372 protein-coding genes, 8 pseudogenes, 5 riboswitches and 2 other annotated features (1 of these 387 only partly in view) are annotated in these 461373 nt (G+C 45.7%); of the genes and pseudogenes, 84 read left to right on the top strand and 296 right to left on the bottom strand.

Features of this window, described 5'->3' with window-relative positions; translation table 11 throughout:
* The 7 genes from AC58UU_RS11075 to AC58UU_RS11045 form a co-directional block, all read right to left on the bottom strand.
* Nucleotides 1–191, bottom strand: the start of a protein-coding gene (locus AC58UU_RS11075; protein WP_497315513.1) for an NUDIX domain-containing protein. 583 nt of this gene lie to the left of the window's left edge; the window shows 191 of its 774 coding nt (coding positions 1–191); the start codon lies at nucleotides 189–191; its stop codon lies off the left edge, out of view.
* Between the two features lie 107 nt (nucleotides 192–298).
* Entirely contained in the window at nucleotides 299–2395 is a 2097-nt protein-coding gene (locus tag AC58UU_RS11070; RefSeq protein ID WP_497315511.1) for a class I SAM-dependent methyltransferase, read from the bottom strand.
* A 90-nt stretch (nucleotides 2396–2485) separates the two neighbouring features.
* Nucleotides 2486–2806 (bottom strand): SPW repeat domain-containing protein, encoded by a 321-nt coding sequence (locus AC58UU_RS11065; RefSeq protein ID WP_497315509.1) that lies wholly within the window; start codon nucleotides 2804–2806, stop codon nucleotides 2486–2488.
* 127 nt (nucleotides 2807–2933) lie between these two features.
* Nucleotides 2934–4067: a stalk domain-containing protein gene (locus AC58UU_RS11060; protein ID WP_497315507.1), complete on the bottom strand. Its 1134-nt coding sequence runs from the start codon at nucleotides 4065–4067 to the stop codon at nucleotides 2934–2936.
* Nucleotides 4068–4172: 105 nt separating this feature from the next.
* The gene (locus AC58UU_RS11055) at nucleotides 4173–4817 is read right to left on the bottom strand and encodes a methyl-accepting chemotaxis protein (protein WP_497315505.1); all 645 of its coding nucleotides are present in this window, start codon (nucleotides 4815–4817) and stop codon (nucleotides 4173–4175) included.
* Nucleotides 4792–4947, bottom strand: a complete 156-nt coding sequence (locus AC58UU_RS11050; RefSeq protein WP_497315504.1) for a hypothetical protein — start codon at nucleotides 4945–4947, stop codon at nucleotides 4792–4794. The genes AC58UU_RS11055 and AC58UU_RS11050 overlap by 26 nt, the downstream gene beginning before the upstream one ends.
* Before the next feature lie 16 nt (nucleotides 4948–4963).
* Nucleotides 4964–5341, bottom strand: coding sequence for a HAMP domain-containing protein (locus AC58UU_RS11045; protein ID WP_497315502.1), 378 nt, complete (start codon nucleotides 5339–5341; stop codon nucleotides 4964–4966).
* 124 nt (nucleotides 5342–5465) lie between these two features.
* Here AC58UU_RS11045 and AC58UU_RS11040 point away from each other — a divergent pair, with 124 nt between their 5' ends.
* Both AC58UU_RS11040 and trhO read left to right on the top strand, forming a co-directional pair.
* Nucleotides 5466–9221, top strand: coding sequence for a response regulator (locus AC58UU_RS11040; RefSeq protein ID WP_497315500.1), 3756 nt, complete (start codon nucleotides 5466–5468; stop codon nucleotides 9219–9221).
* A gap of 86 nt (nucleotides 9222–9307) precedes the next feature.
* Nucleotides 9308–10213, top strand: coding sequence for an oxygen-dependent tRNA uridine(34) hydroxylase TrhO (trhO, locus tag AC58UU_RS11035; RefSeq protein WP_497315498.1), 906 nt, complete (start codon nucleotides 9308–9310; stop codon nucleotides 10211–10213).
* 164 nt (nucleotides 10214–10377) lie between these two features.
* Here trhO and AC58UU_RS11030 read toward each other — a convergent pair.
* The 12 genes and pseudogenes from AC58UU_RS11030 to AC58UU_RS10975 all read right to left on the bottom strand — a co-directional run.
* Nucleotides 10378–11784 (bottom strand): annotated as a pseudogene (locus AC58UU_RS11030) (OmpL47-type beta-barrel domain-containing protein); the annotation flags it as partial.
* A 21-nt stretch (nucleotides 11785–11805) separates the two neighbouring features.
* Nucleotides 11806–14328: pseudogene (locus AC58UU_RS11025) on the bottom strand (discoidin domain-containing protein); the annotation flags it as partial.
* A 1853-nt stretch (nucleotides 14329–16181) separates the two neighbouring features.
* A complete protein-coding gene (locus tag AC58UU_RS11020; RefSeq protein ID WP_497315496.1) occupies nucleotides 16182–21056 on the bottom strand; it encodes an Ig-like domain-containing protein in 4875 nt (1624 codons plus the stop codon).
* Between the two features lie 141 nt (nucleotides 21057–21197).
* A complete protein-coding gene (locus tag AC58UU_RS11015; RefSeq protein WP_497315494.1) occupies nucleotides 21198–23159 on the bottom strand; it encodes a DUF6259 domain-containing protein in 1962 nt (653 codons plus the stop codon).
* A gap of 20 nt (nucleotides 23160–23179) precedes the next feature.
* Nucleotides 23180–23932 (bottom strand): SDR family NAD(P)-dependent oxidoreductase, encoded by a 753-nt coding sequence (locus AC58UU_RS11010; protein ID WP_497315492.1) that lies wholly within the window; start codon nucleotides 23930–23932, stop codon nucleotides 23180–23182.
* 31 nt (nucleotides 23933–23963) lie between these two features.
* Nucleotides 23964–25124, bottom strand: a complete 1161-nt coding sequence (dgoD, locus tag AC58UU_RS11005) for a galactonate dehydratase (RefSeq protein ID WP_497315490.1) — start codon at nucleotides 25122–25124, stop codon at nucleotides 23964–23966.
* 37 nt (nucleotides 25125–25161) lie between these two features.
* Nucleotides 25162–26688 carry an extracellular solute-binding protein gene (locus tag AC58UU_RS11000; protein WP_497315488.1) on the bottom strand — a complete coding sequence of 509 codons (1527 nt, stop codon included), beginning with the start codon at nucleotides 26686–26688 and terminating at the stop codon, nucleotides 25162–25164.
* Nucleotides 26689–26746: 58 nt separating this feature from the next.
* A complete protein-coding gene (locus tag AC58UU_RS10995; RefSeq protein WP_497315486.1) occupies nucleotides 26747–27625 on the bottom strand; it encodes a carbohydrate ABC transporter permease in 879 nt (292 codons plus the stop codon).
* 28 nt (nucleotides 27626–27653) lie between these two features.
* Nucleotides 27654–28622, bottom strand: a complete 969-nt coding sequence (locus tag AC58UU_RS10990) for an ABC transporter permease (protein WP_497315484.1) — start codon at nucleotides 28620–28622, stop codon at nucleotides 27654–27656.
* A 51-nt stretch (nucleotides 28623–28673) separates the two neighbouring features.
* Nucleotides 28674–29351, bottom strand: coding sequence for a GntR family transcriptional regulator (locus AC58UU_RS10985; protein ID WP_497315482.1), 678 nt, complete (start codon nucleotides 29349–29351; stop codon nucleotides 28674–28676).
* A 456-nt stretch (nucleotides 29352–29807) separates the two neighbouring features.
* Nucleotides 29808–30338, bottom strand: a complete 531-nt coding sequence (locus AC58UU_RS10980) for a hemerythrin domain-containing protein (protein WP_171645974.1) — start codon at nucleotides 30336–30338, stop codon at nucleotides 29808–29810.
* Nucleotides 30339–30469: 131 nt separating this feature from the next.
* The gene (locus tag AC58UU_RS10975; RefSeq protein WP_497315480.1) at nucleotides 30470–32677 is read right to left on the bottom strand and encodes a methyl-accepting chemotaxis protein; all 2208 of its coding nucleotides are present in this window, start codon (nucleotides 32675–32677) and stop codon (nucleotides 30470–30472) included.
* A gap of 352 nt (nucleotides 32678–33029) precedes the next feature.
* Here AC58UU_RS10975 and AC58UU_RS10970 point away from each other — a divergent pair, with 352 nt between their 5' ends.
* The 5 genes from AC58UU_RS10970 to AC58UU_RS10950 all read left to right on the top strand — a co-directional run bounded on the left by AC58UU_RS10970 (nucleotide 33030) and on the right by AC58UU_RS10950 (nucleotide 37214).
* The gene (locus AC58UU_RS10970) at nucleotides 33030–34487 is read left to right on the top strand and encodes a circularly permuted type 2 ATP-grasp protein (RefSeq protein ID WP_497315478.1); all 1458 of its coding nucleotides are present in this window, start codon (nucleotides 33030–33032) and stop codon (nucleotides 34485–34487) included.
* A gap of 31 nt (nucleotides 34488–34518) precedes the next feature.
* Nucleotides 34519–35478: an alpha-E domain-containing protein gene (locus AC58UU_RS10965; protein ID WP_497315476.1), complete on the top strand. Its 960-nt coding sequence runs from the start codon at nucleotides 34519–34521 to the stop codon at nucleotides 35476–35478.
* Nucleotides 35475–36338, top strand: a complete 864-nt coding sequence (locus tag AC58UU_RS10960; RefSeq protein WP_497315474.1) for a transglutaminase family protein — start codon at nucleotides 35475–35477, stop codon at nucleotides 36336–36338. The genes AC58UU_RS10965 and AC58UU_RS10960 overlap by 4 nt, the downstream gene beginning before the upstream one ends.
* 130 nt (nucleotides 36339–36468) lie before the next feature.
* A complete protein-coding gene (locus AC58UU_RS10955) occupies nucleotides 36469–36780 on the top strand; it encodes a hypothetical protein (protein ID WP_497315472.1) in 312 nt (103 codons plus the stop codon).
* A 197-nt stretch (nucleotides 36781–36977) separates the two neighbouring features.
* Nucleotides 36978–37214: an AbrB/MazE/SpoVT family DNA-binding domain-containing protein gene (locus AC58UU_RS10950; protein WP_047677188.1), complete on the top strand. Its 237-nt coding sequence runs from the start codon at nucleotides 36978–36980 to the stop codon at nucleotides 37212–37214.
* A gap of 74 nt (nucleotides 37215–37288) precedes the next feature.
* On the opposite strand, the gene AC58UU_RS10945 is transcribed toward AC58UU_RS10950, so the two are convergent.
* From AC58UU_RS10945 to AC58UU_RS10815, 27 genes are all read right to left on the bottom strand, one after another.
* Nucleotides 37289–37564 (bottom strand): hypothetical protein, encoded by a 276-nt coding sequence (locus AC58UU_RS10945; RefSeq protein ID WP_497315470.1) that lies wholly within the window; start codon nucleotides 37562–37564, stop codon nucleotides 37289–37291.
* A 120-nt stretch (nucleotides 37565–37684) separates the two neighbouring features.
* Nucleotides 37685–38251 (bottom strand): peroxiredoxin, encoded by a 567-nt coding sequence (locus tag AC58UU_RS10940; RefSeq protein ID WP_497315468.1) that lies wholly within the window; start codon nucleotides 38249–38251, stop codon nucleotides 37685–37687.
* Between the two features lie 36 nt (nucleotides 38252–38287).
* Entirely contained in the window at nucleotides 38288–38527 is a 240-nt protein-coding gene (locus AC58UU_RS10935) for a glutaredoxin family protein (RefSeq protein ID WP_029196850.1), read from the bottom strand.
* Between the two features lie 29 nt (nucleotides 38528–38556).
* Nucleotides 38557–39480, bottom strand: a complete 924-nt coding sequence (locus tag AC58UU_RS10930) for an NAD(P)/FAD-dependent oxidoreductase (protein WP_497315465.1) — start codon at nucleotides 39478–39480, stop codon at nucleotides 38557–38559.
* A gap of 650 nt (nucleotides 39481–40130) precedes the next feature.
* Nucleotides 40131–42401, bottom strand: a complete 2271-nt coding sequence (locus AC58UU_RS10925; protein WP_497315463.1) for a beta-glucosidase — start codon at nucleotides 42399–42401, stop codon at nucleotides 40131–40133.
* A gap of 24 nt (nucleotides 42402–42425) precedes the next feature.
* On the bottom strand, nucleotides 42426–43316 hold the full coding sequence (locus AC58UU_RS10920) for a carbohydrate ABC transporter permease (protein WP_497315461.1): 891 nt from the start codon (nucleotides 43314–43316) through the stop codon (nucleotides 42426–42428).
* Between the two features lie 11 nt (nucleotides 43317–43327).
* On the bottom strand, nucleotides 43328–44260 hold the full coding sequence (locus tag AC58UU_RS10915; protein WP_497315459.1) for an ABC transporter permease: 933 nt from the start codon (nucleotides 44258–44260) through the stop codon (nucleotides 43328–43330).
* A 189-nt stretch (nucleotides 44261–44449) separates the two neighbouring features.
* Complete coding sequence (locus AC58UU_RS10910) at nucleotides 44450–46738, bottom strand: glycoside hydrolase family 2 protein (protein WP_497315458.1); 2289 nt, start codon at nucleotides 46736–46738, stop codon at nucleotides 44450–44452.
* Nucleotides 46739–46844: 106 nt separating this feature from the next.
* Nucleotides 46845–48350: an ABC transporter substrate-binding protein gene (locus tag AC58UU_RS10905; protein WP_497315456.1), complete on the bottom strand. Its 1506-nt coding sequence runs from the start codon at nucleotides 48348–48350 to the stop codon at nucleotides 46845–46847.
* Between the two features lie 142 nt (nucleotides 48351–48492).
* Nucleotides 48493–50100, bottom strand: a complete 1608-nt coding sequence (locus AC58UU_RS10900; RefSeq protein WP_497315454.1) for a response regulator — start codon at nucleotides 50098–50100, stop codon at nucleotides 48493–48495.
* A gap of 18 nt (nucleotides 50101–50118) precedes the next feature.
* Nucleotides 50119–51858, bottom strand: coding sequence for a sensor histidine kinase (locus tag AC58UU_RS10895; RefSeq protein WP_497315452.1), 1740 nt, complete (start codon nucleotides 51856–51858; stop codon nucleotides 50119–50121).
* A gap of 182 nt (nucleotides 51859–52040) precedes the next feature.
* On the bottom strand, nucleotides 52041–54686 hold the full coding sequence (locus AC58UU_RS10890) for a glycosylhydrolase-like jelly roll fold domain-containing protein (protein WP_497315450.1): 2646 nt from the start codon (nucleotides 54684–54686) through the stop codon (nucleotides 52041–52043).
* A 106-nt stretch (nucleotides 54687–54792) separates the two neighbouring features.
* Nucleotides 54793–56385 carry a type 2 periplasmic-binding domain-containing protein gene (locus AC58UU_RS10885; protein ID WP_497315448.1) on the bottom strand — a complete coding sequence of 531 codons (1593 nt, stop codon included), beginning with the start codon at nucleotides 56383–56385 and terminating at the stop codon, nucleotides 54793–54795.
* 69 nt (nucleotides 56386–56454) lie between these two features.
* Nucleotides 56455–57324, bottom strand: a complete 870-nt coding sequence (locus tag AC58UU_RS10880; protein ID WP_497315446.1) for a carbohydrate ABC transporter permease — start codon at nucleotides 57322–57324, stop codon at nucleotides 56455–56457.
* Between the two features lie 2 nt (nucleotides 57325–57326).
* The gene (locus AC58UU_RS10875) at nucleotides 57327–58232 is read right to left on the bottom strand and encodes an ABC transporter permease (protein WP_497315444.1); all 906 of its coding nucleotides are present in this window, start codon (nucleotides 58230–58232) and stop codon (nucleotides 57327–57329) included.
* A 243-nt stretch (nucleotides 58233–58475) separates the two neighbouring features.
* A complete protein-coding gene (locus AC58UU_RS10870; protein ID WP_497315442.1) occupies nucleotides 58476–60455 on the bottom strand; it encodes a helix-turn-helix transcriptional regulator in 1980 nt (659 codons plus the stop codon).
* A 240-nt stretch (nucleotides 60456–60695) separates the two neighbouring features.
* On the bottom strand, nucleotides 60696–62252 hold the full coding sequence (locus tag AC58UU_RS10865) for an extracellular solute-binding protein (RefSeq protein ID WP_497315440.1): 1557 nt from the start codon (nucleotides 62250–62252) through the stop codon (nucleotides 60696–60698).
* A 139-nt stretch (nucleotides 62253–62391) separates the two neighbouring features.
* Nucleotides 62392–64698, bottom strand: a complete 2307-nt coding sequence (locus tag AC58UU_RS10860; RefSeq protein WP_497315438.1) for a glycoside hydrolase family 2 protein — start codon at nucleotides 64696–64698, stop codon at nucleotides 62392–62394.
* The gene (locus AC58UU_RS10855) at nucleotides 64695–67508 is read right to left on the bottom strand and encodes a family 78 glycoside hydrolase catalytic domain (protein WP_497315436.1); all 2814 of its coding nucleotides are present in this window, start codon (nucleotides 67506–67508) and stop codon (nucleotides 64695–64697) included. Before AC58UU_RS10855 ends, AC58UU_RS10860 begins: the two co-directional genes overlap by 4 nt.
* A gap of 76 nt (nucleotides 67509–67584) precedes the next feature.
* A complete protein-coding gene (locus AC58UU_RS10850; RefSeq protein ID WP_497315434.1) occupies nucleotides 67585–69138 on the bottom strand; it encodes a glycoside hydrolase family 43 protein in 1554 nt (517 codons plus the stop codon).
* A gap of 212 nt (nucleotides 69139–69350) precedes the next feature.
* Entirely contained in the window at nucleotides 69351–70883 is a 1533-nt protein-coding gene (locus tag AC58UU_RS10845) for an ABC transporter substrate-binding protein (protein ID WP_497315432.1), read from the bottom strand.
* A gap of 100 nt (nucleotides 70884–70983) precedes the next feature.
* Nucleotides 70984–72588, bottom strand: a complete 1605-nt coding sequence (locus tag AC58UU_RS10840) for a response regulator transcription factor (RefSeq protein WP_497315430.1) — start codon at nucleotides 72586–72588, stop codon at nucleotides 70984–70986.
* On the bottom strand, nucleotides 72585–74342 hold the full coding sequence (locus tag AC58UU_RS10835) for a sensor histidine kinase (protein ID WP_497315429.1): 1758 nt from the start codon (nucleotides 74340–74342) through the stop codon (nucleotides 72585–72587). The genes AC58UU_RS10840 and AC58UU_RS10835 overlap by 4 nt, the downstream gene beginning before the upstream one ends.
* Before the next feature lie 129 nt (nucleotides 74343–74471).
* Nucleotides 74472–75356 (bottom strand): carbohydrate ABC transporter permease, encoded by an 885-nt coding sequence (locus tag AC58UU_RS10830; RefSeq protein WP_497315427.1) that lies wholly within the window; start codon nucleotides 75354–75356, stop codon nucleotides 74472–74474.
* 14 nt (nucleotides 75357–75370) lie between these two features.
* Nucleotides 75371–76333: an ABC transporter permease gene (locus tag AC58UU_RS10825; protein ID WP_497315425.1), complete on the bottom strand. Its 963-nt coding sequence runs from the start codon at nucleotides 76331–76333 to the stop codon at nucleotides 75371–75373.
* Nucleotides 76334–76505: 172 nt separating this feature from the next.
* Complete coding sequence (locus AC58UU_RS10820) at nucleotides 76506–77267, bottom strand: SDR family oxidoreductase (RefSeq protein ID WP_497315582.1); 762 nt, start codon at nucleotides 77265–77267, stop codon at nucleotides 76506–76508.
* Between the two features lie 24 nt (nucleotides 77268–77291).
* Entirely contained in the window at nucleotides 77292–78569 is a 1278-nt protein-coding gene (locus AC58UU_RS10815) for a glycoside hydrolase family 1 protein (RefSeq protein WP_497315423.1), read from the bottom strand.
* A 304-nt stretch (nucleotides 78570–78873) separates the two neighbouring features.
* Between AC58UU_RS10815 and AC58UU_RS10810 the strand changes: the two genes are divergently transcribed.
* The 3 genes from AC58UU_RS10810 (at nucleotide 78874) to AC58UU_RS10800 (ending at nucleotide 80326) form a co-directional block, all read left to right on the top strand.
* Nucleotides 78874–79683, top strand: coding sequence for an SDR family NAD(P)-dependent oxidoreductase (locus tag AC58UU_RS10810; protein WP_497315421.1), 810 nt, complete (start codon nucleotides 78874–78876; stop codon nucleotides 79681–79683).
* Nucleotides 79684–79739: 56 nt separating this feature from the next.
* Nucleotides 79740–79919 carry a hypothetical protein gene (locus AC58UU_RS10805; RefSeq protein WP_497315419.1) on the top strand — a complete coding sequence of 60 codons (180 nt, stop codon included), beginning with the start codon at nucleotides 79740–79742 and terminating at the stop codon, nucleotides 79917–79919.
* Nucleotides 79920–80035: 116 nt separating this feature from the next.
* The gene (locus AC58UU_RS10800) at nucleotides 80036–80326 is read left to right on the top strand and encodes a TetR-like C-terminal domain-containing protein (protein ID WP_497315417.1); all 291 of its coding nucleotides are present in this window, start codon (nucleotides 80036–80038) and stop codon (nucleotides 80324–80326) included.
* A 423-nt stretch (nucleotides 80327–80749) separates the two neighbouring features.
* On the opposite strand, the gene AC58UU_RS10795 is transcribed toward AC58UU_RS10800, so the two are convergent.
* From AC58UU_RS10795 to AC58UU_RS10675, 25 genes are all read right to left on the bottom strand, one after another.
* Nucleotides 80750–81880, bottom strand: a complete 1131-nt coding sequence (locus tag AC58UU_RS10795) for a glycosyltransferase (RefSeq protein ID WP_497315416.1) — start codon at nucleotides 81878–81880, stop codon at nucleotides 80750–80752.
* Nucleotides 81881–82232: 352 nt separating this feature from the next.
* A complete protein-coding gene (locus tag AC58UU_RS10790; RefSeq protein WP_497315414.1) occupies nucleotides 82233–82586 on the bottom strand; it encodes a hypothetical protein in 354 nt (117 codons plus the stop codon).
* Nucleotides 82587–82711: 125 nt separating this feature from the next.
* On the bottom strand, nucleotides 82712–83029 hold the full coding sequence (locus AC58UU_RS10785) for a hypothetical protein (protein WP_497315412.1): 318 nt from the start codon (nucleotides 83027–83029) through the stop codon (nucleotides 82712–82714).
* Nucleotides 83001–83222, bottom strand: a complete 222-nt coding sequence (locus AC58UU_RS10780) for a hypothetical protein (RefSeq protein ID WP_497315410.1) — start codon at nucleotides 83220–83222, stop codon at nucleotides 83001–83003. Before AC58UU_RS10780 ends, AC58UU_RS10785 begins: the two co-directional genes overlap by 29 nt.
* 151 nt (nucleotides 83223–83373) lie before the next feature.
* Nucleotides 83374–85269 carry a PrkA family serine protein kinase gene (locus tag AC58UU_RS10775; RefSeq protein WP_171646337.1) on the bottom strand — a complete coding sequence of 632 codons (1896 nt, stop codon included), beginning with the start codon at nucleotides 85267–85269 and terminating at the stop codon, nucleotides 83374–83376.
* A gap of 105 nt (nucleotides 85270–85374) precedes the next feature.
* Nucleotides 85375–87681 (bottom strand): glycoside hydrolase family 95 protein, encoded by a 2307-nt coding sequence (locus tag AC58UU_RS10770; protein WP_497315408.1) that lies wholly within the window; start codon nucleotides 87679–87681, stop codon nucleotides 85375–85377.
* Between the two features lie 11 nt (nucleotides 87682–87692).
* Entirely contained in the window at nucleotides 87693–89528 is a 1836-nt protein-coding gene (locus tag AC58UU_RS10765) for a cache domain-containing sensor histidine kinase (protein ID WP_497315406.1), read from the bottom strand.
* Nucleotides 89525–90544 carry a response regulator transcription factor gene (locus tag AC58UU_RS10760; RefSeq protein WP_497315404.1) on the bottom strand — a complete coding sequence of 340 codons (1020 nt, stop codon included), beginning with the start codon at nucleotides 90542–90544 and terminating at the stop codon, nucleotides 89525–89527. The genes AC58UU_RS10765 and AC58UU_RS10760 overlap by 4 nt, the downstream gene beginning before the upstream one ends.
* 79 nt (nucleotides 90545–90623) lie before the next feature.
* On the bottom strand, nucleotides 90624–92744 hold the full coding sequence (locus tag AC58UU_RS10755; protein ID WP_497315402.1) for a TIM-barrel domain-containing protein: 2121 nt from the start codon (nucleotides 92742–92744) through the stop codon (nucleotides 90624–90626).
* An 18-nt stretch (nucleotides 92745–92762) separates the two neighbouring features.
* Nucleotides 92763–93725 carry a Gfo/Idh/MocA family protein gene (locus AC58UU_RS10750; RefSeq protein ID WP_497315400.1) on the bottom strand — a complete coding sequence of 321 codons (963 nt, stop codon included), beginning with the start codon at nucleotides 93723–93725 and terminating at the stop codon, nucleotides 92763–92765.
* Between the two features lie 15 nt (nucleotides 93726–93740).
* Nucleotides 93741–94763 (bottom strand): glycoside hydrolase family protein, encoded by a 1023-nt coding sequence (locus AC58UU_RS10745; RefSeq protein ID WP_497315398.1) that lies wholly within the window; start codon nucleotides 94761–94763, stop codon nucleotides 93741–93743.
* Between the two features lie 166 nt (nucleotides 94764–94929).
* Nucleotides 94930–96504 (bottom strand): extracellular solute-binding protein, encoded by a 1575-nt coding sequence (locus tag AC58UU_RS10740; protein ID WP_497315396.1) that lies wholly within the window; start codon nucleotides 96502–96504, stop codon nucleotides 94930–94932.
* 1274 nt (nucleotides 96505–97778) lie between these two features.
* Nucleotides 97779–99350, bottom strand: coding sequence for an extracellular solute-binding protein (locus AC58UU_RS10735; RefSeq protein ID WP_497315394.1), 1572 nt, complete (start codon nucleotides 99348–99350; stop codon nucleotides 97779–97781).
* A 28-nt stretch (nucleotides 99351–99378) separates the two neighbouring features.
* Entirely contained in the window at nucleotides 99379–100248 is an 870-nt protein-coding gene (locus AC58UU_RS10730) for a carbohydrate ABC transporter permease (RefSeq protein ID WP_171691946.1), read from the bottom strand.
* 28 nt (nucleotides 100249–100276) lie between these two features.
* Nucleotides 100277–101233 carry an ABC transporter permease gene (locus AC58UU_RS10725; protein WP_497315392.1) on the bottom strand — a complete coding sequence of 319 codons (957 nt, stop codon included), beginning with the start codon at nucleotides 101231–101233 and terminating at the stop codon, nucleotides 100277–100279.
* Between the two features lie 121 nt (nucleotides 101234–101354).
* Nucleotides 101355–102554 (bottom strand): glucuronate isomerase, encoded by a 1200-nt coding sequence (locus AC58UU_RS10720; RefSeq protein WP_497315390.1) that lies wholly within the window; start codon nucleotides 102552–102554, stop codon nucleotides 101355–101357.
* Between the two features lie 91 nt (nucleotides 102555–102645).
* On the bottom strand, nucleotides 102646–102816 hold the full coding sequence (locus AC58UU_RS10715; protein WP_497315389.1) for a hypothetical protein: 171 nt from the start codon (nucleotides 102814–102816) through the stop codon (nucleotides 102646–102648).
* A 168-nt stretch (nucleotides 102817–102984) separates the two neighbouring features.
* Nucleotides 102985–104004 carry a zinc-dependent alcohol dehydrogenase gene (locus AC58UU_RS10710; RefSeq protein ID WP_497315387.1) on the bottom strand — a complete coding sequence of 340 codons (1020 nt, stop codon included), beginning with the start codon at nucleotides 104002–104004 and terminating at the stop codon, nucleotides 102985–102987.
* Between the two features lie 54 nt (nucleotides 104005–104058).
* Nucleotides 104059–105051 (bottom strand): hydroxyacid dehydrogenase, encoded by a 993-nt coding sequence (locus AC58UU_RS10705; protein ID WP_497315385.1) that lies wholly within the window; start codon nucleotides 105049–105051, stop codon nucleotides 104059–104061.
* Nucleotides 105052–105083: 32 nt separating this feature from the next.
* On the bottom strand, nucleotides 105084–106112 hold the full coding sequence (locus tag AC58UU_RS10700) for a Gfo/Idh/MocA family protein (RefSeq protein WP_497315383.1): 1029 nt from the start codon (nucleotides 106110–106112) through the stop codon (nucleotides 105084–105086).
* A gap of 23 nt (nucleotides 106113–106135) precedes the next feature.
* Nucleotides 106136–107680 (bottom strand): type 2 periplasmic-binding domain-containing protein, encoded by a 1545-nt coding sequence (locus tag AC58UU_RS10695; protein WP_497315381.1) that lies wholly within the window; start codon nucleotides 107678–107680, stop codon nucleotides 106136–106138.
* A gap of 29 nt (nucleotides 107681–107709) precedes the next feature.
* Nucleotides 107710–108591 (bottom strand): carbohydrate ABC transporter permease, encoded by an 882-nt coding sequence (locus tag AC58UU_RS10690; RefSeq protein ID WP_497315380.1) that lies wholly within the window; start codon nucleotides 108589–108591, stop codon nucleotides 107710–107712.
* A 33-nt stretch (nucleotides 108592–108624) separates the two neighbouring features.
* Nucleotides 108625–109590, bottom strand: a complete 966-nt coding sequence (locus AC58UU_RS10685; protein WP_497315378.1) for an ABC transporter permease — start codon at nucleotides 109588–109590, stop codon at nucleotides 108625–108627.
* 16 nt (nucleotides 109591–109606) lie between these two features.
* Nucleotides 109607–110404, bottom strand: coding sequence for a sugar phosphate isomerase/epimerase family protein (locus AC58UU_RS10680; RefSeq protein WP_497315376.1), 798 nt, complete (start codon nucleotides 110402–110404; stop codon nucleotides 109607–109609).
* A 30-nt stretch (nucleotides 110405–110434) separates the two neighbouring features.
* A complete protein-coding gene (locus tag AC58UU_RS10675; RefSeq protein ID WP_497315580.1) occupies nucleotides 110435–111364 on the bottom strand; it encodes a sugar phosphate isomerase/epimerase family protein in 930 nt (309 codons plus the stop codon).
* Between the two features lie 252 nt (nucleotides 111365–111616).
* On the opposite strand from AC58UU_RS10675, the gene AC58UU_RS10670 reads away from it, so the two are divergent.
* Nucleotides 111617–112822, top strand: coding sequence for an ROK family protein (locus AC58UU_RS10670; RefSeq protein ID WP_497315578.1), 1206 nt, complete (start codon nucleotides 111617–111619; stop codon nucleotides 112820–112822).
* A 131-nt stretch (nucleotides 112823–112953) separates the two neighbouring features.
* Here AC58UU_RS10670 and AC58UU_RS10665 read toward each other — a convergent pair whose 3' ends face one another.
* The 12 genes from AC58UU_RS10665 to AC58UU_RS10610 form a co-directional block, all read right to left on the bottom strand.
* On the bottom strand, nucleotides 112954–114534 hold the full coding sequence (locus tag AC58UU_RS10665; protein ID WP_497315374.1) for a SagB family peptide dehydrogenase: 1581 nt from the start codon (nucleotides 114532–114534) through the stop codon (nucleotides 112954–112956).
* A gap of 132 nt (nucleotides 114535–114666) precedes the next feature.
* Nucleotides 114667–116595, bottom strand: coding sequence for a TOMM precursor leader peptide-binding protein (locus AC58UU_RS10660; RefSeq protein ID WP_497315576.1), 1929 nt, complete (start codon nucleotides 116593–116595; stop codon nucleotides 114667–114669).
* An 11-nt stretch (nucleotides 116596–116606) separates the two neighbouring features.
* Nucleotides 116607–118568 carry a putative thiazole-containing bacteriocin maturation protein gene (locus AC58UU_RS10655; RefSeq protein ID WP_497315372.1) on the bottom strand — a complete coding sequence of 654 codons (1962 nt, stop codon included), beginning with the start codon at nucleotides 118566–118568 and terminating at the stop codon, nucleotides 116607–116609.
* A gap of 253 nt (nucleotides 118569–118821) precedes the next feature.
* Entirely contained in the window at nucleotides 118822–119079 is a 258-nt protein-coding gene (locus AC58UU_RS10650) for a heterocycloanthracin/sonorensin family bacteriocin (RefSeq protein ID WP_082562306.1), read from the bottom strand.
* A 325-nt stretch (nucleotides 119080–119404) separates the two neighbouring features.
* A complete protein-coding gene (locus AC58UU_RS10645) occupies nucleotides 119405–120367 on the bottom strand; it encodes a bile acid:sodium symporter family protein (protein ID WP_497315370.1) in 963 nt (320 codons plus the stop codon).
* A 99-nt stretch (nucleotides 120368–120466) separates the two neighbouring features.
* Complete coding sequence (locus tag AC58UU_RS10640; RefSeq protein ID WP_497315368.1) at nucleotides 120467–121459, bottom strand: aldo/keto reductase; 993 nt, start codon at nucleotides 121457–121459, stop codon at nucleotides 120467–120469.
* A 38-nt stretch (nucleotides 121460–121497) separates the two neighbouring features.
* Nucleotides 121498–123276, bottom strand: a complete 1779-nt coding sequence (locus tag AC58UU_RS10635; protein WP_497315366.1) for a glycoside hydrolase family 36 protein — start codon at nucleotides 123274–123276, stop codon at nucleotides 121498–121500.
* Entirely contained in the window at nucleotides 123273–123644 is a 372-nt protein-coding gene (locus tag AC58UU_RS10630; protein ID WP_497315365.1) for a cupin domain-containing protein, read from the bottom strand. Before AC58UU_RS10630 ends, AC58UU_RS10635 begins: the two co-directional genes overlap by 4 nt.
* Nucleotides 123645–123648: 4 nt before the next feature.
* Nucleotides 123649–125859, bottom strand: coding sequence for an alpha-galactosidase (locus tag AC58UU_RS10625; protein ID WP_497315363.1), 2211 nt, complete (start codon nucleotides 125857–125859; stop codon nucleotides 123649–123651).
* A 24-nt stretch (nucleotides 125860–125883) separates the two neighbouring features.
* Nucleotides 125884–127266, bottom strand: coding sequence for an MATE family efflux transporter (locus tag AC58UU_RS10620; protein WP_497315361.1), 1383 nt, complete (start codon nucleotides 127264–127266; stop codon nucleotides 125884–125886).
* Nucleotides 127267–127279: 13 nt separating this feature from the next.
* The gene (locus AC58UU_RS10615; protein ID WP_497315359.1) at nucleotides 127280–128665 is read right to left on the bottom strand and encodes a family 4 glycosyl hydrolase; all 1386 of its coding nucleotides are present in this window, start codon (nucleotides 128663–128665) and stop codon (nucleotides 127280–127282) included.
* A 332-nt stretch (nucleotides 128666–128997) separates the two neighbouring features.
* Complete coding sequence (locus tag AC58UU_RS10610) at nucleotides 128998–130302, bottom strand: sn-glycerol-1-phosphate dehydrogenase (RefSeq protein ID WP_497315357.1); 1305 nt, start codon at nucleotides 130300–130302, stop codon at nucleotides 128998–129000.
* A gap of 144 nt (nucleotides 130303–130446) precedes the next feature.
* Between AC58UU_RS10610 and AC58UU_RS10605 the strand changes: the two genes are divergently transcribed.
* Nucleotides 130447–131193 (top strand): DUF2161 domain-containing phosphodiesterase, encoded by a 747-nt coding sequence (locus tag AC58UU_RS10605; protein ID WP_497315355.1) that lies wholly within the window; start codon nucleotides 130447–130449, stop codon nucleotides 131191–131193.
* Here AC58UU_RS10605 and AC58UU_RS10600 read toward each other — a convergent pair.
* The 5 genes from AC58UU_RS10600 to AC58UU_RS10580 all read right to left on the bottom strand — a co-directional run bounded on the left by AC58UU_RS10600 (nucleotide 131190) and on the right by AC58UU_RS10580 (nucleotide 136745).
* The gene (locus AC58UU_RS10600; protein ID WP_497315353.1) at nucleotides 131190–132140 is read right to left on the bottom strand and encodes an NAD(P)/FAD-dependent oxidoreductase; all 951 of its coding nucleotides are present in this window, start codon (nucleotides 132138–132140) and stop codon (nucleotides 131190–131192) included. The genes AC58UU_RS10605 and AC58UU_RS10600 overlap by 4 nt on opposite strands.
* A gap of 69 nt (nucleotides 132141–132209) precedes the next feature.
* Nucleotides 132210–133442: an MFS transporter gene (locus AC58UU_RS10595; protein ID WP_497315351.1), complete on the bottom strand. Its 1233-nt coding sequence runs from the start codon at nucleotides 133440–133442 to the stop codon at nucleotides 132210–132212.
* Between the two features lie 101 nt (nucleotides 133443–133543).
* A complete protein-coding gene (locus AC58UU_RS10590) occupies nucleotides 133544–134863 on the bottom strand; it encodes an ABC transporter substrate-binding protein (protein WP_497315349.1) in 1320 nt (439 codons plus the stop codon).
* Between the two features lie 161 nt (nucleotides 134864–135024).
* Complete coding sequence (locus AC58UU_RS10585) at nucleotides 135025–135861, bottom strand: carbohydrate ABC transporter permease (protein WP_497315347.1); 837 nt, start codon at nucleotides 135859–135861, stop codon at nucleotides 135025–135027.
* On the bottom strand, nucleotides 135861–136745 hold the full coding sequence (locus AC58UU_RS10580; RefSeq protein ID WP_497315345.1) for a carbohydrate ABC transporter permease: 885 nt from the start codon (nucleotides 136743–136745) through the stop codon (nucleotides 135861–135863). The genes AC58UU_RS10585 and AC58UU_RS10580 overlap by 1 nt, the downstream gene beginning before the upstream one ends.
* A 157-nt stretch (nucleotides 136746–136902) precedes the next feature.
* On the opposite strand from AC58UU_RS10580, the gene AC58UU_RS10575 reads away from it, so the two are divergent.
* Genes AC58UU_RS10575 through AC58UU_RS10560 form a run of 4 tightly spaced genes read left to right on the top strand, consistent with a single transcriptional unit; the run spans nucleotide 136903 to nucleotide 141908 of the window.
* The gene (locus AC58UU_RS10575) at nucleotides 136903–138723 is read left to right on the top strand and encodes a sensor histidine kinase (protein ID WP_497315343.1); all 1821 of its coding nucleotides are present in this window, start codon (nucleotides 136903–136905) and stop codon (nucleotides 138721–138723) included.
* Nucleotides 138720–140348, top strand: a complete 1629-nt coding sequence (locus tag AC58UU_RS10570; protein ID WP_497315341.1) for a response regulator — start codon at nucleotides 138720–138722, stop codon at nucleotides 140346–140348. Before AC58UU_RS10575 ends, AC58UU_RS10570 begins: the two co-directional genes overlap by 4 nt.
* A gap of 52 nt (nucleotides 140349–140400) precedes the next feature.
* Nucleotides 140401–140835: a hypothetical protein gene (locus AC58UU_RS10565; protein ID WP_047677233.1), complete on the top strand. Its 435-nt coding sequence runs from the start codon at nucleotides 140401–140403 to the stop codon at nucleotides 140833–140835.
* A complete protein-coding gene (locus AC58UU_RS10560) occupies nucleotides 140835–141908 on the top strand; it encodes a phosphodiester glycosidase family protein (protein WP_497315339.1) in 1074 nt (357 codons plus the stop codon). The genes AC58UU_RS10565 and AC58UU_RS10560 overlap by 1 nt, the downstream gene beginning before the upstream one ends.
* 295 nt (nucleotides 141909–142203) lie before the next feature.
* On the opposite strand, the gene AC58UU_RS10555 is transcribed toward AC58UU_RS10560, so the two are convergent.
* Together AC58UU_RS10555 and trmL are read right to left on the bottom strand one after the other, a co-directional pair.
* The gene (locus tag AC58UU_RS10555) at nucleotides 142204–142458 is read right to left on the bottom strand and encodes an AbrB/MazE/SpoVT family DNA-binding domain-containing protein (protein WP_047677456.1); all 255 of its coding nucleotides are present in this window, start codon (nucleotides 142456–142458) and stop codon (nucleotides 142204–142206) included.
* A gap of 182 nt (nucleotides 142459–142640) precedes the next feature.
* Nucleotides 142641–143105 carry a tRNA (uridine(34)/cytosine(34)/5-carboxymethylaminomethyluridine(34)-2'-O)-methyltransferase TrmL gene (trmL, locus tag AC58UU_RS10550; RefSeq protein WP_497315337.1) on the bottom strand — a complete coding sequence of 155 codons (465 nt, stop codon included), beginning with the start codon at nucleotides 143103–143105 and terminating at the stop codon, nucleotides 142641–142643.
* Nucleotides 143106–143248: 143 nt separating this feature from the next.
* Here trmL and AC58UU_RS10545 point away from each other — a divergent pair, with 143 nt between their 5' ends.
* Nucleotides 143249–143962, top strand: coding sequence for a response regulator transcription factor (locus AC58UU_RS10545; RefSeq protein ID WP_047677301.1), 714 nt, complete (start codon nucleotides 143249–143251; stop codon nucleotides 143960–143962).
* Between the two features lie 107 nt (nucleotides 143963–144069).
* Here AC58UU_RS10545 and AC58UU_RS10540 read toward each other — a convergent pair whose 3' ends face one another.
* From AC58UU_RS10540 to AC58UU_RS10515, 6 genes are all read right to left on the bottom strand, one after another.
* Nucleotides 144070–144705: an SGNH/GDSL hydrolase family protein gene (locus tag AC58UU_RS10540; RefSeq protein WP_497315335.1), complete on the bottom strand. Its 636-nt coding sequence runs from the start codon at nucleotides 144703–144705 to the stop codon at nucleotides 144070–144072.
* A 32-nt stretch (nucleotides 144706–144737) separates the two neighbouring features.
* Nucleotides 144738–146936: a glycosyl hydrolase family 95 catalytic domain-containing protein gene (locus AC58UU_RS10535; RefSeq protein WP_497315333.1), complete on the bottom strand. Its 2199-nt coding sequence runs from the start codon at nucleotides 146934–146936 to the stop codon at nucleotides 144738–144740.
* A gap of 14 nt (nucleotides 146937–146950) precedes the next feature.
* A complete protein-coding gene (locus AC58UU_RS10530; RefSeq protein ID WP_497315331.1) occupies nucleotides 146951–147829 on the bottom strand; it encodes a carbohydrate ABC transporter permease in 879 nt (292 codons plus the stop codon).
* Nucleotides 147830–147844: 15 nt separating this feature from the next.
* Nucleotides 147845–148801, bottom strand: coding sequence for an ABC transporter permease (locus AC58UU_RS10525; RefSeq protein ID WP_497315329.1), 957 nt, complete (start codon nucleotides 148799–148801; stop codon nucleotides 147845–147847).
* Between the two features lie 108 nt (nucleotides 148802–148909).
* Nucleotides 148910–150544: an extracellular solute-binding protein gene (locus tag AC58UU_RS10520; RefSeq protein WP_497315327.1), complete on the bottom strand. Its 1635-nt coding sequence runs from the start codon at nucleotides 150542–150544 to the stop codon at nucleotides 148910–148912.
* Between the two features lie 196 nt (nucleotides 150545–150740).
* The gene (locus AC58UU_RS10515) at nucleotides 150741–153059 is read right to left on the bottom strand and encodes a helix-turn-helix domain-containing protein (protein ID WP_497315325.1); all 2319 of its coding nucleotides are present in this window, start codon (nucleotides 153057–153059) and stop codon (nucleotides 150741–150743) included.
* A 142-nt stretch (nucleotides 153060–153201) separates the two neighbouring features.
* Between AC58UU_RS10515 and AC58UU_RS10510 the strand changes: the two genes are divergently transcribed.
* The 5 genes from AC58UU_RS10510 (at nucleotide 153202) to AC58UU_RS10490 (ending at nucleotide 158511) form a co-directional block, all read left to right on the top strand.
* Complete coding sequence (locus tag AC58UU_RS10510; RefSeq protein ID WP_497315323.1) at nucleotides 153202–154803, top strand: spore germination protein; 1602 nt, start codon at nucleotides 153202–153204, stop codon at nucleotides 154801–154803.
* 19 nt (nucleotides 154804–154822) lie between these two features.
* Nucleotides 154823–155935 (top strand): GerAB/ArcD/ProY family transporter, encoded by a 1113-nt coding sequence (locus AC58UU_RS10505; RefSeq protein ID WP_497315321.1) that lies wholly within the window; start codon nucleotides 154823–154825, stop codon nucleotides 155933–155935.
* Nucleotides 155936–155996: 61 nt separating this feature from the next.
* Nucleotides 155997–157106 (top strand): GerAB/ArcD/ProY family transporter, encoded by a 1110-nt coding sequence (locus tag AC58UU_RS10500; RefSeq protein WP_497315319.1) that lies wholly within the window; start codon nucleotides 155997–155999, stop codon nucleotides 157104–157106.
* Nucleotides 157103–158293 (top strand): Ger(x)C family spore germination protein, encoded by a 1191-nt coding sequence (locus AC58UU_RS10495; RefSeq protein WP_497315317.1) that lies wholly within the window; start codon nucleotides 157103–157105, stop codon nucleotides 158291–158293. Before AC58UU_RS10500 ends, AC58UU_RS10495 begins: the two co-directional genes overlap by 4 nt.
* A complete protein-coding gene (locus tag AC58UU_RS10490; protein ID WP_497315315.1) occupies nucleotides 158290–158511 on the top strand; it encodes a hypothetical protein in 222 nt (73 codons plus the stop codon). The genes AC58UU_RS10495 and AC58UU_RS10490 overlap by 4 nt, the downstream gene beginning before the upstream one ends.
* Nucleotides 158512–158552: 41 nt before the next feature.
* Here the strand turns inward: AC58UU_RS10490 and nrdF are convergent, their stop codons facing one another.
* The 4 genes from nrdF to serC form a co-directional block, all read right to left on the bottom strand.
* Complete coding sequence (nrdF, locus tag AC58UU_RS10485) at nucleotides 158553–159539, bottom strand: class 1b ribonucleoside-diphosphate reductase subunit beta (RefSeq protein WP_497315313.1); 987 nt, start codon at nucleotides 159537–159539, stop codon at nucleotides 158553–158555.
* 22 nt (nucleotides 159540–159561) lie between these two features.
* Nucleotides 159562–161646 carry a class 1b ribonucleoside-diphosphate reductase subunit alpha gene (gene nrdE / locus AC58UU_RS10480; protein ID WP_497315311.1) on the bottom strand — a complete coding sequence of 695 codons (2085 nt, stop codon included), beginning with the start codon at nucleotides 161644–161646 and terminating at the stop codon, nucleotides 159562–159564.
* Nucleotides 161633–161992, bottom strand: coding sequence for a class Ib ribonucleoside-diphosphate reductase assembly flavoprotein NrdI (gene nrdI, locus AC58UU_RS10475; RefSeq protein ID WP_047677314.1), 360 nt, complete (start codon nucleotides 161990–161992; stop codon nucleotides 161633–161635). The genes nrdE and nrdI overlap by 14 nt, the downstream gene beginning before the upstream one ends.
* Nucleotides 161993–162581: 589 nt before the next feature.
* Entirely contained in the window at nucleotides 162582–163670 is a 1089-nt protein-coding gene (gene serC / locus AC58UU_RS10470; protein ID WP_497315309.1) for a 3-phosphoserine/phosphohydroxythreonine transaminase, read from the bottom strand.
* Between serC and thpR the strand changes: the two genes are divergently transcribed.
* Both thpR and AC58UU_RS10460 read left to right on the top strand, forming a co-directional pair.
* The gene (thpR, locus tag AC58UU_RS10465; RefSeq protein WP_497315307.1) at nucleotides 163669–164571 is read left to right on the top strand and encodes an RNA 2',3'-cyclic phosphodiesterase; all 903 of its coding nucleotides are present in this window, start codon (nucleotides 163669–163671) and stop codon (nucleotides 164569–164571) included. The genes serC and thpR overlap by 2 nt on opposite strands.
* A 97-nt stretch (nucleotides 164572–164668) precedes the next feature.
* Nucleotides 164669–165529, top strand: coding sequence for a DUF421 domain-containing protein (locus AC58UU_RS10460; protein ID WP_497315305.1), 861 nt, complete (start codon nucleotides 164669–164671; stop codon nucleotides 165527–165529).
* 17 nt (nucleotides 165530–165546) lie between these two features.
* Here AC58UU_RS10460 and AC58UU_RS10455 read toward each other — a convergent pair whose 3' ends face one another.
* From AC58UU_RS10455 to liaF, 22 genes are all read right to left on the bottom strand, one after another.
* Nucleotides 165547–166167 carry an NUDIX hydrolase gene (locus AC58UU_RS10455; protein WP_497315303.1) on the bottom strand — a complete coding sequence of 207 codons (621 nt, stop codon included), beginning with the start codon at nucleotides 166165–166167 and terminating at the stop codon, nucleotides 165547–165549.
* Nucleotides 166167–166685, bottom strand: coding sequence for a mismatch-specific DNA-glycosylase (locus tag AC58UU_RS10450; protein ID WP_497315574.1), 519 nt, complete (start codon nucleotides 166683–166685; stop codon nucleotides 166167–166169). Before AC58UU_RS10450 ends, AC58UU_RS10455 begins: the two co-directional genes overlap by 1 nt.
* A 109-nt stretch (nucleotides 166686–166794) precedes the next feature.
* Nucleotides 166795–168024 carry a DUF1501 domain-containing protein gene (locus AC58UU_RS10445; protein WP_497315301.1) on the bottom strand — a complete coding sequence of 410 codons (1230 nt, stop codon included), beginning with the start codon at nucleotides 168022–168024 and terminating at the stop codon, nucleotides 166795–166797.
* Between the two features lie 15 nt (nucleotides 168025–168039).
* Nucleotides 168040–169359: a DUF1800 domain-containing protein gene (locus AC58UU_RS10440; protein ID WP_497315300.1), complete on the bottom strand. Its 1320-nt coding sequence runs from the start codon at nucleotides 169357–169359 to the stop codon at nucleotides 168040–168042.
* A gap of 110 nt (nucleotides 169360–169469) precedes the next feature.
* Nucleotides 169470–170339, bottom strand: a complete 870-nt coding sequence (bioC, locus tag AC58UU_RS10435; protein ID WP_497315298.1) for a malonyl-ACP O-methyltransferase BioC — start codon at nucleotides 170337–170339, stop codon at nucleotides 169470–169472.
* Nucleotides 170329–171075: an alpha/beta hydrolase gene (locus AC58UU_RS10430; protein ID WP_497315296.1), complete on the bottom strand. Its 747-nt coding sequence runs from the start codon at nucleotides 171073–171075 to the stop codon at nucleotides 170329–170331. The genes bioC and AC58UU_RS10430 overlap by 11 nt, the downstream gene beginning before the upstream one ends.
* Complete coding sequence (gene bioF / locus AC58UU_RS10425) at nucleotides 171072–172250, bottom strand: 8-amino-7-oxononanoate synthase (protein WP_497315294.1); 1179 nt, start codon at nucleotides 172248–172250, stop codon at nucleotides 171072–171074. The genes AC58UU_RS10430 and bioF overlap by 4 nt, the downstream gene beginning before the upstream one ends.
* 12 nt (nucleotides 172251–172262) lie before the next feature.
* Nucleotides 172263–173240 carry a biotin synthase BioB gene (gene bioB, locus AC58UU_RS10420; protein ID WP_497315572.1) on the bottom strand — a complete coding sequence of 326 codons (978 nt, stop codon included), beginning with the start codon at nucleotides 173238–173240 and terminating at the stop codon, nucleotides 172263–172265.
* Nucleotides 173241–173313: 73 nt separating this feature from the next.
* Nucleotides 173314–174051: a dethiobiotin synthase gene (gene bioD, locus AC58UU_RS10415; protein ID WP_497315292.1), complete on the bottom strand. Its 738-nt coding sequence runs from the start codon at nucleotides 174049–174051 to the stop codon at nucleotides 173314–173316.
* Nucleotides 174048–175379 carry an adenosylmethionine--8-amino-7-oxononanoate transaminase gene (gene bioA / locus AC58UU_RS10410; protein WP_497315570.1) on the bottom strand — a complete coding sequence of 444 codons (1332 nt, stop codon included), beginning with the start codon at nucleotides 175377–175379 and terminating at the stop codon, nucleotides 174048–174050. Before bioA ends, bioD begins: the two co-directional genes overlap by 4 nt.
* Before the next feature lie 246 nt (nucleotides 175380–175625).
* Complete coding sequence (locus AC58UU_RS10405; protein WP_497315290.1) at nucleotides 175626–176180, bottom strand: NADPH-dependent FMN reductase; 555 nt, start codon at nucleotides 176178–176180, stop codon at nucleotides 175626–175628.
* 181 nt (nucleotides 176181–176361) lie between these two features.
* Nucleotides 176362–177786, bottom strand: coding sequence for a type I glutamate--ammonia ligase (gene glnA, locus AC58UU_RS10400; protein WP_497315289.1), 1425 nt, complete (start codon nucleotides 177784–177786; stop codon nucleotides 176362–176364).
* Between the two features lie 239 nt (nucleotides 177787–178025).
* Nucleotides 178026–179069, bottom strand: coding sequence for a 3-deoxy-7-phosphoheptulonate synthase (gene aroF / locus AC58UU_RS10395; RefSeq protein WP_497315287.1), 1044 nt, complete (start codon nucleotides 179067–179069; stop codon nucleotides 178026–178028).
* A 129-nt stretch (nucleotides 179070–179198) separates the two neighbouring features.
* The gene (locus AC58UU_RS10390) at nucleotides 179199–179720 is read right to left on the bottom strand and encodes a DUF2062 domain-containing protein (protein ID WP_497315285.1); all 522 of its coding nucleotides are present in this window, start codon (nucleotides 179718–179720) and stop codon (nucleotides 179199–179201) included.
* A 60-nt stretch (nucleotides 179721–179780) separates the two neighbouring features.
* Complete coding sequence (locus tag AC58UU_RS10385) at nucleotides 179781–180737, bottom strand: 4-hydroxy-3-methylbut-2-enyl diphosphate reductase (protein ID WP_497315283.1); 957 nt, start codon at nucleotides 180735–180737, stop codon at nucleotides 179781–179783.
* A 46-nt stretch (nucleotides 180738–180783) separates the two neighbouring features.
* A complete protein-coding gene (locus AC58UU_RS10380) occupies nucleotides 180784–182256 on the bottom strand; it encodes a sensor histidine kinase (RefSeq protein WP_497315281.1) in 1473 nt (490 codons plus the stop codon).
* A 1-nt stretch (nucleotide 182257) separates the two neighbouring features.
* Nucleotides 182258–182947, bottom strand: coding sequence for a response regulator transcription factor (locus tag AC58UU_RS10375; RefSeq protein ID WP_171691889.1), 690 nt, complete (start codon nucleotides 182945–182947; stop codon nucleotides 182258–182260).
* Nucleotides 182948–183089: 142 nt separating this feature from the next.
* Nucleotides 183090–184703: a S1C family serine protease gene (locus AC58UU_RS10370; RefSeq protein ID WP_497315279.1), complete on the bottom strand. Its 1614-nt coding sequence runs from the start codon at nucleotides 184701–184703 to the stop codon at nucleotides 183090–183092.
* A gap of 143 nt (nucleotides 184704–184846) precedes the next feature.
* Nucleotides 184847–185260 carry a YugN family protein gene (locus AC58UU_RS10365; protein ID WP_497315278.1) on the bottom strand — a complete coding sequence of 138 codons (414 nt, stop codon included), beginning with the start codon at nucleotides 185258–185260 and terminating at the stop codon, nucleotides 184847–184849.
* Nucleotides 185261–185347: 87 nt separating this feature from the next.
* Entirely contained in the window at nucleotides 185348–185998 is a 651-nt protein-coding gene (locus AC58UU_RS10360; protein WP_497315276.1) for a response regulator transcription factor, read from the bottom strand.
* The gene (locus AC58UU_RS10355) at nucleotides 185988–187055 is read right to left on the bottom strand and encodes a HAMP domain-containing sensor histidine kinase (RefSeq protein WP_497315275.1); all 1068 of its coding nucleotides are present in this window, start codon (nucleotides 187053–187055) and stop codon (nucleotides 185988–185990) included. Before AC58UU_RS10355 ends, AC58UU_RS10360 begins: the two co-directional genes overlap by 11 nt.
* Nucleotides 187056–187064: 9 nt before the next feature.
* Nucleotides 187065–188165 (bottom strand): cell wall-active antibiotics response protein LiaF, encoded by a 1101-nt coding sequence (gene liaF, locus AC58UU_RS10350; protein ID WP_497315273.1) that lies wholly within the window; start codon nucleotides 188163–188165, stop codon nucleotides 187065–187067.
* A gap of 280 nt (nucleotides 188166–188445) precedes the next feature.
* Here liaF and AC58UU_RS10345 point away from each other — a divergent pair, with 280 nt between their 5' ends.
* Nucleotides 188446–189735: an ammonium transporter gene (locus AC58UU_RS10345; RefSeq protein ID WP_497315271.1), complete on the top strand. Its 1290-nt coding sequence runs from the start codon at nucleotides 188446–188448 to the stop codon at nucleotides 189733–189735.
* Nucleotides 189736–189776: 41 nt separating this feature from the next.
* On the opposite strand, the gene AC58UU_RS10340 is transcribed toward AC58UU_RS10345, so the two are convergent.
* From AC58UU_RS10340 to metA, 10 genes are all read right to left on the bottom strand, one after another.
* Nucleotides 189777–190154 (bottom strand): hypothetical protein, encoded by a 378-nt coding sequence (locus AC58UU_RS10340; RefSeq protein ID WP_497315568.1) that lies wholly within the window; start codon nucleotides 190152–190154, stop codon nucleotides 189777–189779.
* 78 nt (nucleotides 190155–190232) lie between these two features.
* Nucleotides 190233–191756 (bottom strand): methyl-accepting chemotaxis protein, encoded by a 1524-nt coding sequence (locus AC58UU_RS10335; protein WP_497315566.1) that lies wholly within the window; start codon nucleotides 191754–191756, stop codon nucleotides 190233–190235.
* 146 nt (nucleotides 191757–191902) lie between these two features.
* Nucleotides 191903–192031: a hypothetical protein gene (locus AC58UU_RS10330; protein ID WP_261302307.1), complete on the bottom strand. Its 129-nt coding sequence runs from the start codon at nucleotides 192029–192031 to the stop codon at nucleotides 191903–191905.
* An 85-nt stretch (nucleotides 192032–192116) separates the two neighbouring features.
* Nucleotides 192117–192770, bottom strand: coding sequence for a 3D domain-containing protein (locus AC58UU_RS10325; RefSeq protein WP_497315269.1), 654 nt, complete (start codon nucleotides 192768–192770; stop codon nucleotides 192117–192119).
* Between the two features lie 186 nt (nucleotides 192771–192956).
* On the bottom strand, nucleotides 192957–194891 hold the full coding sequence (gene thrS, locus AC58UU_RS10320) for a threonine--tRNA ligase (RefSeq protein WP_497315267.1): 1935 nt from the start codon (nucleotides 194889–194891) through the stop codon (nucleotides 192957–192959).
* Between the two features lie 347 nt (nucleotides 194892–195238).
* Entirely contained in the window at nucleotides 195239–196180 is a 942-nt protein-coding gene (gene ytxC, locus AC58UU_RS10315; protein WP_497315265.1) for a sporulation protein YtxC, read from the bottom strand.
* Nucleotides 196181–196710: 530 nt separating this feature from the next.
* A complete protein-coding gene (gene mqnC, locus AC58UU_RS10310; RefSeq protein WP_047677361.1) occupies nucleotides 196711–197847 on the bottom strand; it encodes a cyclic dehypoxanthinyl futalosine synthase in 1137 nt (378 codons plus the stop codon).
* A 136-nt stretch (nucleotides 197848–197983) separates the two neighbouring features.
* A complete protein-coding gene (locus tag AC58UU_RS10305; protein WP_497315263.1) occupies nucleotides 197984–199156 on the bottom strand; it encodes a trans-sulfuration enzyme family protein in 1173 nt (390 codons plus the stop codon).
* Nucleotides 199156–200322 carry an aminotransferase class I/II-fold pyridoxal phosphate-dependent enzyme gene (locus AC58UU_RS10300; protein WP_497315565.1) on the bottom strand — a complete coding sequence of 389 codons (1167 nt, stop codon included), beginning with the start codon at nucleotides 200320–200322 and terminating at the stop codon, nucleotides 199156–199158. The genes AC58UU_RS10305 and AC58UU_RS10300 overlap by 1 nt, the downstream gene beginning before the upstream one ends.
* A 35-nt stretch (nucleotides 200323–200357) precedes the next feature.
* The gene (gene metA / locus AC58UU_RS10295) at nucleotides 200358–201302 is read right to left on the bottom strand and encodes a homoserine O-acetyltransferase MetA (protein ID WP_497315261.1); all 945 of its coding nucleotides are present in this window, start codon (nucleotides 201300–201302) and stop codon (nucleotides 200358–200360) included.
* A gap of 101 nt (nucleotides 201303–201403) precedes the next feature.
* A riboswitch (SAM riboswitch) is annotated at nucleotides 201404–201532 on the bottom strand.
* Nucleotides 201533–201780: 248 nt separating this feature from the next.
* Between metA and AC58UU_RS10290 the strand changes: the two genes are divergently transcribed.
* Together AC58UU_RS10290 and corA are read left to right on the top strand one after the other, a co-directional pair.
* Nucleotides 201781–202008, top strand: a complete 228-nt coding sequence (locus AC58UU_RS10290; RefSeq protein WP_261302314.1) for a hypothetical protein — start codon at nucleotides 201781–201783, stop codon at nucleotides 202006–202008.
* Between the two features lie 304 nt (nucleotides 202009–202312).
* On the top strand, nucleotides 202313–203248 hold the full coding sequence (corA, locus tag AC58UU_RS10285) for a magnesium/cobalt transporter CorA (protein ID WP_497315259.1): 936 nt from the start codon (nucleotides 202313–202315) through the stop codon (nucleotides 203246–203248).
* A 75-nt stretch (nucleotides 203249–203323) separates the two neighbouring features.
* On the opposite strand, the gene tyrS is transcribed toward corA, so the two are convergent.
* Both tyrS and AC58UU_RS10275 read right to left on the bottom strand, forming a co-directional pair.
* Nucleotides 203324–204583, bottom strand: coding sequence for a tyrosine--tRNA ligase (gene tyrS / locus AC58UU_RS10280; protein WP_497315258.1), 1260 nt, complete (start codon nucleotides 204581–204583; stop codon nucleotides 203324–203326).
* 53 nt (nucleotides 204584–204636) lie between these two features.
* Nucleotides 204637–204905, bottom strand: a binding site (T-box leader).
* Between the two features lie 56 nt (nucleotides 204906–204961).
* On the bottom strand, nucleotides 204962–205975 hold the full coding sequence (locus AC58UU_RS10275) for an HRDC domain-containing protein (RefSeq protein WP_497315256.1): 1014 nt from the start codon (nucleotides 205973–205975) through the stop codon (nucleotides 204962–204964).
* Between the two features lie 200 nt (nucleotides 205976–206175).
* On the opposite strand from AC58UU_RS10275, the gene AC58UU_RS10270 reads away from it, so the two are divergent.
* Together AC58UU_RS10270 and AC58UU_RS10265 are read left to right on the top strand one after the other, a co-directional pair.
* Nucleotides 206176–206469, top strand: coding sequence for a DUF3055 domain-containing protein (locus AC58UU_RS10270; RefSeq protein WP_171646239.1), 294 nt, complete (start codon nucleotides 206176–206178; stop codon nucleotides 206467–206469).
* A 56-nt stretch (nucleotides 206470–206525) separates the two neighbouring features.
* Nucleotides 206526–206834 (top strand): hypothetical protein, encoded by a 309-nt coding sequence (locus AC58UU_RS10265; protein ID WP_497315254.1) that lies wholly within the window; start codon nucleotides 206526–206528, stop codon nucleotides 206832–206834.
* A 335-nt stretch (nucleotides 206835–207169) separates the two neighbouring features.
* Here the strand turns inward: AC58UU_RS10265 and AC58UU_RS10260 are convergent, their stop codons facing one another.
* The 5 genes from AC58UU_RS10260 to AC58UU_RS10240 all read right to left on the bottom strand — a co-directional run bounded on the left by AC58UU_RS10260 (nucleotide 207170) and on the right by AC58UU_RS10240 (nucleotide 215176).
* Complete coding sequence (locus tag AC58UU_RS10260; protein ID WP_497315252.1) at nucleotides 207170–209272, bottom strand: alpha/beta hydrolase fold domain-containing protein; 2103 nt, start codon at nucleotides 209270–209272, stop codon at nucleotides 207170–207172.
* A gap of 24 nt (nucleotides 209273–209296) precedes the next feature.
* Nucleotides 209297–210859: an extracellular solute-binding protein gene (locus tag AC58UU_RS10255; protein WP_497315251.1), complete on the bottom strand. Its 1563-nt coding sequence runs from the start codon at nucleotides 210857–210859 to the stop codon at nucleotides 209297–209299.
* A 12-nt stretch (nucleotides 210860–210871) separates the two neighbouring features.
* Nucleotides 210872–211933: an SGNH/GDSL hydrolase family protein gene (locus tag AC58UU_RS10250; protein WP_497315249.1), complete on the bottom strand. Its 1062-nt coding sequence runs from the start codon at nucleotides 211931–211933 to the stop codon at nucleotides 210872–210874.
* A 189-nt stretch (nucleotides 211934–212122) separates the two neighbouring features.
* Nucleotides 212123–213523, bottom strand: coding sequence for an ABC transporter substrate-binding protein (locus AC58UU_RS10245; protein WP_497315247.1), 1401 nt, complete (start codon nucleotides 213521–213523; stop codon nucleotides 212123–212125).
* Between the two features lie 168 nt (nucleotides 213524–213691).
* Complete coding sequence (locus tag AC58UU_RS10240) at nucleotides 213692–215176, bottom strand: tagaturonate epimerase family protein (RefSeq protein ID WP_497315245.1); 1485 nt, start codon at nucleotides 215174–215176, stop codon at nucleotides 213692–213694.
* A 176-nt stretch (nucleotides 215177–215352) separates the two neighbouring features.
* Between AC58UU_RS10240 and AC58UU_RS10235 the strand changes: the two genes are divergently transcribed.
* Complete coding sequence (locus AC58UU_RS10235; RefSeq protein WP_497315243.1) at nucleotides 215353–216216, top strand: helix-turn-helix domain-containing protein; 864 nt, start codon at nucleotides 215353–215355, stop codon at nucleotides 216214–216216.
* A 163-nt stretch (nucleotides 216217–216379) separates the two neighbouring features.
* Here AC58UU_RS10235 and AC58UU_RS10230 read toward each other — a convergent pair whose 3' ends face one another.
* From AC58UU_RS10230 to AC58UU_RS10220, 3 genes and pseudogenes are all read right to left on the bottom strand, one after another.
* Complete coding sequence (locus AC58UU_RS10230) at nucleotides 216380–221368, bottom strand: S-layer homology domain-containing protein (protein ID WP_497315241.1); 4989 nt, start codon at nucleotides 221366–221368, stop codon at nucleotides 216380–216382.
* A 268-nt stretch (nucleotides 221369–221636) separates the two neighbouring features.
* A pseudogene (locus AC58UU_RS10225) lies at nucleotides 221637–222098 on the bottom strand (5'-3' exonuclease); the annotation flags it as partial.
* A 159-nt stretch (nucleotides 222099–222257) separates the two neighbouring features.
* Entirely contained in the window at nucleotides 222258–222422 is a 165-nt protein-coding gene (locus AC58UU_RS10220; protein ID WP_497315239.1) for a hypothetical protein, read from the bottom strand.
* Nucleotides 222423–222529: 107 nt separating this feature from the next.
* Here AC58UU_RS10220 and AC58UU_RS10215 point away from each other — a divergent pair, with 107 nt between their 5' ends.
* Nucleotides 222530–222784: a hypothetical protein gene (locus AC58UU_RS10215; RefSeq protein ID WP_497315237.1), complete on the top strand. Its 255-nt coding sequence runs from the start codon at nucleotides 222530–222532 to the stop codon at nucleotides 222782–222784.
* 201 nt (nucleotides 222785–222985) lie between these two features.
* Here AC58UU_RS10215 and AC58UU_RS10210 read toward each other — a convergent pair whose 3' ends face one another.
* Nucleotides 222986–223174 (bottom strand): hypothetical protein, encoded by a 189-nt coding sequence (locus AC58UU_RS10210; RefSeq protein ID WP_497315235.1) that lies wholly within the window; start codon nucleotides 223172–223174, stop codon nucleotides 222986–222988.
* A gap of 36 nt (nucleotides 223175–223210) precedes the next feature.
* Nucleotides 223211–223471 carry a hypothetical protein gene (locus AC58UU_RS10205; protein ID WP_497315233.1) on the bottom strand — a complete coding sequence of 87 codons (261 nt, stop codon included), beginning with the start codon at nucleotides 223469–223471 and terminating at the stop codon, nucleotides 223211–223213.
* A 149-nt stretch (nucleotides 223472–223620) separates the two neighbouring features.
* On the opposite strand from AC58UU_RS10205, the gene AC58UU_RS10200 reads away from it, so the two are divergent.
* From AC58UU_RS10200 to AC58UU_RS10190, 3 genes are all read left to right on the top strand, one after another.
* The gene (locus AC58UU_RS10200; RefSeq protein ID WP_497315231.1) at nucleotides 223621–224454 is read left to right on the top strand and encodes an AraC family transcriptional regulator; all 834 of its coding nucleotides are present in this window, start codon (nucleotides 223621–223623) and stop codon (nucleotides 224452–224454) included.
* 176 nt (nucleotides 224455–224630) lie between these two features.
* A complete protein-coding gene (locus tag AC58UU_RS10195; protein WP_497315230.1) occupies nucleotides 224631–226853 on the top strand; it encodes a DUF6259 domain-containing protein in 2223 nt (740 codons plus the stop codon).
* An 18-nt stretch (nucleotides 226854–226871) separates the two neighbouring features.
* A complete protein-coding gene (locus tag AC58UU_RS10190) occupies nucleotides 226872–227819 on the top strand; it encodes a hypothetical protein (protein ID WP_497315228.1) in 948 nt (315 codons plus the stop codon).
* Between the two features lie 15 nt (nucleotides 227820–227834).
* On the opposite strand, the gene AC58UU_RS10185 is transcribed toward AC58UU_RS10190, so the two are convergent.
* Entirely contained in the window at nucleotides 227835–227996 is a 162-nt protein-coding gene (locus tag AC58UU_RS10185) for a hypothetical protein (protein WP_497315226.1), read from the bottom strand.
* 26 nt (nucleotides 227997–228022) lie between these two features.
* Between AC58UU_RS10185 and AC58UU_RS10180 the strand changes: the two genes are divergently transcribed.
* Both AC58UU_RS10180 and AC58UU_RS10175 read left to right on the top strand, forming a co-directional pair.
* Nucleotides 228023–228817, top strand: coding sequence for a sugar phosphate isomerase/epimerase family protein (locus AC58UU_RS10180; RefSeq protein ID WP_497315564.1), 795 nt, complete (start codon nucleotides 228023–228025; stop codon nucleotides 228815–228817).
* A 2-nt stretch (nucleotides 228818–228819) separates the two neighbouring features.
* Nucleotides 228820–229841, top strand: a pseudogene (locus AC58UU_RS10175) (Gfo/Idh/MocA family protein).
* Between the two features lie 216 nt (nucleotides 229842–230057).
* Here the strand turns inward: AC58UU_RS10175 and AC58UU_RS10170 are convergent.
* From AC58UU_RS10170 to AC58UU_RS10120, 11 genes are all read right to left on the bottom strand, one after another.
* On the bottom strand, nucleotides 230058–230225 hold the full coding sequence (locus AC58UU_RS10170; protein ID WP_497315224.1) for a hypothetical protein: 168 nt from the start codon (nucleotides 230223–230225) through the stop codon (nucleotides 230058–230060).
* Between the two features lie 444 nt (nucleotides 230226–230669).
* Nucleotides 230670–232973 carry a right-handed parallel beta-helix repeat-containing protein gene (locus AC58UU_RS10165; RefSeq protein WP_497315222.1) on the bottom strand — a complete coding sequence of 768 codons (2304 nt, stop codon included), beginning with the start codon at nucleotides 232971–232973 and terminating at the stop codon, nucleotides 230670–230672.
* A gap of 183 nt (nucleotides 232974–233156) precedes the next feature.
* Nucleotides 233157–233318: a Rieske (2Fe-2S) protein gene (locus AC58UU_RS10160; RefSeq protein ID WP_497315221.1), complete on the bottom strand. Its 162-nt coding sequence runs from the start codon at nucleotides 233316–233318 to the stop codon at nucleotides 233157–233159.
* A gap of 3 nt (nucleotides 233319–233321) precedes the next feature.
* The gene (locus AC58UU_RS10155; protein ID WP_497315219.1) at nucleotides 233322–234101 is read right to left on the bottom strand and encodes an amidohydrolase family protein; all 780 of its coding nucleotides are present in this window, start codon (nucleotides 234099–234101) and stop codon (nucleotides 233322–233324) included.
* 33 nt (nucleotides 234102–234134) lie between these two features.
* On the bottom strand, nucleotides 234135–234326 hold the full coding sequence (locus AC58UU_RS10150; RefSeq protein ID WP_497315217.1) for a hypothetical protein: 192 nt from the start codon (nucleotides 234324–234326) through the stop codon (nucleotides 234135–234137).
* Between the two features lie 368 nt (nucleotides 234327–234694).
* The gene (locus tag AC58UU_RS10145; RefSeq protein WP_497315216.1) at nucleotides 234695–234844 is read right to left on the bottom strand and encodes a hypothetical protein; all 150 of its coding nucleotides are present in this window, start codon (nucleotides 234842–234844) and stop codon (nucleotides 234695–234697) included.
* A gap of 46 nt (nucleotides 234845–234890) precedes the next feature.
* On the bottom strand, nucleotides 234891–237890 hold the full coding sequence (locus AC58UU_RS10140) for an Ig-like domain-containing protein (protein ID WP_497315215.1): 3000 nt from the start codon (nucleotides 237888–237890) through the stop codon (nucleotides 234891–234893).
* 120 nt (nucleotides 237891–238010) lie between these two features.
* Nucleotides 238011–239549, bottom strand: a complete 1539-nt coding sequence (locus AC58UU_RS10135) for a type 2 periplasmic-binding domain-containing protein (protein ID WP_497315214.1) — start codon at nucleotides 239547–239549, stop codon at nucleotides 238011–238013.
* 62 nt (nucleotides 239550–239611) lie between these two features.
* Nucleotides 239612–240496 (bottom strand): carbohydrate ABC transporter permease, encoded by an 885-nt coding sequence (locus tag AC58UU_RS10130; RefSeq protein WP_497315213.1) that lies wholly within the window; start codon nucleotides 240494–240496, stop codon nucleotides 239612–239614.
* Between the two features lie 18 nt (nucleotides 240497–240514).
* The gene (locus AC58UU_RS10125) at nucleotides 240515–241399 is read right to left on the bottom strand and encodes an ABC transporter permease (protein WP_409345952.1); all 885 of its coding nucleotides are present in this window, start codon (nucleotides 241397–241399) and stop codon (nucleotides 240515–240517) included.
* A 311-nt stretch (nucleotides 241400–241710) separates the two neighbouring features.
* Nucleotides 241711–244008: a helix-turn-helix domain-containing protein gene (locus AC58UU_RS10120; RefSeq protein WP_497315212.1), complete on the bottom strand. Its 2298-nt coding sequence runs from the start codon at nucleotides 244006–244008 to the stop codon at nucleotides 241711–241713.
* Nucleotides 244009–244215: 207 nt separating this feature from the next.
* Here AC58UU_RS10120 and AC58UU_RS10115 point away from each other — a divergent pair.
* Nucleotides 244216–244330, top strand: a pseudogene (locus AC58UU_RS10115) (transposase); the annotation flags it as partial.
* Here the strand turns inward: AC58UU_RS10115 and AC58UU_RS10110 are convergent.
* From AC58UU_RS10110 to AC58UU_RS10095, 4 genes and pseudogenes are all read right to left on the bottom strand, one after another.
* A complete protein-coding gene (locus tag AC58UU_RS10110; protein ID WP_497315211.1) occupies nucleotides 244317–244499 on the bottom strand; it encodes a group II intron maturase-specific domain-containing protein in 183 nt (60 codons plus the stop codon). The pseudogene AC58UU_RS10115 and the gene AC58UU_RS10110 overlap by 14 nt on opposite strands.
* A gap of 403 nt (nucleotides 244500–244902) precedes the next feature.
* Nucleotides 244903–250500 (bottom strand): polysaccharide lyase family 8 super-sandwich domain-containing protein, encoded by a 5598-nt coding sequence (locus AC58UU_RS10105; protein ID WP_497315210.1) that lies wholly within the window; start codon nucleotides 250498–250500, stop codon nucleotides 244903–244905.
* Nucleotides 250501–250551: 51 nt separating this feature from the next.
* Nucleotides 250552–250662: pseudogene (locus tag AC58UU_RS10100) on the bottom strand (FAD-dependent oxidoreductase); the annotation flags it as partial.
* Nucleotides 250663–250965: 303 nt separating this feature from the next.
* The gene (locus AC58UU_RS10095) at nucleotides 250966–252345 is read right to left on the bottom strand and encodes an ABC transporter substrate-binding protein (RefSeq protein ID WP_497315209.1); all 1380 of its coding nucleotides are present in this window, start codon (nucleotides 252343–252345) and stop codon (nucleotides 250966–250968) included.
* 43 nt (nucleotides 252346–252388) lie between these two features.
* Between AC58UU_RS10095 and AC58UU_RS10090 the strand changes: the two are divergent.
* Nucleotides 252389–252586 (top strand): annotated as a pseudogene (locus AC58UU_RS10090) (S-layer homology domain-containing protein); the annotation flags it as partial.
* 15 nt (nucleotides 252587–252601) lie between these two features.
* Nucleotides 252602–252808, top strand: a complete 207-nt coding sequence (locus AC58UU_RS10085) for an S-layer homology domain-containing protein (RefSeq protein WP_497315208.1) — start codon at nucleotides 252602–252604, stop codon at nucleotides 252806–252808.
* 251 nt (nucleotides 252809–253059) lie between these two features.
* Here the strand turns inward: AC58UU_RS10085 and AC58UU_RS10080 are convergent, their stop codons facing one another.
* The 42 genes from AC58UU_RS10080 to AC58UU_RS09875 all read right to left on the bottom strand — a co-directional run bounded on the left by AC58UU_RS10080 (nucleotide 253060) and on the right by AC58UU_RS09875 (nucleotide 299050).
* Nucleotides 253060–253980, bottom strand: coding sequence for an ROK family protein (locus tag AC58UU_RS10080; protein ID WP_497315207.1), 921 nt, complete (start codon nucleotides 253978–253980; stop codon nucleotides 253060–253062).
* A 2-nt stretch (nucleotides 253981–253982) separates the two neighbouring features.
* A complete protein-coding gene (locus AC58UU_RS10075) occupies nucleotides 253983–254663 on the bottom strand; it encodes an N-acetylmannosamine-6-phosphate 2-epimerase (RefSeq protein ID WP_497315206.1) in 681 nt (226 codons plus the stop codon).
* A 33-nt stretch (nucleotides 254664–254696) separates the two neighbouring features.
* Nucleotides 254697–256271 (bottom strand): FAD-dependent oxidoreductase, encoded by a 1575-nt coding sequence (locus AC58UU_RS10070; protein WP_497315205.1) that lies wholly within the window; start codon nucleotides 256269–256271, stop codon nucleotides 254697–254699.
* 468 nt (nucleotides 256272–256739) lie between these two features.
* The gene (locus AC58UU_RS10065) at nucleotides 256740–258041 is read right to left on the bottom strand and encodes an AGE family epimerase/isomerase (RefSeq protein WP_497315204.1); all 1302 of its coding nucleotides are present in this window, start codon (nucleotides 258039–258041) and stop codon (nucleotides 256740–256742) included.
* Between the two features lie 178 nt (nucleotides 258042–258219).
* Nucleotides 258220–259227: a zinc-dependent alcohol dehydrogenase gene (locus tag AC58UU_RS10060; RefSeq protein ID WP_497315202.1), complete on the bottom strand. Its 1008-nt coding sequence runs from the start codon at nucleotides 259225–259227 to the stop codon at nucleotides 258220–258222.
* Between the two features lie 28 nt (nucleotides 259228–259255).
* Entirely contained in the window at nucleotides 259256–261505 is a 2250-nt protein-coding gene (locus AC58UU_RS10055) for a helix-turn-helix transcriptional regulator (RefSeq protein WP_497315200.1), read from the bottom strand.
* 73 nt (nucleotides 261506–261578) lie between these two features.
* Nucleotides 261579–262454, bottom strand: coding sequence for a carbohydrate ABC transporter permease (locus tag AC58UU_RS10050; RefSeq protein WP_497315198.1), 876 nt, complete (start codon nucleotides 262452–262454; stop codon nucleotides 261579–261581).
* Complete coding sequence (locus AC58UU_RS10045) at nucleotides 262448–263413, bottom strand: ABC transporter permease (protein ID WP_497315196.1); 966 nt, start codon at nucleotides 263411–263413, stop codon at nucleotides 262448–262450. The genes AC58UU_RS10050 and AC58UU_RS10045 overlap by 7 nt, the downstream gene beginning before the upstream one ends.
* A 91-nt stretch (nucleotides 263414–263504) precedes the next feature.
* Entirely contained in the window at nucleotides 263505–265127 is a 1623-nt protein-coding gene (locus AC58UU_RS10040) for an extracellular solute-binding protein (protein WP_497315194.1), read from the bottom strand.
* A gap of 679 nt (nucleotides 265128–265806) precedes the next feature.
* Nucleotides 265807–266751, bottom strand: coding sequence for a 5'-3' exonuclease (locus tag AC58UU_RS10035; RefSeq protein ID WP_497315192.1), 945 nt, complete (start codon nucleotides 266749–266751; stop codon nucleotides 265807–265809).
* Nucleotides 266752–267050: 299 nt separating this feature from the next.
* Nucleotides 267051–267593: an NADPH-dependent FMN reductase gene (gene ssuE, locus AC58UU_RS10030; protein WP_171690768.1), complete on the bottom strand. Its 543-nt coding sequence runs from the start codon at nucleotides 267591–267593 to the stop codon at nucleotides 267051–267053.
* Between the two features lie 162 nt (nucleotides 267594–267755).
* On the bottom strand, nucleotides 267756–270920 hold the full coding sequence (locus AC58UU_RS10025) for a glycosyltransferase family 39 protein (RefSeq protein ID WP_497315189.1): 3165 nt from the start codon (nucleotides 270918–270920) through the stop codon (nucleotides 267756–267758).
* 83 nt (nucleotides 270921–271003) lie between these two features.
* Nucleotides 271004–271231, bottom strand: coding sequence for a DUF7667 family protein (locus AC58UU_RS10020; RefSeq protein WP_029194101.1), 228 nt, complete (start codon nucleotides 271229–271231; stop codon nucleotides 271004–271006).
* 78 nt (nucleotides 271232–271309) lie between these two features.
* Complete coding sequence (locus tag AC58UU_RS10015; RefSeq protein ID WP_497315187.1) at nucleotides 271310–271660, bottom strand: spore coat protein; 351 nt, start codon at nucleotides 271658–271660, stop codon at nucleotides 271310–271312.
* Nucleotides 271661–271673: 13 nt separating this feature from the next.
* Nucleotides 271674–271952: a hypothetical protein gene (locus tag AC58UU_RS10010; RefSeq protein WP_497315186.1), complete on the bottom strand. Its 279-nt coding sequence runs from the start codon at nucleotides 271950–271952 to the stop codon at nucleotides 271674–271676.
* Nucleotides 271953–272238: 286 nt separating this feature from the next.
* Nucleotides 272239–273423 carry a DNA sulfur modification protein DndB gene (locus tag AC58UU_RS10005; RefSeq protein WP_497315184.1) on the bottom strand — a complete coding sequence of 395 codons (1185 nt, stop codon included), beginning with the start codon at nucleotides 273421–273423 and terminating at the stop codon, nucleotides 272239–272241.
* The gene (locus tag AC58UU_RS10000) at nucleotides 273423–274577 is read right to left on the bottom strand and encodes a DNA sulfur modification protein DndB (RefSeq protein ID WP_497315182.1); all 1155 of its coding nucleotides are present in this window, start codon (nucleotides 274575–274577) and stop codon (nucleotides 273423–273425) included. The genes AC58UU_RS10005 and AC58UU_RS10000 overlap by 1 nt, the downstream gene beginning before the upstream one ends.
* Nucleotides 274578–274668: 91 nt before the next feature.
* Entirely contained in the window at nucleotides 274669–275844 is a 1176-nt protein-coding gene (locus tag AC58UU_RS09995) for an aminotransferase class I/II-fold pyridoxal phosphate-dependent enzyme (protein WP_497315180.1), read from the bottom strand.
* Between the two features lie 67 nt (nucleotides 275845–275911).
* A complete protein-coding gene (locus tag AC58UU_RS09990; protein WP_497315179.1) occupies nucleotides 275912–277009 on the bottom strand; it encodes a site-2 protease family protein in 1098 nt (365 codons plus the stop codon).
* Nucleotides 277010–277016: 7 nt separating this feature from the next.
* On the bottom strand, nucleotides 277017–277382 hold the full coding sequence (locus tag AC58UU_RS09985; RefSeq protein ID WP_497315177.1) for an arsenate reductase family protein: 366 nt from the start codon (nucleotides 277380–277382) through the stop codon (nucleotides 277017–277019).
* A 128-nt stretch (nucleotides 277383–277510) separates the two neighbouring features.
* Nucleotides 277511–278452, bottom strand: coding sequence for an RluA family pseudouridine synthase (locus tag AC58UU_RS09980; RefSeq protein ID WP_497315175.1), 942 nt, complete (start codon nucleotides 278450–278452; stop codon nucleotides 277511–277513).
* On the bottom strand, nucleotides 278449–279018 hold the full coding sequence (locus tag AC58UU_RS09975) for a cob(I)yrinic acid a,c-diamide adenosyltransferase (RefSeq protein WP_497315173.1): 570 nt from the start codon (nucleotides 279016–279018) through the stop codon (nucleotides 278449–278451). The genes AC58UU_RS09980 and AC58UU_RS09975 overlap by 4 nt, the downstream gene beginning before the upstream one ends.
* Nucleotides 279019–279020: 2 nt before the next feature.
* The gene (locus AC58UU_RS09970; protein ID WP_497315171.1) at nucleotides 279021–280625 is read right to left on the bottom strand and encodes a cobyric acid synthase; all 1605 of its coding nucleotides are present in this window, start codon (nucleotides 280623–280625) and stop codon (nucleotides 279021–279023) included.
* A complete protein-coding gene (gene cobD / locus AC58UU_RS09965) occupies nucleotides 280615–281724 on the bottom strand; it encodes a threonine-phosphate decarboxylase CobD (protein ID WP_497315169.1) in 1110 nt (369 codons plus the stop codon). The genes AC58UU_RS09970 and cobD overlap by 11 nt, the downstream gene beginning before the upstream one ends.
* A gap of 549 nt (nucleotides 281725–282273) precedes the next feature.
* On the bottom strand, nucleotides 282274–283125 hold the full coding sequence (gene cobS / locus AC58UU_RS09960; protein WP_497315167.1) for an adenosylcobinamide-GDP ribazoletransferase: 852 nt from the start codon (nucleotides 283123–283125) through the stop codon (nucleotides 282274–282276).
* A complete protein-coding gene (gene cbiB / locus AC58UU_RS09955) occupies nucleotides 283098–284087 on the bottom strand; it encodes an adenosylcobinamide-phosphate synthase CbiB (protein ID WP_497315165.1) in 990 nt (329 codons plus the stop codon). The genes cobS and cbiB overlap by 28 nt, the downstream gene beginning before the upstream one ends.
* A gap of 31 nt (nucleotides 284088–284118) precedes the next feature.
* Nucleotides 284119–284679, bottom strand: a complete 561-nt coding sequence (gene cobU / locus AC58UU_RS09950; RefSeq protein WP_497315163.1) for a bifunctional adenosylcobinamide kinase/adenosylcobinamide-phosphate guanylyltransferase — start codon at nucleotides 284677–284679, stop codon at nucleotides 284119–284121.
* A 67-nt stretch (nucleotides 284680–284746) separates the two neighbouring features.
* Nucleotides 284747–285820: a nicotinate-nucleotide--dimethylbenzimidazole phosphoribosyltransferase gene (cobT, locus tag AC58UU_RS09945; RefSeq protein ID WP_497315161.1), complete on the bottom strand. Its 1074-nt coding sequence runs from the start codon at nucleotides 285818–285820 to the stop codon at nucleotides 284747–284749.
* Between the two features lie 23 nt (nucleotides 285821–285843).
* On the bottom strand, nucleotides 285844–286620 hold the full coding sequence (locus AC58UU_RS09940; protein ID WP_497315159.1) for an ABC transporter ATP-binding protein: 777 nt from the start codon (nucleotides 286618–286620) through the stop codon (nucleotides 285844–285846).
* A gap of 5 nt (nucleotides 286621–286625) precedes the next feature.
* Nucleotides 286626–287663, bottom strand: a complete 1038-nt coding sequence (locus tag AC58UU_RS09935; protein ID WP_497315157.1) for a FecCD family ABC transporter permease — start codon at nucleotides 287661–287663, stop codon at nucleotides 286626–286628.
* A 1-nt stretch (nucleotide 287664) separates the two neighbouring features.
* Complete coding sequence (locus AC58UU_RS09930; RefSeq protein WP_497315155.1) at nucleotides 287665–288678, bottom strand: ABC transporter substrate-binding protein; 1014 nt, start codon at nucleotides 288676–288678, stop codon at nucleotides 287665–287667.
* 152 nt (nucleotides 288679–288830) lie between these two features.
* Nucleotides 288831–288983: riboswitch (cobalamin riboswitch) on the bottom strand.
* A gap of 32 nt (nucleotides 288984–289015) precedes the next feature.
* The gene (locus AC58UU_RS09925) at nucleotides 289016–289543 is read right to left on the bottom strand and encodes a hypothetical protein (protein ID WP_497315153.1); all 528 of its coding nucleotides are present in this window, start codon (nucleotides 289541–289543) and stop codon (nucleotides 289016–289018) included.
* 61 nt (nucleotides 289544–289604) lie between these two features.
* Nucleotides 289605–289871 (bottom strand): aspartyl-phosphate phosphatase Spo0E family protein, encoded by a 267-nt coding sequence (locus AC58UU_RS09920; RefSeq protein WP_497315151.1) that lies wholly within the window; start codon nucleotides 289869–289871, stop codon nucleotides 289605–289607.
* A gap of 68 nt (nucleotides 289872–289939) precedes the next feature.
* On the bottom strand, nucleotides 289940–291145 hold the full coding sequence (locus tag AC58UU_RS09915) for an aminotransferase class I/II-fold pyridoxal phosphate-dependent enzyme (protein ID WP_497315149.1): 1206 nt from the start codon (nucleotides 291143–291145) through the stop codon (nucleotides 289940–289942).
* A gap of 15 nt (nucleotides 291146–291160) precedes the next feature.
* Complete coding sequence (locus AC58UU_RS09910) at nucleotides 291161–291652, bottom strand: Lrp/AsnC family transcriptional regulator (protein WP_171690787.1); 492 nt, start codon at nucleotides 291650–291652, stop codon at nucleotides 291161–291163.
* Between the two features lie 182 nt (nucleotides 291653–291834).
* The gene (locus AC58UU_RS09905; RefSeq protein ID WP_497315148.1) at nucleotides 291835–292131 is read right to left on the bottom strand and encodes a hypothetical protein; all 297 of its coding nucleotides are present in this window, start codon (nucleotides 292129–292131) and stop codon (nucleotides 291835–291837) included.
* Nucleotides 292132–292301: 170 nt separating this feature from the next.
* Nucleotides 292302–293213, bottom strand: a complete 912-nt coding sequence (gene cysK / locus AC58UU_RS09900) for a cysteine synthase A (protein WP_497315561.1) — start codon at nucleotides 293211–293213, stop codon at nucleotides 292302–292304.
* 83 nt (nucleotides 293214–293296) lie between these two features.
* Nucleotides 293297–294610, bottom strand: coding sequence for an MFS transporter (locus AC58UU_RS09895; RefSeq protein WP_497315146.1), 1314 nt, complete (start codon nucleotides 294608–294610; stop codon nucleotides 293297–293299).
* Between the two features lie 117 nt (nucleotides 294611–294727).
* Nucleotides 294728–295228 carry a hypothetical protein gene (locus tag AC58UU_RS09890; protein WP_497315144.1) on the bottom strand — a complete coding sequence of 167 codons (501 nt, stop codon included), beginning with the start codon at nucleotides 295226–295228 and terminating at the stop codon, nucleotides 294728–294730.
* Between the two features lie 137 nt (nucleotides 295229–295365).
* Nucleotides 295366–295785 (bottom strand): DUF350 domain-containing protein, encoded by a 420-nt coding sequence (locus AC58UU_RS09885; RefSeq protein WP_057304794.1) that lies wholly within the window; start codon nucleotides 295783–295785, stop codon nucleotides 295366–295368.
* Nucleotides 295786–295864: 79 nt separating this feature from the next.
* Nucleotides 295865–296545 (bottom strand): PspA/IM30 family protein, encoded by a 681-nt coding sequence (locus AC58UU_RS09880; protein WP_497315142.1) that lies wholly within the window; start codon nucleotides 296543–296545, stop codon nucleotides 295865–295867.
* Nucleotides 296546–296689: 144 nt separating this feature from the next.
* The gene (locus AC58UU_RS09875; RefSeq protein ID WP_497315140.1) at nucleotides 296690–299050 is read right to left on the bottom strand and encodes an endonuclease MutS2; all 2361 of its coding nucleotides are present in this window, start codon (nucleotides 299048–299050) and stop codon (nucleotides 296690–296692) included.
* Nucleotides 299051–299296: 246 nt separating this feature from the next.
* Between AC58UU_RS09875 and AC58UU_RS09870 the strand changes: the two genes are divergently transcribed.
* The gene (locus AC58UU_RS09870; RefSeq protein WP_171646508.1) at nucleotides 299297–299665 is read left to right on the top strand and encodes a phage holin family protein; all 369 of its coding nucleotides are present in this window, start codon (nucleotides 299297–299299) and stop codon (nucleotides 299663–299665) included.
* A gap of 182 nt (nucleotides 299666–299847) precedes the next feature.
* Nucleotides 299848–300234: a cupredoxin domain-containing protein gene (locus AC58UU_RS09865; RefSeq protein WP_171690791.1), complete on the top strand. Its 387-nt coding sequence runs from the start codon at nucleotides 299848–299850 to the stop codon at nucleotides 300232–300234.
* A 146-nt stretch (nucleotides 300235–300380) separates the two neighbouring features.
* On the opposite strand, the gene AC58UU_RS09860 is transcribed toward AC58UU_RS09865, so the two are convergent.
* From AC58UU_RS09860 to pheS, 5 genes are all read right to left on the bottom strand, one after another.
* The gene (locus AC58UU_RS09860; RefSeq protein WP_497315138.1) at nucleotides 300381–300986 is read right to left on the bottom strand and encodes a transposase; all 606 of its coding nucleotides are present in this window, start codon (nucleotides 300984–300986) and stop codon (nucleotides 300381–300383) included.
* A 569-nt stretch (nucleotides 300987–301555) separates the two neighbouring features.
* On the bottom strand, nucleotides 301556–302110 hold the full coding sequence (locus AC58UU_RS09855; protein WP_497315136.1) for a CvpA family protein: 555 nt from the start codon (nucleotides 302108–302110) through the stop codon (nucleotides 301556–301558).
* Between the two features lie 6 nt (nucleotides 302111–302116).
* On the bottom strand, nucleotides 302117–303718 hold the full coding sequence (locus tag AC58UU_RS09850; RefSeq protein WP_497315134.1) for a cell division protein ZapA: 1602 nt from the start codon (nucleotides 303716–303718) through the stop codon (nucleotides 302117–302119).
* Nucleotides 303719–303812: 94 nt separating this feature from the next.
* Nucleotides 303813–306266 (bottom strand): phenylalanine--tRNA ligase subunit beta, encoded by a 2454-nt coding sequence (pheT, locus tag AC58UU_RS09845; RefSeq protein WP_497315132.1) that lies wholly within the window; start codon nucleotides 306264–306266, stop codon nucleotides 303813–303815.
* A gap of 25 nt (nucleotides 306267–306291) precedes the next feature.
* Nucleotides 306292–307326, bottom strand: a complete 1035-nt coding sequence (gene pheS / locus AC58UU_RS09840; protein ID WP_029194068.1) for a phenylalanine--tRNA ligase subunit alpha — start codon at nucleotides 307324–307326, stop codon at nucleotides 306292–306294.
* Between the two features lie 70 nt (nucleotides 307327–307396).
* Nucleotides 307397–307655: a binding site (T-box leader), on the bottom strand.
* Nucleotides 307656–307849: 194 nt separating this feature from the next.
* Here pheS and AC58UU_RS09835 point away from each other — a divergent pair.
* The 4 genes from AC58UU_RS09835 to glsA all read left to right on the top strand — a co-directional run bounded on the left by AC58UU_RS09835 (nucleotide 307850) and on the right by glsA (nucleotide 311977).
* Nucleotides 307850–308278 (top strand): MarR family winged helix-turn-helix transcriptional regulator, encoded by a 429-nt coding sequence (locus AC58UU_RS09835; protein WP_497315130.1) that lies wholly within the window; start codon nucleotides 307850–307852, stop codon nucleotides 308276–308278.
* A 63-nt stretch (nucleotides 308279–308341) separates the two neighbouring features.
* Nucleotides 308342–309964: an MDR family MFS transporter gene (locus tag AC58UU_RS09830; RefSeq protein ID WP_497315559.1), complete on the top strand. Its 1623-nt coding sequence runs from the start codon at nucleotides 308342–308344 to the stop codon at nucleotides 309962–309964.
* A 112-nt stretch (nucleotides 309965–310076) separates the two neighbouring features.
* A complete protein-coding gene (locus AC58UU_RS09825) occupies nucleotides 310077–310997 on the top strand; it encodes an aldo/keto reductase (protein ID WP_497315128.1) in 921 nt (306 codons plus the stop codon).
* Nucleotides 310998–311023: 26 nt separating this feature from the next.
* Nucleotides 311024–311977 carry a glutaminase A gene (gene glsA, locus AC58UU_RS09820; RefSeq protein WP_497315126.1) on the top strand — a complete coding sequence of 318 codons (954 nt, stop codon included), beginning with the start codon at nucleotides 311024–311026 and terminating at the stop codon, nucleotides 311975–311977.
* 102 nt (nucleotides 311978–312079) lie between these two features.
* Here the strand turns inward: glsA and AC58UU_RS09815 are convergent, their stop codons facing one another.
* The 7 genes from AC58UU_RS09815 to AC58UU_RS09785 all read right to left on the bottom strand — a co-directional run bounded on the left by AC58UU_RS09815 (nucleotide 312080) and on the right by AC58UU_RS09785 (nucleotide 320266).
* The gene (locus AC58UU_RS09815; RefSeq protein ID WP_497315124.1) at nucleotides 312080–313111 is read right to left on the bottom strand and encodes a glycoside hydrolase family 76 protein; all 1032 of its coding nucleotides are present in this window, start codon (nucleotides 313109–313111) and stop codon (nucleotides 312080–312082) included.
* Between the two features lie 67 nt (nucleotides 313112–313178).
* Nucleotides 313179–314357, bottom strand: coding sequence for a glycoside hydrolase family 76 protein (locus tag AC58UU_RS09810; RefSeq protein ID WP_497315122.1), 1179 nt, complete (start codon nucleotides 314355–314357; stop codon nucleotides 313179–313181).
* A 30-nt stretch (nucleotides 314358–314387) separates the two neighbouring features.
* On the bottom strand, nucleotides 314388–315224 hold the full coding sequence (locus AC58UU_RS09805) for a carbohydrate ABC transporter permease (protein WP_497315557.1): 837 nt from the start codon (nucleotides 315222–315224) through the stop codon (nucleotides 314388–314390).
* 45 nt (nucleotides 315225–315269) lie between these two features.
* Nucleotides 315270–316115, bottom strand: a complete 846-nt coding sequence (locus AC58UU_RS09800) for a carbohydrate ABC transporter permease (protein ID WP_497315555.1) — start codon at nucleotides 316113–316115, stop codon at nucleotides 315270–315272.
* A gap of 92 nt (nucleotides 316116–316207) precedes the next feature.
* Nucleotides 316208–317533, bottom strand: coding sequence for an ABC transporter substrate-binding protein (locus AC58UU_RS09795; protein ID WP_497315120.1), 1326 nt, complete (start codon nucleotides 317531–317533; stop codon nucleotides 316208–316210).
* 75 nt (nucleotides 317534–317608) lie between these two features.
* Complete coding sequence (locus tag AC58UU_RS09790) at nucleotides 317609–318913, bottom strand: glycoside hydrolase family 125 protein (RefSeq protein WP_497315118.1); 1305 nt, start codon at nucleotides 318911–318913, stop codon at nucleotides 317609–317611.
* Nucleotides 318914–319135: 222 nt separating this feature from the next.
* Entirely contained in the window at nucleotides 319136–320266 is a 1131-nt protein-coding gene (locus AC58UU_RS09785; RefSeq protein WP_497315116.1) for a GntR family transcriptional regulator, read from the bottom strand.
* Nucleotides 320267–320553: 287 nt separating this feature from the next.
* Here AC58UU_RS09785 and AC58UU_RS09780 point away from each other — a divergent pair, with 287 nt between their 5' ends.
* On the top strand, nucleotides 320554–321297 hold the full coding sequence (locus AC58UU_RS09780) for an SDR family oxidoreductase (protein ID WP_497315114.1): 744 nt from the start codon (nucleotides 320554–320556) through the stop codon (nucleotides 321295–321297).
* A gap of 57 nt (nucleotides 321298–321354) precedes the next feature.
* Here AC58UU_RS09780 and AC58UU_RS09775 read toward each other — a convergent pair whose 3' ends face one another.
* Genes AC58UU_RS09775 through nikR form a run of 4 tightly spaced genes read right to left on the bottom strand, consistent with a single transcriptional unit; the run spans nucleotide 321355 to nucleotide 324157 of the window.
* Nucleotides 321355–321540 (bottom strand): hypothetical protein, encoded by a 186-nt coding sequence (locus AC58UU_RS09775; protein ID WP_497315112.1) that lies wholly within the window; start codon nucleotides 321538–321540, stop codon nucleotides 321355–321357.
* A gap of 40 nt (nucleotides 321541–321580) precedes the next feature.
* Nucleotides 321581–323233 carry a copper resistance CopC/CopD family protein gene (locus AC58UU_RS09770; protein WP_497315110.1) on the bottom strand — a complete coding sequence of 551 codons (1653 nt, stop codon included), beginning with the start codon at nucleotides 323231–323233 and terminating at the stop codon, nucleotides 321581–321583.
* Between the two features lie 12 nt (nucleotides 323234–323245).
* Nucleotides 323246–323650, bottom strand: a complete 405-nt coding sequence (locus tag AC58UU_RS09765; protein WP_497315109.1) for a DUF2203 domain-containing protein — start codon at nucleotides 323648–323650, stop codon at nucleotides 323246–323248.
* Nucleotides 323651–323701: 51 nt separating this feature from the next.
* A complete protein-coding gene (gene nikR / locus AC58UU_RS09760; protein ID WP_497315107.1) occupies nucleotides 323702–324157 on the bottom strand; it encodes a nickel-responsive transcriptional regulator NikR in 456 nt (151 codons plus the stop codon).
* Nucleotides 324158–324307: 150 nt separating this feature from the next.
* On the opposite strand from nikR, the gene AC58UU_RS09755 reads away from it, so the two are divergent.
* A complete protein-coding gene (locus tag AC58UU_RS09755) occupies nucleotides 324308–325195 on the top strand; it encodes a PhzF family phenazine biosynthesis protein (RefSeq protein ID WP_497315105.1) in 888 nt (295 codons plus the stop codon).
* A 74-nt stretch (nucleotides 325196–325269) separates the two neighbouring features.
* On the opposite strand, the gene AC58UU_RS09750 is transcribed toward AC58UU_RS09755, so the two are convergent.
* From AC58UU_RS09750 to AC58UU_RS09675, 16 genes are all read right to left on the bottom strand, one after another.
* Nucleotides 325270–325608, bottom strand: a complete 339-nt coding sequence (locus AC58UU_RS09750) for a DoxX family protein (RefSeq protein ID WP_497315103.1) — start codon at nucleotides 325606–325608, stop codon at nucleotides 325270–325272.
* Between the two features lie 693 nt (nucleotides 325609–326301).
* Nucleotides 326302–326760, bottom strand: coding sequence for a MarR family winged helix-turn-helix transcriptional regulator (locus AC58UU_RS09745; protein WP_497315101.1), 459 nt, complete (start codon nucleotides 326758–326760; stop codon nucleotides 326302–326304).
* Between the two features lie 147 nt (nucleotides 326761–326907).
* Entirely contained in the window at nucleotides 326908–328536 is a 1629-nt protein-coding gene (locus tag AC58UU_RS09740) for a PAS domain-containing sensor histidine kinase (protein WP_497315099.1), read from the bottom strand.
* 254 nt (nucleotides 328537–328790) lie between these two features.
* Nucleotides 328791–330194, bottom strand: a complete 1404-nt coding sequence (locus tag AC58UU_RS09735) for a M56 family metallopeptidase (protein ID WP_497315097.1) — start codon at nucleotides 330192–330194, stop codon at nucleotides 328791–328793.
* A 63-nt stretch (nucleotides 330195–330257) separates the two neighbouring features.
* Nucleotides 330258–330632 carry a penicillinase repressor BlaI gene (blaI, locus tag AC58UU_RS09730; RefSeq protein ID WP_029194050.1) on the bottom strand — a complete coding sequence of 125 codons (375 nt, stop codon included), beginning with the start codon at nucleotides 330630–330632 and terminating at the stop codon, nucleotides 330258–330260.
* 151 nt (nucleotides 330633–330783) lie between these two features.
* The gene (locus AC58UU_RS09725; protein WP_497315095.1) at nucleotides 330784–332541 is read right to left on the bottom strand and encodes a diguanylate cyclase; all 1758 of its coding nucleotides are present in this window, start codon (nucleotides 332539–332541) and stop codon (nucleotides 330784–330786) included.
* 51 nt (nucleotides 332542–332592) lie between these two features.
* A complete protein-coding gene (locus AC58UU_RS09720) occupies nucleotides 332593–332967 on the bottom strand; it encodes a response regulator (protein WP_307549298.1) in 375 nt (124 codons plus the stop codon).
* 223 nt (nucleotides 332968–333190) lie between these two features.
* Entirely contained in the window at nucleotides 333191–333571 is a 381-nt protein-coding gene (locus AC58UU_RS09715) for a gamma-glutamylcyclotransferase family protein (protein WP_497315093.1), read from the bottom strand.
* 16 nt (nucleotides 333572–333587) lie between these two features.
* On the bottom strand, nucleotides 333588–334418 hold the full coding sequence (locus AC58UU_RS09710) for a sugar phosphate isomerase/epimerase family protein (protein WP_497315091.1): 831 nt from the start codon (nucleotides 334416–334418) through the stop codon (nucleotides 333588–333590).
* 45 nt (nucleotides 334419–334463) lie between these two features.
* Nucleotides 334464–335441: a Gfo/Idh/MocA family protein gene (locus tag AC58UU_RS09705; RefSeq protein WP_497315089.1), complete on the bottom strand. Its 978-nt coding sequence runs from the start codon at nucleotides 335439–335441 to the stop codon at nucleotides 334464–334466.
* Between the two features lie 102 nt (nucleotides 335442–335543).
* Nucleotides 335544–336374, bottom strand: a complete 831-nt coding sequence (locus tag AC58UU_RS09700) for a helix-turn-helix domain-containing protein (RefSeq protein ID WP_497315087.1) — start codon at nucleotides 336372–336374, stop codon at nucleotides 335544–335546.
* A 153-nt stretch (nucleotides 336375–336527) separates the two neighbouring features.
* A complete protein-coding gene (locus tag AC58UU_RS09695; RefSeq protein WP_314798159.1) occupies nucleotides 336528–336815 on the bottom strand; it encodes a CD3324 family protein in 288 nt (95 codons plus the stop codon).
* 912 nt (nucleotides 336816–337727) lie between these two features.
* Nucleotides 337728–338489, bottom strand: a complete 762-nt coding sequence (locus AC58UU_RS09690; RefSeq protein ID WP_497315553.1) for a LamB/YcsF family protein — start codon at nucleotides 338487–338489, stop codon at nucleotides 337728–337730.
* A gap of 256 nt (nucleotides 338490–338745) precedes the next feature.
* Nucleotides 338746–339744: a 5-oxoprolinase subunit C family protein gene (locus AC58UU_RS09685; protein ID WP_497315085.1), complete on the bottom strand. Its 999-nt coding sequence runs from the start codon at nucleotides 339742–339744 to the stop codon at nucleotides 338746–338748.
* A complete protein-coding gene (gene pxpB / locus AC58UU_RS09680) occupies nucleotides 339710–340498 on the bottom strand; it encodes a 5-oxoprolinase subunit PxpB (RefSeq protein WP_497315083.1) in 789 nt (262 codons plus the stop codon). Before pxpB ends, AC58UU_RS09685 begins: the two co-directional genes overlap by 35 nt.
* Nucleotides 340495–341295, bottom strand: a complete 801-nt coding sequence (locus AC58UU_RS09675) for an alpha/beta hydrolase (RefSeq protein WP_497315551.1) — start codon at nucleotides 341293–341295, stop codon at nucleotides 340495–340497. Before AC58UU_RS09675 ends, pxpB begins: the two co-directional genes overlap by 4 nt.
* Nucleotides 341296–341398: 103 nt before the next feature.
* Here AC58UU_RS09675 and AC58UU_RS09670 point away from each other — a divergent pair, with 103 nt between their 5' ends.
* The gene (locus AC58UU_RS09670) at nucleotides 341399–341719 is read left to right on the top strand and encodes a heavy metal-binding domain-containing protein (RefSeq protein WP_029194039.1); all 321 of its coding nucleotides are present in this window, start codon (nucleotides 341399–341401) and stop codon (nucleotides 341717–341719) included.
* The gene (locus AC58UU_RS09665; protein ID WP_051253192.1) at nucleotides 341716–341961 is read left to right on the top strand and encodes a hypothetical protein; all 246 of its coding nucleotides are present in this window, start codon (nucleotides 341716–341718) and stop codon (nucleotides 341959–341961) included. Before AC58UU_RS09670 ends, AC58UU_RS09665 begins: the two co-directional genes overlap by 4 nt.
* 78 nt (nucleotides 341962–342039) lie before the next feature.
* Here AC58UU_RS09665 and AC58UU_RS09660 read toward each other — a convergent pair whose 3' ends face one another.
* Nucleotides 342040–343617: a bifunctional metallophosphatase/5'-nucleotidase gene (locus AC58UU_RS09660; protein ID WP_497315549.1), complete on the bottom strand. Its 1578-nt coding sequence runs from the start codon at nucleotides 343615–343617 to the stop codon at nucleotides 342040–342042.
* A 166-nt stretch (nucleotides 343618–343783) separates the two neighbouring features.
* On the opposite strand from AC58UU_RS09660, the gene AC58UU_RS09655 reads away from it, so the two are divergent.
* Nucleotides 343784–344752, top strand: coding sequence for a phosphate/phosphite/phosphonate ABC transporter substrate-binding protein (locus AC58UU_RS09655; protein ID WP_497315080.1), 969 nt, complete (start codon nucleotides 343784–343786; stop codon nucleotides 344750–344752).
* Nucleotides 344753–344877: 125 nt separating this feature from the next.
* Here the strand turns inward: AC58UU_RS09655 and AC58UU_RS09650 are convergent.
* Nucleotides 344878–345129, bottom strand: a pseudogene (locus AC58UU_RS09650) (transposase); the annotation flags it as partial.
* Between the two features lie 635 nt (nucleotides 345130–345764).
* On the opposite strand from AC58UU_RS09650, the gene AC58UU_RS09645 reads away from it, so the two are divergent.
* Nucleotides 345765–346013 (top strand): hypothetical protein, encoded by a 249-nt coding sequence (locus tag AC58UU_RS09645; RefSeq protein WP_497315078.1) that lies wholly within the window; start codon nucleotides 345765–345767, stop codon nucleotides 346011–346013.
* Nucleotides 346014–346439: 426 nt separating this feature from the next.
* Here the strand turns inward: AC58UU_RS09645 and phnE are convergent, their stop codons facing one another.
* The 3 genes from phnE to AC58UU_RS09630 all read right to left on the bottom strand — a co-directional run bounded on the left by phnE (nucleotide 346440) and on the right by AC58UU_RS09630 (nucleotide 349985).
* Nucleotides 346440–348014: a phosphonate ABC transporter, permease protein PhnE gene (gene phnE, locus AC58UU_RS09640; protein WP_497315076.1), complete on the bottom strand. Its 1575-nt coding sequence runs from the start codon at nucleotides 348012–348014 to the stop codon at nucleotides 346440–346442.
* On the bottom strand, nucleotides 348011–348784 hold the full coding sequence (gene phnC, locus AC58UU_RS09635) for a phosphonate ABC transporter ATP-binding protein (RefSeq protein ID WP_057304748.1): 774 nt from the start codon (nucleotides 348782–348784) through the stop codon (nucleotides 348011–348013). The genes phnE and phnC overlap by 4 nt, the downstream gene beginning before the upstream one ends.
* A 172-nt stretch (nucleotides 348785–348956) precedes the next feature.
* Nucleotides 348957–349985: a HoxN/HupN/NixA family nickel/cobalt transporter gene (locus AC58UU_RS09630; RefSeq protein ID WP_497315074.1), complete on the bottom strand. Its 1029-nt coding sequence runs from the start codon at nucleotides 349983–349985 to the stop codon at nucleotides 348957–348959.
* 165 nt (nucleotides 349986–350150) lie between these two features.
* On the opposite strand from AC58UU_RS09630, the gene AC58UU_RS09625 reads away from it, so the two are divergent.
* From AC58UU_RS09625 to AC58UU_RS09615, 3 genes are all read left to right on the top strand, one after another.
* Nucleotides 350151–350963, top strand: coding sequence for a sensor histidine kinase (locus AC58UU_RS09625; protein WP_497315072.1), 813 nt, complete (start codon nucleotides 350151–350153; stop codon nucleotides 350961–350963).
* On the top strand, nucleotides 350963–351634 hold the full coding sequence (locus AC58UU_RS09620; RefSeq protein WP_497315070.1) for a response regulator: 672 nt from the start codon (nucleotides 350963–350965) through the stop codon (nucleotides 351632–351634). Before AC58UU_RS09625 ends, AC58UU_RS09620 begins: the two co-directional genes overlap by 1 nt.
* Before the next feature lie 96 nt (nucleotides 351635–351730).
* Nucleotides 351731–352357 carry a YcnI family copper-binding membrane protein gene (locus AC58UU_RS09615; RefSeq protein WP_497315068.1) on the top strand — a complete coding sequence of 209 codons (627 nt, stop codon included), beginning with the start codon at nucleotides 351731–351733 and terminating at the stop codon, nucleotides 352355–352357.
* A 60-nt stretch (nucleotides 352358–352417) separates the two neighbouring features.
* On the opposite strand, the gene AC58UU_RS09610 is transcribed toward AC58UU_RS09615, so the two are convergent.
* Both AC58UU_RS09610 and AC58UU_RS09605 read right to left on the bottom strand, forming a co-directional pair.
* Nucleotides 352418–352906, bottom strand: coding sequence for a dihydrofolate reductase (locus AC58UU_RS09610; RefSeq protein ID WP_497315066.1), 489 nt, complete (start codon nucleotides 352904–352906; stop codon nucleotides 352418–352420).
* A gap of 29 nt (nucleotides 352907–352935) precedes the next feature.
* Nucleotides 352936–353880, bottom strand: a complete 945-nt coding sequence (locus tag AC58UU_RS09605; RefSeq protein WP_497315064.1) for a thymidylate synthase — start codon at nucleotides 353878–353880, stop codon at nucleotides 352936–352938.
* 121 nt (nucleotides 353881–354001) lie between these two features.
* Nucleotides 354002–354045: riboswitch (PreQ1 riboswitch) on the top strand.
* 11 nt (nucleotides 354046–354056) lie between these two features.
* On the opposite strand from AC58UU_RS09605, the gene queF reads away from it, so the two are divergent.
* Nucleotides 354057–354557, top strand: coding sequence for a preQ(1) synthase (gene queF / locus AC58UU_RS09600; protein ID WP_029198588.1), 501 nt, complete (start codon nucleotides 354057–354059; stop codon nucleotides 354555–354557).
* Nucleotides 354558–354621: 64 nt separating this feature from the next.
* Here the strand turns inward: queF and AC58UU_RS09595 are convergent, their stop codons facing one another.
* The 8 genes from AC58UU_RS09595 to AC58UU_RS09560 form a co-directional block, all read right to left on the bottom strand.
* Nucleotides 354622–355305 (bottom strand): DUF421 domain-containing protein, encoded by a 684-nt coding sequence (locus AC58UU_RS09595; RefSeq protein WP_497315062.1) that lies wholly within the window; start codon nucleotides 355303–355305, stop codon nucleotides 354622–354624.
* Nucleotides 355306–355360: 55 nt separating this feature from the next.
* Nucleotides 355361–356605: an ATP-binding protein gene (locus AC58UU_RS09590; protein ID WP_497315060.1), complete on the bottom strand. Its 1245-nt coding sequence runs from the start codon at nucleotides 356603–356605 to the stop codon at nucleotides 355361–355363.
* A 152-nt stretch (nucleotides 356606–356757) separates the two neighbouring features.
* The gene (locus tag AC58UU_RS09585; protein ID WP_497315059.1) at nucleotides 356758–357465 is read right to left on the bottom strand and encodes a DNA alkylation repair protein; all 708 of its coding nucleotides are present in this window, start codon (nucleotides 357463–357465) and stop codon (nucleotides 356758–356760) included.
* A 137-nt stretch (nucleotides 357466–357602) separates the two neighbouring features.
* Nucleotides 357603–361007: a cadherin-like beta sandwich domain-containing protein gene (locus AC58UU_RS09580; RefSeq protein WP_497315058.1), complete on the bottom strand. Its 3405-nt coding sequence runs from the start codon at nucleotides 361005–361007 to the stop codon at nucleotides 357603–357605.
* A gap of 331 nt (nucleotides 361008–361338) precedes the next feature.
* Nucleotides 361339–361578 (bottom strand): hypothetical protein, encoded by a 240-nt coding sequence (locus AC58UU_RS09575; protein WP_497315056.1) that lies wholly within the window; start codon nucleotides 361576–361578, stop codon nucleotides 361339–361341.
* 47 nt (nucleotides 361579–361625) lie between these two features.
* Nucleotides 361626–363677 carry a molybdopterin oxidoreductase family protein gene (locus tag AC58UU_RS09570; protein WP_497315054.1) on the bottom strand — a complete coding sequence of 684 codons (2052 nt, stop codon included), beginning with the start codon at nucleotides 363675–363677 and terminating at the stop codon, nucleotides 361626–361628.
* A 74-nt stretch (nucleotides 363678–363751) separates the two neighbouring features.
* Nucleotides 363752–364507 carry a type 2 periplasmic-binding domain-containing protein gene (locus AC58UU_RS09565; RefSeq protein WP_497315052.1) on the bottom strand — a complete coding sequence of 252 codons (756 nt, stop codon included), beginning with the start codon at nucleotides 364505–364507 and terminating at the stop codon, nucleotides 363752–363754.
* The gene (locus AC58UU_RS09560) at nucleotides 364471–364938 is read right to left on the bottom strand and encodes a helix-turn-helix transcriptional regulator (RefSeq protein ID WP_497315050.1); all 468 of its coding nucleotides are present in this window, start codon (nucleotides 364936–364938) and stop codon (nucleotides 364471–364473) included. Before AC58UU_RS09560 ends, AC58UU_RS09565 begins: the two co-directional genes overlap by 37 nt.
* A 217-nt stretch (nucleotides 364939–365155) precedes the next feature.
* Between AC58UU_RS09560 and AC58UU_RS09555 the strand changes: the two genes are divergently transcribed.
* The 5 genes from AC58UU_RS09555 to AC58UU_RS09535 are packed head-to-tail and all read left to right on the top strand — an operon-like array spanning nucleotide 365156 to nucleotide 370285.
* On the top strand, nucleotides 365156–366196 hold the full coding sequence (locus AC58UU_RS09555) for an ABC transporter substrate-binding protein (protein ID WP_497315048.1): 1041 nt from the start codon (nucleotides 365156–365158) through the stop codon (nucleotides 366194–366196).
* Between the two features lie 53 nt (nucleotides 366197–366249).
* Nucleotides 366250–367128 (top strand): ABC transporter ATP-binding protein, encoded by an 879-nt coding sequence (locus AC58UU_RS09550; RefSeq protein WP_497315046.1) that lies wholly within the window; start codon nucleotides 366250–366252, stop codon nucleotides 367126–367128.
* Complete coding sequence (locus tag AC58UU_RS09545; RefSeq protein WP_497315045.1) at nucleotides 367121–367957, top strand: ABC transporter permease; 837 nt, start codon at nucleotides 367121–367123, stop codon at nucleotides 367955–367957. Before AC58UU_RS09550 ends, AC58UU_RS09545 begins: the two co-directional genes overlap by 8 nt.
* Before the next feature lie 26 nt (nucleotides 367958–367983).
* Nucleotides 367984–369327 (top strand): LLM class flavin-dependent oxidoreductase, encoded by a 1344-nt coding sequence (locus tag AC58UU_RS09540; RefSeq protein WP_497315043.1) that lies wholly within the window; start codon nucleotides 367984–367986, stop codon nucleotides 369325–369327.
* A gap of 25 nt (nucleotides 369328–369352) precedes the next feature.
* Nucleotides 369353–370285, top strand: a complete 933-nt coding sequence (locus AC58UU_RS09535; protein WP_497315041.1) for a TauD/TfdA dioxygenase family protein — start codon at nucleotides 369353–369355, stop codon at nucleotides 370283–370285.
* Between the two features lie 51 nt (nucleotides 370286–370336).
* On the opposite strand, the gene AC58UU_RS09530 is transcribed toward AC58UU_RS09535, so the two are convergent.
* The 21 genes from AC58UU_RS09530 to AC58UU_RS09430 all read right to left on the bottom strand — a co-directional run bounded on the left by AC58UU_RS09530 (nucleotide 370337) and on the right by AC58UU_RS09430 (nucleotide 395450).
* Nucleotides 370337–371134, bottom strand: a complete 798-nt coding sequence (locus AC58UU_RS09530; RefSeq protein WP_497315039.1) for a C40 family peptidase — start codon at nucleotides 371132–371134, stop codon at nucleotides 370337–370339.
* A gap of 451 nt (nucleotides 371135–371585) precedes the next feature.
* The gene (locus AC58UU_RS09525; protein ID WP_497315037.1) at nucleotides 371586–371726 is read right to left on the bottom strand and encodes a hypothetical protein; all 141 of its coding nucleotides are present in this window, start codon (nucleotides 371724–371726) and stop codon (nucleotides 371586–371588) included.
* Between the two features lie 420 nt (nucleotides 371727–372146).
* The gene (gene sdaAA / locus AC58UU_RS09520; RefSeq protein ID WP_047681686.1) at nucleotides 372147–373034 is read right to left on the bottom strand and encodes an L-serine ammonia-lyase, iron-sulfur-dependent, subunit alpha; all 888 of its coding nucleotides are present in this window, start codon (nucleotides 373032–373034) and stop codon (nucleotides 372147–372149) included.
* The gene (sdaAB, locus tag AC58UU_RS09515) at nucleotides 373035–373712 is read right to left on the bottom strand and encodes an L-serine ammonia-lyase, iron-sulfur-dependent subunit beta (RefSeq protein ID WP_497315547.1); all 678 of its coding nucleotides are present in this window, start codon (nucleotides 373710–373712) and stop codon (nucleotides 373035–373037) included.
* Between the two features lie 207 nt (nucleotides 373713–373919).
* Nucleotides 373920–374795 carry an SMP-30/gluconolactonase/LRE family protein gene (locus AC58UU_RS09510; RefSeq protein ID WP_497315034.1) on the bottom strand — a complete coding sequence of 292 codons (876 nt, stop codon included), beginning with the start codon at nucleotides 374793–374795 and terminating at the stop codon, nucleotides 373920–373922.
* 7 nt (nucleotides 374796–374802) lie between these two features.
* Nucleotides 374803–375705: a fumarylacetoacetate hydrolase family protein gene (locus AC58UU_RS09505; protein WP_497315032.1), complete on the bottom strand. Its 903-nt coding sequence runs from the start codon at nucleotides 375703–375705 to the stop codon at nucleotides 374803–374805.
* A gap of 20 nt (nucleotides 375706–375725) precedes the next feature.
* Entirely contained in the window at nucleotides 375726–377015 is a 1290-nt protein-coding gene (locus AC58UU_RS09500; protein ID WP_497315031.1) for an aspartate aminotransferase family protein, read from the bottom strand.
* 34 nt (nucleotides 377016–377049) lie between these two features.
* Complete coding sequence (locus AC58UU_RS09495; RefSeq protein WP_497315029.1) at nucleotides 377050–377901, bottom strand: amidohydrolase family protein; 852 nt, start codon at nucleotides 377899–377901, stop codon at nucleotides 377050–377052.
* Between the two features lie 20 nt (nucleotides 377902–377921).
* A complete protein-coding gene (locus AC58UU_RS09490; RefSeq protein ID WP_497315027.1) occupies nucleotides 377922–378695 on the bottom strand; it encodes an IclR family transcriptional regulator in 774 nt (257 codons plus the stop codon).
* Between the two features lie 363 nt (nucleotides 378696–379058).
* On the bottom strand, nucleotides 379059–379271 hold the full coding sequence (locus tag AC58UU_RS09485; protein WP_497315025.1) for a twin-arginine translocase TatA/TatE family subunit: 213 nt from the start codon (nucleotides 379269–379271) through the stop codon (nucleotides 379059–379061).
* A 33-nt stretch (nucleotides 379272–379304) separates the two neighbouring features.
* The gene (locus AC58UU_RS09480; protein ID WP_497315023.1) at nucleotides 379305–380684 is read right to left on the bottom strand and encodes an extracellular solute-binding protein; all 1380 of its coding nucleotides are present in this window, start codon (nucleotides 380682–380684) and stop codon (nucleotides 379305–379307) included.
* Nucleotides 380685–380849: 165 nt separating this feature from the next.
* Complete coding sequence (locus AC58UU_RS09475; RefSeq protein WP_497315021.1) at nucleotides 380850–383264, bottom strand: putative phage tail protein; 2415 nt, start codon at nucleotides 383262–383264, stop codon at nucleotides 380850–380852.
* A 52-nt stretch (nucleotides 383265–383316) separates the two neighbouring features.
* Nucleotides 383317–385044 (bottom strand): IlvD/Edd family dehydratase, encoded by a 1728-nt coding sequence (locus tag AC58UU_RS09470; protein WP_497315019.1) that lies wholly within the window; start codon nucleotides 385042–385044, stop codon nucleotides 383317–383319.
* A 36-nt stretch (nucleotides 385045–385080) separates the two neighbouring features.
* A complete protein-coding gene (locus AC58UU_RS09465) occupies nucleotides 385081–385863 on the bottom strand; it encodes an SDR family NAD(P)-dependent oxidoreductase (RefSeq protein ID WP_497315017.1) in 783 nt (260 codons plus the stop codon).
* Nucleotides 385864–386126: 263 nt separating this feature from the next.
* Nucleotides 386127–387728 (bottom strand): type 2 periplasmic-binding domain-containing protein, encoded by a 1602-nt coding sequence (locus tag AC58UU_RS09460; protein WP_497315015.1) that lies wholly within the window; start codon nucleotides 387726–387728, stop codon nucleotides 386127–386129.
* A 188-nt stretch (nucleotides 387729–387916) separates the two neighbouring features.
* Entirely contained in the window at nucleotides 387917–388804 is an 888-nt protein-coding gene (locus tag AC58UU_RS09455) for a carbohydrate ABC transporter permease (protein WP_171690854.1), read from the bottom strand.
* Nucleotides 388805–388817: 13 nt separating this feature from the next.
* A complete protein-coding gene (locus AC58UU_RS09450; protein ID WP_497315013.1) occupies nucleotides 388818–389777 on the bottom strand; it encodes an ABC transporter permease in 960 nt (319 codons plus the stop codon).
* Between the two features lie 15 nt (nucleotides 389778–389792).
* Nucleotides 389793–390821, bottom strand: coding sequence for a zinc-dependent alcohol dehydrogenase (locus AC58UU_RS09445; protein WP_497315011.1), 1029 nt, complete (start codon nucleotides 390819–390821; stop codon nucleotides 389793–389795).
* 270 nt (nucleotides 390822–391091) lie between these two features.
* Nucleotides 391092–393206 (bottom strand): putative phage tail protein, encoded by a 2115-nt coding sequence (locus AC58UU_RS09440; RefSeq protein WP_497315009.1) that lies wholly within the window; start codon nucleotides 393204–393206, stop codon nucleotides 391092–391094.
* 45 nt (nucleotides 393207–393251) lie between these two features.
* Nucleotides 393252–394397, bottom strand: a complete 1146-nt coding sequence (locus AC58UU_RS09435; RefSeq protein WP_497315007.1) for a GNAT family N-acetyltransferase — start codon at nucleotides 394395–394397, stop codon at nucleotides 393252–393254.
* 165 nt (nucleotides 394398–394562) lie between these two features.
* Nucleotides 394563–395450: a helix-turn-helix domain-containing protein gene (locus AC58UU_RS09430; RefSeq protein WP_497315005.1), complete on the bottom strand. Its 888-nt coding sequence runs from the start codon at nucleotides 395448–395450 to the stop codon at nucleotides 394563–394565.
* A gap of 140 nt (nucleotides 395451–395590) precedes the next feature.
* Here AC58UU_RS09430 and AC58UU_RS09425 point away from each other — a divergent pair, with 140 nt between their 5' ends.
* Both AC58UU_RS09425 and AC58UU_RS09420 read left to right on the top strand, forming a co-directional pair.
* Nucleotides 395591–396601: a Gfo/Idh/MocA family protein gene (locus tag AC58UU_RS09425; RefSeq protein ID WP_497315004.1), complete on the top strand. Its 1011-nt coding sequence runs from the start codon at nucleotides 395591–395593 to the stop codon at nucleotides 396599–396601.
* Nucleotides 396598–397584, top strand: coding sequence for a Gfo/Idh/MocA family protein (locus AC58UU_RS09420; protein WP_497315002.1), 987 nt, complete (start codon nucleotides 396598–396600; stop codon nucleotides 397582–397584). The genes AC58UU_RS09425 and AC58UU_RS09420 overlap by 4 nt, the downstream gene beginning before the upstream one ends.
* A 103-nt stretch (nucleotides 397585–397687) precedes the next feature.
* Here AC58UU_RS09420 and AC58UU_RS09415 read toward each other — a convergent pair whose 3' ends face one another.
* The 8 genes from AC58UU_RS09415 to AC58UU_RS09380 form a co-directional block, all read right to left on the bottom strand.
* The gene (locus AC58UU_RS09415; protein WP_497315000.1) at nucleotides 397688–399022 is read right to left on the bottom strand and encodes a redoxin domain-containing protein; all 1335 of its coding nucleotides are present in this window, start codon (nucleotides 399020–399022) and stop codon (nucleotides 397688–397690) included.
* A gap of 294 nt (nucleotides 399023–399316) precedes the next feature.
* Nucleotides 399317–402373 carry a glycosyl hydrolase gene (locus tag AC58UU_RS09410; RefSeq protein ID WP_497314998.1) on the bottom strand — a complete coding sequence of 1019 codons (3057 nt, stop codon included), beginning with the start codon at nucleotides 402371–402373 and terminating at the stop codon, nucleotides 399317–399319.
* Nucleotides 402374–402385: 12 nt separating this feature from the next.
* Complete coding sequence (locus AC58UU_RS09405) at nucleotides 402386–403387, bottom strand: glycoside hydrolase family 130 protein (protein ID WP_497314996.1); 1002 nt, start codon at nucleotides 403385–403387, stop codon at nucleotides 402386–402388.
* Nucleotides 403388–403417: 30 nt separating this feature from the next.
* The gene (locus AC58UU_RS09400) at nucleotides 403418–404308 is read right to left on the bottom strand and encodes a carbohydrate ABC transporter permease (protein WP_497314994.1); all 891 of its coding nucleotides are present in this window, start codon (nucleotides 404306–404308) and stop codon (nucleotides 403418–403420) included.
* Nucleotides 404309–404325: 17 nt separating this feature from the next.
* Complete coding sequence (locus AC58UU_RS09395; protein ID WP_464647453.1) at nucleotides 404326–405222, bottom strand: carbohydrate ABC transporter permease; 897 nt, start codon at nucleotides 405220–405222, stop codon at nucleotides 404326–404328.
* Between the two features lie 79 nt (nucleotides 405223–405301).
* The gene (locus AC58UU_RS09390; protein WP_497314991.1) at nucleotides 405302–406693 is read right to left on the bottom strand and encodes an ABC transporter substrate-binding protein; all 1392 of its coding nucleotides are present in this window, start codon (nucleotides 406691–406693) and stop codon (nucleotides 405302–405304) included.
* A gap of 166 nt (nucleotides 406694–406859) precedes the next feature.
* Nucleotides 406860–408491 carry a response regulator gene (locus AC58UU_RS09385; protein WP_497314989.1) on the bottom strand — a complete coding sequence of 544 codons (1632 nt, stop codon included), beginning with the start codon at nucleotides 408489–408491 and terminating at the stop codon, nucleotides 406860–406862.
* The gene (locus AC58UU_RS09380; protein ID WP_497314987.1) at nucleotides 408469–410376 is read right to left on the bottom strand and encodes a sensor histidine kinase; all 1908 of its coding nucleotides are present in this window, start codon (nucleotides 410374–410376) and stop codon (nucleotides 408469–408471) included. Before AC58UU_RS09380 ends, AC58UU_RS09385 begins: the two co-directional genes overlap by 23 nt.
* Before the next feature lie 153 nt (nucleotides 410377–410529).
* On the opposite strand from AC58UU_RS09380, the gene AC58UU_RS09375 reads away from it, so the two are divergent.
* A complete protein-coding gene (locus AC58UU_RS09375; protein ID WP_497314985.1) occupies nucleotides 410530–410961 on the top strand; it encodes a VOC family protein in 432 nt (143 codons plus the stop codon).
* A 56-nt stretch (nucleotides 410962–411017) separates the two neighbouring features.
* Here the strand turns inward: AC58UU_RS09375 and AC58UU_RS09370 are convergent, their stop codons facing one another.
* The 9 genes from AC58UU_RS09370 to gcvH all read right to left on the bottom strand — a co-directional run bounded on the left by AC58UU_RS09370 (nucleotide 411018) and on the right by gcvH (nucleotide 416851).
* Nucleotides 411018–411518 (bottom strand): DinB family protein, encoded by a 501-nt coding sequence (locus AC58UU_RS09370; protein WP_497314984.1) that lies wholly within the window; start codon nucleotides 411516–411518, stop codon nucleotides 411018–411020.
* A gap of 151 nt (nucleotides 411519–411669) precedes the next feature.
* Entirely contained in the window at nucleotides 411670–411891 is a 222-nt protein-coding gene (locus tag AC58UU_RS09365; RefSeq protein WP_497314982.1) for a hypothetical protein, read from the bottom strand.
* A gap of 134 nt (nucleotides 411892–412025) precedes the next feature.
* A complete protein-coding gene (locus AC58UU_RS09360) occupies nucleotides 412026–412898 on the bottom strand; it encodes a proline iminopeptidase-family hydrolase (RefSeq protein WP_497314980.1) in 873 nt (290 codons plus the stop codon).
* A 59-nt stretch (nucleotides 412899–412957) separates the two neighbouring features.
* Nucleotides 412958–413485, bottom strand: coding sequence for a TetR/AcrR family transcriptional regulator (locus AC58UU_RS09355; RefSeq protein ID WP_497315545.1), 528 nt, complete (start codon nucleotides 413483–413485; stop codon nucleotides 412958–412960).
* Nucleotides 413486–413602: 117 nt separating this feature from the next.
* Entirely contained in the window at nucleotides 413603–414151 is a 549-nt protein-coding gene (locus AC58UU_RS09350; protein ID WP_497314978.1) for a CBO0543 family protein, read from the bottom strand.
* A 134-nt stretch (nucleotides 414152–414285) separates the two neighbouring features.
* Nucleotides 414286–414693, bottom strand: coding sequence for a DUF6855 family protein (locus AC58UU_RS09345; protein ID WP_497314976.1), 408 nt, complete (start codon nucleotides 414691–414693; stop codon nucleotides 414286–414288).
* Between the two features lie 143 nt (nucleotides 414694–414836).
* On the bottom strand, nucleotides 414837–415193 hold the full coding sequence (locus tag AC58UU_RS09340) for a YmaF family protein (protein ID WP_497314974.1): 357 nt from the start codon (nucleotides 415191–415193) through the stop codon (nucleotides 414837–414839).
* A gap of 649 nt (nucleotides 415194–415842) precedes the next feature.
* Nucleotides 415843–416436 carry a sulfite oxidase-like oxidoreductase gene (locus tag AC58UU_RS09335; protein ID WP_497314972.1) on the bottom strand — a complete coding sequence of 198 codons (594 nt, stop codon included), beginning with the start codon at nucleotides 416434–416436 and terminating at the stop codon, nucleotides 415843–415845.
* 25 nt (nucleotides 416437–416461) lie between these two features.
* Nucleotides 416462–416851, bottom strand: coding sequence for a glycine cleavage system protein GcvH (gene gcvH, locus AC58UU_RS09330; RefSeq protein ID WP_029199263.1), 390 nt, complete (start codon nucleotides 416849–416851; stop codon nucleotides 416462–416464).
* Nucleotides 416852–417047: 196 nt separating this feature from the next.
* Nucleotides 417048–417144, top strand: a riboswitch (glycine riboswitch).
* A 3-nt stretch (nucleotides 417145–417147) separates the two neighbouring features.
* Nucleotides 417148–417255: riboswitch (glycine riboswitch) on the top strand.
* 104 nt (nucleotides 417256–417359) lie between these two features.
* Here gcvH and gcvT point away from each other — a divergent pair.
* From gcvT to AC58UU_RS09290, 8 genes are all read left to right on the top strand, one after another.
* Entirely contained in the window at nucleotides 417360–418454 is a 1095-nt protein-coding gene (gene gcvT, locus AC58UU_RS09325) for a glycine cleavage system aminomethyltransferase GcvT (protein WP_497314970.1), read from the top strand.
* 34 nt (nucleotides 418455–418488) lie between these two features.
* Complete coding sequence (gcvPA, locus tag AC58UU_RS09320) at nucleotides 418489–419844, top strand: aminomethyl-transferring glycine dehydrogenase subunit GcvPA (protein WP_497314968.1); 1356 nt, start codon at nucleotides 418489–418491, stop codon at nucleotides 419842–419844.
* Complete coding sequence (gene gcvPB / locus AC58UU_RS09315; protein ID WP_497314966.1) at nucleotides 419841–421322, top strand: aminomethyl-transferring glycine dehydrogenase subunit GcvPB; 1482 nt, start codon at nucleotides 419841–419843, stop codon at nucleotides 421320–421322. The genes gcvPA and gcvPB overlap by 4 nt, the downstream gene beginning before the upstream one ends.
* Nucleotides 421323–422073: 751 nt before the next feature.
* Nucleotides 422074–424311 (top strand): helix-turn-helix domain-containing protein, encoded by a 2238-nt coding sequence (locus AC58UU_RS09310; RefSeq protein WP_497314964.1) that lies wholly within the window; start codon nucleotides 422074–422076, stop codon nucleotides 424309–424311.
* A gap of 253 nt (nucleotides 424312–424564) precedes the next feature.
* Entirely contained in the window at nucleotides 424565–425506 is a 942-nt protein-coding gene (locus AC58UU_RS09305; protein ID WP_497315543.1) for an ABC transporter permease, read from the top strand.
* 18 nt (nucleotides 425507–425524) lie between these two features.
* Nucleotides 425525–426400, top strand: a complete 876-nt coding sequence (locus AC58UU_RS09300; protein WP_497314962.1) for a carbohydrate ABC transporter permease — start codon at nucleotides 425525–425527, stop codon at nucleotides 426398–426400.
* Between the two features lie 66 nt (nucleotides 426401–426466).
* On the top strand, nucleotides 426467–428140 hold the full coding sequence (locus AC58UU_RS09295) for an extracellular solute-binding protein (protein ID WP_497314960.1): 1674 nt from the start codon (nucleotides 426467–426469) through the stop codon (nucleotides 428138–428140).
* Nucleotides 428141–428257: 117 nt separating this feature from the next.
* A complete protein-coding gene (locus AC58UU_RS09290; RefSeq protein WP_497314958.1) occupies nucleotides 428258–433309 on the top strand; it encodes an OmpL47-type beta-barrel domain-containing protein in 5052 nt (1683 codons plus the stop codon).
* A gap of 72 nt (nucleotides 433310–433381) precedes the next feature.
* Here AC58UU_RS09290 and AC58UU_RS09285 read toward each other — a convergent pair whose 3' ends face one another.
* Both AC58UU_RS09285 and AC58UU_RS09280 read right to left on the bottom strand, forming a co-directional pair.
* Nucleotides 433382–434305, bottom strand: a complete 924-nt coding sequence (locus tag AC58UU_RS09285; protein ID WP_497314956.1) for a Gfo/Idh/MocA family protein — start codon at nucleotides 434303–434305, stop codon at nucleotides 433382–433384.
* Nucleotides 434305–435585, bottom strand: coding sequence for an MFS transporter (locus tag AC58UU_RS09280; RefSeq protein ID WP_497314954.1), 1281 nt, complete (start codon nucleotides 435583–435585; stop codon nucleotides 434305–434307). Before AC58UU_RS09280 ends, AC58UU_RS09285 begins: the two co-directional genes overlap by 1 nt.
* Nucleotides 435586–435710: 125 nt before the next feature.
* Here AC58UU_RS09280 and AC58UU_RS09275 point away from each other — a divergent pair, with 125 nt between their 5' ends.
* Nucleotides 435711–436268, top strand: a complete 558-nt coding sequence (locus AC58UU_RS09275) for a hypothetical protein (protein ID WP_497314952.1) — start codon at nucleotides 435711–435713, stop codon at nucleotides 436266–436268.
* 201 nt (nucleotides 436269–436469) lie between these two features.
* Here AC58UU_RS09275 and AC58UU_RS09270 read toward each other — a convergent pair whose 3' ends face one another.
* On the bottom strand, nucleotides 436470–437978 hold the full coding sequence (locus tag AC58UU_RS09270; protein ID WP_497314950.1) for a leucyl aminopeptidase: 1509 nt from the start codon (nucleotides 437976–437978) through the stop codon (nucleotides 436470–436472).
* Between the two features lie 169 nt (nucleotides 437979–438147).
* Nucleotides 438148–439161 carry an aldo/keto reductase gene (locus AC58UU_RS09265; protein WP_497314948.1) on the bottom strand — a complete coding sequence of 338 codons (1014 nt, stop codon included), beginning with the start codon at nucleotides 439159–439161 and terminating at the stop codon, nucleotides 438148–438150.
* Between the two features lie 233 nt (nucleotides 439162–439394).
* On the opposite strand from AC58UU_RS09265, the gene AC58UU_RS09260 reads away from it, so the two are divergent.
* Nucleotides 439395–440558, top strand: coding sequence for a PepSY-associated TM helix domain-containing protein (locus AC58UU_RS09260; RefSeq protein WP_497314946.1), 1164 nt, complete (start codon nucleotides 439395–439397; stop codon nucleotides 440556–440558).
* A 111-nt stretch (nucleotides 440559–440669) separates the two neighbouring features.
* Here AC58UU_RS09260 and AC58UU_RS09255 read toward each other — a convergent pair whose 3' ends face one another.
* Both AC58UU_RS09255 and sigI read right to left on the bottom strand, forming a co-directional pair.
* The gene (locus AC58UU_RS09255) at nucleotides 440670–442028 is read right to left on the bottom strand and encodes an anti-sigma factor domain-containing protein (protein ID WP_497314944.1); all 1359 of its coding nucleotides are present in this window, start codon (nucleotides 442026–442028) and stop codon (nucleotides 440670–440672) included.
* Nucleotides 442029–442057: 29 nt separating this feature from the next.
* Complete coding sequence (gene sigI / locus AC58UU_RS09250; protein ID WP_497314942.1) at nucleotides 442058–442837, bottom strand: RNA polymerase sigma factor SigI; 780 nt, start codon at nucleotides 442835–442837, stop codon at nucleotides 442058–442060.
* 197 nt (nucleotides 442838–443034) lie between these two features.
* Between sigI and AC58UU_RS09245 the strand changes: the two genes are divergently transcribed.
* Nucleotides 443035–443676 carry a helix-turn-helix domain-containing protein gene (locus AC58UU_RS09245; RefSeq protein ID WP_497314940.1) on the top strand — a complete coding sequence of 214 codons (642 nt, stop codon included), beginning with the start codon at nucleotides 443035–443037 and terminating at the stop codon, nucleotides 443674–443676.
* On the opposite strand, the gene AC58UU_RS09240 is transcribed toward AC58UU_RS09245, so the two are convergent.
* Nucleotides 443647–444282 (bottom strand): hypothetical protein, encoded by a 636-nt coding sequence (locus tag AC58UU_RS09240; RefSeq protein WP_497314938.1) that lies wholly within the window; start codon nucleotides 444280–444282, stop codon nucleotides 443647–443649. The two genes, AC58UU_RS09245 and AC58UU_RS09240, sit on opposite strands and share 30 nt — an antisense overlap.
* 146 nt (nucleotides 444283–444428) lie before the next feature.
* On the opposite strand from AC58UU_RS09240, the gene AC58UU_RS09235 reads away from it, so the two are divergent.
* Nucleotides 444429–445229, top strand: a complete 801-nt coding sequence (locus AC58UU_RS09235) for a LytR/AlgR family response regulator transcription factor (protein WP_497314936.1) — start codon at nucleotides 444429–444431, stop codon at nucleotides 445227–445229.
* A gap of 380 nt (nucleotides 445230–445609) precedes the next feature.
* Here the strand turns inward: AC58UU_RS09235 and AC58UU_RS09230 are convergent, their stop codons facing one another.
* A complete protein-coding gene (locus AC58UU_RS09230) occupies nucleotides 445610–446032 on the bottom strand; it encodes a hypothetical protein (RefSeq protein ID WP_047680975.1) in 423 nt (140 codons plus the stop codon).
* Nucleotides 446033–446247: 215 nt separating this feature from the next.
* Between AC58UU_RS09230 and AC58UU_RS09225 the strand changes: the two genes are divergently transcribed.
* The 9 genes from AC58UU_RS09225 to AC58UU_RS09185 all read left to right on the top strand — a co-directional run bounded on the left by AC58UU_RS09225 (nucleotide 446248) and on the right by AC58UU_RS09185 (nucleotide 460260).
* The gene (locus AC58UU_RS09225; protein ID WP_497314934.1) at nucleotides 446248–446754 is read left to right on the top strand and encodes a DUF4912 domain-containing protein; all 507 of its coding nucleotides are present in this window, start codon (nucleotides 446248–446250) and stop codon (nucleotides 446752–446754) included.
* A gap of 9 nt (nucleotides 446755–446763) precedes the next feature.
* Nucleotides 446764–449598, top strand: coding sequence for a 1,4-alpha-glucan branching protein domain-containing protein (locus AC58UU_RS09220; RefSeq protein WP_497314932.1), 2835 nt, complete (start codon nucleotides 446764–446766; stop codon nucleotides 449596–449598).
* 91 nt (nucleotides 449599–449689) lie between these two features.
* Nucleotides 449690–452104, top strand: a complete 2415-nt coding sequence (locus tag AC58UU_RS09215) for a sugar phosphate nucleotidyltransferase (protein WP_497314930.1) — start codon at nucleotides 449690–449692, stop codon at nucleotides 452102–452104.
* 60 nt (nucleotides 452105–452164) lie between these two features.
* The gene (locus AC58UU_RS09210; RefSeq protein WP_497314928.1) at nucleotides 452165–452407 is read left to right on the top strand and encodes a KTSC domain-containing protein; all 243 of its coding nucleotides are present in this window, start codon (nucleotides 452165–452167) and stop codon (nucleotides 452405–452407) included.
* 92 nt (nucleotides 452408–452499) lie between these two features.
* The gene (locus AC58UU_RS09205) at nucleotides 452500–453057 is read left to right on the top strand and encodes a DUF4912 domain-containing protein (protein ID WP_497314926.1); all 558 of its coding nucleotides are present in this window, start codon (nucleotides 452500–452502) and stop codon (nucleotides 453055–453057) included.
* Nucleotides 453054–456110, top strand: a complete 3057-nt coding sequence (locus AC58UU_RS09200) for a 1,4-alpha-glucan branching protein domain-containing protein (protein ID WP_497314925.1) — start codon at nucleotides 453054–453056, stop codon at nucleotides 456108–456110. Before AC58UU_RS09205 ends, AC58UU_RS09200 begins: the two co-directional genes overlap by 4 nt.
* A gap of 222 nt (nucleotides 456111–456332) precedes the next feature.
* Nucleotides 456333–458294 (top strand): glycoside hydrolase family 15 protein, encoded by a 1962-nt coding sequence (locus AC58UU_RS09195; protein ID WP_497314923.1) that lies wholly within the window; start codon nucleotides 456333–456335, stop codon nucleotides 458292–458294.
* Between the two features lie 195 nt (nucleotides 458295–458489).
* Entirely contained in the window at nucleotides 458490–459059 is a 570-nt protein-coding gene (locus AC58UU_RS09190) for a TetR/AcrR family transcriptional regulator (RefSeq protein ID WP_497315541.1), read from the top strand.
* Between the two features lie 73 nt (nucleotides 459060–459132).
* Nucleotides 459133–460260 carry a cytochrome P450 gene (locus AC58UU_RS09185; RefSeq protein ID WP_497314921.1) on the top strand — a complete coding sequence of 376 codons (1128 nt, stop codon included), beginning with the start codon at nucleotides 459133–459135 and terminating at the stop codon, nucleotides 460258–460260.
* A gap of 560 nt (nucleotides 460261–460820) precedes the next feature.
* On the opposite strand, the gene AC58UU_RS09180 is transcribed toward AC58UU_RS09185, so the two are convergent.
* Nucleotides 460821–461373, bottom strand: a 553-nt coding sequence (locus AC58UU_RS09180; protein ID WP_497314920.1) for a HupE/UreJ family protein, incomplete at its 5' end; no start/stop codon positions are given.

Genomic DNA, 461373 nt, shown 5'->3' with positions numbered 1-461373 from the left:
CACTGGCCTTCGAACGGCCATTGCTTTCTTTGAATCAATAAAACTTGCAGCTCCCGAGTAGGAAGCGACTTCTTCACTGAGCCTTTTCCTTCTGAGGTTATCGTAAAGATGACGATATCCGTAGGCGCGCCGTCAGGTGTACGGTATTTACTCGCTCGATAGTTGCTTTCATTCTCTATTGGTACATTCATTAGGTCACCTGCTTAATTACAATTCTCACGATATTGTCTATTTGATAATTTCATTATGACATAATTAAAATTCTTTTACAATAGGATTTTGGCAATTAGTCTTGTGCCTACTTCTCTATCACAATCAAACACGTGCTATCCGGCAGCGGAACCACGTTTCCATCTTGATCCATGATCCTTACTTTATCCGCCAACGCGTCCGTATACCCTTCCTGGAGGAAGTGCTTGCTCTCCACAATTTTGGCCTCATTACCTAATGTATCCAGAATAAACGCAGTAAACTCGCTTGGGGTAAAGTATCCGAATTGCTCCTGTACTTCATGCACATAAGCTTCTTCACCCCATGTATATGTATAAAGGAATTCCATCGCATCATTCACGGGCATGATGACCTCATCCTTAGCTACGACCTCATACTGAATCAATCGCCCAGCGAAATCCTTCGCATACCGCTGCAGCCAAGCCATCGCCCCTTCTTGCAGAAAGCGGATGGTCCGCTTCTGCTCGGCAGGTTCGGTCATAATACCGTCGCGAATAACGATTCGACCTCCGGGTGCGAGAACATCGAAAGCGCTTCGCAGCGCTGCAGCAACCGTAGCATGGTTGAATTTCTTCCCGCCAAAAGGGATGTAGGAATATAATTCGTGCAGGATCGATGAGAAAATAACAGTGTCGATTGTGCCCGGCTCTACATACTCTTTGAGATCAAGTGCATCCCCCTTCATAACGTCCCACCGATGCCCCTCCAGCTGTTTCTTGCGTTCCAAAGCTTCAATCACATTCGACGAAATGTCGATCCCAATCGGATGCTTGTCCGGCAAATACTGCTCAATGAGATCCAGCATAACCCCGCCGCCAGGTCCTATATCAACAACCCGCTTCCCAACAACGTAATCCAGCATCATCTTCTTATAATCAGCCGTTTGGTTCATCGTGGCTAAGTATTCTTCCTCGTTATGAAAACGGTCATAGGCATCTCTGCGCAATTCGAACAGATCGAACAATAACAGTACCGCCTTTTCATATAGAGGAGATTTCTCTGCTTCCACACAAAACTCAATCAGCTTCTCTGCAGCAGGAGAAAATTGGAAGGTAAAAAATATCGTGTCCGGGAGTTGGGGCTTTCGATCAATGAGGTGCTTCAGATGGGCATTGCCCCACTTACCATCGGGTTTGAACTCTTGAGATAATTCCAACGGATCCTTCATCAAATCATTCCAAGCAAGCTCACCCAAATATTTCTCAATCATCCTCTTCTTATAAACGTTTACCTTTTTGCTGCCCTTGTAATCGTAATACATCGTATTCATCAAAGGTTCGAAGCTAATGTGTTGAATAGAATCCGCTTGACCACTTGAAAACTGGATAATCAGGAATACTTTCACCAACTGCTCCAAAGAAAATTCTTGCAGGGCCGCTTCTACGAACCACAGAGTTCTACCATCCAAAAATGCCTTCAACGCATCTAATGGAACTTCGTCCAGCAGCTTCCCATATTCGGCATCGAAATTTTCTCCCTTTTGAATCGTGTTTCCCCGTAGTCTGGCAAGGCGATCCTTTATGGCAGGCTCTTTTTTCAAAGAATCGGATACGATCTGCTCAATCATTGACTCAACTTCATTACGAACCGAATGCCAGAGCTCTTCTGACACACCTGCGATAATGCATTGATTCAGCGGCAAGAGCAAGCCTCTTAATTCATCAGCTGAAAGCAAGTTATCCTTCATCAAACGAATTAACGGTGCATGTTCTTTAAGCGGAACTTCCCCACGGATCGTTTGGCCAATTAGCCCATGAGTGTAGATTAACGTATGTATGACAGTTGACTTATCGCTTGGATCTCCTTTATCTAGCTTATACAGCTGCGCCGAACCAAGGTTATGGACGTAAAGATGGATACCTGCTTCTTGCCACATGAAACGGTCTCTTGAAGTCCCGCCCTTCGCGACTTCTGACCAGATCAACACCTCTTCTAGTAAATCTTTCTTCCAAAAGGACAACGCTAGCCCGTCCAAAATATGTAATGTCCGCTCAACATAATCAAGCACAGGGTTCGCCTGTGCCAGCTCCTGGATCGACTGAATCCGCTCGAAGTTAACGATGCGCTCCTCCGCCGAAACGATATAGGTTAACCATTTAGGTTGGTCTGCGGCATTTGTGTCCCCTGCCCGATACCTTTTTATTAATTCTAATGAACTTAACATGCCGGTATATGATCCTCCCATCCTACCTATCACTATATGACTAGTATAAACCAACCTCATGGCAATCTCACGTTTCTGCATTCGACTACTTCATTGATGATCGGCATATAGATTGGCGTAATTGACAAGTATGGTCAAAAAGCCAAACACGACAAATGAAAAAAAGGCCATTAAATCCAAATGATACACGTTGGGAACGACAATGAAAACAGCACCAATAATAAAACAAAGCCAATTTTGCCAAACTTTTTTGCCGGTTTTCCCTAAGGCCATCAGAGATGCTACGAACTGCAAGCTGCCTAGCAGCGCGCAGGTGTAAAGTGCATTCGTATGAGCTTCAAAGCCGAACACCCAAGGACTCACCAGAAACCAAAGGCCCATACAAGCGGACAATAAGTTTTTCAAATACATCGTCTGCTGCCACCTCCTACTTTACGAGATGCAATAGTATACGCAAACGCTTTCAAAATGGTGAAATGGAAAAGCCTCCAGCTCACCCAAATAAATAGGCAGCAAGAGGCTAATTCTTCTAAATTTCTTATTGTTCTATATGAAAGGAGCCTGCATCGCTCGTTTTCACATCTGCATGTAGGATGTCAGATACGAATTTCAAAGGAACATACAGCGTATCGTTAAGAATAACTGGAGCTGTCCCTAGCGTAACCGGAGCCATTTTCGCAAAGAAATAGCTGTCTTGACCCACGGAAACACTCGTCCACCCAGCACCCTTTTTCAATTCAGCAGCGTATGTCTCTTGATTCCATTTCACTTCGTAGCCAAGTCCTTCTGCTACTTTGCGTAAAGGCACTAGACTCACGCCTTCGGCATTTGTTAGGCTATCGCTTGCCACTAAATCCAGCTTCATTTTCTCAACAGGTATGGGGGCAACTGGTTTAGGTGTCATATTCCATTTCTCAGGCAAATTAAAACGGAATTCCGGAGTGCCTGTGGAGCCTGGCGCAATCGAATATTTCGGGAACACAATAACCGCTTCGCCTTTTTCCACATAAAAGCTTTGCTCTTCGCTGATGCCTTTAAATTCATCTTTGAAATAATTCTCCGGTTTTTCATTGATTTTGGCCTGAATTCCGGCATTGACAATTTCCTTGAAGTTATCTCCAAGCAGATCTTGCAAAGTAACACGCTGCCCTTGTTCACGATTTAGCACATTGTACGTATCAACGCGCGGCATACCTGTACCACCTGTTGCTGCATACGTCGTAACTTCAAGTGAGACAACACCTGCCGGGTTGTTCGAACCATCCGATTTCAACACATAATTAATCGTCAGCTCGTAGGGCCGATAAGTGAAACCATTCGTTTTTGCATCAGCAGCGGCTTGAGCAGCCTCTTTCTCCCAATTCGCCAAATCTTTGTTCGCGTGAGATAAAATGATGTCATTTGTTTGCTCTTGATACTTCGTATCCAACATGCCTGAAAGCTGCGGCACTTTGATATTGGTTTTTAGATCCTGCGTTTTAGAGGTAAGCTCAACTTCTTTCATTTGAACTGGAGAAGTTGATTCAGATGCAACTGGTGAAAGAATTGGGACTACGGTGACTGTTTCCGCTGATGCCATACCTGTTAATGGTAATACGGCACCACTAACACCCATTAGCATTGCACATCCAACTACACCAAGTTTCAACATGTTAAAAGGATTCTTTTTCATTTCATGTTCACTCCTCATTCGTTATCGTGATAATCTTCGGTTGAATTAACCTTCACGATAACTAGACGTGCCAGCGTTCAAGAAAGTCTGAACGTCAACATTCTTTTATGAAATTCGGAATGAACTCACAACTTGATGCAAATCTTGAGCAATACCAGCAAGGCTTTCAGCAGAAGCTGTAATCTCTTCTGTGGACGCGAGCTGTTCTTCCGTTGCAGCCGCTACAGACTGAGCAGTCCCCGAAGTTTGCTGCGCAACAGAGCCTACACTTGCTACGGTTGCCGAAACTTCTTCCGAACTTGCAGCCATTTGCTGAGCCGCCGCAGCCGTTTCCTTAATCTTGCTGGCAACTTCTTGCGACGCGTTGACGATCTGACCGAATGCTAGCTCCGCAATCCCTACCTCTTTAAGACCTTCCTGTACTTCTGACAGCCCCGTATTCATAACTTGACCGGCACGTGCAGAATCTCTTTGAATGTTCGAAATGAGTTCGGAAATATCACGTACAGAATCATCCGTCTGCGACGCTAACTTACGAACTTCACCAGCAACAACTGCAAAACCTTTTCCGCTCTCTCCGGCACGTGCAGCCTCAATCGCTGCGTTCAAGGCAAGAAGATTGGTTTGCGAGTCAATATTTCCAATTAACGTTGAGATTCGACCGATGCTCTGTGAATGCTTTTCCAATTCTTTTATGACTTTGTTTGCAGCATCCACAGAATGACTAACGGCCTGCATCTTGTTCACCACACGACATCGAATGGGTCCCTTGCTCAGCAAGCTGCGTTGCAGAAATCGATAATTCAGATACATCCGATGTTGTTTCTGCAATCCGTTGAATTCCTACAGTCATTTCTTCCATCGCTCTGCCGCATTCCATCGAGCTTTGGGCTTGTTTATCGGATCCAGTTGGGTTCGACGGTAAGATCCCCATTCGCTATCCGATTTAAGGCTTGTGAAGCTTTACGAACGGGTGAGGAAATGTTTCTAACAAGTATGTAGCAAGCGGTTAGGATGAATGCAATGATGACACTAAGAACGATAAGAGATGTGTTCACACTTGTTTTGTATACATTCAAGCTTTCCAGCTCCGCTTTTCTTCCTCCCTCTTGATTAAACACAACCAAATCCGCCATCGTTTTTTGCGCTTTACCAAAAGCGGCTGCCATCACCTGAAGGCTTTCTGCTGCTTCCTTTACTTTACTGTAATCATTTTTGTTCGCACTGTAAGTCGCATGTGCCAATTCCCCCCAAATAATGAATGAATGATCCAACTATGATGTATACTCATTTCATCTGCTGCAATCATCATAATCGTTATTCATTAATTTTCTTACCTTACATTCATTGTGAAACTGTTAGATTTGCTAACAGTTAGAAATTTCACGGAGGTTACTCATGTCATCATCTTTACGCTTCAAACTTGTCTCATTGCTTGTTCTTATCACTTGTATTTCCCTAACTGTTGTCGGGATTACAAATTATCGACTTTCGAGAGATAAACTGATTCATCAAATGAAAGAGCAATCGATAACTTCCGTTTCCAATTCCGCACAAAATTTATACGATTTCTTATCCATTCGTTTAGCAGAAGTGGAGCTAATAAGTCGTGTAGACGTTATGAAGCATGGGACACTTGAGGAGCGGCTCCAATTTTTGACCAATGAATTAAAAACAGGCGCTAATCGCTATCATTCCATGGGAATTATAGATCTCAATGGCTATATGACTCTCACTACTGGACAAACACTTTATGCAACAGGAGAACGAAGATTCCAAGAGGCTCTAAAAGGGAAAACTTTCATCTCTGATCCTGAAATCGGTCAAATAACCGGTACATACATCATTTCCATAACCGCACCTGTCTTCAATGAAAAAAACGAAGTGACCAGTATCGTAAATATCTCTCTTGATGCGGAACAAACCTTTTTCGAGCATCTTCATACCCCTTTGGAGAAAGGCGAAATACTTATCGTGAACCAAGAAGGACTCATTCTGCATCATACCGATACACCTCAAATTTTGAACCTTAATATTTTCACCGAATACCCTTCACTTGGACCAGCTTTTCAAAAAGCGTTGCAGACGAACGAAGGATTTCTGGATGAATCTTATTACGGCGGTCAAAAAGCTCGGTGGTTTTATTCGCGTGTACCTCAATTAGACTGGTACCTTGCTTATTCCATGCCCCTTTCAGCTTTCGAAGCTCCTACGAGCCCCTTGCTTTGGTCGACTATCGGATTAATTATGATGACGGCTGTGATCATTTTTTTCCTCATTTACTTGACTGCTAATACACTGATTATTAAACGCATTAAGCAAATTCTCCATGTCACAGAATCAGTCGCTGCGGGTAATTTCTACATAAAACCGCTTATTTTCAAAAGCAAGGATGAGCTGGGTGCTCTTGCCCATTCTGTGAATGGAATGATAGAAAACTTACGTGAGCTATTCGAACCGTTCGAAGCCTTTATTCATCACAATCAATATGCCATGATCGTGACAGACCCTTCTTTTACTATTAATCATATCAACAGTAGAGCTGTACAGCTTCTTGGCTATTCTTTAGCAGAAGTTCACAAGAAAGCAACGCCCCTCCTGTGGTTGGATCAAGAACAACTGATAGAAAGAGCCGCGCAATACTCTTCAGAGCTTGGGGAATATGTTCCGGCTGATTGTACAGCCCTCGTGATCCGAACATTACGTCACCTAAAAGAGGATTCTGAATGGACTTGGCATCACAAAGATGGCACTCGTTTCTTCGTTCAGGTTAGTGTCAGCAGCATTACAAATCCGAATGGCGAGCTGAAAGGGTTCGTATTCATCGCTCGAGACATTAGTGATATTAAGGAGAGCAATGAGTCTAGGGAGAGGTTGTTAACAATTGTCGAAAGCGCACGTGATTCCATCCTCTCATTTGATGAGAATGGCTATATTTTTTATATGAATCAAGCTTGCAAGAGCATAATTGGATTAGATAAACGGCAAACCATCGGCAAACATTTCAGTGAGTACGTAGATATCCAGAATGACATCAATTTTGAAGAGGGTCTGAACACGGCTATTCGGGAAGGATTCTGGGAATTTGAAGCAGAGGTCCTAACGAAGGAACAACGGCAAATATTCATTTCCGTTATCATCGTACCCCATTGCCCCGCAGACAAGGGAGAGCGATATTTCTCAGCCATTACGCGAGATATTACGGACCAAGTACATTCCAAAGAGGAGCTCATTCGAGCGAAGCAAGAAGCAGATGAAGCTAATCTGGCTAAAGGGATTTTCCTGGCTCGTATGAGTCATGAAATTCGGACACCTCTCAATGGTATCGTCGGACTCTCCTACTTGATGGAGCGAACAATCATGTCACCGCTTCAGAGGGATTATATAAGTAAAATAGTGAGATCCTCGGTGTCCCTATCCAATATTATTAATGACATTCTGGACTTCTCGAAGCTCGAGGTGGACAAGCTAGCCATTGAACATCATGCGTTCCAACTGGATGAGACCATAGACCGTGTTTGTGAAACCCTTAGCGTGCTGCTTGGCCACAAGCCGGTTGATTTTATTTGTGATATCCATGACAATGTGCCGCTTGGACTCATTGGGGATTCCCTGCGCATGTATCAAGTTTTACTGAATCTAACTAGTAATGCGATAAAATTTACCGAGCAAGGAACAGTCACACTGCGTGTTCATGTGGAGCAGCTCCGAGAGGAAGAAGTCAGAATTGTCTTTACTGTCAGCGATACAGGCATTGGGATGGATGAAGAGCAATTATCCAAGCTGTTCCAGCCATTTGTTCAGGCCGATGAAGTAACGAGTCGGAAATTCGGGGGAACGGGACTTGGTCTTGTTATCTCCAAGAACATCATTGAGAATATGGGCGGTACCATCGAAGTGTCAAGCCAACCAGAGCTCGGCAGTGAATTCCGGATTAGCTTGCCTTTCTCGTTGTCCTTGCAGCCTATAAAGACTCAGGCAATCCTCCCACTGCGCGCATTAATTGTGGAAGATCACCCTGGTCTGAACCAAGTGCTTGTTCATATCCTTCAATCCATGTGTACAGAAGCAGCCGGTGTTTATTCTTGGAAAGAAGCAAGGAGTGCCATTGATGTTATTCCCGTAGATGTGATCCTGCTTGATATGGAAGCTGTTGATATGTACGGAGAGGAAGTATGGCTGGGCATGCTTGAAGCCTGCAATCGAATGAACATTTTAACGATTATTTACACTACTTTATCGGGCAGGGATGCCTTGGAGCAGCTGCCTGCACCGTCGGCTCCGCATGCCATTCTGGTCAAACCTATCTCGCGATTCGTACTATACCAGACACTGCAAACACTAACAGGCACACAGGCCGATAAGGAAATCATCTCTACGACAGACTTCCTGCATACAGTAGAAACAATGACATCCTTTCATCGCATTCTGCTGGTCGAGGATAATGAAATTAATCAGACTGTCGCTCGTTCACTGCTGGAAAGTAGTATGAATTGTGACGTTCAATTGGCTTCCAATGGCTTCGAAGCATTAAATGACTTAGAGAATAATGATTATGACTTGATCTTAATGGATATCCATATGCCCATTCTAGACGGCATTGAGACTACCAAACGAATTCGTCTTGAGCCTAGATGGATAAACATTCCTATTATTGCTTTAACCGCGGACTCTACTATGGAGAAGCGTTTAGATTGTATTCGGGCTGGTATGAACGAAGTGATCTCCAAGCCCATCATTCCTAGCCGATTGTTTGCAGCCGTCGATGCTGTTCTTAGTGAGAAGAATAGGATGGCCGTTCCAGGGCTTGATATGGAAGAAGCACTCGGACGGCTTGGCGGAAAAACCGAAATCTATCGCGAAATGCTTCGGAAATTTCAAAGTCAATCCGCTCCTATTATTCCGCAATTAACCCTTGCGATTCAGAAAGGGGACTATGCCGAAGCCATAAGTCAGCTGCATGCGCTGCGCGGCTCTTCTAGCAACTTGTCAGCTAATCGGGTATTCGCCGCGGCAACTGCCCTAGAAGAAATGTTAGAAATAAACGCTCAACCTGATGAAACAAATACCAGTATGATCCAGAACCAACTTCAATCGGTTGCCATTGCTCTGGAGGAAGTTTTTCATTCCATCCAAAAATTGCTGTTAGATTGAAAAATACTCTGATTTATGTCACTATATGCTTATGCTTTTTTTCTGTTTAAGCATGCAATTTATATGTATAGGTGGTTAAGTTAATCATGACAGTAGAAGGCGCTCCATATCGCATTTTGTTGTATTATAAATTCGTTACCGTCATAGATCATGAAGCTTTGGCTCAGGAACATTTGGCTTATTGCAAAAAACTCGGGATTAAAGGCCGCATTCTTATTGCTCCCGAAGGCATTAACGGAACGCTTTCAGGAACGGTCGAGCAAACCGAAGCTTACATGGCGATGATGCGTCAAATGCCACTGTTCAAAGACATGATCTACAAGATAGATGAAAGTGAACAGCATGCTTTCAAAAAGTTATTTGTTCGTCCTAAAAAGGAACTCGTCACTTTCCGACTTGAAGAAGACGTGAATCCGAACGAACTAACCGGCACACATCTGAAGCCAAAGGAATTCTACGAGAAGCTCCAGCATGAAGATGTCATCGTCCTTGATGGACGCAACCATTACGAGTACGATATCGGACATTTCCGCGGCGCCATTCGTCCAGAGGTTGAGACTACGAAGGAATTCCCGGAATGGATTCGCAATAATCTCCAGGAATTTAAGGACAAACCCATTCTAACGTATTGTACCGGCGGTATCCGTTGTGAAAAGCTATCAGGTTTCCTTTTACAGGAAGGCTTCAAAGAGGTTTATCAGCTGGATGGCGGTATTGTGAGCTACGGGAAAGATGAAGATGTTCAAGGTCGCTTATTCGATGGCAAATGCTACGTCTTCGACGAGCGGATTTCAGTCCCAATCAACCGTACAGACGAAGATATCGTCGTAGGCAAGTGCTACCACTGCGGAACAGCAGAAGATCGCTACATCAACTGCGCGAACGATGCTTGCCACTTGAAGCATATCTGCTGTGAAGCCTGTGAAGAAAAGCATAATAGCTTCTGCTCGAAGGAATGCGAAGAGAAAACGATGAGTACGCTTGAAGCATAATTTTAGTACCGAAAGAGCCCCCAACCTACAGGTCGGGGGCTCTCTTGCGGTACTAACTTACGCTATTTAGCTAAAAACGCTTGAATTCGCAAGGAAATGGAGCCGTTCAACGACGATAGCGACCTCTGAACAGGTAATGCCATTAATAGGAGTAAGGTTGCCTCTTATTTCGTTACATTTACTGTAATCTTGTCACTCGAGGTAATGCCACCCGCATTGACCAATTCACTGCGGTACTCATACACGCCAATGGCTCTGCCGGCAATCGTCGACACAGCGCTTTGAGCACTTGGAGAAGCTGCATTCAAGCTCTTCGTTTCGATCAATATGCCATTTTCGTATAGGCGATACTCGGTAGCGTTGGTGCCCCACCACATGTTCATCGTTACCTTGTAGTTGCCATCTCCATCCCAATTATCTTGAGATAATACCGGTTTACCTGGCGATGCGTCTGTAATTTTGATCACAAGTGGATTGCTGGCTGTTGTTCCGAAGGAATTAATAAGTTCACTCGTATAGGTATAAGTGCCGTTCGCTTTACCTTTCACATCTACTTTAGCCACTTGCGCTGCTGGAGACGCGTCTGCCAATGTTTGTGTATTAATGAGTACGCCATTTTCGTACAGCTTGAACACGGAGCCGTTATTCCCCCACCACATGTTCATTGTGACGGTATAGTTACCATCCTTTAATCCAGTTGCCTGACCGCTATTATCTGACAAAACTGGTTTACCAGGTGCCCCAACCGATAACGGCTTCACAACCGTAATAGTCACAGCATTGGTTTGTACTGTTTTTCCATCTAGGGTAACGGTAGCTGTAATTTGCGCAGTACCTTCTGCCAAAGCGCTAACTTTGCCTTGTGCATCTACAGTAATTACCGCGCCATTACTTGTGTTATAGGCAACTACTGCACCGCCGAGATCAGCAGACGTTCCGTTGCTTAATGTCACCGTTAGGTGTGTAGCTGTCGTTTCACCCGGCTTCAGCGATACCACGTCAGCAGCAAGGGTAGCTTGACTGAACGTAACGCTCGCACTCACGTTGAATGTTTGTGTCGATTGCACCAAATTGCCCGCTGCATCCATAACACTGTATTGCACCGTATGTGCACCTAGTGCTAGACTACCTGCAGCAATGGTTTGACCGCTGTTAATCACAGCGCCATCCAAAGTCAACGTCTGCGTAGCCACACCGGAGTGTGCATCTGTACTGTTCAAATCGAATCTAAGCGTATCTGCATATGTTACATTTGCCACTGTGTGACCGGACTCCGTCAAAACAGCAACGGGTGCTGTTTTATCTAATTTCACCTGCAAAGATTTCGCAGCCTCCACATTACCAGCAGCATCTGTAGAGAAATATCCGATCGTACTCATTCCTTCGTTTCGAATGACAATGGGTGCAGCGTAAGCAGTTGCTGTCCCACCATTGATACTGTATTCGGTCCCCACCGCACCCGCTGATTCATCCACAGCCGTCAAGGTAACCGTCACATCTTCTTTAAACCAGCCCTCGCCATTTGGAGCACCAGACAATGCCGCGGTCGTCACAGGTGCCACCGTGTTAGCATTCCTTTCGATGATGAATGAAACCGTCTGAATGCTTCCTGAATTGCCTTCCTGATCTACCGATCTGTAGCTCATATTGGTTGAACCATCCTGCTCAAATGTGATCGGCCCTGCGTATGCCAGCCACGTATTCCCACTATCCAGACTATATACGGACTGTGTAACCCCCCATAATGTTTGCGGAGCAGACAATGTAACCGTGACCGGATTCATGTATCGCCCATTTGGTCCATCCGGCTGTGAAGGTGATACATTCGCTATCGTAGTAGGTAAATCTGCGCCAATCACTTCAATTTCCAACAATCTGGCGTCGGTATAACCCGCTGCGCCAGAGGCTTTCGTTATGTTCATTTTTATTTTTTTGGTGGAAATGGGCGTACTCCACTTCAGAGAATTGTACAAACCAGCGTTGGCATCATAGGTGTTATTGGTTACAGTCGCTGCGGTTGTCCAATTGGCCCCATCCCAATACTCCATCGTATAGTCTTTGATTTGAAATCCGTTACCACCGATCAGCCCGCTCCAAACGTTGATGCCCTTAATTAACTTATCCTCAGGCCAATCCATCTGAAAGTAATGCGGTTCGCCGCTTAAAGAAAGCCATCTGCTGCTGTTGTCATTTTTAATTCCATCTACTGCCTTATTTGCACTGTATAAGCCGTTCGTCGAATCAACAGCTAATACAGCGCTTGGCGCAATATTTTTATATCGATCTGTACCGAATACTTCGATTTCTAATAATCTGGCGTCCGTATAACCGGCTGCGCTAGAGGCTTTCGTTATGTTCATTCTTAATTTTTTGGTAATAATCGGATGTTCCAATTCCAATATGTTGTAGGAACGAACATTGGCGTCATTTTTATTATCGGTAACGGCTGCCGCCGTCTTCCACTTTTCTCCGTCCCAGTACTGAATCGTATAATCTTTGATTTGGAATCCGTATCCTCCGATTAGCCCGCTCCAAACTTGAATACTACTGATCAATTTGTCCGCCTGCCATTCCATCTGAAAATAATGCGGCTCTCCGCTTAAAGAAAGCCATCTGCTGGCGTTGTCATTTTTAATGCCATCTACCGCCTTATTCGCACTGAACGAACCATTGGTGGAATCAACTGATAATATAGCGCTTGGCGCGATATTGATTAACGGTTCTATTGGATACGCAATCGATAGCGGAGAAGTATAGGTGCTCTCTCCACTTTCATTTAACGCTGAAATCACATAATAATTATGGAGTGCCGGATTTGCGCTGGTGTCTTTGTAGGTACTTCCTGTAACTCCTGTCGCTACTGTCGTATAAACGCCTTTTAGACTCGTACTTCTTTTGATAGCATAACCGGTCGCATTATCCAATCTCACGGACACACGGTCGAAATCAGCTTGCTGGTTGTTCGTGTAAAGACCTATTTTTCCCGAAAGAATCGGATGACTTCCATCCGTCACTGAAGCTATTACATTTGCGTCCCTATATAGGGTCAACCTATCGCCCGATACCTCAAGCCTAAATTTATTACTCGTATTTGCTCCAAGAATAAAATAAGGGTCCGCTATTGGTTCAGATGAAGCCAAAACCGCCTCTGCCCCTTGAAAGCGCTTTACAATTTTATACTTTTTCTCTTGAGAATCGTAATAAGCATAATAGTAATTATTGTTATCCACATATCTTGCGGCAACGCCATAGTTACCCGTAACGGAACCAGGCGCTACGATTCCAACTTCAACAACATAGTCTTTCCATGTGCTGTCTCCAGCAACGCTCATTCCATAACCGGAAGAATTACTGCTTCGGTACACGTTGGTACTGCCAAGACCGCCTTCCGTACTATGAACAATCCCCCATTCACCGTTTAATACAGTCCATAAACCGTCTCCAAGTTCAAAGTTCTCATAAAATCGCTCTGAATACGAGGGGCTCCAGCTTAAATCGACTCCAGTTCCGGTTGCGGAGGCTTTTACAGTGTGAGGAGAATAGGGCATATTCCCCCTCGGAACCGCGCTGTATTCGCTGGAGTTTAAGCCTTCTCCCATACCGTTATACGCGGATACCGTAAAATAATAGGCCGTGTCATTGGTTAATCCGGTCACTTCGTAGCCTATGGAATTACCAACGTCTTTAACCGTTGTATAGTTGCCGGATCCTGTTCTAACCTTCACATAATATCCGGAAGCGTTGATTGAACTATTCCAATGAAGTACGACGGAACCTTCCTTTACTTTCGGGCTTTCCAGCAATGGTGCGCTTGGCTTTGCAAGCTTGGCAGCTACTTCATTCGAATTCATGCTTGAACCTGAACTATTCTTAGCGCTTACCGCAAAATAATAGGATGTCCCGTTGGATAAGCCCGTCACCGTAAAGTTCTTTGATTGGCCTGCGTCTATCGTATTTGTATAAACGCCAGGTGTCGTCCCATACTTCACGACATATCCTGTTGCAAGTTGCGAATCAAGCCAAGTTAGCTCAACCTGACTATTACCAACAATAGATTGAACAATACGAGTAGGCTGCGGCAGTTGTCCTCCGGAAGCATCCCATTCTACTCTCATCACGCTGTACGGAGGAATCGTTACCGGATTGAATGTGCCTTCCGTTTGAATAGCAATAGCATTAGGATTTGCCAGTGTATTTTTTAATTCTGGGTCTGTAGATGAAATATACGTTTTCGTCATATTGGATGCTACCGGTACTCCATTCATGTTGATTGTTGCGGTGTGAGTACTGTCCGATTTGTTTGTGATCACGACATAATTTTTATTGTTTTCCCCCTTATATGCCTGCGAATATAAAGCAGGTATGTTACTTCCCGAATACTTGTTAACCTCTGCCCCTCCCGAAGTCGTTGTTTTCCATAAGTGGGAACTGTTATTGATGGCTTCATAGGCGATTTGCAAACCTAAAGCGGCACCGCTTTTATAAATGCCGAAATCGTAACCCGTTGTATCTAATGTCGTCTTTTTTTCATAAGCATCTCGCATTGCGACAGCATAGTTATTGGTGGGTTGGGTGCCAAACTGCATCATCGCATGAAGAAGTACACGTTTCACATTGGGATGGCTCGACAATCTGGTCGTATATTCAGCAGCGAATATGCCATTATACAGCGTTTTTATCATCCCCGATGTGGACAAACTCGTCATCGTTGAAGGGGTTGTATTAAACTCGCTTATCGTTACCGGCATATCAGGTCTTCCTTTGGCAAGGTAATAGGAATCGATATACGAATTGGTACGCTCTGCCAAGGCGGAATTCAAGTCTTTGCGCGCTTGATCGAACGTTGAATACCGATCGCCGCCCCGATAAAAATGGTAGGATACGCCGTCCCAATACTTGTTCGGATAAGCAGCCAGTTCTTTATCCCACTCGGCTTTTTCGCCTTGAGAAAACATGACGTTAATCTGTGCTTTCGGATCCACCGATTTGATTGCATCATAATACGGTTTCATTTTATCCGCATAATCCGTTGCAGTCGGAAAAAATTTACTGAATAAAAAAGCTTCGTTGCTCAGCTCGTAGGCGCTAACCTTAATATGATTATCCTTGCAATATTTCGCAATCGCCATTGCTGTTTCTGGCGTATCGGTGAATCCATTGATAATAATCATGGTTTCTCCTTGCACTTGATCCAGAAAATATTTCCAATCCTGAAGTTCTTGTTTGTCAGGCTTGGCTCTCAAGATCTGCCCGTCGTTAACGGCAGCATGGAATGTAGGCATTTTTCCGAAAAATTGCGATACCCATTCGTCATCGTCATCCCCTCTCCTAATGTCGAAATAGTCACTATCCGTCCCGGAGGGAAATCGAAACACACGGCTATTCAATCCTTTTGCCAAATCGATGGCCGTTTGATCGGTGTATAGGATGCCATAAGTTTGAAAATCCCCATTATATCCCCCGAAGTTTTCACTTAAGCTCGATTCAACATTCGTATCTATATTTATGGTGGCCGTATAATCCGCGGCATGAACGAGATTTCGTTGATCTATAAATATTCCCAAAAGTAGAGCGAGTAAAATGAATACGCTTACAATTTGCCTACTAAATTTTTTACGTTTCATATTATATTCCCCTTTCAATTTACGTATAAGTGCCCAGCTTTTAACAGACCAAAACAGATCACCTTTGCTCTCACGCCCACTGCGACCACAACCGGTATATAGGAAACAGGAGGCTTGGCTGAAACTTCAACACTCGCTTGCACATGGTTAACCATGATTAAATCTACATCCTCTGAGTTAATCTCATTATAATCCGTTGAAACAGAGGAACTAGTTTAACTTTAGTTTCATCCAAAACTCAAAAAATAAGCCGGATCACATTCACTCTGTTCGAGCAAATAGATCCGGCTTATAGCCATGTATGGATTGGAAGTAACTTCCTATGTCACAATTTGTTACGGAAATTACCTCTGAAATACAATCGTCGCAATCGAACCCGTGTTCTGTACTTTCTCCTGATAGGTGCCCAAGTAAGACATGCCGAAGGTATAGTTGCCAGGCAATAATTCCTTGCTTGCCGTTCCGCCATCCGTAGTCCCCAGGTCCTTCCATCCTCCGGCGTAATATTTCACCGTTCCTCCGTCGAGTGAGTTCCCCGAACTGTCCTTCAGCTGTACCGTCGTGTTCACCGTCTGGAATACAACGATCTCAGGCAAACCCGTGTTCTGTGTTTTCTCCTGATAGGTGCCCAAGTAAGACATGCTGAAGGTATAGTTTCCAGGCAACAATTCCTTGCTTGCCGTTCCGCCAACCGTAGTCCCCAGCTCCTTCCACCCTCCGGCGTAATATTTCACCGTTCCTCCGTCGAGTGGGCTCCCCGAACTGTCCTTCAGCTGTACCGTCGTGTTCACCGTTTGGAATACAACGATGGGGCTAGCGCCTGTATTCTGTACCTTTTCCATGTATGTACCTTCGTATGTCATGCTAAAGGTGTATGCTTTATCAGGCAAGTCCTTACTAATCAATCCAAAAGCGTCGGTTACCCCAAAATCCTTCCATCCGCCATCGTAGTATGTGACGATTCCACCGCTTATCGGATTCCCGCTGCTGTCTTGCAACTTAACGACTGCAGCAGTCAAAGGTGCAGCAACATTATTGGTAATGTCCACAATCGTCATGGAGTAAGGGTTCAATTGAATCTCTCCGGCGAAATTGGAAGATGGCGTCTCCGGTAATGGATTAACCTGTGGCGCGTCCAACCAACTCGCATTCGGGTTCGTCAGAAACGATGGCAAAGGATTAGAGCCCCCATACACCCAATTCGTCTTGAGATCCCAGCCTGGTAGGGAAACATTGACAGGGTTCATGGTCCGATTGGCGAAAACGACCTTCTTAATGCCATTAGTGTCACCGAAACCCCATGCGCCAACATCCGCGACGTTATAATAGACATCCGTTGCGATGAACCGCAGCTTTTCATTTTGAACATTGCCTTGTGCAAGATTGAGCTTGTAATAGCTGCTATTGGAGTCAAGCAGACCTCCCAAAGCTTTAAATACATAATAATTCGGTAATTCAGTGAGATCTCCACCGGCGGTTTGCTGCACGATGCCAAACCCTTGGGGATCTACCATCGCATGTACGTCGGAAATCGTCACTGCACCCGACTCGATCATTTGCAGCACCCGTTCCATATTGTGCATCGCAAATCCCGGGGTTTTCATAAATTGTTTGCGTGCCTTCTCGTTAGGGTCTTTCTCACCAAATAGGACGGTTGGAAGAGAAGACCATTCCGTAACCCATATTTCCTTGCCTGGGAATTGGTTTTTCTGAATAGACAGACCTTCCAATGCACTTTGATTATACGTATATAAGTATCTCATCATTTTGCTGTTCGTTAGATCAAATAGATTTGGAATAGGTGAATACGCATGGACGATGATGGCGTCGTAGAAACTGCTGTCCGCCATTAGTGTTGGATTCCATAGGGCAACGCGCCCCCCTTGTGTAGCTGCCCAATCCACATCAGGGTCTGGCAGATTATTAGGGTCAGCAGCTATTCGGTCTTCCAAATCTTTGGCGACAGCCACAATCCCGATTTTAATAGTCGGATCTATGCCTTTGATTCCCTGATAGATCAATTTGCATTTGGCCATATATTCAGATACTGACGGGAAGCTTGCATCAAACAAGATGGAATAAAGCTCGTTCCCCAATTCCACATAGATCGGTTGTGTGGTTTGCTGTTTCATCTGTTGGACTTGTGCCAGGATTTCACTCACTGACTGAGAGATTACATTTATGACAAATACGTAGGGAACCTCTATCGTATTGGCGAGATGGTAGGAATCCGCCAGATATAACCCTGGGTACCCAGGCTGCAGATTCACATTCTCTACCGCCCCAACGGTTCGATTCCCATAGAATTGCTGATAACGTGGATCTTTGGAATTCATAACCGTGCCCCCATTGTACAAGTAGTAATTTGCACCCGTACCATCGGGTCCACGAACATTTTGAAGCTTGAGGTCGATGCCCAGATTATCGAAGCTTTCCAGTTGAAAGTCAGTCACCCTTCCAACCTTAACCAGTTGTTCGTTATGTGCTCCTAGGAAATGGGATGGCAAGGCATTCGGAGTCGGAACAATCGCGAATTCGGCCATCGATACGGTTAGTTCCGGCACAGGATTCACAACAACTTGAGTCGAAGCCGAGAATCCGCCGTCTACGGTAGTAACGGTGATTATCGCTGTCCCTGCAGACAAGGCTTTAATGGCTCTGGAAGTACTCGAGCCTCCTACCAAACTTACCACGGAAGGATTACTGGAAGTCCATATGGTCAACGGATTATCTACATCCGCCGGACTAACCGTAGCTGTAAGCTCCTCCGCTTCCCCCATGTACAGGGAAGTACTAGGTTTGTTAAGGCTAACACCTATAGGCCGGACATAGACAACGATATCACTCTTTTCCTGAAAAGAACCGTCATACGTAGCAGCAGTAACGACTGTCTGACCCTTCGCTATAGCTGTAACCACTCCCGTCTGGTCTACTGTCGCTACCAGCGTATTGCTTGAAGTCCACACCACACTTTTTCCCGTTGTATTGGTCAGCTGCAGCTGTTCGCTATTTCCACTTGCGATCCCAGTAAGTTTGGCACTCAGAATAAAGGGCGAGCTTTCATGGTTCCATATTTGTATGTTATCTAGAGTAGCCTTTATATTATACGTGGTCAGCTGCACCTTACCGAATACATAGGAAACATTGGAAATGGCTCCCGCATACATATAGTCAGGGTCGGTTGCGCTTTTCACATAAACCTGAACCCAATTATCCAAGGCGACCAATTTAATATCGTAATCCGTTTCCGTGTTAAAAGTCATGGCATACATCGACTGCTCCGTGCCGCCCGCTTTGACGTAACTTAATCCGGTGCTTCTGATCAGTAAACGTGTATAATCCGCTTCGCTGACATACCTGAACTTCACAGAAATAAAGTTGCCTGCCAGGTTTTCACCCCGATTAAACCTCATAGCAATCGTTTGGTTCCTCCACGTTGTTTCTGCCCCTTTCATTTCGATCAATGAGGAGGCCGTTGAGGTGGAAGACAGCCGAGAATTATCAACCGTCCAAGTCCCATACACCGCTTTCCAAACGCTCATGCCCTCGCTGAAATCGTCCTCGAACTGCAAGATACCGGTAGGATTAATCGGATCCTTGACCTCGATTTCAGCTTTATCCCGATAGGTGTTATCATATGTTGCTGCGGTAACGACCGCCTGTCCCCGTGCGAGTGGGGTAACAGCTCCAGTCTGATCTACAGTCGCTACCTGGTTATCGCTTGAACTCCAGATCACACTTTTCCCAGTCGTATTCGTCAACTGCAGCGTTTGGCTATCCCCCTTGTTGAAAACGCTTAACTTTTTACCTAGCATAAACGGCAAGCTTTCATGGTTCCATATTTGAATGTTATCTAAAGCTGCCTTTACATTGAACGTTGTCAGTTGTACCTTGCCGAAATTGTAGGACGCATTGGAAATCGCACCCGCAACGATGTAATCAGGATCGGCAGCGCTTTTTACATATACTTGCACCAAATCGTCCAGGGCTACCAGCTTGATATCATAATCCGTTCCTGTGTTGAATGTCGTTGCATAAAAAGACTGCTCCGCTCCACCTGCTTGGATATAACTTAATCCCGTGCTTCTGATCAGTAAACGTGTATAATCCGCTTCGCTGACATACCTTAACTTGATCGAAATGAAGTTGTCGTTTGAGCTTGTGGCGAGTCTGTTAAACCTCATGGATACCGACATGTTCCGCCATTTGGTTAGTGTCCCTTTCGGCTCAAGCAGTGAGGACGAAGCGGCCGGAGAAATAAGCTGCGAATGGTCGATTCCCCATGCTCCAGATACAGCATTCCACAAACTCATGCCGTTGCTGAAATCGTCTTGGAACTGCAATGCCCCTGGCGAAACAACGGGATCCTTCACATAGATATCAAATCTGACTTGTTCCAGATTATCAGCAGTGGAAGCCGTAATCGTCACCAGGCCCCTGCCTGCAGCAGTGACCACACCATTGCCATCTACGGTTGCCCTTGTCGTGTCACTAGAAGTCCAGACAACGGTTTTCCCGGTTGTATTGATTAGCGACAAAGCAGATTGACTTCCCAAATTCAAAGATGACAACACGCTTCCATTCGCCATAAATGTGTAAGATTGCGTATTCGATACCTTAACATTATCCAACAGCACCTTATCATTGGAAGTTTGGAATCTCAGCTTTCCGCTTTGTACGGGTAAGCCTGCAATCGTCCCTGCGCTCGTATAAGTGGATTCCCCATCCTTTTTGGCGTATATAGCTGCCGTACTTCCTGATAGCATCATCTTTACATCATAGTTAGTACCCACATTAAATGTATAACTGGAAAGGTACGACTCCGCAGCTCCATTTAATGAATAACTTAACCCCGTAGGTCTGATTAACAATCCCAAATTGCTCAAGCCACTCACATACCTTGTAAAGACTCTTGTAAAACCGCCTCCTGGCGCTCCCACGATTTGGATTCGAAACTCGACAATTTGATCCTGCCAAACGGAATTCGATCCCTTCGGCTCTATTTCGTTAGTGCTGCCCGAGGTCACGCGAAGCGCGCCGTTGTCAACCACCCATGATCCTTTTACCCCCTTCCATAACGACATGCCCTCACTAAAATCATCTTGAAATTGCAGTACGCCAGTATCTCCAGCACCAACAGCCAGGCTTACTGGTCCTCGAAATAACAATGCAGCCAAACATATACTAAAAATCACACCCCAGATAATCTTTTTATGCATATTGTAAACAGCCTCCTCTATGAATATGAATAATTAACATAAAATGTAAGCGCTTTATTTTTATCGTGAAGCGAAAACAACAAGGTTGTTCCGTGCCGACTTGAACACAAAGCATCCTTGCTGTTCCCTCTTAGCAGTTACCTATTCCACAATTTCACAAACAACTTCATTGGCTCCCAAACGAATTACTCGATTTTGGAAAGAGATCATCTTCTCCTCCTTGGAATCATTCCAGAAAACGAAGAGTCTTCTCGCATTATGAACGTATTCCGTTTTGATGATTCCCTCAGGCAGCTCCATGTTGGTATCCAGTGAGAAGGTGCCGTGATAGAAAAATTCGGAGTAGCGTTCGCGTAAGGCGATCAGTTCCTTGACGTGGCTCGCATAGGCCGGAGCCGCAGTCACTGTCGCCCGAGAGCGGTAAATGGCAATGTCAAAGCGGTATCCATACACAAAAGCGAAGTGAAGCTGCTGCTTAAAATCGCTTCTCTCATCGTGCATGTAGCGATTGGACATAATCGTCTCGGGGAACGTTTGCCGATAAAGCTCAGGGAACGACTCCTCATCTTTAAAACTCGCGTATTGGCAGCTATGATGGAAATCCAGAAGAGGTGCATAGCAATCGACAACGAATTCAGAGCCGAAAGCTTTATCCCCTGTGCATAATTCACGCATTTGCTGCAAATTGCGCCGCCGATAAACCGTCTCGTTATCCCCCCGGTTTCCATGATCATGCGAAGCATCGAAACAGAGATGTGGAAAATGTCCAGCGATCTGATCATAGAAAATGGAGTCCGGATTGTAGCTTAGTTTTTGTTGACCGATCTCAATAAGATGCTTATTCCATTCATCGGTCGCCTGACAGGCAGACACAAAGCTTTTATAGCCAAAATTGCGCAGCAGCATGCCGTCATTGTTGAATTTGTAATGCTCCCTGTACTCCATGCCATCAATATTTTTACGGCAAATCCGATGCCCAGTTTCCTTGTAATAGTCTGATTTTACATCGATCAGCACACCATTTGTGTAAAGCGCAACACGTCCCCCCCGACGCTGCACTTCCGCAATCGCTGCTTTAAACCCTTCTTCTCCGCCAAGGGCAGGATCCGGCTCATAGACGGGATAACCATTATCGAAGCCGCCTTTCCACCAACCGAAGAGCAGAATCATTTCCACTCCGACAGCCTTGCCTTCCTCGTAGACGCGCGGTAAATCTTTATAACGGTAGTAAATTTTGCCGAATTGATGCTTCATGATGATTCGCTGCCAACCTGGAAGTTCTTGTACCCACTCGGGTTTCTGCGGTTCACTAAACCAACCGTTCGCCCATTGCCGATAAATGGCCGAGCCTTGCCGCCAATCCCCGGGAACGAACGCGACTACCGAGGTCGGGGAGGAAACTTCTTCTTCTCCTTGCACCAATGGGAACTGAGAAACGGCGAGAACGAGACGCGGATCGCTGTTGCGCGGGCCTATTCCTGCGGCCAACACACAAGTAGTGAAGTTATCATCATGCCGACCTACATAAAGGAAATGCGAGCCACTTTGTACGCCAAACCAAGCCATGCTGCCGAAACTCGGATAGGTCATGTCGAGCCAGATCTCATGGTCATCACTGGACATGTATTCCGTGTGAGCCTTGTCAATTGCCTTCCAAGGATCTGCAAGTCGGTGTCCATGCCCCTGACTACGGTACAGGACATCGCGATTACGCTGTTCATCTGCAACGACGGATACATCTACGAACGGAAGTTTGACCTCATTAACCCGTACTTCGCTTTGATTGGTTACCTTGTATGAGAAGTGCAATTGTTCTCCTACTACTAAGACCTGCACCCGAAACAATACTGGATAGGTATTGCCGTCCTCTGCTTCGAGCTGATTGTATTGGATAACCAATCCACCCTCAATTTCAGTTACGGTCCCGCTCTGAAGACTTGAACGAACGGACATATCGCGAAACTCGCCGTCGTCGAGTTGAATTCTCCAGAAATCCGCTCCTGCGCTCTCTTGTAATAGTAGTCCCTCCGCCGACCAACGTACGAACCGCCCCTGCGGATCTACGGCGAACTGTAATTGTCCTGCCCTAATTGAATGAGTCATTTGTCCAATCTGTCCTTTCCTTATCTTAAATATAGACCGCCGTTCACATCCAAAATAACTCCGGTAATGTACCTAGCTTCGTCGCTTGCCAGGAATACCGCCGCTGCCGAAACGTCTTCAAGCTTCCCTAAACCTAGGGGGACTGATTCCGTTAAATTCTTTACCTTCTCATCCCCGTGGGTTTGAAGCAATAATTCGGTTTCGATGATGCCCGGAGCGATTGCGTTAACGGTAATGCCATAAGGAGCAGCCGTACGAGCGAGCGTTTTCGTGAAGCCGATCTGTCCGCTTTTACTAGCAGCGTAGTGAACATGGCCATACAAGGCACCCTGATGTCCAACAACCGAACTGATGGAAATAATCCTTCCGCTTTTTTGCGGCATCATGATGTCCATGGCATACTTGGAGCATAGGAAGGTGCTCGTCAAGTTGTTGTTGATGATTTCATTCCAGCTTTGCAGCGACGTTTCGCCTATCGTTTCCGCCCTAGAAGTTCCGGCATTGTTAACCAGTACATCTAGGCGTCCATACTTCTCTAGCGCCAAATGAAACAATCTCTGGACATCCTCTTCTTGGCTGACATCCGCTTGGATCACAATGGCATCCCGCCCTAACGCCTTGACTAGCTCAACAAGTTGAAGTGCACTTTCCGTGATCTCCAGCGCGTTAATAATCACATTAGCTCCCGCTTGAGCCATACCTAAGATCATCCCGCGTCCGAGACCTTGCGATGACCCCGTTACCATAACCACTTTGCCAGATAAATCAAACATAACGATTCTTCACCTCGGTTTCTAAAATGACTTAAAAGTAGTTTTCGGCAGCCGGTGGTCGAATTTGAATAAGTTGCCCGTTATAATGCCTTAAATCGTGCGGGACATAAGGATGCTTAACGGCTGAGTCTTCATACAGTTCAATGCCTAAACCCGGTTTATCAGGGATTGTCATATAGCCATCCTCGAAATGCAGCTGTTCATCCGTGATCTCTTTACGCCAAGGCACATCACTTGCCATAATTTCCAAATAGAAAAAGTTAGGCGTGCAGGCGGCCAATTGCAGTGTAGCTGCATTAGCCACAGGGCCGCTTGGATTATGCGGGGCGAATGGAATATAGTTCGTCTCCGCCATTGCAGCAATTTTGCGACATTCCATAATGCCGCCGGCATGGCTGATATCCGGCTGCACATAGTCAAGCGCTCTTCGCTTGAACACTTCGCTGAATCCTTGTCGCGTAAACAATCTTTCCCCGCCTGCGATGGCCACCGGAGATTTCCGCCTTACGTCTACCATGGCATCCAAGTTATCTGGTGGAACCGGTTCTTCAAACCACACTGGCTTGAAAGCTTCGATCTCCTTTGCGATCTTGATCGCTGTAGGTACGTTAAAACGGCCATGCCCTTCAATGAACAGATCCATATCATAACCGACGGCATCTCTCACAACGCCAATGCATTCAAGAGCTTTATCCAGTTCCTCATTCGAGAGGGTCATGTACGCTTTGCCGAACGGATCCCACTTGAGCCCCTTGAATCCTCGCTCCATCGCTTCCTTGGCTTTTACACCAAAATCCTCTACGCAAGTGGCGCCGGCAAACCACCCATTGGCATACACCTTCACCTTATCGTGAACCTTGCCACCAAGCAGCCTGTGAACCGGAACGCCCAGTGATTTACCGTTAATGTCCCACAATGCCATTTCCACTGCACTGAGAGCAGACATCAGAACGGCTCCGCCCCGCCAATAGGCATCGCGATATATATTGTGATAATGCGCTTCGATATCAAGCGGGCTTTTACCAATTAGGTACCGTTTTATATCTTCAATTGCCCCAACTACAGCATTCTCTTTATACTCCAGCGTTGCTTCGCCAACCCCTGAAATACCTTCATCTGTGTAAATTTTGACGAATACGAAGTTCGTACGGTAACAATCGACGACAAACGTATTCACGCCAGTAATTTTCATCTACGCACCCCTATGAACCTTGTTTTATTTAATCACTCTATTTCTTCTCTGGATGTTCCTTTTTATAAATTTCCGTAGCTTGCTCAATCCACTTCTGACCGCCCGCATCCAAATATTTTTTCTTGAGCGTCTCGTATTCTTTGTCAAGATCGCCTTTGGATACGATTAAGGAAATGAAGATTTCATTCATGATGTCTTCTAATATTTTCTTTTTCTCCAATTCAACGGCAGGAATATCGTAAAGATAAGCGTCTTCGATCACATTGTCAGCAGCAAGCTTCAATCCGGCTTTCGTTTTATCGTTCAACAATTGAACTGAAAAACCATTAATTCGATTCATGACTCCGTTGTAAGCGAATCCTCCCTCATTACGCAAGCTAGTTGCATCATCATAAGGTTTAATCCACGAGAACTTGCCGTTCTCCATCGAGTAATGCTTGCCCTCAATACCTGCCCACGTCAATTTGTCGCCTTCATTACTAATCAAGAAATCCAATACTTTCATTACCTCAACAGGATGTTTGGATGATTTGCTGATGTGCATCCACGGGCCTGAGTCCTCAAGGTATAAATTAAGTGTGCCTCCTTGATTGTTTGGTCCCTTAATAACGGTATACTCAAATTCCGGCTTTGGATTTTCAACATACCGAGTCAACCAGTTCTGCGTAGTCCCGTTCGGGGTGAAATCGAAAGCCCCCATCTTGCCGTTCCATAGCTTCTCAAATTCTTTCAGATTGGAAATCGTAGCAAACTCGGGGTCCATCAAGCCTTCTTTATTCAATTTGTTCAGGAACTTGATGGCATCCATAAATCCGGGCTGCAATACCCATGGAAGCACTTTCCCATCCACCATTTTACCTCTTCCGATCGGAACGCCGTAGGCCGCAAAGAAGTGTATAAACGTTTGGTAGCCGCTTCCTCCTCCGAAGTAAGCCCCCACACCAAGCGTATCCTTTTGACCATTACCGTCAGGGTCCTGATTAGCGAATGCTTTCAAGACTGTATAGTATTCATCAATCGTCTTCGGAACGGGCAGCTTCAATTTATCCAGCCAGTCTTTGCGAATAGCCAGTGCACTACCGAATCCCCAACCACGCGGGATGGCGTACACTTTGCCATCAACTTGCGTAGCACCTTTTAATATGGAGCCTTTGTTGTCCAAAATATTTTTCCCGTTGCTTTTCAATAAATCATCCATTGGAATAATGGCCTGATTACGAACTAAATCCTTAATTTTCGCTTTATTAGGGTTTAGGAAAGCATCGGGCATATCACTTGATGCAATCATTGTATTTAATTTCGTTTCTAGGTCTGCCGTGTCTACAGTCAAGAACTGGACATTAACACCCGTTTTTTTGCGAATTTCCTGGACTACCGCGTTATCCTCAGGAAAATTAGTCGTCTTGTCGATCAAAATTCGTACCGTTACCGGTGCTGCGGGTTTGCTGCTTTCACCTGTTTTATTGCCTTCTTTGCCTGTGTTCCCTGGAGCAGAGCAAGCGACTGCACTCAGCATCATAACGCTGACCAAACCTAACGTAACTGACTTCTTCAACTTCACCATTCACATACGCCCCCTAGGCATGTATTTATTTTGTGAGCTTACAATCGCTCTTCAAAATCTAACCCTTGATGGATCCTACCATTACGCCTTTTACGTAATATTTTTGCAAGAACGGATACACGAGCAGCATCGGGATCACGGAAACAACAACCGTAGCCATTTTGACAGATTCTTCGGTGACCATCCCGATGGAGGAAGCTAAGCTCTCCGTACCTTGAACCTGCTGTAACGAACTGCTCTGCAGCATCGTTCGCAGAAACACCTGGAGTACTTGTTTCACATCAGAGTTGATGTAGAGAATAGCATCAAAATACGAGTTCCAATGGGCTACTCCGTAAAACAAAGCAATTGCGGCGATAACAGGGCCCGACACGGGCAGGATTACCGAAAATAATATGCGAATCGGAGCAGCTCCATCGATGTTTGCCGATTCCTCGAGCTCGGCGGGCAAGCTCTGAAAGTAATTTTTCAAAATAATTAGGTTCCATGCACTGAGAGCGGTTGGAATAATGAGCGACCAAATCGAATCGATCAAACCGAGCTCTTTGACAATTAAGTAAGTCGGGATCATTCCCCCGCTGAACAGCATGGTGAAAAAAATCATCAGCGTAATGAAGTTTCTGCCCACAAATCTTCGAATGGAAAGGGGATAGGCCAACATGGCGGTCAACACAATATTGATCGCGGTTCCTATAACTAAGCGGAAAATGGAGTTTCCATAAGCATAATAAATCCCTTTGCTCTGAAGCAGCAGTTCATATGAAGTAAGAGAGAACCCTTTCATCCATAAAAAAAGCCCTCCACCCATAGCTAGCTTTGGATCACTTAACGAATACATCAGCACATGCCAAAATGGATACAAGGTAAAGATAGATACCAGCAGCATGCCTATGTTCAAAATGAAATACCATAAACGTTCCCCAAATGACTCTCTCACCAGGTGAACCTCCTTCGTACAAAATCGGTTACATCAAACCACTATCTGAATCAATTTTTTTGGCAATAAAATTTGTAAATAAAACTAGGACTAGACTAATCAACGATTTGAACAAACCTGATGCGGTAGCCAAATCATATTTCGCTTCTTGGAAAGCCAGTTTATAAATATACGTGTCTAAAATTTCACTAACCTCGTAGACCTGAGGGTTATAGAGTGCAAACACTTGATCCAGACCCGTGTTGAGCATGCTGCCCACGCGGAAAATAAGTAAAATAACAATCGTCGTCCGTAAACCTGGCAGCGTAATATGCCAAATTTGCTGCCATTTCTTCGCGCCATCCACTTTTGCCGCCTCGTACAACTGTTGATCAATCGTTGCAATGGTAGCGAGATATAGCACCGTACCAAAGCCCGCTTCCTTCCAGATATTCGATATGACAAGCAAGCTCCGGAAATATTCCTTACTGCTCAACAAGTTGAAGGTGAAATTCTCATACCCGAAAAACCCAGCTATTTCTTTGATTACACCAGTAGAAGGAGATAAGATGGCAAACAAAATACCCGAGATAATAATCCATGACACAAAATGAGGCAGGTAAATCGACGTTTGAACGAATTTCTTATACAATTGATGCCGGATTTCATTCAGTAGAATAGATAAAATAATCGGAAACGGAAAAGCAAATACCAGTTGGTAGATCGAAATGATAATGGTATTCTTGAAAGCTCTGTCGAATCCATACATGGTGAACAACGTTTTGAAATTATCCAACCCAATCCATTCGCTGGCGAAAAATCCTTGATAGATATTGTACTTTTTGAATGCGAGCAAAATGCCGTACATCGGTATGTAATGGAACACGATAAAGAACAAAATCCCTGGAATAGCCATGAGGTATAATAGTTTATCTTTCCGAATATGGGACCATTTCCGCTTCCGCTCTAGTGACTTTGAAGACCCATTAAGTTTCGTCACCGTTTGATCATACAACACGCTCAACCCCCTTCTCTTGTAAGCGTTTTAATTTGTGAACGAAAACGACATCTAGGTTTTAGATGGTTTTCCCGTTGCTTTCATTCTTGCAATCAAATCCTGTTTGGCCTTAATGACGTGATCTCTGGCAATATTTGCGGCAGCTTCTGCATCTCGATTTTTCAAAGCCTCCAGCAGCTTCCGATGATCGTTACTAATATCGGCCCCCCGGTTCGAACCAAAGATTTGGCGCATGCTGTCAATCAGTCCCCAATGTCGGTCAATAATGCGAATCGCTTCGGGATTTTGCGCCAGATTATTGATGATTTTGTGAAAGCTCTCATTCAGTTTCAGGCATAATCCCAAGTCACCTTCTTCAGATGCCTTCTCGTATTTCTCTTGAATGGCAACAAGTCTGTTGTAATCGCTATCCGTCATGTAAGGTACTCCATTATGAACCAACATCGTTTCAATCGCCATTCGAATATCGTACATATCAGATACGAACTTCTCATTTACCTCCCGTACGCTTGCTCCTTTATGAGGCAGTAAACTAACGAGTCCTTCCCCCTGGAGCTGTTGGAGAGCCTCCCTAATCGGCATCTGACTAACGCCGTAACGATTGGATAAATCAACGATCCGCAAACGTACACCAGGTTTAAATTCACCGGATAAAATATCTTCACGTAATTTATCGCGAACCCGTGTGTAAGTCGTTTCATTTAATGCTGATTCCTGAGTTACATCCATAGTTTTTTCTCCTCTAAATTTATCTTATTTGATATTTGATATAATATCACATCTGAATTGACTATGTAAACGTAAATTTGATATTTGATCAAATATCAAATATTATTGCATAGGTTCGATTCCTGATAGTTAATCTTGCACGACAAGAATAACCTAGCCGATGGCCAGGTCCTTGTCTAAAACCATACATTTTGTGCTGCCTTCTACTTTTTCTACCTTGCTGCGGTGGAGCGAACTTCTCTTTGCTACCACTCGCTCGGATTGATACCAATTCGTCATCTTCCTCGTATGTAAAGATGAAATATATCGTTACAGACACGATTCCACTTCCCCTCGCAACTGTAACGATGAAAAATATCGTTACAGCCTCGCTCAGCGCGCAAAAACTGCTTTCTTTTCGCACAAAAAAGGGTCCTCTACAAGTCAAATGACTTGAGAAGACCCTTTTTTATGTACTTAGGCTAATTGTTCCACGATACGATCGGTGAGCGGATACACAAGCTCCTCTTCTAAGGTGAAATGTTTGAGCAGTATTAAGCAAGCTGTCATTAATTCCGATGCCATCAAATGTAAAAACTCCTCATCTATCGGCACTTTCATCGCATTCACACCATCTACGAAAGCCTGCACGACTCTTTTCGCCAAGTCATGATCCTGCTCTAAAACAGTCATGGAACGAGAGACAGACAGCGCTGTTGTTGGTTGTAAATAAGATTGCAGAAGAGGAAATAGTTCTTTTTCTTCCCATTCCGAATGCTGTTCCAGCTCTTCAATAAGGGAAAGAATTAGATCTTGGAGTTCAATCAGCTTACACATTCCTATTGAGCAATCCTCGAGGGAGTACAAAGAAGCAGCCATCGTTCGGATCTCGGAGAGCTGCTCGCGCATCTGCACATGCTCCTCCTTCAGACGCTCTACGAGCATTGGAAAATAGCCGGGATCCATCATGTACTCCCTATTCGTTCGAATGCTCAAACGGTCATTCATTAGACATCCTCCTTCGAGTTTTCGTTAGAAAACTTACTTCATAAGCATAAAAAAGCTAACCCATTCCGCATTATCATTGTATGCAGGATGGGTTAGCTAACATGCGCAGGAATTGTCTTAGAAACAAACCGTTATCGAATGCGGCTCTCCGTTAAATGAAACTGATTTACAAGCAAGAGCAGCGACTCCGTAATCGCGCCAACATCCCCCGTCGTTTGGCGCACGTGAAGCATATCCTGCAGAAGCTCTTGCACGGTGCGCTCAACCTCCGCCGAGATTTGGCGATTCTCCATGCTTACCGCCGCTACCTTCTCCATCAACGCAACCACTTCATCCACCACCTGTGTCTTCATGGTATCGTTCGCGTTCGCGCTACTGAGAATTTCAGACGCCGCCGCCACAATTTGCGTCCCCTCCAGAACTACCTTGGTGCCTTCTTCCATCGAGATGAAGGCTTCATTCGCATGATGTTCAATATGCTCAATGGTGTCATTGATTTCCATTGTCGACTTCTTGGTCAACTCAGCCAGCTTGCGAATCTCTCCGGCCACGACAGCGAAGCCCTTCCCGTGCTCACCTACCCTCGCGGCTTCAATAGAAGCATTCAGAGAGAGCAGATTCGTCTGAGCGGAAATCTCTTCAATGACCTTAAGCAGCTTGGGAATTTCTTGGGTCGTTTGCAAAAAAGTTTGAATGGTACGATTCGTTTCAGCTACTTTCGCCGAAATATGATTCATCTTTTCGCCAATACGGTCCACTTCATCCTGCGCTACAGCAATTTGACCCGAAGCCTTCTCTTCCAATTCGCGCAGTGTCCCACTCATATTCTGCGTTACAACCTTCGCAACATCGATGTCCTTGAGCTGACCACGCAGTGAACGAATCATATCATGAATCTTGGTGCTCATTCGACCTGTCGATTGTTCCGTTGAACCCGTCGAATCATTCATACGTTCCTGGCTCAGCTGAACTTCAGCCGCAGCTTGTTTCACCTGCAGCATAATACCCTCAAGAGAATCGATCATATTATTAATCCATTTCGCCAATTCCCGCGTCTCATCACCAGCGAACTCCTGCACTTGCAGGCGCTGTGTCAAATCTCCGCTTCCCTCTGCGTTAATACGGATGAACTTATTCATTTGCGCGAGCTGCCTTACGATCGGCTTGCTGCCTTTTTGCCTTATAATGCTTGCGCCTGTTCCTCCATACACAAGACTTACAGCAGCCATAATTACTGATCCCCATGCACTGGAAACTTGTCCATTCAGCAGCCAAAAGCCCCCTGCTGATAGTAATATATAACCTACAATGAAGCGCAGCTGCAGCTTAAGCAATTTCCAGTCGATACTGCGAATCCGGTACACTTCCTCTAGATCGCCTTCACACATCATCCCCCAAACATCAGGGCAGTGCGGAAGCTGGAAGGTAACACCTTTGCCAATAACTGAAATATGCCGATAATCGGAATAACCCGGAAACTCAACGAATAGGTTATGTCCCTTTGCAATCGTTCCCGCAACCCCTGGATGAAGCTGTCCCGTTGCCGGATCCGTAAAAATGAGCTCAAGCTCCGTATGCTCCTTAACACCAACAATGCCGTAATCTGTGCGCACGCCATCTTTTAAATTGTCACCATGGGTAAAGGTAAGATCCTCAAAACGGCTGCGAGATAACGCTGTGCCTGGGGCAATCTGTTTATTTAACACAGGCTTCGCCATAAATAAATAATTATCTCCAGAGTCCGGATACACATGTCCTGATTCACGCTGGATCAAATCGCCGAGCACATCGTTCGGGACACGTCCGCAAATGGCCCCTTTCCATACTCCGTTAACCATTATAGGTGTAATAAATGCAAGCGTCATAGCATCGTGAAACGGCGAAGTGCTTGGACCTAGCTTTAAAGTAAGAGGATCGGAATAAGGTCCGAATAAGCATTTCTTGCCTTTACGTGCTTCCTCTAGCCCTTTTGTAAGATCACTTCCTGAATCATAAGATTTCCCAACATGAGTGGGGGACGTGGAGTATATCACTTCTGCTTTTTCATTTACTATGAAGATCTCCGAGAAATCGGCCCCGCTCTTTGACGCAGCTGCCAGCAGCCGTTGAACCATCGAACCATCCTGTGTCAAGCCTGTAGATCCAGGCTCAGAATCAAAGAGTTGCTCGAATAGTCGATCCAAATTGGACCAATATGCCTCTACCCAGCTTCGTAAAATTTCAATTCGCGTATGCGCAATCCCTTCGAAGATATGTTCCACATCTTCCTTGAGATAACGATTCAGACGATACGACCACCACAAAGGCAGACCTTTTCGAAATCCAAGCCAATCAAACATACCCCAACCCCCTATATTCACAATTAATATGTGACTTTATATAACATGTACTTATTCGACATTCTATAGCTGATTCCGACGTAAATCAAGATAAAAACAGAAAATTCTTGAAACATTCAAACATTTGATCTATTTGCGCATTTCTTGTCAGTTAATTTATACGTCATATACATTGACATAATTTTCTGATAAATTTACAATATAATAAAAAATCATTATTTTTCATTAGTTTGCGTCATGTTTTCTAACACAAAACAAGAACTTAGATCAGAAAGGAGGCCTGGTTTCTGCTTCGGGCCCATATCCTAACGTAGCTTCCACTCGAAGTATAGCTAAGAAACCAGGAGCTGCGATGTCCAAACCTGAGAATCTGGTCACCACCCCCTATGATCCCCGTCCTTTTTTTGATGAGATGTTTGTCAACTCGTACTCGGTAAGATCACATTATCAACATATTTTCCTTCAGTTCATGTCCATGAAGGCGGGAAATTTGAGCATGCGCCAAACGGCTACCATGAAACGCATGATGGAAGAAGGAATTACGTTTACACTCTACAGCCCTGATCAAGCAGAAGCATTGGAAAGAACCATCCCTTTCGATCCGATCCCACGAATCATACCACGGGATGAATGGCTCAAGCTTGAACAAGGACTTCAGCAGCGCGTTAAGGCGCTTAATATGTTTCTCAAGGATATTTATCATGACCAATGCATCTTAAAGGAGGGTATTATCCCAAGGAAAATGGTTCTTTCCAACTGCTATTTCCGACCTGAAATGATGCGTCTATCCATCCCGAATGATGTGTACGTAACCGTATCAGGTATCGATTTAATTCGTGATGAGCATGGCGAATATTTCGTTTTGGAGGATAATCTGCGATCACCATCAGGCTTCTCCTATTTGTACAAAAGCCGTTCCATCATGACGCACTTATTCCCTGAGCTCGTTTTTAGCCATTCGATCCAAGATATTGAGATTAGCTTAAATGTGTTTCTATCCGCATTGCGCCGGCTAAGCCCTTCGGGCAAATCCGATCCTGTCATTGGCTTACTGACCCCAGGTTGTTACAATTCGGCCTACTTCGAACATACGTTCCTTGCGCAGCAAATGGGCATACAGCTTGTAGAAGGACACGATCTCGTCGTCATTGATCATAAGGTATATATTCGCGGGATCAAGGGACTCCGCCAAATCGATGTCTTATATCGAAGAATCGACGACGATTTCTTGGATCCGCTCGCTTTTGATCCGAACTCGATGCTAGGTGTCGCGGGGATCATGAATGCCTATCGTTCGGGTAATATTAACATCGTTAATGCCCCTGGAACAGGCGTGGCCGACGACAAAGCCATTTATGCCTATGTTCCAGACATGATTCGTTACTATTTGAACGAAGAACCTATCCTGAATAATGTGCCTACTTATATCCTTTCTAGACCGGAAGAACGTGATCACGTACTGCAGCATCTAGATAAAATGGTCGTCAAAGAGACATCTCTCTCCGGTGGCTACGGTATGCTCATTGGCCCTTCGGCTTCTGAGAGTGAGTTGGCTGATTTTCGGCTAAGAATTATAGCGAATCCCGATCGTTATATCGCTCAACCAACGATTCAGCTCTCCAGAGCTCCTGTCATGATGGACGGTCAAATGGCTGCGCGGCATATCGATCTTCGGGCCTTCGTCATCGCTGGGGAGAGCATTCAGGTTATACCTGGCGGACTCACTCGGGTAGCGCTTAAAGAAGGTTCTCTCGTCGTGAACTCCTCGCAAGGCGGGGGATGTAAGGACACTTGGGTCACTAATTCATAGAGAAACAAATATTGATTGGAGGCAGGCGTTCATGGTGATGATGGGACGTACAGCGGAAGCTTTATTCTGGATCGGCAGGTATACGGAAAGAACGGAGAATCACGCAAGACTAATCGACGTGTATTATCATATTCGCGAGGAGAAGGAGTCTAGCAGCGATCAATCGTGGAGCCGATTAATTGATACGATTGGCGATCGTGCCGCATTTACTGAGCAGTATGGAAGCTTCACCGAGCAGCATGTCCTCCAATATATTACACTCGATAAAAATAATTCGAATTCTTTGCTCGCTTGCACCAACCATGCTCGCTCCAACCTTCGTAATATTCGTGAGAAAATGCCCGCAGAGCTGTGGGATATTATGAATGGCTTGTACCTGTGGCTAAAAGAAAAAGAAGTACGAGATATCACAAACGATTCGCCTCATTTGTTCTATCGTTTCATTCGTGACACCTTGTCTATGTTTCAAGGGGCGGCCACATCCGTCATGCCGCGTCAAAATGAATGGCACTTCGTGGAAGCCGGAAGATATTTGGAGCGTGCTGAGAACTTACTGCGCTTACTACAATCGTTATGTCATGACTACGCTAGGGAAGAGCTTTCTTCTTACCCGCTTATGCTGTCCGTATTGAAGTCGGTTAGCGGTTATGAGTCATATCGTAGGGAACATGCAGACACCGTTAATCTAAGCAGCATTATTAAATTTCTGATGTTTCATGAAACATTTCCACGCTCGGTTAGCTTCTCTTTCCAATCCTTGGAGCGTTCCTTACAGGGCATTCAAATGGAGGACCCCGATTTAAACCTTGCTGTACACAGGCTCGCTAAGCTAGCGGGAAAAGTAAAGGCTAACCTTGCTTGCATGGACGAAGATGATATTTTATCCGGCAAATTAGAAATGACTTTAAGTGCGCTTCGGGAATCCTGTAACGTGATGGGTTTAAGGATGTCAAAAGTCTTTTTTCCCTCCCGGGAAGAGGTCATCGCATGAAAAAGCTGGAGATTACGCATATCACTCGCTATTCCTACACCGATACAGCGCAGGACAGTGTCAATGAAGTTCGTTTAACACCACTCACTGACAATCGTCAAGCCTGTTATCACCACGCCATCACCACGGAACCTGCTTCAGCTTTCTTTACGTACTCGGATTTTTTTCATAATCGCGTACATGCTTTTACAGTCAATAAACTTCATCGCGAGCTAACTATTAAAATGGTGTCGACTGTCGTCACGCACGATAACGATAACATCCCATCAGGCGTCGCTTCTCCCTTAGAGGAGAAAGCGATGAGACTTAGCGATGACTTCCAGAATCAGCATGCGGAGTACTTGCTGCCTACCAGTTATACGGGTTTGACCCCTGAACTCAAGGCTTACTCAGATGCCATTTCCGATCAAAATATAAGTTTATACGAGTTACTGCACACAATCTACACAACGATTCATCGCGACTTCACCTATGATCCTTCCGCCACTTCCGTACAGACCACTGTCGGAGAAATGCTTCAATTTAAGCGTGGTGTTTGCCAGGACTACTCTCATTTTATGATTGCCATTTGTCGAGATAAAGGGATTCCCGCCAGGTACGTTAGCGGCTATCACTTTGTTGGCGATCTACAAGGAGGCAGCACGGAATTCACCCAAGCCTCCCACGCGTGGGTTGAGTGCCTGATCCCGGGAACTGGTTGGTTCGGTTACGACCCTACGAACAACTGTGAGGTCAATTGGCGTTATATTAAGCTCGGACACGGCCGCGACTACAATGATATCGTTCCCGTCAAAGGCGTCTATCGCGGTGCCGGTCAGCAAGATCTGGAAGTCATCGTTGATGTAAAGCTGATTGAGTAGTTCCTTCCACATGTGATTCAGAGTTTCTGACCCGCTTCACTCCCCCTCTTTTTTATCCCCTTTTGGCACGGACCATGTATTTAGTGTAGAATGGTGTCGAAGCTACACTAAACTGCTAAGAGGTGTTTGAATGGCTATAAGTTTCACTTTATCTATCATAAATCGATTAAAAAAAGAAATTTCTGAAACTCAACAAAGAAGTATCGACGAACAGAAAAAAAAGGAAAAAGCACTTTCAAAAATAAATCAATTACAAAGGGATATAAAAATAAGTACTTCACCCAGTGATTTAAGCAGCAAGATGTCTCGACTTAGTAAATTAAAGGATGAGATTAATAAAATCAACCTTTTACAAGTTGAATTATCCAAACAGTTGGTTCTTAAAAATGCAGCGCTAAAAGAGCAAATCTCCAAAGATCAACAACAGGAGAACAAAAACTAGATCCTTATAAGTATAGAGGGCTTGTACGTGTTTCAATGAAACACGTGTAAGCCCTTTTTTTGCCGTCCACTTTCATGCATTTATCAGAAAGTTGCCTAAAATGTTTGAAGTAAATAAAAGGAATTCAAGTTTATATGTGGAATTGTTTATACAACATACATGATCGAAGTCTAATGAATTAAATAGGAGGCTTACAGATGAAATCGACGGGAATAGTGAGAAAAGTAGACGAGTTAGGCCGGATTGTTTTACCGATTGAGCTGCGACGAACACTTCATATCGATATCGGTGACGCGATCGAGGTTTATGTCGATCCGGAGCGCATTACACTCAAGAAGTATATGCCAGCCTGTGTATTCTGCGGTAATTTCGAGAATATGACCTATTTCAAAGGCAAGCTGGTCTGCAGCTCCTGCGTAGAAGAAATTGTTTAAATCATGATTCCGGTTAAAATAGGATACAAAAAAGGCGTACAACTCTCATCCCGAGGGCTATACGCCTTATATTTTTATTTAGAGCTAAACCAAGAAAGTCCAATGGATATTAGAATGCCTGCTATCGCGATCCAAAATAAGTAGGAACGAAGCACACGTCCTAAGCTCTTATCTTGCCGATCCATAACGGCTTTCTTGCGAGAGCCGCTTTCTTGCGTCTCCCCATCTAACTCATCTGTCACTTGTGTGCGCCAATTTACGAATTGAAATCCAATTCCGCTAACCACAATGGAAATCATGAGTAAAATCAAAGAACCCATAAACAGTTTGTCCGATATGGACTGCATCATGCATCTAACCTCTCTGTCTTCACCTATATAGTTCTTCTATTATACTTCAAAACAGACTTTGAATACACACAAAAGCCCCAATCGAGTGAGAGTCGATTGGGGCTTGTTTACTTTTGCTGCTTATAGAGTTTTATCGCCTGGTTTCCAGTTCGCTGGACAAAGTCCACCAGCCTGAAGCGCTTGAAGCACACGCAGCGTCTCATCTACAGAGCGCCCAACATTCATATCTGTGACTACTTGGTAGCGCAGCACGCCTTCTGGATCGATGATGAACAATCCGCGATGCGCAGCGCCGCTTTCATCGTCTAACACGCCATATGCGCGTGCCGTTTCTTTAGAGAAGTCACTGACCAACGGGAACTTCACAGGACCTATGCCGCTTTGGTCGCGCGGCGTTTGAGTCCAAGCTCTGTGTGTATACACACTGTCGACAGAAGCTCCAACGATTTCACAATCCAGTTCAAGGAACTGCTCGTAATTGTCACTGAAAGCTGTGATTTCGGTAGGACAAACGAACGTAAAATCGAATGGCCAGAAGAAGAAAACAAGCCATTTTCCTCTATAATCTTCAAGCGATATTTTCTCTTCTAAGGTTTCCATATTCTTCGTCGATAGCAATGAGAATGAAGGCGCAGGAAGCCCTATTTTAGCAAAAGAATGTGAGGGTTGTACGGTTAATTGTGTCATGGTTATCTCTCCTCTATCTATTTAATTTGTATGATATTAGCTTGCGATTTCGGCCAAAGCTTTTTTGAGTTTGGTAACGTTGAGACCCAAAATTTTGTGTTCGCCAATGACCGTCACAGGCAAAGACATCAAGCCTAAATCGTGAAGCTCTTGTCCAAATTGATCATTCAGATCAATGTTTCTTTCTTCGTAGGAGACATTTTGTTCCGTTAAATACTTTTTCAACTGTTGGCAATAAGGGCAATTTGTACTTGAATAAACAATGACATTAGACATCAGAATTCATCTCCTTGTGGGGTATAAGATTATTTGTATTGCGGGATCAGCTGAGCCCGTTTATTAATAAATTTATCGACCGCCATGGCTGCGATGGCTCCATCAGCAGCTGCGACAACCGCTTGCTTCACCGGTGTGCGTCTAACTTCTCCAGCCCCGAATACACCTGCAATAGGTGATTGCATCGAGCTATCCAGAATCATAAAACCGTCCGCGTCCAGCGGAACCTGACCCTGTAGGAAATCTGTTCCAGGCTTACTGCCGGATAGGAAGACAAACACACCATCCACATGGAGTACTTCCTCTGAACCAGAACTCGTACGTATTCTAAGTCCCTCTACGTGCTTGTCTCCAAGAACTTCAAGCGGTTTGGCTTTGTAGAGAAAGTCAGTGCCAGGCAATTCTGGAACGTGATGAACGCCCTGCAGTTCAGGCCGTGGAACAATGAAGTATATTTTATCCGTAAATTTGCTTAACGCTTGTGCTTCTTCCAAGGCTTCCTCTGAATCACCAATGACAGCGACCGTTTTGCCATCGAAAAAGGCTCCATCACAAGTTGCACATGTACTAACGCCACGCCCTAACAAGCTTTCTTCCCCAGGTAGCATACGGTTGCGTCCTTTGGAACCCGTCGCGATAACGATCGACTTACCTTCATAGATACCGTCAGCCGTAAATACATACTTCGTATCGCCTTCCACATCTACAGCAGTAATCGTTGTTTGGATGAACTCCGCCCCAAAACCTTTGGCTTGCTCCCGCATCGTATCAAGCAAATCCTTACCTGATAGCTCCCCAATAACACCCGGGTAATTCGCAATTTTGTGAGTAATGGCCAAAGCTCCTGTATTCGGTGCCTTGTCAATAACGAGTGTCTTCAGATTTCCTCTTGCTGTATAGATAGCAGCTGAGGCTCCCGCCGGTCCAGCTCCAATAATAATGACATCATACATCGCTGTGCACTCCTTTCAACCCATATTGACTGCTTGTCCAATGAGAATCCATATCAGATAATAATTATTATAAATAAATAATATCAAAAGTCAATCCTTTTTAATAATTATTATAAATAAGAAGAAAGAACCCTCTCATAGTCTAACGACAAGAAAATACCCTCATTAGCGACAAGAAAGTCCCTACAATCATCGAAATCGAAAATTTTCACGACAAGAAGATACCTCAAATGCGTGCGGTTACCAAAATCGCGACAAGAAAATACCTATAATAAGTGCTGACATTAATAAGAAAAAAGCCATGGCTGCTAGCTGCGCCTTAGCAAATTCTTAATAAAGTCGGTATTCGATTGAGTACATATTGCGGCTTGAAGCATATCTTTCCCACAGCTGCAAGGAAATGCTTCAAGTACCCGCGGCAAAGTAATACTTCCAGAATCTCAATTAAAACGGGATCCGCAGCTGCAGATCCCGTTTTAATTCATCTAACCCATTCCTAGCAGCTTCTTGAGAAGCATGACTTAGCCACTAAACAACTGCAGAGGATCGAAAAAGAAGCCAAGGACGTTGTTGAATGTTTATCTATTCAGGTAAGATCCTAGCTATTACAGGGATAAGTTCAATTGTTCTAGCTGGTGTTTTAAGAGAGTCTAGTTTGCCTGATTCAGCCGCTCGAGCAATGGATCAAGAGACTCATCCGTAAGCCCGCCTCCGCTAAATGCAACTAAACCGCGAATAGGCAAATACTTCAGGAATGCTGCCATCAATCCTGACATTCCTTCCCCTTCATGGTTGGAAGAGCCGAACGGCGAATGCTTCAGCAAATCCCCTATGATAGAAGCGGCTTGAGGATTCCCCATCAGATCGCCAACTGTTGAATTTCGGGTATACGTCTTCGCTATCGTTATCGTCGAATTCACTTGCATGGTCTTCTTAAGTACGATATCCGCTGAAGATTTCCCGACCAGAATCTCGAACTCGCCTGTCTCAACATGCCAATTATTCATTTCGACGTTGAAATAAGCAAATGATCTCTTGTCAAGCCTAAAGGTGACGGTTTTCTCTTCTCCAGGCTTAAGCGATACTTTGACGAATCCTTTCAGTTCCTTCTCCGGGCGGGACACGCTGGTATGCACATCACGCACATAAAGCTGCACTGTCTCTTTACCAACTCTACTGCCGGTATTTTTTATATTAACCGAAACGTTGACCGAATCGGTGTCGTCCATCTCATCTTTGTCCAGCACTAATCCGCTGTATTCAAAAGTTGTATAGCTTAGCCCGTGACCAAATGGGAACAGTGGTCGAAGCTTCTTCTTGTCATAATAGCGGTAACCTACGTAGATCCCTTCCTTATATTCCACAAGGTCTCCATCACCCGGGAAATTCAAATAAGACGAATTATCACTCAACTGAACAGGGAACGTCTCTGCCAGCTTACCGCAAGGATTGGCATCGCCGAAAAGTAGATCGGCAATAGCTCCGCCCAGCGCTTGGCCGCCTAAGTAAGCCTCGAGCACAGCCTTTACACTCCCGATCCAAGGCATTTCAACCGGGGCCCCATTGCTAAGCACGATTACTGTCTGTTTTTGTACCGCGGTCACCGTTTCAATCAACTCCGTTTGATTGAACGGGAGGTTCAAATGCTCGCGATCAAATCCTTCCGATTCATATCTTTCAGGCAGACCGACGAAGAGAATAACTACCGATGCATCTACTGCAAGCTTGATCGCTTCCTCCAAAAGCTGTGGATTCGTTTGGTCTCCGTTCAACTCATAGCCCTGGGCAAACTCAATCTCCGCACCGCTTCCCGCCGATTTGGCAAGCTCCTCGCTGATATCTTCGAGCTTGGTTGGCTTAATATGCGAGCTACCTCCGCCTTGATATCTCGGCTGCTTGGCAAGTTGCCCGATGACAGCGATTTTGCCGGACTTCGGCATTGGCAAGATGCCGTCCTCGTTTTTAAGTAGCACCATACTTTCACGCGCGACTTCCCGTGCCAATAGATGATGAGCCTCCTGATCGAAGAAAGCCTCCGGCTTCTTGCTGTCGACCGCCTTGAAGACAATGCTCAATATCCGCTCAATAGCCGCGTCGAGCTTTTTCTCTGACAGCCTGCCGCTTTTCACCGCTTCGACGATTTTACGGTCACCGGCGCCGCTACTTGTCGGCATCTCCAGTTCAAGCCCTGCCGACAAACCGTCTGCACGCTCGTTCACTGCGCCCCAGTCAGAAACGACAAAACCCTCATATCCCCACTCGTCCTTCAAGATGTCCGTAAGCAGACGCTCATTTTCAGCGCAGTACTCTCCGTTAAGCTTGTTATATGCGCACATGACCGTCCACGGCTGACCTTTCTTAACTGCTCCTTCGAAGCTGGCCAAATAAATTTCCCGCAGCGTTCGCTCGTCGACGACCGCATCGGTCGTCATTCGGCGGTGCTCCTGATTGTTCGCCGCGAAATGCTTCAACGACGTCCCGACACCCTGGCTCTGCACACCTTGGATTTGTGCGGCTGCCATCTCAGAAGACAAGTAGGGATCTTCCGAGAAGTATTCGAAATTGCGCCCGCAGAGCGGCGATCTCTTGATATTGGCGCCGGGGCCAAGCAAAATGGCGACGTCTTCAGCCTGACACTCTTCCCCTAGCGCCACACCGACCTTGCTGATCAGCTCACGATCCCACGAAGAAGCAAGCCCCGCTGCAGATGGATAGCACGTAGCAGGAACGCTATCGAAAAATCCCAAATTATCTGCCGACGTACGCTGCTTACGAAGTCCATGAGGCCCATCAGTCATCATGACGGACGGAATGCCGAGCCGCTCGATCCCTTTCGTATGCCAAAAGTCAAGTCCCGAGCAGAGAGATGCTTTCTCTTCCAAAGTCATTTGTGAAATCAATTCTTGAATATTTCTTTTCATGGTTACCCTCCTAATGTAATGAAATCAACCTTTAACAGCACCAATGGTCATGCCTTTGACGAAGTATTTCTGGAAGAACGGATATGCGATCAGAACCGGGATAACGGCAATCACCGCAATCGCCATGCGGAATGTTTCGCTCGGCAGCTGCGCAATGCTCTCCCCAGCTTGCGAGCCGATCTCGCTGTTACTAGCCAAGAACTGGATGTCGCTAATAATCCGGTTGAGTACGTTCTGTAGACTGAACAATTTGGGGTTGGTTACATAAATTAATCCGTTATTCCAGTCGTTCCAGTAAGCCAATCCTTGAAACAAGCCTACGGTGGCCAGAATCGGTAGCGAGAGTGGCAGTACAATTTTGTAATACATTTTAAATTCGCTTGCACCGTCTATGCTGGCCGATTCCAATACCGGAACCGGAATTGTCGTCATAAAGAACGTTCGCATGAGAAGCACGTTAAAGCCATTCATTAAAAGTCCCGGAACGATCAACGCCCACAGCGTATTCTTGATATCGAATAGTTGTGTATAAATCAAGTACGTTGGAACAAGGCCGCCATTGAACAACAAAGTGAAAAACAGCAGAAAGGCGAAGAATGTTCCGCCCGGCAAATCGCGACGCGATAAAGGATAAGCGAGCAATGATGTGATTAATAGACTTACCGTTGACCCTATTATGGTTATGAGAATTGTAATCCCGTAAGCATTAAAAACGAGCGACGATTGCTGCCACAAATATTCGTATGCGCTTAAACTGAACTGTTTTGGAAATAAAGAATACCCATTCTGCAGGATTGTCTTTTCGTCCGTTATTGACGACATTGTCAAAAGAACAAACGGAAGCAGGCAACTGAGTGAAAACAAGATCATCACAAGATGTGCGGCCCACTGCCAAACACGATTTTCATTATTCATGTATATCCCCCTTAGAACAGCGCGTTTTCTTTGTTCACTTTTCGAACAACATAGTTGGAAACAATAACGAGCACGAATCCGACTACCGATTGATAGAAGCCAGCGGCAGATGACATGCCGATGTTACCAAGCTGCAAAAGACCGCGGAAAACATAAGTATCGATGACGTTCGTAGTATTGAAGAGGGCTCCTGCATTCATCGGGACTTGATAGAACAGGCCGAAGTCTGAGTAGAAAATGCGCCCGATTGCCAGTAGCGTCAGCATGATGATGACGGGAGTGATAAGCGGTATTGTAATCGTACGAATTTGCTGCCACTTGGATGCCCCATCCAGCTTCGCCGCTTCGTAATATTCCGGATCAATGCCGATAATTGCAGCCAGGTAAATGATACATGCGTACCCTGCGCCCTTCCAGGTATGGACCAAGGTCAGAATGACCGGCCAGTATTTCGGCTCGTTGTACCAAGAAATCGGCTCGATGCCCAGCGCCGGCAGGATCGTCTTATTCATGAATCCGCTCTCGATGCTCAGCATCGAAAATACGAGATAACTGACCAATACCATCGAAATCAGAAATGGTAGAATGATAATGCTTTGATACAGACGGGACGCAAACTTGCTCTTGATTTCGTTCAGCAGAATGGCGAAGCCAACCGCAACGACGAGGCCGATCACAATGAAAGCTGCGTTATAAAGAATCGTATTGCGGGTAATCACATAAGCGTCAGATGTTTGGAACAGAAACTTGAAATTCTGAAAACCAACCCAATCGGACCTCCATATTCCTTTAGCGAAATTGATGTCCTTGAAAGCAATCGTGAGACCGAACATTGGTAAATAATTATTGATGACCAAATATACAATTCCTGGAAGCATCATTAGATAGAGCGGGCTGTATTTCCAAATTCTCTTCCTGGCATTGCTATGCGTACGTTTTGTCATTCCGAAAGTTCCCCTTTCCATTTCTATCGCCTTGTATGGTATCTTGCTGTACTCTCATAGTAATGAAATCCGGTTCGTCCCACTACCGTTTCTACGACTTTTGGTTTGCACTTTGCCGACTAGCCTTTCACACTTGATTCAATAAATTGTCCCTGTCAACAGGCAAAGTTGACAGGGACAATACAGTAATCATTTTTCTATCGCATTCAGTTCTTTGTTGATAACTGCCAACAATTCCGGGACAATATTTAATTGCACCAGTTGGGACATTTTCTGAATGGACATAACCCCTCTCATCACCTCAAAGAACGGATTATTGGCCATATGTTCAAAGTATTTAAGATATACTGTTTTCGCCTCTTCATTGCTATAGAGGTCTTCAATCGTGTCAAATGTAGAATAGTATCCGTCTTTCAATTCGATAGGCTCAGCATTGGATAGATCAAATTTTTCGAACCAGTTGACTACATTTTTTGCTGTTTCCGGTTTAACATGGATATAACTTTGGTCTATTTCCGCTGCATGATGAAGCACAATCTCATCCGTATGGATGACGCCAAATTCATCCGTAGCTTCGACTTTTACATAATTATCCCCTGCTATCAATGGTACATCCTTTATGATTTTCATCGGTGCGCCGCTCTTGATTTCGGTAAACAGAGTCTGATTTAGATAAACTTTGACATGATCCAAATTGGAAAGGATCACAATATCATTGAGCTCTTGGTGTCTATTCACAAATCGGCGGCCGGCTAGATGAACGAAGGGAACCTTAGACCAATAAGCTTTATAAAGATAAAAGGCGTCCTTTTTGATTTTCCGGTCAATGGTAACAAGTCCCTTCAAGTTTTTTCCGGTTTCGCCGCCTTCATTTCTATTGGCGCTGCCAAAATCAAACATGTTCCATACATAACCACCTAATACAAACGCTCGCTTATCGAAAGTTTCCAGAGCATTTTGATGGAATAACAGCTGGTATTCCTCCGTATAATCTTGGACCTGAGGCGTATAAGAATGGTACTTAGGATTCGTATCCACCCCGTATTCGGATACGAATACAGGAATTTTAGGTTGAGCTTGATGGAACTCATCAAGGCGATCTTGCAAGTCTTTGATTTCACCATAATACCAGCCGTAGTATAAATTGTATCCGATCAGGTCAGTAAAGCTATTTATAATACTTTCATTTTCGACACCGTTAATATTAGCTTGAACTGTTAAGCGACTAGGGTCAAACTGTTTGGCCAGAGCCTCCAGTTTTCTGATAGTCTTATAGGTTTGCTCCGTCTCGACACCAATTGTAATCTCATTTTGGATACCCCAACAATAGATAGAACAATGATTATAGGCCTGCTTAATAAGCTTTTCCAGCTGTTCTTCCGCATTATGATTTTCCGGGTCCTTGGTGGAAGGAACGCTGATAAATGGAATTTCTGCCCATACCAACAGTCCGTAACGGTCGCATAAGCTGTAAAAATAGTCATCATGCTGGTAATGGGCAAGACGAAGGCTGTTCGCTCCGATTTCCCGGATCAAGGCCATATCTTCATCCATATGCGTTTTCGTAATAGCATTGCCTACACCGACGAAGTCCTGATGACGGCATACGCCGTTTATCTTGACTGGTTTGCCATTCAAGAGCAAGCCTTGTTCCGTCGTTGCTTCAACCGTCCTAAATCCTATCGCGACATGCCGAGAATCGCAGACTTGTCCCTCGATGACGACGGATACCTCTACCGTATAAAGATAGGGTTGATCTACGCCGTCCCAAAGAATCGGATTTGCAATTTCGCTTCTTATGCTGAATTTTGCTTCATTTTCAAGAACAAGTTCTGAGTTTGCCTCCATGACTGTTCTTCCTTCTTCATCCTTGAGTAGTATCTTAAGTACTCCCTCTTTGGAGACGGAGGATTCATTCACGATTTGACCATGAACGGCCAATTCAAATGTTTCTGGGGCAATTTTCTGTTGTGTCAAATACACTCCATCCCGTCCGTTGTCCATAACGTCAAAGTGGATAACGTCCATGACAAGAAGCTTCACTTCTCTGTACAAACCGCCATAGAAGGTGAAGTCAGCCATTAGAGGAAACACCGTATTGTCGTAGCTATTATCAACCATAATGGTGATAAGATTTTCCCCTTCCTTCAAGTAGGGGGTTAAAGGGACCCTAAACATGGCATATCCGCACCGACTGTCTCCGGCCAAGCTGCCATTGACATAAACATGACCCATATTCCCGGCGGCGCCGATTTCCAGGTAGATGCGTTTTGTCAAATCCTCATGGGAAATGTCCAAAATCCGCTGATACCAGCATTGCCCTCGATAGTACTGTTCGCTGCCGCCTTGACCGTCTGTATCGTTCCAAGAATGAGGCAGTGTGACAGACTGACCGTCTTGTATGGACTCGAGTACGTAGGTGGGATTATTAGTTTTTATGAATATCCATTGATCGTTTAATGGCATGACTTGTACCATAATAATTTCCCCTTTTGGTGTTTATTTCTGAGACTTTGATTCCTGTCAAAAAATTCCCCGACCAACAAGGATGTTGACCGGGGCAAATGAATAAGTGCCGAAATGATTATTTTCTGCTTTTCGCCCACTCGTCGAGCTGCTTTTGCTTCTCTGCGATTATTTTGTCAATTCCGGCGGATTTCAGCTTGGAGATAAACTCTGGCAAGATTTTCTCCGGATCGACACTCCCAGTCTCAAGCGGAAGCTTGTACTGCGTAACCACGTTGGTTACCGCGGCATATTCAGCCTTGACCGGATTTGCGTCGAACGTAAAGCCCAGCGCCTTCGACTTTAATGCCGATTTGTTGAATTGATCCATCTTTTCCCAAATTTTTGGATCCTCACCCTTAAATACATAGGATAGGAATTGATTACCGAACATATATCCCATATTCGGGTTGTAGCCCGAGGTTTTGGCGTCAACGCCTTGAGGGAAGTCGATGACGTTATCCGATTTGACATAATGTTTCCCTTCCACACCCCAATCGAACAGGTTGACGATATCTTTGTCTGCATACATAAGGTTCAGGAAATCCATCGCTTTTTCCGGTGTTTTGGAGTTAATTGGTATCCCCCACATGACACCTGTGACGTTCGTAGTTGTAGAAACAGGCTGAAGCAAGCTTGCCGTGACCATAGGCACACCGCTGCTCTTCGTTTCTTGCTGTTCAAACCCTGGCTTCATATTGGAGAAATAGGCAAATCCGCGGTTCGACTTGATCAAATCAAACTGAGAAGTTTTATTCGTTGAGGCATCTTTCAGAATCAAGCCAGATGTATACCATTTTCTCATCTTTTTAATAAACTGAGCATATTCATCCGTTTCGTACAAATTGACTACTTTGAGATTATTGTCAAAATTCGGAAGAACACCAAGTGAATCCCCAAGCATATCAAACGTACGGTACGAATCGAGCATCGTTCTGCCGATACTGCCTGGAATCAGCGGCGTCACATTTGGCTCTTTCTCCTTGATCGTTTTTAATGTTGCCTCCACATCGTCCAAAGTACGTATTTTACTGACATCGATTTGATACTTGTCGACTAAATCCTTCCGCATTGTCAGACCATTATACGCGGCAAAGTCGCGGATGGTAGGAATAGCATAGATTGATCCAGCAATTTTGGCTGCCTTGAGATAGTCCGATTCCATCGCTTTTGCAATCCCTTGGCCATGCTGTTCGAGCAGTTTATCAAGCGCAACAATTTGACCTTTTGAAACATAGCTGCTGTAGCCGGTGCCTGATACAAACATTAAATCCAGCTTTTCGCTGCTGCTCAGCATCAGGTTAACTTGCTGCTCCCAGTTCCCAATGCTGATCGGCGTCAACTTCACAGTTGCATTGATTTTTTTCTGTGCGATTTGATTAATGGAATCCTGCACCAAGGACATCTCCTTAGGCACTGCACCGAAAATCGGGAAAGCAACAGTCAGTTCCGTCGGTTTTTCCTCCGGCTTTGCCGTTTTATCCCCGGCTACCGGCGCCGTATCTCCGCTATTGCTGCTGCAAGCGGATAGAACAAGCATAGATCCTATAATGAGTGCGCTTACCGACATGAATCTCTTCTTCATAGTACTCCCCCATTTACTATTTGGCGTTTGCCTACTGAAACTGTTTGCGATACTCGGAATCTTCAGCAAGCATATCTTTATTTTACTTTTGCTGCAGATTCGTTTCTGCTCCGCTTACGACTTTTCACTGTGCATTTGCCGACTACCTTTCACTCTGAGCTGTTTGGTGCATCTGACGATATTCAATCGGATTCAGGTCGGTATGCTTCTTGAACATCCGGGAGAAATGGGAGAAATTCGCATACCCGATATGCGATGCCACGGCGCTGATCGGCATATCCGTTTTCTCGAGAAGTTCCTGGGCAAGCTTGAGCCGTTCGTGAAACAGATAATCCGATACGGCCATGCCGGTTTCCTTTTTAAAGATCCGGGTCAAATAGTCCGGATTCAAAAACACGTGATTCGCAATCTCTTCCCTCGACAAGTCTTCTGCAATATGCTGCTTAATGTAACTAATAACTCTTTGGACAACACTGAAGGATTGTTCAACTGTGTTCACATACTCCATCGCTTTGCTTACAACGTGGTTCATCCATGCGATCAGATCGGTAACTGAGCGGGTCGCGTTTGCGGAAAACTCCAGCGAGATGGTATCGCTAAACAATTGATGAGCTTGAATTCCTTTCGTCTGGAGCATATAATACATCATTTGTTGGAAATTCTGGTAAAATTGGTGAAGTAGTTTCGCATCCAAACCATCCTGTCGCAACAGAAGGTCCAAAAAAGAGGTTGCTTCCTCCAATACTTTAGCGAACTCCCCCTCCTTCAGCATAATGGACCACGTGCTCATGTCGGGGAGCTGTTTAATATTAGGTTGTATTTGAAACCCGGAAAGCAGGAAAACCTTATTGTTATATGCCACGTTGCTTTTCTCATAGTCACCAAGCCGTTTCACCATCTCAAACATTTCGTGACTACGTACTTTCTCACCAATATAACAGGAAAGATCGCAATAAAAATACTGCCCGCAGGCGTCAATATAACGTTTGCAAGATTGCTTCAGCAACAGTTCGATGTCGGAATAACCTTCTGCAGATAAGATAGCAAGCAATCTTCCGCTATCTAATGTGATAATCTGTCCGTTCTGTTTGTTCCCAAGTATGATTTCTTCAGCGGTATTTTTCAGAGCATACTCCAATATCTTTTCTTCGCGCATTGTCACTTGCTTGTGCCATCTCTGCACACTAATTAGCACCGGGGCAAATGTCATTTTTTCGGCATAAGGAATGTTGCGATCCGCCGCGGCACGACTTACCGACTCCGCTCTGGGCGGTATCGTCTGGTTGATGATATCCAGCCAGAACCGCTCAATCAGCATTGGTTGATGTTGGAACCAGAATTGGCCGTATTGGCTGAATTCAATTAATTCCGAATCTTTATTGATTTTCTCAACCGCTTTGAGGATCGTTTTTTCCAACTCATCGAACGGAATCGGCTTGAGAATGTAGTCCAGACTCCCTAACTGGAGAGCTTGTTGGGCATATTTGAAATCAGCATGACAGGTCAAGAAAATCAGCGCCGTGCTCGGATATCGTTCCATAACCCATTCCGCCAGCTCCAGTCCCGTAACTTGCGGCATCTCGATATCGCAGAGCATAATATCGATTCGCTCATTTTCGAACAGCTCTTTCGCTTGTTTTACGGTAAAAGCCGAGAATACTGCGGTTATACCAAGCTTCTGCCACTCGACTCCCGACCGGACTCCTTCAACAGCATGTATTTCATCGTCTACAATCAATAATTGAAGCATACTAGGGGAGCCCCTTTCCTATCTTTCCGATTGATATGGAAGCTTGATTTCTATAACAGCGCCGCTAGGGAAACCATTGTAACAGGATATGGCAGCATGCTCTCCATATAACAGTTGCAATCGCTTACGAACGTTCCAAATACCAATATGCTCGCCTTGTTCGTCGACCACGCGGTTTCCAGAACGAATCTCGGCTAATACTTCCTCCGAAAATCCTTTGCCAGTATCTCGAATGATGATTTCGATATTGGGCTCCAGTCCGGTTTCCATCAAGTCGATGGCAACGGAAATATGCACGGGTTCGTCCAGCGTGACACTGTGCTTGATGGAATTTTCCAAAAAGGTTTGAATCACCAAGGGGGGGATCGGAATATTTTCCAGGAAATCGGGTGAATCGATCGTACAAGTTAAGCTGTTTGGAAACCGGAGCTCCTGAATCCGAATATAGTTTCGGACATGCTGCAATTCTTCCCGCAACGTAACGAACGTCAAATTACTTCGAAACATGAATCTGAAATACTGGACAAGACATAACGTCATTTCCTGAATCAATTCGTAGTTTTTCACTTGTGCCAGATTAAACAGGATGTTCAAAGAATTCATGAAAAAATGCGGGTTAATCTGCAGCTGCAAGTGTTGAAGCTCCGCTTTGTGCTTGCTAAGCTGTTCTTCGTACACATTGATTTTCAACTCTTCGATTTGCGACATCATGCGGTTAAAGGTTTGGTTGACCAATAGAAATTCATCAGAAGCCGGATAAGACTCGATTCGAACGTTCACGTTTCCATCATTGATCCTTCTCATAACTGCAATCATCCGTTTAAGCGGAACGAGCAGAATGTGTCGGAGAAAAAAAAGACTTATCGGTATAAGCACAATGGTGGCAAGTGAAATCACCTCTATGACACGCGTCAAACTAGGCAAATTTTGTAAAATTTGTTTGTCCGGAATAACCGCTACCAGGTTAAAGTCGCCTTTTTGCGAGGGCTCCCCGACAATTAGCATGTTATTCTTGCTTCCAGACATATAAAACTGCTGAAAGCTTTTCGAGAAATCAATGTTTTCATCAGGCAATGGATTGGTGCTGACCATCAACTCCCCTTGATTTGTTACAAAAAGAGCGCTCCCTTCGCTGCCCAAATTAATTAGATTCAACGGGATGAGCAGAGTCTTAGCGTTGACCCATGCCCCGATATACAGATCACCCGATTGAATCACGCGCAGCATGTAATAGTCTTGTCCGATTTTCTGAACGAACCAGCCACTGCCACGAATCTCCGCAAGGTTAGGATGTTCGCTCAGCAAACGTTGTAAATATTGCTCAACCTGATCCCTCTCCGGAAATGTAACCGATGCTTTGAAAACGTCCAACAAATCCTGTCTTGACCGTGAATACACATAAAAAGCATCGACCGATTTATAAAGAACTATATCGCTTGATAGTTTATCTGAAACGCTATGCTTGGCCAGCTGATATTCGTCCTCTGAATTAGGAGTATTCATGGATCGGATATCATTATCCGAAGTTACTAAGCTGATCAAATTTCGATCCGCATCTTGCAGTTGGGTATCGATTTGCCCCTCATACAAAGAGATTAAATTTTTAATTGACGACGCCACCTGATTGTGTACGACATGAATGCTGTAGAAATTATTGTAGATCAGCAGCGTGATGAGAGGAACTGTCACAAAGAGCAGCCCGGCTACCAGCTTGAACCGAATGGAATTCCATGATATATGCGGAAGCCGCAGTCCCATCCAATGTCTCTCCCTTCTGGAAATCTAAAAGGACCGCCGAGAATCCTCTCAGCAGTCCATCCTTATTCATTAGTATGCCAACGTAAATCATATAGGATTCCAACCATCTTCGCTACCGTTTTGACGACATATCACTATACATATAACGACTTTAGCCGTCTTTCGCTAGACTGAGGAGGATTTCATAATCGGATCACTCGTACGGGTCCAAGGAGTCCGCTCGGTTCTTGCTGCGCAAATGCCGATAAGAAATCGGGTTGTTCCTTCACCAAAGTATTCGTAACTTCAATAACTAGCTTGTTTTTCCCTTTTTTTATTAATCCATTGATCTCAACGCGGTAAGGCGGACAAATGCGAACTCCTGCTTCCTCACCGTTTATCCATACTTGTGCCGTCTCATAGACCTCGCCCAAATCTAGAAGAGCTTTTTCAGTAGACTCATTCCATTCAAACTCCATCTCATAACGGAATGTACCTGTAAATCGAGGTAAATAATCAGGCCTACTCATATTCGTTGAAGCTCCCAGTTTTCCCCATTCCTTAAAATGCGGATAATGTTCAGCCTCAGAAGTGGAAATGATCCATTCGCCTTTTAGTTCATGTTCCGTTCCAGCAATATACAACGGTAACGCATCAAAACCTTCAAGGGCAGTACCATGAAGCAGTACGATGGACTCATATGGATGAAGAACAACCTCCACCGCATTGACATCATTCTCTCGAATTACATGTAATCTAGTTAACTGATTCAAGAATGCATCATAGGCGAATACATCACCTTGGACAGGCAAAACAATTTTCGTACGAATGGTTCGATGTGGATGTTCGTTAAAAAACATAAATACATCTAAACCGTCATGAAGATAGTGGTAGTTACGAAGATACGGCTCGTGTGAGTCAATGCTTACCTCATAATGTCCGTCTGCAATCAGTTCTTGCGCCAGATCATCTAAAGCAACAACCTTTACATTCAAATGATTTGCAAGCCAAGTTAATTCAGCTGAAACCTCGATACCCTCGCTCGATCGTGCTGGCAGCCCATCGACAAAGCGAACAGCTAGTCCTTGTTCGGAAAACTCCACCAAACGACGAATCATTGCTGCCGGAATCGCCTCTGCATAGGGTACTATAAGGCACTGGAAATCCTCATTATTGACATGCAGCTTGTTGTTTATCACTTTTGCTGCATCCAGAAGAATATCGATTGGAAGAACATCGCAGTCGATCTGATGCTGCATCAATTGCTTCACGGGTTTTTGAAAATACATCGCTTCCCCAGACCATTCAGCTTCAGCATGATACACGACACCCGCAGACGCCACGTGCCTTCCGCCTGAAATCAGATGACTAATCCGATTCATGTATTGATTTAAATGCTTGTAATAACGGTACTGCGGATTTTTCCCGCCTGCATACATATGCGGCGGACAATCCGGATCAGGCGCTTTCTGTGTAAAGGCATGCGGGACAAAATAATTGACGCCGCGGACTAACATATGATCTGTAAGCCATTTCATTAACTTCAAACCTTCCGTCCAGCCGTACGCCCCATACACTTCGCACATTGTTCTACCTTGTTTTTTCGGATCGACATGTGAAAGCGATACACCAAGCTTAGCGAGGCCATAGTGAAAAAATTCGCTATCCGTCTCCCCCGCCGGCCAGCGGAAAGGCAATTCATCGAAGCCGGGGACGATCTGCCACATCACCACATCAAGCCCAGACATATCTTGTCCCCCTAGTGAGCGGAAAAAATGTCCGGCGCCAGAGCCAAGTCTTGCATGCACATTGTTGTCTTCAAGGACATGTCCGATGTATTCGACCCCACGAGCTCTGCACCACTCTCCGATTTGGCTGCAAAAGTTGTCCGCGTAGAGCTTACTGACAATATTCATATAGGTGTACCGTATGATATTGGACTGTTCTCCCGCATCCTGCCAGAGAAGATAGAGGAATTTACGGTATTCCTCACCTAGAGCCTGCTCAAGCAAAACCGACATTTCACTGCTCCAAGGAAGCGGCACTCCTTGTTTTCCAGGTTTTGAATTGAAGTCAAAGGTAGTCTTATCATTGTAAAATCCAGGTTCGTCCGAGAAGAATCCAGCAAATGTCTTTCCGAAATCTTCCTTGTATCGTTCATACACAGCCTCGTACACCGTATCGAGCAGAATACGGACGGAATCTCGATCTATCGGGTTCAGATAATCTTCCTGCTGCTGGCTGCCGCCATCTTTATTTTCTGAAATGATAAATACTCGCCAATACCCAACAGGGATATTCCAATACAGGATACCGTCTTGCACAAGATCTGTGATGTCAATACAATCATCGAGTAATTCTCCATTAGAAGGATGCCGGCGTACTGCGACAACGGAGATTAATTTATTCTTTCCACTCGCTTTTTCGGGCTGTGAGATGGTTGGTCTAAGCCCACGCAGTAACAAAGTATCCACCAGCAGAGAGGTGCCTTCTGCAGGACCGATAGTGTCGATATAACGTTCACCCAAAAACTTGCGATGAAGCTCCTCTGGAGCCTCCTTCACTTTCCCCGCCGCATGTCCAGTTGGAAAATGATCGTCATCAAGCAGCCATACCTTCATTCCACGATCCCGAGCTTCATCCATAATAATGTCCATATCCGTCCACCATTTCGGTCCTAGGAAATCAGGATGGGGACGAGCTTCAATACAAACGGCTCCGATTCCAGATTCATGAACACGGGCAATTTCTTCACGTATGACCTGTTCTTCCTCACCATGCTGCCAAAGAAAAGGTAGGATATAATTATGTTCTTGCCCCTCAAGCACTTCCTTAATACGATTACTCATTATAGTGTAGCCCCCTATTTAGGTTCGGTTCATTCGATTCCCGAGATTAGATTGAAATATCCGCTCGACTTCGATGGGAAGCCGAGCGGATATTAGCGTTAACCATTTATTTTTTCACTTTTGTATACCATTCTCTTGCGCGCTTCGTAACCTCTTCGCCGCCAGATTTGTTCCATTTTTCTACAAACTCATCGAATTTGCTGATCGGGTACTGCCCTGTAATGATCTTGCTAGCGTATTCGATATAGAGTGTGCGATTATTGATATCCGGGAAACCCTCATATACACTCGCCGGCATTCCGTCTCCAGCAATGACTTTCGCATACTTCTGGGCATCCTGCATGATTTGAACGGTTTGATCAATTTCCCACATTCTATCTTCCGATGACGTACTTTTCAGGAGATTACTTGTAAAATCAAGGGTCGAGATTTTGGCATAAGGATCTAGGATAAGGTTCTCTTGGGTACTTTTATCATCCGGAAGTTTAACGGCTTTGCCATCCTTCATTGTATAGTGCATGCCTTCAACACCCAGGTACAAAGCATTCCAATTCTTCTTGTCATACATGTTGTTCAGTAACTTTAAAGTAGCCATTAACTTCTTTTGATCCTTTTCATTCTTCACAACCCAGGCCGGAGGTGTAAATCGCTTCCAAGTATAGAAACCCTTATATCCTTGAACCTCTGGTATTGGAAGAGAAGCAAATGTACCTTTCACACCACTGTTCTTTTGCAAATTATCCAAATAAAGATTGGTTTGTTCTGCCCAATGGAAGTAGTTGCCTGCCTTATTAGCTGCAACCTTGCCGTCCCACTTCGCTTTATCATTCAGTAGGGATTCTTTATCGATTAATCCGTCCTTGTACATCTTGGAGATAAACTCTAAGGCAGACTTCATATTCGGTGATACTGCGGAATAAGTCAGCTTGCCGTCATATAAATCCCAATCCGGATAGCCTTCAAACATAGCTACTCCGTACATCGCAAACAGTTGATCCATCCAGCGTGCTTCCTGACGACCACCAGTCGGAAGCTCATCCTTCTGCCCGTTGCCATTAGGGTCCTTGTCCCGGAATGCTTCCAAAACTTTGACGTATTCGTCTTGCGTCTTCGGCATCTGTAAGCCCAGCTTGTCTAGCCAATCTTTGCGGATCATGCCAGAATATCTTCCGTAATCTACCATACCAGGGATATAATAAATTTTGCCCTGACCAGTAGGATCATTCGCTTTCACAATATCCCACATATCCTTAGGAATGGCTTCCCATAAATTCGGGGCATATTTCGGTAGTAAATCGGTTAGATCGGCGATAGCTCCATTTTTGGCTAAGGTATTTTCGATTCCCTGTTGCGGCAAAAACAAATCGGGTAATTCACCAGATGCGATCTTTAGATTTAATGTATTTAAATAGGCCGTCCCTCCATTCCATTCCACATATGGACTGATAACACCTACGCCTAATTTTTCTTTATAGAATTCATACAATTTGCTGCCTTTGGTGGTTGGTTTATACCCGATGTTAGTTCCCCAGACTTCAATATCAACAATGTCTTCCGCCTTTGGAGATACCCCTTGGTTCGGCGCTGCCGATGAAGAACTTGCACTTTCGGAAGAATTCGTTTTGTCGCTACAGCCTGTTACTACTGTAAAAGCAAGGGCGCTGACTGCTGCAAGTACCCCAATCTTTTTGATGACCATTCCATGTTCCCCCTAATTTTAAAAATAGTTTATGTTTAAGACTCAATGAGCCTACAAACCGATGTGAGATTATCCTTTTACAGAGCCAAGCATAGCCCCTTTAACGAAGTATTTTTGCAAGAAAGGATATACAGCCACAACAGGGATCATAGCAAAAATAACGGTTGTCGCCCGAAGTGTACGCTCATTGTACGCTAAACCAGCTGTAGAGACGGCTCCTGTAACCAAAATGTTGTCGTCGGTGATGAATTGCCGAATCTTAATTTGCAGTGGGAATAGATTCGTGTCTTGCAAGAACATCAACGGATGCTGGAACTGGTTCCATAACACAACACCGTAGAATAAAGCCAAAGTAGCTAACACAGCCTTGGAAAGCGGAAGTACGAATTGGAACAGCATTCGGAAATATCCGCAGCCCTCTATAAAGGCGGCTTCTTCCAACTCTTTGGAAAACTGCTTGAAAAATGTACGCATAATGATCAAATTAAATGGATTTAAGATATGAGGTATGATTAACACCAATGGGTTATTGTAAAGCCCGATACCTTTTACTGTCAGAAAATAAGGAACAAGGGGCGCCTTGAAGATCATCGCAATCACGACACCGATCATAATGACAGTGCCCCAACGAAATTCCGATTTAGACAACGGATATGCAAGAAGGGCCGTGACGAGCAGCGCCAAAATCGTTCCAATCACCGTTGTACCCAGTGTTAAGAAGAACGACTTCCATAGATCGGGACGATACATCATAAAATCCCATGAGGCTAATGTAAATTCCTTTGGCCAAATTGTGACCAGATTCATATCCACCATCCGTTTAGAACTGAATGAGGTCGAGAGTACGGATAGTAGCGGAATAATTGCGATGAAAGATACAAGTAGGAGGATGATAGTAACGACTGAACCGAATAATTTTTCCCCTCTGGATTCAAGCATACTTACCATAACCCCCCGTCTGAAACTTTTTTCGACAACTTATTGAAAGTAAATACTAGAATAAATCCAATTAACGATTGAAATAATCCGACGGCTGTCGCAAAGCTATACTGCCCTTGTTGAATGCCTGTTCGGAACACGTAAGTATCTAAGATATCCGAAACACTATAAGTCATTGGCGTCTGTAGATTAAATACTTGATCAAAGCCCAAATCCAAGAAATTACCGATTTCTAGTAATAGTAAGACTAATACAGTAGGTAGCAGCAGTGGAAATGTTATATGCCGGATTTGCTTGAACCTTGATGCTCCGTCGATCATCGATGATTCGTACAACTGTGGGTCTATCGAACTGATTGCTGCCATATAAACAACAGTTCCCCATCCCGCATCTTTCCAGATGGCAGAAAGCACATAAACAATACGGAAATAGGAACTTTCCTGCATAACCAAGGCAGGATCATGGTGAAACCACCCGATCACGATGTTAAACAGTCCGCTTAGTGAAAACATATCAAACATAATGCCTGATACGATGACCCATGAAAGGAAATGCGGCACATACAGAGCCGTTTGAATCCCTTTCTTCAGGGCCGATTTCCGGATTTCATTGATCATGAGCGCCAACAGGACAGGAATTGGGAACACGATTACAATGCGCAGAAATCCAAGCACTAGTGTATTGCTGAACACCCTTATAAAGTCCGGATACTGGAACAAGGTTTCAAAGTTTTTGAATCCAACCCATGGGCTATCCAAGAATCCTTTGAATACAGAATAGTTTTGAAATGCGATTACGGAGCCCGCAAGCGGAATGTACTTAAATATGATGAGAAAAACTATACCTGGTATGGCCATGACATATAGTGGCCAAAACACCTTCATTCGATGAGATGCAACTACTTTCAACTTATTTCCCCCCTGATGTTAGAAATGTGATTGGCTTCAGCTCCACCTGACTCCTCCACTTCTATTTGATCCAACAATACGGCCATCTGTATCTGGACTCAACATCGAAGTTCTTCAATCCATCACTGAATCCAGCAAATTACCGTATAAATGGTGGATATAGATATGATTTGTTGAATATGATGGTGAAAAAAATAGAAGCGGAGAGCTTTTTCAGCTTCTCCGCTTCATATATAAGTCTTTTTATTCTTTAAACTTACCAGGGGTAATCCCTTTAATTTTTTTAAAGTTACGAATAAAACTATTTTCGCTAGCGTATCCAACTTTCTCAGAAATCTCAATTACCTTCAAGTTCGTATTCTTAAGTAATTCTTCCGCTTTCTCAATTCGCACTTGTGTAATATAATCGTAAATCGAAGTTCCAGTTTCTTGTTTAAAGAGGACATTTGCCTGAGACTGACTAATGCTTCCTGCCTCCGCTACGTGCGACACACCAATATTTTCTGGATAATGCTCTTGGATGTAATTGACCATTTTCCTAAAATAATTATCATGTTTTGTTGGTTTTCTTTTCTTCACTTCTTCTGCTAGGTAGGTAGCTTCATCCAATGTCATTTGATGCAAATCTGAAAACGTCAACGTTTGAAGGGAATCCAACGAATCCATGATTTCCTGGAATTGTTCATCTTCTGGGTCTCTGAATTTCGTTATCATTTCCTTAATTACATTGGAATACCAGCGGTATACGTGCAGAGGTTTTGAATTTGACGTTTCCCACTCCATCCGTATTTTCTCTAAAATGCTGTTTGTATATTCCGTCTTTCCTTCTTTAATCCCTTGAGCAATGTCATGAATAGTTTCATTTTTAGAGCCAGGGCCTTGCGCTTCTGAATAGGGTAATGCTTGCTCCGGCACATGAAGTTTTTTATACCCCATATACAAGCGATCCAGCAGCAACACTTCAGCTTGCTTGTAGCGACTGCTGAGATCACCGCTAATCGGATATAGCGATTCGGCAACACCTACTGATAATGAAATTTTCAACAGTTTATCAGTGACTTCAATCCCATTTAAAAGTTTATCATAGAGCATTTGCAGATCCATTTCGGAAGACAAGGGTTGTACAATGAGGGCACTGCGATCCTGGGTTAAATCTTCAAACTGCACCCTAAAACTCTCTCCCAGAATTTCCTCGAAAATATTACCTACTGCAAACTTAAGTAATAACTGATCATCTTGCTTGTACCCATTCAACCAATTGTAATAGGCATCCACCGAAACAATAACCGCATAAACAGGTAAGTCAGAACGCCATTCTGAGTAAAGCAACCGCCATTTCCGATCAAATTCCTTACGGCGCAGTCTTCCGTAAACCATATCTTGAATAAATTTGGCTTTTAATTCTTTGTTGCTACCATGCAAGAAAGTTAGTTGCGTGAGTAGTCTTCCGACGTAGGATTCCAACTGAGTGAAATCAACCTCTAATGCCTCATTCCGATGGCTGCGAACCGTTTTAATCAATCGTTCAATAGGTCTAAACGTAATGCGGTTAACTTGGAAGATAATCAGCATTCCGATCAACATGGTAACCGCGGACACTACGAAAGTCATGGTCCGAATCCAATACAATTTGCCGAAAATTTGTTTTTGAGGAACCGCATAAACGTAATTCCATTGCGTTGAAGTTGAAGTCAGTTGAGTAATAAAATATTTGTTGGGGTTCACCTGCTCTTTATTATTTTCACCAATTGAGAATAAAGTTTCTCCTTTTGAGTCTTGAATGATTCGAACTGCCTCATTGTTAGTAGAACCTTCAGGAATGATCTGGGAAAATAGTTTTGAGGATTTCAAGTTTATGATAAGGTATCCGGATATTTTGTTATCTTCGTATATTCGTTTAATGAAACTTATCATTTCGCCTTGGTCTTTCATCCTTTTAGCAAAAGTCAAATTGTTTGCGTCCTGTTCAGCTAAAGACAATTGAGATACCCAGCCCTTGTCACCAAAGGTCTCAATACTGGAATTAAAACCGAAAGGAGAACTGCCAACAACATGGCGATTTTTTTCATCATATATATAGATACTGTCAATAATCGAACTATTTTGAGTTAAAGTATCCAACATTGACACAACCCCAAGTATGGTATCCATACTTTTATGATTGTCATAACGCAAGAAATCGATCGTCAGCGGGTCGAGAACTGCATAAATAGACGTTGTCATAATATCGTTCATTTTCCTGTCAACATCGTCCCTGACGAAGGTCAACATCTGCTGGTGCGGAACTTTAATCTCCTCTAATAGTGAATGTCTGGCGAGACTGTACATGACAGTGCCAACCAAAGCAATTGCGAGGCAAATGACCAGTGTAAGTATGAGAATTAATCTTGTTTTGATATTCGAGAAAATCAGTTTCGCTTTGTACTTGTATACATTCATGCTTTCCCCTGCCGTTTTCCCTAATTATTTCTTCTTTGCATACCACTCGCGCGCCCGTTTCGTGACTTCGTCTCCCCCACTGCTTTTCCATCTTTGAACGAATTCATCAAATTTATCAATCGGCCAATCACCGACAATAATTTTGGACATGTATTCTTGATAGAGCTTGTTGGATTTAATGTCCGGGAAGCCATCATAAATCGATACAGGAATTCCATCGCCGGCAATCCGTTTACCGTCTCTTCCACCTACCATCATCGCATCTATCATCATCTGGGCAACCTTCGGTTCATATTGATCCTGAAGCGTCATTGCCATCTGCTCCGTTGTTATAACTGGAAATAAGTCGATCAGATAAGTTTGATCTGAACTGATAGGCAACCTCTTCTTTTTGCCATCCTTCATTTCATAATGTTCGCCTTCGATTCCAAAAGACGCAAAATTACGATTCTCGGGCTTCGCATAAAATTCAAGAAGCTTCATAGCTTCCATTGCGTTTTTGGATGATTTGGGAATGGCCCACTCCATATTATTGATAAGTGGTCTCGGAGTAAAACTGTCAAACCCTTCAACCTTGGGGACCAGCATTCCGACAATATAGGCATTCGGATTTATTTTAGGCAAATTCTCGAAGAAGTTTTGCTTGATTCCATACGGAACATGATACCAGACGCCAACTTTATCCTGCTGAATCTTAGCTTTCCATGTCAATTCTTTATTCAAAAATGTTTCATTATCCAGCAATTTGTCTTTGTAAAGTTCTCTTACAAATGTAAGGGCTGCTTTCATATTGGGAGTGACAGCTGAGTACGTAAGTTCATTGTTATACAAATCCCAAACCGGGTAACCTTCTACCATAGCAACTCCGTACATCAAGAATATGTCATCCATCCATCGCCCCGCTTCTCGTCCGCTGGTAGGAATCTCGTCCTTTATACCGTTGCCGTTAGGATCTTGATCGCGAAATGCCTGAAGGACAGCAACATATTCATCCTTTGTTGTCGGTATCTTCATGTTTACCTTGTCTAACCAATCTTTGCGGATCAATGAACTATATCTTGGATACAAATTAACTCTCGGGATAAAATAAATTTTTCCATCTGGAGAGTTGGCTCGCACACTTTCCCACACATCTTGAGGAATTGCCTTCCATAAGGTAGGCGCATACTGTGGCAGCAAATCATCCAAGGCAAGTAAAGCACCTTGCTTAAGTAGCGTATCTTCAACCCCGTGAGGTAAGAACAGATCCGGTAGCTCGTTAGCAGCAATCTTAACATTTAAACCTTTTGTAAAGTCAGTGCCACCATTCCAAGGGAGCGTTGATGTGTTAACTGCAATACCTGTTTTCTCAGTAACATATTTCATCTGCTTATCTTCTGGCCCAGGCATTCTCCCATAATCGCTGAACATGAGAATATTAACTGTCTTACCTTCCTTTTTCTGTTCACTCTCAGAAGTTTTTCCAGCTGCAGTATCCTTATTACCTGAACTCGCACTTGTACATCCTGCCGCTATTAGGGCAAGCAATGCGCTTGCGGCTAACAATGCAATCATCCGCATCATTCTTGATTGTACTGCCATCTTTCTTGCCCCTTTCAATTTGCAACTAATTAAATATTATATCATTGCGAGGACACAAGCCCAACATTATACTTGCTTTTGGAGAAAATGCGAAAAAAAGCCGGAATCGCCGGCTTTTTTCGTTACTCTTTAATGGATATTACTTGTTCTTGTTAATTTTAGTAAGCTCTCTATTGAGTGCATATAATAGCTTTTCAGTGAAGTGTTCGGGGGCCATTTCAGCCAAGGTATCAATCTTAAATCCTTGCGTCATACTATAAGTTGGTCTCTCCCTAAAACTTTCCCCTAAATATTTATGTAAGACCAATTCCGCATCTTTATTCTCAAAAAGCTCTTTAAACGTGCAACGCGTCGAGTAAACATCGTTCGTGAACTGTAATTCCTCGATCTCTCCATCCAAATCAGGCATTTGGAACCAGTTCGAAACTTCGCCGCCTTTTTCCTCTACGGGAGCTTCATAACTTGGATTCGGTTCTTCCACCTTATTAAATTTGGCAATATCTACGTATTGAGCATTATTTCCGGTGGCTACCGCACGTATTTCATTCATGCCTTCAATCAGGGATACATTCTCAAAAATGAAAACCTTATCCGCACTGGTTTTATGTTGAAATTCACTTCCATTTACGTATAGCATTACTTCATTGCAGTTTGAATACACCTTAACATGAATGCTTCCCTCTGCTCTATCAACATGGCGCTTACTGGTGATATGAACAAATTTTTCCTCAGACCAATGCGATTTATACATATAAAAGGCATCCTTCTTGATCTTTCTGTCATAGGAGACAAGACCCTTGTTGTTTCTTCCCTGGACTCCACCTTCATCTCTGATATTCGCTCCGAAATCAAACATGTTCCATACATACGTTGCCCAAAGAAAAGGTCTCTTCTCGAAAGTCTTCCAAACCGTTTCATGGAACAGAGCATGATATTCTTCCGTGTAGTCTTTTACCTTGGGATCAGCACTATGGTATTGGACAATACCTTCTGCCCCGTATTCAGATATACAAAGCGGCACATCGGGGTTAATGCGGTGAAACTTATCAAGCCAAGGTGCAAAATCTTCCGCGTTACCGTGATACCAACCATAATATTTATTGTATCCGATCACATCCGTCATACGATTATAATCATCTTCCTCACTGACAAATAAAACATTAGCCATTGTCGTAAGGCGAGTGGAGTCTTCTTTTTTCGTTAAGTCATGTAACTCTTTAACAAGTCTTCTGACTTCTGGTCGTTCACCGCCGATTTGAATTTCGTTCTGTATCCCCCAGAATACGATGGAAGGATGATTATAGTTCTGCCTAATCAATTCGACCATCTGCTGCTTGGCATTCATTCCTTCCAATTCGTTCTGCGACATAACTGAAATGAATGGAATCTCAGCCCATACCACCATACCTGCTTTGTCGCATAAATCATAAAAATATTGGCTGTGCTGGTAATGGGCTAATCGAATGGAAGATGCTCCAATTTCCTGAATGTAGGCCATATCTTCGACTTGTTCTTGTTCCGTAATAGCCCAACCCATATCCTTCCTGTCTTGGTGTCTAGATACACCATGCAAAGGCATATGCTCACCGTTTAAGAAGAAGCCCTTTTCAGGATCAACATGAAAGTATCTTACGCCAAAGGGAATCGATACTTCATCTATCGTGTCATTAAAGCTAGTCATCGATAGATTAGCACTGTACATATAGGGATTTTGTCTACCGTGCCATAGTGTTGGATGGTCAATGATACAAGGCATCTCTTCTGTTCTGGTTTCTCCTGCAGCTAATATAACTTCCTTAGAGGCATAGGTTACACTATGATGATCAGCATCGAAAATATCTGCCCACACTCTAACTTTTTTCTCTTCATTACTGTCATTTACAAGATTTGCTCTAATGCTTAGCTGGGCTCTTTCCTTTGATACCTCTTCCTGAACAATATAAACACCCTGTGAACCATGGTCCATCAAATCGAAATGAACAGGATTCGTAACCACCACTTTCACATTGCGATAAATCCCCCCGTAGAAGGTAAAGTCTGCTTTCTGAGGATAAACGTCATCCACAACTCTATTGTCCACTTTTACGGCAATTAAATTTGAAGCTCCATGTATAACGACGTCTGTCATATCAAACCTGAACGTAGAGTACCCTCCTTTGTGCTGCCCCAAATGCTGACCATTTACATAGACATCCGTAATACTGTTAGAACCATTGAATTCAATAAACAACTGACTTCCCTCGTAAGACGGCTCAACCACAAAAGCCTTTCTGTACCAACAAGCGCCTTGATAATATTCGTAGCCATTTGCTCCATCGATCGCATTCCATGTATGGGGAAGATTCACAGTATTCCAATGATCATCCTTGTACAATTCGCTTGCAGCTTGTTCTTCGTCCTGACGAATAAATCTCCAAGTCTCGTTGATCTCTATACTTCTTCTCATTGTGCAGCCACTCTCCCTACCAAAATTGTAAACTGATATTCGCCGCTTCCTGCCGTACATACAATTCGGCCATCTTCATATCGGGCATCTGGGAATTCGATGGATACTTGCTTAAGATCGTCTTGATTGGCTGGAAGCATGATCGTCGCCGTCGTATTCGCCGGTACCTCAAAACGATAGTTTACAGCCTGATTCGTTTTTTCCCAGCTAGATGCAATGGTTCCATAGAGGGACTCATACGTAGCGGATGCTTGCGTCAGCGTTCCTCCAACCATTGGTTTCAATATGAAATGCTTGTAGCCTGGTTTCTCCCAAACAGGACGTATTCCGGCTATGCCCGCAAAGAGAAAATCACATACGGCCCCATACGAATAATGATTCAATGATCCTGATAGTTCTCCGTCCGGCTTAATACCTTTCCAACTCTCCCAAATGGTCGTCGCACCATTGCTGACGGCGTACAGCCACGAAGGACAAGTATCCTGCTCCAACAACCGGAAAGCGATATCAGCATGTCCGTAATCCGCCAACACTTGTAGTAAGAAAGGTGTCGAAAGGAAGCCAGTGTTCAAGTGATAATCCTGTTCAACAACCAACTGCGCCAGTCTGTCGGCAACGGCTTGTTTTTTATCTTCATACGCCAAGTCAAATGCTAGCGTACGAACATTAGGTGCCTGCCTGCCTTCCAATATAGAGCCGTCATCTTTAATAAAGTACTGATTATATACGCGTTTAATTTTCTCATAAAGTGCTTGGTATTTGGCTTCTTCCTCCGTCTTGCCTAGCACAGTCGCCATTTCAACCAACAATCGGGTGGAATAGGCATAGTAGGCGGTTGATACATCCGGATGGTTTCCTTTGGTTTTGCTCAAAACGGCCATGAGATCACTGAACTCCGTATCCGTTTCAAGCCACTCTCCCCAATGGAACCTTGTATCCCAGATGTAATCAGCATCACGTTCTCCATCTGTATAATTTTGATAAGCAGGCGTATTTTGGTATAGCTCATTCGCATTCTTCGCGCCAGTAGCCATGTAATCGACCCATGCCTTCGCTGAATCAAACTGCCTCTCTAAGATAGCCTTGTCTCCATAACAAAGATACATCGTCCATGGAATGATAACAGCCGCATCGCCCCAGCCTGCAGAACCGTCAAGAATACTGGCTGTACCGGGTTTGGGCCTGCGCATGGCCACCATCGGGTTGTTATTTTGCTCCATGAATCTTTGCCATTCCTCCACGCTGTGATGCCCAATAACGGTTGGCACTGTGCTGCCGACCGAACCGTCAGCAAATTGTTCCGCTGCAACGTCGGCCATCCACTTTTCAAAGAATGGGTACACGTTCATGAAAACAGAAGCCGTTCTACAGAATACTTGGGCATCCCCTGTCCATCCCGCTCTTTCCCGGGTCGGGCAATCGGTAGGCACCTCCATAAAGTTCCCCTTCTGGCTCCATTTAGAATTAGATACCAACTTCGTGATTAGCGGATTCGAGCAGGCGAAATCTCCCGTTTCGTCTAAGTCGGAATACACTGCCACTGCTGTAAAATTCTCAGGTGTTATTTCTCCCGGATAATTCTTCACGAGAACATAACGGAAACCAAAGATCGAAAAACGTGGACGATAGGTCTCTACACCATGTCCAGACGTAATGTAACGAACCTCTTGGAAATCCTCCAATGTTCCATGATCTGAGAGATTTTGCAAGGTAAAATTTCCATGCTTATCTAAAGCTTCCCCATGGACTAGAACAATCTCAGTTCCTGCATCGCCTTGCGCCTTCATTTCTACCCAACCTGCGATATTTTGACCAAAATCGATAATCATCTCTCCATTCGGTGTCCGCGTTACTTTCGGCGTAAATCTTTCTTTCTGTTTTACCGGTACGCTTCGGGAACCGATCAAGTTGTCGTAACCTTCCTCCACGACCGCCACTTCTTCCCAAGAAGAATCGTCATATGAAGGTTGATTCCAACCCTCAAGGTTGATTCTAGCGTCATAAAGATCTCCCGCCTTCATATCCGATTTCAACAAAGGCCCCTGGGAAGTCTTAAAAGAGGCATCACTGCCGATGATTTCGCGGCTTCCATCTTCGTAATCCAACATCAGTTGTCCCAACAGGGCAACTTTATACCCAAAATTGCTCTTTAGACTTGCGCCGCCGGTAGTCCCTCTCCACCAGCCATCCCCGAGAATAACGCCAAGTGCATTGGAGCCATCGTGCAGAAGATGCGTCACATCGTATACTTGAACCTGCAGGCGTTTGTAGTACGAGGTGAACCCTGGCGTAAAAAGGTGGTCTGTACCCTCAACACCGTTCAAATAAAAGCTGTACAAGCCCTTCGATGTAAGGCAAACTCTGGCCGAGACGAGCCCCTTCTTTACGGTAAACTCCTTCCGGATATACGAAGCCGGTTTATAGGCGTCAATATCTACTTCCTTCTCAGGTTCAATCCAGTACGCCTTCCAGTCCGAAGTGTGCAATAGCCCGGTCTCGAAAAACGCCGTCTCGCTGAACGGCGACTCCTCTGCATGATTACTCCAAACTTTGACTCGCCAATAGATACGTTCAATCGACTTTAATTCCGAACCCTCATACAAAACAGCCTGTGACTGTCCGGTTTCAACCTTGCCGCTGTCCCAAATCATGCTAGTAAAGCTCTCGGTCGCCGAAGCTTGAACTTGATAAGCTGTTTGTATGATGTTCCGGCCGTCACAATGGAGCTTCCAGCTCAGACGCGGCTTTTTTGTATCCAATCCCAAGGGATTTTCCAAATACTCCGTTCGCAAAGATACTGCTTTCAACATTTCGGTAACCTCCCAAATCACGATTTATTATTTATAAAAGTCTGGAATGAATCTTTTACGTAATTCATGGGCTACGTCACATACTAGGCGTATATTGAAACCAATCGAACGAGGCAGAAGCTTTGCATGGTTTGCCGTTACCCGTCGCATACAATCCGAAAAACACACCTGTAAAGCCGCCAGCTACCTCGGTGGAGACAAGCGAGCACTCCCCCGAACCGAAAGCCTTACGTTCTCCATTCGGTAATGAGTAGAAAAAAGAGTACTGGAAAGGTTCTGCATCCAAACCGAGGATGATGTCTGAGCCTTCAAACTCTTCTTCCAGCTCCACTTTCCATAGTGACCCGATTCGCCTGCGAAAGATTACTTGGCGACGTCCTTCAACTCCACAGGTAAGTGCTATTTCATAATGGAATCGCTCATTCATATAAACCGTAAGCCCAGCTTCTTCGCCTTCATGTACGGGTTCAAATGACATTCGTGTAGAAACACTGCATCGAAAATGCTGCTGTCTCCGTCCGACAAATGCCGGAGAACCGATATCATTTAAGGTCAATGCTGAGCCGTGTAGTGTCAAACAACCCGGTCTTTCTTCCAGAGACCAGTCCTCGTCCTTCGGATTTCTTAAGAAGTTCCACTCTAGCTGCAGCCGGTTGGAATTAAAATCATCAATGTCAGTCGTTGGCGTCTCATCGACTACAAGTGGAAGCGTTCCGGCATCGATTTTCTCTGCAATCCTGCCGCCTTCCCCGATCACCGGCCATCCGTCCTCGGACCAGGTAACTGGAGCTAGGAAGGTCTCACGTCCCAAATGATGGTGCCTCCCGCTAAAAGGAACGGATACGGGACGAATCCCTAGGAAAACGGCCCACCAGTTTCCATCTTCCAGTTGGACTAAGTCCGCATGTCCCGTCGCCTGGATGGGACTACTTGAACTTCGGTGCGTCAGAATTGGATTGTTAGGATTGCTCTCAAATGGCCCATACGGCGAATCGCTCCTTGCGATCGTAGCCATATGACCATACTCAGTTCCTCCCTCTGCAATCATCAAGAAATACTTCCCGTTTATTCGATACAGGTGCGGGCCTTCCGCCGATTTACCGCCTGTTCCTTGCCAGATGAGACGTCGTTCAGATAACAGCTCTCCGGACTCCATGTCGATTTCCGCTTGATAAATCCCCTTTGGCTCGTCCCCGAAAAAACCGCCGGTTCCTGTAATGTAAACGCGCTCATCTTCATCAAAAAATAGGGACGGATCCACGCTCGGCCACTCTAGCCATATCGGTTCAGACCATGGCCCCTCAGGACTTTCAGCCCATACGTAGAAATTGCGAAACATTTTAACATTCGTTGTAATCATATAGAAACGACCGTTACGAAAGCGAATAGTTGGCGCATAGATGCCCATTGAGCTTCTGCAGCCTTCCAGATCCAACTGGCTTTGACGGGTAAGGCAGTGTCCGATTTGCATCCAATGAACGAGATCGCGGCTATGGAAGATCGGGACGCCAGGAAAGTATTCAAAAGAACTTGTAACCAGATAAAAATCTGCACCTACCCGACAAACACTTGGGTCAGGATGAAAGCCGGGGATTACCGGGTTTGAATATTGAATCGTTGACTCCGCCATTTTGATCGCCCTTTCTTTGTTTACCCAATTGAAAAATCAACCTCACCTGCAACCTACAAAAAAACAAAAAGCTATACTAACATCTTAATGTCAATCGAAATAACTCACTAACACTCTCACGACACATCCATAACGTTTTACCGACTTCCTTTTAAGTAGTAAAGGCAAATAAAAACCAGGTCCATTAAAATGGAAACCTGGTTTTAACGTTCTTATTTTTTGTTTGCAACCGCCCAAGCATCAAGCTGCTTTTGCTTCTCCGTAATAACTTTATCGATACCCGCAGCTTTCAGTTTAGCTCTGAAGTCAGGCAATTTATCGGCCGGGTCGAGTGTTCCTGACTCTAAACCTTTTGCATACTGATCTGTTACATTTTTAAGAGCAATAATTTCATTTTTGACAGGCTCCGAATTGAATGTAAATCCAAGTGCTTTTGATTTGATAGCTTTTTGATTAGCTTCTGCAGTCAATTTCCACATGTCCTGTAAGTCTGACTTCATTAGATAGGCGATGGATGGATTAGCATAAATCCAACTTTGAATCGAATATCCAACTGTCTTGGAATCAATACCTGCAGGGTAATCGATCGAATTCTCCGACGCCTTCACATAGTGTTTCCCTTCAATACCATAGATAAATAAATTAGCAAGATCCTTATCCGTGTACATCAGATTCATAAGCATCATGACGCGTTCAGGATTAGTAGAATTTACAGATATCGTCCACAAACCACCTTGCGTATTAGACGTAGTCGAATAAATATTAGACATCAAGGGCGCATACACAAGCTCTTTGCCATTCGCTCGGATTTCCGATTCCAAGTTGCCCGGTCTAAGGCCGATGAAATAAGAAAATGCCTTGTCAGCCTTCAACAAATCAGAGGCGTTAGCTTGCGTTGTAGCAGCATCCTTGTTGATATATCCGGCCTTAGCCCAACTATGAACCTTATTCAAATAGTTTTCATACTCTTTGGTCTCGAACAAATTCACGACTTTCAAACCATTGTCATACTCAGGCAACACACCTAAGCGATCCCCCAGCTTATCATACCAGACATAAACATCTGACGGCATCGATAATCCTGCTCCGAGTGGAGCGATAGTTGGCTCATTTTCCTTAATCGTCTTATACACTTGATCCAGGTCATCAATCGTCTTGATGGATGCTGCATTAATTTTGTACTTATCCACTAAATCTTTCCGCATAAGTACCCCGGGAACTCCTGTCGTGTAATCCTTATAGACAGGCACGCCATAGGTCTTCCCATCAATTTTAACACTAGACAGAAAGGCAGGATCGATCTGTTTTTTTATTCCGTCACCATACTTATCCAACAGATTGTCGATCGCGACAAAATTTCCAGTTGCCACGCTCGAGCTGTACCCTGCACCAAATTCAAAGGACAAATCCAGTTTCTCACGGCCAGAAGTCATTAAATTCTTTTGTTGAGCCCAGGCCCCGATACTAATAGGTATGATTTTAACTGTCGCGTTGATTTTGGCCTTTGTGATTTTGCTTATTTCATCTTGCACGGCTTGCGTATCCTTCGGAACTGCTCCGAATGCCGGCATGGCAATTGCGATCTCATAAGGATCTTTCGTCGCACTGCTCGGAGTTGTGCTAGAAGCTGAAGTTGCAGTTGCACCACTATTTCCATCCGTTTTCGAAGATGAACACCCAGCAATTACTCCCGTTAACATAACTGTGACAAGCGACAATGTCGCCAACTTCAATTTCCTTTTCATCGTATCCCCCCAAAAGTATCAGTCATTTACACCTTCATCATATCCTTCAATGAAGTGGGCGACTAACACTCAAACGACATCATAATAGCGTTTTCACGACTTATTGATCTTTGTTATTTTGACTTCGATATTCCATCGGCCCTAACCCAACGTGTTTTTTAAATAGTTTTGTGAAATAGGAGAAATTCGTGTACCCCAGAGTCGATGCAATTGAGCTTACAGGGCGCTCTGTATGTGACAATAACTCTTTGGCCACTTTGACTTTTTCAATTACAATATAATCCGATAAAACGTAACCCGTCTCTTTTTTAAAAATTCTCGTTAAATAATCTGGATGTAAAAAGACTTGGTCTGCGATCATTTCACGTGTCATATCTTGATCCAGGTTATGTGAGATAAATGTTTTAACGATCTGGACTATTTTCTCTGTCTCTTTGATCGCTTCTGCATGGATCATCGCTTTGTTAACAGCATGACGAGCCCAGATGAGCATATCCATGATGGACCGCCCCGCCGATTCCGAGATATGTCTTGATTCTTCATCACCAAATAATTGATTGGCTTCAATGCCCTTCAAGTTCAGAAAGGAGTATACGACTTGCGTGAAATTTTGATTGAATTGCTGCAAGATATCAGCATTAATTCCCTGGTTGTTGACGAGACTGTCCAAAATCGTTTCCACTTCATGAACGACTGCATCCTTCGTCGCCGTTTTCATAAGTGAGGCGACTATGCTGAGTGCTGGCAGCTTTGCATGAGGCTTAGAGGTGTCGTTATCATGCTGAAGATAGACTTGGTTCACGAAGGCAACATTATTCCGATCTTGTCTCCTTAATTCTGAAACCATTTCGGCCATTTCATAAGATTCTACGGCGTGTCCAAAATAACAAGAGAGATCACAGTAAAAATAATCGTTACACGAATCGATATATTGTTCACAAGCTCGGAATAGCTGTTCGTATTCCCAATTCGTCCCCCTATTTGCGACCATAATCAACAAGAGCATTCCCCGATCCAAGTGAAAACATATACCATTTGAACCGTCACCAATTATCATTTCTTCGGCTGAATTTTTAAGGGCATACGCTATAATCTTCTCGTCTCTTCGATTTAACTCTTTTTTCCACTTTTGGACAGAAATGAGAATGGGAAGAAAGACCGATTCTTCCGTTATAGGAATGTGATGCAATTCCACTTGATCTCGTATCGCGGTGGGTTGGCTGGGTATTGAATGGTTGATTAAGTCCACCCAAAACCTTTCAATAATAAAGGAATGGTGCTTGAGCCATAGTTGATGGGATTGACTGTTTCTGTTGAACTCACTGTTTCTATTTATGATGTCCTGCGCCTTTCGAATGGCATTTTCCAAGTCAGCAGAACGAACAGGCTTTAGTAAATAATCAACACTACCAAGCTGAAGCGCTTCTTTCGCGTATTTAAAATCAGCATGACTTGTGAAGAAAATCGTCACTGTATTCGGATGATGCTCTCTCACCCAAGTCAGCAAATCAAAACCGCTTCCTTGGGGCATTTCGATATCACACAACAAAATATCGATTCTTTCCCTTACGAATAATTCTTTGGCTTGTCTGAGATTAAGAGCTGTGTGCAGTCTGCTAATGCCTAATTTATTTAGATCAAGGTCAGATTTCACCCCTTCAATGGCCAGAACTTCGTCGTCTACAATGAGCAGGTGATAATTCATCTGGTTTCCTCCAATCCTGGGTTTGTAGGCATAATAATTTCTATTTTAGCTCCAAAGGTATCTTTATCGTTATCATATACGATGGATGCGACTTCACCGTACAAGAGTCGTAATCGCCGTTCCACATTCCAAATCCCAGTTTGCTCACCACGTTCATTTTCCACACTTCTGCCTGCCTGCAGTTTTTCAAGTATGTCTTTCTTAAATCCTGGTCCTGTATCTCTTATGCTTATTTTCATTCTGGAGCCGTGCTCTTCAATCAGAAATTCAATCTGAACCTCAATAATGAGCGGTTCATCCAACGTAACGGCATGCTTAATTGAATTCTCGACAAAGGATTGAATGACGAGTGGAGGGATAGGGACATCTAATAAGTAATCCGGTGAGTGGATCGTCCATTTCAATTTTTCAGGAAAACGCAAGTTCTGGATCTTTAAATAATTACGAGTATGTTCAAGCTCGTCTTTAAGCGGTACGAAAGACGTATTGCTCCGGAACATAAATCGGAAATATTCGATTAAAGACATGGTCATATCCAAGATCAAATCATAATTCTTAATCTTAGCCAGATTATAAATAATATTGAGTGTATTCAAGAAGAAATGAGGATTGACTTGCAGCTGCAGACGCTGTAATTCCTCCTTTTGCTTATTCAACTGCTCCTCATAGACGTTAATTCGGAGCCGTTCAACCTCGGACATCATGGCATTAAACGCCCCACCCATCAGTTGAAATTCTCCCGAAGTATTGCTAAGCTCTACCCTGCTGCTCCAATCTCCTTCTCGAACTTTCTTCATTGTGCGTAGTAATCGATAAAGTGGCACCAAAACAGATTGCCTCATGGCATACAGACCTATAGGGATAAAGAGAAATGCAGCGATCGTGATAAACCAAACAATGGACTGCAGATAGGGAAGCTTAGCTAATATATAATGATCGGGTATCAATACATTTAAACTGAAATCTCCTCGATTAGACTGAGCACCAACTACAAGAAATTTCTTTTTAGTGCCTGAAATATAATATTCGTTTACTTTCTGTTGAAGTTCAATCCTATATTCACTTACTAGTTTTGAATTGGAAATAGGTTCTCCTTGTGTATTGGCTAATAAAACCTCTCCCTCTTCACCAATTTGAAGAGAACGAAGGGGGTTTACCAATTCCTCCGTATTAATCAAAGCGCCAAGGTAGGTGTCCCCAGCACGCACAATATCAACAAGGTAATTAACTCGGTTAATTTGCACATATTTCCAAACCTTAGAGGAACCCCCCTTTGAAAATAACTCAGAATGAATATATTCAATCAAATATTTTTCAATAATGTCATTTTCCTTTATGGCTGAAGCATTCTTCTTAGAAACATTTAAGAAATCTTGCCGATGTTCCGTATATGCAAAAAATGAACTAATCGGATCGTATAAGTTAATATCCTTACTTAACTTGTTAAACAAATATATTTTAGCACTGTAATACTCTCCATCAGCTGCCTCCTGGCTAAGCGATAACAAATCATATCCTGTACCGGCAACTGTACGCATATACGAATCGATGTCGTCTAATTGAGAATCACTCTGGTCCGTATACAGGTTCAACGTATTCTTATAAGAATCCGCAACCTGACCCCTAACGACATGAATAGCATAGTAGTTGTTGTATAAGAGCATCCCCACCAGCGGCATCGTCATTATGAACACGCTGACGATTAACTTAACTCTCAATGAGGCTCGTCTCCAGTACCATGCGGGTGTATTCATGTCGTTTCGGCTCCTTTTGTTACTCAAATTTAAATTTCAGATCTATCATACTCTTATAAGAACTGGCAACGCCACAACCATAATAAGTCAGTTGTGGCGTTGAGCATATAGGAAAATCCAACAGGCACTTTATCCTTTTACAGCACCAATCATAATTCCTTTGATAAAATATTTTTGGAAGAATGGGTACGCCACCAAGATCGGGAGGACCCCAATGACTGCAATAGCCATTTTTACAGCATCTGTAGGCATTTGTTGCATAGCATCACTTGCATTATTCGTCATATTCGTGCTTATGAATTGAATATCCTGCATGATTCGATTAAGCAGATTTTGTACACTGTAAAGTTTAGGATCGGTAATGTAGATCATACCTAGCTGCCAATCATTCCAATACATGATACATTCGAAGAGTCCGATCGTTGCCAATATAGGGCCCGAGAGCGGAAGCACGATGGACCATAAGGTCCTATATTCCCCGGCTCCGTCTATTTGTGCGGATTCAATCAAAGCACTAGGAATCGTCGTCTGGAAGAAAGTTCTCATCAACATCACGTAAAATCCGTTCATAAGGAGCCCCGGTACAATCAGTGCCCAGATCGTATTTTTAATATGGAAGATCTGTGTATAAACCAAGTAGGAGGGAACCAGTCCTCCATGAAACAACATGGTAAAGAAGACGATAAACATAATCAAATTGCGATATGGCGTAACACTTCTGGATAAAGGATAAGCCAAAAGAGCCGTCATGGATACCCCTAAAACAGTTCCGACTACCGTAACGAAGACTGTCACTCCGTAAGCCCGGGCGATCTCTCCCCCTCGTTCGTATAAATACTCATACGCAGCCGTACTAAACGTATGAGGTATGAACGAATAGCCGTACGCTATAATATCATTTTGATCCGTTAACGAAGCGGAAATTAGCAGTATGAACGGGAGAATACAAATGACTGTGAACAAAAACATCGTGATATAGCTGAACCATGTCAAGCCTCTGCTCTCTTTTTTCATGGGTGTCTACCTCCTTAGAACAATGCGCTATCTTTGCTGTATAGTCGCACCATATAGTTTGCAAGCATAACAAGTAAAAATCCAACGAGAGATTGATACACTCCTGCTGCTGTGGACAAGCCAATATCCCCATTGCCCGTTAATCCTTTAAATACATACGTATCGATGGTGGCTGTTGTATTAAATAATGCACCTGAATTCATAGGTACCTGATAAAATAAACCGAAATCAGAGTAGAAAATTCTTCCAATACTGAGCAGCGTCAACATGATAATAACTGGTGTTAGAATCGGCAAGGTAATATGTCGGATCTGCTGCAATCGGCTTGCACCATCGAGTCTAGCAGCTTCATAATACTCTTCGTCAATCCCCAGCAATGCCGCAAAGAAAACAATGCTGGAATAGCCAACACTTTTCCAGAAGTGAACTAGCGTTAAAATCCAAGGCCAATACTTTTCCTCGGTGTACCAAGAAATACCATCCTTTATTCCGAACCATGGAAGAACTGTGTGATTCATGAATCCCGTATCTGCACTTAAGAGGGCATATACCAAATAGCTGACGATGACCATGGAAATCAGATGCGGCAGAGTGATCACACTTTGATAAAACTTAAGCAATACTTTGTTTTTGATCTCGTTCAACAAGATTGCACAGGCTAAAGACAAAAAGGTTCCAACAACAATAAACAATAGATTGTAAAGAATGGTATTTCGGGTAATGATAAATGCGTCCGATGTCTTAAAGAGATACTCAAAGTTTTTTAATCCAATCCAGTCACTCTCAAGAATGCCTTTAGCAAAATTTATTTTTTTGAAGGCAATGACGATCCCGAGCATCGGGATATAATTATTGAACAACAGGTACAAAAGTCCAGGGGCCATCATAATCAGAAGTGGCAGGTATTTACGGAAACGATTTTCCTTTTTCTTGTACGGGATACCCGCCCGCGGTACAGTTGCTGATGCTTTTTCCATCTTAGAAACCCTTCCTTTCCGTTTATTATTTCTATAATGTCTTACCTTGATTTTAAGTGATGTGATTCCGTCTATCTAACAATCTAACGACCACATAGTAACGTTTTAACGACTTTCGCTTCTTCGAAAAAAAAGACTGATCGGGAAAATCCCGTTCAGCCATTCATTTGCTTTAATACGACGTCCAACCACCGTCAGCCGTGATTACTGTCCCATTCACAAACTTTGAATCCTCAGATGCAAGGAAAAGAGCAACGGAAGCAATTTCACTTGGATCTACAGGTTCGCGCCGTTGAGTACCCGCTCCATTTTGGAACTCTTGTAAAGCTGCCATGTCCATATTGCCCATCGAATTCATGATATTGGTTAGAACACCGCCTGGTGCAATAGCGTTACAGCGAATGCCGGATTTCGCGTACATATAACCAACATTTTTGGTAAGCCCCACTAGACCATGCTTGGAAGAAGTATAGGCAACTCCACCTTTGCCCCCAGTTATTCCAGCGGCGGACGCAATGTTTACAATTACGCCCTCTCCTTGTTGCAACATGAACGGAAGTGCTTTGCGGATGGCACGCATTGGACCTGTCAAATTAATGCCTATTACCCGGTCCCACAAATCGTCTTCGATCGTTTCTATTAATCTGAAGCCATCCATGATTCCTGCGTTGTTCACGAGAATGTCTACTCTTCCGAATGCTTCGGCAGCCCTATCCACCATCGCCTGAATGTCTTCTTCCTTCATGACGTTAGCAACAACGCCTGTAGCTATACCACCATTTTGATTAATCTCGTCCACAACGGTTAAAATGGCTTCTTCATTCAGGTCAGCTACCACTACCTTGGCACCTTCCTTCGCATACAGCTCTGCAATCGCTTTGCCAACACCTGAAGCTGCTCCTGTTACTATCGCTACTTTATTTTGCAGTTTCATACCCATTTCCCCTTCCTCCTCTTTTTAGATCGCGTTTTCTTTAGCAATTTTCCCAAGATGGATACCACTAGGCTTAGTGGTACGCTCCTGCGTGGTACGGTCCACTTCAATTAATCCAAAAGTCTTGGAGAACCCAAGCTGCCACTCAAAATTATCCATCAAGGACCAATGCATATAGCCCAAAACCTGCAATCCTTCCGCAATACAATCTTGGACACCTTTCAGGGCTTGATCGATGAAAGCAACACGTCGTGTATCATCATCCGTTGCTATGCCATTTTCAGTAATCATAATCGGCATTTTCAGATGCGTGCTAACATATCGGACAACTGCCCCAAGTGCCTCCGGATAAAATTCGTTCCCCATTTGTGTCGTCTCTGCATCTTCAGGTATGGGGAGAAGGCCATCTGGTCCATATACAGCACGCGTATAGTTTTGTAACCCGAAAAAGTCATCATCATGCAAGTAGGGAACAAATTGAACAAACTCCTCTTGCCATGCATGTCTTGCGTTTTCTTCACCGCCAGGAACACTTTGGATATCGTAGAGTGACAAGGTAACTCCTACTTTGGTTTGCGGACTAATCTGCCGAATGGCTGCTCGCGCTTCCACATGCGCTTGAAAGATAACTGCCAAGCCTTCCTCCGAACGTGGAGCTAAAAACGAGTGAACTTCAGTAGGAGGCACTCCAAACGCTTTACTTAGCCCCATGAAGTATTTTTGCATCTGCGCCGCCATGTTCTCCATATTCATGCCGACTTGTGCACCAGGAGAACCAGATTTGAGTGCGTATCGCTTCATAATCTTCTTAATCCCGATGGAAATATTTGCCTCATTAATTGTACATACATATGGGATCAACTCGCCTAATTCACGCATGACATGTGTACAATATCGTGCAAAACGGGCAGGCGTATCCGCCGACTCCCAACCCCCTAGCCGAATGAGCCATTGTGGTGAGCTGAAATGGTGGAGAGTCACAATCGGAGTTATCTTATTTTCTTTACACTCAAGTAGAACTTCCCGATAATGTTCAATTTCTGACGCTGCGAATCTCCCTTCCTCTGGCTCGATTCGAGCCCATTCAATGGAGAATCTATAGGAATTTAACCCCAATCTAGCCATCTCAGCAATATCACTTTTAAAACGATTATAGTGGTCTACTGCGCTACCTGACGGTTCCTTGAACACCGAGCCCTCCAAGTTTTCCATCAGCCAAAAATCAGAATTCGTATTATTGCCTTCCACCTGATGTGCTGCAGTGGATGCCCCCCATAAAAAACCTTCTGGAAAATGTGCCATGCCTACTCCTCCTTAACTTCGGTTAATTGCTGCAACCTCATTTTATAAGGATTTAATTGCCGCAACTAACAATCTAACGACTCATCCCTAACGTTTTGACGACTTTCTAAAACGAAAAAGAGACCTGCTTGCTCGGCCTCTACAAAGAAAAAGAACTTTTTTAAAATTGTCGTTGCAGTACCATAATGTAGTCGTCAAAACGTTAGTGAAAAAACATGCATTGACTTAAGGTTAATAGTAACTACAAGTCATACTGTCAAAACTGAATTACTATATCTACTTGAATCCTAGGAGGATCTTATTCATGACAGACTTTACTAGTGTAAAAAACAAAGTTGCAATTGTTACTGGCGCTTCAGATGGCCTTGGTAAGGCAATTGCAATGTGCTATGCAGAAAATGGGATGAAGGTCGTTGTATCTGATATTAACGCCGAAAAGGGTACTCGTGTAGTAGAAGAAATTAAATCATTGGGTGGAGAGACATCTTTCTTTAAATCAGATGTTAGCCAAGAAGAAGATGTAAAAGGAATGGTCGACTTTGCTATAGAAACATATGGCCGTTTAGATGGCATTGTAAATAATGCCGGTATTAGCGCCGAGAGTAGGCCGACTCATGAATATTCACTATCTGAATTTGATAAGTTAACGTCTATTGACCTAAAGGGTGTTTTTTTGGGTATGAAGTTTGGAATCGAAGCGATTCTTAAGTCTAAAGCGTCAGCAGGATTCGTAATCAATGTTGCATCTTTAGCTGGTTTGTTAGGCAATAGTTCCATGGCTATTTATACTTCGGCCAAGCATGGCGTTGTAGGTCTAACAAAGAGTGCTGCACTCGATTATGCACCTTTCAACATTACAGTTAATGCAATTTGCCCTGGGACCATCAAGACTTCCATTTGGGGGAATGCACCTAAAGAAGTTATTCAACAATATGCAAAGTTGCTATCGCCGAATGGAAGGCTTGGCGATCCAAAGGAAGTCGCACATTTAGCATTATTTTTAGCCTCAGATTTAGCTCGTTACATTAGTGGTTCAGCAATCACAGTCGATGCTGGCTCAAGCGCTGGTAAGCTTACTCCTACTCAATGGTCTCATCCAGAAATATTGGAATAAATGTACTCTTTACAATAATTAACGATTAGCTCAGTATTTTAAAGGATGGGATAGAAATGGATAATGAAGCGACTCGAGTAGATCCCCGCAAACTCCGTACGCGTCAATTGCTTAGGGATGCCTATGTTGACTTGCTTCAAGAAATGGATCCTGAGAAAATAACCGTAAAATCGCCTTGCAGAGCGCGCCAGGATCAACCGCGTTACCTTTTACCTGCACTATTTGGATATTTCTGATATGGTGGACAAGATCTCGGAAGAAATGATCGAAGACATTTACGAGATTCTTCGTGACAAGACATCAACAAGTCCGACTCCGATAGAAGACAGAGATTTACTTTTAGTGGAGCTTCTTGAGCATATTGCTGAAAAACGCGATATTTTACAAAGCCACTCTCGCTACTAACCGTATTCCGATTTTTACAGAACGGCTGTTGGAGTTGCTGTCAGAATTGATTATTGAAAGGCCGGAAAATACGCAGTGTCATCCCTGTTCTTCAACGGCAAATATTCAAAAGGACATCGCCATATGGTATGGTTTTTCAGCCTTAATTGGTGTAATCGTTGCTTGGCTTCGAAATGATATGCCGTATATGCCGAGTTTTCTTGCTAAACAATTTTCTTTACTGACATTATCACGATAAAAAACCACCTTGTTGCAAACGCAAGTACTGCCAGTTGATGTATTTTCGGAAACAATGATCTAATGAAGTCGGGCCGAAGGTAGTCATATATTAACGACTTTATATTAGATTAAATAACATTTTTAGAGAAAATAGCCTGGTCCTGGTGTCTCACTTTGCACCCGAAAATATATGAATGTTTTTTTGCAGTTTCTCTTTGAGTTTTTTAACTACAATAGGCGATAGCCTCATTTCAAACCCTAACTGTTCACATTCAGGGGACTTTCTTGTCGCTCGTATGTTATTGAGGGATATTCTTGTCGTAAAAAAAACGACAAGAATATCCCTCAAACAGAAAAAAACCTTGATTTACCAAGGTTCTTAATAGGTATTTTCATGTCGTTAGACTTCATATGTCATCAACATAAGGGCTTTCACTATTTCCTATTGGGTAGCGTAGACGTGTTCTAATTCTAGAGCTACCTCTTTAATATCATAGCCGGCTAGCCTAATCGCTCGGATTCGCTCTTCAACCGGGACAGGATCGCTGCGCATTGCTTTCATTAACCATTGCACCCATACGGCAATGTCTTGCTTCAAACACACGAATGCGAAAAAACCTGCTCTCAGATTCGCTTCTTCCGGTAAAACATCGGATACCACACAGGGAACTCCTGCCGCTTGCGCTTCAATCAAAACCATGGGTAAACCATCTTTGAATGAAGGAAGGACCATAACATCAAATTCCTGAAGGAGCTCAGAAATATCGTCTCGCCATCCTAATAGATGTACGCGGTTTTGGATCCCTTTTTGCTCGATCAGTGCTAGAATCTGAGGCCGCAATGCGCCATCCCCCACCAAAATAAGTCTCGCATTCGGCACACGGTACAGCAGCTCTTCAAAAATCTCAATTAGGAATGTATGATTCTTAGCTGAGCTAAACCGTCCAATATGACCAATAATTGGCTCCTCCAATGAAATATGCAATTGCTCGCGGAGCGTCTTGGGTTTCTGTAATCTACTTGTAAATCGACCGACATCTATCCCATTACGCACCATTCTGCCGCGTTTATCTTTAGACCATTGATACCCGAAAAGCGCCTGACTTGCCGTGATCGAGCTGCTTACCCAATTGGTGGCAAATCGCCGTATCATTTTTCTCTTCAACCATCGAGATACCTTAGTAGTTGAGGAAGAATATGTATAATCACTTATGCTGTGACAATGCACAATACGAATATCAATGCCAAACAGTCTTGATGTTAATAAAGTTAAGACACTAGCCTCATAGGTATGACTATGTAAAGCATGGAAGGGACCGTGATGTTGAATCGTCGACTTTAACTCATATATGTAACTCATCCAGCCCGCTCTAGGCTTCTGCAGGATGAATATCCTCCCACCGAATGCTCGTATTTCTTCATCATAATCTGAAGGATTATGTGTGTGGACAACGAAATCGAATTGAATCTTCGATCGATCCATGTGCCGATATACATTCATAATAAAGCTTTGCGCTTCTCCACGATTCATATCACTAATATGATGTAATATCCGAACGGGTTGATTGCTCAACACACTTTCCCCCTTAGATTTGCATAAGTGAAGTCCTCATAAGCAAAAGCCAAGATGGTTTTTCCATCGTATCGATGAATACAATGACTTGGAATATAAAATGATTGTGAAAGGGGAGCGAGAGGATTATTAAACAAGATGGCAACAAATGTAAACGCTGTATAAATAGAATTGTAGCATGAAAATTACACAATGCCTATAGGATTATAAAGATTTGATAAAGATCTATAGTGCTATACACCCATTTTTAGTAGAAATTAGCAAAATACAGAGAAACTCGCTGGACAAGAGGGTTTCTCTGCTTTGTTTAAGTGCAAGCAAATTATTTCGATTAAATCCCTAGAAAGCCGGATTAATAAGTCTGGTATGGGTATGGATATGGATATGGACATTGACATAGATAATCCTGGTATGGATATGGGCATGGACATGTTGGATATGGATATGGATATGGATAGTAAGGCTGTGTCGCATTCAATAAATAAGGGGCTACTACCAAAGGCAGGAGATTGTTCACTCCACCATGTCCAAAGTGCTGAAACCCTCCATGCCCCGGGAAGCCATGATGACCAGGACCACCGAATCCTGGCCCACCATGTCCAGGACCGCCATGTCCAGGGCCACCATGGCCTGGACCACCATGACCTGGACCGCCTCCGTGCCCACCTTGTGGTGGCCGTAATTCTTGCTCTTCTGGTTTCGTCATTTTCTGGATCACTCACATTCTCGTATAGTTAACTGCCTACAATACTGTATGTGTGCGATTGCCTAGTTGGTGACCACTTCTCCAAAAATTGGGCGGTTACTATCTTGTGCTTTGTAACAATCTTATTACTTCTGGTCTTTCCAGATATCGCAGAGTCCGACGAAAAAAACAACAATTGTCGTGATCACAATAAACCGAATATCCCATGCGTTCGGAAAATCATTCACCTTAGTACCCGAAGCACGGAGAACAAGAACAAATGAGAGCAGGACTAAATCAAAAAACATACAGTAGGCCATGCGAGCCGAAAGCTTATGAAGTGGTAATTTGTCCAACATTTTGCCGAATCCAAAGACGTCTGACCATCTTCCGGGCTCGTTGGATTTTTTCTGGGGGGAATTGTCTTGTTGGCGATCAGAGGTCGGCTTTTGCTCGTTTTGCATCTTTCTTGCCAGCACCTTGCCTCGACTCATCGACGTCCAGCCACATCAGAATGGCTCCGCCGAAGCTAAATCCCGCTATACATATTCCCCCCAAAGGAGATAATAACCCCACCTCCCAAGTCATCACAAAAGCTAGAAAGCTCACTACTAGTAAAAGAAGTGCACCTGTCTTTTTCATTGAATTGCCTATCATAATCTCTTGCACCTCCCTTATCGTAAGATCTTATAGTATATGAGAGATTACTAGATTCGGTGATAGACAGTAGACGGTGCCCTTTACAAATGAAAAAAGGACCTGAGGGATCGTCATCGCCTCAAGTCCGGTTTACTTCCACTTTGAAGTTTTATCTGTTCAGCAAACTCCCTACATAACGCAGCAGCTCATTGGCACATACTGGGCAATATCCGTGCTCATCAATCAATTGTTTTGTCACATCATTAATTTTCTTCAACTGCTTCTCATCCGGTGTCTTCGTGGAAGTCGTTATTTTCACGATATCTTTCAAATCAGCGAAGAGCTTCTTCTCAATCGCTTCACGCAGCCGCTCGTGGCTGCTGTAATCGAATTTCCGACCTTTACGGGAATAGGAGGAAATGCGGATCAGTATTTCTTCTCGGAATGCTTTCTTGGCATTTTCAGAAATGCCGATTTGCTCTTCAATGGAGCGCATCAGGCGCTCATCCGGATCCATTTCCTCACCGGTAAGTGGATCCTTGATTTTCCCCCAATTACAATAAGCCTCAATATTATCGAGATAGTTATCGAAAATGGTTCTGGCTGATTCTTCGAAGGAGTAAACGAACGCTTTCTGCACTTCTTTCTTGGCAATATCGTCGTATTCCTTGCGCGCCACGGAAATGAAATTGAGGAACCGCTCACGCTCATCCTTTGTAATCGACGGATGCTGATCCAAACCATCTTTTAGGGCACGCAGGACATCTAGTGCGTTAATGCACTGAAGATCTTGGCGAATCAATGCACTTGAAATTCGGTTAATGACATAACGCGGATCGATGCCGCTCATACCTTCTTCTTGGTATTCATTTTGCATTTCTTTGAGGTCCGCTTCTTTGTAACCTTCCACAACTTCACCATCATACATACGCATTTTCTTGACTAAATCCATCCCTTGCTTCTTAGTTTCCTTCAAGCGGGTAAGAATGGAGAAAATCGCAGCAACCCTGAGCGCGTGCGGAGCAATATGAATGTGAGACATATCACTCTGTCCGATGAGCTTGTAGTAAATTTTTTCTTCATCCGATACCCGAAGGTTATACGGAATTGGCATAACAATCATCCGCGATTGCAAAGCCTCATTTTTCTTGTTCGCAATAAAAGATTTATACTCGGTTTCATTCGTATGCGCAATGATCAGCTCATCGGCGCTAATGAGGGCGAACCGTCCTGCCTTAAAGTTACCCTCTTGTGTGAGAGATAGTAAGTTCCAGAGGAATTTCTCGTCGCATTTCAGCATTTCCTGAAACTCCATAATACCCCGATTTGCCTTATTCAGCTCCCCGTCGAACCGGTATGCACGCGGATCGGATTCGGAACCAAACTCCGTGATGGTAGAGAAGTCTATACTTCCCGTCAAATCGGCAATATCCTGTGATTTCGGATCGGATGGACTGAACGTACCGATACCTACACGCGCTTCTTCTGAAACGAACACACGCTCAACATGAACATCTTCAATGCAGCCATTGTACTCAGTCTTTAATCGCATTTGGCAGGAAGGACACAAACTGCCTTCAATCTTTACACCCAGCTCTCGTTCGATCTCGGGACGCAGTTCCATAGGGATCAAATGAAGTGGCTCCTCGTGCATCGGACAACCTTTAATCGCATAGACAGCCCCTAAGTCAGTTCTAGCAAATTGCTCCAGCCCTCTTTTAAGCATAGTCACAATGGTTGATTTACCACCGCTTACAGGACCCATCAGCAGTAATATCCGCTTACGAACATCCAATCGACGGGCAGCGGAATGGAAATATTCTTCCACCAGCTTCTCAACGGCTCGATCCAGGCCGAAAATCTCTTTGTTAAAGAATTTGTAGGATTTGTGCCCGACTTGGTCATTGATTCCTTGCGAAGCAATCATATCATAGACCCTTGAATGCGCTGTTCTCGCGAGTCCAGGATTTTTGCGAAGCAATTCTATGTACTCCGCGAACGTACCGGTCCAGCTCAATGAATCCTTCTCCGTACGATGCTCCGAAATTCTTTTGAATATGTCCATGGGTACCTCCTTTCACTGCTGCCTTTCTTATCTAGGTCAGCTCGTGATGGTGAATTGTGTACTACAATCCTATGCACTCATGGAGGATAACTTGCCCGAAATTTTTTAACTGTAATGGATTTCTCGCTTTCTAAAAAGTTCATACGTTCTGCCAGCTTCAACACGAAACTCTACAACTGACTGATTCCCGCCCAAGGCGATATCTTCTTCCCCGCAGCGGACCAGAACTGCTTGACGTGTACGGACTCTACATAAACCAGCCTTCGCTGCGCTAATGATCGCTTCCGATAGTTTTCCACCCGACCATTTGAGGTTAACAACATATCCGCCGCGCCCCCTAAGTCCTCTCACTTCTCCCTCAGACCACGCCGAAGGCAGCGCAGGAAGTAAGCTCAGCTCATCAGCATGGGATTGCAACAGCATCTCAACAATGCCAGCCGTGGCACCGAAATTCCCGTCAATTTGAAATGGAGGATGCGCATCAAAAAGATTGGGATACGTTGACTTCCGCAGCATGTGGCTCAAATGCGCATACGATTGTTCGCCATCTTCCAGTCTTGCATACATATTGACGATCCACGCACTGCTCCAACCCGTATGACCTCCTCCGTTTTCCAATCTGCGCTGCAGTGTGGCTGCAGCTGCTTTGGCTAATTCCGGTGTGCGGTGCGGATTGATTTGGGTTCCCGGATGCAGCGCAAACAACTGTGAAATATGCCGATGACCTGGATCATCTTCCTCATAGTCCTTCAACCACTCCATGATCTGTCCGTGTTTGCCAATCTGCGGCTTAGGCAGCCGCTCCAGCAGCGTTGAGAGCCGCTCATGAAGCTCACTATCGACCTGCAGCAGGAGGCTGCTCCGTTTGCATGCCTCGAACAACTCACGGATGATCTGCGTATCCATAGAAGGTCCCATGGTCAGTGCACCTCTGGTTCCATCCGCCAATACATACACGTTTTCTGGAGACACAGAGGGCCCCGTCACAAGCTGTCCATCCGGCGATTCCACCAAATAATCAACGAAAAAAGCCGCGGCATCCTTCAAGATCGGGTACGCTCTATACCGCAAAAATTCCATATCCTCGGTAAAAACAAAATGTTCCCATACGTGCAGGCTTAGCCATGCAGCTCCCATCGGCCATATCACACATGTCGGAAACAACCCTTCTGGCCGTGTCTCTCCCCATAAGTTCGTATTGTGATGAGCGACAAAGCCCGAGCAGCCATACAGCTCCCGCGCTGTTTGCCGGCCGCTGACCTGCATTCTTTCGATATGGTCGAACAGCGGTTCATGGCATTCCGATAATCCGCAAACCTCTGCCGGCCAATAATTCATTTGTGTATTGATATTAATCGTATATTTGGACTCCCATGGAGGCGTAAAGCTGTCATTCCAAATGCCTTGAAGATTCGCGGGCAGACATCCTGGGCGGGAGCTGGCGATCAATAAATAACGGCCGTAATGAAAGTAAAGCTCCGTCAAACCGCTATCCACACTCGATTGATCCCCTTGTAGGAGCTTCAATCGCTCATCCGTTGGCAAATCATCAAAAGGATCGTTTTCCGTCAAAGACAGACTCACCCGATTGTACAATTCCTGATAATCTTGAATGTGCCGGCGTTCTATTTCGTCAGCGTTGAACCGATCGGCGCCCTCAATTTGAAGCTTGCATGCTGCTAATGGATCAGGCTCTCGAAATGTGCTGGCTGCGGCAAGTACTAAAGTCACAGAAGTAGCCCCCTCCACAGAGAGGAAGTCGCCAATTATGGACACATGACCATCCTGGGATTTGGCTTTCAACACACAAGCATATTCAACACCATGCTTCCCACATTCTCCGCCCATCCAAATACTATCTGCCGACAATGCGCCGGTTCCCCCCTCAAAGGGTCTGCGGTTCAGATTTGCAGAGAAATTAAGCTTGCCTGGCTGATCACACTCCAATCGAATCATCATCACTTGATCAGGGCAGCTGGCAAATATCGTACGACGATAAGTGACTCCGTTAATCCTATAGGTTGTACGAGCCGTGGCTTGCTTCAAATCCAATTCTCGCCGATAATCTTCAACTTCGCCTTTCTGATCATGAAAATAAAGCCTTAGGTCTCCCAAAGGCTGATAAGGGTTGTAATACTTAGGTGTGGAAAAGAGCGCCATTCGTGTTAATCGCGTAGCCTCCACGACGTTTCCGGCAAAAAGCAGCTCTCGGATTTCTTCTAAATAGCGAGAACCATCGGGGTTGAGTCCATCTTTAGGACCTCCGTACCAGATGGAATCTTCATTTAACTGAATTCTTTCCTCTTGCACATGACCGAAAATCATCCCGCCTAATCGACCGTTACCGATCGGAAGCGCTTCTACCCACATCTTAGCAGGCTGAAGGTACCACAATTTCTCGCGATTGTTCAAGTTTATGCCCCCTATACAAGATTTGGTTTATCATAATGTTTAGGCGATGCAGGCATCACCATGATCATTTTAGTTCCCTGCTCAGCCGTACTTTCAATCCTCAGTCCATAATTCTCCCCATAGACCATTTGAATTCGGCGATGAACGTTCAGCACACCAATACCGCCTTTTTTACCCGCTTCATCTATTTCAGCATCTGCCAGTCTGTTTGTGCTCAACTTCTCTTGGAGCTGCGTAAGTTTTGTCTCCGATATCCCTGAACCATTATCCTCTACACTGATCCAGAAGATTCCGTCCTCTACCCCTCCGTCGATTCGGATGAAATGATAATCTTCCAATCCTTCCGGGAAGGCATGCTGGAATACATTTTCGACCAGCGGCTGAAGAGTCAGCCGAACCATGACATGAAGCAAATATTCGGGCTTAATCGCAACATCAATCTCGAACTCCCGGCCAATTCTATGCCTCAGTACGACCAGATAATACAGAACGTGCTTCAACTCGTTCGCAACCGTTATTTCTTCCAAATTGGTTTGGACCGAGTATCGCAGCATATAAGCCAGTGCCTTAACGATTTCGGATATCTCTTCTGAATCCTGAATCGTGGCATAGCAGATAATCGTCTCCAGTGTGTTGTACATAAAATGAGGATTGATTTGCAGCTGAAGAGATTGAAACTCTGCCTTCTGCCGTTCCATCCGAATTTCTGAATTGCTTAATTCAACCTGAACCACACGATCAACCGCTTCAGATAGCCGATTGACCATCACGTTATAGCGTACCATGAGTTCGACAATTTCGTCCCTGTGAGAGGGGAGTGGAATGGTGGCCCAATTTCCTTTTTCCGTCTCTCGCATCCCGGATTTAAGTACTTGAATGGGCTTCGTAATCGACTTACCGAATCTGTAGGCAAGTAAGATCGCTAATACCAGTGTAAATAATCCGACTACAAGCGTTGTCGAACGGATGTTAGCCACCGGTTTACGCAGTTCATGAAGAGGCATGGAGACAACAAGCTGCCAACCCGAATAATCGGATTTGCGGCTTAGATACATGCGCTGATCCCCCTCACTGCTGTCGACAAAGGAAGAAGCCCCAGCCTCTTGTAGCTTCTCCACAAACTCTTTCGGAACATCTGATCCAACTTTAACTCCTTCGGGGTGATACACATAGCGACCCTTATCATCAATGATAAACAGGTACCCGTATTTCCCTAAATCAATCCCTTTCCATAAAGCAGATAAATCAGCGGATCTCATCTCAATGGCGAGCAAGCCACTCAATTCAGGCGAGGTGAAGCCTCGAATACGACGGACTAGCGTAAGCATTTGATTCTCTTGACCTTCAATAATGGTGTGGTTCAAAATACTTAATTTTCCGTCTGCCGCTGTATTGGCGAGAAAATATTCTCGCTGTTTCCGTTTATCTTCCGCATTGAATGACTGCTCGTTCACACCATTATAGTAATAGACCGCATTCAGCTTATCGCTGAGCAAATACACAGAAGCTAATTTAGGATTGCGAATAAATAGCGGATCGACACTCGTTTCGAGAATCATTTTCCGATAGGTAAAAAAGTCATATTCCTCCCGATTGGCCTTCAGATCAATAAACTCCATAACCTGTCTGTTCGTCAAAATAGACACAATGGAGCGCTCATAGTCTTTCAAATACAGATCCGTATGATGAACCGCGTTTCCGACGATTTGATTCATTTGGTTCTCAACCATTTCCGCTAACTCATCGGAAGAAGTCATATAGGAGAAAATACCTACACTGCTAAGAGAAAGAATAATGACAATTAGAAAATAGACGAATAGTTTTTTCGTTAAACCTCTAATTTTCATTTGATACCAAGCCCTGCGCGATATTCAGAAGGCGAAACGCCAACAATTTTTTTGAAGGTTTTCGTAAAATGGGGGTAATCATCGTACCCGACATCGGAGGCTACATCCACAATTCGGACATAAGGAATAGCCAGCATTTCCTTCGCCTTCGTCATCCTTTTTTTGATCCGATACTGAACAAAGGTCTCATGCGTTACTTTTTTAAAAAGCGAACTGAAATAGGTAGGTGTCAATCCGACCATCGCAGCAACTTGATCCAGCGAAATATCTTCTGACAACCTGCTGTCGATAAAGCCTTTGGCCTCTTCCATTGGATCTTTGAAGCTGCCGCTTCGAACGTCTTGAAGTCCTTTTGCCATTTGAAACAAACCCTTCTCAAACGCTTCGAGGGCTTCCTTCACACTATCCGCCTGCAAGTGAGCTTGCACGGAGGAAGGTGAGTAATTACGACCTTGAAAGCGTTTGACAAGTAGCGCATTACAATCATCCAATAGCTCCTTAAGCTGTGCCAACGATAAATTGGCAGATAGGCAGTATTCACGCCAGCGGCTGATTAAGCTGTTTAGTTCCTCCATTTGTAAGGCCCATATTTGTTGTTCCATTTGATCGATCCACTCGATATAACGGGAAGGCGGCATATAGCTGCGTGATGGCTTTTTGATCAATTGATCCAGCATGTCATGCACATCCGATTTGGTAACCGGTTTCAGCATATAGTGCCGAACACCATAATTCACGCTTTTTTGGGCGTATTCAAAGTCACTATAACCGGATATCACAACGGTCTTTATTTGAGGAAATTCCTCATGAATGATTCTGCAGAGCTCCAATCCGTCCATTTTGGGCATGCGAACATCCGTCAACACAAGATCAGGTTCGCAGGCGCGAATCCGCTCTAAAGCAGCCACGCCGTTCTCAGCCGTCTGTATTTTCGAGAAAGTGGGTGCGTACATTTCCGCCATCTTTACCATTCCTCTGCGAATGACAGGTTCATCGTCTACAATCAGTACATGCATGTCCAGACCTCCCCTATGTTTCTCAGAATCGCTATCCAATTATGATAACTCACGGAAATTGGTTCTACAACGGAAGGAATCACAAACGAGTTTGTGCGAAACGCCACGTGACAGAACTGTAGGATGTCGGTTCCCCGTCAGTCCCTATGAGTTCCCCGGAGTAGACGCCAGCTGCATTTTGCGTGACTGCCGCTTTCCACCAACCGAACTTACCTTGTTCATAATCGAATGATTCCCCGTCATCATCGTACAGATTTCCTTCACCCATTCCATCACCGAAATGAACCAGTTCAAGCGGAACACGCGTGCCTAGGGGTGGGACATGCGATAGCGCAGGCATCATCGGAATGACAGACCCGCTTCTAACAAATACCGGAATTCGCTCCAAGCCTGCTTGAACGCTAATGATACATCCACCGGTATACCGTTCCCCTGTCTCTAATCCATACCAGATTCCGGATGGTAGTAGGACCTCCCGCTCTGACTCTCCTTCAACTAGTGGAGCTACTAACAATGCATCGCCAAACATGTATTGGTCATCCCATTCTTTTACTTTTTTCTTGCCGTAAGCAGCATCTGTCGTATTCAAGGTTTGCTCAGCTGCTTCGGCATGCAGCGCCTCGGCTTCCGCGATTTCAGACGCGGACATAACGAAAGGCATTGCGCGGAAAGGAGGAATACCATACTCTCGGTAGGTTGCAAAAGCTGTATACAAATATGGCAGCAATCTCATCCGCAGCTTGATATAATGGCGGACAGTTCCTTCCACTTCCGGGAAAGACCAAGGCTTCGTTCCATCTCCCCATGCATTCAACATCGCGAGTGGTGAGAAACAAACCGTTTGCATCCGCCGTACCCAATCTTCGGCATTTCGTGCTCTGCGAACCTCTGGTGTCCACAACAGCCCGCTGAAGGAGGAATTGCATAGACCGCGAATAAACTGTTTGTGATCATAGAGATCCGAATAGAGGACATAAGGCATCGTTGAGGCTGCGGCATTCGAAGCCCTCACAAGTCCGTACGTTCTCCGATTTTTACTGCGGAACAGTTCAGCCGTCATTTTTTGGAACATCAACCCGTACATTTGTCTCATCTGCTCGCCATCCAGACCGGATGGAAACTGAGCATGTCCCGGAAACATCCAGGAATTGTTGGTCAAGTCACTGCCGTCACATTCATCCAGCTTGTAACCGGATACTCCGATATTGACATGCTGCTCTTCATGCTGCTTCTTATAAAGCTCCACAGCTGCTGGCAGTGAATAATCCGGCGCAAGCCCGCCCCATACCGAATGACTCCCCGAAAGGGGCTTCAGTTCCTCGTACAGCTCACTCTTTGGCGATACGAAGGGATGCTCCCACAGGTTCACCCGAAAACCGCTTTGGTCCAACGCTTTCACGAATTTTTCGGGCTCAGGGAATCGGCTTTTCTCCCATTCGTAACTGACTGGGTAGCTTTGGCTGTGCCAGCCGGGTTCGAGCCCGATCACATCACAGGGAATATCGTGCTGACGGAACTGCTCCGCTTCTTCAAGCACTTGCTGATCCGTATACAGCGTCGGAACACGGTGCCAGAAGCCAAGTCCCCACTTCGGAGGCAGTGTGCCGCCACCACAAAATAAATTATATCTAGCCACCACATCCGAAAGGGATGGGCCGCCAAACAAATACACGTCCGCACCTTCGACAGGAATCCGGATCTCCACCCGCGATGCGACTAGTGTTGCCTTCCATCCCTTATCGGTGTTGCGATCACGAATATCCTCACTTTGCGTTTCCTCCTGCCTCATGGTTGACCCGCAATACAGAGTAACGATCCGTGAAGTATCCACCAAAACGCCATACCCGAGATCGCTTACGTAAAAAGGCACAGGAGCATGCGTCTCACCCGTATCCTGCTTGGGATCGCTGTTCACACGTAAATATCGGTTTCTTCCCCGTTGATTCATTCTTAATAACTGAAGGCCTGTCCCGTATAGCTTTTCAGTACGATCAAGCGGAATAGACAGAATGAGACAGTCATTTGCTTCCTCAAGCTGAATACTTTCCCAGGCAAAAGGCGGCTGTACCTGCGGCATTTGCTGCAGGGCCTCGGCTTTCGGCGGAACGCCCATCAATGAGAGCGGTGTAATTCCTTGCGGTTCTCCGATCGTAAGGCGCCATACGCCTGGCGCCGATTGTTGCCAATTCGTTATTTGCATGCTAGATTCCCCATTCATCTATAGAGTTGGAACCTCAATGGCCTTCGTTTGACCGGATTCACTTGCCAGCTTCGTGTAATGAACAAGTGCTTGGGTTTTCAAATAGTCCCTGCCGCTTGTCTCCGCTTCGCGACCCTCCTGAAGCGATGCCAAAAATTCAGCCAGTGTATCCGTTTCATCTACACCACTTATATCATCGACGAGCAAGACCTCTCCGTCCCGAATTAGGCGGATTTCCTTATCAACTACTTCCATAGCCCCTTTGGTTCCTTCAATTCTCCAATTGCCGCTCCAAGGTGTTTCTGTCCCTCTTGCAGCGATGGAGGCATTGTAGGCAGCTGTGATTCCATTATCCATTTCAAGGAAGGCATAAGCATTGATAATAGCCCCTTCCTCTTCCCAGGCGCCAATTGGATTGTACAGCTTGGCCTGCACCGATTTTCCCTCTCTTCCGGTTAAATAACGGAGCATATCCAAATGATGTACACCAATGTCATCCAGGATACTAACGGTATATCTCCGCTGCACATGGTGGTACCTGTAGAACTGTATATCCAGCGAGGAAAGAGTGCCGATAGCACCCTCGTCTATTAGCTGTTTCATTTTACGAATATAAGGCATCCTACGGTAATTTTCTGCGATCATAAAAGGGATGTGTTCCCGAGCAGCTCGAGCCACGACCTCAATGGATTCCTCATAATCAAAGGAAATCGGTTTTTCACATAAAACTGCCAGCTTACGGTCAAACGCTGCATGGTTCACAGTAGTGTGCATCATCGGCGATGTCACATTGACAAGAAAATCCGCCTGTTCGTTTTGCAAAGCTTCTTCTAGTGACGTGTAGAAAGGGAACGGGTCATCCTTCATCTTCTCTTTCATGGCTATATCAACCTCAACAACGGCTGCTAATAATCCTTGATCTCTTAGACGTTTATACCAACTGAACCCAGCAGATCCCAAACCAACCAGTATAGCTTTCATATGTAAACTCCCTCCCTAAGGCTTCAAAGGAATAACCATATTCCAAGTATTCTCTGCGTTACGAAATCCCCCGGATCCGTCGGCAACTGCAGCGAACAGATGCGTCGGTTTCCCATCATGAAATAACAGAAAAGGCCGTTCAAGATTGCCCATCGTCTGCTCCGTTCCATCGTCCCATAGAACCGTACGTGAATAAGCCTTTGGCGTCTCAGATAATTGCCATTTCAGCCCATCCGGAGAAATAGCATGAATGCCTCCATGCCTTTCCCCGCAAAGCGTCCCCTCCATATCCTTGGCTAACAGCTCATACCCTTTCGCCGTCTTCCAGATGAAAGGATCCTCGATATGAAATTGATCCGGCGGAAAAATGGGCTCCTCTGTTAATACACGATAAGGTCCTTGATAGCTATCTGCTGCTGCGGCCCCAATCGTCATCTTCCCATGAAGATTACCTTCATATTGACGGGCTTTGTAGACAAGCAGCACGGAACCGTCTTCCTGTAAGCAAGGTGCCGGATTGGAGGTCAAGTAGCTATCGAACCGGTTTGGTCGCACGGGAAGTATCGGGCTCTCGCTTCTTTCCCAAGGCCCAAAAACACTGTTCGCCATAGCGAGACCCACTCGTTTATTAGAACGTGCTACGATGCATCGCGGATCTTCCAACCCGAATCCATCACCTGCGACCACATCAGGCAGCGGGTGCGTAGAACCCATATAGTAGAGAAGATACTTATCTCCGAATTTGGTGATATGTGGATTATGCGTGCTGCGTCCGTCCCAATACTGGGCTCCTCTGGCAGGCAGAACAACCTCTTGAAAGGTATACGGCCCCTCCGGGGTATCCGAAACCGCTCGCACTATTTCTGAAGCAACAAGCCAACCAGGATGCATAGGCAGCGATTTGGGCCAACGAGAAGCAAACATATGATAGCGTTCATCCTCTCCCCGAATAACCGAACCGCACCATACCCAATAACCTTCCATTCGAAATCCGCCTTCGCGAGGCGCGGGCAGCATACGTTCTGCGATACTTTCCATTCAGACACTCACCTCTCCATCGATTTGTTGCCTTCATTATAAGAATTAATTCGATCTAGCAATAAGGATAAAATTAAGATAAGTATGTATTTTTTTACGATTTTCATAGGGAAAGACATCCCACCGCAGAATACTCTGCTGAAGGATGCCCCTTTCAAATTGCAGCTTATTTAATATCTAGCTTAATCGCGCCTTGCTTCTTGTTCCAGCGCTCAGTCGCTTCTTTAATAATTTCATTGCCGCCTTTGGCTTTATACTCTTCGATCACCTTCGGCCAATCGGTGATTGGTTCTTTGCCGTAAATCATTTTGATCATGTGATCGATAATGATTTTTGGACCTACATCAGGCTGAGGTGCTGCAAGATCCGGAAACTTAGCGAAGCTGCTCAAATCAGGATAAAATCCGATACCAGACAGACCTTCCTTCGTCAGAACTTCATCGAAAGCTTTCAATGTCGCTTTTCCATCATCATTCAGCAGCAATCTTGGTTTATTGTAGGTGGAGTCATGCACCGCCCACATCGTTCCACTGCGGAATCCTTCTTCATCTGTTTCTTCCTTCGTCGTCGGGAATTTATAAGTAATTTTGCCGCTGCTGTCCTTGGTATAGGTATCGCCTTCAATTCCGAAGGTAAAGAACGTTTCAGCTTCTTGAGAAACCATCCAATCAAACATTTTTATAATTCCAGCAGCCGTATCTGGTTTCACATTTTTATTAACAAAGAAGGAACGAATGACAGGTGCATAATAGAAATATCCGCCTTTTCCCTCTGGTCCTTTAGGTGAAGGAATAATATCAATTTTTGCTCCTGGAACAGCTTGTTGAGCCTTCGTACGGTAACCTGGTAATCCAGAAGCATTTTGCGACCAGATTCCCGCTTTACCCGACTCAATGCTTTTCGTAAAATCGGTAGAAGTGATGGTTGCGAATTCCTTTGGAATCAAACCTTCGTCATACATTGTTTTGTACGTGGTGAGTGCCTTCTGAACATTTTCTACATCGAAAAATTTCGGGATTACTTGATCATTTACCAGCTCAAATTGATCCTTATAAGGCAAAACATCGAAAGCTCCTAGGATAACGTCCGCATACTTGAAGTTTTCCCTCATTTGATATGGATTCTCTACACCCATCTTCTTAAATGCCCGCAGCACATTCAGAAATTCATCTACGGTTTTAGGAGCTTGAAGCCCGGCCTTCTCCAGCAAATCCGTACGAATGTACGTGGAACGACGGGATGGATTGCTCAAAAATTCTGGAACACCATAAATCTTCCCTTCATACGAAACACTATCCCAAGCTGCTTTGGGTACCACTTTTAACAAATTCGGCCCATTCTGCTTCAAAAGCTCGTCCAGCGGCATGAAAACACCGTTCTCTACAGAACCGGACATCGACTTACTCCCAGGACCACCGATACTGCCAACAACGTCGGGAATATCGTTACTCGCGAACATAACGCCGAATTTGGCATCCTCTACGACCTTAACGTCCAAATCCGTATTCGTTAACTCCTCGAGCTTCAATATCCATTTATCCTTGTTCAAATCAGGTACTCGGGTATGGTATCCCGTACTGACTGTCGTTGGATAAAGCATTGAGAACTTAACTGGGGCTTTCTTCACGTTACCCGATGGCTGTGGTGAAGCATTTCCCGCTACCTTTCCATCCGAAGAACATGCGGTTAAAGATGAAGCTGTCATCATGACAGCCAATGTAAAACTGATAGTTTTTTTCATATAAACACCCCTTCTTTTCATTTCAAAGTGCAAGCGGTTTCACAACTCTGTATGTATCATAACGAAAAGTTGTCGTTTCCTGTATGTATAAATTTAAGACGCCATGTCATTTTATACGATTAAAGACAGCCGTTTCTGAACACCAAATACAGATAAACTGCTGGTCAAATCCATAGTGGAGTGATTTCGGACATATAAGCTGCCAATCTGAGGATCGAGGGGAACGAGGAGCCGCTATTTCGGTGATTATGCCTTATGCAGGGCGGGTACGCGGAACGTGGGGGCGCTATTTTGGCGTTTTACCGGTTTTTACACCTCGAAAGCAGGAAATAGAGGCTCCTCGTTCCGCGAAAACGTAAAATACGTCGTTTTGAGTAAAATAAGGCATCTACGTTCCGCTTTAATTATTTGACTTGTGGTAAACCATGTGACGTGCTCTGGTATTGAAGGGTATAGTGAATAGTTTGGTGCGAGGGCAGGTAGATAGAAATTTGTTCAAGTACAGAAGAACAGTTGGGTAAATCCATAAAAACAAAACTCTGTGAGAGAGTCGGACATATAGGCTGCTAGTCTGAGGATCAGGGGAACGAGGAGCCGCTATTTCGGTGGTTATGCCGATACGGGGCATGTACGCGGAACGTGGGAGCGCTATTTTGCCATTTTACCGGTTTTTACACCTCGAAAGCGGGAAATAGAGGCTCCTCGTTCCGCGAAAACGTAAAATACGTCGTTTTGAGCAAAATAAAGCTTCTACGTTCCGCTAAACTGGTGACGCCAGGTACGGGTTGAGTTTAGATGCAGATACGAGGAACGAGGAGCCGCTATTTCGGTGGTTATGCCGATACGGGGCATGTACGCGGAACGTGGGGGCGCTATTTTGGCGTTTTACCGGTTTTTACACCTCGAAAGCGGGAAATAGAGGCTCCTCGTTCCGCGAAAACGTAAAATACGTCGTTTCGAGTAAAATAAAGCTTCTACGTTCCGCTAAACTGGTGACGCCAGGGTTGAGTTTGGGATGCAGATAGAAGACTATTGATGCGGCTTATCGGTGATAGGATTTGAGTTGTGCTCCATTATCGGAGCGAATAGTATACAGCTGAATGCGAGGGAAGGTAGATAGTCAAAAATATGTTCATTGTGGGTGAACACTTATTGTTTGGCTACTTGGCGAAGGAGCGGCTATGGTGGAGAAGCGACACGAAATAGACGGTTGAGTGCTCCAAAAAAAACAAAAAACTGCCCCAATCACAGGGCAGTTTCATATCGACTTGCTATTACTGTTTCTTACCAAGAAAAAGCACGCCTTTTTTATTGTTGTAACGGTCCGTCGCTTCTTTAATGATCTCGTTACCGCCTTTGGTTTTATACTCTTCAATGACCTTTGGCCAGTCGGAAATCGGTTCCTTGCCGTAAATCATTTTAATCATATGATCCATAATAATCTTCGGCGCAGCATCTGAACCTGGTGAAGCGGCATCCGGGTACTTGGCATCAGCCTCCAGATTAGGAGAAAAGCCTATACCCGATAAACCTTCTTTCGCTAGGATATTATCAAATGCATTCAGAATGTAAGGTCCATTAGGATCCGTCTGCATTTTCAGACGGTTAACGGTACTTTCATGGGAGGAATGCAGCGTACCACGGTGATCCTGCTCCTCTTGTTCTTCTTTGTTGGTCGGTTCCTTATACTTCACTTTACCGTCAACGACCGTATACGTATCGCCTTCGATTCCGAAAGTAAAGAACTTGAATGCTTCCTCTGACGTCATCCAGTCGAAATATTTAACGATTTCTGCGGCCGTTTCAGGCTTCACGTTCTTGTTGATGTAATGAGCGCCAATCACGGGCTGGTACATCAGATAACCGCCTTTGCCATCCGGTCCCTTCGGCGAAGTGATAATATCAATCTTGGCATCTTTCACTGCATTCGGAATGTTCGTCCGGAAATCATTCAAGCTGACTAAGTTGGAGGACCAGATACCAACATCGCCGGAGCGGATATTTTTCAACCAATCGGTGGAAGTTGTCGTCGCGAACTCTTTGGCCATCAAACCTTCATCAAACATGGTCTTGATCACGTTAAGCGCTTTTGTCATATTTTCCACATCAAAAAACTTCGGAACAACTTGACCATTTACAACCTCAAATTGTTCTTTATAAGGCAGCACATCAAATGCACCCAGAACAGTGTCGGCATATTTCAAGTTCTCACGAGCCCCATATGGATATTTAACGCCCATTGCCTTAAACTTTCGGAGTACATTCAGGAATTCATCGATTGTTTTAGGTGGCTGTAAACCTGCCTTTTCAAGTAGATCGGTACGTATATACGTAGCACGTCTGGAAGGATTCTCTAACCAATTGGGAATACCATAAATCTCCCCATTATAGGATACGGCGTCCCACGCTTCCTTTGGTACTGTTTTCATTAAATTAGGGGCATTCTGTTTCAGCAAGTCATCCAGTGGCAAGAACATCCCAGCTTCTACGGAACCTGACATCGCTTTATCTGTTGCTGTGCCCAAGCTGCCTACCACATCTGGAATGTCATTGCTCGCGAACAAAACACCCATCTTGCTTACTTCCGTTACTCTAAGCGTAAGATCGGTATTCGTCAGCTCTTCCAATTTCTTTACCCATTTGTCATTGTTAATGTCAACACGTGTGTGGTATCCAGTGTTCGTCGTTGTCGGATATGAAATAGAAAACTTGGTCGGTGCCTTTTTTGCCGCTGTTGTGACTGATGACGGTGTTGCTTGTTCCTGATCGGTTTTTCCCGTTGAACAGCCTGCTAAAGTACCGACTGACAATACAGCGACGAGCGCGACACTTGTAACTTTTTTCAAAAGAACCCCTTCTTTCCAAATGAAAATATCAGGATTTCACTGAACCTACCATCATCCCTTGGATAAAGTGCTTTTGCAGGAACGGATATACACAAAGAATGGGGATCGTAGCCACGACAATGACCGCCATCTTAATCCCTTCCGGTGATAATAATAGCATTAATTCCGAAGAAACGTCCGATTGCCCCATTTGATCTGTAAATACAATTTCTCTTAGCCGCACTTGCAGCGGAATCCAATTGCGATGATCGATATAAAACACAGCCTCGGCATAACGGTTCCAATGACCCACCGCATACATGATGCCCATCGTAGCCATTGCAGGTTTAGATAGAGGCAGTACAATATTCCACAATATCCGAAACTCGCCGCACCCGTCAATTCTTGCCGAATCCAGCAGCTCCGTAGGTAAGTTTAGGAAGAACGAGCGCATAACGAATAAATTAAATGCGCTAATCGCCATTGGAAGCATTAAAGCCCAAAGCGTATTAAGAAGCCCTAACTGTTTCACCAACAAATAGTTCGGAATTAACGGTGCGCTGAAAATAAGGGTAAACAGCACCATCACCAGAATGGATTTACGGAACAAATATTCAGGTCTAGATAAAGGATAAGCTAGCGTGGTAGTCATAAATAGGTTGATCAAGGTTCCAAAAACCGTAATAATGACACTATTTCGAAACCCAAGCCATATCGTCGGGTCCTGTAAAATAAGTTTATAGCTTCCCAATGTGAAGCCAACTGGCCACAACGATACTTTCCCCGCATTAATGGCAGCGTTATTACTTAATGACTGTGCAATAATGTGAATAAGGGGAAGCACCATGCTCAATCCGAGGATACCTAACAAAATGATATTGAATAAATTAAAAATTTTATGGCCTCTTGTCATAATCATAGCGATTCACCTCCGGTCTCCTTCCATATCAGTACAAACCTTCCCCAGTCATCTTTTTACTAAACGTATTACTGATCATGATCAACATAAGACCCACAACCGACTTGAACAACCCGATGGCGGTTGTGTAGCTATATTGCCGATCAACAAGCCCTGCCCGGTACACAAACGTATCGATAATCTCCCCATTCTCGTTGTTAAGCGGGTTAAGAAATACAAAGACGCGTTCGAAACCGAAATCGAGAAAATTACCAATTTGCAGCAGGAATAGAATAACAATCGTTGGTAAAATACTCGGAATCGTGATGGAAAACACTTGACGAATTCGACTGGCTCCATCAATTTGTGCAGCTTCATACAGATCGGGATTGATGCCAGCAATCGCGGCCAAATAGATGATGGTGCCCCAACCGCTATCCTTCCACACCCCAGAACTGATTAGAATAGTCCGAATATACGTATTTTCCCCTAAGAAATATATAGGCTCGACACCAAATAAGGACAGCAAATGATTGACGATTCCCGTGGATGGCGATAATACCCCTACAACAACTCCGCCTACGATAACCCATGACAGGAAATGCGGCATATAGACCACGGTTTGAACAATCCGCTTATACATCATCACTCGCACTTCATTGATGAGAAGAGCCAGAATGATCGGAACCGGGAAAGCGAAGCACATATCGTAAATACCGATTAATATCGTATTTTTGAGAATCTGAAGGAAATCTGTATACTCAAACATTCGTTGAAAATTTTCTAAACCTACCCATTTACTTCCTTTAATTCCTTTGAAAATGTTGTAGTTTTGAAACGCGATAACGGAACCGAACAACGGGATATATTTAAAAAGTAAGAAATAAATAATTCCCGGTAATGAGATCACATAGATCGGCCAATGTTTTCGTATAAAAGCCCATTTCTGACTCTGCGATGTGAAATCGTAAACTATTCGATCGGATGGCTGAATTTTACTGGCCATGTTGTCCTCCCCTTCTTGCATGCTGCATCAATTTGTCTTCTTCATCTTACTAGGGTTGTCCGGAGGTAGCGATGGTGAAACTTATAGAGCTTTGTGTTTTTTTACGATTGGTAAAACAGAATCAACGAGCGACTCCATAGCGCTTTGCTGCACTTCCGTACAGCCAATTCTCCGCTACAAACAAGGCCGTGTCATGATCAATCCAGCCTGCCTCGATTTGACCCCACAGGAAATCGCTCACAATCCGTTTGACGAGCAAAATCTTGCCGTAGCTCCACTCCATACAGCGGGCATCGGATACAATGAGCGAGCTTTTGATCGCCGGAAGCGCTTCTAACCGGTACTGCATACTATCTCGGTATGTACTTGCACGAAAGTTAAACCACCAATGTCCACCCACATGAACATTCGGAAAATTCCATGCCGCTTGCACAATATCCAGATTGTTAAGTTCCGAGGCCACCACAAGCTCGAAGGTACAGGCATAAGCTTCAAACAAAGCAGATAGCTTCAAGATACGGGCCGGGTCATTGACCGGGGTGGCTGTTCCACACCAGGAACGTTCCACGCCGAGAAACAACTGAATGAGAAGTCCCCTTTGCTCAGCAGCGGCACCTAATTCGTGCAGAAGCATCATTAATATCTCATCCTTCGTGCTGCCTTGTCCGATCACAACCTTACGATTCGCTCTGGCTTCATAGCTTGGCAAAGTCGTCATGATGCCCACGTAACCGGCTTCCTTGTATGTGTCCAATAGCTGAGTCAGCTTCTCGCGCACTTGAGCGAATGCTGCAGCCGGGTCATGCGACAGCTCAACTTCTTTGACCCACCCGCCTAATTTCCCGTCGATTCGCGGGATCAGTATGGCGTTCTCTCGCATGCCTTGGAACTCCGCATGCTCGGGCATATTCACGACGAATCTGCTAACGTTCATACGATCCGCTACTTCTTGCGCCCATGTGACGCTTTGCGCAGTCTGTTTGACAGCAGCGTCAGCTTCCAATACTGAGGCAGCGTCGCTGATAACAATGCCATATAGATTTTTGATTATTTGCGTCAACACCACATTCATCATCGTGTTTCTTGATCCATGGTAAGCTTCCAAGAAGGCAGCGATTCGTATATCCTCCGGAAGCTCCATAGCATTCGCTGGATAGCCCGCAGCCTGCAGCTCACGAAACAACCAGAAATAATGCGCAATCTCCCAGAAGTCGCTGGCACAAAGACGATCCCCCACAAGGTGGGTGTGAGTATCCAAAACAGGCAGCTGCATGATACGTTCCTCAAACGTTTCCTTACCGTGGTTCATCTCCATATTCATTCCTTTTCCTCCTCCTATAACAACTATGTCCTGATGGTACAATGGTTGGTCTATCTGTTCCATGGGATAACTTCCGCTGGGTTGTGATTTTTTATGATGGCTTCCGGTCAAAGGATAAAAAAACCTGGCCGATGACCAGGTTTTTGTCTAAAGCCTTACGCTTGAGCATGGGGAACGTTCTTCTCTTTGCTATCACTCGCTCGGATAGATACCAATCCGCCATCTTCTCATCTGTAAAGATGAAATTTATCGTTAGAGACACGATTTCACTTCCCCTCGCGACTGTAACGATGAAAAATATCTTTACAACTTTGTGTACTGGCTGTATGTTGTTGCACGCTTTGCAACAATATGAATATGAATTGGCTACATCCATTTCAAAAAAATAAACCGCCCTAAGGAGGTTTCCTTTAGGCGGTTTGTCTTGAGGCTATTTGACTTCGCAGTCAATCATGACGTGAATGGTATCTCCTTTATGTTCATTCCTCAATTGGAATGCCCGGGCGACTTCCGCGAGTGGAACGACGTGAGTAATCATTTCCTCGGTGTTAACTAAGCCGTCAAGGACCAGCCGCAGCCCTTCATCGAAGTAACGTCGGTTGTCGATGTCCCGCTTAGGTTCCGTAGAAAGGATATCCAACCGTTTTTTATGAACCTTGAAGAAATCAACCGGCTTGTGACAGGTACCGATGCAGCCATACATTACAATACGTCCGTTCTGCGCTGCTGCGTTAATAGCGTCTACCATCCCCGCTCCTTCCAAAAGACAAGGAATGACCACGTCAAAGCCATCCGGGAAGTCTGCTCCCACGATATCCATAGTATCCGCATGTTCATGAGGGATTTTATAAGTATGCGTGGCGCCATATTTGCGTGCTAGCGCCAGTTTCTCGTCAAACAAATCCGTTACGACCAAATTTCTCGGGCTAAACATATTTATAACTTGGGTCATCACTAAACCGCTGACGCCTTGCCCAGTGATCAGCACGTTCTTATTAGGGGAAATATCCCCGAGTTCTGCCGCATGGATGATGCCCGGAAGCACTTCAATCAGCGAACCCTCGATTAAAGGCAGGTCTTTGGGCAAAACCTTGAGGGAAAAAGGGGTGCAGCATACATATTCGGCAAACGCGCCCCAAACATACCGCAAAGCTACATGATCGCCTTCCTTGACGCCAATTACATTAGGGCCGACCTTATCAATAACCCCTGCAACTTCATGTCCCAGCCTGGTAGGGTACGAAATAAATTCAGGCTCGCGCGCACCACGGAACACCTCAACGTCACTTCCACAAATACCTACCCACTTGACCTTGACGCGTACTTCGCCTTCCTTGGGTTCCGGAATCAAAGCTCGTCTGACGCTAATCTCTCCGATGGCGTCCATAACCGCACACATCTGCGTACCGGGACCATCATATTCTACCAATTCCATAGGAGGAACGGACATTTTTCTAACCATCTGCGTATTTCTCCTTCCGATATAAAAGGACTCTGCGACCTGTTAGGCCATAACTTCCCACATTTTCTCGTTTACTTCATACGTCGTCTTCTCTTCCCGCAGGCTTCTGATGATGTCTTCGACCACTTCCTCCATCAACGCAAGGTGGCCTTGTACGGAGGCTCCGGCAATATGAGGAGAAAGAAGTACATTCGGCAGAGACCGAATAGGATGATCCGCAGCAAGAGGCTCCTTCTCAAACACATCAAGTGCGGCAAAGAATCGTCCGCTTTGAAGCCCTTCCATAAAGGCCTGCTCATCCACCACAGGGCCTCTGGAAGAGTTAATGAAGACCGCACCATCCGGAATAAGTGCCAACAATTCACGGGTTAGCATTCTTTCCGTAGTGGGAAGCTTTGGAGCGTGCACCGAAATGATGGGGCAGCCCATTACTTCCTCTAGTGTAGCCCTCCTAGCATTCAACCGGGCTGCCGCTTCTTCCGTCAAATAGGGATCATAAATGAGAACATTGACTTGAAACGGCACAAGCAGCTTGATAAAAGCGCGAGCCGTAGAACTAGCTGAAATGATGCCGATCGTGCTGCCAGTAAGTTCCCTTCCCTTCAAACCAGCAATCTTCCATTTCCCTTCCCGCATCGTGGAATCGAAAGCAGGCAAATACCGTAGAGATGCAAGCAGTGCTGCCAAGCAATATTCCCCTACACTTTGCGCGATCCTTGGAGCTGCAGAGAATACTTTAACTCCTCGAGAGAAAATCTGCTTCGGAACAAGGTTCTTCACAGTTCCGGCCGCATGGCCAATGGCTCTAAGCTTGACGGCCTTCTCTAGCATTTCGTCTGTCAGGCTGGGGGATCCCCAACTGGAAATAATCACTTCCGCATCCGCAACCAGCGCTGAAAGCTCATCCTGTGTATAGTCGCGTCCTGTCTCATTCCACACCGGCTCGAAATGTTCATTTATTCTCACACGGCACGCCTCCGAACATACTTCGTCCAAACGAGATTGCGGTGAAAGCACCAAGGTTTTTAACTTCATTGTAAAAGTCCTCCTTCGTTTTCCCTCAAGGATTAGAGCTGCACAACCTGACCAGTCCGCATCGATTCAAAGCAACCGTCGATGACCTTCATCACCTGGATGATTTCCCGGCCTGAAGCCAGAGGTTGACGCCCCTCTCGTATGGCGTCGGTAAATTCCTCAAGCTGCCATGTGAAATTAGAGAAAGTGGCTTCACAGGTTTCCAGCTTCTCTCCATTCAAACTAAGCTCATATTCATCTTTCAGATGCAGCAAACCGTTCGATCCGATTAAATATCGATCGTAAATACTGTTCTGCGTAGACCATATACGCTTTCCTGTAAGACCAACTTCATCCGTCGGGCGGCAGCCTGCATTGAACGACATCCACACATTCGCCATCCGGCCTTCGCCAAAATTCATGGAAATGGCGACTTCATCCTCCCCGGTCCAATTCGGGTTGTTGGAATGTCCCTGAGCATAGACCGACAGAGGGGCTCTACCGTAAGCCCATAGCATATAGTCAAGAATGTGGCTTCCCCAAAGTGGAATAATAAATCCGCCGATTTTCGATTCGTCCTTCCACCAATCTGCTGCCGGCTTATCCATATGCGCCAGAAGCATTGCGTTGATATTAATTAAATCGCCGATAGCTTTCTCTCTCACCTGACGGATCGATTCCATCACTGGTTTATAAAAACGGCGGCTTTGCCCGATCATTAAGGTAACGTTATTTGCTTCCGCAGCCTCTGCCATCTCCTCTGCTTCCTGCACATTCATCGCCATTGGCTTTTCAACCAGCACATGCTTGCCGGCACGAAGCGCCTTAATCGAATATTCCGCGTGAATATCATGCGGCAGAAGCAGCAGGAAAGCGTCGATATCCGGATCATTGACCGCGTCATCATAGGCAGTATAGGTTTTGACGCCTTCCCACTTTTCAGCTTCCTGCCGCAGTTTACCTTCATCGCGAGATATAAGGGCAACCAATTCAATTTGTTCAGCCAGCTCCCGTACTGCCGGAAGATGAGACTTCGATACGCGTCCCAATCCGACAACAGCCAATCGCAATTTTTGCAGCATGGACTCTCGCTCCTTTTCTCTACTTATTTACCGTTTTTTCTGTCTTGAAATGCCTGGTTGAACTCGTCGATCATCTTCATGTAATTGGCGTCCGCTTTGAACGACTTAACCATAGCATCCCATGATTCGATCGGTTCTTTACCCATGATCACTTTAACTTTCATATCGTCCATCTTCTTCTTATAATCCGGCCCCATTTTCAGATCGACGTCAGACAACAGACCGATCGATACATCGGATACGCCGTAATTTGAACGATCGTCAACGATTTTCTTGTTACGCTCGAAGGTTGCTTTCGGCATACCTACGCGGTAAGCCCACAGGTACGGATCAAATCTTTCGAAGATTTTACCGAATGAGCTTTGCGATACACTGTCTTTGACTGCTTGCTCTGTAGCCGTTTTGAAGCCGTCTACCACCTTGAAGTGGATATCCTTAAGGCCGTAGCAGGCCAATTCAAAGCCTTCCTCGGACGCGCCGTAATCCATCAAAGCCAGGATTTTCTTCATTTTGGCTTCAGGGACTTTTTTCGGGATCACGTATAGCCCGGCAAATCCGGAGCCCGTATGAACCATTTTACCAGTTGGGCTTTCAAGATAAGTCATAGCAACAAAATCGGCTTTCGGATCAAGCTTTTGTGCACCTTCCGTAGAACGGAAAACACCTTCTGTGGTATCCATTTGGACACCAACTTTGCCCGCTTTCGCCATGTTTTCAAAATCGGTGGTTTTCATAGCAATGAAGTCTTCAGGCAATATTTTATCCTTGTACATTTTGTTTAGATAAATAAGTCCGTCTTTTGTTCCCTGTTCCAGATCGGTGTCAACCAGCTTGCCGCCTGCTTCTTTCCATTTACCGTTACTTTTGTTGAAAATATCGATAACTTTTTCCCAGTTCTTACCGTTATAACCATATGTGTCAGCTTTGCCGTTCTTGTCGGGGTCTTTATCAACGAATGCTTTTAATGCTGTATAGAACTCATCCATTGTATGCGGCATCTTCAGCCCTACGTTATCCAGCCAATCTTGGCGGATATTAAAGAAACTGCTTCCATGAAGCGGACGTACCGACGGCAGAATATATTGTTTGCCATTCACTTTGACACTGTCCATAATTTCTTTCGGATAAGCCGACAAGTTTTTATAATCCTTCAAATAAGGCGTCAAATCCCAAAAAGCACCTTGTTTAATCATGTTGATCGCCTGCGTTTGTTTCATATCCTTGATCTTCATCAGATCAGGAAGTTCACCCGAAGCCAGCATAACATTCTGCTTTTCTTCCCATGCGTTTGGAGATGCCCAGGTGATATTCAGCTTGGTATTCGTGCGCCTCTCGAATTCCTTCGTAACCGGGTTATCAGCTGCCGGTGGCTCCGGTGTGCTAAACTCCGTGAAAATGCTGATTTCCGTTGGTTTACCGCCGTCAGCAGCACCAGCAGTACCAGCTGTTCCTGTTGTTGAAACTGGGGCTGCGCCGCCGGAACAAGCCGACAAGACCGATGCTACCATCATGAATGCTAGAGATACAGGCACCGCTTTACATGTAATGACCCTTCCTTTTTCTTTCATATTAACCCTCCTCATTCATTTTAAAAAGATTATCCTTTCACCGAACCCAGCATGACACCTTTGGCAAAATGCTTTTGCAGGAACGGATAAATACACAGGATTGGAAGCGTCGCAATGACGACTGCAGCCATTTTTAAAGTTTCGGTAGGGATATTTTGTTCTGCCATCATCTCCGCTGCAGCTGATCCCCCCGCTTGAGTTGATGAGTCGATCAACATATTGCGCAGTACAAGCTGAAGCGGCCACTTGGCGTGATCATTGATGTATAACACGGCACTAAAGAATGTGTTCCAGTAAGCCACTGCGTAAAATAATCCGAATGCGGCAAGTGCGGGAAGCGAAAGTGGAAGGACGATCCGGAAGAAAACGCCGATATCGGTTGATCCGTCGATGATAGCGGATTCCTCCAACTCAACCGGAATGCTGTCGAAGAAGCTTTTCATCAGGATGACGTACCATCCGCTGGTCAGCACCGGTAAAATCAATGACCAGATGCTGTTAATCAATCCCAAATCGCGAACCAACAAGTAAGGCGGGATCAATCCCGGACTGAACAAAAGTGTGATAAGAATCAATAGCATAATTAGTCTTCTACCCTGCAACCGCTTACGGGATAAACCATATGCGAGAGCAGCTGTTATCACCAGGCTGAGTGCGGTTCCGACAGTAGCTAGAAAACCACTGATCATCGTTGCGCTTTGAAAAGCCGACGTAGACAACAAATATTTGTAAGAATCCAATGTCCATTTTTCTGGAAATAAGATATATCCTTGCTTCTGGATGTACTCCGCCGGATCCGTAAAAGAAACGACAAACACATAATAAAGCGGGAAAAGCGTAATGATCGCTATAATGCCAAGCACAATGATATTCACAGTATCAAAAATGCGGTCGCCTATGCTTCGTTTCATTATTCTCACCCCGTTTCCGATATTTAGCGGTGATTAATACACGCCTTCTTCGCCAAATCGTTTAGCTAGCTTATTGGCTGCAATAACCAGAATGAATCCGACCACAGATTTGAACAAACCGACGGCGGTACTGAAACTGAATTGTCCCTGCTGAATACCCAGACGATAAACGTAGGTCTCAAATACATCCGCGACATTGGACACCGCACCGTTCATCATCAAAAATACTTGTTCAAATCCAACGTCCATAATGTGGCCGAGCCTCAATATGAACAAAACAACAATGACACTACGGATCGCGGGCAGCGTTACGTGCCAAGCTTGCCGAATACGGTTGGCTCCATCCATTTTAGCCGCTTCATACTGCTGAGGATCCACGCCGGCAATAGCGGCAAGGAAGATGATCGTTCCCCATCCGGCTTCTTTCCAGACGTTCTGTACGGTAAGCATTATCCAGAAATTGTTTTCGTTTGTTAAAAAGTCATATTTGGCAGCCCCTAAGCTGACTAGCATCTTATTGACAATCCCCGACGACTGCGACAACAACAAGAATGTAATCCCTGCGATGATAACCCACGAAAGAAAGTGCGGCATATACACGATCGATTGGATCCACTTTTTGTAGATGGCATTGCGCAGTTCGTTCAATAAAAGTGAAAGTAAGATCGGCAGTGGGAAAAAGAACACCAGGCTCAGCAAGCTGATAGCCATCGTATTTCGAAACAGAAGGTAGAAGTCTTGGTTTGAAAAAAAGCGGATAAAATGGTCAAATCCAACCCACTGACTTCCAGTTACACCCAGGTATGGCGAGTAATCTTGGAAAGCGATGACGACTCCCCACATAGGAACATATTTGAATATCAGAAAAAACAACACGCCAGGAGCAATCAACAAATAAAGAAATTTGTCTCGTCTAAGTCCGTGCATCACATGCTTCCATCTACTTTGCGGTGCGGTTTTTGCGAGACTGCCCACATACAATTCACTCTGAGCTGCCATGGTACTACGCCTCCTTTTACTTAAAAAGCGACTTCGCGTAAGCAAGATCTTCGGCGATGTAGCGGTCTTTATTTTCCAGATCCGTGTACTCCGCAGTCAAACATACAACACCGGCATAGTTTCGTTCTTTTACATAGTCAGCAATCCGTGGCCAGTGGGCCATACCGTGCCGTCCGGTCGTAAAATGACGCTTCCACTCGGCTGTTTCGGCTTCGGGTCCGTTGCTTCGAATAAAAAAACCGTTTTTCAAGTTCACCATAGCAAGGTGAGACCAAACGATGTCCAGTCCATATTCGGGCTGCTGTCCCGCGAATGCGTCGTGCGCCGCATCCCAGACTACGCCGACATGGCCCGGGCTGAGGTTATCCATCAACTGCATAATGCCATTGGAATCGATGATAAATTTTCCGTAATGCTGCTGGACGCCAACCTTCACGCCGTACTTCTCGCAAAGCGGAACAAGCTCTTCCAACTTCCGCTTGGTCCGTTCTTCCGTCGCCTTATAGCCGTCCTGATCTATGTTGACCATAATCCGGATAAGCGGTACTCCAGCCTCCGCACATGCGGCGAAAACCGATTCATCGGGTGAAGCGGCAACGCTGTATATGTTGACCCCTTGTTCACCGAGCTGCTTAGCGAATTCCGGCAGCGTTTTCCCGACGGTTTCAGGCTCAACCTGAAACCCTGCGCGCACGGGAAGCTCGATGCCGTCGAAGCCGATATCGCTTACAAAACGAGCCAGCTCGGGAGCCGGTTTATCTTTCCAATGCTTGACAAAGAGTGAAAAAGAAAATGGCTTTTCTGAATTTTCCACAGCAGCGCTACACTCCCTCAGTCGAACTTTTTATACGTTGACATTAGATTTTGTGATACTTAGCAGTTGCTGCACATCCTTGTAACATTGCTGCGCCAACATGGCATGTACGGGAAGATCAGAGCCAGGCTTGCTAACACTTTCAACGGTGAGGTAGCCGTTGTACACGATTTGCTCCAGCCCTCGGAACACTTCGTACCAATCGATGCCGCCCTGATTAATAAGCCGGTGACAAAAATATTGTTCTTCCTGTTTGCCCTGTTTAGGTATGACCCGGTGGTATCGGCCGATATGAGGCACATAATCACTATATTCGAAGGCCCAGGGATACTGGTTTCCTTTCAATTCCACGATATCTTTGATATGAACATTGAAGAGGTATGGCTTTAAGCGTTTAATGGTTTCTATACCATAGTCGGTCGGTACCTGATACAAGTTGACAGGATCCATGATCAGCCCTACATTACTGCGACCTACCGCTTCAACAAAGGCGATTGACGAATCCGCATGATCACATAGTGTTCCATGGTGCATTTCAATAACCGCCCGGATATTGCGTTCGCTTGCGGCATCGGCGCATAGTTGAAACCACTTCACAGCTTTCGCAAAATCATCCTTGGAAACTTCATCGGAATGCTGAAATCCTGGATTCAATCTCATCATGCCGCATCCGATTGTTGATGCAAAATTGAGATAACGCCCCCATTTCAGAAACTCGGCATTATTTTCCTCCTCTGTATTGCAGGCGAAATTCCCTACAAACAGAGACAGATTGATAGGCGTTAGACGATAGCCTTCAAGCAAATCTTTAATTTGCTCGGCCCGTTCTTGCGAGATATGACCGTCTTTCAACTCACCAACACCACGAATCTCGACACCCTCATAACCAATCGCAGCAGCATCTTTCAAAAAATGCTCGATTGTAGAATCATCATACATATTACCGCCTAAGACGATCATCGCTTTCACCCTATCCCCTCCGTAATAGCGCTTTCATCAATATGAGGATATCATAATTCAAATGCCATACTTACGTCAATATTTAAATTAAGTATTGATTTTAAAAGAAATTAATAGTGAAATATGTATCTATTAAGTAAAAATATATTGAACTTTGTTCTGTTTTTTATTAAAGTGAGTACACTACCATTATAACTTTAGGTTCAGGTATAATCGATTTAATGACATAATGATATAGCGACGGTGAAGTTCATGATAATTCCTAACAAAAGTGATCAAAAGGGCAGCAAAACCAGTATCATTCAAGCCTTGCGCATGCACGGATCCATGCCTCGAATTAAATTGACCAAAGTTACGGAACTGAGCAGGGCTACCATCTCTTCAACAATTTCCGAGCTAATGGATTGGAATCTTGTAAAAGAAACGGAAAAAGCCCCATCCACAGGTGGGCGTCCAGCTATTTCTCTAGAGCTTGTGCCAGGATCCCATGGCATTATGGGTGCCGATTTAGACAATCAAGTATGGACGCTAGGCGTGTTTGACTTACTTGGCAATGTCCTGCATATGACGAAAATACCCGTCAGCTCGTCCCAACCCGAGACAGCGATTCAGGAGTTGACTGATCAAACCTCAAAGTTTGTTAAGGAATTGGACATAGAGGTCATCAAATTGTTCGGTCTGGGTGTGCCGGGTCTTGTCGATACGAGACGAGGTATTATTAGGAGCGCATCAGATTTGGGCTGGTCTAACGTGGACATCGAGGAAATGGTAAGCAAAAAACTTGGATGGCCCACCGTGGCCATAAACAGGCACCGCGCCCGTGGGCTTGCCGAATGCCGATTCGGTTCAGGAAGCGGCTACAAGCATATGATTTATGTCGGGGTCGGCTCCGGCATAGCTGCCGGAATCTTTAATGATCGGCAGTTGGTGTCCGGTTCGTTCGGCGGGGCTGGTGAGCTCGGGCATATTACGGTTGAACCTGACGGACCCGTATGTCCTTGTGGGAATAACGGTTGTTTGCACCTCTATTCTACGGCTTCAGCAATCGAACAGGAAGCCCGCAGACAGCTTCGCTCCGGACAAGAGGAAAGTTTGCTTAACGGTGTAGTACAAGGAAACGACCTCCAACTTCTCCAGGCAAGGGACGTTTGCTTGGCCGCAGATCAGGGTGATGAATTGGCGATACGTGTTGTTAATCATGCCGCCACTTATCTCGGCATTGCTCTGGCTAATCTGGTCAATTTACTGAATCCCGAGGCTATCATTCTTGGAGGATCCATCCCCAGTATGTGCAGCACCTATGTACAAACCGCCACCAAAGTTATGAAGCAGCGGTCCATGATGGCTCTATCTGCCGGAATAGCGGTAGATACCGCCGTATTGCCAGAAATCGGCGGAGCACTCGGTGCAATCAATTTTGCGCTTGATCAACATTTTTCTTTTACAATGATTCAGTAAAAACAAATCTCCACATTAGATTGCATAGTCCGTTTTTCTCCATAAATATGAAAGAGCACCGACGTATTTGTCAGTGCTCTTTCATATTTATACCCCCCTACTATTCACAAGAGCTTTCACTTACGCCTCTTCTAGCTATGCAAACCTCCTACCAATCGTGGGCAATGACGATATGGCCCAACCGGGATTTGGATCAGGCTGGTTATTCCTCGCGAAGCCATTTTGTAGATCTCATCGCACAATCTGGCATCAAATCCTAGAAGCGGATGTCCCCCTATCCCGATAGCGGATGCTGCCAACAGTAAACGCTGAACGAGCATCCCCGCTTCCATCTGTTGGATGCGGTACCCCCTATACCCCAGAGCATTTAAGAGATGCTCCTTGTCCCCTGCCACATGAAAGCATAACGGAACTTGAAACAAGTTCACGTTGTCGGAAGGCATTCCCTGCTGCAGCCTGAGCCGATGATCTCCATGACGTACCCGGCATAACGTATGAGCAGCGCTGTCATAATAGTAAGCACCATTCGGAATGCCCTCAATGTTATACAAACAGACGTATATTGAGACGCGTGAAACGGGGTTCTCATGTGCTCCATCCAAATCATTCCGATACCTGAAGGAAGATGTTGCCTCCTGCAGCAGCAAGGCCAACTGTTCTTGGCTTAGCTTGCCCATTACAAAATCACCGTCCGGTGAAAACCGCTGACGACTTACTGACGCCAGATCATACAAGAGCCGCTTCACACGGGGCAGTGCAACCGCTTGATCCTCGCAGTGAACGATCTTACCTTCCCCAATTCGCCCTAACGACCTAAGCGATTCCAATCGGGATGCTTCGTTCATCTTGATAAGCATCGGAAACTCCTTGACCCTCCGGGACCGGACGTAGTGATGATGCTCAACCGACCTCAACTCCCGGCACAATTCGGTGGCGGAGACCCCCTCCTCTCCCTCATCCTTATTGGCAAACCATGGAATCGCAGGCTCCACCGACAGTGGAATCACCGCATACACGCTTTCCTCTTGTTCGGACACTCCGAGAAGATCATTCACGGCCCGATCAAGAAACTGGAAATACACCCCTGACGCAAAGCCAAACCGTTTTGCCACTTCCAAGAGCTGCCCGATCAGCGCACCTGCATCCAGTCCTTGCAGGCGGTAGGAAAAGTTATTGTATTTAAAGAAGTTTTTCCAAAACAGGGTCGACACAAAAACAGCACCAAAGCAAGTTGATACGTCACAGCGATTGCCAAGAGCCCGGGCTAAATATGAATCGAAGTCACCTTCGCGCAGCAACACCAAACGATGGTGCGCCACATCATAATGATAGACCCCTGCCCGCAAATCCTCTAGCTTCAGATACACGTATAATTCATTCGGATATAAGGCTCCCCCTGAGGGAGCAAACCGCCGGTACAACTGCAGCAAACCCATGTTTTGTACCATGGAATTCGAGGCAGGGACTGACTGGGACAATTGAGTGAGCCCGAATATATACCAGAGAAAATGGCCCATTCGACGGAGGTCGGGTTTCACTGGCGCTTCACCGCCTTCAAGCGTCAGCGGTACTTCCGGAGATAACGGAACCACAGGCAAACCGCGGTAGAGCTTATACGCAAGCGGTCGATCCTCCCAATCCACTACCAAGTCCGGCGGTTTGGTCTTGTCAATGTCATAATGCAGATTGTGCAGAAAAGCCTTCAGACTCATCCTTCTCCCTCCTGATATGAACAAGGTTGTCAACCACGCCACGTTTCTATATTTGATACCACAGCTTAAAATAGTTGGTACGAAGGCATCATTCGTCGACGGTTGGCGGTCTGATATGCGTGGCTTAACACCCTATGGAAACGGATGCGGATACGGATTGAGATGTTCTAGCCTCAGCGGCTGCTTCGCATATCCAAGTTCCATCGGTACCCTCAAAACACGCTCTAACCCTACCACGCGGGTAAATTGATGACCGAATGTCATCGGCAGCATCCCTGGGATCAGCACTTTCACGCAATGAAGTCCATTTCGATTGATTTCCGGCGCTGTCAGATTCACCACGATCACATCGAGACTCAATCGGCGGAATGCCTGAAGAATGTCCTTCAGATCGTCCGTTAAATCAGCATGCCTTACTTTCCGCTTGAATTCCTCCTCAAACTTTCGCATAGGACGATTCTCATCCAGCAGAAATTGCAGGCGCTCCTGCGCTTTCGGCAAACCGTACAGAAGTGAATGATCCTCCATCTGCTGCACGAGGGAGGAATCGTGAAACATCCGAACATACTCCTCCCGGTTCGCCTCAAATTTCTTATCCAGATTCAGTACCATGCTGGCCAACTCGTGAACCGCGCCTTTCACCGCCCGTACAGGATCTGGATGAGCTCCGGCCGCACAGATGAGATTCACTCCTGTTTGTTTCCTGTTTTTCGCTACCCCCCAAACGCTTGGAATCCCGTGCTCCATCGTAGAGTTAAAGAAATACACATCAAACCCCGCCACGGCTCGTAAACGATCGATCATCAACCGCAATTCTTGGTCGTTTGCCGAATAAGGGTCAAGGCGCGGGAGAGACAGCTGCGCATACCAAGTCATCAGAAAAGAATCTCGCTCCACCACTTCTAATATGCCGTAAAAAATCGCTTCCTCCAAACTTCCTCCTAACGCGCAGCCGTTGGAAGACTCGGACACGAAACCATGCCTGCAGCCCATGCTGTAATAAGAGAGCTGCTCTGGAACCAGAATCGGTCGCTCTTGCAAAAACGAATAGCCCCATACCCAATGGATTGGCTGGTTAGGATCGAACGTTGTGAACGGAAACCCCGGCTGAGCATACTGTTCCTTCGTGTGCATCCCTACCTTGACGGGGTCGAGCGCTTGATCTTCCAACTGGCGGAAGCTGCCGTAGACTACCGTCCGTTTACCTCGTGGTGCCAGACCGCAGTACCGTTCTAACCCCTCCAAAATAGCGGTGGGCTCGCTCACTGCATAGGAATGAGTCCTCCCTGCCGTCCCCACGTCCTCTGTGAACAACGGCAGATTCACACTCACATCGGCAAATGGCGACGCAAGGTCCATCATTTTCCCATTCAAAAAGCCAGTCCGGTAATCCAGATAGTCTTTGGTTAGAACTTTATTCAGATCATCCATCGAGCGGGAGCGGTAACTTTCTGAGCTAATCTTCGGACTTGGTTGCAACGAAATTTGGGCTGCTGTTGATGAGTCATCAGGCAAACGACTACAAACAGGACACAGCGGGTCTGGGAGAAAGAAGTGAAGGGTGCTCTCCAGCGTTTTTAGGTTGATCAAAAACACCTTCCCTGCCGTGTAAACCGGATTGCCTTGTAACATCCTCCGTGCCTCCACCACCAGCAGGTGAGCCATCTGCAAAAGTCCTGTACGCGACGCCCATGCGTCACTCGATATGCCCTCGTGCGCTACCAGCCTCATCTGTAGATCCCGCATCTCCCTTCGCTCGCGTCCCGCCATGAGACGCCGCGTGTCTGCACACTGGGAACACCCGCTTGTACCCGGACTTACCAGAGGCCCGATCACGCCCTCGCCAAATGAAACGAAGCCGCGCAACCAAGGGATGCCGGCTGGCTGCAGCAGCTCTTCCGCCTTTTGATGAACATGAGGATGCCAAGCATCGTGCAGTACCAGAGCCAAATTTACCGCTTCCGGTACGCCTGCCTCGAAATCGATTTGACGTACGACCTCGAAATGGGCTGACAGTTCTTCGTACACGCAGTCTGCCAACACCCCATTTCCAACAATCATAACGATATCGCTCACCGGGAACCCTCCTCTCGCAGCAACACGCCTAACACTCCAGCCATTTCCTCTTTCATAAACGATTCTGCTGCCAGATCGATGACCAAGATCCGCTTACGGTTCCGTTCCAAGACCTGCAAGGCAGACTGAAGAACCTCCGATTTTGCATTCGCTCCACATGAGGAGATCACAAGGCTTAGTGGCAACTGTTCTGCCAGACGCACGGACGAAACCTCCAATACTTGCGATGTGAGGCGAGCCGGTTGGTTTTGTGCCTCCAACAGAGCCTGTTGCAAAGCATCCCGCAACGCCAGGGTTACATTCAAGCCTACACCGCCATACCAGCGATCACTCGTACCGACCCACACCACAGGGAATCCGGACACTTCCTTCCCCAAGCCAATTATCGGTACTCCCTTCATCGTGGTCAAAGCTTGCAAATAAAACTGGCAGTGCTTATCTTCTATATCAGACAACTTTACTCGAAAGACAGAAGGCAACTGACACGACAATTGCTTGCTCAGTATCTCGGCCAAACACCTTTGCAACCCTCGGCCAATGCCTTCCGCAACCGTTTCTCCCGCTCCAACGCCGATAAATTCCTGCGGTTCAATCCTGCTGCCTTCTGATTCCTGTTGGGATGGAAGTGTAGAAACGAGCAGGCCGACCATTCGCGATACATACGCTTCAATCCCGGCTAGCCCCGCTTCCCGCCTAGCTCCTTCATGCGTCAGATCGGCACAAACAATGTCGGGCAGTAGCCCAGCCGCCCCTTCCGACAGCGGATCGACTGCCTGTACGCGACACTGAGAGAGCGGCAGCTGCTTTAAATCCCCCTCCTCCCAAATATGGAATATCCCTGACTCCGCCGATGTCAACCTGCTGAAGTAAGGAAGCAATCCATTTTCACTTTTGCTTGATCTCCGTTCGAGCTGCAGTTCGAAATCGTGAATCCATTCAGCTGCAATGCGTCCGGTCACAAGCGGATGGGGCATGAACGAATGCCATCTTCCTTCCAAAGTCTCCAGATTAAGCAGGAAGAACTGATTACTAAGCTCCAAATCGTTCGCTCCCGTAATCTTTTTTAACAATTCAAACACGATCACATTCGCTAACATCGCTCCCGCTGTGGAAGAAAAGGTATGCAGCTGAGGGTCTTTACGAATCGCGGATTCGTGTATTCTGCGACACGCTGACTCCCAGCATCCCTCAAAGTCCGGATGCACTAGCGGACCCGCCAGTCCCACCTGCTGTAGACACACTGCGGGAAGAAACGTCTTCTTCTCCTCTCTGCAAACCGTATGAAGAACCCGCAGTTCCTCGATACCACCTTCCTGTGACACAAACAAAATCGAATCAAACGACCTCACAGCCTCCCGCCAACTACTAACCCCTTCCTTCTGCAGGGTAACCTCCTCTATTGCCACTTCCGGGTCCGTTTTACGGGCATGTGCCACCAGTTCTAGCAACCGCTCCCGATCAGTCGGCTCTGAGCCCGAAATTAGTACGTGAAACTTGGGCAATCCGGATGCAAGCAGCGCAGAAATGACTGAGAGCAAAAATGGGCCAGAGCCCACCGTCAAAACTTTGGACTGACGATAGGACTGAAACCGGTACGCACCCGAATTACCGAAATTGTCCAAAAATTCAATTTGAGAAGCATACTTTTTGAGAACCTCTTCCGGCAATTGATGTGGAGCGTCTTGGCTCACATCCCGAACAAAGCCATTACGATACAACATTTCTGCAATTCTATAAACCTGATTCCGGTGTTGGTCCGGCAATCCGTCTGTCAAATCCTCCAACCTATGTTCTCCGTTGAATATCGGTAGCAGTTTTTCAATCCACTGATCGATTAATTCTCCTTCCATACGGAACGAACTTACATTGTTTCGAAAATACACACTACCACTTGGATTAGGGAGAAAAAACGTATCCCTTTTCACCTTCAGTCGCATCGAAGGGTTCAAATTTATCATTCTATTCCTCCTCCGTAAGCTGTTCCCGATATGCCTCAACTCTTCACAAATAATCTTATGTACAGCTATTTGTCCCTCATGTCTTATTCTTTCAAGAAAGCCCATGCAGCCAATGTAGTGAAGCGTTCCTTTAAGTAGACATGGAAAAAAACCCCTGGGTTGCCGCTGGCCGCAGGGGCTTAACTCTACTCATTAGGTATCCACTGTTTCCGTCTGGAGGCTAGAAACAACGGGCAAAACCGCCTCAATGTCCTCAACGATGACAGTTATGACAGTTGTGGCAATTATGGCAGTTATGACAGTTATGACAGTTATGACAGTTGTGGCATTGATGACAATTGAAACAGTTGAAGCAATTGAAACAATTGGTGCAAGTGGCGCAATTGGTGCAAACGAAACAAACGAAGCATAATCGAGCATCTTGCTGGTTTTGAGCGTTCCAAGCTGTCGCCTCACTCGCCTTGAACTCGGAAACATTCAAATTCTTTAAATCATTTTGAAAATCATTCATTTTTCCAACCTCCGTTTAATAGATAGTTGTGCCGGCAGCGGATAATCAGAAAACAACTTCCCTGTGAGATCCGCCAATTTATTCGAGTACTCCCATGACAACATATGAACTTAGTTCCGCTCTTGTTCCTGATCTAAATGCCTATATTTTAATGCACTTCCTAAAACCATTCATCATATGATACGCATTTTCAGGCAACCTCCATGGTTGTCTGATATGCAAAAAGAAGCTTAGCCAAGTTCAACTGGCTGAGCTCCTTTTGCTTTTCGTTTTTGCCGATTTTTCCAATTCAACCTCATTCTTTCCAAGTGAAGCCTCGTTTTCTTTAGGCTGCCTTGGCTGTATGACCGTTCAAGCCATACCTCTTAGCCAGACGCTGCCCATATAAAGCCGCCAGGATTTGTTGAAACAGCATACCTGCGACAACCGGAAGCGCAACAGGCGGCGGAAAAAAGCTGATAGCGAGTACTGCACCCGCACTCAGGTTTCGCATCCCCGAATTGAAGGTGAGGGCAATTGTGACTTCGCGGTCCCACCTCATCAACCTAGACACAAGCCATCCTGCTAAATAACCGATGGTTGCACATGCGAAAGCAAGAACAATGACTTTTACCAACTGACCATTCATGTCTTTCAGATAGGGAGCTATGACTGAAGAATTAATCGCGACAACTACAAAAAGTCCTATTTTTGAAAATGGCGCCAACCTCGGCCCCCAGGTTGTTTTAATTCTGCCTTTTGTCCATTGATTAAGCAGCATGCCAATTAATGAAGGGATCACAACCATTAAGAATAGCCCACTCATAATATCCCATGGGTCCATATGCACCTTAGCCCCAACGATAAGAGAGAGACTAAGCGGCACAATCAATGGAGATAGAAGCGTGTCCAGCAAGATGAGCGCCAAAGTGAGCGCTATATTACCCCCGTATATAGTAACCCACACCAAGCTGACAACTCCGGTAGGAATAACGAACAGAAGCACAAATCCAGTCTGTGTCAAATCATCACCCGGGAAAAATATCGAACCGGCCGCCCATCCCAGTATCGGCATCGCAAGATGCAAAATGATAAAGTTGGCTATAATCGGCAGCGGGTGCATCATCACCTTAAGTAAATCCTTAAAATTAGATCCAATGCTCCCAGCAAACGTCATTGTAGCAAATATCCACGGTACTAGAAAGCTAAGATGATGCAGCCAAGCTGAGCAAATTAACCCAACAATAACAGCAGATGGCGTTACAAAAGGCATCGCTTTTTCGAGTACTTTATTCAAACGGATTAGCATAAACAACCCTCTTCTGTCTTTGATAATGAGGCTTTTCCATACTCCGTATACTTCGGTTCCCACTAGAGCAATCCCTGCAAAGACTGCTTAATCGAAACTTCAACCCCCAAGAATTTGATCGATAAGATCCAATTCATCCTGAGTGAAAGTAGGCTGCTTCAAAGCTGCTACATTATCGTCAAGTTGACTCACTTTACTTGCGCCAATTAATGCGGAGGTAACACATCCCTTGCGAAGAACCCAAACTAAAGCCATCTGGGCAAGGCTCTGCCCACGCTCATTAGCAAGTTTATTCAGAAGTCGCGACTTTGCGATCTTTTCCTCAGTAATATCCTCAGGCCTTAGGAACACACTGCCACCTGCCGCACGGGAATCCGCCGGAATGTTTTCCAAATAACGATCCGTCAGCAGTCCCCTGGCTAGAGGGCTATAAGCGATAGACCCCACGCCTTCTCTTGCCAATATGTCTTGCAGGCCCTGCTCCAACCGTCTTTCGAACATCGAATAGTGTACTTGATGAATGATGAACGGAGTGCCGAGACCTTTCAATATAGCTGCTGCTTGTTCCGTTTGCTCTGCATTATAGTTGGACACACCCACATATAGCGCTTTTCCTTGCCGTACAGCCTGATCCAAGGCGCTCATTGTTTCTTCCAGAGGCGTTTCAGCGTCAAAACGGTGTGAATAATAAATATCGACATAGTCCATGCCAAGTCGTTTTAAGCTCTGGTCGAGGCTGGCGAGCATGCTTTTACGGGAGCCCCGCTCCCCATAAGGACCGTCCCACATGCGATAGCCCGCCTTGGTTGCAATGATCAGCTCATCACGGTATGGGTGAAGATCCTTCTTCAGAATTTGTCCAAACGTTTCCTCAGCCGAGCCTGCCGATGGACCATAGTTATTCGCAAGATCGAAGTGGGTAATCCCCAAATCAAACGCATGACGCGCCAGAGCCCTGCTGTTTTCGAATAGATCGACGCTTCCAAAATTGTGCCATAATCCAAAAGAGATCGGAGGCAGCTTAAGGCCACTCTTTCCGCTTCGATTGTACGGCATTTCTGCATATCTTCCTTCATTAGCCAAATAGTTCATCGATGATCCTCCTAGTGTAAGTGCCTTGATTTGTGGTTCTATAAAATAGAGATGGTCGCGAGACCCGAGGCGGGGATCGCAAGCTTATGAATGCCTGACGTTAACTCAACAGACAGCTCCTCCACAATGTCTCCGCAGCAATTTTTAATAATTACTTTCGCTCCTTCAACTTCACCAGTAACCTCTAGATAGAGTCCGTCCTGTCTTCTGCCGTTCACAACGATCCACTGGGACACTGGCGCCCCTGCATCTATTGGCACAATTCGCTCATGATAAGCAACAATAATACCTCTATCCTCTTTAAAAGCACGAACTAGTGGATACAACAGCTCCGGATTCATAGGCTCAATCGGGCCGTCTAACAGCAGATCACGGTTCTCCTTCCAGAAGGAAAGCCAGTATTCGAGCATCCTCAAATGATTTGAAGGCAGCTTATCCAAGAGGACCGATACTTGAGGCACCGAAAATAGACAATTAATTAACTGTAAGGCGGCGCTTTCCACGGGTTCCTCCGGATGCCACATGATCATATCCGCATGAGCTGCCGTATCTCCGCAAATCAGCCTGATGTCCAACGTACGCACTCGGTTCTGGATGCTGTCGTTCGGACAATCGGCTGCACGGAACATATTGCCGTATTTGCGCATCGCAGGACCGATATACATCTGGCGGAATTCGATCATGATATCAGGATTCAATTCTCTCAATCTGCCGATAGAGTCTGTCAATAGACGGTCAACGGCTTCAGGTATGGACTCAAAATCCTTGCCGGGGACTGTTGAGGGAAGCTGAAGCTCAGGCGAATAGAACGTATCAATGAAATCAAGCTTGAATCCGTCCAAGCCCCATTCTTTCACCGCTTCTTCATATTTATTTATGATATACTCTCGGACATCAGGGTATCTCGGATCGAGCACAGCCGCCCCATGATTTTCATTAAATCGCAGAATCTTATCTTTGAATCGATCCCACACCTTACTGTATTTACCGATAAAAGGTACCGAGTACCAGAGGATAAATTTCATGCCTAACTCATGAACCGCATCAACATGCCGCTTCATATCGGGGAATTTGCCCTCATAAGTCTCCCAATCTCCGCAGTAAGCATACCCCCTGCGGTTATCTTCCGTCTGCCAGCCATCGTCCACAATGACGGCTTCCATCCCCAACTTCTTGGCCAAACGGCACTGCTCTTCGATATGTGTGTCTGTTACATTCTGATGCATACTGTACCAGGTCGAATACATCGGTTCCTTGGCAGCCGCAGGAACGAACGCCGGGCGATATTCCGACATGGCGCTCCACCACTCTTGAACGCCCTGAAGGCTTTCATAATAAGGAATGTCTCTCGTATCTACGAGTAGCTTTGCCTCATAAGATGTGAAAGGCGCCGTCGTTTCTGTAAACAATTGAACACGGCAATGGAAATCAGCCGTTTCCTCGCTGATACCTCCCGAATAGTGCACCGTGTTAAGTGCATCCGAATAAGCAAATGTCAGCCTATTGCGACCCACGCTATTAAACAAGGCGTAAACCGGAGCCGACGCAGCCGCGTTGGAACGTAACGTGCGCATCCAGTCGGCCTTAAAGCTCTTATTTCGGTCCTGGGCAGGATGCCAGCTGCCTTGTATATCACAGGCAGGATGCGACCAACCAATCGTAAAAACGGGAGGCGTCAGCGCCTCCTCCGCTTCCAATTGCAGCGTGATGAGATCGATTCCCTCTTGCAGCTTTTTCGTAAACAGCGTGACGGTAAACCCATGATCCTCACCCGATAAAGTAAAGGTATGAGTATCCGTGTTTATGATTTTGTTCATACTGCGTCCTCCTGCTGATTCTTATGACGATTCGGGCCTGCATGACACCATACGGTGACAATCGGGTCGTCCTCACTCGAATTGAGGTGATGATCCTCACCTGGTTCAACAATCACGATATCCCCGGTTGTCACCGGAATATGCTCCCCGTTAATTTCCATCGTTCCAGTTCCCTGCAAAATAATGAACGCTTCACAATCTCCGTGGACATGATAGTCCCTTCCACCCGGTCCGTCATTTGTATGACTGCGCTCTCGCCGTTTCGCGAAAGAAAGACCGCCTGTAGATAAATAAGCACCTGGTAATACATCCTGCAAAATGTGGCCGTTCCTCTTATCCTGCAAATCGCTCAAACGCAGCTTTTTCATCTTATTATTCCTCCATTTTCAAGCGGTAAAGGCGGCTTCGGAAATCGCCTTTCCAGATCGGCAAATCTAGGCCCACATGCATGAGCTCATCCCCGCCAAAGATTTCCATACCATCACCTTGGTCTTCCGCATCGTACAGGAAGTAATTGCTCTCTGCCGCTAACCCCTTTAATCGCAGCTTCCTTAGCGGTGCGTTCGGCTCTGACAGCACTTGAAAAAAAGCAACCAACGCTTCCTTCTTATCCTCGGAAACAAACATCCAAGCTGCGCTAACGTGTTCAAAAGGGCTGATCAAACGGTAAAATTCGCCGAATTGGATCAGTGGCCGCAATTGGTTATAAAGCGCAACTTGCTTCTTCACGGCTTCCTTTTCCGCTTCCGTAAATGCAGTCAAATCCAGCTCATAGCCGAAATTACCCGACATTGCTACATTTCCCCGCATATCGAGCGGCGTCGTACGGTGCACCTGATGGTTAGGGACTGCGGAAACATGAGCGCCCATCGTACTGATTGGGTACACGATACTTGTTCCATATTGAATTTTTAGCCGTTCAACCGCATCCGTATTATCGCTCGTCCACGTTTGCGGCATATAGTAGAGCATTCCAGGATCGAACCGTCCGCCACCACCGGAACAGCTTTCGAATAATACACTCGGAAATGCGGAAGTTATCCGCTCCAACACGTCATACAGCCCCAACATATAACGATGAGCCGTTTCACGCTGTCGCTCTGGCGGGAGCTGGGCGGAGCCGATTTCTGTCATATTGCGGTTCATATCCCATTTGACATAGGTGATTGGGCTGCTCGCAAGAATATCGGTGATGACCGTTACGATGTAGTCTCTTACATCCTGACGCGAATAATCGAGAATTAACTGCTGCCTTGCTTCAGTCCTCCGCCGGCCCGGCACGTGCAGACACCAGTCGGGATGAGCCCGATACAGGTCGCTGTCCGGGGATATCATTTCAGGCTCAAACCATAGACCGAACTCCAGCTCTTGCTGCTTCACTCGACTTACCAAATCCGGCATGCCTTGTGGGAGCTTGTTACGATCAACGAACCAATCTCCGAGCGAGCTTTTATCGTTGTCACGATTACCGAACCAACCGTCGTCCAACACTAAAAGCTCTAAACCGAGCTCCTTGCCAACTCGCGCAAGCTCTTCAATTTTATCCGCATTGAAATTAAAATAGGTGGCTTCCCAGTTGTTGATCAGAATCGGCCTGTGACGATCGCGGAATTGTCCACGGCATAACCGTGTGCGATACAGCTTGTGATACGTGCGCGACATCCCTCCGATTCCTTCTGCGGAATAGACGAGAACTGCCTCCGGCGTTTGGAAGGATTGCCCAGGCTCCAAGAGCCAAGAAAAATCAAACGAATTAATTCCCATCACTACGCGAGTCGTTCCGTAAGGATCAACTTCCGCTTGAGCAACGAAGCTGCCGCTGTAGACAAGACTGAATCCATAGACTTCTCCTTGGTCCTCATCCGTTTGCTTGGAAAGCAGGGCCATAAATGGGTTGAGCGAATGGCTGCTAGACCCCCGGCGGCTCTCAATGACAGACCCGCCTGTTAGAATGGAGCGTCTTTCGATATGTCGCTCACGCGCCCATGTGCCTGATAAATGAAGCATATCGAAATCGCTGTGGGATATATCGATACCAAAGCTTAATGCTCGAAGCAGCTTGATCGATCGATTACTCACATTTACGAATCGCACAGACCGGGTTATCGCATCCAAATCACGAAATACGGTATACGTGAGTATGGCCTTCAATCCGATCGTAGGATCGGCCAACACGATATCGATACTCTCAGCTTCACTGTCATCCTCCGTATAGGTGGAAGGCAATCCCTCTAACGGTGCTTTTCCCGCGTAAATTCGGTGGGACTCATAGACGAGTTCGCTGACTGTCGTTCCGTTTTCCAACTGAACTTGATAGGCCGGAACACGAAAATCACTACTTCCATACGCCGGAAATTCCTGTGGCAATGTGTCCAAAGACAGCGTTAGATCATTCGGGTCCGTGGACGGCGAGAAAGAGCAGCGACGTCTTATAGCGAGCAAATTTCCCGGATTGGTTCCCCGTATTTGGCGTCCCCAATGAACGTGAGCCAAATATTTGGATTTGATCAGCTGCATGATATAGCTCGATGACTTCCCTTGAAGATGGAAAGTTTGCGAATTCGAATCGTACACAATCCCCATTATTCCGCGTCTCCTTTTTGCGTATTAAACCTTTAGATGCTTCCATGCCCCGTGTTTGAACCTAAAATAAATCAAATTAGATCTGAGAAATTGATCACAAGCAACGGCACTCCATAATCCGACCATGCCCCAATGAAAGACGTAAACAAATAAATAACTAAGCACAACCCTTATTCCCCACACGCCAGTTAATGTGGAATATAAGGGGTACCGGGTATCTCCTGCTCCTCTTAACGCTCCTCCAAGAACAAATTGCGAAATTTGAGAAACCTGGATAAAACCTACGATCCGAAGGGCCCATGCCCCTTCGCGAATGATCGTCTCGTCATTCGTATATAGCATGAGGATATGGGGAGCAAGCAAGATGAAAAGCGCCCCCATAAACCCGGCCACGAACATGCCGTACTTTCTGACTTGCCACACATAACGTTCGGCTAGATCAGGTTTGCTAACGCCTAGGGTTTGCCCAACTAGCGTAGAGGCTGCGATGGCAAAAGCAGCCCCCGGCATAAACGATATCCCGATTATGCTCGTTACAATTTGTGATGCCGCGACGGCAACCGTCCCGAGTCCAGCACAGATTTTCACAAACGTCATAATCCCTAATCGCATAATAAGCTGCTCAAGACTGCTCGGTATCCCTATCTTCAACATGCGGCTGATCATAGCCTTATCCAATCGGCTTATATCCGACCAGCCAATACGGACTGCAAATCTTCCGCTGAACATAACGACTATAAAGCAAATCATAGCCCCGGTCTGGACCACTAAGGTAGCGATTGCCGCCCCCGTAATGCCCATTTGCGGTAAATCGAGGTGACCGTAAATCAACACGAACCCGAGGATAACATTGACGCATCCTGACAGCACGTTGATTTTCATCGGAGTCCGTGTGTCTCCCGCTCCTCGCAGGATTGCGGATAAAGCTGACGAGATAGAGGAGAAGCCAATGGAGAAAAACATTAATTTCGCATATTGCAATCCATATTGAACCACTTCAGCGCTGGCTCCCATCAAATGGAGCATGCTCTCCGCAAAGGTGACTCCAAGCGCTACAATAAGAACAGACAGGACTGTACCGAGTAGAAGCGATTGCCCTGCGGCCAGATTCGCATCCCCCATCTTCCCCGCTCCCGTGGAACGGGCGACGATAACCGTTGTACCCGTATTGAGCGCTGCAAAAAGGACGGTCAGTAATAAATAAGGTTGGCTTGTTAAGCCCACAGCCGCCACGGCAATGGCCCCAAGGTGTCCAACCAGGATCATCATCACCATTTGGGTCATATTCATGAGCAGCATTTCCGTCAAAGATGGACCTGCCAGTTTGAAAATCATCCGGCGAACGGCCTTATTATCCTGCGGATCAATGGAGGCGGATTCACTGAATAACTCTAATCCTGCACTCATGGCCGGCCCGCCATCAGATGTTCCATCCTGGCAAATAAGCTTTCGTATTTTGCAGCATTTGATCGAACAATACTTCGGCATCGCGGATATCGATATTCACAAGCGGATCGTTGATAAACGCCTTGAATGCTAAGTCTTTGTCCTTTTGAAGAGCAGCCTTCAAAATAAGCTCCTGATTCATCGTATGTTGCAAGACCAGATTATTAACTTCCATCGGAAGCTCGCCCGCGTAGACCGGACGCAAACTGTTCGCTGAGAACACAGCATTCGTTTCCACTACTGCTCCCAGAGGTATTCCCTTCATTTGTCCAACGTTTGGAACGTTAATATTGGTTACAAATTGTTCAAGCCCGATTAGACCTTTTAACTGTCTGACCTCTTCTTCTCCTGATGCCTTGAGCGACAGTTTCTCCTCGGAACGTAGCAGCTTACCGTAAAAAAGCTCCGTTGCTGCATGCTTTTCGACTCGGCTTTGTACCGTCGTTAAGCCGAACTTCCATGAACGAACCGTCTCCGGATCTTTCAAATACCAAGGAAGCATAAATTCCGCCAAGTGGCGATCACCTGCCGCTGCAATAACGCCATAGCGCCGAAACAAATCAAACTTCACGCGGTTGGCGGCCGTATAGGTGTTCGTGACCCAGGCATCTTTGTTGTGCTCAAATCCGGATTCAAAATATTTATCAACAAACTTTCGATACATCGGAAGTAAATCCATATTTTGATACGTCGCTTGATCGATCCAAGTAAAATGATTAATGCCCAGCACATTCACTTTGACTTGATCACGATGTACACCTTCAATTCCTTCCATATCGCGCAGCATACGAATCAAAAGACCTTGCACACCGAAAATCTCATGGCAGCAGCCTAGTGCTTTAATTTTTGGAAACACTTCAAAAAGCGTCCGCGTACAGAGCGTCATTGGATTCGTGTAATTGAACACCCAGGCATCCGGTGAAAAGCGCTCAATGGCTTGTGCTATTTCCACATACATGGGAATGGTGCGCAGAGCTCTGACAAGGCCCCCTGGTCCAGTCGTATCGCCAACAGCCTGATAAATGCCGTATTTTTCCGGTTCATGTACATCAGATTCCATTTCCCGGAATGTTCCGGGAAGGATCGAGATAAATACAAAATCGCATCCGCTAAGCGCCTCTTGGAGCGTCGGATACGCCTTGTAAGTCCATCTGGATTTCGTCTCTGCATAATCGGAAACCGAATTACCCAGCTTTTCATTATTTTTGGCCTTGCCGTAATCAAGATCGAACAAACGAATGGTGCCCGACAATTGACCATCAAGCGCCAGATCGGCAATCAGATTTTTTGCCCAATACATCGAGCCTCCACCAATATAAGCGATTTGGATATCGCTGACTTTCTCATTAGCAAATTTCATATTGCCCCTCCTTCTTGTCCTGGAACCGTCTTGCATACGCTACCAGTATAGTGAACAATTCCACATTGCGGGATGGCAAAAATCAAGTCAGGTTGTGATTTTTTACACTTTTAAGCGCGAAGGATGAACATATCCGCAAAGACTATAGTTCGCAAGGTAGTATCCAATATGCCATTTAAGCCCGAAAGTCCATTTCATTGGAGTAAATCCAATAGAAGTCCCGTCCTGAGACCCAATTCGGATTCTTACCAGAAGGATGATAAAAAAAGACTGCCCCTCAAGTAAGTAGATTTATCTACTTGAGGGGCAGTCCTTTAATAAAGATAAAGCGTCTATAATAGACGCTGTAAACGTAGGATCGTGAATCGGTTGCGCACGAAAAGCGCATCCTGCAGGGACGCCTCCACCAGCTCAGGCTCCACACCGAGCTGCTCCGGCGTCACCTTCCCCTGCACAGCCTCGAGCCATGCGATGAGCTGCGCAGGGGAAGGGACCGCTCGGGCGATGGCTTGCACATCGCCCCACTTCTCGGCGATGCGCGCCTTCAGCGCCTGCGCATCAACAGCCGTGCCATTCGCCGGAAAATTCTCGGCGATGACCATCTCGGCCATGTCCCCATAGACCTGCCGGATGCGCTCCGCATCCGTAAGCTCGCTGGGGACATGGCCATACGCTAGGCGCGCAGCGGCCGCGTCGGCCGTGATCCCCTGCAGCGCCTGATAGCGCTGCGCCATGAGCACGGTCGCGACGCCGACCTTCGCGCCGTGCAGCAGCGCCCGGCGGCGCTGCTGCAGTAGCACCATCTCCCAGTAGTGGGAGAGATGGTGCTCAGCCCCAGAGGCCGGCCGCGAGTGGCCGACCAAGAGCATGGAAAGGCCCGATAGGATCAGGCCTTCCATCAACCGGAGCAAGCCGAGATCGGTGCGCTGCGCGATCCCGTCCAAATGAGCCGTGCAGAGCTCCACGGCCTCCAGCGTCAACCGAGCGCTCAGCTCGCAGTAGTGCTCGTCGAGCAGCACACGGCCAAGCGACCAGTCGGCCAGCGACGTGTGCTTGCCGAGCATATCGCCGAGGCCGGCCGCGATCATCGCCTGCGGCGCTTTCGCCAGCACCTCGAGATCGGCGAAGATAGCCTCCGGCGCGCAGGCCGGGATCGTCTGCTTGAAGCCGCGGACGATGAGCGGCGCGCCCACTGACGCGAAGCCGTCCACCGACGGCGCCGTCGGCACAGACAAGAACGGCCGCTTCGTGCGATGCGCCACGAAGCGCACGATGTCGTGGACGGTGCCCGCGCCCACGGCCAGCAGAACCTCCGATGAAAGCGGCGTGTCCAGCATCACCTGGACAATCGCTTCTTCATCGGCCGCCACTTCCCCCATCGCGTTCTCACGAATCACGCTGATGCTCACCTTCACCTGCGCGGCTTCCAGCAGATCGCGCAGCTTCTCTCCAGCCGCTTGGTACGTCCTCCCGTCCGCGACAAGCGTCACTTCCCCATAGCCGGCTTCTTTCACATACCCGGCTACCTGCGCTAGCGCATCCCGTTCAATAACGATACGCCGAATCGGCACTTCGTGCCGCACACCGCAAGTGCAATCAATACTTTTTCCTAGCCAGGTATCCAATATCTCACTCATCCCACGCATCCTCCTCTGTCTCCTGGCTCTACCGTTCCAACATGTACGTACAAGTTATTCTTCCCCTATTCTAGCAAAAGCTATGCTATAATGGAACACATTCTGGCTGCAAATATTGTATCTAGAGAGGAGATCACTAACCTCATGCCTATACAAACAGAAACGGAGCTTTACGCTCCGATTAAGCACTATTTCGAGCAGCGAGGTTACACCGTTCGCGCAGAGATTAAGCATTGCGACTTAGTTGCCATTCGCGGTGATGAGCCGCCCATCATTGTCGAATTGAAAAAAAGCTTCAATATCCCGCTCCTCGTGCAAGGCATCGATCGTCTGCGGCTGACAGATCAGGTCTATGTCGCTTTCGAGCTTCCCAATAAAGGACGAGCTCCGCATCGACTGCAATGGGAAGAGATCCGACGTTTATGCCGCATGCTCGGCCTAGGTGTACTGACCGTTCAATTTTTCAAACGCAAACAGCCCGCAGTGGATCTCGTCTGCGAGCCTACTCCTTATCAATTACGCCCAAATAAGCGTGCTGCCTTGAAAGTTGTAAATGAATTTCATGAACGCAGTGGGGACTACAACGTCGGAGGCAGCTCAAAACAGAAGCTTATGACTGCCTACCGTGAAAAATCGCTGCATTGCGCCTACTTACTGCAACAACATGGACCACTTAGCCCGCGCCTTCTGCGTGACTTTACGAGCAATAAAGCCGTGAGCTCACTGCTTCAAAAAAACTACTACCGCTGGTTCGTACGCCAAAGCCGCGGCATTTATCATATCACCCCACTTGGGGTGCAAGCGTTAGCGGAGTATGCCCATGTTCTAGCTGCTTTTCCAGGGGCGGAGACGTCCGACTCATCTACTATCCTATCTTCTTTAAACCCTTAAGAGCGAACAACAACTCGATGTATGTTCGCTTCTTCCTTCAACATTAGCAGCGCTTTGTTCATCCAAATCGCCGCCTGCGCCCCTTCGCCCATGGCAATAGTCACTTGCTCCGCATGAACACCCACGTCCCCTGCTGCCCAGACGAACGGTACACTCGTCATTTTACTGCGGGGATCCGTTACAATGTGGCGATTCTCCATTCGCTCCGCGCCTAACTGCCGGGCCAAATCCGACTTCACTTCATTCCCGCCGAAGGCTATAAACCCGCGCTCCGCACCAATTCGTTCCCCATTTGCCAAAACAACACCGCGAAATAAGCCATTGGTTTCAGCCATCACCTCCCCAATATCTTCCGCGACATAGGTGATTCTCTTTTCCTTCAGCTTTGCTAATAGCTCACTCTTCACAGCTTTCTGCTCATGATTCACATAGGTCAGCTTGTCCGTACGCGTACTAAGCGTCAGGGCCATTCCCGCTCCAGAATCACCAGAACCCATCACAATGGTCTGTTTGTTTTTAATCTCATAGCCATCGCAATCTGGACAGACGTAAACAGTTAGCCCTAGACAGTTTTTCAGATTGGGCAGCTCGGGAATACGGTCCAGAAGTCCTGTAGCCAAGAGTAACGTTGGGGCTTCATATCCCTTCCCCGTCTTCCCCCATAACTCAAATCCATCCCCAGGTTTACCTTTGTTTACAGCTTGTACAACTTCATCTATAACGAAAGTAACACCAAGCTTTTCAGCTTGAAGCCTCCCTAATCGGCGAAGCTCTTCACCCGATACACCATCTGGCCACCCCAAAAGGTTATGATAGCTTTTACATAGTGTAGACCGGCCATAGCCGGCATCTATAACAAGCACACGATGCTCATATCTCCCTAATTGAATGGCCGCTTGAAGTCCAGCAATACCTCCGCCAACAATCATGCTGTCATATTGTTCCATAACCGCACGTCCTCTTCTCCTGTCATCTACTTCCTAGGATATCCGAGTTAACGCGCTTTCATGCTCATCTCATTGATTCTTAATCGACCAAACAAGGGCAATTTGTGACATAGCTGCAGTCATTAAAATCCATGGAATCCAGCCCCCATCCAAATCACTGCCAAATGAGATTAAACAGGTAATTGAAATCACACGTCCAACATTCAAGAAAAATTCCCGAACAACCACACTTTCTACTTTCAATTGACCTTTAAGCGGCAGCTTCGCAATAAGGCCATAATAATAACCTGTCATTGTATTCCCTTGCAGCGGTGCGAAAATAGAATGCAAAATCATGAAACTTACAACGGTCCATACATTAACACTCCCTAATAAAAAAGATACACCAATAAGGTAACCGAGTGTTGATATGGCTAAATAAAGTCGAGCTTTACTAGCATTTGCGTATTTAGATATAAAAATGCCCATTACGATCGATAGACTTGAGTATAATACACCGAGGTAGCCCACAATATCTTCACGCGGCATCACTTTGAAAAGCAGAATATTCGGTAAGAAAAGCATTGTCCCTTGGAGCAAACCCATTCCCAAAAATCCAAACAGCGCTTTCAACCAGTCACGTTCTTTCTTCATAATAAGACCAGTTAGCTTCAAGTAATAGACTCGATGATGTCCACCTGAAGCTTTAATTTTCAATGAAATCAGCGCCGCTAGTAAGAACATACAGAATGCTATTGAGAAGACAATAGTGTAGCCGCTTAGTCCTTCTTTTAAACGGATAATGAATCCGGCAAGCGCCGGCCCCGCTAAAGTTGCTGCTGTGAAAAAAATCATATTGAATGCAAGATATCGAATCCGGTTCTGCTCGTTAGACACATCATACATCAGGGTTAAATAACCTACCCAGTAAAAAGCAGCTGCAAGTCCATTAAAAATGGCAAATAGTATATAATATTCGACCAGTGTCTCTTGGGCTAGAATGACGCTCAAATAAAAAAGACCTATGAGCATGATACCTAGACGATACGATACCATTCGGTCTTTCTTCTTAATCATGAGGCCGCCAAGTGCAAAGCCTATCGGCGTTAAAATGAAAACGATCATGCTGTATGTACCATTCACTACGACACTGTGCGTTAACCGCCATAAGTATAAGTTTAAGAACACGCCCGACATGGAAGCGCCAAATTGAAAAATAGAATGAATAATTAATGAAATTACGGCCTCACGAGACAATTGCTTCTCACGCGGAAGTGAATTTCCTCTGCTATGCAGCCAAGATCTGATTCTTAATATCATCATAGACCTCCAGTCTTCTTTATTGTAACAGCCTATTCCTTTTCTGTTAAACAGCAAAAAGCCTCAGCATTGGCGCTGAGGCTTTATTACCACCCATTATTGAGTTACTTCTTAAGGCTATCCCATGTTTTCTGGAATTCCTCAAGCATTTGATCCTTCGTGTACTTCTTCGCTACATAACCTTGCATAATATCGCCGAATTTTTTACTGGAAGCTTCGCCGCCTGGGAATTTGAACCAGTTCCAGCTAAGTGTTTTCCCAGCTTTACTGTAAGCAATAATGTCAGCTGCCAAAGGTCCTAGAACTTTCTCATCAGCAGGAATGGATTTGAATGCTGGAATGAATTTGAATTCTTCCGTAATGTATTTCTTACCTACATCAGAGCTTACCATCCAGTTCAAGAATTTCTTAGCTTCGTCTTTCACAGCAGAGTTTTTGTTGATAACCCAGTTGTTTGGTACACCAACGAACAATTTATCGTTCGCCGCAGCGTCATCGTTGATCGGCATTGGCAAGAAGCCAATTTTGATGTTAGGGTTTGTTTTTGTGATTTGAACTTGTGTCCAGTTACCTTGTTGGGTCATTGCTGCTTTACCAGTAGCAAAATCGGTTACTTGCGTATTGTAATCAGTTTGAAGCGGATTTTTGTTACCATATTTCAATTGTAGATCAAATAATTTCGACCATTGATTAAATACTTCGTTACCCGGAATTTTAGCAGTTCCTTTGTTCAAACCGTCGATGAAAGCATTTGGATCCTTCTGGTAAGCAAACGGAAGGTTTACGAAGTGGTTACCTAGTACCCACCACTCGCCATAGCCGGTTTCAAAAGGTGTAATTCCTTTTGCTTGAAGCTTTTTAGCTGCATCTTCCAATTGTGTGAGTGTTTTTGGCAATTCGGTAATGCCGGCTTGTGTAAACAAATCTTTATTGTATTGGAAACCATAACCTTCAAGGTTAAGCGGTTGTCCATATAGTTTACCGTTTTTCGTCATTGGCTCTTTAGCCACGTCTACAAGATCACTTACCCATGGTTGATCAGAAAGATCTTCCAGGTTTTCGATCCATTTATCGAGATCCGTGAAACCACCGTTGTTGAAAATATCCGGTTTGTCGCCGGAGTTAAACTTCGCAAGCAATGCAGCGCCGTAGTCAGCTCCGCCGCCAACAGTGTCCACTTGAATTTTAACGTTAGGATTTAGCTTTTGGTATTCTGCAATCATTTTTCCTAGTTGATCTGCAATTTCTACCTTGAATTGGAACATTTTAATCGTGACTTGTTTACCGCCTGCAGCAGGTGCTGGTGTTGCCGCTCCACCCGTTGTTGCTGATGGAGTTGGCGCTGTTTCTTTCTTCGCGCAGCCAACGGCAACTAAAGATAGTGAAAGTACAGCCGCCATACTGATCATTGTTAATTTTCTCATTTAGGTAAAGCCTCCCTTTTAAGTTTCAATCAGCTTACCCTGATAACGTTTCGTTTGCTCGTCATCAGCTTACATGGTTTATTGTAAACACTTACTTAAACCCTTAACACAGAGGATATTGAACATAAAGGTGGAAGATTTTGAACATATTTGCAAAACTGTTAACCTTTTACCGAACCTGCCGTAATACCTTCTACAATATGTCTCTGCATGGCCAAGAAGAAAATAACGATCGGCAAAACTCCAAGTGTTAGACCAGCCAAGGCCAAATCCCATTGCTTCGTATATTGACCAAAGAAAGAGAACGTTGCTAAAGGTATTGTTCTCAGATCTGGACTATTTAACACGAGCGAAGGAAGCAAATAATCATTCCATATCCATAAACTGTTTAAGATAATGACTGTCGTAGACATCGGTTTTAATAGCGGGAAAACAATTCGCCAAAATACCCCGTACGGCGAGCAGCCATCCACAGTGGCTGATTCTTCAATCTCCAGCGGAATGGATTTAATAAAACCATGAAACAAGAATACGTTTAGTGAAACACCGAATCCAAAGTAACAAATAATCAATCCGAATTTGCTATCCATAAGTCCAACTTGACTCGCGACACGCACTAGCGGAATCATGATGGATTGGAACGGAATAACCATAGCAGCAACGAAAGCAATAAATACAAGATTGTTGAATTTACTTGATTTGCGTACCATTCGATAAGCGGCCATGGAACTAATCAATACAAGCCCCACATTACTGAGCACTGTAATAATTAAAGAGTTCATAAACGCACTTGGGAACTTCATGATTGTCCATACCTTTGTATAGTTATCAAGATATAAGCTTGACGGAAGTTTCGCTGTGCTGCCAGCCAGCTCCGGAAATGTCTTAAGGGAGTTGACGATAACAAAGTAGAAAGGGACTAGAAATAAGAGTCCAATCAAGATGCCAAGCACCTCGAGTGTGAATAGTCGTCCAGAGTATTTTTTGACAGATTCCATTAAACTTCAACCTCCTTGCGTTTCGTATACATGACTTGGATGGTCGAAATAATGGCCACTACAACGAAGAATACTAACGCTTTTGCTGTACCTAAACCATAGTTGTTATTCCGGAACGCTTCCTGATAAATATTGATGGAAACTGATTCTGTTGAGTTGAACGGTCCACCTTTGGTCAAGGCAAAGTTCAGGTCAAACATCTTGAAGTTCCATGAAATTGTGAGGAACAAACATACGGTAACAGCCGGCATAATAAGTGGAATGATAATGTTCTTAAGCACTTGTAATCGTGTAGCACCATCGATATAAGCCGCTTCAACCATATCTTTGGGCACATTCGAAAGCGCCGCAATATAAATGATCATTAAGTAGCCGGAGCCTTGCCAAATACTAACGATGGCGATCGCCCAAAAAGCTGTTGGAGCATCACCTAACCAAGGTAATTGGAAAAAGCTTAGATTCGTTAGTTCGCCTAACGTCCCGAACCCTTTGACGAAAATAAACTGCCAAATGAAACCAAGCAGTAATCCCCCAATAACGTTCGGCATGAAGAAAATAGTACGCAGTACATTTCTAGTTTTCAGTGCCTGTGTAAGTAAGAGCGCCAAAAGAAACCCGACAAGATTCGTGAGAATGACATCCGTCACGGTTATTCTTGTTGTAAACCAGAATGCGTTGCGATAGTCCGTGTCATGAAAAAGAAGGTGTTTGAAATTGTCTAAACCGTTGAACTTCACGGTTGTTGTCACACCATTCCACTCGGTAAATGAATAATAAATACTCATGAGAAAAGGAGTAACAACAATGAGCGCGAAAAAGATCAACGCTGGTCCGATAAACACCCATTGTTGGATAAGTCCTGCTAACCCTTTGTTGGCCTTCATGGGAATTTCCCCCTTACGATTATGTAACTATACCCTAAGTATAAAGCCCTTGATCTTGGCAAAACACAGATTATCGTGATGCATTAGGTGGAATTTGTTGACCTCTCCTGCTACAATGTAGGGTGAAAAGTCTAAAAAGAAACCGAGTTGATGCACCTTGTTTCGTCATAGTATACGCAATAAATTAATCCTTTTTCTGCTCATTGCGACCTTAGTTCCATTCACTACATCCATTATTGTTTCTTATATATTCACCAAGGAGAAAGTCACAGAAGACACAATTACGAATAATTCGGCCCTGATATCTCAAGCAAAAATGAATTTGTTGAACTACTTAAATGGTGTTGTCCAAGCATCCACTACGATTTATACAGGTCAGTATTCATCTGTTGGTTATCTTTACGATATTCTGCAAACCGAGCGAGAAATCGACTACATGAGTGATAAGGTTATCAAAAGCGGACTGCAGGTCATGTCCCACTCGGTTAAAGAGATCAAACAAATTTATCTTTACGCCTCCGTTAGCGACCGTTCTTATTTAGCGAGCAGCGACATTCAAGGAAGCACGATCGGTAAATATGAATCTCTTCGGCAGTTCCCCGAGAACAAAACCGTTTATTTTGAAACCACTCATGAAAGCCATAATTACAATATTGCACTTAATGTGTATTCTGCTCCAACCCCTGTCCTATCTATGCATCGTAAAATTATGTACTCCCCAAGTAACATCTCGATTGGTGAGCTGATAATTGATCTTCAGCTGAATCTAGTCTCAGAAATATCTCAAAGCTTATTCACCCATGACCAAGAAGAACTGTATATCCTGGATGATAAGGGGTTCATCGTGTTCGGTCCTGATGTTTCTAAATGGGGACAACCTCTTGAAGCAAGCTGGGGGAATGAGGCGATTTATAGTGATCTCCAAAAAGGTTCCTATGAATGGAAAAACGGGGCTTATGCGGGGATAAATATTTATGAAAAAATGAAAACTGACTATGTTAACTGGACGATCGTGAAGCGGCTTCCCTATGAGCAATTAACGAAAAGTGCCAGACAGTTAACTTTAATTAATTCTTTGATCCTTACTCTGTTTATGTTGATTGTCATTGCCGGAACCATTTATATCAGCATTAAATTTACAGAGCCTATCAAACAATTAATTCGTTATATCACACGCATACAGGCGGGACAAGTTCAGTTAGGCCAATTGAATGCCGATATCGAGCTCACTCGAACGGATGAAATGGGCATTCTCGCCAATCGATTCCATGGCCTGATGCAAGATTTAAATCAAATGGTCATGCGCGAATACCGCTTAGAGCTTGCAAACAAATCGAATCAGCTCATGGCACTCCAAGCCCAGATCAATCCGCATTTTCTGAATAACGCACTGCAATCTATCGGTACATTAGCTTTACAGCACGAGGCTCCAAAGATTTACGCCTTAATTTCATATCTGGCTAAAATGATGCATTACAGTATGAATACCAACGAATCGGTTGTTCCTTTGCGTAAGGAAATTGAACATATTAAAGCTTATCTCGAGCTGCAAAAACAGCGATTCGAGCATCAATTTGAAATTATTTACGACATAGATGAAAGCACAAAAGCAATCTTTGTACCCAAAATGATCCTTCAACCGCTTGTGGAAAATTATTTTAAGCATGGTTTTAAACCAAGTGAAACCACAGGCTTATTACGTATTCAGGCAACGATGCCTACAGATCGTGAGGATGAATATTTAAAGCTCATTATTGAGGATAATGGGATTGGTATAACGGAGGAGCGGTTGCGCGAGGTAAAAAGCCGGCTGAATGCCCCTTCCATAACCGATGCAGCCTGTATTGGACTTAGTAATGTGCTAACCCGAGTACAGCTCTATTTTACCGATGATGCAACTCTTGATATTGAACATGTACAACCACAAGGTCTTAGGATTGTCATTCACATTCCTATGAAAAGGGAGCAAACGGAATGAAAGTATTACTTGTCGATGATGAAAAGCATGTGCGCGACGCCATCCGTCTGCTAGTCAACTGGAAACAGTATGGCATAGAAACCATTCTGGAGGCCCAAGATGGTGAATCGGCCATTGATATGGTGAACACCCATCATCCTGAGATTATCATGACGGATATGATGATGCCAATTATGAATGGTGTCAAATTGCTCGAGTGGCTGCATACACATGCTCCTGACTCGAAGACGATCGTCATAAGCGGCCATGACGACTTCTCTCTACTTCGCCATACGTTGAAGTATGGGGGAACGGACTATATTTTGAAGCCCATTGATCCTGAACAGTTAAATGAAGCGTTAGATAAAGCCATCCAGGCTTGGAATAAGGATGAGGAGCTTCGTCATACCAATAGAGAACTAAATATCGAAATGAACCAAATTAAACCCATGTACTGGGACAAGCTGCTATCGAACTTAATTGCAGAACCCTCCGCTTATGATCAAGGGGCCGAGCAGCTCGAGAAAGAGCTTCATTTATCTCGGACAACTCGAGAATGTCGTGTCGCTATTTTATCCTTAGATACAATGGAACGCAGTGTGAAGAACAAATTCAGTCATAATCTGGATTTACTGCTCTTCTCTCTCATTAACATATGTAATGAATTTCTCATCAACGATCAGCGCGGTTATGCTTTCCGACATTGGAACAGCGATAACGAAATTGTATTGCTTCTATGGAAGGATCAATCTGGCTCTGAGGCATTTCTAGCTAAAATTAATGAAGGTATACGCACCGCGCTTCATACCCGCGTGGACTTCGGTATTGGAAGCTCTCGCTTCTTCCCAACGGATTTGGCTTTATCCTATCAGGAAGCCCGTGATGCCCTAAGACAACGAAATCTCAAATCCAAGGAAACTTGGATTCACAGTACATTGAAAACAGCCAAAACGATTCAGCCTGCGCTTACTTTCAGCCAATATGAGGAACGGATTCAACTCGCTATTCGCAGTGGTAGCATAGACCAAATTCAAGAAACGGTTCAAGAATGGATGGACGCCGTCAAACTGAGTGAAGCCATTACTCTCGAACAGCTCGACCATTGGTGGAGGGAGTACAGGGTGATGAAGCGCCGTTGGGTGCAGCAATTTTTTTCTAACATCAGTGAAGATCAGGTCAAACAGCTGCTCCTGGATGAGCCATCCAGTTTGATCGTTCCGCTGGATGAGCATGGGATCCTGTCCCTCTCACTTTGGCAGCAGGAACTCACTCGAAGTATTGTTCACTTGTCGAAGCTTCTTCTTGAGAGTCAGCAGAAGGACAAAAGCGTTATTTTTGAAATCGCCGAATTCCTTCAGAAGCACTATCACGAAGATGTCTCGCTTCAGGATATCGCTAATCGATTCTACCTCAGCCGCGAGTACATCTCACGGAAATTCAAACAAGAGTTCGAGGTAAACCTTTCGGACTATTTAGGTCAAATTCGCATGAGCAAAGCAAAGGTCTTGCTGCGCAATCCATATCTTCGGATTTCACAAGTAGCGGAGATGGTCGGTTACCAGGACGAGAAATATTTCAGCAAAGTTTTCAAAAAACTAGAGGGACTCACCCCAAATGAATATCGAAAAACAGCGAATTCTATCTAAAATTCTGTAAAAAATATGGAATATGTTATACTAGTAAATAGAGGTGATTTTCATGAACATGCCCATCGAGACTACGACTGCGAATTCTTTCCCTCGCGCTGCTTCGAAGGCTACCAAGGTAAGAAAGAAAACGTACGTGTACTTGTTTGTGGGTTGGGTCATGCTGATCGCAATCGGAGTCGCCGCAGCTATGATGTACACAGAGCATTTGAGGCAAAAAATTGCAACCGATATCGCACAGCAAACCCAGCAACAACTGCAAGTGGTTCAACAAGACTATCAGAAGCAAGTGACCCAATTGAAAGATAGCGTTACGACAGATATGAAAGCTTTACAGACCAAGGTAGATTCACTGAATGAATTGCTGGCTTTCACGAAGGACAGCGCTAACAGCAAAACCGATAACAGCAACCAGCTTTATACGCAGCTTGCCGACGTAAAGAAGAAGTTGGAAGAATTGCAAAAGAATCTGGATGTGCTAAAGTAATGAACGTAAATAGCCTTCAACAAATCAACCGCGTCCTTCTACTTGCAAGCGCCCCGTTCCTGGGGATGCTGATTTGGCTGCTATTCGTTACAGCGAATGTCCCTATCAACCCGTTGGTACATAAAGCGTCTACGCCGATCTCTTTTCATCAAGAAACACTTACGCTTGATAACTTGCTGACCAAAGCGAATGCTGACGCCGCGCAAACCAAATCCATCATTCAGCAATATTTCGAACTTTATGAGAAAAGTGCCACAGAAGTGGCGGCCATGCTCCAGAACGCTGCAGCACAAGCTGCCAAACCAGGCATTATCTATGATACACGGATAACAGCCAAGCTCGGCAGCCCAATCAGACAAGCTTCTTCCGGGAATATCGACTTGAAACTTTTCGCTTTGAATGAAAGCAACTATAAAGGTTATGCGCTTAAAGTAAACCTTAAGAGCGATAAGGCCATTAAACTTGTGCTTGGCAAGGATAAAATTGGCTCCAGTGAGACAACACTAGATGCTGTCACACGTTATGGGGCTATCGCCGGTGTGAATGCAGGCGGCTTCGCCGATGACAATAAAGGCAAACGCTATCCCCTGGATACAACAATGATGAATGGGAAGTATGTGAATGGCTTCTTTCCTACCAACAACGATACAACCTTTATTGGTCTGAATACAGACCGCAAGCTCATTGGCGGTAAGTTCAGTTCTCAGTCTGAGCTCGACAAGTTAAACCCACTCATGGGATCTACCTTCGTTCCGGTTCTCCTGAAGAATGGTAACAAGATGTCGATTCCCTATCAGTGGCAAAGTTCACCGGCAAGAGCAGCGCGGACCATCATGGCTAACTACAAGCACGACCAGCTGTTGTTTATTGTAACCGACGGTTACGACGAGAGCGGTAATTCAGGAGCAACACTTGCTGAGCTGCAGGACAAAATGCAGCAATTAGGCATTGTGGATGCGTATAACTTGGATGGGGGCGGCTCTACCACTTTAGTCATGGGGGGCAGTGTCATCAATCGCCCGTCCGATGGAAAGCTTAGACCGCTGGCCACCAACTTTCTATTTTTTAAATAACCGAAATTATTCACACTTTATTCGTTTCTTTTTTTAGAATGGTTGGGTATAATAAGCCTTAACTATATTCTAAGCAGAGAGACTTTGAGCAAGCTCAAAGATCCCTATATTAGGAGGTGCAGCAATGTTTGGTTTATCAACAACATTTTGGCTCGTTAACACCGTTTTTGTATTATTCATCGTCGCTATGATGACGGCTTCCTATAACGAGGACAAAACAAAAGGTCTATAAACTGCAAGAAAAAAAGCATCTGCTTCTCCGCTAGGAGAAACGATGCTTTTTCTTTTATTACTCTTATGCTCTAACCTTTAGCAAGTTCATTTCAGTTACGCAAACGCCGCAAATATAGCGCTCTTTGAATTCACTGACACTTTCCATACTTCCGCAAAACACACATTTTGGACGATATCTCTCGAGTATGATATGGTCACCCTGCACCAAAATTTCGACAGGATCTCCTTCATTCATTTGATATCGCTTTCTTAACGACTTAGGCAGTACAATGCGTCCCAATTGATCGACTTTACGAACGACTCCGGCTGGCTTCATCATAGGACTTCACCTCTCTTCCGCTCACGTTTTCCATGCTCTCCACTTCATCTAGCATATCTATACGGCTGATACGGAATACTATTCGCCGTTATTTAAGAAACTCCTGCTAATAACATGCTGAAACTTTCTTTTCCTGTCAAATATGTCGGCTCAGCCCTAATATTTGTAGGCCTCAAGCTCTAATCAAGACCAACGAAGCCGGTCTGCCGCAAGCCCTCATACAGCATGATCGCTGCCGAATTCGATAAATTGAGTGATCTGACCGCATCTGACATTGGCAACCGCAGCAATGTTTCGGGATGCTGAGCTAACAGTTCCTCAGGAAGTCCTTTGGTTTCTTTGCCAAATACAAAAAAATCTCCGTCCTGAAATGTAAAATCTGTGTAACGTTTCTTTGCTTTCGTTGACGCAAAGAAAAAACGATGCTCTTTGTAAGCCTCTAGCACCTCATCAAATGAGTCATGATACTCGAGCTTAACCGAGTGCCAATAGTCCAATCCAGCGCGTTTTAACGTCTTGTCATCCGTCTGAAAGCCAAGCGGTCTAACCAAATGGAGATACGTGCCTGTCGCTGCGCAGGTTCTGGAAATGTTACCTGTGTTTGCAGGAATCTCGGGTTCTACTAATACAATATGAAATGCCATCTCTGTCAAATTCACCTCAATCTCTATCCTATTATAAGCGAATGCGGAATGCAATTTTACACAGCGTTAACTTTATCTTAATATCTCGATGATAGAGCGCTGTCATAATAGAGTTATCCTCGATAAAAGGAGTCCACCCATCGATGAAAAAGAAAATCCTAGTTGTTGATGACGAACCTTCCATTTCCATGCTTATAGAATTCAACTTGAAGCTTGTAGGCTTTGAAGTCCATTGTGTATTCGATGGCGAAGCTGTCTTCGATGCCATCCAAACGTTTCGCCCCGATCTCATCGTTCTCGACTTAATGCTGCCGAAGATGGACGGGTTCCAAGTGTGCCGCAAGCTTAGAAACCAGAATAACCTCGTTCCTATTATTATGCTTACAGCTATGCAGGATCTCACGGATAAAATTGCCGGCTTGGATAACGGTGCTGACGATTATATGACCAAACCCTTTTCACCACAGGAGCTCATTTCTCGCATACAGGCCATACATCGACGAATCCAAACTTTACCCTCCTCGACAGAAAATGCGCCCATCACGATTGGCCAAATCGCAATTAAAGCCGATCAACGTGAAGTCATGGTGAATGGCTCCCCTATTGAACTTACACCTAAGGAATTCGAGCTGCTGCTCTTCCTGTGTAAGCATCGCGGCAAAGTCCTTAGCAGGCAGCAGCTTCTCCATGGCGTGTGGGACTATCACTTCCTCGGAGATACCCGCATCGTCGATGTGCATATCTCTCATTTGAGAGATAAAATTGAGAACAATGCGCGTAATCCGGAATATATTATGACCATCAGGAACGTTGGCTATAAGCTAACTGAGCCTGTTGTGAAGGAATCGCTGGCTTAATTGCCTCTTCGCCTTTCCCCTTCCGCATTCGGCGGAGCACCAATACGAAAAAGCCCCTGATAACTCAAGGGCTTTTCTTTATGTACGCATATATAAAAGGCCATCAATTATATTGCCGCTCCGACCGCCTTAAGCCAAGCTTTGGCTATAAGTGCATGTCCTGCCGGTGACGGATGTACGCCGTCTGGTGCCCAGAAGCTGGAGGGTGCGAGCATAGAAGCCTGTGCGAATATCCCGTCAAGCGGAACCAAAAGGGCACCAAATTCCCGTGCTAATTCCCGCACGACATTAATTTTGGGATCGAGATCCTCACGCCACAGCTTCCTGTCTTCCGGCACTGGCAGCACGAATGGCTCGATCATAATAAGCTTGGCCCCGAGCTCCTCTTTCGTGCGGACAAGCAGTTCCCGGTAACCTTCTTCGAATTGTTCCGCAGATGTAGGATCGTTCCGGTCGTATCGTCTCCAGCAGTCGTTAATACCGATATAGATCGAAACCCAGCTCGGCTGTAATGCGATGCAGTCCTGTTTCCAACGAGACTGCAGATCTTTCACTCGATTCCCGCTATTCCCCCGATTCAGGAATGTGACCTGTTGTTCTGGATAAGATGAACCTAACAGTGCTGAAGTCATCAGCGCATACCCTTTGCCCAAATCAGAGGGATTTTCCCTAACCCTTCCGGCATCCGTAATACTGTCACCTTGAAATAATACGATGTCGCCTTGCTTGAATGGCACTCCCATTTTGCACATCCTCCTACTCTGAATGTATTCTTTTAAAATCCGTAAAGACGCCAAGGCTTATGTCCGCCGAAATATCTGGCAACCTTACGCGGTGATTCCACGGGAAAGATTCGCCAGTCAGGCATCTCAGTACCTCGGGAAAGGATTGCTTCATCCCCCTTGCTCAAATCCAAAACGATTTCGTCTTCACTCGCTTTTACATAGACGGTATGCTCGGCAACTCTGGTTCCAGATACCGTCAGGCGAATTATACCACTCCAGCCTGTCTTGATGATACACGGCTCCCCGGCCAAACTCTTCACTCGAATCATTTGGGTTTCACCATCACGTCGCACCGCGCTGATTAAGAATGCTCCTTCGGTTCGCAAATTTTCGAAAGACGCTTCTTGCCACTCGTCGGGTACCGCTGGGAATACCCGTATCCTACCGCCCCAGCTTTGAAGCAGCATGTCGTGTATCGCTTCTGCACCGGCGAGGGGCGTCTCGATGACAGGCCCTGCTTCTTTATACATTGTATTCGGTTTAATGATCAACATCAACGATTGCAAATAACGCATGGCCTCATCTCCTGAGCCGAGAATAGAAGCTATAGAGGCCGCCCCAGTAAGGCTGAAGCCGCGCAAGTCGCCTTCCTTTCCGATCCAATGACGAAGCGAAGTTGCGATCAGCTTCCGATCCTCATCATTGTCGCAGCCGATCAAATGGAGTGGAAAAATCGCAAGCAGATGACTGAAATGTCGGTGACCGTATGCTAGAGGCGTGTCTTGTCCGATCATAAACCCAGTCTCATCTACAGGTAACGGAGCCAGCCTTTCCAGAACTTCCTTCCATTTCCCGGTAAGCGGATCTTCCACCATTAACCGCTGGCATATTTCCAAAAGGGTCTGGCAGCCCCAGCGCAGCAAGGCTAGGTCGTAATGCGCGTCGCGTACCTTAGTTTTCATAAAGGATCCATATTCTGGTGAAATGGTAGGCGGAAGATGTAAACAGCCGTCATCGCCTTCTTCAAGAATGTGAAGATAATAATTCACACTTCTACGCAAAAGAGGAAATAAGATAGTTTTCAACATCTCATCATCCATGCTGTACCGATACTGCCGCCAAACATTATGGCAAATCCAGTTCAAATTCCCTACTTCATCATCTACCTTGGCCCGTAAATCATAGCTGCAGCTACGACCAAGTCCTGAGGAATCATGCCTGCAGGACTCTGGAACGTTGGTTATTAGATTTTCCTTGTTTTCGTCTAATGCGCGAACAAGCGACATCCCTATGTCCAATCGATTTGCGGTATACACCGGTGAATAACTCATTTGCACATTCATATTGAACCAAACGCCTGGCCATGGCGTTGAAGTAAGCCAAGGACCTTGATTATCGATTAAGGGCTGATCCGCACGCGTGGCAGAGGCCAATTTATACATTTGTATCCAGTAAAAGCTTTGGAGCCGCCCATCCGGAACCGAAATGAAGCTTTGCTTATAATAGTTGTGCCACCACTGACGGTGAACGCCCACCCATACATCAAAATCTATGCTAGAGGCTTGAAGAACCGCATCCACCGCTTTACCAATTGCAGCTTCGTCATGCCCTTTAATAACGGACATGAAGCAAATTCGGCGATTCGGCGACACTTGGACTTCCTTCCACGTTGTAACGCATCCATCCTCGCCTGAATATCGCTGAATGCAAAGGTTCACACCATCTCTAACCGTTTTTTCCAGATCAGTTGCAGGTATATATTGATTTAAATTAAAGCCATCAGCGTTTTTCAGCACGTGATCAACTTCCGGGTAGGCGTACCACGCAAACTGCGTACCACGCTCCCCTTCTGATGTCTCGATCTCGATGGCCATAACCGGTTCCTCGCTATGAACAATGGAACGAAGCTTTACCTCGCCCCGGGTCGTCGTCAAATTAGCACGAAGCTCCGCGTTCCATAAGTCTACCCGCATGCTCGTCGGATGATAAATCATGCCTTCCATCTCTAGGTCAAGCTCACCAATGGGTACACGTGGAGGGAAGCCGGGTTTGTCGGTCCGGTTTGCCGTCACATCTGTGCGTCCCGTGACAAAACGGAGCACGTGCCGTTTTGTCGCATTTTCCTCCCCATATACCATAGCGCCGATCGAACCATTACCAATGAAGGCCCCTTCATCCCAACTCACGGGCTTCACGACCCACTCCATATCGTTGTCGGCCATAAAATGTTCCCATTCGATGTCATTCATTGCCAGCAGCCTCCCTATCCTTTAATCGCTCCAATCAGAGCGCCTTTGACGAAATATTTTTGGAGAAACGGGTAAACAAGCAGAATCGGTACCGTTGCCACAATAATGGTCGCGTACTTCAACGTAACTGAGAGCATTGCCGAGGCGCCGTCCGAAGCCCCTAAGTTTGAGCTTGCTTCCCCTTGGAGCAAAACTTCGCGCAGTACAAGCTGCAGCGGATAGAGTGACCGGTCCTGCAAGAAAATCATCGCATTGAACCAAGAATTCCAATGACTGACGCCATAATACAATAACATAACGGCAATTACCGGCATAGAAAGTGGCAAAATGATCTTGAATAAAATGACAAAGTCATTCGCGCCATCTATTTTAGCCGATTCCTCCAACGCATCAGGAATCGCTTCGAACGCAGTTTTCATCAGAATGAGATTAAAGGTGTTAATGGCTTGAGGAATAATGAGCGCCCACAGCGAATCGACCAGTCCAACTCCTTTAATCGTCAAATAGAGAGGAATCAATCCACCGCTGAAAAACATGGTAAACACGATAAACAGCAGGAGTGGTTTACGGTAAGCCAAACTTTTCCTTGATAACGCATAGGCCCCGAATGCTGTAAGAATGATATTGAAAAACAGACCCACCAGCACAACAAAAAACGTATTCCCGTATCCTTTCAGGATCATGGGATTTCGAAACACATTCGTGTAAGCATCCAGTGAAAATCCAAGCGGCCGCCATAAAACGCCTTTGTGCCCCATCAGAGCTCCAGCGTCACTAATAGAGGCAAACGCCACATAAACGATGGGATATATCGTAATGATCATCAAGAAAGTCAAGAAAATCACATTGATAGAATCAAAGCTTTTTTCTGAAAATGTTGCCCGGTTCAGCATGATTATGCCTCCTTTCTACCATAAGCTAGTATCATTAAATTTACGGCTTAACCAGTTGGAACAAATGAGCAGAATAAAATTGATCATCGAATTAAACAAGCCAACCGCTGAGCTGAAGCTATAATTAAAATCTTGCAAACCAACCCGGTACACGTAAGAAGATATCACATCCGCCGTTTCATAAGTACCTGGGTTATAAAGCAATATGATCTTTTCGAACCCGACGTTCATCATTCTTCCGATCTCCAAAATGAGCAGAATGATGATCGTTGGCATTAAGCCGGGAAGCGTCACATTCGTCATCTGCTTCCACCTGCCTGCGCCATCTATTTTAGCCGCTTCATATTGTTCCTGATCAATGCCGGTCAAAGCCGCCAGAAAGATGATCGTTCCCCAACCGATATGCTGCCAGACACCTGAAGATACATAGACGGAACGGAAAAAGCTCGGTTCAAGTAAAAATGTCGTTCGTTCCCCGCCGAAAAAGACAATCACGTCATTCAATACGCCGTCGCTGACGGTGAAATCTTTGATGATGCCGCAGATAACAACTAATGAAATAAAATGAGGCATATACGTAATGGTCTGCACCGTGCGTTTAAATAAGGCATGTCTCACCTCATTGAGAAGAAGCGCTAGCACGATCGGTGCCGGAAATCCGAACAATAGCTGATAGAAGCTGATAAGTACTGTGTTTTTTATTGTCCTCCAGAAATAGGGTCCGGTAAAGAATGCTTGAAAATGCTCAAAGCCTACCCAATCACTCCCCCAAATGCCAAGGCGTGGAGAGAAATCCTTAAAGGCGATAATCGCACCATACATCGGTCCATAATGGAAGATCACATAATAAAGCAGCACGGGAAAGAGCATCACATAAAGCAATTTATTTTTACGAATATCGATTAATATCCCTAGTCGGGATCTCTTTTTCGATGTGAAGGGAATGACCGTTTCAGGACTGATTGTGTTCATTTCTCTGCTCCCTCTCTTTCCTTAGGCAAATTCCTTGCAGGTGAATACATGCCGCTTACTATAAGAGGCGTAGTATTCCGTATTCACCTGCAAGATGCCCAAAAGGTGTTATCTTTTGTTGTAGCGGTCAAGCGCATCCTGATAAATTTTCGTCACCTTATCGATACCCATTTCATTAATGCGTTTTACATACTCATCAAACTTCTCGATGGGTTCCTTGCCCATGATGAATTTCACGAACATTTCTTCTTTATAGCTTGAAATCGCTGTATTCAATTTGGCAACTTCCTTGCTTTCGTCTATTGTTGGTGTAATGAAAAGCGGCATAACATGCTTGGCTGCATCCGTTTCACCCCAAATTTTAATCGCTTCGTCCTGCTCCTTGAACGTATTGAAGCTTTTTCGTGCGTCACCTAGGAAAGGACCATTCGGTTTCGTATATTGAGATACCATTTGTTGAAGGTTAAACTTCTCATTTTTAGTTATTTTTTCACTAAATTTAGGGACATTGTTTTCCATCTTATAGCTATCGCCTTCAGTACCAAAGTTAAACAGCAAGCTGCCTTTTTCACCGTACGCATAATCCATCCATTTAACCGCGAGCTCAGCATTCTTCGAATCGCCCGACACGGCTTTACTGGCAACCGGATTGTACTTGAAATCACGCTGACCGATAAAAGCGCGTTCCCCTTGCTTCAAAGTCGGATATGGAGCTGCAACCAGTTGGAATTTCGGGTTTTTCTTCTTCCCGGTATCCATCCATCTACCCATACCTCCACTTAATAGACCTACGGTTGCTCCCGCACTGTCACTCATTAATTTGTTGTCCAACGCTTTGGAATCCGTGTTAAGTGCAAAGTCTTTATCAAGCAGTCCTTCCGCATACCATTTACGCAGTAAGGTCAAAGCATCTTTAAATTGCGGATCGATTGGACCGTATTTTACTTTTCCTTGATCATCGATATAGAACCGATTGGCCGTTTTGAAGGCGCCAATGAATGCGTCCTGGATGTTCAGCTCACTGCTATACTGGGCGGTAAATGGTGCGGTTGCGCCTTTCTTTTCTTTGAACGCTTTTAACACCGTATACCATTCATCGATCGTCGTCGGAACCTGCAGGTTCAATTCATCCAGCCAGTCCTTACGTATCATTGGCCCTCGGAACACTAACCCATTGTCGGGACGAATCATCGGGAATGCGTAATATTTGCCGCTGTCCGTTTTGATCATCTTGTCTAATTCCTTGTCTTGCTGAAGCAATTTCTTTATGTTCGGCGCATTCTTGTCGATCAATTCATTAAGTGGAAGAATGACTTTATCGGCAATCGCTTTCTCAGGTCCGCCTGGATAAGCGGCAGTCCCGCCTCCGCCCCAATTGTATTCAATAACATCCGGTAATTTATTGGATGCAATCATTAGATTGAACTGCTCCTTCGATTGCCCGTCAGCCGGATGTGTATACTTCACTTTCACACCGGTTTCTTTTTCAAGCTGCAAGCCAAAAGGTGATTCGGCCAGATTAGGAACGAAAGATGCCAAGTTGGTGTCGATCTGTTCCCAAGACGTTAACGTTTCTTTCGTACTAATTGGATACTTAGCTCCAGCCGCTGTTGGAGCAGCAGATGCTTTAGGCGAAGCAGTGCTCACACCTGCCTCTTGTTTGGAACAACCCACGAACATACTAGATGCCACTACAACGCTTAATGCCATACTAAAAGACTTCTTGTTCACATATTTCCCCATGTAAATCCCCCTCAGATGAATTGGTTCTAGGCACTTCGGTGCGCCGTGGTTTCATTATGTAACGAAAACGATGGATCGGATATCGTTAAAACCGAAACTGCATCATTAAAATCGCTAATAATCAACCTTCAATTTACACAATCGCTATGTAAAAACGGAAAAGCCGCGCAAGCATGCTTGTACGGCTTCTTTCATGTCATTGAATATCTTTATATTTACCCGGTGTAATGCCCTCAAATTTCTTGAAAATCCGATTGAACGTATTCATGTCGGAGTATCCGACTTTTTTCGCAATTTCCGTGACAGATAAGACTTGAAGAGAAAGCAGTCGCTTTGCTTCTTCTAATCGAGTTCTGCTGATAAAATCAAGCAGCGCTTCACCCGTCTGTGCTTTGAACTGTTTGGATAAATAGGAAGGCGTTAACCCGAACTTATCACCCACCATGGAGATGTTCAGATTCTCCTCAGAGTAGTTGCTTTTCACATACTCGGTGACCTGCTGGCTAAGTTGGTTGTGCTCCTGCCCACGGTCTTCTTGAATGAATCGGCACACCTGGCTCAGCACTTCTCGAATCTGTACCTTCATCTCTTTGATGGTTGAACTGCTCATCAATCGGTCGATTTGGTCCGTTTTTACGATTAACGCCCGATTATTGCTGCTCGTACCGATTTCATCCATCGTTTTTAGCAGCGTACTTATCAAATCAAACATGAGGCACTTGGCGAGCGGAACGGAAAGGGACGCGTCCGATACATTAATCTCGATGATTTCGTCTATAATTGCGCTCGATTTCTCAAAATCCCCTGACTTCACAAAATTGATCAGCTGATGCTCTACAGGCAATGGATAGTAGTAACTGCTGGATTGCCTAACCGTTTCTGAACTTGGTAAATCATCGTACCCAATAATTTCCCCGCTCCCCATAACAAGCCGGTACTCCAAGGCTGCCAAGGTTTGCTGGTACGCTGATGGGATTCCATACAGCTCCTGATGGATGCCGCTGATCGCCACAGTCAAATGGACATGGAAATGGTCCAGTAAGAAGGACTTCACCTGCTCGGCAATACGCTTCAACTCTTGAGAATCCGGATCTGTCCCGAAATTTACGATGCACGCTTGCATATTGTCTACTTCCGTAATGAAGGCCTGATTGTGATGACCGATCACTTCTTCAGCGACATTCATAATAATGAAATGCAGCATCCTCACCTTCTCGGGAGCGGCATACTCGTCGATCTCAAACTTGCCGAAATGCTCGATGTGGAATAACAGAACAGCAAAATACGGTGAAGCCAACCGAATATCATGGGCAGCAAGCGATTCGTGTATCGGGACATTTTGTTCCAATCGGCCTTTCAGCAGCCCCTGAAGAAAATGCGAACGAATGGCATCACGATGCTGATGCAGCCGCCTATCAATCTGTTCTTTTTCCGCAAACGTATTATTCAACGCATCCTGTAAAAATCCGTACTCGTTCGAGCCTTCATGAAAGGATATCCCTGATTTCACAGAAAAGCTCCGAATCAGTAGGTTGATTGGGTTATAATTTTTTCTCAAAAAGAGATAAGTGACAAGTCCCCCCATGATAAGGCTCAAAATCACACTGGCGTAAATCAACTTCTTCATGTATTTCATCTTGTCATCATATAATTCGGCGGGAATCGTCGATATGTATTTCCATCCTGTGCTGCCAGAGGTGATATAGGAAACGGCTGCCCTTTTGCCGGAGTCCTCGCTGATAAACATCCCATTTTTACCAGAAAGCTTGTCGTAATCCAGAAAGTCCGTTCTAGATTCAAAACCAGTTGAAGCAACTAGACGGTTTTCCTTATCGAGTACCGCTATCGAGGTTTTATCCGACGTGGATGGAATATTATCCAACAGTTTGGAATCCTTAATGACAAATAAAATGACTGCGCCTGGATGATCCGGGTTGGCCAGTATGACGGATTTGGCATACATCACAGCTTTGACTGAATGGCCGTCTTCTCTAAACGTAATGGGTGCATACTCCTGGATGTAAGGCTTCTCAAAAAACTTCGCCCACTCCTCGTAGCTCATCCCGTCTTTCTCATGGATCTTTTCGAACAACATACGGCTGTTCGTATGGTCACGTGTAGATATAACCGTGTCGCTATTCCGGTAGTAGATGTAGATTTGCTCAATAAAATCATTCGCTGTCTGATACACCCGCAGATCGTTGGCAATGCTGACCAAATCGTAATAGTCGCTATCGGTCAATGGCTTCTCCGTATTCATGAAACCGGTTACCAATTTACTTAAAGCGATTTCCAAACTTAGCCGCTCGATACCGCGAAGGCTGTTATCGATCGCCTGCTCCATCTGCTCCAGGGCTGAATTGTTCGCACGGTTGACTTCCGATTCCACGACATGCCAGGCAGCTGCGTATAAAATCCCACTAATAATAATCGGGATAAGAAGTACTGAGATATAAGATATGAGCCACGTGACGATAACACTGCGTTTGTTGAACCGGATTCGAGCAAGACTCATTGGATTACCCCTCATCACCATGTTGTAACTGCTTTCACCATCATTATACAGAAAATATGGAAGGTTTGAAGGTAAAATTCGAAACGTTGCCTACTGTATAAAAATGGAATGTTAGGCTCAACCTACTGTTGAACTTCAATCCATGCAATTAATTCCAAATGAGGGAGAACTCTTGAATAAGTACTTTTTTAAATTACTGAAAAGCAAACACACTCAGCAGCTTGTTCAGCAGCATCCTGCCGATAATGAGCATCAGCAGTTTCTCTATCCGAATTTACAGCAAAATGAACAAATACTTCGCTCCATCTATGCCAATTGTTCGGATGTCATCTTCCGTTCTTTTCTAATTAGCGGAAAAACGAAAGCCCTCTTAATGTACATCGAAGGTTTAACTAATTCTACAGGGCTCGAAGAATATGTCATTGCCCCTCTTATGAAAGAGGACACAGAAGAAATAATCGATATACGACAACTAATCGAGCGAAAAATATCTGTTTCTCATGCGAATGAATGTCCTACTTTTTCAAAATGCATTGAATATTTATCGAACGGCAATCCGATCCTTCTGCGTGATCATGAAGCATGCGGCCTTGCTTTAGGATTAACTCAATGGGAGAAGCGCGCCATTGAAGAGCCAGCGGCTGAAGCAGGAATTCGAGGCCCGCGCGAAGGATTTACGGAAACCTTGCGAATCAGCACTTCCCAAATACGCCGTATTATCAAAAGTCCCAGCCTCAAAATGGAATCCATGAAAATCGGCGATTATACCCAAACGAATGTTGTCATCTCCTATATCGAAGGGCTTGTCGATGAGACGCTGGTAGAAGAAGTCAAGAATCGGCTGAATCGCATTCGGATAGACGGAATTCTGGAAAGCGGAAATATCGAAGAATTGATTGAGGACAATCCTTACTCTCCTTTTCCGCAGCTGCTAAGTACGGAACGCCCCGATGTAACTTGCAGCAGCCTTTTGGAAGGGCGTGTAGCCATTCTTGTGGAGGGAACCCCATTCGTTTTAATAGCTCCCACCACCTTTTTTTCCTTATTGCAGGCAGCGGAAGATTATTATCAACGTTTTTGGGTAAGTACCATCATACGGTGGCTGCGTTATAGCTTTACTTTGATCTCTCTGTTACTTCCTTCACTTTATGTTGCGATTGTTAGTTTCCATCAAGAGATGGTGCCAGGTTCATTGTTAATTAGTATGGCATCTTCTCGGGAATCAGTCCCCTTCCCGGCATTGATCGAAGCGCTAATAATGGAAGTTACCTTTGAAGCGCTTCGTGAAGCAGGAGTTCGATTGCCCAAACAGGTAGGCGCTGCCGTTAGCATTGTCGGGGCGCTCGTCATCGGACAAGCAGCGGTTCAGGCTGGACTTGTCTCTGCGCCAATGGTCATCATCGTTGCCATCACGGGCATCTCTTCCTTTATGATTCCACGCTACATTGCCGGAATTGCTATTCGGTTGCTGCGCTTTCCGTTGATCTTTCTCGCAGGGACGTTGGGCCTGCTTGGCATTATGATGGGGATCATAGCCATTGTTCTCCATTTGTGCAGCTTGCGCTCGTTCGGTGTTCCTTACTTGGCCACTATCGGAACTCCGAAGATGGGCGAACTGAAAGACGTTTTGATCAGAGCTCCATGGTGGATGATGGATAAGCGTCCGCACTTTACGGGAGATTACAACGAGTACCGCCAGTCGCCTGGTCAAAAACCGGGACCTGATCGAAGTGATGAGGCATAATCCAGAGTGGGGGTGAACGTTGTTGTTGGATAAAGGGAAAATTTCAGCCTTTCAATTGGGACTTATGATGTATCCGACTGTACTGGCCACAGGCTTTCTTGCGTTGCCGACCATCACAGCCCAATATGCCAAAAATGATCTTTGGCTAACGAGTATTTTCGCCTCTATTTTGGGCTTTATTTCGGTTTATATCGCGACCCGGTTGCACGAGCTCTATCCGAAGATGACCGTTATCCAATACAGTGAACGCATACTCGGGAAAATCCCTGGAAAACTCGTTGGTTTTGTTTTCTTCGTTTTTACTCTACATTCAACCGGAATTATTTCTCGTCAGTATGCCGACTTTGTTAAGGGCAACTTTCTGTTCAAATCCCCAATCTTGTTGGTTATTTCCTCCATAATCCTACTCACTGCATTTGCCGTACGCGGCGGGGTGGAAATATTGGCAAGAAGCGCAGTTATTTTTACACCTATCTTCATACTTCCTATTTTCATTCTTTTGGTTCTAATCCCCGATATGGACGTTAAAAACTTCTTCCCCATCCTGAGTCATGGGATAATCCCCGTGATCAAGGGATCCGCCGCGCCGATGGGCTGGGTAAGTGAATTTTTTATCATGACCTTTTTTCTGCCCTACTTGGCAGATCCAGAAAAAGGAAGGAAATGGGGTTTTATTTCACTCAGCGCCATTACATTGAGTATGATTTATGTCAACCTGCTTATCTTATTTTTGCTGGGACCGGACGTAGGCAACAAAACCTATCCCGTTTTTGTCGCTTTCCGTTATATCAGCGTCGGCAATATTTTCGAAAATATGGAAGCCTTACTCTTGGCCATGTGGGTCGTCGGAAACTTCATTAAAATCGGGGTATTTTACTATGCTGCCGTACTCTCATTCGGGCAATGGCTGAATCTGTCGGAATATCGTCCTTATGTCTTTCCTCTTGGAATTTTCATAGTAGCGTTAAGCATGTGGGATTTACCGAGCTTCACTAGGTTAGCATTTTTTATAACGTACTTTGATACATTCTATTTACTGTCGGTTCTGCTGCTTATCCCCCTGCTATTACTGATTGTGGCCTTATTACGTAAAGGAAAATCGATTGGAGAAGGAGATAATCAGCCATTCTGATATCGATCATTAGAAGAACAATAAGCACATAGATTGAAAACTAACCAAAGTGTGGTGAACGATGATGTTGGAGAAAGGAAAAATTTCTGCCTTTCAATTGGGGATCATGATGTATCCGAATGTGTCAGCTACTGCCTTTATTTCCCTGCCAACCATTACGGCCCAATATACCAAAAACGATCTTTGGATGTCGTACATTTTGGCAGCTTTGATGGGCTTGATTCCCATTTATTTGGCTACCAGGTTGCACGAGCTATTTCCTAAGATGACCTTTATCCAATACATCGAACATATTATTGGAAAAATACCCGGGAAAATCTTGGGAATGGTTTACGTTCTGTATTTTGTGCATGTCGGTGGAGTGGCTAGTCGACAGTATGCCGAATTCGTTACGGGCAGTTTTCTGTTTAAGACGCCAATTTTGTTAATTATTTCCTCCATAATCCTGCTTTCCGCTTTTGCCGTACGCGGCGGAGTGGAGCTGTTGGCAAGGAGTGCTGTCATTGTCACTCCTCTTTTTATTTTGCCTTTTTTTTTTCTTTTGCTTCTAATCCCCGATCTGGATGTTAAGAACATGTTCCCCATCTTTAGCCATGGAATTACGCCTATTGTCAAAGGAACATTCCAAGTGTATGCCGCGGTAAGCGATATGTTTATGATGGCATTCTTCCTGCCCTACTTTACGGATTCGGAAAAAGGGAGGAAGTGGGGACTAATTTCGCTCTGTACTGTCATGTTGAGTATAACTTATATTGGGCTAATCACCTTATTTTTGCTTGGGCCAGACACCAGCAACAAAATTAATCCCGTCTTGACGCTCTTCCGCTATATTAGTATTAGCAATTTCTTCGAAAATTTGGAGGTCTTGCTTCTGGCGATGTGGGTACTTGGGAACTTTGTAAGAATTAGCATACTTTACTATGCGGCTGTCCTTTCATTTGGACAATGCTTTCAATTATCGGATTATCGTCCTGCTGTCTTTCCTCTCGGAATTCTTATTGTTGTTTTCAGTATATGGGCCGTACCTAATTATTCGATATTAGGATTTATGGCAAAGACTTTACCTCCTTTCTATAAACCGTTACTCATGACGCTCATCCCTTTGTGTTTGTTCATTGCTGCCGTTTTGCGTAAAAGAAAAATGATTGGTGGAGGAGAGCCGTCTCCATGAAAGTATGCATAAAGTCATTAATCCTGATCCTTCTTATTAGCTTGCTTGGTGGTTGCTGGGATCGTACAGAACTCAATGATTTGGCGCTTATAACCGCGTTAGCGTTCGACAAAGCGGAGAATAACCAGGTTAAAGTGACCGTACAAATCGTCATCCCTCAGGGCCAGGGCGGCGTGGGGATGATGGGTGGCAGTAGTGGCGGTGCGGCAAAAAAGACAACCGTGCGAACAGAAGAACAAGGATTCGATACGGCTGACGCTCTGTCCAAGCTTCAACGGAAAATCCCCCGGAAACTGTTTTGGGGACAATGCAAAATATTTATTTTTAGCGATTCGCTTGCAAAGAAAGGTATTCGGGAACAATTTGATTTTTTGGTTCGTCATCCCCAACCGAGAGAAAGAGCTTTTATGTTTATCAGCAAAGGCCAAGCGGCGGATGCGCTCGAATTATTTCCTCCAATCGAACGTTCCTCGGCGGAAGTACTGCGGAAGTTAACCGAATTGCAAATTGGAATCCGTGTGACCATTGAACAATTGAGCATCATGTTAAAAGGAGATTCCCAAACGGCCGCTCTCCCACTTATTCATATTCTCCCGAGAAATAAATCAGCAGAACCATTCCAAACCATTCCTTACATCTTCGGGACCGCAGTCTTCAAAAAAGACAAGATGGTTGGGGAAATTTCAGAAAAAGTAACTCGGGGTGTGTTGTGGATTAAAAATGAAATTAAAGAATACACAGTTACTTATGAGGCTGGTGAGGCGGAAGGGCTCGTATCCTTAAAACCAGTTAAAGCAAATGTAAGGATGATTCCGAAAATCGAAGGGGAAAAATGGATGATGACCCTAAAAGTGCAGACGGAAGGAGATATCGTACAAAATAATACCCTGATGAATCCTATGAATCCGGACTTGTTAAGTATTATGAACAAGGCATTCGCGAATGACGTGAGAGAACGCATCCAGCTAGCGCTTCAAGAGGTTCAGGAGCGGTTAAAGGTAGACATACTTGGCTTTGCCACCGAATTTCACAGGAAGTACCCTAAGCAATGGGAGAAAAATAAAGACAATTGGGAAGAGTTGTTTCCCAAGGTTGAAGTGAAGCTTGAAATTAAATCGCAGATCCTCAGACCCGGACTTATTAACTCGCCAGGGGGGATGCCTAAAGAAGAGGTAATTGAAAAATGAGATGGAGTTTTTTCAGCGGAGTTACGATCGCCGTACTACTGATCTGTTGGTTTGAATGGCCGAAACTTAAACAAAAGCCGAAACGGGATAAAGCCGTCTTTGTGTCGCTGATTCTCCTCGTTTGGCTATTGTCCATGTTGGATCTGCCCCAAACACCGGGTCCAACAACGCTCCTACAGTTCATCTTTAAACCATTTAAGGGTCTTCTTGAACAATGAGCAAAAAACCTGACGAAAACCGTCAGGTTCTTTATGTATGTTCAATCCCCAAAAAGGAAATCATCATCCGTCAACGCTTCAACGTGAATCGTGCGGACATAACCATTCCCTTTTTTCGAGAAAAAGTCATGCTGCTTCGTCTTCGTGCTCAGACCGTTAAGAACAATCGGATTAATATCCTCTTCTTCGAAAATTGGATCTACGCCAAGGTTCATGAACGCTTTATTCGCATTGTAGCGTAAGAAAGCTTTCACTTCTTCTGCCAAGCCCAAAGTTCCATAGAGACTTTCTGTATAGCTTTCCTCATTGGCATGAAGTTCCTTCAGCAAGGCACACAATGTCTCATACGCCTCATCCTGCTCAGCAGGGCTTAACTCCGCATAAACCTCTTGTGCCAATACACCGATATACAGACCATGAATACTCTCATCGCGTAAAATCAAATCGATGATTTCGCCACTGCTCGTCATTTTACCCTGCCCGGCCAAGTAAAGCGGATAATAGAAGCCGCTATAGAACAAGTAGCTCTCCAGCAAGACAGATGCTGCCATAGCCAAGTATAGCTCTTTAGGTGTTCCAATGTTTTCGTAGAAATGGGAAATCTTGTTTGCTTTGAACTGCAAGTAAGGATTGCGTTCAACCCATAGGAACAGCTCATTGATTTCTTCCGTTGTAGACAACGTGGTGAAAATACTGCTGTAGGACTTCGCATGTATTTGTTCCATCATACCCATGAAGCTTAGCACAGCTTTGCGCTGGAGCCCATCGACATGCTCAAGAATCTTCGGCATGCCAACGCCGCCTTGCATGGTATCGAGCAGCGTAAGGCCACCGAGTACTTTCATGTAAAGTTCACGTTCTGCACCGCTTAACGTGATCCATGACATTTTATCATCAGATAGTGGGATTTCCTCATCTGTCCAGAACTGCATAATATTTTGATTCCAGAAAGTGATCGTAAAATCATCATCGGGACGATTCCAATTCACAGCTTTCCTGGCATTATTTAGGGTAGTGGCCGTACTCATTTATATTCAATCCCCTTCCAAATTACACCGAGCAGCTGACGCATTCCTCAACGGATAGCTGATTCGTTCGCGTGTAGTAGAGCGATTTAAGTCCTTTGTGTGCCGCATAGAGGTATAGTTTAGCAAGTTGTCTAGTCGAAACATCGCTATTTACATGTAAAATGGTTGAAATCCCTTGATCCACATGTGTTTGAATTTCAGCAATAAGATCAAGAATCTTAAACTGATCCATTTGATAAGCAGATTTATAGTAAAAGAAATTATCGCGTGCCATGAAAGGCATCGGATAGTACGTTGTTGAGTTCGCATAAGTTCGAGTCTCGATAGGTTCAACAATCGGCATGACACTCGAAGTTGCATTTTGAATATAGGAAATACTTTGTGTTGGAGCAACGGCCAATCGGTATGCATGATAAAGACCATTGGTTTTTACATCTTCTTTTAACTTAGCCCAGTCGCTTGGTGATGGAATCGGCATTCCCTCAAACAAGGACTTCACTTTATCCGTAAGCGGACGGTAATCCGTCTCCGTGTATCGGTTGAAATAGGCGCCATTCGCATATTCGGATAGCTCAAAGCCTTCAAAGGTTTGCCCCGACGATTTGGCAATTTCCATACTTTTTTCAATCGAATAATAGTTCATAGCCATGAAGAACGTGCGGACGAAATCTTTGGCTTCATCACTCTCATAACTAATTTTATTCTTAGACAAGTAGCCATGAAGATTCATAACACCGAGTCCAACAGAGTGCAGCTCACGGTTTGCTTTGGCAACTCCCGGCGCATTGCAGATCGTCGTCATATCACTAACTGAAGTCAATGCAATCATGCCCTCGTGAACGGTTTCGCGCAGTTTCTTACGATCCATTACGTTTGCAATGTTCATGGAAGCGAGGTTACAGCTGATATCTCTAAGAATAAGATCATCTTGGCCGTAATCGTTGATTTCCGAAGTTTCTTGCAGTTGGAAAATCTCTGTACAGAGATTAGACATTTTAATCGTACCGATACCTTTCAGGGCATGATCCTTGTTGGCATTCGTACGGTTCATCATATATGGATAACCGGATTCCAGTTGGGTAGTCGCAATTTTAACTAGCATGTCACGTGCACTCATGACAACCTTTTTCTTCACTTTCGGATTGGCCAGCAGTTCATCGTACATCTCATCGAGATCGATATCATCCAAATGCTTACCATAGGCTTGCAGTACCGTGTAAGGAGCAAATACATGCAGCGGTTTGTTCTCTTCAGCCAACTTGTAAAACTTGTTCGGTACAATGAGACCGATGGATAGTGTCTTCAAACGAGATTTCTCATCCGCATTAATTTTCTTACTATCTAGGAACTCCATAACGTCCCAGCCGAAAATGTTGTAGTAAGCAGCTCCTGAACCCTTGCGCTGACCCATTTGATCTGCATAGGAGAAAGCATCCTCCATGAGCTTAAGAACCGGCATAATTCCTTTTGCGGCGTTTTCCACACCTTTAATCGTTTCACCGCGACCACGAAGCTTGGACAAGTTCACGGCTACGCCACCGCCAATTTTGGAAAGCTGCATGCAGGTAGCTAGCACGTAGTTAATAGAATTAAGAGAATCGTCCATCTCCAGCAGGAAGCAAGATACCATTTCGCCTCGGCGGCTCTTTCCTGCATTAAGGAACGTCGGTGTCGCTGGTTGCAAGCGTTGTTCCATCATCGAGACAGCAAGAACACGCGCTGTTTCTACGTTCCCACGTCCCAAGTACAAAGCAACAATAGCAACGCGATCCGGGAAATGTTCCAGGTATAAGGACTTGTCATCACTGCGTAAAGCGTAATCCGTATAAAATTTTGAAGCTGCCATGTAGGAGGCGAACTCGAATTGATTATCGTGGGCCACTTGATAAACATCGTTAACTTCATCTTGCGTATATTTCTCATATACGTTCTCGTAATAGTTTTGATCGATCATATAACGAACTTTAGAAGAAGTATCGGGGAAAGTGAGGCTTTTACTGTGGACTTCCTTCATAAAAACTTCAACAGCTTCTTTATCCTTTTCTAGTTGAAAAAAGCCATCCGCTCCGCGTTGCATCAATAAATTATTCAGCTCAATGTGCCGCAATTGCATGTACCCCCTGAACAAATCGTTCTACGTCATTTTTGGTGCCGGATAACTCAAACTTGGTTAACACAGGCACATCGTACTGCTGTGAGATCGTATCTGCGCTTTTGGCAAATCCGTCTCCCCAGTTGCGGTTACCACTTGCTGCTACTCCGATAAGACGAGAGGCATTGCTTTCTAGGAAAGAAGCTACCTTCGGAGGAACTTGACCAAAACCGGTTGTATAGGTAACGAGCACGAAAGGCTCGTCCATCTTCATCGCTTCCTCAATTTGAATCGCTGGCATTTTGAGCTTAGCAATAAATCGGCGAACATTTCCCGTCTTCGAATCGTAAGCAATCAGCATGGGTTTCCGTCTCCTAACACTCTCTTATTCACTATCTAGTACCGCTTATGTAAGTAACCCTATATGTAGTAAACAAATGAATCATTCCGTGCAATCCAAGGTGGAATTCGCCATCGCCTTTCGACAAAATATGCGAATTTCAGAAATACGCATCCTAGGAAAAAGGCGTCAATCATGCGGTTTATAACGGAATTTGATCCTATTTTTTCACAAATTCTAGCAGTTGTGTGTTTCGCTTTTTTTACGATATCTAGTTGATAGATTCAAATTTATATCAATATATTGTGTTTGTCAACGAGCAAAAAGGCACTTTTTGACTAGCAAAATACGTAAACCTAGACAGGGCGTGGCTCGGAAGGCTTTGAAAATATTTTTTCAATTTTGACTTGATTTTTTGAATTTGTCGAATACAAGATTAGGGCTTTCAGCTCACTAGATATTGATCCATTCCATTCCAAATATAGGCTCATTAAGCCGTCTCAGAGTCCGTCTAAGGTCGTTAATAGCGAGGATGCCACATTCCTACCCAGAAACAAAAAAAGCTATTCACACGCACACGAGGGTGCCGTGAATAGCTTGATCTTATTTCTTAACCGTTGCGTTTTTGGAAATCACTCATAAATTCAGCGAGCGCTTTGCATGATGCATAAGGAACAGCATTATACGTAGATGCTCTCAAACCGCCTACACTGCGATGACCCTTCAACCCAACAAATCCGTTATGCTCGGTTTCCTTGATGAACTTCTTCTCCAACTCTTCATCATGCAAACGGAACGTGATGTTCATCGCGGAACGACTGCCCGCATCAACAGGTCCACGGTAGAAACCACCGCTTTGATCGATTGCGCTATAAATTAGACCTGATTTCTCAAGGTTATTTTTCTGAATGACAGCTAGTCCACCTTGTTCCTGTATCCATTTCAATACTAGGTTCATCATGTAGATTGAATACACTGGTGGTGTATTGTACAGAGAATTGTTTTTGCTATGGATTTCGTAGCGAAGCATAGTTGGAATCGCTTTAGGCAGATCTTGTAATAAATCTTCCTTAACAATAACCACAGTTACACCAGAAGGACCTAGATTCTTTTGCGCTCCTGCATAGATCATGCCAAATTTCGAAACATCAACAGGACGGCTCAAGATATCGCTGGACATGTCCCCGATTAACGGTACATTCCCTGTCTCCGGAAAGCTCTGGAACTGAGCGCCTTCAATTGTTTCATTCGAAGTCAGATGCAGATAAGCGGAATCCGGATGAATCTTGATTTCACTCAAGTCCGGAATTTTCATAAATTTCTGTTCTTTCGAGCTTGCTGCGATGGCAACTTCTCCGAACAAGCCTGCTTCCTGAATAGCTTTCTCCGCCCATGCACCTGTAAGCACATAGCTGCCTACTTTACCTGGCTTTAGAAAATTAAGCGGAATCATGGCGAATTGTGTACTTGCGCCACCTTGCAGAAACTGCACTTGGTACCCATCAGGGATGCTGAAAATTTGTTTCAACAGTTGCTGCGTTTCATTATGTACTTGCTCGAACTCCGCGCTGCGGTGAGAAATTTCCATGATGGACATGCCGATGCCTTTAAATTCGACAAGCTCCTCTTGTGCTTTCTGCAGTACTTCGAGCGGTAATGCCGCAGGCCCTGCGTTAAAGTTATAAGCCCTATTTCCCATGAATGACCACACCTTTGCTTTTTTGTATTATCGCTATGATAGCAATATTCTCTTCATGCATCAAGTAAAACCTCAGTTGGCAATGCTAGGAGAAGTACGAAGAAGTGAACAGATTTGGATACAAAAGGAGCCTAATTTACTTATGACATTGCTTGATACAATAGGAGAAAGTTCTACAAACGCTGCGAATTCTGAAAACTCCAACACCTTAAGTTCTACGAACACCTTAAGTTCCACGAACGCACAAAGTTCCACGAACGCCTCAAGTTCCACAAATGCACAAAGTTCCACAACCACTTCAAGCTCCACAAACGCCTCCGAGATGTATCGGCTGTTCGTGGGCATTCAGCTCCCGCAAGACGTCCAGCGGGTGCTAGACATATGGAAAGACAGCATCCAAAAGGTGCTGCCTTTCCATAAATGGACGCATCCGCAGGACGTCCACGTCACGTTAAGCTTCCTCGGCGACGCATCCGCCGAGACAGCCGAAGCACTGGCGGCCGACCTGCGCCAGCTTGCTGCAGCTGTGCTGCCGCTGACCCTGCACGCCGAAGACCTCGGCGTGTTCGGACCTCCGGCGGCGCCGTCGATCCTTTGGGCGGGCCTCGCCGGCGACCTAGACGCGCTGGCTACGCTGCAGCGCGAGGTCGCGGGCGTCTGCGCCCGCCACGGCTTCCCGGCCGAGGCTCGCGCCTATCGGCCGCATCTTACACTAGCCCGCCGCTACCGCGCAGCGGCGGGGCCTTTCAAGCGCTCCGCCCTTGCAGCGGCTGGGGCGCCTGCCGGCGGCTGGCCCGTGTGGCAGGTAGAGGACATCGTCCTCTACCGCAGCCACTTGGGCCGCCTGCCGGCGTACGAGCCGTTAGGTGTGTTCCCTTTTGAGGAACAACATTCTACTTAACACTCTGGAATTAATATCTTGTTTTTGTATAACTTTCAAGAATTCTACAAACAATTGAACGGATTGGATTTGATTTAATAAAAAAGGAGGAACCGATATGTCCGATTGGTTTGAGATTGTTTTACGCACATTATTAGCGGTTCTTGTGCTTTTCGTTATGACGAAATTGTTGGGTAAAAGGCAAGTTTCTCAACTTTCCTTGTTCGAATACATTACCGGTATTACAATTGGTAGTCTTGCGGCTTACATATCAATGGATTTGGATACGGATTGGTATCTAGGTTTGGTATCCTTAGCCGCTTGGGTCGTGTGCTCTTTAGGGATTGAATTTTTGCAGCTAAAAAGTAAAAAAATGCGGGATTTTTTTGATAGTAAAGGAACCGTACTTATTAGAGACGGAAAAGTTTTGGAAGAAAATTTAAAAAAGGAACGACTTACCACCGATGAACTCATGGAGCAATTACGGAAGAGATCGGCATTTAAAGTGGCTGATGTCGAATTTGCGATCATGGAACCGAACGGTGAAATTAATGTTCTATTAACTCGTGATAATCAACCGTTGACTCCAAAACATTTGGGCATCAAAGTCGCACCTGAGAAGGAGCCCCAAGCGGTTATCATGGATGGTGAAATCATGGATGAAGCATTAGCCACCCTCGGTTTTAACCGGGGATGGCTAAAAACCGAATTGGATAAAATAGGGGTGACGATTGAAAATGTATTTCTAGGTCAAGTCGATTCTTACGGCCAGTTGTATGTGGATTTATTTGACGACAAAATCATGGTACCTGTGCCGCAAGAAAAAGCAACCCTGTTTGCAACATTAAAAAAATGCGAAGGCGATCTGATGTTGTTCGGGCTTACTACGAAAAATAAAGCTGCAAAAGAGATGTACGAACAATGCTCGAAGCAAATGGAGGAAATCATCGCACAATTGAAACCCGTCCTTAAGCGGTAAAACCCTTACGCTCTTGGCTAATCGAGCAGCGTCTGCGCTGTATGGTCACGGGCTAGCTCGAACATCCGCTGCAGTTGCTCAGCGGTGTTTCGCTCCACCGAGAGCGGCGGCAGCTCGCTCTCGCCGAAGAACTGGGCGCCGGTCGTTTCCAGACCGGCTTCAAGTGCTTCCCCGCCCACCAGCTCGCACAAGATGAACATCTTGTACACGTGATTTGCCGAGGGTGGGTGCGCGTGGCGCTTCTTATCGAAGACCGCCAGCAATCGCACCGGCTTGACATCATAGCCGGCCTCCTCGCGGGTCTCCTTGACGGCGACCTCCGACGGTGTGAGGCCGATGTCCGCCCAGCCTCCAGGCAAAGCCCAAGCACCGTCGGCTCTTTCCTTCACAAGCAGCAGCTTGTTCTCTCTCAAGACGACGGCCCGAATATCCACTTTCGGCGTCTGATACCCCGTGTCGCTGGCGAACAAAGCCGTCACCTTATCGATCGGTGTCTCTGAGAAATAACTCATCATCTCCACGCTGATCTTGCGCAGCGCCTCGTATCGCTCCAAGTCATAGCCATTCTCACCGTAAGTAAGACCGGCTTGACTAATAGCCTGGATCTCTTTAGCCCATTCCAACCATGGAATATTCATCAATAACCCAACTCCATTTCGATATAAGTCTTAATTCCACTATAAATAGCTACCATCTCCTCAAGCTTCATCCGAACAAGCCCACTAGAAGAGGGACATACATAGTCGATTACACCTTCAACCACAGGATCTTGTTGACTCCCCCAATTCATCCCCCTACGTCCGCTATACTGTTCATATACCCCTTTTCCTACAAAACAGGCAACAATAGGGCGAAAGCTCTGGATCTTTTGTTTCAAAATAAGTCGACCTTCTCGGTATTCCTCAGGCGTAATTTCTGCAGCTGTTAACGAAGGACGAGCCACGATATTCGTAAAGCCATACCCGAGCTTCAGCAGATCCCCGTCCTCTTGAGGTTTATACAGCCGAGGTGTTAATCCCGCTTGGAAAAGGATCCGATAAAAGCGATTGTTCGGATTCGCATAATGATGACCCGTTTCCCCAGATCGTATACTAGGGTTATACCCCACGAAAAGTATCCTTAAATCCTCTTGCAGATGATCCGAAATAGGCTCTATGCTCAACGTCAAAGCACCTCCACCAGCACGACGATTTTTTTGTCTTTTTCAATAGGTTACCATGAACGACTAAAAACAAAAAGCCGAAGCATCAGCCCCGGCTATACAGCTATATAAATTTTAAAGACTCGTATGATTTGCCTAAAATAGCCGTGGTATCACCTTTTAACCATTTATCAATAAGAGTGCTGTATACGCAGCGGAAATCAACCTCATACTTCAAATCACCATTGTCCAAATTGCTCAGGCTCGGGTAAGCTCCATAGAGACCGCCATTCACCTTGCCTCCAATCACAAACATCGGAGCTGCCGTTCCATGGTCTGTTCCGCCGCTTCCGTTCTCCTTAACCCTCCGCCCAAACTCCGAAAACATCATCACTACAACACGGTCCTGCAGTCCTTGCGCCTCCAAGTCTTTGTAGAACGCTGTCAGACCTTCGTCGACCTGAGTCAGCACTTTGGCATGCTGGACCTTCTCATCGGCATGATCATCGAAACCGCCGATCTGCACATTGAAAATTCTTGTGCCCGATTTACCGGCCAGCAGCTTGGATACTAATTGAAGATCCCTTGCAAAATTAGTTTTCGGATACTCCACTTTATTCGCATAGGTAGCCGTTAAAGCTTGAATCGCTTCAACACTTTTGAAGGCCTCATATCCACGCCCTGATACGACACGCAGCTGTTCCCTCTGATTCTGTACACCATACATCTCCAAGAATGCTTTGGTGATCCGATTTTTGTCCATCATCGCTGTTTTCGGATCAATCAGATGATACGTTTCTAAAGATTGGATAACGGGAAAGCTCATTTTCTCCGAAGCAAAAGCCTTGCCCCCTGCGCCAATCTGAATAGCTTTGAGCGGATTGCTGCTATCTCGCAAAGAAGACTCTGCATAGCGTGCAAGCCAACCGCTCCGACTCATCTTCGCAGGCTCGGCTGTCTGCCAAATTTCCATAGAGCGGAAATGAGAGTGATCAGGTCCAGGATATCCAACTCCCTGAACGACAGCCATTTTCCCAAGTTTATAAAGTGCAGCGAGGCCAACTAAACTCGGATGCAAGCCTACTTGATTATCTAACGCAAGCACATCCTTCTGCTGGTAAGCCAGCGTTGGCCGCGCATCATAGTAAATCCCTTGTCCATAAGGGATTAGCGTATTAATGCCATCATTCCCGCCACTTAACTGCACAACAACAAGCACAGGTTCATCAACATTATAGTCAACACCGCCAGCAAAAATCGATTTTCCTGTTGCTGTAAATAAAGCCCCGCCTAGGCCTAAAGTCGCAAACATGGCTGTACCTTTCAGCAGAAAATCCCTTCGCGATAATTTCATTTTTCTCACCCCTTGCTATTTCATTTGAGCTTCCGGGCTAATCAGCACTAATTGAAGCAAGCCTCTCAATCCCGCATTTTTTTGCTTTGTATGTATAATGGTATCGTCTGCGTATGCACGTAAACCCTGCAATGTCTTATCCGATAAATCCGTGATTCCCATACGCTGACTCCACATTTTCACCCATTCTTCCGGACGCTCCTGTTGTTCAGGTGTATACTCTGCCGATAAGAGCACCTTGCCGTTTAGCTGCTTGGCGATGGACTCGGCAAACTGATACCTTGATAATAAGGAGCTTGTATTCAGCCATGAGGCGCCTCCTCTCCAACCTGCAACATCCGGCGGGGAATATAGCTCCTGTCCCATCTTCCTCATCGCTTGTGCATGCCCCTTCGAAACAGTTAGCTTACAGCATTTGAGAATACCTGCAACATAGTCCGCCGGTGTTTTGATGAGAGATAACCGCAATTTCTCCCCATAGAATTCATCGGATAGGAATAGTTCTTGCAGCACTTCCCCTACAGTAGCTTTATCTGATATAGATTCAGCAACTTTTTGAATCCAAATTTCGGACGGGCTGTCCGTAGCAAAATATTTGAGCAGCTTTGTAGCAAGAAAGATCGGCAGCGTTTTTTGATGGAAAACAATTTCAATCACATCATCCGAATCCAGCTTTCCGGTTTCTTCAAGAAGTGTTTTCGTATCATTGTCGTGTTGTTTGGGATTATAGCCTACTTTATTTCCCTTCTTATCATAGGTCCAACCCGTGAAAGCGCGCGCTGCTTCCTTCACATCAGTCTCTGTATAGTGACCTATACCAAGCGTGAATAGCTCCATGGCTTCTCGGGCATAATTCTCATTCGGTTTACCTTTTTTATTCCGATTCACATCTAGCCAAATCATCATAGCTGGATCTTTGCCAATGGCAAGTACGAGTTCTTTGAAATTTCCTAGTGCATATTTGCGAAAAAGTGTATTTTGTTGAACCATTAACGTGACATCGTTAACCTTGTAATTCGCCGTTGCAAAATGTCCATGCCAGAACAAAGTCATCTTCTCAATGAGCGGCGCACTGGAATAGACCATTCTATATAACCAGTACATTTGTTGATCGGCTAATTGCAGCGGATCTAATGATTTCTTACCATCACCGGTTAGTTGATCAAATGGGGTTAGCGATGGCGCTTGATCGTTCAACGCTTCTCCGGCAATAAGACGTCTCACCGTTTCCTCACGACCAAGTGCCATACAAGCAGTAACTTCTTCCCCAGTGGAACCAAATCCAGCTCGATGTAATAAATGAACGACTTCCTTGTGAGTCCATGGTACTCCCATGATCTCCCCCCTCGCCCTTTTTTCCAAACTGTACCACATAAATGTGTCAAAAGTGTGTAAAAAAAAGATAGAGTCCTCAGAAAATATCTGAATCTCTATCCATGAACCTATTAATGAGAAGCCCTAGCTTGGATCAAAAGAAGATCATAAGTGACAGAGATGCCTCCCTGTATGCTGAACTTATCTTCGTATGCCTTGTACATGCCTGCGAACAGCCTTCGCGAGCTGAGACCCTGCGTAGGAGCAGCTTCCGAAGTGCTAGCTCCCATTGCTTTAACCGAAAGTAGAAAGTCTCTTACGGAAGCATACGTTTCTTTTTGAATCAAACGCTCTTTGTTGATACTTGAAAATCCTGCTTCCATGAGCGAGTTTTCCCACTGAGCATCGGATTGAAACGATAGTCCGTGCCGCTGTGGTTCCATGCCATTAGTTCGATACACTTCATTAAATGACTGATGCAGTTCATAAAATGTTTCCGTCCCGAATGTTGTGAACACCAGTAAGCCTCCAGGACGAAGCATCTGCCGAAGGTGACGTAACGTTTGCTTCGGATTTATAAGCCATTGAAAGCAGGCATTTGAGACAATGAGGTCAAACGAGGCTTCTTGTGCATCTGCCGACCACCTTTCTACATCGGCATGAATAAAGCTTAATCGATCCCGTTGACTATTGCTGATAGCTGAATGGCTTGCCACGCCTGATCGGACACGTTGCTCCGCCACTTTGATCATTTCAGGTGCAATATCTAGTGCAATAATAGACGCTTTGGAACATTCGTTAACTAGAATTTCGGTCAGAGTACCCGTGCCACAGCCAATCTCAAGAATGTTAGACGTCTCTATAACTTCTTCGCCCTTCCAAGCGATGAGAAATTTGGCAAGCTGCTCTGCCATAATGCGCTGCACATTGGCGTGAACATCATACGAACCCGCTGAACTCCGGTTAAATTGACGCTCAATATTCGTTACCCTACTGCTCATCCCACCATCGCCTCAGTTCCTCAGCTATCTCATTTTCTCTTCCCAAAAACGGCACATGCCCGCTGCCCGGTATGGAAAGCAACTCTGCTTGAGGCAATTGTGCTGCAAGCTCATCTGCAGCATTGTAAGGACAAATCTTATCCTCCGTTCCGTGAACAAGAAGAACCGGACATTTAATTTCCGGCAGGCCAGACAAGATTTCCTCACTTCGCAAAATCTGGAGACCGGCAATTAGTGCCGGAGTTTTCCAGCTGCTAAGGAGAGGAAATCTTTTGCTAAGACCTGCCTCCCTTTCTGCTTCCGTAAACATAGCCTGCCGAAATTTTATTTCAACGCCCTGTGGGTCCTTCTTAAGTCCTGTAATCATCTGCCTAACGTAGGCATCTGCCCAGCCACGGTCCAATTCTTCCTTAGAACGGGTAAAACGAGCTGTGGCCGCAAACAACACCAGGCCATCAGCAAAACCTTTAACCGCTAGCCTCAACGCCAGTAATCCGCCGAGCGACCAACCTCCGATCAATAGCGGACCATGTGAAGCCTTCTTATACTCTGTTGTTATCAAATTTTCTACTGCCGTTTCCGTAAGCAGTAGCATTTTCTCCGGAGAATCGGCATCACTGTAAACTACGGAAACATGATGAAAATCCGGCAATAACTCGCGAAGTCGATCGAAAACCGTATCCGGCATGCTCCAACCGGTCAGCCATAAGATGGTGCCGCTTGTCGATGCAATCATAGTCTTAGCACTCCTAGTTGAAGTCCGATAGTACGGATTCGTGCGGCGGCAGCGATCAATTCCTTATCCGTATGAGCGGCTGACAATGAAAAGCGGATACGCGCTGTACCATCAGGCACAGTAGGTGGACGGATAGCAACCGCCGCTATCCCTTCATCTTCAAGAGCATTACTGAAACGCAGTGCCATATCATTATCGCCGATGATTATCGGTACAATTGGAGAATCGCCGGCACCGACATCAAATCCTGCCGCGCTAAGCGAGGACCGAAAAAGCATAATAGCCTCGTGAAGCCGTTCACGGCGCCAGTGCTCTGTCTGTACTAAATCTAATGCTTTTGTAATGCCAGCAACTAGAGTAGGAGGCAGCGCTGTTGAATAGATGAGCGGCCTTGCCTTATTTATCAGCCAACGAATGAGTGTGCGGCTACCGCATACATAGGCGCCATACACTCCGAAAGATTTACTGAACGTTCCCATATGGACATCCACTTCATCCCACACCCCGAGCTCATGGCACAATCCCTCGCCGCGCCCCCCGTATATCCCCCCACTGTGTGCCTCGTCCACCATCAACATCGCCCCGTATTCGTGTTTGAGCAGAACGAGTTCATGCAAAGGTGCCTGATCACCATCCATGGAGAAGACGGCATCTGTAACGATCAGCTTTCGCTGTTTATCACGGTACTTATTCAATAAGAAACGCAAATGTTCCATATCGTTATGACGATACCGGGCGAGCTCCGCACGGCTCAATATCGTACCGTCCACTATGCTGGCATGGTTTAACTGATCGCTGAAAACAACATCACCTCGCCTTACTAGCGCACTAATAACACCAGAATTCGCCATATATCCATTTGCAAAAACAAGCGCTGCTTCGCAGTTCTGCCAATCGGATAGTGCTTCTTCAAGTCGGCCATAAGCCAATCGGTTGCCTGTCACAAGGCGCGAAGCACCAGAGCCTGCACCTTCGATGAGAAGCGCTTCGCGCATCACTTCAATAATGCTGGGATGTTGGGAGAGTCCCAGATAGTCATTGGAAGACAAGTTGAGCAGCGCGCGTTCTCCACGAACCGTATAGCCAGGACATTTTGGGATCGAGCTGCATGCACGTAAGGAACGCATCAACGAGGCGTCCGCTATTGCCTCGAGTTCTTTTTCCATCCAATTCATGTCGGCACCACCTTAAAGGGCACTTAATTCAATCTCAAATCCCAAATCTTCAATCATCTGATGATCCGCTCCAACATCTTGGCCTGCTGTTGTTAAATAATCACCAACAAATAGTGAGTTTGCAGCGTACAGTGATAGCGGCTGCAGAGTACGGAGGTTGACCTCACGACCGCCCGCTACTCGGATTTCTTTAGACGGACAGATGAAACGGAACAGGGCCAGTACCTTCAAAGCTTTCATAGACAGCGTGCGGCCTGCATGTTCCAACGGGGTCCCCGGAATCGCATTCAGGAAATTAATAGGAATCGAATCCGCATCGATCTCGCGGAGTGCATAAGCCATTTCAACAATTTCCTGATTGGTCTCGCCCATGCCGATAATGACACCGGAGCAGGGAGACATGCCGTGTTTCTTTACTTTTTCCACCGTTTCAACACGTTGGTCGTAGGTATGAGTCGTGGTGATAGATGTGTAATTGGCTTTGCTGGTATTTAAGTTGTGGTTATATCGATGTACGCCCGCTTCTGCAAGACGTTCAGCTTGCTCGTCCTTCAGAATGCCCAGACATGCGCAAATTTTTAGCGGCATCGTTTCACGGATTTCTCTGACCGCATCCACCACTTGATCTAGTTCCTTGTCTGTCGGACCTTTTCCGGCTGCTACAATGCAATAAGTTCCTGCTTTGCGTGCCATGGCTTCACGTGCGCCTGCAAGCAACGTGTCTTTATCAAGCAGGGTGTATTTTTTAACCGGTGCCGTAGAAACGATGGATTGTGAGCAATAGCCGCAGTCCTCGGGGCAAAGGCCGCTTTTGGCGTTGATGATCATATTCAGCTTCACTTTTTTACCGTAAAAATGTTTTCTCACTTTAAAAGCAGCCTGCAGCAAGGGCAGTACCTCATCATTGTCAGCTTCGAGCACAGATAGCCCTTCCTCTAACGTTAAACATTCCCCATTCAACGCTTTTTTGGCAAACGCTTGCCACTCCATATCGGCAGCAATAATTTCCATCACTTTCATCCTCCTTAGTGCTTTCGTAGGAAAGCTTTCTCGTAAACATTTGCTATAGATTAAATTTCAAAGCCTGTCTGATGGGTGCGAGTTGTATTGTTTTTTGTATGGTATGTATCAAGGTTTCTGGACTCACATCCGTGTGCATACGGGGAAATCGACCGAGGACCTTAAGGCCGCTGTATTGCTCGATAAGTTCCGCATTCGTATCCGCGCTCGGATCGTCATGCCGCTCCGTTAATTCACCGTCATTCATTATGACGCCTACAATCGGGATTGCATGATGCCGCAGAAATGATGCAGTCAAAAGCGTGTGGTTAATCGTGCCGAGGCTGGAACGGGCTACAATTAGAGCCGGTATATGAAGCTCTGAAATCAAGTCCACTACGAGAGTATCATCGGTCAGCGGAACTGCGACACCGCCTGCACCTTCAATGAGCAGCGCTTCATAACGTTTAGTGAGCGGTTCACCAGCGGCGATTAGCTCCTTCAGCGTAAAGGTCACACCAGCATGCTTTGCGGCGAGCATCGGAGTAAGTGGAGCTTCAAATGTAAATGGCGCCACTGCCTCTGGCCTCTCATTGATTCCCGTGCTTTGCAGCAGCCGTTCAGCATCGGTAACTCCGCTTCCAAGGAGTGCACCGGACTGCACCGGCTTCCATACACCTGCGTTCAGTCCTTCGGCGCGAAGCGCACCGGTGATGGCTGCCGTCACAATTGTCTTCCCGACGCCGGTGTCTGTGCCTGTCACAAATAATCCGCGCATCGATCCCATGTTGACTTTGTTCATGAAATTGCGCTGCCTTCCGTGACGTCAACAATCGCTTCAGCCAAAATATCTGTCATCGATTCAAGTTCAGCTTCTGTGCTGACAAGCGGAGGGATGAAGACAATTACATTGCCGAGCGGCCTCGTTAGCATCCCGATCTCTCTGGCCCTCATGCTCGTACGAACGCCGATTCGTTCTACCCAATCGTAAGGCTCACGTGAATTTTTATCGCGTACGAGCTCGATTCCGATCATTAATCCCTTTTGCCGGATGTCACCAATATGCGGTCGTTCCTTAAGCACTGCGAGCTTATTCTCGACATAGGACGCCTTAGCCCTAACTCCTTCAATGATGTTGCGCTCTTCAAACAGCTTCAAACTGGCCAAAGCAACGGCACAGCCAAGTGGGTTCCCCGTGTAGGAATGACCGTGAAAAAATGTTTTCTGCTCTTGGTAATCCGCATAAAACGCAGTGTAAATCTCGTCCGTTGCAAGTGTCGCTGCCACAGGCAAATAGCCGCCGGTCAGCCCCTTCCCTACCACCATCAAATCAGGTGATACATTTTCGAGATCACAGGCGAACATAGCGCCCGTACGACCAAAGCCAGTTGCCACCTCGTCGGCGATAAGCAGTACGTCATACTTGCGGCAGAGCGCAGCCATCTCACGTAAACAGCCAGGTGGCATAACAATAATCCCGCTGGCCCCTTGCACAATCGGCTCCACAATGAGAGCCGCGATCTCATCTGCACTCGTCTCGAGCAAATTGCGCAATGCGGTTAGCGTAGCTTCCAATGCTTCTGCCGCACCACCTTCATGGCGATAAGCGTAGGGATATGGAATAACGTGCGAAGGAAACAGCATGGGGCGGAACACATCATGATACAGCGGTATCGCACCTACACTAACCGCGCCAATTGTATCTCCGTGGTACGCTTGATTCATCGTAATAAACGTCGTTTTCCCCCGTGCTCCCTGGTTGTGCCAGTATTGAAATGCCATTTTGATCGCAATCTCGACACCTGTTGCTCCTGAATCCGAATAAAATACTTTGTTTAATCCTTTCGGAGCGATCCCTACCAGCTTCTCTGCAAGTTCGATCGCCGGTATATTGGCCATTCCTAAAAGGGTAGAGTGGGCTACTCGCCCTAACTGATCCGTAATCGCTTGATTTAACTCCGGTACGTTGTGTCCGTGTACGTTAAGCCAAACTGATGAAAAACCGTCGTAATACGCTCTTCCCTGGACGTCATAAAGCCTGATACCTTCGCCGCGTTCGATAATGAGAGGATCAGCGTTGTTGTAGTCTTTCATCTGAGTAAAAGGATGCCATAAGTACGACTTATTCATTGCAGCAAGATGTTCGTAATGCGTTGTCACAAATGATCACCATCCGTATATTTAATTGTCAACTTAAAATCGTGTTTTAGGTTGACAATCGATTGTGGTTATCTTAGCAGATCGTGACGTCCCTGTAAAGAGAATTCCAAATCATCACAGTATGGTATTAAACATAAAAAAATGAGCAACTCAAAGCGTAGTTTACACTTTGCGTTACTCATCATATATTTAATGGCGTATTGTTATCGGGAACTTTTATCTTAGTTTAACTGTCAATTGTTTGGTCAAGTCGAGGAATGAACCCACAACACGACGAACACGTTTTTCGACATCTGGATGGATATCTTGATAGGTTACACCCGTTTGGAAGCTCTTCCGCTGGTCGCCTCCAATAGATAGCCAATCTGGGCAGTTAACGCCATGTAGATTGCGTACAATGGTTTGCATCTGCGTTAGAGAGCTTACAGCAACTGCCCCGCCTGCTGAACTTACAGATAAGACGACCTTGTTATTGAAATGATCTTGTCCTAGATGATCAAGTGCATTTTTCAAAACGCCGGAAATTCCACTATGATACTCCGGTGTTGCCAGTACGATTCCCTCTGCTTCAAACATGGCTTTTTTTAATTTCTCTAGAGCTTCGTGCCCCGCATTTACATCATCTGGTGAATAGAAAGGGAGCGGTGTTTGATACAAGTCAATCAATGTCACCTGGTGGCCCTCTAGGGTCGCAAGATGCTTGATATATTCAACAAGTCTTGTACTTGTCGCTGCCCTCTGATTACTTCCTGCTATCATCGTAATTTTCATAATGATCTTCCTTCCACATCTGATTCATGCATTCATTATACCTTAATTTCCATCAAATAACAGAACTAATTATAATAATTATCAAAAGAGTTTTAGTATAAATAAATGAAAAAGCTGCTTCCTCCATAGAAAACTATGAAAGAAGCAGCTCGTATATTATTCATGTATAAGTGCTAAGGAATTAGCAATCGAAGTAAAGGTTGTACTCGTGTGGGTGAATACGGATTGCTACAGCTTTCGCTTCGCCACGTTTCAATTCGATATAGTTATCGATGAAATCTTGTGTGAATACGCCGCCTTCAATCAAGAAGTCGGAATCTGCTGCAAGAGCATCCAAAGCTTCGTCTAATGTACCAGGAACGCTGCGAATCTCAGCTTTCTCTGCATCGGACATTTCATAGATGTTTGTATCGAAAGGACCGTATCCAAGAGCGCGCGGATCGATTTTCTTTTTGATACCGTCAAGACCTGCCATCAGCATTGCTGCGAAAGCGAGGTATGGGTTAGCCGTGCTATCCGGTGTACGGAATTCGATACGACAACCTTTAGGTGTCACAGCTGCGATTGGAATACGAACTGCTGCGGAACGGTTACCTTTGGAGAATACAAGGTTAACCGGCGCTTCGTAACCAGGAACCAGACGTTTGAAGGAATTTGTACTTGGGTTTGTCAAAGCGATCAATGCTGGTGCGTGGTAAAGAATACCACCGATATAGTGGATTGCCATTTCACTCAGGTTTGCATATGCTCCTTTTTCATAGAACAAAGGCTCGCCTTCATTGAAGATGGACATGTGTACGTGCATACCGCTACCATTGTCACCAAACAGTGGTTTAGGCATGAAAGTAGCAACTTTACCATATTCTCTAGCCGTGTTAGCAACGATATATTTGTATTTGAGCAGGTTATCTGCTGTTTTAGTCAATGTGTCAAAACGGAAGTTAATTTCAGCTTGACCAGCTGTAGCCACTTCGTGATGGTGACGCTCAATACGAAGACCTGCATCAGCAAGCTTGTTGCACATTTCGGAACGAATGTCTTGTTGGGAATCCATTGGAGCTACCGGAACGTAACCGCCTTTAACTGGAACTTTATAACCAAGGTTTCCGCCTTCTTCTTTACGGCCTGTGTTCCAGCCTGCTTCTTCGGAGTCAACTTCGAAGTAAGACTTATTCATGCCATTTTCGAAACGCACATCATCAAAAATGAAGAACTCGGACTCAGGTGCGAAGAATGCTGTTGTACCTACACCAGTTGTTTGCAAATATTCTTCAGCTTTTTGAGCAATGCTACGTGGATCGCGATCATAACGTTCGCCTTCAGGCGTATGGATATTGCTCATAATGATCAATGTTGGGTGCGCTGTGAAAGGATCAATGTACGCAGTCTCAGTATCTGGCATCATAACCATGTCAGATTGTTCAATACCACGGAATCCTGGGATGGATGAACCGTCAAACGCGACTCCGTTAACGAAAGTTTCTTCATCTACTTCAGTAGCAGGCAAAGAAATATGCTGTGCTTTTCCGGAAAGACCTACGAAACGAAAATCTACCCACTCAATATTTTTTTCCTTGATAAGGTTCAACACATTTTGAACTGACATTTTAAAAACCCTCCCATTTCCGTACATTCAACGTACTTTGCATGATTAATGTTCAACTTTTGGTTGTTATCTTGCACATATTATATAGCGATTAAGCTTACACAGTCAATACTTATGTCAGGTATTTTTTATTTATGTGTAAGCTATGCTCACACAATTTCACAGATTTGTCCTATATCCATAAATAGGAAAACTGGCTTCCTCTTTCGAGGAAACCAGTCATATCAAAACTATAACCGTTACGCTAAGATAGCTTCTTTCTGCGTATCAAACTTTTTACCAAGCAGCGGAGCAAGCTTCTCAAGATCAACAAGCAGATTAGCGAATTGATCAGGGAACAAGGATTGAACGCCGTCACCAGTCATCGAGTTGTCTGGATCTGTGTGCATTTCAATGATCAAACCATCTGCTCCCGCGGCTACGGATGCCTTTGTCATAGGAACAACAAGCTCTCTACGGCCAGTACCGTGGCTCGGATCTGAGATTACCGGAAGATGGCTCAATTGCTTAAGAACCGGAATAGCCGATAAATCCAGTGTATTCCGCGTGTACGTTTCGAATGTTCGGATTCCGCGTTCACAAAGCATAACATTCGGGTTACCGCCAGCAAGAATGTATTCAGCAGCATTCAAGAATTCATCATAGGTGGAGCTGAAACCACGTTTGAGCAGTACTGGCGTTTGAATGGTTCCGAGCTTGCGAAGCAAATCAAAGTTTTGCATATTACGTGTACCTACTTGTAGGATATCCGCGTATTGTGCGCATACATCAACATACTCAGGTGTCATAACTTCTGTAATTGTAAGAAGACCATGCTTCTTACCCGCTTCTGCCATCATGATCAAGCCTTCAACGCCAACACCTTGGAAGCTGTAAGGACCTGTTCTTGGTTTAAATGCGCCACCGCGGAGAACTTGACCTCCCGCTGCTTTCACTAAACGTGCAATCTCATCAATTTGTTCTGGCGTTTCTACAGCACACGGGCCGCCCATGACAACAAGCTGCTCGCCACCGATTTCAACACCCTTAATTTTGATAACCGTATCAGCCGGATGAAAGTCACGACTTGCTAATTTATAGGATTTGGAAATTTTCACGACTTGCTCAACTCCTGACATTTGACGCAACTGTTCTGCTAATTTCGGATCTGCTTGACCGATAATTCCGATTACTGTGCGATCCTCACCTTTGGAGACATGAGCTTGGACACCTTGCTTTTCTATGAATTGTACAATTTCCTGAATACGCTCATCTGACGTTTTGTTGGATGTAATGGCGATCATCTTAAACACGCTCCTTATTATATGGGTTGGATCACTTGTACACTTCAACGCTTGTTCGCTTCTACGCTTTTAACCACTAAAGTAAATATACAACGCTTGACGAGTGTTCGTCAAGCGTTTATTTATTTGCTATTCTTTTGTATTCGAAGGGGCAAGTTGATCTTTACGGATTTTACGTTTTTCTTTGCGACGATTCGTATGGTATTTCAGTAAGAGCACCACTGGGAAGTAAGCAATAATTCCGAGTATTAACCCAACCACCATACCGCCTACTATCAAATCCAAACCACTTCTAATAATATTAGAAAGCATGTGGGGTAAATGATGGATTAAGTAAATTTTGAAGTGCTTCGGTACCAACCAATCCCCCACTTGCTTATTGAGAATTGAGAATGGAATATAAATCACTTTCCCAAACACAAAACCAATTAAGGCCGCAGGTAAATTAGCTCTTAATAAATAGACCAATGGAAAGATAAGAGCGAATGCAAAACCGGCTGTAGGTAGAGTAAACATCTCAACGAACAATCCGATTGAAAAGCCGCGTGCTACCTTGGAAGGACCGCCTTTGGCACGTAAGAGAAGTAAGTATTTGTATCTAAACCAGCGCTTCGTGCTTTTCCAATCGTAGCGAGCTTTCACTTTCATCATTTTCACCTTCTGAGTGCTTTGCATGCTGGTCTCAATCCCGCCCTGTGGAATAAATAAGGATCACTCACTACTTGCCGCTTTGGATTTAACAGCCGGAATGAGCTTCTTCATATTAATAGTACGCGTAATATCCCAACTGGTTTCATCTTTTAAATCATAAGCTTCCAAGTAGGAAATTACCTCTTTGGTAATAGGTGTCGGAGTTGAAGCACCAGACGTAACACCGACCTTGCGTACATTGGTTAACCATCTGCGATTAAGCTCCGTGATATCAGATATTCTATACGCTCTTACTCCTGCAATTTCCTCTGAAACTTGCGCTAAGCGGTTCGAATTATTACTTTTCGGATCTCCAACTACGATAACTAGATCGACTTCCTTCGCTTGTTCAGCTACCGCTTCTTGTCTAACCTGCGTGGCGAGACAGATCTCATTATGAATCTCAGCTTTTGGGAATAGTTCTAGTAAACGATTCATAATATGCTTAATGTCCCATTGGCTCATTGTTGTTTGGTTCGTAATAATAATACGTTGGGCTTTTATGTCTAGCCGGTCTGCTTCTTCAAGCTTTTCGATGAGGTGTACTTTGTCCGGAGCTACACCTACTGCGCCTTCCGGCTCAGGATGAGCTTTCTTCCCGATATAGATAACCTCATAGCCGTCGGCTACTTTTTCTCGAATTAAATCGTGTGTCTTCGTCACATCTGGGCAGGTTGCATCCACAACGGTTAAGCCCTTGTCACGGGCTCTGCGTCTTACCTCAGGAGAGACCCCATGAGCAGTGAATATGACCGTTCCTGTTTCGATTTGTTCTAATATTTCAAGCCGATTCTCACCATCTAATGTGATGACACCTTCTTCTTTGAAGAAATCAGTGACGTGCGCGTTATGAACAATCATGCCTAATATATAAATAGGTCTCGGAAGATTTAAGTTTTTAGCAGTTTGCATAGCAAGTGCCATAGCGTCTACAACGCCATAACAATAGCCTCTGGGTGATATTCGGACTACTTCCATTTCTTCCACCTGCCTAAGAAACATTATTTTCTTTCATTATAGCTGATTATACAGAGAGAGGAAAGTTTGCTGGCAGCCAAATCATGAAGGTACTTCCCTCGTCTTTACGTGTTGTCACTTCAATAGACCCACCGTGTTCATCAATAATCCATTTGGCGATCGATAAACCAAGTCCAGTTCCAGACGTCAGTCCCCTGGATAAATCTGCGCGATAAAAGCGGTCGAAAATATGAGGAATATCCTCTTTATCCATGCCAATTCCTGTATCGGTAATCCGAATACCAATAAAGCTATCCGTTCGCGACGCCTCGAACCTTACGGTTCCAACAGGTGTATACTTGAACGCATTTTCGATGAAAATAAACAACAATTGCTGCAAGTAATCCCGATTCCCTTGCACAAACGCATGTTCTAGTGCATCTAAATCCCCCACTTGCCAATCAGCGGTATGCTCGAGCAATTGAGCCCGCCTTACCACTTCTTGAACGAGCGGCATGATCTCGACGGGCTTCTTTTCCATCAAGACGCCGGCATCTGCTCTCGCCAGAGCAAGAAGATCATTGACTAGTCTGCTCATTCGCTGTGCTTCTCCTGCAATATCATGCATAGCCTCAAGTGACATCTGCATTTGATCAGGCGTAGCAAGTTCTGTACTTCCAGAAGTTTGCTTCCACATCTTTTCTAACAAGTCGACATTTCCTCGAATCGTTGTAAGCGGTGTTCTCAGCTCGTGAGAAGCATCCGATACGAACCTGCGCTGGGCGCGGTACGCTTCATCTAATTCCAGATAGGTAATCTCAATACGAGAGAGCATCCCATTGATCGTCTCCGTCAAGCGCCCAATCTCATCAAGTGGACCATCATAGTGGATACGCTTCTCCAGATCATCGCTGCTTCCAATTTGATTCGCGGCGTCAATGACGCGTTCGATCGGCTTGAGCGCTTTGCGTGCCAAGAACCAGCCTAGTGAAGCTGCCACAATAATCGTTAGCAATGCCCAAATCATCAGCGTATACCCAAGGGTAACGGACGTTTTTTCATAACTGCCAATCGGTACAGCCGCTTGAAGAACCCCGATGAGTTGGTTCTGGTCATCAGACCTGATCGCTTGATTATAGATGAGGAAATCTTGCCCCAGTACCTTGGTCTTTTCGAAAAAATCATCCTCATTCTTTAATTTATCAATCGTATTCTTTGCTAAAGGCAAAGTAACATCATAGAATTGTAAGTTAGCCGAACGATTAAAGCTTTTAAGTGCAACATTATATAATTGCAGAAACGTATTCGTAGAGTAGAAATCTCTGCTTTCTAGCTCTAGATCAACGACGAGCCCCTTTTGCGAAAGGGCAAAACTCTTCTGAATACGCAACGAAGTGTTCTGTGCCTCCCTTTTCACATCTTGGCGAATTTGATCGTATAGGAAATAATTCAAGAAAAAATAAAGAACAATGCCAAAAAGCAGCATGGTTAGAGCCAATATCCCTGAATACCAAAGCGTTAGCCGCAAGCGAAGAGACATATTAAGATTCCCCTCTCAATACGTAACCTGCCCCCCGAACCGTTTGAATCAATCGTTTATGGCCAAACTCTTCCGTCTTTTGGCGCAATAGCGCGATATAAACCTCCAGAACATTGGATTCACCGCTATAATCGTAGCCCCATATTTTTTCCATAATAATATCTCGTGAAAGGACACGCTTCGGATTCTGCATGAATAAGTGAAGTAAATCAAACTCCTTGGTTGTTAACTCAATCAGTTTCTCACCGCGAAAAACCTCTCGTGTATCCAAATCCAAAATGGTATCCTCATAATTCAACCTATTCGTCTGCTGCTCAGGACGCTCCGTTCTCCTCCTAAGAAGTACACGCACTCTAGCCAGCAGCTCTTCAAGCGCAAACGGCTTGACCAAATAATCGTCAGCACCGAGATCCAAGCCTTTCACGCGATCACTGACTTCATCTTTTGCTGTAAGCATAAGAATCGGTACTTCGCTGCCGCTTTCACGCACTCGACGAACGACCTCCCAGCCATCAATATGCGGCATCATAACGTCCAAGATCAGCAGATGTGGTTCCGCTGTCAACATTTGCTTAAGACCATCCGCACCATTAGTCGCAGTGACGACCGAATATCCTTCAAAAGCCAAACCTCGTCTCAACATAGACGTAATTTTCTCATCATCATCAATAACCATTATGTTCTCTCTCATCGACTTTGACCACCCTTCTATCACCCATTGTAACAAATTCCGCTATCCAAGCAAAAAGAAGCAGAGCCTGCAAGCTTGCGGCCGCGGGACTCCACTTCCTTTTATTCTGAACTAACCTTTATTTATCTCTCTAATTTCTCTTTTATTGGGCAGGCGTCTCGGCTAGCGCGTTTTTATCCCCAACTGTAATAGGTACTTCCATACGCTTGCCGTCTCGAATAAGTCCCAAAGTGACCTTGTCGCCAACTTTCGCTGCCTGGACTTTGGTAATCAATTCCTGCGAATTTTTCACCTTAGCTCCATTAATATCTACAATGACATCGTATTGACGAAGACCAGCTTGGAAAGCAGGGCTTTTACGTTGAACGCTGCCAACTAATGCTCCATCTGTGTTCGAAAGCTTCAATTCACTTACCCAGTCTTTACCAATATCTTGTAAACCTACACCTAGGTAAGGCACTGGTTCTTTAGGAATTTGAACATTGTTTTTAAGATTTTCAAGAACAGAAGAAATTGTGCTAGTAGGAATGGCGAAACCAATTCCTTGCGCTTGAGAACTAACGGCAGTATTAATACCAATAACTTCACCATTCAAGTTCAGTAAAGGTCCGCCGGAGTTACCAGGGTTAATGGATGCGTCAGTTTGCAGTAAGTGCTTATACTCGCGAGTTCCTTTCGCATCTGGAATGCTGATAGGACGCTCCTTCGCACTAAGCACACCTACAGTAACCGTGTGGTCGAAGCCGTATGGATTACCGATAGCAACAACCCAATCCCCAACATTCACATCTTCAGCTTTACCAAGTGGAAGGATTGGAAACTCTTTCTCGCCTTCGATTTTGAGTACAGCCAAATCCAAATCGTAGCTGTTACCTAACAATTTAGCTTTAAATGGCTTATCATAACCTTCTACTGTAACTTGAATTTCATCAGCGCCGTCCACAACGTGCTCATTGGTTAAAATATATCCAGTTTTTTCAAAAATAAACCCTGTTCCCATACCTGCAGGCTGCAGTTCACCACTGCCGGAATTATTCTGATTATTGTTAGGCGTTGTATTACCGCCGCCATTATCCCCAAAGAATTGACGGAAGAACGGATCATCAAAGAGGGAATTACCGCCACGGCTTGATTGCTTCGGTTTTACTAGAGATTCAACCTTAACAATTGCAGGCCCAGCGTTCTGTGCAATAGCCGAAATGTTCCCCGGGCGAACAACATCCAGCCCAACATTTTTCACTTCGCCTCCATTAGTGCTCCCGCTCTTCGTTGCAGCAGCTGTGGAGCTGCCCGAAGCTAGAGGCTGATTGCCAGTAAACAAATTCAATTTATCAGCGCTGAACATAAGTCCACCTACGACCAAAGCGCCTGCCATGAAGGCCGCGAAAACGCTTTTCACAGATGAACGCTTTCTTGCGTTTGGATCCCAAGGACCCGAGCCTTGTGGAACGCCTGCTTCAGGTCCAAAACTGAAAGGACGCAAGTTCTTAGGTGGAGTAACTTCAACACTGGAGGTTCCTTCAGTTCCCGACGAAGAAGTTGTAAGCGAATGACCTTCGTTTTCTTCGTTAAAAGCAGACTTGTAAGGGCCATACGAATAATAGTAGGAAGGTCTTGCTTTGTTAGGATCTTGTGGATCTTGCGGGTCTTGTGGATCTTGATGATTAGAGTCATTTCGATTAACGCGATCATTGTTACTGCTATTGTCGTTCTGCGGCTTAAAGAAGTCGCTATAGTCTTTTTTGTTGTCTTCCATAGTTCTTACCTCCATTTGATTAATAAAGTTATAAGTGCATGCTTCTTGAAGGGTTATGTCTTGTTCTCTGTATTTCTATCATGCACCTACAACCTTAAACGAATATTAAAAAACAATAAAATGGAGGTAAAAAAAGGGCTAACTCATTGTATCCAAGCTTGTTCCACTTTATGGAGCAGACCCGCTGCTTCTTTCACCCATTTATCTTCGATTTTGGCATCAGGATCGAGCGGAGTTTGGAATTGATCGATTAATGCGCCATAGGTTTCAGCTTCCGCGTCCTGATCAAGTCCATCATTATAAACATGCTTCAGTACGAAAGGAGTTCCCACTTCGACGATTGCATCTGTTGATTCGGCGTCGCCATCAATTCTTCCTGTCACAACTTGAAAAGGAATACGCAGCCAAACTAGATGTTCTTCATCTAAGTAGTGGTCGAAATAGCCATGATCGTAATCCCAATTGCCACCTAGAGCAAAATCGAATTCATGCAGGTGCTCACGGACACTGTCGAAAGATTCTTGAACCTGCTCCAATGATGATGTTAATGTTTTCATTCAGACACTCCTTAAGCGCTCATATTATTTTACTTACGCATAGAATGTGTCAAAATCTAGTTTTTATGTGTGGTACGTTCCTTATTATCAAACCAAACCTTTGCGATGAGCGAAGATAGCAAGCTGTGTCCGATCCTCTAATTCACACTTCATTAGAAGGTTGCTGACGTGTGTTTTGACCGTTTTGATACTAATAAAAAGCTCTTCTGAAATGTCTTTATTACTCTTTCCTTCTGCAATCAAAAGCAATACTTCTTTCTCACGCGATGTCAGCCCTTCTTCTTCGGGAACACTATTACGCTGCCTAATCCCTCTTGTAAGCGCCAAGGACACTTCTGAGTTCATAACCGGCATACCGCGGTAAGCGCTCAGTATCGCATGAATCAATTGGTCGGATGAAACCGTCTTCAGCATATAACTGATGGCACCCGATTCGACGGCTTCAAGAACCTTCGCTTCCTCCAAGAAGCTGGTCAGCATTATAACCTTAACCTGTGGAAATTTACCGCAAATCAACTTGGTGGCGCCTATACCATCTAGAACCGGCATGGTCAGATCCATCAAAATAACATCCGGCAATTGATGAGAGAGTTCTTGATTTAACTTATCGAACGCATCCTGGCCATTGCTTGCTTCCCCCACAACTTCCAAACCGGGTTCCAATGAGATGTAGGTTCGAAGCCCAACCCGAACCATGTCATGATCATCTACGATCATCACTTTAATGTTACTGCTCATTTGTTTCTCCCTCTCTTTCCTTCGTTAGAAAGCTCGACTGTCCCGTAAACCGCGGAATGCGTACTCTAACTCGTGTTCCTGATCCTAACTTGCTGTCTATCTCCACTTCGCCACCAAGCTTTTGCGCTCGCTCCCTCATTGTCGATAAACCATGCGAAGCCGATGGGATGTCTCTACGTTCAAAGCCTTGACCGTCATCCTGCAGCTGAAGCACATATTGGTGCTCTCTTTCATATATAGCTAGTCGAACTTGCTTGGCAGAAGCATGCTTAACTACGTTTGCAAGACCTTCTTGTATAATGAGGAAAAATTGATGTTCAATCGCTTCAGATATCGTTTCACGCAAAGAAACATCAAGTTGGCCCTGCAGCTCATGGTTTCGGCAATATTCCGGAAACCATTTCTCTAGGGCTTCTTGTAAGCTCATATCCCCCAATTCGATGGGTCTTAATTGTGAAATAAGTCCGCGCATCTGCTTCTGGGCATGGTGAGACATTTGAATAAGCTGATTCATAACGCCCGGAGCCGCATCCGGGTTTCTCTCCAGAATTTTGGGTAAAGAGGATGCTGACATATGAATGGCGAACAGCTCTTGACTAACTGTATCGTGCAAATCCCGTGCCAGTCGGCGTCTTTCCTCAAGCACAGCATTTTCCGTGAGCTCCTGATCTCGAATCGCCTCGGCCTCACCCAATTTTTGCAGCAGCTGAATACGTTCTTCAACGGCAGAGGCCATGTTATTAAAAGCATCATACAAATACAAGAATGGTTCTACGGGTTCCATCTCAATCCGACTGGAGAAATTCCCCTTGGACAATTCGAGCATAGCTACATGCAGTTCATCCACTTTGCGCTGCCATCTTTTGGTCGCAACATAACCCACCGTTAAACAGACCAAGAGAATGGCTATGACGAACCACATGCGGAATTGCCACGAGACAAGCTCCTCCTTATAATACTCAAGCACAATATATATGCTAGATACCGTGAGTAAACTCGAGATAAGAAAATAATTCAGCAGCTGCCACTTCATATTGAACATTCGCAATTTGTACATGCTCCATCCTTAACCTATCTTTTTGATTGTAATGTCACCAATAAACATGCTCGTGGTTACAATTATTTTCCGGTCAGCCTCTTCATATTGCGAGGTCTGAGTTCTCACGCTGCGCAGAAACCCACTCTCACGCCGATCAAGCACTTTCATATCTCCGATAAAAGAACTTGCCATTACGCGAACTTCAACATCAATATCATTAGGAATGAATATTTTCACATCACCAATAAATGCTGAAACATGAATCGTCGTTTCTCCCAAAGGAATGGCTGCGCGAGTAAGATCTATGACGGAATCACCAATGAAATGTGAAATCTGAATCGGCTTCAGTTCCCAAGCTTCTTGACCTAGATGCACATCTCCGATAAAACCATGCCGATGAAGTACATCACCGGAGTCGAAGTTACGTACAAAATCATCGTATTTGTGTCCATGATGGTTAAAAGCATGCGTTTTCGGTTGTCCCGGTGGCTGAGGTTGCTTTAGATCTGGTTCTCCCGGCGCGTCAGGGACATCCCAAATATGCTTATCATGAAACTCGCCATGAATATCCTTGAGTACAGCTTTCTCTTCGTCACTGAGCTCATGCTTTACATCTTTAAAAGTAGATTTACTTTCGCGCTCCTTATCATTTGTAGGCGATGGTGCTCCATCAGTCCACTTGGGTTGATCCCATGGATTTCTATATTTTTCATGCTGCAATCTTCTAGCTTCACGTCTTGCCTGTCTAACTTGATTTTTCTCTTCTTTAATAGAAGGCCAATCCGGTGACTCTTTCTTGCTAGGTTTAAAAATCACATTCAATCCAAATAAAATTAAGGCAACAGGTCCCAAAATCTGAAACATCTCTCCAAGCGATCGATCGGTCAGCTTTAAATTCTTCAGGAGAAAGATCGTTCCAATACAGCAAACGAGCAAACTCCAAATCGAGCCTCCCCAATGATACTTACGCTGCCAAACAAAACCAACGAGACCGTAGAAAATAAGAATGACAGGCCAGTAAGTGGAAAACATATAAGCAAGATCAATATCAATAAACCCTAATTGGTTAAGTAAATAAAGGACACCTGCCGTTACGAGGACAAGCCCCCAAATTATTCTTTGAAACATATGCGGATTCATGCTTCTTCCTCCATTTGTGTACAACGTCGTTAAGATACCTCTAGTTTATAAGATACAGCCATGAATGAAAAGAGACGAAAGATTGATGGTTTCCTCGGTCTAGAGACTGAGTTTTCGCAGAATTAGATGAATAACTGACATCAATTATTTTATAAACGAACAATAACCATCAGATGTTATGTTTTCTTACGTATATCGTTGACATGTTTATCATCAGAACCGTATAATTGGTGCAAAGAATTCCTCAAACATAAGGAGAGATCAGATTATGGATGCTATCCAACAGCTTTCTAGCGGCCTAGATACCATATGGGTGGTTCTGACAGCTGCCATGATTCTATTGATGGAAGGCGGCTTCGCTTTATTGGAGGCAGGTTTCGTCAGACAAAAAAATGCGGTAAGTATCATTATGAAAGTGTTTGTTGATATCTCTTTCGGAGCACTTATTTTTTACTTATTCGGCTTTGCCCTTATGTACGGAAAAGATGTTTCTGGACTATTTGGAACTACCGGTTTCTTCATGGGAGGAGATTTAACACATATCGTTTTAAATATCTCACATGAGACTTATTGGCTATTCCAGTGTGCCTTTGTTATCGCTGTGATCTCGATCGTATCTGGGGCTGTAGCCGAACGCATCAACTTCCGCGCTTACATTCTATACACCATCGCAATGACTGGTTTAATTTACCCCATTGCTGGCCACTGGGTTTGGGCCGTCAATGGATGGCTCGGCAAATTAGGCATGGTTGATTTCGCAGGTTCTGCTGTCATCCACGCACTTGGCGGCTTCTCCGCTCTTGCCGCAGCGATGATCATTGGTCCACGGATTGGCAAATTTTCCGCTAACGGTACGGCTAATATTGTCCCACCATCCAATTTGCCGCTTGCTTCCGTAGGCGCATTTATCCTTTGGTTCGGTTGGTTTGGCTTTAACTCAGGAAGCACACTAAGTGCCACCAATACTTCGATCGGCCACATTGCAGTAACCACCATGCTGGCAGCAGCGGCGGGCAGCGCAACGTGCATTCTATTCACCATGATGCGCTACCGTAAAGCCGATCCCCCTATGGTTATCAACGGCGCTCTTGCAGGGCTCGTCGGCATTACCGCAGGCTGTGCTTTCGTTAGTGACGCTGCGGCCATTTTCATCGGTGCAATTTGCGGGATCGCAATGGTATATGCAACAGAAATACTTGAAGCAAGACGGATTGATGATCCAGTCGGGGCTTTTCCTGTTCATGGTATTAGCGGCAGCATCGGGACTCTCGCTGTAGGATTTTTTGCACAGCCTGACGCGATTCGAGAAGGTACTGCTGGTTTATTTTATGGCGGGGGCTTCAGCCTTCTAGGTGTTCAAGCATTAGGACTTGTTACGATTTGTATATGGGGATTCGTTACTACATGGGGTTGTATGAAGTTAATTCAACTTATCGTTCCACTGCGAGTTAGTAGAGATGAGGAATTAGTCGGATTGGACGTCGGTATCCATGGTGTTCCGGCTTACAGCCAAGAGGATGGTTTTCTGGACTTAGAACAACTAAAAAAAGGTCAATGACAACAAAAAAAACCTTCCATTGGAAGGTTTTTTTGTTTGTATTAAGAAAGCAGCTCTTCAATCTCATCCGGTACAGAGATCACATCGCCAGGTTTGGATTCATTCATAATTTGTCTCACATGGGCAATTTCAGCTCGAAGTTTCCTAACTTGTTCCATGGGTTTCTTCACATAGTGGATATACTCGACAGCAAGATGATGGTCAGGTTTCTTACCAGAAAACATGCGGCGTAATGATGACATCGTCTGATAAGCGCGCTCTTCTTTCATTCTTTTGATTTCGTAGCGCTCTACTACCTGCTCAATATCCAGGACCTGCTGTTCCTTGCGGACAATGTAAGCTTCCAAGAAAGGAAGTACCTCTGCTGCTTTCCTTGGTGTTCTTTGAGGTTTTCCGTCCAATCGCAAAGCATTCAGCATGATCACTCACCTATCTCCCCGTGTCAAGATTTATAACAGTAATCTTATTTTACACCAAAATAAGCGATTTGAGAACCTTTATTTCAATATTAAATCGATTCCTACAACACCAACAGGGGTTCCCGTGTCATCTATTATCGCTTTAGACATCGTGATACATGGTTTTTTAGTAATAGCTGACACGTATTCTGGAGAAACGAAGAGTTCTCCCCCCATCGCACGCTTCCACCACTCTCTGCCCTTTGCATTAACTAGACCTGCCTCAGGCATCGAATAGATGAAGGTTCCATCCGCGCGGTTAGACCAAATTGCTTCAATTCCGGCCGTTTTCTGCAAAACAGTGCCTAAATGGGAAGCATGCTTACCATCAAGCAATGAAGTTATGTCAGGTATTAGTACAAGTGAGCTAAGTACTTGCTTCATTTCTTGGATATTCACATGAATCGTACCTTCTTTATTTTGCATACCTACTGCTTGTATCGCCTGTATCAGTTCCTTAGAGGAACGATCTAGATTTTGGTTGATATGCTGCAGCATCGATACTTCATGGCGCTGCTTTTTCATTTGATCCAAGGTAATCTCCACACTAGACATCGTCTCATTCATCAAATCAACAACTTGGCCAAGTAGAGTTCTTGTACCTGAGACAAGCGAGGACTGATGCTGGGTAGAGCTTGTTGTACTCGATACAAGATTATTGACGTTCAGAATCAACGCGAAGATCGTATCGATCTTGTCTTTTACTACTTTCATCTCAGCAATCCCATGAGCGACAGATGCCTTCTCTTCAGCAACCGCTGTCACAACTTGCAAAACACCGCTCTCGATGGATGCCAATAGTTCGGAAGATTTCGTAACCGCTACATGACTTTGTGTGGCCAGCTTCTTAATTTCCTGTGCGACCACAGAAAAGCCTCGTCCATGCTCACCCGCTCTGGCCGCTTCGATGGATGCATTAAGCGCGAGCAGCGAGGTTTGAGACACTACTTCCGCAATAAATGTATTGATTTCTTCAATCTTGGAAGTATGTCCTGTCAAATCCTGAATCTTCATCTGCATGGTATCATTATTAATATGTAGATCATTCATGACTTCATCTGTGGCATTCAGTGACCGGCATACATCGACTACCGTATCTTTGGTTTGCTCACTCTCTTGATGCATATGTAAGGATGAATCTAGAATTTGGTCTGCTGCTGCCGCTACCTGCTGAATCGCTGCGAATGCTTCCTGCAGTTGTCCAACGGCTTGATTACTTCGAATCTTTAGATCCTCTTCTCCTTGAATCGAAGCATCGGCTATTTGCAAAAGTTGTCCGATTGAACGATTGACTTCCTCAACAGCAGCTGCTAATCTGTCCGCTACAACCTGAGATTCTTGTATGAACGTTCGGAATTGCTCTTGTTGGCCCTTAATATCGTGGCTATTAGTTGATCTTGATGATCTGGTACTAAGCCAAGCAATAATACCTATAAACAAAAAAACAGCCAAACTTGCAGCCGTAAACCATCGAGAGGAAGTAAATAACGCGAAAACACTTACCGTAATACCAATGAGAATAAGAGCATACAACCAAGCTTTGTGTTTCATTTCTGCGCGCATAAGCAATTGGAACTCCTCCCAAAAGGAACCTAAATGTTAGTTTTTGTTACATTATATCGAAAATAGAAGATGTTGAAAAGAAATAAAAAAACAGAGACCTTTTCAGATCTCTGCTCTCTCTCGCTTTTCAGCTTATTGATATTGCATTATTTATTTTGGTTTTGTGTATTCGTTTGTTGCTGTTTGTTCGCTACTGATGTTTCAGCAGCAAATTCTACGTCTTGAGCTACATTCGAGCTCAAATTTTTATTCTTGTTGTTCTTGTTCTTAGCCATGTTCAATCACCTCCTGTAAGTATAGGATTTCCCAAACAGGAGAATTTATGATGGAAATGTTCGGCTTAGTAAAAGCTGATTCTTGTCATAGTGCTTTGGTAGGTGCGATGATCTCATCCTTTAGTTGATTCCAGATGAGTTCGGTCACTTTCCCATGTCCCTCTTTGACGATAAATACTTTAACCGTCTTCTTGCCCCATTCTTTATAAACCTGATCCTTGGTGTCGAAATACAGATCAATTTTCTTACCTTTAATTGCGCTGCCTGTATCTGCAACAACACCATAGCCATAACCGGGAATAAACAAGACAGTTCCAAGCGGAAAAACGTTCGTGTCTGCTGCGATCGTTGATAAGGATTTATCATCCCGCTTTACTCTAATACCTGAATACGTGATCCCATACTCAGGATGATCCGGATTTTTCCCTGTTGATTCCTTACCTGCAAAATAACCGGTGGCTGTCACTTCGACTGCCTTGAGCTTGGACAAATCTGAGTCTAACTTCGGAACATAACGATAATTGATTTGTTGCAGGTTTTCTTGCGCAACCGGCAGTGAAGCAGGTGCCGTTTTGGCCGGAATAACCTTTTGCTGCTGATCTTGTATATGGGTGACGGAGTTTGCCGTCGTGTAGCTTTGGTCGCTTTTGCCCGTCGTCTCTTGTCCGAAAAGTGCCATCAGAACAACGATGATCGATGCACTGATCCATTTAGACTGAGTCAAAAAATTGGTTAACATTACTATTTTTTAATACCTCCCCTATATTGCAGGTTGTCCAATACCTACCACCTTTAAACCTCCGGATGCAGACTCACTGTTTAAGGTGTCCTAATCACGCTCCCCTATACATACCCAATTAACTGAATTTGAAAACAAAAAAGCAGAGAAGATTATCTTCTCTGCTTCATTTATAGGATTGAACTCTTAAAGTTTCTTGCTAATTTCCTCGTTAATCATGCCAATCACTTGATCAATCGGATGGGTTCCTAGATCCCCTTGACCACGTTTTCGAATTGATAAGCTTTCGCTCTTCACTTCGTTTTCACCGACGACTAGCATAAAAGGAATCTTCTCCAGCTGCGCTTCTCTAATCTTATAACCCAGCTTCTCATTACGATTATCTGCTTCAACACGAATACCGGCTTCGCGTAGACGCTCAGTCACGAGATTCGAGAATTCTTCGAATGCCGGAGATACCGGAATGACCTTGGCTTGGATCGGCATTAACCAAGTTGGCAGCGCACCAGCGAAATTCTCAAGTAAGAAGGCTGTCATACGCTCCATAGTACTGATAATCCCTCTGTGAATAACGACTGGACGATGTTTCTGACCATCTTCACCTGTGTATTCAAGCTGGAAGCGCTCTGGGAGCAAGAAATCAATTTGCGCTGTTGAAAGTGTTTCTTCTTTTTTGAGCGCTGTTTTGATTTGAACGTCAAGTTTAGGACCATAGAAGGCAGCTTCACCTTCAGCCTCGTAGAAATCAAGTCCTAGCTCTTCAACAACCTCGCGCAGCATGCGTTGGGAAGTTTCCCACATTTGATCATCTTGGAAATACTTTTCTGTATCCTTAGGATCCCGATAGGAAAGACGGAAACGGTACTCTGTAATTCCGAAATCCGCATAAACCTGACGAATCAAGTTCACAACGCGGGAGAACTCTTCTTTAATTTGATCCAAACGACAGAAAATATGAGCATCATTCAGTGTCATGGCACGAACACGGTGTAGACCTGTTAAAGCTCCTGACATTTCATAACGGTGCATAGTGCCAAGCTCAGCAATCCGAATCGGCAGATCACGGTAACTGCGCATATCGCTTTTATAAACCATCATGTGATGCGGACAGTTCATTGGACGTAGGACAAGCTCCTCATTGTCCATCACCATTTTGGGGAACATATCCTCGCTGTAATGATCCCAGTGACCGGATGTTTTGTACAACTCAACATTAGCGAGAACTGGCGTGTAAACGTGTTGGTAACCCAGACGCTCTTCTAGATCGACAATATAACGCTCCATTGTACGTCTTAATTTAGCTCCGTTCGGCAGCCAAAGTGGTAATCCTTGCCCAACCTCACGTGAAAAAGCAAACATTTTAAGCTCTCTGCCCAGCTTACGGTGATCACGTTTCTTAGCCTCTTCCAAAAGATGCAAATGCTCATCCAGCTGCGCTTTCTTAGGGAAAGCAGTACCGTAAATACGTTGCAGCATTTTGTTCTTCGCATCTCCACGCCAGTAAGCACCAGCAACGCTCAATAATTTGAACGCTTTGATTCGGCCAGTTGATGGCAGATGCGGTCCGCGGCATAAATCAAAGAATTCACCTTGGTCATAGATAGTTAGTACCGAGTCTTCCGGCAGATCACGAATCAATTCCAGCTTAAATGGATCTTCCATTTCAGTGAAAATGCGAATCGCTTCCTCGCGGGAAACAACGCGGCGAGTAATCGCCAGGTTCTCACCGGAAATACGCTCCATTTCCTTCTCGATTTTCACCAAATCTTCAGGATTAAGCGGTGTTTCCAAATCGATATCATAGTAAAATCCGTCTTCAATGACAGGTCCAATCCCTAATTTAACCGCTTTTTCACCATAAATACGTTTAATCGCCTGAGCCATCAAATGCGCTGTGCTGTGACGATACATCTCTAATCCCGCTTCACTATCGAGTGTTAGAATTTCTACGTCTGCATCATTTTCCAAGGAAAACGACAGATCCACGGATTTCCCGTTAACTTTGCCGCCAATCGCATTTTTCTTCAGTCCGGATGAAATGGATTCCGCCACTTGTTCAATGGTCGTTCCAACTGCGTACTCTCTCACTGCGCCATCTGGTAATTTTACTTGAACAACCATTTTTGTTCCTCCTATAGGTTCATTTTTGAACGCAAAAAAGCACACTGCATCCCAAAAGGGACGAGTGCGCTCAGCTCGTGGTTCCACCCTAGTTCGATTCGCTGCATACCCACAGGGGTAAGGCGAATCCTCATCAGCATTCGGTAACGGGAATGACTCCGGTATTGTATACTAACGATCCTGCAAGTCAGGTCGAATTCCACAACACGGCTACAAAGGGGTAAACGATCTGAATAGCTGAAGGAGATTGCAGCCTAGTCTCCTCTCTCTGAGCAGTTCTTGCAGAAAGTTCATGTCTTTGATATTAACGCCTTCGATCACTATTATAATTGCCTCTTCGCTCAAGGTCAAGGGGATAGTTGATCCTGTTTCTTGGCTTCACCCAAGAAGATGTCACAAGTTCGGCAATAGGAGCAGACCGTTGTTCGATCTTCAAATATTTGTATAATCGTCTTGATGATCGTTAATTCAGGATCTCGCGTATGGATGTAGATATTTGCCGGAGATACCGTGATGAGTGTGCTAACAATCATGTCCTCGAAATTAATATCTTTTTCAAGTACTTCTAGCTTAAAGGTTGTATCAAATTCATTCGCGTCTATGAGTTCAAGCTGATCATTCAAGATGACAAACTCATGCCCGCCTTTATGTATAAGATGAGCAACGGGGATCTTGGCTTCCTGAATATATACAAAGTACTGCAATAGAGAAATAAATTCCTGATACTGGCGATCCATCATAAATTCATCAATGGCATACTCAGCTATCTCTCGCAGCTCCTCGGTATAATCCTGTAAGCGAAATTTGAGAAAACCATCCAAGCTCAGCCGCGGAGTTTCCTCCAGAGATTGCACGAGCTGCTCCGATAACATTTGTTTGCGGCGAAGTCTTGCTGAGCTGCCATTCAAAACAGGAAATTCCTCAATGACCGTCTCCGCACACATGGATTGCTTGCAGTACCCTTCTATGGCTTCCAAATCGTCTATGGCTTCATATTTAAACTCTTTAACAATCAAATCACGCAAAATAAGCGACTCTTTCTCTGCGATGATATGATCCGCCAAAACGCCAGCCAGTCCTTCCCTTACTTCTTTGTGAATGGAAGAAATATCTCTTTCCTTCATCCTCACTTCTATTCGAATGTAAGCATGTGTTTCATGTAGATCAAATGGGGCTGTCACTCCACTTTCAGTGATATGTAAAAGCTGCAGCTCACGTTCTATCTGAGCGCTTAGCGAACGTACATAGGCCTCATCGGCATTCATTACAACAATGGCAAACAGTTCCATAGGCTAACTCCTTTCATCAATACGTCCTCCTCCTAAGAGTATATGGTCGATAGGAATCAGATATACAACGAACAATTTGCCATTTCCATTCCTCTTTTTTGTCGAATCTTTAGTTAATATATTCCAATCTCGCAGATTCGTGTTATGATACCTGTAATAGTGCCGAGCAAGCAAAAAAACGCGTCCAAGTTGGAGGCGTTTTTTGTATTTATTAGCTAGTTTTGCATCACGACATCTTTATTGTCTTCTGCCATTATCATAAGTATGATTCAAAAATACTTTTTACAAGCAAGAATGGAAGTGCACCAATTGAGACAAAAGCATAAAAAAATCCTTGAAGAAAATTTTTGAATAGTTTCACAAGAACCACTCCTATCAATTTTGTCTAAATTGTGAACTACTTCAATTATACTCCTTTTTCAGAAACAAACATGAAAATAACATTAATTTTTTTCATAACTTGTCCAAGTAAATTCATGCGCATTTAAAACGAAAAGAGAGCAGCCGCAGCTACTCTCCAAATTACTTTATTAGTTTTGCATTACGAAATCTTTATCAATAACGAGCGACTCGTCATCAAACACACGCAATGTTTGGTACTTCGTATTCCGCTGAGCTGGAATTTTACCTGCTTCGCGAATGATTCGCAGCGTGGAGTTAACGTTGACCTTGTGCGTTGTACCCGCCGCGGAGACTACGTTCTCCTCAATCATCGTACTTCCAAAGTCGTTGCAGCCGTAGCTGAGTGTTTGCTTGCCAACTTCAGGTCCCATCGTCACCCACGACGATTGGAAGTTAGGAATGTTATCCAGCATAATTCGGCTAATCGCCAGCGTCTTCAAATACTCCTCAGGCGTGACTTTCTCTGCCTTCATGTTCGTATTATCCGGTTGGAATGTCCACGGAATAAAAGCTAGGAAGCCTGGTGTATTCAGCTTCTGCAGCTTAACATCATCTTGCGCATCACGGATACGCAGCATATGAAGCGCGCGCTCTTCCATGGATTCGCCAAAACCGATAACCATGGTACCTGTTGTATGCATACCAATTTTGTGAGCGGTTTGCATAACGTCCATCCAATCGCGCCATGAACCTTTCAGCTTACTAATTTTGCGTCTAGTGCGATCATCCAGAATTTCTGCGCCGCCACCTGGCAAAGAATCGAGTCCAGCTTCGTGCAATTGACGAACGACTTCCTCTAAAGATAAACCATCCGAAACATCTTTCATTTTCATAATTTCAGCTGGTGAGAAAGAATGCATCGTAATGTCAAAACGTTTCTTAATCTCCCGAAGGATATTCGTGTAATAGCTGAATGGAAGATTCGGATTCGTGCCGCCCTGCATGAGGATTTCGGTCCCATCTACATCCAGAGTCTCTTGGATCTTCTGGAAAATGGTTTCATCCGGCAATACGTAACCTTCTGATGAACCAGGTGGACGGTAAAACGCACAAAATCTGCAATAAACGTCACAAATATTCGTATAGTTAATATTCCGCCCAATGACGAATGTCGTTATAGGATCGGGATGCCATTTCTTCATAATCTGATTGGCGGTGTCGCCAATCTTCTCTATTTGATCGGATTCGAAAAGCGTAATACATTCCTCTATATCAATTCGTCCGCCTGACTGTGCTTTATATAGAATGCGATCAATCGGTTTCATAGCTACTCACTCCTTTACTTTCTGAAGGCTTGTATCCACTCATCGTACCATATTCATGCCAAAAAAGCAGCAATATGCTGCTTTTACCAAGGCGTATTCCATTTCAAATATGAATAATTTTCGAATTAATGGAGGTCTAACCGCGAAGGGCTTGTTCCAAATCTTCAATAATGTCTTCGATATCTTCAAGACCTACCGAATATCGCACAAGACCGTCTGTAATGCCGCGCAGTAAGCGAACTTCTTTCGGCATCGAGGCATGCGACATCATAGCCGGATAGGACAAGATGCTTTCCACTGCGCCCAAGCTTACCGCTACGAGTGGAATACGTACTTTGCTCAATAGCTTTTTCGCTTTCTCGCCAGAACCAACATCGAACGAAACAACTGCTCCATAGCCTAAAGACTGCTTTTCATGAACGTCTCTACGAGGGTGGTTCGGAAGTCCCGGGTAGTAAACAACATCAATATCAGGCTGCTCTGAAAGCCAATTTGCCAGTCTACGAGCACTAGTTTCGGACATTTCCATACGAGCTCGCAAGGTTTTCATTCCACGGATCAACAGCCAAGAATCTTGAATGCCAAGTACGTTCCCCATACCATTCTGGATTTGTTTCATTCTGCGACCTAGATTGTCGTTAGCGACTACAGCCAACCCAGCAAGAACGTCACTGTGTCCGCCGAGGAACTTCGTTGCGCTGTGCAGAACAATATCAATGCCCAGCTCGATTGGACGCTGATGATAAGGTGTCATGAACGTATTATCCAGCATCGTAAGCAAATCGTGCTCTTTAGCAAAAGCAGCGACTTCGGCGATGTCTGTAATTCGTAGTGTCGGATTCGAAGGTGTCTCGATAAATACGGCTCTTGTGTTAGATCTCAGTGCTGCACGTACTTGGGCGATATCTGTCATATCAACGAATGTTGACTCAACACCCATACGATTCATAATCGTTGTAAGTAAGCGATAAGTACCACCATATACATCTTCGGTACAAATAACATGATCACCCTGCGACAACAGCATGAAGGCTGATGAAATAGCCGCCATACCCGAGGCGAAAGCAAATCCGCGTGTACCGCCTTCGAGTAATGCAATGTAGTCTTCCAGAGCTTGCCGGGTTGGATTGCCGGAACGGGTATAGTCATACTCTGGTGAGACTTCTAAGTCGGCTTGATGAAAGGTCGAGGCTTGATACAGAGGCACACTGGATGCCCCTGTTACTTCATCGATCTCTCCACCGAAATGAATGAGCTTCGTTGCGAATTTGCCATGCGGCTTACGTTTATCATCTTGTGGATGGCTCATTATAGCGAATCTCCTTCCAATTCGGCTTGTGCCTTGCTGAGAGCATTCGAAAGATCCGCAATCAGATCATCAATATGCTCGATGCCAACAGAGAAACGTAGAAGACGGTCATCTACACCGATTTGCTGACGAATTTCGAGTGGAATATCTGCATGTGTTTGTACAGCTGGATAGGTCATAAGTGATTCGACACCGCCTAAGCTTTCCGCGAAAGCAATGAGCTGGATGTGACGAAGAATCGGTTCAATCAGTCTTGCATCCTTTACTTTAAAGGAGAAAATGCCTGTGTTTCCACTCGACTGCTTATTTTGAATCGTATAACCAGGGTGCGTTTCAAGCGCTGGGTAGTATACTTCACCGATCAGCGGGTGTTCCAATAAGAACTTCGCGATTGCCGTTGCATTCTGCTCATGACGCTCCATGCGAAGCGCAAGCGTCTTCATTCCCCTCATAAGGAGCCAGCTGTCTTGCGGTCCAAGCACAGCACCAATGGAGTTGTGCAGGAAAGCCATCTGCTCCGAGAGCTCTTTGCCCTTGGTCACGATGAGACCAGCGAGCACGTCATTATGACCGCCGAGGTACTTGGTCGCGCTATGAATGACGATATCAGCACCAAGCTCAATAGGACGTTGCAGATACGGTGTTAACAAGGTATTATCGACAATCGATACGATGCCCTTCTTACGAGCCCAAGTACACACAAGCTCAAGGTCTGTAATCATCATCAATGGATTCGTCGGTGTCTCAATGACAAGCCCTTTGGTATTCGGCTGGTACGCCGCTTCCAGCCCATCTAAATCATTCGTGTCCACATACGTAGCAGTCACACCAAAGCGCGACATGATTTTCTCAAGCAGACGGTACGTACCGCCATATAAATCCAAGGAAACAATCAGATGATCTCCTTGGCTGAAATAAGCAAAAATGGTTTGCAGCGCAGCCATTCCTGAGGAACAAGCAAAGCCCGCATCTCCAGACTCCAACTGAGCAATAGCATCCTCGAGCACCTTGCGTGTTGGGCTTTTCGTACGTGCATAGTCGAATCCTGTACTTTGCCCAAGCTTCGGATGACGGAACGCAGTAGCTTGGTAGACTGGGAAGCTGATAGCTCCAGTAACGGGTTCTTCAATAGAGCCAATTTGGGCGAGACGACTTTCGATTTTCAACAAAGGGAGTTCCTCCTCAGGGATATGGTTTCGAATTACAATTGCGAGCTTGCCAAGCTTTCGTTGATGTTAGCGTTCAATTCAAATGGTGTTTCTTGATAGACATAGTAATTCAACCAATTGGAGAACAGAAGATTCGCATGCGCTCTCCAAGTATTATAAGGCTGTCTGCTCGGATCATTATTCGGGTAATAATTTTTGGGGATCTCGATTGTAAGCCCTTTACTCACATCCCGATCGTACTCCCATTTCAATGAACAAGCATCATATTCCGAATGTCCTGTTACGAAAATATGCTTCCCATCTCGCGTTGCGGCGATATAAACACCGGACTCCTCAGATTCCGATAAAATTTCCAAATCAGGACATTGTTCAATGTCTTCACGACTAATATCCGTATGACGCGATTGTGGTACATGAAAGACTTCATCAAAGCCGCGCAGCAGCTTTGTATTCGGTACCTGAACAGTATGAGGAAATACACCGAACATCTTGTTCTCGAGCGCAAACTTTCGCACACCGAAATGATGATACAAGCCCGCTTGAGCTGCCCAACAAATATGCAAGGTAGAAGTGACGTTGTGCTTGCTCCAATTCAGGATTTGCGTCAATTCCTCCCAGTAATTCACATCTTCGAATTCCATCTGTTCGACAGGAGCACCCGTGATAATCATGCCATCCAGCTTTTCATCTTTAATATCGTCAAATGTTTTATAAAACATTTCCAAATGCTCGACGGAAGTGTTCTTAGAAGTATGAGTTTTAGGATGCAGAAGCACGAATTCCACCTGCAATGGCGTATTCCCGATTAAGCGCAGCAGCTGCGTCTCCGTCGTTTCTTTGGTCGGCATCAAATTCAATAAAGCAATCCGAAGTGGACGTATATCCTGGTGATACGCGACAGATTCATCCATGGTGAAGATGTTCTCTTGGTTTAAAATTTCTTTGGCAGGCAGGTTGTCAGGAATCTTGATCGGCATCCTGTTCACTCCTCTTCATAAGTTTTATTTGGGAAATAAATGCAAAAATGACCTTCTCTGGAATCAGAGAAAGGCCATGGAAAATCAAAGTCAATGTCCTTCTCTTATCTCCCAGATTCGCTTTAATCAGCGTTTCCGCAAGAATTAGCACCGTGCTCCCCTTTGCTTGCAAAGGTTTGTCGGTTGCCGGGTGTCATAGGGCTAGTCCCTCCACCTACTCTTGATAAGAAAATGTAACGTATGCGATTAAAATTATCATACTATAAATTCAATCAAAGTCAAGGCATGAAACGCTTGTCATTAGAAATTAAAGCAAAGAAATTGCAACGGTTTGTCCCCTTGTGAAACAATTGATACAAAACGTCTCAAAAAAATATGTTTAAGCCAGCAAAAAAACGGGTTATATGATATTAAAACAACGAAATATATATAACAACACCCTATTTTATAAATCTTATTTCATGAAAAGAGGTCATTTATGTCAACCCAAACGATCGATAGCTTCTCCGCTTTTGCTTCATTGAATCGCTTTTTCGCCCTGATTGAAACCACAAAACCAACGATTCAACAAGCAGAAGATGCTGCTGCCCTGTTATGCCGTATCTATGGTGCTAACAGTGAAGAAGAACTGCTGCAGCGCGGTGATCCTGAATTAATTGAGATTTACAAAGAAATTAAAAATAAAATTTTAAAAGCCGCCATGTAAGTCATGGTGGCTATTTTTTTGACACCGACTGAGCGTTATCTCCATACTTTATCTTAACAACAATCTACCCAGTTTCTGCAAACTTTTATGGCTTGAAACGTGATATATGAAGGGTTATACTAGACAAGTATTCGACACGGACGAAAAAGGAGGGCATACGTTTGGACGGAGAACCGAGGAGTAGAACCTGCAAGGATCTTAAACAATTTAATAGTGTAGGAATGCAGTCGGTTATTCCTTCATCCGGAGCCTTGCTCTAAAAAGATGAACTAACCGACTGATTCCATTCAAAGGGGTGGATCAGATGAAAACACGGTGGGTTCAGAATGGCATTTTTACGTTGGTTGATGACGTGACTGTCGCCCTAACACCTCCAGAAAGAGGCTTTTATTGGATTGATGCAGGGGTAGAGGACTTAGAGATCCTTCAACCTTTGTTCCATCTTCATGATTTGGCCGTGGAGGATTGCTTAAGCGAAGAGGAACAACGTCCCAAAATTGAGTTCTACGATTCCCATTATTTTATCGTTATTAATAGTATTCGATTTGATGATGAAGAAATTTTCCTTCGCGCACTTAATCTATTTCTAAGCAGACATGTTATTATTACCGTTACTAGACAAAAAATCAATGAACTTCGAGCTTTGAAACCTTTTCTCTGGGAAGAGGAAGTAAACAGCGCCGATCGTTTCCTATACCATCTGGTCGATCTTGTCGTCGATAATTATGTGGCGGTCGGTGACCGTATCGAGGCCAAGATTGAAAAGCTGGAAGAAGACATCCTGGTGGCAACGAAGAAGTCGCATTTGAATGAAATTATTGGACTTCGCTCAGAGATTCTATGGCTCAAAAAAGTACTTGTTCCTCAACGCGATGTCATTGGAACACTTGGTAAAAAAGAGCTTAGACTGATTGACCATCAGCTGCAAAAATATTTCGGAGACATTTATGAAAATGCCGTAAAGATCGTGGATACGTTTGATACGCTGCGCGATCTCATGGGCAACTTACGAGAAGCCTATCAGTCCAGCGTCGCTAACCGCGCGAATGAGATCATGCGCGTTTTCACAGCAACTTCGACGATCTTCATGCCTTTAACGTTCATTACCGGCGTGTTCGGGATGAATTTTGATAACATTCTCGGGCTTCATGTGGCTCATGGCGATGAAATTGTGTTGGCGTTCATGGGTGCATTGGGCATAGGCATGTATGTATTATTTCGCAAAAAAGAATGGCTGTAGTTACTTTTGCATAGTCGTTAAGGTAAGGGCTTCTTGGAGCAAAATGCTGCTATCAAGGAGCCCTTTTTGTCCTGCTTAAATCAACTTAATTTTAACAAATTTTCGTTTCCCCACCTGAATAATATCCCCATCCTTTGGGGTTATTTGTTCATGAATTTGCATGATCTTCTGTTCATTGATCTTCACTGCCCCTTGTTCCACACTGCGTCTTGCTTCTCCGTTGGAAGCTTGCAGTTCTAGTAATACGAGAAGCTTAATGATGGAGATTGAGCCTTCTTCCTGCTGGCTGATGCTTAGAGTCATTTCTTCGATGTCTTCGGGCAAAGCTCGCTTTTGGAACACGGTTATAAAATGCTGTTCAGCCTCTTCTGCTGCCTGCGCACCATGATACATTTGCACGTATTCCTTAGCTAGCTTCATCTTGGCATCTCTCGGATGGATGGCACCTGCTTCTAGTCCTCGTTTGAGATCATGCAGGGATTCATTTGAGATGGCCGTTGTTAACTCGTAGTATTTGGTCATGAGCGAATCCGGAATCGACATCGTTTTGCCGAAAATTTCGTTAGGAAGCTCATCGATGCCAATGTAATTTCGCAAGCTTTTGCTCATTTTTTGAACACCATCCAAGCCTTCGAGCAGCGGCATCAGAATCGCCACCTGTCCATCTTTAATCTCATAAGCGCTTTGGAGCGTTCGGCCCATCAAAATATTGAAGGTTTGATCCGTTCCGCCTAGCTCAATGTCACTTTCAAGAGAAACGGAGTCATAGCCCTGCATTAAAGGGTAGAAAAACTCATGAACGTGAATCGGCTGGTTAGCCGCGTATCTTTTGGCAAAGTCATCCCGCTCCAGCATACGCGCAACCGTTACTTTACCTGCTAGCTTCAGCACATCATCGAATCTAAGCGCTCCAAGCCAAGATGAATTGTAGTAAAAAGTGGTCTTGGTCAAATCTAATATTTTGGACAATTGCGTCTGATACGTTTGCGCATTGTGCTTAACATCTTCCTCTGACAGCTGTTTACGTGTCTCTGACTTTCCGGTAGGATCCCCAATCCGTCCTGTGAAATCTCCGATAATGAGTTGAACCTCGTGTCCCAAATCTTGAAATTGACGCAGCTTCTGCAAAACAACGGTGTGACCAATATGAATATCCGGTGCAGATGGATCTAAGCCAAGCTTCACTTTTAACGGCTTTCCTGTAGCCACGGCGTGCATGATCTTTTGCTTGAGTGCTTCCTCAGGCACGATTTCGGCAGCGCCCCGCCCAATGACAAGCAATTGACGTTCCACTTCTTGCTGCTGTATTTCGGTAAGCTGATCCCATGTCAACATAGTATTAATCCCTCCTCATATGATAAAAACAAAAAAGACAACCATCGCGTCCACAAAGGGACGAGAAGGTTGTCTCGCGGTACCACCCTAATTAAAGAGAAGGATTCGCGCTCTCATTCGCAAATTTCTCTTTCACTTAGATTTATAACGACAAATGAATGCCGGGTAAAAGCTACTGATGCTCTAACGAGCATGTTCCCTTAACCAACTCAGAACTGTAATTCGGAGCCATACTTGCATCGGTTTGCACCCTACACCGACTCTCTGCAGCAGCGGCATTTCTCCTACTTCGGGCATAGCCCATGTTCGTCATCGCTTTCATTGATATTTAGATTATTGACCATTTAATCATATAATCCTAATCAATGTCAATACTAGCTAGCTCGCAGCTTGAGAAGCAAACCTTTCCTTCTCCCTGCGGAAGCGCAACCGAAGCAAGCGCAGCCACTCATAGGCGCGGTCAAGTTCTTTGCCTTTGAGCTCCTCCGTACCGATGATGCGCTGCAGCACCGGCTTCAGGTAGCGGTCACCTTCCGATTCGAAGGCGTTCCAGGCTTTGATTTGCTCTTCTTCCGGGATCGAAGCCAGCTCCGCTTCTACAAGCGGATCCATATCGTATCCCTCTCGCTCCAAATCCTCCACCCAAAGCAGCAGTTCCCTGCGCGGCATCGTTAGCACTGCTTGCAAATCCGCCAAGCTTCCTCCGCTAGCAACAATCTCAAGAAGTTTGCGCTTGCTTACCTCACGGTCAAGCTCAGTTCGCAGCTTTTGCTCCTTCTGAGCGTGTAGCCAGGCCTCAAACTTCACTGTGTCCACGCTTTTTGCTACCCAATCTAAAGGAAAGCCATTCAAACGTGTATACTCAGCGGTGAGATTGAGCACATCTGCCGCATACATGGTCGTCTTTTGCTCGCCGAAGCCAGGAATTTGCTGCAGCTCTTCCTTGCTCTGAGGCAGGAAGACTGAGATCATGCGAAGGACACGATTCGTAGCGAGAATATACGGTGCTTTCCCCTCACGGGCAGCTTGTTCGCGCCTCCAAGCGCGGAGCGTTTCGTACACTTCCTCACTTGGATTTTCTTCGCAGTAGTAAGTCAGCATCTGTGTCATTCTAGCTTTGCCTGACAATCCTTGCGCTGATTCCAAATCCGTACTAACAAGCGGACGGAAACCGGAACGAACTTTATCCCGCAGCCCCTGACGGAAAGCACTCAGCATCTCATCCCAGCTCACCCCTTGATACCACTGATCTTGCTGAATTTTGCCAGCGCTATCAGGCTCATTCCAATAGACATTCCAAATGCCTTGTTCTTCCCCAATCGACACTTGTGCCGATGTAACGCGATGATCCCCCGCTTCTTTTTCCAAAGTGTTCAGAAATACAATATTCATACCTTCTCCTCCAAACGATGACTAAAAATAGGTTCAGAAAAACGAAAAAGCACCTCTTCAGCAGTTAGCTGAAAAGGTGCTTCCCTTTTTCTAATATCCAAATCATACCATGTTTGTCAGATGGGCGCAAGATATGTTTTGTTGACAAGCTTTTTTCGGTTATAATGAGATGCATACTAGAAAGAGAATGGAGGGCCCTCATGTCTGATTATGACTTTTTATACGACCATCAGGAAGAAACAACAACGCGTTTCGTTTGTTTCGTTGGCAACGCATTGCATCGATTTGATCTGGCAATTATGACGACATCCCGTTATTTCGGCAAAAAGCTTGTTATTGATTTGCAATCCGGACGCAGTGCAGTTATTGGTCCAGATGATCTGGCTGAAGAAGGATATTTAGAACATGTGTATAAACTGAATGAGGAACAAGCGCTAGAACTTAATGAATTCTTGTCGCAAATTATTGGTTCCATTCATTTTACGGATATTTAAGCTATCTGCGGGGGACACTGGAAAAAGCATAGCAACCTGATAAGGAGGCTTTATCCATGATTGACGAATCCCCCCAATTAGCTAAGAAAACAGAAGCAAAAGGCTTCATCCCTGAATACCGCGATGACTTCACTGATCTAGAGACGGTTGAGTCGCAGCGCAATGACCTAATTCCAGAGGAGTTCCCAGAAGGTCCTTATGGCACTAGCCTAAATACAGAATCGCTGGGAAAAAGTACACCATGGCGTAAAGATCAACGTCCGCCTAATCAATATTCTTACGAAAATCACGAGCTGCATGAAGGCATTAAGCGGGATTATCCAGGTGAAGACGATTATCGAAACGAACCTACAAATGAAGAATAAGCTCTTATAAAAAATAAGCGAGCCGAACGTTTGATATTACAGACGTTTGGCTCGTTTTTTTGTTTTTTAGATGTGGATAGAACCCATCAAGTTGCAAAACATACAACAATTTTCTTTACTTTAGTGTTTAAAGCTATCCAGTGTTGTAGAAAGTGCAACATGTTTGCTTAAATTGGAGCTATTTCACTCGATTTAATGGAAATTGTTGTATGACGTACAACATCTTCACCATTTACACTTCTAAAAGGAGAAAATTGTTGTATTTACTACAACATTCTCACCTATTTTACTTAGAAAAAGGGATAGTGCTGATATGCGGCGCCGGGCCAGGGGGATTAGGATCCATTGGATCCGCCCGGGTTGTAACCATTTTTGTATAAAATGTGTTCTGTCACAGTCCTATTCTTAACATACTGATCCATGAATGCCCATGCCTCCGCATTGGCTGTTTCTGATGCTGTTCCTGTGAACCCGTGGCCCTGCCCGGGAACAACCTTGAAGTCAACGACACTAACACCCGCTGCTGTTAGTTGATTAGCAAATGTAACGCTATCCGTATAGGGAATCGTAGAATCCGCGTCTCCATGCCGGATCCAGAATGGCGGATCATCCGGAGATGCATACGTACCGGGCATGGCGAGTCTTGCCTGATCTGGCACCGTGAAGGCTTTGTTCCCGCCTAGAAGCGCCGTTACCGAGCTATAGCTATTCGCAAAAGCAGTCGTGAAATCAGCAGGCCCAAACCAGTCTGCCACCGCCTGCACTTTATCGGAATATTCCTGCCAGCCTCCTGAGCCTTCCAGATCTGGCACATGTACCGTATTTCCATTATCGAGAACCACCTGATCACTCGTTAAGAGATCCCCAGAAGTACCGAGCAGCGAAGCAAGATGGCCTCCCGCCGATGAACCCCAGACGCCAATACGGTCAGGATCAATATGATATTGAGCGGCATGTGCTCGCAAATACCGAATGGCTAATTTCACATCCTGGATCTGAGCCGGAAAAGGCGCCTCAGGAGTCAGGCGGTAGTCAAGCGAAACGCCGATATATCCTCTCTTGGTCACATATCCGCATATGTTAGCCAATGCTTGTTTCCTGTCCCCGTGATTCCAGCCTCCACCATGTATATAAACAACGACAGGCATTGGAGCCGCAGGCAGAGTACTAGGAACCGCTATCGACGTATATATGGGGCGGGTACCAGCTGTTCCAATTTCTACATCTTCATACAAAGTAACACCGTCTGGTACGGGAAAAGGTACCGGGTCCGTGGTTTGCGGAGGTGTGGGAACCGGTGAGACTGCTGGCGGGATGCCCGGAATAGCTTGCCCTGTAATTGACACACTGTCCATATACATATTCGCCTGCATGGCATCTCCCACTCTGAATCTTATCTTAAGATTAGGATTGTTGTTGGCATCCGCTCCTAATGCCCACGTCTTCAGTTTGTTGGATTCGCTGTTTTTTTGCTCAGCAGTACCTTGGGCCAGCTTGAATTCTTCTAAAGTCGTCCAGCTGCTTCCTCCATTCCCTGACCACTCCACGACCATACTACCACAAATATAAGATGATGCTCTTGTAAAATAGCTCAGCTTGATGTTCCCATATCCAGTCGTATTGAGCGGCAAGGTTAGTGCATCGTTAGAATCAATTTTGACGAAATTGGGCAGAGATGGAGCACTCGTTGACGTTGATGTTTTGGCGGCGCTTCCCCCAGCGCCTTCCTGTAACCAGGGTGATGGTATGGATACACTGCCCTCTGAACCGTAATTATCAGGATCATCGAAATTGTCGGAGAAGAATTCGATTTCCGGCCCTTCAGGCTGTGGGATAGAAGGCTCATCAGGTGTGCTGGAAATCGCTATGCCTCTAACTACCACATCATCTATATAGATGTTGCCTGTTAGCGCTGAGTCCACGCTGAATCTCACTCTGACATCCGGAAGATTATCAATAGGTGTGTACGTGGCTGCCGTGATGGTATAGGTTCTTTGTTCAAAAGAGCCTTGCGCTCTATTAATGGGATCCAAAGTGAACCAAGTGGAACCTCCGTTTGAGGAATACTCCACCTTTACGCCACCTGCTGTAACACTTGATTTGTACCAGTAACTCAACTGAATATTTTGGTATCCAACCGTACTAAGACGTAGGCTTAGCGAATCGGTGGCATCTATTTTTATACCATAGGTACCTGAATGCATGCCGCTAGTTGTCGTCTTCACCAGACTTCCATTCAGACCTTCTTGTGACCACTGGGATCGCGAAGTTGTTGGGACTGCAACGCCGTTACCATATTCAAAGCTGTCATAAAAGAGCTGTGTGTCTACCGGTTCAGCCGAAAGCGGTTTCATTTCAAACATTGGTGAAACAACGGTCATCAGTAGCATGATGCATAGAGCTATACGTATCTCAATACTTCGCAGAAAGTACTTCATTTATCTCCCTCGCTTTCCTAGTTATCAGTTCTTCGTTCTCGATAGATTAACGCCATCATTTTTGTTAAATCTTTCCGTAGCTTCTTTGATGACATCATTACCGCCTTTTTGCTTCCACTCTTCTAAAACTTTCGGATAGTCCGAGATCGGTTCCTTTCCATAAACCATTTTCAAAACATGAGTGAGAATAACAGGCGGAAGCTTATCTCCCGTTGGCGCAAGATCAGGATTCTTCAAATATCCCTTCAGCTGCGGATCGAACTGGATACCGTCACGTCCTTCTTTGGCCAATACCGTATCATACAGTTTCATCAGACCTTGCCCCTCAGGCGTAAGACTCAAAGTTCCTTTGTTATAAGTCGTATCCTGAACTAACCAGAGTAAAATTTGTCTATAAGTCTCCTCATCTACATCCTTAGCGTTCGTTGGCGCTTTATAATTGAGTTTGCCATTCTCTTCCGTGTAATTCTCACCTTTAATACCAAAGGTAAAAAATTTCTCCGCCTCGTCACTAACCATCCAATCGAAAAATTTAATGATAGCTGCTGGATCCTTTGCACTTTTATTAATCAAATAAGCTCTAGTCACGTTACCGACAAGCCGCAATCCGCCCTTGCCGTCAGGTCCAGTTGGAGATGAAATCAATTTCATCTTCCCGGTTGCCACGTTTTCTCTCAACTGCTGATCCCATTGAATCAACAAGTTGGCATTCATGTTCCATATCCCTGCTTTTCCGGCTAAAATATCGTTTTTGAACTTGGTCGGATTGATGGTTTCAAACTCTTTATTCATCAAGCCTTCATCCACCATCGTTTTATAGGTTTGAATGGCCTTTTGCATATTTTCTACGTTAAAGAACTTTGGAACGATTTGATCGCCCTGCTTCATAAAGAAGTTACCGAAAACATCATAAGCCCCGAAGAAAGCATCCGAATACACGAAATCTTCTCGTCCCATATATGGATTCTCAACACCTAATTTCTTGAACGCACGCATAACGTTGAGGTAATCATCAACCGTTTTGGGCTCTGGCAGTCCCGTTTTTTCTAATAAATCTGTACGGATCCAAGTCGCTCTTCTGGAAGGATTCGATAACCACTCTGGTATCGCGTAGATATTCCCTTTGGCGTCCGTTTCTTTTTCCCATGCTTCTTTCGGTATTTTTTTCAAAAGGTTCTTGCCGTGCTTTTCTAATAAATCGTTTAAAGGTAGAAATACACCAGCCTGCACTGACCCTGCCAATTGCGGATTCGTCAAGCCCGAGCTCGCCTGAACAACATCAGGTATATCATGGATGGCGAACATCTGGATCATCTTTTGATCGAATTCTTTGTGAGACATTAAGCGGATGTCCAAATCTGTATTCGTTAGCTCCTCCAGCTTCTTTACCCATTTCTCTTCGTTAATGTTCGGGTGATTTTCCGCATACGAAATATTCCCGGACCGGAAGGATATCGAGAAGGCCGCCTTCCCACCCTCAGGCTTGCCTGCGGTTGCTGTTTCCTGTTTCCCTGCCTGCGAGCATCCTGCTGCGGTTGCGGCAAGCAAAGATGCACTGATTATGGATAAAAGCCACTTCTTTCTCATATCAATCTCCTCCTATTTGGAAATAACTCCATGTTTCACTTGCCATTCTCGCAGCTTATTTACAGTTGGAAGCATGAACCCTGCCAACTTTTCTCCCATCAAAATATGGCCATAATCGGAAGGATGAATGAGATCGCTAGTCAACGCAGTAAAGTCATCCATGATCTTGCTCCCGTCCAACAAGTGCAGGAAAGGGTGGCTTCTATTTGCCGTATATTGCGCTAAGATTTCGTTATAGTGTCTTTCAGCCTCGCTGTAAGCATGGTTATAATCACTGAAATACGTAGCCCGATTTGGATAAATATAGGTTAGAAATACTTGCTTCTCCGGGTGCCTTTCAATGATACGGTCCAGTAAATAGGATGAGCGTCGTTCAAATTCCTCCGTAGAAACTACCGCTCGCATGTTAACACCAATCTCAAGATAGACCATATCCCAGTCATTTCGTTCCGCAATATGATCTGACAACTCTTTTTCGCAGAAGCAGGATCCGCTAAGTCCTAAGTTACATGCATCAATTTCAAGACGTCGGGCAGCTTGCTGTATATAGCCGTTGTAATGGCTTAAAGCTCCTGCCCCTTGCGTTATTGATGAGCCGTAAGCTAGAAGTGTCAACTGAGGCATCTCATGCTTATGAGGAGGCCTCACTTCAAACCCGAATGCATCGATATCATAGAAAACAGCGCTAAACCGTTCAAAGAAAATGCGCCAAACATTAGAAGAGAACGCCCTATTGTTCAGCTTCTCCGGGATTACTTGAGCAAACCTTTCAGGCTCTTCCAACTGGATCGTTGTTACAACACCCGCCTCCAGCTCATGAGATGAATGGAAGAAGTCGCCTTTGAAAACCAGCACTTTACCATTCGTATCCTGCGAAGCAAGCACCACTTGTACATACTTCGCTTCTGTAACAAATCGAAGCTCGCAGCCGTTCGACTGTACCGCCTTCGTTCTGCCCTTCACCGTTAAGCTGTGACGAACATGCTTCGGAAACCGGTGTAATCGAAGTCCCGGCAGGTATGGCAGTTGTTCAAGTTCCGTGACATTGTGAAAATAAACACCATTATGCTGCATGTTAGTTACCCTACCTATCATTTCACTTTATTTCTGACTCGTATCTAACTCATATATTTATGATATCATCAATGTAAGCGCAGCCAACATGGTTTTCTTTGGTTCGACTTGTGATTTTATGGGGTAGAAACAAAAAAAGTACAAGCTCTTTTGGATGAGCCTGCACCTACGTTTACCTATGAAAAATACTTAGGAGGAATGAATGATGTTGCTTTCTTTAGCTTCAATCAACAATTGTTCCAATCTGGTGCTAAGCGCTGCACTATTTTGCAGACCCGATAAAAATAACATAATATCACGCTGGATGCTTTTTAATTGGTAATTGCTGAGGCCCAATTCCGTAATTAGCCGAAACGTCGGGATAATTTCCCTATATAGAAAAAATCTAGACGGACGATAGCCCGACTCCTCCCCCTCCCACTCCATGGCACGTCGGTGAGCGGTAATATTCAACGTTTTGCGGCGAAGCATTAATTGAATCTCATAAGAGGTCAGAAAGTCGACCAGCAGCTTTGCTGCCTCTTTGTGAGAAGAACGGCTGTTAACAGCTAGTCCATTAATAATGAGCAGCGTACTCGAATCCTGCAATCCCGGTAATGGGGAGACCTCGAAGGGAATGTTAGAATCTCGCAGCTGATTTAAGAAAAAATAGGTTGTCATAATAACCGAAACTTTTTCTTCCAGAAAAAGCGCTTCCGCATCGGCATTGCTTTCCGAAAGAATTCTTGGAAATACATCCAGCAGATCTCTGCATGCTTCTAAACTTTCTATGATTTTGCTTTCATGCAATCGGTAGTTTCCGCTGTCATCGGTTTGAAAGCTTGTTCCACTCTGCAGCATAAAGATCGGCCAGCGGTTACGGGAGGGCAAATAAAAATAAAAGCCAAACCGTTCATTCTTCACAGATAATTGTTGACCATATGTAAAAAGATCACGCCATGCCCAACTGCTATCCGGCAGTGGAACTTGGGACTGTTCGAAATGCTTTTTGTTATAGCACAAAACGACAGGCGAATAATTAAACGGACGAACGAGCGTGTGACCTCCTTGTTGAAACGATTCCGTCAAAAACGGATACAAATCATCCATTTGCTCAATCGGCTCCAATAAATGGGTACAGTCATTTTCCACGAAATCCTGAAAATTATTATTATTAATCATTACACAATCGAGGAGCTCCGCTTCCATATATTGCTTCAAAGACTTGGAGTAGCTGCCCGAAGGCAGTTCTATCGGATGGACAACGATATGCGGGTATTGCTTAGCGAACTCTTCCAGCAGCTCTTCCATCTCGACAAGTCCAGCAAATGAATGGACATAACCAAATTTGATAACCGTCTTTTGTTCGGAAGAGGGACTTGTTATCCTATTTCCTACCCTGGCAATTTTCTCAATAAATCCTTCCTCTACGAGAACTTTCAGACCATTGCGAACGGATGCATTGCTGAGCTCGAATCGCTTTTCCAGATCACTTTCGGAAGGCAAGTAGCTGCCGATAGCCGCTTTTCCAGACAAGATTTCTTGACGCAGCGTAACAATCATATCTTCCAGCCGAACCCGAAAATGTTTGCGGCTTAATCTCTTTTGCATGCAGCTACCTCACTATCTTACTGTCTAACACTTACTGGTTTAATCATACTTAAATCCTTACGGGTCTACAAGCGATGGACGAATATGTCTCACTCCGATTAACGGCATCTCCCCTAACAACTCACCAAATAAAAAGCCGACCTCCTCATCTGGAGATCGACTCTATAATTATTTACCCAGTAGCTCTAAATGTCTGCCAATATGATAGCGGAGACCTTCAGCAAAGGCATCTTCTTGTTCGGCTAATGTCTCGAAAAATTCGTCCGCAAATTGTTTGCTGCCATCGTCATTCTTCGCTTGCAGAAGCAAGCCATACGTGATGTGCAGCAGTTGGCGAGCATTGTTTTCTTCCATGTAATCCGGTAGACCGGCATCCGTCACTTCACCCAGTGGAACGATAGCGTTAATATCAGTTGTCACATGATAATAAGCTGTAGCCTCACTGAAATGATCAAGCGCATACTGATGCATGCGGCGGTATAGGGAAGGATTTACTTTCGCTACGACACGTACCGCTTCGAGCCAGTTCGTTCCTGCTGTTTTGATATGGAACAGGCCGTTCGTGTACTGCCCGATGAGTGGGAACACGCTGAATTTATCGCTACCGGAATGAATACTCAGCTTGTATTCGAAATGCACAGCAATCGCGGCATGGCTAGCTAATTCACGTTCAAACTGAGCGATATCGCCGATATAGTCAATTCCTTTCTGGAATTCACCACAGAAGCGCGGCGCCATACTGAAAATTGTAACCCCGCGATCGCGAAGCTCGTTAGCTACCAAGTAGTGTGCTTCTGGAGATGTCGGCGTAGCCGTTTCATCGATAGAGATTTCAAAATCGACAGCGCGATCAAGTGGCGCGATATACTTACGGAAGATAGCTTCCATGAAATTAATCGCTGCATCATAGATCAGGACATCTTTCTGTAAAGCTTGACGTGTATAGTTAAGCGTTGCTCCAGGAACATTAGCTGCTGTCTCTAGGTAACGCTTTTCATAATGATTGCGCAAGCTAGCTGGCAGCTGTTCATATTTTGCAGCGATTTCAGCTTCGGACATGGATTCAATGGTATTGTCGATATTTTCCGAGCAATCCAGTGTCAGCATCGTAAAACCAAGACGCAGCGCATACTCGATGTCTTCTTCTTTCTTCAAATGATCTCCGTCTGCGCCATACCCATCTTTGTATCCCTCTTGGAATACAGCATAAGCAGCCGCGTCCAAAACATCTTCATACGTTCGACCTGTTAGCGCGAGCTCACGAATACTTTGCTGTGCAAGTACAGGGCGAATGTCTTTGCCGCGAATCGTTTGAATATGTCCAGGGCTTGCAATCCCAAGTCGATCCCCTAAACCCATTGTAGCTACTTGTGTACCAAATGCCTGCGGAGCCGTAAATGGAAGAAATTGGTTAAGCGTTAGACGATTTTCGTGAGATAATGAAGCCACTTTGCCGCCATCCACGTTTTCCCCAACGAGTTGGTCGTATAGTTCTCCCTCGCCTGCAGCGATAAGCTTCTTACCTGCCGCTGTTCTCACCATTAGAAGGGAAGTGTTACCTACATGCGTATAGGATGATACATACACTTTCACATCCGGTGAAGAAAATGTCGTTATATTTCCTGATTTAATAGCTTCGATAAGCTGTTTCATTGTGTAAATCCTCCCTTGTTTTGCAAGCGTTTACTCATTTCTCATAGCTTAATCATATCGCAAGGTACGAAAATTTTCTCATCATCTCTTCTTATTTTTCGTTAAAACTATTCATATTTTTCACAAAAATCATGCTATACTTCAAATAATCATTGAGAACCAAAGGAGTCGTACCTATGTCACAAACTGTCACCTTCGGTAATGAAGATAAAGGCCCATTTTATATCCAACATATTCATCGTTCAGGTTCCTTCGAGAGGACTCAACACATGCATGACATGTACGAGCTTTACTATTTGTACGAAGGTGAGCGTATGTATTTCATTCGTGATCGTTCGTATCTCATTCTTCCTGGAGACCTTGTGCTCATTAATCGGCGTGAGCTTCATGCGACATCAGACTCGGACAACTTAGGACATGCGCGTGTAGTGATTAATTTCGATGATAGCTTTTTAGCGAATATCAAAGAGGATGCTCCATTTCTTCTCGATGCTTTCACGTATGCTACACCCGTTTTGCGGCTGGATTTGCCTACTCGGCGTTTGGTGGAGGACATTCTTGGTAAATTGATTCATGAAGCGAAGGAGCCGCAGCTTGGGCAAACTTTCGCATTGCGGCAATCTTTAACCGAGCTTCTGCTATTCACGGCACGTTTCGTCCTTATGCATCCGTCCACATCTCCCGAACACGTTTCACCTCTGCATCGGAAAATTTCCACCATCGTGAGATTTATCAATATTCATTACCCTGAACCAATCCGTCTGGAAGAGCTGTCTGAGCGATTCGAAATCAGCCCGGCCTATTTAAGCCGGATGTTCAAGGAAATCACTGGATTTTCACTTGTTGAATATGTGAATCTCGTTCGTGTGCAAGAAGCGCAGCGACTGCTGACGAGCACGAAAATTAAAGTTATTTTGATCGCTGAGCAGGTAGGCTTCGGATCACTTGTGCAGTTCGGACGCGTCTTCCGTCAAATGACCAAAACGACACCTCTTCGTTACCGGAAGGAATGCAATCGCAAGAGTCCAGTTTTATCTTAAGCTAAGCATTACCGATAAACACGGCTAACTAATTTCCATAAAAGCTACCCTATTCTCGATCCATTCTTTGGGCAAACTGCCGCACAGATCAGGCAATAAAGACAACAAGACCGCCCTCCTTTCGGAAAAGCGGTTCCTGTAATCTTATTTCAACTTGTTGTTTCTATTTCTCTAGCATACGTATGATTACCGTTACAGCTTCAGATCTGGTTGCCGTTTCCATCGGTGCAAATCGGTTGTTCTCCCGTCCATCGACGAGACCCAGTGCTACTGCATGAGATACATCTGAAACCGCCCAAGATGGAATTTGCGATCTATCGCTGAAGGATGGGGCAACTGACGTATCTTCCCTCTGTGGATACGCTCTTAAAAGCATGATGACCATCTCAGCCCGGTTAATTGGTACGTTGGGACGCAAGGAATTGTCTTCATACCCTTGAAGAATTCCCGCATCAAGCGCTGCAGCCACTTCTCCCGTTGCCCAATCCGGGATATCTGCCTGGTCAGTGAACTCACGTCCTGAAGATTTAATATTCAAGCCCAATGCGCGAACCAGCATTGCGGCAAATTGCATTCTTGTCATTGGTTCGTCCGGCTTGAAACTGCCATCTTCATAACCGTGCACAATCCCCCTTGCAGTAGCCTTGGAGACTGCTTTTGACGACCAATGGGAGACAACATCGACAAAGGTTTCCCCTGTCCTCGGTGGAGTCGGAGGTGTTGGTGTTGGCTGCGGTGCAGGTACTTGTGTTGGCACAGGTGCTGGTATCGTTGGCAACGTTGATGATCCTGTTGACCCTGATGATGAAGATGAATTATCCATCTGGCGTCTTGCAAAAATAGTGTACATTTTGCTTTTCCCAGAAGGCAGCGCTACTTCAATCAGGATAACGCTCCCATTTTGACCAATGTCCAACGAATTGCTTTCTTCCCCGTTAGAGACGGATTGACGTGCATTGCCATCCACACTTACCATCACAACTGAATTGCTTGTTAGCGTGGCAGGGATGAGCTTCAGGCTGTTTGTTCCTGAAGGAACTGTCACCGTGTAGTAGGCTACATTGGAAGTGAAGTTTGGACTCAGCGTGAGGTCCGGCTTCAGCTGGAGATCGCTCAAACCTGGCTCGGTTTCTTCAATTGGACCCGTTAAGCCTGCATTCGGTCCGACAGCAGACGCTGTCATCGGTCTGTTGGTAGGCATGATTCCAGGTACATATTCGTCAGCTCCTGCATCGGAAATCGTACGTCTCGTTTGTCCGTCCATGTCATCCAAGGCAAAATACATGCTCTGTGACGCATCGATGGCCGGACTGAGTGCTGATAGTCGGATTAAACCATCGCTGCTGCGAACCAGCTTCAGATCTCCTTTATATGTCGCGCCGATAACGGTTGCATTAGCGGATACCGCTGCAATTCCGTCCACCATGTTGCCAACATAAGTCGGTCGATCTACATCCTTTATTAAGGATGTTTCATTAAATATCGTGCCTGCGTTGCTAAAGACCAGATTGTTGTAGATCTTCGTTCCAACTGGCTGGAAGGTTCTTCCGCCAATATAGAAGCCATTTGTGTTGTTTCCTACATTCACCATTGTATTGTTAAATATTTGTACGTTGTACTGGCGCCAGTGCCCACGTAAAAGCTCTGTCTGGCGCTCTTCCGACAGCGTTCTTAACAACGCTGACTGATCCGGTCCTTCTCCCCATTTAACAGTTGGATTGGTGCCGCCGTCCGAACCTGCGTCTACGGTGCCCCCGTCAAGCTGAATAATCCTGTTGGTAAGTCCTTCCATATAGTTGTTATAAATTTTATGATCATTGCCGTAAATACGAAATCCGCTCATGCCAGCCTTCTTACCATCGCCGATAATGAAATTGCCATAAAAGCTGTTGCGATGCCCGTGTCGTGCGACGATACCTCCGAACGAATTTCGAACCGTATTGTAGCGGATTATATTATCACTGCTCTTCACGGAAATAATCTCATCTTCAGCATTGAGCCCGTCGAACAAATTATACTGGATTATCATATGACCAGAAGCCAGAGACAAACCGGATAATCCGAGGCGAATTGCTTCCAAGCCATTTGACACGCGTGGACCAATGTCGTGGAAATGATTGTACTCGATCACATCGTACTCCGAAACCGTATACCCCGGCTCTCCGTTATATGTGATCACTGCGCCGAACCCTTTCTTAGGACCAATATCATTATAAGCAATCCGGTTATGGCTGCTTATGCCCTCGACACGGATATAATGTCGGTTGGTTCCGTTGTCGGTCTCCAGAGTGGGATTTGTATGAGGGGTATCTCCGACATAAACAGCTCCGTCAGGCGTGTATGTGCTTCCGCCGCCATATCGGCAGCTATATTCAACCCCAATTAAACACCAAACTGTTTTGCTTATCGTATTTTCAGTAATGGTGAATCGGAAAGGCTGACCTGTCTCGTCAAGTGCAAAGGTGTTGCGTAGAATAGACACATTGCTAGAATTATGCAGTTCAACGCCCGGGTGTACACCTGTCAAAGTAGAAACAAGATCAGGGTCCACTCCTCTGTAATTCAGCGTCTGGCCTTTCCCGGTTGTCCCAATTCCATTTCGGAATGTAAGTCCCGATACTTCAATATAGCCAGAATTTTCAATGTGCATATAGCTATTACCTGTAATAACTGCCTTACCCTGCTCCGCCGCAATAATGCGAATCGGAAGTACAGCTGTACCCTGCTTATCTTTCACTACAAACGGTCCGTTCTGTTCATAAATCCCGTTTTGAAGCTCGATTACCGTTCCTTTAGCAGCTTGATCAAGCGCATTCTGAAGTTGCTCAGATGAACTCACTTTCACAACTTTCATCGGTGGCAAATCGCCCACAGGTTTATCGCCTGCTTGCGGAGGTCCACTTGGTTCCACAGGTTCAACAATATTAGGGGATATTCCCGTAAATAGTGCAGTTTCTATAATACTATTCCAGTTACCCGAACTCCCACTGGCGGTGTTACCATATCCAACAATTCGCAGATAACGTGCAGAAATTGGGTTTGTCAAAACATAGGATTGCATCGCTGCATCCGTTGGTAGAAGAGCTCGACTCTTTCTTTTTGGCAATAAAATTTCGCTCGTCGCAAATTTCGGATCATTTGAGCCTACTATTTCGAAATTGGACTGCCGTTCTCTTGCGCTTAAGTAAGCAATATCTAAGTACGTAACTGTCTCAGGTTGTCCCAAGTCGAATTGTAGCCATTCTCCTTGACCGGAGGCCGACCAACGGTTATCATCTGTCAAAATACCATCCACTACATTGGTAGGGATATTAGTCGTATTCGGCTGATACGAACTAGCCGTGACAGTTCCTGCATAAAGATCGATTTTGCCGTTCTCCCCTTTAGACAAACGGCGGATCAAGTCAACATGATACTCATTTATTGCATCATCCTTTGACAGACTGATGGTTAGTTTGTTTACTCCCGGTACTAACGATATTTGGGTGGGATCCGTCACCGACATCCCAGAGTTTACATAATTGTTCAAAGTTATCTTCACTGCGGCTCCAGCTTCCGCTTGTGCAGTTACTCGGATGTTCTCCGTGTTTTGCGGAACAACAGCCTCGTACCCGTTTGACTTGAATGGAACGAATGGTGTGTTCATTGTAATTTGTTGGGTTCCAACCCACAGTTCGAGTGAGGAAAGTTGAATTTCCGGTAACTTCTCAGCGAAGGTGAAATAGGTGCTATTGGATAAAGTTGCTTCGGCAACGTAATAATCTGCTCCCCCAACTTGAGCCAAACTCATTGGAATTAGCGTCGTATTCGAGAAACCGCTGCTATCACTTTTTAACAGCACGCCTCCTAGTGGAATTACACTTTTGGGAATGGCTATTTGCACTTGCCCGACATTTCCAGTATTCTGTACCTTCCATGTACGTGCCAACTTCTTAAAGCCCTGCCCATAGGATGTTGATGGGCTTGTGCTTCCATTATCGCCCCAGAGCAGATATTGCTTATCCGTTAACGCTTGTTTCGCGCTGATTAATACTTGAGATGCAGCAGGACCTTCACTGCTTCGGCTTTGCTTTTGGTCCAGCGCTCCCATTTGATCAAGCCCTATGCCAGCTACATTGTTACCGAATTCAGCATTAACGGCTGCATCCCAAACAACCTGCGGTGAGAAACCAGCGGACAAGTAATTACCCTCTTTAAGAGGAGTACCGAACTTGATGGCCAAATACGATTCTACCTGACGCTTCTGCGTCGTCGTGAGTGGATTGGTGAAAATGATCATTTCACCGACTTGTCCATCGTAGCCAAAACCTCCGGCTCCTGAGCCATTGGAACCGAGAACCATAGGAGTAATCGCTCCAACAATCGGAAGACGGGGGCTAGTCGACTCAGCTACCACCTTACCATCGAGGGATATAGACTGATAAACCGCGTTCCCGACCGTCGGATTCGCGTCAAAATTGAATCCCCATACGTTATAATTCAATAAGGGAATTTGATAAGCTGCACTTATTCTCGGATCTCCAGTTCCCGACGCAGTAGTACCCGCATCAAAATAAGACGTACTCAATTTGGTATTTGTGGAATAATTCGGGATAAACGCCCCTAATTTCATGTTATTTTTTAAGGTTTGATAAAAAACAAGAGAACTCTGGTCCGACCTAGACAATCCCCCCGTTACGGTGTAAACACTCGCATAATTAACTATTTCATTGTCTGCGAACAGTCCGTCAACATCTTGTAAAATACTTGACCCGCTACGGCCAAATTTAATTGTGGGTTGAAAATTTATGGCTTTAGGGTCAATAGAGCTTACAAACTTTGGTTTAGGACGAATCGCGGTTCCGACGATTGTACCGTCATTTATAAATTTATTTCCGTTCGAACTGCTGTCTCTCCATTCTGTAACATCGCCATTGGCATTATGAGTTACGCTGTCCGGATCAGCTTTAAGCCACAATCTTAATGCACTGGCATCCACCCCACCTGGCGTTCCTGCTGCTGCTGCTGCTGCACCTGCGCCAGCACCGTCTTCTTCAGCATGTACAGTTGGGGACCATAGCGGTACCCAGGCGATGATCAAAGTCATCGCGAGTACGATGTTAAGTACGCGAATTAATCGCAAACTGTTTTTTTTACCAAACGCTCTCGTCACAACAACAACCCCTCTTCTCAATTGTCACTCCCACCAAGTTCGCAGTGTTATTCTGCTGTAGAGTGAATCCTCCTCCTATCGTATGGAAACCCTTTCAAAAAATAAATCATTAAAAGATAAAATCATCATTAAAATGGCAACTGACAACCTACATTTTCCAAAATGGATCATCATTTTGGGGTTTTTACATGTGAAGGAGTGACTCACCCGAACGTAAAAAAAACAGGGACAACGGCTCATTCTTATGCCCTGTCCCTGTTTAATTTGATCATCCAATTAATCTCATCAAGCCCTTGAATTCCAATTCCTCGAACTTCTCCCGCTCCATCGACCATCCGCATTCCTCAAGCGCACAAGCGACAGGCGCATCCAAGCGAATCGTAGCCAAATCACGTGATAAATGCAGCATGTCGATCTCAGCCTCAATTTTGGCGCGAACACCTTTCGGCAGTGCCGCTAAATTTTCCAAGATCCCAGCGATGTCCTGATATTCCAAGAGCAGTTTGGTCGCAGTTTTCTCACCAATTCCTTTTACCCCCGGATAGTTATCCGCCGTATCTCCGGTTAAACCCTTCAAATCGATAATTTGAGCAGGTGCTAGACTTTTCTCTTCCATCAGGGCTTCCAGCGTATACACCATATAGTTGGATTGACCTTTTTTCATAATAATGACTTCCGTATTCTCATTTACAAGCTGAAGCATATCGTGATCGCCAATGAGAATCTGTACCTTCGTAGATGGACTATATGTACGAATGCGCGGGTTATTCCCGTCATGATATGCCTGATGCATGACGAACCACATATCTTCAATCGCGTGGCCAGGATTCACGTAACGGTCGAAAACCTGCCCCCACCGTTCGCCGGAGTCAAACAGTACCATCTCGTGCTAAACATTTCGCTCGCCGACGAATCGTTCCATTACCTCTTCCATGTAAGCATCCGCGTCACTTCGAAATCTTCGCGCATCCGAGTCGTTCAAACTCTCGGGAGCTTCGACCAGCTCCTGTGCAGCATTGAGCATAATCATCGGAATTCCATGAAAGTTGGCCATGTCGTGTTTTGAGCGACAGGAGAGAGATGCGTTTCAGGCGCTTGCCAAGCACGGCTTGATTTTTCTGCAGAAGTTTGCTGCTTATTGAGGAAGAGGTTTGTACGTTCGTGACCGACCGATACGGAAAACCGAAAGCGATGGAACACGGAGGTTCATATGCCACAAGTACGTTTGCGGGGTTGTTTCGTCCTATGCACAAACAACTGGAGATTCGAATGCGTATCATTTCGCTAAAAAGCTATACTGCTCCATTCGGAGTAGATACGAGACAAGAAAATTTCGCACAGACTCATATTCGATTCCTGCGGGGTATGGCGAACAGCCATACCATCCTTCCTTGCGACCATATGTATTTATCATGACTAATCAGCGACCCACCGCTATTATCAAAGCATTAAAAAATACCGCCGTCCTTCTGATCGACCCCTACTCAAAACATCGCTCATCCTCATTCACTCCCCCAATGGAAAGGAGGCGGCTGCCAATGTAGCAACTCGCCCCCCGTTTACAATGGTACAGCACCCTGCAAAAGCCGCTATCTAGATGGACTCTGTGCCAGATTTTCACTCATAAACGACAGACATTTCGTCAATCGTTAACTCAGTTTTGCCTATTCCAATTGTTTTTCCATAGAAGGAGATCCGCATCGCTGCCCCTGCTTTATAACCGCGAAGCGTTTGGATAAGTTTTTGCTCGCCAATTTCTGGCGCCGTTACCAAGGCAACTTTATTCCGGGCAGTATCAGTTGCCAACAAACATCAGCGATGGTGTTCAGATTGCTGTTACGTTCAATGATTCATCAATTGTGTCAAGGTCGTGCTCATAAACGGCACTTCCGCCAAAACGGCACCAGTCGTTGCATTCGTAATCGTCACTTTGCCGCCGTCATGCAGACCGGATCCGCCTCGATAAGAACTGGCTGCATCTCGGTAAGCATAGGCCGCTTCCGTTACTGAGCCGCGACTCCAATATTTCGGCCACGTGATATCTCCATCCACTCCACTCTCGAATCCTCCGTTCAATAACCAAGAATCGTTTCCGTTCGGCACAACAATTCACTCATCCAATCCCCCCTATCGATCCGATCATATGCTAAAATTTTAATATGAATATTACCACAGGGACAACGAACAATAACAAAGCTGTTTATATAATTCAATCATTAACCTTCAAAAAAAAATCTCAAGGAGGCCGTTACATGCTTTCTATCAAATCTGTCATTTATGACGATCGCATCGAAAAATGGAGCATCAACGACAAAAAAGTGCCGCATCATATTCTGATTTTCGTAACAAGCGGAAAGGTAGTCTACCATCTTTTGGATCAAGTCGTCGAGCTGAAGCAAGGCGACGTGATGTTCATTCCGGCCGGAACGAGCCGTTCCTGTCAAAACGAAGACAAAGAGCTGCACCAGAAATATTCCACCCACTTCACTTCAACAGGAAATGCGGATGCCGCTCTTGCTCCTTTGAGGGCAAACGGCTTCTTTACCTGCAAAATCCAAAACGAAATCTACTTTAAGCAGCGGTTTTCCGTCCTTTTAATGCAATGGTTCAACCAAACGTCCGGCAACGAGCTGATTTGCGAAGGAATCTTGACGGAGCTGCTCGGGTGGGTCATTCAGGAACATTCCCGGAAACAAGGCGTGTCCGCAGTCAAGCAGGATCTGATGAATCGGCTGCAGTCCTACATTATTCACAACCATTGCAAACCGCTCCGCCTGTCCGATCTCGCCGATCACATTGAGCGTTCGCCAAATCATGTAACCAAATTGTTCAAAGAAACGCTTGGACAAACCCCGGTTGAATACATTCGTCAAGTCAAAGTATCCGTAGCCTGTGAGCTGCTCAAGAACAGCGGGATGACGATAGCGGAAATATCCGATCATCTCGGGTTTTGCGAGCAATCCCATTTCCACCGCGTCTTTAAAACATGTACCGGACTTGCACCATCAGCCGTTCAGAAAGGACACCCCGTTGCATTCATGCCGCTCAGGGAGATGACTCTTCGCTCCAGGCAAATTTATTATTGATTGAATTGTTCAAATAACAATTTTTCCACTCATGGATGACCGCACGAATATATATTAAAATGTCCCCTGTAGAATCAATTAATCTGATTATTTGTGGATAAAGGAGACGAATGAGCCCCTTCGAACGGCAAGATAATCATGATTAAATCACACAAAAGATGGACAGGAGGAATCAGATGAATAAGCGGAAAATTCGCCTGGAAAACCAATACGTCGGTCTTGCCTTTGACAGCGTGACAGGCGAACTTGTGGAGCTCGTGAACAACATTACCGGCGAAAATCTGTTGAAAAATTGGTTTCGCAATCGCAGTATGCCGTTCGCTCTGATGCTGAGAAAAGGCAGTGAAGAGCCGTTTTGTGTCGGAGCCCCGGCTTCTCGCGAAGCGGCGGTCAATAACAAGCTGAAACCGCACATCAGTTTAGCCTCGTCTGAGGAAGGCATCTCTGACATTCGGATGCGGTACGAATACCTTCACTCCCCCGTCGGGGATCTTCACATTGCCGTGGAGATCGGCGTCCGGATTGTTCCGGGCGATCCGGAGACGGTTTGGACGATCCGGTTGGAGCACCAGGAACCGGATATCGTCGTGGAAGAGGTTCGTTTTCCATGCTTATTCGGCGTGTACTGGGGAGAGACGTGGCAAGACGATACACTTGTCTATCCGTTCAATGCCGGTGAAAAAATTACGAATGCAGTGGAAACATACGCCGCCCCCCCTTCCATCATCCATTGGAAGTGGCAGGATTACAAGTACAACTACTATTTAAACGGAGTCAATTCAAAAAGGGAAAAGGACGGTTCGTTTGTTCGGGAGCATCGATATTCCGGGCCTCTTTCCATGATGTGGCTGGATTATTACAGTGACAGCCATGGCCTCTATCTTGCCTCCTACGATGAGCAATTTCACGTGGCAGGCTTGCATTGCGAAACGTTCGGCCCCGCCGAGCCGGGCATGGGCTTCTATGCCATTCGGTATCCATTCCTGGAAAATGAAGAAACATGGAATTCGGGACGATATGCCGTTGCAATTCATCCGAGAGATTGGCATTGGGGGGCGGACCGGTACCGGGGATGGCGGAAGGGAGTCGGCAGCGAACGCGAGATCGCCGTTCCGGAATGGTTTGCAAAGAGTGCCGGACTCGTAGCCCATTATGACTTCAAATATCAGGATGGAACAATTGTTCATAAGTTTCGGGACTTGCCCCGGCTCTATGAGCAAGCAAAGCAAATGGGACTCAATCATCTGCTCCTGTCCGGCTGGCATGTCGATGGTTTCGACCATGGCTTCCCGATTTATCGGCCCGACCCGGAACTGGGCACCGCCGAGGAGCTGGCTGAACATGTTCAGGCGATTCGCCGGAACGGCGGTCATGTGGCGTTTTACATCAATTCGAAATTATTGAATATGAAGTATGAGGAGCTTGCATCATTAAGAGATGATTATGCCGTACACAACCGTACCGGACTTATGAAGATCGAACGTTACGGCGACGACAACCTTTCTTTTGCCGTCTTATGCAATGGATCGGAAGGCTGGCGGCACTATTTGTTCGAAACGGTTCGCTTTTTGGTGGACAAAATAGGGGCGGACTCGATGTACTTCGATCAGTTGGGAATGTCGCCGCCGCCGTTTTGCTTTCGCGCGGATCATAACCACCGCCACGACGGATGGAATATCGGATATGGTCAGTTTCTAGACCAGGTCAATGAACGGTTCGCCATCGGCTCGATGTACGAGGGTGTTACCGACATTCACGGAAACAAAATATGCGGGCAGCTGATCTCGACATTTTTTTATCACCATAGCGGAGCTTTTCCGGAATTGTACCGGTATACGTTCCCCGATCAGAGGCTGATCGATATGATTTACCCTTCTAAAAAGCAGGCCATGCGTCCTGTACACGTCTCCCAGGTTTCCCGGGACATGATCGACCGGGCGTTTTTGATCGGATGCTACTTGTGGATGTATGACCTTGAAAATGACAATACGTTCCAGAGCGATCCCGACATGCTGAACTACGTGATGAAGGTTGTCCGGCTGCGAAAGCAGTGGCTGGAGCTTTACGGCCAAGGAACATTTCTTGATGATACCGAAATCGTTCATTCGACGTCTGGAGTAACGGCAAAGACCTTCCGTTTTGAAAATCGGAAAACGATCATAACCGTATGCAGCCGGAATCCGGAATCGGCATGGACGATCGATTTCAAACCGAAGGGACGGACTGTGAAGAGTGCTGTTCTGTATGAGTTAGCGACAGATTCTCACGAAGGCGAGCCGGCTTCAAATTGCAAAATACTCAGTGTCACTCCGTTGACGCACGAGGGAGAGCCAATTATGCAGATCACCGCAGCATCGGCAAGACTGGCTTTCATTCATATTCTTTACGACGAGATGTAAGGGGCAATGATGCCGGAAATGAACAGCGATCCTACTGAGCTTGTTGTCATTAAGCAGACAAACGCAATACATTTTTATATCAAAGGAACGAATCCGAAAAGCAACCGTTATCTTCATTATCAGTTGAAGCGATTTCAGGTTCCATTCGATGCAGATGCCGTCAAACCGAATCATAACTTGGATGTATGGCGAATGCATGAGGTGTACGAGGTCGAACGAACCGGCGCGTATTCGTTTTCGAACGTCAGATCAGGTCCGATCGTGCACGGAGGCGAATGGGAATGCGCAATCATGGAAAAGGACGCCTCGGATTTCATGGGAGGAAATGCCCACGGGGACGAGATTATGTTAAACGCCCGTTTTTTCTTCGACGATGTGGAGCAGGATCCGAGCATTCCCGGTACATTTACATGCAGATCCATCACTTTTATTTCTCATTCCCGATTATTCCGGGATATCAAGCATCTATCGGCAGGACAATGGATTGTAGATCCGACAAGAAGCATCCCCGTAGCCAAACATTGCAAATTGTTTCGCATCCATTCCAGCCGGATTTGCCTGGACCAAGAGATCGAATGGCTTGTCGACACGGCGCTGAGCCGCTCCTATTTCGCCATGCTGCCGATCAAACGGAAATTACTCGGGGCTTCGGCCGACCAAATAACCGATCGCCTATGCTGCGATTCCGATCCTGAATCTTACGATATATCCAGGGATGGATTTACCCATGAAGCGAATCGGAAACGTCCCGGTATCAGGAAAGTGATGGCATGGGGAACATCGTCTGGGATTTCCGCCGAACTGGAGATTCAAGAACGGAACGTATGGTTCCCGAATGAAAATCATCACGTCTCGAATGCGGAGCTCTACAACAAATTGTACTTCGACTTCTCCGGAGAATGCAGCGTCAGTCCGGGTGATGTCTGGTTGCAAAAAGCCAAATATGTCCTTAACACGGTAAACTGACGCGATCAATGCTATTTAAGCGACGATTCCTGTTATGCAGCGCATGGTCGCCATAGTCGCCATCTCAGGGAACATCTTGTTAGCAAAATTCCGAAACAGCCCTAACGGCGCCGGCAATGCCAGCAAGGCGTTCCCAATCTGCGGCGTTATTCCGGTTACAAAGAAGTCTATTAGCAATTTAATTTACGAAAGAGGTGACGGCATTGCAACGTATGGGCATTGGATTACAGTTGTACACCCTACGGGATCATATGGCCGCCGATCCGGCTGGAACGCTAAGCAAAGTAGCGGAGCTCGGTTATGAAGGCGTCGAATTCGCCGGATACTTCGGCACGCCGGCTGTAGAGCTGCGCGCGCTGCTCGATGAACTCGGCCTGAAAGCGATCGGCAGTCACGTAAGTCTATCCAATATCCGCAATAATTTGTTTGGCGAAATCGAGTATCTGAAAACCATCGGCGGACAATATCTGATTTGCCCCATTGTACCTAATAGCGAAAGGAAGACTGAGGAAGACTGGACCCGCTTGTTCGCATACTTTCAGGAGGTTGGCGCAGAGGTGCGCATGTACGGTCTGCAGTTCGGCTATCATAACCACGCATTTGAGTTCGAGAGCAGGATCGGCGGGCAGGTTGTTTTTGATGCCTTGTACGCTTCCACCGGCGCGGATGAGGTGCAGGCTGAGATGGACGTCTGCTGGGTGCAGTACGCGAAGCAGGATCTGCTTGATTACATTGGCCGTTATGTGGGAAGGCTGCCGCTGCTGCATCTGAAAGACTTCAACCGCAGTGCGGACAATCGGATACAGACGCTTGAACTGGGACAAGGCGAAGTAAACTTGCCGGCTGTCATCACCGCTTCGGGCGCGGCCGGGGTCAAATGGCTCATCATCGAGCAGGACAGCTGCCAGAAGCCGCCGCTCGAATGTGTCGCAAACAGCCTGCGCTGGTTGAAGCAGCATTATCCTGTTTCATTATCAAAACCTGAAGGAGACGTGTAACCTTGAGCAAATTGAGAATCGCCCTCATCGGCTGCGGTGCGATCGCCATCCGGCGCCATGTCCCGGAGTATGCGCAAAACCCGAATGTAGAGCTGGTTGCTTTTAGCGACCCTGTCACCGAGCGGGCGGAAAAGCTGGCTGAAACGTACAAAGCACAAGCTTTTGCCGATTATGAAACCATGCTGAAAAATGTAAAGGTTGATGCGGTCAGCGTTTGTACACCGAACGATCTGCACGCTCCTGCCGCAATTGCCGCTGCAAACGCCGGCGCTCATGTACTGGTTGAAAAGCCGATGGCGACAACCGCCGCAGAAGGTTTAGCCATGATCGAGGCTGCCCACCGCAACGGCGTTTATCTGATGGTCAGCCACAACCAGCGGTGATACCACCTCATGTGAAAGCGAAAGAAATTTTGGTGTCCGGACGACTCGGCAAAGTGCTGACATTCCGCACCTCATTCGGCCATCCCGGCCCGGAAGGCTGGAGCTTGGACGGCCGAAACAGCTGGTTTTTCCGCAAGGCCGAAGCCGTAATGGGCGCTATGGGTGACCTGGGCGTCCATAAGTCCGACCTGATCCGCTGGCTGCTGGACGACTAAGTAAGCGAAGTAGTCGCTTTTGTCGAAACGCTGCATAAAGCAGGCACGGATGTTGACGACAACTCCATCTGCCTGTTGCGGATGAAGAGCGGAACCATTGGCACGCTTGCCGCCAGCTGGACGTATTACAAAGGTCAGGACAACAGCACGGTGCTTTGGTGCGAGAACGGAGTGATGAAGATCGGAACTCACCCGGAAGACCAAGTGATCGTGGAACTGCGAGGCGGGACGATCGAACGGTACAAGGTAGGCGCGATCGCAACGAACGAGAAACAAACGTACAGCGGCGTCATTGATGCCTTCGTCAACAGCATCCTTACCAAGACGCCGCCGGAAATTTCGGGCGAGGAAGGGCTGCGGTCTCTTCAGGTCATATTGGCCGCGTTCGAATCGAAAGCAACCGGCAATTTCATCAACTTGGAATAAACAACACAAAAACGTACACTTTGCAAGCTGTACCGGCATTGCAAGTGTGCGTTTTGCTTCTATGACTTCTGCTTCATTGCAGCTGACGATCACATCGGCGAACCGGCTGCAGCTTGCGTTGCTCGAAGGAATTGAATCTTAACTCCAATACTCTTTTCGCTGAACACGTTAAACTCTGAAAGTCAAAAAGACCCGAAGCAGTGCTTCAGATCCGTGCTATAACTTATATTTAGCGGCAAAAGCTTTCGTTCCCTGCCCCAGCCTGTGCCAGAGCAGTTTCCAAACCAGCTGCAAACGCTGGCTGAACGACTTTGTTCGACCCAGCGGCTTCAGCATGAGCAAGCTGATGTTATCATCAGTCCGCCGGTCCATTGCCTTTGACATCAGCGCTTCGACAATTTCTTGCGGATCTTCGCCGTTAGAGTAAGCTCGCTGCAGTAATAGCGAGACGAATTCCCTTTCTCGGCCTTCGACGAGAAGCTTTCAAACCAAGCTTTCACCGACTTCCATTCATGCTGCGTCCCTTTTGGGTCCAAAAGTTGCCCGTTGCCTAATTACTTTTTTGTCAATAAGAAAACAGGCAAAAGCCCCTTCTTCGCCGGTCGAACGGCTTGCAGAAGGGGCATCATTCTTATTCCTCCCTATTTCCAGGGGAACAACGGTGAGTTGACGATCGTTCCCAGGGGATTCGGCTAAGCTGTCATAATCATGCTTATGAATTCCAGACGGAAACGTGTGGAGAATGCCCACTATTCATTTGAAGGATATGGCTGATGATATGGCGGGGGCCTCCACAGCCTTTGGCGCAGGCATACTTCTTCTGCTTGATTATGGAATGTTGATCAAAGATTTTGCTTTGACTCCGAGACTGGGGGCTGTATGGTTGGTGAACCGGCCGTCAACTGCGACTGCCGATGGGTCGGCGTACAAGATGCGGATCGGGTAATACTGCGTCGTACCGCCATCGCCTTGCGGCAGCAGGAATGCCGCCTTTATCAGTCGCGTTGCGCTGCCTTCCAGATATGCTCCGCTCTTCAAGTTGTTTACGGTAAACACTTGGCCGTTCTCCGACATTGTAGAGCCGGTGTCATGCACATACTCGCACAGTCGGGACACGAAGCCGCTGGAGCCGCATTCGCGCATATGGTTGCCGCCGGTTTGTACGAGCCTGATGTTGTATGTAGAAATACCGGCGTAACTGGTTGCTGTCGTTATGTTCTCTGTTCCCGGATTGACGTCCCTGCCGCATCGGATAGTCGTGTTGCCGGTTAGCGTTATTTGATCGCGTCCTGCTACGCTGATTCCTGTTCGTGTCGCATCTCTGACCGTGTTCCCGGTTAGTGCCGAACTGAGATCCGTATTGCCCCATATCGTATCGGCCGGCACGTTAATGCCGAATCCGATCAACTGAGACAGCACGTTCCCGGCTATAACCGCATCGCCGACGACGCGGATTCCGTCGCCCGTGATGTAGTCGATGACATTGCCACCGATTTTGACCGGCTTCTGGTATTGGGTCAGTATACCGCCGCTTGCTATCCGGGTTGCCGTAGGCAGTTTTCCCGCCCCGGTTATCGTGTTGCCTTCTATAGAGATGTCTTCGGAAGATTTGGCGAAAGAAGTACCGGCTCGATCAAATCCATAAACTCCATACTCATACGGATTCCGGATCGTGTTGCCTTGGACCGAAACCCTCGCATTGCTGGGCTCTACGCCTCCGGCCAAAATTGTAATGGCGGCGGTGAGAACGACCGAGTTGTTGCCCGGCATAACGGACTTGGCTCCGGCCTCGTGAATAATGTTATGCGTAACGTCGATATCTTCGCCCTGAGCGATCAAGATGGAGTGGTAACGGGTTGTCTTGATCAGGTTATGATCGACGGTAATGCGCTTGTTGCGGGCAAACTCAATCCTGTTCTGCATTTGGCCTATACCGACCGCGTTGTCCCCGATGAAGTTCATTCGGTTGTGCGCGACGGTGACTTCCTCGCACCACTCCACGATAAATACCGCATTGGCTTTCTGAGCGAAGTCGGTCGGGTTATACAGCTTGTTCCGGCTAATATCCGCCCCGTGAACGGCCTTGAGCCAAATTTGGCTCCCGCGAATCGAGCTGATTTTATTGTTCCGGAAAACAATCTCGGTCGAGATCGTGGCCGTCTCGCCGCCCACCGCGACTTTCCCCTGTGCGACCAGCCCATCCCAAGCAAAATCATAGATGCGGGTACCGCTTACCTCGCAATGGTGGCAACTGGCGAAGGATACTGCAAACGCATAATTGACGGCAGGACGCGTTCTATCCCATATGTTGCCGCCTTTAGCCTCATCGCGGACGATCTGTCCATCCATACCGATCCCGCTAATCGTAATGTCCGTGCAAGTGTTAAACGAAAAAATTCCTTTGAGGCCCATCTTGTGAAGCGTTCCTTCACCCTCGATTCGCTTGCTATTGTAACCTTGGATGAAAATGGATCCCTCGGCAGCGACGCCATAATCCCCCTTCGGGATAACAGTCTTATAAACAGACTTGATGGTTGTTTCTATTACCATCCGGTTATCGAACCCAGTTGCCCCATCCCAATCGGCTATCGCTCCGAACATTTGCACCGGATAGCTTTCGAGTTCAGGACGACAGAAGCATCCAAGCCCGCCTGGCTGAAACTCGCCGACATCAAGAAGAAAGTTGGGATGACCTGCACGAGATCCGTCCCACGGAACAGTCGGGCTTATTACGGTCCCGCCGTTATGTTCGCTCTTTGGCTTGCCCGGGTTCCAATAGAACAGGCCGCCGCCATAATCCGTATTCGCGTGGTATCCCTGCAAGATGTACAAGGTGTCAACTGTCATCGGTGCGGTGAGAAGATCAACCATGCTTTTCAGAACCGCAGTATTACCGTAGTCCTTCAACTTCGGATCTTTCGGCGGCTTATCCGGATTCTTGGCCTTATCTCCGTATACCGATTCCAATACGGAAGTGGCGTTGGCATGAGCGGAGCTGAGCGTCGATCCGATGACCGCAGCCCCTGCCATCCCAAGCGAAGCCAGCACTGCTCTTCTGCTGATCGCGCTGTTCCGTCCAGTTTGTGTCTCTTCCTCGCTTCGCCCGGTCATCTTTACATGGTTATCGTCCATCGTACATTCCTCCTACTACGTAATGAAATCGCTTAAATACCGATCGAATATAATCCTGTGGTCCGGGCGGGACACGCTCCGCATGGGACGAATCCCCCGATTTGACTTTTCTACCAAAAATGTCCGTACAATGCTCTTGAGCTAGGGGAAAACGCTTTGATTTCGCTGCTGACCTGAATCGCTTTATAGCTCCACCCCAATCTTGCCATCCTCTACGAAGACTTTATAGCACCGCAGCCTGACTTTCTCCTTCGCAAGCGACTTTCCCGTCTTCAAATCGAACTCCCATCCGTGCCAAGGGCACCGGACGATCTCTCCCTCCCGCCCGAATTTGTACTCATACACCCTCTACTCCAAGCTCGTTCCGCATACTGGCCCTTTGCAAATCTCCGCCCCCTGATGCGGGCAATAATTGAGGATGGCATAAAATTCACCTTTTACATCGAAGATGCTCTTCAAATGCTTGGGATTGGCCGGTTCCTCAATGGGCTGTGTCGTGAAGAAGCAATGGTCGCGGATGTATTCACTCGGCATCCTCTTCAGCCAAGGCACTTGCGCACGCAGCGCCATGTAATTCTTGTCGAGCCTCCACATCAGGTGTGGCAGCCAAGCTACTCCGCCCTCGATAAACACGAACCGCAGCCCGGGAAACTTCTCGAAGACCCCTTCGCATACAAGGCTGGTGAGCTGCGCCATGAAGTTCTGTGAGAGGCATGTATGCCACTCGATGTACCAGGTAGGGTATCCCGCCGCAGTCGGGGGATTCGCTTGTCCCGCACCCTCCGCCCCCGGATGAACCGCGACCGGCAGACCATTGCGCTCAGCCGCTTCGTAGATCGGGTGGAAGTAACGCTGCCCGAGCGGCATCCGGGTTGCACTGCTCATGATGACCTGGACCATTCCGGGATGGGACCCGATTCGATCTATCTCACGGGCTGCCAAGAACGGATCTTGTGCCGACACCAGAATCGAGCCTTTGAACCGGTGGTCTTTGCTCAGCCAAGTGTCGATGAGCAGATCGTTATAAGCGCTGCAGACAACCGCAGCAAAATCCGGCTCGTGCCCTACCGAGATGCTGAACAAGTTCCCGGTCAGGATGGCGTAATCCACGTTATACGAATCAATCAATTGTTCGATGACAAAATCTGAGTCGGAGCCGACTTATCCTCCTCCCGGCGGTACGGCATCCTTTCTTCCGACTCCAATCGGGGAGTAATAACCGGAGAACATCAAGCCGAGACCGTTCTCCGCCACCCTCGTTTTCCAAGGCTCCTCCAGGTAAGGGACCAGGTCCAAATGGCTCTTTAACGCGTTATGGACGTCGCAATCAATCACTTTCGATCTTGGTTTCATCACAAATCTCCTTGTGTAGTTGGTCAGAAGCGTTCTGTAATGTGATTGTAATATATCCTTGTTCGTTGTACCATGAACTTAACGGCATTTATTTGAATGATTCAATCACAATTCTATATTTTTTTACTTAGGGAGGCGCTTACATGTTGGGGATTAAATCGGTGATTTTCGATGATCGTATCGAAAACTGGAGGATTTCGGATAGCGCGATCCCCCATCATATCCTGATTTTCATGATGGCCCGTCATCCTCGTCTATGCGATGCGAGCCTATTCCCCGATACCTGCAACGCTATTTTTTCTCCCCGAATTTCAGCTTGTACTGATCGGCATACTCCTTCAATATTTTTTGAACGTCAGGATCCGCCTTCAAACGGTTCTCAACTTGTCAAGCCAGTCCTTACGAATATGCAGCGATTGATCGGTCAATCCGCGTGGACGCGGTATCGCAAATACTTTGCCGTCAATTTTGGAATTATCCCAAATTTGCTTCGGAATTCCCGCCAGATTCGGATACATGAATAGCCCTTATGGCCAAATCACATTGGCTTGCCGTATCATCCCCTTAGTTCACCAGCAGCTTTGCGAGCAAGGTTAGGTCGGTGGGAGTCAAAACGCCGTCTCCGTCCAGATCGGCTGGCTTCAAGCGCTTCCAATCTGGATCAAAGCTACCTTTGCCCAGGTTAACGGAAGCGACGGACAAGTCGCCTACGGACACTTTGCCGTCCCGGTTTACGTCCCCAGGAGTAACACGTTCAACGAGAATGTCCAACGAGGCAGAAGCAGCTTCGCTTTCTATGCCCAGAGCGTCGCCTAGCATAACTTTCGATACCGTAACATTCGCTGTACCCGTTTGTTGAATGTTTTTGGCTTTGAACGCGATTGCGATTATGTCCCCATCGCCGGTGAACCCGCAGCAGGACCCTTGGCTCGCTACAATGACCCGCAGCTTGCCTTCATCTTGTTTAACAGCTCTTACAATGCTGATGCCTTCCCGTAAAGATTGAACGGAAATGTATTTCAGCAATGCAGGATCGAAGCTGACGATAATATCTTGAGCGTACACGCTTTCCGTTACTCCCTTTAACCCGTACCGTACCGCAAAATCCTCTCCCGGGCTTACAAACCCGTCACCGGTTAACATCGATTTTGCAGCTATGCTGGAATTGCTGCTCTGCACCATCACAGGAACAGCCACTGACAGATGGCTGTAAGTTGCCGTAATGACCGTCGAACCTACCGACAAGCCGGTTACTTTACCCGCAGCATCCACTCCCGCTATGAGCGGGCTGCTGTTCGCAAACTCAGCATAAGCCGTCACATCCCGAGATGTGTTGTCTGAAAAGAGTGCCGTCACCGCCAGTTGCTGCTCGCTGCCTATGTCAACGGGAGAGGAAAGCCCGCTAAGCTGCAGCAATCGCACCCCGATAGCTTCCACCGTCAGCTCATAGACGGCGGTTCGCCCTCCGAACGTCGCCGAAATCGCAGCCGTTCCCGCGCTTAATCCCGTTACTAAACCGTAACGCGTCACCGTCGCTACCGCATTGTCGCTGCTTGCGTACTGCACGTCGGCCGTCACATTGCTTTCCGTTCCATTATTGTAGCTTGCCGCTGCCGACAATTGAACTCGATCTCCCTTGATTAACGGAGTGGAAGAGGCTGAGCTCAGTTGAAGGGCTTGGACCGTCCCCCCTACAGCTTTCTCCGAAAGCGAAACGATGCTGTTAGGTGCGACCGTAACCGTAACCTCTCCGGCCGCTGAGCCTGCAATATCCTGTCCCAGCGAGTTCCGTGTAAATTCGCCGCTGCTGCGCACGGAAAACATGCGGCTTCCGACCCCGGTAAGCTTCACTTGGCGCGTTTCGGTTGCGGTGTTAATCAGGACGACTTCCAGCCTTCTGTCGGGCTTTTCGAACGCGACGGTGTACAGATCGGAAACTGACGAAGCATCAGGATGAGCCCCGATCATGACGGAGCCCGACGGCGCCGCATCATAAAAATGCTTAAGCATGTCATAGACGGGGTACCACGTTTTGCCGCTGTAGCTGTAAATGACCAAGCCTCCGCTATCCGTCGCCGAATACGCGAAGTATTGCAGCAAATTCGCCCTGCTGTAAGTGAGCGAATCGTGAATGGCAACGGCGTTATTCATCGCGCGTGACCATTTGTCTTTGTCCGTTACGATGATCTGGTCTTCTTGCTCGCCGACATGCAGCTTGACGCCGTAAGTCCGGGCCGCTTCCTCGTACCGCTGCAGCCCAGCGACAGATCGCTCGTAAGCGTGATAGGAAAGAGTGTTAAAAAGCCTTTGCCCTTCTGGATTCGCATAAGCGTCTTCAAACAAGACGCTTTCCGCATACTGTGCGGCGGATATGGTCGCCGCGTTCGTATCGCCGGCCAAATACTCGGCACGATAGCCATTCGCTTGCAGTTTCTGTTTAAGCTTTTGCGTAAGCGACGCGTATCGTGCTGGCGTAATGCCGTTGATATAAACGCCTCCGCCGTTCGGCTCGTTGGCGACCGCAATATAGTCGAAAGTCACGCCGTAATGCTGGCGGGCATATAGCAAATAGCCTGCCATGCTTTCCGCGTATTCGTCGTCCATATCGGCCGGCAGCGTCATCTGGGCGCCGGACCAGTTGTACCCCGGCGGCTTGCCGACCATCCAGTTCGGAAACCGCCACGAACCGAGCGTCAGCTTCACGCCCCGGTTATAGAGCATTTGCAAAGCTAGCAGTTCCTTATGCACATCTCCTTTGTCTCCCGCTTGAAACTCGCTCCAGTCGAATGTTTGCGAATCGCCGTCGTCGTTCGCTTCCTCCATCAAATACCAGTAGCTGCGAACGCGTATATTCGTCGTTTTCAACTCATCCAGCATCTTGTTCATGTAATTCGGATCGTTCGCCGCGAACAGAGGAATAAATTGCGGATACACGTTGCCGCCCCAGCCCTCGATCGTCTGGTGCCGTTCGGCCGTATCAATATGTACGGTCTCCAGGCTTGGCCCGGCGCTCTCGTACACTTCGATCTCGAATATGCGCGCCACTGTATCGTATTGACAGCCGTCTGTCACATATACGCGAAGCTTTTGCGTCTGAATGGGCGCAAACGTCAAATCGTTAAACTGCCCGAGCTTGCCGTCCTTGGCATTGCCGGAAACCGCAGCTGCCGTCACCCAACCGGAGCCGTCCCAATATTGGATCTCGAAATCGACGAGCTGCCAGCCGGGCGACGTCATGTTGCCGCTCCACAGCCGGACGTTATCGATGCTCGCGGGAGCATTCCACTCCAGCTGAAGCCATTGCGGAAGCTTCGGCGTGCCTGCCGGCGGCGTTGCGTACCATTTGGAGCTCCATCTGCTCGCATTATTGTCCTTGATCCCGTCTATGGCTTTGTCCGGCGTGTCCTGCGCTCCGTATGTGCTGGCCGTTACGGTTGCGCCCGGAGCGATGTTCGCGCCCCCTGACGCTTCGGCCAGAAGATTCGACCACGGCGAAGGAGCAATCAGGCCGATCACAAGTGTAACAATCAACATTATGATTACAGGTAATATCCTTCTTTTCATCAGTTAACCTCCGTTACATTATCATCTTCGCTCGTTTGAAAGCGTTTACTTATGATTGGAAAGAAAAGGCCCGCCATCCTCGTCTATGCGACCCGAGCCTATTCCCCGATACCTGTAGCGCTATTTTTTCTCCCCGAATTTCAGCTTGTACTGATCGGCATACTCCTTCAATATTTTTTGAACGTCAGGATCCGCCTTCAAACGGTTCACGTAAGCGTCCCACTCCTCCATTGTGCTTTGGCCGACGACAACCTTCGTCAGGATCGTGTTGCGGTCCTTGAACAAATCGGCTGAACGCTTCGCATTCGTATCAGAGATGAGCCCCTCTAACGGATTCGGCACGCCTTTGGCCGCGTATTGATCAGATACTTTCTTCTGAACCTCGTTAAACTCCGGTGTCGCTTTCGCAGTCAGTGCCTTATTGTAAGGATCGAAATAGCCGACCATCATGCTGGCGCTGCCGATTTCCTTCTTGAACATCTCGTCGTTCACTTTCGGAACGCCGTTTTCCTTCGTATGGTGCTTGCCCTCGATGCCGTATTTCTCGAAATCGACGAACTCCTTGGAAGCAGACTGATCCAGGTATTTCAATATTTTCTCGACTTTATCCTTCGGCACCTTGGAGGAAATCATGATGCCTCCCAAGTAACCCGACGGCAGGAAGCTCCCGTCTCCTCCCGGTCCTTTGAGCGGCGGCAGCGTCAAAATTTCTGCCTTCGGGTCCGTCTTTTTCGCATTCGTCCAAATGTCCCAAGCCCCGTTGATCGAGCTGCCTACAACTCCGGCTTTGCCACTCTGAAACATCTCCGTATCCTGGCCAAATTTCTGCACGGAATACTCTTGGGTAATGATTTTATCCGCGTACAATCCCCGGAAATATTCGAGCATATCACGGTAACCTTTGGTCATCCATGGAATGAGCAGCTTGTCTCCCTCGAACGTCGGCTTATTTGCCCCGAACGCCGAACCGAGCGGCGCGCTCGCAGAATTGAGCGTAGCGCCGAACACCGCCAGCCCGTACGTATCGTTTTTCCCATTGCCATCGGGGTCCTTCTCGACGAACGCTTTCAGCACGTCGCGCAGTTCCTCCACGGTCGACGGCGCCTTTAAACTCAACTTGTCGAGCCAGTCCTTACGAATATGCAGCGATTGATCGGTCAATCCGCGTGGACGCGGTATCGCAAATACCTTGCCGTCAATTTTGGAATTATCCCAAATTTGCTTCGGAATTCCCGCCAGATTCGGATACTTTTTCAAATCTCCGAGATACGGCGTCAAATCATGGAATGCTCCCTGGCGTACCGCGCCGATCGTAACGGGGTCGAACAGCTCCAGATTGACGACGACATCAGTCAGTTCGTTCGAGGACAGCGCCAAGTTCAACTGTTCTTTGTAAGCGTTAACCGGTACCGCTTTAATCGTTAGCTTAGCGTTAGCACGTTTATCCAGCTCCTTGTAGTAATCGCTCTGGAAATTGGGCGGCTCGTTATAGAGTGGGGTCGTGAAGCTGATTGCGACGGGTTCCTCCTGCTTCGCAACCACCGTAGTCGCAGCAGGAGACGGCGAGCTTCCTTTACTATCCGAAGAGCAGCCAGCTAACAGCGAGAGAGATAACGAACCTGCGAGCGATAAGGCCAACACACTTTTTCTTTGTACCATTTTTGTTTCCTCCCCTTTTTATTTGCTATTTCATCATTCGATTCATAAGAAGGCATCCTTTTTCAACCTTTAACCGAGCCGAGCAGCACGCCCTTGGTAAAATATTTTTGGAGTAACGGATACACCAATAAAATCGGCAGCATGACAATCATTAAGGCGGCCATCTTGATCGTCTCTGGAGGCAGCTTTGCTTCGGAGTCAAATTGCGTAGCGTCCCCGACCATACTGCTGTTCGGCTCGAGCACGATTTGCTGCAGCAGCACCTGAAGCGGCCATTTCGTCACATCGCGGATATACAGCAAGCCGCTGAAATATGTATTCCATAATCCCACCGCGAAAAAAAGCGAGAAAGCGGCGATCGCAGGCAGTGATAGCGGAAAAATAATCCGCACGAACACTTGAATGTCGTTGCAGCCATCGATTTGCGCGGAATCCTCCAGACTGGGCGGCAAGCTCTGAAAGAACGACTTGAGTACGAATATGCTCCACGCACCGGTCAGCCCCGGCAAAATAAGTGCCCAGAGCGAATTGATCAGCCCAAGCTCCTTAACAAGCAAATAGTTCGGCACAATTCCCACGCTGAACAGCATGGTGAACAGTGCCATCAGAAGTAGGAAGCGGCGTCCAGGCAACTCCTGTTTCGTCACCGCATACGCGAATGTTGTCGTAAAGAGCAGATTCAGAACCGTTCCGACAATCGTGATGAATGCCGTCGATCGAAAGGAATTAAAGAAGCTGTCTGTCGACAAGACGTACCGGTAGGCATCCAGCGACCATTTGGGGGGCAGCAGTACGAGCTCCCCGCTTACGTAGACACTTTCATCCGTGAACGACACCGCCAAAATATAAACGAATGGAAACAGCATCGTAAGCGCAACCGCAATAAGAATGATGTAGATGAAAGCATCGGCGGCTTTCGAAACGGCGGTAGTTTTTGACCTAATCATTGGTTTCTCCTTTCCCGATCAGTAAAGTCCCTCTTCGCCTGAACGTTTGGCAAGCTGATTCGCAGAGACAACAAGCAGCAGCCCGACCACCGATTTAAACAAACCGACCGCTATGCTGTAGCTCAGCTCTCCAGAAAGCACCCCGCGCTTGTATACATACGTGTCGAATACCTCGGCGACAGGAAGCACTAGCGGGCTTTGCATCAGCAGCACCTGCTCAAAGCCGACATCCAGCATATGGCCAAGCCGGAGAATGAGCAAAATAACGGCGGTACTGCGGATCGCAGGCAGTGTAATATGCCAGATCCGCCGCAGCCGGCCTGCTCCGTCTACGTAAGCGGCCTCATACAATTGCGGATCGACCCCGGCGATCGCGGCCAAGAAGATGATCGTCCCCCAGCCGACTTCCTTCCAAATACTTTGGGCGGTCAGCAGTCCCCAAAAGTAGTTCGGATCCGACATGAAGCTGATTTTGTCCCACCCCAAGGCGGCGAAAACTTTGTTAACCAGCCCAAAATCGACGGATAGAAAAAAATAAGTAAAGCTAACGACGATGACCCACGACAGGAAATGAGGCAAATAAATAATAGACTGAATAACCCGCTTTACGGACTCTCGGCCTACTTCGTTAAGCACGAGCGACAACGCAATCGGCAGCGGAAAAAAAAACACGAGTCCAAACAAATTGATGAGCAACGTATTCCGGAACAAGTTCCAAAACTGATTGCTCGCGAATAAATGGGCAAAATGCTCGAAGCCGACCCATTCGCTGTTCCAAAAACCACGGAATGGACTGTACTCCTGAAAAGCAAGCAAAATGCCCCACATTGGAACGTACTTAAATACGAGAAAATACAGCGCCGCTGGAAACGCCAGCAAGTAGATGTATTTGTACCGTTTCACCCTCTTCCACATCAGACGGTTGCCTTGATCTCGCCTGGTGGCAATAGGAACGGCTTCTAGCGAACCTGTGTTTTGAATAATCCTCTCTCCCTTCGTTCTAATTAGCCGGCTACAAACAGCTTAATCCGGGAACAGAGCGGCTGAATAGGTGCAATTGTTGTCGGTATTGGAGACTGCCGAAACTGCGCGTCCTATCAGGCTTTTCCGGCATCGCCGGACATTTTCGACACTGCAGAATCTTCGTCCGGATAAAAAAATGACCGCCCAAGCGGGCGGTATTTTACGTGCGTATGGATGCCTCCATCATCGTTTTATTGTTGATTACGGAAATTGGCCGGCGAATAACCAGTCATTTTCTTGAAAACCCGACGAAACGTTCGTTCGTTGTAGCCAACCTGCTCGGCGATTTCGGAGATCATCGTATCGGTGTGCAGCAGAAGCTCCTTAGAGCGTTCTACCTTAAGCTCGGTAATATGCTGAATAAAGTTATGGCCCGTATGCTTGTTGAACAGCCTGCTGAAGTACGCGGGGCTGACACCCGCATATTCCGCCATCGAAGTAAGCGAATGATCAAGCTCCAGCCGTTCCTGAACGTATGCTTTGGCCGCTTCGATCATGATTTTACCCCGGTCGTCCATCGCATCTTCGAATAAGGGCAGCAGAACCGGGAACACCTTTTCTTCAAACCATCGCACCATATCTCCGGTCATCCGGCAGGATAAAATATGCTTCATCGCATCCATTCCGGACAGCATCCTCGCCTGCTCGGGCGAAAGCTCTTGTGCCTTTCGCAAAAGCTGTACGAATAAGGCGTGAAATGATTCATAAACCGATGAAACCGGATAGTTGCATTTCGTAACAACCTGCACGAACTGTTTAAAATAGTGCCCGAAGCCTTCCATGTTGCCTTTTTGTAGTTCCTGTATCATCGAATGTTCAATCTCGTAGGGATAGATGAGTTCATGCCGAAAGGCTGACAAATCCGCAAATGCAATTGTCCGGTTTCCACCTGCCGTGATTCTCGTTGCGAGTGCTTCCTCCGCTTCCAAATAACAATGGCGAATTCCGTCTATGCGGTCGCATACCGCGCCAATACCTATCGAGCAATCGAATTTCAAATACGTGTTTACCGAAAGCCGGACCGATTCGGCTAACTGGTTGAAGACCGTCCGGCACTGCGCCGCTTTCGTCTCAATCGGTACCTGAACGACAACGATCAGCCGGACCGCATCCTGACCAAAGACGAAATAGCCGTCCACATTGTGCTGCTTCATCAAGTCCTGAAAGATACTAGATATAGCCAACAAAATCAGGTGCTTGTCATCCTTCTTAAACCTGCTGTATTGCTCGTAGTTTTCAGGTTCTACCAAGATGACGTCCCACCATGCGTCGGTTTGAATGTCATATTGCAAGGCCATTTCCCTGATCCGCTCTGGCTGCTCGTTATCATAATACCCGTAAATCATTTGCATCATGAACGATTCGCGCAAAGAAAGCGTCTGCTTGCTCGATACATCATGATATTTGCCGATCTGGCTCTTCAAGTTGCCCCAATGATTTTGTATGAGCGCCCATTCATCTAATTTCGTTCCTCCCCGCGCAGATGGCACTCCGGCTTCCTGCCTCAACAAATTGCGGATTGGAGCATAAAGTTTCCTCGAATTCAAGTAGATGAGCAGCATACCCAAAATGAGCGAACCTAGACAAACGAGCACAGTCGTCTGCGCAACCTGCTTTTTTGGCGAAGCCATGACCGAAAGCGGGACATTGAGAACCGTCATCCATTCGTTCATATCCGATTTTGCGTAAACCGTGTATAAGCCCGCTTCCGCATGCTTGAAAAAGCCCGATCGCCCCTTCGCGTTCAGCTTCTGCTTCCAACCCTCCAGATTACTGCCAAAGATCGATCCAAGCTGAGACTTATCGTTATGGGAGACGACTGTACCCGTTTCGTCCAAAAGCATCAGGCTTCCCATATTGAACCTCTCCGCTGCACGCAAGGTCGAATGAAAAGAACTTTCATCCACCTCGACGGTCAAATAAGCGCGCGGCGTATCCGTAAAAATAGGTAACGGCTGCACAAAGGTAATGACGTCGATCGAGCCTTTCTTCAGCATCATCCATTTCGGCTTAGACATGGCTCCTACCGCATTGAGGAACGGATAGCTGTCCCGCAAAGCGTCAAATTTCTGATAGCCCTTCTCACTGGACAGCACGAATTTCTCCTCCGGCAAAAAAAGATTGACCGTATTCGTAAACTCGATTGACCTTGACGCTGCGGTCAACTTGTCCAACACATCGACCATTTCTACAAAATCGCGGCGATCGGTCCTGTACAAGTATTGCTGCATGCCTGGGTCAAGCGTAATCCCGCGCGATGACTTCGATATGGATTTCAAAGCGCTGTCGACGCGCTCCTGAATCTGTTCGATCATATCGAGGTTAGCCATGTTTACCTGCCGCTCCAAATGGTTGGAGACGATCGCATATGTCAAAGAAGCGGCAAGAAGAATGGGGATGCATAGAACAATAATTCCGAAGCCCAGCAACCTCCTGTAATACATTCCTCTTGCGAGAACCGATTGGATGACATATCTAATCACACGCATGCTTCACCTCCATATTCATTACCGCCATGATTTCCTTTATTATAGCTACAATAAAAGCGCTTGCATACTTACTCTTTCAAAAAAGAGCCTTCTATTCCTCCTGTTTAGAGAAGTATAGAAGACTGCTAGATTTGCCTTATGTGTTAACTTAAGCTGCTAAAATATATTTAATTCCAGAATGAATAAAACTATTCATGAATTGACGCTTACCCTCTCATCCTTCGCTCTTGGCGTAATAACTGGGATGAACTGGCAACCTTTTTTTAAGTATCCGCCAGAAATTCGCAAGCTCATTTACACGACCAACATTATTGAAAACTACCAGTTACTATGCTCTTACGACGATTGCGTTTCTTGTTCCAGAATAGCACCAGTCTTCTTCGAAAATACCAGTCGATCTTGTTTAGAAGGAGATCGGCAAACGCATCCATGGCATAGTAATTCCTCCATCCCTGAATTTTCGGATTGAGTTCTTCGACCATTCTGTTCATTCCCTTAAGGGGGTTAGAGCCTTCACATAGGGGTGCTTCCGTGAGCGTACCCGCAGATGCTATCGTCGATTCTCCTCCAATGTTGATCTTGTCAACTGATTCTTACATATAATCGTCAATGGCATTGATATTAAAAAAATGTGATTGTAAACAAAAAATCTCCCTGACAAGCGACTCAACCGCCTAAAAGGTTTGGACGCTTTCCGAAAAGAACACCGTAATAATATCCGCCCCGCTGGGTATTTCTATATGCTCTTCAAGAAAGCGGTCGGCATCACGCCGACGCAATATCGACAAAAACAACCTCCCAAAGATTAGACGGCCCGTTGGGAGGTTGTTTTCAAGATTCAAATAAAAGTATCAATTTCGGTTAGGCGTAATACGTCACACTTTGATACGGGTATTACTTCTGAAATACAATTGTTGTATCCAAACCCGTGTTCTGCATTTTTTCCTGATAGGTGCCCAAGTAAGACATGCTAAAGGTATAGTTGCCAGGCAATAATTCCTTGCTTGCCGTTCCGCCAACCGTAGTCCCCAGCTCCTTCCACCCTCCGGCGTAATATTTCACCGTTCCTCCGTCGAGCAGGTTCCCCAAGCTGATCTTCAGCTGTACCGTCGTGTTCACCGTCTGGAATACAACCGTCGCAATCGAACTCGTGTTCTGTACTTTCTCCTGATAGGTGCCCAAGTAAGACATGCTGAAGGTGTAGTTGCCAGGCAATAATTCCTTGCTTGCCGTTCCGCCAACCGTAGTCCCCAGGTCCTTCCACCCTCCGGCGTAATATTTCACCGTTCCTCCGTCGAGCGGATTCCCCAAGCTGATCTTCAGCTGTACCGTCGTGTTCACCGTCTGGAATACAATCGTCGCAGACAAACCTGTGTTCTGCGTTTTCTCCTGATAGGTGCCCAAGTAAGACATGCTGAAGGTGTAGTTGCCAGGCAATAATTCCTTGCTTGCCGTTCCGTGAGCTGTAGTCCCCAGGTCCTTCCACCCTCCGGCGTAATATTTCACCGTTCCTCCGTCGAGTGGGTTCCCCAAGCTGTCCTTCAGCTGAACCGTCGTGTTCACCGTTTGGAATACAACCGTCGCAATCGAACTCGTGTTCTGTACTTTCTCCTGATAGGTGCCCAAGTAAGACAGGCTGAAGGTATAGTTGCCAGGCAATAATTCCTTGCTTGCCATTCCGCCAACCGTTGTCCCCAGGTCCTTCCACCCTCCGGCGTAATATTTCACCGTTCCTCCGTCGAGCGGATTCCCCAAGCTGATCTTCAGCTGTACCGTCGTGTTCACCGTCTGGAATACAACGATGGGGCTAGTGCCTGTATTCTGTGCCTTTTCCATGTATGTTCCTTCGTATGTCATGCTAAAGGTGTATGCTTTATCAGGCAAGTCCTTACTAATTAATCCAAAAGCGTCGGTTACCCCAAAATCCTTCCATCCGCCATCGTAGTATGTAACGATTCCACCGCTTATCGGATTCCCGCTGCTGTCTTGCAACTTTACGACTGCAGCAGTCATTTTTAATTTAAAACTAACATGTTTGTCAAGTTCAACATTCCCCGCTTTATCGGTCGATCGATACAGTATGTCGTAATTGCCGCTCTGATCAAACGTCACGGGTGCCGTATAAGGCTGCCACGTAGTCCCGTTATCCAGACTATACTCCGTCTTCTCCATACCCGATACATGGTCGATGGCGGTCAATGTTACCGTTACCGGATTTACGTACCAACCATTTTGTCCATCAGGTTGTACTGGAGACACGGAAGCTGTCGTAACTGGTGCAGCCCCGTCGCCTCCGCCGCAGTCCGAGCAAACATAGGGCAGTGTGCTGACCGACAGCTGTGGACCGTCCTCGCTCCATTGGCCGTAAGCGTCCATGGCATGCAGCTGAACCCGGTATGTGGTCCCTGCAGTCAATCCGGTAATAGAGGTAACGTATACATCACCGCCAACCGTCTGTTTGCCTCCATCCCAGCGTACTTCATAAGTACTGACCGGCGTTCCGTACACTGCGGGATCCCAGCTCAGCTTCACCGAGCTTTGCGTCACGTCGGACGCCGTAAGCAAGCTGCCGGCCGGCCATTTGGGTCCGCTATGCAAGGTCGTAAACGAGGAGCCGGGTCCGTCCGTCGACCATAAGCCGGCGGCATTGCCTGCTTGAACGCGTACGGTATAGGCACTTGCCGGCGTCATGCCGGATAGTTCGTATTCGTACACTTGGCCGCTCACGGTTTGATGCAGCTCTCCGTTCAGCCATACCGCGTATTCGGCAACTCCGACCGGATCGTCTGCCGCTGTCCACTGCAGCTTGGCCGCCGTTGAAGTCACGCTGTCCACGGTAAGCTCCGCATTCGTCCAAGCCGGCGATTGCGGCTCGTTCCCGGTTGCGGCGTCCGCCTTCTTGACCACGACAGTAAATGTCCGTTCAGCGCTAGCTTCTCCTTTGCGGATCGTCGCCGTCAAGACTACCTGTACGTCACCTTTTTCATTAGACGGCCGCGTTACTGAACCGTTCGAGGAGACGACGGCTTCGTCCCCCGATGTCCAGTCAATCGCCGTTCCGTTCGCTCCCGCTGCCGGCAAAACCAAATGCTTGGTAACCGATTCAGCCGCATCGCCGGCAGCAAAACCGATCGCGACGCTTTGACTGTCCAGCGTTACATCCGCCCGATCGCTTGCGTCCATCGGCCTTAATTTGGCGCTAAATGATTGCCCGTAAGACTGAGCCGCATCGATAGTCAATTGAACGGTCGGAGACAGCCGTTCGATACGGATACGCGGATCATTCGATATGACCCCCGCCGCCTCCCGGTCGAGTTCGATCCGGATGCTTCCGGCATTTTCTTGCGTAGGGTCGGAAACCGAAATTTCCAGCTCATTCGCGTCCTCTTTAAGCAAAACGGAAGCTTTGCTGTCGCTCGTAATGCCGCCCGCCGTCGCCGTCGCATTCTCCCAAAAGTTCGCTCCCGTCAAATGCAGCGTACGATGCTCGACGGCTTGTACCGAGGCCGTATTAGCAAGTATGGAAATAGCCGGATTGCTCGCATAGGCGCCGACTTCATCGCTCGTACGATTCGGTAGAATGACGTATGCATAGCTGCTGTCAGCAGGATTCGTCCCGTGGCCGAACCATATCGTTTCGTAGGTTGCCGTTTGAGTATCGTTTACGGACAACGGAACGTTGCCGATCGTGCTCCACGTACCGGTCCGCTGCTCGCGCAGCATATGAACGCCGGATGGCTCGGGGAAGTAATAGCCGACATCCGAGCCGGTTGCCGTATTGCCCGTTACGTGCACCCAGGAAACTTGCTCGAGGAGCTGCGGTCCTGCCGTCAGCGCATTCGGCTGTATGCTCCCGTCTACCGTAACGACGTTTGCATTATCATTGCGGAGCTTGCGGTTGTCGACGATCGTTTCGATCGTCCTCCCTTCGGAGCTGTTGATCCCCGCACCTATGGCGACGACTTCATCGTCGAACATGAACCATGATTTTCTGGCCTCCACCGCTTCTCCATTGCCGTCGGCATCGAAGCCGCGGTAATCCATCCCGGCTATGCCATACGCTCCGAGCGTCGTTCCTCCAGCCCAAGTCAAGGGGCTGTACTTCTTGAATCCCGAAGAGTCGGTTCTCGCTTGCGTGTCGACTGTCGTTCCGGGCAACCGGTAAGGGTCGACCGTCGGCCAGTAATTACCGTCGAATTGCCCATGATCCTCATTGTATAGATAGATCATGCCGTCAGCGGTAAACCAGCCGCGCTTATTTTCCCCGACGGTGAATTCATAGTTCGGAATCCGCTTGGAATGCATGCTGATGCCGAAGCCGAAGTCCGGCCGAAGGTGAACGGCTCTATCCATCTTCGGGAATACCTTGCTCAGCATAAGTCCGTCGGCAGGAGCTACGTTCCCGTCCTCCAACAAGCTTTTGACGCGTACCGCATTGTAAATGCTGCTCGTTTTGCTGATGTAAGACTGATACGTATCCTCCTGCACCCACTTTTTGATCATCTGCTTGTAGTTCTCCTTGTGCTGGGATGGCGCGGACTGGGAGAGAAGCGTCAATGCGTTAATCAGCGTCATACCCGAATCGTGACTGTTGGTGTCCCCTTTGGCAATAACCCTGCCTCTCGTCATGTCCATGAAACCGCCTTTGTGCATAAAGGGCTCGAAAGAATCGTATATCCATTGATACACATTATCGACATCCGGATCGTCGATTGCCCACTCCGAATCGTTTACAAGATACAGCGCCGTAGCCACCGTATACAGCAAGCTCAAGCCGTACCCGCCGTTATAAGGAATCGATTCGTGCTGAATGAAGGAGCCGTCGGGGTAAAAGCCGTCCCCCTTCGAAACATACTTGAACAAGCTATATGTTCCGTTCCCTGAAGTCGGTTCCGCGCTCTTGTATGCGTCGCTCAGGAGAAGCTTGCCTGTCGCAACGATCCCGCTGTCCTTGTTCAAAATGCCCGCCAAAATATAAATCTGGCTCAACCACGCTCGATTGGCCCCTGTCGCGACCGTCTTGCCGGCGTTGTACTTATTCGGATCTTTTATATAGAAATACATGGCGTTCGACCAATCGGCAATCCGGGAACCGAGCAACTGGTCGTAAAGCAGCACCATGATGTCGTTCAGCAGCATCGGGATACCCATCTCCCAGTAATAAGGATTATCGGAGAGGGGGGTGACGCCATCGTACCAATTGCGGTGCAGCCAGCCAAGCGCATCGGTCATTTCCTTTAGAAGTTCGCTATCCCGATAATACGTCGAGCCTTTCGTGGAATAAGCTAGCGCCATCGACCGCAGCCGGGAATAAGAATTAGATATATTGACGGCGGTGTCTGATCCGCCCGGCACGTACATTAAATCTTCCCATACCGCTGCGTCCGGACGAACGAGGTTCACATAGTCGACGAAAAAGCCGAAGCCGGTGCTTTTATCGTTCTTGCCTACCGATTTTAGCCGAAGTTTATGCGTTCCCGCTTCCAGGAATCGCGTCCCCAAAGCCTGCATAACAACCGTTCCCGCAGCAGTGGAAATGTAATGGTCCTGAGGCGAGCCCTGAGGTACGCCGTCGATCTCCGCCTGAATGATCCCCCCGCTTGTCAAGGTTCTCGCTCTGACCCACACTCCATACGTCCCGGCAGCAGGAACCGTTATCGTATATTCGATATAGTCATCGGGCTTGTTCAGCGTAACCCGGTCCCCTTTTCCGCCGCTTAACCGCGCATCGTTAGCCGTCTGCCGCTTTACCCCGGCCGACATGACTGCCGTAAGACCTTCTCCCTCGAGGAACGGAGCCCGCTCGGTTCTTGCAGGCAAAGCGCCCTGCAGAGGTGTCTTGACTAATTGGATGCTATCGATTGCCAATTGGTAATTACTGCTCGCGTCATTGCGGTCTGTAATCGTAAAACGGAATTTACTCTCGCCGGAAGCTGTACTCAAGCTCCCCAAATTCAGCGTTTCCACGACTCCCGGCGCCGCGTTAGGGTAATACGTATCCTGCGGCTCGCTCTGCTCTTGCCCGTTCACGGAAAGCTGGAACCGGCCGTAGTTCGAAGCTTTTTTGACCCTTACAAGCACCTCGTATAAGCCTGCTCCGGGAACGTTCAACGTGTACTCGATGTAATCCCCGACGGCATTGAGATTGACCTTATCCCCTTTGCCGTTGCTGAATCTGCCGTCGGCAAACACGACATGGGTATCGGCGGACGATAATTCCGCCTGCAGATCCTCCACTTCGTAAATCGGCAAGGGCGGTTCTTCCCTAAGCATTTTGTCGTAATACCCCTTAGCCGTCCTATCGATATAGTCGATTTTGTCCCGAATGTCCGAATCGTCCGGATTGTACGACTCCCCTCCCGTCAGCAACTCGTACCAACGGCCGCGGAGCTCGTCAAACCGGTCGGCCGACGATGCCGAAGCCGGCAATGCAGCTAAATTCGTAAGAAGCAGCAAACATGCCAGCATGGCGCAAAGCGATTTTCTTTTCATCTCCTGGTTCTCCCCTCAAAAATCAATCTCTTAAGACAGCGCTTTCATTTGGCCGTACTCCAAGCAGTGCGCCGCTAAATAGCTCTCGGCCTCCCCGATATTCCATTCCACAGGATGCAGCCGGTAACAGCCTTTCGTAATATGCGTTGTACCGATATTTTTGTTGATTCCCATCTAATTCCTTTAAACTAGAATTACATACAATTTTATTAAACTGATTCCTTTCTGATTTACTCAAATTATAGCTAAAGCCGGAATTACTGTCAACCTTCATTCCGCCTGTCTCTCCGGACACGAGAAAGGCTCATCGACCTCCATACAACCCGATGTGAATGTATAGCGGCAGCTCTAAAACCTAGCAGGACATTCTCCTTCGATGTGACGCCGGACAAAATAAAAAGCAGAACAAGCGATTCGCTTGCCCTGCAGTGCTGTGTGCTGTGTGCTGTGCCGGTTTCCTTTTCTCTACAGTTTCATATCTTTACTCAAAAGCAAATCCGCCACACTGTCCTGGAACTGCCGTTCATCCAGCACGCCGGACCAGTAATATTTAATCTTCTGCTCGACGGCTTTAAGCGTTTGAATGGAAACGCCCAGATCGCGATGGTAGGCATACGTCGGGAAAAGCTCCCGGTACATCATATATCTGGATGGACGATTCAACCCGTTTGCGGCAGGCTTGTCCGCAATGCTTTTGAAAGCAGGTATGCTGACTGTCCGCTCATGAATCATGCGCTGCGCGTGGGGGGAGGAAAGAAACCGCAGAAGCTGGCGGCCCGCCTCCTTCGACCTCGAGTTTTTCATGATGGCCGTACCGAACGTAACGAGAAGCGATTTTTGCGGATCGCCGCGGCGAAATGTCGGCAAAGGCGCAATATCGTAATCCAAGGGAAGCTCGTTAAACTGGTTAAGGTTGTAATAGGTAGACAAGATCATCGAAACGTCGCCGCGAATAAACAACTGATTCGTTTCCTCGTTGCTAGCCGCAAAATATTTCGGAAAAAAGTCCTGGTCGCCGATCATCCGGCAAAAGGTCCGAATGCTATCGACCAGCGTCTCCCGTGACCCAGCCCGTTCTTCGCCATCCTTCAATGCCTGAATTCCGGCTTGCAGCAAAAAGACCGGATACCGGTTTCGCGACAGAACCTGAAAGTAAAAACCGTGTTTATTGCGGTATTCTGCCAGGCTTCGCCCCGCAGCAATGACATCGTCCCACGTCCAATAGCTGTCCGGCTCCTGCAAGCCGGCCTCTGCAAAATGTTGCCGGTTATAACAAAGGAGAACGGGCGACAGTGAAATCGGACTTGCGTACATGCGGTTATCGTATCGGAAGGCCTCATTCGCAATCGGATACAGCTCATCGTTCGTCTCTACCGGCTCAAGCAGGGAAAGCATGCCGGACTCCGCCATATCCTGCAGCATCGCACTATTTAGGCACACGACATCGAGCATGTCGTTCGCAGACATTTCTTTGATCGATTTAACGTAATGGTGGATATCGAGCGACACCTTTTTGATGTGGATGGACGGATGAAGACGGGTGAACTCGGCCAGCAATTCGTCCAAGAGAATGTCATTGTTCATGGAATAGCTGCATCCGAAATTGAGCGTGATCTTTTGAGCCTTACTCTCGGCTACTACGCTTCCGACCCTGTCGATTTTGACAATCAGCCCTTCCTCGACCAATATATCCAGACCTTTGCGAACGGATTTATTGCTCATCTGAAAGTCTTTGGCCAACTGGCTCTCCGCGGGCAGGAAAGAGCCCGGCTTGCGCATGCCGCTCACGATTTCCGTACGCAGCTTGTCGACCATCGCCTCTAATTTTATTTGGAATGCATTCATAGTTAATTCCTCTCTAATGTATATATAAATGAATTATTCTTAAATATACATCAATAGAAACATTCTCTCTTTTCGAGGCAGTTTTGTCAACATTCTGCCAATTCGTCAGAGGGAGAGGATTTCATTCCGGGACGTTCACGAAAGCGACTGGTATTATGCTCCGGTTCGTGCCGCAGCAGAGGTTGACATTGTTGACGGACCAGAGCCGGATCGCTTTGATCCGAACGGGCCGATCACTCGTGAGCAGATGGCCGTCATGCTAGTCCGCACATTGGAATCTGTATCCGGTACTCTCGAAGGAAAGAGCGAATTATCAGCTTTCCAAGATGTATCTGAAGTCCATGCTTGGGCAGTAAGCGCCATTGGTATCGTGTTGGAGCGCGTCTGGATGCAAGGAAAAGCAGGGGGAAACTTGAACCAACCGCAACAGCTACCCGTGCAGAGAGCGCAAAAATGCTTGTAAACGTGCTTGGTCCGGTTTTTCGGTAATTGAAGTAAACATGAATTCTTTAGGTTTTAAAAATATACGCAGCAAAGCCCCGTGATGAAATCATCGTGGGGCTTTGCTGCGTATGCTTCAACAACCGGTCGCAGAACCTCGTTCGTCCATCGTTCCATTTGCAAAGCCACTCCTTTAAATACAAAAAGGACACCACTTAAGGTGTTCCTTCTGATAAGTCATATGGAGCAGGGTTCATTATAACGCTAGAAGCCTTACTGCATTTTGTCAGCAAGCATCGCTAATCGTGCTGCTCCAATTATCCCAGCTCGGTTTCCTAACAACGCAGGCTGAAGACGCAGCTTTAAATTCGTATGTTCAGTTACAGCTTGCAATAAAGCATCCCACCAGCTGTTTCGAGCATCAATTAAGCCACCGCCTAGTACAATGAGATCAGGATCCAACATTCTCTGTACGTTGATTAGACCTACAGCCAGATTGGCCACAAATCTGTCAATTACCTTCCGTGCCTGCGCGTCACCAAGCATGCTGGCTTCTACCAAACGTCGGCTATCCCAATCGGAAGCAATCTCCCGAGCATGCCGATTCAATGCAGTACCTGAAGCGTATTGCTCCAAGCAGCCCTTTTGCCCACAGTTACAGGCAGCTCCTCCAGGTATGATAATCAGATGGCCCAGATCGCCTTCGCCACCCTGATGGCCATGAATCAAGGCTCCATCCACGACCACCGCGCCACCCACACCTGTGCCTAGCGCCATCAATACAAAAGATTTCTGCTCGGTGGCTGCACCTATCCAGCTTTCGCCGACAGCAGCAGCATTAACGTCATTATCGACAACGACTGGATAGGGAAAGCGCTGCTCTATTTCCTTAGCAATCTGAGTTCCCGTCCAGCCTGGCAGGTTTTCTGTAGCGTACAATACAGAACCATTCATCGAATCTATTCTTCCAGCAGAGCCTATACCAATGCCAGCCACATTCAATTCCCCAGACAGCTCAAGCAGGCTTGAAATCAGGTCCACTAGCGCTTGGATAATGCCATTCCTGCCAAGCTCAATGGGCGTTCTCACCATATGTATGGCAACAAGACTGCCATCTATATGCACAAGGCTGCCCTTAATTGCCGTCCCCCCAAGGTCAATACCCAGATAAGCACGACTAGACTTATCGTCCATTGCTAAGCCTGCCTCCCTCGCTGTATCCCCGTTACAAAGCTGGCCGTGATCAACTGAGGTCTTGTTATAGCTCCCCCCACGACTACGAATTCGGCACCGGCCTCTAACGCTGCCCTCGCTTCGCCAGGCGTTCCGATACCACCTTCTGCTACAACAGGTACCTGAAGCGAGCCCGCAAGCTGTTGGACCAGCTCGAGGTTCGGAAGCTTAACCTGTGAATATGGCGTATAGCCGGACAGCGTTGTCGATATGTAATCAGCTCCCCACTGGGCAGCCGAAACGCCTTCCTCGTATGTCGAAATATCCGCCATAACCGTGACACCAGCCTCTTTAAGCATGCTTAAGGTCTGACGTAAGCTCAGACCATCGGGTCTAGGACGTCCAGTAGCATCTATCGCTACAATATCCGCTCCTGCCTTTGCGATGGCAAGAGCATCTTCAAGGGTAGGTGTAATATAGATATCATAGCCTTCATAATCTTTCTTCCATAAGCCAATTACCGGCAGATCCATCGCCTGCTTGATCGCACGAACATCTTCTGCGCTATTCGCTCGAATACCTTGGGCACCTCCTTCAGCGGCTGCACGAGCCATTACGGCCATATGGATCGATCCATGGAGCGGCTCATCGAAGAGTGCTTGACAGGAAACAACTAAGCTATGTTTTGGAATCATACTTTTCATGATGAGCTTTCCTCCTTAACTTCCTTGTACGAGTTATACAGCATGGATCGATGGCCACTTCAGCTCGATACCCGCTTGAACAAGCTTAGCTTGATAATCCGCCAGAAGCTCCCTGTTATCTCGTACTTCTTGAGGCTGCACTTGGTGCTCTAAACAAAATGCGGCTAAATACCCTGCTGATTCCCCAATATTCCACTCCACAGGGTGCAGACGGTAGCAGCCATTCGTAATATGAGTCGTTCCGATATTTTTACCAGCCGGCAATACGTTTTTGACCCGGATCGGGATTAAGCTTCCCAGTGGAATCTGAAAAGGCAAGCTCGACACATCAATATAGGTGCGCAAGCTAGTGCTAGGATGTAGATCGATGCGGTAACAGCCAATACCGACCGAGTCAAAATAATCCTCGGCAGCACCATTCGGTCGACAGGCCGGATTTAAGTGCTGCTCCACAACCGTAAATTGTGCTCGTATTCGGCGGGATTCACGAATATAAGGGCTTTTGGCGAGTCCATCCTTCGTCCCTACAATATCTGGGCGTAACCGAAGCCCCGGGTACCCTTGCTTCCCGTCGGGTCTAGGCGCTTCCGTCTGCATCCAATACAGCAATGATAAGCTTAGCTGCTTCGCATTCTCTAGATGCCTCTCCCGCTCCTCCGCACTCACATCAATGACAGAGCCAAGCCAATAGTCGTTTTGCGGCCAATTGACGAGCGTGATATCGCTAGCATAAGTTCCTTCTATGAATTGTGTGCGGTCGATAATTCTACGATATTTCCAAAGTGAGAATGACTTACCGTCAGGAAATAGGCTGTAAAGGACTGGCTCCAAGGTGTGCGGTACAAGCCCTGACCAGCTTAGTTGCTGATCCGGCCAAAAGTCGGCCTTGTACTGCTTCCAGAATTCATACTGCTCCGGCTTCGGGATCGTGTGATCCTCCCCATCGATGTAGTCCATGGCGAAGCAGTAGGTAAATGCCTGCATGTCCTGCGGATCGGCATGCCCTGGCAAGGCATGTGGTTCTCCCGTATCCGCCATCGATTCCGCCCCGGTCACATATTCCACGCCTCCAAGCGGCAATAGCTCTCCTTCTTCCGTTGCATCCAGAAAGTAAGGCGCCGTTAATACAATCTTATCTGGAGAGGCCAATTCACGTACGGTAACAGACAGGATCTCATCACCAGACGTTTCCACACTTTCAGCCTTGTATCCGGTATATATATGCAGTCTTCCGCTATGCACATAAGGTGCCAGCATCTCATGCAGAACAGCAAGCGCTGTCCTTGGCTCATGAGCAATCCAACTCACAATGGCATTCCCCGGATCAAAGGGTTTAAGGGGATCTACCGTCTGCGCCAGTGGAAAATGGCGTTTATAATAATCCCGGACACCCGTTCGGAAGCTTCGAAAGCTCGCTGTACAGCCGAATTGCTCAATCCATGGATTCTCATCTGGCGGCACCGCTTGGCTTGTAAGCTGTCCCCCAATCCAATCGGTTTCTTCCGTCATGATCACAGTTTTCCCCGCTTTGGCAGCGGCTAGAGCGGCTGCACAGCCTCCCGTTCCTCCCCCGATAATCACAACGTCTGCGTGAACCTTATTATTCATGTTCCTTATCCTCCTTAGTGTTTTGCTTTAACAAAACTAACATCGAAGCATTATCTTAGAGTTTTCATAAGAAAACTGGCATCGTAAGCATCTTATTGGTGCTTCTGTGTATCCTTGATATATTCGGCTGCCGATGTTTGCAGGCTAGGTGCTTTGTCATATAAAAGCAAGGTTGGCACATCAGGAAGCATCACCTTTCACTCCCACCCTATTCTTTCATGCGTCAGTAAACTTTCTGTCCCAACTTATAGGTTGCAAGCGTCTCTATCCTATGGCGTTCCCAGTTAAATACAATAAGGTCAGCCGGTGCTCCGACCAGCAAAAACCATGCGAATGTTTTGATTCTCTTGCAGGAGTTCCTTCATTTTAGCTGCGACAGCGTACCCTGCTGACGTACCCATAGTTTTTCTGGTGTGTAATGGCCGAATCGTCATGCTCAATCCCATCTCCCTCTTCGAATAATGGATCTTATACCCTAACGGCTTCCATTTGTTTTCTGATTTTATCCGAATACAATTCAATGATTAACAGTACGTTTCGAATAATATGAAAAGGATCTTTTACCGGTAGAGCAACCACTTTCTCCAGGGGAAAGCCTTTACGGTCTAGAATCTGAATCCACTCACCGATTTGCTTATCTGAATTTGGGAATTTCTCAAAAACGTACTGCTGTGTTTTTTCGTACAAGGTAACAAACTCTTTATCCTTAGAAAGCTCATAAGCCAATAAAGAACAGTATAATGCTTCCGAATGAGGCCACCACAGTTTAGAATCCCACGTGTCCAGAATTAATGCTTCATATGTGTCCCCGGTTTCAAATCCTTTAGGCTTACCGCCCTCGCGATCCACAAAACGCAGCAGACCACCCTCATTAGAATCCCAGCCTAATTCATAGGCTTTCTTAATAACGGGAATGACTTTATCTATAAGATCCGCTCTGTTTAACTTGGAGGCCGTGTTCATAACAAACCACATGCATTCTAGGGTATGTCCAGGGTTTACGTGTCGGCATAGAACAGAGTCGGGGACTACTCCTTGAATGGGAAGGATCTCAGCAATCCGATGATCCGACATAGCGAACTCTCCCATAATCTGTTCCATATATAAGAGACAGTTATCCCTCATGCTACCATACTGAGGATGATCCATCGCTTCCAGAGTATCCATCAGTTGTTGGGATACATTTAATAAAATCATCGGCACAGAATGGGCTTTAAACCCTTCAGGAATGGGATACGGTTCACTACGAACATCGCTTGTTTGAAGTCTTTGTCTGATACGGTTGTAGAGTTGCAAAGCATCTTCCACAATATCGACTCGTCGACTTACGCGCCCAAACTCCGCAAATCCTAATACAACAAAACAGTCTGCATAGAAGCTCGTATCGTACCCTGCACCTGGAATGCTTTCTTTCTTGTCTCCAGACTCCGTTATTAGAAAGGCACAGTTTCCGCTTTCCATGATGGCATACTTCTTTAGAAAATGGACAGTTTTCTCGGCTTGATCCAAATAATCAACAGCATTTCCCCGCAGTATCCCTTGGCTCATCATGGATGCTATTCTTGCCCATAACCATACAAATCTGCCTTGAGACCACGTGTACTTGTCTGTACTGATCGATTCTGTTCCCGCATTGTTAAAGCATGTGAAGACGCCACCGTATTTCTTGTCTAAAGCTCGATTCCAAAAAGGCAGCAAATCTTGAACCAAATGTTGTTCATAAAATTTAAGTAATGCCACATTATCTAGCTCGTCATCAGCGAAAATCATGGATATCCCCCTAAATATTATGTTCTATCCGGTTAACAGGCTGTGATCATCAATCCTAAGGCTAGCCATCTCTCTTCGAGTGTATATTTAACATTATTGTAATATAATTACATCTTTTCGCAAACGAAGTCCTCCTCATAACAGCAGAATTAATGCCGAATGCGCCTTTGTCTGTTATTTACTTGTATTTAGGATATTGAATCAGAGTCCCCATAGTCGAAGATGATATCGAGTAATTCCTGTAGGCCTCCGCAGCTTGCTCAATTGGGTATATATCACTGATCAGATGCTGTACGCTAATACGTTTCTCGGCCAGCAGTCGTATATATTCCCGAGTATTTCGTCCTTCTGTCCATCTCACATACCCGATTGGATAATCCTTGTTATCCCGCTCGTACTGCTTGTCATACCGTCCGGGGCCGCCTGCTCGGGATATGAGCACCTGGGCTTCTTTTCCGAACATCTTATTTCTTGAAAAATTCGTGGATATATCTCCAACAATAATAATTTTTCCTCTATCGCGAATCCAGTCCAATGAGCTGTTAATCAACGACTCTCCATCTCCGCTTGCACACAATAGAACGCTATCTGCACCAATCCCTTCGGTTGCTGCCCATAGTCCTGCCTCCAGATCTGCTTGACTGACATAGGCATGGCGGAAGCCGCTTTGTCTTAGAATGGCAGCACGGTCGGCATTCAAATCATAACCAAGGGTTGTATAAGCGGCAGCGGCAGCAATCTGGGCGCTAATGTTACCCAAGATACCCAAACCGACGATGATCAATGACTCGCCGAATCTCAGATCGGCTATCCGTAACGCGTGAATGGCGATTGCCCCTAATCCAGCGAAGGCGGCCTCTTCCGGACTGACATGCTCGGGAACGAGCGCGGTCAGGTTAACAGGAACGGATAATACCTCCGCATGCCGAACATAGGGAGCTCCATAGCAGGCAACCCGTTGTCCTATCTTCAGCTCCGTTACATCGTCAGCCACCTGCTCAATGATACCAACCGCACTGTAACCTATTGCTAGCGGGTTATCCGCTGATTTCTTAGCCATACTCAGCTCAGTTCCTGGACTGATCGCTGAATATTCCGTACGTATCCGTACATGCCCTGCAAGGAGCTTAGGCTCGTCAGCATGTATCCAACCAATGGTCCCCTTTTGAGCGGCAACGGCTTTCATTATGATCTCCTCCTGAGGGAACGGGAAGTTAAGCCAAGATATTTTTACGATAGTCGCTTGGCGAAATCCCATGATATTTTTTAAATGTGCTCGTAAATGTAGATGAATTTAAATAACCGGTTTTTTCACCGATTTCAGCAACCGAAAGCTCCGTCTTCTTCAACAGCTCTTTAGCATGAGACAAGCGTACTCGATTTAAATATTCTACAAAATTAATATCGAAAGTTTTTTTAAAATAACTCGAAAAATATTTAGGAGACGTCTCAAGCATTTCTGCCATATGGTCTAAATGTAAGTTTTTCATATAATTAAGCTCTATATAGGTAGCAATAGACGTTGGATTCAATTTACTTTTTTGTTCGGTCCTATTGTGTTCCATGATGACTCTGATTGCTTGAACGAGTGCGCCCCGGATGCTCTCATAGCTGAAGGCGGCTTCTACCTTTTGGTTAAATTCCAGTTCCAGCGCAAGAATGTCTTTCGATTCAAAGTCGCTCGTGTCCAGATGCTTTACCATATAATAGAAGATGGTTTTGGCAATCGGCATCAGTTGATAGTGATGGATTTGGCGTTCCACATTCGTAGTAAAAACATGATCAATAATTTGAATACATTCGGCTTCATTGCCGCTCACAAGAAAATTAGATGCCCTCTCGATCTCGTTAAGCGGCACATAGACTTTCCAGGTATATCTGATCGCTTGAAAATCGGTAACTAGATCGTCTGCATGGATGTTGCGATACAGCAAGCATTCAGTTAGATCCCGATAGGCTTTATGACAGTTCACTGTTTTGGATGAATAGAGTCGACTGATTCCAGTCAACATAGAACTGCATAACCAACCATCCTCTTGTACCTGCTTCACAAAACTCTTCAATTGTTTAACGACATGCTCACGATCAGAAGGATGATGAATCGCAATTACCGCGATAAACCTCATGTTAGTCATATGAAAAACAAAGGTCTTTCCCACTCTTTCCTCTAGCCCCGTCTGGATGGCGTGAACAAATTCTTCGATCTGAAGCATCTCGGTCTGCTCACTATTAAGATTAAGCCGCAGCTGAAAGTCTGCCATGAGGAAATATTTGCTTAGGAAAAATTCAGCAAAATATTGCTGCATCCGAAGCTCAGCTTCCTGGGAGCGTGAATCATCATCGAGCGTATTGAGAAAAGCGCTTCTCCTCATTTCCCGGTTGACCCCTGTTAATCGCGCTTTAATGAGTTCATTTTCATCTTGAATCTTAGCTATCCCCGTAAGGATGTTTCGAAAATCGGCGCCTCGCTGGTCCATAACACCCATCAGCTTGAGAATAACTCGTATTGGTTTATACAAATAAAGACTCAGGAAAGCCGACAACAGAACCGCACAGGCAATGGCAATCATAATGATTTGGCGGTTCGCATCCGTGACCGATTGCAGATTGGTGAATTCGTATGGCGTCTTGTTGATATAAATGAATTCATTAAAATCGGATTTATAAACATTATATTCAAAATCCTTTTTCTTCAGAGTTGCTTCAGGACCTGTCCTAATATTCAGATCGTTTAACACTTCAACGAGATTCCAGCTTTCTTCCGTATTCAGGAACATATTGCGATTCTCATCCATCACGATTAAAGTGCTTCCCTGCATCATAGCCGCTTGATTGACATGCTGCAGCAGCTTATTCACATTCAAAAAGATCAATATGTTCTGGTTATAGGTCTTATTGTTGCCGGTTAAGACAATAAGTTTCCTTTTCCCTTCACTGTCTGAGCCAGACCCGCTGTACCACTGAGCAGGAAATACCTGAAGCGGATGTGGTTTACTCATAAGGGTCTTCCAAAAATCAGCATTGTACGTTATATTATTAAACTTTTTTCGAAACAGCTCCTCCAGTGAAATTGTCCCCGCAGAGGTAACAGCAATGTCGAAATTATTATGGAATACGACGATCTCTTCGATATATTCATTAGAGGATATGAACGGGCGAATATCTTTGTACAACTTAGAGGCTTCACTGAAATCGATAGAATCACCTTCGAATGAACCCCATATATTGTTAGATGTCTGCACCATATAAATAATATCGTTGATATCCTTGAAGACGTCGTCAAAGGAGCGTATCAGGTTTTTAACAACGAGCTTATTGTTTTCGCTAACCTGATGATAAATACTCGAAAGCGAGTTCTTGTACACCAAATAATTCGATACAAACATAATGGTCACTACCAATAGTAAAGCAGAAAAAATCTGCAGAAAACCTTTGTTCGCAACCATTTTCCATTTCGTCTTCATAGCTGCCCCACCCCACTAAAGTCACAGGGATATCCATTCGTCTGTGTTCAAGTCATATTCGACAAAAAATGGCCTACCCCTTCTCTGAACCGAGCATGATACCTTTAGCAAAATATTTTTGAGCGAATGGGTAAATCAGCAGTACAGGTATCATGGAGATGAAGATGGTAGCATTCTTCAGCGCCTGTGGAGCCAATGCAACCTGATCGACTAAACCAGTTCCTTTGGTAGTGTCAAAAAACAGCATATCCCTCAGGACAACCTGCAGCGGATACAGCTTGGCATCGTTTAAGTAGATCATCGGAATAAAGAAACTGTTCCAATGTCCCATGAAATAAAACAATCCAATAGACGCGAGTGCTGGCTTCGAAAGCGGAATGATAATGCTAAACAAAATCCGATACTCCGAAGCGCCGTCGATTACGGCCGATTCACGAAGAGAGCTTGACATAGCCTCGTAAAAGCTTTTTAGAATTAACAGCTCAATCGTCCAGATTGCATTAGGTAAAACCAACGCCCACATCGAGTCAATAAGATGCAGCTGCTGTACGATTAGATAAGAAGGGATGATACCTCCTGAGAGAAACATGGTCAGCACGATGGCGATCATGAAATATTTTCTGCCGAAAAATCCAGGTCTGGATAAAGGATATGCAGCGACAGATGTCATCAATAGATTGATCCCCGTGCCTACAACGGTATAAATAATAGTGTTCATATAAGCTCTAGGAATACGGGGGCTTTCCAGAATGTTCTTGTAGGCATCCAGGTTAAAACCTTTGGGCCATAAAAACACTTTGTTTTGCACGATATAGACCGTATCACTGAAAGAGATAGCTACGATATAAACAACCGGATAAACAGTCACTATGGCGACTAGAGTTAGAACTACGGTAAGAATAATATCGAAGAGGGTCCATCTTGACTCTAATGATTTTGGTTTTACCATAGTCCCTTCCCTCCTGCCCTTCTACTCACGGTGTTGGAAATCAGCAGCATAATTAGAGCCACTATGGCTTCAAAAAAGCCTACCGCCGCTGCATAGCTGTAGTTGGTTTCCAACAACCCTTTCCGGTATACATAGGTGGAGAATACATCGGCTACCTCATAGGTCATTGGGTTGTAGAGCAAAAGCACCTTCTCATACCCGATTCTGAATATGGAGCCACTTTTGATAATGAACAAAATAAGAATGGTCGGCATGATACTGGGTATCGTGATGTAGCGCATCATTTGGAAACGCTTCGCGCCATCCACTTTGGCTGCCTCGTACAGGGTAGGATCAATACTGGCGACCGCAGCTAGATAAATAATCGCTTCATAGCCCATATGCTGCCAAATCTCGGTGGAGATGAAGATGGTACGGAACCATTCAGGTGCAGCCAAGAAGTATACACCATTGAAACCCATGGCTTTAAGAACTTGATTGACTACTCCGTTGGTAGGCGAAAGAAAGTCGATAATCATACTGGTGACGATAACTACAGATAAAAAAGCGGGAAGATAACTGAAAGTCTGTACCATCTTTTTGAATCTCATTAATCGGGATTCATTCAGTAATAGGGCAAACATAATCGGGAACGGAAATGCCCACAGCATCGTGAACACACCTAATAAAAATGTATTCTTAAATAATAACCAAAAGTCAGGACTGTCAAAAAATCGTTGGAAATGCTTCAATCCGACCCAATCACTTTTCATTATCCCTTCGTATACACTGTAATCTTTGAAGGCAATAATCAAGCCATATAACGGGCCATAACGGAACAAAATATAAAAGATGATACAAGGGATAAATAGAATAAGCAGTTGCCGATCACGCTTGATATGTTTCAACATTGAAGCAAAGCGAGACATGGGAGCACGGTCGGTCTGTTTGGGTACGAGCTCTGTTGATGTTGACTGCAATGGACTTTCCTCCCATCTCAATATTGTAAGAATAGGGCACCCGGATATAGACACATCCAGGTGCCGCTGGCTCATCACATGATTGGCTTAATTATTTGGCTTCATTGAAACGTTTTTGTGCAGCGTTGTACGCATCGATGTATTTGGACGCACCCAGCTTTTCAGCATTTTGCTGCCATTCTTTCCACTGGCTTTCTCCAAATTCTTTCTTAATTACGTATTTGGTATTGAATTCATTAGAGGCTTTCTCAAGCTGCACTCTAAACTCAGCCAAAATTTTTGTTTCTTCGTCTGTAAATTTCAAAACGGGATCTGCAACTTCAAACTTGTTATTTTTAACAATCTTATCCTGTGCTTCCTTCTCTTTTTCCGTAAAGTTGTAGTAAACGCTGCTTTTGTTAGGACGCAAATACATGACTTCCAGCCACATGCCGTATTTTTTCTCAAGAACCTTAATGTCTACAAGTGGAAGATCCTTCAGTTCAGGATACACGGGCTTGCCGTTCTCCATCTTGTAGGTTTCACCTTCTATCCCCATTGTTACAAGGGAAGACCCGGATGGACTGGTCAAATAATCAAGAAGCTTGAGTGCGGCTTCTTTTTTATCATTGTTGGATACCACAATACCGAATTGGTCAATTTTGGGCAGTGTGCGGATATTCCCTGTAGGACCTACAGGATTTCCATAACGTAGATTGTAATCTGGATTTTGTGATTTCACTTGATTCGCGAACGAATCCAATCTTCCAATCCAGTCGAAGGTAACAAACGATTTGTTATTCGTTGTCATTTTTGCTGTCCAAGAAGCATCTGTATCCGTAATAAATTCTGGATCCATAAGTCCTTCGTTGTAAAGCTTTTTCATAAAATCAAGCATCTCTTTAAATTCCGGTTGGGTATACGCAAGCTTCCAGGTCTTTGCTTTCTCGTCGAAATAAGCCGGATAACTTACTCCGCCCACTCCCCAGCCATAAGTCCAATCCTTGAAAATAACTTCCTTCGTTTTGGAAGCGTAAGGATAGGAGTCGGGATATGCTGCTTTCAGCTTTTTGAGCGCTTGGTAAAATTCTTCGTTATTCGTCCACTCTTTGATTCCAAGTTTATCAAATACATCCTTACGGTAAAGGAATCCGTGGTTCACATCACGCTGTAATCCGTAGACCGGCCAAGTATATAAATTATTTTTGTCATCGGACCATGATTTCATGACCCAATTGTTATCTTTATCATCCACATAAAGTTTTTTGAAGTTAGGAAGTTTATCCAGGTATTGGTTAATCGGTACTAAGGCTCCCTGTCCGCCCATCTTGTTCAGCTCTGGTATCGTTTGTGAGTGGAAAATATCAGGAAGCTTACCGGAGGCAAGTACAACTTTGAGCTTGTCCTTGTAGCTCTGAGAGGAATAAGCCTGAATCTCTACTTTAATACCTGTACGCTTCTCAATTTCTTTGATGACCATCGAATCTTGTAAGTTGGTATTTTCGCTGACTAGCATCCATGTAAGCGTTGTCGGTTTATCTACAATAGGAAGCTTGATTCCTCCTGTATCACCATATTGTTGGGGATTAGCCGAAGCACTTGCACTTGGTGTAGTAGAAGCGTTTCCTGCGTTTCCTGCGTTTCCTGCATTTCCACCATTTCCCGCTCCACACCCTGCGAGAAGTGATCCTGCTAGGGTAAGAGATGAGAGTGCTACTAAAAGCTTTCGAGACATTTTTTTTCCTCCCTTTTTATGTTTAAGACTTGTGCTATCGCCGCTCTAATCTGGTTCATAGGGGCTTGTAGTAGGATCGACACCAGCACTAACCCCAATTATAGGAGACTTACAACAAGAGTAAATTAACCGTTTTCATTAAATTTCGTTATTTCTTATTTCGTCCTGAAATTTCCCGAAAAACCTTATAGATTAAGGATTTTTTCAGTGTGGAAAATGAACAACAGGTGGAAAATGATCAAATTTAACATGCTGATGATACACGCGAAAATGTCCTCATTTAGCTTTTTCTACAATTCCTAGTGCACTATTAATCTACATTTTACTGCTGGATTGTGAGTATCTTTTAATATCCTCAATCATCAAATGTGGCTGTGTCCAATCATCCGCTTCTGGACTTCGAGTCTGAATATTTCCGAATGGCCCTCCGTGAAATAATTTAATTATAGTACGACAATGCCAACAGGAAATCTATGCATTTTAAAACGGTGAAAGGGATCGCTTTTATCACCAAAGATTATAATATACAAGAATTTGGGCGAGTTTTTATGGAGAAGTTCGGGTTCAACTCGCATATTATCTAGTTATGTAAGAAAAAAGTTCATTAATGTTATCTAATATGGAATTATACAACAAATAAAGGAGGCCCTAATGGCCTCCTTTATTTGTTTCAAGCATACTAAGAATTAGAAACAGCTACCTCACTTGTCATTATCACAAAAGGGTCCTCCGTTGATGAATCATCAATTTCACCTAGTAGTTTTGTAAGGCCTCCAAATTCTAACTCCATGAATTTTTTTGTTGCGGCCTCACGTCTCAAATCCCAAATACATTCGTGTAATTCGCACTCGATTGGTACATCTAATCGTATCCGAGCTAAATCTCTTGATAGATGTAACATTTCCAAATTTTCTTTAATTTTATTTTTAATGCTATTTGGGAGAAGTTCAATATTTTCAAGACAACCTTCAATTGATTTATACTCAGCTAGTAACTTTTGTGCAGTTTTCTCTCCTATGCCTTTAACCCCTGGATAATTATCAGCAGTATCCCCCATAAATCCTTTTAAATCGATAACCTGCAAAGGTGTTAATTGCTTTTCGGAATAAAGCGTCTCGAGGTCATAAATAGAGTAATTTAATTTACCTTTTTTCATTATTATGACTTTTACTTGTTCAGTAATTAACTGAAGCATATCATGATCCCCAGTTAATATAAATACCTCAGAATCATTCTGAAGTCTACTTGATAGAGTTCCAATACAATCGTCAGCTTCGTAGCCTACTAAGCCGATATTGGGGATCCCCATTTCTGCCACGACTTCTTTTACCAAATCAAACTGCGGCAAAAGCTCAAGAGGAGCTTCCGCACGATTTTGTTTATATTCGCTATAATTCTCATTTCGAAAAGTGCTACTACCCATATCCCAACAACAAATTACATGCGTTGGGTTAAAAGTGTTAATAGCATCAAAAAAATATTGAATAAATCCATATACAGCATTTGTTGGCAGTCCATAGCTAGTTTTTCGAATATAACCTGAGTAAGAAGTCGCATAAAACGCTCTGAAAAGTATAGCCATTCCGTCAACTAAAAGCACTCTTTTTTTAATTTCATCATTCAACCTAAATCTCCCCAATCCAAACTTTATTTATTGCTGCCTCGGAATATTAAATACCCATGGAATTGAAAATTTATCCAAACTATAAAACTATAATATTAAAACTTTTGCAAATGCTCAATCATTTTCCTTAGCAAAATTATGAGTCATTTTCGATGTTTCAGACAAAATAATCGCTCCTATTCTATAAATCATAACGTATAATTTCTACCAGTAGTATAGCATGGGAACGGTTGTTCAGGACACAAAAAACCACTACTAGTAAAAGGTACCAGCAGTGGTTTTCCATTATTTATTCGTTTTTAACGGCTCGTATGCCATTTAATTTCTTGAATAAATTCAGTCACGGATTCTTGCAGTCGATCTGCAATTTCATCGTCCAATATGGCTTGTCCTTGATCGCCCCATGTTACTTGTTTATCGAGCACGTAAACCCCTTGCAGAATGTTCTGCGCGCCTAATGCAGACAGCACCGGTTTTAAAGCGTAATCGATAGCTAGCAAGTGAGATATCGTCCCTCCAACGGCTAGCGGAAGCACAACTTTACGATCGAGGCCTTTTTGCGGAAGCAGGTCGAGGAAAGCTTTTAGCACACCTGTGTAAGAGGCTTTATATACCGGTGTAGCTACGAATACGGCATCTGCCTCGGCAACATGCGCGTTCGCTTTTACAATAGCTTCGCTGTCAAATTTGGCATATAACAAATCCTCTGCAGGTATGTCGCGTACCTTAATCCATTCCACTTCCAAGCCCGCTTTCAAAAGTTCACTTTTTGCCACTTCGATAACGCCATGTAAACGGGACGTAGGTGTTGGACTTCCAGAAATAATAACAACTTTAGCCATTTGATTCACTCTCCATTAGGGTTTGGGATGAAAAAAAGACTCCGCTGCCTTTGCTATGTACAAAGTGGGAGTCTCCTGTTGTTGGGTCGACTTATTTTAATTCATAGTAATTTACTTGGGTTTATATTACCATTGCCTTTTATGAACGTCAATACTTTTTGTTTAAAAGAAATTCCAACCCGGCAGCCACCGGAGGAAGAAGGAATATTTGGATGGAATGATCATCCCCGAAAGAATCGGATAGAAGAGAACAAACAGAACGAATACGGCAATTAAATATCCGTAGACCCATCTTTTCTTATGTAGCGGTCCTTCTTCTAAATACTCTTTGATGTAATAGGTCAAGATCAGCACAAGGAATGGCACCATCGCGAAATAGTGATAAATAAATGTGAGCCTTGGTACTAAAATCCACGGTAAATACTGCGAGCAGTACGCGATTAGCAGCATCCGCAGTAACTTATCCTTACGTGTAACTGCTACATAAAACGAAAGAATCACGGCAATGAAGCCCGGCCACCATACTAGCGGATTCCCGAACGAGACGATGCTCGAAAGCATGCCTTGCGGCATGAGCTTAGCTTGATAATACCATATCGGCCGGAGCATCATCGGCCACTCCCACCATGGGGAAGAGAAAGGATGCGTTGCGACCAAATCTTTATGATATTTGTACATGTGCACCTGATAGGTGACCACATCCTTCAGATTGTGCCCCGGCCCGGGAACCATCATAAACGGAATATAGGATAACGTATAAACACCTAGAGGTACGATGACAAACGTGAGTACGCACCAGAGTAAAGTAAACAGCGTGTTTCGAATGAAAAGCTTCTCTACAAGCTGCAGTCGGCTGCGCTCCGGTTCTGTAAGTGGAGGCTCATTCTCCGCCTCGCGCAGCAAACTTCGTGCGAATCGATATTCGCTGAACCGCTCTAATAAGGATAATAGCAGCAGCACGGCAAGACCTGCACCGCCATAGATAACAATCCACTTGGATGCAGCTCCAATTCCGAAGAAAAGACCTGATAGCCCTAAGGGGATTAGCGTAGTCCAAATCTTCTCCCTATAGAAGCTGAGCGTTGTGTAACGATACATAAAGTAGAACATCAGCATGATGAAGAATACGCCGTAAACATCTATCGTCGCGATTCGCGTCTGCGCAAAGTGCATGAAATCAAAGGTAAGCAGGAAAGCAGCGATAAAGGCATATTCTGAACGGCCGAACATTCGCTTAGCGAACACATACATGATTGGAATCATACCGACGCCGAACAGCGTTCCGATGATTCTCCAGCCAAACGGATTCAATCCAAACACATAAATGCCAATAGACATTAGAACTTTACCCAGCGGTGGATGCGTGCTTTCATAGGGCTCTATTTGATGAAGATGCTCATAGGCGGTTCTAGCATGATAGATCTCATCAAAGTAAGACCCATTCATATATGTAGGCGTGTACGGTACTGTAGCAGATTCATCAAACAAATTAGCTATCGTACCTTCATCAGCCGCGTTTACATCTTGTTCCGAAACCTTAGCAATCGGCAAAATAGCCGTGTTGCCATCTCCGAAAATACCAATTTCATGAAGATGCAGCGCCGCTCCTTCCTGCGCATCAATGACCATTTTAACGTAACGCGCATCTTTCTTAGGCTCGACTGTGTTCCAAGTGAATACTTTGGTGTGGTCGGATTTCACCGATATTTGATCCTGCCACTGCGTACCGTCCTGTGAAAACCAGAACGAATAAGCCCCTTCACCTACACCTGCAAAGGTGTTAATTCTCGTAATGTTGTGCGAGCTGCCAAGGTCAGCAATGACCGTTTCTCCTACGCTTGTTGGCTTCCAGAACGTTGTAGGAGCCTTATGCCCACCTAGATGGAACAAAGCAATTATCGTGTAAACCAACACTAAAGCGCCAAGATAAAGCACATCCTTTTTCGTGAAAAAACGTCCCCTTGTGCTTCTTTCTACCTCATCCCTACTTGGTTTGAAAATCGCATTCCACCGTTCGGACTCTTTGTATATTGTTTGCTCTTTTGGCAGCGGAACTGGCTCCTCCACCTTCTGTTCTTGTTGTGATTCCACGAAAAGCCTCCATCCCAATAAACATGCATAGGCAAACATCATAACATTGATGGCCGAAACGACCAACATCAAGGGATCATATCTCGGAATGTGATAATCCTGATGAAAACTGCGTAACAGCACATCGGCAATATTAATAAAATGAGTGATGCTAAAACCAATAAAGAGCCCCAGAATCCGGCGATCCTTTATGTAAATGAAGCTGGTCAGCGCGAGCAATAACCCATAATGCAGATAGCGCTCGTGCATTTTGGTCATACATATGAAAACGGCGGTGATAAATAAGAAAGCCACATACAGTAAGGCACCACGCCGTCCTTTGCTGCGAACATATAAATAGCAAACATAGAAGATGGATAGCACCATAAGCACCCACCCGATCAATTGGTAAGAGATGTGCAGGATACTGCTATTCATATCGATAAAATTGCCACCTAAAAGTGCCATAAGATTGAACGCGTTCAAGGAGGCATACGGATACGAAGCTAAGGTACCTGAGTATAGAGCGATCAACCAGCCATACCCTCTGCCAACGGCAAAAGGGAGTGAAACCACGGCCATCGTTGCAGCTCCGCTTAGAACACTCAACAACAATACCATCATGCTGCGCTTTCGTAAAACATCGATTAGTAGAAAAATACCGAAAAGAAGTGCCTGAGGCTTAAGAAGTAGGGCAAGTGCTATAAAAACCGCGGCTTGTGGGAGTTTCCCCCGCTGTTGTAGTAACAAAGTTGCAAGAATAAATAACATAAAAAATGAGTCAACCTGTCCCCATATCGCGGAGTTCGACCAAATCGCTGGATTGAAGGCAAATAAAGCAGCAATTAGAATGCCTTGTTTCCATGTCCGTGCCCCGCCCGGGCGGTTAACCGCTAGCTGATACAAGAGGTAAACCGTGACTAGGTCAGCCAGAATGGCAGGAAGCTTCAGAATGACCAGTGACCCTGCACTCTCCCAGGGAATCGACAGCTTGTGGTGCAGTAAGCCAACGGGATACAGGACATACATGTACCCAGGAGGATAATCGAGAAAGTAGTCTTTGGCGTTCGTGTACAATCCGGATAAACCTACTGTATATGCGCGATCTGCCCACGCTAGGAACGTTCGTACGTCAGTATCATAGCCCACCCAGAGGGGAGCTAGATATAATCTTAGTAATAACGCGGTTAATAGCAGTAAACCCAGAATAAAGAATTTATGGGGAGCCCCCCACAATTGCTTGAACCAGCTTACCATGTCACAGCTCCTTAGATTTAGACTACTACCATTATACCCGTCCACTCTCTTGCAGAAAAGGAAAAAAGCACCGACCGGTTAGGTCAGTGCTTGGGTTCAAGCTTTTCGATGCGCTCGCAAATTTCATGCAGCCAATCATAGTCTCCAGTGAGCGAAGCACAGAGCGATAAATTTTCCAGCTTCAAACGGTTCCATACATATGTCGCGTTAGCTTCCATACACAGCAGTAATTCATCTTGCTCTGCACGTGTTAACTCTCGCGCTCTGCGTAATGTCCATAACTCCGCCATACGTTGATGAACGGCCAACATGGTCTGGGATACCCTCCTGCTAGTTAAGTAGCTACATTATGCAGTATGGTCAAAAATGGGAAGACTGAAACAATATGTCTACTGAATAGTTGTGCCTTGATATGGGAATTGCGTTGAATAATTAGAAAACTGTTGAAAGGTTTGATCCAGTTTCGTTTGTTCTTCGGCCTCTAATTTGTAGTGCCCTTTTCTGAACATCATTTCAAATAGTTCATATTGACATTGATGTGTCTCGTTCAAAATCGTCATAATATCCTGGTGTAGGGAAGTGTGACTTGCTTCTCTGGCAGATACGTTAAAGCTATCCGTTAAGTATTTTTCCGTCGCCAAAATATCGTTTACTCGGTCACGATCATTCAATTCGGAACCTTTGACTTGCGGCTCATTGGCAGGTTTAGGATTCTTGATGACTTGTGGATTCTGATTCATATACGATCCTCCTTCATTGTTGTGTTTGAGGAACTTTTTTCATTTCCTCTGTATTATTGTTTTGCAGGTGTTTTAATAAGAGCATGTAATGCTTTTGATGCATTTGACCGGCCTTATCAATCAATTGTCTAATTTCTGAATCCGAGCATTCCTGCGCAAAATGGCGGCATTTTTTCATGGCTAAGAGCTCCCACGATAATTGGTCCTTTAAATACTGAGAGTCCTTGGTTGTAATTACCTGAGGTGGTACCTGCATAATGGCGGTTTGTTGTTGTTCTTGTTGAGTTTGCATGTTGTCTCCTTTGTTTTTTCGAGAATACGTATAGCATGCACATATTCATAAATTTTTATGACAAAGTTTGGATAATCAGGAACAGCCTTCTTCCAGTTCAAATTTAAAATCACTGTCGTGTAAACAGGTACAGTCAGCTTCTTTCCGTCCATTTTCCAACCTTTTTAGGTGAACATTTCACACGGGAACCCTTGTCAGTCACATTTGCATTCATTCTCCCCCCGCGCCCCTTAAACAAAAAAAAGACAAATGAGGTCAATCTCTCATTTGTCTTTTTGCCAGTGTTTTATGAAGCTGAAGAAGCCACATCATCCTCATCCGCACTTGCGCTATCCGTGCCTTCAAGGAAGAATTGAACAAGCTTCACATGCTTTTTCAGCGATTTCTCGTGGATAAGATTGATCTTACCATTATCCAACGCGCCAAATACGTAGATCAATTCCTCATTGTCATGCGACCAATCGAAGCCTTCCAGAAGCTGCAAAGAATTCGTCCATTCCTCGTTATACTCACCGTTCGGGAATAAGAAGCGATTGGCATACAGCGCAATACTTTCTTGGATCACACGATTGGCAGATGTATACTGCGCCAAGCCCGGTTGCTCTGGCATCATCGGCAGGACCGTATTAAAAAATTGGTGCAAAATTTCTACATACGTCGATGGATCGTGGCGAATTTTACGTTGAAGCTCATAGGATGGCTGCATTCTGCCTGAAAAAAGCATCGTCGCAGTCGCATATAACCAGCTGAAACACGTAAAGTTACGATTGAACGAAGTCAAATTGTTGCGACGCTCAACACCGGCTGCTTTGAGATAGACATTATGATCGACAACCTGTTGAATAACCAGATTTAATGGATCAATGGAGTCGAAGGAATGACCAAGCTCTTTACTCACCAGCTGGACTTTAGAGTTAATGTCGCCGAACAACTGCTGCTCTTCTTCCTCAGTTAAGCCAATATAGATTTGCACAGCAAGCTGTGTTTCCATCAAATCTAGACGTCTTCCCTCAAGCTGATTAATTGTACCTTCTGTTTCCTCAACCTCTTGCCTAATTTCAGCATCCTCTGGAAACTTCCGTTGTTTGATCTTTAGCACCACTAATTTCTTCTCATAACGTCTAACTTCTTTTTGCATCTGATCATTCACATAGCCTAGCGCTAAGATACGATGCTGACCGTCCAAAATAGATAGCTTGGATCCATGCTTCAGAAGGAATTCCTTCTCACCCTTGGACAGTTGATTCACTTCACGCAATGACAGCGTAACAGGTCCGAAGAACACATGATCGAGCTCGCGCTCCTGCAAATAGGTGGAGATTTTGCGTCTTTGCATGTTGCTCAGCTTACGCTGCACCATAGGGTCAATCATCGTATAATTCAACAGATCCTGAACGCGTAAAGCTACAGTTGAAAGTCCGAACTTATCGCAAAAAGGATGAATGGTCATCTTAAGGCGTAATCCTTCCATTAGCTCACGTCCTCCTTGGAATTGTAAGAATCGGCATCGCTGATTAGAAATGCATTCTGATCTTGATAAAAGTTTTTGATATGGTTGTAGGCTTTCATAATGCGAGTCCGTCTCGGCAACCGATCCTTCTCTTCTCCTGCATAAATGTTGTTCCAATTCACATGCGGAAGTATTTTTAATGCGTGCTCAAGTGCATAGCGATTAAATTTACCTGGTTTCGTAGCTTCTTCGTGCATAAACAGAGCAAGTGCAATTTGGATATTCTCAGACCATACGATTTCACCCTTAGTTGGTTCGGGCAAGTAATTCAATAAGCCATTGAAATAGGTTCCCGCCAAGGATACAAGATCTTGCAGCTCTTTATCCTCATATTGATAGCCATTATTACGCGCTGCTGATTTCATTCTGCCTTCTAACAAAGCAATCAATATTTCAATCAGCAAGTGATAGGAGAACAAATACTCAGGTGACTTCCCGCGTTCAGAGAACATATCTACGGTCAACTTCTGCATAGCTGGCGCTTTGGCTGCAAGCTCAGACGCAGCAACGTGATAGAATCTGCGCTGATCGCGAAGTACCGCCAGGTTGCCGCCAAGCTTGCGCGGAAGCTTATTAATGTCAGAGAACAACTGACGCTCTTGACGAGCATTAATGTCCAAATAGGTCATCGTTGAGATAGGGAAAGCGTACAAACGGCGCAGCTTCTCCGTGATCTCTTCCATCTTGTCGTACTCACGACGATCCTTGGCACGAGCCATTTGACTTTGTAACGTCTCCATAATACGTTGGAAAGCGGCCAAACGATGCTGACCATCCACTACGTACAATTTCTCAATAGGCTGCAAACGAAGCGCATGTTGATCTTCGTCATAATGACCTGCACCTCTTGCCGAGAAAATGATTCCCGGGAAATAAATAGGTTGGCGATCTTCTAAATACAAATTAACGTAATCAATTAGTTTTGAAAGATTACGCGGAATAATCGCACGTTGAACTTCTAAATCAACTTCATAGATTGAAAATAATTTGCTCATGGGCAGTGTAGCTGCAATTGTCGCTTGCCCAAATGTTTGCCCCAAAATTCCGGGAATTTCTACGAACGATGAAGGCTTCTGCTCAGCTAAAAGCTCCGATAATGAGGAAATGGCATCCATATGCTTACCCCTTTCAACAATTAAGTTTTATTTCATTACGTAAACATCTATATGTCTCTCATTCTCCTATTTTTACCAATATCTCTAATTTTCATTCTAATGTACGAAGCCAATCTCCTATTCGCTTTGCCGCCTCAAGTAATCGACCCTCTTCTTGTACCAATGCGATTCGCACAAAGCCTTCTCCCTCGGCCCCGAAAGCGTCTCCTGGAATAACGACAACACCGGCATGATATAACATTTCCCGGGAAATTTGTCGAGATGTCCATCCTTTTGGAATTGGAGCCCAGATAAACATAGTTGCCTTGGGTGGTGGTATGATCCAACCCGCTTCCGCTAGCGCCGAGATAAACACATTTCGTCTTCTTTCATACACATGGGCAACGGAGTGATTATGCTCCATGTCTTCCTCTAATGCTGCAATTCCAGCCGCTTGAATGGCACTGAATACACCATAATCGATATTGGATTTCAGCGTTTTAAGAGCCTTCACTACGCCTGCATTTCCAGTTAGGAAAGCGATTCGACAACCTGCCATATTAAAACTTTTTGACAGTGAATGAAACTCTACAGCAACCTCCTTAGCGCCTTCTATCTCCAAAATACTTATAGGCCGGTAGCCGTCAAAAGCCATTTCGGAGTAGGCAAGATCGTGTACGACAAGCAAGTCATGCTTCTTGGCATAGGTAATCAAATGCTCAAAGAATGCACGATCTGCAACAGCAGACAATGGATTGCTTGGATAGTTAAGCAGGATGAATTTAGCCTTAGCAGCCACGTCTACTGGGATGTCCTCTAATTGGGGTAAAAAGTTGTGTTCTGCGCGCAGCGGCAACAAGTAAGGTTCGACTCCCGCCAGCACGAGACTTGCCGAATATATGGGGTAACCTGGATCAGGGACGATGGCAATGTCCCCAGGATCACAGAGTGAAAGCGCTAAGTGAGCAAGACCATCTTGTGAGCCCATCAGAGTTAATATTTCACTTTCCGGACTCAGCTCCACACCGAATCTATAGCGGTACCATTTGGCAACCGTTTCTCGAAATGCTAAACTTCCCTCAGATGTTGGATAACCGTAATGCGCAGGGTTTCGAACGGCTTCAGTAATTGCTTCAATAATTCGATCAGAAGGAGGTAGATCAGGACTTCCTATACCTAAATCTATGACGTCTACCCCTTGGTTCATAACCTCTCTCTTCCAATCTGCTACTTCTGAAAAAATAGCCGATCCTAGTTGACTAAGTCTCTTTGATCCTGTAATTTTCATGGTTTATATCCTCTTTATGATAAATTCACTTCATATCAGTAATTAATAGGGCGAGCACTCTAAAGCGTTAGTCGATAATTCCCACTTGATGAACAAGTCTTATCATATAAAGCAAAAACAAAACGAGAGCAAGATAAGCGATTCCGAATTTCCAACGTGTTTTCGCAGGGACATCATAGTAAAGCTCCTGTATCCCTAGAGGTGAATAATCCACTTTTACTTGTAATCCTAAATAAAACCCATTCTCTTTCTGCATACGTTCCACTTTGATTAACTGAACTCTTTTAATGATGGATTGCTGAGGCAATAAAGCATGACCCTCGAACCCTATCCCATGCCAGTACATCACAATGGTTTGTCTACTTTCCGCATGGCCCTGCAAATCCGAGTAAGTCATATATTCTAGATCTCTTGTGTGATTCTCCCCCGGAATGATATATCCCTGCTGGAGCAAATGATCCGCCCTAAAATCAAACCGAGTGGAAACCGAAAGAAGCTCTTCCTGATTTCTGAATTTCACGTATTTTTTATACAAATCCCAAGCGAACATGGCCCATATCGCAAAGAAAATCAATTGACTTACACGGCTATTTATATAGTAAATAAATACCAAACCGCCGATTAAACCCAGAATCCACAACCAACGAGTTACTGCTGTAGAAATTCGCCCACCATCTAAAGGATGAATAGGGAGTAAATTAATTAAGTTTAAATAGAATGCGGCATAGGCAACCGAAACAATGACAGGGGAATCGGTATATACACCCAAACCAAAAGCGGCAACGCCACCAATAGTTCCAAGAATAGGGCCTCCTATGCCAATAAACGCTTCCGTTGCAGCATCAGTAGGATTCTTTTTCATTGTAATCAGTGCTCCAAGAAAAGGAATAAATACTGGCGCTGACACTGGAAGCCCCTTCATCTTGGCAGCGAAAACATGACCGAGTTCATGTATGAGAATCATCAGGACGATGCCAATCGCAAAGGGCAACGGAGCGAGATAGGCATAGGCCCAAATTGTAATGAACATTGAGATGATGGCTCCGCCAGCTTTACCAAGCTTTAGTAAGCCTAAAAGCAGTTTCCCTTGTGATAATAGAACAGCTATAAAACCGCCAATGGCTAGTGGTGACTTTTTACCTGCTGGTTTCTTTTTCTCTTCCAACCTAAGATCACCCCTTCGCCCATACTTCGTCATATACTGCTTCCTTGAAGCCCACTGTTACTTTATGACCATCGGTTACGATCGGACGCTTAATCAACCTGCCGTTAGAGGCGAGCAATTCGAGCATTTGCTCTTGCGACATGCTGGGAAGTTTGTCTTTCAGGTTCATCTCTTTATATACTTCTCCGGAAGTATTAAAAAACTTTTTGATTTCCAAACCGCTATCACTTAGCAGCTTAGCCAATTCCTTGGCAGAGGGCGGCGTTTCGAATAAAGGAACATTTTCTGTAATATCTACATGATGATCTTTCAACCACTTTACGGCACTACGGCATGTCCCGCATTTATCGTAACAAAATACTTTTACTCCCATGATGTTTAAAGCTCCTTTAAGTCTAAGTTGATATAAATCATACTACTTAAAATTCTGGGCTAATTGATAAGGAAAGTCAAGTTATAACAAAGAAAAACCATCCTACAAAAGGGATGGTTTCTGTTTATCTAGTTGCTTTCTTTCAGCCAAGCTTGTAAAACAGATAAATCTGCAGGCAAAGGAGCATTAAACTCCGTCCACTCTCTTGTTCCTGGATGCACAAAGCCCAGTTTATAAGCGTGCAAAGCCTGACGACCCAGTCGTTCACTGACTTCTACTGCTGATAAACTTTGCTCAAACTCTGGAAGTGTGTACATTTTATCTCCAAGCAGCGGATGTCCCAAATGGCGCATATGCACACGAATTTGATGTGTGCGACCGGTTTCAAGCCATATTCGAACTAAAGCGGCATGCGCGAATTGTTCCACGACCTCATAATGAGTTACTGCTGAATATCCGTCAGGGGTAACGATACGAACATGTGGCTGTTCAGGATCGCGATCAATCGGTTCATTGATCGTTCCGCTTTTTGCTGTGAAAACGCCCCACACAAAGGCCAGGTATTCTTTTTTCACCTTATGCTGAATCATCTGCTCTGATATTTGCTGGTGTACATAGGGCGTTTTTGCAATAGCCAGTACACCTGACGTTTCTTGGTCAAGCCTATGCACGGGACGGAAACGGCACGTAATACCCGCTTGCTGCCAGTGATACACAACGCCATTGGCGATCGTATTCAAATAATGCCCATGCGTCGGATGTACGATGATACCGGCATCCTTGGCTAGTATCAACAGATGCTCATCTTCATGCAGAATGTGCAGTGGAAGATCCTGCGGCAAGATATCCTCAGACTGCTCTTCTTCCATACGAATCTCTACACGATCGCCAGCCTTCACCTTAATGTTGATGTATTGTCTAACCCCATTCACCGTTATGCCCTGCTCGGTCAGTTTAATGCGGGATAGCAATTTGCGAGAGACCATCAATCTTTTTTGCAGCACCGTCTTGAGTATAAAGCCCTCTTCCTCCGGCGGTACGATGTATACTAACGGTTCATAATAACTCATGATTTACGTCTAAACACCTCAGCGCTGCGCACATATTCCACATCAGTAATACCTTCACGGTGATTCGCAGTGCGGGCAATGGTGAAGAATAAATCGGACAGTCGGTTCAAGTATCTGCGCACTTCTGGATTAATTGGCTGTGTTCGCGCAAGCGTTACCACCCGGCGTTCTGCTCTACGGCATACAGTACGGCAAACATGAAGTGTGGATGAAACAGTACCGCCACCAGGCAAAATGAATCGTGTAATATCCGGTGTTTCGGCATCGTATTTATCAATCCAAGTCTCCAGCATATCGACCATTTCCGCGGTTACTTTATAAGGACGCAGCTCTTGCTTCAAGAGAGCGAGATCTGAACCGCAATCAAACAATTCATGCTGCACCTGCAGCAAATCTGGGAGTAAATCAGGGTACTTCGCAGGATCCATAAAGCTCATCGCCTGACCTACATAACAATTCAGTTCATCCGTTGTGCCATAAGCCTCAACACGATCATCATCTTTATCCACACGACCACCGATTACGCCTGTTTGCCCCGCATCTCCAGTTCGAGTATAAATTTTCATCTTTAAACATCCTCCCTTTTCCAAGGCTTTGATATATCCATCATCTCATAAACACGATTCATATCCAAGTGACATCTAACGTGGTCAGCCAATCTATCGAAAGCAGCTTCTCGACGTTCTTTAAAACGAATGCCTTCCTCGATTAGGGATAACCCTTTATGTTTGCGAATACGATTTAACCAGGCTCTGCGGAAGTCATCATTATGCAAAATCCCGTGTAAATACGTCCCCCAAACACGCCCATGGTCCGCAGCTGCCCCGTCTCCGTGCAGAACGTTATCAGAGCTTTCATCATCGAAGCTGGTAAGAGCCTTAATCTGGAAAGGCGTTACCATTTCTTGCAAATAACGCGTCCGCCCCATGTGGATTTCATAGCCATCAATGACAATCTCAGAGCTATTTTCAGCAAAAAGTGTGCTGCTTCCCTGAACTTGAACGGTCCGTTTATCGGAAGTAAATACGGTCTCCGTTGGTAAAAGCCCTAGTCCCTCTAGCTCAGGATGATCTGATTCGTAGCCATGTGGATCAAGCAGCTTGGCGCCCAACATCTGATAGCCTGCGCAAATACCAGCGACCCAACCATTCTCTGATTGCGTGAAAACCTTCACACGCTCTGCCAGACCAGATTCGTTCAAATACCGTAAATCGTCCATGGTATTCTTGCTGCCTGGCAGCAAAACGACATCCGGTTCTCCCCACTCGGAGAGGTGTGTAATATAACGGAAATGAACATCTTTCTCCTCTTGCAGAGGATCGAAATCCGTAAAATTAGATAGGCGTGGCAAGCGAATGACCGCGATATCCAGCTGATCTTCCCGTTTCCCTTGAGAGCTTTCATTCCGCTTACTTTGCATGCGCTTGGAATCTAGTGAAGCAGAGTCCTCATCCTCAATGCCTAACTGCGGCAGATAAGGAATAACCCCAAGAACTGGTTTCCCCGTCCTCTCTTCTAGCCAATCCAAGCCCGGTTTCAGTAGACTAACATCTCCACGAAACTTATTTATAATAAAGCCTTTCACCCGGTCTCTTTCCTCCGGCGTCAAGATTTCCAGTGTCCCTACAATTGAGGCAAATACGCCTCCACGATCAATATCAGCAACGAGAAGCACAGGAGCGTCCGCCCAACCTGCCAACCGCATATTTACAATATCGCGATCCTTCAGATTAACCTCAGCTGGACTTCCCGCCCCCTCTAGCACCACTACATCATATTGACTGCGCAGCCGGATTAAAGCTTCCTTCACAATGACTTCAGCCTGTGGCAAATAGGTCTCTCTATACGTCCTTGCATCTAGATCAGAGTATGGCTTCCCGTGAACAACAACCTGAGCAACCATGTCTTGCTTCGGCTTAAGCAGGATCGGATTCATATCCGTTGTTGCTAAAATACGACAGGCATCCGCCTGCACACCTTGTGCTCGGCCAATCTCTTTGCCATCAAAAGTAACATAAGAATTAAGGGACATATTTTGCGACTTAAATGGCGCCGTTTGCCAGCCGTCTTGAACTAGAATGCGGCACAGTGCGGCCGTTAAAATGCTTTTACCCACGTCGGAAGCTGTGCCCTGGACCATCAGTGTTGCAGCTTGCACAGTCTTATTCGTCATCAGCTTGCCCCCGGTTCTGCATGAATTCTGCCATCATGTGACGTAACCCAGCTATTAACCGTTCATTGTCTTCTCGAAGACGTATCGCAACTCGGCAATAGTGTTTATTGAGACCTTCAAAAAGGGAAGCATCTCGGATTAATATCCCTTGATGCCCCAAATGCTTCTGCACCATCTTCACATCGATGCCCATCCGCTCAGGAAACGAAAAAAGCAAAAAATTCACATCACTAGGCACGACCTCAAGACCCAATTGTTCAAGCTGCTGGGTGAGCCATGGCTTCTCTTCCTCCAGCCACTTCCAGCTGGACTGCTCAAATCCCACATCATCAAGTACGGCTGTTCCGATGCGCTGTGCTAAATAGTTTACGCTCCACTGCACCTGAAGATGTTGGATTTGCCGAATCATATCGGGGTGAGCCACCATAAAGCCTAATCGTATACCCGGTATGGAATAAAATTTCGTCATCGAGCGGATGACGAAAAACTGTTGACTGGTGGAAGCGAGCTTGAGTAAAGAGTGTTCCTGCTCATTCGGTACAAAATCCATAAAGGCCTCATCAAGCACCAACCTACGGTTACTTTGCATAAGCATGTCCAACACTTGACGAGGAACCAGCTTCCCTGTTGGATTATTCGGATGACCTAGAAAGAACAAGTCTACTGCCGAATAAGCGGCTTCGATATCTTGCAGCTGCAATTCAAAAAGGTGCATTGACGTTAGAGGGATGTTGTAAATACCACCACCTGATTTATGAACCGCTTCCTCATATTCACTAAAAGAAGGCCTCGCTAATCCGGTAATAGAGGGCTTCAATACGCGCGCAGTCAGATCGATTAGTTCCGCTGCCCCGTTACCAACCAGAATGCTTTCCACCCCGATATCATATTTCAACGAAAGCTTGTTTCTCAGCTCACGCACGGCAGGGTCGGGATATTTGACCATATCGCGCCACCCGTCTCTGAGAATATGCTTAACAACCGAAGGAGGACCAAGCGGATTCATATTCGAGCTGAAATCCAAGAATTGCTCCTTCGGACGACCAAAGGCTTCTTCTGCCGTCCAGAGGTCGCCTCCATGCCCATAGCGTTCTAGCATGATAATCACTCCTTCTTTTTGGTATGAGTTATACACTGGAACAAACCGTTATCATGGACATAAATTGATTCCACTGGATAATTCCAATGAAAGTAGGATGAAACATAGTTTGTATTTCCGTGACCGTCGATTCATTCATCCAATCTGGTTCTTCATGGAGGTGACTTAAATTGGAATCTTTGGTCAAATATGCTCCCCAACTTGTGGTTGCCAGATGAATGAATTGAATGATTGAATGAAAATATTTGAATAAATAAATGAATCCTGTGCTCAGTTGAATGATGTTGTAAAAAGTGCAACAATTACTGCCTAGATCGCACCATTCTCCCTTCATTGTTGTATTTTGTACAACAGTTTGGCCCAATTCAGGCCATTTCGCAACAAATGAGTTCGAAATGTTGTACAAACTGCAACTTCAACAGGCAAAATAGCCTTCAGGCGTGTGAATTGTTGTAGAAATTACAACATTGGTAACTACCATAGCCTATCTACCCTCACGATGATGCTGATTTATCCCCAAGGCATATTTCGGTCCGGGATGTTACAAACCTACATGTGGTAAGAAGTGAAGACGGTAATGCCCAACAAAAGTAGTGTTTCGAGGAGTTCATTCAAAGCACCATATGTATCTCCGGTTAAACCGCCTAATTTGCGGCTCATATACGTGGCCAAAAGCCAACCTATTAGAATTGTGCCTATTGCAAAGCTAAAAATAATAGTTAAACCATAGATTAAGGAGAAAGATATCACGCTAGAATCAGCTAGCCATGTGGAAAATATTTCAATAAAAAGCGTAGTAGTAAAAAGGGCTACTACTCCAGACATAGTTACATGCCATTTGGTAACTCCGCGAAAAAAACTCCCTAATCCTGAGTCTCGCCGGGCGTAGGGCCAACTTTGAATTGCTGCAACCATAAACCAACGACTCCAGATAGGAACTATAGCAAGTAAGAAGAATACACCGCCTATTTTCCCAGTACCTAGTAAAGTGTAAAGAAGCGAAAATTTGAGGAGCAGGTGGAGAACACAAACGATGACACCCATGGCGCCTACGCGACTGTCTTTCATGATTTCTAGCATTTGCTCACGGGGTCTGTGACTAAGAATACCATCAGCGGTATCCATTAACCCGTCTAGATGAAGGCCACCTGTTAAGACGACCCAGAACCCAAGCAGCAGAACGGCTGCGGGCATCGCAGGTAGGACGAGGCTTAACCCCTCGCCTGCTAGGAGTAAAAGAAGACCGATGACGAAACCCGCTAGCGGATAGAATATCACGCTTCTTTGGAATACTCGGTCTGTATAGTTAATTTGCACAGGAATGGGCAAACGGGTTAAAAACTGAAAGGCTGCTATGCAAGCACGCAGCCAGTCTAGTAAAACAGTACGAGTAGTATGCACAGCAATCCTCCCATCACTACAAAGCTGACGCCGTAAAGCATCCTCACGGCGTAGACAATATCCTGCTGCGTCCGCGGACGCAGCGGCCAGCCTAGGCGGGCGCGCTCACTCGCAGCGCCGCCATAGACGTTCAGCCCGCCCAGCTCAATTCCGAGTGCCCCGGCTACCGCCGACTCCGGAATTCCGCTATTCGGGCTGGGGTGCAGGTGCGCGAAGCGGCGAATCGCTGACGCTGCGCGCTTCGCTGAGAGGCCCGGCTGCAGCAGGGCGACGAGGATTAACAGGAGGCCGGTCAGCCGAGCCGGGATCCAGTTCATAACGTCGTCCCAGCGGGCCGACGCCCAGCCGAAATGACGGTATCTGTCATTTCGGTAGCCGACCATCGAATCCAGTGTATTCGATGCCCGGTACAGCATTGCGAGCGGCGCTCCGCCGATCAGCGCATAGAACAAGGGCGCGATGACCGCGTCGACGATGTTCTCCGCCACGGTCTCCACAACCGCGCGCGTCAGTTCTTCTTCGCTGAGCTCACCCGTATCACGGCCTACGATGTAGCCCGTGTACTTACGAGCATCTGTGAGATTCCCTGCACGCAGCGGATTGTAAACTAGATAAGCAGCATCTTTTAGTCCTTTAATAGCTATCGTTGTGGAAATAAACCACGTAGAGACCAAGTATCCAAGCCACTCATGTATCGAGCGAGCAGTAAGTATTAGCACCAACATAAGGCTAAAGCTTAGCACCACAGTAGAGACTGTAAGCAGCACACCCTTAGCTCTCAGCCATCCAGACGATTTAACAGATGTCTCTTTTCCTTTATGTAACTTGCCTTCTACCCAGCGGATGAATCGTCCGATAAGAATAACCGGGTGTGTCGGCCACTTCGGATCGCCAATCAGCCAGTCCAGCGCAATGGCAGCAGCCGTCATACTAACGATTTCCTGCCAAGAATATATCCACATATTGATCACCGTTCCATGCCTAAAGACTTATTTATTCCAGTCGATAAGCTCTGCTTTTTAGCTCCATGGGGATGCCTACCGTGACAAGAAATACCTGCTCACATACCTCAGCTAAGCGTTGATTCATTCGTCCTGCCAGGTCTCGAAAACTGCGGCCAAGCGGATATTCCGGCACAATGCCGTCACCTACTTCATTCGTTACCAAGATGAGGTGTCCACGGTAGGAGGACACTGCTTCTACAAGCTCGTCTATGCGTTTCATTACCCGAGCAGAAGCATCTACTTCTCCCTCATGATGGAGCAACCAATTGGACAGCCAAAGTGTCAAACAGTCGACCAAGACCACGGCATCCTCCCCACTCTCCTGCAAGCGGAGCAGTAATTCCCTCAGTTGGAAAGGCTCCTCCCGAGTATCCCATGGATACCCCGAGGCAAGCCTCATCTGCTGATGCAGCTCAACACGCTCCTTCATTTCCTCATCGTAGATGTGGGAAGTCGCGATATAAATCCCTCGTTCGCTGCCATGCATGGCGAGCTTCTCCGCGAAGGAGCTCTTGCCGCTGCGCGCGCCGCCCGTAACCAAAACTGCCATGGCGCCTTCGCCTCCTTATCAATGCTTACTGCGTAAGCTTGCCTTACCCCGGCATGCCCCTACACGGCTACCCCCGCGACACGCCTGCGCTTTCGAATGTCGCCATTTCCTTCATGATCTTGCCTGCGGCATCGATCAAGTTAAAAGCAAGCACCGCGCCCGTTCCTTCGCCCAGGCGCATATCCATCTGCAGCATCGCTGCGAGGCCAACCGCTTCGAGCAGCTTCGCATGCCCCTGCTCCTGCGATAAGTGCGAAGCGAGCATGTAGGACGCGCTTAGCGGTGCTAATCGGCTCGCCACAAGTGCAGCTGCCGACGAGATGAAGCCGTCGACGACCACCGGACAGCGATTCTTCGCTGCGCCGAGAATCACGCCAACAAGTCCAGCGATCTCCAATCCGCCGACCTTCATTAACACATCGAGCGCATACTCAGCGCTTGATCTATTCACCTCATCCACACAAAGCCCATTCACATCCAGCGCCTTATTCACAACAGACACTTTATGCAACCATTTGCCATCATCAATGCCCGTTCCGCGGCCAACTGCTATGCTGGCATCCAAGCCCGTCAAAGCGCATAGAATCGCAGCGCTTGCCGTTGTATTGCCAATCCCCATATCTCCCATAGCAAAGAGTCGATAGCCCTTTCCCACCAATTCATCTACAACTTCTACACCAGCTTGTATTGCCTGCACAGTCTCATCCAACGTTAGTGCCGCTTCACGCGCCATATTACGTGTCCCTTTTCTTACTTTACGAGAAACGAGATTAGGATGCTCCAGGTCAGCATTAACCCCCATATCGACACAGACAACTTCAGCGCCGGCATGTCTGGCAAGAACGTTGACTGCAGCCCCGCCATAAAGGAAATTAAGCACCATTTGAGGCGTTACTTCCGCCGGAAATGCACTAATTCCTTCTTCACATACGCCGTGATCCCCGGCCATTACGATAACCGCTTTTTTCTCAAAAATCGGCATCACTTCGCCCGTAATTCCAGCAACCTGACGCGCAATATCTTCCAGTTTCCCGAGGCTTCCCTGTGGTTTCGTCAACTGATTTAAATGCTCATTTGCTTGGTTCACTACCTCTTGATAAATAGGCTTAATGCTATCTATAATCTCTTGCAACTTATTCATGATTGTGTCCTCCGATAGCTCAACTATTTTCCTGGCTGTAATAAAATTTGCGGCGCATCGTTAACGGGGTGCTGCAGGACAATCGGTTCTGTTCCATACACTTCGCTGATTAATCCGCTGGTAATGATTTCATCAGGTGTTCCTATCGCTGCAAGCTCGCCATTATGTATAACCATTAAACGCGTGCAGTACTGCGCAGCCAAATTCAAGTCATGCAGGACAGCTACAACCGTCAACTCGGATTCTAGCTGCCATTCCTTGATGTAGTCCATCATCTGTACTTGATATCCGATATCCAAGAACGTTGTTGGTTCATCCAGCATAAGCAGCCGCGGCTGCTGCGCCATCACTTTAGCAAGAGCGACACGCTGCCTTTCACCGCCGCTGAGGCGCTCGATTGTTCGATCAATCAGCGGTTCCAAGTGCAGCTTCCGGACAATCCCATCAATTAAACCTTCCGCATCAGCCGGCTCCTCACCAAGCCAATTCTGAAAAGGATATCGGCCCATTTCCACCACTTCACGGACCGTAAAGCCTACTGGAGGCAGCGCATCCTGCTGGAGGACAGCAAGCCATCTAGCCAGCTCTTTTCGTGAATAGGAGGATACTAATCGGCCACCCAGGTCAACACTTCCGTTTTTAACAGGATCAATCCCTGATATTAGACGGAGTAACGTCGACTTACCGCTGCCGTTTGGCCCAATAATGCCAAAAAATTCACCCTGCTTGATCTCAAAGCTGATGTTCTCCAGCACTTGCTGTTCCTTAAAGCTTTGGGAAAGGTGCTCCACTTTAATCATCTTGATCAACCTCTTAACGTTTTCTTATCCTTGTGGAGCAAATAAGCAAAAAATGGCGCACCCAGAAATGCCGTGATAACCCCAAGTGGAATTTCGGTTGGACTCAGCAGGGTACGGGCAAGTGTATCTGCCCAGAGGACATAAACGCCGCCACCAATTGCGGACAATGGAATAATCAACCGATAATCCGGACCTACCAATAATCGCACTAAATGTGGCACGATGAGCCCTACAAAACCGATTACACCGGCAACCGAGACCGCAGCGGCAGTTAGGAATGTAGCCACAATTAGCACAATCAGCTTTGTACGTTCTACACTCACACCGAGATGTGACGCCTGCCGCTCACCCAGAGCCAGTAAATTTAACGACCTTGCATAGCTAAGCAGCACGACAAAACCGATAATTAAATAGGGTGAAATGATATAGGTATACGACCAACCTCGCATTGCCAAGCTGCCCATTAGCCAGAAAATGATTTCATTAATGACTTGATTGGAAATAGACACCATAAAGGATACAATAGCCCCTAGAAATGCCTGCATGACCACGCCTGATAAAATAAGCGTCTCCATCTTCAGCTTCCCTTCGATCTGGGCCAGCTTTAGAACTAGAAATAAAGAAATAAGTCCCGTTACGAAGGCAACAATAGGGATCGACCATTGCCCAAACCACGCCACTTGCAGTCCAAAATAGATTAAAAATGCGGCTCCTACAGAAGCCCCCGAGGATACACCGAGTGCATAAGGATCCGCAAGCGGATTGCGCAGCACACCTTGAAAAGCTGCCCCTGCAATAGAGAGTGAGGCCCCTACAAGAATTCCCAGTAATACACGAGGAAATCGTACTTTATTAATGATTTGTTCCGACGACTGCGGCCAGGTGGCATCGATGTGATCTCCCAGCCAAGGGATATGCTTGGCGAGAATACTGGCAATTTGCAGAACGGGGAGATTAGCAGTGCCAAGCGATAAGCTCGCCACAATAGAAAGAAGAAGGAGTATAACCCCTACTCCTCCCCATAGCATTAATTTTCTTTTCATTTTATTTCACCAGTTCGGGATAAATGCCTTTCGCCATTTCAAGCAATCCATCGGTCAGTCTTGGACCAGGACGGCTGAGCATGTTCTGGTCGAGGCCAATCACCTGCTTGTTCTTCACGGCATCAATGGCATCCCAACCGCTTCGCGTACGTATAATTTCATCAAGTGGTTTCTTGCTCTTACTATCGACAACCCCATTGGCGAACAGAATTACACCTGGGTTTTGTTGAATGATTTTCTCTTCACTGATTTGATACCAGCCTTTTCCGTCTCCTGCGACGTTAATCCCGCCAGAAAGCTTGATCAATTCATCCATGTATTCGCCACTGCCCACTGTCCATCCTGGGGCAAATTCAATGTATACCTTTTTCTTGTTCTCTTGCTTGACGTCTTTCACTGCATTAACAACCTTTTGACGGTCCGCTTTCATCTTAGCAACCACTTTTTCCGCTTGCTCCTGATGATCTGTAATCAATCCGTAAGTTTGAATGTTAGCAATGGCATCATCCAAGGTTTTCGGCTCCACTTTAAACACGTTAATATTCAAAGTACGCAGCTTTTCTACCGTATCGGGTTTCATCGAAACCCCAGTGAATACAACATTCGCGTTAGCTGCGATCACCGCTTCTTGGTTAGGTTTCGTTATGCTGCCAAGTTTCGGTTTTGTTTTAGCCGCTTCTGGATAATCATCAAAATCAGATACACCAACTATATTAGCCTCCAGCCCAATTGCAAAAAGGGCTTCAGTCTCTGCCGGGGAGACGGATGCAATACGCTCAGGCGCTTTATCAAAAGTAAACTCCTTGCCCGTAGCATCCTTTATTTTCAAAGGGTAGACCGTCTTTTTGGCTGCTGTTGATGGTGTCGTCGTTGCAGCAGGAGCTTTCGTCCCTTCCCCGCCAAGCTTAGACGGATTAGAAATTTCCGTTTCCTTTTTACCGCAAGCTGCGAGACTAATTGCTGTTACTAGCGCTACTGTAAGAATAAATGCTTTTTTTACTGAATTCCTTTTCATCTAGCAAACCCTCTCTCTGAACAATTTATTTCGATTGACCCTAACAAAAAAGCCCCTTTGTTCTCGAAGGAACAAAGGGGACGATAAATCGCGGCGCTCAGCAACCCGCAGGTTGCTTCCTGATTTAACGCGATCCTTTTCCTCGAAGGATGTCGTAAACGGCACCATGGGCAGGTATCCTGACTCTCCCGGCAACTCATGCCTGGATTACAGTGGCGGGACCGTGCCGGACTTTAACCGGCTTCCCTTTTAAGTGGCAATCTCTTCTTAATGAGCTTACCAGCACCTATGGCTGCATATTTTACTATCAATCTATTTGTCGATTATAGACTTCTTGTTACTTTTGTGCAATTACTTTGAGCACTTGTTTCGACTCATTCAACTTTGGAGCATTTTGAGGAATAAAAGCCACCAAGCCTTTTCCTTCAAAACCTTGTTCTTTCATCCATTTGTTTCCTGCAAGAGGAATACCATATAGATGCTTTTCAGCAGGCTTGCCTTCTTCGGTTATTTGAATAACACCATCCGGATAATCTTCCGGTTTGATCGTATCATCCAAAGAAACGAAACCCGCTTGATTACTAAGTGATTTGAATTGATCTTCCGCAAGAATGAAGATGCCATTGCCTCCTGCAGCCAGTTCTACAATCATTTTTTCCAACGAAAAAATAGGGGATGTATTGACTTTGACTGTAGGAACCTCGCCCACCTTGGACTTCAAGGAAATCTCCAGCTTGTCCCCTGCTTCACTTGGAAAACCATTAGAGCCCATCATAAATATAGATACATCCGGCTTCGGTCCGCCGCAACCCGTAAGGAACACCATAAGTCCCATCATCATAACCAACAGCCATTTCACTTTCATGTTGTAAGCGTACCTCCGTTTGTTATCTGAATCCATCGATAATCGCGAGAAAAGTCGGTTTTCACCGACTTTTTTTCCCATTATGCATATATTCATTTATTTTTCGGTCTAGGATTGTGCTCAATTCAACGACGGAATCAGATGTCATTTCTTCCCCATCAAAAACCATCTTTTCTAACCTGCGTCGCAGAGAATGAATCTCTTCTTCTAATAAGGTAAGGGAGTTTTGCTTCTTCGCACGCTTGGTCAACCAACGTTGTCCGAAATCCTGTTCACGAATTTGAAAATGTTTTTGATAGGTTGATAGTTGATATTCCATAAAAGCCATGCTCATCCCTCCTTACTACAAGAATACCAGTTTTCATCAATAATGAACATATTTATTTACGTTATTCATTACAATTTTCTCATAAAATTTCCAATTCTCTCTAAAGCTTCATTTAGTTGAGAAACACTATAAGCATATGAACAACGTAAGAAACCTTCTCCACCTAAACCAAACACATCTCCAGGCACGGCAGCAACCTTTGACTCAAATAATAGCCGTTGTGCAAACTCTTCTGAAGTTAATCCTGTAGCGACAATACTTGGAAATGCATAGAAAGCGCCTTGCGGCTCATGGCATTCGAGACCAATATCTCGGAACCCTTTTACAATGAGACGTCTGCGCTGGTTATAGGACTCGATCATCCGATCTTTTTCTTCCATCCCATTCGTCAACGCCTCGTGAGCAGCAACTTGACCCATGACCGGTGCGCACATCACCGTATATTGATGAATTTTGGTCATCGCCGAAATCAGCTCCTGGTGACCGCAGGCATAACCCATCCGCCAGCCTGTCATGGCAAAAGCTTTGGAGAAACCGCTAACCAAGATTGTCCGATCTTTCATACCAGGAATAGCCGCGAAGCTCACGTGCTTCTGACCATAAGTCAGCTCCGCATATATTTCATCGGAAATGACAATAAGATCCTTCTCTTCAATGACTTTGGCAATCGGAAGCCAATCCTCATAGGTCATAATACCGCCTGTTGGATTGCTAGGATAGCAGAGAATCAATATCTTGGAGCGTGGCGTAATCGCGTCGCGAAGTGCTTTCTCAGTCAGCTTGAACTGATCCTTCGCGAATGTTTCTATCCCAACAGCTACACCGCCGCTTATGCTCGTAATTGGGGAATAAGAAATATAACAAGGTTCAGGGATAAGAATCTCATCGCCGGGCGTTATCAAAGCTCGGAGTGCTAAGTCAATCGCTTCACTGCCGCCTACCGTAACAAGAACTTCATTCGATGGCTCATATTTCACTTTAAACGACGTATGAAGGTAATCGGCAATCGCTTCACGAAGCTCAGGAATACCTGAGTTTGGCGTGTATTTCGTTCTACCGCGTTCCAAAGAATGCACAGCTGCTTCACGGACATGCCAAGGTGTTGAAAAATCCGGTTCCCCTACACCAAGAGAAATAATATCTTCCTTACTGTTACTCACCAAATCAAAAAACTTCCGAATACCTGAAGGCTTCATTTCACGTACGGCAGGAGCGAGGTAGTCCTGCATCGATTTTACCTTGTTCTGCTGGATCGTTATCTCATCTTTGATCATGACATTCCCTCTTCTTTACGGCGAAACGAGCATCCGGTGATCGTCTTCCTGATCCTCGAATATAATGCCGTCTTGTTTGTATTTTTTTAATATAAAATTCGTCTTTGTTGAAAGTACACGGTCAATCGGCGAGAGCTTGTTGGACACGAAAGAAGCGACTTGTTTGAGAGAACTGCCCTCAATTTCCACAAGTAAATCATAAGCGCCAGACATGAGATAAACCGATTTGACTTCTGGATATAAATAGATCCGTTCCGCGATAGCATCAAACCCGTGTCCGCGTTCCGGCGTAATTTGCACTTCAATTAGGGCGGTAACCTTTTCGTCATCCACTTTACTCCAGTTAACTACTGTCGCGTATTTGACGATGACCTTATCCGCTTCCATCTCGCTTATCGCTCGCGCCACCTCGGCCTCCGCCGTTCCTAGCATAGTGGCGATCAAGTCCGCACTCCTGCGGGCATCTTCCTTCAGTAGTTCGAGAATATTAAGCTTCAAAGCATCCATGGTTAAACCTACCTTTCTGAAATCTGATTCGTTCATCCTTTAATCTTACAATGAATTGCTGTCCAAATTCAATTACTGAGCTTGTTTTAGAACGGAATATTTTTGTAAAACCGAATTTTCCACCTCACAAATAGTAAAAGGCCACTGGGATCTCCCGAGTAGCCTCTGCCTACCAGTAATTTTCAGGATTGTCCGTGAACCAAACTAACCTTCGATTCGGCTTGCAGCAATTTGTTCATCATAGTTCCAATTTCACGATGCTCATACGTTGGGCGTACATGGACATGACATTCTCCCGCCATACAACCGATTCCGACAAGCTTATTCTCATCATAAACCGAGATAACGTGCTCCGATTGGAAATCGTTCCAATCCACAATCGCTTGAGCTCCAAATGTTATGCATTCTTCTGTATATGTCTGTATAAATTCCTGGAATTGACCTTCTTCAGGAAGCGCATTAATGTAGGCTAATTTCACAGTATTTCCACCTTTCATCCCAAACCTTCTTATACTTATAATTATACTCAATTATGAATTTTTATTCAATATTCTTTTATTATCTTTTATATTAAGAAATAATGTAGAACGGCCCATCCGAATCATATGGATCCGGTGGGCCGCTTATATTTTCTAACTTACTTATGCATTTAATCAAAAATGTCCATACTCAAATATCTTTCGCCCGTATCCGGTGCAATACAGAGCACTCTCTTGCCCGCTCCTAGCTCACGGGCTATCTGCATACCTGTCCACACCGAGGCCCCGGCCGAAGGTCCCACAAGAATGCCTTCCTTGCTGGCCAGATCTTTCATGGTTCGAATTGCATCTTCGTCAGATACCTGCACGATCTGATCGTATACGTTTGTGTTCAGAATAGCCGGTACGAAGCCTGGACTCGTACCAACGAGTTTATGCGGACCTGGACTTCCTCCAGACAGAACCGGGGAACCCTTCGGCTCCACCACATAGATCTGGATATCCGGCAGCTTCTCCCGCAGCACCTCACCCGTTCCGGTGATCGTTCCGCCCGTGCCTGAAGTTGCTACGAAAGCATCCAGACGCCCGTCCATTTGCTCCAGAATTTCCGGAGCTGTTGTCGTCCGATGAATGCTCGGATTCGCCGGGTTCTCGAACTGCTGCGGGATATAGCTGCCAGGTATCTGATCCCGCAACTCCTTCGCTTTCTCAATCGCTCCCGGCATCCGCAGTGCGGCGGGAGTGAGTACGACCTCTGCACCATAGGCCTTGAGCAGATTAATGCGTTCTTTGGTCATGTTGTCCGGCATGATTAGAATGGCCTTGTAGCCTCTAGCTGCCGCATTCATGGCAAGTCCAATGCCAGTATTACCGCTTGTCGGCTCGATAATCGTAGCGCCTGGACGAAGCAGGCCATCTTTCTCCGCCTGTTCGATTAAATTAAACGCAGCGCGGTCTTTTACACTGCCGCTTGGATTAAAGTATTCAAGCTTCACGTAGAGCTCCGCATCATTCGGACCTACCAATCGGTTAATCCGCACGGCAGGTGTATCACCAATCAGCTCTGTGATGCTATTCACCATTTTTTTATGTGTCAAGGGTTACCCCCTCCTCTTCCCAATAAAACAATCTATACCCACATTTTTATCGGGAAGCGTGAAAGATGTCAAGTTCTAATTACAGTTAACTGCTTCTTCATAAAGTACCAGCTGACCAGCGGTGAGCTGCCAATGATCAATAACAGTACGTTAATCACGAGCGGAGCTTTACTCCATGAAATAACACAAATGAATAAGAGCACACCGCACACACGCCCCACATTGAGTGAAAGCTCACGAAGAACAACATACTCCTCCCGCTGCTTAGCGCTGGCTTCATTTGAACCAATTAGATCGAATACAGTCGACACCATAGGCACCGAATACATCGGAAAGAATAGCGCAGCTCCAATGCCGAAAATAAGTAAAGTGCTATACCCCATTTTCCAGAAAAAAGGAATAATAACGGTTACGATCATAGCAGCGCCAATCAGCATACTGATCTTACGAAAACGTGGCTTAATAAATCGTCCCGCCGCCCAGAAACTTACTAAAGATACCGCGGAAGTAATCAATACGAAACTCCCTAAGCTAGCTTCACTTGAAGTGGATATGTAGACGAGAAGTGCGATCATGAAACCAAAGACACCCTCTCGAACTCCTTGAAATACCAAGGCTAAGCATACGCGTTTCCAAGGTGTTTCGACTTGCCTTAGACAATGCAAGGGAAACAACCATTCGTAGGTACCTTGTACCTTCCGTTTTTTCAAAAAGAAACTAATGATCACGCCTAGCAAAAAGATCCCTAACGAGATGGAAAAGATTAAACGATACCCAGCACCATCTCCCAAACTCACAATCAGTAAACCGGAGATCCAGGGTGCGACTATTCCGGCGCCAGAACCCAACAGTCCTACCCAGCCATTGAACCGATCTCGATTATCAGGGTCCGTCACTTCAAAATAAACAACATTAAAAGCCACCCAGAATAAGCCAGCAGAAATTCCCTGGACCATACCTAACCAAACAAAATAGTGAAAGCTGTTTGCTCCAAGCCACAATACCAGCATATAAAAGCCCGCGGAAACTGCAACGCCGACCCGTAAGCAGTTCATTTTATTGTGTTCCTTCACCCATTTCCCTGCTAACCAGAAGGTAATCGCCATTGTCAAATGCGTCGTCAACGTAAACCAACCGATTAAAGCGAAGTCATTTTTGGCCTTCCACAAATACACACCAACGAAAGTTCCGGACAAGGCATTTGCACTGCCAAATAACGTGTGAACGACTAGTAAAAGAATCGCCTGAGCATCTAGCCGACCTTTCTTCTGCGAACCCTTAACTTCAACTGCTCCACTTCCACGGTCTTCAAAATAATTGCTTCTTGTGCCATCTATTTCCCTGCTTGGTTGAACAAATTTCTTACTCTTATCCTTTTCCATATTCCTCCTCACCTTTCCCATTGATCGAAATAGCTCTTGTTAAGCTTCCCCAATCGAGTAAAAATATGAGGCTAAACATATAAAAAAACCGAATCCATAAGGGACTCGGTTCCATCGCTACTCCGATTTAATACGTTCAACCATGAGTAGTCGATCTGTATCAGATAAGATTTTCTCCACTTTAAAGCAAGACGGGCATACATAGACATTCGAAGTAAAGGGACCTGTTAGGAAAGCACTTCCTAAAGTTTTGGGAATAACTGGCGTGAAAGAAGATCCACTCGTGACCTCAGCACCTGCAAACAACAATAGTTCATGACAGCTCGAGCACTCGGGTGCCTCTTCTTGTTCGTCTGTTATATGCTGAACTTTTTCTCCGTATTTATCGAGAGGTTCATCCGAATCATCCCAAGCCAATGATAAATCTTCATCCGAATCGGCATATTCTTGTTCATCAAAGCGGAGCGGTTGGCCTGTTTGTTTCACCTTTAAATCGATGCTCCTATAATCGTTCAGTTCATTAAAACAGTGCGGACATTCGTCCTCGGGTCCAATTTCTGGATCCCAAACGATCTCTGTTTGGCACCATGGACAAACTATTTCTTCATTGGTACTCATTACGTAATCCTCCAACCTAATGCATTCATGCATATTTCAGTAAATAATAAACCCCTGCCGCCATAAATACAAACGCGATGGCAAACAAAGTGCCCCACAGGTATTTCATTGTTCAGCCTCCAAGATTATGTATGATTCTAAGTTACACAAGCTCCGACCACATAGGAAAGGGAGACAGAAAGCGTCAAGGACAAGAAACCTACAGCGCGATTATCTTTCTTGATTTCCTCATCGATTTTGAAATAAGGCGTCAAGAATTCAAAAATGAAGTAGGCAGCCAGCAAAAGCAAGAATCCGTACCCTGCCCAGATGAGGGAATGAATCATCGTGTCATTGTTTAGGATAGCGAATCGGAACAGATTACAAATCCCAAAAATCTTCCCACCTGTAGCCATCGCTACAGATAAGTTGCCTTTTTTGATCTCAGCCCAGTCATCATATTTGGTGACCATTTCAAAAATCGTTAGAAATACAACTAGCGCGATCACAGCAACTGCAAAAAAGGCAAGCGTCGATAAATACGGGTTACTTAGCAATACATCCACCTCTTCGTTCATATCGTCTCCTGCCTTCCTTCGCGAAAGATAGAAGAGACTGAGTTTGACTCAGTCTCTCGCAGGTACTATTAGTATAACATTAGGATTGTTTTTTTTCAGCAAGCTTTGCTCTCATAGCTGCTAATTCGTCATCAATTCCGCTGCTGCTTGCGCCAAGTCCGTCGAGCTCATCATCTAAGCTGCGGTTTTTAGCACGGATTTCACCGCTTGCTTGCGCTTCAGCTTCCATTTGAAGCACTTTCTCGCTCATACGGTCAAAACCTTTAGCTGCATTGTCCGTACCAAAACCAGACATCGCTTGATTGATTTGTTTTTGAGCTTTTGCTGTTTCAGCACGAGCAATCAACAAATCCTTCTTGTTCTTCATTTTGTTGAACTCGTCTTTCATTTCCGTCAATTGGCTGCGAAGTTGATCAGCATTCGTTTTTGCAAGATCATATTGGCGTTTCAATTCATCGTAACGTCCTTGGTGCTCTTTCTTGTCTTCCAAAGCGCGGCGAGCCAGGTCTTCATTGCCTGATTCAAGGGCTTTCATAGCTTGCTCAGTTCGTTTCGTAACCATCTCTTCTGATTCTTCGAATTGAAGCTTGAATTTCTTCTCAATTGCGATCTGCTTAGCTACTGCAGCCTCAGCCTCCATGATATCTTCTTCCATGTCACGCAGAAACTGATTTAACATCTTAATAGGATCTTCTGCTTTGTCCAGCAAGTCATTAACCGAAGCCATTGTCATATCACGAAGTCTTTTAAAAATCCCCATTTTTGAATTCCTCCTAAGGTTTATAAAACATGTATTTTAAAATTTGGGTATTGCGGATGCTAATTTTTTAATCACCGGTGCTTACACATATTACATACGCAGTCCCATAGAATGAGTTTCAAAAAGATGAAAAATTTATAAAAGTTATTTTAATTCGACGATTGTAACTCCTGCTCCGCCTTCGTTGTAATTCCCCATGCGGTAGCTCTTCACATGCTTATGACGGCGCAAATATTCCTGCATTCCAGTACGCAGCACACCTGTTCCTTTACCATGAATTAAATACACTTGACCCAAGTTGCCCAAGAAAGATTCATCCAGGAATCGATCAGCCTCTATCAGGGCGTCCTCCATGTTGAGACCGCGCATATCCAGTTCCATCCGAATGTTATCATCTCGTGTTCTTTTGACCGTTGTGGCCACCTGATGAGCTGGTTTTTTCTGAGCCGTGCTGCCGATCTTTTCGAGATTCGACAACTCGACCTTCATTTTCATTATTCCCAACTGCACCGTTGCTTCGGTGGCGCTAACAATCTCTACGACGTGACCCTTCTGACCCAGGGTCACGACACGCACTTCATCCCCGGCCTCGATTCTCTCTGGCCGCTTCTTCGCCGCGCGAACCTGCTTCTCGCGCAGTTCTGGCGCCGCCTGATCGAGGCGGCGCTTAGCTTCTACCAACCGGTGATCCTTGACTCCACCGGCTTCCTCCTGCGCCATGCGCCGCAGCCCGGCGATGATTTCATCCGCCTCGCGGCGCGCCTTGGCGACAGCCTCACGCGCGTCGCGCTCGGCCTTCTCGAGCAGCTTATCGCGCTGCTCGTCGAACTTGGCCTGCTGAGCCTCTAACGTTTGGCGCATCTCTTCCGCCTCTCGTCGCATCCTCTCAGCGCTTTGGCGCTCAGCTTCTGCAATCAAGCGGTTCTCTTCAAGCGACGCGATCATTGATTCGACTCGCTTATCCTCCTCGCCCACCTGCGTACGTGCATGCTCAATAATGCGTTTTGATAAACCCAGACGCTCTGCAATCGCAAACGCATTACTTCGACCAGGAATACCAACAAGCAAGCGGTAAGTCGGACTTAGCGTTTGTATATCAAATTCCATGCTTGCATTAATGGTGCCTTGCTTTTGGTAAGCATAAGCCTTTAACTCCGAATAGTGCGTTGTTGCAATGATTCGGCAACCAATTTGATGAATATAATCCAAAATGGAGATCGCTAAAGCCGAACCTTCAGCAGGATCAGTACCTGCTCCAAGTTCATCAAGCAAAACCAAACTTTTTGGTGTCATATCTCTTAAAATGCTGATGATATTCGTCATATGACTCGAAAAAGTACTTAAATTCTGCTCAATACTCTGCTCATCACCAATATCCGCATAAATGGCATCGAAAACACATAACTGACTGCCTTCCTCGGCTGGCACAAACAACCCTGACATTGCCATTAAGCTAAGGAGTCCCACTGTTTTGAGGGAAACTGTTTTACCGCCTGTATTAGGCCCGGTCACAATGATTTGTGAGAAATCATTGCCCAACTCCAAATCAAGCGGCACAACGGAATCAGCCGCGATAAGCGGATGCCGGCCTCGCTTTATTTTAATGAAACCTCGATCATTTAATCTAGGCATTGTAGCTTTCAGTTCCCTAGCTAAACCAGCTTTAGCAAAAGTAAAATCAAGCTCAGCTAATTGATCCACATCCAGCACAAGCAAATCCACTTGTTCGGCAACGAGCTCAGTGAGTGCGCGTAAAATCTTCTCAATCTCAACTTCTTCCTTAAACTTTAATTCACGAATTTTGTTATTTAATTGAACAATAGCATCTGGCTCAATATACAGTGTCGCACCCGATGCTGACTGATCGTGAATCATTCCGCCAAAGCTGGATCGATACTCCGATTTAACGGGGATTACAAAACGGTCGTTACGAATAGTGATCAATACGTCCTGTAACATTTTCTGAACAGATGAATTGCGAAGCATTTGTTCTAACCTCTCGCGGACTCTTCCTTCACCTGTGCGTAGTTCGCTTCGCACACGTCCCAGTTCAGGGCTCGCACCGTCAACAACAACAGCATTCTCATCAATACAGCTATTAATTTTATCTTCTAATGGCTTATTTTCTGTGAGTAATTCAACCTGCTCTTTGAGCATTGGAATTGCGTATTCTTCATGAACCGCAAGAACAAATCGCTTTAACCTACGTGTACCGAACATCGTTGTCGAAATATCGAGCAGCTCCGTAGGGTTTAACATCCCACCAATTCTAACCCGGTGCAATGAAGATCTAATATCACGAATCCCACCAAAAGGGGCATTCCCTTTCAATCGTTCTACATTAACAGCCTCATCAGTTGCTTGCAGCCGTAGCTTGACGAGTTCAAAATCACCTTTAGGCTCAAGCTTTTCCACGACATCCTTACCAAGCGAAGTTGACGCATGATGAGCAAGTTTATGTAAAATCTTCTGATAATCTAATGTTTTAATTATTTTCTTATTCAACTATCCCAACCTCTTTTCTCTAACCTATATTATAAACCAAAACAAGCTTGATTAGCTACGGAGACAATCGTTATATGGAAGATGCTGCCTACCATAATATTCACTCGAATTGGATACAATAAGCTGTGCACCTATCCTCCTGCCAAAAGGAATTGCAAGACTTAGACACACCAAGCATAGTTTGCAAAAAATCACTTCTTGTTATGAGAACTTAATCTCATCGCAAAAAGAAGGAGGTTCCACGAGATGCATCTTCTCGGACATCTGGTAAGGTTTATTGTTTCTGCTTTGGTTTTAATGTTTGTCAGCTGGTTAGTTCCAGGGTTTAAAGTCGGCGGTTTCTGGAGCGCTTTTTTCCTAGCTTTGGTCATTGCTGTTGCTGCTTGGATCATTGAAGGGATCTTCGGCAAACAAATCACTCCCTTTGGCAGGGGAATCGTAGGCTTTCTGGTTAGCGCGCTTGTCATTTGGGCCGCCCAGTTTGTCGTGAGTAATGTTTCGACGAGCATAATAGGTGCCGTTTTAGCTGCTTTAGTCATCGGAATCATCGACCTATTCATTCCTGTGAAAACCCCTTTTGAACAAGGGATCTCAGGAAAAGAAAATCGTCGATAAAAACCTGTCAGTTTCGATAACTGATATCCATGCTAGAGCCAAAAAAAGATCGGTCTGCCGCGTATTCACTCGCCGGACCGATCTTTTCTTTTAACAATTTCTTTCACGAGTTTGTCACTGTTTTTTCGGAAGAGGTCGTGTACAATGATGAGGGAAACCAATACAATTCCGGAGGGATATACATGAAGAAATTACTCGTTCTTTTTATGGGAATAGTCTTAGTCATTGCGATAGCAGCTTGTGGAAACAAAGATACGAAATCAGCACAATCCTCTACATCTCCCGCTGCAACTACGCAAGCTACAGGCCAGCAAGTTTTATTGAAAGCCACTAACTTCAAATTTGACCAATCCGAATATCGTGTCAAAAAAGGAGAGCCAGTTACAATTACGCTTGATAATGCTCAAGGTGTTCATGGTGCTTCCATTAAAGAATTTAAAATAAACCTCGATAATAGCAACAAAACAGTTACTTTTACGCCAGATAAAGCAGGTTCTTTCCCAATTAACTGTTCCATCATGTGTGGCAGTGGTCACGCTAATATGAAAACAACATTGATTGTTGAATAGTTTAAGTCATCAGTTCATCAGTTCATCAGTTCATAAGTTCTTACCGCGGCAATAAAGCGATAAGGGCTTTTTTGTATTTGGATCATGGTATTATATTTCCTCGCAAGCAAGTTCATTCATGCTTCATAAGTGACAACAACGTTACGTCAAAGCACCTGACAGTACTTTAAATAGACAGGAAACAAATAGACGGATAAGAAAGCATCCATCCACTTTCTAAACAAAACATCCTCAACATACTTTATGTTCTTGGAATTTGTGAACATATACGCACAAAAGTTAGTGTTGATCTTTCGAGAGTTAAAAGTTGTATGCTTTCTTTTATTTTGGCTGGACTCTACTTTTTGTTTACGAATTCTGTCCGCACCTGAACCCATGCGTGAGTATTGCTTATATAAAGCTAGTTGGAGCTTCTCCAGCATCAACTTAGCAGTTCGATAATTTACTCCAAGCAAGCTCGCAAACGCTGCAATTGAGTAGGTTTGACCATCTTGGATCAATGCTCGTATAGCTTTGAACCAAAGCATCAAGGAAAGCTTAGATTTATGCATAACTGTTCCAGCCGTTAATGAGATTTGCGTGCGGCATTCTTTACACTCCAATAAATTGCGAGTCTTCACAGTATAAAATAAATGATAATCACAACTCGGACAACAAAACCCACCGGCCCACCGTCTTTTCGTCAGAAATCTTACACAATCTTCCTCTGTCTTGAAAGTGTCATCCAACGATTCAAATAAATATGTATCCATGAAATGACTCCTCTCAATAAAACTTGATAATAATTTCCTATATTTGTATTATGCAGAACATTTGTTTGCATGTAAAGTAGTTTATGTTTCCGAGATTAATATCATGAATATTCATTTTCTGTAGTATCTACAATGTAAATATCAAATCAAGTATCGACTAATCATATCAACAATTTGAAGCTTTAGTTTTGGAACTTTTGCAGTACTACCGGTCTCATCTCCGTCAGGGACATAGAATGTTATAATGCTTCGGCAAGGTTTTTTAAAGTTTGTAGATACCACAGAAAACATAATTTTAAAGTGTAAAGGTTCTAGTGAAGGTATTATTTTCCCAATTATAAGGCCTGTTGTTTTTGCCATTTCGCAAAGGTTATTTAACTTGGATATCCCCTGCGTAAAAGTAGTTTTCTTAGATGTTCCTAGCCTCAATTTCTGGAGTAAAATTTCCGAAGCTCGGTTGAGATCGTGGGTGTGGGTCTGGGTATGATGGTCGTTGTTATTGCTGGTACTGATCTACGTTGTGGAACTGATAAAAGCTGCCCTTTCTATGTTAGAAATGTAGGCAGCTTCTATAGGGGAATTCCTTGCTTCCAGAGTTCTTGGAGTTTTCCTGCTATATTGGGTAATTCGTTAATTAAATATGGAGCTATGGTTGAGCTTGAGAGCAACTTTTGAAGCCCATCTGAGGGAATGATGGTGATAACATTGACGGCTATAATGATGATCAAAAGTGCTTCTGCTAAGCCCAACAATGCTCCGCTCCAACGGTTGATGAAGTTCAGGCCTGGGGTTTTTGCTAGAATATTAAGTGCTCTGCCTACGATGACTAGTGCAAACTTTACGCCAAAAAACAATATTGCAAAGGCTAAAGCGTTCAGGATATAGGTATCCAAACTAAGGCCTTTTACGATAAATTCGTATTTTTGGTAATTTTGATAGGTAGGCAATGAAACTGCATTTCGAAGCAGAGGGGCAAAATCCCTGTAAAAATAAAATGCAACGAGGTAGGCGAGAACAAAACCTGAGAGCGAAACAATCTGGGCAATAAATCCTCTAAAGTAACCAAGCAGCAGACCCAAAGCTACTATCGACAACATGACATAGTCTAGTGTATTCAGTGTCACTGTAGATTACCTGCCAGGACTGTCTGTTTCTACAAGCTCGATCCACTCATTGTATTCATTCTGCAGCTTAGCATATTCCTCGCGCAATTCCTTATACTCTTCTTTGATATTTTGAAGTTCTTTTTGCTGAGCTTCATCGTTCAAGCTTTGGTGCATTAACTCTTCTTTTTCTCTGCGGGCCTGGGCTAAAATCCGTTCTTTTTCTTCTTCAAAATGTTGAGCAAGGGCACTTCGTTCTAATTGCTGCTGCTCAAGTAAGGCATCAATTTGCGCTTGGTATTGTGTAATAATGGTTGATTTTTGGCCCTCTAGCTGTTGGATAATGTTTGTTTGTCGTTCTTGAAATTCCCCAACTAGATTGCCTTTATCTTGCTCAAAACTGAGAAACTTAGCATCCGCCTCGTCTTGGTAGAGGGCCGTGAGTGTTTCTAGCTCCTCCTGGTGTTTGGTTGTTAGTGTTTCTATTTCCTCTTGGTGCGCGTTTGTGAGAGTTTCTATTTTCACTTGATGTTGGTTTGAATTTACATTTATTCTTTCTTGAAGTTGGTTCGTAATTGTATCTATTCTCTCTTGAAGTTGGTTTGTGATGTTTTCTAGTTCCGTTTGATGTTGATTTGTGATGTTTTCTAGTTCCGTTTGATGTTGGTTCGTGATGTTTTCTAGTTCCACTTGATGTTGATTCGTGATGTTTTCTAGTTCCTCTTGATGTTGATTAACGAGTGTTTCCTTTTCCGCTAGATGCTGGTTCGAAAGCTTGAAGATCTCTTCTTGATGGTGCATGTTTATGATTTCTTTATCTTGTAGATGAAGCTGCATAAGTGCTTCTTTATCTTGTTGATACTGCTGATTTAACATTTCTTTGTCTTGTTGATGGATTTCTGAGAGGGACAGTTTTTCGATCCTGTGTTGTTCATTCAGCTTTTGAAGTTGATGTGCCTTTTGTTGTTTCTCTTGTTCAAATTGTTGCTTTGTTTGTTGGTGTTGTTTTTTTTCTTGGTCTAGCTGTTGTCTTACTTGTATTTGTTGTCGTTTTTCCTGCTCTAGCTGTTGTTTGACTTGTTCAAATTGTTGCTTTAGTTGCTCTTGTTCTTGCTTGGCTTGCTCTTGCTGCTGTTTGGCTTGTTCATGCTGTTGTTTAACTTGCTCTTGCTGTTGTTTAGCTTGTTGTAATTGTTGCTTCACTTGCTCTTGTTCTTGTTTCGCTTTATGTACTTCTTGCTTCATTTGCTCTTGTGCTTGGTTACCTTGTACCAGCTTGGCATTTTGTTCACCAATGAAAGTCTGTTGTTCCTCATATTCTTGTTTCAATTCATTAAAGTTAACAACTAATTTGTCATAGGCGGCTTTGGTCGCTTCTTGGTTCTTTTGGGCTTTCGTAAGTTCTTCCATGACTTCGTTCATACGGAAGCACTCATCTGCCATGTTTACGGCAGCAAGAACGGCGATTTTCTGTGAATCTAGCCTCGGATAGCCCTTTGCAATACGAATCATTTGGTCGTTCACGTATTCAGCTACTCGCTTCATGTAATTGGTGCTGGTGCTTGCTTTTAATTTGTATTGGTGACCATATATATCAACGGTAATCCTCGTTTTATCTTCAGCATTCACTTTTTTATATCCTCCCTTAGATGAAAGGCTGGCCCTATCGAGTGTAATTTCGATAAGACCAGCCTGTTTTCCTGCAACTTAAATGAAAGTTACACTATTTTCTTAACTCTGCCTCATATTGTTGTTCAAGGGTTTGAACAACCTTGGAATGAAGCTCTGTTACTTCTTCATCCAACAGTGTTCTCTCTGCGTGACGGTATACTAAGGCAATGGCTACGCTTTTGCGATTTGCACCTAAACGTTCTCCTGTATAGATATCGAATACTTGAATGGATTCTAATAAGTCTCCAGCAACTTCGGTGATGGTTTGCTCCATTAGACCTACTGGTACACTAGCATTCACTACTACAGCAAGATCGCGCCCAATGGACGGATAACGCGGCAGCAATTTATATACAATTGCATTTCCAGCAGCTTCTAAGATTGGGGAAAGCTCAACCTCAAGTACGTAAGTGTCATCAAGATCACGCTGTTGTTGGACTGTAGGATGCAGTTGACCGATTCGACCTATTACATGCTCACCTTCAGCTGTTTTTAGGAGGAGCTCGGCGGTTCGGCCCGGATGGAAACCATCAGGTGATGCAGATTGATAGGTGAGTCCTTTAACGCCTAGGTAGCTTACAAGACGGTCAAAAACACCTTTGATATCATAAAAGTCGACAGCCTCGGACTTCTGCGCCCAATGTGCTTGACGGCGTTTGCCTGTCAATACAATGGAGAGGAGGAGCTTCTCTTGCGGCAAATCTGTTAGTGAAGACTCATCTGTAATGAATACTTTACCGATTTCGAAAATAGCTACGTCATCCATCGTACGGTTACGATTGTAGCTTACAACGTCTAGCAGATGCGGCAGCAAGCTAGTACGCAGTTGGCTGCGATCCTCACTCATTGGCATAGCGAGTGAGATTGGCTTCGCCGCTGGGTATAGACCCGGCAGCGAAACGGTTTGATCTGGCTGCGTGAAGGAATAAGTGATGACTTCATGCAGTCCGCTTTGAGTCAGGAGATTTCGAGTAATACGACGGATCGACTGCTCTTTGGACAAGGAGCCGGGCGTCGTCACGCCGGTCATTAAGGTTGTTGGGATGTTGTCGTAGCCGAAAAGTCGTGCTACTTCTTCGATCAAATCGACATCCCGTGTGATGTCACCGCGGCGGCTCGGCACATGTACGAGCAGCTTGCCTTCGCCTGCCTGCTCGAATGTGAAGTGCAGGCGCTCTATGATTTGACCCATCTCGGCCAAGGAAAGTTCAGTGCCGAGATAATTGTTTACACGGTCAGCAGCAAGCTCGATGCTGACCGGCTTGTGTGAGCCCGCTACGGCTTGGGCGATGCCGTCAGCTACTTGACCTGATGCGTACTGAGCCATTAACGCAGCAGCACGGTTTAATGCCGGAAGCACCGCTTCCGGGTTCACTTCTTTCTCGAAGCGAAGACTCGCTTCGGAGCGGAGCCCTAGCTGGCGCGACGTTCTGCGCACAGAGCTGCCTGCGAACTTAGCGGATTCAAGCAGAATCCGTGTTGTGCCTTCTGTCACTTCGGAGTTAGCGCCACCCATAACACCTGCGATCGCTACCGGCTTCGTGCCGTCCGTGATGAGCAGCATGTGCGGCTCTAGTGTACGCTCTACATCGTCGAGCGTGACGAGCTTCTCGCCCGCCTCAGCGAGGCGTACATCGATGTGACCATTGTTCAACTGCTCGGCATCGAAAGCGTGGAGCGGTTGGCCATATTCAAGCATCACGAAATTCGTGATGTCTACGATGTTGTTGATCGGGCGGATACCAGCCGCCATCAAACGGTTCTGCATCCACAGCGGAGAAGTGCCGACGCGCACGCCTTCGATAAGGCGAGCCGCATAGTGCGAGCACTGCTCCGTCGCTGTGATCTTCACACTGATGCGATCAGCGGCTTTCACCGCGGCTGTTCCAGCCGCCCCGCGCGCTGCTTCCGCATCAGGCAGTTTGACGCCGCGTCCGAGGATCGCTGCGATCTCATAAGCAGCTCCGAGCATGCTCAAGCAATCGGAGCGGTTTGGTGTCAGATCAAGCTCTAATACCTTGTCGCTGATAGCCAGGACATCAAGAATTGAACTGCCGATTTCGGTATCTTCAGGCAGAACGAGGATGCCTTCTTGAATTTCCTTCGGCAGCAACTTGTCGTTCAGACCAAGTTCTTTAGCTGAACAAATCATACCTTGTGACTCTACGCCGCGCAGCTTAGCGCGTTTGATTTGTAATCCGCCAGGCAGCACGGCTCCAATCATGGCGACTGGCACCTTTTGTCCCGCATCTATATTTTTAGCCCCGCAAACGATTTGCAAGTCTTCGCCTTGTCCGGCATCAATGATACACACACTTAATTTATCTGCGTCTGGGTGTTTTTCGCGTGATTTTACAAATCCAACGACTACGTTCGTTACACCCTTATTGCGATCTTCCACGATATCCACTTCGATGCCGCTTCGGGTAAGTTTTTCTGCTAATTCCTCAGCTGTGAAGCCTGATACATCGACATATTCCGATAACCATTGATAAGAAACCTTCATGCTTAACCCCTCCTTTTCCTGATGCTTACAAGTGTAAGAATTGCTTTAAGAACCGCAAATCGTTCGTGTAAAAATGACGAATATCTTCAATCCCGTATTTCAGCATCGCAATGCGCTCAACGCCCATTCCAAATGCAAATCCTGTGTATTCCTTCGGGTCATATCCACCCATTTCCAGAACGCGCGGATGTACCATGCCCGCTCCGAGGATTTCTAACCAGCCCGTTTGTTTGCATGTACGGCATCCAACGCCGCCACACATTGCACAGCTCACGTCCACTTCAACGCTTGGCTCTGTGAATGGGAAAAAGCTCGGACGCAAGCGAATTCTCGTCTCTTTACCGTACATCTCTTGAACGAATTGAAGTAAGGTTCCTTTCAGATCACTCATTCGTACGTTACGGTCGATGACTAGACCTTCGATTTGGGTAAACATATGGGAATGTGTTGCATCATCGTCATCGCGGCGATATACTTTGCCCGGACAAATGATTTTGATCGGAACTTCCCCTTTGCGTTTCTCCATCGTTCTAACTTGAACTGGGGAGGTTTGTGTACGCATTAGAATCTCATCCGTGATATAGAACGAGTCCTGCATATCACGAGCTGGGTGATCCTTAGGCAGATTAAGCGCTTCAAAGTTGTAGTAGTCCTGCTCTACCTCTGGACCTTCAGCTACGGTGTAGCCCATTCCAATGAAGATGTCTTCAATTTCTTGGATAACTTTGCTTAATGGATGAACGGCCCCTTGCTGTGAAGGGCGACCCGGAAGCGTTACATCAATCATTTCTGCACGTAGTCGGTTCTCGGTTTCTTGCTGTTGATACGCCGCTTGTTTTTCTTCAATAACGGTTTCGATAGCTGCACGAACGTCGTTCGCTACTTGGCCGATAACCGGTCTTTCTTCCGCACTTAATGCGCCCATACCGCGTAATACCTCGGTTAATGGCCCTTTTTTACCCAAATACTTAATACGTAGATCGTTTAGCTCCTGCTGACTTTGTACGCCGCTTAGCTCTTGCAGCGCTTCCTGCTTCAAAGCTTCTAACCGCTCTTTCATCGAAATCCCTCCTGAATTAGGCCCCTTAATCACCCTAAATGAAAACACAAAAAAGACTTTCCGCTCCCTTACAAGGGACGAAAAGCCGTGGTACCACCCTAATTAGATTCATTCACTGGCAAATAAGCCAAATAAACGATTCTCACTTCATTTCAGATAACGGACGATGTGTCCGGTTCCTTCTATTTAGAAGCCATTGGTTAAGCTTCCGTTCAAAGGACTGCTCGGGAGCGAACTTCCGCAGCCTGATTCTCGGGGATAGCTCTCAATCATCGGCTTTCCCTCCCTGTCAAGAAGCACTGCGTACTCTTCTCCGTCAAAGCATTTTCGCGTATGTGTATCAATTATTATATGCAAGAAACGCCTGATATGCAAGTGAACTAGCCTTGGCACTGAATTTCCCTATTGACTTCGAATCATCATCGGCGTATATTTTATTTAAACAGTTTAAACATTAATTCATATAAACATTTTATTGTTTAATGATTTGATACTTTAATTAAGTGGTAAGGAGGATTTCGATATGGAAGATGAACTAATTGTTTATACGGATCGTTTCCGCACAACATTTGAAACCGCACATCGGAAAATTAGCCACACTGTACTTAGCCAGTTAAATTCAGAGTTAACGAAGCCACAAATATTCATGTTATTCATGATTTCTAAAGAAGGCGCTCCGAAACAAACTCATCTCGCTGAGAAACTAGGCGTTAAACCAAGTGCGATCACCGTTATGATTGATCGACTTGTCCAAAGTGGGCATGTTATTCGGAAACATCATGAGACAGATCGACGGATCGTACTGGTTGAAATAACCGAAACTGGGAAAGCCATACTCAAACAAGCGGAAGATGTCCAGAAAGAAGTGATTGCTCGTGGACTGTCACAGCTTCCCCCGGAAGAAATGCGCATTCTTGTGAGTGCCTTTGAAAAACTTACTGATTATTATTAATTTCATTTCATTAAAGGAGTGGTACGTTTGGAAAACATACAAAAAATAGCTTCAGAGAAATCTATAGAAGCAGAAGGACCAGAACTCAAAAATCGAGGTCTCCTGCTTACCGGTCTTATTATTGCCATGTTATTTGGCGCTTTAGACGGTACAATTGTTGGAACAGCTATGCCGCGTATCGTCGGAGAATTCGGTGGTCTTGGCCTGATGGCTTGGTTGACTACAGCTTACATGTTGACATCAACGGTTGTCGTGCCTATCGCTGGTAAACTTGCCGATTTAATTGGTCGTCGTGTCATCTATGTTACAGGTTTAGTCATCTTTATCGCAGCTTCCGCCTTATGCGGGATGTCTCAAAATATGACCGAATTGATTTTGTTCCGCGGTTTGCAAGGTCTGGGCGGCGGTATTATGATGCCCATGGCGATGATTATTATCGGGGACTTATTTACAGGTAAACAACGTGCCAAATGGCAGGGTGTATTCGGTGCGATCTTCGGTTTATCATCAGTTATTGGCCCCCAAGTCGGTGGTTGGATCGTTGACGCATTGAACTGGCGTTGGGTATTCTACATCAACCTTCCTGTTGGTATTCTTGCTGTTGTCTTAATTGCAATTGCATTACCGAAGCACAAAGCAAACGGCAAAGTAAAGTTCGATATTCCGGGTATTGTCACCATGATTGTCGGGGTCGTCAGCTTACTGCTTGCCTTAACATTTGGCGGTAAAGACTTTGCTTGGTTCTCTTGGCAAATCATTGGGCTTTTTGCGCTGGCCATTGTATCCTTGGTTTCCTTCGTTATTATTGAAAGTAAAGCTGAAGAGCCGATCCTTCCTGTTCGGTTATTTAAAAATAGAACATTTACCACAATTAACGGTGTAGGGTTCCTTATGGCTGTCGGTATGTTCGGAGCCATTATGTTCGTTCCTCTCTTCATGCAAGGCATCGTCGGTATCAGCGCCTCAGCATCAGGCACAGTGATGACGCCGCTCATGATTACGATGATTGCAGCCAGTGTTGTTTCCGGTCAATTCATTCAAAAAATCGGTGTTCGTAAGCAAATGCTTGGCGGTATGATTATTATGGCTATCGGCTTCTATTTCCTTGGCACCATGGGCATAAGCACGACGAAGTTGATCGCTTCAAGTTACATGCTGATTCTTGGTCTAGGTATGGGTCTTGTTATGCCGATCCTAACACTTGCTTTACAAGAGAGCTTTCCCAAATCCGAGCTTGGTGTCGTTACGTCTTCCAGTCAATTCTTCCGTCAAATTGGCGGTACATTCGGTATGACGATTCTCGGAGCCATTATGAACCACAAGTCAACAGTGCTGTTAGAACAAGATTTAACTCCTGTTGTCAATCAGCTTCCCGCGGAAGCAAGTGGGCTGGCTACACAAATGACGGATATGATCCATACCAATCCACAAGCCTTATATTCTTCCTTACTAAGTCCTGAGACTTTGGCCAAAATGCCAAAAGAATTCGTGGAGCATATGCTGCCAATTCTAAAAAATGCCCTAGTTACTTCGCTTCATCAAGTGTTTATTGTAGGCTTGGTATTCGTTTTACTTGGGGCTGTTCTGACACTGTTTATCGGTAACATTAAGGTATCTGACCGTAAATCCAAGAAATCAGATAACAAAAAAGACAACAATAATGAACTTTCGCCAGGAATCGTTTAATACAAAAAGGCCCTTTTCTCTAATTAGAGAGGAAAGAGCCTTTTTCTTTTTGACACGGAGCAAGCTATAGCGTTTAATAAACTTGGATACCTTAAAAAGGAGAGTGCTCGCCATGAAATATCGCAGACTTGGTAAAACGGATTTGAAAGTTTCCATCGTTGGTGTTGGGACTTGGCAGTTCGGCGGGGAGTGGGGACTTATCTACACCCAAGCTGAAGCAGATGCTATTCTTGATCAAGCAGCTGAACTTGGTATAAATCTGATCGATACAGCAGAATGCTATGGTGACCATCTATCGGAATCTCTTATTGGTAATTACTTATCCCGCCGCAATCGCGAGAACTGGATCGTGGCTACGAAATTTGGCCACCATTTCCACGATCTGTTCACCCGAACAGATGACTTCAGTTCCGATGGCGTTATCAAACAACTAGACGATTCTCTGAAAGCTTTGCAAACGGACTATATTGACTTATATCAATTCCATTCCGGACCTGATGATTTATTTGATAATGATGTGCTTTGGACAACTTTGGACAAACAAGTTCAAGCCGGGAAAATCCGTCATTTGGGAACTTCCATTGGTAGTAATGCTAATATTCATCAAACAGAAGCCTCCAGCAATGTCAATTCCAAAGCCATTCAAGTCGTGTACAACCGCTTGGATCGAGCCCCAGAAGAGCTTGTTTTCCCTTCCTGTGTAAATCAAGATCTTGGCGTACTAGCACGTGTACCTTTGGCTAGCGGCTATTTGAGCGGTAAGTATAAACCTGGTGCGGTGTTCAGTAACACAGACGTTCGCCATCGCCATGATGCTGAGAGTGTGAAACAGAAGCTTGAGGACGTGCAGCGCATCCAAAAAGAAGAAGTTCCTGAAGGAATGGATATGGCCAAATGGGCATTAGCTTGGTGTTTGAAGCATGATGCTGTTACAACGGTCATTCCAGGCTGTAAAAACCCTGAACAGGTTATTGCGAATGCAAGCGCAACGGAGCTTATCAGTGATAACCACCCACAGGCTTGGAAAGCTTAGGAGAATGAGGAAGGAATGACTTCTGAATGAGTCATACACAACACGCAGAAACATGGAAGCATCTCAAGGAGCACTTGCCTCAGTGGGTTACGGAGAGCAAGGCACATACATCAGACGGACATGTTGCTTCCTACATTCCTGAACTTGCTAACGCTCCAGTCGATGTTCTAGGTATCTGTATTATGGATACTGAAGGAAATATCTCTGTGGCCGGGGAATCTGATTTCCGTTTTACTTTACAAAGTATTTCGAAAGTATTTACGCTAATTTTGGCGTTGATGGATAACGGTGAAGAAATTGTTTTCTCCAAGGTGGGAATGGAGCCTACCGGAGACGATTTCAACTCGATGCTGAAGCTCGAACTCGTCGAGCCCGGTATCCCCTTTAACCCGCTTATCAATGCTGGGGCAATTGCGATATCATCCTTGATTGCAGGTAATGATCCTACGGAGCAAGTGGAACGGATTCTCCATTTCTTCCGAGATATCGCTCATAATCCTTCACTTGAAATTAATCAAAGTGTGTTCCGATCTGAGTCGGATACCGCACACAGGAATCGTTCGTTAGCATACTTCTTGAAAGACAACGGTGTGCTGGATAAGGAGGTTGACGACGTCCTCCACGTCTATTTCAGCCATTGTTCCGTCGAAGTGAGTTGTACCGACTTGGCTAGAATGGCCCTCGTTCTAGCGCATAATGGCGTAGATCCGATTCGTAATCAACGCCTTATACCGCGGCGATTCGTGCAGATCGCTAAGACGTTCATGTTTACCTGTGGTATGTACAATGCCTCTGGTGAGTTCGCCATGAACGTTGGGCTGCCTGCCAAAAGCGGCGTGTCTGGGAGCATTTTGACAATGGTGCCCGGACAATACGGGATCGGTTTGGTTGGCCCGGCGTTGAACCGCAAAGGCAACAGCACAGCTGGGGTTCACCTTCTAGGTACTCTGTCGCAGGAATTTGATTGGAGCTTGTTTTAGAATGTATAAACAGAACCTTCCCATTTGTTGGAAAGGTTCTGTTGCCTTTTTGAGTATGATTCTTTCATCAATATAAATTCCACCTCCTTTCTGCGTCAATCTCTACTTCGTTTGAAGTGATACATACGCCTCCAGTAACATAACGCCGCTTAGCATCACACTTAACTGAATTGAGCCTTCAGGAGGCATTCTCCAGTCTGTGCCAACACGCAAGTTATCGTCTATGCCATGCTCCATAAGCGTGATTGCATTTTGTTTAATAAGTTCAGACGGCAGCTCAAATTCGGGGCAAATCTCCACTAACCTCAGCAGGTACCTGATCAGTATTCCTTTGAATAAACCTGTATCGTCGATTCCTTCATCGGGTAGCATCCCCGTAGCACTGTCGCACAATCGGCTCTTCACCGCAGCTGCCGTGCGGCAGGCATCCTCCAGATAAGCCGAGTCCCCCGTGCAACTGTATAGTTCAAGGCCAGCCCCGATGAAGACGCCCTGACAATAAGTAAACTGCCAGTCCCTATCGACCTTCTCGTCGCCGAGTCGATTGATGCCATCCCACACGAATCCATCAACGGGATCCGTTAATGTCCTTTTGTTCCATTCATAGATTTTTTGCGCCCAAGTCAGATCCGCTTCATCGCCAAACCGTTGAAACAATCGCGCTGCTAGAATAGCGGCTGGAGCGTTAGCTGGCGTGTTTTTGTAATCCAGCTGATTTTTTCGCCAAGCGATCCCACCGCCCATATGCTCATTCCATCCGCCTCGGATGTCTTCCCACAAGTCAGTAACGCTCTCCCGGTACATCTGAGCACCTGTCATGTCGTAAGCCCTTAACCAAGCCAGCGCCATCCACTGCATATCATCATAATATGGATGTCTAAACGTTCCTCCGTTAGAGTGAAGAATGCCGTGGAACAGCTGCTCTACTCGGTTCAAATAGTCCACATTACCGGTTCGCGCGTAGCCGTCAAGGATGACATCCGCAGCATGTGCTTGCCACCAATAATAGTAATTTTCATCAGGGCGACTGACTGTTAAACTGTCGTCCCATTGATTCATGATCTGTGTATCCGGATTCCAATAAAGCTTGTGCAAAGTCGTTTGCAGTTGCTCTGCCGTCACTGCCGCATTCATTTATCCCTCGACTCCTCTGAATTGAAAATAAAGGAGCAGATATTCGGCTGCCCCTGCTCTTAATGCATTAATTCTGTTTCAGCAATCCTTGCTTCTCCAGCGCGGCCATACGCTCCAGCAGCATAACGCCGCTTAGATTTACACTCAAATCCTCAGCAGGCTCAGGTGTTGTCGCCCATGATTTACTGAACATGACGCGCTGCTCATCTCTTCCGTACTTCCAGAGACTGTCTGCATTCGTTACAAGAAGCTCAAGCGACTCCTTCTGACCAGGGTCCGCAAGAACAAGCTCCGCCAAATAACGGACGTATATACCTTTGAATAACCCGCCGTCTCCATTGCTTTCACTAGGCAGCATCCCTGTTGCCGGACTTGTCAGCCTGAGCTTCGATGCTTGAGCAGTCCGAGCTGCATCTGCCAGATAGCTCTTGTCCCCAGTCGCCTGATACAATGCAACCCCAGCTCCGATGTAAACACCTTGGCAATAAGAGAATTCCCAGCTCTTATCAATCTTGCCGTCTCCCTCGCGGTTTTTCCCATCCCAGACGAAGCCCGTGTCCGGATCAACAAGATTGGCCTTCTGCCAATCATAAATCTTTTTCGCCCAAGCTAGATCCTCCGACTTGCCAAACTGCTTATATAATCTAGCAGCTAAAATGACTGCTGGAGCATTCGCCGGCGTATTCTTATAATCAAGCTGCGGCTTGCGCCAGGCAATGCCTCCGCCTTGCTCTTCGTTCCAGCCCGTCTTAATATCTTCCCAAAGCTCAACCGCGGCTTCCTTGTATTTCTCATCGCCTGTAGCGTTATACGCACGGAGCCAAGCTAGAGCCAACCATTCCATATCATCGTAAAAATCATTCGGCCATACGCCGCCATTGCGATCCAAAATCCCCTGATACATGTTCGCCAGGGAGCCCTTATACACCGCATCGCCGGTTCTTGCAAAAGCGTCGACCAGCGTATCTACACCATGCGCTTGCCACCAGTAATGGAATTTCTCATTGCATAAATCGTTGCAAGGCGACAAATTATCGAATAAGTTCAACTTTCCGTTCCAATATTGCTTAAGCAGCCCAGCTTGAGCTAGATCCGCACGCTGCTCCCAGGTTTCTCTATTTGTGCTCACTTGCACATCGGTCATCTTATTATTTTTGTCCATTGTCCCCACTCCCCAGCTAGCAGCCATAATGATGCCTATCCCAACAATCATCATGGCTATGATCTTTCTTAATCGAATTGACAATTCGCTTCACCTATCTGTCCGACTTGCTTACTATCCTTTTGTTCCTGTAAAAGCGATTCCTTGCACAAAATACTTTTGCAGCAGCAGGAACAAGATCAGGATCGGCACTACCGCAATTAAAGCACCTGCCATCAACGGGCCGAAATCAACCTGTTTGTTATAAGTAAAAGCAGCTAAGCCTAGCTGAATCGTTTTCTTGGCAGGGTCGTTAAGCATAATGAGCGGACCGAGAAAGCTGTTCCAGCCAGCTTGAAAGGTAAATATGCCGAGTGTAGCCAACGCCGGCTTCGCGAGCGGAATATAAATGTTCCAAAAGATGCGAAGCTCCCCACTGCCTTCAATTCGAGCCACTTCCTGCAAGTCACTAGGTAAAGACACGAAAAATTGTCTCATAAAAAATACCGCAAAGGATCCCGACGCTCCTGGCAAAATAATCGCCCAAAATGTATTGAGCAAACCATTGCCGCCACCGCCTAGCCAATCATTTCCTCCCAGGAAAGGAATGTGCTTCAGCACGAAAAATTGCGGGATCATCGTTACAACACCAGGTATCATCATGGCAGCGAGCAGAATTTTGAACATCGTATCTCTTCCGCGAAAATGAAGCTTAGCGAAGGCATAACCACTTAAAGAGCCAAAAAGCAAGTTGAAGAGCACTCCCATGAACGCGAGGTAAAATGAATTCCAGAAATACAGAGCAAATGGAACGAGCTCAAACGCCTTGCGATAATGCTCCAACGTTATGCTGGAAGGAATCCATTGAATCGGCAGCATGAAAATCTCTTCATCCGGACGGATGGAAGTGATAAGACTCCATACAAACGGGACTACCATGACGATGCAGACGGCGATGGAAATGATATACATGATTGTCGTTTGCCAATAGTATTGTTGTTTCACTTTCCATCCCTCCTAGATCACGGATTCCTCTTTGTTTAGTCTCATATTAATAAGCGAAAATACTAAAATAATGATAGACAGCGCAAATGCCATGGCATCGGCATAGCCCATCTGGAGCTGGTTGAAGCCCTGCTGATAAATGTGATACACCGTTGTTTTTGTCGAGTTGGCGGGACCACCCTTGGTCAATACGAACGCCTGGTCAAACAGCTGCAGCGCGCCAATAATGGCCATTGTACTTACGAAAAAGGTGGTCGGTCTCAGCACCGGCCAAGTAATATAGCGAAAGGACTGCCAAGCATTAGCACCGTCCAGCTTTGCAGATTCATACAGATGATCGGGAACTCCATTAAGTCCCGCTAAATAAATGATCATGTTCGCTCCAACGGATTGCCACAAGGTCACTAACACAATGGACAGCATAGCGTAAGGCATTTCAGCCAGCCATGAAGGTCCAGTGATTCCAACCTTGCTCAGGATATCGTTCACGAGTCCGAACTCTGGGTTTAGCAGCCAAATCCACACCGTGGCCGCAGCAACCCCAGAAGTTAACGTTGGCAAATACCCGGCTGTACGAAACAGCTTTACGCCGAAGCGGCTGCGCATAAACAGCAAAGCCATCGATAAAGAGATGGCAATATTTAGTGGAATATAGAGGACGGAATAAAACAAAACGTTCTTCAGCGTCGTCCAAAAGATATTATCCTCGGCAAGGCGCTTATAGTTATCCAATCCAACGAAATCGTTTTTACTCACAATGTCATAATTCGTGAAGCTTAGATAGAACGCCATGATGACCGGAATAATTGTAAAAATAATAAATAGCAAAATCGTTGGCGTAATAAAGAGATAACCCATCCTAGCTTGATGTCGACCCAGCTTGGTTATCGATGCCAAGAGAATTCCCCCTTCCAAAAAAAGGGAGGGATGACCCTCCCCCACATTTCTAGTTACTTCCCTGCTGCATTCTGATCAAGCAGCTTATCACCTTGCTCTTGCCCCTTCTTGAGCGTCGCAGCTGCATCCTGCTTGCCTTGAATGAATAGCTCAATATTCGGCATCAGTCCGTCGCCTTCCATAACCGAGTATCCTGGATGCTGCGGACGAATTTTCGCGAATTCCAGTGTATCCATGAACGGCTTCCAGTTCGGATCGTCCTTGAAGAAAGGATCCTGCAGAGCCGGTTTGAAGCCTGGCAGGTTTAAGCTTGTTTTCGCCCATAGCAGCGTGTTGTCTTTATTTGCTAACCACCATTTCTCGAATTCCCATGCCTCGTCTTTATGCTTGGACCCTGCTGGAATCACGAGACCGAAGCCGCCCATTACGCTTCCTTTGGCACCGCCAGGTCCAGCTGGAGGAGGAACTACACCGAAATCAAGATCCTTGCCGTATTTCTTATAAGTAGAGAGCATCCATGGACCTGTATAGGTCATAGCTACTTTTCCTGTCACAAAAGCATCCGTGCCTTCGCCAAGACCTTTTTCAAACCCAACTTTATACACTTTATCCTTATTGATCAGCTTATCCCAGAAATCCAATACTTGTTTGCCTTGTTCATTATTGAAATTCGTCTTCTTCAGATCGCTGGTCATCATAGAACCGCCTGCTTGCTGCAGCCACATATTGAACAGGCCATTATCCTGCATCGACATGCCGGAGCGAACCAGCTTATCGCCTTCCCATACCGTTAACTGCTTAGCCGCATTCTCCAACTCATCCCAAGTTTTCGGCGGCTGAAGACCTTTCTCAGCGAACAATTTCTTATTATAAAACAGTGCGCGTGCATCAACCGTCAAAGGAAGACCATACAGCTTGCCGCCTGAGGTTAGCTCCTTCAAGGCTTCATCGTAATAATCACCACGGTTAATATTGTCTTTCTTCAAATAATCGTCGATCGGGTGAAGCACATTCTTGGATGCATACAGTGAAGTGCGCCATCTGTCCCAGAACATAATATCAGGCGAGCCGCCTGAGGTAGCCGCTGTCAGAAACTTCGTGATCATATCTTCCTGCAAAACATATTTAACTTTAATCTTGTCTTGCGATTTATTGAATGCATCAGCCATCATCACAAACTGCTTCTCGCCTTCTCCGCCCCAATCTCCCCAGAACGTAATTTCTACCGGTGCTGCTTTGGTGGCTGCTGTCGATGCTGCCGGTGCTGTCGTGGTCTCAGGCTTCTTGCTTTCAGCCGTTTGATCCCCAGTTTTCGTGCTGCATGCTGCCAAACTAAACGTGAGCGAGAGAGCAGTTAAAACGGTCATCCATTTTTTCATGTTTCTTCCTCCCTTTTTAAGTAAACGTTACAAGTGCAGTTGCTATGTTAAAAGGGGTTCCACCCCCTGTATAACCTAGGATGAGTGCGATGCGTTCATGTGATCTTGCAGCAGCTTCTTAATTGAAAGGCCACATACGTCTAACACCAACTCGCTGAACATGGAGTTTGCCCAAGAGAACCATGGCCGCGTATATTGCGACGGATCGTCTACATGGAAGCCCTCATGCATCAGTCCTGTTCCTGCATCGGTGCCAGCTAGTATATCAAGGATATGCAACTTTTCCTCCCGGCTTGAAGCAGTTAGACCTTGAACCGCAAGGGAAATATGCCAAATGTAACGATCCGGCGTGTGCGGACTACCGATTCCCTGAGCCGCGATACCCTTATAAAAGTAAGGGTTTTCATCACTAAGTATAAAGCTGCGTGTATGCTGATAAATGGGATCGGATTCAGCAGCATATCCCAAGTAAGGAATTGAGAGCAAACTGGGTACGTTGGCGTCATCCATCAGATTATAGCTGCCAAGTCCATCCGTCTCATAAGCAAAAATCCTACCGAGCTCAGGATGCTCGATCGTTCCAAATGCTTCTATTCCCTGTTTAATCTCAGCGGCCAGCTTAAGCGATTCACGGCTAAGACTGGCATCCTGCCACACCTGCTCTGCGATTTCAGCGATATAACCCAGTACCACAACGGCAAACATGTTAGCAGGGATCAAATAGCCATACGTACAAGCATCGTCACTAGGGCGAAAACCTGACCAAGTCATTCCCGTATAGCCTACTGGACTACCCTTTCCTTCTCTCGTTAACGTGTCTGTCGGAGGACAATGCAGTCGCTGGAAGCGATAAGGAGACTTCGTTTCATGATCTTGTTCAACGCGCCAAAGATTCAGTATCGTATGAACAGCGGATTTGTAGGCATCATTGAAATGTGCGGTTCTCCCTGTTGCTTTCCAAAGTAAATAACTGAGCTGAATAGGATAACATAACGAATCGATTTCGTATTTACGCTCCCAGATCCAAGGGCTCATTTGGGTCAAGTCCTGCTGATGACCTGCGCTGGTTGGCTCCATATTAAATGCATTGGCATACGGATCAAGTTGAATATATTGCATTTGCCGCTTAACCACACCTTCAATCATATCCGCCAAGCTGGAATCCTCATTCGCCAGAAGCAGATAAGCTCGAACCTGAGCCGACGAGTCACGGAGCCACATGGCTGGTATATCACCGGTGATTACGAAAGTTGATCCGTCTTCTAGGCTTTGAATCGTTGTTTGATACGTGTTGGAGAAGCAATCGCGGAACATGGCGGCAAGCTTCGGCCGTTGTTCCTGCAGTAATTTGTTACTTACCTGCTCAATGAGCTTACTCATCGATGTAGGTAACTTAGCCTCATTCGTCATCGGGTTCGCTCCTCTCTATTCCGATAAATAAACCGCTTACATTTACGATTATATTGGTATGCAAACCGTATGTCAATATATATTTATTATACTATTTACATACCATTTAAATCGTTTGATATACCAATTAAAAAAAGAGACTACTAGATTAGCAGTCTCAAGTTTCGTATCCATGATGATTTATCCGCCGTATCATTTTGAGGGTCCTGTTGACTCCCCAATGATTAGTTTGGCATCCAGACTTATTTTATTGGCTACCTTCTCGCCTCGCTTCAGCTTAAGCACATTCTCTACAGCAAGCTTGCCGATTTCTTCTTCCGCTTGGATCAGATGGGTAAAGCGATAGCCGCTGCCGAGCGTCGTAGGAGGGCTATCAAAACAAATAATTGAAATATCCTCGGGTATCTGAAGTCCCATTTGTTCCACAGCAGCCTTTGCTAATAGAGCAATGTTATATTCCATTGCGAACAAGGCGGTAATTTGCGGATTGCTTCGCAGGTGCTCCTTAATCATATCGATATCTTTATCAATATTAGGTGAATGAAATGAATTTGGCAGCGTAGAGGTGATTTCATCTAACCAAAGTGACCGGTCAACCATGACCCCGCGTTCCGCATGAGCCCGGACGAACCCTTCAATACGGTCCTCAATAGCTGTTGTATCCATAGGTGGCGGCGTAAGTAAGCAAATCTGCTTATGCCCCAAATCAAGTAAATAATCGGCTCCCGTGCGAGCAGCGGTTATGTTATCTGTACTAATCGAAGCTGCAGCTACCCCTTTGAGATGACGGTCAACCAGAACTAAGGGGAATTGTTGTATGACTAATTTAAGAAGTTCATCATTATAGAACTCCCCCTGTGCAGGAAACACAATAATGCCATCCACGCCTAATTCAAGAAACGATCGAATAGCTTTTTCTTCATTCTCAGGCACACCAAACGATCTGCGCAGTACGAGGAAGCTATCGTGTTCAGCAGAAGCCTGCTCCATGCCATAAATCATTTCCGTGCCGAAGGTATTACCGAAATCCGTTATGACTAAGCCAATCAGCGTATGCTTGGTTCTCTCGCCTACAGATGGTCCTTCAGACGGAATTCCCCCTCCTTCCATAACAAAGGAGCCTCTCCCTGGCTTACGCACGATGAGACGTTCTTCTGCTAGCATCTCCAGTGCCTTTTTACTCGTAATACGGCTCACATTATATTCATCCGCCAGTTCCTTCTCTGAAGGAACGCGGTCTCCAACGTTATATTTACGTTGTATAATTTCTTCACGCAGCGTTTCGAATATTCGCTCGTAAATGGGTCTCGAATCCGTTGACAATGCTACCTACCCCCTGCACCCAGCCAAATGTTATATCATACGATACCATTAATATATCATGATATACGCTTTTTGGATAGAGTCAGAAGGCAAGCTACTATTTCTTATATGACTTGATAGAAAACTAGCTAATCATATAATCCATTCTATGGGCCACAATATATTTAATTAAATGACAAAAATATAATATTGTCACTTGAATTTTGTTTTCAACCTGTTATAATCAAATCAATATCAACCAAGTTTAAATCAACGAATCTAAATGAACGCTATTAGGAGGATCTACAATGGAGAAGAAATTAGAAGGTAAAGTAGCGTTAGTCACAGGAGCGTCTAGAGGAATGGGACGGGAGATCGCAGAGGAGTTGGCTCGAAACGGAGCCAAGGTCGTTGTAAACTATGCCAGCAATCAAGCGAAAGCTGCAGAGGTCGTTCATGGGATTGAACAGAACGGTGGAATAGCAACAACCATTCACGCTGATATTAGCCGCGTATCTGACATTGAGCTCATGTTCCAGAAAACGATTGAAGCCTATGGCAAAGTCGATATTCTGGTCAATAACGCAGGCCTAATGATCACTAAGCCCATAGCCAATATCACAGAAGATGATTTCGACAAGCAGTTTAATGTTAATGTCAAAGGTACCTTCTTTGCTTGCCAACAAGCAGCCAAATACTTGAGTGATAATGGTCGAATCATTAACTTTTCAACCTCTGTCCTCGGTAGTATGTTCCCGACCTACAGCGTTTATGCCGGTACCAAAGGAGCTGTTGAACAGTTCACTCGCCAACTCGCGAAGGAATTTGGCCCGAAAGGCATTACGATTAACGCTGTCGCCCCAGGCCCGGTTAACACGGAACTCTTCACAGTGGGAAAAACAGAGGAGCAAATTGAAGGTATCCGCAAAATGAACGCTTTTGGCCGTATCGGTGAGCCTGACGAAATTTCGAGCGTTGTCTTATTTTTGGCAAGTGAAGAATCCCAATGGATTACGGGTCAAACGATCCGCGTCAATGGAGGGTTTATCTAAACGGGAGTCAATGCAAAAAAGGGGCACAATGTGCCCCTCCTCCTACACAAGCCATCACTATTGAATGGCTTGTTTTATACGATGCAATGCCTCGATCAGATCATCGATCTCCGTTTCATTTAAACGAATGGTTACATAATTAGGCGAGATGCCGCCATCGTTGATCTCCAGCAATGCCATCTCATCCTGGTCATCAAATTTGACCGACAAATGATCTTTGTCGAGCACTTGAATCCATGCCATTATCGCCACCCACTTTCAGCCATCATATATTCAAACAAAGTTAATACACCATGAATTCCTTGTTGTACACCGTTTCATTATCATCCGCATCCATGACACGCATCTCTAATTCCCAATTGCCTCGGAACGGCAGGTAGGCCCCCTGCGCTTTGTAGCTGAATTTCACAAAGCCATAAGATTCTTCTTGTGTGCTATCCTCGTACATGGTTATTGGCACAGAAATGGGCGCCATTTCTTTATCGTCTAAATAATGAAGCAGCATGAGCACTTGCTTCGGTTTCCCAGCTTTTTCTGGAAGCCATACTTTCGCTACAAAGGTATTGGTTCCCTGAATTTTAGGTGTAATATCAGCAGATACATGGACCTTCTCGCCCATCTGATGCCATTGTAGCGGCTCGTTGGCAGGAATTGGCGCCATATAAGTGATGAGCCCTACCAGCAGCACGATTATGACCATAAAGGTAAGATCAACCTTTACCCAGAGAACTGATTGTTTGGCCTTCTGTTTCCGCAAATTGAGCCGAATAATAAAACCAATGAGAACAACAAGTGCAACAGCACCAATTTTCACGAGCATCAATATTCCCCACGAAGTGTAAAGCAAGTAACGTAAGTTCGGCAGGAACAACAAGACGGATAAAGATCCGGTTAGGGTAAGTACAAGGATGGAGATCAAAGCCATTTTCGAAAATTGCTGCATATAGGCACTGACATTATCACTTTTCTGACGCCATTTCGCATAGAGCAGCACTAAGCCACCAACCCAACATGCCGCACCGACCAGATGTATAAAATCTAGCCCGATTGTTGCCCATAAGGGAGTAAATGAAGCCGCGTGACCGCTAAAGCTTTTCACCGCTAGGAAACTTAAAGGCCATAATAAGTCTATCCACTTCCCCCTACCTATAAGTACAAATCCAAGGAAGGATAGTACTAGCATAAGCGCCCAGGAAATACCGATACTGGTTGCACTAAATAGTTTCCAAATCTCTTGTGCCCCTCCACCACCGAGTAGAGCTTCGATGTGTGTGAAAATGAGCAGCAGTAGGGCTACTAGTTGTGCACGCTGGAGATTGAGAGTCCAAGTTGAAAGTGATTTTCGGGCATCTGTCCCGCTTGCTCCCAACAACCTTAACCAGATAACCCATCCTGTCAGCGCCAACATCATCAAATACCACAGTCCACGAGACGCATATTGTAGTAAATCTTTTGTTGTTAACTGCCCCGTTCCATGATCGTGCCCACCATATACAGAAGGCAGATCGAGAGCTTCTTCTTGCGGTGGATTGCCAATCGTTATCGGATAACTCCCTGCAACGGGGTGTCCGTCTGCGGAAATGACGTGATAGCTGATCAAATAAAAGCCCTCAGTTAACTTCGGAAGATCAAGAAGTATACCTGTCTGCTCTTTATTCATATAAGCTTTATTACTCGTAATCTCGTCACCATTATGATCCAACACTTTGATATAGAAGAGCCCTGCATCTAATTGTTCATTAAATGTAACGGCTACTTGAGGCGGTGAGCTTTCAAGCTTGGTGCCTGCTTCAGGTTGGGCCTGCACTAATGACGCATGAGCAGAGGCTGTCTGAGGAGCAGCAACTGTGCTCAAGAGAATTAAAGCGAGCATGCATACAAACAATGAAGGCATGAATAAAAAGCGTTTGGCCTTATAACGTAAAGATCTTAGCATCGTAAGTTTCCTCTATTCCGAAATCGGTTTACGTCCAGCAAATCCATCCTGTTTGCCATGGTAAAAACGAATTCTATCCTCTCCCTGTTTCCAACAAAGCAGTACTTCTTGTCCTTCCATCAACGCTGGAAAATCGATAAGACCTGTATCAATATCCTTGAGTTCCACACCCGTAAGCTGAAAATTTTGAATAAGCCCGCGCGCTTCAATTTGAAGGAATTCCAACTCTGCTTCCATGACAAAAAACGGATCCTTCTCAGCGCCGGGTTTCTCCGCATGCTCGTTTTTCTTTATACGGAGCTCTGCATATTTTTCCTCAAAATTGTGCTTCAATGCTTGCATTTTCTTCAATTCCTGATCAACAAACGGCAGCATTTCATTAGCCTCTTCTAAACTGAACCACTTTTTAACTGACATATCGCACCTCCGTGCTTTAATTTTATCAAAAAAACAGAACGTCTACGAATTCTACAAATGAGAATGAGGATGCTCATGCGAGTGCCCCTGCTCGTCCACATGAGTAACAGATAACTCCGCATATCCTACACCTTTGAGTACTTGAATCCGCTGTTGAAGCTCTCTAAGCTTCTGTACCTTACCGCGAACAACTAATATTTCCAAGCATTGTTGATGGTTTAAATGGATATGCATCGTTGAAATAATCGCATGGTGGTAATCATGTTGAAGCTCCATTAAGGTAATCGGCAAATCGCGAATATGATGGTCATACACCATCACGATCGTTCCAGCTACGGTTTCGTCGGGCTGCATACTGCTAGACGTTAACAGCGCTTTACGCGTAAGATCACGTATGGCTTCAGATCGATTATCATAGCCCTGCAAGGCAATGAGCCGGTCATATTGCTCTATGAGAGATTGCGGCATGGAGATACCGAAGCGCACCAGATTTTCTTTGTCAGACATCCGCCTCACTCCTTTTCGTGTAACATTTCCTATATCCTTACTCTAGCAGAAAGCAGCTCTGTCGCAAACCTTACCCGGAGCGAATTCGCAAATTAAACACAATATGGTAAGGTGTATTCATCTATAAATTCATTCATAGGAGTGGGGATCATGTCTAAACAGCCATTATCATTTTCGATCGTTGATGTATTTGCCGAGCATAAATATGAAGGCAATCAGCTCGCCGTTTTTCGTCATGCTGCCCACCTATCTACAGAGGAAATGCTTGCCATTACTCGTGAAATGAACTTTTCCGAAACAACCTTTATCCTGTCTGAAGAGCCTGTTAATGGTGGATATGATGTGCGTATCTTCACCCCGAAAGAAGAGGTTGAATTCGCTGGTCATCCGACTCTGGGGACAGCCTACATCATTCAAAAAGATATCTTAGGACACCCTGTCCAGCAAATTGTGCTTAACTTAAAAATCGGTCAAATACCGGTCACTTTCGATGAGAAAAACCCCGGCATGGCTTGGATGCAGCAGAAGCCGCCTATATTTGGAGAGATTATCGCTCTAGATACGATCGCAGCTGTTCTAGGAATTCCAGCGTCGACCATTGATTCGCGGTATCCCATTCAGGAAGTTTCCACTGGCCTGCCAGCCCTTATTGTCCCACTAAAAAGCTTGAGAGACGTTCAGCGCTGTAACGTAAATCGCGATCTATATTTCCAACTTATTGAGCAGCTTTCAGCTAAAATGATTTTAGTCTTTTGTCCAGAGACTTATCAGGCAGGTAACTCTTTAAATGCAAGGGTGTTCGGTGACTATTATGGTGCTCCCGAAGATCCGGCTACCGGTAGTGCCAATGGCGATTTGGCCGGATACTTGGTCAAATATCGCTATTTCGGCAATGAGTCCATCAATATCAGCGTTGAACAAGGCTTTGAAATCATGCGTCCTTCCATTCTTTATCATCGAGCATCTCAGAAGGAAGACCACATCTCTATTCAAATCGGCGGTAAAACCATCTATACAGCAAAAGGCGAGTGGGTATAAATAACAACTCAAAATGCCGGATCCTGTTGAACAGGATCCGGCATTTATTATTTCGAATATTATTGCAATACTTCTTAATTTATGAATACGATAACCAACGTAAGGATTAATAAAATAATAGGCATACCTATTTTAGATACAGGATCCTTAATACGTAGATGCGTTATGACGGCTCCAGCCATAATAACAGCCAACAGCAATCCGCCAATAACAATAAGACTGTCGTTCCAAATTCCTGCAACCAGAAGTGCGGCACCAGCAATTTCGAGCAAGCCAGTGATTACCCTAAACCACGGAGGCATCCCGTAACGTGTAAATTCATCCACCATTTGCTTTGAACCGAGCTTAGTGGCTCCAAACATCAGAAACCCAAGTGCTAAAATGATTTGAATAATAATAGATACCGTATTCATCTAAACTCTCCCCTTTTTCACCTAATCACAAATAAACTATGATTAGATATCCTAATGTTATTATAATATACACTAACATTAGGATAATTATTTGTCAACCATTTTCAACAAGGCGCCTAAACAAAAGTTTGGTGCGAGGGCAGGTAATAGAAGAAATTTGTTCAAATACAGATAAGCAGGTGGTCAAATCCAATGGATTATAGGTCGGCATGAAAGCGAAACTCTGTGGAGTAATTTTCAGACATATAGGCTGCTAATCTGGGGATCACGGGGAACGAGGAGCCGTTATTTCGGTGATTATGCCGATGCTGGGCCGGTATGCGGAACGTGAGGGCGCTATTTTGGCGTTTTATCGGTTTTTACACCTCGCAATCGGGAAATAGAGGCTCCTCGTTCCGCGAAAACGTGAAATACGCGGTTTTGAGCAAAATAAAGCTTCTACGTTCCGCTAAAATCTGGTAACACCGGGTACGTGTTGAGTTAGGGATATAGATATAAAAGTGGCTACTTGGCAGAAGGAGCGGCTATGGTGGAGAATCGACACGATATGGATGGTTGAGCGGTTTACTATAGATGGCCTCGGGCTTAGGATCGGGCTTGGCTCACCAGCAAAACTCCACCCAAATAAGAAAAACCGCCAGGGAAGATCACCCTGACGGTCCTTTTTGGTTTTAGCGGATATCCGTAATTTTGTTACTTATCCTTACTGAGTTCCTGTGCTCCAAACCCCAGTTTCTTTAACAGATCGATCATCTGAACTTTATCCTCATTGCTTATAAAGGAGAAATTCTCAGATATAACAGCTGCATGTTTCGGGAAAATCTCGTTAAATAAAGTTTCCCCCTTCTCAGTTAGGGCGACATTGGAGGTCCTTCTATCCGTAGGACTTGATTGTCGTCTTACATAATCTTTCTGTTCAAGCTTATCTACCACATAGGTAATACTCCCGCTCGGAATACTAAATATTTCACTAATCCTTTGAATAGGATGAGGTCCTTTGTTATAGAGGAGCTCTAGAATCATAAAATGATCAGGACTGATTCCATGACTTTCGATATCTCGTTTGGTATTATCAGCTATTGCTTTAGCAGCTTTACTCCAGATTCGGAATAATCTTAAATCAAGCTGGCTTTGTTCGTCTCCCTGGTACATGATCGTTCCTCCTTTGGTGTAAATCCTTTCTTATTCTTCTCTACATTGAGTTTTCATAATACTATGCTAACTTTAGGCTAATTTGTTTGTCAAGTAATCGTCTTTTTTATAAAAAAATAAACTCCTCTTCAGGAGTTCATTCGCACTTTATTTTGGATCTAAAGGTAAAATAAGGTCAACCGTTGTTCCTATACCGATCTGACTCTTTATATTAAGACTCCCGTGATGTGCTTCAATGATTTTTTGGCTCACCATTAATCCTAATCCGGTCCCTTTTTCTTTTGTCGTATAAAAGGGTTCTCCTAACATCCCTATTCGTTCTTCAGGAATTCCACATCCCTGATCAATAAACCGAATAACGATTTTATTGTTGTCTATCTTCATAATAATTTCGATAATACCGCCTTCTGTCATCGCTTCAATCGCATTTTTAAGAATATTTATAACGACCTGTTTTAATTGATTTTCTTCACAATTGATTAACGGAATGTCTAAATCAAACGTCGTATGAATTTGCACATCACTAAGAATTGCTTGTGTGTCCAGCAGCGAGATCACATCATGAAGAATTTTACGAAGATCCTTCATCTCAAAACTCACTGCCTGCGGCTTGGCAATAACCAAAAACTCGCTCACGATATAATTAATTCGGTCTAATTCAGTCAACATGATTTGAAAATACTCATTATAATTATTCATTTTGGTTTGTAATAATTGGACAAATCCTCTAAGAGAGGTTAATGGATTTCGAATCTCGTGAGCAACTCCGGCGGCAAGCTGCCCCACAACCGATAGCTTTTCTGATTTGATCAGAAGCTCATCTGTCTTTTTACGTTCGGTTATGTCTTTTGCAATGCCATAAACACCATCGATCTTATCATTTATGATAATAGGAACCATCTTTAAATTTAATTCGACACAGTAGCCTCGTTTATTAGTAATGGCGACTTCGATGTTGTTTGATTCTCCTTTTTTCGAAGCTTCAAACAGATTTGATGCTTTAAGGTGATCTTCGCCTACCATCAAATGACAAAAGGTTCGATTCAGCAGCTCTTCCTGCTGATAGCCCGTAATCCTTTCAGTAGCTGGATTCATATTAAGTATTTGTCCATGTAGATCTAATTCAAATATAGCATCGGGGTTATTTTCAACAAGGGACTTATAACTCTGCTCTCTCTCTTCCAGCATACGTTGGGCTCGTTTACGCTCAGTGATATCCTTACATATAAGCTGAACTGCCGGTTTACCTAAGTAGATAATAGGTACCGCTCTGACCTCTACATCAATAACTTGACGATCAACACGAAGAAATTTCTGCTGGGTGGGAGCTGTCGGTACCCTCTCCTCTTCGATCAGCCTAATCCGTTCTTTCGCAATGTCTATATAATCGGGATGCACCAAATTCAATACGGGAAAATCAATAAGTTCCTTTGGGCTAGCTGCGCCAAATATTTCGGCACCGGCAGGATTGATATAGAGTATTTTCCCTTTACTGTGAACAACTAACGGTTCTGGTGAGTGTTCTACAAGTATTCGGTACCGTTCATCGCTTTCTGTAAGGGCTTTCTTCAAACGTGTCACCCACCAATATAGAACTAATGCCGTAAGTAATACATAAAATAGACCCTTAGTTGAATGAATAGTGATTGCTCCTGATAAGTTAAGAATGTCCATAAATCTATCGGACAAGATAATCCATAGACTTCCCACAAGCATGTAGAGCAAAGAGATTTTAAAAGGAGTTCTGAGATTTAGTGCCTTTGACCAATTATGCATATATTTCTTCCTTAACCTTCCTTTTTTCACTCTAGCTGAACACAAAATAATTTACTAGCCGTCATTATATGTAGACGTGTTTGATTATAACATTTATTTTTCGAAAAGATTATCGGTTTTTTATTCCAAAGATAAGACCTCTAGCAAACAAAAAAAAGGAGCCGCCAATTAGCAACTCCTCCACTTAACAATTATTTAGATTTGGTCGTTCTCTTCTTCATAATAAATCTTCTATCTTTATAAAAACAGTTAGATTAGTCAGTGGCAGCCGCGGCCGTTGGTTGTGGACCTATGGGTGACACCACTCTCGGCTTGTCTTGCAATACTCTTGGTTCCGGACTCACGGGTGCAGCTCTTGGTTTATCATCCAATACTCTTGGCTCTGGACTTACCGGCGCCGCTCTAGGCTTGTCATCCAATACTTTTGGTTCCGGACTTACCGGCACCGCTCTCGGTTTATCATCCGACACCGTTGGCTGCACGCCTACGGAAGTCGCCGCTCTCGACTTCTCATCCGAGGGAGTTGCCTGCGGTACAACGGAAACGGCCACTTTCGACGTCTCTTGGGAAACTGTCGTATTTGAGACTACAGAATCCTGCTCTTTTACTTTTTCTTCGGAAACTGCCGAACTTTGCAATGGGGTAGCTCTCGAACTGTCCTTAGGATTCGTTAACGCGCATCCACTTATGAAGATGATGGTTGCTATCCCAAGAAACGACCAACGATACGAATTTGTTTTAAATTGTTTGATCATTTTAATTCTCCTTTGCAGTTGTATTTTGCTTCCTGTTAGATTTACGTTTCCAAAAGATTGAACAGGTCGCGAGAAATTTTCCAATAGTTTGATAAGCGTATAGCCATAATCCTGGCTTTTGTCAGGAGTAAGGCAGCTTAGCGCAAGAGCATCACTTGCGATTTCCTGATCTTCCCGCATTCGGCGATAAGCATACCAAAGAACTGGATTAAACCAATGAATAATCAGCAAAGCATGCATGAACCAATTGACCCCAATATCATTACGTTTGCTATGAGCCAGTTCATGTAGGAACACATGCTGTAATTGATCGTCATTCAAGCTGTTTAAAATGGTTTTAGGCATAATCAATTGGGGTTTTACAAAACCGAATAGGGTTGGTGTTGCCAAATTGCTTGATTCAACAAGAGCAATGGGTTTATTTATCGACATCATTTTTTTACATTGATTGAAAAGCTCCAGTATTCTTTCATCGGTTATCGCAACCGTCTCATTTTTCATTTTTCGGGCAAATTTCCTGTTGATCCGGATTGTATATATCCCCAAAAAACACACGCCTACCAGCCATACAACAACTAAATTCCGATAAATAGATTGGGCAGCAGATTCCGATACAACAGCTCTTGTAAGTAGTTCTTCCTGATTAACTTGCACGGCCGAATGAACGGCATCGGTGTAGCCGATCCAATTATAAATACTGAATTCACTCTCAGGGCCCCATGGCAAAATTAATCGTATAATAACCAACAGCCACATCAAGTAATGCCATCTTGGTTTTAAACGATGCCTTAGCAAGTGCTGCATCACTATAATCAGCACAACCAGAACACTTGCCATAGTCGAGACTGACCAAACCCAATCAAAGAGATCAATGAGGTGTTCTGTTAATCGTTTCACATTCACCCTGCCCTTTCCTTCACCATGTCAAAGAAATAACAGCTCGCGCGATGCAAACCCGCAAATCCTTCATTTTGTTTTGTCATCAAGGATATTTTTCAATTCCTTAATATCTTCCGCTGAGAGCTGTTCTTCTTTCAAAAAGTTAACAAGCAGCGGCTTAAAGGCACCGCCGTAAATTCTCTTCAGGAACGATTGCGTTTCTGACTTCACACATTCGTCTTCGGATACTAATGGAAAATAGGCGTAAACCCTATTTTCTTGAGAATACGAAATCGCTTGTTTTTGGGCTAATCTGTTTAAAAGCGTTCTAACTGTTTTCGGTTTCCAATCCGTTCGGACTTCCAAAGCTTCAATCACTTCATTTGCCGTACATGGTGTCTTAGCCCAGAGAACTTTCATTACTTCCCATTCCGCATCGGATATATGGGGAACATTTTTCACAGGTTTACCTCCTGACTTTTCTATGGATTACACATGTAATACAATTGCTATATTACATGTGTAATCCATAGAAGTCAATTACAAATTGACGAAATAAAAAGCTGCTCGCCATATAATTGGCAGAAGCAGCTTTGAGTTTTTTATTTATTGATCACACTAAGTTCATTAACTGTCTCACGCGAACTTCCAACTCAACGAGCGAGAACGGCTTCGTCATATAGTCGTCAGCTCCCATTTGAAAGCCTTTGGCTAGATCATCTTCCTTCTTCTTGCCTGAAAGCATAAGTACCTTCATGCCCCGAACGGTTAGACGCGGATCCTTCTTTATCTGAGATAACAATGAGAACCCATCCAACTTCGGCATCATTCCATCGAGAATACAAGCATCATAGGTATTGGCAAGCAGTAAACCGAGCGCGACTTCACCGTCGGCAGCATGGGTAATTGTAATCGGTAAATGCTCTAAATGGGAAGTGAGAATGGCTCGTAAAATCGGATCATCGTCCACGATGAGCAGATTTTTCTTGTCAATTTGCGGACTGGCCGCCAACTTACGATGCTCTGTTCCTTCATCCTCGACCGAAGCGCTAACAATCCTATCCCTGCCTTGTTGCTTAGCTTGGTACATCGCATCATCTGCCTTAGCCACCCACTCCGCAACCGTCATCCCCTCATGCCACTCTGCAACACCTGCTGAGAAGGTAACAGAGAAGGTTTGGCCTTCGTACTGTGCAACTGCATTTAAACGTACTTTATTAAGTATGGATTGCATGGTTGCAACTGCCTGTTCCACCGTTGTATTCGGAAGGGCAATAACGAACTCTTCGCCGCCAAAACGTGCTAACAGGTCTGTCGAACGCAAGTTCACTTGAAGCAGATGAGCCAAGCCTTGGAGCACCAAGTCCCCCACGTGATGCCCATAAGTATCATTGATCCGTTTAAAGCAATCAATATCTATAAAAACAAGTGAGATTGGTGCCGGATAGCGCTCAATACGCTGTAATTCCATACCAATCTGAAGATCGAAATAGCGGCGATTGAACACCCCAGTCAGCGGATCGCGGAAGGCCAGCTGCTCGAAATTTTTTGTCCTTTTGAGCAATCCATAGATTCTTGCGGCCAATTCCTCGTACTGAAATGGCTTCGTCACATAATCATCGGCTCCCAAGTGAAAACAGCGGACTTTATCATTCAAATCGTTACGTCCCGACAATACAATGAGCGGTAACCATTTCAATGTCGGATCTTCTTTGAGAAATTCAAAGAGCTCATACCCAGACTGAGGATGCATCATGAGATCGAGCGTCACTAAATCATACGTATGTTCACGTAATAATTTCATAGCGCTCTCTACATCGGCTGCTTCATCAACAATACAATCATCGAGTTGAAGACGACGGGTCAAATAAGTGCGCAGTACCTCATCGTCATCCACAAGCAGTAATCTACTCTTCATGGACCCAAGCAAAGAGCCGCCTCCAGGATCCTGCTGTTCATCCATCTGGATTTCCGTCACACCGATATCATATTCCATATTCATTTCACGAAGTGCTTGTATACTGCGTTCTGCGCTTTCAATAATCGGGTTGATCGCCAAGAGTAACTCTTCTCCGTCATTATCCATGGATTGTGTCCATTCCCAGGCTCGAACCATATCCTCAGCCAGCTTACCGATCCTGACATAACCAAAAATAGGCGCACTGCCTTTTAGCGTATGTACGATGCGATAAAACTGTTTTAAATCATCAGCTACAGCCGCCATCTGGATCGTATCAAGCAGCAAGTTAAGCTGTTTAAGCTGCTTTTCAAATTCACGAATAAACAGCTTTCTTCCTTGTCTAAGAATTCTTGCATCTCTATCCGATTCTGACTTGGAGTCCTTCAACCCCTCTAGATTCGTATTACTCATGACAGCCAATCACCCTTTTTTATATATAAAATAATCTCTATATAGTTCGAATTAACGTTGTAATAGTTGTCCGACGGTATCAATTAATTGAAGAGGGCTGAATGGTTTAACAATATAAGTGGTTACGCCTGCTGCTTTGGCTTTTTCTTTGTCCTTCTCTAAGGCTTTAGCCGTCAGCAAAATAACCGGTATATCCCGATTAGCATTATCGCTATGTCGCAGCCATTCACAGACTTCAACGCCTGTCCGCTCCGGCATCATATAATCAAGTATGATAAGATCGTAGGTTTCTTTTTGCAGTTGCTCCATCGCTTGTTGACCATCTTCAACTTCCGAGATTGCATAACCTTCATCAGAAAGAGTCTCAGTAAGCAGAAAACGCAGCGCGATTTCGTCATCTGCAAGTAATATTTTATAAACAGACATGGCGTTCTCCTCAACCTGTAGAATTACCACCAATTATAGCATCTAGTGTCGAAGCAAGGAACTAAAATGTTCCAAGTTTTTACTATGAAGAGATAAGGATTTAAACCCAAGATGGGTCTGCATATTCACAATCTCACTAGCCTAGCAAAAATCCCGTAGCAAACTATCCTAAATAACAAAAAAGAGCCTACAGAATTCTATCCTGTTGGCCCTTCCTTATTATTTATTTAGCTTTCCACGAACCGCTCGTTATTTCAATAAGACCGCTGACATCTTGATAAATATATACCCAGCCTTCTCGTGAGCCGTTCACGTCAGTTATCCATACGCGCTCATACTCATTGGACTGTCCGGGTCCATTATAATCTTCCAAGATGTCCATGGCCTTAAGTCCTGCTTCCGTGACCTCAAACCATTCACCGACAACGATACTTTTTTGCGCTTCCGCATGTTCCTCATTATGCAAAGCAAGTGCGGGGTAGTGACCAACATCGTACAAACGGCCACGAACCGCACCAGGCTGTACGGAGAGTACAAAAGGCTCCGCAACATAGTGGTTGCTTTCTCCAACAAGAAGTGTCCCATAAACGAAAACTGAAATCATAGCTCTCTCCCTGATGTTACCGCGCAGCTCCGCCAAGAATAATATCCAAGTGCCGGGAAGTGTCATACACCGTCTGAAGCGGACTCTCTGCGTAAAGACCTACTTCAGCCGTTACCGTATCGGTATACCCGATGTCCTCTAGTGCTGTGCGGACTGCCGTCCAATTGACATCTCCTGCGAGCAGCGGGACAAATCCGTTACCGGTACCTACACCTGGTCGGTAATCCTTCACATGCACTTTGAATACACGGGAACCAAGAATTTTGATCCACTGCTGCGGATAACCATTATGCAAAATATTGCCCACATCAAAATAAACCCCGACATATGAAGATTGAAGATCATCGACATAAGCACGCATTTCAAGCGGCGAAAGCAGGAATTTGTTCCACACGTTTTCGATGCCAATGCGAACGCGACGTCGTTCTGCTTCTTTCACAAGCAAAGCTAGTTCTGCACGGCTGCGGTCGTAGCACTCATCGTACGAGGTCATCTCGTTGACGGCTCCAGGCACGACAAGCACCGTATCGATACCTAGAAGCTCCGCTAGCTCCAGCTGTTTCTCGACAACGCGACGCCCCTGCTCACGTACAGACGCGTCAGCGGAAGATAGCGGGGTTTGCCACAACAAGGAGGTAGATAAGCTTCGCAGCTGAATACCGTACTCTTTGGCCATGCGGCCAATCTCCTCTGCCTCCGCCGCAGTCGTCTCCATGGTCAGACCAACGCCGCCTAACGGATTGACATTCAGCTCAACCGCGTCATAACCAGCCTCACGGCTAATCGAGAATAACTGCTGAAGGGGCAGCCCTTCAGGGAAGCACCATTGATTTACGCCTTTTAACATGCCTTAACCTCCTTCGAGTATTTCAAAATGGAAACATTCGCACTCTTATGCCGAAGTGATCTTTATCGTTTGCTTCGCAACGGCCGAATCATTCGCTGCCAGTGTAACCTCAAGTGTCGCTGCCGCTTCGCTATAATCACCAAGCACTAACTCCTGCCGTCCTGTTTTCACAGCTGCGACAAACGCCCGATTCTGCTCGAGGTAAAAATCCATCTCCGACGTCAAAGTCACATCTTGCGTGTCATCCACAATCCGAACCGTCATACCGCTTATTGACACGTAGAAGTCATGCCCGAAAAACTCCACATCCCCGCGTCCAATTTTACGGGACAAGACCGTATTGCTGATCGTGCCTAGCGCCCCGCTGCGGAGGCCGAAAGACACGATACCCACATCATACACCGTTGCCTCTGGATAATTTCGATGGATGTGTCGCTGCTCGTAGTTCGCTTGGACGTAGTCAAACTCACCAGCCAAGTAACGAATTAAGTCCACTTGATGCGTCGATTGCTCTACAAGTTGGCCGCCCGAGCGATTCATGAGCCTCCACCAACCTACTTCTGGCATGCCGCCAATTCGGTACGCGAGCACCATATCTACTTGCTTATCAGCCAAGTACGTCTTTGCCTTCTGCACAGTGTCCAGATAGCGCAAGCAATAGCCTGACGAATGAATGATGCCCGATTCGCGAATGATCTGCTCTTTACGACGCACTTCCTCCATATGCAAGCCGGTTGGTTTCTCCGATAACAGATGTATGCCCCGTGCTGCAGCCGCTTCTTCAATCCCTTCCCTAGCAAAAGGTGGCGTACATATATAAAGCGCATCGATTACCCCCGCATCCAACATTTCTTCCAAACTTCCGTACGTCTTTGCGCCGAATGTTTCAGCTATCTCCCTCGCCCGATCCGCGTTCATGTCGCATACGGCCGTAATCACTGCGTCATCAATTTGCTGTAATGTTTTCATATGGTACTCTGCCATGCCGCCTACACCAATAAATCCGATTCTTACTTTTTCCATCCGTCGTGCCCTCCCTATGTGGTTACGTTTACTCCATAAGCATATCGAATTAGAAAGCGCTTGTATTTAGGGAAACCGAACCGCAATTTACGCAAAACGCAACTAGTCCAACATCGAAACGTGCTGCAACCGTTGACTTTTCCGCCAAACGGTAGGCGGGAGACCCTCTTGTTCCTTAAACCACTGTGAAAAGGAATGCAACCTGAAAAAGCCTACCTGCTCGGCGATTTCACGTATATCCTTATCTGTTGAGCTAAGCAGCCATTTTGCCTCATGCAAACGGCACTGCTGCTGATATTGCTTTGGGCTAACGCCGTACATTTGTTCAAAGACACGGCGAAAAGCGGGCTCCGTAAAACCGGCCATCTCTGCCAAATCAGAAATGTGAACAGATTCCTGTACATTTTCACGAATATAGTCAGCCGCTTTCGTCACCGTCATCCCCTGTAAATCCTGCTGCGAGTGTTCAAGTAAAAAAAGCAGTAGCACTTCCATCCATGCCGAATAATTAGCTTGCTTTTCCTTTAAGAACGACGCTTTCATCCGAAGCCACTCCCGGAACAATCGCTCGAATCGCTCTTTGTCCAGTCGGGATAAAGCAAGGAATATAGGCGATCTATCTGTGCCGCCCCCGTCGCCAGTAAATCCGCTGCCTCCGAGCTTCGCGACCAACTCCATCGTACGTGCCGTTACGCCCTGCAGCAAAATAACCCCAAACCTCACATTCGTCACGGCTTCAAACCTGTGTGACAAGTCTGACGGGATAATGACGATATGCCCAGCTTCCATCCAGCTTCGCTTCGACCACTCGAACAAGCACCGTCCTTCTAACACGATACTGACTTCAACCGCCGAATGGCGGTGAAATCCATCATCATAAAAATCGGCATCATGTGTGCCGATAAAACTGCGGATATCCAGCTCATCTTGCATTTGTCTTGCACCACCTCCAAAAGCGATCGGACGCTTGCTAACGTTTTCTTTCTTTTTAATTTCAAGAAATAAAAGGCATTTCCTTCAATTTGACGGCAATCTATACTAAGCAGGCTCAACGAAAAAAAAGCAGCACCTCTAGGGATGCTGCTTCTATGCTTGATTGGCTGTTAATTCGCGTGTTTTCACGATGATTTTGCGGATGCTGTCTTCCGATAAATGAAAGACTTTGATAAGTTCCATCACACTGGAACCAGTTTGGTACAACCGGAAAATTTCTCGATTTCTACGCTCAATGATAATACGTGTTCCGTTATTTTCTCCCCATCCAGCGCGCTTCTGCTCTTTCTTAGGGATATATACAATTTCACCTTGGATATATTCTTGTAATTGTTTTAATAGGTTAGGGGGAAGAACGTCTTTCCCGTTCTTGTAACTCATGGATGAAAACCTCCTCAAATTGTCGAGCAAAGTTAAACTTTGTCTGATTTGCAGAGAGTATCTTCATCGCCCCATAACCTCCTACCATTCTCAAAAAATGGAATAAAAAAAACACGATCATAATCGTGCCTGTCGGTTGTATGCAATTATACAATTCAGGTGAACGGTTATTCCACGAATGATATTCAGTTAGGAGACGAGTACCTCTGCGGCGGCCGCAACATTCATCGCTACTGTCATTGTGTTCATTAAAAAGCACTCCTTTCACCAGATAGTTTAATTTTTGGATTTGGGTTGGAGAGCAAAATCTCTCCTAATTTATGGTGTTCACTAGGTGTTCACATTCTCATTATATGTAAAAAGCATCTCGCTGTCTACTCATTCAGGAAAAATATGCGGGGGCCTAACGACCCCCGTTTGGAACGATGGACTCTGCTTACGCAGAGACCACCTCTGCTTTTGTTGTAATCACTTTGATCACTCCTTTCCGAAGTAATTAGCCCGGCCGGCTACCTCTATATTTACTCATATTTCAAGCTTGTTCTCAAGTGAAAGAATGGTTATAAAGATTCTTTCCTAGGTGCCAGTGATTGCGGTGTCTGATCGTAACCTGGGATCGGCGGTGTATCAGTCGATGTGAAGGTGGCTGATTATCCAGGTGGCGGTACTTTCTTGCGATGCTTGAAGGAAAAACTCCTGTTAATTTATTGGTTATTTCGTTTATTAACCCTTTAACCGGAATACCTACCGTTAATTTAGCAGAAATCAGGTAAATGACGCATTAACACTGAATATAGCTGGAGGTTTTCCCGTTAAATGCACTTTCATCGGTATCCTAGTGAAATTAACAGGAGGAATTCCAGTATCTTCGGGCGACTAGTGTTCCTGTCGTGATGTGGGGAAATAAGCTGGCTATTGCCCGAGCGCCATCACTGCGATGCCGCTGCTGTTTAGCAGCGCGCGGATGTCGCGCGCGAACTGCACGGCCTGTGCACCATCGCCATGGATGCAGATCGTGTCCGCGCGCATGCTCAGATCCTCTCCCTCCCGGGAGAGGACCTTCCCTTCGCGGACGAGCCTTACGACCTGCGCCGCAGCGTCGGCGGCGCTGAAGAGCAGCGCCCCTGGCTGATCGCGGGGCGTTAGCGTGCCGTCCCGCTGGTAGCTGCGGTCCGCGAAGGCTTCGCTCGCGGTCTGCAGCCCCGCGGCGACACCCGCCCGCAGCAGCTCGCTGCCGGGCGGGCCGAACAGCGTCAGCTCCGCGCTGACGCTGGCTGTCGCAGCCGCAATGGCCGCGGCGAGATCATGGCGCTTCGCAGCCATGTGATAGAGCGCGCCATGCGGCTTGACGTGCTGCAGTCGTCCGCCTTCGGCGTGGACGAACGCCTGCAGCGCCCCGAGCTGATACAACGTCAGCTCGTAAGCCTCCGCCGGCGTGATCGCGATCTCGCGCCGGCCGAAGCCCTGTAGATCGGGAAGGCCCGGATGGGCCCCGATCGCAACGCCCTTACGCATGCACAGCTGCACAGTGCTGCGCATGGTTGCGGGATCGCCTGCGTGGAACCCGCAGGCGATGTTGGCGGAGCTCACGAAATCGAGCAGCTCCTCGTCCCGCCCAAGGCGATAAGCGCCGAAGCCTTCGCCCATGTCACAATTCAAGTCAATACGCAGAATTCTCACTCCCAGTTCTTCAGTTCTTCAAGTTCTTCAAGTTCTTCAGTTCTTCAGTTCTTCAGCTCTTCAGTTCTTCAGTTCTTCAGTTCCTTAGCTCTCTTCAGTTCTTCAGCTCTTCAGTTCTTTAGTTCTTTAGTTCTTTAGTTCTTCAGCTCCCAGTCCTCAGTTCTTCAGCTCTTCATTCCCTAGTTCCTCAGCTCTTCGGCTCTCAACTCTTCAGTTCTTCAGTTCTTCAGCTCTTCAAGCCCTTCAATCCTCATCCACGATCCCACACCCAAGCCCGAACCCCAGCCTCAAGCAGCCGCAAATCCATCGCCTGCAGCAAGATCTGCTCCTGGGCTTCACGGTGGCTGACCTCCCGGAAGCGAAGCTTTCCGCCTGGTTTCACTTGAGCTACTAAGGGAAGATCGGCCGTGATGACATGCGCGATGCGAGGGTAGCCTCCGGTTGTTTGGCAGTCCGCCATCAGCAGAATGGGCTGTCCACTTGGGGGCACTTGAATTGTCCCTTGGACGACCGCTTCTGAGATCATCTCACTCGGTACGCCATCAGAGAGTTCAAGCCTCACTCCTTCCAAACAATAACCCATTCGATCCGATTGTGCGGTAACGAAGTAGCTTTGAGACATTAAGCTGCGTATGCTTACGTCTGTAAAAAGGGCCGCTTCCTTCCCTTTTACGACTCTTACAACTGGATTTTCTTCATATCCTGGACGAATAAAGGCACTCACAGAACCTGGAAGGTGAAGATAATCGCCTACCACGTCTTGTCTTACCGGCAAATCATCTCCTGCTTGGAGTGCTCTTCCTTGGTGACCGCCTATGCCCGCACGCAAATAGGTGCTTCTGCTGTCCATTACAGGTTTCACCTCGAAACCACCATACACAGCTATGTAGGCTCTGCAGCCCTTAAGTGCATAATGAACATTTAGCTGCTCTCCTTTACGGATCAGAAATGGTCGCCACAGTGGCACTCGAATACCATCCCTATCTGCTTCCATATCAGCTCCGCATAAAGATAGCAGCATATCCTTCTGCGCAACCATGCACGGTCCTAGTAGTGTCATTTCCAAAGCAGCTGCGCCCCAATCATTCCCAACGAGTATATTGGCTGCTCGATGCGCAAAGAGGTCCATGGGGCCTGATGTAATGACGCCATATTTCCGCTGTCCATACCGTCCCTCATCCTGCAAGGTTGATAATAATCCCGGCTTGATGACCTCAAAGCCCATTTTCCATGTTCCTCTCCTTTTCATATTGGAACTGCTCCGCCGTAATGGATACAAATCTTACTTGATCTCCTACCTTTAGTAGAGATGGTGGATCGGATTCTGGACGAAATAATGCTAGCGGGGTTCGACCAATCAAATTCCAGCCGCCCGGCGTTTCAAAGGGGTAAATGCCTGTTTGAGCACCGCCAATGCCTACCGAACCAACGGGTATCCTCGTCCGAGGCACCGATTTTCTTGGTGTAGCTAGCTGGTCATTCAATCCACCCAAATAAGGAAATCCAGGTGCAAAGCCTATCATATATACCGGATAGACCTGCGAGGTATGCAGGTGCACGATTTCTTCCTTGCTAACCCGATGATAAGCCGCAACATCCGCAAGATCCGGACCATAATCCTCACTGTAACAAACAGGGATTTCAATCATTCTCCCAGGCTCGTTAATATAAGCCTCATTTGTATGTTCAAAGTTATCCAAGAGATTTTGAATATGTAATAAGACAAAATCATAGGGTAGTAACGTATTCGTCCAGCTGACACGTCCATTTTTTCGGGTGGTTCCCTCTTCTGAATAATGGTTGTAAACCTGGAAGCTGTCATAATAAATCGTGATTGTTGTATACGCCGTTACTATTTCAATAAAACCTTCAAAACGATTATTCTCTAGGTAAGCTGTTAACTGACGTACACGATTCAGAATGGATAAATCAATGTCCGTACCAAGCCTAATCACAATAGCCGAATCTCCAAGCATATGGCATTCGTAAAAGAGCTTGGTCATGCAAATTGTTGCTTTTTGAGCCAATTTGCACATAATTCAGGCCAAATGTAAGCTTCCTGATGATCATCAGCTATTCCAATACCATGACGCCCGCTCTCAAACACGTGCAGATCAAAAGGCACTTTATGACGACTAAGCGCCCCTGCAAATAGCAAACTGTTCTCGACGGGAACGGCCGCATCATCTGCTGTATGCCAGAGAAAAGTCGGTGGCGTATGCGCTGTTACTTGTTGGTCATTGGATAGCATCGAGACCAACTTCTCATCCGGTGTTTTTCCCAGTAAATTAATCTTTGAACCTCCATGTCCATACTCTCCGGTGAATGTAATAACTGGGTAACAGAGCACCATCACATCGGGACGACTGCTTTGTCTATCGATCGGATCGACGGACTCCTGATCCCCTGAATCATAGTGTGTACCGGCTGTAGAAGCTAGGTGTCCACCTGCCGAGAAGCCGAGAATACCAATGCGGTTCGGATCGATCTGCCATTCTTCCGCATGATGCCTTACTGTTCGAATTGCCCGCTGTGCATCTTGGAGTGGAACTGGATGTTCGTAAGGAGCCACACGGTAATTCAAAACAAAAGCTGAAATCCCAAGTCCATTTAACCATTTCGCAATAGGCTCCCCCTCATGAGCAGCACGCGTACCGTAGCCTCCTCCGGGAAATACTATAACTGCAGAGCTCAAGCCTTCCTTAGACACAGGGTATAAAGTCAAACTCGGACATCCTTGGTTATTTTCTCCTATGCTAATCTTGGATGCTCCGGGCCATAATTCAATTGTTTTTATCATACTCAATGTGAAACCCCCTATTTTCATTTTCGTACTAAGTTAATAATATCGAATCTCAATTAAGTAGCAAGAGTCTATTTTACAAAAAAAGGAGATGATCTTCATGATAGTAGCTACAACAGAAAACATCGCAGGTTATGAAGTCACGGAAGTGTTGGGCAGTACATTTGGAGTCGTTGTGCGAGCTAGAGGGATTGGCGGCGATATTCTTGCTTCTTTAAAGGGACTTGTCGGCGGGGAAGTCACGCAGTATACCCAGATGGTAGAAGACGGGCGAAAGCAAGCCATGGACCGATTAGTCAAAAATGCCGCGGCCATGGGCGCTGATGCTATTGTAATGATGCGTTTCGATAGCGGTGACATCGGACAAAATATGAGTGAAATCGTCGCTTATGGCACTGCCGTCCGGACACGAAGGCTATGAGTGGACTCGGTCCGATTTTACTTATTTATGGAACATGGGTCATCGGCTTTATCATTCTCCTTCTTCTGGGTTATCTCATTTATGACAAACGCTATAAAAACAACGGTTCAACGACGCCTAGTAAGCCCTCAAACGGCTTTGTCTCAACATCAGAGGTATTCATTGATCCAAAGGATGGATTCACTTATCGCGTGTATTACAATCCTAGATCAGGCGACCGGGAATACATTCGCGAATCCTAACGCCATTCAAACAAAAAAGCCGTACACAAGAAAGAGTCTACACTCTCTCTTATGTGCGGCTTTATTTATGGCTACAACCTAGTCCCAGATGACTTCCCAATTTTCGTTCACACTAGCTTCAATTGTACCACGCTCCATAATGTATCCTGCCAATAGTTCAGCTACGTCCGTTGGGATATCCTTGATGACCGGTTTGTCCTGGAACATCGCATAATTGCCTCCGCCTGCGGCCCGGTAATTATTCATTACAACATCGTATGAAGCTTCGAGATCCAGCGGTTTCCCTTCATATTCCAGTTGTACAACACGCATGCCAATTGGGCGGGATATGTTCAAAGTATAGGTAATCCCTTCCCACATATCATAGTTATAATGCGACGGCTTCGGCTCTCTAAACTTGCTGCTCACCTGAACTTCACCAGATAACATTAATTCAAAGTATTCTGCTGACTGCTCTAAAGCATCCTTGATGTCTTGTCCGGAAATCCGAATCACCTTCAGTGTATTCGGGTAAATGTAGTTAGAGACGATGTCCCTCATTGTAATATCCGATGGAAATCCTGGCGATACGTTATCAAACAGCGCTGTATTGGAAATGGCTGCTCCCGAGAGCTCCATTTGAACACGATTGATGAACTCAATTAGCGCATTATCCTTCAAGCGAATTTGCATAGGATCTTTGACGAGCATATCTCCGGACAACTTACCAATTGGTTGGTCGAGCCATTCCTGAGTCTTCGCTTCATAAGCACTAACAAGCTCTATCAATCTACTGTCTGCTTCAATATTAGCCACAGAAAGCAGCTCCGATTTCTTGGCATCGATGCGCCATTTGCCATCTACCATCGAGAGCTCTAATTCAACTTTACCAAGTGTTACACCGGCAGTTCCTGGTTGAACAATGACGACGCCATTGATTTCTACTCCCGCAATGCTTCGGTGTTGGTGCCCTGTAAGCAGAACATCTATTCCTTCTACTTCCATGCATAGTTGATAGCCTTGGTTTTCTCCTGTCAGAGGCTCCGTTGGCTCACCCGTCGTTAGATGTCTTTCAAAACCGCCATGGTAAGAGACAACAACAGCATCCACTTGCTCTTGCTCCTTGAGTACCTTTACCCATTTCTTAGCCGACTCTAAAGCATCTTCGAACCGCAGACCTTCGATGTGATCAGGATTTTCCCAATTCGGAATATAGGGAGTTGTTAATCCTAGAATTCCTATGCGAACGCCGTCAGGTAACTCTTTAATCAAATATGGCTTTCCTAGGAACGGTTCTCCGCTTTCCGCATCCACAATGTTGGCGCATAACCAAGGAAACTTGGATTCCTGAACCGCTTTTCGCAGCACACGCAGGCCATAGTTAAATTCATGATTGCCAATAACGGCCGCATCATAACCTACATAGTTCAGACCAAGGACCATTGGATCTATCGGTTCGTTATTCAATCTAGCATGATGATACGCAAGTGGCGTACCTTGAATCAGGTCCCCATTATCGATCACAATAACATGGGCTTCTTTCTTACGTTCAGCGGCTATAAGCGCAGCCACTCTGGACAGACCCACATCGTTTGGTTGATTGTTTGCATAGTGAATAGGCAGCATATTTCCATGCAGATCACTCGTTTCTAAAATGGTTACTCTACTTTTCTGCAGATTACTAGGTTGAGTCAAATTACCCACTCCAAGCGTATTATTTTGTAGCACTTTACATATCGATTGTCAGATTAACAAATACTTCACACAATCTTCCATATATTATATGATAATGTTATAGTACATCATAGATAAAAGTAAACAATTAAACGGAGGTCAAAACAAGATGATGAAAAAATTTACTGTTATTAGCTTGTCCATGATTGTTGCTGCAGGTGTTCTTGCAGGCTGTGCAAAAAAAGAGGAAACAGCCCCTGCTGCATCCGCATCTACGAAAGCTTCCGCTACACCAGCTGCAGCTGCAGGCTTCGTACCTAAAGAGCTTAAAGTACAGTTCGTACCTTCCCAAAATGCAGAGACGCTTGAAGCAAAAGCAAAGCCACTAGAGAAGCTTCTTACAGACAAGCTTGGTATCCCGGTTAAGGTTTCCGTTTCAACGGATTATAACGTAGTTATCGAAGCTATGGCTTCCAAACAAGTTGATGTTGGCTTCTTGCCTCCAAGTAACTATGTTGTTGCGCATGACAATCGTAAAGCTGCCGACCTTCTTGTGCAAGCAACACGTTTCGGTGTTGATGACGCAACTGGTCAACCAACCAAAGATCTTGTTGATTTCTACAAATCAATGATCGTTGTCAAAGCCGATTCCCCTATCAAATCCGTTGCTGATCTGAAAGGTAAGAAAATGGGCTGGCAAGGTGTTACATCCGCAGCAGGTTATGTATATCCAGGACTATTATTGAAAAAAGCTGGCATAGATCCAGTTAAAGACGTAACTGGCGTTCAATTCCAAGGCCATGATAAAGCGGTTATCGCTCTTCTCAACGGTCAAGTTGATGCTGTAGGCGTTTTCCAAGATATCCGTACCAACATGGTGAAAGATTACCCGGACATCTTTAAACAAACAAAAGTTCTGGCCTTCTCTGATAAAATTCCTAATGATACAATCGCTGTTCGTTCCGATATGGATGCAGCTTGGAAAAAGAAAATCCAAGATGCTTTCATCGCAATCGGTACTGACCCAGAAGGTCAAAAAGTTATTTTCGATGTTTACACACATAAAGGCTATGTAGCTACTGAAGATAAAAAATTCGATATCGTTCGTGAAGCTAACAAAGAAATGGGCTTGAAATAAGCTTATTTCCCTGTGAAATGAAAAGAGGCAGTCTCAAAAGTAACATGATAGATGTGTGAGACAGATCCAATTGTTTAAACATAGTGAATATTTGAATGAAAAAGGAGCTAAGCGGTTGTATGTGCTTAGCTCCTTTTTTTGGCGTCCACCGCCGCTTTCTTCAGCAAGTTATGGGCAAGCGAAAACCACCCGACCTCCAGACTTACTTTGGGTAAGCCTCGAAGCAGGAACCTTTTAAATCCACGATTGTTCTTCCTATCACCAAACACCGGCTCGGGCTCGATCATACGTCCAACCGCTAGTGCGCAGCCTTCTTCGCTGCGGAGTTTTTCACATGCCTGTTTTTTTAAACGCAAATACTTCATGCTCAACGTCAAAGATCATGTCGTCTAGACGATTCATTGCTGCGTTAACGACGCGAACGAGATGATTGAAGGGAATGTCCCTTCTAAATCCAATGGCAAGCAAATTTGATCCATGGTATATGGAATGTACAAAGAAGTGTGGATGGGTGGTACCGAGAGGCTGCCCCTCAGTCATTTATAACTTGGGACAGCCCTTGTTTTTCGCACTGTATATCTCACAGTCATCTTCGGCGACTTTTTGCACAGCCACTTTTGCTGCAATGATGTATTTCATCGTTAGATTCAAGTTGAGTTAGCATTACGATTGCTGCATCGATGTTTTACATCGTTAGGAGGGCGATTGGGAGTATAACGGCCCATAAAAGATTGATGGAACGATGTTTTACATTGTTGCAAAGGAGCTCAATCATCGTTTTAATGCTGTAACGATACTTTTCATCATTGCGTCAGAGGTCGGCAAACTCTGCGTGTACAGCCTATCTCTTAGACATCTTCGACTACTTTTTGGACAGCCACTTTTTTTACATTCTACTCCGAACCCCCCTTGCATACTATGAATGTGGCTCTTCCGCGTAAATGTTTTTTTACTTTTGCATGATAAACGTTTACCTGGAGCTGTCATATATCATAGTGAGGTGAAAAATTGGATGTTCGAAATGCTTATTAGCTGCAAAAAAGAAGTCTCTATCCGGTGCGGTAAAGACGAGATAAGGGGGGTCATTACGAATTACCATCCTACTTTTCGACTTTTGAAATTGAATAACGTCCTGATTCCTATAGAGCTGATCGAACAAATTGAGGTGTTAGAACCGGTCTTGGATTCATTCACCCCATCAAAGACCAACCGTGAAAGTAGGTCACTTCGCTTGGTAGCCCAAGGAAGGCATTACAGCTAATGCGTAGATACAAAAATCCCCTCAAGGGAAGTTGTATTTTGTACAGCTTTTAGGCTAGATAGACGCTGGTTTGTTGCTTAATGTTGCAGAAAATGCAACAATTACGCCAACATTGATCATGCTGCATATTAATGCGGCTAAATTGTTGTATGAAGTGCAACATCTTCAACAAATCCAGACGAAAACCGAGAAATTGTTGCACGTTATACATACCACTACTAATCTTCCTCTAAATCGTCTTTTCCGCAATCCGCGAAACCCGAAAAATAGTTATCCTAAAAAAACAAAACGTTACTGCCCTAAACGGACCATCCTAAATAAAAAGCCAATCTTTATGAACGAATAAGCCTCCAAACCCACTATGATAGCTGGAGTTGGAGGCTTATTTTCAATTAAATTTCACTTATAAAAGACTTTCCCATGTCCTCATACAATGCGTTTGCGGAGTGTCCCTGAGATGTAGTCAATGACAGAGACGGTGACAATGATCCCAATGAGAATGATACCTACTCGCGGCCACTGCCTCGCATTGAGTGCGAAGATGAGTGGCGTACCGATACCACCTGCGCCAATAACACCTAGCAATGTCGCTGAACGGACATTTATCTCAAAGCGATATAAGGTATACGAAATGAAATCGGGAATGACCTGCGGCACAACGGCAAACGCCATCCGCTGCCAAATGTTTGCACCTACAGCCGTCATGGCTTCCGTAGGTCCCATATCCATATTCTCAATGGCTTCTGCATAAAGTTTGCCGAGCATCCCTACGGAGTGAAGTCCTAATGCCATAACCCCAGCAAAGGCATTAGGACCTACTGCTTTAATAAAGATCAAGGCCATAATAATCTCCGGTATTGTTCGTACGACACTCAAGAATAATTTCCCTGTGCTTGAAACTGCACGAAACCGGCTCATATTAGCTGCTGCCCAGAAGGCAAACGGGAGACAGACAATCGCTGAAACAAAGTTTCCTAAGTAGGAAATAGATAAGGTTTCAAGCAAGGATCGAAGTAAATCTTCTCCTTCTGGAATATACACATAGGCCCAGTCAGGATGTACTAAACCGGATAACATGGATTTCGTGAGAATCCAAGTCGTTGGTTGGAAGCCCGTCAACTCAAGGCCGGTTAATGCCCATATGAACAAGGCAACAACGGCAACCCAACCGATTATCTTATAGGTAGTTGAACGCGAAGCTGACATCGGTTTCGCGCTGCCTTTTAGCAAATAGGAACGGAATCGTGTACTGACCAAATCAATAATAACAACAACTAATAAGGTATAGATAACAATGGCACAGGATTGATCATAACGGAACAGATCCAGCGTGTTTTTGAGTAGCAAGCCAATACCGCCGGCTCCAACCAATCCGAGAATAGCTGATGCCCGAATACTAACTTCAAATGTGTACAATAAATGAGCCAAGTACGTAGGTGCAACCTGAGGAATGACGCCGAATCGAATGAGTTTGAGTTTGTTAGCGCCAACAGCCGTCATAGCTTCAAGTGGTCCGGGGTCAATAGCTTCCGTTGATTCATAAGAAAGCTTAGATATAATACCAAAGGTGAAGAAAATTAGTGCAAGTGTACCGGCCGTTGGGCCAAAGCCTACCAAAACGGCAAATAGTGCTGCATAAAGCAGATCTGGAATCGTACGGAATAGATTCATGATAAGTCTAGCTGGATAGAACAACCATGGCGCCGTTGTAACATTACGAGCTGCTAACAGTGCCATCGGGAAAGCAAACAAGGCTCCAATTGCTGTACCAATAATGGACATCTGCAGCGTTTGTGCCATTGGCTTCCATATATCAGCGAAAAACAGCCAATCCGGCGGAAACATCTCGGCTATGAATTTAAGAATCTCCGGAGTACCGGTAACGAGCTTCGTCAGCGTCGCATCTGTCTGATAAATACTCCCAATCAGGAAAAGCACCATGATCAGGGCAATGAGATAGATCTTCGTACGAGGAGGCTTCTTGACTGTCGTTACACTCATTCCTCCAGCACCCCCAAGAGCTCGTCTTTCTTAATTGCACGGCCATAAATCTCGGAGAATACGTCATCTGTTGCTTCCGAAACGGGTCCGTCGTATACGACTTTACCTGCGCGAAGTCCGATAATTCGAGTTGCATATTCACGTGCAAGGTCAATAAAGTGAAGGTTAACGACAGTCGTTATGCCGAGCTCTGTATTGATCCGCTTCAAGTCGTCCATTACTTGTCTCGTCGTTAATGGATCAAGGGAAGCTACTGGTTCATCGGCTAAAATGATTTTCGCTTCTTGTGCCAGCGCTCTCGCGATGGAAACACGCTGCTGTTGACCGCCGGACAATTCATCGGCGCGTGAATAAGCTTTTTCCCGAATATTGACTCTCTCCAGCGCTTTCAAGGAAAGCTCGATATCGTGTTTGGGGAACAAACCGAGAACTGTGCGCAGGGTGGAATGGTAGCCTACTCGTCCGGATAATACATTTCGAATCACGGTTGAACGCTTGACCAGGTTAAAGGTTTGGAAGATCATCCCGATATCTCTGCGCATGCGGCGTAATTCGGCACCGTTCGCCTTTGTTATGGATTTGCCATCGATTAATATTTCTCCATCTGTCGTCTCATGCAAACGGTTAATCGCACGCAGCAAAGTGGATTTACCTGCTCCTGATAGTCCTACAATAACAACGAATTCTCCGGGATGAATAGTTAAGTTAATATCATTCAAACCAACAGTTCCGTTAGGATATACTTTGGAAATATGCTTAAACTCAATCATATAAGTCCTACTTTCTTTTACAGATTATCTAAAGTTCAGACAGACTACTTTCAACGTATTTCGGCAAAATCCTTTTTTCTTTGATAACCTTTAGAAAATATTCATATTCCATTGTTATCCATAACAAAAAAGTGGTCTCATAGGCTATCTGAGACCACTTTTATCACATGATTTATACTTTGGCACGCCAACGTTCTTCAATCTTCATCCCTTTCCAAACGGCAATGGAAATCGCCCACGCCACCACGAACAGAGCAACTAAGATATAGCCCAATGTCCCGAAATCAATCTCCTGCAGCCACGTCCAGAAGGTCCCTTCTAATCTGAATTCTTCGGAGAGAACTTGCCCTAGCTCGATCACGCCAATAATTAAAGCAGCAATGACGGCCAATGCGGTCACTGTTAAATTGTAATAAAGCTTACGTACCGGTGTATGAAATGCCCATTTGTAGGCTTTGGTCATGAACATCCCGTCCGCTGTATCGAAGAGGCTCATCCCTGCCGCGAACAGCAGCGGAAGTGATATGACGCCAATGAATGGGATAGCTTCCTTCGCCGCATGGGCAGAGATCGCTAGGAGCGCAATTTCGCTCGCCGTATCAAAACCTAAACCAAAGAGAAAACCTAACGGGTATACATGCCAGCTTTTGCCTATGAAAGAGAAAAGTGGTTTGATCATTCGAGCAATGAATCCACGGGACTCGAGAAGCTCCTCAAACTCTTTATCGTCGTTTGTGCCGCCACGAAATTTCAAGAACATTTTATACAGATTGATGAGAATGAGTAAATTCAAAATACCAATAATGACAAGAAACAGACCGGAAACCGAAGCGCCGATAACTCCCCCAAAACGCTGCATCCAAGGAAGCTCACGCGCTGCCCATTGTACGGAGAATGCAGTCACTATAGCCATGACGAAAACGACAGAGGAGTGTCCTAATGAAAAGTAGAAACCAACTCCTAATGGATTCTTCTTCTGCTGAACGAGCTTGCGTACGGTATTGTCGATCGCCGCAATATGGTCAACGTCGAAAGCATGCCGCATCCCTAATGTGTAGGCAAGGAGCCCAATCCCCCAAAAGGCAGGCGTCATTTTCGCTACACTATATAATCCGATAAGCCCAAGTATATGTAAGAGGACGATCACACCAACGTACCCAGCCCAGCTTCTTCTCTGCTGTAGTATTGATTTCCACATCATTGACACCATGCCTTTCTTTTCGTGTTACGATTTAATAATAATGTAGCACACGTGTGCATGACTTGAGAAGTACTTACCTCATTTTTTTGTGAAGAAATCTAACACATATCTGATATAATAGAAACCGTTCCAAAGATGGAATAATGAAAGGAATGGATCGACTCTATGTCTCTTCGTATTTTCAAGCTTTTTACGATTCTAGTGCCTGTTCTCATCATCGGCGGCTTTGAATATATACGTCATGAATTTCTACTTAATTATTTAACCATGGAAGCCGGAAATTTCACGATTACCATCATTACTTTGCTGCTTTCCTATCTCTTCGCTTCGTGGATGTTTCAAAGTATTGAGCGCAGCAATGAGAAAGTGACAATCGGTGAAGCTCGCAGAGCTGTGTATGAAGAACGTGAGCGTTTGGCCAGAGAGCTTCATGATGACTTGGCACAAACCCTTTTCTTCCTTAATGTGAAGTTGAAGCAAGGAGATTTAGAAGAAGCCAAAGCAGCGGTGTCCGAAATCGATAACTCGCTGCGACAAGCCATTTTTAATCTGAGAACACCCCCGGAGGAAGGTGCTAACTTCCATCAGCGCATCCATAAATTTCTGGAGAATTGGCAATTGGTGACGGGTATTGAGCTTCATGAGAAGTTAACTGTGGAAGAAAACAGCTTCTCTTCTGGAGAAGAAGTTCAGCTTTTCGGTATTATACAAGAAGCGTTCACCAATATACGCAAGCATTCCATGGCAACGCAAACCTCAATTATTCTGGAAGCTCATCCAGAGGCATGGCGTCTACACATTACCGATAATGGAAATGGATTGCATCACGGAACATCAAAAGGGAAGACCTATGGCGTTGAATTGATGCAGAAACGTGCAGCCGAGCTAGGTGCATCTTTCGAGTTAAATATGAAGGAACCGAGCCAGTTGGCTACGGGAACTACACTTCTAGTACAAGCAGATAGGAGGAGGAGCTAATGCCGAGCAATCAGCCGTTCCGCGTTCTCATCGTAGACGATCATCCACTAGCTAGGAAAGCGATTCGCAGCATGCTGGAGCCTGTATCCGACTTCTATATTGTAGGAGAAGCGAACAGCGGTGAAGAAGCGATTCTTCTTTGCGGCGAGGTCGCGCCTGATGTGGTTTTAATGGATATACATATGTCCCCTATGGATGGACTTGAAGCAACGCGGCGCATTAAGCAAGCATACGGAGCTATACGCATCGTCATGCTCACTGTATCCGATGATGTAGCTGACCTCTTTACAGCGCTGCAATTCGGAGCTCAAGGCTATTTGTTAAAAAACATGGACCCTGACGAATGGCTCACTTACCTACGAGCTCTGCTCGACGATAATTCAGAAGCCGCCAGGGGGATGGCGGATAAGCTTTTCCAAAGGTTCCGCGCCCCCATTGGTATGCACACAGAAGGCCCGACACCGAGCATGTTGACCTCTCGGGAACAGGAAATTACCGCCTATGTTGCCCAAGGGGATAACAACAGACAGATTGCAGAAAAGCTGCTTATATCCGAACATACCGTTAAGAACCACATGAAAAATATATTGGTAAAGCTTGGGATTGAGAATCGTGTCCAGCTTACCGCATTCGCCATTAAGTACGGACTGACACGAAAAGGACAAAACTAGTCGAAAAAATAGCCCAGTCGAGTCATACTCTTATGCTTGTCGATCAGGTAATATGGACAACATGATAAGAGTTAACTTGAAGGGGGAACACGTTTTATGTTTAAAAAACTGATGTTAAATGCAAGTATTATGTTGATTGGCTCTATGCTTCTCACGGGTATCGCCAGCGCCCACGTTACTGTATATCCGAAAGAATCCACTCAAGGCAGCTACGAGAAATTTACGGTACGTGTGCCTTCAGAGAAAGACATTCCTACTGTGAAAGTAGAAGTGAAATTCCCTATGGATGCTGTAGCTGTTTCTCGGTTCGAGCCCAAAGCAGGTTGGACCTACGAGCTAGCTAAAGATACAGCTGGTAAAATTACAGGTGTCACCTGGAAAGCTACCGGAGATGGACTTGCTAGTACTGAATTCGGTGAATTCAATATGCAAGGCAAGGTAGCGGATGCGGCTACCGAGATCGTGTGGAAAGCGTACCAAACCTATAAGGATGGCAGCGTAGTTGAATGGGTTGGCGCTAATGGATCTGACAAGCCTGCTTCTGTAACGACAGTCAAAGCCAAATCAGCAGCCGGTGCTACGACAGATAGCCACGGACAGGTAATTGCTGGTAGCGGTGCAGCTAGCAGCACATCATCCAACACTTCCCTCTACCTCTCCATTGCTGCAGTCGTACTTGGAGCTTTATCCCTGATCGTGTCGCTTACAAAAAAGCGTAAATAATAAAAAAGGCCTTGAGCTCTCTGTGATAATAACAGATAACTCAGGGCCTTATTTATTTCCTTAAGCTTGTTTTCTTTGGTAGATTCGGAAGTAGTATTCGTAAGGATTTTTCTCGTTCCGTTCGCCTTGTTCACTGGATACCAAGGTCCATTCGGACAAGTCTAGCTCGGTCATAAACGTATCCGCTTCAAACTCATGCTCGATGTGCGTAATATACATGCGGTCCACGACGGAAGTAAACAGCCGGAAGATTTCCGCCCCGCCGATGACGAACAGTTCCTGATCATGGAAGGTGTCCACCGCTTCTTGCACAGAGTGAATGACTTCACAGCCTTCCACATGGAACTGTGGATTTTGAGTGAGAATGATGTTACGTCTGCCCGGTAACGGCTTGCCAATGGAATCATACGTCTTCCGCCCCATAAGAATAGGGTGACCCATTGTCACGGATTTGAAAAACTTCAGATCCCCTGGTAAATGCCAAGGAAGTGTATTATTCACACCGATGGCTCGGTTGCGATCCATTGCAAAAATAAATGAAATACTCATGACTGAGCCCCTCCCTTCTTCACATGCGTTTATACAGCCACAGGCGCTTTAATCGTTGGATGCGGATTGTAATCCAGCATTTCAATGTCACTAACGTCAAAATCAAATATAGAAGCGACATCCTTGTTCAGCTTGAGCGTTGGAAGATCTCGCGGCTCGCGGCTGAGCAGGGTTTGAATTTGATCCATATGATTCGTATAAATATGGGCATCTCCGATCGTATGGACGAACTCACCGACACCTAACCCGCATTCATGTGCAATAAGATGCGTTAGCAGTGCATAGCCAGCGATATTGAAAGGTACGCCGAGGAAAGTATCTGCGCTGCGTTGATATAATTGGCAGGACAGCTTGCCCTCCGCCACATAGAACTGAAACAAGGTATGACAAGGCGGAAGCGCCATACTGGGTACGTCCTCCGGATTCCATGCAGATACGATGAGACGCCGAGAATCAGGGTTCGTTTTGATCATATGAATAACCTCTTTGAGCTGATCAATCGTGCCTCCCTGCGTTGTCGTCCAATCCCTCCATTGTTTGCCGTAGACATCCCCTAGCTCACCGTATTGTTTGGCAAACTCGTCATCCTCGAGCACCTTTTTCACAAACGCGTCCATTTGCTCATCGTATTGAAGCTTGAAGGTCTCGTCTTGCTGTGAGCGTAACCCGAAATTACTCATATCCGGTCCCGAATAATTCGCGCTCTCCACCCATTTCTTAAAAGCCCATTCATTCCATATGTGGTTATTATGTAGTAACAGATAACGAATATTCGTATCGCCTTTAATAAACCACAACATTTCACTAGCGATTAAGCGAAAAGGCACCCTTTTTGTCGTCACCAAAGGAAATCCTGCCGCAAGATCGAAGCGCATCTGTCTGCCAAATACTGAAATTGTCCCTGTCCCTGTTCTATCTTCCTTTTTCGTACCATTGGTAAGAATATCTTGTAATAGTTCCTGATAGGCTTTCAAGCTTACGAACCTCCATCTCTATGATACACATGTATTTATCTATTTTACCCGTAACTCCACCAAATTCCAATGGTGTTGAGGATGCATTTTGCGTGCGTATATGGTACATTTCTAATGAAAAATACAAGAGGTTCGCAAACTCCCTCTCTAAAAAACTATGAAATGAGGAAACACCCATGTCAGCAGGTAGAAGCAATGAAGATTTGAAAGAGATTACCTTATTAGGCAATCAAGGAACCAAGTATGTGTTCAACTATGATCCAACTTTATTAGAAGCATTCGATAACAAGCACCCGAATAGGGATTACTTTGTTAAGTTTAATTTCCCTGAATTCACTAGCTTGTGTCCAGTAACAGGACAGCCGGATTTTGCTACACTCTACATCTCCTATATTCCAAATATTAAAATGGTTGAGAGTAAATCACTTAAGCTGTACTTGTTCAGTTTCCGGAATCACGGTGATTTCCACGAGGACTGTGTCAATATTATTATGAATGATTTGATCGAGCTGATGGCGCCTCGTTATATCGAGGTTTGGGGCAAATTCACCCCGCGCGGCGGCATTTCTATCGATCCTTACTGCAATTGGGGTCAACCAGGTACGAAGTTCGAAGCGATGGCTGAGCATCGATTGATGAACCATGACCTCTATCCGGAAAAAATCGATAATCGCTAATTAGCTGATTATATGGATTAAGCTTAGTCAATCCTTAGGATTGAATAGGCTTTTTTTTTCTAAACTATTTAAGCTGATAGAAAAGTCCGTTTGAATCGGACCATTCTGCAAAAAGAACCCGTTCATGATGGCTGATTCCACTCAGCTGCAAAAGCTGCTTCAGCCACTCCGGGTCACGGCCGAGACGCTCCAGTGCTGCTTCATTGATACTCCCATTCTCAATAATACTTTCCGGCAGGCAGACCCTTTTCTTAGGGGAATCTGCCTCCCCATTGTTTTGGCTTGCCGGATCATTTTGGCGGAGCACGCTAATGCTGCCATTCGTCTCGAACAACGCGTAGGCGACTTCCCTCATAGAGAACACATTATTTTCCCGCAGCAGCATACTAAGTTGAGCAAAGTCCAAATTGTTACGCTTCATCGCCTTGAAGTCAATAACCCCATCACGAATCACTAAATCGGGTGTTCCTGATGCATATCGTGAAATCCAAGGAACGGTCCATATAAACTTCTCGAGGCCAAGTGCAAGCAGCGTCCAGATCACAAGTGCGAATACAAGATGGCTAAGATGAACATTGTCATCATAAATCGTATTTCCAACTAACTCACTGAGCATTAAGGAGGAGACAAAATCAAAAGCCGTAAGCTGAGAAATCTCTTTCTTTCCCAGAAGTCGTGTCATGATCAGCAATCCAACCAAAGCAACAACCAACTTTACGGCTATGCTCACATACATAGTAATTCCCATCACTAACACTCCCAGATCTGTCACTTAAAATTGTAGCCCCTTACAAGTATGACCCTTACAAAGGCAAAGTGATTGTGACAGTCGTACCGACGCCTTCCTCACTTTCGTAGTTCATTTCCCCATTCATCGTTTCTATAATCCGAATGCTAACCGCTGTCCCTAACCCGGTTCCAACATCTTTCGTTGAATAGAACAAATTACCGATACGAGAGAGCTGATCTTTCGTCATTCCCTTGCCATTATCAATAACCTTGATTTCGGCTCGGCCAACCAATCTTTTTAAGCTTACCTGTACCTCTCCGTTGACCGGCGTCGCTTCAATGGCATTTTTAATCACATTTACCAAGGCTTGCTGCAATTGTCCACGATCGGAAAAGATATAAATATTGTCCTCAAGATTGACAGTAATCTCAACACTATTCTTCATCGCCATTGGCGTTAGAAGCACAATAATGTTGTTTAATACGTCAGAAAATGAAAAAGTTTCTAATTTGGTTAGTTTTGGCTTGGAAAAATTTAAGTAATCATTAATAATCGATTCTGCTCTCGCTAGCTCTTCCATGGCAATATTCAGGTATTGTTGATTCTTCCCTTGCTCATTCGGGCGCATAAGCTGCAGAAACCCTTGAACAACAGTTAACGGATTACGAACCTCATGTGCGATGGATGCAGCTAACTCGCCAAGCGTTTTCATTTTTTCAGCTTTTTGAATTTGAACTTTCATTTTAAATCGTTCTTCATGTAATTCTTGCAGCATGGATGATAACCAGGCTCCTAAAACTAGGAGTATGCCAAATGATATCATAGCAGGAATTATAGCTAAATCAAACGATTCAAAACCTTTGTAAAGAGACACATAGCTCATCAAAATGAGCAGCATCACCAGTAACGGACTTAGCGAAACCAATATAGATGCCTTTATTCGTGAGCTTCCTGTTAATCCTTTCATTTTGTAAGAAGCTACAAATGGGATAATAAAACTGAGTGTCATGCTGATGTACCCAAATATAAGCGCATCTCCACCAAGATACGTACGCATGAGTAATATCATAATAAAATTAATAAGGCCTGCTAAGGGTCCCCAATAAATGTTCGAAATGACAAGGGGAACATAACGTAAGTCCCAGTACAAATCAAGTTCATAGTAAGAAAATAATAAGCAAAGTGAAGAGGCTATTCCATAAAGCAATCCCATCACGATCGGTGACTGAGCATAGCGCCATCGCTCTCCAAAGACACTTTGTAATAAGACAGGAGCAAGGACGATTAGGATGTTCAAGAATAATTTTTCTAATAACATAGCTTACACTGCTCTCCCCTCAATCCATTCCTTTCATTGTTTCTGCAAGGGTAAGCGTTATCCTTTTTTTAACAGGGGAAAAATGTTAAAAAGGCTGCAACTGAAGCAGCATCCTACACTGCCGTTCAGTTATAGCCTTGATAGACTCTTTTTTAACAAATACACGTCTTCTTCTTCGTTCCTACTCGGCCCATCGATTCCACTTTATGAATATATTCACTCGCGAGCGGTACTTTACAAGCCGTTTGACCGACGTCGACATGAACCTTGCCGATCTCTTTAGCTACTTCCGTCGCAGCTTCAAATAGAGGAAAACAATACGCACCCACCGTAATGACGAAGGTGTTCATTGTATATCTAACGCGATTTCTTTCCGCATGAATCGTAGTTCTCACTTGCTCCAACAGCTGCGCAATTTCGTGAAGGTCGAGCTTCTCATCGGGTGTGATACTAATATAGTTTGCATAAGTACTCCACCCGCATGTGGCAATTAATTCTTCGGGAGATTGCAGCCATTCCCGCGCCAATTGGGGCGCGCTGCTGCTTTCTGCAGCTACGCCCGCTACCGTATATTCGGTAAGCATATACCAATAGGCGTGCTTCGCCCAATTCTGAAGTTTTTGCTTCGTCATTGTTTTGGGATCAATGGAGAGTCCGGCCAAATACATCGCATCCGTATTACCTGAATCGTACAGAGCGAGGGTTAACTCACGGTCCTTTTTGACGAATTTGACCAGCTTCTTCAGATCGCCTACTTTTACTCCGAAAAAAGGCTCCTGCGCACCATGCCGAAGCAACGTTTTCTTCGTTTGCTCGCTTCCGAGCTCCTCTAGGTTAATCATTATCTCTTCAAATGTCATAGACTCACCACTAAACATTCATTTTTCCGTATTGTATCATAGGGCAGATCTTGATGTGAAATTCCTTCGCCTTCAATTTTTGCACAACGTAAAGAGTCGGGAGGGAAAACTCGCCGACTCTTTATCAGTTAGTAGCTTTATTTGTCCTTGTCTTTCTCTTTATCCTTTTCGCTGCCTCTCATCACAATGAGCTTGTATGTTTTAGTGGAGTTATCCTCAGCAGTCACCTGAACTTCAATCGTGTTCTTACCCTTTTTCAAGTGAATAACATCAGATGCTGCTCCACTTACAACTACTTCTCCGTTTACCGTTACCTTTGCCCGACTATCTGCAACAGTTGGCGTGACGGTGATCTTACTGGTTCCATTTGACACCGATGCCGTGTATGCTGTTACGTTCTCTTCGAATACCGGACTTAATGTTCCCGCACTAATCGTCACACTGCTTAGATTCGCATTGTTTGATAACAGCCGAGTTACTGTCAGTCGATATGTCTTTGTAGAATGATCTTCGGCCGTAACAACAATGTCGATCCTATTTTCGCCGACATTTAGCTGAATGTCACTGGAAGCCTCTCCACTTACGACTAATGCTCCGTTCACCGATATCTTCGCTTGGCTGTCTGCAGCCGTTGGATGGATGCTAATTTGAGCTATCTCATTAGGCACACTTGACGTATATTCGGTTACAGCTGCATCAAATGCAGGACTTAATGTACCTGCACGGATTGCCAAACCGCTTAAGGAGTTGTCGGTCGATGGCCATATTTCCGTAGCCGTCACACCAGCTGCCTTTTCATAATTGGTCCCGATATTGTTTAAGAAATTCTTACTGACCGTAATGTTTGAGCCTGCCTGCAGTTGAATCCCATTCGTATTTCCTGTTAGCGTATTCCCTGTAATTTGTACGTTTTGAGGATCTCCCTGTCCCACACTATTGGCATTTTGGTCACCATTGTCGTGTTCGAGCAGAATTCCCCAGTAATTGCCCGCTGTATTATTGCGAATTAGATTATTGATAATCCTAGTACCTGGTCCGTTTAAAATGTTGATCCCAACGCCGTTATTGACAGTTGTTGTGTTTTCAATTGTGTTATGCTCAATCAACGTATCCGGCGTACCCATCGTAACGACAATGCCTTCACGTGAGTTTCGAATGACATTGTCATGAATATAGTTATTAGGCCCCGTTTTGCTATGGTTGCTTGGCGCTGTACCACCTGTGTTTCCAAGTCCTATGCCACCGCCGGTAAAGATGTTTTCTATCGTATTCCCGTAAACTTCGTTCAGGTACTCGAGCTCACCATGAAGATCAATAGCATCCAATTTGGTATTAGTATAGTAATTATTTCTCAGAACGTTATTGTGCGCTACATTTTGGATGAGGGATCCATGGCGCAAATACGGCCCTTCAAACGTAGAATTTTCCACCACATTCCAATACGTATCATTATCAAAACCGAGCCTGTCGACCTTCGGCATTCCTTGAATGGATGTTCCATAACCTGCTCCGCCGCCACCGAGATCGGTTGCATTGCGGAATGTACTGCCGCGAACTACTACATCATGGCTGTTCTCGATCCGAATCGCCATCCGTCTAAACCGTTCAACAGTAACCTGATCAACTGTCACGTTATAGGATGGATTCTCACCATAGTTCGCTATAGCAATCATACTGTCGGGTCCCCCGGCCTCTGGATTATTCGTAGTATGCTCTAAGGAAAATGTACGATTCCAAGTGGAGGTTACTGTCAGGTTCGAAACGACAATATCGTGTTGATTGGATGATTTCAAGACAGAACTATTCTTGACGTCGTCAATACTTGATTTCAAAAGAGTGCCAGTTTGGCTTTCTCCTCTTACATTCACTCCGGATTTGAGTTTAATGTTAATAAACCCGTCAGGCGATGTTTTCAAATTATACACACCATTCGGTAAAAAGACTTCATCGCCGAAAGCGGCAGCATTGATGGCATTTTGAATAGCTATCCGGTCATCTTGTTCATTATCCGCTGGGTCGGCGCCATAATCCACCACATTAATCGTATTTCCCGTTACAGAGTTAGGTGTATGCATGGCGTGCTCGGAACCATCTGGTTTCGTCAAGCCAGCCTTCGTGAAAGGAACTGTGCCTGGGGGAGCCGTAGGCGTAATATTCGGAACAATAGCAACCGGTGTATCTCCTGATAAAAAAGGAGGATAAATCATCACTTCCGTTAAGCTGGTAAAAGTACTGCCATCCGAGTTACCATGTCCTACTACTCTTAGGAAGCGAGCATTGGTATCTGGAAAATCAAACGCTTGCATGTTAACCGTACTCGCGCGGCTGCTGCCACTAAATACATTCGTCCATGTTGTAGCGTCATTTGAAGTTTGAATATCGATAAGTGTAGAACGTTGATCTCCTTTATAAAAAGCTATGCCCACGTACCCGATACTCTTCGTTTGCCCTAAGTCAAACATCACATATTGACCATCGCCAGAAGCTGACCAACGGCTGTATAAATTGTTATCCAGCGTATTGCTCTCTACATTTCCATCGCTGCTGCTAGCATTAACTTCCACAACCTGTAGGGGAGTAACAGGAGAAGTTAACGTTGTCGCGCTGTAAGTCAAGGGGGTTGAGGAATAGTTCCCAGCCGCGTCACCAGCGATGATCTTAAAGGTATAACTCGTATTTGGTGTTAATCCTTCGACGTTATAATACGTACTGCCATAAACGGTAGAAAGAACAGTGTCATTTTGATAGACCAAATAGTTGGTTACTAAGGTATCATCTGTAGCTGCTGGCCAGGTTAATTGGACAAAGTTCGTTCCCAGATTGCTTGACTTTAAGACAGCGTTTGATGGCCAAGTAGGCGGTGTATTATCACCTTGAACCACTCGTTTCACTACCAACTGCGGCTTAGGATTGGATGCTGTCGTTTCTTTGGAATACACATTAACCGATCTGCTTAAGCCTTGTGAATCACCGACAACGAAGGACACTGCGCCATCCGATAAATGGTGTCTTACATAGTCAGTCACGTCTACCGTATATAGAGCCGGCTTGGATATCGTATTAGGCTGAGTGACCGTAATTTGCCCGAGTTGAGTTAACTGAGCCAGATCCGTTTGGGGTGCTGTATTCCAAGTAATGGCTGCTTCCTGCCATGTAATATCGTTCTGAGCGAACACTTGTAAAGCTGTGTCCACGTCATTTGCACCGCTCCCCCTTTTTGCTGAGACCTGCAAATAATACTTGTATGCACTGTCCGAAACCGCAGCCACGTTAAATTTATAGTAGGCCTGTCTTTTGACCGTGCTGCTGGATAAAATGTTGTATATACCAGTTGTTGAGCTCGTTTTGGTATCAAAGTTAGTATCGGCGATTGCTGCATTCGTAGTGTCCATCGCGATAGCCGCATCCGCTGTAGGCAGTAGGGCAGCTACATCTACCTCAACATCAGTCGCTTTTCCTGGTGAAGGGATGAGGAGTAATGAGAAAACCATTGAAATCATTAACATCATGGCTAGCTTTCTTTGAATGAGATGAATTTTCATGTCAACAAGCTCCTTATTCTGTTTAATAGTAAAAATGATATGTAAGCGCATACAAATACCTTGTGACCATCATACTCTCTTTCATGCTAATTTTATTGTCATTTATTTAGGTCATAGAGGGGTATTATTGGGATTTGGCTGTCCTGCAGCAAGACTTGGGGAGTGATTATGCAAAAAGTATAGTCTAGCCTCAGGCGCGTTACATGCAAAAAGTGCAAAAAAAAGTCTTTTTCAGACGTTTCGCTCCACTTTCGCTCCACGGGTTGCCCTAAGCAGCTAAAAAAACCGATCCATGGGGATCGGCAATCGGAATCTTTTTTCTAAACTAATATTAAGGTTTCGTTTGGTGCACGGGCGGTTGAGGCTGTGGGCATTGCGGAAACGGTAGAATATCTCGAATTTGATTGAATGTATAATGTTTGGTAGCAAATTGGGTGTGGTATAAGTATTCGATCACGTAAATAGATCCACCTTGAATACTGCATAGAATACCTGAAGCACCAGTCCCGTCCATTAGGGATACACCTACTGGACTTCCGATCCATGCATACGCTTTGTGCTGTAATGACATAGGTCATCACCTCCTGAATTACCTTATGCGGCGAAGCGCCCAAGGGTTCAGTTTACTTCGCGCTTCTCCACCCGCACACGGCCAGAGAAGAACGTAGCGCCGCCGCCCATATCGGCTACTCGGTCAGGCGTGAGCGCGTTAACCAACGCTTTGTTCCCCGGCAAATCCGCCCAAAGCCCTTGGCTTACAACCACGCCCGGGAAAACATCCGAGCCAGCCGCTACAACTAATTCGCACTCTCCGCGATCATTCCAAACATGGGCAAGATCGCCACTGACCAAGCCTAATGCGGACGCATCCGCTTCATTCATATGAAGCTTCGGCGTTTTCTCCATTCGGATATGCTTCTCATTATGTGCAAACGTCGAATTCAGGAAGTTATGATTCGGTGCCGGAACGAACAAGAATGGCAGGTCACCTTCGTTAACGAGTGGCGTATATGTCGGTAGTGGGGGGAATCCTTTACTCTCCATCTCATGAGAATACAGCTCGATCTTCCCGCTCGGCGTCTTTAATTCCCCAGGGAATAATGGCTTAACATCCGCCTTGATAAACAGTTTTTCCAGCAGTGTTTCATATGATATGTTATTCAGAGCTGGGTTTCCAGGATGATCCAAAGCCTGGCGAATCAAAGCTTCATCAGTATCCCTCAAAGCTTCATCCTCATAGCCCATCTCCGCCGCCAACAATCGAAACACATCCACATTCGCTTTGCTTTCTCCATAAGGAGCCATGACGGGAAGCTGAAGGTGCACATATTGATGCCAATAGGAGCGGTAAAAGTCCATATTTTCAAAGGAGGACGTAGCAGGAAGCACTATGTCCGCGAACTTCGCTGTTTCAGTTAAAAACAGGTCATGAACTACCGTAAACAGATCTTCACGCTGAAGTCCCTCCCTCACCTTATTCGCATGAGGAGCAACTAACGCTGGGTTGGAATTGTACACATAAAGCGAACGAATAGGCGGATCAAGCTCCAGTAAGGCGCTCCCGAGTAAATTCATATTGATTTGTCGAGCTTCCTTCTTCCGCAAGTCGGGTCGCTGTAAGGCGGGAATATTGTGCTCCAAATAGCTGCCATTTCCTTTAATCGCGCCGCCGCCTTTTTGCAGCCACTGCCCCGTTAACGCTGGTAAGCAAGCTATGGTCCGCACACACATACCACCGTTATCATGGTGCTGAATTCCGTTCCCAATTCGAATAAAAGATGGCGAAGTCTGACCGTATAAGCGAGCTAAGCGGTAGATGTCGTGGACAGGTATGCCCGTTATTGTAGATACCACAGAAGGATCATATTGACGCACATGTTCCCTTAGCTCCTCATGCCCAGCGGTATATTGCTGCATAAACGCTCCATCTACTAAATTCTCATCAAACAAGATATGCATGATTCCGAGAGCAAGGGCAGCGTCTGTTCCTGGCAAAATCGGAATAAACCAATCCGCCCAGCGGCCTGTTTGGTTTTTGTGAGCGTCAATCACGATGATTTGCGCGCCATTCTTACGGGCTTTCTCAGCCAACATAACCTGATGCATATTCGTGCTGACCGCATTAATGCCCCACATGATGATCAGCTTGGCATGAACCGTATCCTCTGGGTCTGTCCCGAAGCTGCCACCCATCGTATACTTGTAGCCTTCAGTTCCTGCCGATTCACAGATCGAATACAGCAGCCGGCTCGCACCCATCCGATTGAAGAAGCGACGATCCATCCCTTCCGTCCCAATCCGCCCCATGTTGCCATAGAAGCTGTAAGGCAGAATAGACTCGGCCCCTTCATCTGCGATTAGCTGCTTCCAGCGACTTGTTATGGTTTCGATCGCTTCTTGCCAGGTAATTCTTTCAAATTGACTGCCTTCACCCTTAGGACCCACCCGCTTCATTGGATATTGCAGTCTTTTTTCATCATATATACGAGCCGTCATGTTGCGGACTTTATTGCAAATAGCCCCTTGTGTTACCGGGTGATTGGGGTCTCCCTCTATTTTAACGATCTTCCCAGCTTCTTTATGAAGCAGCAAACCGCATTGATCTGGACAATCCAGTGAGCATACGGATGGGAAAATGCCATTTTGTTCATCTCGCATTGTTGTAAGCATTCGGCACTCCTTTCAACACTTCAATTCTTTTTTACTATATACCGAAATGAAGCGAAGCGAAAGCCTCTTTGCATTTAGTACAACTGCTCCACAGCCCAATCCCCTTCCAACGGATCGCAGCTCACAAGGGGCAGCTTTAATGCCTTAATGGCTAATTGCAAATATTCACCTTTGAAACAAATTCCTTTGGATAATGGAAGTGATAGCTGCTGTAGAGCGTTCATATCTTTCGAATAAAAAGCAGCGTCCCATCTTACTTTAGCGATTATGCGTGCTGTAATTTCTGGGGGAATTCCTTTGGCCCTGGAAATAAGCTCAGCAGCTGCATAAGGATGATTACGGATAAACGCGTGGACCCGAACATGTGCTTTTAAGTAAGCAACTGCGTCTCCTTCATGATGTCGCGCCCAATTCTCATCAGCAACAATTCCCGTTAAATAATTCTCCCCCATTCCCTCTGGAAAAAGCACCTGACCTACGCCATGGTATTGAGTCAAGCTAATATACGGCTCCCACATGACACTTCCGGCAAGCTTCCGCTTCACAATCCCCGCCATGCACTCATCCATTTCTTTATGTTCAAAATGATTCTCATGATCTCCAAGCGATTGAAGCAGCTTCGATAAACGATAACCTGCACTCGATTGCGCTACCGATGAAAGCGGCCACTGGCAAATATCCGAAATATCGTTGATTTCCAGCCCTTTGCGCATAACGAGTGAAATCCCTTGCCCACCGGAGGTTTTGCCGTCAAAGGCGAGGAGAATAGGGCGAAATGAAGGCAGCGTCTGACTCAGTGATTGACTAAGTACAATCGGATAGTCTCCCAAGGAAGCAATCTGGATGCTCCCCCGATCAAGCCCTGCAAAAGCAACGTGCCGTTAGCTGCATCCAACCATTTTACATGCACAGAACGGCTAGGATTCACTAAGATGAGCTCTTCCTCCAACCAGCCAAGCTCTTTCATGATGAGCGCTGTCCACATATGAGCCGTTCCGCTTTGATAACCAACCGTTATCGTGGGCAGCTCCTTAGAAGTAACCGTTGTTGATGCGCCTGAGGCAAATGAAGGATTCTGTATGCGAAAAGAATGATGACGAACCCATTGCTCCAGTTCATTCTTATCAATTAAGATCTCTTTCCCTATTTTCACAAAAGGAAGCTGTTTTAACTTACGCCATCTGTCAAAGGTGGATCGGCTTACACCAAGCAAATCGATCGCATCATGCAAAGAAATGAGGTTGAATCGCTGGTTGGTCATGGTCATCGCGCCTCCTGCCGGGGTTAAGATGGTCATTCATCGTCATTCATGTTCATGTGTTTCCAATTCATTGACAGTTCGGTGGGCTGAGATTATATTTCATTATAGAAATATATTCATAGTAAGTCTATAGGAATTATATAATTTATGACCGGACCTCTGGAGATAACTTGGTTAGAAATCAATGAAAGTAAATTATCGTTAGGGGGAAATGAACATGACTCATTTTGCTAAAAAAGGCTGCACGACAGCCATCGTATTACTTCTTGCTTCCTCTTTACTATTGACAGCCTGCGGCAAAACAGAGGCGACTGCATCTGCGAGCGGCGGTGCACCTGAAGTAACTGAGCTTCGTTATCAGGGAGGTGTTGGCTCCGTGACTTTTCCAGAATTAGCTGATGATCTGGGGTACTTAGCTCCTTTGAAGCTGAAATTTATCGGCAACACGATTAGTGGTCCTCAAGATATTCAAGCCGTCGTTACGGGGGACACCGACTTCGGCGGAGCTTTTAATGGGGCTATCGTGAAATTGATATCTGCCAAAGCTCCGATTAAGCCAGTTATTGCTTATTATGGCGTCGATGAGAATACGTGGACGGGATATTACGTTTTGGATGGCAGCCCCATCAAATCTGCAAAGGATTTAATTGGCAAGAAAATTGCAGTGAATACGCTAGGCGCTCACCATGAATTCGTCATTAAGGAATACTTGCACAGAGCCGGCCTAACGACGGAGGAGATTAAGCAAGTAACGCTAGTTGTCGTACCGCCGGTCACAACGGAACAGACGCTTCGCGCGGAACAAATTGATGTAGCTGCCCTAGGCGGTGTACTGCGTGACAAAGCGCTGGAGCGCGGCGGCATTCATCCTTTGTTTAAGGATATCGATCTGTTTGGTACCTTTAGTGCCGGCAGTTACGTGCTGACTGATAAATTCATCAAAGCGAATCCGAATGCCTCGCGTAAATTTGTTGAAGCAACGGCCAAAGCCATTGAGTGGGCCCGCACAACACCACGGGATGAAGTTGTTGCTCGTTATGAGAAAATCATAAACGCACGAGGCAGAAAAGAAGATACTTCTATCGTGAAGTTTTGGAAAAGCACCGGCGTTGCTGGTAAAGGCGGCTTAATCTCCGACAAGGAATTCGATACTTGGATCCATTGGCTTGTAAACGAAGGCGTCATCAACGATGGGCAATTGAAGGTCAAGGGCTTGTACACGAATGAATTCAATCCTTTTGTGAATGAGAAAAAGTAACGAGCTAATGATGCCAGTTTCCGACTGGTGAAACCGTTAAGGAGGTGCTGCAAATGACAGCTAAAATAAGCATTCAGCATGTGCAGAAATCATTTCGAATCCAAAGAAACCTGGGGCATTTGAAAGAAGATTTACAGGCCATTTCCGCCCTAAAGGATATCAATTTGGAGGTGAAGAAAGGCGAGTTCATGGTCATCGTAGGCCCTAGCGGCTGCGGCAAATCAACATTGCTCGACTTACTTGCGGGTTTAACGAAGCCAAGCAGCGGGCAGATTTTGTTAGATGGCAAGGCCATTACAGGACCGAATCTGGATCGCGGCATCGTGTTTCAGCAGTATGCGCTTTTTCCGTGGAAGACGACGCTTGCGAATGTAGAGTTTGGCCTCGAAGCCAAAGGGGTGGGCCGCAAAGAACGCCGCAAAATTGCCCTAGAGTTCATTCATCTAGTTGGGCTTGCCGGCTTCGAAAACCGTTATCCTCATGAGATTTCAGGAGGCATGAAACAGCGGGTTGCGATCGCCAGAAGCTTGGCCTACGATCCTGAAGTGCTGCTGATGGATGAACCCTTCGCTGCGCTTGATGCGCAAACTCGTGAAACCCTGCAAAGCGAATTGCTGCGTATTTGGGAGACTACGAAAAAAACGATTATTTTCATCACGCATGGCATTGAAGAAGCAGTTTATTTAGGCCAGCGTGTCGCTGTAATGACCTCTCGTCCTGGGAGAATCAAGAAGGTCATTAATATCCCTTTTGAATCACGAAGAAGTGAAGACGATTTGCGATCTCATCCTGACTTCGTCAAGCTGCGCCATGAGGTGTGGGATTTGCTTAAAGACGAAGTAACGAGAGCCCAGGAACAAGAAATAGCCAAGAGCTTGGATGGCTTTGAGCACAATAAATCTGCGTTAAAAGGAGGCGTTATTAATGGCTAGTGTGAATGCGGGGAAAGCCTTGGTTCTTCGTGAAAAAGAAAGCTTTGATGTCGTCGGATGGTCCTTAGCGAAGTTAAGAAAACTCTTCAAAAATGCCATTGTCATCGTTGCCTTGCTTTTCGTATGGGAAGTGGCGCCTCGCGTAGGGCTCGTTGATCGAACGTTCTTCCCTCCGATTTCCGAAATAGCGGCTGCTTGGTGGCAGTTGCTGCTATCAGGTGATCTTACCGAGCATACGATAGCCAGCTTATCGCGTTCTTTAGGCGGATTTACGCTGGCAATCCTCATCAGCATCCCTCTTGGTCTCGCCATCGGTTGGTGGAAACCCGTATCGGAGTATCTCAATCCCTTGCTCGAATTATTGCGAAATACGGCCGCACTTGCCATACTTCCGGTTTTCATCCTATTACTCGGACTTGGTGAAACCTCGAAGATTGCCATCGTGCTGTATGCCTGCACTTTCCCGCTTCTACTGAACACCATTAGCGGCGTCAAAAATGTCGATCCACTTTTGATCAAATCAGCTCGTTCGATGGGTTTATCGCCAGTAAGCTTGTTTCGTAAAGTGATTATCCCTGCTGCAACTCCGACTATTTTCGTAGGCATTCGGCAGGCTGGAGCCGGTTCTATTCTAGTGCTCGTTGCCGCTGAGATGGTCGGTGCGAAGTCCGGTCTCGGTTACTTAATTCAATACACACAGTTCAGTTTTCAAATCACAAATATGTATGCGGGAATTATCTCTATTTCGGTTATTGGTTTAATCATTAATTACCTACTCGTTACGCTGGAGAAGAGATTAACAGGCTGGAAGCAAACCTATAGTGAGTAAAAAAATAAAAGGGTGCGTGAGTGATCATGAGCAAAGCGAAAAGACAACTGCATTTAAATGTATTCATCATGAATACGGGGCACCATGAAGCATCCTGGAGACACAAGAACACAGAACCGGAGAATATTACGGATATTCGTTATTTTCAACGGATTGCGCAAATTGCGGAACAGGCTAAATTCGACTCTCTCTTCTTAGCAGATGGGTTGGCGGTCAGTCAAAATATTAAACATGGCGCGTTTGTTGGGCTTGAACCCTTCACTCTGCTATCTGCCTTAGCCTCGGTAACCGATCGTATCGGACTTATCGGCACCGTCTCTACAACGTATAACGAACCCTTTCATGTTGCCCGCAAATTTGCCTCGTTGGATCACATAAGCAAGGGTCGAGCAGGCTGGAATATCGTCACATCCGGAAGCTCCTTTGAGGCTAGCAATTTCAGCAAAGATGACCATTTGGAGCACTGCAAACGTTATGAACGGGCCAAAGAATTTCTAGACGTAACGACCAGTCTGTGGGACAGCTGGGAAGATGAAGCTCTGATCATTGATCGAGAGTCAGGCACCTTCGCAGATCGAAGCAAGGTCCGGGAAATCAATCATGTCGGCGATACCTTCAAAGTGCGCGGACCTTTGAATATACCAAGGTCTCCGCAGGGATATCCTGTGCTTGTTCAAGCCGGTTCTTCCGAATCTGGCAAAGAATTCGCCGCTCAGTATGCGGAAGCCATATTCACTGCTCAGCAAACACTCGTAGAGGCACAACAGTTTTATTCAGATGTAAAAACAAGACTTTCGAAGTATGGCCGTTCTCCTGATCAGTTGAAAATCTTACCGGGCATCTGCCCCATTATCGGTCGCACCGAATCGGAAGCCAAAGAAAAAGAGCAAGAATTAAACGAATTAACCGTTCCGGAATACGGACTAAATCAGTTGTCCAATATGTTGAACATTGATTTATTCTCCTACCCGTTGGATGGACCTCTGCCGGAGCTGCCAAGCTTGTCCGACATCAATGGGAATAAAAGCCGCTTCCAGCTTGTCGCTGATTTAGCGAAGCGCGACAACTTAACCATTCGCGGGCTGCTTCATCGTCTAGCTGGCGGACGCGGTCATCGTACGTTCGCTGGTACGCCTATCCAAATTGCCGACCAACTCGAAGAGTGGTTCTTACACGGAGGCAGTGACGGCTTTAATGTGATGCCGCCTTACTTACCTGCTGGATTGGAAGAATTCGCGCAGTTCGTCATACCGGAACTGCAGCGAAGAGGATTGTTCCGAACGGAATATTCAGGAACTACCCTGCGGGGACATTTGGGCTTGTCCCGACCTGCTAATCAGTATGCGACTGCTGCCGTTGGAGGCGCATAAATATAATTTAATGGAGGTAATTCGTATGAGTACAAATGAACAAGTTAAGGTAACTCCCGGTCACATTGAGGTGCTTCCGATTGCAGGCAGAATTGGTGCAGAAATAAAAGGGGTGAGCCTTAACGCTGATCTGGATACTCAGACGGTTAGGACGATCCGCGAGGCGTTATTGCAGCACAAAGTCATATTCATTCGTGGTCAGCACCAGCTGGATGACGCGGGACAGGAGGCTTTTGCGCGCTTGCTTGGTGATCCTGTCGCTCATCCGACGGTGCCGATAAAGACAGGAACCGATTATGTTCTTGAGCTTGATTCCGCTCATGGCGGACGGGCCGATTCTTGGCATACCGATGTGACCTTCGTCGATGCTTACCCGCAGGCCTCTGTTCTTCGTGCCGTTGTCGTTCCCGCTTCCGGCGGTGACACAGTTTGGGCGAATACCGCTGCCGCTTACGAGCACCTCCCCTCTGAACTGCGTACCCTCGTTGATCAGCTATGGGCACTGCATAGCAACGATTATGATTATGCCGCGCAGCGTCCTGAGGTCTCTCCCGAGAAGGAGCGTCATCATCGGGAAGTATTTGCCTCCACGGTGTATGAAACTGAGCATCCGATCGTTCGTGTGCATCCCGAGACGGGTGAACGCACCCTTGTGCTTGGCCATTTTGTTAAGAAAATTCTGGGTCTTTCTTCCGCAGATTCCGCCCAACTATTGTCTCTACTTCAGGGGCATATTACGAAGCTGGAAAATACGGTTCGTTGGCGCTGGTCTGCCGGCGATGTCGTGATCTGGGACAATCGCGCAACGCAGCATTACGCGATCAACGACTACGGTGACCAGCATCGGATTGTTCGCCGAGTCACCGTTGACGGCGATATTCCAGTGAGTATCGATGGCCGACAAAGCGTAACACGTATCAAACAGCCATCCGAGTCGTTAACTAAAACAAGCGCTTAAACAAATGCCCCCCTACAAGGCTAATTGGCCTTTCAGGGGGGCATTTGTTATCTACTCCAGTATCCCACCGCCCAGAATAAAGCGGTACTGTAAATGAAAATTCTTTTCAATAATCTTATCGATCCGAACCCCGCCTGTTTTCTGCGATGCCGAATGAATAATCTTCCCGTTGCCTAAATAAATCCCCATATGAGTAATCGGCTTCTGGGAAGCAGTAAGTCCTGCGTAATCCGCTGCCCGATTGCCTCGAAAACTCGTAAAGAATAATAAATCTCCCCGCCTAGCCTTGCTTATATCACGATACTTGCGTTTAGACAAGGCATCTACATAAGCAGCCTGATTTTTAGCATCCCAAGGTAAATCCATTCCAAGTGCACTCAAATACACCCAACGTGTGAAATCAGAGCAGTCAAACGAAGAGGGCTCCAATCTGTTCGAGCCATAAACATAAGGTGTCCCCAGGTAGCTGATGGCCTTATCTATCACGTTCTCTACATAGCTACCTTTTTTGGGAACGATGGCAGGATTAGGTGAAGCCTTAATCAATGGGAAACCGTTAGGTAAGAGCGCCTGCTCCTGCTTCGCACTTCCAGTCGCCAAGCCCCTCACCTGGTTTGTAGTAAAGAACTGATCTACTCCCAAATCCCCTATATAAAGCTCCGCATCGCTGCTCGTTAAATTCCAGTCTGACATTCTGTTATCGGTCTCACGCTCTATGGAAAGATTCGAATGCTCCTGAATGCCTTGCGCCTCCATTTTTGATTTCTGGGAGCATCCACCACCAAGTATAGAGAATGTGCAGGACAACAATAAACTAAACACGATTTTTTTCCGCATCATCAAACTCATCAAATATACCCCTTGTTCATGTGATGCTGTTAGGATGCCAAATTTTTGTAGAAACAAACATGAAAAAATCCAATTTCTACCTCTCCAGACACTGTAACGATGAAAAGCATCGTCTCAGCAGCATTCTGCGTCAGATGTGGCGCATTCAGCGACTTTAAGCATGTTTTTCATCGTTACGGAGTTAATTTCTTGCGCTCCCTCCACTGTAACGATGAAAAACATCGTCTCAGCAACATTCTGCGTCAGATGAGGCGCATTCAGCGACTTTAAGCATGTTTTTCATCGTTTCGGAGCTAATTTCTCGCACCCTCTCTGCTGTAACGATGAAAAACATCGTCTCAGCAGCATTCTGCGTCAGGATGAGCCGATTCTAGCGACTATAAGGATGTTTTTCATCGTTACGGAGTTAATTTCTCGCACTCCCTCCACTGTAACGATGAAAAACATCGTCTCAGCAGCATTCTGCTTCGGATGGGTCGATTCCAGTGACTTTAAGGGTGTTTTTCATCGTTACGGAGTTAATTTCTTGCGCTCCCGTTACTGTAACGATGAAAAACATCGTCTCAGCAGCATTCTCCGTCTGGTGGGGCATTTCCAACGACTTTAAGAATGTTTTTCATCGTTAAGGAGTTAATTTCTCGCACCCCCTCTGCTTTAACGATGAGAAACATCGTCTCAGCAGCATTCTGCGTCAGATGGAGTCAATGCCAGCGACTTTAAGCATTTTTTTCATCGTTACGGAGCTAATTTCTTGCACTCCCTCCGCTGTAACGATGAAAAACATCGTCTCAGCAGCATTCTGCGTCAGATGAGGCGCATTCAGCGACTTTAAGCATGTTTTTCATCGTTACGGAGCAAATTTCTCGCACTCCCACCACTGTAACGATGAAAAACATCGTCTCAGCAGCATTCTTCATCAGATGGGGCGCATTCAGCGACTTTAAGCATGTTTTTCATCGATACAGACACAAAAAAAGCCCGCAGGCGAAACCCCCACCCACAGACTTGAGTACTAACGCTGCTTCTTACCCAGATTCAACTCTTTCATGATTTGTTGACCTGTCGGTGTTTGAGCTAAGCCACCTTTGGCTGTCTCCCGGTGTTTCTCCGGCATAGCCGTGCCTACTTCATACATCACTTGAACGACTTCATCCGATGGGATGACGGATCTGACACCGGCCAAAGCCATATCGGCTGCTGCCATTGCATTAACCGCCCCAAATCCATTACGGACAATGCAAGGAATTTCAACCAAACCGCCAACGGGGTCGCATATGAGCCCCAAGGTGTTCTTCAGCGCAAGCCCCACTGCGTGCATCGCCTGTTCTGGCGTACCGCCGCGAAGCTCCACGAGCGCACCAGCTGCCATACCAATGGCGGACCCAACTTCAGCTTGGCATCCTCCTTCTGCACCGGAGACGAAGGAGTTGTTGGCGATGACATAACCGATGGCACCAGCGCTTAACAAGCCATTTACCATATGGTCGTCATCCCATCCAAATCGCTGCTGACTGCTAATGAAAACACCTGGAATAATCCCGCAGGAGCCAGCCGTCGGCGTGGCAATGATTCGTCCCATGGAAGCGTTAACTTCTGAAACGGCGAGTGCATAAGCCATCGCTTTGCAGGCTTCTTCGCCTAAGGATGCTTCTGTCGTTGTCATATAGCTCGCAACACGTTGAGCGTCTTTCCCCGTCAACCCGCTTCGGGATGTTGTATCTTCTGTCAATCCTTTGGCAACGGCTTCTTTCATGATTTGGTAGTACGCTCGCATCTTTTCAAAGACATACTCAGGTGATTTACCCGATTCTTGGCTTTGGTCAGCAAGCATGACTTCTGCAATGGTTAATCCTTCGGAAGCACATACTTCCGTTAATTGTTTCAATGTCCGGAATCTCATTTATACGCCTCTTTCTGCGAGGTCTACTTTTTTTATTTCGTATATCATACTTAAATCCTTAAGTTCTTGTATAAGCGAATCCGGAATCGATACATCCGTTTCGATCACTGTCATCGCTTCCCGATCGCGGCCCTTCCGATCCAAATCCATGAAACCGATATTGATTTGGTTGCGCCCCAATAAGGCGGTAATATCTGCAATCATCCCTGGACGATCATGATGGGAAATAACTAACGTTGGGTATACCGCAGTAAATTTCACATCAAATTGATTCACATTAACAATCTCAACATTGCCTCCGCCGATCGATGCTCCCGTCATACTCAATTCACGTGTATCGGATGAAAGATTGAATCGAACGGTGTTGGGATGATCAGCTTTATCTTTACTTGTAAGGAAAGCAATCTCCACACCAAGCGCTTCTGCCTCTTCGGCAGCAACAGGAATACGTGGATCATCGGTTTCATAATCCAGTAGACCGCCAATGAGCGCCAAATCGGTGCCATGCCCCCGGTAGGTATCCGCAAAAGAACCGTATAGTGTGATTTCAACCTTCTTCGGCTGTTCGCCAAGCAGTTGTCTCGCAACCCGTCCTAGCCGGACCGCTCCTGCGGTGTGAGAGCTTGATGGACCGATCATAGATGGTCCAATGATCGAAAACACATCTTTAAAACGCATCATGCAGCTCTCCTAACATATAGTGTTGTTACCTTTACTCCCATTGTATGAAGCGAATTCAATAAAGACAAGTCTTCAATGCGTCCTTATATTCCCATATTATATCAAAGGCAGAGCCTTCCATCATAGTAACATATTCAACAACCTTTATATATGAAAAAGCGATCCCCCCTTATAGTCTAAGAGAAAAGATCGCTTTTCGAAAAATTAGCTGAATTTATGAAACGGCATACCTTTTACTTTTAATTGCACACTAAAGATGGCTCCCGCATAAAGCTGCTCCAATTTTTGCTGCGGATTTAATCCCTGCCATGCACTAGTAATGAAGAGTTGATCAAGGGTTTCTCCGCCAAAAACACACGATGTGACCTGAGCAGCTGGCACTTTTATTTCATCCAATAGACTTCCATTCATGGGGTTCCATCTGGATACTTTATTTCCACCCCATTGTGCGATCCACAGCATACCCTCCGTATCTGTCGTCATTCCATCAGGAATGCCTTGACCTTCCGGAATTTGGACAACAACCCTGGGATTGCTTATCTCCCCTGTTTCAAGCTCGTAATCAAATGCTTTTACTTGCTTCGTCAAAGAATCAATATAGTACATGATACGGTTATTGGGGCTCCAGGAAATTCCGTTAGAAACACTAACATTTCCCAACATCTTTCGTACTGTCATGTCCTGATCCATGCAATAAAGCGAGCCTTCCTCTTTCTTTCCATTCATATTCATGGTGCCCGCCCAGAATCTTCCCCTCGCATCGCACTTACCATCATTAAACCGATTATCGGGCAAATGAGCTTCCGGGTCTGCAAGATGAACTAATTTTTCTGTATCGAGATCGAGAAAATAAAATCCATGCTGGGCGGCGAGAATAGCTCCACCCGACTTTCTTAGCGCAATTGCACCTACTTGTTGCCCAATGGCAATCATTTTTCCCTCTTGAGTTTCCAGGTTCAAAATATGAATTTTCCCTGCCGGAATGTCTACCCAATACAGCAACTTGCCATCAACATCCCAACAAGGCCCTTCTGCAAGTTCAGCTGTTTGGGAATGAACTGTTTTCAAATTGTGTGTCATTCTGCCACTACTCCGCAACGAACCGATTGGTCAGCGTTCCGAGCTTTTCAATTTCAATCGTCACGATATCCCCGTCCTTCAAATACACTTGCTTTTCTGGTGGATACCCCAGTACAACCCCTTCAAGTGTTCCTGTTAAAATAATATCGCCCGGCACTAGCGTCATATGCTGGGATATGTAGCTGACGATTTCATCGCAATGAAAAATCATATCCGATGTGTTCGAATGCTGCCGCACTTCTCCATTTACATACGTTTTAATTTCAAGATCGTTCGGATTGCCCACTTCATCTGCCGTCACGATATAAGGACCGATTGGCGCAAATTTATCGCAAGATTTACCCAACAGCCATTGTTGTGTCCTCACCTGCAAATCGCGTGCTGATAGATCATTAGCATTGCAGTAGCCAAAGACGTGACCCGGCGCTTGTTCCTTGGAAATATATTTGGCTGTTTTACCAATTACGATCGCTAATTCCGCCTCATAGTCAACTTTCTCCGAAACCTTGGGTAAAGAAATATCATCGCCATGACCTGTTAAAGTGTTGTTAAATTTATTGAACAAAATTGGATATTGTGGGATCTGTGCATTCGTTTCCTCAGCATGTCTGCGATAATTAAGACCCACGCAAATCATTTTATTCGGATGCGTAACGCAAGGCCCTAAGATTAGGGTCGATTCATCAAATAAATAAGCGGTTTTGTCGTTATCCAAAGCAAGAACCATATTTATAAATTCACTCAGTTCATTTAACGCACCAGTCCCACCTTCAATAACTCCGTGTATGGTAGTAGGTATTGTTTTTTCTGTGGAGATAGATGATAACGCCGCCAATACGTCGACCACGCCTTGATCCTTTTTCACACCTAAGCGGTAAGCACCGTTTTGAATAAACGTTAGTAATTTCATATTCTAGAACTCCTAACTTGTTATTTGATGATGAGCTCTTTCAAAACCGTTTCAATGATATCAAGTGTTGTATCAATATCCTGATCTGTATGACTATAACTGATATGATTGCGTTTAATGTTCATTGGCATCTTATAGATGCCCTTCTCGATTAGTTTCTTACGATAGGCTACGTATAACTCCGCGTCATTTTGCTGTAAATCAGAATAGTTCTTCGGCTCGCTTTTCATGAAATAAGTCGTCCACACCGAACCGAAACCTGCCACATAGGCCTCGATGCCAAGCCGTTCGTGAATGCCACGAATGCCGGAACGCATCTTCTCTCCCAATCGGAAAATGTGCTCATGTACCGGTTCGTTCTCCATCAGTTCAAGTGTCGCTATAGAAGCAGCTGTGCCTACGGCATGACCGTTATAGGTTCCTGCAAACCAGACATCTCCGCCTGGATACGTATTAAATCGCTGCATATATTCACGTTTACCAGCTACAGCGGCGATTGGGTAACCGTTCGCCATCGCTTTGCCCATCGTTGTCAAATCAGGTGTAACCCCTGCCACCTTCTGAAAACCGCCGATATCATGACGGAAGCCGGTAATGACTTCGTCAAAGATCAGCAGCGCTCCATGTGCCGTACAAAGCTCCCGAAGCCCTTCCAAGAATCCAGGCTGCGGCATAACACACCCGATATTGTGAGGAATCGGCTCCACAATCAAGGACGCGATTTGCCCTTTATTCTCACGGAAGGTCCTTTCTACATCATCAAGATCATTGAACGTACAGACCAAGGTATTGTCGATCGCTTCATCCATCATGCCGGCAGAACCCGGATCGCGTTTGCCGATCATGTCCCAAGCGCTGAGCATGTTGCGAGCAACATAATCGTGCCAGCCGTGATAGCAGCCTTGAAATTTAATCAGCTTGTTACGTCCCGTAACGGCACGAGATAAACGAATTGCATGATAAGTAGCTTCAGATCCTGAATTGCAAAACAGCACCTGCTCTGACGAAGGGACATGCTTACAAATTTTGCGTGCCAGTTCCACTTCCAGATCCGTACAACCAACGCCGTACAAATCAGTTCGCTGAATAGCCTCGATCACTTTTCCATTGACATAAGGATGGCTATGCCCAAGAATAATCGGGCCAAATGCACCTTGATAATCAATGTACTTGTTACCATCCGCATCATATATGTAAGCTCCTTCACCTTTAGTAAAGACCTTCATTGGATTCACATTACGAATAGACGTATGAACCCCGCCTGGCGAGTAAAGTTTCGATTCTTCATAAAGTTCTGCATTTTTGGACATGTCTCAATGCCTCCTCTTAATCATTATGATTTACTTACTTTGCAATCTTGGCTAGGCCCAGTAACTCCGGCGTGTTGCGATGAATAATATCCTCGATGATTTGCTCCGGAACACGCGGCATCTTAGTGCCTTCAACCAAGTGGTTAATATTCCGAAACAGGTCTATCGTTTGCTGTGTTGTGAAGAAAGGATAATCGGAGCCGAATAAAATTTTGTGAGTGACCCCATACTCCATAGCAGAAACAAGTGCATTATAGAACTGCCACGGCCGTGACCCTAGTGCCGATAAATCCATAAACATATTGATGTTTTTACGAACGACGGCAATGCACTCATCCACCCACGGGTGTCCCATGTGAGCAATGATCATTTTCAGGTTAGGAAAAGCACGGGCTATCGGGTCTAATGCTGCCGGCCTAGAAGCGTCGAGATACCCTTCTGGTATGAAGGACGTACCTTGGTGCCACAGAATCGGCAGTCCCAATTCGTCAGCTTTGGCATATAGATCAAAATGACTTCGATCATCCGGGTAAAAATTTTGATAAATCGGTCCAAGCTTAAGTCCACAAAGCCCAAATTCCTTGATAGCTTCTTCAAACAGACGAGCGGCATTAGGCCTGTTTGGATCGATGCTTGCAAACCCGTACAAGCGTCCAGGATGTTTAGCAACATACTCAGCTACAACTTGGTTAGGTACGTGGATGCCCGTTGCCGGAGCGTCGAAAGCAAGCACAATGGCCCCATCAAAACTGCGTATGTTTTCTTCATGCTGCTGTGGAGTGGCGATGATGTCCATATGTTCACCCCAACTGCGCTTGACAGCAGCTAAAAAGGGCCCTTCGGTTTGTCCTGGAAGAAACAAATGGGTATGGCAATCGAATATCATAATTCTGTCCCGCCTTTCATTTATTTGCCGCCGAGGTATCCCATCGCACGTGAAATTTGCCCGGCCGTTTCTTTTACTAAATTCCCAATTGTCAAAAACTTGATAGCCGGCAAATCTTTAACTAACGAGGTAATGCTGATGGATGCGATGATTTCCCCGCTGGAGTTTCGGATTGGAGCACCTATACAGCGGATGCCTTCCTCAAACTCCTGATCTTCAATAACGAAACCATGTTCACGAAGGAAAAGCACATCACCTCTTATTTTTTCGAGCATACGATCGATTTGTTGCGTAGAAAGAGTGGCATCTTGATTCAAAATACGGACAATTTCTTCCTCTGTCATGTCAGCGGCAATCGCCTTTCCAACACTCGACTGGAATAGTGGTTGGGCTTGACCGATTGTCGTGGCGAAACGAACAAAACCTTTGCCTTCCACTTTATCTGCATAGACCGGTTTGTTCTCTACTGGCACTGCCAAATGAGCCGTAAATGGCGTTTCTCCAACTAAACTTTCCAAAAATGGACGAGCAATTCTTACTATGTCCATCGCTTTAAAATAACTGATGCCCCAACGCAAAACACCGTGTCCGAGCCTGTATTTCCCTTCAGGCGTTTTCTGGATAAGGTCGAACTGTTCAAGTGTATTTATGATTACAAATGTCGTCGATTTCGGAAGCTTTAGTTGAATATGCAAATCGCTTGCTGAAAGCTCAGCCTCTGAGAGTGCATTCAGAATTAGAATGGTTTTCTCAATCGCTGGAACCGAATACTCTTTCGTTCCTTGGGTCATCATTTTTCCTCCATTGAGTTAAATCCAATATATTGAACATCGTCTATAAATAATATAGAGTTTCTGTTCCCTATTAGCAACTACTTTTTCATGAAAAACACGTCTTTAAATCATCTATAAATCACTTGAAAAGCTAATCAGCAGTAATTCTATAAAACATAAAAGAACCTCGTGCTATTATTGACCCATCAAATAAATACAATATAATAAACAGGGTCCAATATATTGTATTTCATTAAACGAAATCGAGCGCGAAGCTGAATATCTGTCTCTGACTTTTTGCTGAAATAGAAGAAGACCGTCCTCCATCCGGCAAACCTTGCCCCAGAGAGAACGATCTGTTTAACTGCTTCATTGGAAAGTTGTTTAAATTTTGTTGGCTTCTTCCACACGAGTTTCCTTACGAGTCTGCAGTGGAGGGTGTGATTCATCGTCCCCTATTAATTCCTTGGTTCCTTTTTTAAACTCCTTCAAGGTCTTGCCAAACGCACGACCTAATTCTGGCAGTTTGCTGGGGCCGAACAATACAAGTGCAGTTATAACTAATAACATAATAGTTGAAGCACTAAAATGCGGCACATAACTCACCCCTTCTGTTTAAAGGTACTACTCTTACAAGGAACTAACGGTTAGGCGCTCTTCGATATGTGAACACAGGACCTCTTCGGTTTCCAAGCCGGCCCAATACATCTTTAATTCCTGGTTTATTTCTGATAGTTCTCTCGCGCTAATAGCTAAGTCCGTGAAATATCTAAAGCCGGGTATCGTTTCGCGAAAAAGCGAAAATCTAGAAGGAAGATAGCGTTTCTCTTCCCCTACCCACTCTGCAGCCGACTTTCTGGCTGGAAGACTATATGTGTTCTGCCGAACGAAAAGTTGGGCCTTATTGCTGGTTAAAAATTCAACCAACTTAACGGCGGCGTCCTTGACCTGCGACTGACGGTTAACAGCAAACCCCGTGTTAAGCAGCATCGTCATTGGCGTACCAAAATGCGGTACGGGCGCGATATCAAAGGACAACCGCTCACCAAGTAAATAATTTAAATAAAAGTAACTGGTCATGATCATCGACGCTTTACCTTTGGCCAGAAGCAGCTCCGATTCGCCTGTCGTAATCCCTTCCGATAAAGATGGAATACTATGCTTCATCTCCCCGCAGTAGCGAAGCGCATCCATCATATGCGTACCGGCAAGCTTAAGTCGACCGTCTTCATGCCGCTCGAACTTCCCCCCTGTTTGCAGGAGCAGAAGAGGCCAACGGTTCGATGAATATAAGTCGCAGTGAAAGCCAAGCCGTTCATTCGGAATGGCAAGCCGTGACGAATATTCAATCAGATCCTTCCACTGCCAACTGCTATCTGGCTCGGACAAATTAGCAGCTTGAAAGTGCTCCCGGTTATAACAGAGAATGAGTGGTGAAAAAATAAACGGCTGCACGAGCTGCCGGCCATCGACTTTAAATGCGTCTGACAAGAACGAATATATCTCCGGATTGCGTTCCATCGGCTCCAGCAATCCTTCATCTCCGTTTTCCACACACTCCTGAAAATTCTTAAAGTTCATCATGACTACATCGAGAATGCCGCTGGACAAGTAATCGCTGATATAACTGTAGCTGTCGCTGGATGTAGGCACTGCTTGTACCCGAATATGCGGGTTTTCCTTTTGAAATAGAGAAAGCAGCCTGTGAATATCCGCCTCGCCTGTGACGGAGCTATGGAAGCCTAGCTTCACAGTGACGAAAGCGCCGTCCGGAGGGCCGACAACCTTGGTTCCGACACGCGGTATTTTCTCGATCAGCCCTTCAACGACAAGGACTTCGAGTCCTTTTCGCACAGATTGGTTGCTTAAATTGAATTGCGCAGCGAATGTTTTTTCGGAAGGCAAATATTCCCCTACCGACCGCTTTCCTGTCAATATTTCTTCCCGCAGCGTGTTGACGAGTTCACTCAACCGCTCGCGTGACGATTTGCGAGTTGTCCGTTCTTCCATCTATAGACCTCTTTTCCATCCGATACACTGTAAAGAACAGGAATAAATGGACGCATCCTGTATCCGCATTGATATAAGTCATTATAGCAATGTTCCACTATTGCATGTCAATGTACTTAGGATTCACGACATAACTATGCCTGTATGTCGTGAATCCCGTAAATTTTAAATAATTGAAAAATTGCCTACACTGTGTTTCACCGTTTCATTTTCTGCCGGCAGCGCTGCTCGGTTGACTCCCTCTTCCACGCAAGACGCCATGAAGAAGTACGTGCCGCTACCGAAGGCAGCATCCGCCACTTCATACTTACCACCCGTAAAATGGGAACCGATGGCTTTCAATTTGTTCATTCCACCATTGATGTGGAAATGTCCCGTGTTCACATCCGCTGCGATACTCGTGTAGTTCCCGAAATTCCAGGTAACGACATTGGACGGATCCACGCTCTTCAGGAATGCCTTCTCACCATTCACTCCGCTAAATACGGCGCCACCGTCGATCGTGACCCACTGATCAGGCTTATTCTTCGCATTGTTGACGTCGCCAACCTTGTCCCAAGCGCCAGTGAATAAGAAGCAGCAATCCACTAGTCCGCCTCCCTGCATGATAATTTCGCGGGTACCGATCTTGATCGTGCCTCCTACCTGAGGCAGGCCCTTAAACCACGTATTGATCAGCGTCAGCTTATTGATGCTTCCGAGTGTGACGTCCTCAACGTTGTAAAACTCGCAATTGAGGATCGTCAATTCCCCGTTGCTCGGCGTAAAACCGACCTGCGTCGTCCCCGAGCGAATCGGACGGGCGATTTCATACCCCTTCAGCATGCCAAAGGAACAGCTGTCGATGATGTTTTTTCTTTTGCCGCGGGAGGAGCTCTTCGATATCGTTACCATCTCTTGCGCGGTGCAGCCCCTCATTTGCAGGCCGTCCATATTGACCCAGAATGAGCCGGAATTCGCCATTTTCACCCCGGGCTTCGTATACGTCACTACGGCATGGCAATCTTCAAGCGTCAGGTCAGTCAACCGCTTGTGTGCGACGATCCGCGATGCGATATGCTTCTTGACCGTCACCCGTTTGGCGCTGTCCCCCCAGGTCGTACCGCTGTTCGCGAACGACAACAGACCGGAGTTGTTGATGTACGTCAGATCATGCTCGAATTGGCCGTGTGTGACGAACGGGCCGTACTCATCGCCGTCACCATGGCAGTTCTCAACCATACAATAGGCAGCGCATGTAAAGTCATTCAAGTGACGAGCATTGCTCGAATTGCAATCTCTAACATGCCCGTACAGTACATTGATCTGCTGCGTCAAATAGCCAGTGCCGCCCCAATCGCGTTCTTCCGGGTTCATCAATTGACAGCGTTCCGTTACATAATGGGTGTTGTATCTCCGCATGACGACCGGCCAGAATACTTTGGTTGCCTTGATGCCTGATGCATCGCATTCGACCGCAAATTCGTACGCGACTGGGTTCGATCCAATCTGGTCCCAAGTCGGGAATGGTCTTAGGCTGGTACCGTTAGGCGGCACCGGTATGCCGATAAAACTCATGTTCCGCACATTACAGCGGAAGGCTGGGTTGATCTTTTTATAGGTAATCGGACGTCCTTTGGCAAGCTGCCAGCCAAGCTTATAATTGAAGCGGACGTGACTGGCATCAAGAATTTCCGTTACTTTGATCAGGTAATCGAGCTCGCGCTGCGCACCACCGCCTGGATTGTTCTTGATCTGTGTATGCCACCAGCTGTCAAGCTCGAAGATCGACGAATCGGCAACCTCAAAAATATCAGAATATTCCGATAAGTCTTCCGTCAGCGTTACGGTTTGTGTCACACCAGTTACAACTCCCTGGAAAAACAGGACGGCGCCGAACGGATTGTCCAACGTGTTCAGCTCGATGCCCACAGTCGTCACTGTATGACCGTGGAAATCAACCTCGATGTCGCTGCGATGGAACACATTGCGCTTCACGAAGTTCAGATCCGAGTGCGCTTCGACGCGGTGGATCGAAAGATCATTGATCAGCGCATCCAGTGCGTCATCTGCATTCTTGCTGCCGTCGAAAATGCCGAACCAACGGAAATCTCCAACTCCGTTATGTACGACTTCAAAGCAACCTTCACCTTTAGGTAGCTTAAGTCCCTTATCATCGTCATTTTGCTCGCGTCCCTTACTGCCTTTCGTCGGTTTGTGCACCGTGCCGCCGTTATCAGCTTTAGTGCTCCCCTCTACAAAGCGAACCAGCTTGCCGCCTCCGTCGCCGTTGTTGTTGTAGCCGCCAACGAACACATACAGACCGTCCGTTAGCTGGCCAGACGGTAGGGATTTCAGCTCCTCCACGTTGTTGACCCGCAGCACTTGAGTATCCCCGTTGCTGTTCGATTGTGCGTTATCAGCCGAGGCGAACCGGGGGGCTAAGGCGCTGCCAGCCAGCATAGCGCCGCCAAGTCCTATCGTCGCCAACACTTTTCGTCTACTGATGGTTTCGTTCGCCTTACCGTTCGTTAGATTCTCCTCGTTGCTTACGTTTGTCGTCGCATTCGATTTTTCCTTTTTGTCATTTAGGAAGAACATCGTTCAACAGCTCCTTTTCGTAAGGGGGTTAGGTAAGCCCAGTACTTATTTGCTATTTGCGAAGCTCTGGCGGCAGCAGGAAGTCGAAATCGCATCCCTCGTCCGCTTGAAGCACACGCTCCAAGAACAGAAGTCCGTATCCGCGATCGTACGCAGGGACAGGGGCCTGCCACTCCGCTTTGCGTTCACGAAGCGTCTCTTCGTCTACGTGAAGCTCCAGCTTGCGCATGTCGATATCGAGCTCGATATCATCGCCGTTCCGCACGAGCCCAAGCGGTCCTCCGATGGCTGCTTCCGGAGCAACGTGCACAATCAAAGTGCCGTACGAAGTGCCGCTGATGCGGGCATCGGATATCCGCACCATATCGCGCACGCCGCGTTTCAGCAGCTTTTGCGGAATCGGGATCTGCCCGATTTCCGGCATTGCCGGTGCTCCTTTCGGTCCGGCATTTTTCAGCACGAGTACGCTGTTCTCATCGACGTCCAAGTTCGGATCGTCGATCCGTGCGTTCAGATCGTCTGGCGATTCGAAGACGACGGCTCGGCCACGGTGCTTTTTGAGATGCGGCGAAACCGCCGTTTGCTTGATCAGTGCACCGTTCGGGGCGAGGTTTCCGCGCAGCACGGCGATGCCTCCTTGTGGGGCAATGGGCTGCTCTAGCGGATAAATCAGTTCCCGGTCGGGGACCAGCACGCCTCGCAGGTTTTCGGTAACGCTTTGGCCGGTAACCGTCAAACAATCACCGTTCAGCAGCGGCTCAATCTCCTTCATGAGCGACGGTACGCCGCCAGCTTCGAAAAACTCCTCCATCTGGTATTTCCCGGATGGACGGACGTTGAGGATAAACGGCGTCGTTGCGCTGATTTCGTCGAAACGTTCAAGCGGCAGTCGGTAGCCGAGCCGTCCCGCGATGGCTACCAAATGGATGATCGCGTTGGTCGAGCCTGCGCACGCCATCGTAACACGAATCGCATTGTCCAGTGATTCCGGCGTAATGATGTCACGCGGACGGATGTTGCGGCGGACGAGTTCAACGATCTGTTTGCCGGTCTGCTCCGACATATGGCGGCGCCTGGAATCTGGCGCAGGAATTGCCGCACAGCCCGGAAGCGCCATACCAAGCGCTTCGGCGATCGCTGCCATTGTGCTGGCTGTGCCCATCACCATGCAGTGCCCGTCGCTGCGGCAAATCGCATTTTCGGCGATGGTGAGCTGCTCATCTGTGATGTTGCCCGCTTTATGTTCGAGTGTAAACTGATAACAGTCTGTGCAGGCGCCAAGCGTTTGCCCGTTTAATTTGCCGTTCAGCATCGGCCCACCCGTAAGCACAATCGCAGGTATGTTGGTGCTTACAGCAGCCATCAATTGCGCCGGTACCGTCTTGTCGCAACCGCCGATCAGCACGACGCCATCGATCGGATGGGCTTTTACCATTTCTTCGGTATCCATCGCCATCAGATTTCGAAGCAGCATCGTGGTCGGCTTCACGTAAGGCTCGCCGATCGAAATGGTCGGGAACTCCATCGGCAGACCACCCGCCTGCCAAACACCGCGCTTGACGTAATCGGTCAGCTCCCGAAAGTGGGAGTGGCATTTGTTCAGCTCGCTGAACGTGTTGCAAATGCCGATGACCGGCTTTTTCAAATCGTCGTCCGTGTAGCCCATTGATTTCGTGAACGAACGGTGGATAAATCCCCAAAGTCCCGTATCGTTAAAATATTTTTCGCCTCGAAGTTTGTCTTCGCCGTTTGTTCCCAGAATGTTGTCCTGTTCCGCCATGTTCGTAAGTCCTCCCTGAACGTTGTCTCGATGTGTTTACAAATCGCACGCATTGGCGAGATGGCCGCCGTCTACAACAAGCGTCGTTCCCGTAATGTAGGACGCATCGGAGGATGCCAGAAACAGAAAAGCATTCGCCACTTCCTCTATGGTTCCTAGCCGGCGCATCGGCGTACGCTCGGTCAGCGTAAGCAGCCCTTCCGATTTCTCCTTCAACTCGCGGTCAAGCGGCGTATCGATGAAACCGGGTGCAACCGCATTGACGCGAATGCCATTTCCGGCCAGATCAACGGCCATCGACTGCGTAAGCAGAACAACACCGCCTTTCGATGCGTTGTAGTGAGCCAATACAGCGCTGCCGGCCAAACCGTTCTTCGAGGCCATATTGACGATCGAACCCTGAATCTCACTCGCGATCATCTTCTTGGCCACCCATTGACTCAGTTGGAACGTTGCGTTCAAGTTGATGTTGATCACCTGCTGCCAACGAGACAACGGAATGTCTACAAACGGCTCGCGTGTTGCGATGCCCGCGTTGTTCACCAGAATGTCGATGCCGCCCCAGTAGTCCCAAGCCAATTGTGCTGCATGATCCACCTGCTCCGGTACACTTAAATCACAGACAACGGTTGCGACCTGTGCCGTTTGCCCCCGTTCCAACGCAAGTCTCCGGATCGTGTCTGCGGATACTTCAAGCTGATCCGTACGGTAGTCAAGCAGTACGACACTTGCCCCTTCCTGCAAGAATTTATCAGCGATGCCTTGACCAATACCTCTGGCACTCCCCGTAATCAGTGCCCGTTTTCCTTGCAAACGCACGTTAAAAGCCTCCCTTCTGTTGCAGTGGGGATCATCTAAGAGACAGTCCCGCACGTCCGTGCCAATTAAGCGCGGAAAACGCGCTTAATCAGGCACCTCCGAACAAATAGGCGCGGAAAACGCGCTTTCAGCGAGTGCTCGGCGAGCCGGAGCTCGTCAATTGAGTCTGAGAAGCCGAAAATCGACTTCTCAGCACCGCCAGACCGGCGAACGAGCGTTCCATTCACTAGTCTGAGTTGCATGCTCCGAACAACGATTTGATATTAGTTTTCCGATTTGAACTTAATCGTTTTGCCTTTCGCCGTAGAAGCAAGCTCGGCATAGTTGTCGAAAATCGCTTTACCGCCGAATTTCGTCATGATCTCTTGGCGATATTGCGGCCAACTGGAAGCATCCTTATCTTTATACACGACTTGTACGTGCAGCTCGTTCATTCGCTTACGCATTGCACCTAAATCCATGCCTTCCTTGACCGTAAGGGCGGTACCAACAGATGGAAGAATTTTGTACGAGTTAATTTTCTCTACGATTTTCTTATCGCGCTCGGTAATTTTCGGATCGACGACATTAAGCCCGAATACCTCAGGTTTACGAGGCGTGAACCAGCCGTATATTTCAAGGAAGTTGTTGTTGTCGATCACGTCTTTTTTATAAGCATCTTGATTGACTTCTATCGTCTTACCACTGCGCTTATAATGAACGCCTTCTTTGCCATATCGCGTCAGCAGAAAGCCTTCTTCGCCGGCGAGCCAGTCGAGAATTTCGATCGAGCGCTGCACTTTCGCATCGGAAGCTTTGGAGCTGATCAGGAACGGATTGCCTGGAATCGTTTCGACCCATGTGCCGGTTTTTTCCCACGGATGGAACGGCTGCCAGTCTACGGTCGCTTGACCCGCTTGCTTGGATTTCATTTGCAGGCCTGCTGGGTTGTTGTCGAAAGCAAGGTCTCTGCCTTGACCGATCACGATGCCCGCTTTGCCTTGCGCCGCTTTGTCAAAGTGTTGGCCGTATTTGTTCAGGAACCAATCTGGATCTACAACCTTCAGATCAAGCAGTTTCTTGATATCGGCAAGAACATTTTGCATGCGGATGTCGGAACGGACGTCGATGAACTGGTCGCCTTCTACGTACGTGTCACCGACCAAGCCGTTATTCAAGAATTCCGGGAAGTCCATCGAAACACTTGCGCCGCCGCCTGCCGCTGTAAAGCCGTATGTGTCGTTCTTGCCGTTGCCATCAGGATCGTTGAACGTGAAGGCTTTCATGGCGCCAACGAGTTCATCGTAGTTCGTCGGCATTTTCAGGTTAAGCTTGTCGAGCCAGTCTTTCCGAATATAGAAAGTACGGTAGTAACTCGTTTCATACGGAACGGGTGCACGCTTAAACGCGCTTTGCACCTGGTACGATTTCAAATTGGCTTCGGTCACCCAGTTTTTAAAGTAGTTGGGCATTTTCGCCGGTGTGACAATTCCGGTCAAGTCGTGCGCGACTCCGTCCCGAATGTAGTTGTTGGAAGGTACGCCTTCTGCGTAGAAAACGTCTGGAATGTCGCCGGAAGCGATCATTGTATTCAGCTTGTTGGTGTAGTCTTGACCAAGCGGCAAGTAATTCATTTTCAGAGTGACATTGAACTTCTCTTCGATCGCATTCTTCACGAAATCTTTATCAGCCGAAGGAAGCTGGGAACTTGCGTCCGCAATGACCATCCATTTCAGGTCAAGCTTTTCCTTCTTGGCATCCGGACTGGACGAAGCGTTCGTGTTGCCCGCTGGGGACGGAGACGCCCCTTCTTTCGCGTCCGAGCATGCAGCAAGCACGAGTGTAGACGCCAATAATACGGCAGTTACTTTTGAAAACGTTTTCAAACTAATGACCTCCCTAATTCGTTTTCGAAGAATGAGAATAAAACCACCATCAAGCACAATTACTTATGTCAGTAAATTGATTCGAATCGTTTGATCGCAAACCGCCGCAGATCCTTCCCCCAACTTGTCACCTCCCCATTCAAAATAAGCGGTTTTCGATAGGCTTTGCAGTAAAGCCGCTGCCGGGCTTACCCTTTGACGGCACCCAGCAGCATGCCCTTGACGAAATATTTTTGCAAGAACGGATAAATGATCAGAACCGGTACGATTGCTACCACAACGGTCGCCATCTTGATCGTTTCCGGCGGCATCGTGTTCAGCGAAGATTGTGGAACCGCAAGCTCCTGGCTGATGGCTGGCGACACAATCATGTTGCGCAGCACGACCTGCAGCGGATACAGACTGCGGTCATTCAAATACATGACCCCGCCGAAGTACGCGTTCCAGTGATTAACACCGTAAAACAGTCCGAGTGTTGCCATAATTGGCATCGAGAGCGGCAGTACGATCCGGATGAGCGTACCGATATCACTGCAGCCGTCCACCTTCGCCGCCTCCTCGATTTCGTACGGTAGACCTTCGAAGAAAGTCTTCATGATCAGAATATTAAACGACGAGACGAGACCCGGAATGATAAGCGCCCAGAGCGTATCCATCAAGCCGGTTGCCTTGACGGTCAGATAGATCGGTATGATGCCTCCCGAGAACAGCATCGTGAACACGATGCCCATCAGGACAATGTTGCGCCCTGGCAAAAATTTCTTCGATAACGGATACGCCAGCATCGTCGTAATCGCCAAGTTGCACGCCGTGCCGACGACCGTGATAAATATCGTCACTTGAAGCGCTTTGGGAACAGTGTTACTGGAAAAAATCGTTTTGAATGCATCGAACGTGACGGCATGCGGTAAAATGATGAAACCGCCGTTCTTGAGTACTTCCGTATAAGGCGTGATCGACATGACGAAAACAAAATAGATCGGAAACAGTGTCGCCAAACAGAAAAGCGCGAGTACGGTGTAAAGAACGGCATCTACGATGCGGTCTGATTTGGTTTTCTTGAGTATGAATGGCATAACGATACCTCCTTTACCAGATGCCGGACCCGCCGACTTTTTTGGCCAATTTGTTCGCTCCAATAACGAGTACCAGACCGATCACTGATTTGAACACGCCCATGGCCGCCGGAACACTGAATTCCATTTGCTCAATTCCGCGACGGAAAATCCAGGTGTCCAGAATGTCGCCAACATCGTAAACACGAGCGTTCAGGAAAATGTATACCTGCTCGAAGCCAGCATCCATAATATGCCCGATCCGCAAGATCAGCAGTAAAATGAACACTTCACGAATACCTGGTAGTGTAATATGCCACATCTGCCGCCAGCGGCCTGCGCCGTCGACGACGGCCGCTTCATACAATTCGTGGTTGATCGAGGCCAGCGCTGCCAAATAGATGATTGCGCCGAAACCGGTGCTTTTCCAAATATCCGACGTGACTAGCAGCGAACGGAAATATTCCGAGTTGGCAAGCACATCCAGTTCGCCCCAACCCATATCACGAAAGAACGTCGTAACCAGCCCTGCTCCTGGTGCAAAGAAAGAAAATACGAGACCGTACACAATAATCCACGACAAGAAGTGAGGCCCATAGGTGATCGTCTGCACGACCCTTTTAAACCATGGTGCACGAATCTCATTAAGAATAAGAGCCAACATAACGTCCGGAAGCATGTTGAACAAAATGCGGTACACGCTGATCAGGATCGTATTACGCATCAGACTCGGAAATTCCGGCGACGAGAATATCATCCGAAAGTTGTCGAACCCGACCCATTCACTCCCCCATAATCCCTTCATCAGGTTATACTTCTTAAACGCGATTACAAGTCCGAACATCGGCACATAGTGATAAATGATGTAATAGGCGATTCCCGGAACCATAAGTAAATACAGCCATTTATAGCGGAGAAATGTTTTCCAAAAATGAGTGCTCATCCGTTTTTTTACGGTATGGTTACCGGAAATCGCATTAACGTTTGCTCGCATTTCCCATCACCCCCTTCATAGTTTATCAAAGGAATCCGATAGTTGAGCGGGATCTGGTTTGGCGTATCGAACGACAATCCCCATTGATTTCTGCGGTTTTTCTAAGCAGCTTTGATACATGGAAGGCAAGTCGTCGAGTGCACATTCATTGGTGATGAGCGATTGAATATCAATTCGCTTCTCCGCTATCAAACGTAAGAACTCCCCCATATTTCTGCCCTCCGTCCAACGAACGTAGCCTATCGGATAATCGACCCCTCGCTGCTCATAGGTATCCTCATAGCGTCCAGGGCCGCCCGCACGTGAAATATGTACACTCGCTTCTTTCATAAAAAGCAGATCCCGATCGAATTCCGTTCCTGTGTCCCCAACAATCACTACGCGACCTCGGTCACGCAGCCAACCAATCGCATCATCCATCATACTGTACTTCCGGTTGCTCGCACAGAGCATGACGGCATCCGCTCCTATAATGGAAGGATCAGATTCAACAACCCTCTGAAGCTCATCTCGTGAACGGCAGGCTATCGCCCCGATTGCTTCAAGTGTACGGCACCGCTCCTCCATCAGCTCTAAACCAATCACCCTGTAGGACGCTGCATGCGCGATTCGGGCGATCACCTGCCCTAGTATGCCAAGCCCCGCTATGATAATCGTTTCCCCGAAGCTCAGTTCAGCTTGACGCAGGGCATGAATCGCAATCGCGCCGATACCGACAAATGCGGCTTCCTGCTGTGTGACGCCTTCCGGTATCGACGCTACCAAATACTTCGGTACGAGCAGAAACTCTCGGTGGGCTGGCACCCCATAACACGCGACTCGTTGTCCTGGAACGACGTGAGTCACCCCTTCCCCAACCTCCATTACAATGCCGCTAGCGCTGTAACCCAAATTTGCATCCCCATTATTTTGTATCATCATCAGCTCAGTACCTACGCTCACGACGGAATAATCCGTTCTCACTTTGACGAATTGAGGTATCATTTCCGGGTTCGGAAGCTCCAATAATTGCGCTGACCCGTTTATGCCTTTTACTGCTTTCATTACGTCTACCTCTTTCTGATTTGTATCTGATTTAATAAATGCATCAGAAAGTACATCAATTACCTTTTGTGATTTGTTTCTGATTTATTTTTATTATAAATAATCTATATGTTTATTGTCAATCAAATTTTTAAGCTGAAATCGCTTTCAATGTTAGGTTATATGACTTAATTTTATATAATCCGTCGTAATGTTATATTATTTTACATAGACATCACAAAAGAAGCCTGCCTAATGAAAGACAGACTCCAACAATTATTACAACGGTTATTAGGAAATAATCATGTTTCCTGCTTTGTGTTTCAATACATCACTTTCAGCCGGGAGAGAGGTCCGGTCGACACCTTCTTCGATGCAGGCCATCATGAGCAAATACGAACCATTGCCAAACGATCCATCCGCAACTTCATACTTTCCGCCCGAAAAGCGTGAGCCAATCGCTCTCATTTTATTGCAGCCGCCTTGGATGATAAAGTGTGCCGTTTCGGCATCGGGTGCCGAGCTCTTGCAATCGCCGAAGATCCACGTCACGTTCCCCCTCGTATTCCCGCTCTTTACAAACGCCTTCTCCGCATTAGTTCCGCCGAACAACACGCCGCCATCTACCGTAATAGACTGGTCGTTCGTTCCCGTCACATCAGGATCAAATACGCCCACCAGGTTGATGCCGCAATTGTCGAAACCGCCGCCCTGAATGATTACCTCGGCACTCCCGACATGAATCAAATTCGCTTCAGGAGAAGCTCCTTTAAACCATGTGTTAATCATCACCAGGCGGTTTATGCTGCCGATCTTATTATTATCTACGTTGTGAAAATGGCAATTTTGCATGACGAAATCCGTTGTGACTGGACGAAAGCCTGCATGGGTGGTTCCGGGAAGCCGAGCAATTTCAGCATCCTTCGTCATTCCAAAAGAACAACCGTCAGCGAGATTGCCTCGCTTCGACCGAGATGAACTCTGCGAGAGAGTAAGCATAGTGTCAGCCGTGCATCCCCTCATTTGCAAGCCATCTGCATTGGCCCAGATCGTACCAGAATCAACCAGCCCTTCTTTCCAGACAGCATGAACATCCTCCAGCGTCAAATCGGTAATTCTCTTATGCGCAACCACTCGCGAAGCAACGTGCTTTTTGACAGTGATCCGTTTAGCACTATCTCCCCACGTCGTACCGCTGTTGGCAAACGACAGCAAACCCGAATTGCCGATATACATGAGGTCATGCTCGTATTGGCCATGCGTAACGAACGAACCGTGTTCGTCACCATCTCCGTGGCAGTTCTCAACCATGCAGTAAGCAGCACATGTGAAATCGTTCAAATGACGCGCGTTGCTTGTATGGCAATCGCGGACATGTCCGTACAGCACGTTAAGCTGCTGCGTCAGGTAACCGGTGCCGCCCCAAATCACTTCTTCGGGGTTGGTTAACCTACAGCGCTCCGTTACATAATGAGTGCAGTAACGCCGCTCGATGACGGGCCAGAACACCTTCGTCGCTTTGACATCGAAGACGTTACACTCTACGGCGAATTCGTAAGCGATCGGATGTGAACCTATTTGGTCCCAGTTATCAAATGGTTTTTCGCTTGTAGAACCATTATCGGGAACCGAGACACCGATAAAATTCATATTCCGCACATGGCTGCGGAAGACAGGATTCATCTTCTTGAAAGTGATCTCCCGCCCAGCGGCAAGTGTCCAGCCGAGCTTATAGTTAACCCGGATATGGTTGCCGTCCATTATTTCTGTGACTTCCAGCATATAATCCAGCTCGCGCTGCGCATTGCCTTCTGGATTGTTCTTAACTTTGGCCATCCACCAGTCGCCCACCTCAAAGGACGACGAATCGAACACTTCCAGCACATCCGTTTGCTCCGGAAGCTCTGTAGAAAGAGTAATGGTTTGCACTTCGCCAGACGCCTTCCCTTGGAAGAAAATAACGGCCCCGAATGGATTGCTTTTCGTATTTAGCTCGATACCTTCCGTGGTGACAGTATGTCCGTAAAAATTGAGCTCGATGTTGCTGCGGTCGTACGTATGCCGTCTGACAAAATTAATATCCGTATGCGCCTCAATCAGGTGAATCGCAGTATCGTTCACCATCGCGTCCATCGCTTCGTCCGCATTCTTTGTCCCGTCCAGAATACCGAACCATCGGAAATCACCTACTCCGTTATGAACCGTTTCCCATCGACCACTGCTTCCGATATGAGGATCATGAATCGTCCCACCGTTGTCGGTTTTGGCGCTGCAAGCCATCCAGCGAACAAACTTGCCGCCACCGTCACCTTTTTGATAATAACCATCTACATACGCAAGCTGTCCATCATCATTAGGATTGGGTTTATATGCTAGCAGTTCTTCCAGGTTTGATAGTTGGATCATTTCAAGCGCCTCCAATTACTCCACTTTGCTTTCCGAACGAATGACTTAAACAAAATTCAACCCTCCCGCATGTGGAAATGGAACGGGAAACAGCTTGCCTAATAGGGCTTGCAACGGCTCAGGAACATTAATCTCAGCTTCCGGATCGAACAATAGTGCAACAAGCTCCTCCCCGTTCAAGACTGTCTTTTCCTCATCGTCCATTAGGAGAATGGTCCCTCCGTCAGACGACCTGCGAAGGCTAAATCTGGATGCGGCCGCAGGGGCTTTCTCAGATAAATAAGGCAATAATTCGCTGTACAGCCGCTCCGGATTAACGATATGGATGGTTCCATGGTTCCTCATCTTCTTGTTCGGGAACTCCGCCAGTACACTCAGCAGCTTGGTTTCGTACCACATAACCGGGACTTCCAGGCAGTCCAGTTTCTGCTCAAGTAAAACATGATGAAAAACAGACGCTAATGCTTCTGCACTGCCGCCCCATTCTACAACAAAGGGAGCTTCACCTTTAACATCTGCACCCTGCATGGGTATCGCAATGATAGCGTAGGCAGCAATACCGTCAGATTCGAACGCTGCAAACACAGCATGCTGCATATGATAACAGCTGGCGATGGCTTCACTATCGATCAAGGCTGCAAGCTCTGTCACCCCTTGCTCATACCTTACTGTACGTTTGGAAGCAGTATCGTGAAGTCGAAACCAATCATCTGAACCAATACGCCGAATGGCAATGTCGGGACTGGCAGTGAACGACGGAAGCTTCTCGTGATTAGCAGATAGAACGAAGCGTGTACCTCTGCCAAAATAATGGCAGCCATTACGCATATAGAGCGAACGGTCTCCCGAAACCAGCAGCATACTTGATCCGATGCGATCGGTTTGTGCTAACACCTCGTGCAGCATATCAGAAGCAATTTTCATTCCCCTATAGTTCGGGTGTGTGCATACGGAGCCAAGTGATAGCACGCTCAGTTTAGCGGTTTCGATACGTATGACGGAGGGAACAAGTCCCATGAAAGCGACAAGCTCCTCACCCTCAAATGCGCCTAATGACTGTTTGAGACGTGCGTCGAACGCAGCCGGAAACGCTTTCAACATCGAAACTTGCTCAGCATCACGAAACGTCTCGTCTGAGAGACGAACGGCCTGTTCCATTTCGTTTGTATTCACTTTACGAATCTCAATCATGGAATTTCCTCCTTGCGATCTGATATCATCTGGTTACATTCTGGTTCATTATTAAACTAAAAATACTTAAAAACTCATAATTTCTAATTTGTTTCAGGTTTGTTTTATATAAATACTCAAACAATTTCTAGTCGTTGTCAACCTTTTTTTATAACCATGGACTTATTAGATTTGGCTGTCCACACTCATTTTGCGAAGATATTGTTTAGGTGTACATCCGTTGAATCGTTTAAACAACTCATAGAAATGGGCCATATTCTCTATCCCAACAGACTCGGCAATTTCGCCAACACTACGGGTTTCGGTAACGAGCAGTCGTTCCGCTTTAGAAATACGCTTTTGATTAACGTAATCGGTAAACGATGATCCCATCTTTTTTTTGAAATATTTCGAGAAGTAGGAGTAACTCATACCGGCGATTTGGCTCACCGCTCCCATGTCTATTTTTTCTGTCAAATGGTCGTCCACAAAAGCTACAAGCGACCGAATGATATCAGCATCGGCATCCACATTGACATGCGTCGTTAACAACTCCCGGTTGTCATGGCGAAGCAGCATCAAGAGCAGATGCTTGATATGCATGCTAACTGCGATCTCATAGCCTTTATTTTTCCCCATAACCTCACTATGTGTATCCGTGATAATCATGCCAATTTCCTTCTTCACCTTTTCGTTTTCCCGAAAAATGTAATTCAGTTCTTCTAAAGGATGAAGTATTTCTAAAAAATGTCGGTAATACATCATCATAGCCGGATCGAAATAAGGCTGCAGGTCTATGTGCAGCACGATGTAGACGAGATCCTTATCGCCGATTTTTCGACCTCTGTGCAATTGGGAAGAACCGATAACCACCACATCCCCGGCATTAAGCAAGTAGACGTGATTAGGTGTCTGAATTTCGTGAGTCCCTTCTTCAACCAAAATGAACTCAACCTCTTTATGGTAATGCCAAGGATTCACGTCTTTCTGTTCTTTTCCCGACTGGGTAAATCTCCACACCTTCATACATAACGACGCGTTTTGATAGGGGATCGGCTCTTTAAAAATTTCCATAAATTTCAATCACCGCACTTTCAATCAGCACTAATATGGATATAAAAAGAATAAATGTCCGCATATACGGTAACCAGTAATACGCATATGATATAACTTAGTTAGAATTAATTATACATCAAAGTGAGGAGTGAGTTTGCATGAAAGTAGCCATTATTGGTTGCGGGGGGATGGGAAATGTACACGCCCTCAGTTACGTTAACATGCCGGATGTGGAGCTGGTTGGCGTCTGCGATACGGATTTCAAGCTAGCGCAAGAACTTTCCGCGAAAACAGGGGCACGTGCGTTTGCTTCCTTTGAAGCCATGCTGGAAGAGACTGATTTCGATGTCGTCAGTGTGACATTGCCAAGCTTCTTACATAAAGAATATACGTTGAAAGCAGCAGAAGCCGGTAAACATGTGATTTGTGAAAAACCACTTGCGCTTAATTTAGAAGATGCAGAAACTATGATCCAATGCTGCGAACAAAATGGCGTTCGCCTTTTCGTCGGACACGTTGTTCGTTTTTTCCCCGAATATGTGCAAATGAAACAAGCCATCGATGAGGGGAAGTTGGGCCGAGTCGGCGTAGCTCATGCCAAACGGATAGGCTCACATCCTGGGAAGCTCAGACCTTGGTTCTACGATATGGATAAAAGCGGCGGCGTCATTGCCGATCTCATGATACACGATATTGACTTTTTTCGCTGGGCGATCGGTGAAGTTAAGTCGGTATATGGCTTGAATCAACGTGTAAATGACATCGACTACGCGCTGGTCACTCTTCTTTTTGAGAACGGGGCAGTTGCCAATCTGGAAGCATTTTGGGGATATCATGGACCCTTCCAAACTGCCGTGGAAATTGCAGGAAGCAAAGGTATCATACGCAGTGACAGCCAAAAAAGCAGTTCTCTGCAAATCTGCAAAGCCCCTTCCAATTCAGATGACAGACGTTTCGCCGAAGTTCCGCAAAGCCCAGGATTCTCTAGCCCCTATGACTTGGAGATAGCTCATTTCATTCAATGCATTCGAGATGGAAGCGAATCCATCGTAACGGCTAACGATGCTTATAAAGCGCTAGAAATTACCATGGCTGCGCTGGAATCGGTACGGACAGGGAAGTCTGTGGGGCTGCAGCAAAGCTCAAAGCTCGGGGAGGAGACAGCATGAAGAAATTAAAAGTAGGTATGATCAGTTTTGCGCACGGCCATGCATACTCTTATTTGAATTCGCTCAGGGCTATGTCGAATGTCGAAATCACCGGCATCGCTGACGAGATCAAAAGCCGCGTAGAAGAAGTATCGACCAATTATGGACTGCCCTATTATGAAAATTATGAGGATTTGCTCGCCACAGATCTTGACGCCGTTGTCATTTGCTCGGAAAATGCCCGTCACGCAGAGATAACGATAGCGGCAGCTAGATCCGGCAAGCATGTGCTTTGTGAAAAGCCGCTTGGCCTTTCCGTCTCCGAAATGGAAGCCATGATTTCCGCTTGTAAGGAAAACGGGGTTCAGCTTATGACTGCGTTTCCATGCCGGTATTTAGCTTCGGTTATTAAAGCAAAGGAAGCGGTCGAACAGGGAGAGATCGGCGATATCATAGCCATTAAGGGCACAAATCGCGGTTCGCTTCCTTCAGGTTGGTTCCTACAATCGGAGTTATCCGGTGGCGGAGCTTTGTTGGATCATACCGTACACGTCATGGACTTGATGAATTGGATTACCAAATCAGAAGTGAAAGAAGTATACGCCTATTCGGCTACTTTATTTAACGATAATTTAGAAATCGATGATACCGGTATGATTCATGTCAAGTTTGGCAATGGGGTGTTTGGCGTCTTAGATACAAGCTGGTCACGGAACGCGTCATTCCCTACCTGGGGAGACGTAACGATGACGATCATCGGTACGAAAGGAACCATTTCCATCGATGGTTTTGCTCAAAAAAATGAGCTATATAGTATGGAAAATGGAAAAGGCGTATGGAATTTCTGGGGTGACTCCATGGATGATTACTTGGTGAGATCATTCGTTCATGCGCTGCTGAATGGTGAACAGGTGCCGATCACCGGGGAAGATGGATTACGTTCAACCGTTGTCGCTTTAGCGGGTTACAAATCCGTGGAACTGGGACAACCCGTTTTGTTATAAGGCGTAAATATTGCCTATAACTTTCAAGCCCTAACAAAAAACACCTTTTCACATACGCTAGAATGCGTAGTTGAAAAGGTGTTTTCAGTTATTCTCGAGAACATTATTTCGTCTTTTTCGTTCTCTCATCCAAAGCATTCAATTGATCCACATGATAGTGCATATCCTGTAAGATCTCACTTACTTCACTATTTATCGTCGTTTCAACTTCCCCAATTTTACTCAGATCAATTTGCGCTTGGTGCTGGCTATCCTTGATGTAGTTCAGTTCGGTACCTAGCTGCAGCGTGTCATTAGCAATCACTTTAACTCCATCCGATATCGTAAGGATATGGGCTGAGTTTACGGAAATTCGCTCTCTAACCGTATCCATCGTTTCTTCAAACGTAGAGAAAGACGAAAAGCTTTCATTAATTTTCTCATCAATCGCTTGCAGCTGCGCTGTAATGTTACCTGCCGACTCCTCCGTTCCATGAGCCAGTTTGCTAACTTCCTGGGCGACAACGGCGAAGCCTTTGCCATGCTCACCTGCACGAGCAGCTTCAATGGATGCATTTAGAGCTAGAATTTTGGTTTGTCGGGAAATTTTGGAGATAACCTCACTCATCTCATTAACGACAAGGGTCATACTAATTAACTCATCCATCAATCCGCGTGTCGTTTGAATGTTATGACTTAATTGTTGATTCAACTGCTGAATATCCGTGAATTCATCGGATGTTGTGTTCAGCTGATGACTATATTGGTTTAATTCCTCAGCCTTTTTCTCATATACGCTCACAAACTCCTCTAACTGCTCATAGTTACCTAGAGAAGCTTTCTTAAGTCCCTCAATATTATGTAAATTGTTTTCTATACTCTTCGTCACATAGGCAGCAGAAGTATTCACGTGTTGAAGGGTGGACTTCATATTCGCTAAGAAAACCGGAAGCTCCTCTTGAATCGAGCTATCCTGATCAGAAACAATAGAAAGGGTATCTATCACTTCTAAAATCTCCTTCGCAGATGGTCGATCCGCTTGGTTCTCACCAATATAGGAATAGCGAATGGTTTGATGTTCATCAATAATATAAGTACTTGGAATCGCAATTCGGAATGAGTCCCATTTAATTGGTGTGAAAACTTCATAAGACTTTATGACCTCTCTCGTTTCGTCCGAAAGAATGGGGAATTTGATGCCATTCGCGTTTACATAATCTTTGATGTTGGCTAGCTTTTGTCCAGCGATAGCAATGAGATTTACGCCCTTTTCCAAAAATCGTTCATAATACTCATTTAACTCCGGCATCTGTTTCTGGCAATTGTGGCACCATGTTCCACGCAAGAAAATAATAACTAACGGCTTGCCCTTGAAATCTTCTAGTCCCTTAATACCTTGTGTAGAATCTAGTCGAAATGGTGCTGCCTTTTTCCCTATAGATAAACCTTTTTTAGCCATGCTGCCGCCACCCCAATTTAACATGATATTCGTAAATAGCTTCCTTCAGTCTAGCTGAAAACCAGAGGGATTGCTACCTTATTTTGGACAAAAAGTTTAATAATCCGACAAAAAATGACCCACTTATAGGCCAACAGCCTTAGCGGGTCATTTCATTGTTCTATCAATAAAGCTCTACTTCTGCAAAAGCCATCCGATATCGATTCGTATCACTCGGGTTAGCGTTAACACATTGTTGATTAGTATCACCTCCCTTCAGCTTTCGCGTGATTTATGAGTCACTAAGCTTTACTCTTATTTTAATTTCAATTCAATATACGGCGAATCATTTAAACCGAATCGAACGAACGTGTATCGATCCGTGTAAATAGACGTATTCTTGTCTATATCTTTATCTGTCCAACCGGGCTTGTCTTTAAAGCTGTCAGGTCCTACCTTATAGAGCTCGCCTTTTATGTGATGATGTGGACCTAGCAGATTTCGACAGCTGTTTGCCATTTCTACCTCGATCCAATTATCGCCCTGACGCAGGAATGAAGTGATGTCTGCCTCATAAGGCTCCCAGAGGAACGTTCGAACCTCTTGACCGTTAATAAACAACCGACTGACAATGGTATCTGGTGGTGTGGAAAAACTCCATTTCGCCTCCATCCAATCGTTTCTATCGATGTTTACCTTTTGTTGCACATGAATTTTACCGCTATAGAAGGGAAATCCTTGACTGACGAGATCCCCAGTATGCACGGAAACAGGCAGCTCCGTAAGGACAAACGGACCCATCGTATGAACCGCTTGACGCTCACCATCCAGGTACGGCGAACTTGACTCTACACCAAAACACCCAATGATGTAGATATTTTCGATTTCTGTTTCGAACGTCAGCTTATTTCCTTCCGATTCAAACTGTCGCGCATGCTCAATTGCTGCGTAAGTCTGAGAAGAGTTGTAGAAATAAGATTGAAGGCAAATTCGATTTATTCCTGGTACGAACATTCCACTAATATCAACTTTTTGGAAAGAAATGTCTCGCCACCAGCCAGAGCTTATTGATTCAACTGGTCGCCCGTTCAATTCGATTTTGATATCTTCCGGCTTCTCCAAGACCACATATACTTCGCGCGAAAGATCAACATCAAACGCAATCTGGAATTCGAACTCCAGTTCGATATGAACAGGTCGACCAAAAGCTAAAAGCAGCTCTTGAATGAAAACCACGGGCAGTGGTCCTGACCAATCTCCATCTTCAACACGTAAACGGCATGTATCCAGCGTTAAACTGTTTTCCTCTATTTTTGAAATCTTCCAAATATGATCTAACATGATTTTCGATTCTGGCTGCCGAGAAGTCGTTCTATTTATATCAAACCTCTCTTCACTCAGCACTTCTTCTTCAGGCTTAATCTTCACGACATAGGACTGTCCCGGATGAATGGTCAATGGAATGCGTACGCCACAATCGGTATCTTCCTGTTCGATAGGTGTAACCTTTCCTGTTTCCAGATCAATTACGGATACTCTTCCTTTTCGGAACAACTCTACCTGTATGGACTCATAGCGTTCCTTTCCGGAATTTACTAAGTAGTGGATGATTGCGCCGCCCAATGCTAATGTCTGAACATTCATTGTATCCTCGGTTATAGCTTCTCCCGTACGATCCAACATGCGGATTGACGGGGATACGGTGCTTGACAAGGCGTTTAGCAGCGCTTTAGACTTCCATTCGGGTTTGAGCGCGCTCTCAATTAGCTGATCTAACTCCTTATCCAGTTGTCCATTAATAAGCGTCGGAAATGGCGCAAATGCAACAAGGCAGCCGCCTTGAAGGACGAATTGCTTCAACAAATCAACCGTAACGCGGTTTAACGTTACACTTGGCGGAATGATTACAACTCGATAGGCTGCTTCGCCGATAACAAAGTTGCCGCCACTCACATTACCGTGACGTTCAATAATGCTTTCACTGCCGTAATCATGCTCAACGAAGGTTTGGCACATTTGGCGCGAAAGCTGGGTAAAAGCCTTATGATAAGATTCGATTTCTGAAGAATCCTCACCAAATTGTTGAACCCAAGCAGACCGGATCGGGTGCAGAAGCAATACTTCGGTCTGACGAGTTCCTTCTGAAAGCAGCATCGATAACCTCGCGAAGTAATCATTAAAACCTTTATAATCCTCCCACCAAGGCTGCTGATAAAATAGAGAAGGCGGATAATCACGTTTTCGTAAGCCTCTTAAGGTATATCCCTGCAAATGCTGACACATCAAATTAATACCGTGGACAAATTGCCACTCGCCTATTCGCTTAAGATCCTCAAAGCTGACATTCCAGCCTGAACACCCGAAGCTTTCCGTAATAGTCTGCTTTTTCCCAAGTTGATGGGCTACTGAACCTACCTGTTTGGGAACAATTGGCTCTTCGCTAATAAACCTGCCTAACCAATCACAACCCGGAATTTGCAAATACTCATAAAAAGCCATCGGATCCCCGACTGAAGTCACTTGATGCATGAGCACTTGTTCATCTACAACGTGACCTGTTGCTGACCATCCCTTGCTATTACACCAATCCCCAATTTGTTTCGCATAGCTTTGAGTGAACATCGTGGTTACGCATTCCCAGTAGTCATATCTTGCTTTACTGCAGCCTTCCACATTCATAAACAAAGCGGGAAGAGCTTCCTTCAGGTCATAGCCATATCTGGACTCAAAAGCTTGCTCCAAATCAAACGACCAAGGCAACTGCCCGCGAGCAAACTGCGGTTCGTCCGTAAACACACCTTTCAGATCGTCTCCAAACTCTCCGCCGAAGCGTTCCCAATAAGCCTCGTAGGTCGTTTCAATGAAAGCACGAACGGTTTCTATACTTAGCGTATCAATATAATATGGATTTACTTCATAGAAAAATCTTAAATCTGCGCTGCTCTCATCTGCTGCTGATAATAAACGATAACCATGTTCTGATTTGGCATAGAAACCGATCGTTCTCTCAGCCGGGCTCTGAAAAGGGGCATGCTCATATGCCAGTCTTTTTTGCTGGTAAGCGATCCCCATTGCTGGAACTTTACCATCTGCGAAGCCGCTCGGCCATCCATTTTCATCGTATAACCATGGGGTCATACCGAGCTCTTTGCTTTTCTCGATACAAGTCCGAACAGCTGACATCCACTCCTCACCCATATACGGAGTAAGGAGTCCTCCTCTGGCATGCATAAAAAATCCACCTATCCCGGCTTTATGCATCTCCTCGATCTGTCGTTCCAACTCCTCCGTTTCCAATTCATCATTCCATGACCATAGCGGCACTGAGCGATATTGGATGGGAGGATTATGAAGTTGATCCCAAATCGTCATCTTACCTTCACCTCATGCTTTCAAACATAACTGAACTAAATCATCTACATGTGCAGTAGCCAAACAGACCACTGCATCAGCAGCGCCATAATAGATTTTCACTTCACCCGATGGTTCCAAAATCATGCCTCCAGGGAAAATGACATCGTTACGGAATCCGCCATCGATCTCATAGCTGGCTTCTGGTGCAAGCAAGGGCTCTTGATACATGCCGATTACCTTTTTTGGATTGTGGAGATCGAGCAGCATGAGACCTGCTGTATACCTTTTTTTCCAAGTAGGTTCCCAGCCGTTCTTCCCTCTTGCAGGATCGATATCCACCGCATGAAACGTGGTCAGCCAGCCTTTGTCTGTCTTTATAGGAGGAGCGGCGGGCCCGATTTTATCATTGGCGAAGGGAACGTGCTCAACCGCCAGCAGGAGATCGGAATTACCCCAATATTTCAAATCCGGAGAGTCTGAGATCCATGTGTCAAATCGGTCTGCTCCCCCACGGCTGTATACGGTAAAGGGCCTTTCCAAACGAACGTATTTGCCGCCGATTTTCTCCGGGAACAGCACCATATTGCGAAGATCCGGCGTCGATAAACTGAGCACTTCGAAGTTTTCTAAGTCATCGGTAACTGCGATACCGCCTCGAATACCATGCTGCGTATCCACAGCAAAGCACATGTAGCATCGACCGTCCATAACCGTCAATCGAGGGTCATAAGCCCGAATAATTTCTCCATCATTCATCCTGAAGCAAGGCTTCGGTCCAGCCTCCCAGTGGATCCCATCACGACTGTACGCAATCCCGAGATCCGTTGTGGAATGAGGCTCAAGTGTTTGTTCGCTTCTAGAACCATAATCATTGCGGAATACCATGACATATTGGCCGTTAAATTTGGTAACACCCGCGTTAAATACAAGTGCAGTAGGGTAAGGAACCCTATCAGCGTCCAAAATCGGATTAGCAGGATGACGATGAATGAATGGACTCGACTTTAAAATTCCAGGTACAGGTAAAACCATAGTAGACAACCTCCAAATGATATTTGTATTCTAGCCTTTCAGTGAACCGGCCGTCATTTGCATAAACGATTTATTCGCGATCATATACACGACGAGCAGCGGTAAGATCGATAAACAAGCTCCTGCCAGCATATAATGCGTTTGAACCGCAGCCGATGCCCCATACCGGAGATAGGATAATCCAACGGTTAATGTTTGCAGCTTGGGATTGGTCATCGTAAACACTAACGGGCGTAAATATTCATTCCAAGCTCCGCAAAACGTAAACAAAGCCCCTACACCCAATCCTGGGCGCATCAAAGGTAAAATAATTCGCCAAAATATCCCTCCGTTTGAGCAGCCGTCTATACGCGCAGCCTCATCTAATTCCCGGGAAATACCTTGTAAAAAGCTCAGTAAAATAAAGAAAATATAAGCGTGGCCACTCACCAGAATGAGGACGACACCCCATAAATTTGTGTGCAAGTGGAGCTTGACCATAAGCTCAAATTGTGGCCGGATAACAACGGCACCAATCGATATGAACATAGTAGATGCTTGAATTGCGACGAAAATGGCTTTACCGGGGAATTTAATCCGGTCAACCACATAAGCGGCCATCGATGCTACGATTAGCGTTCCGATCGTTGTTGCTCCACTTAGAAAGAGACTGTTCCATGTAAACCGAGCGAAGTTGGCTTGCACCCAGGCTTCTTTGTAATTCACGAATTGCCAGGAGGATGGGAAAATATTTCCACCTTTCGTAATCTCGATATTAGACATGAAGGAGCCAAGAAAAGTAACAACAATAGGAAACACAATCAGTAAGGCTGTTACTAGTAAAAAGATCCACAGCAGTACTCTTCCGCCTATTTTCGTAAATGAAAATGGCTGGGTTTGTTTATTTATCCGTACATTCGATAACGTTTCTGTAACTTCCATTTTCCCAGCATCCTCCCTTATTGAAGTTTGTTCAGACGTCTAGACATCGCATGATAAGCTAGTGTGATGATGCCTACAATGACGGCTGTAACGAATCCAACGGCACTTCCGTAGCCGAATTGTTGGTCCACAAGTGTCCCTGATGGTGTCGGAAAGAATAGTTTATACACGTACAAATACATCACTTCCGTCTTTCCAACCGGGCCTCCTTCGGTCAACACCATAATGCTCTCGTACCCTTTAAGCGAATTAATAATCGCCAGCATGATCACAATCTGCAGCACAGGCCCTAACATAGGAATAGTTAAGTACCAGAATTGCTGCCATTTATTTGCGCCGTCCAGCGACGAGCTTTCATACACATCGTTCGGGATATTTTGAAGACCGGCAAGGAACAGCAGCATGTAATTGCCTACCGCACCCCATACAGCGATGATGATCGTCGTAAACAGGGCGTGTTTGGGACCGAGCCAATCGATTCTTTCGGAGATGATGTGAAACTTCAACAAATATTGATTGAGAATGCCGTTATAGGAGTTGAAAATAATGAAAAATACGACAGCCATGACAGATGAACTAATAATCGTCGGCATGAAATAGATGGCTCTCAGCCAATTGCGACCGCGCAGCTTTTGATTCAGAATAACGGCTAGCACCAAGCATAATGGCAAGGTAATGATTAACTTACCGCCTGCATAAATGAATGTATTCAAGACAGAGTGCCAATACTCCGTGTCCTGCCAAAGCCTCCTGAAATTATCAAACCCAATAAATGACGCTTCCCCGAACCCCTTGTAGTCATAAAACATATATCGGATAGCCCAAGCAATCGGATAGACGCCCAGCACCATGGTCAGCAGAAAACTTGGAAATAAAAATAAATATGAAAACCCGATCTGGCGTGTCCTGTTCATCCCGTTCCCCTCCTGTAATATCTATACTTAGAGAGCGAGAGTGGAGCTATTCACTCCACTCTCGCCGTATCAATAGCTATTATTTCATCATCAGCTTCATCGGATCGAAGCTTGGATTTGGCTGCACCTTCACTGTACCTTTAGCTACGGCTTTATCGAGAGCATCATTGTAGCGCTTATTCAGATCTTGAATAATTTGATCCAAGTTCCCACCACTGATCATGTATTTGAAAAATGCATCATCTTTTTTCATACCTTCAACTGTAACGGTAGGTTGCAGCGGCCACGTGCCGTCGTTTCCAACCGGAAGGAAGCCATCAATACCTTTGATTTCCGGCTTCTTAGCTACGGAAGAAACAGATGGCACCATGGATAGTCCGAAGCCTTTTTCATGGTACGTTTTCAAGACTTCGTCCGTATACATGAACTGCATGAACTTCCAAGCTTGGTCTGCATTTTTGGTTGTGTTGCTAATGGCTAACCATTGCCCGCCCAAGAAGGAGGTAGCGCCTTTAATCGTACCATCGATCGTTGGAACCGGTGCGGCTGCCCATTCGATTTTGGCCGGGAACTGATTCGCATACACGCCTGGTTCCGATGAGAATGAGATGTACATCCCGATTTTGCCTTCTGCGAATTGCGCACGCAGCGGGTCAATATCCAGCGATTCCATACCTGGCAGCGTACTTCCGTCATCTACCATTTGTTTGAATGATGAAATGATTTCTTTGAATCCTGTGAAATCAAACTTTGCTGTTTTGAAATCAAAGCCAAGTCCGCCGTAACCGCTCGCTTCAGCAATAACCCTTGCTGATCGACCAAGTGCGCTTTCTGGGCTTTTGAAGTTTTGCGCAAAACCATAAGAGCCGGATGCTTTGCCTACCGCCGTAATTTTCTTCGCATCCTCGACCATTTCTTTCAATGTTTTCGGAGGAGCAGCAATCCCCGCTTTGGCGAAAAGCTCTTTATTGTAAACAAGTCTCAGTGTTGAACCATAGTTCGGAAGGCTGTACATTTTCCCATCAATCCGGTTGAAATCATCAATGATCGGGAATTTTTTCTTGAGCGCATCAGTTAGGTAAGAATCAATTGGCTTCAAATATCCTTTTTGCGCAAAAGGTTGGATCGTATTTTCCTTCACGCGGATAATATCAGGTGCCTGACCAGAAGCGAATGCCAAATCGATCGCTTGGTTGAAATCTTCCGTCTTCACAACCATTTCGACTTCAATGTTCTCGCCGTTCGTTTCGTTAAATTTCTGCACAACACCTTTAATGTAATCCATATCATGACGGTCACCCGTCCAATAAGCGAGCTTGGTCTTATCTTTCTTCACAGGAGCTGCGCTAGCGGGTTGTTCAGATGGCTTGGTGGATGCTGCCGGGCTAGTTGCCGCATTGTTGCTGCCGCATGCTGCCAAACTGCCTGCCAGTAAAACGCTTAATGTGACCGTCCCAATTCTTTTTACCATTTGTAATCCTCCCTTTTGTTTGCGAACACTTTGTATCGTTCTGGAATTACTTTTGTTTACACTTTTATACTAAAAGAATTCGTTCATTCTGATAATGAGGTCAACTCATGAACAAGGGCAGATATTTCTACATTTTACCCCATCCCGTAAAAAAAAAGGCAAGCCCTCACGGCTTCGAGGACTTGCCCAGTGACATATCTTTAAATTCAGTCGGCGTAAGGCCTGTCTGCTTCTTGAAAACTTCACTGAAATATCGCCTATGCTCATAGCCGAGCTGCTGCGCGATTTCTTGCACTTGGTAGTCTTCAATGAGCATTGATTTGGCCCGTTCTATCTTCGCTATGGTAACGAACTGCTGAAAGGCAGTTCCGGTTACCTTCTTGAACAAATTCGAATAGTAACCCCAGCTTAGGTTAGCCTGCTTCGCGCAATGCTCCAAGGTCAAATCCAAATGGAGATTCGATTTGATGTACTCCGCAGAGCGGTAGATGATTTTCTGCGACTCGCTTGCTCGCTCCTGATTAATCATGCGGCAGCCCATATCGCACAATTGAACGAACCATTCTCGATACTCTTGCAGATCCGCACCGCTCTCACCTCTAATTTCATGGACTTTCGACTCGAAATCAACCATGCTCGCCCGGGGAAACTTTTCCAAAAGAACTCGCAGCATCCGTAACACGAGTCCTTGCAGCAAACGTTCGACGACGCCCGGCTCAGGCAACACAGACGCCTTGCCCATCTCGTTGAAAATGCCCATCGCCCATTCCACACATTTATCCAGATTACCTGAACGGAAAGCGAACAGAAACTCATTCTCGCTATCCTCGGTATAAATCCACTCCACGGGGAGATCTGGCGAATCAGCGTTGTAACTGAACGCACCATTGCCGCCTGTATAGAAGTGATAAGACAATGCACTTAACGACTGTTGATAGCTTTTCGGAAGCTCTTGTACCGCACTCACTCTTTGACCAATGCCAATTGAAATAGTGAACTTGGTGTGTCTCGCGATATTTGCACAGCAGTGATCCGCAATTTCAACCAGAGGCTCATCTGACTCCATATTCAAAATGCAAATATACCGATTAAACGCTTCCCTGAAAACGACAGCCGTCGTGTAGAAGGAAATCGTTTCCTCCACGATATTTTGCAGAGAGAACCGCGCAAGCTCAAGTTCCTTAACAGGGACCTCGCCGTACTTGTCCGTGAACTGATCAATCTGGATCGTCATCACCACAAAGGGAGGATTCAATTCATTAATGTCCAGGAAGTCTGATAATCTAGCTAATTCCGCTTCACTGGTTTGATGATGGACGAGCAGAGATAAGTATTCCTGCCGCAGGGCTGGCATACTTTCTTTGATCTTCTTCTGAAGCCCAAGCACGTGCGTACGGCTAAGATTTTCCTGCTCCCACACTTCTTTGGCTTTCACGACAGCTTTCACGATTTGCTCAATAGAGAATGGTTTTTTCACATAATCAAGCGCGCCATATTGAATGGCTTTTTGTGCATAATCAAAATCCGTATAAGCACTTAAAATAATGACCTTGCTGTTAGGCAGCACCTCTAATATACTGCGTGTCATCTCTAATCCGTCCATCTTAGGCATCCGAATATCGGTTAGAATAAGATCCGGCAAGCTTTCACGAATGACAGACAACCCTTCCTCACCATTGGTTGCGCTTCCCACGATTTCGATGCCATGATCATGCCACGGGATCTTCTTCGTAATCATGTCCACAACGCTTCGGATATCATCAACGACACATAATTTAACCAGTCGGTTCATGTTCATGGAAATCCTCCTCTCCTTCATAGCTAGGGATCCATAATTCAATTCGTGCTCCACCTAAGTCGTTATTGGTGATCTCCATTCGCTGTTTATCGCCGAAGTAAAGCTGTAAACGGGTATAAATATTGCGCAGCGCGTAGCCATGCTTGGATGTTGTCGGGTGAACAATGCCCTGAAGGAGCTTCTCAGGTACTAGTCCATGCCCATTGTCTTCCACCGTTATATGCAGCCAGTCCCCTTCGGCATGAGCGCTAATCAGAATGTCCCCACCCGAAGTCATATCTTTAAATCCGTGTAAAATACAGTTTTCAACTAGCGGTTGAATCATAATCTTAGGTACCAAGCATGTGAGCAGCTCCGGCTCCACCTTGAATTCGCATACGAACAAATTCTCATAGGACCTTTGCTGAATGGCCAAATATTGACGAACATGCTCCAATTCATCACCCAGTGTAATCAGATCGCGCCCGCCGCTAAGGCTTAATTGGAACATTTGCGATAGAGCCAGGATCATTTCGTTCACGTCGTCGTTTTCGCCCAAAACCGATTTACAGTAAATGGTATTCAACGTATTATAGAAAAAATGAGGATCCATCTGGGCCGACAGTGCCTTAATTTCAGCCTTCCGTTTATCACGCTCACGGTTCTTCACGTCTTCGATCAACTGCTTAATTTCATCCAGCATCCGGTTAAAACGAAATCCTACCTGGGATACCTCATCCTTATAAACGCTTTCAAAACGAACCGAAAGATCATTCTCTTCCACTCGCTTCATCAGCTTTTGAAGTCTATACAGCGGTTTTAAAAGTAGATAGGTTAAATTATTCGTTATGAAAAGGGATAATATAATAAAGCCGATAATCACATAAGTGGTTGCTCTTTTAATCCCATTTAACTTGGCCAATAAATCATCCTTCGCTTGAACACTGACAATCATCCAATCGTCCTTTACATCCAGTCGCGAATAGTTAACTAAGTAGTCCTTTTTATCGTTCGTGTAGAAAAAAGAGCCTTTCATTTGATCACTCAATCGCTCAAAAAATGCGGGCTTTTGAATGAAATGGTCTTTACTCGTCCTATCCGCGTAATTCACATCTTCTCCTTTGGAATCAATGAAATAATATTGTTTATTTGTCTTGGTCAAGTTTTCCATAAAGAGATCACGCAGGTCATCTTCTTTTACATTTACTACGACGTATACATTGGTAGGTTCATAAACCAGAAAAGAGTCCTCGCCTACGCCTTCTGTAACGAGCGATATCACCCTTTGCTTGCCTGTAAAAAATGGATCGACATGCCCTTGACTCCAGAAACCACGATTCAATTGCTTGAAGTGCTCATACATCTCCGATTTATAAAATGAATTCGCCGTGTTCCGCACACTGGAGGTTGGATAAAAATCCCCGATCGGTGTGGCGATCAGAATGCTATCAATCATCGAATCGTTGAATTTCACTTGGGAAAAGACATACTGCAATGAGGTCAATGACTTGTAGTAGCTAGATCTATCATTAGCTTGTACATCCTTCATTAATTGCTTGAAGGCATCACTGAACATCAACGCTCTTATGGCAATACCAATGTTCTTCAACCGTTCATTCACGATTTGCGCCGATTGATTAACGGTATCTTGACTAGACTGCATGGCATTACGCTGAATCTCCTTGGAAGCTATCAAATATGCAATACTGCCCGTTGCCATCAGACCCAAGGTGATCAGAACGACAAAGGTCAGCCATATTCTTTGTTTTAAAGAGAACGAATGGAATATTTTTTGAATTGGCGACCACATGCGAGACTTGTTCATGGGTGTCTCCATCACCTTTCGTGTTACGAGAATACGGACTTCATCTATTTTATTATAGTATAGTACGCTTATTTTCGACATGAGGGAAAATCATGATAGAGGGCAGCTTTTTCAATATGCAGAAGAAAACATGCGATTCCTCATATACGAACAAATGTTCTTTATTTTTCATCGGAATTATGGTAATAATAAGAGGTAAACTATTTTAGTATGAAATCCAAGGAGGCATTTATAATGACAGTAAGATTAACCCCCTATCTAGTAATGGAAGGCAATGCGAAGGAAGCTATTCAATTTTACGAAAAAGCATTAGGTGCACAAGTTCTTTTTTCTCAATCTTTCGGTGAGATGCCAGCGAACCCTGATTTTCCTTTACCATCAGAAGCTATGGAACTCGTCGGACACGCGATGCTGCAAGTTGGTGAATCCAGCCTGATGCTATCCGACACATTTCCGGGCCAAACCGTTCAAAAGGGAGAAAACGTAACCATCTGTATTACAGCAAAAGACGTGGAGAAATCAAAGCAGTTTTATGAAGCTTTGAAGCAAGGCGGTCGAGTAATCATGGAGCTCCAAGAGACTCATTTTAGCCCTGCGTATGGACAAGTTACCGACAAGTTCGGCGTATCTTTCCAAATTTTCACTGAAGGAACATCTATGAATTAAGGTTATTAGCTCAAAACGGCCCTGTTCGCATCCACTGCGACAGAGCCGTTTTATGTTTAGGAGTACCAATAAAGCGCATACTCGGTCATCACGGATGCATGCCCCATTTGACGCAGCATAGCCGTAATATTACCGCGGTGATAGGTTGCGTGATTGACGACCTGCAGAACCATTTCAGATAAGCTGGTATCACGCGGTCTCGTATAAGGATTATCGAGCATAATCCTCTTCTCCATATCTTCCTGTTGGTTCAAAAGCGTCTTAAACTGTTCTGATATCTGGACGTACATCTTCTCCATTTCCTCGATGCCTTTCGTCTCCACGCCAGCAGTCAATTGGGCTGAATCGGCCATTGCTTCCTTCATGCTTTTACCGGAAATAATGTCTAACCAGCACGCATCCACCAAGTAAATATGAGCGATCGCCTTCGATATCGTAGAAAAAACGCTTTGAATCTCTTTATTGTATACGTCCTGTGGAAGTTCTTTTAATCGATTCAGCATGGTTTGGTTCGCCCATACGTGGTAATCGTACATTTGTAGTGCAGGATGAGTCATAGATATCGTCTCCTTTTTCACTGTTCTTACGTCATTTCAAGTGTTACCTTAATCATACAGCAAATACCCTGACAGCATTATGTCAGGGTATAACTAATAAAAACCCCATGTAGGGGGTTTTCTCATACAGTCAAAGCGCTTGATCTTCGGTTCACATTTGTTCGCGTTCGCGTTCGCGTTCGCGTTGTTCCTGATCCATTCGAAACCAATCCCAACCACATACAAAGATGATAATCAAAAACAGAATAATGCCTAACGCATTCCACCAACCGCTGTCCAGAATATCTGGAAAAGCACCAGTTCCAAGAATCAATACCGGGATGAGCCACACTACATTTCTCTTCTTTAAACGAATCGCCTTTAGTCTAAGCAAGTTGTATTATCCCCTATATGGTAAGTAATATGGTTTGATCCTCGTATAGCCTTCGAACCGATATAACTCTTTATGACCGTCTTCTTAGTCAGAACGCTCATCCAATATGTGGAAGTAATCCTCAAGCTCCTAACTCACTCCATTTTACTCAAAAAACCTCGGACAATCCTTACATATTCATGGGTTTCTTCTAAGTAACTCACATGAGAACTATGTTCGAAGACTTGGAGCTCAGATGCCGGGACGAGAGATTGATAATACTGAGTCGACTCTGGAGACGCTTCATCATAACGTCCACAAACGAAGAGCGTGGGGATTTGGATTTCATGAAGCTGAGGCGTGCAATCGTATGTTTTCAGGTTGCCTTGCGGACTGAATTCAGAAGGTCCCCACATCGTCATATACACATCCTTATTTGCTTTTGCACGGCTCTCAGCGATGATTGACGGCAGAGGGTCCAATCTGCACACATGCCTCTTGTAGTATTCTTCCATGGCTGTCTGATACTCTGCTGAATCGGTTGTACCTTGTTCTTCATTACGCGTGATCGTAAGTTGAACATCCTCGGGCAAATTAGCCAAGAAATGGTCCGCGTCTTTTTTCCAACGCTCCGCACTGAGACATGGACTTGATAAAATGACGCTGCGGACACCCGAAGGCTTGCGGTCTATTAAGTAAGATGCTGCCAGCATGGTTCCCCACGAATGGCCCAAAAGATGAACCTCTTTCAAATCGAGTGCTTCCCTGATAGCTATTAACTCATCTATAAACCGTTCCGTTCTCCACAATAATGGATCCGTTGGTCTATCTGAATTCCCAGAACCAAGCTGATCATAGAAAATGACAGGTCTCTCGTCAGCCAAGACGTGAAGAACAGATTTTAGCGGATCATGTGTATTACCAGGTCCACCGTGTAGGACAACTAGAGGCGTTTTATTTCCATCACCAATTCGCGTATACCAAACCCGTCCACCAGGAACCTCAATATAGCCTTCAATTTGTTTCAAAATACTTGCCTCCAGTGAGTGATTGATTACTACCATTCATATAAAAAGCCAGAATCAGCTTATTCATCCACAAGCATTAATTCTGGAACAGACAGCGCCATTGAAATATTGCACAACATCCCTCTAGCAAGAAAAATCATGGTTCTCTCATAAGGTTTTTCAAAACCTGACCGCTTAAAAGCTTCTAGCACCACCTGGTGAACATCCCGAAATCCCTTCTGCATAACCTCTGCGATCATATCCTCTTTAATCGTTTGAGCTTGCATTTGCAGCAGTGTTTCATTTTGGTAAGATTTCATAATATGAATATAAGCATCAACCAGTTCTTTCTCAAGCTGATCAGGAGCAACGGTCTCAATGACCGCGCGGAAAGCCTCAAGAATTCGTGTCCAAGACACTTCGAGCGCTTCTTGCAGCAGTGCTTCTTTCGTTGAAAAAAACCGGAAAACATAAGGCTGAGAAATTTGTGCGCGTTCTGCAACTTTTGCTGTCGTTGCACGGTAATAGCCGATTTCAGCAAAAACTTCGATTGCCGCGGATACAATATCTACTCGCCGATTGACTGAAGTTGGAGAATTCTTTGTCATCATTCATTCCACCTTTAAGTTATACACATTAGTGATTGATCAATTACTAACTTTTATATTAACTTATCGGAAGTTAATTTGCAATATTTCATTTCGGGAGTAAGGCCAATCATCGCTTTACTTCATAGTAGAAATCGGGATTTGAAAATATATAATCAAAAACACACTAGTCACAAGACAGAACAGCCATGCCCACAATGGTTTTGTATCATGCAACCGTAACCCCAAAAACATGAAAATCCAGACGAGAATGGACCAACCGAAATTCCAACCATTATGGTAGGACAAAAGCTTTACATAAAGAAATATACTTTCGATTAACACGAAAGAACCGACCCAAACGGAAATATAAACGAATTGCTTAAGCAATCGCGTATTTCTTGGATAGTGTGAAAGATACAGTAATACGATTGCTGGGAAGTTGGTAATTGCAATTAAAAAATCAGCTACTGTATGGTTAGGCGTTAAAAAAGCCTTATGAAAATACCATAAGGAGTGATTATACACTAAAATACTTATCATAAAATTAACACATATGGTAAAAATGATGGACGAGTAATACTTCCTCCAATTTCGCCAATCCCCGAAACGGCATGCAGCAATAAGGCAGAAAAACGAAAAAACTAAAGGTAAATTCGGAGCAACAACAGCTACTGCTTTCCCCATCTAATGACTCCATTTCAAAAGAAACAATTGATTATTTAAATATGATTTCCATAATTAGAAAAAAAATAAGTTCTCGGCTTACACAAAAATGGAGAGCCAACTTAAGTTGGTTCCCCATTTTATTAGTAATCCAGTTATTTGGCTCTCATACGATTGTTCCTTGGATTGTGTTCAACTTCCGCAAGTCCTAGTTCCTCCATGAGTGGAGGTACATACATGCCAAATCGACCACGATAACCTTTTTTCAAGCCATACCAACCACCAACCGGATTTTCTGGTGAACGGCCCCATGCTTCAACTGTGCCTTCTTTTGCAGGTTTCTGCTCATCTGCACTGCCTAATTCCATCCAGTCACCATGCTGTTTGAGCATGGCATATAAGTCATCCACACAACGATAGTCATAATGCAAAACAGTTTTACCTACCGTGCAAACGATAATCGCTTTTCCATCTTTTTCGTCCTTGTACATTTCATATTCAGATGTTTGAGGAGGCGTTTTTAATTTCCAAGGATTTTCTTTGGTTCCCATTACAGTTGACATCTTAATTCTCCTTTGGGTTATCATTACTGCACTGAACACAATATAACATAACACCTCGTCCTACAAAATAGTGCTGCACCACAAAGAGGCAAGTTGCAAAAGCAACCTGCCTCTAATCATTTAGATATTAAAACATTTGTTCATTAGACAAGAGGTGCTTGAATCAATGTAGCGAAATTAAATTGGTGCACATGACCGTCATTTAATGTGGTTTGGCCTGTAACAAAATGTACGTGTTTGCCATTTCCAACTGAAATAGCAGGTCCCGTTCTAATCTTTTTCAGATTATGAAAATGGTTTAAGAAATCAGTTTTCGAGAGATCAATTTCGTGGACATGACTTTTTCCTACCCGAATTGCTTGCCCTGTAACACCAGCAAAGCGATGGTTATGTCGATCAGCGCCTTCTTCAGCCAGTTTCGTACTACCTTCAAATTCATGAACGTGCCTCTGGGTTAATTGCGTTGTTTTTTTCTTTATTGTACCCTTTTTCTTCTGCATCCGCTGCATGCCTCCTTATGATGATGTGACATCACAACATCCTATTAAGGGAAACAGATATAAGTGCTGGGTAATAATTTATTTTGCGGACTTTCCGGATGAATGAATCCATATTCTCGATTAAAAGATGTTGTAAAATGTGCAACAATCGCTGCCTAGATCCCGCCTCTCTCCCTTCGTTGTTGCATAATGTACAACAATTGAGCAGCAGCCCCATAGCCATTTAGTATTTAATCGAAACCGTACCTTTACTCACAGAAGGGATCCCCATACGCATCTCAAAGAATCCAATTCCTGAAAATGGCCTATCGATGATAGACTTCAAATGGTATAATAACCCTCGTACAACTGAACTTAGGTGGTCGGCATCCTCCAGAAAGGAGGTAATGCCTATGTCATTTTCATTTCATGAGTTGATACTGTTCGGGATGTTTATTCTCGCGCTGTTGACATATATGAAAAGAAAATAACCCCACTCAGGTTAGCGCCGTAGGGTAGGGGTTATTCATTCCGGTATCTCACTCGGAGTGTCTCCACCCAAGTGTTGTGCAGGAGACGGACCGCGAATCCGTCTCTTTGTTATTTTTACTCTAACATATCCCAAACATACCCGCAAATTATTTTCGATCTAATCGATTTCTTTATTTCTTTAATCAAAATCGTACCTTTGCTCACGGAAGGGATCTCCATACATATGGTACCCATTCCGCTCCCAAAAGCCCGGCTTATCCTTCGGCATAAACTCGATGCCGCGCAGCCACTTCGCGCTTTTCCAGAAGTAAAGATGCGGCACGACCATGCGAACCGGAGCCCCGTGGTCAGGTGTCAGCAGTTCACCATTGTGTCTGATGCCCAGAAAAGACGTTTCACGGAGGAAGTCCTCAAGCGGAAGATTCGTCGTCCAACCATGCTCAGCATGCAGCATGACATGGGTTGCTTCTGGCTTCAGCTTCACTTTGCTCATAAGCTCAGAAACAGCAATGCCTTCCCACACATTGTCCAGCTTGGACCATGTGGTTACGCAGTGAATATCGTTTGAAAACTCTTTGCGCGGAAGAGCCATGAAGTCTTTGTATGAGATCTGGAACTCCTCCTCAACCAAGCCAAAGACACGCAGATTCCATTTGCTCATATCATTATAATAAGGCACGGACCCGTAATGAAGCACAGGCCAGCCTTGTGTCAGCGTTTGGCCAGGGGGAACACGATCATTCTGCTCCTGTGGCTTTTGCCCAAATAACATGAGAAAACCTCCATCCTAAAAACTACTAGTCGTTACCGATGTAAGATGCATATTCAGCTGGAGTAAGTAAGCCTTCCAAAGCTTCAGCACCTGTAACTTCGACTTCAACCATCCAACCCTCACTGAATGGTGCACTGTTCACCAACTCAGGTGAACCTTCCAGTGAACTATTTACTGCAGTTACTTTGCCCGAAACAGGCGAGAAAATATCCGAAACCGTTTTAACCGATTCCACACTGCCAATGCTTTCATTCGCGGTAACGGATGTTCCGACTTTAGGAAGCTCCACAAACACAATATCCCCCAATTGATCTTGGGCAAAATCAGTAATGCCTACGCGAACCACTGTATCCGACAGCTTCTCTACCCACTCATGCTCTTTGGTGTAAAACAAATTGGCTTGTACTTCACTCATCGATTAACGCCTCGCTTACCAGCAAATTTTGCTTTTAGCTTAATCTAATGGGAACATCAAAGTCAAGGTGGTCGCAGTAAATTTTACCAACACAGCAGGACTAAGACGGCAAGTCTCACTTTACAAAAGTTGCAGTTGACAATTCACACCAATTTGGGCACATAATAATACTATAAAACAAATTGAATATTGGCGAATGATGGTATAGGGAGAGACCGTAGGGCAAGCTCGCGGCGCCGAAGGAGTAAGCCCCAAGTGGTGAATCTCTCAGGCAAAAGGACCTGTATCGGACGCAACTCTGGAGAGCTTCGAATTTCCGCGAACAGCGGGAAAACGGACACCCAAGGGGAAACTTGACGGACATGAAGTTCGCGCGAGGTAACTCTCAGGTAAAAAGGACAGGGCAAAAGGTATGTTTGTGTTGCATACTTTTTGCTCTTTTTTGCATTTTCTGGCTTATATTTCGGGCAAAATAGCAATGTCAACAATCGAAGGTGAGGTTACGAGCATGCTAAAACGAACACCGCTCTTCCCGATTTATGCGGAGCATGGAGCGCGAGTCATTGATTTTGGAGGCTGGGAGCTGCCCGTGCAATTCGCCGGTATTCAAAAAGAGCACGACGCCGTTAGGCAGCAGGCCGGGCTTTTTGACGTGTCCCATATGGGGGAAGTCCGAGTAAGCGGAGAAGACGCCCTCCCTTTTCTGCAAAAAATAACAACGAACGATGTGTCTAAGCTGGAAGCAGGTCAATGCCAATATAGCCTTATGTGTTATCCGACTGGTGGCGTTGTAGACGATCTTCTCGTTTACAAGCTAGGTGATAACAACTACATGCTGGTGATCAATGCATCGAACATCGATAAAGATGTGGAATGGATGCAGCAGAATCTCACAGGTCGTGTGGACTTAGTCAACATTTCTGAGGAAACGGCAATGCTCGCGCTGCAGGGACCGCATGCGGAACTGATTTTAGCTAAACTTACAGACGCGCCTATCCAATCTTTGAAAACGTTTCGCTTTCTTCCTGAGGCGGATGTTGCTGGGATTAAAGCACTCCTATCGCGTACCGGGTACACAGGGGAAGATGGCTTTGAGCTCTATGTGGATCAAAAAGATGCTGTAAAGCTGTGGAAGTTGCTGATAGAAGCAGGTCAAGAGCATGGTCTCGTACCAGCTGGCTTAGGCGCTCGCGATACCTTGCGTTTTGAAGCTCGTCTCCCGCTTTACGGGCAAGAGCTTTCCAAGGATATTACGCCGTTAGAGGCCGGACTTTCGTTTTTTGTGAAGTTGGATAAGGGAGATTTCATAGGTCGTGACGTGATCGCTGGTCAAAAGACAAACGGTACACCTCGCAAGCTCGTTGGCATCGAAATGGTCGAACGCGGTATTCCGCGTCCGCATTATGCCGTTTTCAATACGGATGGTACACAGATCGGTGAAGTCACAACAGGGACGCAATCTCCTACCTTCAAAACGAATGTGGGCTTGGCTTTAATCGATTCCGCTTACAGTGCGCTGGGCACGGAATTATTTGTGGAAATTCGAGGGGCTCAGGTCAAAGCTAAAGTCGTTGCCACCCCTTTTTACAAAAGAAAACCGTAAGCCATTCGTCTCAAGAAAGGAGCAAGCCGTCATCATGAAGCACCGCTATTTGCCCATTACGGAACAGGATCAGAAAGAAATGCTGGAGACCATCGGCATCTCATCCATGGAGGAGATGTTTCAAGATATACCACAGCAGGTTCGCTTTCAAGGCGAACTGAACGTATCGAAGGCCCTGGATGAGCAAGGGCTGCTGCGCTATATGCGCGGTCTGGCGAGCCGCAACGCCGACTTTGACCGCTATGCCAGCTTCCTCGGCGCTGGCATCTACGATCATCACCTTCCGGTGGTGATCAATCATGTCATCTCGCGCTCAGAGTTCTACACAGCGTATACGCCCTATCAACCGGAAATCAGCCAAGGCGAACTGCAGGCGATTTTCGAGTTTCAGTCGTACATCTGTGAGCTCACCGGCATGGCCGTAGCGAACGCCTCGATGTACGATGGCGCAACGGCGCTGGCCGAAGCCGGCGCCCTGGCTAGCGGAGCGACAAAGCGCAGCCGTCTGCTCGTCTCTAGAGCGGTGCACCCTGAGGCGCGCGCTATTCTGCGCACGACCGCCCGCGGGCTGAACTTGGAAGTGGTCGAGATCGGCCTCACGCCAGAGGGCGTGACCGACTTTGAAGACCTCACTTCCAAGCTCAGCGACGACGCGGCTGCCGTCATCCTCCAATCGCCGAATTTCTTCGGCTGCTTGGAGGATATCGGGGCCGCAGAGCCCCTCGCGCACGGCGCGGGCGCACTGCTCGTCGTGAGCGCGAATCCGCTCACGCTCGGGCTGCTCGAGGCGCCGGGCAAGCTCGGCGCTGACATCGTCGTCGGCGACTGCCAGCCGCTCGGCATCCCAGCTGCGCTGGGCGGGCCGACGTGTGGCTACTTCGCCGTCGCCGAGAGCTGGATGCGCCGCATGCCTGGGCGCATCGTGGGCCAAACCGTTGACCGCGATGGCAAACGCGGTTTCGTCCTTACGCTCCAAGCGCGGGAGCAGCACATTCGACGTGAGAAAGCCACGTCGAATATCTGCTCCAACCAAGCGCTTCTCGCGCTTTGCGCATCCGTGTACTTGTCCACGATGGGCAAGCAGGGCATCCAAGACGTTGGCAAGCTCAACGTCCAGAAAGCCCACTACGCGGCGAACCGCCTAGCCGCGTCTACTAAATTCTCGCTGCCATTCGCAGGCAGCTTCTTCAATGAATTTGCCGTCAAACTGCCGGACGGCACGAACGTGCAGGAGCTGAACAGTAAGCTCCTGCAGAAGAACATCATCGGCGGCTACGACCTCGGCCGCGACTACCCCGAGCTCGCCGGCCATATGCTTATTGCCGTCACAGAGCAAAGAACGCGCGAAGATATAGATGCCTTCGCAGCTGATCTGGAGGAACTCGTATGAGCGAAAACAACGTGAACGTGAAATCAGACGGCAAAGCGCTCATCTTTGAAATGAGCCACCCAGGTCGTGTCGCCTATTCACTGCCTGAATCAGATGTGCCAGAAGTCAATTTGAACGATCTCCTGCCAGGCAAGTTTAGGCGTCAGAACGAACCCGATCTGCCGGAAGTGTATGAAGTAGACGTCATCCGTCACTATACGGCTCTTTCGCGTCGCAACTTCGGTATCGACAACGGCTTCTATCCACTCGGCTCGTGTACGATGAAATATAACCCAAAAATCAACGAAGACGTAGCCCGCTTCCCTGGCTTCGCCAAAATACATCCGTACCAACCGGAAGAATCGCTGCAAGGCGCAATGGAGCTGCTCTACAATCTCCAAAATGACCTTGAAGCCCTCACCGGCATGGACCGTGTAACCCTGCAGCCGGCGGCTGGCGCTCATGGCGAGTGGACCGGACTGATGATGATCCGTTCCTACCACGAGAGTCGCGGCGAGAAGCGGACCAAAGTCATCTGTCCCGACTCCGCGCACGGCACTAATCCTGCCAGCGCGACGGTTGCCGGTTTCGAAACGATAACCATCAAATCCAACGAGCGCGGCCTCGTGAATCTCGATGAGCTTCGCAAAGCAGTTGGTCCAGATACCGCGGCGTTAATGCTAACGAATCCGAATACACTTGGCTTGTTCGAAGAACAAATCGTGGAGATCGCTGAGATCGTGCATGCCGCAGGCGGACTGCTCTATTATGACGGCGCTAATGCCAACGCCATTATGGGTATCACTCGCCCCGGCGATATGGGCTTCGACGTCGTTCATCTCAATCTTCACAAAACCATGAGTACTCCGCACGGCGGAGGTGGACCTGGAGCAGGCCCCGTTGGCGTCAAAGAAAAGCTGATCCCTTTCTTACCCACTCCACTCGTTGCGAAACGGGAAGACGGCAGCTTTTATTTCGACTACAACTATCCGCAAACGATCGGCCGCGTCAAAGGCTTCTACGGCAACTTTGGCATCCTCGTCCGCGCGTACACCTATATTCGTACACTCGGTCCAGAAGGCTTACGTAAAGTATCCGAGTATGCTGTCTTAAATGCGAATTATATGCTTGCTAGACTGACACCATACTTTGATGTGCCTCACCCTCGTTTTTGTAAGCACGAATTCGTGCTTTCCGGCAACCGCCAGAAGAAGCTCGGTGTACGCACACTCGACATTGCCAAAAGATTGCTCGATTTCGGCTACCACCCGCCGACCATCTACTTCCCGCTTAGCGTTGAAGAATGTATCATGATTGAGCCAACAGAAACCGAAAGCAAACAAACCTTAGACGAATTCATTGATACAATGATCGCCATCTCCAAAGAAGTCGAAGAAAACCCGGAGCTCGTCAAAAACGCTCCCTATACTACCGTCGTCAGCCGTATGGACGAAGCGCTTGCTGCTCGCAAGCCTGTCCTGAACTGTACTTGCGGATAAATAACCAAGATAAACAAGCCCGCCATTCAAGCTGTTTCAGCTGAAGTGGCGGGTTTGTTTTATCTTCCTATTTGCACTATCCCTTTTACTCAGAAAGGAAGAGTAATTGGATTAGCAGTGCTATATAATTGATGTATATAGTTCGTTGTCGTCGGGGCGGGGCGTTATCATATCTTTCTGAAATGATTTTAGTTTAATTCCCTTGATTTCAACTAACTTTTCTTGTCTCCTCTCTTTCACATTCAGTTCTTTCAGAAACATATTCTGAGCAGTCTACAAAATTGCCTCTGAAGCTTCCTCTACATGAACTAAGGGGATAGTGCACATAGAAGCTCTCAATTAAGATGAACTCCCCCTCACCAAGCTTATCCTGAACCAAAGGGATAGTGCTCATAGAAGCTCTCAATTAAGATGAACTCCCTTCACCAAGCTTATCCTGATCCAAAGGGATAGTGCTCATAGAAGCTCTCAATTAAGATGAACTCCCTTCACCGAGCTTATCCTGAGCCAAAGGGATAGTGCCCATAGAAACTCTCACTTAAGACTAACTCCCCTCATCAAGCTTACCCTGAACCAAAGGGATAGTGCCTGTAAAGTTAATCATATAGAAATGCCAGTATCGAACGGATTCACTTATACAAGCATGATCCATGAGTATTTTGCATATAACGTACGACAGTGAACGGTCGCAATAGGAACGCGGCAGAACTGTTATTTCGTTGCATACGGATTATTTTAGAGGAGCGTTTTTATGACTAAACCATGGTTTTATCGGCTTCTGTTTTCCTATTTGCCTGTATTTTTCATGATCACTTCCGTGCTCATTGTGCTTATTATTCTTTCGATCAGCCAATTGTCCAAAAAAGAAGCTGAAAATGCAAACAAAACGTATGCTTTGCATATCATGCAGTCGGTTGATTATGCCTTGAAGACGATAGACGAATATGTGATCAAGGAACTGCAGACAAATAATCGGATTGACCAGTTTTTTGACAACAAATTTGAGGGAAACCCCTATTACTCCGCTTATGAAGTCACAGAATTGATTCGTGGGATGATGAATTACAACAAGTTTATTGATTCAGTTTACTTTTACCGGGTTTCTGATCAAATGGTCATTAGTCCAAACACGATGATAACGGCAGACCGTTTCGGCGATAAAATGTTTATAGAAGAGATAATGAAGAACCCTTCTCAGTATCAGCTGACGAATCAGAGGGTATTTAAAGAATTTGCTGAGATGGATCAGCGTAAAGTCGTCATTTCTTTAGTACGAAAGATTCCTCTGTTATCCGGGCAAAAAGGCATCGTTGTTGTCAATATCAGTATGGATTCTATTGCAAGTATGGTCGGTGATATGTCCAATTCAAAGATCAGCTTCATCGAAGTATACGATCCCGAAGGCAAACAGCTGATGGCATCTGGAAACGCAGATGGAGCAGTAGGATCTAGGAAAAGAGGGTCCGAGCTTACCCGAATCCATTCCAGTTATACAAACTGGGAATACCGAAGCGGTCTCAACGATGACTATTTATTTACTTTCACCTCAGTATTCTCTTATGTATGGATCGGATTAGGACTAGTTATGGTTGTCCTTGGCGGGGTCTGGATGACCTATGTGACACATCGCAATTATCGGCCGATTAAGTTGATTATGTCCCGTATCCATGCTTATTCCGAACTGAAGTCGATGGGCGTCGAGGGCAAGAAACAAGACGAATTCCAGTATATTGATCGAGCCATAGGCAATCTCATGGAGTTATCCAGCCGCTATGAGAAGCAGCATGAGGAAGATATCGTATTTCGGCGGCGGCACTTTTTCAAAGAATGGCTGGAAGGCAGCCGGGCAGTCGATTATGAAGACTGGAAAGCCGAGATGAATCGGCTGCAATTGCCTTCTGGCTTTGGTCAGCTTGCTGCAGCAGTCATCGAGATGGATAAGTATATGGAAGTATGCAGAATGTTCTCTCAAAAGGATCAAGAGCTGCTGAAATTTGTACTAAGTCGTGTCGTTTATGAAACTGCTGAACCGCTTGGCCTGACTGTATGGGCGGAATGGACGGCTACACATAGGCTTAGTGTTGTAATATTTGCCGATGAGAATGTCAAAAACAGCGAGAAGCTCGCAGCCAATCTATGCGAAAATGTTCGCTCCTGGGTCGAACAGCATCTGCATTTTCGCATTACGCTTGGTGTCGGGCATGTGGTTGGACAAGTACAAGAGCTAGTTCATTCCTATGAAGCTGCCGTCCATGTTCTTCGCTTTAAATCGACCTTAGGAACGAATCGAGTCCTGTATCATTGGGAATCCGAAGCTTCCGCAGAGAAGGAAATGTATAAGCACTTGCCTCTGGTCAAATCACTGGCTCAGTCGTTTCGCTTGGGGGACAAGGAGTGGAAACCCGCCTTGGAGCAAATTTTCACCGAATTAAAAGTCGGGTTATTCTCATACGATGAGATCCGCAATCTCATGAATTATCTGGTTTATCATTTACACCGGGAGATGATGGAGCTCTCAGTCGAGCTGCAGGAGTTATGGCAAATTGCGCTGCCCCAGCTGAACGACGTCATTGAACAGTTCGATACGATCGAAGAATTATATGCAGCGTGGTTTCACTTGTTAGAAGAAGTATCGCAGCGGATGGCTGGTATTCGTGAAGACAGAAGCACACATGCCGTCATGAACCAGATTCGCACTTACGTGGAGACCCATTATGCAGATCCTGAGTTATCGCTTACCTCGTTAAGCGAGCAGTTTCAGCTTCATGCCTCGCACATCAGCCGTGCATTTAAAGAGGAGTTTGGCGAAAAATTCGTTGATTATCTCGTTAAGATCCGGATGGAACAAGCGAAAAAGCTGCTCCAGAGCAGCCGTGACTCCGTCCAGGACATCGGGAGCATGGTTGGATACACGCATGCTATATCGTTTATACGCGCCTTCAAGAAGTATACCGGCGTCACGCCCGGCGATTACCGGAAGCAAGAGTAATCATGCCATTTTTCAAGAAAAGTATATTGTTAATTGATGTTTATTCACTTCTGCATCAAATCCGCTAAAGCCTTGTACAGCAAGGGGTTTCAAAAGAGTTTATTCGCTAATTCATGTATATTGAGAAGAATTGCACCTCTGAGGTACATTGATTCCATCGACGGCAAGGGAGCAAAAGATGGATCAACTTTTACACTAAAGGAGGTGACACACGATGCCACATACACCGCTAGACAACATTCAATCAGCCCCCATGATTACTACACGAAGAATTACCCACCATGCCGCCAAGTCGCTGCAGCCCCGTCGTCGTTTCAAGCAAAATATGCCGCTGTTGATTATGTTTGTACCGGTTATCGCTTACTTTATTATCTTCAGATATTTTCCAATATTAGGGAATGTAATTGCCTTCAAGAACTATAACTTGATGGATGGCATATGGGGAAGCCCATGGGTTGGCCTAAAGTATTTCAAGGCACTTTTCACCCAACCCCAGACGCTGACCATCATCCGCAACACCGTCACATTGAGCTTATTAAGCATTGTAGCAGGATTTCCATTTCCGATTATCATTGCCATCCTACTGAATGAAGTTCGCGCCATGCGGTTCAAAAGGATTGTACAGACGCTAATCTATGTTCCTCACTTCTTCTCATGGGTCATTGTCGGAGGCATTGTCGTTACGATATTCTCTCAACAATCCGGTATCGTTAACAAGCTGTTGGAGCTATGGACGGGTCACACTACTGCCTTCTTGTATCAGGAGCATAGCTGGATAGCTATCTTCCTTGGATCTGGGATTTGGAAGGAAGCTGGATGGGGAGCAATCATATATCTGGCGGCTCTTACCTCGATCGATACGCATCTGTATGAAGCTGCCAGCATTGACGGTGCGTCCAAATGGAAGCAGATTTGGCATGTCACGCTGCCCGGTATTCGCAGCACGATTATTCTTATGCTGATTCTGAGTATGGGTAATGTCATGGAAGTCGGGTTTGACCATGTGTACACGCTTCAAAATGCAGCCGTTTCGGATGTCTCGAATGTCATCAGCACCTATATCTTTATCGTGGGTGTCCAGGGAGGACAGTTCAGTTTAACAACGGCGGTCGGGTTGTTTGAATCTCTGGTCGGCTTCTTCTTCGTCGTCCTTGCGAATCAACTTGCCCGTAAATTCGATCAAGGACTGTGGTAAGAAAGGAGCCTCCCCATCATGAAACCAACATGGGATGAGAAAATCTTTTACACAATCAATTATATGTTCCTTGGCCTTGCAGCTCTAAGCTGCGTTCTTCCCTTGATGCATATCATATCTTTATCCCTGAGCAGCTATCAGGCAATTGTATCGGGGCATGTAACCCTGTGGCCGCAAGGCTGGACTGTGGAAGCGTACAAAGCCTTATATGTTGGCACGAATATGGTCAAAGCCTTTCGTAATAGTGTCGTAATTACCGTCGTAGGCGTTGTGCTAAGCATGTGGTTTACGATCATGGCGGCTTATCCGTTAGCCAAGAAATATTTCTATGCGCGTCGCTTTTTTACACTGGCTATCGTATTTACCATGCTGTTCGGAACACCGTTAATTCCTCTGTTCCTGATCGTGAAAAGTCTCGGCTTACTGGATACTTACGGCGCCATATGGATGCCGGGTCTGATCAGTGCCTTCAATATGCTTGTGCTTCGGACCTTCTTTATGAATGTGCCTGAAGAGCTTGAAGAGGCAGCACGCATGGATGGCTGTGGAGAATGGAGACTTCTCACCCGGATTATTCTCCCGTTATCCATGCCAGTCTTGGCTACGTTGACTTTATTCTATGGCGTCGGATATTGGAATTCATTCTTACACGTACTTATGTTTATCAATGACAGCACACGAATGAATTTGGCGGTAATGATTCAACAGATGGTCGCCAGCCAATCGATTCTTCAAGAGCTTAATTCCGTGAGACCGGATGATTTGCAGCAAATGACACCAGAATCCATCAAAGCGGCCGGCGTGATCGTACTCATTGTGCCTATGCTGATCGTCTATCCTTTTTTGCAGAAGTATTTTGTTAAAGGGGTCATGATCGGCGCGATTAAAGGATAACACGAAGGACAACACAACCTAACTTGAGCTGTTTTAGGAAACGAATAATCTAAGGGGGGTATATCCATGTCTATGTTACACAGGGGTCATCGGAAAGCTCTACTATCCACACTAGCTTTAGTCGCAGTATTAGCAGGCTGCTCCACAGCCAAAGTCAACGATCCAGGGGCATCGTCAAGTCCGAATGCGACCCCAGCAGCCGAACCGGCTAAAAGAGGAGCGATTAACGTTTCCGTCTATGATCGGGGCAATGTTCCTCCGGAGGAAGGTAACTGGGATAAAAACCGTTGGGTGGAGTGGATCAACAAGAACGGTCCTGTCGATGTTAAATATACACCCGTTCCCCGCTGGGAATCGTTCCCGAAATTCAATGCTTTGCTTGCCTCTGGAAGCGCACCGGATTTGATTCTGGAGTATGACGCCAACTACAGGAACAGCTGGTATTCGCAAAAGCTGCTGATGCCAATTGATGAGATGGTTGACAAATACAGCACAAACTACAAGCAAATTCTAGAGAAATACCCACTGCTGCGCAAGATTGGAACGAAGGAAGACGGCAAACTATATGAAATCGGGCGTTTAAATGTTGTGGCCCCTCATCATCGTCTCTTAATCCGTGAGGATTGGCTCCAGAAGTTGAACCTCCCTGTTCCGACCACAACAGAAGAATTGTACAACGTAGCCAAAGCATTCGTGAACCAGGACCCGGACGGCAACGGTAAAAAGGATACGTTCGGTATCAACCTGAGTGGCGTCGGCTTCTCCGTGATCAGCCATATCTTCGGTCGTTCGATCGATTGGGCCGAACAGAACGGAAATTTCGTACATGATTGGGAACGTCTCCAGGCTTCCGTTGAATTCCAGAAGCGTTTGTTTGACGACGGATTAGTCGATAAGGATTTTCTCACAGATAAAAACGGACAAAAAGGTATTCAAGATTTTATGAATGGAAAATTAGGGATTTTCGCGATCGACAGTGCTTGGTTTACCATTTCGAACTATGAAACTTTGAAGAAGAACAACCCTACGGCTAAGGTCATTCCGATGGCTTTACCAAAGAGTCAATTCGGGCAGTTCAGCCCGATTATCAGCACACCTGTGCAAATGGTCGGTGTCGTTAATGCCAAAGCGAAAGATCCGAAAGCGATTATGCAATATATAGACTGGATGGTGGATCCCCAAAATGCAAGCTTGCTGAAAAACGGTATTGAGGGTACACATTCGCAAAAAGGCTCGAATGGCTGTTTGCAGCCTATCGATACAGAGAAAAATAAAAAAGAGCTGTACACCGACGATCTGAATATGATGAGATCCGATTTGCTGCTGGGCAAATGTGCGGAAGTTTATCTGGTGAACCTTCGCCCTGAAGTGCCTACTCAAAAAGAACTTCTCGATATCAACCTCAAATCCAAAGAAATCTACATTAATAAAGATCGTCCTATTCCTTCGCTCGGCTACGACTTCTTACCGGTCTTGCCTGATGATCTGCAAGCGATTGTCAAAAGCACAAGCAAATCCAACAATATCGATAAAGGCGATATTTGGTTGAAAGCTCTGGTAGGTGGCACTGGCTACACCGCACAGCAAGCTGTGAAGGATGCTAAGGATGTATGGGAAAAAGCAGGCGGCAAACAAGTCGACGATTATTACGCCAAATGGTATGAGAACAACAAAACCAAGGCATTTAGTATCGATGATCTGTACAAATTTGCTGAACAGTCTCAGAAAGAGTTGAAATAGAACTAAGGAGGAGCGGCGCTCCAAAGTTAGATGTATCGGAGCGCCGTCTACACATGACGTGGACCCCGGATAGGATTAGGGAATCCTATTGATAATCTCATTAACCTGGAGGTAATTATGAGATCCCTACACAAGTCAAAACTCTTTGTTTCAATCCTTCTGTCGGCAATCATTGTCTCACTGCTCCCGCTCTTTCCAGCGTATCGTGCTTTTGCTGCGGGAACAGGTATTACCCAAGACTATTGGAATAATATTCCTGGTGGGAAAGTAGAACAGATTCCATTAAAGACGCCTCCGTCGGGTTCGAGGTTACTCGCTAACTTCGAGACACCGAACAATACGGGGGATCTCTATGGTTCTCGCGTTTATGGTTTTCTGACGCCGCCAGTCAGCGGAGGCTATACCTTCTGGATTGCAGCGGATGACAGCTCTGAGCTATGGCTAAGTCCAGATGGTGATCCTGCGCACAAAGAGAAGATAGCATCTAATACTGTCTTCGCCAAGCCCAGAGAGTGGGGTAAATCCCCAACTCAGAAATCTGTGGTCATTCCGCTATCCAGCGGGAAAAGATATTACATCGAGGCGCTGCACAAAGAAAACACCTCTAATGACAATTTGGCTGTCGCCTGGCAAGGGCCGGGAATAGCCCAACAAGTGATTCCTGGCACTTACTTGACACCTTTTGTGCTGCCTGATGCGCCATCTAATCCCGTGCAGGACGACACAGCGAATACATTCGGGTGGACGCCCGTTTCTGGTTATCCGGATGTGGCAGCCTATGAATACAGCACAGATCGCGGTTACACGTGGCAAACCGTAACAACGAACCCGCTTCAACTGGACAATGTCAATTACACGGCGGGACAAATACAAGTTCGGTTGAAAGAAACGACAGCGCAGCCAGTCGGAAAAACCCTGTATTCAACCGCTTTTTACACGTTAACTACAGTGGAACAACCTGCGCCGGTTTATACAACGATTTGGAAAATCGGGCTTGATAATCAGCTGTCGACTGAATTTAGTGATTATAAATCAACACCCATTGAGTCCTTCAGCCTTCCTTCCGACTGGGCCACTCGCACAGATTGGAGTTCTGTATCTAAAGGACTGAAGCTTAGCCGCAACGGTTCTATGGTTATTACTTACAACTTGCCAGCGATCCCGGAGCATGGCGTGCAGTTCAGCTTCAGGAGCTTGGATGCGTATGTATCCGTTCCACAGTTAGCTGTATTTTCCAATGATACGATGGCCGGATTAATCCAGATTGTCGGCTTGAACGGCGGGAATACAACTCGGAAATTTAAAGAAACCTACGAGCTTTATATTCCTAAGGAAATGCTGAAAGTTGGATCTAATGAACTGAAGCTGTCTTTGGATCGAGGCTTGTATGCGGGAACTGAAGGTGATGAATATCATTGGTTTGAATGGGATTATGCGAAGCTTGAGGCTTTGGGGGCTCCAGCCGTGGAACCGATTCACGGGCGGTATACCCATCTGGGAACAGCGCTTGTCTCACATGTATTGAAAGATCGCGATCTGCAAACGATGGAAGTAACGAAGTGGCTGGGACTCGCATACAGCGGGAACGTGATTCGTTCCAGTCAATTTTCGCGGGAATGGCTGACCGCCTTGCGCGATTTGAATTTGGCACCGGTGCTGCTTCCATTCGGAACCTATATCAAGGATCCTGAGCTTTCGTCAGGGGTCGTCCCAGAGAAGCTCAAAGAGTACTACAACAATCTCATTGCAGAAAATGGGGATTTGTTCGAATACTTGGAGCTTGATAATGAACCCGGCGTGTTCAACAATGCGTTTGCCGCCGATTTGGCTCTTGCCAAGTATGTTAGTGAGCAAAAGCCTTTACTAAACCCATGGTTGAAAGCGGTTGCGCCAGGCTGGGCCTACTGGCCCTCCAAAGGAATTCCCGATGGCTGGGAGCGTGATCCTGCCTACCGCAGACAGATTGAAGACTATACCGATATGACGAACGGTCACAGTTATACCTTAAGCGGGATTTCGAGTGGTGAGGGAGGCGCTGTCGTTGAGACGCTAAAGACTTTCCCTGAGTATCAGGGTGACGGAATGGCAAAGCCGATGATGATGAGTGAAACGGGAGCTAATGATTTTCATACCGACAATAACCGTTACGATACATTCACACACCGTTTCGCCTCCCTCTTTGATCGGGAAACGCGCAGTACCATCGGCTATCTCGATTACATCATGCAGCATGCCGCTTACTTCCGAGAGTACAGCTTGCTCAAAGAAGACATCGTGATGAACTCTGCAGACGATGCCGAAGCGTGGATCAACACGAGTGATCCCGATGAAACGCGTTTGAAGGTATTCCGCCGTTTAGCGCTAGCCTACAGTACGCATGGCAAACCGCTCCCTTATGTGTATACAAATCAGAGCGAGCTTGCCGGGAAAAAAGCTTATTTCCGCGCGGTGGATACATCAAGTCTTGGTGTGAGCAACACCGGAGCAAAATCCAATAAAATTCTGCTCAATTTTGTTAATTTTGAAACGACACCGGTCACGATGAACGTCAATGTCACGCTGCCTAATAACGCCCAGTATGCGGCAGAACACTTCGGCGCAGGCAACACGTATGCGGCTGCACGCAGTTTTACGACCATTGACGCCGCTTCGGGCGCGCAGTTATCTGAAACTCTCCAGCCAGGTGAAGCCGTGCAGTATATTTTGACCTCGTTAGAACATTCAGCACCAAGCAAGCCTACGCTGCAAGCACGGGCTGTTTCATACAAACAAATCAAACTGACTTGGCAGCCTTCTACGGATAATGCAGAAGTAGCCGGATATAAGCTCTATGATAACGGCGTACTGCTCGCTAAGCTGCCGAAAGCCGTAACCCGATATTCTCACCAAGATGTAAGACCGGAAAGCGTACACTCGTACACGCTCATCGCTTATGATGACTCGGGCAACGAGTCCGTACCGAGCGACCCTTTAACTATATCCTCCTTGTCATTGCCGGCATCTCCTTTTACCACTACGTCTACGGGAGCTTTGCATGTTGAAGCGGAGCAAACGGAGCTGGAAGGAGTGTCCCATCATGGCACATTCGTCGGCATGTACTTTACACAAGGACGGATGAACATGCTGAAACCGCCTGTCAAAGCAAATACCAATTACATTCTTAAACTTAAATATAGTTCTGCCGCGAACAAAAAGGTGAATCTCGTTATCGACAATCAGCTGATACGGACGCTGGATTTGCCAGGAACGGAGCCGAACGTCTATACAACAATCGAATATAACGTCATGATGCCTGCGGACATAAGCAACCTCGTGCTGTCCATCGTCAAGAGCAGCGATAATGTGTTCGCCTACTTCGATTGGTTCGAGCTGAAAGAAGGCATCTTGGATGAAACGCCTCAAGCACTCTGGACGAATGTCATTCATTCCAGTACGAATATGTATTATTCGGCACCTACCTTCGCTCTCGGCGCCAATGGAGCAAATCTCCATGAAACGACAACCCCGGGCGATTACACAGCTATGGGCTTTAAGGGTACGGGAATCCGTTGGTATTCCGATATTGAGTCATCTTTAGGCGAGGCTGATGTTTATATCGATGATGTCCTGCAAGCAACTGTGGATTTGAAAACAGCGAACACACAAGGTGCGAAGAAGGTTGTTTTCGAAAAGACGGGTCTCCCTATGGAAAACCATATCATCAAAGTTGTCGCTAAGAACGGCCGGGTCATCCATCAATCGTTCGAGTTTTTGAGTTTGGAACGCCAGCCCTTAACTCCAGGCCCCGATCTTATCGTAACAGATCTTGGAACGGATCCAGCAGATCCGTATGCCGGGCAAACGGGAATTCGATTCTATGTCACGGTGAAAAATGTCGGTATTCTCCCAACCCCAGACGGCAAAATAACCGGAGCCGTGTTTGGTTTGAACGGCGGTTCGTTTGGCTATACGGATACGTATAATCAATCCATCCCTGTAGGCGGCAGTGCAACGCTCTATACAAACGCAGGTGGTGAGAACGGATATTGGGAAGTTCCTAATGGAGAAGCCACCTACCAGTTAAGCGTCAATATCAATGATATCGGACGATTCACCGAGATGGATCGCACGAACAACACCAAGGAGATTACTTTCCAGGTGAAGAAACCAGATGTCACCCCTCCTGTGACAACAGCGACAGCAGATGGGGCAACTGGGGCTGACACCTTCAACAAGCAAGATGTGCATGTTACGTTTACAGCCGTGCATCCGACTGTTGGCGTTGGAATCAAGAAAACTGAGTACCGAATTCAAGGTGGAACATGGCAACCTGTCACAGCTCAGCCAGTCACCTTCACCGATGAAGGGGTGCATCAAATCCAATACCGCTCGATTGATGTGACGAATAACGAAGAAGCGCCCAAAGATTTGATTATTGGCATCGATAAAACGGCTCCTGTCACCACACACACATCATTAGAAGGGTGGCAGCGAACACCGCAAACCGTCACATTAGCGGCATACGATGCTCTGAGCGGTGTACAACAGTCCTTTTATATGCTAAATGGAGGAACAGCTACTGCGGGAACCTCGGTTACGGTAAGCACTTACGGTGTGAACACGGTACACTACTACAGTGTTGATGCGGCAGGCAATCAGGAAGTTAGTCATTCTGCGGAGGTACGCTTCGATCCGCAAGCTCCTGAAATCAGCATTGCCGGTCCTTTAACTGTATTTTGGACGGATCCGATTGTATTGAATGTTGGTATCACGGATGCCTTAAGCGGAGTGGCTTCATCTGTGGTCAAACTAGACGGTGCCGTTGTTAGCCCTAACATTAACCTCCAACCGCTTAGCTTGTTGATAGGTCAGCATACGATAGTAGTAACGGCAACAGATAGCGCGGGCAATACGATCGTACGTACCTTTGTATTGAAGGTGATCATGGATCTCGATCATTTGGACGATCTGCTCCGTTTATTATGGAATTTAGGATATTTCCCAAATCAAAGCACTTATAACAGCTTGCAGAACAAGGTTACTCAGCTTCAGAAACTGTTAAACCAAAGTCAGCTTAAAGATCAGACTATCTTTGATGCTGTCATCAAAGATGGCAAGTATACGGATAGTACGACCGCCAAGCTGCTTCGGGATGCTATTCTATATCTGCAGCAAAAATCAGGGAAGTGAACAGTAAAGAAGGGGCATATCATCCAAAGTCACTTTTGGATGATATGCCCCCTCTACCTTTTCTGTACCTGTCTATACGGACAATCGTTCCACTAATTGATGTGACTCTAGAACAAGGTCTCCACGGATGCTGCAGGCATTCGGATTGTCCAAGCTATCCAGGAAATGCTGTACAACACCGGCAAAGCCTCTTCTTTCAAGTACCGTGTCCCAGCTGCCGAAGGAGCGAACGCGTGGTGCGGCGCCTTTTTCATAAAAAACGGCTGACTCTAGGTTTGTTACTTCTACCGATCGGCCGCTGCCGTGAAGTTCTACTTTCTCTAAATCAACACCAGCAAGTCTAACCATGCTGTAATTGCCTAGTGAAGTGCCGAATGCCAGCGTCCCTGACGCATGGAGTAGTTTGCCTGCTTCATCGACTTGATGATTGAATGTGCTCACTTCGTACGGGCTCTCTCCAAGCCATAGCAATAGGTCCAGCATGTGAATCAGGTCATCATACAATGTCTCTTTGGCGCTATGACCTTGCTGCTTGATCCGGTGCTTAACGGCTGAACACCAATCGAATCCGCCTGCCTCCTGCAGCCATTGCTTAGCCTCTATATAAAGGGGAGCAAACCTGCGGTTAAACCCCGCTGCCAGCAAAACACCTTTTCGTTCCGCATAAGAAGCCATCTCGGCGGACTGTGCCCAATCGTAGGACAACGGTTTATCTACATAAACAGCAACACCCTGTTCTATACTTTTCATCGTAATACCGTAATGGGTAGATGTCGGACTATGGACGAAAACTGCATCCAACTCATGTGCAAGAAGCTCATCTAAGCTTGTTGTCCCGTAAGGAATGCGATACTTTGCCCTCATCCGTTCTACCGTCGCCGGGGTGGAGCTCATAATCCCTGCAATTTCCACTTGCTCGTTGACCGATAATAGAGGCAGATACACTTTTTGTGCGATATCACCTAGACCAATTAATCCGATTCTTTTCTTCGTCATTATGCTTCACTCCTCATTTGTTTTCCCAGCACCATACGTCCAACCAACAGTCCAAGTACAAGTAAAACAGCGCCAACCACCGTAGAAACACCATATATTTGCACCCACATCGGGGCATCCGTAATCAAGGCATATACTTTTCCGCCAAAAATCGGACCCAAGAAAGCTGCAAAGCCAGTGATAGCCGAATAAGTAGCAATATACATCGGACGTTCGCTCTTCGGTGTGTCGCCAATCGTAAACGTGAACACCATCTGATTAAACCCACCCAGGCCAACGCCAAGAACGATATGAACGGCATACAGAACAACAATAGCTGGAATGAAAGCAATCGCTCCCCATAATAAACAAGCTAGTGCAATGATCGGTAAGGACCATAACAGCAAGGTTTGAGCCGAATAACGCACATTCAAATTGCCCCATACATAGTAACTGGCCATCATGACCACGGTATGAACGACCGTAATTAACGAGACTGTTTCATAATTAATTTTCATCAGCTTGAGCATGACATAAGAGAAGAGCGGCACGGTTACCCCTTGCACGAATAAAAACACAGCCAAAAAGAGAATCGCTTTAAGAAAAGCGCGATCCTTCAAAGGCTTCCCAATCATCCCTACTGGATTCGATGCCGTAGATGGCTCGAAGGGTGGATTCGGGTATAAACCGAAGGCCAGTATATTTAAGACCACACAAACGCTGCATATGATAAATAAATAGTTAAAACCTTGCCCGCCTGGATATCGATCTAATATTTGTCCGCCAATGAAAAGAGCTAAAGAACTTACCCCGCCCAATATCGTGTTGCGAAGTCCAAAATATCGTCCTCGAACCGGGCCCGGCACCGCATCGCTAATCAGTGAGGTCCAAACGATTCCACCCGCGGCATTTCCCAAATGAGCAGCCGTATAAAGCACAATATACATGACAACCCACAGATCTTTAGGAAATAGAAAAGGAATCAAGCCAACAGAAGTCCAAAGCAATCGGTGTGAGGAAGCAAATATAAGCAGCATCCGTTTGCGGTTTCTGAATTTTTGCATGACCACAGCCATCCCAATTTGAATGATATTGACGACGGTTGTAATGGCCAACACTAAACCAATTTCGGTTGAAGTCGCTCCTAAATAAAGCAAATAACCCGTTAGAAACGGACCGCCAAGGAGTTGAAAAATAATAACCGCCGGGAACCCCTCCAATGTTGCGATGAGCAGACTTTTTCGGTAGGTGGATGCTTTTTTTCTGGGTTTTCGTAAATAACCCGCAATTTTCATTGTCATACTCGCCTCCTGATGTAAGTCTTATGATGTATGACTGATCTTAAAGTTTACAAACTATAGGGCGCTTATGGTAAAATAGGACTGACTACCTAATCTATCATGTCAGGCGGGATCACCCAAATACTATGAAACCAAACCATTTTGGTCTTATCACAAGCTTATTACTCTTTTTGACTTTCATTGTACTCTCTCTCATGTTTCAGTCAACCATTTATTTGTATATCGCCAGCGTTTGTCCGCTTCTCATTGTTCCTTTTCTTCCCGATATTCGATCCAATCAGTTCATTAAGCCGAATCAAGCTAAAGGTGCTGTAAGATTGATTACCATGGAGAACAAGGACAAGGCTGATTCTGATTTTCTTGTTATCTTGTTTGAACCGGGGTATGTAAGATGGAAGCGCGGGAAGCTCTTTTTCAATATGGAAGATATCATGAAAGATGTCTATATCAAGCCAGCTCCCCTCGCCGCCACCATGACGGTGTTAAAATATGATCTATTTCTACATCGACGTAAGAAAAATTGGATCGGCATTTCCTTAACGCAGCTTGAGCAGCGTACCGAGCATCTCTCTTACACAACAAATGAAATCAACCGTCTGGTCATTCGGATGTCCGACGTGAATGAATTGCTTCAAAGTCCGGTTAATCAGCCAGCTGCAGCTGGACAAAGTATTGGTGCCTAGGAAGATTAAAAAAATCACCCTGCCTTGAGTTGTTACGCCATTCAACCATATTACTTCGTGGTTGAATGACGGTAACTCGATGACGGGTGATTTTTTTTGTGTTAGCTTGAAATTTCTACGCTTCCGCTTAAAGGGTTAGAGGATCGTAGTTCCCCTTAAGTAAGTTAGTCTTAGGCTGCGAAACAGATTTACACTACTTATTTAGTTTAGCTGTTCCCCGCACAAATAGGAGGCCAGTGTACGAACCATGACACCTGTTGCACCTTTAGGCTCGATGCCTTTGGCCGACCATAACCAAGCCGTGCCGCCTGTATCCAGATGGATCCAAGGCGTTTCTTCGGCGAAGTAGCCGATGAACAGACCTGCTGTAATAGCTCCTGCCCAGCGATCGGATGAAGTCGCATTCTTGATATCGGCAACATCGCTTTTCAGCATGGCGCGGTACTCCGGATAGTTTGGCAGCTGCCATACTTTTTCTCCAGCTGCCGAGGCTGCTTGGAGCAACGGTTTCAGAAACTCGTCATCGTTCGTAACAGCGCCAGTCGCGACATCGGCGAAGCAGATTAAAATAGCCCCTGTTAATGTTGCAACATCAATCAGGCGATTCGCTCCCAGCTGCTTGGCGTAGGTCAAGCCATCAGCCAATATAATGCGGCCTTCCGCATCTGTATTCAACACTTCCACGGAATGTCCGCTGAGCATCGTCACGATATCACCGGGACGATAGGCAGAGCCAGACGTCATGTTCTCCGCCGCAGGGATAACCACGACCAGGTTCACCTTCGGCTTCAGTTGACCGACGACATGCAGGGCACCGAGCAGGGTAGCGGCTCCGCCCATATCGCTGATCATTTCTTCCATGCCGTCGGGCTTTTTCATCGAGATCCCGCCGGTATCGAAGGTCACGCCCTTGCCAACGAGGCCCAGCACGTCGGCGGAATCTGGATCACCCTTATACTGTAGGGTGATCATCCGGGGCGGGTTGACGCTGCCTGCGCCAACCGCGCTAAGACCGCCCATCCCGCGGGCGGCAATCTCGTGCTCGTCCAGCACTTCGCAAGCGAAGCCGTAGTGCTGGGCGAGCCGAACGGCTTCCTCTGCGATGGAAGCCGGAATGAGCTTATTGCCCGGGAGGTTCGTGAGATCCCGGGCATAGTTCGTGCCCTCCGCAACCGCCTCAGCGGCAGCGATCGCCCCCTCCAGAAGCGCTGCATCCGCAGCCGCTTCTGTGAGCAGCACGGCCTGGCGCAGCTCCGCTCGCGCAGGCTCGTTCTTGCGGTACGCCGCGATGCGGTACGTACCGAGGAGCAGCCCTTCGGTCAGCGCCGAGGCGGCTGACCGGCTGTCGAACCCGCTTGGCAGCTTCAGCGCCAAGCGTTCGAACTGCAGCGCGAGCGCTTTGCGCGCTGCGAACACCGCGGCTGCGCGCAGCGTATCGCGTGACGCTGCGGGGCCGAGCCCCGCAACGAACACGTACGCGTACGGCAGCAGCCCGTGGGTCGGCAGCGCCTCGAGCTCGCCTGAGGCGCCAGTGAATAGGCCCTTTGCGCGCATGCGCTCAAGGGCCTGATCGAGCTGCGGTAGTCCGAGGACATCGTCCTGGCGCAGCTCAGCTTCACTTAGGCAGACGAGGATGGCGTCTGCCCCCGTTTCATTATCCATCAATGACGTAAATACGCCCGTCGTTACATCCGTAATTTTAGCAAACATAGGTAATTCTCCTAACCTCAAGTAGTTTCTATAATTTCTGTGATTTCTGTAATTTCAATTGTTTCTGTAGATTCTATAATTTCTGTGATTTCTGTAATTTCAATTGTTTCTGTAGTTTCTATAATTTCTGTAGTTTCTATTGTTTCTGTAGTTTCTATTGTCTCTCAAATTAATAAAAAGATGCGGCCTTCTGCACAACTGACTGCATAGGCAGCTGGTAAGGGCACTTCTCTTCGCAAAGCGGTTTCTCTTTGCAAGGATCATGGTCTGCACAGCCTACTATTCTATCCTTTTGTCTTTGGAAAAATCCGTCGCCCTTCGGCAGCAATCCGAATTTCTCTCTAAATCTACTCGCAATCATCACATCCGGAATTGAGATTTCGAGCGGGCATGAACAATAATTGCAGCGTCTGCAATCATGTTGACCCAGCTCTATAGCTAATTGCTCCAACTCCTGACGCTCCTCGGCTCCTACTTCTTGCTCCTGTGCAGCTAAATTTTCTTGCACTTCCTTGATGCTCACCATCCCAGAAATCGTCACATGCACGTCTTGACTGTAAGGATAGCGGATCGCACGATCAACCGGCTGAATGAACCCGCCGGACAAAGGCTTCATCGCCACTTTCATTAAGTCCATCTCTGTCGCTTTTGGGATCAGCTCATCAAGTGCAAAAGGCTGCGCCAAATTGAGATGAAACAAAATCTGCGAAAATTGCCCTTTGGCTATCCATTTCGCAAGTAAATCTGGACGGTGACCGGAAATGCCGATAAATCGCACTTTCCCTTCCCGTTGAGCCTCAAGAGCAGCTTCATAGGCACCGCCAATATCCATCGCTTTCTTAAACTCACTCACATAGTTCACGTAGTGAATTTGCAATAAATCTACATGGTCTGTTTTCATACGAACCAAGCTTCGCTCAATCTCTGCTTTCGCCGTTTCGTAATCACGTGCCCCTGTCTTCGTCGCTAGAAAATACTCCCGTCTGCGATGGGAGATGCATTCGCCGATAATTTCCTCGCTGTTCCGGTATGCTGCTGCCGTATCGATATAATTAATGCCGTGATCCAAGGCGTAGTTCAATGCTTCTCTTGCTTGTTCTAGAGGTACACTTGGAAGATTCATAGCACCAAATCCAAGTGATGAAACGTTGTAGCCGGATTTACCGAAAGTCGAATATCTCAAGCCAAAATCTCCTTCCAACTAAGAAAATCAATCATAATTGCGCTTACAACTATTGTAATACAACTCGGTCCTAGATTCCATGAAGTAGATAATTGTAAGCGATATCATAAAATTTATAAACAGCGATCACACTTTACTAGCCATAAATGTATTGACAATGAAAGTGATAATCATTATCATTCTAAACAGACTCATGATTTTGATAATCATTCTCAGTAATAGAAGGAGCCATTATGCGTAAATTATTGTTACAAATTCATCTTTGGGTAAGCTTACTTCTAGGCTTATTCATTGTTGTTATCTGTACGACAGGCAGTCTGCTTGTCATCGAAAATGATGTAGAGAAATGGATACATCCACAGCTTTATAAACCTACGCCTGGTCATGCCCTACTACTCGATGTTCAGCAAAGTGTGGAGCAAGCTTTTCCAGGGTTCAAGATGGATCGAATCGATCTACCGACAGATGATGGTCTTTATCAAGTAAGACTATCCAAAGATGTGAATGGCAAAATTTCGACTCAAAATGTTTACGTTGATCCAGGTTCCGCCCATGTACTTGGGCCTGTAGGACCTAATCGAAATGTCTTCTTTACGAAGGTTCTGCAAATACATCGTTATCTACTTGCCCAGGATGTACTTGGCAAAGCTAATGCTTCCATTGTCGCCGGCTTCATGGGTATCGGTCTCATCATCATTCTAGTCACTGGTGCTTATCTGTGGTGGCCTGGCCTTCGCAAATTCGCTCTTGGCTTCCGAATTATTCGAAACAAAGGTAAGCTTGCCCTCAATTTAGGACTACATAAAACAGTTGGTATAATAACCATTCCTTTCCTGCTCGTCTTCGCCCTCACAGGTACGGCATATCAACTTGATAAATATGTGCTTGGATGGTTCGGATTGTCGACCAAAATCGAAGCAGCTGCCTTTTGGAGCAAAACAACAAAGATGAACGGTTCTCCGCTTTCTCTTGACACCATCGTTCAAAATGCGCAAGAACGATTTCCTAATCATAAGCTGGTCCGAGTTCAACTACCCTCAAAGCCTGATCAAACTTATCAGTTAGCGATGAAAGAAGGGTACAGTCCAAGTGGTTCCAGCAATGTTACCGTCTATGAAGATCCCTATACGGGTGAAATTTTAGGTAAAACCAACCCTAATGCTCCAATGGCGTTTTACAGTGCTTGGAAAAGAGGTTTGCATTTCGCTGCTTGGGGTGGTGAACCTATAATAATCGCGAGCTTCCTCATGGGCATGATGCCCTTGTTCCTCATGATTACAGGTCTGGTCATTTGGCAATTCAAAGCTAGAGCGCGCCGCAGAAGTAAAAGCTCGTCCCGTCGCATCACCGAAACTCCTCCAACAACTATGGTTCCTTCGATGAGCTCTGCCGAATAAAACATACATGAACACCCCAGACATAGCTTCACGTAAAAGTGAAGTATGCCTGGGGTGTTATGCACTTGTTATGTACTTGTTTATGTACTTGTTCTATTCTTTTAACTCTTACTAATCTCTTTTATTATCGTTGTTTTTTGAATCATGGTTCCGATCGCTCCAGCTCCAAGGGAAAACGTCGCTTCTATCATATTCCGATTTCGGTTTCTGGGTTGGCTTGGCAGATGGCTTATCCGTCGGTTTGCTTGAGCTTGTTGGCTTACTGGAAGGTTTTACAGTAGGCTTAGGCGTTGATGTCGCTCTAGGTTTTGAGGATGACTCTTTCTTAGAATCATCCTCATTGTTATCATCCGAACGGTTCGGCTTTGGCGTTGATTTGTTGTCATTATTACGATCATTGCCGTTTCTATCGTTCTTGTTGTCGTTCTTGTTGTCATTCTTATTATTATCATCGTTCTTATTATTATTGTCGTTCCTGTTGTTCTTGTCATTTTTCGAAGACGGTGTCGGTGTTGGTTTCACCGTAGCCTTGCCATTATTACCGTTCTTATTATTGTTATTCTTATCGTTCTTATCATTTTTATCGTTGTTCTTGTCTTTGGCCGATTTCTCGTCCTGAATTTGCTGAATTTTCTCGCTGAGCTTTCCGGATTTTTCATCTGCGATTAGCCTTTGCAGAGACGATTTATCGATCGGTTTATCCGGCTTTACTAATTTATCAATCCCGCCGTTATCCTTCGCGAGTTGATGAATCGACACTGTTTTGATGTCGTCGAGAGATACTTTCGCACCATTGTCTACCGCATTCAAATATATCGCGTACTTCCCAGCCGATACACCGCTGGCCTTCGCCTCTTGTCTTACTTCTTGCGGGGCGGCGAATGCAGTCACTTCATAATTTTTAATTTGATCCGGATGGGTTTGCTCTATATGCTTACTGACCTGAGCTTTCAGCTTTGTAGCAATCGCCTGATCATTCACATCCGTTTTTTGTTCTACAATCGTAGAGCTGATGATGATATCTCCTTCACCTCTAGCAAGTGCTCCCTGCTCGGCTTTGTCTAAAATATCAGATGTGACAGCTTCTAACGACTTACCCTTATAGACTAACGTTTGAATTAGGTCAACACCATCTGAGTTTAACCCAATTAAATCCTGTACAACTTCATCATTATCAATTCCTATTTCTACACTAGGATTGATATCAATGGTTACGTAAGCAACCACTTGGCCACTTGGAACGGTTCCTGTCAACGTTGATACTAAGACAAAGCATAGTACGATTGCCGCCGCCAGTCCCGATGCAATAGCCATTTGCGGTACACGCATACGCCGCTTCACAGGTGCGTATAGTATCTCTTCCCCGACTTCACAATTCCGCGTTCCCCTCGGAAGCTTATCGAACCGACCCTCTGGATTCATGACAATAATGGAGCTGTCGCTTAATTCCATTACGATTCCCTTGTTCATGCGCTGTTCTTCCTTTCTTTATGCTTTCCTCATTCTCGAATATGTAAATAATCTCGCAAGTAAGGGTAGGGTCCGTTAAAGATGAGAGCTATCGCAATCAAATACTTACGGTTTCGCTCCAATGTTTTTCTGGAAACCTGAACTTGCACCAGCAGCTCTTTAATCGGCAGCTGCCGTTTCGTCAGAAGAGTACGCATAAGCTCTGCATCCTGTGCTAGCGTGCGGCCGATACCGAACAGCATTTGCCTGGAATCGTCGTGTTTAGGGGATGCTTCTGTCAATTCAGAGAAATCGATATCAAAATCACTTAAACATCGGCTAAAATCAATAATTTCACTTCGCCGTTCTTCAAGTCCCTTTTGCTTTTCATAAGCTTCGATAGCTTGATGAACCTCAATTGGATTGAGTAGGTTATCTTCATCATCTTCTTGATCGAACGAGCTGTAAGGAATCTGTCCTTTGAAACGCTGTTCTTTGCGTAAGAAATCAATTAATCTCCTCCGCATGACGGTCTCTGCAAAGCCTAGGAAAGACCTTCCCATAACAGAAGAATATTGATTAATTGCTTCATTAAACGCTGCTAAAGCGATACTGAATTCGTCATCTCGCGCGGGGTCGATATATCGCTTGCAGAACCTACTTGTAACTTTAGCCACATAAGGTTGGTAGTCAGCAATAAATTGATTCCTAAGTCGTAGGTCTCCTGCTTGAATTTGATGTATGGTTACCTCGAGAGAAGAGGCATGCGGTTCACTTTGTCCCTGGGGTTCCTTCTTTCCAAGGAACTTTTTGAATAGTACCAGTAGCACCGTTCCACCTCACAGTATAGTAGTTTCGTCCCTATGTATAACAATTCGGGGGGTACAATTATATGCATTCAGAAATAAAAAGTAAATTTATTATACCATAGATGTCCAATTGGGCACCTAATGGCAAATAAAACCTAATGTACGGTTTCATTTTAACCATGAATCCTATACAATTAAAGGCATGGGAGGTGTTTCATTTGGAACCCGGCAATCACTTTGGCAAGTTTCTCGAGACGTTACGAGGTAAATTGTCCTTGCGTAAAGTTGCAAGTAAAAGCGGCTTGTCTCATGCCTATATTAGGGATCTAGAGCTCGGACGTAATCGTACCACGAATGATGTCATCAAGCCATCCCCTGACACCTTGAGAAAGCTATCACAAGCATACCAATATCCTTACACCGATTTACTAATAAAAGCAGGATATTTAGAAGAAGCCTCGTCTTCGCTATCTTCTATTCAAATCCATTTAGATAACGTCTGGTATGTTGAGTTTGGTATCAAATCGATAAAATATGTTTCGCCTGATGGCATCATAGAAGAAAACGTAGAATCTCTTGTGGCGTTCACGAGTTTCATAGAAGCATTAACGGATCACCATTTTGTGAAATTGGACATGCATCTTTTCGTCAATCTGAACAAAATAAAAAAGTATGCCTCCTCAGAAGGCAAACTTTATTTTAATGATTATGAAGAAGGTCCCAGTGTCACCATCGCCGCTATGCCGCAAAAGAAATATCACCAGACTCTTCTTGAATATGAGGCTCGCAATACAGGGTTTGTTGTAGAAGCTGAATCAAGCCCCCGGCACTCATCTTTGAAAACCAAGTTCCTTACCTAGCATGACATAGATGAAAAGAACAGTTGCCATACTTAGCATTTGGATCGGCATCAGCGCGCTTAGCACGCTATCCGGATAGGAATGACGGTATGTAATACCAATAATAACAACAATAATGAAGAGATAGAAGCCAGCATTTTCCTTAGTCAGCGGTATTCTCGTATAATTCGAGAGAAAAGTAAATCCGAGCCGAAGCTTATGAATGGCAAGAAGAACGCCGCATTTCGTCATAATGGTCAAAAGTAATATCAAATTAGTCGTTAACGAGTCATCCTTGATATCCGTGTAAGCAGCAAGATCGGTTAAATCACAACAAAAGAGAACAATCGTAGATACGATGACCGACAGAATATACCCGGATAATGCTATGATTAAAGTCGGTACAAGGCTAAATTTCCAAACCATCATAAGCAGCGAACAAATAATACAAACGTATAGTAAAGCCCAATTGTCGAAATAAGCGACCATCGTTCCTGCCAGTGCAGCGAGCGTTATTTGTATCCAATACGGTTTGACTCTTTGTCTGAATAGTAGTAATGCGAATAAAATCATAGGTACAAAATCAATACAGGTTAGGATAAATTTCACCCATGTAAACAAATACACGTTCCCTCATTTCTATGCCTGCTCTTAAGCAGCCTACCTATTTGAATCCACACCTAGAACTATACAAGATAACTGTTCTTTTGCCTTCAAAGTGGACTAAGTTGGCTGTTTCTGAGTATAAGTTGACAGGATACATGGGGCCATGAGTGAGAGGATTGGAGTGCGATGAACGTATGGGACACCGTTTCACAGTGGCCATCGTGGAAGATAACTATTGGGCAGGCAAATTACTTGAAAGTTATAGCGAACAATGCGGGCTAAGAGTCATCTCAATCGTTTCTGAAGGCGAACAATTTATACAATTATACGATCAGCTTCAGCCTGACATTATGCTAGTGGACATTGGATTGGAAGGCAATTTAGATGGCATCACGATGGTTCAATCCTTGCGAAGCGCTGGATATCAGCAGAAAGTCATTATGGTTAGCGGAACGACGAATATTGATCATGTTTTGACAAGCTTTCATGATCTAGGATCCCTCTACTTTCTGTCCAAGCCAGTGATGCTGCCAAAGTTTCAAGCAGCTATTCGGAAGGCCATTGCAGAGATTCAACTAGAACGCAGTCAGCAGGTACAAGCACCAAAGCCTAGAACGACAACATGGATTACTGTCAAAAATCAAAAATCAGAGCTGCCTATATCCGAAGACTCCATCCTCTTCATTGAGAAAGAAGATAAGCGTTTGACCAGAATCCATCTCATGAATGGAGCACATATGGAATCCAGCACGAATTTAACGGATATACTGGCACAGAGCTCCCCTCATATGTTCAGTCCATTCAAAGGTTTTCTGGTCAATTTGCGCCATGTGGTATCGTATGTGAAAGAAAGTGGATTCCCCACTTCGAGAAGATTTCTTATTCATTTGAATCATACGCCTATTAAGGTTCCCCTGAGCAGGAATCTTCAGAAGGATTTTGCGAAGCTTCTGCAGGAACTTCAATAAACACCAAGTGCTTACCATATAGATGTATTAGGGATGAGTCTAACAAAAAAAGAAGACGTTATGGGCCTCATCAATAGACCCGAACCGTCTTCTTTTTGCGAATATATCTCGAGGAACGTAGATACCTTATTTTGCTCGAAACCGCTTCATTTCCGATTTTCGCGGAACGAGGAGCCGCTATTTCCCGTTTTCGCGGTGTAAAAGCCGTAAAAACTCCAAAATAGCGCTTCTACGTTCCGCGTACCAGCCCCGTATCGGCATAATCGCTGAAATAGCGGCTCCTCGTTCCCCGTCAGGCTAGACTAGATTAGAGTAGCAGCATTGAGAATAAAAAATTGTTCTGTTTGTATGTTTGCGACACCTGTCTCGTCAACCAACCTCTACGTGTGCTTGGAGGTTTTTTTGTTTTTTAGTTTATCTCGGCGTACACTCAGCATTTTCAATCGTTTCTTAAGCTGATCTTCCCATTCATTATCGCCAATAGATTTCGCGACCCCAAGCAAATCAAGGGCCATATCAATTTGACAACGTACTATATCTAAAGGCTCTTCGCCCTCATGGTTGACACAATTATCATGCAATAGATGATCCTTACCATCTACATATTCCGTAAAATCAACCTCAGGAGCACCGTCTCCGTGAGCATATTCCGCTAATATCTCGTATTCGTTCTCCACCAGATAGTGAACTTCAATGCGATGACATACCGGGCAAAAAAGAATGGGCACATTGTGAATTTGTGTACGAATGTGCTTCAAGGTACCTTTCGTTCCAATCATACTGGCTCCACAACAAAAACTCATGAAAAACCCTCCCTTAGAGCTTTCCGTTAGGAAAGCTAGCATCGTAAGCATAAACTTCTTAACCCGGATTAGTCCAATATATTCGCCAGAAAAGTTTGAAATTCCTTTTTTTTAGGACAGCTAGATTTTAGCAATTCGCGCATATTTTTCTTTGGAAAAGCGAATGCTTTTACAGTGAAAAGGTAGTCATTAGCATTAGAAAAGAGGAATTCACCTTGAAGGCATTACCTACCGCAGGGTTCGAGGTTCCCGATCGGTATAACAAGGACATACTCCATCTTATGATCGTGGATGCGCATTCGCTCTATGTTTATTGGGAAATTAGCGATAGGCGGAGATGGCTTGTTTCTCAGCATTTTGAATGCGACTATGCGTTAATGCCCAAAGTGATACGTTTGTACGATGTGACTAGCCTATATTTCAATGGCAGTAATGCACATGGATACTGGGATGTAACAACGACGTCTGAAGCTAACAATTGGTATCTTCACCATCTAGCTGCTGGCCGTACCTACCTTGTGGATATTGGCACTTACACCTGGGAGCACGAGTTCATTCCTCTTCTTCGTTCCAATTGTGTCGTCACACCTAACGATACCGAAACCAAATGGGGAGAACCGATGCAAACGGTTGTACCAGATGCCCATGCCGAACGTGTCTACAATCGAATCCAGCCATATTTTTTTGAAAATATACAAGCCTACTCTCCCTATGTGAGGTGACGTTATCTCTTGATCAATCGCATCAAACCGAAGCCAGAGCTCAAGGGATATCTGGTCCTCATGCTGCATGCTCACCTTCCCTATATTCGTCATCAGGATCAGAACGACAATTTGGAAGAACAATGGTTCTACGAAGCCATGACGGAAACGTATTTACCTCTGATTGAAGTCATGAATCGTCTAACAAGTGATAAGATAGATTTCCGCTTGACCTTCTCCATAACTCCGACTATCTTGTCCCTGTTCAGCAATTCGTACTTGCAAGACAAATATCACGCTTACCTAAGTAAGCTTATTGGGCTCGCAGATAAGGAACAGGTTCGATTACAAAAAAAACCTTCCCTTCTTCCTCTGGCCAAACGATATGCAGAACGATTCAGTGAGCTTCTTACGCTATATGAGAACTGCAAGGGAAATGTCATTGCGACATTCAAACACTATCAAGATTTAGGTCGTATCGAAGTTGTTACATCAGCCGCTACGCATGGATTTCTTCCTCTCATGAAAACAGAAGAGGCAATAAAAGCACAGATTATAACGGCTGTTCGGGATTATGAACGTTATTTCGATCAAAAGCCCCGCGGCATCTGGTTACCAGAATGTGGCTATACGCCTGGTATTGATCGCATTTTGAAGCAGGCTGGGATCCAATATTTCTTCACTGATTCCACAGCAGTCGCTTTCGCTTCACCGCAGCCGGCTCGAGAATTGGCTGCTCCGCTCATGACCACCTATGGGGTAACTGCCTTTCCTCTGGATCCGGAATCCACCAGTCAAGTAAGGAGTGCCGAGAACGGCTACCCAGGAGACTTCAACTACCGTGAATACTACAGTGACATTGACCCGGCAACCGGGTTTAAATATTACCGCAACACAGGCAAAGGCAGCCACAAGGAGCCTTATCAACCAGGGCGAGCCCTAGAAAAAGTAGCTGAACATGCCGATCATTTCCTGGCAAATCGCCAGAAGCAGGCCGCTCATTGGGAACGCTGGCTGGATCGCAAGCCCGTCATCGTATCACCCTATGATGCGGAGCTATTTGGTCATTGGTGGTATGAGGGTCCGCACTTCCTTGAGCTGCTCTGCCGCAAAATGTTTCTCGATCAGCAAACGATTAAAATGATTACTCCCAGTGAATATCTAGAGGAATATCCAATCGCTGCTGTCGGAAATTTGAACGAATCTAGTTGGGGCCGTAACCACTCCGCCGAAATATGGCTGCAGGGACATAACGACTGGATTTATCGTCATCTGCATCAAGCTGAAGAACGTATGATCGAGCTCGGAACGAAACATGAGCATCTCTCTCGCCATGGTAAATTAAGCGCTAGCGTTCTGGAACGGACTTTGAATCAAGCTGCAAGAGAATTCATGCTAGCTCAAAGCAGCGATTGGGCGTTCATGATGGACGCACAGAGTGACGTCGACCATGCCATTCGCCGAACGAAGGAACATCTTGGCTGCTTCCACCATCTCTGCGATCAGGTAGATCAGGAACAGGTTGACGAAGTACTGCTTACCATTTTGGAGGAAAAAGACAACTGCTTTCCAGATATCCAATTTCGAGATTACGTAAGCATACAGCAGCTTTCCCCTATCCCTATTATTCCAAACTTGAAGGAATGGGAAACATTACTGGAGGAAACCAAACACCGTCCGAACGTATTCATGCTCGCTTGGGAATACCCGCCCAAACATGTCGGCGGCTTATCAAGAGCAGTCCATGAACTATCGGAAGCTCTAGTCGCTCGTAAAGAAATCGTACATATCATCACAACCTCCTACGATGGTGCGCCGAGTTTTGAGAAGATGAATGGCGTTTACGTACATAGGCTCCCTGTTCACCATTCGGGTGATACTCACTTTTACCACTGGACGTTCGAAATGAATCTTGCCATGACCGATCATCTTGTGAGATGGAAAGAAAACGGTGGGCGAATCGACCTTTTGCATGCGCATGATTGGATGGTTACTCATACGGCAAGAGAAATAAAGACCAGCTACGGCATCCCTTTAGTAGCCACGATTCACGCAACAGAATGGGGACGAAATCAAGGAAATCTATACTCCGACCTGCAGCGCAAGATTCATCATTTGGAGTGGCAGCTGACTTATGAGGCTAATCGTGTCTTTGTATGCAGCTCATATATGAAAGAGGAAGTAGGACGTATATTTAATCTTCCTCCCGATAAAGTGAGTGTACATCCGAATGGAATTCGGATTCAAAAACCTAACATAGAGACGATGAATCGACTTGATATCGTAGCAAAACAAGACAAAGTCATTTTCTTCATTGGAAGGCTTGTTTATGAAAAAGGTATTCAAATCCTGCTGGAAGCTCTGCCGAAAATCATTTCACAAGTCCCGCAAGCTAAGCTCATTATCGCTGGCTCAGGACCTATGGAGGGTGAGCTGCGCTCCCAGGCTGCCTTTTTAGGAGATCGCGTCTTGTTTGCTGGCTTTGTTAATGATGCTTATCGCACACAGCTTTATCAATCTACGGATGTTTGTGTGATTCCAAGTTTGTACGAACCTTTCGGTATCGTAGCGCTGGAAGCCATGGCCCACCGGAAACCTCTGGTACTCTCCGATACAGGCGGTTTAGCTGAAATAATTAGGCATGGTGTAGACGGCTATAAGGCACTCCCAGGTCATGTCGATTCATTAGCTTGGCACATTACGGATATGCTGCTGCAGCCAAAACAAGCCGCCAAGATGGCTGATAGCGCCTACCAACTGCTGCAACAGCACTACCAATGGAGCCATATCGCTCAAAATATCCAGAATGAGTACCAGAAGCTTACCCACTATCAACCTGTCATTCAGGTTAAAGCAACGATTTAGCCTTAGCCACTCAATGGGAGTTTTCTACGAAAACTCTAAAGTTAATGCTTACGATGCAAGTTTTCTACGAAAACTCTAAGGAGGTACCACAATGAAGGCTGTCATTATGGCCGGAGGCAAAGGAACGCGACTTCGTCCCCTTACTTGTCATCTCCCCAAGCCCATGGTGCCTCTTCTCGGCAGGCCCTGCATGGCCTATATCATTGAACTGCTCCAAAATCACGGCATTCAAGACATAGCAGTCACTATGCAATATAAACCTGAAGTGATACGCGACTATTTTGGCAGCGGACAAGCTTTTGGCGTTAATCTCCATTATTTTGAAGAAACAAGTCCCCTAGGCACAGCTGGGAGTGTCAAACATGCGCACGAGTTTCTTGACGATACTTTTATTGTAATAAGCGGAGATGCATTAACTGATTTCGATTTGAAGCAAGCACTCGCTTTTCATAAAGAAAAGCAAGCCAAAGCTACGTTAATCCTGACTCGTGTCAGCCATCCTTTGGAATATGGTGTTGTGATCACCAATGAAGAGGGGCAAATTACTCGTTTTCTGGAAAAACCAAGCTGGGGTGAAGTGTTCAGTGACACGGTAAATACAGGTATTTATATTTTGGAGCCTGAGATGCTGGAACGTATACCCCTGGGGCAAGAATTTGATTTCAGTCAGCAGTTTTTCCCTGCCTTGCTCGAAGAAAACAATGGGCTCTATGGATATATCAGCTCTGGATATTGGACGGATATCGGCAACCTGCAGCAATATCGTCAAACCCAGTTTGACATGCTCGATGGGAAAGTGAAGCTCGACATTCACGGAACACAGATCCGCCCTGGTGTCTACATCGCAGATGATGTAGAAACAAGTGCTACCGCACGTGTGATCGGACCTGCTTACATTGGGAAAGGGAGCAGGCTGGAAGATGAAGTAGAGATCGGCGAATACTGTATCATCGGACAAAATAACCGACTCTCCAAAGGGAGCAAATTAACACGAAGTGTACTGTGGGATCATAACCATATTGCTGAGCACAACGAATTGGCCGGTTCTACACTGACTAGTCGGATTATTTGCAAAGAGGCCTCCTATTTGGGGGATGGCTCAGTTGTCGGCAACCATGTGGTCATCGGTGCGAAAAGCCGCATTGAACCCAACGTGAAAATTTGGCCTCATAAACAGATTCGTGATAAGACCCGGCTTCATACCTCCTATATTTGGGGAGATAACGCAACCAAAACGTTATTCAAGACAAGCGGTGTAAGTGGTATTCCTAATCTAGATTTAACACCGGAATTAGTCGCTAAATTCGCCACAGCATATGGAGCAACCTTAGCCTCCGGCAAAACGCTTATGGTAAGCTGTGCTCCCCATACGTTCACTCGTTTATTAAAGCGTACACTAACAGCGAGCCTACAATCTGTAGGTACACATGTTATTGATTTAGGAGATTGCTTTGCACCTGCGTCTACCTTTGCTATTCGTCATTTAGGTGCTGCTGGAGGAATTCACCTCGAGTGGTCCGGCAAAGAGAACGATGTCTGCAGTCTTCTTTGTTTGGACGCTGAAGGACTGCCTATTCCGAAATCAGCAGAGCGTAAAGTGGAAAACAGCTTTTGGCAAGAAGATTATGGACGGGCCACTATGAAGCAGATTGGCAGCTACAAAGAGGAAGTGCACTGGTTACAAACTTATATAGATGCTTTGGCCCAAGAAATCGCATATGAACGTGATCATCCGTCTGTATCCCCTCTTCGCATCGTCATTGAAGCGAGCTCTTGGCTGCAGCCTTTCATTGTTCCATTTTTCGAAAAACTGGGGCTTGAAGCTGTCCACGTTACATCTACAAGTAGGCAGGATCCGCTTCATGTCTTTATCCCACTATCTGGAGCAAGTCTCGGTTTACGTGTTCACGATGATGGACGAACCATGCAGTTAATAACGGAAAAAGGCGAGCTCGTAGATAGCGATTTACAAACCGTTTTCCTTTATCTTTGTTATCTGCACAGCCGTCCAGGAGCAACCATTGGTGCTCCAGTCAGTGCCCCTCAGCTTCTAGAAAGCATGGCCGAGGGGCTTGGCGGGAAGATCGTTCGTACGAAGGAATGGTCACGAGCCATTATGGAAGCTACACAAGAAGCGAGGATACATCCCTTGTTCGATTCTCTCTTTGCCATAGGTCTGGTGATTCTCCATTTGGAAAGAACCGGCATTCCGCTCTCGGATCTGCTCTCCTTGTTTCCTAGCTTTCATCTTCTTCGTGAACGTGTAGATTGTCCTTGGGATTCTAAAGGAGAGGTTATGCGGAGCATGATGGAACGGACGAAAGATGTACCCGTTGATCTAATCGATGGAATTAAGTTTTATCATGAGAATGGGTGGGTCCTGCTGCTGCCTGATGCCGATGATCCTGTTTTTCAGATTGTAGCACAATCAGCGGATCCTGAGCTTGCTGAGCTGCTTGTCCATTCCTATCGTGGACACATTCTAAACGCGCTTGGGTATGCATAATTATAGTATAGATGTATCCGATACGTGGTTTTCGAAGTCTACGATGAAGGGGAGAGCGGCGTGAATATGATTCCAAGCGTTTCTAGACAGATCGCTTTTGTGCAGTATGACGATCAATCCTCCAGCATGACCGTGCAATATCATACCGGTTTCAAAGAATCTTATACGAATGTCAAACAGGATGAATACCTTTTGATATTTTCTTCGGTGAATCGGTACGATTCCTTAATGAGACTTACGGAAAACCATGGAAGGGAAAAATCCAACCAAGTAAAGGATATACATGAGATCTCCCCCTTTTAGATAAGGTGGAGATTTTTCGTTTGTATGCTGCATATGCTACAATGTTGCTCAAGATCCTTGCAGCTTATTTTCCATAACTACCCTGAGAAAAGGTGAGACCGATACCTATCCAAGCTCTCTCTGTTGATCCTATAGATCGGGATACACTTCACTTGCTTATCCAGTCCCCGACTGTTCTGTTTGCCTACTGGCAGCTCTCTGGCAGAAAAAAGAACATGGTACAGGAACATTTCGATACAGACTGGCAGGCACTTCAGCCTACATTGCGATTTTATCATGTAACCGATCTAGCTATAGATAGCCACCAAGCTGACAGCATCTCAGAACTTCATCTCCCCCAAGGAGAATCATGCTTTCTGAGCGGGTTTCACCCAGGCCAAAGTTACTTCGCGGATCTTGGCATTGTGAATGAACAGGGGCAGTTTCTCCCGCTTCTGCGTTCCAATACGATTCAGACTCCCCCAATAGATACGAATCAAGATATTCCTTTTCACCAAAAAACAAATGATCAACTAGTTACATTCCGGCCTATTGCCGTTTCCTTTCAGCTAATGACGCCTGAAGCTTATGAGCATTTCTCTGCCTATTCGGTGTATTCACCGAAGACCGCATACTCAGCAGATATGGAATCTGGAGGCGATACTGATTGAGCACAAACACACACGCCAACGTGAGCACCAGCTCCAATGTACAAGGTTTCGTTGCCTTGCTTTTGCATGCCCATATCCCCTATGTTCGACATGAGGAGGAGAACATCACCCTAGAAGAGCGATGGTTCTTCGAAGCCGTTGTCGATAGCTATCTTCCTTTGATCGAAATGATGGAGCGGCTTCTTGAAGATGAAGTACCTTTCCATCTCACTTTGTCTTTGTCCCCGACGCTGCTTGCCATGCTCGAGGATTCACGTTTAAAGAAGAGGCTTCGCAGGCATCTGACATCGCTGTGTGAACTGGCTCAGCGAGAAGTTATTCGTCTGTGGGGTCATGCCGAATTCGGTCCTACGGCGAAGCTCTATGCCGACCAGTATCATCGGCTTAAGGCTTTGTACGATCGCCTTCGCGGCGATCTGATTGGTAAGTTCCGCAGCCTAAGAAGCACGGGCTGCTTAGAATTAATAACGTGCGCCGCGACGCATGCGTTCTTGCCGCTGGTCAAGAACGACGCTCTACTTCGCGCGCAGCTCGAAGCCGCCGTAACGGAATTCCGGCGGCATTTCGGGTCCGCTCCGGCTGGCATTTGGCTGCCGGAGTGCGGCTATACGCCTGCGTTGGAGCCCCACCTGCAGGCACTTGGCCTTCGCTACTTCGTAGTGGACGCTCATGCGCACGCGCAGGCTGTGATGGCGCCGCAGGAGGACGCAGCGAAAGCGAAGGGTACCGCGCATGTAAAGAGCGCGGCGGGGACGCCGCTGCGCACGCAGAGCGGCGCCTGCGCCTTTGCTCGGGACCTCGAAGCCGGCGCTCAAGTATGGAGCGCCGAAGTCGGGTACCCGAGCGATGCTAATTATCGCGAGTATTATCGCGATATCGGCTACGACCTCGGCCAAGACGGCGGGGCCGAGTGGGAGTACTTGAAGCCCTATGTGCTGCCAGACGGCGCACGCATACACACGGGCTTCAAGTACTACAGCGTCACCGGCGCATCCGCAGGTGACGCCAAAGCGCCCTACCACCCGGTGCGGGCCGCTCAGAAAGCTCAGCAGGATGCTGAGCATTTCGTCGCTAGCCGGGTGGCGCAGCTTCGCCGCCTCGCTGAGGAGCGCGAGGCCTTAGCTCTGGCCGCCGGCGACCGCGAAGCGCGGCCGGCGGAACCGCCGGTCATCGTATGTCCATACGATGCCGAGCTGTTCGGGCACTGGTGGTACGAAGGCCACCAGTGGCTTGAGGCTGTGCTGCGCGGGCTCGCTGCCGCGCGCAGCCTTGAGGGCGTAGTCGTGGACACGACTACGTTTGGCGGCTACGCCGCCGCCCATGCGCCGACCACGGAAGCTGCGCTTCCTGTGTCGAGCTGGGGCCGAGGCGGCTACGCCGAGGTCTGGCTGCATCCGCGCAGCCAGTGGGTACATCCGCTGCTGCACGCGGCGGAGGATCGTATGGTGCTTGCTGCGCAAAAGCACCCGAACCCCGAGCTGCTCACGAAGATGCAGCAGCGTGCACTGAATCAAGCCGCGAGAGAGCTTATGCTCGCGCAAAGCAGCGACTGGACCTTCATCCTAGATGCGGAAACAGTAACCACCTATGCGGCTAACCGTATAGAAACGCATTTATCGCATTTTCATCAATTACTTAACGGGTTAGAAACAGCAGCTTCAGACAAAGAGCTATCCGAATTCGTGATTTCCTTAGAGCGGAGATCCCCCTTTCTACCGGAGCTCCACTACCGTCTTTTCCAAACTAGCCCTTCAATAAGTTTGAATAGCTCTTTGGATAGTACTTCATTAAAATTCTCATCCAATGCCAAGTCCACACCTCTGCGTATTCTTATGCTCTCATGGGAATATCCGCCGTGTGTAATCGGTGGTCTCGCCAGAGCTGTTTGCGACTTATCTAAACATCTTGCTGCCTTCGGCCATGAAGTTCATGTCATTACGTGTCTTGCTCCCGATTGTCTTCCCTATGAGCGGTCTAATGGGGTGCATATTCATCGTGTAGAGGTTCTCCAGTCCACTGGAGCCATTCACTTCCTGGATTGGGTATTCCAAATGAATATGGCTTTCACCGATGCCATCCACCGCTTAACTTTACAAGGCATGCAATTCGACCTCATTCATGCTCATGATTGGCTTGTCTTTTATGCAGCCAAAGAATCCAAAAATGCGCTTCAGCTCCCGCTCCTTGCAACGATCCATGCCACCGAGTATGGCCGCAATCAAGGGAAGCTGGATACCCCGGTGCAACAACGGATACATTCCTTAGAAAATAAGTTAGCCGACGAAGCCGATCAGCTCGTTGTCTGCAGCATTTATATGCAGGAAGAAGTCATTCGCCTATTTCATGTACCTATCCATAAAACGACTCATATACCTAATGGTGTTATTCCTTTTCGCGCAGCTGCTGTTCCCCTTGAAACTGTTAATCCGCTTCTATCTAATGCTCTTTTTAGTGGTGATGAACAGAATCGAATTATTGCTTTCCTCGGGAGGCTTGTTTATGAAAAGGGCGTGCATATCCTCATAGCTGCCATGCGGCTCGTGCTCAAACGTTACCCTGAAGCTAAGCTGATTATCGCAGGTACAGGACCTGAGCTTGAAGCATTAGAGAGACTGGCCGCTCCGTTAGGTGACCGGGTCAGCTTTACAGGATTTCTAGATGAGGCCGACAAAAGTCAGCTTTTGATTTCCGCGGAGCTTTGTGTAATCCCAAGCCTCTATGAACCATTTGGCCTTGTAGCCTTGGAAGCAATGGCAAGCGGTACACCACTCATCGTATCTGATACAGGAGGTCTTGCTGAGATTGTCGATCATGGCATTAACGGCTGCAAAGTGTCCCCGGGCGATGCAAACGCACTCGCTTTTCAGATTGCCCAATTTTTTGAAAAGCCTGACGACGCAACCGAACTCGCTGCGGCCGCTTTGAGCAAAGTCAGCGAAACCTTTCATTGGGACCAAATCAGCACGTTCACAACAGAAACTTACGAAAAATTGATTCTCCTTCACCCACAGAGGTCAGGTATATTCCCCAACCAGAAGGAAATAATAAAATAATATGGATAACTATGCCAGTTTGTAAGCGTGACCAGTGGGAATTTTCAGAATTTTTTCAAACAATCATTGATTCCTTGGTAATAATTAGGTAACCTATTGGCAAGCCCTGTGCTAACTATGTCCTAGTCACTAGCGAATCGAGGACGCGATATCCCAAGCTGGATACCTCAAGGACGGGTTCTGAATCGCGCGATCAAACAAACGAGTGGGGAAGTGATTTTATTGCCTAGACATCTGGTCATCGGAAACGGAAAATTTCTTATTAACCTCGATCAGCATTCCTACATGCGAGATCTGTATTATCCTTTCGTAGGCCAGCTTAATCATATTGGCGGTTATCAATGCCGTGTTGGTATATGGGTGGATGGTTCCTTCGCATGGCTGAATGCCCCTGAGTGGCAATTTAAACTTGCCTATGTCGAGGATTCGCTCGTCACCGAAGTGACAGCTACGCATCCCGGTCTTGGTGTCACACTGCTCATGAATGACGGGGTTCATCAGCGCGAGGATATTTATCTCAAACGTATCCAAATTACGAATCACAATAGTACCGTCCGCGAAGTACGGATGTTCTTCAATCAAGACTTGCTCATTAATGAGACAGAAGTTGGGGATACAGCCGCTTACTATCCAGCGAATAATACGGTATTCCATTATAAGAAAGACAGATATTTTATGTTTAACGGCAGTACAGGAACCGAAGGCATTTATCAATACTCTACAGGCGTCAAAAGGTTTTATAATGCCGAAGGAACTTGGCGCGACGCGGAAGATGGGCATTTGATGGGCAATGCCATTGCTCAAGGCTCTGTCGATAGTACAATTTCTTTTCGACTCTTCGTACCACCGAACGCCAACCAAACGCTCTACTATTGGATGGGTGCTGGCAAAACGTTGGAAGAAGTCAAGAAGCTCGATGCCTATGTCAAAGACAGCCACCCCGGTAAGCTCCTTGACCGCGTAACCGTGTACTGGCAAAGATGGGCAAACAAAATTGAACGCGATTACGGCGATCTGCCGCTCGAAGTCCAACGACTTTTCAAACAAAGTCTACTGCTAGTCAGGACCCAAACAGATGTAAACGGTGCGATCATCGCTGCGAACGACTCCGATATTATGCAAAGCAACCGCGATCATTACAGTTATATGTGGCCTCGAGACGGTGCTTTAATTGCTTATTCCATGTCCATGGCTGGCTACCAAGGTATGATTATTCCTTTCTTTAACTTCTGTGCGAACGTGCTGTCACCCGAAGGTTACTTGCATCATAAATACAATCCGGACGGCACCGTAGGCTCCAGTTGGCATCCATACATTCATTCCGGACGGGTACAGCTGCCTATTCAAGAAGATGAGACTGCCCTTGTGTTATATGCCCTTTGGCAGGATTTCCAGAAAAATGGAAGCCTTGAATTCGCCCAATCCCTCTATCGCAATCTCATTCGCAGAGCGGCCAGATTCATGTCCACTTACATTGATCAGGAATTGAACTTGCCGAAGCCAAGTTATGATCTGTGGGAAGAGCGTTACGGTATATTTACGTTTACAGCTTCAGCGGTTTATGGCGGACTTATTGCCGCTTCCAACTTCAGCAATCTGTTTGGGGATGAAGAGCGAAGCAATCGTTACAAGCATACAGCGGAGAAAATCAAATCCGGTATGCTTAAGCATCTATGGGATGAGGGAGAACAACGATTCGTTCGCGGCTTGTACATGGAAGATGGCGAATGGGTGAAGGATATGACGCTCGAAAGCTCCGTTTACGGCATCTTTGAATTCGGCGTTCTGCCTGCTGACGATGAGCGTGTGGTAAGCACGATGAAAGCCAACAAAGCTGGACTCATGATCAAAACCGAAGTCGGAGGCTCCGCTCGTTATCATCACGACTATTACTTCCAACGCTCTACGGATATTGAGAACGTGCCAGGTAACCCATGGATCATCTGTACATTGTGGATTGCCGAATGGGAAATCGAGTACGCCAAGTCACTGGCGGATCTCGAAGCACCGCGTCAAACACTTGAATGGGTTGTCAAACATGCAATGGAAAGCGGCGTTCTATCGGAACAATTAGACCCTTTCTCAGGTGAACCGGTATCCGTTGCTCCACTCACTTGGTCGCACGCCACTTATGTGCTGACCGTCGTGAAGTACTTGAACAAATATAAACAGCTTACCAAGTGAAATAAGCTTTAACCTATTTTAACCTCCCATGGATTTGAACACTTGTTCATTCCGGGAGGTTTTTTTCATTTCATTTTGAGAGCAAAATCTCCTAGTGTTCTAAGTTGACATCTCTTTTTCCAATATGTTACACTTTTCTTATACTGACCAGTCAGTTTTATCGTGATTGACGAAAGGCGGATCTCCTTGAGTAAAGTGAAAATTATCCAAACAGCAGTTGAAGTATTTTCGGAAAACGGTTACCATCGGGCAAGTATGGATGAAATTGCCTTAAGAGCAAATGTTGCCAAAGGAACGCTTTACTACCACTTTCCAGGTAAAGCCCAATTGTTTAAGACGCTTGTTAAGGATGGTTTTCAGGAGATTATTGATAAAGTTCAGGCCGATCTTAAAGCCAATCTTACTTTGGAAGAACAAATCAAAAGGATCATCAGGCACAATCTCGATCTGTTTTTGGAATCAAGCAGTTTAGCGCATATCGTTTTCAATGAACTATCCAACGGCATTGACCAGGAAGTGCTGGAAGAACTGAAGAAACTAAAGATTGATTACATTCATTTTCTTGCCAACGTCTTGGAAGAAGGAAAGCAAGAAGGCGTGCTTCGCGATGTTAACTGCAATTTGGCCGCGGCGGGGATCGTTGGGATGCTCGACAGCGCAAGTAATTATTTTTTGAACAACAGCAATGAATTGTCTCGTGATCATATTGAACAATTCTTTTATACGATCATTACGTCAGGTTTGTTTTTGACTAGCGGTGAGTAACCGCCATTTTTTTGGAGTTGCTATACTGACTAGTCAGTTCAAATAAAATAAGATGGAAGCGATGGTGTAACATATGGATTGGAGAACGGCTAATGAATTGATCCCTTTGTCTTATTTTAAAGAAATGCGTGCCTCCTCCCCTGTATCGTTTAAAAAGGAGACCGATTCCTGGGACGTTTTCAAATACGAAGATGTCAAAACGATTTTTTCCGATCATGAGCATTTTTCTTCGCAAGGTGTCGAAACGATGAAAGATCCGATCGAGGCGAGTGTTCTAAGACAGGATCCGCCTAAACATCGGCAATTGCGGATGCTTGTTTCTCAAGCTTTTGTACCTCGGGTCATCGAAGGACTGACGCCAAAGATTGAGGCAATAGCGAATGCGTTGTGTGACCAAATGGAAGCAAGCGTTAAAATGGATGGGCTTCATGATTTTGCAAGTCCGCTACCGATTATCGTCATTGCCGAAATGCTAGGTATTCCTCAGGAAGATCGAGAGCGTTTCAAAGAATGGTCGGATGCGCTGGTCGGAAACAACTCCGAGCGATATTATCAATGCCAACAAGAGATGAGTGTCTATTTTACCGCTATTGCGGATCAGAGACGGCTTGAACCGCAGGATGATCTGATTAGTCGTCTCGTCCGCGCGAAGGCAGATGGCGAACAATTAAGCGATCTGGAAGTGATCGGCTTCTGCATCCTACTGCTTGTAGCAGGAAATGAAACCACAACGAACCTAATTTCCTCGGCAGTGCTCCTTATCGATAGCCATGCAGATGTAAAAGAGCAGCTTTTGGCTGACCGCTCCTTGGTTCCACAGGCTCTTGAGGAAGTTCTTCGGTATTGTTCACCTGTTCAAACGATGATTCGAACCGTAAAAAAGACCACAGTTCTACGCGGGCAAACCCTAACTCCCGGACAAATAGTCAATATCTGGATTGGCTCGGCCAACCATGACGAAGACATATTCGAGCATCCGGACATCTTCGATATTCACCGGAATCCTAATCCCCATCTTGCTTTTGGTCACGGAATTCACTTCTGTTTAGGAGCGCAATTAGCTCGTTTGGAGAGTAAAATTGCTATTCAAACACTGCTAACTCGATTCCCTGATTTCCACCTTGATCGCTCCCATGTGTTGGAGAGGATCGACAGTTGGATGATGTTTGGAGTCAAACAGATGCCTATTATTCTGCGGTAATCATATAAATAATTCTCATGATGCTTGAATGATATCAATAATCTGCTGTCTAGCCTTCTTTGATTCAGGAAATGCAAATAATCAACAAGTTTAGCTATAAATCCCCAATGAAGAGATGTGATAGTTAACGCATATCCACCGCCATGCAGATATAAAATATGTTTCCTTCCAATGCGATTTTCTTTGGGTTTCATTTCGTAAAATACGTGACCATTCCTTTCTTTTCTTTGAAAATCGTACTTCTCAAACAACTTCTTAGGCGGTTCAGAGCTTTCTTTTAATTGTTTTTTCTCTATGGCATTTTGCAGATCTTCACCCGTTTTTTTCCAATACGCTAACTATATGGTATTTATATAAATTGAATTTAAACCAGAATCCCTTTCTGTAACGTAATCATACAAAAAACTCCTCCCTATCGTCATAGGAAGGAGTTTACTTTTCATTAGATCAAGCCAGTTGCTCTTAATAGTCTCAGCATGCTGAGATGGTTAGACTTGCAATAATAAAAAAGAGCTAGCATAAATACCGCTAACTCTCGTATTGATCAATGAATGGCCTAATTACAATCTTTCAATCAACCAATAAAATGCCAGAACAAAAATAAGGCAAGACGTTGAAATCATCATTTTACGATACCACGGGAACCTTCGCAGCCAAATCAAGAGGGGCAGTAATAGGCATAAGACCATCAGTTGGCCCGTTTCTACACCCAAATTGAACGTCAGGAGCGTGCCAATCAGATTGCCCTTTGGAAGTCCTGTTTCAGCCAAAGCCCCAGCGAAGCCCATGCCATGAATCAAGCCAAATAAGGCTGTCAACACCCACCGCCATTTCGCCTTTTGGACAAACATATTTTCCACGGCCACGTAACAGATCGTCACTGCAATCAACGCTTCCACCCAAGATGGGATGACATGAAGGCGGCCCGACGCCACCAGGAAAAGTGTAATACTGTGAGCGACTGTAAAAGCAGTAACAATTTTCAACGCATCCTTGAATCGCGATGCGATTAATACCAAGGATAACAAAAACAGCAAATGATCATAACCTGTCAAAATGTGTTCGATTCCAAGCTTAAAGTATTTCCACAAAACAGCGCCAGTCTTAGGCTGT

The organism is Paenibacillus sp. JT22N1 (assembly GCF_059692155.1).
This window is presented reverse-complemented; position numbering and strand designations above follow the sequence as displayed.

Coding starts and splice junctions, on each gene's coding strand:
- AC58UU_RS11070 (WP_497315511.1), bottom strand. CDS start 2,395: ATGTTAAGTTCATTAGAATTAATAAAAAGGTATCGGGCAGGGGACACA.
- AC58UU_RS11065 (WP_497315509.1), bottom strand. CDS start 2,806: ATGTATTTGAAAAACTTATTGTCCGCTTGTATGGGCCTTTGGTTTCTG.
- AC58UU_RS11060 (WP_497315507.1), bottom strand. CDS start 4,067: ATGAAAAAGAATCCTTTTAACATGTTGAAACTTGGTGTAGTTGGATGT.
- AC58UU_RS11050 (WP_497315504.1), bottom strand. CDS start 4,947: ATGGAATGCGGCAGAGCGATGGAAGAAATGACTGTAGGAATTCAACGG.
- AC58UU_RS11040 (WP_497315500.1), top strand. CDS start 5,466: ATGTCATCATCTTTACGCTTCAAACTTGTCTCATTGCTTGTTCTTATC.
- trhO (WP_497315498.1), top strand. CDS start 9,308: ATGACAGTAGAAGGCGCTCCATATCGCATTTTGTTGTATTATAAATTC.
- AC58UU_RS11020 (WP_497315496.1), bottom strand. CDS start 21,056: ATGCATAAAAAGATTATCTGGGGTGTGATTTTTAGTATATGTTTGGCT.
- AC58UU_RS11015 (WP_497315494.1), bottom strand. CDS start 23,159: ATGACTCATTCAATTAGGGCAGGACAATTACAGTTCGCCGTAGATCCG.
- AC58UU_RS11010 (WP_497315492.1), bottom strand. CDS start 23,932: ATGTTTGATTTATCTGGCAAAGTGGTTATGGTAACGGGGTCATCGCAA.
- dgoD (WP_497315490.1), bottom strand. CDS start 25,124: ATGAAAATTACTGGCGTGAATACGTTTGTCGTCGATTGTTACCGTACG.
- AC58UU_RS11000 (WP_497315488.1), bottom strand. CDS start 26,688: ATGGTGAAGTTGAAGAAGTCAGTTACGTTAGGTTTGGTCAGCGTTATG.
- AC58UU_RS10985 (WP_497315482.1), bottom strand. CDS start 29,351: ATGGATGTAACTCAGGAATCAGCATTAAATGAAACGACTTACACACGG.
- AC58UU_RS10980 (WP_171645974.1), bottom strand. CDS start 30,338: ATGAATGACCGTTTGAGCATTCGAACGAATAGGGAGTACATGATGGAT.
- AC58UU_RS10975 (WP_497315480.1), bottom strand. CDS start 32,677: ATGTTTGATTGGCTTGGATTTCGAAAAGGTCTGCCTTTGTGGTGGTCG.
- AC58UU_RS10970 (WP_497315478.1), top strand. CDS start 33,030: ATGTCCAAACCTGAGAATCTGGTCACCACCCCCTATGATCCCCGTCCT.
- AC58UU_RS10965 (WP_497315476.1), top strand. CDS start 34,519: ATGGTGATGATGGGACGTACAGCGGAAGCTTTATTCTGGATCGGCAGG.
- AC58UU_RS10960 (WP_497315474.1), top strand. CDS start 35,475: ATGAAAAAGCTGGAGATTACGCATATCACTCGCTATTCCTACACCGAT.
- AC58UU_RS10955 (WP_497315472.1), top strand. CDS start 36,469: ATGGCTATAAGTTTCACTTTATCTATCATAAATCGATTAAAAAAAGAA.
- AC58UU_RS10950 (WP_047677188.1), top strand. CDS start 36,978: ATGAAATCGACGGGAATAGTGAGAAAAGTAGACGAGTTAGGCCGGATT.
- AC58UU_RS10945 (WP_497315470.1), bottom strand. CDS start 37,564: ATGATGCAGTCCATATCGGACAAACTGTTTATGGGTTCTTTGATTTTA.
- AC58UU_RS10940 (WP_497315468.1), bottom strand. CDS start 38,251: ATGACACAATTAACCGTACAACCCTCACATTCTTTTGCTAAAATAGGG.
- AC58UU_RS10935 (WP_029196850.1), bottom strand. CDS start 38,527: ATGTCTAATGTCATTGTTTATTCAAGTACAAATTGCCCTTATTGCCAA.
- AC58UU_RS10930 (WP_497315465.1), bottom strand. CDS start 39,480: ATGTATGATGTCATTATTATTGGAGCTGGACCGGCGGGAGCCTCAGCT.
- AC58UU_RS10925 (WP_497315463.1), bottom strand. CDS start 42,401: ATGAAAAGAAATATTCAAGAATTGATTTCACAAATGACTTTGGAAGAG.
- AC58UU_RS10920 (WP_497315461.1), bottom strand. CDS start 43,316: ATGAATAATGAAAATCGTGTTTGGCAGTGGGCCGCACATCTTGTGATG.
- AC58UU_RS10915 (WP_497315459.1), bottom strand. CDS start 44,260: ATGACAAAACGTACGCATAGCAATGCCAGGAAGAGAATTTGGAAATAC.
- AC58UU_RS10910 (WP_497315458.1), bottom strand. CDS start 46,738: ATGGTACAAGTCATGCCATTAAACGATCAATGGATATTCATAAAAACT.
- AC58UU_RS10905 (WP_497315456.1), bottom strand. CDS start 48,350: ATGAAGAAGAGATTCATGTCGGTAAGCGCACTCATTATAGGATCTATG.
- AC58UU_RS10900 (WP_497315454.1), bottom strand. CDS start 50,100: ATGCTTCAATTATTGATTGTAGACGATGAAATACATGCTGTTGAAGGA.
- AC58UU_RS10895 (WP_497315452.1), bottom strand. CDS start 51,858: ATGGGACTGCGGCTTCCGCATATATCATGGAATTCCATTCGGTTCAAG.
- AC58UU_RS10890 (WP_497315450.1), bottom strand. CDS start 54,686: ATGAGTAATCGTATTAAGGAAGTGCTTGAGGGGCAAGAACATAATTAT.
- AC58UU_RS10885 (WP_497315448.1), bottom strand. CDS start 56,385: ATGGTCATCAAAAAGATTGGGGTACTTGCAGCAGTCAGCGCCCTTGCT.
- AC58UU_RS10880 (WP_497315446.1), bottom strand. CDS start 57,324: ATGCTTGAATCCAGAGGGGAAAAATTATTCGGTTCAGTCGTTACTATC.
- AC58UU_RS10870 (WP_497315442.1), bottom strand. CDS start 60,455: ATGACAACGTCTATTTATGCAGTTCTCGACCCGCTGACGATCGATTTC.
- AC58UU_RS10865 (WP_497315440.1), bottom strand. CDS start 62,252: ATGGCAGTACAATCAAGAATGATGCGGATGATTGCATTGTTAGCCGCA.
- AC58UU_RS10860 (WP_497315438.1), bottom strand. CDS start 64,698: ATGAGAAGAAGTATAGAGATCAACGAGACTTGGAGATTTATTCGTCAG.
- AC58UU_RS10855 (WP_497315436.1), bottom strand. CDS start 67,508: ATGTTGAAAGCAGTATCTTTGCGAACGGAGTATTTGGAAAATCCCTTG.
- AC58UU_RS10850 (WP_497315434.1), bottom strand. CDS start 69,138: ATGGCGGAGTCAACGATTCAATATTCAAACCCGGTAATCCCCGGCTTT.
- AC58UU_RS10845 (WP_497315432.1), bottom strand. CDS start 70,883: ATGAAAAGGAAATTGAAGTTGGCGACATTGTCGCTTGTCACAGTTATG.
- AC58UU_RS10840 (WP_497315430.1), bottom strand. CDS start 72,588: ATGAATTATCACCTGCTCATTGTAGACGACGAAGTTCTGGCCATTGAA.
- AC58UU_RS10835 (WP_497315429.1), bottom strand. CDS start 74,342: ATGAATACACCCGCATGGTACTGGAGACGAGCCTCATTGAGAGTTAAG.
- AC58UU_RS10830 (WP_497315427.1), bottom strand. CDS start 75,356: ATGAAAAAAGAGAGCAGAGGCTTGACATGGTTCAGCTATATCACGATG.
- AC58UU_RS10825 (WP_497315425.1), bottom strand. CDS start 76,333: ATGGAAAAAGCATCAGCAACTGTACCGCGGGCGGGTATCCCGTACAAG.
- AC58UU_RS10820 (WP_497315582.1), bottom strand. CDS start 77,267: ATGAAACTGCAAAATAAAGTAGCGATAGTAACAGGAGCAGCTTCAGGT.
- AC58UU_RS10815 (WP_497315423.1), bottom strand. CDS start 78,569: ATGGCACATTTTCCAGAAGGTTTTTTATGGGGGGCATCCACTGCAGCA.
- AC58UU_RS10810 (WP_497315421.1), top strand. CDS start 78,874: ATGACAGACTTTACTAGTGTAAAAAACAAAGTTGCAATTGTTACTGGC.
- AC58UU_RS10805 (WP_497315419.1), top strand. CDS start 79,740: ATGGATAATGAAGCGACTCGAGTAGATCCCCGCAAACTCCGTACGCGT.
- AC58UU_RS10790 (WP_497315414.1), bottom strand. CDS start 82,586: ATGACGAAACCAGAAGAGCAAGAATTACGGCCACCACAAGGTGGGCAC.
- AC58UU_RS10785 (WP_497315412.1), bottom strand. CDS start 83,029: ATGCAAAACGAGCAAAAGCCGACCTCTGATCGCCAACAAGACAATTCC.
- AC58UU_RS10780 (WP_497315410.1), bottom strand. CDS start 83,222: ATGATAGGCAATTCAATGAAAAAGACAGGTGCACTTCTTTTACTAGTA.
- AC58UU_RS10775 (WP_171646337.1), bottom strand. CDS start 85,269: ATGGACATATTCAAAAGAATTTCGGAGCATCGTACGGAGAAGGATTCA.
- AC58UU_RS10765 (WP_497315406.1), bottom strand. CDS start 89,528: ATGAAAATTAGAGGTTTAACGAAAAAACTATTCGTCTATTTTCTAATT.
- AC58UU_RS10760 (WP_497315404.1), bottom strand. CDS start 90,544: ATGCATGTACTGATTGTAGACGATGAACCTGTCATTCGCAGAGGAATG.
- AC58UU_RS10755 (WP_497315402.1), bottom strand. CDS start 92,744: ATGCAAATAACGAATTGGCAACAATCGGCGCCAGGCGTATGGCGCCTT.
- AC58UU_RS10750 (WP_497315400.1), bottom strand. CDS start 93,725: ATGAAAGCTATACTGGTTGGTTTGGGATCTGCTGGGTTCAGTTGGTAT.
- AC58UU_RS10745 (WP_497315398.1), bottom strand. CDS start 94,763: ATGGAAAGTATCGCAGAACGTATGCTGCCCGCGCCTCGCGAAGGCGGA.
- AC58UU_RS10740 (WP_497315396.1), bottom strand. CDS start 96,504: ATGAAAAAAACTATCAGTTTTACATTGGCTGTCATGATGACAGCTTCA.
- AC58UU_RS10730 (WP_171691946.1), bottom strand. CDS start 100,248: ATGATTATGACAAGAGGCCATAAAATTTTTAATTTATTCAATATCATT.
- AC58UU_RS10725 (WP_497315392.1), bottom strand. CDS start 101,233: ATGGCCAGTAAAATTCAGCCATCCGATCGAATAGTTTACGATTTCACA.
- AC58UU_RS10720 (WP_497315390.1), bottom strand. CDS start 102,554: ATGAATATGGAGATGAACCACGGTAAGGAAACGTTTGAGGAACGTATC.
- AC58UU_RS10710 (WP_497315387.1), bottom strand. CDS start 104,004: ATGTCCGTTCCTCCTATGGAATTGGTAGAATATGATGGTCCCGGTACG.
- AC58UU_RS10705 (WP_497315385.1), bottom strand. CDS start 105,051: ATGAAGTTAAAAACCTTGGTGCTTTCACCGCAATCTCGTTTGGACGAA.
- AC58UU_RS10700 (WP_497315383.1), bottom strand. CDS start 106,112: ATGCTGCAAAAATTGCGATTGGCTGTTGTCGGATTGGGACGCGTATCG.
- AC58UU_RS10695 (WP_497315381.1), bottom strand. CDS start 107,680: ATGAAAGAAAAAGGAAGGGTCATTACATGTAAAGCGGTGCCTGTATCT.
- AC58UU_RS10690 (WP_497315380.1), bottom strand. CDS start 108,591: ATGAAACGAAGCATAGGCGACCGCATTTTTGATACTGTGAATATCATT.
- AC58UU_RS10685 (WP_497315378.1), bottom strand. CDS start 109,590: ATGGCAGCTCAGAGTGAATTGTATGTGGGCAGTCTCGCAAAAACCGCA.
- AC58UU_RS10675 (WP_497315580.1), bottom strand. CDS start 111,364: ATGATCGTCTTAGGCGGTAATATGTATGATGATTCTACAATCGAGCAT.
- AC58UU_RS10670 (WP_497315578.1), top strand. CDS start 111,617: ATGATAATTCCTAACAAAAGTGATCAAAAGGGCAGCAAAACCAGTATC.
- AC58UU_RS10665 (WP_497315374.1), bottom strand. CDS start 114,534: ATGAGTCTGAAGGCTTTTCTGCACAATCTGCATTATGACATTGACAAG.
- AC58UU_RS10660 (WP_497315576.1), bottom strand. CDS start 116,595: ATGATTGTTGGAAATGGGGTGTTGGCAGACTGCGTGTACGAAGAACTG.
- AC58UU_RS10655 (WP_497315372.1), bottom strand. CDS start 118,568: ATGATAAATTTGAACCCTTCGATGCGACTGAAGGTGAAAAGGGATACG.
- AC58UU_RS10650 (WP_082562306.1), bottom strand. CDS start 119,079: ATGAATGATTTTCAAAATGATTTAAAGAATTTGAATGTTTCCGAGTTC.
- AC58UU_RS10645 (WP_497315370.1), bottom strand. CDS start 120,367: ATGCTAATCCGTTTGAATAAAGTACTCGAAAAAGCGATGCCTTTTGTA.
- AC58UU_RS10640 (WP_497315368.1), bottom strand. CDS start 121,459: ATGAACTATTTGGCTAATGAAGGAAGATATGCAGAAATGCCGTACAAT.
- AC58UU_RS10635 (WP_497315366.1), bottom strand. CDS start 123,276: ATGAACAAAATCATAAACACGGATACTCATACCTTTACTTTATCGGGT.
- AC58UU_RS10630 (WP_497315365.1), bottom strand. CDS start 123,644: ATGAAAAAGCTGCGTTTGAGCGATTTGCAGGATAAGAGGAACGGCCAC.
- AC58UU_RS10625 (WP_497315363.1), bottom strand. CDS start 125,859: ATGGGGATTGTGTACGATTCGAATTCGCAAACTTTCCATCTTCAAGGG.
- AC58UU_RS10620 (WP_497315361.1), bottom strand. CDS start 127,266: ATGAGTGCAGGATTAGAGTTATTCAGTGAATCCGCCTCCATTGATCCG.
- AC58UU_RS10615 (WP_497315359.1), bottom strand. CDS start 128,665: ATGAAATTTGCTAATGAGAAAGTCAGCGATATCCAAATCGCTTATATT.
- AC58UU_RS10610 (WP_497315357.1), bottom strand. CDS start 130,302: ATGAGTGAGATATTGGATACCTGGCTAGGAAAAAGTATTGATTGCACT.
- AC58UU_RS10605 (WP_497315355.1), top strand. CDS start 130,447: ATGCCTATACAAACAGAAACGGAGCTTTACGCTCCGATTAAGCACTAT.
- AC58UU_RS10600 (WP_497315353.1), bottom strand. CDS start 132,140: ATGGAACAATATGACAGCATGATTGTTGGCGGAGGTATTGCTGGACTT.
- AC58UU_RS10595 (WP_497315351.1), bottom strand. CDS start 133,442: ATGATGATATTAAGAATCAGATCTTGGCTGCATAGCAGAGGAAATTCA.
- AC58UU_RS10590 (WP_497315349.1), bottom strand. CDS start 134,863: ATGAGAAAATTAACAATGATCAGTATGGCGGCTGTACTTTCACTATCT.
- AC58UU_RS10585 (WP_497315347.1), bottom strand. CDS start 135,861: ATGGAATCTGTCAAAAAATACTCTGGACGACTATTCACACTCGAGGTG.
- AC58UU_RS10580 (WP_497315345.1), bottom strand. CDS start 136,745: ATGAAGGCCAACAAAGGGTTAGCAGGACTTATCCAACAATGGGTGTTT.
- AC58UU_RS10570 (WP_497315341.1), top strand. CDS start 138,720: ATGAAAGTATTACTTGTCGATGATGAAAAGCATGTGCGCGACGCCATC.
- AC58UU_RS10565 (WP_047677233.1), top strand. CDS start 140,401: ATGAACATGCCCATCGAGACTACGACTGCGAATTCTTTCCCTCGCGCT.
- AC58UU_RS10560 (WP_497315339.1), top strand. CDS start 140,835: ATGAACGTAAATAGCCTTCAACAAATCAACCGCGTCCTTCTACTTGCA.
- AC58UU_RS10555 (WP_047677456.1), bottom strand. CDS start 142,458: ATGAAGCCAGCCGGAGTCGTTCGTAAAGTCGATCAATTGGGACGCATT.
- trmL (WP_497315337.1), bottom strand. CDS start 143,105: ATGGCATTTCATATTGTATTAGTAGAACCCGAGATTCCTGCAAACACA.
- AC58UU_RS10545 (WP_047677301.1), top strand. CDS start 143,249: ATGAAAAAGAAAATCCTAGTTGTTGATGACGAACCTTCCATTTCCATG.
- AC58UU_RS10540 (WP_497315335.1), bottom strand. CDS start 144,705: ATGGGAGTGCCATTCAAGCAAGGCGACATCGTATTATTTCAAGGTGAC.
- AC58UU_RS10535 (WP_497315333.1), bottom strand. CDS start 146,936: ATGAATGACATCGAATGGGAACATTTTATGGCCGACAACGATATGGAG.
- AC58UU_RS10530 (WP_497315331.1), bottom strand. CDS start 147,829: ATGCTGAACCGGGCAACATTTTCAGAAAAAAGCTTTGATTCTATCAAT.
- AC58UU_RS10525 (WP_497315329.1), bottom strand. CDS start 148,801: ATGAACACAATCAGTCCTGAAACGGTCATTCCCTTCACATCGAAAAAG.
- AC58UU_RS10520 (WP_497315327.1), bottom strand. CDS start 150,544: ATGGGGAAATATGTGAACAAGAAGTCTTTTAGTATGGCATTAAGCGTT.
- AC58UU_RS10515 (WP_497315325.1), bottom strand. CDS start 153,059: ATGAGTCTTGCTCGAATCCGGTTCAACAAACGCAGTGTTATCGTCACG.
- AC58UU_RS10510 (WP_497315323.1), top strand. CDS start 153,202: ATGCAATTAATTCCAAATGAGGGAGAACTCTTGAATAAGTACTTTTTT.
- AC58UU_RS10500 (WP_497315319.1), top strand. CDS start 155,997: ATGATGTTGGAGAAAGGAAAAATTTCTGCCTTTCAATTGGGGATCATG.
- AC58UU_RS10495 (WP_497315317.1), top strand. CDS start 157,103: ATGAAAGTATGCATAAAGTCATTAATCCTGATCCTTCTTATTAGCTTG.
- AC58UU_RS10490 (WP_497315315.1), top strand. CDS start 158,290: ATGAGATGGAGTTTTTTCAGCGGAGTTACGATCGCCGTACTACTGATC.
- nrdF (WP_497315313.1), bottom strand. CDS start 159,539: ATGAGTACGGCCACTACCCTAAATAATGCCAGGAAAGCTGTGAATTGG.
- nrdI (WP_047677314.1), bottom strand. CDS start 161,992: ATGCTGATTGCTTACGATTCGAAGACGGGAAATGTTCGCCGATTTATT.
- thpR (WP_497315307.1), top strand. CDS start 163,669: ATGAATGACCACACCTTTGCTTTTTTGTATTATCGCTATGATAGCAAT.
- serC (WP_497315309.1), bottom strand. CDS start 163,670: ATGGGAAATAGGGCTTATAACTTTAACGCAGGGCCTGCGGCATTACCG.
- AC58UU_RS10460 (WP_497315305.1), top strand. CDS start 164,669: ATGTCCGATTGGTTTGAGATTGTTTTACGCACATTATTAGCGGTTCTT.
- AC58UU_RS10455 (WP_497315303.1), bottom strand. CDS start 166,167: ATGAATATTCCATGGTTGGAATGGGCTAAAGAGATCCAGGCTATTAGT.
- AC58UU_RS10445 (WP_497315301.1), bottom strand. CDS start 168,024: ATGAAATTATCGCGAAGGGATTTTCTGCTGAAAGGTACAGCCATGTTT.
- AC58UU_RS10440 (WP_497315300.1), bottom strand. CDS start 169,359: ATGGGAGTACCATGGACTCACAAGGAAGTCGTTCATTTATTACATCGA.
- bioC (WP_497315298.1), bottom strand. CDS start 170,339: ATGAGCAGTAGGGTAACGAATATTGAGCGTCAATTTAACCGGAGTTCA.
- AC58UU_RS10430 (WP_497315296.1), bottom strand. CDS start 171,075: ATGATTGCATCGACAAGCGGCACCATCTTATGGCTGACCGGTTGGAGC.
- bioF (WP_497315294.1), bottom strand. CDS start 172,250: ATGAATTGGATGGAAAAAGAACTCGAGGCAATAGCGGACGCCTCGTTG.
- bioB (WP_497315572.1), bottom strand. CDS start 173,240: ATGGAGTGGCAAGCGTTTGCCAAAAAAGCGTTGAATGGGGAATGTTTA.
- bioD (WP_497315292.1), bottom strand. CDS start 174,051: ATGAACAAAGTCAACATGGGATCGATGCGCGGATTATTTGTGACAGGC.
- bioA (WP_497315570.1), bottom strand. CDS start 175,379: ATGAATAAGTCGTACTTATGGCATCCTTTTACTCAGATGAAAGACTAC.
- AC58UU_RS10405 (WP_497315290.1), bottom strand. CDS start 176,180: ATGAAAATTACGATGATAGCAGGAAGTAATCAGAGGGCAGCGACAAGT.
- glnA (WP_497315289.1), bottom strand. CDS start 177,786: ATGTCAGTTCAAAATGTGTTGAACCTTATCAAGGAAAAAAATATTGAG.
- aroF (WP_497315287.1), bottom strand. CDS start 179,069: ATGATCGCCATTACATCCAACAAAACGTCAGATGAGCGTATTCAGGAA.
- AC58UU_RS10390 (WP_497315285.1), bottom strand. CDS start 179,720: ATGATGAAAGTGAAAGCTCGCTACGATTGGAAAAGCACGAAGCGCTGG.
- AC58UU_RS10385 (WP_497315283.1), bottom strand. CDS start 180,737: ATGGAAGTAGTCCGAATATCACCCAGAGGCTATTGTTATGGCGTTGTA.
- AC58UU_RS10380 (WP_497315281.1), bottom strand. CDS start 182,256: ATGTCTCTTCGCTTGCGGCTAACGCTTTGGTATTCAGGGATATTGGCT.
- AC58UU_RS10375 (WP_171691889.1), bottom strand. CDS start 182,947: ATGAGAGAGAACATAATGGTTATTGATGATGATGAGAAAATTACGTCT.
- AC58UU_RS10370 (WP_497315279.1), bottom strand. CDS start 184,703: ATGGAAGACAACAAAAAAGACTATAGCGACTTCTTTAAGCCGCAGAAC.
- AC58UU_RS10365 (WP_497315278.1), bottom strand. CDS start 185,260: ATGAAAACATTAACATCATCATTGGAGCAGGTTCAAGAATCTTTCGAC.
- AC58UU_RS10360 (WP_497315276.1), bottom strand. CDS start 185,998: ATGAGCAGTAACATTAAAGTGATGATCGTAGATGATCATGACATGGTT.
- AC58UU_RS10355 (WP_497315275.1), bottom strand. CDS start 187,055: ATGTACAAATTGCGAATGTTCAATATGAAGTGGCAGCTGCTGAATTAT.
- liaF (WP_497315273.1), bottom strand. CDS start 188,165: ATGTTTCAAAGAATAATTTGGGGGCTTGTCCTCGTAACGGCAGGTGTC.
- AC58UU_RS10345 (WP_497315271.1), top strand. CDS start 188,446: ATGGATGCTATCCAACAGCTTTCTAGCGGCCTAGATACCATATGGGTG.
- AC58UU_RS10340 (WP_497315568.1), bottom strand. CDS start 190,154: ATGCTGAATGCTTTGCGATTGGACGGAAAACCTCAAAGAACACCAAGG.
- AC58UU_RS10335 (WP_497315566.1), bottom strand. CDS start 191,756: ATGCGCGCAGAAATGAAACACAAAGCTTGGTTGTATGCTCTTATTCTC.
- AC58UU_RS10330 (WP_261302307.1), bottom strand. CDS start 192,031: ATGGCTAAGAACAAGAACAACAAGAATAAAAATTTGAGCTCGAATGTA.
- AC58UU_RS10325 (WP_497315269.1), bottom strand. CDS start 192,770: ATGTTAACCAATTTTTTGACTCAGTCTAAATGGATCAGTGCATCGATC.
- thrS (WP_497315267.1), bottom strand. CDS start 194,891: ATGGTTGTTCAAGTAAAATTACCAGATGGCGCAGTGAGAGAGTACGCA.
- ytxC (WP_497315265.1), bottom strand. CDS start 196,180: ATGGAACTGTTTGCCATTGTTGTAATGAATGCCGATGAGGCCTATGTA.
- mqnC (WP_047677361.1), bottom strand. CDS start 197,847: ATGAAACCGATTGATCGCATTCTATATAAAGCACAGTCAGGCGGACGA.
- AC58UU_RS10305 (WP_497315263.1), bottom strand. CDS start 199,156: ATGAGCCATCCACAAGATGATAAACGTAAGCCGCATGGCAAATTCGCA.
- metA (WP_497315261.1), bottom strand. CDS start 201,302: ATGCCGATCAAGATTCCTGACAACCTGCCTGCCAAAGAAATTTTAAAC.
- AC58UU_RS10290 (WP_261302314.1), top strand. CDS start 201,781: ATGTCAACCCAAACGATCGATAGCTTCTCCGCTTTTGCTTCATTGAAT.
- corA (WP_497315259.1), top strand. CDS start 202,313: ATGAAAACACGGTGGGTTCAGAATGGCATTTTTACGTTGGTTGATGAC.
- tyrS (WP_497315258.1), bottom strand. CDS start 204,583: ATGTTGACATGGGATCAGCTTACCGAAATACAGCAGCAAGAAGTGGAA.
- AC58UU_RS10275 (WP_497315256.1), bottom strand. CDS start 205,975: ATGAATATTGTATTTCTGAACACTTTGGAAAAAGAAGCGGGGGATCAT.
- AC58UU_RS10270 (WP_171646239.1), top strand. CDS start 206,176: ATGTCTGATTATGACTTTTTATACGACCATCAGGAAGAAACAACAACG.
- AC58UU_RS10265 (WP_497315254.1), top strand. CDS start 206,526: ATGATTGACGAATCCCCCCAATTAGCTAAGAAAACAGAAGCAAAAGGC.
- AC58UU_RS10260 (WP_497315252.1), bottom strand. CDS start 209,272: ATGAAGTACTTTCTGCGAAGTATTGAGATACGTATAGCTCTATGCATC.
- AC58UU_RS10255 (WP_497315251.1), bottom strand. CDS start 210,859: ATGAGAAAGAAGTGGCTTTTATCCATAATCAGTGCATCTTTGCTTGCC.
- AC58UU_RS10250 (WP_497315249.1), bottom strand. CDS start 211,933: ATGCAGCATAATGGTGTTTATTTTCACAATGTCACGGAACTTGAACAA.
- AC58UU_RS10245 (WP_497315247.1), bottom strand. CDS start 213,523: ATGCAAAAGAGATTAAGCCGCAAACATTTTCGGGTTCGGCTGGAAGAT.
- AC58UU_RS10240 (WP_497315245.1), bottom strand. CDS start 215,176: ATGAAACAGCTTATCGAAGCTATTAAATCAGGAAATATAACGACATTT.
- AC58UU_RS10235 (WP_497315243.1), top strand. CDS start 215,353: ATGTCACAAACTGTCACCTTCGGTAATGAAGATAAAGGCCCATTTTAT.
- AC58UU_RS10220 (WP_497315239.1), bottom strand. CDS start 222,422: ATGGCCAACTTTCATGGAATTCCGATGATTATGCTCAATGCTGCACAG.
- AC58UU_RS10200 (WP_497315231.1), top strand. CDS start 223,621: ATGCTTTCTATCAAATCTGTCATTTATGACGATCGCATCGAAAAATGG.
- AC58UU_RS10195 (WP_497315230.1), top strand. CDS start 224,631: ATGAATAAGCGGAAAATTCGCCTGGAAAACCAATACGTCGGTCTTGCC.
- AC58UU_RS10190 (WP_497315228.1), top strand. CDS start 226,872: ATGAACAGCGATCCTACTGAGCTTGTTGTCATTAAGCAGACAAACGCA.
- AC58UU_RS10170 (WP_497315224.1), bottom strand. CDS start 230,225: ATGTCAAAGGCAATGGACCGGCGGACTGATGATAACATCAGCTTGCTC.
- AC58UU_RS10165 (WP_497315222.1), bottom strand. CDS start 232,973: ATGGACGATAACCATGTAAAGATGACCGGGCGAAGCGAGGAAGAGACA.
- AC58UU_RS10150 (WP_497315217.1), bottom strand. CDS start 234,326: ATGAAACCAAGATCGAAAGTGATTGATTGCGACGTCCATAACGCGTTA.
- AC58UU_RS10145 (WP_497315216.1), bottom strand. CDS start 234,844: ATGTATCCGAATCTGGCGGGAATTCCGAAGCAAATTTGGGATAATTCC.
- AC58UU_RS10140 (WP_497315215.1), bottom strand. CDS start 237,890: ATGAAAAGAAGGATATTACCTGTAATCATAATGTTGATTGTTACACTT.
- AC58UU_RS10135 (WP_497315214.1), bottom strand. CDS start 239,549: ATGGTACAAAGAAAAAGTGTGTTGGCCTTATCGCTCGCAGGTTCGTTA.
- AC58UU_RS10130 (WP_497315213.1), bottom strand. CDS start 240,496: ATGATTAGGTCAAAAACTACCGCCGTTTCGAAAGCCGCCGATGCTTTC.
- AC58UU_RS10120 (WP_497315212.1), bottom strand. CDS start 244,008: ATGCGTGTGATTAGATATGTCATCCAATCGGTTCTCGCAAGAGGAATG.
- AC58UU_RS10110 (WP_497315211.1), bottom strand. CDS start 244,499: ATGAACAGAATGGTCGAAGAACTCAATCCGAAAATTCAGGGATGGAGG.
- AC58UU_RS10105 (WP_497315210.1), bottom strand. CDS start 250,500: ATGAAAAGAAAATCGCTTTGCGCCATGCTGGCATGTTTGCTGCTTCTT.
- AC58UU_RS10095 (WP_497315209.1), bottom strand. CDS start 252,345: ATGAATGCATTCCAAATAAAATTAGAGGCGATGGTCGACAAGCTGCGT.
- AC58UU_RS10085 (WP_497315208.1), top strand. CDS start 252,602: ATGCTAGTCCGCACATTGGAATCTGTATCCGGTACTCTCGAAGGAAAG.
- AC58UU_RS10080 (WP_497315207.1), bottom strand. CDS start 253,980: ATGGACGATAAGTCTAGTCGTGCTTATCTGGGTATTGACCTTGGGGGG.
- AC58UU_RS10075 (WP_497315206.1), bottom strand. CDS start 254,663: ATGAAAAGTATGATTCCAAAACATAGCTTAGTTGTTTCCTGTCAAGCA.
- AC58UU_RS10070 (WP_497315205.1), bottom strand. CDS start 256,271: ATGAATAATAAGGTTCACGCAGACGTTGTGATTATCGGGGGAGGAACG.
- AC58UU_RS10065 (WP_497315204.1), bottom strand. CDS start 258,041: ATGATTTTCGCTGATGACGAGCTAGATAATGTGGCATTACTTAAATTT.
- AC58UU_RS10060 (WP_497315202.1), bottom strand. CDS start 259,227: ATGAAAGCCGTTGCCGCTCAAAAGGGGACCATTGGTTGGATACATGCT.
- AC58UU_RS10055 (WP_497315200.1), bottom strand. CDS start 261,505: ATGAAGACGAAATGGAAAATGGTTGCGAACAAAGGTTTTCTGCAGATT.
- AC58UU_RS10050 (WP_497315198.1), bottom strand. CDS start 262,454: ATGGTAAAACCAAAATCATTAGAGTCAAGATGGACCCTCTTCGATATT.
- AC58UU_RS10040 (WP_497315194.1), bottom strand. CDS start 265,127: ATGTCTCGAAAGCTTTTAGTAGCACTCTCATCTCTTACCCTAGCAGGA.
- ssuE (WP_171690768.1), bottom strand. CDS start 267,593: ATGGCTAAAGTTGTTATTATTTCTGGAAGTCCAACACCTACGTCCCGT.
- AC58UU_RS10025 (WP_497315189.1), bottom strand. CDS start 270,920: ATGGTAAGCTGGTTCAAGCAATTGTGGGGGGCTCCCCATAAATTCTTT.
- AC58UU_RS10020 (WP_029194101.1), bottom strand. CDS start 271,231: ATGTTGGCCGTTCATCAACGTATGGCGGAGTTATGGACATTACGCAGA.
- AC58UU_RS10015 (WP_497315187.1), bottom strand. CDS start 271,660: ATGAATCAGAATCCACAAGTCATCAAGAATCCTAAACCTGCCAATGAG.
- AC58UU_RS10010 (WP_497315186.1), bottom strand. CDS start 271,952: ATGCAAACTCAACAAGAACAACAACAAACCGCCATTATGCAGGTACCA.
- AC58UU_RS10005 (WP_497315184.1), bottom strand. CDS start 273,423: ATGGAAGGATTACGCCTTAAGATGACCATTCATCCTTTTTGCGATAAG.
- AC58UU_RS10000 (WP_497315182.1), bottom strand. CDS start 274,577: ATGGATGCCATTTCCTCATTATCGGAGCTTTTAGCTGAGCAGAAGCCT.
- AC58UU_RS09995 (WP_497315180.1), bottom strand. CDS start 275,844: ATGAAAATTACAGGATCAAAGAGACTTAGTCAACTAGGATCGGCTATT.
- AC58UU_RS09985 (WP_497315177.1), bottom strand. CDS start 277,382: ATGGGAGTAAAAGTATTTTGTTACGATAAATGCGGGACATGCCGTAGT.
- AC58UU_RS09980 (WP_497315175.1), bottom strand. CDS start 278,452: ATGAGTTATTATGAACCGTTAGTATACATCGTACCGCCGGAGGAAGAG.
- AC58UU_RS09975 (WP_497315173.1), bottom strand. CDS start 279,018: ATGAAAATTTATACTCGAACTGGAGATGCGGGGCAAACAGGCGTAATC.
- AC58UU_RS09970 (WP_497315171.1), bottom strand. CDS start 280,625: ATGACGAATAAGACTGTGCAAGCTGCAACACTGATGGTCCAGGGCACA.
- cobD (WP_497315169.1), bottom strand. CDS start 281,724: ATGCTAGAACGCTATGGGCATGGAGGCGACCTCTGGACGGCAGAAGAA.
- cbiB (WP_497315165.1), bottom strand. CDS start 284,087: ATGTGGATATATTCTTGGCAGGAAATCGTTAGTATGACGGCTGCTGCC.
- cobU (WP_497315163.1), bottom strand. CDS start 284,679: ATGGCAGTTTTGGTTACGGGCGGCGCGCGCAGCGGCAAGAGCTCCTTC.
- cobT (WP_497315161.1), bottom strand. CDS start 285,820: ATGAATAAGTTGCAAGAGATTATAGATAGCATTAAGCCTATTTATCAA.
- AC58UU_RS09940 (WP_497315159.1), bottom strand. CDS start 286,620: ATGATTAAAGTGGAGCACCTTTCCCAAAGCTTTAAGGAACAGCAAGTG.
- AC58UU_RS09935 (WP_497315157.1), bottom strand. CDS start 287,663: ATGAAAAGAAAATTAATGCTATGGGGAGGAGTAGGGGTTATACTCCTT.
- AC58UU_RS09930 (WP_497315155.1), bottom strand. CDS start 288,678: ATGAAAAGGAATTCAGTAAAAAAAGCATTTATTCTTACAGTAGCGCTA.
- AC58UU_RS09925 (WP_497315153.1), bottom strand. CDS start 289,543: ATGAAAGTGAAATGGCTGTTGGTTATGATGATGGGACTTATGGTGTTC.
- AC58UU_RS09920 (WP_497315151.1), bottom strand. CDS start 289,871: ATGGCTTTTATGGAATATCAACTATCAACCTATCAAAAACATTTTCAA.
- AC58UU_RS09915 (WP_497315149.1), bottom strand. CDS start 291,145: ATGATCAAAGATGAGATAACGATCCAGCAGAACAAGGTAAAATCGATG.
- AC58UU_RS09910 (WP_171690787.1), bottom strand. CDS start 291,652: ATGGATGCTTTGAAGCTTAATATTCTCGAACTACTGAAGGAAGATGCC.
- cysK (WP_497315561.1), bottom strand. CDS start 293,213: ATGGTGAATAGCATCACAGAGCTGATTGGTGATACACCTGCCGTGCGG.
- AC58UU_RS09895 (WP_497315146.1), bottom strand. CDS start 294,610: ATGGAAAAGGATAAGAGTAAGAAATTTGTTCAACCAAGCAGGGAAATA.
- AC58UU_RS09890 (WP_497315144.1), bottom strand. CDS start 295,228: ATGAGTACCAATGAAGAAATAGTTTGTCCATGGTGCCAAACAGAGATC.
- AC58UU_RS09885 (WP_057304794.1), bottom strand. CDS start 295,785: ATGAACGAAGAGGTGGATGTATTGCTAAGTAACCCGTATTTATCGACG.
- AC58UU_RS09880 (WP_497315142.1), bottom strand. CDS start 296,545: ATGGGGATTTTTAAAAGACTTCGTGATATGACAATGGCTTCGGTTAAT.
- AC58UU_RS09870 (WP_171646508.1), top strand. CDS start 299,297: ATGCATCTTCTCGGACATCTGGTAAGGTTTATTGTTTCTGCTTTGGTT.
- AC58UU_RS09865 (WP_171690791.1), top strand. CDS start 299,848: ATGAAGAAATTACTCGTTCTTTTTATGGGAATAGTCTTAGTCATTGCG.
- AC58UU_RS09860 (WP_497315138.1), bottom strand. CDS start 300,986: ATGGATACATATTTATTTGAATCGTTGGATGACACTTTCAAGACAGAG.
- pheT (WP_497315132.1), bottom strand. CDS start 306,266: ATGAAGGTTTCTTATCAATGGTTATCGGAATATGTCGATGTATCAGGC.
- pheS (WP_029194068.1), bottom strand. CDS start 307,326: ATGAAAGAGCGGTTAGAAGCTTTGAAGCAGGAAGCGCTGCAAGAGCTA.
- AC58UU_RS09835 (WP_497315130.1), top strand. CDS start 307,850: ATGGAAGATGAACTAATTGTTTATACGGATCGTTTCCGCACAACATTT.
- AC58UU_RS09825 (WP_497315128.1), top strand. CDS start 310,077: ATGAAATATCGCAGACTTGGTAAAACGGATTTGAAAGTTTCCATCGTT.
- glsA (WP_497315126.1), top strand. CDS start 311,024: ATGAGTCATACACAACACGCAGAAACATGGAAGCATCTCAAGGAGCAC.
- AC58UU_RS09815 (WP_497315124.1), bottom strand. CDS start 313,111: ATGAATGCGGCAGTGACGGCAGAGCAACTGCAAACGACTTTGCACAAG.
- AC58UU_RS09805 (WP_497315557.1), bottom strand. CDS start 315,224: ATGTATATCATTTCCATCGCCGTCTGCATCGTCATGGTAGTCCCGTTT.
- AC58UU_RS09800 (WP_497315555.1), bottom strand. CDS start 316,115: ATGGGTTATCTCTTTATTACGCCAACGATTTTGCTATTTATTATTTTT.
- AC58UU_RS09795 (WP_497315120.1), bottom strand. CDS start 317,533: ATGAAAAAATGGATGACCGTTTTAACTGCTCTCTCGCTCACGTTTAGT.
- AC58UU_RS09790 (WP_497315118.1), bottom strand. CDS start 318,913: ATGAGTAAGCTCATTGAGCAGGTAAGTAACAAATTACTGCAGGAACAA.
- AC58UU_RS09780 (WP_497315114.1), top strand. CDS start 320,554: ATGGAGAAGAAATTAGAAGGTAAAGTAGCGTTAGTCACAGGAGCGTCT.
- AC58UU_RS09775 (WP_497315112.1), bottom strand. CDS start 321,540: ATGGCATGGATTCAAGTGCTCGACAAAGATCATTTGTCGGTCAAATTT.
- AC58UU_RS09770 (WP_497315110.1), bottom strand. CDS start 323,233: ATGCTAAGATCTTTACGTTATAAGGCCAAACGCTTTTTATTCATGCCT.
- AC58UU_RS09765 (WP_497315109.1), bottom strand. CDS start 323,650: ATGTCAGTTAAAAAGTGGTTCAGTTTAGAAGAGGCTAATGAAATGCTG.
- nikR (WP_497315107.1), bottom strand. CDS start 324,157: ATGTCTGACAAAGAAAATCTGGTGCGCTTCGGTATCTCCATGCCGCAA.
- AC58UU_RS09755 (WP_497315105.1), top strand. CDS start 324,308: ATGTCTAAACAGCCATTATCATTTTCGATCGTTGATGTATTTGCCGAG.
- AC58UU_RS09750 (WP_497315103.1), bottom strand. CDS start 325,608: ATGAATACGGTATCTATTATTATTCAAATCATTTTAGCACTTGGGTTT.
- AC58UU_RS09745 (WP_497315101.1), bottom strand. CDS start 326,760: ATGTACCAGGGAGACGAACAAAGCCAGCTTGATTTAAGATTATTCCGA.
- AC58UU_RS09740 (WP_497315099.1), bottom strand. CDS start 328,536: ATGCATAATTGGTCAAAGGCACTAAATCTCAGAACTCCTTTTAAAATC.
- AC58UU_RS09725 (WP_497315095.1), bottom strand. CDS start 332,541: ATGAGTAATACGAATCTAGAGGGGTTGAAGGACTCCAAGTCAGAATCG.
- AC58UU_RS09720 (WP_307549298.1), bottom strand. CDS start 332,967: ATGTCTGTTTATAAAATATTACTTGCAGATGACGAAATCGCGCTGCGT.
- AC58UU_RS09715 (WP_497315093.1), bottom strand. CDS start 333,571: ATGATTTCAGTTTTCGTTTATGGGACACTTCTTGTTGGAGAAAGCAAC.
- AC58UU_RS09710 (WP_497315091.1), bottom strand. CDS start 334,418: ATGTTAAAAGGCGTAAATCAATGGTGCTTCCCTGAAGGGCTGCCCCTT.
- AC58UU_RS09705 (WP_497315089.1), bottom strand. CDS start 335,441: ATGGAAAAAGTAAGAATCGGATTTATTGGTGTAGGCGGCATGGCAGAG.
- AC58UU_RS09700 (WP_497315087.1), bottom strand. CDS start 336,374: ATGCAAGATGAGCTGGATATCCGCAGTTTTATCGGCACACATGATGCC.
- AC58UU_RS09695 (WP_314798159.1), bottom strand. CDS start 336,815: ATGAGTTACAAGAACGGGAAAGACGTTCTTCCCCCTAACCTATTAAAA.
- AC58UU_RS09685 (WP_497315085.1), bottom strand. CDS start 339,744: ATGAAAAGGAGAGGAACATGGAAAATGGGCTTTGAGGTCATCAAGCCG.
- pxpB (WP_497315083.1), bottom strand. CDS start 340,498: ATGACCAAGCTCTTTTACGAATGCCATATGCTTGGAGATTCGGCTATT.
- AC58UU_RS09675 (WP_497315551.1), bottom strand. CDS start 341,295: ATGATAAAAACAATTGAATTATGGCCCGGAGCATCCAAGATTAGCATA.
- AC58UU_RS09670 (WP_029194039.1), top strand. CDS start 341,399: ATGATAGTAGCTACAACAGAAAACATCGCAGGTTATGAAGTCACGGAA.
- AC58UU_RS09665 (WP_051253192.1), top strand. CDS start 341,716: ATGAGTGGACTCGGTCCGATTTTACTTATTTATGGAACATGGGTCATC.
- AC58UU_RS09655 (WP_497315080.1), top strand. CDS start 343,784: ATGATGAAAAAATTTACTGTTATTAGCTTGTCCATGATTGTTGCTGCA.
- AC58UU_RS09645 (WP_497315078.1), top strand. CDS start 345,765: ATGTTCGAAATGCTTATTAGCTGCAAAAAAGAAGTCTCTATCCGGTGC.
- phnE (WP_497315076.1), bottom strand. CDS start 348,014: ATGAGTGTAACGACAGTCAAGAAGCCTCCTCGTACGAAGATCTATCTC.
- phnC (WP_057304748.1), bottom strand. CDS start 348,784: ATGATTGAGTTTAAGCATATTTCCAAAGTATATCCTAACGGAACTGTT.
- AC58UU_RS09630 (WP_497315074.1), bottom strand. CDS start 349,985: ATGATGTGGAAATCAATACTACAGCAGAGAAGAAGCTGGGCTGGGTAC.
- AC58UU_RS09625 (WP_497315072.1), top strand. CDS start 350,151: ATGTCTCTTCGTATTTTCAAGCTTTTTACGATTCTAGTGCCTGTTCTC.
- AC58UU_RS09620 (WP_497315070.1), top strand. CDS start 350,963: ATGCCGAGCAATCAGCCGTTCCGCGTTCTCATCGTAGACGATCATCCA.
- AC58UU_RS09615 (WP_497315068.1), top strand. CDS start 351,731: ATGTTTAAAAAACTGATGTTAAATGCAAGTATTATGTTGATTGGCTCT.
- AC58UU_RS09610 (WP_497315066.1), bottom strand. CDS start 352,906: ATGAGTATTTCATTTATTTTTGCAATGGATCGCAACCGAGCCATCGGT.
- queF (WP_029198588.1), top strand. CDS start 354,057: ATGTCAGCAGGTAGAAGCAATGAAGATTTGAAAGAGATTACCTTATTA.
- AC58UU_RS09595 (WP_497315062.1), bottom strand. CDS start 355,305: ATGGGAATTACTATGTATGTGAGCATAGCCGTAAAGTTGGTTGTTGCT.
- AC58UU_RS09590 (WP_497315060.1), bottom strand. CDS start 356,605: ATGTTATTAGAAAAATTATTCTTGAACATCCTAATCGTCCTTGCTCCT.
- AC58UU_RS09585 (WP_497315059.1), bottom strand. CDS start 357,465: ATGACATTTGAAGAGATAATGATTAACCTAGAGGAGCTCGGAAGCGAG.
- AC58UU_RS09580 (WP_497315058.1), bottom strand. CDS start 361,007: ATGAAAATTCATCTCATTCAAAGAAAGCTAGCCATGATGTTAATGATT.
- AC58UU_RS09575 (WP_497315056.1), bottom strand. CDS start 361,578: ATGTCATTACAGCACAAAGCGTATGCATGGATCGGAAGTCCAGTAGGT.
- AC58UU_RS09570 (WP_497315054.1), bottom strand. CDS start 363,677: ATGCTTACAACAATGCGAGATGAACAAAATGGCATTTTCCCATCCGTA.
- AC58UU_RS09560 (WP_497315050.1), bottom strand. CDS start 364,938: ATGACCAACCAGCGATTCAACCTCATTTCTTTGCATGATGCGATCGAT.
- AC58UU_RS09555 (WP_497315048.1), top strand. CDS start 365,156: ATGACTCATTTTGCTAAAAAAGGCTGCACGACAGCCATCGTATTACTT.
- AC58UU_RS09550 (WP_497315046.1), top strand. CDS start 366,250: ATGACAGCTAAAATAAGCATTCAGCATGTGCAGAAATCATTTCGAATC.
- AC58UU_RS09545 (WP_497315045.1), top strand. CDS start 367,121: ATGGCTAGTGTGAATGCGGGGAAAGCCTTGGTTCTTCGTGAAAAAGAA.
- AC58UU_RS09540 (WP_497315043.1), top strand. CDS start 367,984: ATGAGCAAAGCGAAAAGACAACTGCATTTAAATGTATTCATCATGAAT.
- AC58UU_RS09535 (WP_497315041.1), top strand. CDS start 369,353: ATGAGTACAAATGAACAAGTTAAGGTAACTCCCGGTCACATTGAGGTG.
- AC58UU_RS09530 (WP_497315039.1), bottom strand. CDS start 371,134: ATGAGTTTGATGATGCGGAAAAAAATCGTGTTTAGTTTATTGTTGTCC.
- AC58UU_RS09525 (WP_497315037.1), bottom strand. CDS start 371,726: ATGCCCCACCAGACGGAGAATGCTGCTGAGACGATGTTTTTCATCGTT.
- sdaAA (WP_047681686.1), bottom strand. CDS start 373,034: ATGAGATTCCGGACATTGAAACAATTAACGGAAGTATGTGCTTCCGAA.
- sdaAB (WP_497315547.1), bottom strand. CDS start 373,712: ATGCGTTTTAAAGATGTGTTTTCGATCATTGGACCATCTATGATCGGT.
- AC58UU_RS09510 (WP_497315034.1), bottom strand. CDS start 374,795: ATGACACACAATTTGAAAACAGTTCATTCCCAAACAGCTGAACTTGCA.
- AC58UU_RS09505 (WP_497315032.1), bottom strand. CDS start 375,705: ATGAAATTACTAACGTTTATTCAAAACGGTGCTTACCGCTTAGGTGTG.
- AC58UU_RS09500 (WP_497315031.1), bottom strand. CDS start 377,015: ATGTCCAAAAATGCAGAACTTTATGAAGAATCGAAACTTTACTCGCCA.
- AC58UU_RS09495 (WP_497315029.1), bottom strand. CDS start 377,901: ATGATATTCGATTGCCATACCCATTTGTTTCTTCCAGGACAAACCGAA.
- AC58UU_RS09490 (WP_497315027.1), bottom strand. CDS start 378,695: ATGATGACCCAAGGAACGAAAGAGTATTCGGTTCCAGCGATTGAGAAA.
- AC58UU_RS09480 (WP_497315023.1), bottom strand. CDS start 380,684: ATGGAAGAACGGACAACTCGCAAATCGTCACGCGAGCGGTTGAGTGAA.
- AC58UU_RS09475 (WP_497315021.1), bottom strand. CDS start 383,264: ATGTTCTTCCTAAATGACAAAAAGGAAAAATCGAATGCGACGACAAAC.
- AC58UU_RS09470 (WP_497315019.1), bottom strand. CDS start 385,044: ATGGCGGAACAGGACAACATTCTGGGAACAAACGGCGAAGACAAACTT.
- AC58UU_RS09455 (WP_171690854.1), bottom strand. CDS start 388,804: ATGCCATTCATACTCAAGAAAACCAAATCAGACCGCATCGTAGATGCC.
- AC58UU_RS09450 (WP_497315013.1), bottom strand. CDS start 389,777: ATGCGAGCAAACGTTAATGCGATTTCCGGTAACCATACCGTAAAAAAA.
- AC58UU_RS09445 (WP_497315011.1), bottom strand. CDS start 390,821: ATGAAAGCAGTAAAAGGCATAAACGGGTCAGCGCAATTATTGGAGCTT.
- AC58UU_RS09440 (WP_497315009.1), bottom strand. CDS start 393,206: ATGATCCAACTATCAAACCTGGAAGAACTGCTAGCATATAAACCCAAT.
- AC58UU_RS09435 (WP_497315007.1), bottom strand. CDS start 394,397: ATGATTGAGATTCGTAAAGTGAATACAAACGAAATGGAACAGGCCGTT.
- AC58UU_RS09430 (WP_497315005.1), bottom strand. CDS start 395,450: ATGGAAATTTTTAAAGAGCCGATCCCCTATCAAAACGCGTCGTTATGT.
- AC58UU_RS09425 (WP_497315004.1), top strand. CDS start 395,591: ATGAAAGTAGCCATTATTGGTTGCGGGGGGATGGGAAATGTACACGCC.
- AC58UU_RS09420 (WP_497315002.1), top strand. CDS start 396,598: ATGAAGAAATTAAAAGTAGGTATGATCAGTTTTGCGCACGGCCATGCA.
- AC58UU_RS09415 (WP_497315000.1), bottom strand. CDS start 399,022: ATGGCTAAAAAAGGTTTATCTATAGGGAAAAAGGCAGCACCATTTCGA.
- AC58UU_RS09410 (WP_497314998.1), bottom strand. CDS start 402,373: ATGACGATTTGGGATCAACTTCATAATCCTCCCATCCAATATCGCTCA.
- AC58UU_RS09405 (WP_497314996.1), bottom strand. CDS start 403,387: ATGGTTTTACCTGTACCTGGAATTTTAAAGTCGAGTCCATTCATTCAT.
- AC58UU_RS09400 (WP_497314994.1), bottom strand. CDS start 404,308: ATGGAAGTTACAGAAACGTTATCGAATGTACGGATAAATAAACAAACC.
- AC58UU_RS09395 (WP_464647453.1), bottom strand. CDS start 405,222: ATGAACAGGACACGCCAGATCGGGTTTTCATATTTATTTTTATTTCCA.
- AC58UU_RS09390 (WP_497314991.1), bottom strand. CDS start 406,693: ATGGTAAAAAGAATTGGGACGGTCACATTAAGCGTTTTACTGGCAGGC.
- AC58UU_RS09385 (WP_497314989.1), bottom strand. CDS start 408,491: ATGAACATGAACCGACTGGTTAAATTATGTGTCGTTGATGATATCCGA.
- AC58UU_RS09380 (WP_497314987.1), bottom strand. CDS start 410,376: ATGTCGAAAATAAGCGTACTATACTATAATAAAATAGATGAAGTCCGT.
- AC58UU_RS09375 (WP_497314985.1), top strand. CDS start 410,530: ATGACAGTAAGATTAACCCCCTATCTAGTAATGGAAGGCAATGCGAAG.
- AC58UU_RS09370 (WP_497314984.1), bottom strand. CDS start 411,518: ATGACTCATCCTGCACTACAAATGTACGATTACCACGTATGGGCGAAC.
- AC58UU_RS09355 (WP_497315545.1), bottom strand. CDS start 413,485: ATGACAAAGAATTCTCCAACTTCAGTCAATCGGCGAGTAGATATTGTA.
- AC58UU_RS09350 (WP_497314978.1), bottom strand. CDS start 414,151: ATGGGGAAAGCAGTAGCTGTTGTTGCTCCGAATTTACCTTTAGTTTTT.
- AC58UU_RS09345 (WP_497314976.1), bottom strand. CDS start 414,693: ATGTCAACTGTAATGGGAACCAAAGAAAATCCTTGGAAATTAAAAACG.
- AC58UU_RS09340 (WP_497314974.1), bottom strand. CDS start 415,193: ATGCAGAAGAAAAAGGGTACAATAAAGAAAAAAACAACGCAATTAACC.
- AC58UU_RS09335 (WP_497314972.1), bottom strand. CDS start 416,436: ATGTTATTTGGGCAAAAGCCACAGGAGCAGAATGATCGTGTTCCCCCT.
- gcvH (WP_029199263.1), bottom strand. CDS start 416,851: ATGAGTGAAGTACAAGCCAATTTGTTTTACACCAAAGAGCATGAGTGG.
- gcvT (WP_497314970.1), top strand. CDS start 417,360: ATGCTAAAACGAACACCGCTCTTCCCGATTTATGCGGAGCATGGAGCG.
- gcvPA (WP_497314968.1), top strand. CDS start 418,489: ATGAAGCACCGCTATTTGCCCATTACGGAACAGGATCAGAAAGAAATG.
- gcvPB (WP_497314966.1), top strand. CDS start 419,841: ATGAGCGAAAACAACGTGAACGTGAAATCAGACGGCAAAGCGCTCATC.
- AC58UU_RS09310 (WP_497314964.1), top strand. CDS start 422,074: ATGACTAAACCATGGTTTTATCGGCTTCTGTTTTCCTATTTGCCTGTA.
- AC58UU_RS09305 (WP_497315543.1), top strand. CDS start 424,565: ATGATTACTACACGAAGAATTACCCACCATGCCGCCAAGTCGCTGCAG.
- AC58UU_RS09300 (WP_497314962.1), top strand. CDS start 425,525: ATGAAACCAACATGGGATGAGAAAATCTTTTACACAATCAATTATATG.
- AC58UU_RS09295 (WP_497314960.1), top strand. CDS start 426,467: ATGTCTATGTTACACAGGGGTCATCGGAAAGCTCTACTATCCACACTA.
- AC58UU_RS09290 (WP_497314958.1), top strand. CDS start 428,258: ATGAGATCCCTACACAAGTCAAAACTCTTTGTTTCAATCCTTCTGTCG.
- AC58UU_RS09285 (WP_497314956.1), bottom strand. CDS start 434,305: ATGACGAAGAAAAGAATCGGATTAATTGGTCTAGGTGATATCGCACAA.
- AC58UU_RS09280 (WP_497314954.1), bottom strand. CDS start 435,585: ATGACAATGAAAATTGCGGGTTATTTACGAAAACCCAGAAAAAAAGCA.
- AC58UU_RS09275 (WP_497314952.1), top strand. CDS start 435,711: ATGAAACCAAACCATTTTGGTCTTATCACAAGCTTATTACTCTTTTTG.
- AC58UU_RS09270 (WP_497314950.1), bottom strand. CDS start 437,978: ATGTTTGCTAAAATTACGGATGTAACGACGGGCGTATTTACGTCATTG.
- AC58UU_RS09260 (WP_497314946.1), top strand. CDS start 439,395: ATGCGTAAATTATTGTTACAAATTCATCTTTGGGTAAGCTTACTTCTA.
- AC58UU_RS09255 (WP_497314944.1), bottom strand. CDS start 442,028: ATGAACAAGGGAATCGTAATGGAATTAAGCGACAGCTCCATTATTGTC.
- AC58UU_RS09230 (WP_047680975.1), bottom strand. CDS start 446,032: ATGAGTTTTTGTTGTGGAGCCAGTATGATTGGAACGAAAGGTACCTTG.
- AC58UU_RS09215 (WP_497314930.1), top strand. CDS start 449,690: ATGAAGGCTGTCATTATGGCCGGAGGCAAAGGAACGCGACTTCGTCCC.
- AC58UU_RS09185 (WP_497314921.1), top strand. CDS start 459,133: ATGGATTGGAGAACGGCTAATGAATTGATCCCTTTGTCTTATTTTAAA.